The following is a 461373-nucleotide window of genomic DNA, read 5'->3' as shown; positions in this document are numbered from 1 at the left end:
CGTATAGCTCATCGTGTAAGGCACTTTCAGCTGGGTTTCAACAGACGCGTCTGGAGGTTGAGCGAATGCTGCGTTAGGAAAAACTTCTAACGATATCAGACTAGTAACTGAGGCAATCAAAGTAACTAGCGATGAAGGTAGTATGCGTCTGAGCATCTGTATTGGATTTAAGAAAAACACACTCATTTTAAACTTCCTTTTATTAGCGTGCTAGTGATTTATTTGACACACAACTCTTGGATGTTTGTTCGATTTTTTTGAGAGAGAGTTAGGAATTTTCAATAAATAAATCATTCCATCTTGTGGAGTGAGGTCTTACTCGCCCCTAGCCGAAGGCAGACAAGACCTTATTCCACAAGATGTAGTTGCTGAATATTTTTTTATTTGGAAATCCCTTCGAATGAATTCTACTTAAAGATACTAGTTTTTGACAATACTTCGCTAGGTATATTTTTTACTGATAGCTCCGTCAGTGAACCTTTGAACTCGATCCATCGGCCTTATAGATTTATGGTTATAGCAAAACTGGACGTGCTGTGGTAAAAATTACCCTCTCTTGAACTGCCCTCTCCCTCCTGACTTCCTCGATAAGCCAAAAGCAATAGCACAGGTGACTCAATTTTTGATTTTGGATAATAAAATTGTTCTCGCGTTTAAATTCGCTTGCTTTGGGACTTGTTTAAATTTTGGATTTTAAACTATTTAAGCCAAAATCCAAAATTTAAAATCTAAAATTCGGTGACTGGTACTACTTGACTTCTATAAAAGATATTATGTTATCTAAGTCAGCTCCAAGAGATTTATAATCACCAGCACTAAACTCACGGCACAGACCACCAGTTTCATTTTGGCAAACACGTACTACCGTACCCGATGGTACACTTAATGAGCTAATAGCGTCATTCCCTACAACATTTAAGCCACCTTGATTAGCTTTGTATACTCCTGGAGTTGTAGGAAAAGACTGGGAAACTCCAGTCAAATTTGGGTCTTTGTAGACCTTAACCTGTTGTGAAGGCGTGTAGGAGAGCTTGTAGATAGTGCCACTGTAATCATCAGAAATTAACAAATTACCTTGCTGATCGACTACCATATCCACAGGTCGCCCCCAGACTTCTTGCGTTTCTGGAATTAGCCAACCATTGACTAAATCCATCTCATCTCCTGGGGTCTTTGTCGTACTGTTCCAGGGAAAGTAAGATATTTTGTAGCCCGTTTTCTTCTGCCGATTCCATGAACCATGCAACGCCGTCACTACTCCACTTGAGTACAGGCTGGGAAAGTTGGTATTTTGTAAGAATGTTAATCCCAAAGGAGCGGAATGGGCTTGAATACCCTTGGTAATCTTATCCAATGCATTGCAATTAACATTTCCATCAGCATTGTACTGATAGTCGCGATCAAATGGCATATTGTTGAGGCCATTTGGCGTGTCTGGATTGGGGTTGCAGAATGGCCAACCGTAGTTACCGCCATCTCGGACTCGTGTGAACTCCTCTGGTGGGTGGTTGTCTACATAAGAGGGAATAATTTTACCGTAATTACCACTGCTATCATTGAAGGGATAAGCAATCTGGTCTCGATTATTAACGACTACCCAAAAGTCATTCGTACCAGGTACGAATGCTAATCCTTCGGCATTACGTAAACCTTGGGCAAAAAGCCGCTGATTGGTTCCATCAGCGTTGTAGACGTAAATCGCACCACGCTTTGGGTTACTGACAGTATCTTGTTTGCAGGCATTGCACGTAGAGGCGATGGACACGTATAGTTTGTGGTTGGCATCAAGTGCGATATTTTTCAGTTCGTGACCATAAGATCCTTTAAGTTCTGATGTACTGCTGTCTGGTAAACCAATTACAACGATTTGGCGATTTTTGGCGACTATATCTCCAGAGTTGTAGATGAAGCGGTTAATTTGATGAGTCTCAGCAATATAAATGTATGTGGTGTTACCAATCTTATGAAACACAATGTCGTGTGGTTTGCGTAAACCCGTCACGAAGTCAGAAATAATTGGGTCTTTGCTGCCATTGGGTCGGACAATTAACACTTTACCGGTACTTGGCTGTGATACGAGAAGATCCCCATTGGGAGCAACTGCCATAAAGCGGGCTTTGTTAATGCGAGCATAAACAGAGGCGGAAAAATTGGGCGGCACTTTCAAGTAACGGCTAGTGTTAAAGGGCCAAGAGGTCATTGTACTAGGCACTTTCAGCTTAGTTTCAACAGACGCAGGGGGCGGGTTGCCGAACGCTGCGGTGATAAGAACCTCTAATGACATCAGACTAAGTAGCGATGCGGATAATATACCTCTAAGTATCTGTGTTGGTTTTAAAGTAAATGCAACCATTTTGAACTTCCCTCTAGCATGATAGTGATTTATCTGACACACAACTCTCGGCTAGCCGATTTTACTGAGAGTTTGCATCAAGTTAACTCAGGGTTGCTAGTTTTTTTAAATACTTAAAATATCTTTATGTCCTCTCATTTTTTCTTATATTACTACCGTATAATTACTTACGTTTTTTACGGCCATTGAATGCCATTCCCAACGCCTTAGCAAGTACAGGGGAGACAATACGTAGCTTTGGCTCTTTGAGGCTCTTCAGGTTTAATAAGTAATTAAACGGACATGATATAACTTATCAAAAAATGGGTGAACCGAGAGTTGAAAGAGCGATCGCTCTCTCAAACCAAAAGAGTCCTTAAATCCAACGGTGTATCACTCAGGATTTGCTTTATCTGAAAAAATTGATTGAAGTGGGTAAAATTTGTGCAGTAATTGATCGCACATATCCCTTACAAGAACTAGCGGCGGCTCATGATTATAGCGAAACTGGGCGTGCTGTGGGGAAAATTGCCTTCATGCATATTAGCGATCGCTCAAAGAGAAGAATAAATAAAGCACCGATTGTACCAGATGGGTTTTTGAGCTTATGATGAGGCGTCCCAGTATGCGATCGCAGCAATTATTTTGGCGTAACCAGAGAATGTGTTTCTGCAATAACTCTGAAATCTGGAAACATTACCCAAGCTAGTGGATATACTCGTAATCAAACTCTCAACAGAAGCGAGTATTATGCTGGACTGGTTAGCTATTTGGGGTGTAACTCAGGCCGCCGGGTTGATTTTTAAACCCATTCTGGAAGACTTAGCCAAGGATGCTGCTAAAGATTGGGCTAAAGATTTATTAAAAGGCATCCCTGGCAATATTTTAGAAAAACTGAAAAAGGAAGATATAGAAATCGCTGCTGGGAAAGCTTTAAAAGAATTTTTACAACTCGTGCAGGAAGATTTAAAAGGTGGAGAACTTTCTGAAGATGAAATCAAAAAGTATACGCAGCCGATAAAGCAATTTCTCAAAGTTCAAGAAGTCAAAGAAATTTTGGGAAATGCCTTTAAAGATAATAATCCAGCTATAGACACTAATAAATTACAAGAGATGTGGGATAAAGTTAATGTTTCAAATCCGTTACCAGATGATTTTAACTGGAAGCGGGTTGCTAAAAAATATCTGCAAAAAGTTAAAGAGATAATTCAAGGTATTCCTGAACTCAGAGATATTCACGATTCCCAAAATCTGGATAAAATCAAAGATATCTTAGAAGGCAATGCTGAGAAAATTACCACATTTGATTTAGTTAAATATCAAGAAGGAATCCGCGAGTGCTATGGCAATCTCAAATTAGATAGCTTAGATACAAGCGGCTATGCCTATAACGAACTGAAATTATGGCGGATTTTTACTGCTCAAAATGTCCGGGAAACTCATCAAGTTTTAGCGCAAGTTCACGAACTGCCTAAAGAACATCTTAGACGGCTGCGAGAAAGCGAGCAAGTAGAAGCTGTTGAATTAGAAGAATTAGAACGCCACAAACGGGTTTATTTTGAACAGCCGACCCGTTCAGTTTTAGATGTTGTCAATAAAAAGCAAGATTATAAATATCTTGTAATTTTGGGCGATCCTGGTTCCGGGAAGTCTACATTGTTGCAATTTCTGGCTTTGAATTGGGCTGAGTCTCCACTGGATAATGTTATTTCATTACCAATTCCCTTGCTAATTGAATTAAACACCTATATGCGGTGGCGCGAGAATAAAGAGAATCAAAGTTTTCTAAATTTCTTCCATCAAGGTAGTGGTGCAATTCATCATCTCAATCAGCTTGAACTAGATAAACAATTAAAAGCTGGTAATGCCTTAGTGATGTTTGATGGTTTGGATGAGGTATTTGAGGCTGGTAAGCGAAAGGATGTAATTACTGATATTCATAGCTTTACTAAAGACTATCCTGATGTGCAAGTAATTGTCACTTCTCGGATTATTGGCTATAAACCGCAACCATTTCTGAATGCTAAGTTTCGCCACTTTATCTTACAAGATTTAGACTCAGAACAAATTCAGGATTTTATCAACCGTTGGCATGAGTTAACTTTTACCGATGCAGTAGATAAAGTCAGAAAACGGGAACGGCTAAAAAGAGGAATTGAAGCTTCCAAATCTATTGCAGAATTGGCGGGAAATCCTCTGCTGTTGACGATGATGGCAATTCTTAATCGGAATCAAGAGCTACCAAGAGATAGAGCGGAGCTTTATAATCAAGCATCGCGGGTACTGCTACATCAATGGGATGTGGAACGCGCTTTGATAGAAGATAAGAGGTTAGATCCCAAGACGATTGATTATAAGGATAAGCAAGCGATGCTGCGTCAGGTTGCTTATCTTATGCAAACTGGTGATAAAGGTTTGGCAGGTAATTTGATTAATGAAAATGATTTAGTCAAAGTTCTGACTGATTATCTCAAAACCATAGAATTTGATAAACCCAGAGAAGCGGCGCAGGTAATGAAAGATCAACTGCGAACTCGCAACTTTATGTTATGTTTCCTGGGTGCGGATTATTATGCTTTTGTGCATCGGACATTTTTAGAATATTTCTGTGCTTGGGAGTTTGTCTGGCAGTTTAAAGAAACGCAAACGCTGACTCTTGAGGAACTTAAGAATGAAGTTTTTGGCAAACACTGGCGAGATGAAAGTTGGCGTGAAGTTCTACGCTTGATAACAGGAATGCTTGAGCCAAAGTTTGCAGGTGATATTATTGATGATTTAATTGAAGTATATGATGAACAAATAAATGAATGGTGTGAAGTAGAAGTTATTGACATACTTATTCTCGCATCTGAGTGTATGTCAGATATAAGAAACCGCTTGGCGATTACATCAACTGATAATAAATTAGTTGAGCGTCTAAAAAAACTAGTTGAGGTTTATGCTCCGTATAGCGGAGAAGATATGGGTTATACCTTCCCAGAAGAAGAAGCTAACTTAATCCATACAATTAGTACCAAGGTAATTTCAGTCATTACAACTACGTGGAGTAACCACGTAGAGACATTACCTTGGCTAAAAAATTTAGCTGTGTATGGTTATGGATATATGGCAGCTATGGCAATACAAGAATTAGCGCGAGGTTGGAAAGATGACCCAGATACTTTATCAATACTCAAATCTCTTGTTCAAGCTTTTCATTATGGAGAGGACAAATATAGAGAGAACAGATCTGCCTATGCAGCAATACAAGAATTAGCGCGAGGTTGGAAAGATGACTCAGATACTTTGCCAATGCTCAAATCCCTTACTCAATTTAGTGAGGATACGAGCATACAAACTATGGCAGTGCGAGAATTAGCACGAGGTTGGAAAGATGACCCAGATACTTTGCCAATGCTCAAATCTCTTGCTCAGTCTAGTAATGATTGGGTAGTACAAAGTACAGTACTGCAAGAGTTAGCACAGGGATGGAAAAATCAACTTAATATTTTATCTTTCCTTAAAGAATTTGCTCAAGTTGATAATTTCAACTATCTCAAACACGAAGTGATGGAAGAACTGATTAGGAGTTGGCAGATTAGTCCTGAAATTTATGATTTTCTTCATGAGTGTGCTGTTGATGATTCCTTTGATTGGATAGATTGGGATTTCTCTGATACCAGAAATGTTCCTTCTCGGCAAATAGCACTTAAGGCAATCATTGAGCAATTTCCTCAGCATCCCCAGACTTTACCACTGTTGCGCGATCGCGCAGAGAATGACCCAGATGAGCAAGTGCGGGAATTTGCTCAGAAGAAGTTAAAGCAGTTGGAAGAGTAAATGTAAGCTGATTTACTATTCACAGTAGAAACCGCAAAAGAAAGGCTTACTATTATCCATGTCACAATTGAGGAACAGACGATTTACCCAACATACGCACAAGCTATAGCCTGTCTACGTGTCTGTCAGATGTTGTCAAACACCTATCGGAGTATTGAGCTATTTCGCTTTGATGACCAAACCGGAGTTGTATTTATTTTTGTCAATGAAGAACTCCAAATCATTGTACCTGCTAATGGAAACTGGAGGTTTTTAAATGCGACCGAATTTTGAAGCAATGACTAACAAAGAACTAATAGCTTACGCACTTGCACACCGGGAAGATGTAGAGCCTTTGCGTGTTTTGTATGGTCGCCGCACTCCTGATTCAGAAGCAACATGGTACGGGCCAATGGTAGCTGAAGACGGTACGCCAATAGAAGAAAATATTCGCATTGCAGAAGAAGCAATTAGGCAACGCATTGAGCAAGCAAATCAAAGCAAGCAAGATTCTCAAAGTTAAGAATAAAAGATTGGCTAAAAATTATGAACAATACAGAAGTTGCCTAAATCATTCGTGAACAAAGAGATCCCCGACTTCTTAGAGAAGTCGGGGATCTTAGTCTTGTGATTTTCACAAATCAAATAGGATTGCTATATGAAATATACAATTATTATTCAATGGTCAGAAGAAGACCAATGTTATGTAGTTTTGCTACCTGAGTTTACCCATATAATGCAGCCTTGTACTCACGGAGAAACTTATGAAGACGCTCTTAAAAATGCTCAAGAAGTTTTAGAAATGCTGATTGAATCATCTTTGGCTGACGGTGAACCTCTACCAGAGCCTAAAACGCTAGGAAAGTCGTTAAAAGTAGCGTTGTAAATCAGTTAAATTAAATAAAAAGAGCTAATCTCATGACTACATCTGTAAATACTACCAAAGTCTACGACGAAATTATAGAGTTTATTGCTGCTGGAACCACCCCCCAAAGTGTTATCGATTTCAAACTCTCGGATGCAGCCAAAGACCGTTTAGAGGATCTCGTTTACCGCGCAAAAACTGAAGGTGTTACAGGAAGTGACCAGCGAGAGTTAGATCATTTCCTCACGCTAGAGCATAGGGAGCATCCACTTTTGGAAGATATACAGATTTTAGGAGAAAATAACAGACAGAAAGAAGCGTGAACCAGGAATCATGAACCAGGATAAACAAGAACGGCTCAAAGCGTGCTTACAAGAAGTGGCAACATTGTTGTATGAAGAAGCAGACAAAAGTAAGCTAACAGACCTGGAAGGCATAGAAAAAACAGTTCGCAGTCAAATATTAGAACTAGTTAGCCCAGAAATAGCCCTTTTTTTATCGAACAAAAAACTGGAACAAAAGTAGGTAAAACCAGGAAAATTAAAAGCTTGGTGGGGGAACTGACTCTTAAAGCCAAACAGTTACAGAAACTGGGTTTGAAGCCCAGAAGTCGGTTAAGCCCATTACTTCAAAAGTGTTGTTTGAGGCTGTCAGCTAACGAATCATACCAAAAAGCAGAAATTGAAGTTGAGGCATTGACAGGAGTGAAAGTGGGTCACTCAACGCAACAAAAATTAGTACTGTCACAAGATTTTGAATTACCACTTGCAAAACAAGCAGTTTCAGAAGTCAGTGTAGATGGGGGAAAAGTCCGACTCCGGGGTAAACCGAAAGCCGGGTGTCACTGGCGAGACTATAAAACCGTAAGACTACAAGGAATTTACTATAGTGCGTTTTTTGATGACAACCAATCATTAGTTGATTATGTCAATAGCCAGCGTCTGGTTAACCCATTAGTATGCTTGGGGGATGGTCATGATGGCGTGTGGAATTTAGTCAAAGAGTTTGGTAAAACAGAGCATTTTCAGCGTTGGGAAATATTGGATTGGTATCACCTCAAAGAAAATCTCTACAAAATTGGCGGTTCTTTAAAGCGGCTTAAAGTTGCTGAAACTCTTTTGTGGCAAGGTCAAGTCGAAGAAACTAAAGCTTTATTTCATAATCGTCGAGGCAAACAAGTTAAGAACTTCATCGCTTATCTTGAAAAACATCGCTCTCGCATTGTCAACTACAGCTATTACCAGGCTGAACAACTTTGTTCTATTGGTTCTGGTGCAGTCGAGTCTGCTATTAAACAGATTGGAGCTAGGATGAAAATTTCTGGCGCACAATGGAATGTTGATAGTGTTAATCAAATCCTCTCAGTTCGTTGTGCTTATCTCAATGGTTTACTGGCTATTTGAGTATTTCTGCCAAAACTGGATGCTCCCAGAGCATATTATGACTTTAGCAAAAGCAAGAGCTAATCAGTAGCGCATATTTTGCTAATAAATCCAAATCCAAATCAGGCAATAAAGGACTTTTAGAGACTTTTATATAGCTGTCACTTTGCAAACAATAAACTGATAATAAACCATCTTCCCAAAACCAAACTTCAGGTACTCGCAACCGCCGATAAATTTCTAGCTTATTAATTCCGCCACTTGTGACAGTTATTTCCAAAATTAAATCGGGGATAGGTTTTTTTGTGCCTAAATTATAAGACTCATCTGGTTCTCGTCGAGTTTTGTCTTCCTGTTTACCTATAGTTGCACTTCCCCGTCCATAAAAGCGGATATTCTTTGCCCGCAGATACACTTCCAGCAACATCGCCAGAGTTTTTTTACTGTCCTCGTGATCGTCAGAAAGTGGGGACATAATTTCGAGAATCCCATCTAAATAACTTAGTCGTGCGCTTGTTCCTGCAAGGGCGACATCAAGCTGTTTTAACTGTTCCCAACTGACATTGTATAGAAGAACGTAGGAAGTCTCAGAAGTCGAAGGTTTTTCCAGGACAGGAGAAGACATAAGTTAAACCATAGAGTGGCTTGTTTCTATCATAAAACTAAGATGAGATAGATTCAGATAATCTTGTTTAATCTGCGATCGCGGCAATTATTCCGGCGTTAGCAAAGCTTAACGTACCCCTACGGGGAAGCAAGCTACGTGTAGCGTCTCGCAGAGAAGTTATCGCTTAAGCACGACTTACTTCTGGTAAAAACTGCAAAATACTGTATAAATTACGTTTTTCTGCTCGACAGGGTTGCTGATGAGCAACTCACTAAAGAGGTAGAATTTACTTATTATGCTGTTTTAAGATTTTGCGATCGCTATTCCCACACATCTATATAATAAGAAAACAGTCGCTACGAGCTATAACTATATTTTGAAACGTATATCTGCATACAGACAGCAAATCCTAAAAGAAAATAAAGAAACCCGTCTTTCGCCCAACCAAATAATAGGATACTAATAGTAGTAGCATATACAAAAAATCGATTTGTAGTCTTATTTAAATCATGTTTGAGTGCATCTGAGTACAACTTAATATATTGCAAAATATCTTGACGAAATCTTAGCAAAGGCTTACGGGTAAAGTTTCTTGTAGCGCGAACATAAATTCTTAACCCCCGCCCTAAAAATACTAGTACCCCTATCGTTAAATACCAGCACCCCTAACCCCAGACAAATTTTAACTTTATGTTAAGTCGGGGTTTTGGCGTTTGAGTACAACTGTAATCAATCCAATAAATCCAATCAGCATTGGGTTTGGTATCGAGTTGGATGTCACCTGATATAAGCATAAAAATAGCAGATGAATCTTTTACCAGATAGACATTACCGATGCAACAGTCTTTAGACAGTATTAGTGATCCTCCCAATACCAAAAAGCAGGATTCTGCACATAAATCCATGCTGAAAAATTTACTCTCTGGCGTTTTTTTTGAGCCATTATTGAGTGATTTTCGCATTATCTTTGAGCGCGATCCCGCAGCACGGAATTGGCTAGAGGTAGTATTTTGCTACCCCGGATTGCACGCACTCTGTTTGCATCGTCTTGCTCACTGGTTACATGGTCGAGGAGTGGGTTTTATCCCCCGTTTCATTTCCCACTTGGGGAGATTTTTAACGGGAATTGAAATTCACCCAGGTGCAGAGATTGGCCAGGGCGTGTTTATCGACCACGGAATGGGTGTTGTCATTGGCGAAACTGCGATCGTGGGCGACTTTACATTGATTTATCAGGGCGTTACCCTTGGCGGAACTGGTAAAGAAACTGGTAAGCGTCATCCCACAGTGGGTAAACATGCAGTGATTGGGGCGGGTGCGAAAGTTTTGGGTAATTTGCAAATTGGCGATCGCGTCCGTATTGGCGCAGGTTCCATTGTCTTGCGAGATATCCCCAGCGATTGCACAGTTGTAGGAATTCCCGGTCGAATTATTTCCCGAAATGAAAACGTCAGTCTTTCTCCTTTAGAACATGGAAAGCTCCCCGATATGGAAGCAACCGTGATTCGTTCTTTGCTCTCGCGTGTTGAAGAACTCGAAAAACAACTGCAAGCTTTACAAGTCAAGAGTCATTAGTCATTGGTCATTGGTCATTTGCAAATGACAACGGACAAAGGACAACTGACAAATGACAAAGGACAAACGACAAATGACAAATCACGTTTTGCAGATTCCTTTGAGCGATCGCTGGCGAATCTATCACCGATTGCAAGAGTTAAAAATTAATTGCTCTTGTCCCCCTGATGGTTCTTTACGAGTGCAAGTGAACAATTTGCTTGAAGTAATTCTAATTCGTAGTACAGTTATGCAACTTCTCGCTTCTCGTCACGAATTATTAGAATGGCTAGAGCGTTGCTGGCATTACAGTGATGAGTCATGATTATTTCAAAAAGACCTAATTTAGGCACGATTAATCTTGAATTCATGACTCAAGTACTGGACTTTATCCTTTTTGTCCATAGATGCACAAAGCTCAAATAGGTTTAGAGTTTGAAGCTACTGTCCGCTAGCAGAATTTGTTGCAGACTGAGATGGATTAGATGGGGTTTAGATTTTGTTGGGTCTACTTAATCTGAAATTACCCTGACATATAGCAACAATTAAAAAGGCGAAATTCCTAAATATAAATTGGAATTTCTAATTTTTAACTTTTTCCCAAATTAAGAAATTGAAAGTTCAATTATGGCGATTCGGAACAGAGATATAAAACTACTCAATTTTTTGCACAATGAACTTGAACTTTCAAATGCTGATATTGCTGTAGCTCTGCGACACCGTGAATTAGAAAATGGCCCGCTACCGATGCTCCTCTGGCAGTATGGTTTCGTTGATTTGGAGCAGCTAGGAAAGATATTTGATTGGCTAGCAGACCACAGTTAGCTAGTTTCCCTAGTTTTAAATAGCATTATCTGCCTAAATTACACCCAAATGCACTAGAAAAGATGAGGTTACGAAAATGATTACATCCTTAATTGCTGGCTTCTGTGTATTACTTTGTTCCGGATTTGCTAATAGTTATATTAGTTCATTGCTACTCGAAGACATTTCAACTGACATCGGTAAAAACGATTAGTAAATTATACATTGTTTTAGTTCCCTGCCATACAGATGTGATGCTAATAATCGAGCAATAATTAAGGATCATGTATCCTGCATTATGAATTGTCATATTTTTAGCATTTACCATCACTAGGGGTTGTAGAGAGAAAGGATATTAAGAATACTTCCAAGAGAGGGATATTTGCAATGAATCAAATCATAATTAATGACACTACATTACGTGATGGCGAACAAGCAGCGGGTGTGGCTTTTACCCTAAAAGAAAAAGTTGCGATCGCTAAGTTTCTCGATTCTATTGGGATTCCCGAATTAGAAGTGGGTATCCCAGCAATGGGTGACGAAGAAACCCGTGCGATCGCGGCAATTTCTGACTTGGGTTTACAAGCAAAACTCCTCGGCTGGAACCGCGCTGTTATCTCAGATATTAAGGCTTCTATTGCTTGCGGACTTAATCGGGTGCATATCGCCATTCCCGTCTCTGGTATCCAAATCGCGGCTAAATTCCACGGTCAATGGCGAATCAGTTTGCAAAAACTCAAAGATTGTATCAGCTTTGCCGTCGATCAAGGTCTTTGGGTAGCAGTCGGCGGCGAAGATTCTTCTAGGGCTGATGAAAACTTCCTTTTAGATGTAGCACTTTATGCACAAGAATGGGGTGCATCCCGGTTCCGTTTCTGCGACACCGTAGGAGTTCTCGACCCTTTCACCACCTATAACAAAGTCAAACGGCTGGTTTCAGCTTTGATGATTCCCCTAGAAATCCACACCCACAATGATTTTGGTCTGGCAACAGCCAACGCTCTTGCGGGTATTAAAGCCGGAGCCTTATCAGTGAATACCACAGTTAACGGATTAGGTGAACGGGCGGGAAATGCAGCTTTAGAAGAAGTTGTCATGGCAATTAAACGCATCTACGGCGTTGATTTGGGCATCGACACACCCGGTTTGCTGGAACTATCTCAACTAGTTGCAGCCGCATCAGGAGCTAGCGTACCACCTTGGAAAGCGATCGTTGGCGAAAATACCTTTGCTCACGAATCTGGCATCCATGCTCACGGGGTATTGCAGAATCCCATTACCTACGAACCATTTGCACCTGAAGAGGTGGGTTGGGAACGGCGTTTAGTATTAGGCAAACATTCTGGACGGCATTTAGTTGCTAACTTGCTAGAACAGCATGGAATTTTCTTGAACTCTCAAGAAACCCAATCTGTTTTAGATGCAGTGCGCCATCAATCGGTACAGAAAAAACGCAGTTTGACGACAGAAGAACTGTTGAATTTGGTCAGAGAACAGAGGTACTCTCATGCAACGCGATGAATTAGAGCTAAACTTGCCACCCGCTTTTGAAATTGGTGAAAAAGTCAGAGTTCGGAAACTGCTCAAGAACGATGGTACTTTCCCTGGTAAAGAAGTCGGGCAAGTTTTAGTGAACAAAGGAGATATCGGCTACATAGCCAGTATAGGAACATATTTGCAGACTTCCTATATATATGCTGTGCATTTCTTGGAAACAGGATTCGTCGTCGGCTGTATGAAAAAAGAACTAGAATCTGTTGAGGAATCTCATGAAAGTAATGCTACGCATGAATGATGCCGGTACTTTAGTAGTCTACGTTGCTAAAAAAGACCTTGAAGAAGAAGTCGTCAAACAAACCGATGGAAATGATGGCAAAATTCTCACCCTAGCAAATGGTTGGGAATTAGAATTTCGTGATTTGCCAGACGCAGCAAATTTACCTCAAACAGTAGAAGCTAAACGCCTCGCATAAAAAATCGGGAGTAAAGAAGGGAATAGGTTATAGGTTACAGGGTACAGATTATTCCCTATAACCTGTCACCTGTCACCTCTCCCCTAATCCTCAATCCCCAATAACTTTTTATCAATCATGGGTAACAAGTATTTGACGTTATCAGAATTGAACCTTGAGGGACAGTTACTAGGTTTTGTTGGTGGTGAACCAGGAAAATATAAATACTTACAATTGGCAGTTCCATCTGGAAATGTAGACATTAAACTGCCTAAAGAGTTACGCCGTTTACTAAGTTCATCCTTAGTTCCCGGTCAGCAACTTCGCATTTGTGGCCATAGTAAAGTAGACTCGCGTACAAGTAAAATAAAAATCAAAGCCTATCGGGTGACACCAATTGATGCGTGTCCAAAGCAAGATTTACCACCTCAACCCAAAGCGAGGATTATGGTATGTCAAAAGGGCGGTTGCCTGAAACGTGGTGGTAAAGGGTTATTATCAGAATTAGAAAAAACTTTGTGCGATCGCGGTTTGTTAGACAAAGTTACTATTGAATATACTGGTTGCCAAAAATGCTGTGGCAGCGCCCCCAACTGTGTTTTACACCTTGGTAAAAAGAAATACAAGAATATTCATCCTGATGCGATCGCATCTTTGCTAGAAAGTCACTTAACTTCAGAGTAAATAAACCACGTTGTAGCGGTAAAGAGCAATGCCCTAAACCCCTACAACATCTGTGATTCAATTAAATCAAAACTGCTATGTCATTGCGATCGCATTAAAATTTACTCAGCGATTGCAAGGTTATCTTTTCCGATACTAAGGAATCCGGTTTAAAAAGCGATCCATACTTCGTTCTGCCAGAGCAGCTATAGTCAGCGAGGGATTTGAGCAAGCTGTTGAACCGGGAATAAGTGAACCATCAACAACAAACAAGTTACGATAACCAAAAACCTGCCCATGAGAGTCACATACTTTGCCAATCGTTGCACCACCAAGTGGGTGTGCTGTAAAACTGTAGCCAGGTGGTGCAGCTAGAGTTGTACCATTGGCTTGGTTGAGACGTTGGTAAGTATACTGGAGAGCCTGAGTATTTTTCTGAGTATCGGCTGAGTTACTAGGCCAGAACAAATCTGCTAACTGAGTAGAGACATTATAGGTAAGATACCCCTGCGGCTGGGAAATTCCCTGTCCCAGAACAGGAATAATACCTTGGGGTATGAAAGGAAATGCTTGAAATGCCTCAAGTATCACTGGGGCAATAGGGTTGTCAAGGTCTTCAATTGCGATTACACCAGCACTCCCCAGTGTTGAATTCGTCTCACCAGCATTAATCATTAAAGTAGTTGAATCAAAATTCGTTCCCCAAAACTTCCCTACCTGATTATTTAGGCGGCGCAGGGTACGATTGGTTTTAGCACGCAGCAATAGTTCAGTAGTGCCAATGGAACCAGCCGCCAAAAACAGATAGCGACAAACAAAGGATTTTTGGACAAGCACTACTCCTTGCTCATTGATTTGATTGCAGACAACTCGATAACGTCCACGGTCTGATTCCTCAATCCTAGTGACTACGTGTAAAGGTCGGATTTCAACATTACCAGTTGCCTCTGCCATACTTAGGTAGTTACGATCTAAGCTGTTTTTGGCACCACTATTTGTACCATAGTACACTTGACCATTGATAATAGAAGCCACCTTTTGACCAGCAATTTCCTGGCGAACAGTGTCCCAATCAATAGCGATATCAATCTTCCGGGCTTTTAAACCAGCTTTGGCTGCTTGCTCTTGGAGAATACGGCTTGCCAAGTAGTATTCACTTTGGAGAATATCGTCTGGAATTACAGATGCTTTGAGGATGGAACGCACTCGTGGATAATAAACTCGATCGAGTTCAGAGTATTTAATAGTGCGTGGAAAGACTTTGTAGAATAGTTCTTCAGTTGGCTGATAGGTGATAGCAGTGTAGACAAGCGAACCACCCCCAACACCTGCACCTCGATAGGCATCGATACCATTACCTCTCTTGACATCAAGAACGCCAGTATATACGTCAATTGGCTGTGTTGTGACTGGTGGATCGGGCAAAACCGTATTTGGACTAAGCCACGCAGCCCGACCATCTGGGTTATCCGTTGTACAGAAAGTATTACCTGCATCAGTAATTTGCCATCTTCGTCCCCGTTCCAATACTACTGTTTCAATCCCTGCCTGACCAAGGCGCAATGATGCGACTGCGCCACCAAAACCACTACCAATTACTATTGCCTCAACGTACTCGTCAACACCAGCAGCAGAAGTGCGAATAGCGGATACACCGACACTGGCTGCCGCCGCCGATGCCTGAAGAAATCGACGACGATTTAGCATTTGGGACATACTTTATCTCCTATTTTTCGTTTGCTATATTTACAGAGTTGTAGCGGGACGAGGCATAATCTCCAAAATAAGTATGATAAGCATATAAGCAGTCAAAATCAACACCTGATAAACAAAAAGCCGCATAAATTTTCTTAGGCTTTAGGCGTTTAACTCAGCTTGACTCAGTTGGAAAAATAACTGGAGTAATTTATGATGCCTCGATTTTCTGTTCGCACTAATTATCCGCGAACACTTCTTTTTTATCCCAAGTCCAATATATTAAGATAAAAATAACTCTGCATTCTCGTAGTTGTTATGAGCCTTACCACTGCTAAACGCTTTACTATAGCTGAATATCACCGTCTAGCTGAACTTGGTTTCTTTGACGAGAATGACCGAGTTGAGCTAATTAAGGGTGAAATAATGCAGATGGCAGCAAAAGGTACACCGCACTCTGTTTGCAGCACCCGCTTATATCGGGAGTTGTTCAAGCTGGTTGTAGAAGAAGCGATTCTTCGAGGACAAGAACCAATCATTATACCTGATGACAGCGAACCAGAACCCGATCTAGTCATTGTACGAAATCGTCCTGATGACTATTTAGAAGCTCATCCTAGCCCATCTGATGTATTGTTGGTAATTGAAATTTCTAATTCCACTTTGAAATATGACCAGGATGTAAAATTATCTATTTATGCAGAAGCTGGTATTTCCGACTATTGGATATTTAATTTAGTAGATAAGCATCTAGAATCTTACAGCGAACCTTATAAAGATTTACAAGGTAAATTTGGTTATCGCCGCAAGTTAATTTTTCTGCAAAATGAATCAGTTACTCTGCCATATTTTCCTGCTTTAGTTCTGGATTTATCTAAAGTATTTTCGGGTTAATGTATGAGATTGGTGAATTACTCGATTGATGCTTTGTCGGATAAAATTCAAAGTGGTCAAAAAGATTAAAGACGCCATTAATGGCGTCTTTAATCTTTACATTAATTGTTTCTAGATTTATCTAAAGTGTTTTTTTACTACTTACACTGTTACCATTGTCTTTGTTTGGGATGAAATTTTTTCAACCTTTGAATGATAGAGATGCATCCAAGATACAGTTCTGAAGCATTTACCACGACCTTTTCTGTAAGGCTCTAACATCTCATACTGAAACTTATGCTTGCTAGAGAATGATATATCTACATCTACCAATTTTGCTTGATTACTTAAAGTATAGTTGTAGCTTTTTGAATCTTCTACTTCAGGTAGTAAATGTGTTACTCCGAATAGTTGTCCCAAAGAAGACGTTTTTAGGAAAGCTTGCCTTTGGGCGTGAGTCATAACAACATTTGACCCGGCTTTTATTGTGTTACTGGCCATATAACTTTGGCACTCCTCTTAAGCTTTCTTGTTGATCACAGAAGGATGCGGCTGCTTTCCGCAAGAATCTAAAAGCATATCCATCTTCTCCCGGAGCGATTGTGGCAGCCCCTAGATACTCCATCTGCACCTTATTACTATAATAGGACACAGCCGTATCTAGAGCAACTAGAATAACTAGCGGTTCATCTGTTTCTGTTTGACACAACTCCAATCCAACCTTGGTTGCATACCAAATTAACCATTTGCCGATTGGTTCCATGAAGCGTTCAGCCCCCTCTCCTCGACTTGTAGGGTGAGCCTCTATCTGTTCTATCTCTAAAAACTTTGGAGAGCCGGGATAGGGATAAAGACCATATCGCACTAACCCCCAGACTTTACCCTTATAAACAAGTTTGACAATGTTTTGACATTCAAAATCGGTATTTTGCCATAAATTAAACCAGTTAAAAGACCAATTAGTAGGCATATCATTTTTTTTAGCTGGAGAAAGCATAGCAATTTCCTCAACTGCCGATTTAATTCGGACTTTTACCTTATAAGATCCAATGCTAGTCAATTAAGTTATATAAACTTTTAGTAGAAATATTTTAGATTGATAGATTATAAAGAACTACCTAGTCACATGGCAATTAACAATTAAAGATATTTTATATACTGCAATGGTGAGGGAGAGAAAGATCCTCACCATGCAATCAAATCAATCCTTCCAACGCATGTTGTAAATCGTTTGTCACATCAGCAACAGCTTGTCTAGCAGATAAACGATTTTCTTTATATGCTGGGAAACGCTCAGAAATAGATATGGGTTCACCTACAGTTATTTTTACTTTTTGCTTACCCAATTGCGGACGCTGTGCAGATTTATTTCCTTTGATTTTAGCAATCATTTGCCATAAAATTAAAGTTGTTTCAGCAAACCTTTCTACCGTTGGATTTTCCCGAATATAATTACCAGAAACAGCCACAAAACTTTCTACTAAACGCATGTGCCACATCCGGGCATTGGCTTCTTCTGCAACGCGATCGCCTAAAGCTTTCTCTACAGCAGATATTACTTTTACATCCTTAAAATCTTCTCTAAATATATAATTCCAGCCAGCTTGTTCTACCCGCCGACAACGATCGCTCAAAGTCCCTTTTGACTGCAAATCAAAATACTGTTCTGATATTAGTAGCGCCGCATTCAATAAAGCTTGTAAACGAACTGCTAGCGCTTCATTTCTATCTTCAGTTTCTCCTACTACTGTTTTGATATCTGCCAGCTTTAGATGATAAAAGCGCGTGTAAAATTTTTCCATCAACGAAAGTAAATGTTCTGCCAAAGTCAACAACCGGGGATAAAGCGACTCTATAGAAGCGTGTTCTGGTTCATTCACAGGTAAACCACTAGCCGCTTCCATTTCACTTAAAAGATTAGCGATCGCACCCCAAGGAGCATCAACGTAACTATATTTAATCCCAACTGGTACAATTAGAACCTGTTCGGGGCGTTCAGCTTTGTGCAAGTCTTCAGCACACCAAAAGCCTAATTGGGCAATACCAGGTTCTAAGGGGCTGATATTCTCCGATAAACCATTGGTTGCACCCTCTGGCGCAGCCGCCATCGGAAATTTCCCATTGGCAAACAACTCACGCGCCGAACGTAACCCCGTCCAGTCAGCTTTACCTCGCTGAATCGGAGTCCCACCTAAACGAGAAGCAATCCAGCCGACGTAGGAACCTGCCCAGAGAGGAATGCCGCGATCGTAGATAAAATGAGCGTGAATGGGATGTTGTAGTATTGTGTCCTGCGATCGCGCTATCTTTGGTACAAGTTGAGATAACAAGTAAGCCAAACAAAACGGATCGTCTGTTTTCGGATGGCGAAATGCCAGCATAAAACGGATCTTACCCTCCTGAAACTGGCGATAGAGATCCACCAGCACCTCTACGTTGTCTGCTTCAATTTGGGTAATAGATGTTTGCCAGTTTATCCAACTGGGTAGCAACAGATGGACAAATCGTAGAAATAAGGGGTTAAATGCCGGAGGAATGAATTCTAAGGGTGGCTGTGCTTGATAAATTACATCTGCCAAGGTAGTTTTCTCCTAAAGATACCGCGATTCTATCCGCAAAATAACCGATGAAGTTCATCTGATTGCTGTCAGTATTTCAATTACTTTCTGGTAATCTTGTGTTCTGCCTTGTTGCTGAAATAGATCAGCTGCTTTTTGCAAATCCGCGATCGCTCCTTGCTTATCTCTCAACAGAGCGCGGGCAACACCCTGATTTAAGTAGGCAAAAGCATCGTTGGGGTTAATCTGTAGAACTTTATTGGAATCTGCAATTGCGCCTCTATAATCTTCCTGACCGGCGAGAACCAGTTTTAAAGAGGTTAGTGCAGAGTTATCATTAATCCGCAGAGCTTGGCTATAATCTTCAAATGCTCCTTTATTATCTTCTAAGCGAGCGCGACTACCACCTCTCAATAAGTAGGTTTCGCTAGAGTCGGAATCAATCTCTAAGGCTTGGTTATAATCTTCAATTGCTCCTTTATTATCTCCTAAGCGAGCGCGGGCATGACCTCGGTTTTTATAAGCTGATGTATATTTGGGATTAATCTGCAAGGCTTGGTTAAAATCTTCAATTGCTCCTTTAGGGTCTCCCAACTCAGAGCGAGCAATACCCCTGTTATGGTAAGCACTATCATATTTGGGATCGATCTCCAGGGCTTGGCTGTAATCCTTAATTGCCCCCTTATAGTCTCCCAAATGAGTGCGGGCAGAACCCCGATTTATGTAAACACTAACATCTTTGGGATCGATCTCCAGAGCTTGGTTACAATCCTCAATTGCCCTCTTAAAGTCTCCCAAGCGAATGTGGGCAAAAGCCCGGTTATTGTAAGCTGTGACTGATTTAGGATCAATCCGTAGGGCTTCTGTAAAATCCTCAATTGCTCCCTTATAATCTCCAGACAATACGCGGGAAGCACCCTGATTTAGGTAGGGATTTACTTTCTCTGAGTCGGTATCTGAGATGTCTATATAAACTGATGCTAGCAGTATTGAATCTACAGCGATGGCTGATTTAGCTGATAGGAAAATCGGAGTGCAAGAAATTATAGATAAAGTAGAAATTGTTGCTACAAACTTAAGAAAGTGTCGCATAATATCCTCTGGATAAATCCTGTATTTTGAGTTATCTATTTACTTATCAACAGAGTGAAGGGGTTTTATGAAAAACTTTTTTACTCACATCTTGCACCCCATACGCCAATACGCTTCAGTTATAGATAAAGTAGAAATTGTTGCTACAGACTTAAGAAAGTGTCGCATAATATCCTAGTACCGCAAGGCGGAAGTCAAAAGTCAAAAAGCTTGTGTTATCAACTTTTCCCTGATTGTGAATGGTATCTCTATTTACGCCGTGCTGTACTAGAAGGATTTTTGGTACTGATTTTAGACCTGTAGAGACGCTAAATTGTGCTGGGCTTCACCCCGGTACGCTAACGTCCTGCTGTGCTAAGGCTTCTCTGCCAAGGATTTTAGACTTAACTGAACGGTATTGATTTATAAAGTATTCTCTGATGCGATGGAAAGTATGGGCAGATAGTGGAGGTTTAGCAGCACTTGCAAATCTTAATAACAAAAAAGACTCAAGCTAAATCCTGACAATACATCTTCACCGGATAATTGTGTGGGCAGATTTCGCACTTCCACATCTTGTTTTTGGCGATAAATTTCCACTTGCTGTTGTTGGGGATTTATCAACCATCCCAATTGCACTTCTGCATTCATATACTCCTGCATTTTGGAACGCAACATTTCCAAATCATCTGTTGCCGATCTTAATTCAATAACAAAATCGGGTGCAATGGGGGGAAATTTGCGTCTTTGTTCAGGTGTAAGTGCTTGCCAACGTTCTCGTTGAATCCAAGCGGCATCTGGGGAACGATCGCCACCATTGGGCAATTTGAATATAGTAGAAGAACTGAAAGTGTAACCGAGGCCAGTTTGCCGATTCCAGATTCCCAAATCAATAATTAAATCTGCTTCTCGATTGCCGCTTTCACCTCCAAGGGGGGACATGATAATTAATTCTCCCTTGGGGGTGCGTTCAAATTTCAATTCGCGGTTGTTTTGACATAAGTGATAAAATTGTTCGTCACTTAGATGAACGGTGTCTAGTTTTAATGTCAAATGACTCATAACCTAGACCTAGATTAAATAGTTGCAAAAATTATATCATGCCACATCTTAACGGCTGTAAGATGCCGATCGCGCTTGCTCTGAGCGCACCAAGATACTAGGATAACTTCTTAGTCCGCGCAGGCAAACGAGAGTTTGTGTGGCTGCGATTTCTAATCGTCAGGTAGTTTATAAACAAATTAGAGATTCTGGAAAGGGAATAAACGATGCGACTGTCACAAATGTTATTCGTTACACTGCGGGACGATCCAGCTGATGCTGAGATTCCCAGCCATAAATTATTACTCCGTGCAGGTTACATTCGTCGCATCGGTAGTGGTCTTTATGCTTATTTGCCTTTAATGTGGCGGGTACTGCAAAAAGTTTCCCAGATTGTGCGGGAAGAAATGAACGCTACAGGCGCACAAGAATGTCTCTTACCGCAATTACAACCTGCTGATTTATGGAAAGAATCGGGACGCTGGGATACTTACACGAAAGCTGAGGGGATCATGTTTTCCCTAATTGACCGCCGTGAACAACAATTAGGATTAGGCCCAACTCATGAAGAAGTAATCACAGCGATCGCTCGTGATATGATTCGCTCTTATCGTCAGTTACCCCTACATCTCTACCAAATTCAAACCAAGTTCCGCGATGAAATTCGCCCCCGCTTTGGTTTAATGCGCGGACGGGAGTTTATCATGAAGGACGGCTACTCGTTCCATACCGATGAAGCCAGCCTCAAAGAAACTTACCAGGATATGTATAAAGCCTACAGCAATATCCTACGGCGTTCTGGTTTAGCTTTTCGGGCAGTGGAAGCCGATTCTGGTGCAATTGGCGGTTCTGGTTCCACAGAATTTATGGTTTTGGCAGAAGCTGGTGAAGATGAAGTTCTCTACACTGAGGATGGTAAATACGCCGCTAACGTAGAAAAGGCTGTTTCTTTACCAATTGACGCAGAAATCTCACGGTTTACAACCTATGAAAAACGCGCTACACCTGGAACAGAGACGATTGAAAAGGTTTGTCAACTTCTCACTTCTTCTCCGACTCAATTGGTGAAAAATGTCCTTTATCAGACAGTTTATGATAATGGTATAACGGTGTTAGTTTTGGTGAGCATTCGAGGGGATCAGGAAGTTAATGAAGTCAAGTTGCAAAATGAATTGACCAAATTAGCTTCTGAATATGGTGCTAAAACTATTATTAGTTTGAATGTACCAAATGTAGAAGCCCAGCAAGCATGGACAGCTAAATCCCTGCCTTTAGGCTACATTGCGCCAGATATCGGAGATGAGTATATTGCTGCTAATAAACAGATTCATCCCAAGTTTTTACGCTTGGTGGATCAAACAGCCGTTGATTTAAAAAACTTTGTTACAGGCGCGAATGAAGCTGGTTATCACGTAGTTGGTGCTAATTGGGGTGAGCAATTTAAGTTACCAGACCGAGTAGTAGATATTCGTAAGGCTAGACCAGGCGATCGCGCCATCCATAACCCAGAACAGACCTTACAAAGCGCCCGTGGAATTGAAGCCGGTCACATCTTCCAATTAGGTACTAAATATTCCCAAGCGATGGGTGCAACTTATACCAATGAACAGGGTGAAGAAAAGCCGCTATATATGGGTTGTTTCGGTGTAGGCGTGTCACGGTTAGCCCAAGCTGCCGTAGAGCAATCTTACGATAAAGATGGGATTATTTGGCCAGTTGCGATCGCACCTTATCACGCGATCGTCACAATTCCTAACATTAAGGATGCTCAACAAATCGAAATCGCCCAAAAACTTTACACAGAACTCAATCAAGCAGGAATTGAAACCCTACTCGATGACCGTGATGAAAGGGCGGGAGTGAAATTTAAAGATGCTGACTTGATTGGTATACCTTATAGAATTGTAACGGGACGCGCGATCGCTAATGGCAAAGTTGAAGTTGTAGAAAGAGCCACCCGTAAATCTCAAGAAATCGTCATTGATGAAGTTACAACTACGCTCAAACAATGGATTACGGAAGCAATAGAGGGTAAAGATTAAACGCAAAGGGAAGCGCAGAGTTTCGCGGAGTGTCTTTTATGAGAAATACTCCGCCTCCTCTGCTTTGTAAATTTAATTTTCGATCATCTCTAGAAAGAATGAGATTTACATAATTTGACAGGTGACGGATTAGAAGTAAAAATTCTAGAATTGAGTTAGGGAGTCACGGGACTAATGTTGTATTTTGAGCCATCAAGTCTCCTCCCAGTTATGGGAAACTCTTCACTTATAAGTATCGTCTTTAACCAGGCTGCTCCTCACATAACTACCATATCAGCCCTCAGTTAGGAAAGTTTTGAACATGAAAGACCAACAAGGATCTAATCGTATTTCTTCAGGCGCAATTGCAGCCGTGTCAGCAGTGGTTTTAGCGGTGGGTGGCGGTGTGGCTTGGTTTACTTCCCAATCCAACAATACACCCATACCATCAAACCCCTCTGGGCGCATCGAACAGCCAACACAGCCATCAACTAGGCAGCCAGCTAATGAGCAAACCCCTAACGTTTATTGGCTAAGATCAACAGATAAAAATGTTACTTTAGTCCCCCAACCTGTTAGAGTCGCTTCTATACGACCCAACCAGCCTTTAGAAGCAGCTTTCCAAAGCTTGTTAGCAGGCCCAATAGAAGGGACAGATTCTACAACCATCCCTAAAGGAACCAAACTGTTGGGGCTGAAAGCGGAAAATGATGAGGTTCACGTTAATTTATCTGAAGATTTTACCAGTGGTGGTGGTAGTACTTCAATGATGGGCCGCGTGGGACAAGTTGTTTACACTGCGACAACTTTAAACCCCAAAGCTAAGGTTTACATTGATGTGAACGGCAAACCCTTGGATGTCTTAGGTGGTGAAGGTGTAGAGTTACAACAACCCCTAACTCGTGAACAGTTTCAGAAAAATTATCCTCTTTAGTCATTAGTCATTAGTCATTAGTCATTAGTCATTAGTCATTAGTCATTAGTCATTAATTTTTCACAAATAACAACTGACAAATGACAAATGACAAAAAACCTAACGATTGCTATTTAACACACGAAAATTACGGGCTTGCTGCTCTAGCCTTGTGGCGAGGCGATCGCAAACCCGATTACACAACTCAAAAATCATTTGATCTTCCACCCGGTAATAGGCGCAAGTTCCTTCACTGCGGCGGCTAAGGATACCTGCTTGCCACATTACCTTCAGGTGTTTTGACACATTTGCCTGAGAAGTCTGTGTTGCCTCTACCAACTCTTGCACGCATTTTTCTTCATCCCGTAATAAGTGAAGCAGCCGCAGGCGCATTGGCTCACTTAACAGACTGAAGTATTCAGCTACTTGTTGCACCACTTCTGGTGGTAAAGGCAACGTTTGTTTCATCAGGATTAACCCGCAAAGACTGAAAGTTTTAACAATGACTCACTTCATATATACATTAATACTTAATCAGGGTTAATTCGCATCAAAGGTTGACCATATTCTACAGCGTCACCATTTTGGAGAAGAATTTCCATCACCTGTCCAGAGACTTCGGCTTCGATTTCATTCATCAGCTTCATGGCTTCAATGATACAGACTGTTTGACCCTTGCGGACGCGATCACCCACTTCCACAAATGCCGCTTCCCCTGGCGCAGGAGCGCGATAAAAGGTTCCTACCATTGGGGAAGGCACTTCTACTAATCTTTGATCAATGGTTGAGGGGGGATTTACTGACAACTGCAATTGTGTGCTAGTTCCAGTATTCTCAAACACGCGAGATGTGGACACCTCTGTCACCTGACTTGCGTTCACCTGGTTTGCCCCAGATGAACCCGATGTCGAGCCAGAACCTACCACACTGCCTAAAGTCCCTTGACCCACCGACAACACCTGATTGCTGAGGCTCACAGCCTTACGGACTGTTAGTTCAAAATCATCGCTTTTGAGCGTGACTTCTGCAATATCTGTTTGTGCGATAGTTGCCAGTAGTTGGCGGATTTCATTAAAGTCCAATGGCACAGTTTTTATTACCTCGACCTATCCGTAAATTAGTATCTTAAGTGTGGCAGGGGATTAATCCCTATGTAGGGATTTAAATCGGGACTTGCATCTCCATAGAGATGAAAGTTATTCCCTGCTGATATACTTATCCTCTTGGGTATCAACTTTGATGCGTTCTCCTTGAGAAATAAACAAAGGAACCATCACAATTGCACCAGTTTCCAGGGTTGCTGGTTTTGAGCCACCCGTGGCAGTGTCACCTTTTAAACCTGGATCTGTTTGGATAATTTCCAAAACCACAGACTTAGGCAATTCTACTCCTAGAACCTGCTCACCCCATTTAATAACTTCAACTTCCATACCTTCCTTGAGGTATTTGACGCGATCGCCAATTTGTGCGCGGGTCAATCTGCCTTCTTCGTAGGTTTCCATATCCATAAAGACAAACTCATCGCCCTCTTTATAGGTATGCTGCATCGTACTTTTTTCGAGACTTGCTTGCGGCAATGTTTCCCCTGCGCGGAACGTTTTTTCCATCACGCTCCCACTCTGGACATTTCTTAACTTAGTGCGTACAAAAGCAGAACCTTTACCTGGCTTGACGTGCAGGAATTCAAGCACTCGCCATACAGACCCATCCAATACAATTGAAACACCGGGTCGAAAGTCGTTACTGGAGATCATGAAACTTTCAAATTTTGGAAGACAATCGGCATTTATTGTACCCTTCTGGGGTCGTCATTGGGCATTTGTCATTAGTTAGTTGTTATTGTCATTAGTCATTTTTACTCTGCCCTAGACCTCTGCTCCACTCATCACCTAACGTGGGAAGATTATTTATGGGTTACGTCCAGTCAACAATTCACTGCTGCATTTGAGTTATCCCATGCTTAACTTATTAAAATCCTGGCTGAAGAACAGCCTAATGGCAATACTGCTGGTAACAATATTTTTAGGCATAACTACAGCTGGGTGGACTCCCTCCAGTAGCGCCGCACTGCCAGCAGGCAATGCAATTACCGACGGTAAGGCTTTGTTGCGGTATGCACTCCCGATAGACAACAAACCTGTGCGGCAACTACAAGGCAGTTTAGAGGACATCTCTGCCCAACTGCGGGCGAATCGGCGTTGGGGTGCTATTTCCAAAGACATTAGCCAAGCAGCCCGTATTCTCGATAAACCTTCCCAAATCTTAACAAGCGTTCCCGCAGAACGCCAACCCCAAGCTGAAGCTTGGATTAGCGAGTTAAAATCTGGGGTGGATAAATTGCAAGAATTGGCGAAGAGCAAAGATAAAGAACAAATTCTCCAAGAGAGAGGCAAACTTCTGAATCTCGTTACTGAGCTAGAAGAGTCAATGGTGACACAATTCCCCTTTGAAGTGCCTACTGAGTACAGTAATCTGCCACAACTTAAAGGTCGTGCCACAGTAGAATTCAAAACCAACAAAGGTGATTTGACTGTCGTTGTAGACGGTTACAGCGCCCCTGTGACTGCTGGTAATTTTGTAGATTTGGTACAAAGGGGTTTTTATAATGGTTTAGAATTTACCCGTTCTGAAGAATCTTACTTTCTCCAAACTGGAGATCCTGCCGGGAAAGATGTGGGTTTCATTGACCCAACAACGAGCAAATATCGCGCTATTCCCCTAGAAGTCTTAGTTCAAGGCGATAAAGCACCTACTTATGGCATTACTCTAGAAGAAGCTGGTCGTTATGTAGATATGCCAGTTCTGCCTTTCTCTGCCTTTGGTGCAGTAGTGATGGCTCGTCCCGAAAGTGAAGTAAATGGTGGTTCATCACAATTTTTCTTCTTTTTGTTTGAACCGGAACTCACCCCCGCCGGACGCAACCTCTTGGATGGTCGTTATGCTGTTTTTGGCTATCTTACCGAAGGTAAAGAAGTTTTGGATAAACTGAAGGCGGGTGACAAAATTGAATCCGCAACTGTGGTTCAGGGAAAAGAAAATCTGGTTGAGCCGCAAGCCGCATAATATATTTTAGATATTTTAGATTTTGGAGCGAATCCAAAATCTAAAATATGTTAATTTTTTTCAAAAATGGAACGTAATAATTAAATTTTTAACAAACTTTGGGGGTTTAAGTCCCCTGCCTCTACAGGCAGCCCGTTTTGTGTCGGGGTCTAAATCCCCGTCAAAAAACGTAATTGCGAATTGCGAATTGCGAATTGCGAATTGTTTTAAGCTTCCCAAAATTTAACAAGCAGCAATAAAAATTTCTATTGCCTATTTTTAAGACAGATCTATTAATTTGATGTGCGATCGCTTGAGACTGGTATCAAGAAAATCGCATTCATTGGATGAGTTCTGACAAGCCACACTCAACAAGACGAAACACGGCGACTAAGCTAATCAGCAAGGACAGATAAGACACTTAAGCGGATAGTTAAAGAAGTTATTGACTTATCCAGATGAAATGGAGATGCGATCGCAGATCCAACTAAACTTGGTCAATATATCCAAAAAACTCAGCCCCAAAAGGGAAGCCGAAAATTTACAGGAATGCTAAGAATAATTTGGTATCTTCATTAATGATCTAAACTTAGTTGTAATGCCTTATGAATCGTTCCGCCTGTCTCATCTTCAATCCTGTTGCGGGTCAGGGCGACCCCGATATAGAACTGGCAGAAATTCGGGCAATATTAGAGCCAGAGATTGACCTAGATATTTATCTTACAACTGAAGAAATCGATGCTGACCAACTGGCATATCAAGCGGTAGAGCGAGGGGCAGAAGCAATAATTGCTTCCGGGGGAGATGGTACGCTCTCAGCAGCGGCGACAGCTGTAGTAGGTACTGATATTCCCTTTGGCATTATTTCTCGAGGCACTGCAAACGCTTTTGCCACAGCTTTAGGAATTCCTGACACGATCGCAGGTGCGTGTGAGACAATTTTGCAGGGAGCAACCCGCCATGTAGACGTAGCTTATTGCAACGATCAGCCTATGGTACTTTTGGCAGGTATTGGCTTTGAAGCTGAAACTGTAGAATTGGCAGACCGGGAAGCCAAGAATCGTTTTGGCATGATGGCCTACGTTTTTGCAGGAATTCAGCAACTGAGAAGCTTAAAAAATTTTGATGTTGAAATTGAAACTGAAGACAGGATAATTAAAACAAGTGCTTGTGCAGTAACGGTAGCAAATGCCGCCCCTGCAACTTCAGTGTTGGCTCAGGGGCCAGCAGGTCTGATTTATGATGATGGGTTACTAGATTTAACGATTGTAGCTCCAGCTAATAGGGCAGGAGCGATCGCAGCTACCTTTCATCTATTTCAAACAGCTTCTACAGGTAATGCCACAGAGCGGGATGATGTTGGCTTTCTGCGAGCCAAACAATTTAAAATTACGACTGAGCCACCACAAAAGGTTGTTCTAGATGGTGAAATAGTGGGCACAACACCAGTAGAAATTAAGTGTGTGCCAGCAGGCTTACGAATTTTTGTGCCATTAGTAGAAGAAGTTGAACCTACAGAAAAACTAGAGGGACTTCCTAATCTGACTATTGAGATGAAAGACACAATAGAGGAGTGAGGGCATTGGGGATGGGGCATTGGGCATTGGGCATTGGGCATTGGGCATTGGTTATTTTTTCCCTGCCTCCCCTGCTTCTCCTTCAATTGAAAACTCAGGAGTAGGTTGCATTGAAACTTGTATCTGATCCAGCGATCGCTAACAAAATTCGTAAAATGAATCAGCGTGTACGGTGGCAAGATCCGTTAATTGTGGAACGGAACATCGATCAAACTCGGCTGGTGTTAGAGGACGATCAAACAGACAATTCTGAATTCTCATTTTTAGTTGTCGGTGATAGTGGTTCCGGCAAGCACCGGGGTCACAATCCTCAGCGACAGGTGGCTAAACTCATGCTTCCTCATCACAATGAATGCAGTTTTATGCTGCATACCGGGGATGTAATCTATTTAGTGGGGTCGAGTGAATACTACCAGCAAAATTTCATCCAGCCCTATCAAGAGTTTATCTTGGGTGGAGAGGATGCCAAACAGATTGCTTATGACCAGATGATTTTTAAGCTGCCCATTTTACCTGTACCGGGAAATCACGATTACTATAACTTGCCAATTTTATTGAGCTTGGCATCTCTAACAACGTTACCCATTCGTCGCCTGTTGCGATCGCGGCTAGACTTAGATGTGGGTTTGCATGGCTCAGGAACAGGTGAAGCTTACGCACGGGCATTTATAGACTATCTAAAGGCGTTTCAGCTTCCGGGAGAGTTAGCCAGCCACTTAGATAAATACTACACAGCTAAGACAGATACAGGTCGTTGTCTTTCGTATCAACCTGGGCATTTTACCCGTCTTCCCAATCGCTATTACACTTTTCGCTATGGCGGGATTGATTTCTTTGCCTTAGATTCTAATACATTTAACGATCCACCACCGTTGCCTAAAACAAAAAAAGGTGATGCCGATCGCAAAGTCTTAGAAAAACGTCGTGAAGATTACGAACAAGAAAAGCAGCAAATCATTGAAACCTCAGCAAAACTTCGACCCGAAAACCCCAGCGAAGCCGACCAATTAGACGATTACCACGCCAAGCTGTCACAAATTGAAGAAATTATTGTTGATATTGATAAACAATTAGCCACTAATAAAACAACGCTGACTGATATCGAACAACTAGAGTGGCTCAAACAAAGATTAATTGAATCTTGGAATAATTCTCAAGTTCGGGGAAGGATAATTTATTTCCATCATCCACCTTATGTAACTGAGGCGACAAAGTGGCAACAAGCACAAACTCTGGTTATCCGCGATCGCCTGCGTGGTGTGCTGGATGCGGTAGCGAAAGAGCTAGGTTCCTTAACTCAGGGGCGTCCTTTGGTGGATTTGGTATTAAATGGTCACGCGCACTGCTTAGAACACCTGGAGACAATGGATACAGGACACGCTGATTCTCATATCCACTGGTTTGTTTGTGGTGGTAGCGGCTTTAGTTTGCGCCGCCAGCGAATTGAGGGAGCAGATTTGATGGAGGAGAATAGATTAGTGGCGCGATCGCATCTCTTCATTGGTCGCAATGGTCAAGGTTCTCAGAAGCGACGACCTTATTCGGGTTTACGCATTGACGTTAAAGGGGATGAACAGCCTAAGTTTATTGTCCGTCCTTTGGTTGCCGAATGGCATCAACGGCAATGGCATAATCGGGAACTTGAGCCGCTGATCATTTAAGGACAATACGCTTGGGTTAAGCATTTCTTTTTTCTCTTTGCGTCCTTCTCGCAAAGGGAGAAGGGGAGACGCTAACGCGAATGTGGTTCGTTAAAAAATTGTCAGCTTGCACTTTATTTGCCCATATAAATAGAGACGCAATCATTGCGTCTCTACAAACCACCTATTCAGTTTTATCGAACAGAATTCAGGAGTCAGGAGTCAGAATTCAGCAATGTTTTCTGTATGACTGGCGGATAGCGAGTCTTGCCTACGGCACGCTCTTGCGTTCGATAGCGGCGGCGGCAAGCGAGTCTGCGTTCGCGCTAGCGTCTCGTAGAGAGCGTCGCATCTTGATTCTGACTCCTGTTAGCGGTAGCGGGGCGTTTAGCCCATTCTGACTTCTGAATTCTTCTTCAATACGTCTAATTTCACCCAAAAAAAGTATAATTGTGAATTAAATTATTCCTGGCCCTCTGCCCCGGCTGTCACCCTTTTCTGTCAACTTGCCTTCTTCGTCCTGATTAATTTCTCCAAGTTCTTCAATACGATTTGCTTTATCTTCTGCTGCTTTTTTACGTGCATCACCCGGTTCTTCGTAGTACATTTCTGGTTCAACTGCATAGTTGTTCAACAAACCTTCTTTGTCCACGGTATAGCCGTCAGTAGTGCGTATACTATCTGGATCAGTTTGATCATCGGTACGTGCAGCTGCCTCCCCTTCTTCTGTAGGGAGTGTTTTATAGTTACTTCCTTCTCTTTCCATCCGCGCGGCTGTTTCTGCTGGGATAATACCGCGATCATAAGTATCTACTTCAGCCCGATCAGATGAATCTATACCTTGATTAATTGCTTCATTAGCCATAATTTATGTCCTCGTTAAAGAATGTATTAAATAACTTCAAAAACTAGACTACGCCTTTTTTCATCTTCAATCTACTATCTTTAGAAGTGATTTAAATTAAAATATAATGTTAGGTTATCTATCTTTTGATGTATCCTAAAAATCATATTTAAGTTATGTTAAATACTTGTGATTTAGGTGATTATATAGCAATACGCTTGAGTTAAACGTAGTAAATCCAACAAATAACCGAAAATGTTGGGTTTCGTTTCCTTAACCTCACCTATGCAGTCTAAAGTTTTTAGGTCTAACTTAACCGTATTGCATTATGTAGAACAAGAGGCATTAGACCTATTGTAAAAATTGAAAAACTGCCCAAAAATGAACTTCTGGGCAGTTTTTTTGAATTTCTTTTAAACGGACTAATGACAGTATTATTAGCCCTTTTAGACAGAATTTTGCTATTAGGTAGTGAGTTGAGCCTTTAGCAGTTCCAGTATTTTTGTAATAGTCTTAAAAACAGCTAAATCAAAGATTTAGTTGGGGTTTAAAAAGAGTCTATTCATACAAAATTTATGCTGAATTATGACTCCTGAATCCCGTCTCAGATAAGTTAGAAATTTATTCGCCCAAAAACTGGCTTTTCAGAAAATCAATTTCATCGGCTAATTCTTGCCGAGTAGAAGCTTTCAGCAAATAACGGAAAACAAACCAACTGGCGTAACTAATTCCAACTAACTCAAAGAGTGGTGAAAGTAGGGGAATATCATTGATTGCATCAAGTAATGCTAGTACTACTTTGGCTGTAACAATCGCACTCAAAATTAATGCAACAGTTATTAAAGGTTGCTTGTAGTCTTGAAAAAAGCTACCTAAGTATCTAGGCAGTTGCTCTAAAAATTGAGAAACTTGCTTGCTAATTTGTTGCCATTGAGATTCAGGATCAGATGCTGGTGGTAACTTTGGCAAATTTTGAGTATCAGCACCTTCAATTGCTAGCATATCTTGTGATAATGAAGCATTGATCGATTCACGTTGCTGTTGTTGGGTTTTCCATAGTTTTATATTTTTGGTAGCTACAAAAGTTTATATAACTGAACTGAGCATTAATAAATAAAATTATTAAGGTCATCAGTTGTCAATTATTAGTGGACAGGTAATAAGTATAGCTGACCACTAATACTGAGCAAGAAGAGATAAATTTCTTTTATTTATGCCTACCTACTCAGTTGGATTTGCTGTTAAGCTGCCTTAGCTTTTTGGTGGGGCAATAGTTGCTTTAACAACTACAGCTGTTACACCTTTAATTTCCTTAGCCAAAGGTTCAATTTTAGCCAATTCCTGCTGATTGTTGACAGTTCCTGCGACAGTAACAGTTCCACCCTCTGCGGCTTCAACTGTTAGTTGACCCTTGGGGATGTTTGCCTCCAACTTGGAGCGAACTTGACTTGCTAAGTCACTTGTAGCTCTATCTGCATCGCCGCCAGTTATATTATTGCGCTGTTCGCGGGCACGGATATCAGCATCAAGTTGTCTTCTGCGAACTTCACTTTGAGCGTCTTGTTGAGCAGCTTGTGTTGTTTGTACGCTTGGTGCAGTTGGTGCTTCATTAGGATCAGGTGCTGACACAGTTGTTTTAGAAGTGTTATCACAAGCAGCAACACTAAAAATTAAAAGTGAACTAATTAAGAAGGGAGTTAGCTTTGGCATAAGTTTAATTCTGAATCGGAAAGTGAAACTTGTCGAGTTTGTGGATATTCACGGCAAAAGTGAGGAGCAAGTTTCTTAAGTAAGGAGCAAACTTTTTATATTATTGCTCCTGAAATTAGAGGCAATTAGTGTGAGTGACAACTACCTGGGGTTAGAGTGTTTCATCACGACGGTCAACAATGACTACAGCAGGCTCGTCTCCATGAAGGCCGGTTGAATAATTGGTGCGATCCTGATGCGTTCCTCGGTCTAAGCCAGGGCGATGTTCACTAATCTCAGTGGAATCATAGATAGCAAATTCTTCAATACCGCGACGGTTGAGAATTGGTTCTGCTTGGTAGATTTCAGCTTCTGTACCATCAATAATTACTAAGTAGTCGCCTCTTTCAAAGCGATCGCCATATTACTCTAGCTATATCTTCAGGAATTCCTAAACCAACAAGTGCGCCAACAATACCCCCAGCAGCTGCACCAATCGCACCACCAGCTAAGGTTGTCGCTAAAGCTGTTGCTACTGCGCCACCTGCAAGCACCGGCCCGACTCCAGGAATTGCTAAAGTCCCCAGACCAACTAATAAACCAGTCAAACCGCCGACGATCCGCCTGTAGCTGCTCCAGCTTTTGCACCATCGTCTGCTTTATTTCCACTACCGACGTTTTTGTCGACATCTACACCAGCGATCCATGACCGTTTGCATCATTTGGCAATGATGGAGACTCTACTTAAAGGAAAACCCGCATCTCGTAATTCTGTAATTGCTACTTCTGCATCTCGGCGATGAGAAAATACTCCAATCGCGCGTTTAGCAACACCACTATAAGCCGCATTACTAGCCGGAGCTACATAACCACTGGTTGTACCTGTGTCTGTATGTGTAGGATTTGGGTTATCGTAAATGCCAAACTCTTCTACACCCTGACGATTTAGAATTGCTTCTGCTCTGATAATTTCTGCATCTGTGCCATCGAGGATAACTAAATAATGTCCTCGTCTGACGCGTTCGTCGTAAACTTTGGCTCGTTCTTCGGGAATTCCTAAACCAATTAATGCACCAAGCAAACTACCAGCTACTGCACCAATACCAGCACCAGCAAGCGTTGTAGCTATGGTAGTTGCTGCGGCTCCAGCAAGCATGATTGGCCCGACTCCAGGAATTGCCAAAGTGCCAAGACCAACTAATAAGCCAGTTAATCCCCCCAACGCACCGCCTGTTGCTGCTCCGACTTTAGCGCCTTCATCAGATTTATCGCCGACGCGATCGCGCACTTCAGCCCCAGCTATATCATCTCTGTCTCCATCCTGAGTAATGACAGAAACTCTATTCATGTCAAAGCCGACACTTTTCAATTCATGTAGCGCATTTTCAACATCTCGACGATTAGAAAATACACCTACACCACGTTTCTGTATACCTACAACCATTACTTTCTCTCCTCAGCCGAAATCAACTATTCGCAACTTTATAGCTTGTGATAACCTCATTAATACATATTTATTTTTAGTTTCCATCAATCGCTTGGAAGAATTTTTGCCTCTATCATGAGGAATAGGTGATTTCATCTTAATGAATATTTTAAAATGCTAGCTTGCTTTACAAAAATTTAAATATTAATTAGTTAGTTTGTTGATCAATATTTTTGATAGTTTAGTATAAGAAAATTTTTTATTTACTATCATTTATTCTCTGCCGTCCTTTTATGTAGATGCCATTGTATAAGTTTTCGTTTAATAAAAATGATTTATTTTGTGCAAACATGGGTAACATACATTAATATTTGTCTCTGTAAAATAGTTATAAAAAATACATATTAAAGACAAGAAATTTAAGCCTATTTTCTTCTATATAAAATCATACTAATTGGAAGAATATAATATTTCTTTGGGAAAAAACCAACCAAGTTTTTTTCAAGATATAACTTTTGGCAACCGAACCTACTACCTAAGGAAGTGTCAATCTGATCTAACCGCTCCTTAAACTAATAATTAAGCCATTTTCTAAATGGGTATTTGTTTTATCAGTGCAAGTGAGAAAATCCTATGTTTCAAGGTGTTTTAACTATTTTGGGATGGAATTGCCTGCCTTTTGGATTAGCGCCAATAATAGCTCAAGAAGTACTAACTCCTGAAGAAGCATCAGTTCTTTTTTCTGGGCCTAAATTCTTGGTAGCTTTGCTGGCTGGGGTTTCAATGGCATTTGCCTTTCAATTGTTACTCACAAACTTTTCAGTTGCCGTAGGAATTTCATCTTGGGAAATTGATTCAGATTCTGATGATGAGTCAGAAGGTTTGGGTAAGACAATTCGTAATGTTCAAGCTAAAGTTGGTGCTTGGGCATTAATAACCGCTAGTATTGCATTATTTATTGCTTGTTTTTTAGCGGTAAAACTTAGCTTAATAGAAAGTGCATTTTTAGGAGCAATTATTGGTGTAGTCATCTGGTCTACCTATTTTGCACTAGTAATTTGGTTAGGTTCATCGGCAGTAGGTTCTTTAATTGGTTCTATCTCTAATACTGTCACTTCTGGTTTTCAAGCTCTGATGGGCACAGCAACTGCTGGCATCGGTGCGAATGCTGCGAAAAAACAGTTAGTTTCCACCGCCGAAGATATTACAGCCGCAGTCCGACGGGAATTAACTTCAGGTTTTGATTCTGAAGGTATTAGAAATACGCTCCAAAGTTCTTTAGGTTCTCTGCAATTACCAAAACTGGATATCAAAGAAATTCGCAATCAATTCGACCAGCTTCTTAAAGATACAGATTTGCAGTCTGTTGCTAATAGCGATCTATTGCAAAACATTAATCGCCAAACATTTGTTGACTTAATCAGCAGTCGTGCAGATTTATCAAAAGAAGATATTAATGGCATTGCTGACCAATTTGAAGGTGCTTGGCAACAAGCATTGAATCGCAAAAATCCCACCGAACAAGTAATTAATTTATTGAAGTCTGCTACACCTGAAGAATTGAATTCTGAGCAATTGGGTGAACGCCTTCAACAACTGGTTACAGTGGGAGGCGGTAATGGCAATGGTGTAATTAAGCAAGCTGTTCAATATGGTTTGAGTGCCGCTGCACCAGCAGTTCTGGCTCGGGTGAACCTTTCTAATATCGATGTAAATAAAATTACAAGTCAGTTGCAAAAGCTGAAAGAAAAAGTTCAAGATGTCGATGTCGATCAAATCACAGAACAATTCAATAAGTTTAGAGAGCAAGCGACTGAGCAAGTATCTGCAAAATTACCAATATCACCTGGAAACACGATTAAGGCAGATGTAGAAGACTACATATTGAATTCGTTCCCTTGGCACTTTAACCGAATTACCCTAGTAGATGAATTTAAAGAAGTCATCTATGATGTGAATGCCGATCCGACAACTGTGAGACGGGAGTTGGAAGAAATCAATCAAGAATATTTCACCAACTTACTGAACCAGCGCGGTGATCTCAGCGAGGCTAGGGTGAAAGAAATTGCCGATCAAATGGAAAGCGATCGCCTGGAAGTTTTAGAAACTGTAAAACAGGCTCAAACGCGAGAAAAAGGACAAGATTTCCGCAGCCGCATCGAAGATTATCTGCGTTCGACAGGGAAAGAAGAACTCAATCCTGAAGGTATTGAACGGGATTTTGCCAGCTTAGTAGAAGATCCTCAAGCTGGGTTTGAAGATTTAACTAGTCGCTTTGGGCAATTTGACCGCGATACTTTTGTAAAATTGCTTAGTCAACGTCAAGATATTAGTGAAGAGGAAGCTAATAATATTGTTAGTCAACTCGAACGCAACCGCGACAATCTCTTAAATCGTGCCAGAGAATTGCAAGAACAAGCAAAAGCCAGAGCCGATGAACTGCGCCAAAGGGTTGAAGAATATCTACGGAATACTGACAAAGACGAACTCAATCCCGAAGCTATCAAACGTGAGTTTAGAGTTTTACTAGACGATCCGCAAGCTGGAATTAGCCAATTGACTTCGCGCCTATCGCAATTTGACCGCGATACACTAGTACAATTGCTCAATCAGCGTCAAGATTTGAGCGAAGAACAGATAAACCAAACTCTCGATCAGCTTGAAGCAGTCCGAGATAGTATTTTGCAAGTACCGCAACAGGCGAGAGAACAGTACGAAAAAACTACAAAAGCGATCGCTGAATATCTCCGCAATACTAATTTGGAAGAACTTAATCCAGAAGGGATCAGAGCCGATTTAGAAAAATTACTCGATGATCCCCAAGCTGGAGCCTTAGCACTGCGCGATCGCTTATCTAATGTCGATCGAGAAACCTTGGTTAAACTCGTCAGTCAACGTGGCGACTTGAGCCAAGAGCAGGTTAATCAGATCATTGATCGCGCTCAAGATGCCATTGGTGATATCCTAAAAGCGCCACGACGTTTAGCCGAACGTACCACTCAAAAAGCTTTAGATTTTGAAGCCAATCTCGAAGAATATCTGCGTAATACCAACAAAGAAGAACTCAATCCCGAAGGAATCAAACGCGATTTACAATTGCTGCTGTCTTCTCCCCGCGCTGGAATTGGAAGTTTAAGCGATCGCGCCGCGAAATTTGACCGTTCAACAATTGTATCGCTGTTATCCCAACGCGAGGATATTTCGGAAGAAGAAGCGAATCGGATTGTGGATCAAATTGATTCTGTTCGTAGTTCCATTGTTGAACAATTCCAGCAGATCCAGCAGAAAGTGCAATCAGTGCTGGATGGAGTTTTTGCCAAAGTTCGCAACTATCTAAATTCCCTGGATCGTTCCGAACTCAACTATGAAGGGATTAAGCAAGACTTTGCGAAAGTGTTCGACGATCCCCAAGCCGGATTTGAAGCCTTGCGCGATCGCCTCAGTGAATTCGATCGTGACACCTTAGTTGCAGTCATAAGTTCTCGTGAAGATATTTCCGAGGCGGATGCCAACCGCATTATTGATCAAATAGAATCGGCACGCGATGGCGTATTGCACCGAGCCGAACGCATCCAGAAAGAAACACAAAAACGCCTGAAAGCGATCCAAGAGCAAGCTAAAAAGCAAGCTGAAGAAACCAAAAAAACCGTAGCCAATGCTGCATGGTGGATATTTGGGACAGCGATTACTTCCCTTGCAGCCAGTGCGATCGCTGGAGCAGTGGCCGTTATGGGGATACCTCTACCTCGTTAAAATATCTCTGTTATCGAGAATTTTTCAGAAATACAGAGTGGTATTCAGTTTCTATGAATGCCACTTTTTTTTAAATTAAAATAGGGCTTACACACGGGTACTGGAAAACGAACTACAGAGAAGCCAGTGCGTTGGACGGGTTTCCCGGCTTGTTCGCTCTTAGCGTTCTTGCAAGGTAGCAACTGGCGCGACATAGACATCACGGATAAATCAGCCTTTGAAAGGGTTTTTGCATAAGTTCTATAGAAAATCAATGACTATGATTCCCTATTTGCTGTATTTGATTTTCTTCAATATTTGTTATGCGGAACACAGTAAAAACCTTTTAAAAGGCGTATAATTGCGGTATGAGCGAACTTACTCATTTTTTTACTACCTTAGTAGTGAAAGTAGCAAAAATATAACCCACAAGAACAATGAATACAACATTAATGTTGGCATTATTCTGATGTCAACATTAATGTTGTATTCTGTGCTTCTCAACTTTTCAGGCTTGATGGCAAAGACCTGCTTCAATCAGGTTTTGTTTATCTGTATGTTCATTTTTCCACCTCGTTTCCTTATAAGGAACAACGAGGCAATTCTTTTAACCTCTAAGTTAAGAAGAAGCTGATTATGGCAACCATTAACGGTAGTAATTTTAATGACAACAATACCATCAACGGTAGCCCATCTATCTTGCGCCCTGGCCTAAATGGGGGTGCTGACAACGATATCTTAAACGGCAATAGCGGCAACGATATCCTAAACGGTAATGGCAGCAGCGATATCCTTAATGGGGGTACTGGTAGCGATATCCTCAATGGGGGTGCTGGCAGCGATGTCCTCGATGGGGGTGCTGGCAGCGATGTCCTCGATGGGGGTGCTGACAGAGATGTCCTAAATGGTGGTAGTGGTAGCGATATCCTTGATGGGGGTAATAGTAGCGATATCCTTGATGGGGGTGCTGGTAACGATACCCTCATTGGGGGTGCTGATGGCAGCGATACCTTTATAGGCAGTGAGGGTAACGACAGTATTGATGGTGGACAAGGCTTTGATACCATAAACTATAGAGCTGTATCTCAAAGGATTACCTTGTCAGGTGTTGGAACCGTTAGCAAAGCTGGGGGATTGGGACAAGACACGCTCTTTAGAGTAGAAAACATTATTGCTAATTCTGATGTTGCCAACAACACCATAGATGCATCCCAATCTTTGGCTGGGGTATTTATCACCGTTAACTTGGAAACCCGAAGTTTGGTTGCTAATAACGTTCCTGTTTTGGGAACATTGCCATTTACAGTAGTCGACTTTGATGATGTCATCGGCACAAATGCAAATGACACTATTATTGGCGACAACCAAAATAACCAATTATCGGGTGGAAATGGTAACGATTCCATTAACGGTGGTAATGGGACTGATCGCCTCACTGGAGGATTGGGTAACGATATTTTCGATTTCAACTCAGTTCTTGAGAGTCAACCTGGGGCATCAAGGGATGTTATCACTGACTTCCTTGGAAACGGTAACTTAGCAGGTGATCAAATTGATCTATCTACCATTGATGCCAACCCATTTTTAGACAACGATCAAGCCTTCACTTTCATTGGAACTGCTGCATTCTCCGCAGTCGGTCAAGTCCGATATTTAGGAGGTATTCTTCAAGCTAACACCAATTTCGATTTATCCCCTGAGTTGGAGATTCAGCTTGTAGGAGCGCCAGGATTAGTCGCAAGCAACATTATAGTTTAATCAACAATAATCGAAATAGTTGGGGTCTAATATCAAGTTAAATTAATCACTCTTAATTCCCGTTATAACCCCACCCCACTAAAGCTAAATTTTTGCACCCCTCCTCTGAAAGGGGTGTTCTTATGATGGCAATAACTAAACGTTGAACTATAAAAAATTACCAATGCTGGTTCATACTCGATTGCGCCACGTAAGGATGAGAAAATCAGGTAATACAATCGCAACAATTGCGATGATGCCAGGGAAGTAAAAAAGATATCAGAGAATTTGAGAAGCCAAATTGTAACCCAAAGAGTGGAGCGATGTCTACGACGGGCTACGCTTACGCACTGGTTAACAAGGCTTTTAAGTTATTGGCAATTACTTCCTTATATATAACTAGATAAATCACCAAATAAATCTCAAAAACCAAAACTAACCCTATCTGAACAAAGGTTTCATATTTTGCTCTAGCGAGAGGAATAAAAACGGCTAATTACTCTTTCTTATAGATAGGAAAAACTAGGCTTGAAAGTAATAGTATAGTCTTGTGATTCTGGCTAAAATCAAAACGTTCTAAAAACTATGCGCTTCTGTAGGAGGAAATCAGCTTGTTTCGTACCATCCTACTACTGCAACCAGTAAAGATTAAGGACATCACATTACTTTTGGCATAATTTTGATGCCAACATCATCAATACATCTAGTGCTTGTCAAATCTTCAAACTTAACAGCAAAGACCTGTTCTAATCAGGTGTGGTTCAGTTATCTCTTCCCACTCGTTATTTCTTTGCCTTGTTTTCTCGGCTTTGCTGAATGAAAGTGTGAAATTTAAAAATTCAATATTTGAAACTGTTTCCTTTACACCTTTGGGGGAAACCAAATTCATACTCTTAATCAGCAACACCGTTTTCTGATGGGAAAGTGACGAGGTTATTTTTTACCCACTAAGTTCAGGAGAACCTTACTAATGGCAATTATCAACGGTACCATTTTTAATGACAACAATACCATCAACGGTTCCCCACTAATCTTTCGCCCTGCCCTAAATGGGGGTGCTGGCAGCGATATCCTTAACGGTAATGCCGGCGACGATATCTTAAATGGGGGTGCTGGCAGCGATGTCCTTAACGGCAATGTCGGCAACGATAGTCTAGATGGTGGTGCTGGCAGCGATATCCTTAACGGCAATGTCGGCAACGATAGTCTAGATGGTGGTGCTGGCAGCGATATCCTCAACGGCAATGTCGGCAGCGATACCCTAAATGGGGGTGCTGGCAGTGATATCCTAAATGGCGGTGCTGGCAGTGATATCCTCACTGGCGGTGCTGGCAACGATACCCTAAATGGGGATACTGGCGGCGATATCCTCACTGGCGGTGCTGGAACTGATTCTCTCATTGGCGGTGCTGGCAACGATATTTTCGATTTCAATTCAGTTTCAGATAGTCCTACTGGTTTGTTACGGGATGTTATCACTGACTTCGTTGGAAACGGTATCTTTGCAGGCGATCAAATCGATCTATCTAGCATTGATGCTAACTCCAATGTAGCGGGCAACCAAGCCTTCATTTTCATCGGTGCTGGCGCATTCTCAGCAGCCCGTCAGGTTCGTTATTCAGGAGGTATTCTTCAAGCTAATATTGATGGGGATCTGTCAGCTGAGTTTGAGATTGGACTGACAGGAGCACCACCACTAGTAGCAAGCGACATCATCCTCTAATCTAATAAACCTCTTGCAAAAGCGCTGAACACCCTACTTCTAAGAGCAAGCACTTAGGAGTGGGGTTCTTATTTATCTAAACAGAATTCAGGAGTCAGGAGTCAGAATTAAGTATGAATTCTGTACGAGTGGTGGATAGCGCAGCGTTAGCGAGTACTCGATAGCGTAGCGTTAGCGAGTATTGGAGCGTCGCGTCTGAATAAACGGGTTTAAAACCCCCACCAAATTTTCAATTTGGTGATCTTAAATCAGTGGTGGGTCTGAATCCTTCACTGATAGCGAAGCGTTAGCGAGTCTTCGAGCGTCTTGATTCTGACTCCTGAATTCTGACTTCTGAATTCTTCTTCAAGATTTATGCAAAAAGTCTAATATTGAAGAATAATTTAAGTGCAAAGCCAAACATACTCCAACCGTGAGAGAATTCACTAAGCTTTAACCTGTCAAGCATCTAAATACTAACAAAGTTGCTTATATCAACTGCACCTAACAGAAGCACATCTAAAAATAGAAAATTACCAATACTTGCCAAGGTTTGATCGTGCCGCGTATGCACGATCAAATCTGTTAATACAATCGCAACAGTTGTGGTGATCCCACAATAGTGAAATTGTAACGCCAGGGGTGCAGCGATGTCTACGACGGGCTACGCCTACGCACTCACTGGTATCGCAAGGAAATAGCACTAAGTTAATTTGTTTTTATTTTGACTTTCTTCTTTTTGCTTACGTCCACGTTTCTCTTAAGATTTTACTTCTTGGCTTGGGAATACGTTACTTTTCTCTACATCGCTCTTGATAACTTGTTCTATCTCAATAGAAAATAAGTGCCTCTGTTCGAAATTTATTAATCATAATCTCAAGAAAGATAGTTACAATATAGGTTTGTTGAATAGGGTTAAAAAAATCTATCTAACCCATAAGTCTGTTTACCTGCAATATTTTCCCATTTATTGCTAGCATTGCCGCTACAATCCTGTTTATTTGCCGCATCATTGTACTAGTTATCTGCGGTAGGAAGCATTGTAACAGTGCTAGGATATAGAATATCGGATGTTTGTGGTTTGTAAGTTGTCGTTTTGGAAGACAACAACTCTACTATATTAGGCTTCTTTCTGCATAATCGTTTGTCGCAAAGATATTGATAACTAAGGTAATGAGCATTTAATTTGCATAAAAGCAGGGCTGAAGCTTTTACTACAAACTAATCAATCTGGAAAAACGAATACCCATTAGCTTATAGAAACTACTAAGAAAATATCAATAAGTAAAATCAACTCTATCTGAATAAAGGGTTCAAGTTTTTTTCTGATCAAGGGATAGAAATAAGGTAAATTATTCTTTCTTAAAAGAAAAAGTAACATATTGGAAGATAATATTATAGTCTTGTTATTCTGAATACAGTCAGAATTTCCTTTGAATTATGCGAATACGTAGTATTAAATCTACTTATTACTTAGCTTTCTCCGACTGTAACCCGTGAAAATATAAGGTACAAGGAGATAAAATGAGTATTGGTACAATTTTAATGTCAATATCATCAAATACATCTATTGATTCTCAAATATTCTCAAGTCTTTAGGCTTAAAAGCAAAGACCTGTTCCAATCAGGTTTACTTCAGTTATCTCTTCCCACTTGTGATATTTTCACCTTGCTTTATCGACATTACTGACTAAAAGTATGAAATTCCAAAATTCAAGGTATGAAACTGTTTGTTTTGCGCCTTTGGGGTAAACCAAATTTATACTATTAATTAGCAATACCGTTTTATAATGAAGCAGTAAAGACGTAATTTTTTTTTCTCTAAGTTTAGGAGAAACTTATTAATGGCAACTTCATTTTCATCAACAACCTCTTCCAGTGGCGGTAGTTCTAGTTCTAGTTTTAGTTCTAGTTCTAATTCTAATTCTAGTATTAGCAGCAGTAGCAGTAGCCGCGGTAGCGGTAGCAGCGGTAGCAGCAGCAGTAGCGGTAGCAGCAGCAGTAGCAGTAGCAATGGTAATACCGATATCGTTACGGTTAGTGGTAGCGGCAACAGTACCCTTATTGGTGGTAGTGGCAACAGTATCCTTAATGCTGCTAATGGCAATGATAGGCTCTTTGGCAATAGTGGCAACGATACTCTTAACGCTAGCGGAGGCAACGATTCTCTTGATGGCGGCAGTGGCAATGATAGGCTCTTTGGCGGTGCTGGCAACGATATCCTGACTGGTGGTGATGGGGATGATATCCTGACTGGTGGTAGTGGGACTGATCGTCTTACTGGAGGATCAGGTAGGGATGTTTTCGAGTACAACTTAATTTCTGAGAGTCAACCTGGTTCGTCACGCGATGTCATCACTGACTTTAATGGAAACGGTAGCTTGCCAGGTGATCGAATTGATCTATTTACCATTGATGCCAACTCCAATATCGGGGGCAACCAAGCTTTCACTTTCATTGGAAGTAGGGCATTCACCGCACCCGGTCAAATCCGTTATTCAGGAGGTATTCTCCAAGCTAACACTGGCGGGGGTCTGTCGGCTGATTTTGAGATTCAGCTTGTAGGAGCACCACAATTAGTGGCAAGCGACATTATCCTTTAATTTAATGTTATCTACCTTGAAAATAAGACAGGAGGCACAAGGCAGAAGAGAATGCAAATATCTCTTTAGCAGTACTTAGTACCTAGTCGCTATTTTGAAGGCAGGTCTAATGTTGAACAAGAATTTAGTCAGGTGCAAAGCTGGAGACAACTTTGCACCTGACTAAATTCGTGGGGGATGAGTGCGAAAAGTCGGAGCATCGGCTTATGGCAATAGCTTTTTTTCACATTTAAATTTGCATTGCTATCCCCAGTATTTCTGGCACTCTAGATGCCTAGCATATAATAATCATCCCTATTTTATCGAACCCTCACCTCAGATGAACATTTATTATAGTTAGGGCTAACCAAAAGATACGGTGAAACAATAGAGAATTACTCATGTTCGATCGCACCGCCCAGGCATGAGAAAATCAGATAATACAATCGCAACAGTTGCGATGATGGCACGGAAGGAAAAAAGATGTCAGAGAATTTGAGAAGCCAAATTGTAACGCAAGGGGTGCAGCGATCGCCTAATCGAGCTATGCTGCGTGCAGTTGGTTTTAAAGATGAAGATTTCAACAAAGCTATTGTGGGTATTGCCAACGGCTACAGCACGATCACTCCCTGTAATATGGGGATAAATCGACTGGCGCAAAGGGCTGAAGTGGGGATCAAAGCTGCCGGGGCGATGCCGCAGATGTTCGGCACAATTACCATCAGCGATGGGATTTCGATGGGAACTGAAGGGATGAAATATTCCTTAGTGTCGCGGGAAGTCATTGCCGATTCCATTGAAACCGCCTGTACTGGACAAAGTATGGATGGTGTGCTAGCGATTGGCGGTTGTGATAAAAATATGCCAGGGGCAATGTTAGCGATGGCGCGGATGAATATCCCTGCAATATTCGTTTACGGCGGCACAATTAAACCCGGTCATTATAACGGACGCGATTTAACTGTTGTCAGTTCTTTTGAAGCTGTTGGTCAATACAGTGCTGGAAAAATTGACGAAAAGGAATTATTAGAAGTTGAAAGCCGCGCTTGTCCTGGGGCTGGTTCCTGTGGGGGAATGTTCACGGCTAACACCATGTCTTCAGCATTTGAAGCAATGGGGATGAGTTTGCCCTATTCCTCAACAATGGCAGCCGAAGATGCCGAAAAAGCTGACAGTACCGAAAAATCGGCGTTTGTGTTAGTCGAAGCTATTCGCAAACAAATCTTGCCCAGCCAAATTATCACCCGCAAATCGATAGAGAATGCTATCTCTGTAATTATGGCGGTGGGTGGTTCAACCAATGCGGTATTGCATTTCTTAGCGATCGCTCGTGCTGCTAATGTAGAATTAACAATAGACGACTTTGAAACAATCCGCGCCCGTGTTCCCGTTTTGTGTGATTTAAAACCAAGCGGTAAATATGTGGCTACAGATTTGCACAAAGCTGGTGGCATTCCCCAAGTAATGAAGATGTTACTTGTGCATGATTTATTGCATGGTGATAGCCTCACCATTAGCGGTCAAACAATTGCAGAGATATTAGCAGACATCCCAGAAGAACCATCTCCTAATCAAGATGTGATTCGCCCTTGGAATAACCCGATGTATCCCCAAGGACATTTAGCCATCCTCAGAGGTAATCTGGCAACAGAAGGGGCTGTCGCCAAAATTACCGGCGTGAAAAAACCAGTAATTACCGGGCCTGCACGAGTGTTTGAATCGGAAGAAGCTTCTTTAGATGCAATTTTGGCAGGTAAGATTCAAGCTGGTGATATTCTAGTCATCCGCTACGAAGGGCCTAAGGGCGGCCCTGGAATGCGGGAAATGTTAGCTCCCACCTCAGCAATTATTGGTGCTGGTTTGGGTGATGCTGTCGCATTAATTACCGACGGGCGTTTTTCTGGCGGTACTTACGGCATGGTGGTCGGTCATGTTGCACCAGAAGCAGCAGTTGGTGGTGCGATCGCGCTTGTAGAAGAAGGCGATAGTATTACTATTGATGCGCCCGCTCGTTTATTGCAATTGAATGTATCCGAAGAAGAATTGGCACGACGACGAGCCAATTGGCAGCCTCCGGCTCCGCGCTACACTAAAGGCGTGTTGGCGAAATATGCCAAATTGGTATCTTCTAGCAGTATTGGTGCTGTGACAGATTTGGACTTGTTTTAGTTAACTTGACATAAAGTCAACTACCTACACTTACCTAACGGTAGAGTGTAGGTTTCCCAATTCATTCAAAGTGCTTTGCGTTGCAATTTTAGACTAGTGCTTAAAGTTAGAGAGGAGTTCTACTGCTATTTCTAGTACTTTTACTTAAAATTTGTGAGTTTTTGTAAAAATATTGAAGAAATATCAGGAAATTTACATAGGGGATATGATGTCAATATAGTTGACAGTCAACTGCCTAAAAACCGAAAAGGGTACAAAATGAGTTCTGAATCTAACGTCAAACTGACAATCGCTCTTTCTAATCCAGACTTAGATGCAGATGAGCAAGAACGCGAAACACGGAATCTGCTGCGAGAAATCAAAGATTTAGATATAGAAAGTGCTGAACTCGTAGCAGTTAGAGAAATACCCGAAGGCTCAAAGGCGTTAGGAGGTTTTCTGCTAGGGGTGTTGCAAGCTGAGGTGAGTATTGCCAATTTTAAGAAATTGTTGGGATTTTTGGGCGATCGCTTGGGTAATAAAACCATTGAATTGGAAGTTGAGGCTAACGGTAAGAAACTGAAGGTGAAAGCTAGCAGTCAAGAAGAATTAACAGTAGCGCTGGAAGCCGCCCAAAAGTTTATAACCGCAGGCTGAGAAATCTTATAACAAAAGATAGGATAGCAAGATGGCTAAGGTAGCACTACTAATAGGAGTCAGTGAGTATGAGCCTGGTCTTAACCCATTGCCAGCCTCAGTAAAAGATGTGCAAGCGATCGCTAAAGTTTTGCAGCATCCAGAAATGTGTGGATTTGCAGAAGCAGATATACACTTGCTGGAGAATCCTGATCCTCAGAGAATGCATGAAGCAATTGAAACATTGTTTAGCGATCGCCGCAAAGAAGACCTCATATTGCTTTACTTTTCGGGTCACGGTATTAAAGATGAAAGTGGCAAACTTTACTTAGCAACTAGCCTGACTCGCAAAAATTCTCAAGGGCGGCTCGTCAAGGCGACAGCAGTTCCAGCTAATTTTATTCATAATATTATGAGTGATAGCCGCAGTAAGCGACAAGTCGTAATTCTCGACTGTTGTTTTAGTGGCGCATTTGCAGAAGGCTTATCAGCTAAAGATGACGGTTCTGTAGATATTCATACTCAATTGGGAGGTGAAGGGCGAGTTATTCTCACCTCTTCTACTTCTACACAATATTCTTTCCAACAAGAGGGAGACAATCTCTCAATTTATACTCGTTATGTCGTCGAAGGTATTGAAACAGGAGCAGCAGATCAAGATAATGATGGTGTAATTTCCATAGATGAGCTGCATGAGTACGCCAAAAAGAAAGTTAGAGAAGCGGCTCCCGCCATGCAACCAGAAATCTATGCAGTTAAGGAAGGTTTCAAAATTCGTCTTGCTAAAGCACCTATTGGCGATCCTAAATTAAGATATCGCCAAGAAGTTGAGCTTTTTGCCAGTCGTGGTGTAATTTCTGCTATTGGACGCAATACCTTAGACTTGAAAAGGCAAAGTTTAGGATTGTTACCAGAAGAAGCAACCATTATTGAAACTGAGGTTCTCAAACCCTACCAAGAATACCAAAAAAGATTGCAGCAATACGAGCAAGTATTAATTGCGGAGATTAAAAAGAAATATCCTCTGAGTGACGAAACTCGTAACGAGTTGAAATCTTTTCAAGAAGCTTTAGGACTGAGAAATCAAGATTTAGAGCCAATTTTAGTCCGTGTTGCGCCCAAAGAAGTTAAAAAATTTGTGTCTAATCAAAGTTATACTCGCAATTCCAAGTGGGCGATCGCAACTATTGTTACAGGGATTCTTCTCTTTGCTGGTTTTGCTTCATGGAAATGGAGTATTGGTTATCAAGAACCTCAGCCTTTGCTGACAACTTCAAATTCTCAAGACGATGGAAGTCAAACAACAATAAAGCCAGAATCAACCCAAACTAAGACCACTGAACCCAAACCAACCCAAACTAAGACAACCGAACCCAAACCAACCCAAACTAAGACAACCGAACCCAAACCAACCCAAACTAAGACAACCGAACCCAAGCCAACCCAAACTAAGACAACCGAACCCAAGCCAACCCAAACTGAGACAACTGAACCCAAGCCAACCCAAACTGAGACAACTGAACCCAAGCCAACCCAAACTGAGACAACTGAACCCAAACCACCCACACCAGTTATTCAGCAACAAGACTGCTTACCTTATAATCCAACTAACCTTCAGATTGTGAATGAAGGTGTTAGTGGTTGGTTGTTAACCGATGGTCGCTCTCGAATGCTGATCTTGGATAATGAAGCAGATGCAAAGAACGCTCTAGCACTAGCTCAACGACATACAGCACACTGCTTTTTAGGTCGTAACAACACTCGCCCCGATCGTCGCAGCTACATAGTGAATTATTGGACAGGAAATTCAGATATTAATACTACAATCCAGCAACCAGACTGCTTATCCTATAATCCAGCTAATCTCAAGATTGTAAATGAAGGAGATAGTGGTTGGTTGTTGACTGATGGTGGCTCTCGAATGGCGATTTTGGATAATGAAGCAGATGCAAAAGATACTTTAGTACTCGGTCAACAAAACACAGCACAATGCTTTATCGGTCGAAACAACACTCGCTCTAATCGTCGCAGCTACATAGTGAGTTATTGGCAAAAATAAGGTAATATTTTAAGAAATATCAGAAATTTTGTGCCAATTAAACCTTAATTTTGCAGCTTTAGTTAATAGCGATGCCTACGGCGGTAAACTACGCACTGACTCATTCTGATATTTCCAAATAGCGATCGCACCAGTTTTTAATTTATAACAACTTGATAAACTCATCAACAGTTGACCCAACCTGTCTAAATAATTGCCCGTAAAGTTCCTTTGTCTAATTCTTGATGATTTGGAACTACCACTTCAGCAAATGGTTCATCTCGACGTAAAATAATGTGGCTTCCACGTTGTCGTAAAAGATCAAAACCAGCCTTCCCCAAAGCTTTAATACATCCTTGACCAGAAATTATTGGCAACTTGCTTATACATTGACTAAAACTGTTTCCAAGTTATCTTCTGGAATAGGACGACCTTCTTCTTTTAATACTTCAATATATAATTCAATAGCTTCCTTGATATTGCCAATAGCTTCTGTTTTCGTTTTTCCTTGGCTGAAACAAGCAGGTAAGCTGGGACATTCAGCCACCCAATAACCATCTTCTCCTGGATAGATAATAACTTGTCTTTTCATCTATTAATCCTACAAATCAAAACTGTAGTCCAAACAAATCAAAAAAGCCAAAATTCACAACATATCTGGATTTTCCCCCAGTTCTCTTAATCTAGCCGCTAAACGAGCCACCTGTGCAGCCGCCGCTTCCTCTCGTACAGCAGCCGCTTCTGCTTCTGCAAGTGCGGCTTGTGCTTGTGCAACTGCAATTTCTGCCTGCGCGACAGCAGCTTCTTCTGGTAACAAAACCAAATTGCCAGCCACATCATAAAAGCGCAACCATATCGCCGTTTCTCTATCTATTGTTCCCTCACTCATCCCCAACCAAAAACCTAAACGCTTACACCATAACCACCCGCGCTCATTTGGTGTTAAAGGCTGATACTGCTGATTATCATCTAAATGCCATCCCTGCAAAGAATTAGGGTCAAAGGGGTCATAGACGAAATAATCTGAGGTACGGAAAGTTTGTTCGTAAAGATTTTTCTTAATACCATTGTCTATTGCTGCCGTGGATGGTGACATTAATTCCACGATTACATCAGGATAGCGACCGTTTTCTTCCCAAACTACCCAGCCTTGCCTAGAGTTATTGCCGTCAACATTTAGCACTGTAAAGAAATCTGGGCCTCGGAAATCACGGTTACGAACCTGGGTGCTGCTGTAGTAAATAAACATATTGCCGCCAGCAAAAAAATCATTGCGATCGCCCCAAGCTTGATGCAATGACCGAATCAACACATTCATGGCAATACGGTGGCGATTTGATTCCAAGGGTTCACCATCATCAAAAATTAAATCTGTTGGAGGCATGGGGGGTTCCCAGTCCACAATGGCTGCTGGATTTGTCTCAGTAGTCATGAGCGATCGCCTTTCTGAGAAAGCCTTAGATTTTTATCATAAATTATTCTTCACAACAATAAAAATCAAGACATCTTAGACATTGCATTTTCCGTATGTAATCTGTCTTTAGCTTCTCCAGCAAAATTCCCGCTATTTCCGGTAAAATCAAGTTCTGAGGACTGTGGATTTGGGAGAAATTTGGGGTGGCTACACTTGGCGTTAACATTGACCACATCGCCACTATCCGGCAAGCACGGCGGACAGTGGAACCAGACCCCGTAGCGGCGGCGGTGCTGGCAGAATTAGGCGGTGCAGATGGAATTACAGTGCATCTGCGCGAAGATCGGCGGCATATCCAAGACAGGGATGTACAAATATTGCGGCAAACAGTGCGATCGCATCTTAATTTAGAAATGGCCGCTACAGACGAAATGCTAGCGATCGCTCTCGATATCAAACCAGATTACGTGACCTTAGTCCCCGAAAAGCGCCAAGAAGTCACAACAGAAGGCGGACTAGATATTGTCCTGCAAATTGCTAGAATAGGTGAGATAGTCGATAAATTGCAAAGCGCTAATATTCCAGTTAGTTTATTTATCGATGCAGAAGCTGCACAAATTGAAGCATCTGTCAAGGTGCAAGCGCAGTTTATTGAATTGCACACCGGACAATACGCTGAGGCTAAGGATGAAGCAAATCGCCAGCGAGAATTAGCCATATTAGCGAAAGGTTGTGAACAAGCGATTCAAGCTGGATTGCGAGTCAACGCTGGTCATGGACTCACCTACTGGAACGTCTATCCGGTGGCTACGCTTCCGGGCATAGAAGAACTGAACATTGGTCATACCATCATCAGCCGGGCAGCATTAGTAGGTATAGAAAGGGCAGTCCGGGAGATGAGGCAAGCTATAAAAGGGGATGGGGCATAGGGCATGGGGCATGGGGTATTAGGCAGAGGGGAAACACTTACAACAACCTCCCCTCTATTCCCCCTGCTTCCCCTGCTCCCCCTGCTCCCCCTGCTCCCGTATCTTAAAAGAGGGGTTGTCACTGCGAAATCTAGAAATTGGGATCAAATCTTCAGCAAAAACTTCTATGAGCGCAACACAATCTAACAACCTGCCACTTTGGGTACAGGATCGAGATCGAGTGATAGCAGAAAGCACTGATGTCGAGTGGCGTTATCAGATACCGCCTGATTATTCCCGTTCCAAAGAAAATCTCGCTAAAGAAAGTATCTACAATCACCTTGAAGGTACACTAGAAGCGATCGTGCAAAACTTAGTGCGAACCTTCGAGATGGAGGTATCCTTCAAAGCTAACCCTCAACAGTGGTTATCTATTGTTAATGAAAACTTTCGGGTGAGTACCAATGGCGGAGTAGAGTATACCGCAGCAGATTTATCAGTTCAAGGTACTTACAATTTATTTATGGCTGATTCAGAACACTACAAGGCTTCAGAAGAAAGCTTTGAATCATCCGCAAAGGTCTTCCACACAACATTTCCCCAGGGATTTCCTTGGGAAGTACTGGAAGTTTTCTCAGGGCCTCCAAATGTCACATTCAAATGGCGGCATTGGGGACATTTTAACGGAGAATATAAAGGCCATGCACCTACTGGAGAGACAGTAGAAATTATCGGCATGAGCATTGCAAAAGTTACCGATGACTTGAAGGTTATTTCCTTAGAACACTACTTTGACAATAATCTGTTCTTGGAAAAGCTAACATCTGGTGGCAAACAAACCAATGCTGAAAACCAAAAAAGTGCTTGTCCGTTCAGTTCTTGGTTCAAGAAATCTCACAAAAGTTAGCTTGTAAGGGTACAGAGTGCAGCACTGTGCCCTTAAATTATTCACATAGCAACCAAAGGATGAAAATGCAAACATACTATTACGTTTTGGCTAGTAAACGTTTTCTTCTCGAAGAAGAACCGATACACGAAGTTATTAAAGAACGTACCCGTTATTACCACGAACAAGAAAAACAAATAGATTTTTGGTTGGTTGAACAACCAGCTTTCTTGGAAACACCGCAGTTTAAAGAGCTAAAGGCAAAGTGTCCTCAACCAGCAGTGGCGATTATTTCTATTAATCCCCAATTTATTACTTGGTTAAAACTGCGTTTAGAGTACGTCATCACAGGAGAATTCCAGGCTCCTTCTGAAGCAATACCAGATGCTTTGGCATCGTTAGCTACCGTATCTTAGGAATGGGGCATGGGGCATGGGGCATTGGGATTAGGTTAGAGGTGACAGGTTATAGGGAATAATCTGTACCCTCTAACCTGTAACCTATTCCCTTCTTTACTTCCCACTTTCTAATTTTATTTTTGAGTAGCAAAATATATTTTTTGACACTCTTTTTATTCCCATACTGAACTAACTAGGTTTTTATCTTTTTTCTTATAAAATCTTCTAAGACACCTTGATTTACATAATCTAACTTTTGTGCGTAGATTTCAGACTTTACCAAGTGTTTTAGGATTAGCGATGGCAGGGTTGATTGGTGGCATAAGCTCTGTCTTTGCCCAACAAGCCATTCCCTCTTGTCAACCACCAAATGCGGGTGAGTATCTTTTATTAGTAGTCAGTCCCACAGCAAATAATCAAAAGCAGTTGCGTAGTGCCTTACCACCTGAACTTAAAACCATCACCTGCAAATATCTCAACGAAACTGTGACGCGAGTAGGGGGCTTTAACAAAATCGATGATGCTAATCGTTGGGCGAGATATGTCAGCAATATTGTTGGCTTGTCTGCCATAATTACCACTCGACCAACAACACCAGATGTGCAAGCACAAACACAGCCACAGCCACAGAGGCAGGCACAGCCACCTCAGCAAACACTCAGCTATAATCCTCAAGCCTTAGGAGAGGGTTATGCAGTGCTGGTAGATTATTACAACCGTCCAGAACTAGTAAATAGTGTGCAGCAAGCAGTAGGAGGTAACGTCGGTTTTGTTTCTTATGGACAACGCCCTTACTTGCTGGCAGTTTATACAACTAACCAAAGTGAAGCTTACAACACATTGCAGAAGCTAAACAATGGCGGTTTCGTTGCCAGCATCGTAGATAGTCGTAAGGTGATTTTGCTGCGCTCAACTGTGCGGTTGTAGTCATTAGTCATTAGTCATTGGTCATTAGTTAATAAACTGTGGGCTGTAGACTATTGACTAATAAGCAGACCTAGCTAACCAATAGATGGTTATGCCCAAAGCCGACCCAGCGATTACCTGAACTGGTGTATGTCCGAGTAATTCTTTCAAACGGTCTTGGCTAAAGTCTGGTTTTTCATGAAATAATTCATCAATCATTTGATTGAGGATACGAGCTTGCTTACCTGCCGCTTGACGAACTCCGGCTGCATCATACATGACGATGATGGCAAAAACGATCGCAACGGCAAAATCAGGAGATGCCCAGCCCAGTGTTTGCCCTACACCTGCGGCTAAAGCTGTAACCAGAGCCGAATGGGCACTGGGCATACCTCCGGTTGTCACCAAAACACGCACATTCAGTTTGCGATTTTTGACGATCTCGACTACGAGCTTTAATGCTTGAGCAATTAAACAAGCTACCAGAGCAACCAGCAGCACCCGGTTGTCTAAAATGTTGCCTATGTCCTGCATGGTATTTTGGTTAGGTTAGTAAATATTAGCAGCAGTTGTTGGTTGAGGAAACATTTAGATTCAACCTAAAATTCAAAATTCACTTAGTACATCACGATGGAAACACAGCCATTATTCAAAATCACCCAAAAGCTTACTTGATAAACTTTTCGAGTTTTGAATTCTGCTTGCAGGTGTAGTACAGCATGGCATCAATAAACCACCCATTTAAAACCAATCAAACGCTTACGCTATAGAAATTACGAATTCCCCAAAACGTTATTAGTTATTGCGGCTGGTAATAAAATGAGCGATCGCTTGGAGTTGTTTGGCTTTGTCTCCAAATGGTTCTAATTCCACACAAGCTGCTTTAACTAGCTCTTGAGCTTTTAAGCGCGATTCCTCTAGCCCCCAAAGGCTAGGATAGGTCACTTTCTGGGCTTTTTGGTCTTTGCCAGCAGTTTTACCTAATTGCTCTTGGGTAGAAGTGACATCTAAAATATCATCGATAATTTGGAATGCTAGCCCAATATTTTGAGCATAACGGGTCAGCCGTTGCACATCTTCAGGTGATGCCCCAGCGATGATCCCACCACAAACTACGCAAGCTTCCAAAAGAGCGGCTGTTTTGTGTTTATGAATGAAATTTAGGGTTTCTAGGGAAATATCTGGTTTACCTTCTGACTCTAAATCGACAACTTGACCGCCGACCAAGCCAGCTGCCCCCAGCGCCCGACCAAGACGGGCAATTACCTGCAAGACTAGCTCTCTAGGAACGTTTTGGGGGGTTTCAATGGCAACAAACTCAAAAGCGAGAGCTAATAAGCCATCGCCAGCTAAAATCGCCACATCTTCGCCATAAACTTTATGATTCGTCAGCTTTCCACGACGGTAATCGTCATTATCCATCGCTGGGAGGTCGTCATGAATCAACGACATTGTATGGATCATCTCCACCGCACAAGCCGTTGGCATGGCCATCTCAATGGTTCCACCCATCATTTCACAGGTAGCAAGGCAAAGAATAGGACGTACACGCTTGCCTCCAGCTAATAACGAGTAGCGCATCGCCTCATAAATCTTTTCTGGATAAATAATTGGGATAGCCTGATCCAAGGCAGTATCACAAAGCTTTTGTCGCTCTTTTAGATAGGCTGCTAAGTTAAACGTGGCTTCCTCTGGTGGTGTCTTTTGAACGTTATCAGTTGCTACCATGCTTTAAATCCTAACATTTTGCGATTTTCGTCTCATACGTCACAATTTTAAGGTGCTGTGGCGCTGAAAAAATGAAGAGTTTGGGAGTTAGAAGTTAGGAATTAGCAGTTAGAAGTTAGGAATTAATAACTCTTAACTTTTAACTCATCACTTTTAACAAACTTTGGGGGTTTAAGTCCCCAGCAAGACAGGCAGCCCGTTTTGTGTCGGGGTCTAAATTCCCGTCACAAAACGTAATTGCGAATTGCGAATTGCGAATTGCGAATTGTTTTAACTCATCACTCTTTTTGTTCTCTTGCTGCTCTAGAATAGCTAGCAAATGTATTTTGCAATAGTATGGCGACAGTCATAGGGCCAACACCACCAGGAACGGGGGTGATAAATCCTGCTACAGCAGCAGTTGATTCAAAATTGACATCGCCAATTAAGCGACTGTTGCCACTAGCATCGGTGACACGATTCATTCCCACATCTACCACAACAGCACCCGGTTTCACCATATCAGCAGAGATCAGTCCGGGACGACCTACTGCTGCAATTAGAATATCAGCATTTTGGGTGATGGTTTTAAGATCATGCGATCGCGAGTGAGCGATCGTAACTGTGGCATCAGCTTCTAGTAGCATCAACGCCATTGGTTTACCTACCAAAATACTACGTCCCACGACTACTGCCTGTTTTCCCTGTAAAGAAATCTCATATTCTTCCAAAATCCGCATTACACCAGCCGGGGTGCAGCTACGTAACCCTGTTTCTCCGCGTACTAATCGCCCCAAGTTGACTGGGTGTAGGCCATCAGCATCCTTATCGGGATCAATTTGATGTAGCAGGGTTACAGCATCTAAGTGGTTAGGTAAAGGCAACTGCACAAGAATGCCATCCACCCTTTCATCGTGGTTGAGTGCAGCAATTACCTCTTCTAATTCTCCAAGGGTTGTTTGGGCGGGAAAATGTTTGCCAAAAGAAGCAATACCAACTTTAGCGCAAGCTTTTTCTTTATTGCGTACATAAGCTGCTGACGCTGGGTTATCACCAACCATCAACACTGCTAAACCAGGGGGTCGTCCAATTTTCGGTTGTATTTGTTTAATGGCAACAGAAAGTTCTTGCTGAATTTTTGCTGCTATTGCTTTACCATCAAGGAGTTTGGCAGTTTTTGTTTCCATGAAAATTCCCAGCTATATTCGTCTTTTCTCGAAAGTCCAAAGTAAAAATATTGATTTTTAAATATTGACTTTCTACTATTATTGTGTTGCTGTTTGATGTCGTAGCGTTTCTCTCACAGTAAATCCATAATCTTTATTTTCTCAGATCAACGTCATCATCTGAAGAATAAAGAATTGGGGAGTGGTGAGTAAATAAGGGAATAGGGTACAGGGTAGAGGGTACAACAGATTATTCCCTACAACCTGTCACCTGTCACCTCTCCCCTAATCCCAATGCCCAAAATAAATAAATCGGTGACTTTCATGCGACAAACGAAAAAATTGTTCCTTTCGTTCTTGTATAGGCACAGTATTATTCCTTACCGCCTGGGGTTAGCTGTTTTGCTGGTAGGGGGGCTTTGTAGTTGTGGTAACTTGACATCGCCTAACTTAAGTAAAAATGGCTTACAAATTGGTACAAATGTCACCCAAATTGGAAAAATTAAACCAAAACAAGACAATCAGGCTATAGTTTACATCCAAGGTCAGGTAGAAAAGCAAGCTCCCATGATCAAACAGTGGGCTTATGAAATAAGTGATTCAACTGGCAAAATTTGGGTTGTCACCAATCAAAAGAATCTAGGTGAGGGTTCACAAGTGGTAATTAAAGGTAAAGTTCGCTACCGAAGTATTCCCTTAGCTGGCAAAGAATTGGGGGAAGTCTATTTAGAAGAAGAGTAATCAGCAATTACAAATAAAGATATGAACAATGAACAGGTGCATGTTGCGATCGCAATTCTCTACCAAAAAAACAATTTTCTCATGCAACTGCGCGACAACATCCCCGGTATTCTCTACCCTGGTTACTGGGCGCTGTTTGGTGGTCACATCGAACCTGGGGAAACACCGGATATCGCTGTAAAACGAGAAATTTTAGAAGAAATCGGCTATGATTTCCCGTCCTTTGTTGAATTTGGCTGTTATCGTGACGAAAGAGTTGTACGTCACGTCTTTCATGCACCACTCTTGGTGGAATTAAATCAACTGGTTCTAAATGAGGGCTGGGATATGGGGTTATTCACCCCAGAAAATATTCGCCAAGGTAATTGTTATTCACAAAACGCTGGCGAAATTCGACCCTTAGGGGCAATGCATCAGAAGATTATGTTGGATTTTATTGAGAAAAATCCAACATAATTTGGGGATTAGTCATTTGTCATTTGTCATTTGTCATTGGGCATTGGGCATTGGGCATTGGGCATTGATTATTAATTCTTCTTCCCCTACTCCCCACATCGCAAGAAGCCAAAATAAAGTTAGAACGAACTCTTATGGGGTCATCACTAATGCAATCAGCAAACAAACTACCGCGATGGTTAACTATAGGATTGGCATTTCCCATTGCCATTCTCAACGGCTGGCTATTGCTCCAGGTTATACAGTATTTTCAACCCTTAGTTAGCATTATCGCCGCCGCTATATTGCTGGCTTTTGTCTTGAACTATCCAATCCAGTTTCTTCAAGAACAAGGGGTGAAACGCAACTTAGCGATCGGGGGAGTGTTGCTTTTAACTGCGGTGGTTTTAGGGGCTTTAGGCATCACCTTGGTTCCCCTAATTATCCAACAGCTTGTTGAACTAGCTAATGTTTTGCCCAGTTGGATTGATTCTGGTACTCAGCAACTGCAAGCTTTTCAAGATTGGGCCTTAAGTCAACAACAACTTCCCATTAATTTAAGTGGTTTATTTACCCAACTTCTAGAACGATTATCTAACCAACTTCAGTCGTTTACTGGTAGAATTCTTGGTTTTGCCGTCGATACAATTGGTATTGTCCTCAATGTTCTACTGGCGGTAGTGCTAACTATCTACTTAACATTGAACGGCGAACGTCTTTGGGACGGAATTTTTCAGTGGTTTCCCCATAACATTGGGCCAAAAATGCGGGAATTACTGCGAGAGGATTTCCACAATTACTTCATTGGTCAAGCAACATTAGGGGCTGTGTTAGGTGTGACAATTACACTAGTGTTTGTGGCACTGCAAGTTCCCCTAGCTTTACTTTTTGGTATTGGTATTGGCTTGTTTTCACTTTTCCCCTTTGGTACAGGAGTCGGTATCGCCATAGTAAGTTTGTTGGTCGCGCTACAAAATTTTTGGCTAGGGGTGGAAGTTTTAGGTGTAGCTGTTGCCATCGACCAAGTTAATTCTAATATTGTTGCACCGCGAATTCTCGGCAATTTGACCGGCTTAAATCCTGTATGGGTTGTTATTTCTTTACTGCTGGGGGCAAAGTTGGGAGGAGTGTTAGGTTTGTTAATTGCGATCCCTATTGCCAGTTTTATCAAGGATATAACAGATAGCTGGCGGGCTGGAGAATTTAATAAGATAGATGATATCAAGTCAGAACCTGTTGCGGTAACAAGTGAAAGAGTAGGAACTTATAGCTAAAATTTAATTATTTCGATTAGCTAAAAATACGGGTAAGCGCTATAAATTAATCCTCCAAAATCTGGATTTCATCAAGTTGATTAATCACCACATCCGCACCTCGTACATTATCTGGCTTACCCACCCAAGTGATACCAATACAACCTGCGGCTTTGGCATTACGTGCCATTTGCATATCACCCACTGCATCTCCCACCATCAATGTAGCGCTTGGTTCAACTCCCAAGGCTTGGCAAGCTTGCAAAAATAGCACTGGATCTGGTTTACCCGGCCCGTCATCCACTCCCATTTCTAGTTGGATATAATCATTTAATTGGTGATTGGCGACAAAATTACGTACTTCTTCAGTTGTTGCAGCCGAGAGGATGCCAAGTTTTAATCCGCCTTTTTGTAGGTATTTCAGCAAGTCTAGGCTACCCACAAACAATGGTGAAGGGGTTTGTCCAATGTATTTTTCCGCTTCATCCAAAGCTTGACGGGCTATTTTTAAGCACTCAAACCATCCTTTTCCACTTTCAGCAATATATGCCGCAGCCGCAACTTCAGTTTCGCGGCGGCTTCCTACTGATATTAAACCTGCGGGATCTAAAAGATTGCCATTGATGCCAAATGCCATCAATAAAGGTTCTCCTGTTCCAGGAATTTGAGCATCTATTAATCTTGCTGCTTTTTGTGCTAGCGATCGCAAATAAGTTTCTGAATCTTCCAGAGTACCGTTTTTGTCAAACAAAATTGCCTGGATATTATCAAAAGTAATGTTTCTACATTTAATAGTTACCACAATATTTCACCCCACTTATTTAGTTAAAAGTTAAGACTTATTATTCCTAATAGATGCGATTAATCGCGTCCGAACTCTCTCCTTTTAACGATTTTGCACATAAAAAAAGAGGGAAAAACCCTCTTTCTACAATCATTTAATACTCTTACTTAAAAAGAAGTAAAACTATAAAAAATCTATTATTCTTCAACAGCTACGGGAATTTCTTCTTCAGTTTCCGTCGCTGCGGGAATTTCTTCAAGTTCTGCTGCTACGGGAATTTCTTCTTCAGTTTCTGTAGCTGCGGGAATTTCTTCAAGTTCTGCTGCTGGTGGAATCTCTTCGTCAAGTTCTGCTGCTGGTGGAATCTCTTCGTCAAGTTCTGCTGCTGGCGGAATCTCTTCTTCTGAAGCTTCTAGAGATGCACCTGTTGCAGCAGTAGCACCTTGCTGCTTGGCTAGCAGCTGTTCACGATATTTAGCAGCCATTTCTTCCGCCTTATCGTAGACCAAATCCCGGTTTTTAATCATGTCGCCGGGTTCAGGTTCTAGCTGCTTGGTAGATAGGGAAATCCGACCCCTTTCTGCATCCAAGTCAATGATCATAACTTCACTTCATCATTGACATTGAACACACTATGAGGTGTATCAATATGCTCGTGAGAAATCTCAGAAATATGCAGTAGACCACTTACGCCACCAATGTCGATGAAAGCACCGTAGGGCTTGATACCACGAACTGTACCAATCACTACTTCGCCGACTTCTAGGCGGTTCATCTTGCGCTCAACTAGCGCCCGACGGTGAGATAGAACTAAGCGGTTGCGTTCTTCATCCACCTCTAGGAATTTCAATGGTAAATCTTCGCCTACCAATTCTTCTTTGGGTTTGCGGGTGCTGATGTGAGAACCTGGGATAAAGCCACGTAATCCCTCAATTCGCACTAATGCTCCACCGCGATTGGTAGCAAATACACCAGAACGGACTGTAGCGTCTTCTGCTTGCAGTTGTCGCACGCGCTCCCAAGCCCGCATATATTCGATGCGGCGAATGGAAAGAGTTAATTGACCATCTTCATTTTCATCGGTGAGGATGAAAAATTCCCGCGTTTCGTTTGATTGTAAGACTTCTTCCGGGCTATCCACCCGGTTAATAGACATTTCTTGTATAGGAATATATGCTGCGGTTTTAGCACCAATGTCAATCAGAGCGCCGCGCGGCTCTATACTGAAAACTGTTCCTGGCACAACATCGCCAGGGCTAAAATGATAATCGTATTTGTCAAGTAGAGCAGCGAAATCTTCGTGAGTAAATCCAATTTCTGTAGCGGTTAAATTCTGATTGACCATGCTGATTTGTTCCTGGTTCTAGTCTCCGTAAAGGTTGTGGGTAAGCGTTATCCCTTATATAAGCGCTTTTATAGCAGCTTACACTTAATATCCTTTTCATCCTAGCGCAGAAAAGCTAGTATTAACACATATCTACTCCCAAGATTGGAAATTATATCACAATCTAAAGATGATTGGTTATTTACTTAGTAATTAAAACTAATAAAGGGTAAACACGATAATATCCGTTGCTACTAAGGGTGTGGCAACGGATATTAAAATTAAATCCGCTTCAGGGTCTGGGAATAGGATCTACTTATCTTTTGGTTTCTCAAAACGAGGGGGTTCACGAAATGCGATCGCAAAAAAGAGAGTACCTATACACAGAGTAAAAATCAAGATGTACGCAACGCTTTCCATATTACGATTTCCTCTTTATCCAGCTAGTAATGAGGGATTCGGTACTGGTTATTAGGGATTGAAAAAAGTTTTTCCCATCCCCAGTCCCCAGTTCCTTTTCTTTTAAAGGGCTTCCTTCCGGCGGGTTGACTTGTCACCCACTTTCTGGAATAGACCCCACTCAACTTGTTCTTCTAGATCCGCATCAACACCAGCAAATACGTCTCGGTAAATTGTCCGAGAACCATGCCAGAGATGACCAAAGAAGAACAGCAGAGCAAATACGGCGTGTCCAAAGGTAAACCAACCTCTAGGACTGGTGCGGAATACACCATCAGAGTTCAAGGTTTCTCGGTCAAATTCAAAGATTTCACCGCCTTGAGCTTTACGGGCATACTTCTTCACATCAGCTGGTTCTGTAAAGGTCTTACCATTGAGATCACCACCGTAAAAACTAACGGTGACACCAGTTTGCTCAAAGCTATACTTAGATTCTGCCCGACGGAAAGGAATGTCAGCGCGGACAATTCCATCTGCATCGCTCAAAATCACTGGGAAGGTTTCAAAGAAGTTGGGGAGACGACGCACGGTCAATTCCCGTCCTTCAGAATCTTTGAATACGGCGTGACCTTGCCAAGATTGGGCAATACCATCACCTTTTACCATTGGCCCTGTACGGAATAGACCGCCTTTAGCGGGGCTATTACCGACATAATCATAGAATGCCAGTTTTTCGGGAATTTGCGACCAAGCTTGGTCAAGGGTTGCACCTTCAGCAACGCTTGTTTGAACGCGGCGCTGAATTTCTTGACGGAAGTAGCCTTGATCCCATTGGTAGCGGGTAGGGCCAAACAATTCGATGGGAGTGGCGGCGTTACCGTACCACATAGTACCAGCAACGACGAAAGCAGCAAAGAAGACTGCTGCAATACTGCTAGAGAGTACTGTTTCAATGTTCCCCATCCGCAGGGCTTTATAGAGCCGTTCGGGGGGTCTAACTGTGAGGTGGAATAAGCCTGCAATAATACCAACAACACCAGCAGCTATGTGGTGAGCCGCAATACCACCAGGGTTGTATGGGTTAAAACCATCTGGGCCCCATTCTGGTGCTACTGCCTGGACGGTGCCAGTGATTCCATAAGGGTCAGAAACCCATACCCCCGGCCCAAATAGTCCGGTGAGGTGAAAAGCACCAAATCCAAAACAAAGTAGACCAGATAAGAACAGGTGAATGCCAAACATTTTTGGCAAGTCTAGGGCAGGTTCACCAGTACGGGGATCTCTAAAGAGTTCCAAATCCCAGTAAACCCAGTGCCATACGGCAGCTAGGAAGAGCAAACCGGAAAGAACGATGTGAGCCGCAGCAACACCTTCAAATGACCAAAATCCAGGATCAGTTGCTGGGCCACCAGTAACGTTCCAACCACCCCAAGATTGGGTAACGCCCAAACGTGACATGAAGGGTAGAACGAACATCCCTTGACGCCACATCGGATTGAGAACCGGATCGCTAGGGTCAAAAACAGCTAGTTCGTAGAGTGCCATCGAACCAGCCCAGCCTGCTACTAAGGCTGTGTGCATTAGATGTACAGAAATCAGCCGTCCTGGATCATTCAGGACGACTGTATGTACTCGGTACCAGGGTAGTCCCATCGACTACGCTCCTCCTCGATGAGTTAGTTTACAAAGCAATTTTCTTACTGAGATTCTGAGAAACGAAATTCGCCACTCAGAAAACTCTCTCTTGTTTTTTTGTTATTGCCACAGCCAAAACCTTACCACAGCTTAGTCTTATAAGATTAGACAGCGTTGGTGCTTTGACAATGCTTACTCGCTTCGGGAGGTTTACCTTGTAGGGTAGCCATCACCAAGCAAAAATGAGAATGTTTTAAAAAGTGTAACTATTGATGGAATTGTTTGCAAGCGTGTAAATTGATGCGATCGCGTAGCATATCCAAGTTTTTTTGCTACCAATCCCCTTCACAGATTAAATTTGCTTATCTTTTCTTTACTATGAGTGGGGCATTGGGCATTGGGAATTGGGCACTGGGAATTGGGCATTGACCAGAAAAAGCTCCAGCAAGAGCGAGGAGGGAAAAAAATTCTCTCCCATGCCCCATGCCCGCTATCTACTGAACTACCAACTGGATATTTTGCAGTTGACACTTTGTCTCAGCCGTACCCAGGCGTTCGATTACCTGTTCAGCGCTCATCAGACGCTTGAGTACTACTTGACCGATGGTCTGACTGGCAATTACTGGTGTTGTTGGCTTTACTTCCACAGTTAAAACGGCTTCTTCAACTCGATAAAGCCATAGCAATTCGTTTTCGACTATACAAATATTCATTCGCTGAATATCTGGTTGGCGTCGCCATGCGGTTATTTGCCAGAGTCCATCAGATGCCCAGACTCTCGCAACTGCCCATCCTTCAGATAGAAAGAAATACTTCACGGTCTTAGTCTCACTAGTTAGACTTTCAATCTGCTGTTAACGATATCGCGATCGCTTTAGTCGCTGATGTATAAATGCTCTTCTTTTTGACAATCCAGCCGAGCTTTACGATAAAATCTGTACCCAAGCAGCAACAGGCAAAGTTTTAATGTATATTACTTGGGCTAAGGTCAAAGCTAAGACCTATTAACTAGGACTTACGCATTGACAGAAAAGCCGAAATGACAGTTATGCTTTTCAAGGCTTTTAGCTAGATTTTTCAACTATCTTTTTGCGATCGCAACTAACCAAGGGTGGTTTAGAAAAGCCTGAAACGACCTATTTACGTTAATACACAAGATAATTTGTTTGTACAGTGCGTAAGTCCTATTAACTATGAATTTACGACAAATTTAGTCCATGTTGAAAATCTTAATTAAATAAAAATTTTTCAGTACTAAACAATAGGTAATGGAAAACGAACCACAGAGGACGCAGAGGACACGGAGGAATGAGAGTTTGGGAGGGTTTTTGCGTTAGTCCTATTTGTACAAGAGTTCTTTTATAGAGATGCGAAATTTCTTTTTCACCAGATGTCTAAATGAAATGTAGGATAAATTTTCTTTTATTTATCTGGACAAATTCTGTTTTTTATACATATATACTTAGGTTTAAATTCTCAGGAGAACTGAGAACCACCATAATTATGAAGATTCAGCATAAGTCTCACAAATGTAGTAAAATTGCTGACCTCTGACATCAAAAATAATATTATTGCCATGACCTGGTTTTCCTTGTCCGTGAAACGGTGGGGTCGGATTACACAATTCCTATCTTTGTTCTGTCTATGTTTATTTTTAGTTGTTAGTTGCGCTCCTCGTCCGCAGTCAACTACTCCGCCATCCGGTTCTGTAAATAGCCCTACAGGTGATGGTCGTATTACTATCGGTACGACAGCAAAGCCCAGAACCCTTGATCCGGCTGATGCTTATGAGTTAGCATCCTTGGGTTTGGTGTTTAATATGAGCGATCGCCTCTACAATTACGAACCAGGAAGCACCGAAATTAAGCCCCAGCTAGCGACAGCATTACCTAAAGTCAGTCAAGATGGTTTAACTTATACCATCCCCTTACGTCAGGGAGTAGTTTTTCACGATGGTACTCCCTTCAACGCTCAAGCAATGGCGTTTACCATCAACCGCTTTATTCAAAACAAAGGAAAACCTTCATTCTTACTAGGTGATATAGTAGATTCGGTAAAACCTACAAGCGAGTATGAGTTAACCTTTAAGCTGAAAAAACCCTTTGCAGCGTTTCCCTCACTGCTGGCGTTTCCTGGGGTGTGTGCAGTTTCGCCAAAAGCTTACGAACTCGGTGCTGGTAAATTCAAGCCGAATATTTTTGTGGGGACTGGCCCTTACAAATTAGGACAGTATGGTACTGATTCCATTCGATTTGATGTGTTTGATAAATATTGGGGAGAAAAACCAGTTAACAAGGGTGTTAACCTGCAAATTCAAACTAGTCCGGTTAATTTGTTTAATGCTTTCCGTACAGGTGCAATCGATGTAGCTTATCTATCGCTACAGCCAGATCAAAATCGGAGCTTGGAAGAAGGTGGTAAAAAAGGTGATTGGCAAGCGATCGCAGCTGAAGGTAGTGTAGTAAGTTATCTAGTATTGAACCGGAATCAGCAACCTTTAGATAAATTAGAGGTAAGACAAGCGATCGCATCAATAATTGACCGTCCCCTGTTAAATGAACGGGCTTTACTTGGTCAAGCAGATCCGCTTTATAGCATGATTCCCACGACATTTAATGTTTCTGTGCCATTATTCAAAGATAAATATGGCGATGCTAACTTTGATCAAGCTAAAAAATTATTAACTACTGCTGGCTTCTCCAAAGAAAATCCCGCAAAAGTGCAAGTTTGGTATCCTTCTAGTTCACCTACTCGTAGTTTGGCAGCACAGACACTCAAATCCCTTGTCGATGTCAAAATGGATGGAATACTACAATTTGAAGTTAGCCAAGCGGAAGGGCCAGCCTTTTTTAAAGACATTTCTAAGGGTTTGTATCCAGCAGCTTTACTTGATTGGTATCCAGACTTTTTAGATCCAGATAATTATGTCCAGCCGTTTTTAACTTGTGATAAAGGTTCAGTTGCTAAAGGATGCGAAGACGGAGCCAGTCAAACTCAGGGTTCGTTTTACTATAGCGAAGCCATGAATAAACTGATTGATCAGCAACGCAAAGAACTAAATCCCGAAGCGCGTCAGAAAATTTTTGCAGAAATTCAAACGCAAGTAACTACTGATGTTCCTTATGTTCCATTATGGCAAAGCAAAGACTATGTATTTGCCCGAAATGGTGTTGGCAGTGTACAACTTAACCCTACCCAAATTCTGGTTTACCAGACAATTAAAAAGTAGTCATTAGTCATTAGTCATTAGTCATTAGTAACAACTGTTGATCATTGACTTTTGACTATTCAATAAAGCCTTTCATGTTCAATATATTTGTAGTTAATAGCTAAGATAGTTACAAAAACTGCATTTTTAATTTTAAACTTTGAATTGCTTATGTCTCGTTCTAAAGCTTTACAATATTACATTGTTTCTCGGTTGCTTCTCGCGCCACTTCAGCTATTAACTATCATCACCATTGTATTTCTCTTACTAAGAGCAACACCAGGAGATCCGGCAGATGCAATTCTCGGTGGACGTGCGCCAGAAGCTGCTAAAGAAGAATTGCGAAAACAACTTGGTTTAAATCTTCCCCTGTGGCTACAGTACCTCAATTATTTGGGAAGCATACTGCGTTTTGACTTGGGAACCTCTTTAATGAGTCGCGGACAGAATGTTTGGGACATAATTGGGCAATATTTCCCGGCAACGGTAGAGTTAGCGGTATGTAGCATGGCCGTTGCCCTCATCGTCGGCATCGCCGTTGGGACTCTCTCAGCTTCCCGCCCTGGGACATATTTTGATGTCGGTGGGCGCTTATTTGGGATCATCACCTACGCACTCCCAATGTTTTGGGCGGGAATGCTTTTGCAGTTGATTTTCTCAGTGCAATTGGGTTGGTTTCCTAATTCCAATCGCTTTCCGCCCAATCTACCGGCTCCCACTCTTGTGACTGGATTGTATACAATTGACAGCTTACTCGGTGGAAACTTCACCCAGTTTTTCACATCTTTGCACCACCTTGCCCTACCGAGTCTCACTTTGGGAATTTTGCTCAGTGGGATTTTTGAGCGAATTGTGCGAGTTAATTTAAAGCAAACTTTGCAAGCAGATTATGTAGAAGCCGCGAGAGCTAGAGGTATTGGTGAAAATAAAATTTTAGCCTCCCATGCTTTAAAAAATGCCCTAATTCCAGTAATTACAGTGTTGGGATTAACCTTTGCGTCTCTGTTGGGTGGGGCGATTTTGACAGAGGTGACATTTTCTTGGCCTGGGTTAGCGAATCGACTGTATCAAGCGATCGCTGATCGCGATTATCCCACAGTTCAGGGAGTACTAGTCTTTTTTGGTGCGATCGTTGTCAGTGCCAGCATTTTGATTGATATTTTAAATGCTTATGTAGATCCTCGAATTCGGTATTAGCAAAAAGTTATTAGAGACTTCCAATAGTAGGGGCGTACAGCTGTGCATTGGTGTCAACTTAAGGTAGCAAAACGTGATATTCAGTTCTCTGGCTTCCGATCACGATCTGCGTTACCCCACCCTAACCCTCCCCTTATAAAGGCTACGGTGTACACACAAGTCTTTTAGAGTTGTTGCGTAACGTAGGGAAGGTTAATTTTTGCAGATCGATGCATTAAACGTACGGGTCGATGCATCAAAGGTGCAGGTCGATGCATTAAAGGTGCGGGTCGATGCATTAAACGTGCAGGTCGATGCAACAAAGGTGCAGGTCGATGCAACAAAGGTGCAGGTCGATGCATCAAAGGTGCAGGTCGATGCATCAAAGGTACAGGTCGATGCATTAAAGGTACAAGTCGATGCATTAAAGGTACAGGTCAAGAAACTTGTGTGTACACCATAGCTTATAAAGGGGAGGGAACTAGATTTCTTGTTCCCCCCCCCTTGACAAGTGGGGTAAAACGTATATGGGATAAGCGTTTAAGCTTAAGTTGACACCAATGACAGCTGTACGCCCCTATTTTTACAGTCTAGATTTATGCTTCTGGCGGTAAATCTAAACTGTAAACAATTTCTCCTGCCAAGTTACGCAATGTTACCGTCATCACCTTTGTATAAGCATCAATTTTGACACCTCCAAAGAATTGCAAACCTTCACTTGGGGGTCGATTTGCTTTTGTACCTGGGGGAAGGCTTTGAAATACTAATTGTGGCCCAAAGGTATTTTCTAATTGATTTGGCCCAAATGTACCAGAGTTAAGAGGCCCGGCGACAAACTCCCAAAAAGGCTTGAAGTCGGTAAACTGCGCTTTGGCGGGGTCGTAATAATGGGCTGCTGCATAATGTACATCAGCCGTTAACCAAACAACATTCTGGATATTTTTGTTTTTGATAAATCGTAATAAATCGGCAAGTTCTAGTTCTCTTCCTAAAGGCGGGCCGTCTCCATTCGCCCAAGCTTCAAAATCGGTGCTACCGTCTCGAACTATCAACCCCAAAGGCATATCACTAGCAATCACTTTCCATGTTGCTTTTGATGACAACAATTGTCTTTTCAACCATTGCAATTGTTTTCTACTCAAAAAATCTGTTTCTTTACTTGGTACTGGTTGATTATTGGGGGTATTTGGCCCCCGGTAGGTGCGCTCATCAAGCATGAAAATGTCTAATAATAGCCCATGCTTAAAGGAGCGATAAATTTTCGCTTTGTCTGGATTATTGTTTGGATATCCAATAGGTAAATATTCTAAAAATGCTTGTCTTGCTCTTTCGGCTAGCAAGTTAACATCTTTGACTGTATAACGGTCATCGCTTAAAAGAAATTCACCAGGATACCAATTATTAGTGGTTTCGTGGTCGTCCCACTGTGCCAAAATGGGAACTTCAGCGTTGAAACGCTTGATGTTTTCATCCAGCAAATTGTATATGTAGTTGCCACGAAATTCTGTGAGAGTTTCTGCTACTTTTGATTTTTCTGGTGTGGTAATGTTTTTCCAGATAGTGCCGTCGTCTAGCCTGACTTCTGATTGAAGGGGGCCATCAGCATAAATATTATCGCCAGAATGAATAAAGAAATCGGGATTAAGTTGGCGCATAGTTTCGTAAATTTTCATCCCACCAAAATCAGGATTAATACCCCATCCTTGACCGGCGGTATCACCACCCCAAACAAAGAATATATCTCGTCCAGATTTGGGGGGAGTTCGGAAACTACCATAAGAAGCGGCGCTGTAAGTGCCTTGATAATCTAAGTCTTGAAAAATTACCCGATAAAATAATTTTTGGTCTGGTGGTAGATTTTCCAGATAAAGCCGTGCTGTAAAGTCGCTATTTTTTAAAGCATTAGGCCCCACAACTCGCTGCACATTACGGAAAGATTCACTGGTAGAATATTCTACGATCATTTTTGCAGGGCGATCGCTCCGACTCCAAATGACAATGCTATTGTTAGATATATCTCCGCTAGCTACACCATAAGGTATGCTAGGACGCATTTTATCAGAGGTAATAATTGCAGGCGCTTCGCCAAAAACTGGTGATTTAGCTACAAAGTTTGTGGAAATAATTCCACCAGCAGTGATAGCTGAACGTAGCAAAAACTGACGACGGTTTAGCTTCGATGGGTGATGAGATTCCATACTAAATAACAGCAACCTTAAACTAAAGGATTACAGGATAAGTGTTTACCACACCTTGTTATGTCAACAAGTAAAGATTGAGTTATCTAAGGGTTAATAAAATATATTTAGTTTGATGTAATCAGAATGGTAGTCTTGATTATGAACTGGTGTGAGCAAATTTATCCATGACCGAACAGAAAAGGATACAGAGCAACTAAATTTATTTATGAGCTTGTTAATTTTTAATTTTTAATTTTTAATTCGGAGCAAAGCGACGTGACTGCTGCTGTCTTTCTAGAAAACGTCTACAAGTTTTATAACAATGTACCTGTAGTCAATGACCTGTCATTCAACATTGAAGCGGGGGAAATATTTGCTCTACTTGGCCCAAACGGTGCGGGTAAATCAACCACGATTCGGATGCTAACTACACTCACGAAACCATCTCAAGGACGGATAGAGGTAGGTGGATATGATGTGATGCGCCAACGAACGTTAGCAAAACAGAGTATTGGTGTAGTCTTGCAGCAAGTCAGTGTAGATAACGATTTAACCGTCTGGGAAAATATGGAACTGCACGGGAGACTACATCACATTAGCAACCCGCAGCGACAAAGACTGATTAATCAATGGCTAGAGTATGTTGAGCTATCAGAAAAACGTGATGATTTGGTAAAAACCCTGTCTGGGGGTATGAAACGACGGTTGCAGATTGCGAGAGCTTTATTACATCAACCGCAAATTTTGTTTTTGGATGAACCAACGGTAGGACTAGACCCCCAAACCAGGCGACGCCTCTGGGAAATTATTCGAGATTTGAATAAACAGGGGATGACGATGTTACTAACGACCCATTATATGGATGAGGTCGAATTTTTGTGCGATGCCTTTGGCTCCACCAAGCCGGGACGCATCGGTATTATGGATAGCGGAAAGCTGATTTCTTTGGGAACTTTACAACAGCTGCGTTCTGCTCACGGTGAAGGTTTGGTGATGAAACAATTGGGTGTGTCTGATGTGGGAAGTGATGGCGCTCGGAGTTGGGAATATCTGTTTTTTCCATCATTAGAAGCAGCAAATATCTACTTGAATGAAGCAGCCCGATAAAACCGGAATGATGGTGCGTCCCTCTAACCTGGAAGATATTTTTGTGGAATTAACGGGACGCCAGTTAGATTAACTTCATCCTCCTAACTGTCGCAGCATGGCTTCTACTCTGTTGACACCATCTGAGTCATTGCGCCGCTTATACAAGTCACGGGCTTTCTGAAGCAAGCTGTTAGCTTGTTTGGCTTGTCGTCGCTGTTTATACATCGAACCCATTAACTCATAAGTTTGAGCATTGTTCTTATCCAAGTCGATTGCTTGTTGATATGCCCAGGTAGCAGCAGTATAGTCTCCCATACGCGATTGCGTTACAGCAATCCTAAATAGGCGTTAACATTGTTACGATTCAGCTGTATCGCACGACGGTAGCCTTCCTTTGCCCCAGGTGTGTCGCCCAAATTCGCTTTGATGTAACCCACGGCGTAATAAAAATCACTATTGTTAGGGTTAATTGCGATCGCACGACGATAAGCTGTTAATGCCGCCTGGTAATTTCCCTGTTGAGCATATAAATACCCAATACCTGAGTGAATTTTAGCATTTTTGGGAGCTAACCTAGCTGCTTGCTGATAAACTGCGATCGCACCACCATAATCGCCCGTATCCACTAACCTCCGACCTTCCTCTAGCAATTGCTTTAACTGCGGGTTTTTGGCTTGCGCCACTAATACTTCAGCCTGAGCCACTGAAGGTATGGTGAAGGCAAAATATCCTAGTAACACCACACTAAACACGAATGATGTTGGTTTGTACACAGTAAATTTCCTGAAATTTTAGAGAACTTTTTTCTTGTACATTAAAACAAAAATATGGACTTTTGAAAACTGTATTTATTCGTATTAATTAAGATGTGAATAGTTCATCTACCTTTCCTTTATAATCAATACGGTATAACAGAGTTTTTACTGAATAATGAAGTATCAGCTATCAAGACTCAGATGAATTTACCCGACATATCAATAGGTATAATCCCAAAATTACACTTTTTTAGTCAGTAGTTATACGTATTAATCGGAAAACTTAAACATACATTTGACTTCACCCTAAACCTTGATAGACCAAGCATGTAGAGTTTGGCATTCATTCCTATTTTTTATTTAATTTAATAATTTGCTGACTATGTATCCAATTTCTATCACATTTTTCGTCTTTGACATTACCTTTTTAGAAGTCATCATCCCGGCGTTCATACCCTTTTGTGGTCATTACACTGTAAGATAAATTTAATTAGTAAAATGTTCCTTTAAGTCATGGCTTCTATTGAGGATAATACTAAAGCTTAAAGCATAATCTAAAATTGTGTTATGTGATATTTATCAAAACTGTATTCTGTAATTAAAGTTACAAATTTTAAAATATTTTGATAAAAATTTGAATAATAATAAATATCAATCTATATCCTATCTAAGAGGTTAATTTATGATTATAACTACCACTGATGTAATTCAAGGAGCAGTTATTGAGTCATATTTAGGTATTGTGACAGCAGAAGTAGTTTACGGCAGTAATTTCTTGCGGGATTTTTTGGCTGGTATTCGAGATATTATCGGTGGACGCACTGCTAGCTATGAGCGTCTATTTGAGCAGGGTCAACGCAAGGCATTAGAAGAATTAGAGCAACGGGCACAACGTTTAGGAGCAAATGCTGTAATCGGGATTGAAATTGATACTGGCACAATCAATCTTGACCAGTCAGGAGTTCTTTTGCTGATTACTGCCACAGGCACTGCTGTGAGGATGCGTTAATTTTTGATTATCCTTACTTTTGACAATTTTTATAAAGTTGTGTCTTAAGTTTAATTGCCTACGTAACTAAAATTGGTTTCTTAGAATTAGTTGTATTTTTATTTAAAAACTTTAGTAGTTAAATTTGATTCTATGAAATAATTATTCATAGAGTTAATAAATACTAAATTATATTAAAACTTTTTAAATAAATCTGCTTTTTCTCACTAAAGATATACCTATTAACTCTTTCTATTGATAGATATAAAAACAGACGATTTAGTTATTTAATCTTAAGCATAAACATGAATATGCCTGAGATAAGCTTTGCTGGAACAGCACTGGAGAAGATAAGTTATGTCATACGTAAATCGGACAGGTAATGAAGGTATTGCTACTGAGCCTGTGGTAACAGGACGAGTAGCTGAGTATCATGATCTTGTTCGCTGGGGGCCAATTATTTCTGGTTTGTTGGTTGCTTTAGCTACTCAATTAATTTTGAGCGCTATAATTGGTGCTTTTGCGGCAGGCACAGTTGAAGGTTCAGGTGCACCCAGAACAATTGCCCCTGACGCTGCGGGTAATGCCGGGCTTTGGTCAACTATCGCTTTACTAATTTCTCTATTTACTGGTGGTTGGGTTGCAGCCCGTGCTTGTGGGCCGATGAACCGCAATACAGCTCTTCTTAACGGCGCAATTCTTTGGGCAACGACTTTGGCAGTTAGCTCATGGCTGTTAGCAAACGGAGTATCTGGTGCTTTTGGTGTTGCTGCTTCTAACGCTGGGGAAGTTATAAACCAGGTACAACAGCAAGGTGGTGTTAATGTACCACAAGCAAACATCAGTGCCCAACAAACTCGTGATGCAGCAGCTAATTTACGTTCAGGGTTGTGGTGGTTTGTATTTGGTTCCTTATTGGGTTTAATAGCCGCAATGATTGGAGCCGTAACTGGCGCTCGTAGTCCTCGTGCTAATAATTACAATGCTTAAATAATTATTTGAAAAATCAAATGTTATTTATTTCAAATAAAAGCACCTTAAAAAAGGTGCTTTTTATTTATTATTTAAGATTTTGTGGCGTCCAATTCCTTCTGCAATTGGTAAAATTTAACAGACTCATTGTCGCGTACTTAAAAGGTTATCGCTCCAATACGGTTGATTTAAGGATTTTTGGTATTGATTTTAAACCTGTAGAGATGTAATATTCTGTCTCTCTACTACGAATATTAGACTGAACTCAACGACGGCATCTTACTATCGCGTTTCTAAGAAATATTTCTGCTTTTAAAAGCGTAATATTTTGTATGGTTGTTTTTTACAAGTAAATGCAACGAAAACTTTACTACCGCAGATCACCATTTCAGGTATGAACCTTCAATGCCCTGTTCACGTCGAATTTTGCCATCTTTTTCAAACCAGGCAATTACTTGCTGTGCTGTCAAATCTTCAATAGCAACGCCGTACTCTTGGGCAATATGTTTCAAAAGCTTCAGTGATGAAATTGTCAATCTTGTTAAAAACTTTTCTGGGGAAGACAACAACGCCGCGTCTACTTTTGCTGACTCTTCCAGGGTTAAAAATTGTGTTGATGGTTGCTGAGGCGGTACGTCCATAAATGGTATCTCAAACTTAGTTGGGCATTGCTTCTTGAAAAAATGACTAAATGACTAATGACGAATTTGTACTAAATAGCCACAACGGTGTTCGCCATCAATAATCCAGTGGGTGCGTTCTACGATACAATCTGGTAAGACGGCTGCAAACATTTCTAATTCGTGACCGCAGATACTAGGAAAAGACTCGGCAACGTTGGAAATGGCACAGTTATGCTCCATTAATATAAAGCGATCGCTCTCAAAGCAGTCATTTACATCAACAGCGTGATACTCTGCCATGAAGCCTTCCGCTTTTCTCAACTCTACTAAATTGGCTACACGTTCTCGCAGTGAACCGTTACCGACGCGATCGCGGTATTCTTTGGCTTTGCGCTGCCACTGTTTCTCTAAAATCGATTTAAATTGATCGTGTCCTACCGTTTCGGCTAAGGTATCTAGCAACGAAACCGCAAAATTTCCGCTTGCATCACCAAAGCGATCGCTCATTGTTCGATGCAAGCGATCGCGTCCCTGACGACTCAGTTCATAAAGATGCTGCGGCCGCCCCGTCCCCGCCGCCTGCACTGATGTCGAATACAAAACTAGCTCCTCCGTCTCCAAATCTTTGAGATGGCGACGAATAGCTTGGGGGGTAACGTCTAAAACTTCAGCTAGCTCCAAAGCCGTTGCTTTTTCGTGTTTGTGCAGATACTCAAGGATATCTTGCTTGGTTGAGGACTGGTGGGTAGTCGCCATCTTCATGTGGTGCGAGACGTTCAGCGAACATCACAAAAATTTTTTGGAAAATTTGACTTTGACAACATTGTTGTTGTTAATTTAGCGTAAAATGAAGATAGATTAAACAACATAGCTGTTGTTTTACTCTCCACCACTATTCTAGCAGCCGTGTAACCATTCCGTAACGGTATATGGGAATCGGCTAAACAAACCCAGTCTCCCATCCCTATAGAGAGATTCAAGTTCCGAACACAAGAGATTATTACTGATGAGTGCCACTGTCAAAACCTTAGTCAACCAACCCTACAAGTACGGCTTTGTCACAGACATTGAGTCCGACACCATACCGCGTGGACTAGACGAGGACGTTATCCGCTTGATCTCCTCTAAGAAGAACGAGCCACAGTTCATGCTGGACTTTCGTCTCAGAGCTTATCGCCAGTGGCAAAAAATGACGGAACCAACTTGGCCGAATGTCAAGTACCCGCCAATAAATTATCAGGATATCATTTACTACTCAGCGCCGAAACGTAAGAAAGAAAAACTAAACAGCTTGGATGAAGTTGATCCAACCCTTTTAGAAACCTTTGAAAAGTTAGGCATTTCCCTATCTGAACAGAAGCGACTGGCAAATGTCGCCGTTGATGCAATTTTTGATAGCGTATCTGTCGCCACTACATTTAAAGAAAAGCTAGCGGAAGATGGCGTTATTTTCTGTTCGTTTTCGGAAGCGTTGCAAGAACACCCAGAACTAATCAAAAAATACTTGGGTAGCGTTGTTCCTATAGCTGACAATTATTTTGCCGCCTTGAACGCCGCCGTATTTAGCGATGGTTCCTTTGTCTATATTCCTAAAGGCGTAAAATGCCCAATGGAACTGTCTACCTACTTCCGCATCAACTCTGGTGACACGGGACAATTTGAGCGCACTTTGATTGTCGCCGAAGAAGGTAGTTATGTTTCTTACCTCGAAGGTTGCACTGCACCGATGTATGATAGCAACCAGCTACACGCCGCCGTTGTGGAACTCGTCGCCCTTGACAACGCCGAAATTAAATACTCCACCGTGCAAAACTGGTACGCTGGAGATGCCAACGGTAAAGGCGGTATTTACAACTTTGTCACCAAGCGCGGTTTGTGTCAGGGCGTAAATTCTAAGATTTCCTGGACTCAAGTAGAAACAGGTTCGGCAATTACTTGGAAATATCCTAGCTGTGTGTTGGTGGGTGATAACTCTGTGGGTGAATTTTACTCGGTGGCGCTGACAAATCATCAGCAGCAAGCTGATACTGGTAGTAAGATGATTCACGTAGGTAAGAATACCCGCAGTACAATTATTTCTAAAGGAATCTCCGCAGGTAATTCTAGTAATAGTTACCGGGGTTTGGTGAAAGTTAACCCGACGGCTAAAGGGGCGAGAAATTATTCTCAGTGTGACTCAATGCTGATTGGGGATAATGCCCATGCCAACACTTTCCCTTATATTCAGGTGCAAAATAACGGTGCGAAGGTGGAGCATGAAGCTTCTACTTCCAAGATTGGGGAAGATCAGTTATTCTACTTTGCTCAACGGGGTATTTCTTCGGAAGATGCTATTTCGATGATGATTAGCGGCTTCTGTAAGGATGTTTTCAATCAGCTACCGATGGAGTTTGCTGTGGAAGCTGATAAGTTGTTGAGTTTGAAGTTGGAAGGCAGTGTTGGATAAATGCAAGCAAGGATAAACACAGGGACATCGGCGTTTTGTGTTTATCTTTTGGAATAACGAACCGCCAAGACGCCAAGAGCGCAGAGAAGGGAGAGAAGATGATTATTGAAAATAGTGAAGTTGTGCTGTCAGTACGAAATCTGACGGCTAATGTTGATGGGACACCGATTCTTAAGGGTGTCAATCTGGAGGTGCGATCGGGTGAAATTCATGCGATTATGGGGCCGAATGGTTCTGGTAAGAGTACCTTTTCTAAGGTGTTGGCTGGACATCCGGCGTATGAGGTAACTGGCGGTGAGGTGATTTTCCAAGGACAAAATCTCCTGGAATTGGAACCGGAGGAACGCGCTAGAAGTGGTGTATTTTTGGCGTTTCAGTATCCGTTAGAAATTCCCGGTGTGAGCAATTTGGATTTCTTGCGGGTGGCGTACAATTCTCGTCGCAAGGCGCAAGGTTTAGAAGAAATAGACGCTTTTGATTTTGACGATTTGATTGAGGAAAAGCTGGATGTAGTGAAGATGAATCCCAGTTTTCTCAGTCGGAGTTTGAATGAAGGGTTTTCTGGTGGCGAGAAGAAGCGGAATGAAATTCTGCAAATGGCGCTGCTGGAACCAAAGTTAGGGATTTTGGATGAAACTGATTCGGGTTTGGATATTGACGCACTCCGAATTGTGGCAAATGGGGTAAATCAACTGGCAAGTCCAGAAAATGCCACAATTTTGATTACTCATTACCAACGATTACTTGATTATATTGTGCCTGATTTTGTGCATGTGATGGCACAGGGGCGGATTATTACGAGTGGCGGTAAAGAACTGGCATTGAAGTTAGAGTCTCGCGGTTATGACTGGGTGCTGGAAGAATTTGCAGCTGAGGTGGGTGTGTAATGAGTATTCAAGTATCTCCTAGTCCAATTCCCAACTCGAATTTAGTCAATTTGACATCGACTCTGTTAGATAAAGATACCTATCTAACTGAATTGTTAAATCAGGTAACTACACCCAAAACAGAAGGTTGGTTACAGGAATTACCCCAAAGTGCTGCTAATTGGGTACGCCACTCAACTATCCCGACTACCCGCGAGGAAGAATGGCGATTTACCGATTTGTCGTCTCTGCGAAAGGTGCAATTTAGTGTAGAGACTGGAAATGACGCGTCTTTGCAATTTGATATTTTGCCAGAAGCGGCTAACAGTCGTTTAGTATTTATCAACGGCGTTTATGCGCCGGAGTTATCAGCAGTTACAGATTTGCCATCTGGAATTGTGGTGAGTAATTTGGCTGGCTTATCTGCGGTTGAGCAGGAAGGTGTACAGCAGTATTTAGCTCAAGCTGAAGGAGCGCAGGAAGTTTTTACTGCTCTCAATACGGCTGGGATAACTGATGCAGCCGTGGTGTGGGTGAAGAAGAATGTGGTAGTTGAGACACCAATTCATCTGGCGTTTATTTCGGTTGCGGGAGAGACTGCAACAATTTCGCAGCCGCGTTGTTTAGTGGTGGCGGAAAGTGGTTCGCAGGTGAATTTGATTGAAGAGTATACAAACCGCCAAGGTGCAGAGAAAGAGGCAGTATATTTCACCAATGCAGTTACGGAAATTTGGATTGCTGACAATGCCCAAGTGAGCCACACTAGGGTTGAGTCAGAAGGTGCAGAGGCTTTTCATATTGGAAAAACTGCGATCGCACAGGCTCGTGATAGCCGATATACTTGTCATGCCATAACTTTAGGTGCGAAGTTGTCGCGGCACAATTTGGAGATTTTGCAAACTGGTGAGCAAACCCAAACTACTCTCAATGGTTTGACGATAATCTCTGGTAAGCAGTTGTCTGATACTCACAGTGCGATCGCACTCAATTATCCTCACGGTACAAGTGACCAATTGCATAAATGTATTGTAGGCGATCGCGCTCACGCAGTCTTCAACGGTAAAGTTTTTGTCCCCAAACGAGCGCAGTTGACAAATGCAACCCAATTGAATCGGAATTTGCTGCTATCATCGAAAGCCAGAGTTGATACCAAACCCCAATTAGAAATTACAGCCGATAATGTCAAATGCGCTCACGGTGCTACTGTTAGCCAATTGGAAGATGACGAAATATTTTATCTGCAAAGTAGGGGAATTGATGAAAACGATGCTCGGAAGTTATTAATTAACGCCTTTGCTGCTGAAGTCATCAACAAAATACCAGTTCCATCTCTCCGAGAAATCCTATTAAACACAGTCAATAATCTTAAATCTCTGACGAACGACGAATGACGAATGACAAATGACAAATAACTAATCTACCAATGACTTTCACTCCTACCAAAACCCTTGCTGATAAAGTTCGTGCTGACTTCCCGATATTGCATCAGGAAGTCAATGAGAAACCCCTGGTTTATCTCGATAATGCTGCGACATCGCAAAAGCCTTTGTTTGTATTAAATGCCCTGCGGGATTATTACGAGCAATATAATGCTAACGTGCATCGAGGTGCCCATTCTCTGAGTGCTAAAGCTACTGATGCTTATGAAGGTGCTAGAGATAAAGTTGCCAAATTCATCAATGCTGCATCGCGTCAGGAAATCGTCTACACCCGCAACGCAAGTGAGGCAATTAACCTAGTCGCTTATAGCTGGGGAATGAATAATTTGCAGCCGGGTGATGAAATTATTCTCTCGGTGATGGAACACCACAGTAATATTGTACCTTGGCAATTGATTGCACAAAAAACGGGTGCAGTACTGAAATTTGTAGAATTAACACCAGAAGAAACTTTTGATTTAGAACAGTTTAAAAAGCTGATTTCTGAGAAAACTAAGCTGGTGTCAGTGGTACATATTTCCAATACTTTGGGTTGTATTAACCCAGTAGAAGAAATTGGTGCGCTCGCACACAGCTACGGTGCTAAATTCTTAGTTGATGCTTGTCAAAGTGTTCCTCACTACCCTGTCGATGTTCAGAAAATAGATTGTGATTGGTTGGTAGCTTCGGGACATAAAATGTGTGCGCCAACTGGCATAGGATTTCTATATGGCAAGTTGGAATTATTAGAATCAATGCCACCATTTTTTGGCGGTGGCGAGATGATTGCAGAGGTGTATTTAGACCATTCTACTTATGCAGAATTACCGCATAAATTTGAAGCTGGTACACCTGCAATTGGAGAAGCGATCGCACTTGGTGCTGCGATAGATTATCTTAGCAGTATCGGCATGGATAAAATCCACGCCTACGAAGCAGAATTAACAGCTTATTTGTTCCAACAATTAGAGCAAATTCCCCAAATTAGAATTTACGGCCCCAAACCAAATGCAAAAGGGGAAGGTAGAGCTGCTCTTGCGTCCTTCACAGCCGGAGAAGTCCACGCCAATGACTTATCTACATTATTAGATCAAGAAGGCGTTGCTATCCGTTCTGGACACCACTGCACACAACCATTACACCGTTACTTAGGTCTTGCTGCAACCGCACGAGCAAGTCTATCTTTCTACAACACCCGCGAGGAAATTGATATTTTCATCAAAGCACTGAAAGAAACTCTCGACTTCTTTGCAGGTTTCCTTGCTTAAAGTTACAAAATATTCAGATACTAATTGTGCCAAATATCAGCAACATATCTTGCTAATATTTGGCACAATTTAATTATCTGGATTCTTTACAGGAGAAACTAAAGTGTCATACAGTGACTTTACTTTAGATAGAGTTAGAAAAAACTTTGGTTTAACTATTTCTGATAAAATTGATATATTTACATCTGTACATGAAGTAGACTGTCCACCATTACTTGCAGAAGTATTGCGCGAAAATATACCTTTGGCTCTTGCTAGTAATACTGAAAAATCCCGTTCAGAGATGATTATTGCACCTATTTTAATTGCTGTAAGAAAATATTTAAATAATCAAATAAGTTTATTTTCTGGTATCGACTTTACTGTTGATTCAGCACAAGGTTTAAATGGAAATTGCGATTTTATTATTAGCCGTTCACCAGAGTTACTAATTCTGAACGCACCAGTTGTCACAATTGTAGAAGCTAAGAAAGAAAATATCAATGCAGGATTAGGTCAGTGTGTAGCAGAGATGTTAGCAGCTAAATTGTTTAATGAACGTGAGGGTAATAACATTCAGGCAATTTATGGAACTGTCACCACGGGAACTAGCTGGAAGTTTTTAAAACTTATTGGACAAGTGATTGAAATCGACTTGAGCGAATATTATATTAATAACATAGGTAAAATTATCGGGATTTTATCTAACATCCTGACAGAAGAAGTATTTTAACTAATTCTGGAGATTTAACAAGTTTTGTGGTAGCGTCTAAATCCCGTTAGAAATCTTAATTACGAATTACGTTAGCGAAGCGGGGCGAAGCCCATTACGAATTATTTTAATATGCTTGTCAAGTCAACGCCTGCGGAACAAAGAACAGTCTTACACAACGTTAGCTGGGAAACCTTTGAAGCCTTGCTGAGAGATACAGGTGAGGACAGAGGCTCAAGGTTTGCTTACGACTGCGGTGTTTTAGAAATCATGACTCCACTTTTTGAACACGAAAATCCTAAAATTCAGTTTGACCGATTGATATTCGCTTTAGCAGTGGGATTAGAAACTAAAATTAGAAGTGCTGGTTCTACAACATTAAAACGTAAAACAATAACAAAGGGAATAGAACCCGATACTTGCTATTATATTCAAAATGAGCCAGCAATTAGAGGTAAGCAAGAATTAGATTTAAAAACAGACCCAGCACCGGATTTAGCAGTTGAAATTGATATTACTAGCAGTTCTGTTAATAAGCTTAATATTTATGCGGCTTTAGGTGTAGCAGAATTATGGAGATATGACGGCGAAGTTTTAAAATTTTATCAACTAATAGAAAGCGAATATATTGAGATTAAGTTGAGTATAGCTTTTCCTTTAATTTCTGTTATTGATATGAATAGATTTATTCAGCAAAGTAAAACTATGGATGAAATTGATCTGGTGCAATCCTTCAGCGCTTGGGTGCGTGGAAAGATAGCTTAAAATCATGAATTAATTACGAATTACGAATGATTTTAATATGCTTGTCAAATCAACGTCTGCTGAACAAAGAACAGTGTTACATAACATTAGCTGGGAAACCTTTGAAGCCTTGTTGAGAGATACAGGTGAGGATAGAGGTTCTCGCTTTGCTTATGACTGCGGTGTTTTAGAAATCATGACTCCACTTTTTGAACATGAAAACCCCAAAATTCAATTTGACCGTTTTATTCTAGTTTTAGCTGAAGAATTAGGAATTGAAATTAGAAGCGCTGGTTCTACAACATTGAAGCGGAAAATATCAAATCGGGGAATAGAGCCAGATACTTGCTATTATATTCAGAATGAACTAGCTATTAGGGGTAAGCAAACTTTAGATTTAGAAAATGATCCGCCGCCTGACTTAGCAATTGAGATTGACATTACCAGCAGTTCAGTTAACAAATTAGGGATTTATTCAGCGTTGGGTGTAACTGAACTTTGGAAATATGATGGACAAAATTTAAAATTTTATCAGTTGATAGAGGGAGAATATGTCGAGTGTAATTTTAGTATTGCCTTTCCTCTAATATCGGTGAGTGAGATAAGCAGATTTATTGAGCAGAGTAAAAGTATGGGTGAAATTGCTTTGCTCAAATCATTCCGCGCTTGGCTGAGAGAGAAGTTAGAGTAAATTATACTTCACTCATAAAGCTAATTACCAGATAATTTTGTCTAAAAAACATGTGCGCTTAGATTTACTTTTTAATTTTATTGAGGTTATCAGATAACCTATTAATAGCATCTAATTCTGTACCATATTTCATAATAGCTTCCCATTCTTGGACTAAATCTTCAAGCACTATCCAATTACATTTTTTATTCATCTTAAGAGCCTGAAAACTGGGTCTAGATAATTCCTTCTTAACTTTCGCAACGCGCGACTGAGGAACGACTACATAAAGTGGAAAATTCAAATTTGGAACAAGAGCAACTAAATCTGCCATTCTTAGCAAACCTGAGTAAATAGACGTAGTGAATTCAACCTCGAAAGCTGCTGTAATTGATTATCACCACTCAGCCACACTACATCTATAAACGCAATTGTTTTTTGTGCATCATCACGAATTCCTAATTGTGGCAAAGAATCCATACTCAAGCTGCCTAATTCTTCTTTTTGCCATATACGTGAGCGATCATTAGAAGCAATCCACACTGAGCCACAAAGCTGTTGACCTAATTTAGCTAATATCCACTGCATTTGTGTGTGTTGTGTTTCGCTATGTTGGGTTTCACTTATATTTTCAATACTGCTAATCATTTTGAAAGCCGCACTTACACTTTTGTGGTTCAATGTCTTTCGCAATGCCTCTGCTTTTGCAACATTACCAACTAAAAGTGCCTCATCAATAGCTGATACAACTTTACTAGCTTTTTCATAAGTCTTACCAGTTCCTATACCAACCCTCTTCCCTACAATGTCCCTAGTGTTTCCTACGCCAGATCCTTTCTTTGCCATAAGCATACGCTGACGAGAGTTAGTTCGCTCAATAGCCTCCCAAGTTAATCCTTCTCGACATTTTTGTTCTATAGTCTTTTCTCTGTTAGCATTCTCCAGTAACAGAGCTTCTAATTCAGCTATTCATCAGTAAACTCTTGTTCTTCAACGGGAACTGTTACCCACCCAAGAGATGACACTGCTTTCCAACGCCGATGTCCACTGATGATTGTACCCTCTGGTGTAACAATAAGCGGTTTGACCCATTTAGACCTTTCAATATCTTGAGCTAGTTGCTCAATATCTTCGTCGCCGTAAATACCTTCATTTTTTGGATGTGGATGAAGTTCACCAATCTTGCGTTCTTTAATCTGAATGTTTGCCATTTAGTATAATTACGAAGTCACACTGTGTCTGATGTACTACTCTAATCTAACAGTGGTGTTAATGTATTAAAAAGAGCAAAGAATCAAAATATATTGCTTGTTTGAGTCTAAATGCGATCGCACCTCATTCCTGAACGCCATGCAAGTGGAATTACTGCATTGTTTACTAGCTGCTAGAAAATTTACCGAATCAGGTAAACTTGATGCTTTACTTTATTGTGAATAAGATAAGTAATTTACAATCTAAAATAAGCTTATATTGAGCAACTACATTGGGCAAAGTAGCCGCTTTAAATGCTCTGTTTTGAGTGCTTGTTTTCCATCCCAGTCATCGGGGGAAACTACAAAAACGCGATTGCCGCCACAGAAGCAGCAAAGTACTTTCTTGATTTTGGTTTTTCTCTGTTCAAAGTTTGTCATTGCTACGTAGTTTACCGCCGTAAGCATCCCTCTTTGGTTTTGATGTGCATTAAACAATTATTGTCCATCTCTAAAACCCTACTTTTATAAGGGATTTGGGGCAATGACACGAACTCTTTAAAGTGGATAATAATACTTTAATAGGACTTACGCATTGACAGAATAACAAAATAGTGAATTCATAAATAAGGGTCGTCTACTTTACAGGTATCGGACAATTAGAGAAATTACTAAACCATCGACAGGACAATGCAATCTAGACCTCTACACCTTATTTTTGCTGTCAGAGCCAAAGTTTGGGGGGTGCAGTAGGTTGGCAGAGATATTGGGAGACGTTTCACATGATAGTGTGAATCGGTTTTTGTTGAGAGAGAGATACGAACCGAAAGATTTATTCAACATAGTAGAGAAAATCATTAATTTGGTAGGAGGGATATTAAGTGTAGACGATACAGTAATAGAAAAGATTTACAGCGACCCAAAAAATGCCGAATTAATCAGTTATTTTTGGTCAGGAAAAGCCCATAAAACTATTATTGGTTTAAATTTAATCACTTTATATTACAGCGATATTAATGGTAACTCAGTACCAATAAACTACAGAATATATGACAAAAAGGAGGGGAAAACAAAAAACGATTATTTTAGAGAAATGGTGAGTGAAATAATAAGCTGGGGAGTCAAACCAAGAATAATAACAGGAGATAGTTGGTATTCAGGAGTAGAAAATTTAAAATTTCTAAAAAACCAGAAATTGGGGTTTTCTATTCGGGATTGAAAAAAACAGAACTGTCTCAAATGAGCCACATAAGTATTGCCAGGTAAGTACTCTGGTGATTCCAGAGTCAGGATTAAGAACTCATCTGAAAGAATTTGGATTTATAAAGTTGTTTAGGAAAGACTTCAAGAAAGAAGACTCTAGACCGGAGGCGGAGCGTCTCCGGCTCCGCACTATATTTTCTATGTTCCAGATGAGGAAAGAATCAAGGATATAACTAGAAATGAATTTATCACAATTCATGATACCCATTGGGGAATTGAAACCTTTCATCGAGCCATAAAACAAGTATGTGGAATTTGTCGGTTCATGGTTAGGGATACCTATGCAATCAAGACTCACATATTTTGTTCACTTCAAGCTTTTATTAGATTGGAGTTTATGCGGTCTGAAAAAATAATTAGCAATTGGTACGAAGTACAACGGAATATGTTCACGTTAGGGACTTGCAAGAAAATAAAGTACCAGCTAAACAGGGACAATAGTAATATCCCATTTGGGTAATGTTTCAGAACGCTGCCATTGGGGTTGGTATTGTTCTAACTCTTGCGAGAGAACCTTGATTCCTTTGTGATATGTGGTTTGAACCAGATGTACAATGGGAGCAATTCCTTTCCAAGTCATATTGGCGGCCCATTGTGCTGCGGCGGCAACAGAATCTAAAATCGCACCATTCCAATAGTTCTCCAAGGCAGCCCAACACCGCTCTATTGGATTGTACTTGCTATGGTAAGGGGGATAATAAATCAGTCGAATTTTTAAATTAATTGCACAAGACAACTCAACCATGCGTTTGATAAATTGTGTGCGGTTACTGCGAGTAGCGGCACCGCCATCAAGATCAATCACCCACTCATCAAGTTCCAGGTAATTGTGTTGATTCTCATGCCACCAAGCGGTTAAACAATCGACGATAAAATCACTGGTTTCCGCCGACTGACCCAAGTAAATCGATAGCTGGTCATTATGTGTATTGAGAATGCCAAAGGGAACTAAGACTGATGACCACTGTGTATCGTGGTCATCAGCAGCTTTCGCCTCCATTGTCCGAGCTTTACCGCCTCTAGAAAGGTTGCCAATCTTCACCTTAGCTTTAGTATCTATAGACACTCGCAACGATTTGGGGTTTTCATCTGATGCCTGATTCTCCCGGAACACATTCTCGAAAATGGCATCAGTTTGCGGAATCTTTTTCAAGGGTTTCGTTTTTTGTGTTTTTTTAGGCGATACCCTAAGCGATTGAGAATTTCTCCACAAGTTTGACGAGATGGCAATTCGCTCTCGTTATAGCCATGAACACTTACTAATGCTTCTCTTACTGCTCTGGCACTAATGCGGGCATACAGAAAGGTCGATTGAAATTTAGGGTCGGCTTGAGCTTGAGCATCCACCAATGAACGAATATCTGCTTCTAAGTTGGGCAATACCTCAATACTATTGTGTCGTCCCCTTGCCTGATAATTCTCTACACAGACTATCCCCGTCCGCCTTTCATGCAAGCCGAGTTGCACACTCTGGCGATTCCATCCCATAACGGTTTCTGCAATGCGTGCTGAACTATCGAAGTAATCTTCGGTAACTTTTGCCATGAAATCTCGTTTGCGATTGCTAGTCAGTTTCTGTGCTGCATCTTTAAAGGTCGATTTGATGGTGTCGGTGAGCATGAATTGAGGGATTCCCATTCTAGATATTTAAACTAGGCGCGGACAGTTCACCGCTTCTTCTCTTCTAGAATGGCTGGTATTTTATTTTCTTGCAAGTCCCTTAGTTGTACGTGAGCATATTTTTGCAAACCTTAGCAGTGATGGCATTATCTAGACTTCATAGATGATTCTTTTTGTCAATGCGTAAGTCCTATTTAATGTACAGGAATGTGAAAATTTACCCCAACTTTGGTATTCTAAGAATTAAAAAATGAGAAAATTGTCTGAAAAAATTAGATTATGTCACACGAATCCATTTTCGATAGCATAACAAGCAAATCTAACTTAGTTTCGTTTAAGTTAGAAGACATTCGACTTCAAGTGGAGAATAACGAAGTTGCTGATGTTACAGTTAACTTGGATTATATCGATGGGCTGAACCCAAGTGAATTAAAAAATGTCGTACCCATTGCTAATAAGATCAAAGATTACCTGACCAATTATCCAAATAATCCCAATGACTTATTTGAAGTTATCAATCGCAATCTCACGGAAGAACTGCTAACTGATGACAATTTAGGGCTTTCTGAGGTGCTAGACTCTTTAAGTGTGAATCTTGATGTCGCACCTGCCATTATTCCTTTCCAATTTGACAGCACAAGTACTCGTACCCAAAATAGTGACATAAACGATATTATTTCATTTCGTTTAGAAGACGTTACATCTCCAATTGATGGTGGTATAGTTGCCGATGTAACTGTTAATTTAGATTATGTTGATGGAATTGACTCAAGTGTATTTAAAGATGTCATACCCATCGGTAATTACATTAAAGATTTCTTGGCAAATTATCCAGTAGAAGCAGGTCTTTATGAAGTCCTCAATCGCAACCTTACCCAAGGATTACTAAATGATAGCAATATAGGGCTATCTGGGGTATTGGACTCATTAAGCGTTAATCTGGATGTGTCGCCAAAAATTATTCCTTTCCAATTTGACACCACAAATACTCGTACCCCAAATGGTAACATAAATGATATTATTTCATTTCGTTTAGAAGACGTTACATCTCCAATTGATGGTGGTATAGTTGCCGATGTAACTGTTAATTTAGATTATGTTGATGGAATTGACTCAAGTGTATTTAAAGATGTCATACCCATCGGTAATTACATTAAAGATTTCTTGGCAAATTATCCAGTAGAAGCAGGTCTTTATGAAGTCCTCAATCGCGACCTTACCCAAGGATTACTAAATGATAGCAATATAGGGCTATCTGGGGTATTGGACTCATTAAGCGTTAATCTGGATGTGTCACCAAAAATTATTCCTTTCCAATTTGACACCACAATTACCCGCACAGCCAATGGTGATATTAATGATATTGTCTCATTTCAATTAGAAGATATTTTACTTCCTATTGACGGTGCTAGTGTTGCTGATGTCGCCGTCAACTTGGATTATATTGATGGAATCGACCCAAGCGGCTTCAAAGATGTCATCTCTCTTGGTAATTTCATTGAAGATTATCTTACAAATTATTCTCATCCCAATGACTCTTTTGAAGTCGTAAACAACAATTTAGGCAATGCATTGCTAACTGATTCTAATCTAGGACTTTCCTCGGTGCTAGACTCACTAACTGTTACGTTAGGTGCATCACCTGGTGTTATTCCTTTTCAATTTAACAATACTGTCACCCTTACCCCAATTGGGACTACAATCTTTGGAGGAAGCGAATTTACTCAGTTTTGTGATATCTACGGTATTGTCTAGGTTAACGGAGGGTGATAGGAGGTAACAGGATTTGGGATAATTTATCCAATCACTAGTAAGAGTGTAATCAAAGCGATCGCACCCCACAAAATCAACTCAAAGAATCTGGATCTATCCCCAACCTTCGCAATTCTTGTGCCAGCCTGTCGGCGCGTTGTTCGGCAGTGGTAGCGCGTTGTTCGGCAGCGATCGCTCGTTCTTCTGGTGTTAAATATCTGACTCCTTGTTTGTCATACCAATACAACCAATCCCGCGTAATTCCCTGATAGGTTCCCCGTTCATGACCAATTCCTAAACCTATCTCTGTTAACCAAACAGGATTTCCTCGCTGCAATACATATTCACCATTTACTAATCGGTAAACTTCTAAAGGCGCTTTTCTACGGCGTTGGGGATTATAAACAACATAATACAAAATCTCCATCTCAGCATACATTTTATTTTTGCTGCTGTATTCCCCACGCCGTTTATGAGAAACCACCTCCAGCGCCACGATTGGCATAACTCTTTCTTCCCACAACACATAACTCAAGCGCAAGTTTTCATCAAAAACTCGCTCGACTCCTAAGCTTAAAAACCCATCGGGTACAATCGGCAGTAATTCGGGATCGTAATATATCCCCATATCAACCCCAAAAAACCAATCCATCCGGTTTGTCCACAAACAAGCGAGGATGGCTTTGAGCAAGCTGGGAATTAAATCTTGTAGTTCATTGTCCACAGGTGTATAGTCAGAATCGGGCAGATCCTCGGCGGAGGGTAAGCAGTGCAATGGGTTGTAATTTAACATGGTGGGTGCGATCGCAAACTTATAATATTGATGATATCTATCCACCTCTGACTTTTTCTTGCGATAATTCCCAAGGGGGACGCGCTCTCCACTGGCTACTATAAAGAGGGATAGATGACACTCAAGCGATTAGTTTTAATTTTTATACTGACACCGATAGCAGTTCTGTTGGCAGTTTCGGCTTTATTCAGTAGTTGGCAAGAACCTCAGTTTCAAAGTCGCCTAGAACTATACCAAACTAATATTGCTTTACAAGCTCAAGCTTGGCAATCAGAAGATAGCAGCGATCGCAATCTCCAGGCGGTTCAGGAAGCAATACTTGGTGAGCAACCCCTGGAAAGCGCCACAAAGCAGTATCAAGAGGCGCGTCAATCAGTTGCAGCTAATTTAGACAAAGTTAATAATAAACTTGCACAATTACGTTCTCAACCTGAAATAACTCCCATACCTGCGAAACCTTTACCGGATGTTCCCCGCACTACTAAAACTTCTAAACAGGGACAGCAAGAGTTACAGCAGTCCCTCAAACAATTACAAAAATTACTGGTTGAATTAGACTTGCGCCTAGGAATTTTACAAGCACAACAAGGACAGACGGATACAGCACTCAAAACTTGGAGCGAATTACAACAACGCTCAGATATCAATCCAGAATTTGAAGAAACCGCAGCTGTATTAAGTGGACTGTGGAGCAATCCTCCTCGTCTGCTTCAAAATTCTCAAGAACGGATTCAAAAGAATTTAGAAGGTTGGTTTCGCTCTACTGCTTTGGTTCAGCTATACCAACTCCAGCAACGACAAGACGCTTTATCAGCAGTTAAAGCTGCACTACAAGAATCTTCGGCTCAAGCAGTAATGAAATTAGCAGTTATTGGCACTATCCCCACTTTGGCAGCTTTAATTGGTTTAATACTGCTGATTTTCTTAGTTGCTCAACGCTTGTTAAAAGGAAAAGCCTCGTTACTAGCTCAAAATGCTGATGTCCCTTGGTCAACACCTTGGGATGGTGAAACCATTTTACAGGTTTTTATCGTCGGCTTTTTCTTCATGGGGCAAATTTTTGTCCCTTTATTGCTATCGCTGCTCCCCATCCCTCGTCCTGTGGGTGATGTGCGACTTCAGGCTTTTTATGTTTTAGTTAGTTACTTTCTAGTCGCATTGGGTGCGCTGTTAGTGCTGTATTTTTCTCTCAAGAGCTTTTTTCCGTTACCAGAATTTTGGTTTCGCTTCCGTTTTCAAGATAAATGGTTTTTGTGGGGACTAGGAGGCTATTGCGCGGCTTTACCTATAGTTGTGGTGGTATCTTTAATCAATCAACAGCTATGGCAAGGACAGGGTGGTAGTAACCCTCTATTGCAATTAGCGCTGGAAAGCCAAGATGGTGTAGCACTTGGCATATTTTTCTCCACAGCAGCGATCGCAGCTCCATTTTTTGAAGAAATTCTGTTTCGCGGCTTTTTGCTACCCTCTTTAACTCGCTACTTACCCGTGTGGGGAGCGATTCTAATCAGTAGTTTGTTGTTTGCGATCGCTCACCTCAGCTTGTCAGAAATTCTTCCCCTCACGGCATTGGGGATCGTTTTAGGCGTAGTTTACACGCGATCGCGCAACCTCCTTGCTCCTATGCTCCTCCACAGTCTGTGGAATAGTGGTACATTATTAAGTTTATTCGTTTTAGGTAGCAATTAGTACAAAATAATTACTGTTGCCAAAAATAAAAATATCTGATTCTATCTGCTTATGTAAGAACAATTTACTAGTTATATCTCGTTGTTGGTGCGATCGCGTTTCACGCCCCCTGGAAGCGATAGCGAAAAAATCCGGAAATAATACTGATGGACTTGTAAAAAGTGATGTAGCAGTTTTCGCTGATTATTGAGGTTCATTCTTCTCAAGATAAAGCGAAATTGCCGCACCAGGGTTTGCGATCGTCAAATCTACCAAAAGTTATTAAGGATAAGGAGCGCCAGATTTTCCGGTATAGTCGGGAGAAATTTTAACGTACCCTCTGAAATAGAAATACGCTGATTTTGGCTATTTATCTTGGGGCTTACTTGTACTTAAAAAATTAAAAATATATGTATTAAGCAAGTAAATGTATTTGCTTTGATTACAATAAAGACTTTATTTTTATACCTCACTTATCAAGGAGCAGCACTTAATATGTCAAATTTCAACCCCACTCACCCTACCAAACAACTTCTAGCTGGTTACTGTGGCATTATCCTGGGAGGATTTGGGGTTCATAAATTTATTCTAGGATACGCTCCAGAAGGTTTTATCATGTTGGTGATTTCTGTAGTCGGAGGTTCTTTTACTTACGGGATTGCCTTGTTAGTTATGCTACTGGTCGGTTTAATTGAAGGTATGATCTACTTGAATAAGCCGCCTGAAGAATTTGTAAATACCTACTTTGTGAATAAGCAGGGCTGGTTCTAAAAATTTATAAGTAAGTGGGTTAAATTAAATATAAAATCTCAGGCGTTGCCCAATTGCGGTATGAATCCAGATGTAGAGATGTTGCAATGCAAAGTCTCTACAAGGATTTTGATATCATGCAGAATCATTTTCATACATGAAATCAGCAACGCCAAATCTCACCCTCAATTTCTCTTCTTGCTAAACAGAGGGATTGAGGGTGAAGTTTGATCTTATAAAGTACTTATTTCTATTCTGGATGAGTTAAAATTTGACAATTTATTACTATTAGATATATGCAGATGCCAAGTAAGAATAATTACATTAAAATTGGTGATGTTATTTATAGTTGAGGAGTATTCTCATAGTGTCTAACATTAACCCCAGTGATGGTAGCAGCAAAAAAATTGCAGCTGGCATCTGCGCTATCTTGTTAGGAGGATTAGGTATTCACAAGTTTATTCTTGGTTACACTACCGAAGGTCTAATCATGCTGCTTGTTACCATACTCACATGTGGTTTTGGTGGGGTAATAATGGGAGTTGTTGGTTTGGTTGAGGGTATTATCTACTTAACCAAGACTGATGAAGAATTCCTCAATGCTTACATCGTCGAGAAGAAAGGCTGGTTTTGATTGCCGTTTTAATTTAATGTGCATTGGTGTTTCAATTATCTCCTTATCCTTTGTCATCCCACGGTAAATTAGTTCGTTGGGGTTTACTAGGATTCTCCTGTACACCCCTAATTGGTACTTATTTTTATCACCAAGGCTATAGAATAGGATTCTTAGTTTGTCCAATACGGCATTTGACTGGAATTCCATGTCCAACTTGTGGGATGACTCGCTCTTTTATAGCTATTGCCCAAGGAGATTTGGTTCAAGCAGTAGCAGAAAATTTATTCGGCCCAGTTTTATTTGCTAGTTTTGTAATTGTGGCAATTCATATAGCTCTGGAACTACTGACAAAACGTCGAATTACAGCATTTTATTCTCATCTAGTCAAACAAAGAAAATTACAGATTATAGGGCTATTTTCAGTTTTAACCTACCATATTATCCGTTTGTATAATATGTCACAAACAGAGGAAATGTATCTTTCTTTTATTAACTCACCCTTGGGTAAACTTCTTTTTTGAATAACAATGAATTGAAGTTATTGCTTATTCTGTACAGATTTATAGGTATAACTAGATATTTTTGCTAAAAAATTCTGAATTCTATTGCTATGCTAACCATTAAACGTAAACAGCTGATCTGGATACTCTTCTTGTTATTGGGCTTTGGCTATTTCAGCGCCATGTCTAATTTGGAAATTGACAATTTTTGGAAAAGCCTGATTGTTCTCATGCCAATGCAGGTTGGAGCTATCATTTATGTGACTTATCTACGCTGGAGCCGTGATTGACCCTTAGCGAGATACGAGAAATTAAGAAATTTAATAGGGTTGACATACAGTCGTAGTTCCATATTTAGCCTACGCTCAAATTAGAGACGCTTTTAGTCAGGCGTTGAATTTCTGTAGCGAATCTAAACACTTGCCATGCAACTTGTCCCAAAAACTAACCTAGTCCCAGAATTTGACCCAATTTTAGAGAAAATTATTCTCGATGTTGGGGGTATGAAGTGTGCGGGGTGTGTGAATGCAGTAGAGCGACAGCTAACCCAACATCCAGGAGTCAAGAGTGCCTGTGTGAACCTGGCCACAGAGGTAGCAGTTGTAGAGTCAGAAACTGGTGCAGTAGATGCAGATGCACTAGCACAGAGATTAACAGCCGTTGGATTCCCGACTCAACCCCGAAAACCTAATGGCGCAGTCGCAGGCGAGATATCTACCTTACTAGACCCAGCAGAACGACAACGCCGAGAAATGCGCTCTTCTTTTAGGCAGTTAGCGATCGCTGCAATCTTACTATTATTATCGGGAAGTGGACATTTTGGTAATCTTGGTAGCTCAGTGCTACCAGTGCTAAATAACATCTGGTTTCACTGTGGACTGGCGACAGTAGCGCTATTAATTCCCGGCCGCCCGATTTTAGTAGATGGCTGGCTGGGCTGGCGGCGAAATGCGCCTAACATGAACACTCTGGTGGGCTTAGGAACGCTGACAGCCTACATTGCTAGTTTAGTCGCGCTGCTCTTTCCAAAAATGGGTTGGGAGTGCTTCTTTGACGAACCAGTGATGATGCTGGGTTTTATTCTTTTGGGAAGGACATTAGAACAACAAGCTAGAGGTCGCGCTGCTGCCGCATTTAGGAAATTGCTAGCACTCCAGCCACAGGTAGCGCGATTGATTGCCAACCCAGAAAAAGGAGGAATGGGATCTTCTAGCGTGGAGATTCCTGCTGAACAGGTGCGTGTTGGTGAATGGGTACAAGTGCTGCCAGGTGATAAAATCCCTGTCGATGGTGAAGTAGTGGTTGGTAAAACAACGGTGGATGAATCCATGTTGACTGGGGAAGCCGTGCCAGTGATTAAGCAACCAGGCGATATGGTGACAGGAGGGACGCTAAACCAGTCAGGAGCGATCGCTATTCAGACAACCCGGACTGGAAGTGATACAACTTTAGCTCGAATTGTCGCCCTAGTCGAAGCCGCCCAAACTCGAAAAGCTCCAGTACAGAAATTAGCAGATACAGTAGCTGGTTACTTTACCTACGGAGTGCTGACGGCATCTGTATTAACATTTGTCTTTTGGTACTTTTTCGGCACTCACATCTGGGCTAATGTCAGCATGTCTGGTGGCATGGAAATGATGAGCCACGCTACATATCAAGCTCCCCACTCCCCTTTATTAATTAGTTTAAAACTAGCGATCGCAGTTATGGTAGTCGCCTGCCCCTGTGCTTTGGGACTTGCCACACCAACAGCAATTCTTGTCGGGACTGCTATGGGCGCAGAACGGGGTCTATTAATCAAAGGCGGCGACGTTTTAGAAAAAGTACACCAGTTAAACACCGTAGTCTTTGATAAAACTGGCACTTTGACCACGGGTAATCCCATCGTTACAGATTGTCTGTTAATTGGAGGAGATGAGGTAGTAAGCGAACATCATTATTCTTCCTCATCCCCCTCATCCCTAATTCAACTAGCAGCCGCAGTAGAAAGCGGTACTCACCACCCCCTAGCAAGAGCGATTCAGCAAGAAGCACAACAGCAACAATTATCTATTCCAGAGGCTGTGGACTTTCACACAGAACCAGGACTAGGGGTATCTGCTGTGGTAGAAGACAAAGTTGTACTATTAGGTAACTGGGACTGGTTGAGTTGGCACGGCATTGCTATTAACGAAACTGCACAACAGGTAGCACAGGATTTGGCAACAGATGGCAAAACAGTCGTTTGCGTAGCAGTTGGGGGAACTTTAGCCGGGTTAATTGCTGTTTCTGATACCCTCAGACCAGATGCTCAATCCACCGTAGACAAATTGCGTCAGATGGGTTTACGGGTAATGCTGCTCAGTGGCGATCGCCAAGAAGCAGCTAACGCCATAGCCAAACAACTAGGTTTAGATAGTGCTGATGTCATAGCAGGTGTTCCCCCAGCTAAAAAAGCGGCTGCAATACAAGCACTCCAGTTAGAAGGCACAAGGAGACAAGGAGACAAGGGAACAAAGAAAACTCCCCACTCAATAATCGCAATGGTAGGAGATGGAATCAACGATGCTCCAGCTTTATCCCAAGCAGATGTAGGAATTGCTTTACACTCCGGGACAGATGTAGCAATGGAAACTGCTGAAATTGTCCTAATGCGCGATCGCTTAAACGATGTCGTCGAATCTATTCAGCTTAGTCGCGCCACTTTCAACAAAATCCGCCAAAATTTATTCTGGGCTTTTGCATATAATACAGTTGGGATACCTTTAGCAGCAGGCGTTTTGTTCCCTAGTCTGGGTTTTGTTCTTAACCCCTCTGGTGCTGCTGCATTAATGGCTTTTAGCTCTGTTAGCGTCGTCACAAACTCAATATTATTACGGCGATTAGCTCATCACTCGTAGAATACTTTTTTACACCTAAAATTTCCAAGCACAAATCTTGGTTATTCCTATCTGAAGTTAAACTGAGTCGCACAAAGCTTCTTCAAACACTTGACAAAGCTATCTAGCTAGTGGAGTAGAACGGCCATGTTCTACTCTTTCAAGGTATTATGCAATTTTAAAGCTTATTTAGATCACCACCACAAACTTATGGTGCGCGAAAATAGCAGGATACGATACTAAAAAAATTTTTGAGTAAAAAATCACAGTTCCACCGATTTGTCAATGGCAGCAGAAACCAATGAAAACCATCTACTGATTATTGAAGACGATCAAGGTCGCAAAGAATTTTCTCTGGAGCACCCCGTCTACTCTATCGGTAGAGATCGCGAATGTAATATCCGTTTAATGTCGCAGTTTGTCTCCCGCCGCCATGCCACATTAGTAAGATTGCCACGAGAGCATAATAGTCATAGCTACTATTATCGGATTGTAGATGGCGATGCCAAAGGTAAGCCTAGTTCTAATGGTTTAATGATTAATGGACGCAAGATACCAGCCCACGATCTCAGAAATGAAGACGAGATCGTTTTTGGCCCTCAAGTACGTGCCATTTATTACCTTAAAGGTTTGGCTGAGGTAGAAAATGAAAGTCGCAATTACTGGAGCAACAGGATTTGTCGGTAATCTTTTGGTACGACGACTCCACGGAGAAAGTCATAAAATAGTGGTATTAACTCGGAATACTGCTCTTGCTCAAAAGGTTTTTCCATCTGGGGCTTTCCCAAATCTAGAAATTGTTTCCTATACACCAAATGCTTCTGGTTCTTGGCAAAGTGTCATCGCTAGTTGTGATGGCGTAGTTAATCTGGCAGGAGAACCCATTGGTGAAGGACGCTGGACACCAGAACGCAAACAAGAAATCCTCAACAGCCGGAAGCTAGGTACACAAAAAATAGTTGAAGCAATAACCAACGCAAAAACCAACGCTAATTCTAAAACTAGCGTGTTAATTAACGCTTCGGCTATTGGTTATTACGGCACTAGTGAAACGGCAACCTTTGAGGAAACAAGTCTATCTGGTAAGGATTTTCTTGCCCAAGTCTGCCAAACTTGGGAAGCAGAAGCGAAAAAGGTAAAAGATGCTGGTGTGCGGCTAGTGATTCTGCGTTTTGGGATTGTTTTGGGTAATGGTGGCGTTTTAGGTAAGATGATTCCGCCTTTTAAACTCTTCGCTGGTGGGCCTATTGGCAGTGGGCGTCAGTGGTTCTCATGGATTCACGTAGACGACTTAGTTAGCTTAATTGTGCAAGCTTTAACTAAACCGGAAATAGAAGATGTATATAATGCCACTGCCCCGAACCCAGTCAAAATGGCAGATTTAAGCCAAACTCTGGGACAAGTCATGAATCGCCCTTCTTGGTTGCCTGTTCCTGCTTTTGCAATTGAAGCTCTTTTAGGAGACGGGGCTATAGTAGTTTTAGAAGGTCAGAAAGTCATCCCCAAGCGCATACTGGAGACAGGCTTTGAGTACAAATATCCAAATTTGCAATCAGCGCTAACACAAATTCTTAATTAAAAGGGAGTGGGGAGGGGGGAATGATTCCAGCACAAAATAACAAGAGTAGTTTATTACTCTCTTTAAATTTTATCTGCAAGTGCGATCGCACCGCCTCCCCACAAATCGAAAAACTCCACAGCACATTGTTAAAACCACTACTCTATTGCTTCAAAATCAATATTCATGTTATGTCTACGCCTAAAAATAAGAAACAATTGCGCGTATTTACTGATTAATATGAAGATTTTACCAAGTTAAGATGTAACTATATAGCAATTCTATAAATTATTTATATATTAGACTTTCCAGAATTTGTTAGGGAATGGGAAACTGAAGTTTGGTATAAAGGATATGGAGTGTCTTGGTTCCATCAATATTGCTTTGATAACAGGCTTATAGATATTAATGAATCGCCAGGAAATTTTTAAACGTTATCAAGATTGAGTAAACTTATTAATCCTGATATATTTATTGAATCAGTTCCCTTAACTTACAGCAAAAAAATTCCAATACAGCACTTCCCGGTGTTATGAGGTACAATAGCAACAATTAGTAAACCAGTTTTTTAAATGTTGAGGATTCATTAAGTCGAGTGCAACTGAGATTACTGTATCAACCATTTCTGTTGTAGTTGGAGCAAAACTGCGTAAAAAAGATTTGAGTTGTGACCACCATAACTCGATTGGATTAAAATCAGGAGAGTATGAGGATAAACAAATAACTTTCGCACCTACAGCTTCAATCATTGGTACAATTGATGCTAGTTTATGGGCAGGTAAGTTATCCATGACGACTACTGCTCCTGTCCATAAATTAGGCGCTAAAAACTTCTCAATGAATACATCAAATGCTTGGCTATCCATTGAGTTATTCATCGTCATTAACGCCACTACTTTTTTAATACTAATTGCTCCAATTACTGTGACTTTTGCACCTCTATAAAATGGTTTTTGGTCGTAAGCTCTTGTTCCTTGTTGCGAACGCGCATGAGTTCTTGCCAGACCTAATAAAACTCCTGTCTCATCTAGGAATACTAAGTTATCTGGATCTATATCTCTGACCTGTTCCCAATATTCTACTCTTAGTTTTTGAACTCTTTCTGTTGCTGCTTGACTACTCCGCAATGTTTTTTTTTACGATTTAATCCTAATTTTTGTAAGGCACGACACATTGCACTTCGACCTACCCAATTACCAGTTTTGTCTGCAAATAATTCACACAACTCTATCAATGTTGCATCTGGATGTGCTTCAACTAATTCTCTTAACTCTATGTCAGCATTTGTCAGATGACTAAATTGTGGTTTTCCTCGCGGCTTTGGTTGTAAATTTCCTTCAAGTTTTTGTTGTTTTACAAGCTTTTGCACTAAACTCTTTGAGACAGAAAATATGTTAGCTACTTTCCTGATTGAGATATTTTTTTGAATATGTGCTGCAACTATTTTTTCTCGAAGCTCGATAGAGTATGACTTCATTTAAAAGTATTTATATTTTAACCTAGTGTACCTTATAACAGGCGGAAGCGCTGTAATAAATGAAATGTTAGGTATGTATGATCCGCAGAAATATAATCCTTAAATTTCGCTAATTGTAGATGACTTCTGTTCGCTATGGGAAATGGAAATTTTTCAGATTCAATCGGCTGAAACGTTTACTCTGTCTGTATTGTGGGTGACGGAAACTTTTACTCAGCTAAAAATTCTAAACCTGATACAACCTAGCGAATTTGTACTCAGATAACCCCAAAAATGACAATTCCCCACTGCGATCGCTGTAGGGAATCATCGGGTTATCTGGTTTGTGGCGAGGGCAGGGTTAGTCGTCATCTTCGCAATTGTTCATCAACTCGCGTAGGCGATTCGCGTAGGCGGCGTATGTTCTCAGGTTTTACGGTAAGCTGTGCGGGATTGGGTCAAATACAAACCTGATAGTCGTAATGGTTTTCTGTATCCAGGGTGATTGGGGAATGGAGAATGGAGAATGGGGCGATCACACTTCATACGATCGCTGTAATTAGTAACAGTGAAAGGTACAAAACCGCCCTTGTGAGGCGGTTTAGGCGTTTTTAGATAAAAAAGTTACCTTTAGTTCTAAAGTTTTACGATCCCTGTCATTTTCTTGATTTAATAAATCTGATATTTCTTGTAGTAGTTTTTCTGTACTTACATTTGTTCTGGAAGAAACTGTTCCGTCAATCGAAGTTATATCTACTTTTATTGGTGTAGCCATGTTGATTTTATATTTTAAATTGTTTTTAAGCATATTGTCTTTTTGGCTTTAATCTAATAGTAAAATTACTGAAATAATAGAGAAGTTTTGTTTCATCTGTACGCTGACTCATATTCCCGTTGGCATCGTGTTTTTTCAGCCTTTTTATTGTCGTGGGTAGGAGTGAGAGGGTAACTCTCACCTTCCTTTTACGCTGTGCCATCGCACCAGACTACAATCCGAAAATTAATAATATTAATTTTATCTTTTTGTAATTTCATTAATTTTTCTAAGCAATTCGTTCTTCTGATCTTCATTTATCACTTTAATCGTATGTTCTACACGAATTGTACCTAACGCATAAATACTGAACGGAGTACCTTCAGAACTTACGCATTGACAAATGAGACAAAAAATGTATTAGTGAGAAGGAAAAAAGAATAAGCGATTGCTAGCAGTAGGGGACTGAAAAGATAGATAATTTACACTGTCTCTATTGAGGGCATGGACAATCAGAGTAACTACCAAGCCATCCACTGCAAAGTGTGACCTCAACACTTACACTCTGTTTTTATTGGCAGAATCAAAGTATTCAGGCTGCACACGTTTAGCAGATATTATGGAAGATTTGTCTCATGATAGTGTCAATAGATTTTTGCTACGTGAGCGTTATGAGCCCAAAAGATTTATTTGATGAAGTTAAGCTGTATATCAATTTAGTAGGTGGTACATTAAGTGCAGATGATACCGTAATTGATAAGCCTCATAGTGACCCGAAATTAACAGAGTTAATTGCTTACATTTATTCAGGAAGGCATCATCGTATAGTTAAAGGGATTCAGCTAATTACCTTGTATTATACCGATTTATCAGGTAAATCTGTACCTGTAAATTATCGCATTTATGATAAACAAGATGGTCAGACGAAAAATGATTATTTACGAGAGATGATTACTGAGGTTTTGCATTGGGGTTTGAAGCCTCATGCTGTAACTACTGATGCTTGGTATTCTAGTAAGAAGAACTTAAAGTTCTTTAAAAACAAGGAATTAGAGTTTTTAACTGGGATAGCTAAAAATCGCTTATGTTCAGTTGATGGTAAAAATTTTACCCAAGTCCAAAATCTAGAAATTCCAGATAATGGTTTAATAGTTCATCTAAGAAAGTTTGGGCAAGTGAAAGTATTTCGGAGAATTTTCAAAAACGAAATTCCCAGATATTACGTCATGTATGTGCCTAACAAAGATATATTATTTTTAATTTCTTTCGTCGAGTTTAAGAAGTTACATTCGATTCATTGGGGGATTGAATGTTACCATCGAGCCATTAAACAAGTGTGTGGAATTGAGCTATTCATGGTGAGGACATCTGAGGCAATTAAAACTCACTTTTTTAGTGCTATCCGCGCTTTCACACAACTAGAATTAATACGAACTCAAGAGTTAATTGAAAACTGGTATGAAGTCCAGAGAAATTTGTCTCTTCAGGTGGCTCGTGACTTCATTCTGGAACATCTTGAACAAAAGATAGGCTTGAATACACATAGTCAGATTTCTGTCAATGCGTAAGTCCTGTTCTTATAGGATAAGTAAGTTAATGGTTGTGGGTAGATGTCGGGAAATGGGGTGAAAATCATCTTTCTCAACCACCTTCAGCGATCGCACTCAACCACCAAAACAAAACCCCGTGCTGTATGAAGGGCTACGGGGTGAGAATTGGGGTTGTGGGGGAATGGGTGGGGGTGAATTTTATTTCTAATCTATAATGCTTGCTCGAATATCTTTTAAAGTCATCATCAGTGTTAATGGTTCTATTGGTGATGGTTGAAACCCACGTTTTAAATAAAATATTTTGGCTTCTTCATCTTTAGCGTGAACCAAAATACATCTAACACCTGCTATTTGGGATACTGATAAAATACGAATAATAGCATCTTTTAATAAGCCAGACCCTATACCCTGTCCTTCCCATTTGGTATCGACTGCTAGTCTACCAATAAGCATACACGGTATAGGGTCTGGTGCGTTCCGTTTAGCTTTGCTAACAGCTACTAAATGAGTTACAGATCCGGTTGCTAAACAGTAATAGCCTATTACTTGATTTTCAACAGTTACCACAAAAGTTCTAGCCGTATCCCCCTCATTTTTCAAAGCTTTCTCCTTCAGCCAGTTATTCAAAGCTTCTGATTTAGATTTAAACTCTAATACATCATGCTCATGAGTAAGTGGGTGAGGAGCATTAATAGTTTTTGTTTGTTCTATCATTAATCCCAAGGCGATTTAGTCGTTAATAATTTACGAATTTCTTCGTTCGCTTTAGTGGTGAGTTCAAGATAGCAAGGAAATTTTGATATTTTTCCTCGTTTAACGCGAAGAAAGTTTTGTCACAGATGACTTTTTCAGCTTCTCGGCAGGCTACCTCTAACACAAAGTCAGAACGGTTCTTACCAAGAATCGAAGCGGCATTATCAATTAAATCCCGTTGTTGTTCTTGAACTCTAATATTAATTACTTGGTTACGGCCAGGGTTATCCATTTTAGAACGGGCAAGCATTGGGTATCTTCCATTTGTGTATCTCATTTAGCGTTGCTGAATTAAGTTTCAAGCTTAATTCAGCAATGCTTAATATCTAATATAGAACATTGTGTATACAACGTCAATACAAAATTTGGTGTTGACGACTGTTGTTAAATTACCGATACTCGCCTGCGCTATTGACTAGAGAGGAATTTTTTGGAAACCCAGCTGATAATACCGCTAAGAATAGCTCCACCCATGAGAATGCCGATCGCTGGATTAAAAACGGGTTGCCACAGTTTATGCCACAAATCCAAACCCAGGTTGACTCCTGCCGCATCACCGATCGCTGCGATCGCTAGCCAAGCAAAGCCAAAGAAAACCAAAAAAACATCTGCGACTAAAACCATGTTTAGCCAATTTAACAATTTATCTTTCATGATTGGAATGGGGAATAGGGAATAGGGAATGGGGAATGGGGATTGGGGAATAGAGAATTTGTATTAGCAAAACAAGGTAGAGATGAAAGAGACCATTCAAGAATTTTTCTTTGTCCCCTTGTCCCTTTGTCCCTACTCCCCAGCCCCCATCTTTTATCCTTCAAATAACCAATTTTTGACTTTTGTCAAACTTTGCCAATCTGGTTTTCTACTTAAACCGTCTTCAATACTATTTTTTATTTCATCACTCCATTCTTCATTGACAAAAATTAACTGTTGTGCTATGTCAATGTGTTCCCGCAAACCTTTTTGGCCTGTTTCCAGCATTGCTAAGGCGAGATTTATTCTCGCCTGGGGATCTTGTGGATTTAACTTGACTGCCTTCTGTCCAGCTTTATAAGCTAAGTTGGGTTTGTTATCGAGTAGATACAACCAGGCTAAACAAACCCAAGCAGCACTAGTTTTAGGAGCGCGATCGCACACTTCTTTAAACACAGGGATTAAAGATTCTACCGATTCTCCAGCTTTATAGCGTTCTAAACCTGTATCAAACAGGGATTCAACTGTATTAGTCATTGGTCATTGGTCATTAGTCATTAGTCCATTGGTCATTAGTCATTTGTCTTTCGTCACAATGACAAGGGACAAATGACAAATGACAATATTACACCCCAAATGACTTGCCGCAACCACAAGTTTGGTTAGCATTGGGGTTAGTGAATTGGAAACCACCGCCAATCATGGCATCACTGTAATCGAGCATTAAACCGTAGAGGTATAAAAGACTCTTGCGATCGCTGACAATTTTGAAGCCATCATAGTCAAAAACTTCATCCTGAGGGGTGATCTTGCTAGTGTCTTCAAAGTCCATCATGTAAGACATCCCAGAACAACCACCCTGACGTACTCCTACCCGTAAGCAGAAGTCGGTGCCTTGCTTGTCCCGGAGGGATTTTACCTGGTGCAATGCGGCTTCGCTCAACAGAATTCCGCGTTGTTGAGACTGAATTGCTTGTGTCATCTGCTTTTTAAACTCCTTAATTAGTCTAAGCGTTACCCTGTATCGGCTGATTAATGCCTGTGGGTTAGCGATCTAAAATCTTACCCATAGCTAACTTTTTCTTTTGGGAAAAAAGCTGGAAGCATCAGTAGCATCCAGTTCACAAGCTAAACAACTGTTCTAGCCGCTATGAGTATCGAAGTTTGTAAAACTTCTGTGTTTTTGTATTCATTCGTAACGGCTTAGATGCCGCTAGATGCCAAATTGTAAACACTCCGTTAAAAAGCAGCCAAAAATTTTTATTCTAGAATTGATTAGACTCTGTGTGTTTATACATTCAGTATTCTTAAAATTCAAGCCTTGCGGCAACCTGAGAGCAACCCACCCTTCAGGTGCAGCCATAAAAATTTCATTCGAGGCTAGATTTAATCCGACGCTAGCTATCCCCCAAAGTTTACTTCCAAATTGCTTCTTTTGATCTCTATGACAAGTTTTAATCGCTCTACCAAGTCGTCGGTTGAAGAAATTACCTCAAATTCCTTCTGTATGGGAGGGCGATCGCCGTCCGTTGTCATCACCAAGCCAGTACTCCAGGACTCAGAGTCCAAGGGAGAATGCATTCCTTTGGGTAGATTACTCCCAAGGTATTGTTCGAGGAATGGATGTCGTAGCTTCAGAGATCGGCCCAGAAGCAATCGTTCGCACCTTAATGCAAGCAATGGAGCATCCCCAAAGTCCGGCAAGACCTGCCAGACCCCAAAGAATTGTAGTCAAAGACCGCGAAATCCAATTTTACCTGCGGGGAGTGCTGCAAGATTTAGATATCGCTATTGACTATGCACCAGAACTGCCTTTAATTGATGAACTATTTCGTGGATTTGCCGACATCCTTGATAGTCAAACCCCCGACTTACCGCCACAGTATGCCCAAATCCTGCGAGAAAAAGCATTTGCGATTTGGCAAGCAGCACCTTGGGAATTTTTGGAAGAACAGCAAATTTTGTCAATCGAGATTAATAAGTGGGATGTTGGCACACTCTACGCTTCAGTTATGGGAATGCTGGGAATGGAGTATGGAATTTTGTTTTATCGCTCAGAAGAGTCTTTAAAACAGTTTCGCGCCGCAGTTTTAACAAATGAAGAATCAACGGAGCATTTAGAAGAAGCCTTTCTTAAACAAGATTGCCTGTTTCTCACTTTTGAGAGTGTTGACGAAACCAGTGAAGATGAGGATGAAGAAGATGATTTGGCGGATCTGCCATTATCAGAAATTGACCCCACTTTCGGTAATATCCACCCCTTAGAAGGACTAAGGTCTGTTTTATATGACGAAGAAGCACTGGTAATATTAGTGGCGATCGAAAGCCTGAGCCGCTTTATTCGCGATCATCGTCGCCAACTTCATGAAGATATCTTCTCTAGCCTCAGCCGTCGCTATCGCATTTCTTTGCCGCAGTCTGAAGAATCGACTAAATCTCTGCCTGTAACAGTCTCTACCATGCCGCAGCTAGCCACAGAATTAGAAGAAATGGCAAGCTTTGATCTCGATGAGCAGGAGATTGACAATGCTGATTTTCAACCATTGCAAGATGACTTGATACCAGAGGATTCCTTTCTCAGCTTAGGTGTAGTTTCCTGGGAAATGTTGGAGTCTCTACGAAAGGGAGTCAGCTACCATGCGGCTGGTGAAATCAAGCAAGTGGGTGACGGTTTGCCAGTGATTTTAATTCAAACTTCCCGGCCCAAGGCTAAAACTGTAATTGAAAGAATTGAAGCAGCAGGCGGACTGAGAGCAATTTGCTTTAACCCTGGTGCCGATCCCTTCGATGGCGATCGCTACGACCTCGGTTTATTACAAACTCAGAATGGCGAATTATTCCTATTTGGTGAATTTCTAGATGCAGATCCTATTCATGTAGAAGCCCGAAAAAAATGGAATCAACGGTGTAAAAATACTAAGGGCTACTGTGGCTTAATCATTGCTAAAGGGCTAACGGGAGCCTCCCGTGGCAATCCTCAGTTAAAAGATATGATGGCTTTGTTTGAAGCGCGATCGCTTCCACCTAAAGATTTAGGTCTTGGCACTCTTCAACTGATGCCCGAACTTAAATTTTGAATAGTTGCACGAATTGCCACAATCCTCAATCTCAACTTGTGGGAATGAGAAATTAAGTTGGATGTGTATCTAATTTTAGATATTGACTGAAACTGTATTATGCAAAGGTAAATGGGAAGATTTTATCCCTCTTCTCTTTACCAACTGAGTGTTGAGTGAAGTAAAAATTACTCAGAATTTTTGCCTCTGTATATGCCCGCCCCATCTCTTGTAGGCAGTCTATCAACGGGAGGCGGGGCATCTGCGGCTTTGCTCAACCCTCTTCATCGCATACCTATTAGGACGCAGCAATTTTTAATTCACATTTATATATGTCAATACTAATAAGCGACCAATCATTAGAGGTTAACTTTATCTCAATTTCATGAAGTACCTGTATTTTTATGGTTTCTCAGTAATTTTATTTTAGTTATTTACAAGTATAAATAACTAAAATTTATAGAAAATTATCTCCAAAGTTCAGTTTAATATAACCTAGCTGAGGCGCTTAGATTTATGAATCTTTTTTTAACAAGTTTTTTAGTTGCTATATATCAATATCATTAAGCAAAAGTTCAAATGTGCATCTGTTTCTTTGTAATTTTTTTATAAAGTATCAAGATTAGCTTGGTTGCCGTCTAAATGAAGATTATTTAAAGTGTAGAAATCATAGCTATAATAAATACATCAGTGAAAACAATGAAGTAGAAAAATAATTTTATGAGCATAGTTTACAAATATTAAATTATTGAAATCCAAATTTTCCCATTAGTAATTTATATCTTTAATTTAGATATAAAAAATGTTTGTTGTCAATTTTAGCACACTAAATGGCTAAGAATAATTTATAATTTCCAGACAAATAAATACAAACAATGGGAAAAATCTAATGCTAAGAAAACAGATTGTATCGACAGATTTCGAATACAAAATATGCAAAACTTTATTGCATCCTTACAAAAAGTTAGTGAAAAAACATGAAACAAAATTGAAATATTATTAGTCGTTAACCGTCAAATAACATCATATCCATGATAGGTTAATTTACCTGTGTGAAATTACAGATAATGTTGTTAAAATTTATCAAAGTTCTTCGCTGTTTATACCAAGTAGACTGAGCTTTTACTCCTTTTTTATAGCTACTTTATGGGCATAAAAAGCAATCAGCTTGATCAAGATAAGCAAAATTTATAACCGTTCAAGTAGCTTTTAACCTCTTGGTTACAGTAATGGATGCAGATAGGAGTTTTTTCTAGAGCGATCGCTTATTTACCTACTTTATAAGTGACTATCCACTATCCATATACATCGCTCAAAACCGCCTGGGGCAAGCATCTTAGCATGATAATGATTCTAAAGCTTTATTTTCTGGCTTTGTGCCAGATGTTCTCTCTAAGCTAGTTTAGCCAATTTGTTTAAGAGAGAAGGTCAAATGCTTTCAATGGAGAATAACTTTAGAAATCTTTATTAAGCCAACAGTAGGTATCTCAAATTCATTTATCAAACTTTATTGTCAGGCTTTACTCATGCTGTTAGTAGGGTTATTATCTTCAAAAGCAAGTATGTGCTATTTCAACTTTCACAGGAATAACAAATAAGGTGTAGTTTTTTGATTTTTTAGTAAATGATGAATACTTTGACAAAACAAACATTTTTAATATTAATGATATTACTTGTTTCGTGAGACAAACTCTGATAACCTTATCGGTTCACTCTTAAAGTTTTACTCTTTCGACCATCTAAATATACAGCAGATAGCATGATAATGACAAATAAAAAATGGGCCGTAAAACGTATAACAGTAAATCTCGCAACACAGGAAGCGGAAAAACTAGAAAAATATTGCCAACAAACAGGTAGACCGGCAACCGACGTGATTCGGGAACTGATTAGAAGTTTGCCTGTCTCCGACGACAGTAAAGATGCAAATAAGTAAGAAGTTAATTTCACTACTTATCGAGATAACTGCTTTGCTAGCAAAAAATAGCTATGATACTTTTTTGAGTCGCCGCTATGGACAAGAGTTTGTCTAGCTGATACAGACGCGTTTTTCTCGCGTCTGGTCATTTGCCGGGACTAAAAGAAGCGATCAAAGAGGTTTTAGTATCGACATTGCCCAACTTTAATATGCTGAAGGAGTTGATATTAAGTAGCAAATTCCGACACTAACCCAGTTACAATCTGTAAAGAAACTGAAAAGGAACGACGGAATGCGCGTTGCAATCGTAGGTGCGGGACTGGCTGGGCTAGCAACCGCAGTAGATCTAGCTGATGCTGGTTGTGAAGTAGAGATTTTTGAGTCTCGTCCGTTTGTGGGTGGTAAAGTTGGCAGTTGGGTTGATGGAGATGGCAACCATTTAGAAATGGGGTTGCATGTATTTTTCGGCTGCTACTACCAACTATTTGATTTGATGAAGAAAGTGGGGGTGTTAGAAAACTTACGCCTCAAGGAACATACCCACACTTTCATTAACAAAGGGGGGCGCACTGGTGGTTTAGATTTTCGTTTTATTACAGGTGCGCCTTTCAATGGCTTAAAGGCATTTTTCACTACTTCCCAACTATCGTTGCAGGATAAACTGCAAAATGCGATCGCTCTGGGTACTAGTCCCATAGTTCGCGGATTGGTAGACTTTAACGGGGCGATGAAAACCATCCGCAACTTAGATAAAGTTAGCTTTGCCGACTGGTTCCGCAGTCATGGTGGGAGTAATGGCAGCATTAAACGCTTATGGAATCCCATTGCCTACGCATTGGGATTTATTGATTGCGAAAATATGTCTGCCCGTTGTATGTTAACGATATTCCAGTTATTTGCAGTTAGAACTGAAGCTTCAGTTTTGCGGATGCTGGAAGGTTCTCCATCTGAATATTTACACAAGCCCATTCTGGAATATTTAGAAGCCAGAGGCACCAAAGTTTACACGCGTCGGCAAGTTCGAGAAATTCAATTTACATCAGACGAACAAACCCGCGTCACTGGTATAGTAGTTGCCCAAGGTGATGCATTAGAAACTATCACTGCTGATGCTTATGTCTTTGCCTGTGATGTTCCAGGAATTCAACGCATCCTACCCCACGAGTGGCGTAAGTGGTCAGAATTTGACAATATTTACAAACTGGATGCAGTGCCAGTGGCAACAGTACAGTTACGCTTCGATGGTTGGGTAACAGAACTCAACGATGGAGAGCAACGTAAACAGCTTTTGCACGCGGCGGGAATCGATAATTTACTTTACACAGCCGATGCGGACTTTTCGTGTTTTGCTGATTTGGCGTTGACTAGCCCTGCTGATTATTATCGCCCAGGAGAGGGGTCGTTGTTACAGCTTGTGCTGACACCGGGAGATCCGTTTATTGCCCAAAGTAATGAAGCGATCGCACAGCATGTCCTCAAGCAAGTCCATGAACTATTTCCCTCGTCGCGGGAGCTAAATATGACTTGGTACAGCGTGGTAAAACTTGCTCAGTCGCTCTATCGAGAAGCGCCAGGGATGGATGCGTACCGTCCCAACCAGAAAACACCAGTAGATAATTTCTTCCTTGCAGGCAGCTATACACAGCAAGATTACATCGACAGCATGGAAGGTGCAACTATTTCTGGGCGGCGGGCGGCAAAAGTGATTTTGGAGAGTTTGAAGAGATAAGGAACTGCAAAAGGCACAAAGAATGCGTACTCCTGCAAAGAAGCAAGCTACGCAAAGCATCTCCTAGAGAAGGAAGAAGAGAGAATGTCAGATTGGTTAGAGCATACTGTACAGGTAGAAGTAGAGGCTCCCATAGATTTAGTATGGAGCCTCTGGGCTGATTTAGAGCAAATGCCCCGGTGGATGAAGTGGATTGATTCGGTAAAAATTCCGCCAGAGAATCCAGATATATCTCTCTGGAAACTGAAGACAGGCAGTCTAGAATTTACTTGGAAATCCCGAATTCTCAAAGTTATTCCCAACCAAATTATCCAATGGGAATCGGTTGATGGTTTGCCGAACCAGGGAGCGATTCGCTTTTACGATCGCCACGGTAGTACTATTGTCAAAATGACCATTTCTTATGCTATCCCCGGCATTATTGGCAAAATTATGGATAACTTATTTTTGGGGCGGGTGGTTGAATCGACAATTCAAGCTGATTTGGAAAGGTTTAAAGAATACGCGCTGAATGTTAAAGCTAATTGATATAGATAGCAAAACAGGCAGTAGGAAACAATGGGTAAAAGTTTCTTACTGTCTTAAAGAAATTTTACAGAACTAATTGACTTTTTACAGTTAGGGCATTTCCAGAATAAAACATTTATCCTCCTAATTTATCAATTTAGTTTTGCCTACCCTCAGCACTTCATATGTGCTGAGGGTAAATTACTTATAGTTTACCTTTACCCTCCAATTTCTTCTCAAAATCAGAGGGTTGCTTTGAATCATCAGCCTTAACATAGGCAATCAAAGCAGTAGGCATTACTGTTTGCACATAGGGAAAACGACAGTCTTCTTGTGCAATAGCAAAGCCAAACCCGATACCACCCACGAGGATAGCAGCAAGCTGACGATTATTCAGTTTATTCACTATAGTTAACCTTTATTTATTAGTAATTAATAAAGCTGAGTAAGTCCCAGCCAACAAAAAATATAACATTAATTAAGCTACATAAATAACAGTGAGATCACGTAAAAACACTATTTAAACTAAAATAATCTGCGATCGCGCAAATTGTTCAGTATTAGTTACCACCTACTCAATCGCGTTAATGCACTCTACTTACTCTTGGTTCTGGAAGTAGATCACCTAGAGCTTCGTAAGCAATAATGAGAGACTCTAAAGCTTCAATTCCATTTGTCACAGCTAACTCATAAGTATACCCATGAGTCCGCCAACGTTGTCCTGGAAAATCGGAGAATCCTATTAAGAAGCAATCATCTTCATCAGACCATTGAAGAATCATTTGGTACTTAAGCTTACTCATCTTTTTCTTTCCCTTCTACTTCCTCAATTGCCTGTTTCACTTCCTTCTCTTGGTAGCGTTTAGCATCTGCTCCGTCTTTGCCTGAAATCGTGATTTTTCCACTGGGGATTAAGGGGGGTCTATTCGATTTATGCAAGAGGTCTATTCTATTGATTAGATTTTTGTTTATGCCTTGAGTTGTTTTAACTCAGGTAATATCCGGGGTGAAATAGTAGCCTGAATTTCTTCACCCATTTTTTGTTCAGCTAGTCTAAGCTCATAATTTTTTTGTAAATTTATCCATAACTCAGCACCAGTACCAAACCACTGCCCTAATCGTAATGCCGTGTCAGCAGTAATTGCCCGTTCACCATTAATTATTTCAGTAATCCGGTTTGTTGGTACATGAAGGATACGTGCTAACTCACTTGCGCTTATCTGTAATTCGTGAAGCTCATCAGCAAGAATTTTCCCAGGATGGATGGGTGGCCGTGCCATTTTTCTCTCCTTTAAGAATGATAGTCTGTAATTTCTATGTTGAAAGGTTTAGATTCTTCATCTACCCAATTGAAACAAATTCGCCATTGCTTATTTATTCGAATGCTACATTGACCTTTTCGATCGCCTTCTAAAGACTCAAAATGGTTGCTCGGTAGTTTCATCAGGGATTCTTTGCTAGTAGCAGCTTCTAATATATCAAGTCGTTTATATGCTTGATCTGTAAAAGCCTGAAACTCTTTTACCCTCTCACCTAAAGCAAACCGCTCCGTCCTTTTATCTTTAAACTTAGGATATTTGTCTGACGGAGACATAAATTACTAATGATAGATGTTATGCGTTACGTAACTCATAATTTAATATATTAACGATAGCACAATTAATATCCGCATAGCATATCAGTCCTTCAGGGTAACAGGGCGACATTACCAAGTAGGATCGCTAAACAAATTAATTGTTAATTCCTCGCGTAGTGGTACTCCGGTAATACAAGCGCGGATGATCTCTCCATCCTCTAATTCGACAGTGCAAGCGTGACAAGACCCCATGAGACAACCGGTGGGAATAAATACCCCAGCCCGGTCTGCTACATCTAATAGGGCTTCTCCCACTTCGGCATCTACTGTGACATCATCTGGTAAAAAGTGGACACGAACAATCATTAGTTATTAGTCATTAGTCATTGGTCATTAGTCATTTGTAAATGACTAATAATATTTTGATTGAAGAAATGTGCGATTTTTATGCACTTTAGTTTAAGACAAAAACGGAGTTAAGTCTAAATGACTTTCTACTTCAGTTGCTAGAGAGTCTAAAATCTGCTCTCGTTGTTCCCGGTAGTTAGCAACACCAGTGGGTAAAGATTTTAAACCGCGCTGTTGACGGAGGCGATTTAACCAAGCGCGTCGCCAAGGGCCGTTGTCAAAAAGCCCGTGTAGGTAACTTCCCCACACCGATTGGCAACTATCTACTAACCCTAAATTAATATCGTCAAATAGGGCATGGTAAGATTGTGGGTCTATACCTTGCTGTTCGATGCGCGATCGCCCTTGGTGGATTTCAAAGCCATTAACTGGCAAGCCCTGCTGCGGATAATTTGAGCTAACTTGGCGTTGGCGAGCAATTTTTTGACCTGTAATTACGGTTCTGATTGGTAAAAGATTTAACCCCTGAAATCTGCCTGCTTGTCCCTCTATCCCTTCTGGGTCAGCGATGATTTGACCGAGCATTTGATAGCCGCCGCAGATACCTAAAACTGTTCCGCCAGAAGCAGCATAGTTTTGGATAGCTTCTGCCATACCGCTCTTTTGCAGCAGTAGCAAATCAGCAATTGTGGTCTTTGTTCCTGGGATAATTACTGCATCAGGATGTCCTAAATCTTGCTTAGGACTTAAATATTTAACTGAAACTGTACTTTCTGATTCCAGTGGGTCAAAGTCGGTGAAGTTAGCAATTCTTGGTAAGCGGATGACGGCAATGTTGAGGTCAGTATTGCCTTTATTCGACGACGATTGACGTTCTAGCAGGTCAAGGGAATCTTCTGCTGGAAACATTTCTTGTAAGTAAGGTATAACACCGACAACAGGGATACCTGTGCGTTCTTCTAACCATTTTATCCCTGGTTCTAGGAGCGATCGCTGTCCTCGAAACTTGTTAATTACTACACCCTTAATTAGGGCGCGTTCATCTGGATCTAATAACTCTAAAGTTCCTACCACATGGGCAAAAGCACCACCCCGGTCAATGTCAACTACTAACATCGTTGGCGCATTCAAATATTTTGCCACCCGCATATTAGTTAAATCGCGGTGCTTGAGGTTAATTTCTGCTGGACTACCAGCACCTTCACAAACCACCATGTCAAATTCTGTTCCTAAATGCTGTAGCGATTCTTCAATTGTCCGCCACCCCAGTTCAAAATATTGCTCGTAGTAATCTGAGGCACTCACTTTGCCTACAGACCTACCTTTTATAATGACTTGAGATGTCATATCTCCTTGGGGTTTGAGTAAAATTGGGTTCATTTCTACCCAAGGCACGACTCCCGCCGCCCAAGCTTGCACTGCTTGGGCATAGCCAATTTCTCCACCACTGGCAGTGACATAAGCATTTAAAGCCATATTTTGACCTTTAAAGGGAGCCACTCGCCAACCACGCCGCGACAAAATACGACAAATAGCTGTAGTTAAAAGTGATTTCCCTGCATGGGATGTTGTCCCCACTACCATAATTGATTTCATAGTTGCTATAAGTTAGTTTTCAGGATACAGGGTGAATTTTTAGGAGTTAACAATTATATGGCAATCCGTCCATCAGTTAAAAAATAGGAGAGCAGGGAGTAGAGAACAGGAGGAAAATTCCTGTATAATTTATTTCCCTTGCAAGAGCAGTACCCTTTTCCTCTGCCTCATCTCTTTACCAGTACCATCAAAAGTTTCAATTAGATGATTATGGTAAAGACTTCATGAATAGATGTGACGTTTCCGTATATATTGTTCCCTTTGATTCCCTAATCCTAACTTTTTAGTTTTTTATTCTAAAAAAGTATCCGCAACCAACGAGTTACAGCATCGTATAAACGATCGCGCCATGAAGGAGTACGCCAGTTTTTTCCCTGGTATTGTTTCTACTAACTGACGTCCCAAGGGAGTGAGGCGAAAACTATCTGTAATCCCCTGTCCATCGACTTCTCGGCGTAATACACCCACTTGAATCAGCCAGCCCAAGGCGTTATCACAGGCTAATTCGGATAAAGGGCGCTTAGTATAGCCTTGCTTGAGTCCATTTTCTAGAGCGATCGCAGTTAATGACACGCTCTGGTGTCTCATGACTTCAAATAAAGATAGATTAAACGGTGAACACACTAGCGATCGCTCGGCTCTTTCTACTGTGCTTTGAGGATAGACAAAAATATTTGGGTTTTGGGAATCAACAGCAGGCATTGTATATGGGGAGAAATTTTTCTTCTAATAAAGATTAATTTAATATATTTTTTCTTGTAACAGATACCTCATTAAACCAAAATTAGTTACCTAAATTCTAGTTATGCTATTTTTTAGTAATTATATTTAAACATTATAAATTAATGTAAAATTTCAAGTGCATCAACAATCTGAAACAGGAAAGGTTAATTATGCCTCTAGCAGTTGGTACGGATGCACCTGCATTTACCGCCAAAGATACAAACGGCAACACAGTCTCGCTATCTGATTTGAGGGGAAAGACAGTAGTTTTGTATTTTTACCCCAAAGATGACACCCCAGGTTGCACCAAACAAGCTTGTAGTTTTCGGGATGCCCAAGCTCAATATCAAGGTAAAGATATTGTCATCTTGGGAGTCAGTGCTGATGATGAAGTCTCCCATCAAGCATTCACCCAAAAATATAATTTGAATTTTCCTTTATTGGCTGACAGTGACAAATCCCTCATCAAAGCTTTCGATGTAGATGGCGGTGGTTATGCCAAACGCGTCACCTACGTAATTGACCCCAACGGTAAAATTACCCATGTTGACAGCAGTGTAAATACCACCACCCATGCTAGCGATGTTTTGGCTGTACTTGGGCTGTAGTTTTTTACCTGATAACTAAGGATTTTTTAAAAGCGTAGTTTCAACCCCAAATCCTAGAGGGTTTGGGGTTCTTTATTAAAATTCAGTTACCAGATGCTGGTGGGACTGATGCTGGTGGAACTGGTTGTGGTATGACTAATGGCAAACCAGGGGTTGCTTGCTGTTGTTGACGACGTTCTATTAATTTTCGTTGATTTTCTCTAAAAGCATCTGCTGCTGAGTTTAGTTGTTCGTTTTGTTGATCAGAATTCCAGTTGAGAGTCCCGAAATTTGCCCGATGAATCAAGTCAAACATATTAAAGTTGTCTGAGTTTGAACGGGAAAAAGGATCGGTATTTTGGTCTGTTGTACTGTTACTAGGAAAAGCATCGGCTGGGCTGCTAACTTGAGCCGAACTGGGTTGAGCTATGAGCAAGGAAGCAAAGCTAATTCCTGCGGCCGTAACGACAAAGAGTCTAGTGATTTGTAAAAATGATTTTTTCATGGGATTTTGACCCTAAAATTGCTATATTTTATCTCTTTAAGCAAGAGTCCGCCGCAGTTGGGGTTGAATACTCAGCAATGCAACAACGGCAAAGCCAAACAAAACTAACAATGCTCCCCCAAAGGTAACATCACCCCAAGGAGCTTGCATGACTACGCTATTTAGTTCCCAACTACTGTGGAGATACAAATAGCGAATTGGTTCGATCGCATAGCTGAGAGGATTTAAAGTAGCCACAACCTGCAACCATTGAGGCATGAAGGATAGAGGTGCTAAAGCAGTACTCGCAAACAATAATGGTAGATTAGTGACGAAAATCACTGCAATCAATTCAATGTGTCCGGGTAGAGCGAAAGCTAAACCAAGGGAGATGGCTGTTACACCCAAAGCTAAGAGGAAGACAATTAGAGCGATCGCAAATAAACCCGTTGCATCTGGTAGTCCAGCCCCAATAAACGCTGCTGCTGCAACAATCACAGCAGCTTGCAGCAAACTTTGGCTGATGATAAAGATTGCTGAAGCAAAGACAATGGAAAACCGTGATGCTAACGGTGCTACCAGCAAACGATTCAAAAAGCCGAACTCGCGATCAAACATTACGGGCAAACCAGCATTCAGCGCCCCAGCAAAAGCTGTAAACACAATTACTCCAGCAGCCAAAAATTGTCCGTAATTTGTCGTACTGCCGAACAATCCCTTGGGGGCATTTTGAAATAATGCACCAAATAGCACCAACCACATTACAGGCTGAATAATTCCGGCAACCAATGTGGAGGGACGCCGTTGCAATTGAATAAACAAGCGACGAGTTAAAGCCAACGTCTCTTGTACCAATTCACCGAAAAAGTTAGGTGCAGGATTAGCATCTGCTTGTGGCGATGCTAACGGCTGCCAATTGATATCAGATTTAGGAGTAACGCTCATAGCAATTTTAGATTTTGGATTTTGAATTTTAGATTGGGCATTGGGCATTGGACATGATCTATTAGTTCTTCTCCCTCATCTCCCCATGCCCCATACCCCATGCCCCATTCCCTATCTCATATTCTGCTTTTTCTCAGCTTTAGGATCGCGAGTGGCAACGGCTGCTAGTTCTGCATCCATTAGTGTGCGTCCTGTAGCGGCGAGGTAAACGTCATCGAGGCTAGGGCGAGATTGGGCAATACCAAATATGGGCAAGCCAGCAGTATTCAGCGCTTGCTGTATGTTAATCAGGACATCATTTTGAGGTGTCACCACCAAGTTGAGGGAATTACCTTGAGCGCTGTTGATGATCACTTCTTGCACAAACGGCAAAGGTTGCAAGAGGTTTTTAGCTTTTTCTGCTTCCTCAATCGGGGAAAACTCACGGATTCGCAAAGTGATGCGATCGCCCCCTACTTGATCTTTTAATTGTGAAGGTGTGCCAGCAGCAATTACAACGCCGCGATCTATAATTGCCACGCGATCGGCTAAAGCGTCAACCTCTTCTAAGTAATGACTGGTAATTACTACCGTCGTCCCAGAGGCGCGTAATTTTCGTAGGAAATCCCAAACGACAAAACGGGTTTCTATATCAAGTCCCACAGTTGGCTCATCCAACACCAAAACATCCGGTGAATGGAGTAATCCAGCAGCTAAGTCTAGACGCTTGCGTAAACCGCCAGAGTAGGTTCCTGTCTTTTTATTGGCGTATTCTTGCAAACCGAGTAAATCTAATACCGTCTCGATGCGCTGTTTGGCTACTGCGCCTGGAAGGTGATAAAGTGCGGCTTGCAATTGCAGCAATTCTTTTCCAGTCAACACCTTATCTATAGCTACTTCCTGGGCTACATAGCCTAGTCGTTGTCTTGCCACCCTCGGATTATCTAACACAGAGATGCCAGATACTTCGATTTTGCCAGCATCCGGCGTGGTGAGTGTACACAAGGCACGCAAGGTAGTAGTTTTCCCAGCACCGTTGGGGCCAAGTAAACCAAAGATTTCTCCTGGTTCTACCTGAAAGGAAACATCTTGGACGGCAACTACTGTACCGTAGCGTTTTTGCAAATTTTGAATGAAAACGGCGGGAGCCATGACAGCTTATCCCCAACTATACAAATCTCAATAAAGTCTATCTTTATTGTAGAAGGTGGAGAGTGTTGAGAGGACAAAAATTAAATTTTCAGCACTTTCAAAGTTTTGAAGCTTGTGTCATTGCAACCGCTAATAAATCCCCCCATCGCCTGGATTTGTTGCAGATAGTCAAGAACGGGTTTGGTGATGACTTCTCCCGGCATTAACAAGGGAATTCCTGGAGGATAGGGACAGACGATTTCTGCACAGATGCGTTGATTAGTCTGTATCAAAGGTAATATTTCGCTGACAGCAAAAAAGGCTTCACGGGGAGAAAAATGTAAAGGATGGCACTTTGCAGTGAAAATATCCTGGCAAAGATCGCTTTTAACAGTTAAGTTGGTTCGGCGATATTCTTTGGCAAGAGTGGTAAAACTTTGTACCAGTTGCTCAATATCGGCTGAGGTGTTGCCTAAACTAATGATAAAGGTGAGATGTTGCAGTGAAGCGAATTCGGCGGTGACAGCAAATTTTTCATCTAGAATTTCATCTGCCTCAAATCCGGTTAAACCTAAACCAGAAACAGTGACAGTTAATCGTGTTTTGTCTAAAGCTACAAAGCCGGGAGATCCCCTCAACCCCCCTTGAGAAGGGCTTAAAACAGATAAGCCAGGAATTTGACTGATTTTTGTTCTAGCTTCATTAGCAAGTTGTAAAGTGCGAGACATCAGCATTTTTCCGTGGAGTGCCATTTGCTGACGCGCTGCATCTAAAGAAGCTAAAAGTAAATAACTAGGACTGGTAGATTGTACGAGTTGCAAAGCTTTACTGATGCGATCGCAATCTATCCTGTTACCTTGAATATGCAGCATTGATGCCTGTGTCATCGCACCGAGTACTTTGTGGATGGATTGTACAGTTAAATCAGCACCTGCGGCTAAGGCTGGAGTGGGTAATTCTGGATGAAAAGCAAAGTGTGCGCCGTGGGCTTCATCTACAAGTAGAGGAATATTATATTGATGTGTAATGTTGGCGATCGCACTCAAATTTCCACAAACGCCGTAATATGTTGGGTAAACTGTCAACACTGCTTTGGCATCTGGATGTTGTTGGAGTGCAGATTCTACAGCGTTGGGCGTGATGCTATGGGCAATATCTAAAACTGGATCGTATTCAGGATTGAGAAAAATTGGTATTGCACCGGAGAGAATTAAACCAGCGATCGCAGATGAATGTACATTGCGAGGCAGAATAATTTTATCGCCTGTGCCACAGGTAGCGAGAATTGCTGCTTCAATCCCACAGGTAGAACCATTGACAAGGAACCATGTTTGTGAAGCGCCAAAAGCTGCTGCTGCTAGTTGTTGTGCTTCTTGAATAACGCCTTGGGGTGCAAAGAGATTATCTAAATCTGCTAATTCGGTTAAATCAGCGCGAAAGACGGCTTTACCAAATAAGTCAGCTAAGGGTTGAGAAATTCCCTTACCTTGTTTATGTCCTGGGGTGTAAAAAGGTGCATGGAGTCTTCCTGCATTGGCTTTTAAGGCATCTAATATAGGTGTTTGGTTTTGATTGAGCATTAAAATAAACAAACCGTTAATGATAAAATTTGAAGTCTGTTAGGGGATATTCATAGACAATGAAATTACCCAACGGTGAACAAGCAGAGATTTCGACGGAAAAGCTTATAAGTTATTGTCTAAACCCAGAACATCCGAGTGGGAAACATAAAGCTAGAGTTTTCGCATCAATTCTAGGAATCACACTAGAAAACGCCTATGTTTTGCGTGAACTTATTCAAATAGCAGCAGTTTCAGGTGAAGTTGTTCAGCAAAGTACTACACAATTTGGTCAACAGTTTAAGGTAGATTGGATAGTACCTGATACAGGCGGAATCAGGCTGCGAACAATCTGGGAAACTACCACTAATAAACCCTATCCACGTTTGATTACTGCATTTTTGAAGTTAAATGAACAAAATTAAACTTTTGGATACTATTGCTACACTTAAGCCGATTCCCATTGAGAGATTACAACTAGTGGAAGAAGATTATACTTCTATCGAAAGCTTACCTAGTGGGCAAGTTGGGACAATTGTAGAAGTGTATGAGCAAAAAGAATATTATTTAGTTGAGTTTGCTGATACCCAGGGTTGCGAATATGCAATGGCGACTTTGAGAGCAGATGAAATCTTAGTTTTACATTATGATTTGGCAATTGCCTAAGTTTTTACCAAAATACTATGCTTGCGTTAAAATCCGTAAGTCCTGTGTAGCTGACTAGATGAGAGCTTATCATCAAATTCCAATTTTTGAGTGTGGTGAACCGTTAATGGCGATTCCTTTAGAATTGTTTGCGGTGGAATCTTCGCATCCTTATGAAAAATTAGGTGCGCCTTATGGCGATCGCTCTCCCTATTATCTCCGTCAAAGTGTTATTGAAAATTTAATCCAAGCGCAAAATTATCTTCAACTGCTGCATTCAAACTGGCGTATCCAAATTTTTGATGCTTATCGCCCAGTAGCAGTCCAGCAGTTTATGGTAGATTACAGCTTCGCCCAAGCAATGCAAGATAGGGGATTAACTGATGTGGAATTATCCCCAAACCAACGCCAAGAAATTTGGGAAGCAGTTTATGCAATTTGGGCTGTACCAAGTTTTGATGAAAAAACTCCTCCTCCTCACAGTACAGGTGCGGCGGTGGATGTGACGCTGGTAGACAATGCAGGGCAAATAGTAAATATGGGTTCGCCAATTGATGAAATGTCAGAGCGATCGCATCCAGATTATTATGCCAATAGCGATCGCCCAGAAGCCCAAAAGTATCATGCTCACCGTCAGCTATTGCAAGATGTAATGTTAAAAGTCGGTTTTCAACGCAATCCTAGAGAGTGGTGGCATTTTTCTATTGGCGATCAAATGTGGGCTTGGCTGAATAATCAATCTAATCCAGCCAATCCTGTCACGGCACGTTATGGACGGCTTGCATAAATTCATTATTAGGACTTACGCAAGAGTTACGGAATAACGAACCACAGAGGCGCAGAGTACACGGAGAAATCAGAGTTTGAGAGATATTTTGCGTAAGTCCTAATTATCTAAACAGAATTCAGGAGTCAGGAGTCAGAATTCAGTATGAATTCTGTACGAGTGGCGGATAGCGTAGCGGTAGCGAGTCCACGATAGCGTAGCGTTAGCGAGTCCGCGATAGCGGAGCGTTAGCGAGTATTCGAGCGTCGCGTCTTGATTCTGACTCCTGAATTCTGACTCCTGAATTCTTCTTCAAGCATCTAGAGGATTCAACTCTTTTAACTCGTCGGTGGTGTAAGTACCAATAGGAGTCCAAACTAGATAGGGAAGGAGTAACAACGCCGCCATTAGAGAAATCGGCAAAACGCAGATTGCGAGGACAACGCCTGAAATCAAACCGATTAGCCCAAGAACTTCCCCAACTTTGAGGCTGCGAAACCTTAACATTGAAGGTATATAGGCAACGGTGATAATTTCCACCAAGAGGTACAAAGCCATTAATAGCCAAGTAATTGGGCTTCCGGGATTTTTTTCCCAGACAACATAAGCTGAAGCTGCACCGCAAATAAAAATTACAGTCCAGATGACTGGAATCAACGGCTCAAAAACTAGCCAACGCGGGCGACTTAAATTTGCAAACCATTTAACATCACGCGGTGTGATGAAGAAACTACCAAGGGCGACGAAGAAAGTTACAGCCCCAATTATTATCCAAGATGGAATCATAATGCACTCCTGCTTGTGTATTTTGTCAAGTCATACACTGCAAGTTTGACAATTTAGGCTATATGTTTAATCATTCCCTGGTGCGAATCTTAAGCATCTTGAGGATTGAGACTGATCATCTTCCAAGTGGTATAAGTACCAATGGGACTCCACAGCAAATAAGGAACTAATAGCAATGCTGCCCAACCAGAAATACTTAAAACTGCAAGTATCAATAAAGCACAAATGATAAAACCTGTGCCACCGAGAATTGTACCCACTTTCAAACTGCGAAGCCTAAACATTACAGGTGTATAGGCAATGGTTACAATTTCTAAAAGCAAGTATAAACCCATGATTAACCAGGTTGGGGTGCTTCCTGGATCTTTTTCCCAGACAATATAAGCTGACCATGCACCGCAAATAAATATTACAGTCCAGATAATAGGAATCGCACCCTCAAAAGTTAGCCATCTCGGTCTTAGTAAGCGCTTGAACCATTGGCGATCGCTAGGCGTAATTACGTTAGCTGCTAAAGCAACCAAGAAAGCGACCCCTCCAATCACCATCCAAGATTTAATCATGGCCGTTAGTCCTTTACAAGCGCTATTTATCGCTTAATATCACTCTTTATAGTCTGATTTTGTCAATTTAGTTGCTAATTACTCATCATCCCTGAGTTTGAAACCTTCACATCGTTTGGCAGGATTTTAAATGATACTCGTTGATGAGTCTTTGAACTCCGTTCATCCACCTCAAATACTCGTTGACGAGTCTTTGAACTCCGTTCATCCACCTCAGATACTCGTGAACGAGTCTTTGAACTCCGTTCATCCACCTCAGATACTCGTGAACGAGTCTTTGAACTCCGTTCATCCACCTCAAATACTCGTTGACGAGTCTTTGAACTCCGTTCATCCACCTCAGATACTCGTGAACGAGTCTTTGAACTCCGTTCATCCACCTCAGATACTCGTGAACGAGTCTTTGAACTCCGTTCATCCACCTCAGATACTCGTTGACGAGTCTTTGAACCCAAAAATGATAAGTTTAGACTGACTTTTTCTGTGTCCCTAGGTTACTTATAATTCTAAATTTTATCTAAAGATAGAATTTAAAAGCAGATTCTTATTACTTATGACAGTTACTTTAAATCATCCTAATGAGTGAAAGTATATATGCTTAATAATTGAGGTTCAAAGCATGGACTCAATAGGTAAGGTTCAAACTGTGGACTCGTCCTGGTCTCTTCCATTGCCGTTGAAAGAGTATGCAATGAGCCGAGTAACTGTCTACTTTTATAGCGACACATGGGTTCCAATTAAATATTGTTATTTGGGAAAGGCAATTTTGCTTCACCAAAAGGCAAATTTAGAAGGCAAGGAAATTTTATTATTTCCTGCTAATTTAGACCCTAATCAATTCTCAAACTCTTTTTAAATAAAATCGATTACAGCACTTTCGGCCGCTATGAGGTACATCCATCCTCAGAGGTGAAAGCTATGCTACGCCAAGAGCAAGGCAAAGAGAAAAACTGTATTGCATAATAGTGGGAAGCGCTGTATGGGACTTACGCAAAGTCAAGGTATTTATTGTTCTGGCGATCGCTCTGTTTGCTCTTAGCGTTCCTGTAGGGTAGCAATCCCAGATTTGACCAAATACTTTGATGTTGCTAACAAAACTCTGTTAACACCCAATTAAAAACAGCTACCTCTGCGCTATTCTATGAAAAAAATTCTCACCACTTTTTTAGCTTTGGGTTTTTATCTAACGCCTTTAACAGTAATGCTGATGGCTCAACCCGCCTGGGGACAGGCTCAAAACTTGCGATCGCTAGAAGCAAAAAGACTACTAGAGGAAGGGATAAAATTGACACAACAGCAGAAACACTATCAGGCAATAGAAATATTGCAGCAAACTTTAATCATTGCACAAGAACTCAAAGACCAAAAATCTGAAGAAAACGTAATGGTTTGGCTTGGATTTAACTACAAAGCTTTAGAAGAAAAGCTGAAAGCACAAGAACAAATTTTACAACCAAACTTGGAATCTATACCGTGCTGTGAGCGATTGGACTAGTGAAGCTACTACACTCAGTTAAGAACAATACTAACGACTGTCTTCAATGCCAAGTGCGATCGCAAAAAAGCTGAAAACAAGTTGACGCAACTGGGGAACCGTTGCACTGATTCGGTGCTGCCTGGTACGAATTACGAATTATACGACAAAGCATCCTAGACGGAAGATATTTCTTCTATCTAGGATGCTTCATAAAAAAATTGTTGCTGATACAACAATTATGGACAAAATGTGATATTTAAACTAGAGCTATCAGCTAGCAGAAACTTTCAAACTACCGGGTTTCTGAAGATCACCTTGCAAAACTACACCTCGCTGATTGGCATGGATATGACGCAAAATCTTGTAAATTGCCTCAACTTGTTCTGATGCGCCTGCTTTCTTTGCGAGTTCGTCAAGAGAAATGGGAGCTTTTTCTTTTTGCAACACTGCTACTACTCGTGTTTGCAAATCGAGAATGGAGGCAGCAGCTTTTTTCCCAGCTTCTACACCCGGTTGATGATAGGCGTTGACGTTAACCAAGCTAGCGTATAAACCAACAGCGCGTTCATACAAAGCAATTAATGCCCCTACAGTTCGCGGGTTAACTTGGGGAATGGTGACTGTAATCGAATCGCGGTGATTTTCATAAAGCGCTTGTCGGGTTCCTTGGAGAAAACCGGAAAGATAATCGCCTGATGTAACTCCCGGATCTACTTCAGTGGATGGCCCCTGCCGATCTTCCAACACTTCGATGAAGGTAGCAAAGAAATTCGCTACACCCTCACGCAACTGCTGGACGTAAGCGTGTTGGTCTGTTGAGCCTTTGTTGCCATAAACAGCGATGCCTTGATGGACAACCTTGCCGTCTAAGTCTTTTTCTTTGCCCAAAGATTCCATCACCAGTTGTTGCAAATAGCGACTGAATAAAAATAAGCTGTCCTTGTAAGGTAGGACAACCATATCTTTTTCGCCCTTTCCGTTACCTGCAAAGTACCAAGATAAAGCAAGTAAGGCGGCTGGGTTATTTTTCACATCTGGGACGCGAGTAGCGTCATCCATTTCTTTTGCGCCATCTAGCATAGCGCGAACATCAATGCCCTGTAATGCGGCTGGTACTAGCCCCACAGCAGACATTTCTGAGGTGCGTCCTCCTACCCAGTCATACATAGGAAATCTGGCCAGCCAACCTTCATCTTTGGCCAGTTTATCGAGGTTGCTATCAACGCTGGTAATTGCTACCGCATATTGAGCAAATTGCAAATTGTTTTCGGCGTAGGCTTTTTTAACTTCAATCATGCCGTTACGAGGTTCCGGTGTTCCCCCAGATTTGGAAATCACCAATACCAAAGTGCTGGCGAGGCTATCTCGTAAATGATTGATAACGCGATCGATACCTGCTGGATCGTTGTTATCGATAAAGTGAAGTTTCAGGGGCGGGAAATCAGGAGCGAGAGCTTCAGCGACGAATTGGGGGCCGAGGGCGGAACCACCAATGCCAATGGAGATAATATCCGTGAAGCGGCTTGCTCCGGGAGGATGAATAGCACCTGTTTGGACTTTTTCGGCAAAGGCTTCGATTTGTTCTAGGGTTTGGACAATTTCTTGTGTAAGTTCTGGAGTTGGTGCTAAATCAGGATTTCGCAGCCAATAGTGTCCAACCATGCGATTCTCGTCAGGATTTGCGATCGCGCCCTTCTCCAGTTGAGCCATATCCGCAAACGCCTTGTCAAACTTCGGCTGCAACGATTCCACAAAGGCATCATCAAACCGAATTCGACTTATGTCTAAGTAAAGTCCCAATCCCTCGTGGAAATATAACCAGTTTTGGTATCGTTGCCAAAGTGCCCTAGCATCCATAGGGAAATCTCAAATAAAGTGTTTTTCAAAAACCAGTTTAATGGAAGGTTATAGCGATCCCTGCCTAGCGTTATACAGTTTACAGTTTTAAGTGTCCTGTTGACTCCTCACTTTAAACATCTGGCATAGGGATGACACGCAGAAATTTCACAATTTCACCTCTAATTTCTATACCAATCAGATAATTATCGAGGGTAAAGCGGTGAAAAATGCCTTCACTATCTAGCTGTCGTAGCTCTTTTAAATCGCTCAACTGCCACTTTTGGGCTAACTCAATAAACACAAAATCATGCACCCGCTCGTAGGCGGCAGGTTCTAGATTTTTCAGGTCTAGTAAAAAGGACCTTGCATAGCGCATTTCCAGACTCACTAGGCGTTACCTTAACCAAAACTTGAGGGACACCAAAAGAGTGCTGCTGAATCAGAAAAACATCAACAGTCTTACCGCTTCTTCATGGGTTAAGATATCCCACGGTTGCTGCGATCGCTTGACTTGTTGTATCGCTTTAAGCATATAAAAGTCACAATGTAAAGCTTCGAGAACATCCCAAATGTCTTGCAAATCGTCATCGGCTAACTGCTCGATTAAGTGATGCATTCTCAGTCGCAGCAAATTCATACGTCAACTATTCCCTACCAGCAAACACCAACAATAAATAGTATTCCCATAAAATTAGCTACGCTCAAGCTACGCTAAAATTTATTCGCTTAGTGAGTCGGAGCAGGGAGTAGGAGGACAAGGAAAATAACCATTCCCCATTCCCGATTCCCGATTCCTCATTCCCCACTCCCCACTCCCCATTCCCCATTCCCCATTCCAAAACATGGTTGACTATCTCATTTTCTTAGCAATTTCTACAGCACTTTTTGCTCTATTCGCACTAGGACTCAATTTACAGTGGGGCTTTACGGGGTTAATTAACTTTGGTCATATTGCTTTTATGACCCTGGGAGCATATACAACCGTATTGTTAAGCTTGAAGGGCGTACCTTTACTGATATCGGCAGTAGCTGGAGCAATTGTCGCCGCCTTGTTGGGTTTGGTAATTGGTTTTGCAACTCTACGCTTGCGAGAAGATTATCTGTCAATTGTCACTATTGGTACGGGCGAATTAATTCGTTTGGTGGTGAATAACCAGGAATTACCTGTGGGTGACACCTGGATTTCTGGGGCATTTGGTGTGCAAAGTTATTCCATACCCCTATCCACAGAGCCAAATTTGTTTGTCAGATTAGGAATGATTGGATTGTTAACGCTATTAACTGCTGTAACTTTTTTTACGTTATGGCGATGGATTCGCAACACCCAAATATCTCGGACTACTGATTTAGGTAAAAGGACAACTAGCAAGCAAGAATTTATATCCCGCTTGGGTGTGGCAATTGTTTTAGCAGTTTTGGCAGCAGCGATTTATATTTCTGGGGTAATCGGACTGTATAATTACAACCCAAAAGCCGGTTTAATGCTGGTGTTACTGCTGGTTTTAGCATTTGTATACTGGCGGTTAGAAATTTTGGTGCGATCGCCTTGGGGTAGAATTCTCAAAGCCATCCGTGAAGATGAAGAAATTCCCAAAGCGCTGGGAAAAAATGTCTTTTGGTATAAATTACAATCTCTCATGTTAGGGGGTGCGATCGCGGGTATCGCTGGTGCTTTTTTTGCTTGGCAACTGGGTGCTATTTACCCTGATAACTTTCAACCCCAAATTACCTTTGACACATGGATTATGGTGATTTTAGGCGGTTCTGGTAATAACGTTGGCACAATATTAGGTGCGGTAATTTTCTTTGCTTATGATGCGCTGACGCGGGAAGTTTTACCTAGAATCGTCCCCCTTGATGAAGCCCGTTTGGGTGCATTTCGGATCATGGTAATCGGACTAATTTTGATGGTACTGATGATTTGGCGTCCTCAAGGTATCTTAGGGAAAAAGGAGGAACTTACTCTTGGTAAATAACTATTCATCGCCACTTCCCCTTTTGGCAGCCACTGGACTTTCTAAAAGCTTTGGTGGTGTCAAAGCAGTTAATGAGGCGAAAATCGAAGTTGCTAAAGGCAGCATCACGGGCTTAATTGGCCCCAATGGTGCTGGTAAAACCACTTTATTTAACTTACTCTCAAACTTTATTCGCCCAGATAAGGGACGAGTAATTTTTGACGGCGAACCGATTCACAGTTTGCAACCATATCAAATTGCCCAGCAGGGAGTAATCCGCACTTTTCAGGTTGCACGGACTCTCTCGCGGTTGTCGGTGTTAGAAAATATGCTGCTGGCGGCGCAAAAACAAACTGGTGAAAATTTTTGGCAAGTGCAGTTGCAACCGCATATTGTCGCTAAGGAAGAAAAGCAACTCGAAGAACGGGCAATGTTTTTATTAGAATCGGTGGGTTTGGCAAAAAAAGCGCACGATTATGCTGGTTGCCTGTCTGGTGGACAACGCAAGCTGCTAGAAATGGGACGGGCGCTGATGACTAATCCCAAGTTAATTTTGTTGGATGAACCGGCGGCTGGGGTGAATCCGAAACTGATTGATGATATTTGCGATCGCATTATCACTTGGAACCGTGAAGATGGGATGACCTTTTTGATTATCGAACACAATATGGATGTGATTATGTCCTTGTGCGATCGTGTTTGGGTACTTGCCGAAGGACAGAATTTGGCTGACGGTACACCAGCAGAAATTCAAACTAATCCCAAAGTTCTAGAAGCTTATTTGGGTAAATAAAACAGGAGTCAGAATTTAGAGTCGAGAATATTCTACCCATAAAGGGATAGGGAGCTTTTTATGTCAATGATGACAGTCAGAGATTTAGAGCAAGTTCAAACAGCTTTTACCGAAGCAGGTTTAGATTACCAGCTGGAACTCGAAAATGGGAAAATTTCAATAACGGGGCCGTCAGACATTGTATCCAGCGAAATCAGTAGTCGTCTCATCGCCTTTCTCTTTGCTTGGATAAATCCTCGTCGCTGGGGAAGAGTATTTGATTCTGCTGGCGGTTTCATCATGCCAGATACAAACCTCAAAGCACCTGATGTTTCCTTTGTTCGTGCTTCCCGACTTCTTTAAAGTCCTCGTTACTTTGGAGAACTTGTCCCTGACTTGGTGGTAGAAATTAAATCTCAGAGCGATAAAATTAAACTTATAGTAGCCAAAATTCGGAAATTTATAGAATTAGGAGCAGTTGTCGGGATTTTAATTGATCCTGATGAAAAGACAGTTACAATTTATCGCTCTACAGGCGAACCTACAGTTTTAGAAAATGGTGATATCTTAACCATACCAGAGCTTTTTCCCGGTTGGGAATTGCCTCTTACTGAATTGTGGCCTCCTATCTTTACCGAGGAAGAAACACAAATTTAGTGAAGGACGTTGGTAGCTACTTGCTAAACAATTTTAAATTAACTTTTTTGGATGAATCAGCATCCGGGACAAATCAGAGCTTTATTTTTTAATCTTCGTTGTTTTCTGCAAAATTAACTTGCTCATAAAGGTCGCGCAATTCAATTTGAAAATCAACTGTTTGCAGTGATAAAATCGCAGATTCATGTTCAAGTTCAGTAAATGACCATTGACTTTCCGCAGTTTTTACATACTGCATCACATGATATTGATATTGGTCAATTAAAATATATTCCTTGAATTCTGGAATAGAGCGATAATAAAGAAACTTATCGCCTTGGTCATAATTTTTAGTCGATTTAGATAAAACTTCAGTAATTAGCATCGGGTTCATAACCGTTGTTGTGCTGGTTCCCGTATAAATAGGTTGTCCCTCAATCACCATCACATCAGGATATGTATGCTGCCGATAACGGGGTATCCACAAACGCACATCACCAATATAAACATCATAATTTTTATGCCTTAAAGCAATTTTTAAGGATGCAGCTAAATTTAAAGCAATTTTATTATGATTTGTAGTGCCACCCGTCATCGGTACAATTTCTCCATCACGGTATTCGCTTTTATATTCTGCTTTTTCTTCAAGTTCTAAATACTCTTCAGGTGTATAATAAAATTTTTGTGTTTCTAACTGCATAAAGATATGACCTATGATTGTGCGCTTGCTTATTCATCTTTCATATCTATGTTATACGCCAATAAACCCCATTCTCTCGCTGCATTAACTGGCAAGCAATTAACTCTCGTCGCAGGGTGGCGCAGTCAATATGGTAGCGTTTGAGAATATCATTTACCAAACGCTCAGGGTAGTTTACTCCTACATCAAACTGGTTTGCTAACCACTTAAGAATAACTAAACGCTTTTTTCGACTAGCAGGAATTTCTTTTAGGCGATTGTCCTCAAAATAGTTTTTCAACACTTTGCTTTCCCAAGCTTCAGTATCCACATCCTCAATCAAGGATGCTATTTTCTCAGGTGTGAAAATTTCCTTACTAATGCTTTGTAAAGCCTCGCTATCCAATTGATATAGACGGCTATTACCTTCGGGACGCATTGTCACCAAATTTAGCTCTTTAAGTTTCGCTAAATGATGAGATACCGTCGGTTCTTTGAGTTGCAGTAGCGCCGCCAATTCTTCGACGCTGCACTCCTGATTTGCCAGGATACCTACAATCTTCAATCGGCTATCATCCGCTAATGCCTTGAAAAAGCGCAGTAAAATATTGAATTGCTCTGGTTGCATAACTAACTTCTAATTAGACATCTATCTAATTAGAAGTATATCTAATTTAAAACCGATTGGCTCAGAACCCCAACTTCTTACTAAAAGTCGGGGTTCTTGTTGTTAAATTTAACTAAATTGTTCCTCTGCATCCAGGTTGAACAGCATTTGCAGAGTTTGCATACAGCGCCGTCTAGCTTCCACATCTTGCTGCGATCGCAACTGTACCATTGGATCATGTAAAATTTTATTGACAATTCCCCGCGTTAATGCTTCGATAACCTCTTGATGCTTCTCAGCGAATTCCGAACCCAATCTCGACAAAGCTTTTTCTAACTCTTGTTCGCGGATGGTTTCGACTTTATTTCGCAGACAGCTAATAGTGGTAACAGTTTCTAAACTGCGCCACCAAATATCAAAGGCTTCGACTTCTTCTTCTAAAAGTTTCTCTGCTTCTTGTGCAATCTTGCGACGGCTTTCGTAGTTTTGCGCTACTACAGCCTTCAAATCATCCACATTAAACGCTTGCACATTTTCCAATTCATTTACATCCGCATCAACATTACGCGGCACAGAAATATCAAATAACATTAAAGAGCGCTGAACTTCTAACACCATTTCCAATTTGGCACGGTCAAGTATTGGCTCTGTTGCTGAAGTACTTGTAAATACCAAATCGCTATCGGCAATTACGCTCATCATTTCCGATAGCGGATGAATATTGATCGGTTGCTGAGGGAACAGCTTTGCTAATTCTTGGGCGCGATCGCGAGAGCGATTTACAATACTAATTTCCACAGCACCTTTAGAAATGAGGTGTTGCACCAGCAGCCGCGACATTTTACCAGCACCCAGAATTACTACTCTGCAAGCAGCTAAATTTGCTACTTTAATTTGTGCTAACTCCACAGCAGCCGAACTGATCGAGACAGCACCAGTACCAATACTAGTTTCAGTACGAACCCGCTTACCAGCTGTTAACGCTTGTTTAAATAATCGATTCAAAATGGTTTTTATACCACTATATTGCTGTCCCAGTTTGTGAGTAGTCTTCACCTGAGCCAGAATTTGACCTTCTCCGAGTACCAGACTATCTAAACCACCTGCTACCCGCATAACGTGCATCACTGCATCATCATGTAGCAGCATAAATAAATGTTGTCGCAGAGAAAGCACGGGTAGTTTACTGTATTCCGCAAGAAACTGCGTTATTTCTCGGATACCTTGGTCTGCTTCACTGGTGACAATGTAAATTTCCAGACGGTTACAAGTGCTAAGAATTGCAACTTCGTCAATATGGGGATAGCTGGCCAGTTGAGCGATCGCACTTTCAATTTGTGGTTCTGGAATGCTCAGTTTTTCCCGGACTTCTACTGGGGCTGTTTTATGACTTAACCCCACCACTGCTATATTCATTTGCTAAATCGTAGTTACTAATTGGTAGTTGAGAATAGGGCATTGAGTGAGAATAGGGAATGGGGAATTTTTGTTTATTGGTTCGATAATTTTTCCAACCAATAAACAATAACTAATCACTAAATACTAACTACTAACTAGTGTAACGATGAAGCATTTGGGTGAATATTTTTCCGTTTTATAGAAACATCTCTTGCCAAATGCTTTACCCCTACTTTTACTATTCCCCATTCCCTAAAACTTAGTTCAGTTGGAGAGACTTAGGTTCACCAAACATGTGAATCGTATCAACAAATCGAGCAGTTTTCGACTGGTTGGAAATTACCAAGCTTTGAGTTCTGGCTCCGCCGTTGAAGAAACGTACACCTTGCATGAGATTACCACTGGTAATACCGCTAGCCGCGAACAGAACAGTTTTACCAGATGCTAGTTCATGAGCATCATAAACCTTATCGGGGTCATTGATATTCATAGACTTTAAGCGATCAATATTGGCTTCTCTGCTTTCTCCAATCAGACCTGTTTTTACGACTGCGGGATCGTAAATCAGTTGACCTTGGAAGTGTCCACCCAAAGCACGCATTGCTGCTGCCGAGATTACACCTTCAGGAGCCGCACCGATACCCATCAGCGCGTGGATATTAGTTCCAGCAAAACCGCAGCTGATAGCTGCACCCACATCACCGTCTGAAATTAGGGCGACTCTGGCTCCAGCCTCACGGATTTCTTTAATTAAATCGTTGTGGCGTTCGCGCTTCATGACTACGATCACAAGTTCTTCAATCGAGCGTTCTAGACACTCAGCGAGAATCTTCAGGTTTTCTGTTGCTGACTTGTTGATGTCTACCTTGCCTTTAGCTGCGGGAGGTGCTGCTAACTTCTTCATGTAGAAGTCAGGAGCAGCAAATAATCCACCCTTCTCAGAAATTGCTAACACAGCCATCGAACCAGGTTGTCCATAAGCTACCAAGTTCGTACCTTCACAGGGGTCAACGGCGATATCAATTTCAATTAATTCATCAGGGTTACAAAAATTTGCGGCATCTGGTTGGGTACAGATACCAACTTCTTCCCCGATGTATAGCATCGGCGCGTCATCGCGTTCGCCTTCTCCAATAACGATGCGACCGCGCATGTGGATTTTATTCATCCGCTCCCGCATAGCTTCCACAGCTACCTGGTCGGCGATATTTTTTTCGCCTTTGCCCATCCATTTCGAGGAAGCGATCGCGGCTTGCTCTACTACTTCAATAATCTCTAACCCAAGTGTATTTTCCACAGAGTTTGCCCTCTCAGCTGCTTGAATTTGCGTCGTTTCATCTGCCTATTTCAGTTTTCAAGTCTACCAAAGGGCGGATACACGTGGAAGAAAGTTAAGTTTTACTGCTAACTTGTTATAAAAGTGCCATTTAACACATCCTGATTTTTTACTCATAATTACTCCAGTATAAAACCTGTTCACAAGCAACTAAGTTAAAAACTTGCACAAATGGGTAACAGTGTATATCTAGAACATTGCTTTTCTTTAGTATCTATCTTTAGGTATAAAATAATAAATTAAAAAGCTGGTAGATTCACTAAAAACTAAAGAACGAGGCGTAGAGTAAATAACTTGTCAAATTCAGAGGTTAATCGTGTTTATCGACTACATCACCCTCATGTTAATCAACATGGTAGCTGGGTTATTTCTACTCGCTGACTATGTGTATCGTGGTATAGATAGTTCTAATCAGAGACAGTGGATTCCCGGCTTTGGAATTACGGGTGCGATCGCACTCACAACTGGTTTACACATGAGCTTCACCTGGCCAGTAATGAGTAGCTTTAACATTGCCTTCGGTGAGACAAGTGTCTTATTTGGAATCTTATTTGTTGCGGCTGCGATCGCACTTGCTCAAGGTTGGGATTTATTGACAATAGCAATTTACGGCTTCTTTGCTGGTGCAGTTGCGATCGTAGTAGGTATCCGCATCATCAACTTGAATATGACAAAGCAACCGCTTTTATCGGGAATCGGCTTTATTTTAACCGGCTTAGGTGGTATTTTTGCAGCGCCAACTCTCTATTGGAAAACTAACCGAACTTGGCGGCTAATCGGCGTAGCAGTCCTGATAGTAGCCGCTTTAATTTGGGCATTGACTGGATATTTGGCTTATTGGAATCATTTAGAGGGTTTTCAAAAGTGGGTTCCAGCGCCGATGCGGTAAGCAATGATCTAGGCTAAAGACGTAGTTAAAACTTTGCTTAATAAAATATGCTGGACTTTCTGAATCCCCTTTTAAATCGCCATCCAGAGCGAGTCAAAGCCAACGTAGAACTTTATACATGGCAAACTTGTCCTTACTGCATCCGTGCCAAAATGCTGCTGTGTGGAAAGGTGTAAATTTTACCGAATATAAAATCGACGGCGACGAAGCAGCCAGAGCTAAAATGGGAGAACGCGCTAACGGACGCCGCACTGTACCGCAAATTTTTATTATTAATAACCAGCACATTGGCGGCTGTGATGATCTTTATCAACTAGACACACAAAGTCAACTCGATCCCCTTTTAGCCCAAGCCGCAATTTAGAAATAAAATTAGTCCCCAACGGTTGACCAAAGAGGCAGGGGAGCAGGGAGCAGGAAGCAAGGGAGAAAAATACTGGAGTTACCTCTGCCACAAGGGTTTCAAGCCCCTAAATTTATTTATGCTCAATTTTAAACATTTATTTCGAGACGCGAAGCGCGAGAAATAATACATCCTTGTTCCAAGCCCCTAAATTTATTTATGGGATTCTGCCCCCCGCCCCCTGCCCCTTGTCCTCTTCATTGACTGGCTTAATTTAAAAATTTTGATTTGAATTGTTTAGCCGCAGGCTAAAAACCTGCGGGCTATATACATATTTCTTTTTTGTTGGAGAGACAAGACGCACACCCAAGAAAATGTATTGAATTTTAAAATTTTTATATTGATAAGTATATGCTGACTAAATATACAGAGTATATTATACATCAACAATGGATGAGTTGAGTGCGCTTGAATTAGCAAAATCAGCCGGTGATGCAGGTGAAATCCCTGTCGGTGCTGTTATCATTGATTCAACAGGCAAATTGCTGGCACAAAGAGAAAACAGAAAAGAGCGCGACAAAGACCCTACCGCTCATGCGGAAATTCTCGCTCTCAAGACAGCTGCAACAACTTTACAAAACTGGCATCTTAATGAATGCACCCTCTATGTTACTCTCGAACCTTGTCCAATGTGTGCAGGTGCTATATTGCAAGCGCGACTAAGACTAGTTGTATATGGAGTAGACGATACAAAAACTGGCGCAATTCGTACTGTTATTAACATACCCGATAGTGCTGCTTCTAATCACCGCTTACAAGTAATCGGAGGCATCCTGGAGTCAGCTTGTCGTCAGCAATTACAGACTTGGTTTGCCACTAGGCGGCGTAAAGTAAACTAACGGACAAAGGTAAAACTGTCCATCTACTACGACATAAATCACGCAAGAGAATCTACGGTGTAACTAATCAGGCTTTGTTAAATTTTTACCCGTCAATTTTTTACCTGTCAATCAGCTGCATCCGTCATGATGGAATTTTACTCTTCATCCGATACCTGCCAGCACACCCCAGCAAATTCTGAGGTGGCTGCCACTACCTCAAGGGTTTCTCCTTGGTTAAGCCCTCTGGCATATTTATTAGGGCGTCACTGCTTATTACCATTATTCTTTGGACAAATTAGAATAACCGGACAAAAAAATATCCCCACAACTGGGCCTGTGATCCTCGCGCCTACCCATAGGGCGCGTTGGGATGCTTTGCTAGTACCCTACGCTACCGCTAATTGTCTGAAAGAGCAAGACTTGCGGTTCATGGTGACTATTGACGAATGCCAAGGTTTGCAAAGGTTGGTTTGTCCGCCGTTTGGGGGGATTTCCGGTAAATTCTAAGCATCCCTCAATCCGCACGCTGCGACATGGAGTTGAGCTACTTCAGCAGGAAAAAACCCTGGTTATTTTTCCAGAAGGTAATATTTTTCGTGATGGGCAAGTTCATCAGTTGAAGCCAGGAATTGCTCGTCTTGCTTTGAGTGCTGAATCTAGTCATTCCGGGCTGGGAGTTAAAATCATACCCATAGGTATTAATTACAGCCAACCTTATCCCAATTGGGGTACAGATGTAAGTATTGAAATTGGCTCCCCAATCAAAGTCAGCGATTACATGAATAGCTGTATAAAACAAGATGCCAAAAGCATCAACAACTGATTTAGCAAAGGCACTGCAACAATTAAGCCATCAAGAAACAAAAGTTACTAATCACGCATTTGCAGAAATGACTAATTCTTGATCTGGCCGTCGCTACTATTATCTTGAACCCAAGCTATTGGTTGATGATAAATATTTTTACTATTTGATCAGATGGTTAAGTAAAAGTCTTTAGATACTCTGTAAACATGAGTGGTAAAAACAAAATTTTGGGCGTGGACTGGGGACATGGCGATATTTAATAGGACTTACGCAAAATATCTTTCAAACTCTGATTTCTCCGTGTCCTCTGCGCCTCTGTGGTTCGTTATTCCGTAACTCTCCGTAACTCGTGCGTAAGTCCTATTTAAAAGTAGTTTGGTGCGATGCCTAGGTTGGGCTACGCCTACGCAAATACTTCAAGCAGTGCTTTGGCAAAATTCTCCTGCTAAATATCCTAGTTAACCTGAAGATAATTATTGAGGAGAAAAGATTGGCAGTCAGATAGATGATGACGCACTCAACCGTAGGTATCAATGATCGCGGCGATATAAGTTAGTTGGTATACAGGGGTAAGGGGAACTCTATTAAACCGATTTTTAGTCTAAAATCAGAGATACTTAGGATGTAACTTTACTTTGTCCAAGACCAAAACAGAGTTAAGATACCCGAAGTTTCCATAACTCTCTTATATAGTTGTCGCACTAATTGATCCCATGAACACTGCTGCCGCTGTTAACCTTGATGCACCGTACCGTTTTATCAGTTATAGCAGTCCTCAGCTGCTATCACTGTGAATGCTCAGGTATCACAGTTACCAGGCACTACTAGCCCACAACCCATTGACCCCAATGATCCCAATAACCTGCGCCCCATAACCCAAAGTAACAGCCTTCTGAGCATTGATGGTGGCGATCGCCTCGTGAAAGATGCAGAACAAGCCGTTTCTGCTCAAAACTACCCCTTAGCTGCCAAGAAACTGCAAGAAGCACGTCAGGTTTATAATCAGCTATCTAATTTTTATCAAGAGTTAAATTCTAGCTTTTCGGGAATTGACAATAGAGTTTCTGATTCTCAGCGTCAAAAAGCTCTATTAACAGCCCAAAAGCGAGATGAAGCGACCTTTCAGCTAGCATTGGTACATCGGGCACAAAATCAGCCAGAATTAGCTGTACCATTGTTAATTCAAATAATTAAGAGTCAAAACCCGACGCGAGATTTAGGCAAGAAAGCCTATAAACAGTTATTTGAGTTGGGTTTTGTAGATTCTCCCTATCTAGAGAAGGTGGTAGTTCATCTTCCTCATCCCCAAAAAAATAAATTAAATTTTTGTTGCTTTTTTTCCCTATCTCCCCCATCTCCCTAACCAGTCGCCTGGAAACTCCCCAGTGCTAGGATAGAGTTATCCCCTGTAGCCAAAACCTGAGCGTTCTCAAAAAGACACCTCAGAGGCACGTTTATCTACAGCCTTGCCAAAACCTGAAGTTGGCACAGGCATTTGCTCTATATCTGTTAATAATAGAAAAGTAAGTTTTTCAGGAATTGCGATGATTAGTCCGCAGCAAGTTGAGGAAATGATCAAGGCGGAACTGCCAGACGCACAGATTCAGGTGCAAGACTTGACTGGTGGCGGCGATCACTATCAGGTGACAGTAGTTTCATCGCACTTTGCAGGTAAAGGACTAGTGCAACAGCACCAGTTAGTTTATGGTGCGTTGGGTCAAGCTATGTCAACTGAAGCGATTCATGCCTTGGCGGTGAAAACATACACTCCCGAAGCTTGGCAAGGAACAGCAGCTTCGTAAATAAGAGTTAGGAGTTATGAATTTTGACTCCTCACTCCTCACTGTTGAATCCAACATAGGAAACACAAATACCATGACACCAGAACTCAAAGACAAAATTGATAGCTTGCTACAAGAGAACAAGATTTTAGTTTTCATGAAGGGAAACAAGTTAATGCCCCAATGCGGTTTCTCCAACAACGTTGTGCAGATTCTCAATACCTTGGGAGTTCCTTTTGAGACGGTTGACGTTCTCTCAGACCCGGAAATCCGTCAAGGTATTAAAGAATACTCTAGCTGGCCGACAATTCCCCAAGTGTATATCAATGGTGAATTCCTTGGCGGTTCTGACATTTTAATTGAACTGTACCAAAAAGGTGAATTGCAGGAAAAGGTAGAAGTAGCATTAGCTTCTTAATCTCTGTTTACCCTAACTAAGGGTATACTGCTGAATTTGCGCTTCGTAATCAAGGCAATATGCCGTTTTTAATATCCTTGAAAGGAGAGACACTATTTCTCTATCCTTTCAAGGGTTTTTTAATAAATTTCTAACAAAAATACTCTATGTTAGGCTTGATTTTCTACCTAGCCAACAATCCCTCAGTCGGATTGGCAAGACCAATATGGGGCTGAGGGGATGCGTTTAATCAATACAATATCTCCATCTCCAAAATTTCACACCACGGAAACCCGTTGACCAATACAGATAATATGCTATAATCATCTGCGGTAATTCACGGTTACTATCAATGACCAGGTAAATGCTAGTTAGTAGTAATCGGGTTGCGGCTGTGGTTGCGGCACTGCAAAATTTGATCCATCGTACAAGTAGCGGCTGGCTTCCTCTTCTAAGCGATGAATCAAAATAGGTTCAAGAATGTTGCCATGTCTTAGTGCGGCTAGATATCCATCCAAATACATCCGCATATCATCCGTGCGATAACCGCGATTCCATAACTCGACGAAGGCGTCGGTGAGTCTTTGGTAATAGCGGATGGTTTGTGTGTCTTGGAGCATAACTGCTGTATTAATCTCTTTGGAATGAGAATTGTAAATGATTCACGCTCAAAAGTGAACTGTAATTTCACTTTCACATTAACTCAAAGTCAACACATCTACTTTGGGTAGTACCCTCATAGCAACTACATGATAGTTTAATCCTATTCCAGAAAACATCGATTCTAGTTAGCTGCTGGGTTATTTTTCTAATTTTCACGCTCAACAGCCCAATTGTATTGATGTTATGTATCTGGATGGGGCACTAATTTTGGTGGAAAAAATTCCCTTTCACCATCAGGTTGAAAAGCTGCTGTAGTCGTGGTTAGCTGGTTGGGTTACAGATATTTGCCACATTACACCCATCTAAAGCAAAATGTTAAGCTAAAAGAACTTTTGATAAGTCTAACAACTCTTACGAGAAATTTAATAAAAATTTAATAATATTTCTAATCGCTTATTGGCAAGGCATAAATTAAAGATACTGCGACTCTTTTTATTAGGAAATGTAAAGTTGATTGGAGTTGAAGTAACAAAGGCTACAAAACCTTAGAGATAGGCTTGTTACTTTGAAAGTCATCGACGCTAAGGGGTCTTGCCACCGTGGGTTCGGTTTGTATAGAAATCATTGAGGGGAATCCCCATCTGAGGTCGTTGTTGGGTTGGCACTTGCAACAACTGGAATACCGTGTGCATCAAGCTGCCAGTATTTATCAAGCAAGGGAAGTATTTTTAAGTCATCAACCAACACTGGTTATTTTAGATGCAGACCTGCCTGATGGTGATGGCATTGAGTTTTGTCGTTGGTTGCATCGTCAGCAGCAGCCTCTAATCTTAATGCTATCTGCTCGTAATAGTGAAGCTGATATTGTTGCAGGTTAAAGGCGGGCGCAGATGATTATCTGAGCAAACCCTTTGGAATGCAAGAGTTTTTGGCACGGGTAGAGGCACTGATTCGCCGGAAGCGCACACCTACTGCACCAGCTTATTTGGATTATGGCACTTTGCAAATCGATTTAGTTCAGCGCCGCGTCCGTTTCCAAGGGGAGTTTATCGACTTAACGCCCCAGGAATTCAGTTTGCTGTACGTTTTAGCACAAGCTGGAGGAGTGCCTCTGAGTAGGTCGGAATTGCTGCGTCGCGCTTGGCCTGACGCTATCGATAACCCTCGTACCATTGATACTCATGTTTTATCGCTGCGGAAAAAGGTTGAACTTGATCCTCGGCAACCCAATTTGATTCAAACTATCCGCAATGTTGGATACCGTTTTAACATGGAAATTTTGAATACCAATATTTCACAGTCACAAACAACAAAGCTAGCTAGAGAGAGATTTAATAATCAACGTTCAACGCTTAGTAGTGTGTGAATGGGGCATGAGGCATGGGGGACTAAGAAAACGACTCTTGATTCCTTTCTCCTGACTCATGCAAAATTTAAAATCCAAAATCGTTTTGAGCTTCTGCTTGAATCAGGGTTTTTCGTAATTCAAACCAGTCTATCTCCGAGACTTTTTGATTTGCGAATAAATGACCTTGTAGATGTAATAACCGAGTGCAAAACATCTGGGCTAATTCCAGTTGGTGATTTACCATCAAAATTGTAGTTTGATGAGTTTGACTCAACTGGGTTAAGACTTGCATTAGATGAGAAGCAGTACCAGCATCTAGGGCAGAGGTTGGCTCGTCTAATAATAATATTTTAGGCTGGATGACTAAGGCACGAGCGATCGCTACTAGTTGTCGTTGTCCAGCAGAAAGTTGTACCTCTGTTCGCCCCAACCATTCACTGGGAATTTGTAGTTGGTCTGTCCAGTGATTGACTCGTTGTTGAATTGTCTCTTTAGGCAAACCACGCAAAACTAAAGGATAAGCCAAGGCTTGCCCAACTGTCATCCCTAACAGCTTTGACTCTTGCAATACAAGTACAAGCATCTGGCGTAGCTGGATGACAGGAATTTGGTGATATTCTTGATTTTCTAGATATATTTTGCCATTGCTGGGTTCAATTAGGCGGTTGAGAAGGCGTAATAACGAAGTTTTCCCTGCGCCTACTGGCCCGACAATAGCAATGCGATCGCTCTGGAATATCTCTAAGGAAATATCCTGCAATATGGGATATCCTTGCTGATTGCCGGGAAGTTGGGTTTTCAGCTTTGTAAACAGATTAACTTGCTCTAGCCTGAGTATGGCTTTTGCTGTATTCAAGGGGAGTGGGGAGTGGGGAGTAGGGAGATAGGGAAGCAGAGGAAGCAGGGGAAGAAGAACTATTGATTGATTCTTGAGCCATGCCCAATGCTCCATGCCCAATGCCCTATGCCAATTTTAAGTTAATTGTGCAGTAGTTAAGGCTGTAGCGATCGCCCAGCCATCGACCAATAGTAACAGCAGTGTGAATACTAATAAAATCAGGTACATCCAGGGCTGTGCTAATGGGCGAACATCTGTGGTATCAATGCCCGTCTTTGCTTCGACAATTTGCACGAAACGAGCAAATCCAACTACACGCATCGGTAGTAAATAAGCTTTCCCATCCTGGCTGAGGAAATAATAAACTAGCCCTCCTTGTCCAGTGGTGCGGGGTTTTAACTCTTTGACTTTTGACCAAGGTAAAAACCAACCTTTACGAAAAAAGCGAGGCACCCAGGCGGGGTAAGTAACCTGAATTCCCTCGTCATCTACAATTACTTGTTCAGTTAATACCGCATACAAGGCAACTAAGCCAATGCTAATTCCCATCCACAATAATTCTGGGGGTACGGGTGCAGCTGTTACCTGCGATAAAAAGGGTAATGGAACTGTGAGTGCGATGTATAAACTCAGCAGCGTTATGCGAATCAAAGGAGATAGACGAAAAACAGAAGCTGAGATATTGGCTGAGTTTGCTGTCACGGCTCGATTACAATGTTTTTCTTCATTGTAGGGTAGGCTATGTCTCTGGTAGCTGGCGTGTGGTAGTTCACGGTAAATACTTTTGCACTACAATCCAACCAGTAAAGGATACCCAGGCAAATCCTATAAACAAAATAATATTTACACCGATGTGTAAGGGTCTAGCCCAAGGTCGTCTAACACTAATTTGGGTGGCACTAAAAGCAGACAGTAAAACTAGTGCTACCACTATTAATCCAGCGATTAGGTGTGACGAGTGACCTAAAGAACCAAAGTGCCCTAAAGTGCCAACAATGCCGATCGCCAGCAATAGTAGCACCAAACTTACCATGCTGATGCCCATTATATAGTGGAGCGATCGCACCCCTTTATTTCCGCCCATAAATGGAGTGGTAAAAGGAGATTGCTGCGAAGTTCTCGCCCGAAACATCCAAACGCCGGTGATTGCTAACATCAAATATGCCAGCAGGGATAACCCCATCGACCAAGCCGCTATTTTCCACAACCAAAGAAATGAAGGCAGATTCATAAGATTGATTGTAAACGAGATGGGGAATATGAGGAGGGCAAGGAGAATAAGCAATGCCCAAATAATAAACAAAAAAGGCTGCTGAATTAGCAACCCTTAAAATTTAGTAAAATTTTTTTAATCAACCGATGCCAAACCCAGGATTTGCAAGGGTTTTGTAGTATCTCCGATTTTTGTATTAATTTGCTGCACCATTAGTTTGGTATTAAAAGGGTCTTTTTCATCTGACGAGTCTGTATCAAACTCATTAGTACTGGGTTCTTCGAGCATCAGGCGATCGCACGGAATCTTATCAGATAAAATTGCACTTGCCATCATCCCTGTATGAATCTCCAGTTGACCTTTTCGCGGAGCTTCAAACACTAAACGTTGTCCAGGGAAAACAACCCTTTCAAAGTACCAGTTGGAAATATTGGAGATGCGAGCTACCTGTATTTTGCTCGTGGCATTAATGTAGCAGCAGAGAATTTTTCCCGATTGCTCAGGTGGTAGAGGATCTAATATTTGAGCCATAACTGCTGAGGAGCTTTACGCCACAATTTTACATTACACCAGCCAAGCCTAGCACCCACTGATCCCCAGTTGCTGTAACTGCGAATACCAACTGAGTATTTGTAGGTTATTTTTGTCTTAAGATATATTTTTAGTTATGAAAATTTTGTAACTATTTATGCCATTTTCGGAATTATACACCACAAATAAATTTTTTTGAGATTTTTTTCCTTGTATCAAATCTTTAATTCTCTTAAGGCAGATAAGACGACGATCCCCTTGCTTTTCACATAGAGAGGAAGTGAGTTTTTTATTTTATCTATCTCAGGATTAATCAGATGGGATCATCGCTTAATGAATAAAGTCAATGTTATGGTAAAGCTATATGAAAAATATCTTCATAAAGCCTATCTATAGATTTTATGTATGTTTTATGCCTAGCAATTTTAGCGTTTCCCGCAATTGCTAACTTTATTTTCTTCTCTATCAGCAATCGACTGCGATGTCAAGCACGATTGTGATAAATAAAACCAAATAAAACAAGCACACACTTTAAAACTGGATGTTTTTCTCGCTTTCTCCAAAGATTGGCAAGATGGAAGTCAAAACACAGATGATGGAAAATCGAATTCTTTACGTTCGCCTTCCTTGTAACCCCATCTTTCCTATTGGGGTTGTCTACCTGAGCGATCATGTCCACAAGCAGTTTCCTAATATTGAACAGCGCATCTTTGATTTGGGAACAGTGCCACCTTTAGACTACAGTTCGGCTCTAGATCGCTCTATTGATGAATTTAAACCGACACTACTAGTATTTTCTTGGCGGGATATTCAAATTTATGCTCCAGTTGGTGGCCGTGGTGGCAACCCACTGCAAAACGCCTTTGAATTTTACTACGCCAAAAATCCTCTATTGAAACTACGCGGCGGATTGGGCGGTTTGCGAATCTTCATTGCTTACTATGTAGAGTTGTGGCGGAACCAAAGCTTAATCAAACGGGGCTTAAAACGTGCCCAAAAATATCATTCTGATGCTCGTGTAGTTGTAGGTGGTGGTGCAGTCAGCGTATTTTACGAACAATTGGGTAAAAGCTTACCCCAAGGGACAATTATTTCTGTGGGTGAAGGCGAAACCCTGCTAGAAAAACTTTTAAGTGGCAGAGATTTTCGAGATGAACGCTGTTATGTTGCAGGAGAAGCTCAACCACGGAAACGGCTGATTCACGAACAACCCACCCCAATAGAAAAAACAGCTTGTAACTACGACTATATCGAAAGCATCTGGCCGGAATTTAACTTTTACCTGCAAGAAGAAGACTTTTATATAGGTGTACAAACGAAGCGTGGTTGTCCTCACAATTGTTGTTATTGCGTCTATACCGTCGTCGAAGGTAAACAAGTACGCATCAACCCAGCAGATGAAGTAGTTGCTGAGATGCGCCAATTATACGATCGCGGCATTCGCAATTTCTGGTTTACTGATGCCCAATTTATCCCCGCGAAAAAATTTATCGCCGATGCCATAGAACTCTTGCAAAAAATCGTCGATTCTGGTATGAGAGACATCCACTGGGCAGCATATATCAGAGCCGACAATTTGACACCCGAATTGTGCGACTTAATGGCGAAAACCGGGATGAACTACTTTGAAATCGGCATTACCAGTGGTTCTCAAGAACTTGTGCGGAAAATGCGGATGGGGTATAACCTGCGAAACGTCTTGCAAAACTGCCGTGACTTAAAAGCCGCTGGTTTCAACGACTTAGTTTCCGTCAACTACTCCTTTAACGTCATTGACGAACGTCCCGAAACCATCCGCCAAACCATTGCTTACCACCGCGAACTAGAACGGATTTTTGGTGCTGATAAAGTCGAACCTGCCATCTTTTTTATTGGGCTACAACCCCATACCCATTTAGAAGAATACGCTTTCAAAGAAGGTATCCTCAAACCAGGGTATGATCCAATGAGTTTGATGCCGTGGACAGCCAAAAAACTCCTGTGGAATCCTGAACCCCTTGGTTCATTCTTCGGTGAAGTTTGTTTGCAAGCTTGGCAACAAAATCCCAACGATTTCGGACGCGAAGTCATGAAAATCTTAGAAGAAAAGCTGGGTTGTGCTGACTTAGAAGAAGCACTTACAGCACCATTAGAGACGAAAGAAAAACAGTTAGCAGGTGTATCCTAGAAACACTAAGATATGGAGATATTTAGAATTCTGAATGTCTCCCTCTCTCTTACTCAGTGCCTCTGCGGTTATTTTTACCAAATCCCATGTTAGAAGGTTCAATCCTACAACGGTTAGAAACAGCCCATCGCCACACAACCAGGCCAATTCGATTCGGTGTTTACTACAAAAATACCCTAGTTGCCTTGTGCCATGCCCTCGAAGACCATATCTTAACAGATGACGGTACACCCTTAGTCATCACAGCCTTTCAACAAGGTAAATGGTATCTACAAGAAGCTGGGCGATATGCAGACATTGCCCAGCGCAGCCGCGAAATTGCTATTATGGCTGCCTCTGAATCTGGCTTTGCTGAACATCCCACAAGCCTTTTACCCAATGTAGACTTAGTGGCGTTAGATTCAGTCGATCCAGTAGCGCAAGAGTGGCACTTAATTATTCTATCGCCCAAATACACAGCAATGGTAATTTGTCAAGAGTTATCAGAGGCTGATTATGGTAGCGTTGGAGTGCCGACATCAGACTTAGAGCGAAAATTCTATGGCTTGTGGACATTTGAACCAGAGTTAGTTCAAGAGACAGCAGAAATAGCGATCGCTCACATTAAAAAATACAACCCAGAACTGGCGAAAAAACTCACAGCCGATAAAGAACAAATTGTACCGTCAATGGACAGATCCCAAAATTTAGGTGCAGTTGTCTCCCGTGTAGTAGATTACCTCCAGACTGGGCAAGATAATTTATCTATCCCAACAGCGTCTCACCAGCAAACCCTAGATCGCAACTTGGTTTCCAACGAAATCCAAGCCTTTTTGCGAATGGCGCAACTGATGGATATGGCAGATGTCAACAATCCAATGGCAGCTGCGGAAGTAGTAGCACTTGCTGAAGCGATCGGACAGCTTTTGGATCTTCCCGCATGGCAAATTAAAAGATTGCGACTGGCGGCTTTGTTGCATCGCATAGATCCGTTACAGAAAGCAGAAAGTGTTCTCACAGGCGGTATATCCACACGCTACCAAGAAGATGCCCCCAGTTCTCCTTTAACTTGTCCTTTAGTACCAGGGGCGCAAGTATTGCGAACCATGCCACGACTGCGAGCAGTTGCCCAAATTATCACTCACCAAACCGAGTGGTGGAATGGCACAGGGGAACCAGCAGGTTTAGCTGGAGATGAAATTCCCTTAGAGTCGAGGATTTTGGCATTATTAGCAGATTTTCAGTGGCGAGTCAATGAGCGAAAATCGTCAAATCAAAGCCGGGAACAGATATTTACTCAAGCTTTAGATGAGTGCAGACAGCAACAATCTACGCGCTTTGACCCTAAACTTGTAGATACCCTAACTTTATTAGTTATGGGTTTACAACAGGGACTCGACTTACCCATTATGACACCCAAAGTCAGCGCCGGTATCTGGATACTTGATTCCCAATGGGATAGCCACAGCAAGATAAGTGAAGAGATTGGTAGTTACTTTACATGAATATTGAAGCAATTAGATTAGGAAAACTCAAACAACTTCCAGGGGCAAATTTAGAAGACGAGGAACTCTCTCGACTGGATTTAAGCCGGATTAATCTTGCTGGCGCTATCCTTGTTGGTAGTAATTTTGCTGGTTCTAAACTCGAAGGTGGGCATTTGGAGGGGGCAAATTTAATGGGGGCAAACCTCCAAGAAACTGACTTGCGGGCGAACTTGATGGGAGCAAACCTGATGCAAGCAGATTTAACAGGCGCTGACTTGCGGGGTAGCAATTTGCGTGGTGCTAACTTGATGGGAGCCAGACTCAGTGATGTGTCATTGGTGGGTGCTTTCTTAAGTGGAGCCAATTTGATGAATGTGAACTTGCAAGGTGTAGACTTACGCGGTGCTGACTTGCGCGGTGCAAACCTGACAGGGGCAAATCTCAAAGGTGCAGACTTGAGCCGCGCCGATTTGCAGGGTGCTTTGTTGAGTGAAGCAAACCTTGAAGAAGCTGACTTGCGGGGGGCAAATTTGGCAGGGGCGAATTTGACGGGAGCGAATTTACTCTGTGCAGAGTTAGAAGGTACAAATTTGAGCGGCGTTAATTTGAATAAAGCGTGTGTGGTGGGGACAGTTGTGGAGGCTGCGTTTTGAATAGGGGTTCATGAACAGTTAATTTATACAAATTACGATGAATAATGTATTGACAATGTGCTTTTAAAGTGGAACATTGTTAGCACATAATAACTACTGCTAATCACTGTTGACTTTGGCGATCGCACAATTTAAATAAGTATTAATGAGATGAAACGCAAATGAAGCGAGTAGTAAAACTTTGCCCGCATCAGTTTTGGAGTGAAGCTAATCCAGAAATCATTATTGAATGGAACAAATCGACTCGAAAGCCTAACTCTAATGAACGTTGCTGGAGCGTCAGTATCGACACTCCAAATTACAGCTATTACAGCCGATACATGGATTTAACCGCCAGGAAAAATTTATGGTTCACTAAGGATTTGTGTAAAAATAACCTGAACAATTTTTATGTGAAAGCTAGATACGCCAGGCTATTTCAAATAAATTTGTACAACTTATTTTTACATGATGCCTAAGTGGGAACTAGAGGAGTTTATCTCTGACAACTTAAGTAACGAAAAGATAGTCAATTAGGCTGAAGAAGACGGAGAGAGACGCTTTTAGCTGCAATCGATATAGCCCGTAGTGAAGAATGGGCTAGCTTTCTATGGGAGGATATTTGATGCTGCGTGTCGTAGCCACTTTTTCATCACCAAACCCTCTGAATGTCATAGGCATCAAAAGCCGAATCACGACTAATCAAAACAAGGGAATGATTCATCGCCTGTGCCACCAGAATACGATCAAACGGATCTCGATGATGCAGTGGTAAATAACGGAATTGAACAGTATCGGTAAAGGTAATAGGGAGAATCGTTATACCCGCAGCAATTAGTTTAGAGAACTCCACAAAAAAAATGATCCAATAGCTATGTGGGTTTAGCAAAAATTTCTACAAACCATTTTCTGAGATTGGGGAGGCGGTGAATCTGTGTTTCAATTTCTGCCATAGCGGAGGTAGTAAGTTTAACTCCTGTAGAATAAACTGTTTCTACCAATGTGACCACCGGATTTTTACCCTTAAATGTGAGAGTTTGGGCGAAATTCAGTACAGTCTCAACAGTGTCAAGTAAACTACCATTCCAATGCTGTTCTAACCAGCCAAAACAACGTTCTATCGGGTTATATTTGCTATGATAAGGCGGATAATAAGCAAGTTGTAACGTCAGTTGAGATGATGTACCAAAATCTACAATCCGCTTCATAAATTGAGTGCGGCGAGAATTATTTTCAGGTCCATTATCCTGATTAATCACCAGTTTTTGAATATGAGCAAATCTGTGTTTGACAGTTTGCCACCAGCTTTCAAGCAAATCAACAATACAATCAGCGGTTAATTTGGAAGAAACAAAGAATAAAAATAACTCGTTGTATTCAGGTATAAAAATGCCGTAGGGAATCAGAGTTATCTCCGTCGGGAAGTCGTGGTCTACTGAGATGGTTGGCATTCGATTTTTACCCCCACGGTCAAATTCTCCAATCTTAACTGCTACCTTAGCATCAATGGAAATTCGCAGAGTATGAGGGTCATTGTCAGCTTCACTATTAATTTGTTCAACTTGTTCAAAAATCGCTTCTGTTTCGGGAATTTTCTTGATAGGCTTGGTTTTCAGAACTCTTTTTAAGGTATAGCCTAAATCATTCAATTTTCGTCGAATTGTTTCTGATGAAGGTAGTTCTTCCTCTGTGTAACCAAATTGTTCAATTAGTTGACGACGGACTTCGCTTGCCGTCATGCGTGTATACAAACGTATACTTTTAAAACTGGGGTCAGTTTGACTTTGTGGGTCTACTAACGATTTTATATCCCTCAACAAGTTTGATAATTTTGCTTCAGCCCGCTTGCGTCCACTACGCCTGAAACCATCAATAAAAGGCTGACCACTCTCTAACTCCTGCATCCCTTTACGGATAGTGCGCCTATTCCATCCCAACTCCCTTTCCGCCACAGTTTGTCCACCTATTCCCAAACCTTTGACTACTTCTGCCATGAATTGTCTTCGGTCACTTCCCTTGAGTTTTTTCGCTGTTTTGATGTACAGAGATTTTAGGTGCGCGGTGAGTTGAATGATAGATTTTGGATACATGAGCTAGACTGCACACTGAATTTATCTTTCTCTTATCATAGGATCAATTATTCTGTGGAGTTCTCTTAGGTTCAATCTCTTCAAAAGCACCCTGTAGGGATAGTTTTCCAATGTTGAGTTTAATCGCCATTTCCCACAGACTTGCAATACTAAAGAAAACAGCCTCAGCAGATTCAATTTTTTCTCTAGTTAACACTGGCAGGGTGGCATCATTAGAGACAAACCAGATAAAAGCATGAGTATCCAATAGTAATCTATTCATTCCATATATTCTTTCATATCTTGAAGCGGCTCATCAAAGTCATTAGGCAATGGCAGAACAAACATTCCTTTCATCGTTCCAGCAACGCGACGCTTGTTTGTCTGCTTTTCTTCGGTAGAGTTTTGAGCGTGCTTCTCTATTAAAAACTCAATGTAATGAAGCACTTCTGTCTGAAGAGACTCAGGGAGTTCTTCTAATTTTTCTAAAATGACTGGCTGTATCATTGTTTTTCTCCTTGGCAATTTTTATGAAAAACATCACAGATGGTGTGGTGAAGGAATTATCTTAGTCAAAAATGTGCCCTAGGTGCGATCGCGCAAGGTGAATTATGGCGATCGTTTAATTAAAAACTTCTCCTAAGTGCGTTCTTAATTTATCGATACTACCCCACTGCTTCATCAAGTTTTCACTAGACAACAATTTAGCTTTAGTGTTAAACCGACCCCACTCGGCTCTCATTTCCTTCTGATCCAGGGGAATACGGCTGGGATTGTCGAAATCAGCAATCCAATGAACCTTAACCCATCGGAAAATACCCCATGTATCTGTTTTCCATTGGGGCTTATCTTCACTTCCTTCATTAACCAGTTCAACTACGTGCGTCAAGTATCGCTCGTACTCAGGTCGTTTTTGAGACAGGATGATAAGAGATCCTTTTGGTAAGTTAAAGGCGTGATTATCTACACCTGTAGCCTCATTCTTTTTAAAGTTCAACCGAAAGTAAGATCCAATAAGATAACCTTCATACGCCCAAACATCACCATCATCATTGACGTTTTTTATATATTCCAGACGACTACAATCCATTATTTTTAACCATAAATATTTGTTTGATGTTGAATCTCTAAAAGCCTTTTGGCTAAATGGAATATTAATGTAGCTTCTTTTTAGCCGATATTTTATTTTTCCACAAGTTCATTACCCATTTTTAATTTTTCACTGTTCGCCCTCGTATCCACAAAGCTAGTACACTCATTAACAACACCCCCATAACTCCTTGCAGGGGATTATTATTCACACCAGTTACCCAATCAGGAACTTGGCCAGAATATTTCACTAATTCCCCAACATTAATAATGTAGTAGCCCCATACAAAACCACCATGCAGACCGATTGGAAAACCCAAGCGTCCCCTGCGCCAACGCTTTGCCCATACTTGCGTTAACCCCAGCAGCACTAAAGCTGGGAATTGCGGCAGTGTATGAATAATTGCCTCCAATGGTTTAATAAAGTGCAATGTAGCAAACGCAATTGCATCTGTCCACAGTGCCACACGCGGACTGTAATCTCGTTGTAATTCATCTAACAACCAGCCTCGGAATAACAATTCCTCAGCAAATCCGATGCCCAAGCCAACAAGTGAACCCTCTAAAATCACTTTCAGCAAAAAAACTTTCGGTTGTTGCCACACCAACCAACCCAACAAATTTTGTACACCAAAAAGTATCAGAATATTAATTATCCCCATAGCCAAGCCACGCAGCAAATCCACACCGTTTTGTCGTGTGAATTCTAAGCCATAATGCCGCAGAATTTGGGGCTGCTGGTAGACATATTTACCCCATAGTCTCAAGATAAAAATAAACACTGCATATAACAATACCAATGTCAATATACTTTCTAAATTTGAATCATGCACTAGTAAGTATATTGGTGTAGCCAATGGCAACCATAGCAACAATAAAGTCAAAATAAAACAACCCAGCCTAATAGGGGCAGGGCGTTCAGCTAAACGGACAAGGTTTTTGTTCATACCAATGTTAAGTCACCAGCCAATACTCTATACTTCGACTAATGACCAATGACAAATGACCAATAACTATTCATCAGGTTCAATCGTGCTACTTAAACCGTGACTTTTCAATGTTTCGCAATAAAACTCAGCGTGTTCTAGGGCGCAAGTAATGACTAAAGCTAGCCCGTTAGTATGGGCTTCCATCATGATGCTCACAGCTTGGGGTTGGGTAAGGCTTGGTACAGTGGCTATTAGTGACTGCACAACATGCTCCATCGAGTTGTAGTCGTCGTTATGGAGCAAAACGCGATACCGAGGCGCGAGCTTGCGGGTTGTGGAAGGCTTTTGAATAGTTTCAACTGACACGGCTCTTTGCTCTTTTCTCGTTACTTAACTACAACAAAGTTTCTGTTTAGCGATCGCTCAACAGTTGTTTACCTATTCTATAGTATTTCTGCTCAGATACTATCCTAGAAAAACCCTTTGCTGCGAGGAATTGGTTGTATTAGTTTTGCACAGCTACTTCTGAGGCAGATGTCTTAGACATCGTTGCCGTGAGAGTGCTACCTTAATCTTATAGAAGCTTTCCTTAAACGTAGCGCATTTTTATTTTTAAGATTAAGGAATTTGCAAAATAATCCTTGCCCCTGCCCAAACTGCATAATCATGGACATTAGCCTAGATTTTCTTCAACCAGGACAAATTGTGTCTTTAGAGCATGGCGACAAGAATCTGTATGCAGAAGTGATTGAATTTGTAGTTTCTCGCCAGTTATGCTGGGTGCGTCCTTTATTAATGGTTACTTTTATTCAGGAATCGCCGCTAATTACCGATTTGCGAGATGCGTCTGACCTACTTTGGCCTGCCAATTTATTTCGGCCAGCTTTAGACACAGAAGTAATTACCTTCTTGAGCCAAGTTTTAGCAAAAGAACCAAAAACTGAACCTGACTCAGCGGCCAAGCAGCAACTCAATCAATTTATTCACCAACTTTGGCAAGCATATCAAGAGGGATTGGGGATTAGGGCATTTAATACCGACAACATTACCAACAACAGAATTTTTTGTAGGCCCCCTGACTAAACTTAGTTACCAATTACATTAGCGAGTCTTTTACCTTCGCCTAGTGTCTCCAAGAGTTAGGGAAATGCCAAAGGCGATAGCCTAGCGTTAACGAGTCATCTTTCAAAAGGAGACCCAAGGGCGATAGCGAGTCATCGAGCGTCATTACGAATTACAAATTACGAATTATTCTAATATCCCAGGCTAGGAACCAACTGGATTCGGCCAGCATCCATCTCTGCCATTAATAATTCTAGGGCTTCGTAATCAACATCAGAAATGTAACCCCGTTCCGTCAGTTCTGAGTTTATTTCATTCTCTATCTCAGGAGTTAATTTTTTAATGTCAAGAGCTTTTTCTACCAATTTACGAATAACGTACTGAGTTCTCATAAGTAATAGCCCAACCGTATATGATACTAATCATCCCAGATCAGTCTAAGTATAAAGAGTGATCCAAACACTAACTTACTAGTGATATATATCACAATTCAATTAGTTAGTTAGATAATTCGCTATGACTTTGCCGTATGCGATCAGCAACGCTAAGGTGAGAGATTTAACTTGCTGTTAAGAATTAGCTAAATTAGCTTTATTTATAGACTAAGCAAGTTTTCTCAGCATAGTTACTGATAATTTGTTTGCTCTATGGCTGTCTATAGTTGATTGTTTTTGAACTGAGATAAAAAAAAAGTATACATAAACACATTTCAAGCTGGAATTATAACAATCTTTAAACAGAGAGACTAAAGCAATAAAGATTCAGCAAAGAGAGCTAAGACGTATGGCCGATGCTACAAAATAGAGTTTATGTTCAAATAATCCTTAGCTTGACGCTTCAACAATTCTCAACAGGATGTAACTATGCAAGCAGTGCTTAACTATCCCAAGATTGCAGTTATTCGCCCCCAAGGGTCTTTGAATGCTGCAAACGCCTTGGAATTTGAACGAGATATGACTACAGTGTTGGCACAAAATGGTGTTTCCATCTTGGTAGTAGACCTAGCAGCAGTAGAATCCTTAGACAGCGCGGGGTTGATGGCATTGTTATCTACACACAAGCTGGCTCTTACTTTAGGACGGAGTTTCCAAATTTGTGCTATTGCTCCATCAATAAGAATTATTTTTGAACTGACGCAACTCGATCGGGTATTTGAAATATTAGATAGTGAGGCTGAGTTGACCCAAACATAACTTGATCTAAAAGCACAAAGATTCGGGCAATTAGTGGATTTTATGTAAAGGAGTTGTAAGTTGCAACGATAAACCTGTTAGAAGACCTAATTCAATGCTAAGGTTGGGTAGCTGTAATTAAGGTAGCTAGAAGATAGCACAGTGGTTGTTGCAGTTGAAAAATTAATAACGTCAGATATTTCAAAACCAGCCCGTTACCTAGGTAACGAGCTATTAGCAGTACACAAACCTTGGGATACGACAGCAATACATTGGGTTTTAACCTACCCAGAAGTGTATGAAGTCGGTGCATCTAATTTAGGGCACATCATCCTTTATAACATCTTGAATGCCCAACCGCGTCAATTGTGCGATCGCGCCTACCTCCCAGGGCAAGACCTGGCAACCAAACTACGCGAAACTAATACGCCGTTGTTTGCGGTAGAGTCAAAGCGATCGCTGATAGAATTCGACATTTTAGGCTTTAGCCTCAGTTATGAACTGGGTGCAACTAATATCCTTGAAATGTTGGATTTGGCTGGAATTCCCTTGACGTGGCGAGAACGCCAAGAAGCAGGGGGAGAATTTACTAATCTCCAGTCCCAGTTTCCGTTGATTTTTGCTGGTGGGCAAACAGCAACATCCAATCCTGAGCCTTATGCCGACTTCTTTGACTTTTTCGCCCTTGGAGATGGAGAAGAACTGCTGCCAGAAATTGCTTTGGTGTTGGAAGAAGGCAAACAAGCAGGATTGAGCCGGGAACATCTATTACTGGATTTGGCACAGATACCAGGTGTATATGTGCCTCAGTTTTATGACATGGCAGAGGATGGCTCAGTTCATCCTCATCGCCCAGACGTGCCAAAACGAATTTTGCGACGGGTTGCAACTCCCATACCAGCATATTCTATTGGGTTAGTTCCCTACGTAGAAACAGTGCATGACCGCTTGACCATAGAGATTCGGCGTGGTTGTACTCGTGGCTGTCGCTTTTGTCAACCAGGAATGCTGACTCGACCAGCACGGGATGTAGAACCCGATAAGGTTGTAGAAGCAATTGAACAAGGTATGCGGGCAACTGGTTACAATGAGTTTTCCCTACTATCTCTGAGTTGTTCTGATTATTTATCCCTGCCAGCAGTAGGGATGGAAATCAAAAATCGCTTAAAAAATGAAAACATTTCTTTGACTCTACCAAGCCAACGGGTAGACAGATTTGATGAAAATATTGCCAACATCCTGGGAGGTACGCGCCAAGGTGGACTGACTTTTGCTCCAGAAGCTGGTACTCAGCGAATGCGAGACATCGTAAATAAGGGTTTGACAAATGAAGAATTGTTGCGGGGAGTAAAAACCGCTTGGGAGCAAGGCTGGGATAAAATAAAGTTGTATTTTATGATTGGCTTGCCGGGTGAGACGGATGGTGATGTTTTGGGCATTGCGGAAACAGTCAGCTGGCTACAGCGAGAATGTCGAGGCAAAGGCAGAAAACCCCTAAACTTTAACCTGACAATTTCTAACTTTACGCCCAAGCCACATACACCATTCCAGTGGCACTCAGTTTCTACGGCTGAATTTAAGCGAAAACAAAACTTACTACGGCAAGAATTCCGCCGGATAAAGGCAGTGAAGGTAAATTTTACCGATGTCCGCATTTCGGCAATGGAAGACTTTGTAGGACGAGGCGATCGCAATTTAAGCAAAGTAGTGCGCCGTGCCTGGGAATTGGGTGCTGGCATGGATTCCTGGTATGAAAATTTAGATCAAGCTTTTAATGCTTGGGGATCTGCGATCGCCCAAGCTGATTTAGATTGGAAATACCGCCAAGTAGAAAATGGCGAATGGAATTTGTTTCACGCAGAAGCGCAGAAGAGATCGGAAGATGGGGAAAATACTCAACTCCTAACTCCTATACAGACGGGATTAATCGCATCTCTCCCCAATAGAGACGGGATTAATCGCATCTCTCCCCACTCCCTTGATATTCCCTTACCTTGGGATCATATTGATACCGGGATTGATAAAAAGTGGCTCCAAGAAGACTTACAACGCGCCTTAGAAGCAGCAATTGTACCCGACTGCTCTTTTGAAGGTTGTTCTCATTGTGGTGTCTGTGGCACTGACTTTGGGCATAACATCGTGATTGAATCACCTGTGATCCCAAAATTCGCTGGCGAGTTTATCCCCAATACAACTAAAGCCCAAAGGCTGCGAGTTTGGTTCGGAAAACAGGGTAATATGGCTTTGATCAGCCACTTGGATTTAATCCGTCTGTTTGACAGAATTGTGCGGCGAGCAGGCTTACCAATCGCTTTCACAGGTGGGTTTCATCCAATGCCGCGGATTTCTTTAGCAACTGCTTTGGCTCTAGGGGCTACTAGCAGCGGTGAAATTGCAGATTTTGAGTTGACAGTGCCAGTGGAGGTTGATACTTTCCGAGAACAGTTGGCTCGTGAAATGCCCACAGACATACCTATATATAATGTGGAGCAGATAGATTTAAAAGCTAGTGCCGCTACCCAACTGCTCGAGTCCGCAGAGTATTTGATTACTGTAGCAGCACTTGAAGAAACAACATCCATACAATGGCAAGACTGGATTGATACAATCAAAGCAAAAGAGGAACTTTGGTACGAGCAAACAACTAAGTCAGGTAAGAGCCAATTAATAAATCTGCGCGATCGCTTGTTTGAACTAGAATTAGTAGAAACTCACAATAGCAAAACAGAATTTATGTCATCCGTGATCCGTTATCTAGGTAGCTATCGCCAGGACGGTTTGCTATTGCGTCCCGAACAAATCCTGTTTATGCTAAAGACAGTGGCTAGTGTAGAATTTCAACTCCTGCATATCCACCGCAATCGGCTAATTTTAGCGGTATAATCCCTGTAGGGCAACTTGCTAGTAGTTCGTCCTGACATGGCAGCTTATAGGAATTGATTTTTAGTAAGGTTGCGTTAGAATAGTGTGAAGAGAAATTTTCTGGCGCTGCATTGAATTAGCTGGTTCACTACCCTGGTATCCAGGGGGCGAAAGCAAAGATATTAGAGTGCAACTTCTAGGATTTATATCCCAGACAAAAAAAGCATAATTTAAGAATGCACACTTTCTCTATAGCTACCTTGTGAATCAGTAACTAACAGCAGGCTCGGTTAGCTTCTCTAAATCCATCCTTTTTAAGCAACTGCTGAATGTCTAATCCACAGTAGAACCAAAAAGCTAGTGCATTAGTTTTTTAGAGTTGAAGCAACTGCCGTCGGTTGGTCTAACTTGTAGACGTTCATAGACGCGCAAAGCGCGGCTTGCGTTAGGCTAGAACGCCTCAAGGTAGGGTAGTAACTGGCGTTGCTGAGTATAACCCTAAGGATAAAACCGGGGAATGGAACATAGAAATAGTTTCTTTTTCTTAACGAATTCAGTAGGTTACTCTCAAATGAATGTCCTGAGTTAAAATGCTCACTCAGGATTTAGAACTTTCAACTCAGAACTCTCAAGATTTGAGTGTATTGCATCACAAATCAACCACGGACGGTTGATTTAATTGCTTAAACAATATGCAGCCGTTCTAGAATAATCAGCCGTGGAAACGCTTTTAAGAGCGCCAATAGCTATTTAACTTAGAAGCCCAGGTTTGCGATTTTTATTATCAGTAGCGCCTTTTGAGGGTTGTGAGGGCAGCAAAAATATAATATCAAACCGAGAAAAAACTGGTATTAAAACTGACGCAAAGACGCGGGGAGTTTTGAATTACAAGTAATTAACCGGGCTTGATACAACAAACCTCAAACCTATAAGTGCTGCCAATTTTTGAGGAAATTGAATGCCAAAACAAATTATCATCGCGGAGCAGCACCAAATTGCTGCGGTTTTTTCTGAAGATCAAATACAAGAACTCGTTGTTGCTACCGGTCATCACCAAATAGGTGATATCTACTTAGGAGTAGTAGAAAACGTATTGCCTGGGATAGATGCAGCTTTTGTCAATATTGGCGACCCAGAGCGCAACGGTTTTATTCACGTCACTGACTTGGGGCCATTGAAGCTCAAGCGTACCGCAGCGGCAATTACAGAATTATTAGCACCACAGCAGAAAGTTTTGGTGCAAGTAATGAAAGAGCCAACTGGGACAAAAGGGCCCAGGCTCACGGGTAATATTACCTTACCCGGACGCTACGTAGTACTGATGCCTTATGGTAGAGGTGTAAATTTATCCCGACGGATTAAAAGTGAAAGTGAGCGCAACCGTTTGCGGGCACTAGCGATTTTGGTCAAACCGGCGGGAATGGGTTTGCTCGTGCGTACAGAAGCCGAAGGCAAACCCGAAGAAGCAATTATGGAAGATTTGGAGTTGCTACAAAAGCAATGGGAGGCGATCCAGCAGGAAGCGCATTCCACCCGTGCCCCAGCACTGCTTAACCGAGACGATGACTTTATCCAGCGCGTATTGCGGGATATGTACGGCGCGGATGTCAATCGGATTGTCGTAGATTCCAGTACCGGTTTGAAGCGCGTCAAACAGTACTTGCAAAATTGGAGTGGCGGTCAAACACCGCAGGGATTGTTGATTGACCATCACCGCGATCGCTCCCCAATTTTAGAATACTTCCGCATCACTGCCGCCATTCGAGAAGCTCTGAAACCAAGGGTAGACCTACCTTCTGGCGGTTACATTATTATCGAGCCGACAGAGGCATTAACCGTAATTGATGTTAACTCAGGTTCCTTCACGCGATCAGCAACAGCTAGAGAAACAGTTTTGTGGACAAACTGCGAAGCTGCAACAGAAATTGCTCGTCAGTTGCGTCTACGGAATATTGCCGGAGTGATCGTTGTTGATTTTATTGATATGGAATCGCGGCGTGACCAACTACAAGTTCTCGAACATTTTAATAAAGCACTCAAAGCAGACAAAGCTCGTCCTCAGATTGCCCAACTCACCGAACTAGGTTTAGTAGAATTGACCCGCAAACGTCAGGGTCAAAATATTTACGAATTGTTTGGTGAAACTTGTCCTACCTGTGGCGGTTTAGGACATACCGTGCGTCTCCCCGGAGAAATCGAAAACCGATTGCCAATACCGGCAGACACACCAGAACGTGAGCGTTTTGTATCTCTACCTCACCGAGAACCACGTCAGCCATCTGCCCGCACCCCGGAACCACGAGAAACCTATGATGGGTTTGGGGAAGCATTTGACGGCGACCCGGAATTGAGTAATCTAAATCTAATCAATCATCCTAGTTATCAAGAACTGAATGATAACAAGCGTCGTACCCGTACTCGCCGCAGTAAAATCGGCATCAACGGGTTAAACGGGAAAGATGAAGCTCGCGTTATTGCCCATCCCCTACCTTTTGTCAATGAGCCAGACTTAGACCTTGATATTGAACCAGAATTAGGAATTGCACCAGAGTTCCCCTCGCCCACCCTTGGTAAACCAGGTTGGAGTGAAAGAGTAGAGCGCACTAAAGTTATCAAAGCAGAACCAATTAAGCCAGTGGTAGAACCACCGGAGATTAGAACTGTAGAAATGAGCCTCCAAGAACAGGATATATTTGCCTTAATGGGAATATCTCCCTTGGTGAAGTTGGAGCAAGAGGTTAAAAATACCAAGTCTGTGATTATTAATGTGATTCAGCCTGGTCAACTGCCAACGACCCCAACTGAATCAACCTCAGAATCAACTATTGCCCAAAAAGCAACACCGGAAATAACCACTGTTGCTCAAAAAGCGACACCGGAAATAATCACTATTGCCCAAAAAGCAACACCTGAAATAACCACAAGCAAAATACCGACACCAAAAGTTATTGAGCCAGAACAAAAATCTTTGATAGAAGAGCCATCTGAACCATTGGAGTTGACTGCGAATCTTTCGGAACGTTTGTCTGCGAAAACCTCTGCCGCCAGCGAGGTCGCAGATGAAAGTGAAGCTAATAGTAGTGCCACTGCTAGCCGTCGCCGCCGCCGTCGTTCTTCCGCAATTGAAGATAATTAATTTGTTTTATGGTAGAAACGTCGCCAGCACCCTTGGAAAAATCCAGTTGGCTGGAGTTTTCTACCTTCTCAGGAATTCCAGGGTTGGTTGCAGGTATAGATGAAGTAGGGCGGGGTGCCCTATTTGGCCCTGTAGTGGCAGCAGCAGTGATATTACCAAGTCATGCTTTACCAATACTGATAGCAGCCAAAATTAAAGACAGTAAAAAGTTGTCTAGTCCTCGGAGAACTCAGCTAGCGCAGCAAATTTGTGAGCTAGCTATAGACTGGAAAATTGGGTTTGCTTCAACTGCCGAAATTGACAAGATAAATATTTTGCAAGCAACGCTGTTAGCAATGAAGCGGGCTGTGCTGAAGTTAAAGGTACAGCCTGCAATTTGCTTGGTTGACGGCAATCAGTCAATCAAAGACTTGCTATTGCCGCAACAAACAATAGTCAAAGGGGATGAGCGATCGCTCGCTATTGCCTCTGCTAGTATTGTTGCTAAGGTTTGGCGTGATGAGCTGGTAATGCGTTTAGCATTAAAATACCCTATGTACAACCTAGAGTGTAACAAGGGTTATGGTAGCCAGCGACATTTGCTGGCTTTGCAACAATACGGGCCTTCGCCCCTACATCGTCAGTCTTTTCGTCCTTGCCAAATCAAAGTACTAAACGCTGAGTGATTAAATAATTACTCGGCATTCAGGATTGGCAATTCAGTACCGTTACCGTCCAGTCCTCTATCTTTAGTTTGTGATATCACCCAGTAGCGATAATCCGCCAAAAGTTGATTTAATAACCGTTGCTTGACTGATAACAGTACGCTTTTGAGCAAAGTATTGCCAGTAGCTTCTAAAATTGGCTTAGGAGTGAAGGAAAATGGCGGTGGCAAATCCACCAGCACTTCTAAATCAGCCCTTCCTTGCAGGCGAGTGCCAGTGCTTAACTCTTTGGGAGATAGATGCCCTTTTAAATTAAGAGCAAAGCGCTGGTTAATATACTCGAAACCCAGGATTTCACAGCCTAGCGATCGCAAATAAATTATTCCATTTGATTCTGCCCAAACTCTCATGTCTACAGTAGGTTGAATACTCAATGACATAAAAGTTAACGGACGCATTTTCAAGCGAAATACTTCCTCAGAAAGCTGCTCAATTCTACTGTTATCAGCCAAAGCCTTAACTAGACGTTGAGGCTGACGCAAGTAGTGCTGAATGGCAATAGGCTGCTCTGGAACAGCGATTTCCACTGATTGGGAGGCAGTAAACTTGGTAGCCATGAATTAAAGGAAGTAATTGTTTGATACTTCTATTATTGATTAATTTATTATGTTTATTTTTTTTAATTTAGTTTACATTTGGCTAGCAATTTCAACAAGAATTCCATCCAAATCACGGACATAAGCCACTGTTTGTCCCCAAGGCTTAACTTTGGCATCTACAACAATCACAGCACCAACTTCTATCGCACGCGATACAGCTGCTGTTATATCGTCTGTTACAAAACCAATCTCAATACCAGCAGGTAGATTTGAGAGACTGTTTTCTTGGAATCCTTGGGGAAGGTTAGATTTTGCAAGTTCATTTGAGGCGAAAGCGAGAGTTGTTCCATCCGTTTCCATCTCGGCGTATTGTTTGCTCTCGTGAATAAACTGCTGTTTCAGACCAAACGCCTTTTCATAAAAAGCGACCGATTGAACAACATCCTTCACATAGAGAATTGTGTAAGAGAACTTCATAATCTTTAATTTCTCGCTGAAACAACCACTGAAGCTAAAGTAGTACATTTGCTCTATCTAGTCAAGCACCCACACTTTTGTACAGGTACAAACTGTATAATTACACTACTTACAAGACCAGTATGTAATTAAATAAATCAAATTAAAGCAATATTCTTGGTCAATAAAGAAAGGGTGGGTTTACTCACGATATAGTCTATAAATTAAACAGATAACTAATAAACACATGACCTTATCGATCGCACATTTAGGGCCTCCCGGCACTTATGCAGAACAAGCAGCTGTTTTTTATGTCAACTGGCTAACTAAAAGTACGGGAGTTGAGGCTAGGTTATATCCCTATCCCACCATCTCTCAGTCACTGCACGCCGTTGCTGATGGTCAAGCCCACTTGGCTGTTGTGCCAGTAGAAAATTCTATTGAAGGGAGTGTGACTATGACATTAGATACACTGTGGCAGTTGGACAGTTTGCAAATTCAGTTAGCCTTAGTATTACCTATTGTCCATACGTTAATTTCTTGTGCGTCTAGCTTAGATAAAATCAAAACTGTTTACTCTCATCCGCAAGCTTTGGCACAATGTCAGGGATGGTTACACCAGTTTCTCTCATCTGTACAGATTATTCCCAGCAATTCTACAACCGAAGCACTACAGCGATTGGAGCAAGAGACAACAACAGCAGCGATCGCTTCTAGTAGAGCAGCTCAACTTTACAACCTGCCGATCCTTGCTAGTGGCATCAACGACTATCCAGAAAACTGTACTCGTTTTTGGGTAGTAAGTCAGGTTGAAGCGGACGCTGGATACCAAACATCAAAAGAGCCTACGAGTCATACATCGCTAGCTTTTAGTATGCCTGCAAACACACCCGGAGCATTACTCAAACCTTTGCAAATATTTGCTCAACGAGGAATTAACCTCAGCCGGATTGAATCTCGTCCAACGAAGCGATCGCTAGGCGAATACTTATTTTTTATGGATTTAGAAGCGGATGTCAACGAAGCACAAATGCAATCTGCTTTAGCAGAATTAACTATCCACACAGAGATTTTAAAAATTCTTGGCGCTTACAATGTTTTGCCGATCAGCGCTGTTACTTGAGAAGTTAAGAGTTAAAAATTATCATTTCGGATTTAGGAGTTACGAGTTATTTAGCTGAGGAAATATAAATTATAAGTTGTCGATCTTTTATTTTTGTTTTTTCTTCCTAACTCGTAACTTGTAACTCCTCACTCTTCACTTTTCACTAAATGTGTCTTTGAGAACAGCGCGAGCTGCCAAGTGATTCCGAGTAGAGGTTAAAATTTCTGCTTCCCGCTCTAGACGAGTTACAGTATCTTGCATTTCTAACAATAATTGCTGCTCTGCGGCGACACCATAAAGGTTACTGGCTACCCAATAAGATAACTCTGTAGGTAGATCAGGCAAATCTTCTGGTAATTCGATATTTTGTTCGGTTAATTTGGCTGATAGACGCACAACATCTCGCAGTAGTTGTTCTACTTCAGTTGATAAAGGTCGCAAATCTTTAGTCGGTGGTTGGTCTTCTATCCACTCTACTAAACCAACGCGGTATGGCTTTTCACGAACATATTCTAATACACGAAATCTTTGCTGCCCTAAAGTCATCATCTTGATCCGATCATCTGGCAGCCGTTGGTGATGAATAATTTCGGCACAGCAACCAGTGTTTGCGATTGTACCTTTGACTGGATCGAACATCAAAACACCGAACCTGCGATCGCTCTCCAAAATCGTGTTCATCATGATTCGGTAGCGAAATTCAAAGATGTGTAGAGGCAACGGTCTGGTAGGAAACAGAACTACTTCGGGTAACGGGAACAGAGGTAGTTCACGAACTGCAATTTTAGAAGATGATGTCATTGTTATCTTGGTATAAACTTAATCTTTAAAATTTCTTTTTCTCTGCTTTTCCCGTACTTTATCTACATTCTATCATTTGTTTCCTGGCTAAATAAAAGCCCTGAGATATATTTCTTCAGGGCTGTGTAAAAAATTATACTATTGTTTTTGTCGTTTGTCTGAGTACTAATGACTAATGACTAAATTAAAGTTTGACTTCAATATCTACACCTGATGGTAGATCCAATTTCATCAGGGCATCAATAGTCTTAGAAGAGGGCTGGTAAATATCAATGATCCGGCGATGAGTACGGGTTTCAAAGTGTTCCCGTGAATCTTTATCTACGTGAGGCGATCGCAGCACACAATAGATCCGGCGTTTTGTTGGTAAAGGAATTGGGCCTACGGCTGTAGCATTGGTGCGGTTAGCTGTATCTACAATCTTCTCGCAAGATGTGTCTAATAAGCGTCGGTCAAAAGCTTGTAAGCGAATTCTAATTTTCTGCTGCTGTAGAGTTGCCATCTTTAATTTTCCAGGTTCTGCGTAATTAGGGGAGTATTTACAGGTTAAAGGTTACAGGGTATAGGTTACAGAAAACTATTACCTGTCCCCTGTAACCTATTACCTTATTTATAGAGGGAAGAGAAAGGAGCAGAGAGGCACAATAAAGACCATCTCTGCTCCTTTGTTATGAGCGAAAAGGTGCTACTTGATAATTTTGGAGACGACACCAGCACCGATGGTACGTCCACCTTCGCGGATAGCGAAGCGCATTCCTTGTTCAATAGCGATCGCGTTGATCAATTCTACTGTCATCTTGATGCGATCGCCTGGCATCACCATTTCTACTTCTTTGCCATCATCGGAGGTGTAGGCTTTGATAGTACCAGTTACATCAGTTGTCCGCACATAGAACTGGGGACGGTAGCCAGCGAAAAATGGAGTCTTACGACCACCTTCTTTTTCTGTTAAGACATAAACCTCACCTTCAAATTCATTGTGAGGTTTAATCGAACCAGGTTTGGCAATTACCATACCCCGTTCAATATCAGCCTTCTGGATACCCCGAAGTAGTACGCCAGCGTTATCCCCAGCCATACCTTGCTCAAGACTCTTCTTGAACATTTCAATCCCAGTTACGGTAGTAGCACGAGTATCTCTGATACCCACTAGTTCAACGTTATCGCCAACTTTGACTACACCGCGTTCAATCCGACCCGTGGCCACAGTACCACGACCCGTGATTGAGAACACGTCTTCTACAGCCATCAGGAAGGGTTTATCAACATCCCGCTCAGGAGTGGGGATGTAAGAATCTACAGCATCCATCAGTTCATAGATTTTGTCTACCCAAGGATTTTCACCGCGTTGGGTCTTGGGATTCTTGGTCATTGCTTCCAGAGCTTGCAGACCAGAGCCTTTGATAATAGGGATATCATCGCCAGGGAAATCATAGCTAGAAAGCAGTTCTCTAAGTTCTAGTTCTACTAGTTCCAAGAGTTCTGGGTCATCCATCAAATCTTCTTTGTTCATGAAGACCACCAGGGCCGGCACGCCGACCTGACGGGCCAGCAGGATGTGCTCGCGGGTCTGCGGCATCGGGCCGTCAGCGGCCGACACCACCAGGATCGCGCCGTCCATCTGCGCGGCGCCGGTGATCATGTTCTTCACATAGTCGGCGTGGCCGGGGCAGTCGACGTGGGCGTAGTGACGGTTGGCCGTCTCATATTCCACGTGCGCGGTGTTGATCGTGATGCCGCGGGCCTTCTCTTCCGGCGCAGCGTCGATGTCGGCGTAGCCTTTAGCTACAGCTTGACCCATAGCTGCCAAGGTCATAGTGATGGCTGCTGTCAAGGTAGTTTTACCGTGGTCAACGTGGCCAACTGTACCGATATTAATGTGGGGTTTATTCCTTTCAAACTTTGCGCGTGCCATGAATGCTCATTTCCTTATTTTAACTAAGCGTTCCCTTTGCTTTTTGCAATGATAGTTTCAGCTACGCTGCGAGGCACCTCTTCGTAGTGGCTGAACTCCATCGTGAAGGTACCCCGACCTTGCGTTTTTGACCGAATATCAGTGGCGTAGCCAAACATACTCGCCAGTGGAACTTTAGATGTTACCTTAGCGAGTCCCTTTTCGGTGCTTTGGCTTTCAATCTGCCCTCGCCGGGTGTTGAGGTCGCCAATGACGTTCCCCATATAGTCTTCAGGAACTTCAACTTCAACTTTCATCATAGGCTCTAAGATGACAGGTGAAGCTTTTAGCACAGCCTCTTTCATCGCCATTGAGCCAGCGATTTTAAAAGCCATTTCTGAAGAGTCTACATCGTGGTATGACCCATCAATTAACGTCGCTTTAACGTCAATCAACGGATATCCAGCTAGAACACCGGATTCGCAGCTTTCTTTCATCCCTTGTTCTGCGGGGCCAACGTACTCTTTAGGTACTGTACCGCCAGCAATTTTGGAAACAAATTCAAAGCCAGTACCGGGTTCTCCAGGCTCCAAGTTAATCACAACGTGACCATATTGACCTTTACCACCACTTTGGCGGATGAATTTGCCCTCAACTTTGTTCACAGCTTTCCGAATTGTTTCTCGGTAAGCTACTTGTGGCGCACCTACATTCGCTTCCACCTTGAATTCTCGTAACATCCGGTCTACTAGAATTTCTAGGTGTAGCTCTCCCATTCCCGCAATCACGGTCTGGTTTGTTTCCGGATCGACGCGGACACGGAAGGTAGGGTCTTCTTCTGAGAGAGATTGCAGAGCCTTCGACAGTTTGTCCATGTCGTTCTTGGTTTTGGGTTCAACCGCCACCGAGATCACAGGCTCAGGAATGAATAGGGATTCCAGAATTACTGGTGATCCATCATCACAGAGTGTGTCACCTGTCAAGGTGTCTTTCAATCCCAGAGCTGCTCCTAAATCACCCGCTCGCAGTTCATCGACATCTTGCCGATCGTCTGCCTTCATGAGAACTAAGCGGGAAATACGTTCTTTTTTATTCTTACTAGCGTTGAGAACGTAGCTGCCCTTCTTCAGGACACCAGAATAAACGCGAACAAATGTCAGGCGACCGTAAGGGTCAGCCATAATCTTGAATGCCAGAGCTGCTAAGGGTTCGTTGTCATCAGCACGCCGCTCAACAGTATCGCCATTGGGCAGTAAGCCTTGAATTGGCGGTACTTCACTTGGTGCTGGCAGGTAATCTACAACGGCATCCAGCATCAACTGCACGCCTTTGTTTTTGAATGCCGAACCACAAAGTACTGGTACAATTGTCCCCGCAATTGTCCCTTTACGTAGGGCAGTCCGAACTTCCTGTTCTGTAAGTTCTTCGCCCTCGAAGTACTTAGCCATCAGAGCATCATCGGTTTCTGCCGCAGCTTCTATGAGCTTGGTACGGAATTCATCTACCTGCGCTTGCAACTCTTCTGGGATATCAGTTTCCTGAATATCAGTTCCTTGGTCATTAGCGTAAATATACGCACGTTGCCCTACTAGGTCAACGATACCTCGGAAGTCGTTTTCACTACCAATTGGTAGTTGAATGGCGATCGCATTCGCACGCAGGCGATCGCGAATTTGGTCGTGAACTTTATAAAAGTTCGCTCCAGTGCGATCCATCTTATTGATAAAGGCTATCCGAGGAACTTTGTAGCGTTCTGCTTGCCGCCACACTGTCTCGGACTGCGGTTGCACGCCGCCCACAGAACAAAATACTGCGATTACGCCATCCAACACGCGCAGCGAACGCTCGACCTCGATCGTGAAGTCGACGTGGCCGGGCGTGTCGATGATGTTGATCCGGTGGTCGTTCCAGAAGCAGGTCGTCGCGGCCGACGTGATCGTGATGCCGCGCTCCTGTTCCTGCTCCATCCAGTCCATCGTGGCGGTGCCTTCGTGCACTTCGCCGATCTTGTAGGACTTGCCGGTGTAATAGAGGATGCGCTCGGTCGTCGTCGTCTTGCCGGCATCGATGTGCGCCATGATGCCGATGTTGCGTACTTTCTCTAGCGGGATCGTGCGTGCCACAGCTACCTCCTATAGTTTTTGCCTCATGATATCTTGTATATTACTCTTTGTTAAGATTCTATACTTTTAGGGAAAACCGTCTTCTTTTTGTAAAGCATACGATATACCGCTTCTGAAGGGCGATATATCGCTTTTCTACTTAGTAACGATAGTGTGCGAATGCTTTGTTAGCTTCCGCCATCCGGTGCGTTTCTTCACGTTTCCGAATCGCATTACCAGTTTCGTTGGCAGCATCCATTAACTCATTTGCCAGCTTGCTTGCCATTGTCCGCCCTGGTCTGGAGCGGGAATATTGCACTAACCAACGCAGAGCTAGGGTAGTACCCCGTTCTGTACGCACTTCCATTGGTACTTGGTAGGTTGCTCCACCAACTCGCCGAGCTTTTACTTCTACTAAAGGCGTGGCATTTCGCACCGCTCTTTCAAAGGTTTCTAAAGCACCGTTACCAGTGCGTTCCTCAATAGTTTTCAATGCTTCATAAACAATTCGTGCGGCAAGTGATTTCTTGCCATGACGCATGATCCGCCTGATAATCATGCTCACAAGGCGACTGTTATATACGGAGTCAGACGGGACTGGGCGCCTTTGAATAACACCACGACGAGACATACTTCACCTTTAATTCGGAATTGGCAACGAAATTATATGCTATCAGACACCGGAAACTAAAAGCTGTGGAACTCAATCCTCAGACTTTCTCAAATTAAGTTTCCGACTGTTGCAGCAAGGCTGACTTAATTGACTGCCAATTTTGGATTAGAGTTTTTGGTAGATGTTCCGACCACAAGGATTGGAAAAATCAAAAGTCTGTAAGTCTCATCCCCTTGTGGGTTCGACCAATCCAAAACCGCAAATCTGAAATTCATTGACTTGCTAGCTGCAACTAAATACTCAAGGCGACAACATTTTAAACCTTAATGTCCAGATTAGAGTTTTGCTGTGGGTTACAGCGTTTTCCTCTGAACTTCTACACTTGCTCGCTTAGTGTAGGTGTAGCTTGCTTGATTTTTTTAAACAGACTTGAGCAGCTTTCATTACTGCTCGTAGAAGACAGACCTGATAGTTTTTTGTCCTTGGGCGCTTCTGAGTAGACGATTAATCGTGTTGGATGCGATTAATCGCCTAATCCTATTTTTTCGCTTCTTTCGGACGCTTGGTTCCATACTTGGAACGCCCTTGTTTACGGTCTTTGACTCCGGCTGTATCTAGGGTGCCACGGATAATGTGGTATCTCACGCCTGGTAGATCCTTAACCCGACCGCCACGAATCATCACAACTGAGTGTTCTTGTAAGTTGTGACCAATACCTGGAATATAAGCTGTGACTTCAAATCCAGAGGTAAGCCTGACTCTTGCTACTTTACGTAGAGCTGAGTTAGGCTTTTTTGGTGTGGTCGTGTATACTCTGGTACAAACTCCCCGACGTTGGGGGCATTGTTTCAGAGCCGGGGACTTGGTTTTCTGACGCGCTTGTTCGCGCTCGTTACGTATTAGCTGCTGTATTGTTGGCATGAGTTACAGCGCGTAAAGCTGCTTATATGTCTAAGTTTTAACAAATCCTAATTATATCGTTTTTTACGGATTTATGTCAATTGTAATTTTTCCTTAATTACTTGGTCATTTTTCCTTTGTTATTGGCAAACGATCGCTAAATTTTGGACTATTAACTAGTTGTGGAGAATGAATTACCACAGCTACAGGTTGCGATCGCCTGGGGGTTGTGGAAGCGAAAACCACCACCCATTAAGTCTTCTGAATAATCCACCCTCAAACCGTTGAGGTAATTTAAGCTTGCGGCATCTATGACTACTTGAAGCTCATCCAAGTTTAAAACCTGGTCGCCAACTTTTATTGCTTCATCGAAGGACATCTCATAAAAGAATCCAGAACAACCACCTGGTTTTACTGCCAACCGAAACAAAACATTTGGCTGCTGCTTGGACTTTATTCGCCCAATCTCACTTGCGGCTGCTTGACTCAGATGAATCATGGAACTCGTTTTTTGCAATTGAATACCCCATCTTCATTTTACAGACAGATGGGTTAATCCTAGCTTCTTGAAAATTCCAAATCATCGAACCGATGAGGGCGATCGCTATTACTACATTTATAGCACAACATACTTTAGTCCCCACCTTAAATAGGTACGGACTAAAGTGTGTTGTGGTTCCCAAAGATATGCACACAAATGTATTGAGTTTTGGGATTAGAGCTTTAATAGCGTTCTTTTGGTTTTAATCCTTGGTACGAGCATAGTCATCTTGGTAGCGAATGATATCATCTTCTCCCAAATATTCCCCATTTTGCACTTCGATCAATACCAAGGGGATCACGCCAGGATTTTCTAAGCGATGAGATGTACATTGGGGTACATAAGTTGACTCATTATTGCTCAGTAGTACTTCTTTCTCGCCGCAAGTTACCCTAGCTGTACCAGAGACGACAATCCAATGTTCACTGCGGTGATGGTGCATTTGTAGACTGAGGCGATGTCCGGGCTTAACTTCGATGCGCTTAATTTTGTATCCGCGCCCTTCTTCCAAAACTGTAAAAGCACCCCAAGGACGTAATTCAGTTGCAGCAACGCCTTTGGAAGTGATATTTGAAGGTAGGTGTAGAGTTTCAGTCTGTGTAGTTTCTTGATACCGAGCCATAGTTACCTCATTTGGAGACATAACAAACCGTTGATACTCTTACTATTGATAAAAAATCTGGCGCTATATTGCAACGTTGGAAATCAGCAATTTTGTCGCACCTTGATAAAGATAGCAAAATCAAACCTTATGGTGTAAATCATCACTACTAAAACTATGATGTCTACACGAAGTCTTCATCAAGCAAAATGACAGCTTGTTCTAAACTTTAAAAAGTGATTGAGGATTGGGCATGGGGCATTGGTGATTAAGAAACTTTTTCATTCCCCATTCTCTAATCCCTACTCACTTATTATCGTGGTTTCAGGAAAATACCAATTCCATTATGAACACGAGCAGCGGTACTAGGGGATCGATCAAGTAGTTGTCCTCCTAAGTAAAGGCTAGTAGAACTACCACCATCCAAATTTAGGGCATCCACACAGCCCATTTGTTGCATCAATTGGGCATGTTCTGCCAAATTAGGCCCATAACCGCCAACACGATTATGTGTGGCAGTAATCATCAGTGTGCCTGTTGCTGTTGTGCAAATACCGCTACGAATGGCCTTTTCGGCAATAAAGGCATTGCTGAATTTTTCGCCTTTGGCATCAAGGACAATTTGACGATTTTGGACTAATAGCGGCCCAGCACCGATAATGTGGGGATAACGACTAAAATCAGCTGGAGTAGTGGTACTGGAAATACTTACTGCGCTTCCAATAGGTAGCTGGGAAGCAGCAGTAGTAGCGTTAGCGCGTAAAGTTAATAGGTAGCCATCCTGGGGAATTGGAATCGGTGTCTCACCAACTTTGCCACCTGGTAACTGATTAATAATTTGGTCTTTTTCTACCACTAAGATAATTTCGTTATCTGTCAGGGGTGTATAAGTTGATCCCCAAGCTGAGGTATAACGAGCAATGCCACTCTGGACGTAACCACTGTTGAGAAACAGAATTGGTAGGCGCTGGTCATTTGCTGTAATTAAAGTTTCTTCCAAGGTGAGACGACCGAAGTAAAATTGGCCTGAATTATTCCAAGCGATCGCACCTCGATTCAGAATGGGGGCCTGATAACCACTGATTATTCTGACGAATCGCACCCAGTGGCAATCTGTTATTGCGGTTAAAATAGCCACCATTAATTCCAGCTACTGCTAAGTAACGTTGTGCTGTTTGAATTAAGGGAGCAGTACCCGTCAGCCCATCAGTACTAGCCCACATAGGTTTTAACGCTAGCCCAAACTTGCGGGGATTAACTTCTAACCAGACCACTGGGAAGCGTTCTGTGCCTAAGTTGACATAATGCTGTCGCCAGCGCAATCCTGGAACCCAAGTAATATCCCGCTCTTCTAAAGGATCGGGTCGAATATGGATAATCAGGCGATTGGGGTTAGCGACAGTACTAACTTGAGGCGATAAACCGAAGGGAACGCTCAGGCTAATAATAGTTTGGTTTTTCACTACCTCGACTTTTTGAATCAGTGGTTCAGGGGTTGGTGCTGGTATTGGTTGTGTTGGTGTAACTGGTAATAATTGTTTAAGCAGGTTTGGCAGCAATGTTGGTGGCGCTGGTGGTGGCTGGGGGGTATAGCGTTCTATCAAAAGGGGATCGGCTATTCCATCCAGAGTAATTGTCCACTGTCTATTTAGTGGTGTAGTGGGTTTGGGAGTTGGCGTGTCGGGATCAGAGGATGGAGTTTGCGATTTTGCGATCGCTGATCCTTGTAAAACTTGCCAGGGAGTGGGACGATCTAACTCGACAATAATCCGAGTTTGTTGCAAAGGGGCACTTGCCTCTGGAGGTTCCTGGCTCTGAACAATATTTGTGACTTGTGCTTTTGGGGTAGCAATCACCAAAATGTTGCCATTGGTTCGGATTTCCCATCCAGATGTTTGAGCAAAATTGCTAATATCCAGATAGCGATATGCTCCTAATAGTCTGGTGGTTAAAACCAGTGGCGTTGTCACCGATGAAAACCACTGTATTGGTTGCTTTACTGAGTTACTACTATTTAAGAAATTTACTCCAATTAACTGCCTAAATACCCCATCACTGACATGAGTTGTGATCTGACCAGCTTTACCAGATCGCTGCAACCAACTTCCTGGTAAAGTACGACCATTGAGGGAAATTTGATTACCAGAGGAGATTACGCCTGTTAAAGCAGGTGCAGGTGACTGGGAGATGAGCCTTGGTATTGATTGGGCGTTTTTTGGAGACTCCTGGGCGTTGGTAGCACAGGTAGTAGTTAAGCATAGTGCTATTAAAAATATTGGTGACATAGTAGCCCGGAAAAATCTGCGATGCCAACTCTTGGAGACGCTACGAGCTTGCTTCTCCAAAGGAGTACGGCGGGCAGAACCATCATTAATCCCTGATTGGCAACAATTCGGCATTTTTACCATAATTTACTAGGTATTTTTGAAACATATTACCCAAGGTATAAACTAACTAATTATTTGGAAATATCAAAAAAACGTGACTTAATTTTTTAAAAAACATGGTATTATATATATTGGATAGTCATCTCTTTTAAAAGCCAATCAATTTATTTAGACGCTAAAGCCACTGCACTCAAGTGTTTTAACTGGCACTAATTCTAACCACACTATACACGGTAGTTTTGATAATCAAAACTGGATTAAGATATTTAATCCTCACTGAATGCTCCTAGTTCAGTAAGGTCTAGTTAATAGTAATACAGGTGCTAACTGGTAAGCGGCAAAACTCTAGACAACAAAGATATTTGGGAATTGTCAAATGGGTATATATTGTAATACGCTGATTTTATTGCTGGATCAGGATAACCAAATAATTACTAATTTGTAATTCGTAATTAAAAAGGTAAACCAGTTCAGACTCAATTTTTAATTCAATGGTTAACAAGACAATGGAGGGTAGAACCCCTCACTGATTGCAACCACGAATTAAGGTAGCGTAGCGTAAAGCCTTTAGCATAGCTTCTCTAAGAAACGCAACGCGACTGCTTAGAGTGGGTTCTTGATCGTCACGATTAATTACGAATTATCTTGGCTTTGGCTTTAAAAAATAGTGCAGCTTTTAGTTTTGTTTCAGGTGAGCCGAAATTGGCTCCATGAGTAGCTAGCGTGCATCTGGAAAAAGAAATTGAAAAAATACTTAGCTTCACAATATAAAAAAGAAACTGTCAGGGCAAAAATGATGTCTTGGCGGAGGTAAATTGTATAACAGCGCATAAATACATAAAAAAACGCAAGAATTTTAACACGGGTGAACTAAGAAAGTAAAACCGAAGTTAAAATTTTTTTTCCCTAAATTTCGGTGCTTGTATATTTTTCCATCGCTGAATTTAGAAAATTTTCCCCATAACGTAGTGGCAAAATTGGTAACTCAATACTTCAGGAACAGGGTATGAATAATAAACCGATGAATCAAAACCAACAAATCACAGCGAATATCAACTCAAGAGATACCTATCAGGGGCAAAAGTGGTTAGTAGAAGAACGAGATGCCTGTGGTGTGGGTTTTATTGCTCATCGCCAAAATCATATCAGCCACGAAATTGTCGAAAAAGCCTTAGCTGCTTTAACCTGCTTAGAACACCGGGGAGGTTGTAGCGCCGATCAAGATTCTGGTGATGGTGCTGGAGTATTGACAGCTATCCCTTGGGAGTTGTTCCAACAAGACTTTGCCGAAAGTGGAAAGGAACTTCCATCCATCAATAATATAGCTGTTGGGATGATCTTTCTACCACAAGACCAGGAAACAGCACAAAAAGCTAGGGCGGCAGTTGAGCAAGTAGCTGCTGAAGAAAAACTCACTGTACTGGGTTGGCGAGTTGTGCCAGTGCAACCTGATTTACTTGGGGTACAAGCAAGAGAAAATCAACCCAAGATTGAACAAGTATTGTTAGCTTCTGTTGACAAAAGCGGCGATGAATTAGAACGGCAGTTGTACATTACCCGCCGCCGAATTAGTAAAGTTGCAACCAACATCTCAGAAGAATTTTATATCTGCTCGTTGTCAAGTCGCACAATTGTCTACAAAGGCATGGTGCGTTCTGCTGTATTGGGCGACTTTTATGACGATTTAAAGAATCCAGCTTATAAAAGCGCCTTTGCTGTCTATCACCGCCGCTTTAGTACCAACACAATGCCCAAGTGGCCTCTAGCTCAACCAATGCGGCTTTTGGGTCACAACGGCGAAATCAATACCTTGTTAGGTAACATCAACTGGATGATGGCACGAGAAGCTAGTCTGGATCATCCTGTATGGGGCGTACAGCGCTCCGCGCATGAAAACGGCGCAGCCTCTTTGCAGGAGACTCGCATCAAGGAACTCAAGCCACTAGTTCATATTGATAACAGCGACTCAGCTACCTTAGACAACGTAGTGGAATTGTTAGTTTGCTCTGGACGCAGCCCTTTAGAAGCTTTAATGATTATGGTTCCAGAGGCTTACCAAAATCAGCCTTCTTTACGTGACTCTCCAGAAATTGTTGATTTCTAACGAATATTACAGTGGTTTGCAAGAAGCTTGGGACGGGCCAGCACTTTTAGTATTTAGTGATGGCAAAAAAGTTGGTGCAACTCTAGATCGTAATGGTTTAAGACCAGCTCGCTATGCGATCACCAAAGATGATTACATTGTCGTAGCTTCGGAAGCTGGTGTAGTGGACTTCCCAGAAGCCGATATTGTCGAGAAAGGTAGACTCGGCCCAGGGCAAATGATTGCCGTGGATTTAGAAAATCATGAAGTCCTGAAGAATTGGGAGATTAAGCAGCGCATTGCCAAGCAGCACCCTTATGGTGAATGGCTGCAACAGTACCGTCAAGAACTCAAACAAATTGTCATTAGTCAGTCGGCACATGTGAATGGAAATGGACATCTGGCTACAGAAAATGGTAACGGCCATAGTACAACTAACAAAATTGACAAGCAAACATTGCTTCAGCTGCAAACTGCCTTTGGCTACACCACAGAAGATGTGGAAATGGTGATTCATCCAATGGCGATCGCAGGTTCAGAGCCAACTTTCTGCATGGGTGATGATATTCCTTTAGCAGTGCTGTCAACAAAACCCCACCTGCTGTATGACTATTTCAAACAGCGCTTTGCTCAGGTGACGAACCCAGCAATTGATCCCCTGCGGGAAAAGCTAGTGATGTCTCTGAAAGTAGAACTGGGTGAACGGGGTAACTTATTAGAACCCAAGCCAGAATATGCTCGGAGATTGAAGCTTGAATCGCCAGTGTTAACTGATGGTGAATTAGAGGCAATTAAGCTGTCAGGATTTGCCACATCTGAATTGTCAACCCGATTTGCGATCGCCAGCGGCCCAGAAGGATTGAAAGCGGCTGTGCAGTCTTTACAAGCACAAGCAGCTGAATCAGTCCGAGCAGGCGCAAAGATTTTAATATTAAGCGATAAGGGAAATGACGGTATCAGCCCAGAAGATACATACATTCCTCCCCTGTTAGCAGTGGGTGCGGTGCATCACCATCTGATTCGGGAAGGGTTGCGAATGAAAACATCCCTGATTGTCAATACTGCTCAATGCTGGAGTACCCATCACTTTGCTTGTCTGATTGGCTATGGCGCTGGCGCAGTTTGCCCTTACATGGCTTTAGATACGGTGCGTGATTGGTGGTCTGATCCCAAAACTCAAAAGTTAATGGGTGTGCAAAAAATTCCCACCCTCACCCTAGAACAAGCTTTAGGCAACTATCGCAAAGCAGTAGAGTCAGGTTTGCTGAAAATTCTCTCCAAAATGGGGATTTCTCTGCTCTCCAGCTATCAAGCAGCCCAAATATTTGAAGCTATTGGCATCGGTGGAGATTTAATCGACCTGGGATTCCGTGGTACGACTTCCCGCATCGGTGGTTTGAGCATTACCGACCTTGCTGAGGAAGTGCTTTCCTTCCACGTCAAAGCTTTTCCAGAACTAACAACCAAAAAGTTAGAAAACTTGGGTTTTGTCCAGTACCGTCCTGGCGGCGAGTACCACATGAATAGCCCCGAAATGGTTAAGGCGCTGCATAAGGCTCTAGATGGCAAAAACTACGACCACTACGAAGTTTACAAAAAGCACCTCCAAGGCAGACCAGTAACAGCATTGCGGGATTTATTAGATTTCCAGGGCGATTGCACCCCAGTTCCTCTAGAAGAAGTGGAATCGGTATATGAAATAGTCAAGCGCTTCTGCACAGGTGGTATGTCTTTAGGCGCTTTGTCAAGAGAAGCCCACGAAACTTTAGCGATCGCCATGAACCGCATTGGTGGTAAATCAAATTCTGGAGAAGGCGGCGAAGATCCAGTGCGCTACACAGTTTTAGATGATGTAGACGAGTTTGGACACTCGCCAACCCTACCTCATTTAAAAGGATTGCGGAATGGCGATCGAGCTTATAGTGCCATCAAGCAAGTGGCATCGGGACGCTTTGGTGTCACCCCAGAGTACCTAGTTAACGCCAAACAAATTGAAATCAAAATTGCCCAAGGTGCAAAGCCTGGGGAAGGTGGACAACTGCCAGGGCCCAAAGTAAGCCAATACATTGCGATGTTAAGGCGCTCCAAACCGGGTGTGACGCTGATATCGCCACCACCGCACCACGATATTTATTCCATTGAAGACCTAGCACAACTGATTTTTGATCTACACCAAATTAACCCGAAAGCAAAGGTGTCGGTGAAGCTAGTTTCAGAAGTTGGCATTGGCACGATCGCGGCTGGTGTAGCGAAGGCAAACGCTGATATTATCCAGATTTCGGGTCATGATGGTGGTACAGGTGCATCCCCACTAAGTTCGATTAAACACGCTGGTTCACCGTGGGAACTCGGTTTAAGCGAGGTGCATCGCGTCTTGATGGAAAATGGCTTGCGCGATCGCGTGATTTTACGCGTAGATGGCGGACTCAAAAGTGGTTGGGATGTGGTAATAGGTGCATTGATGGGCGGTGAAGAATTTGGTTTCGGCTCCATTGCCATGATTGCTGAAGGCTGTATCATGGCGCGGATTTGCCACACAAATAATTGCCCCGTCGGTGTTGCCTCCCAGAAAGAAGAACTCCGCAAGCGGTTTACGGGAATACCGGAACAAGTTGTCAACTTCTTCTACTTCATTGCCGAAGAAGTGCGGAGTTTGTTAGCCCGACTTGGCTACCGTTCTTTGTCAGAAATCATTGGACGTGCAGATTTGTTAAAGCTGCGCCCAGAGGTAAATCTCACCAAAACGCGATCGCTAAATCTTGAGTGTTTACTTCAGCTACCAAATACCAGAGACAATCGTAGCTGGTTGGTGCATGAAGAAGTTCATAGCAATGGCGTGGTTTTAGATGACAAGATACTTGCCGATCCCGAAATTCAGGCTGCCATTCGGAATCAATCCACTGTCACCAAGACTTACCCTATTATCAATACTGACAGAACAGTAGGCACAAGGATTAGCAGGTGCGATCGCTTCCCAATACGGTGACAGTGGCTTTGAAGGACAAATTAATCTCAACTTTACAGGTAGTGTTGGGCAAAGCTTTGGTGCTTTCAACCTCCCCGGCATAATTCTGAGCCTAGAAGGAGAAGCAAACGACTATGTAGGTAAAGGGATGCATGGTGGTGAAATTATCATCAAACCTCCAACTGATGCTACTTACAACCCATCACAAAACGTGATAGTTGGCAATACCTGCCTCTATGGTTCTACTGGCGGCATATTATTTGCCAACGGACAAGCAGGAGAGCGCTTTGCTGTGAGAAACTCCAAAGGCATAGCAGTGATTGAAGGCGCTGGGGATCACTGCTGTGAATACATGACTGGTGGTGTGATTGTCGTTCTCGGTAAAGTAGGACGTAACGTAGCAGCTGGAATGACTGGAGGACTCGCATACTTCTTGGATGAAGACGACTCGTTCCGTGAGTTAGTCAACCCAGAAATTGTCAAAATCCAGCGCGTGATTACAGAAGTAGGTGCAAAGCAACTGCAAGAGTTAATCCAAACTCATGCACAACGTACTGGTTCACCAAAGGCAAAGAAAATTCTGCAAAACTGGCAAGAATTTTTGCCGAAATTCTGGCAGTTGGTTCCGCCTTCTGAAGCTGATAGTCCAGAAGCTAATCCTGAAAAAACAACTGAGTTCAGTTTAGTAAGCAGTCATTAATAACTGTAACCCTTCTCATACTCTGTCTTCAGGTATTCTCCCATTGGAGAAGTGGCACAGTACTCTGCGAAAACCCTTTTGGATGCTCAAAGCAGTCACCTAAATTTACCCCAACGTAGAGAGAAAGATATTCCCCCATTTTTAGGGGGAATATTCACTAACTAATTTACAGTTGAACTTGAGAGTAAGGCAACAAAAATGACTGAGCGATTAAATCCTGTGAAAGTCCAGGTAATAAAGTTGAGATCAGCACTGTCTTGAAATCTACCTAATTGGGTATAGAAGGCATTATCTAAATGCTGGTAAACTGACATAGAAATGTTTGCTAACAAATAGAATTTGTCTCTCAAAATGCTTATAGAAGAGCAAGCTCCAGATCGCAAAACTTCTGAAGAAGAACGTTTCCAGGATGATTATTATTCATATTTTGAATCTCCTGAAAACGCTACCCGATACACACCATCAGTTTGGTATCTTGATGAGGTTTTTAAGCAAGATTCGTTCTCTTTGTTAGATTTAGGATGTGCAATGGGGCTTTGAACAAATATCTACCTGAGCGATGTGACTATCTTGGGATAGATCACAGTGAAGGTGCGATTCAATACTGTTCAAAACTGTACCCCAACCAGAACTTTACTACCAAAGATTTATCGCTAGCACTGCCAGAATTAGCTTCAAAAAATCAAAAATTTGATGCCGTTGTGTTAGCTGGCTTGCTATTTCATAATGTTGACAAGGAAACACTAGAACACAATAACGATCAAGAACTTGTTCAATTCTGTTTAGACAAACTAATAAGCGACAAAGGATATTTGGTGCTTATTATACCTTTTGCTTATGGCGATCATCCATCTCATAATCTGTATGTTCGGGCAGAATGGCTGCAAAAATTGGTAGAAAAATTGCTGCAAGATGTAAAAGCAAAAATCGTTTACGAGAATATTTCTCTACAAATTGGCTTAGATAAAAAGGTTCTACAGCAGAAGACAACTCCTGACTGGTTTGTTACCGATAGCACTACTGACTATTCCAATAAGTATGCTGGAACATATATGGCAACTTGGACAGTTATTGCCTCTCCATCACCGGATTAAACTGTCATCTGAATAGCCTAAATTATTCATCAACTTAAACGTTTATTTTTTCTTTAGTTTTGCACCAATAAATAGTCTAAACTCCAGTCACAAATAATGCATCTAAAGCAAAAAATATAATTTTATTAGTTATTAGCTAATTACTATTGAGTAATTATCCATGATTAATAATTATTTTTTGTGAGCAAGCAACTTTTGGTCTCTATCTTCTATTTCTAAAAGTTCTGGGATAGTCACAAAACGATAGCCTTGCTTTTTAAGGTTGCTAATAATTTCTGGTAAAGCTTGCACAGTTCTGGAACGATTGCCACCGCCATCATGCATTAGCACAATCCCACCAGGTTTAGCATCTTTAATCACGTTATTGATCAACTTTGGTACAGTTGGTAATTTGTAGTCTGTGGAGTCAGCCGACCACATCACTACAGCATACTTTTGTCCTTTAGCATAAGCAGATAATCCATTGTGCAAAATGCCACCAGGCGGTCGGAAAAGATTTGTTTTAACACCTGTAACTTGATAAATTAGGTCTGTTGTACGATCAATTTCAAAAGCGGCTGCTTGTTGATTAAAGAAGTGATACCAGTGATGCCAAGTATGGTTGGCAATGACATGACCTTGAGCAACAATCTGCTTTCCTAACTCTGGATAATTTTTGAGATTCTGCCCGACGACAAAAAACGTCCCTTTAATATTATTTGATTTCAGAATATTTAACACTTGCTCTGTGGTTTGAGGCCAAGGGCCATCATCAAAGGTGAGAGCAATCACTTTCTCAGCCTGAGTAAGTTTTGCAGCCTTGATTATTTCCCCTTGAAAACGTGATGGTATAGGGTAGGCTAGACCCTTTGTTTGTGCTTCTTGCTGCCAACTTGTAAGCATCGCCGCCCTTAGTTTCTCAATACGCTGCTGAGTTCCTACATTTGCAGATACATCTTTAATATTTATACTTGGTCTACTCTGAGCCTCCGAAGTATTTGGCCTTAGAAGCATCATGAAAGCAAGGCTAAAAACACCACATAAGGCAAGCAGCGCAATTAATATTCCTTCTGGCCACAGAAACGATTTATTGTTTTCCACCTCATAGCTCCTTCAGAGATCGAACCATCAACCACAGTTATGACGGTAAGTCATAGCACATTTTATTTAAATATTTAGATACCAGTTGTTTTCTGGTAATTATGAAAATTAAAATTGGGACTAACAGAAATTCAGAATTCGAAGACAGACTATACTGCTTTAACTGAAATCTAGATACTCTAGATTAGAGCGATCGCTAAATATACAATACTTGCTACTGCTGAATGTCAAACCAATCATGAAGGGGAAGGTCTGCACTTCCATATTCTTACCGCTAGCTCCAAGAAGGAGCATAATCAGATAATTAACCACACCCCAAAATCCTCTTAATAAGAGTTATGAATTAGTCGCTGTTTTCTACTTCACCCTTAAGGCAGCATTATATTTTCAAGTTTTATCGGTTTGCAAATAAGATCAACTAAGCTGTCGTACCTACAATTCGCATTTTTTGCAGACTGAAGTTTTATAACCAGACTTTCTGACAAAAAAATTGTATAATTTGCGACTTAGTGAGTTATCTGATTAACATACAAAACTATTTCTCAAGGACGGGGTATCTTTCAAAAAAGATTCTAGTAAACTATCAGTTTCTATTCTTGATGAGATATATTTTACTGCCTACTGCCATTGCTTCCTTTTGAAGAAAAAATTAAATTTTCAACTGGCAGTATGTTACCTTCCACCTTCTATGAAATATACCAGACGAAAATTGATTCAATACAGTTTCTTATTGCCAAGGGGCACTTATTCGTTAATCTAAATATTTTTGACTAATTAAGCAAAAATAATTTTATTGGCAGTTTAGTTCTTTTTCGATCCTAATACTCTATCCTAAATTGCTAGTACTTTCCTGTCTGTTAATATTATTCCCGATCGCCAAAGAGATTTATATCTTAATTAATAGTACAATTTAATATTCACTGTCACCGTGTAATTACTGAAATTAATCAGATAATACATAAGCAAGTTGTTAAAATTTGATTCTAATTAAGATGCTATCTATTTATTGAACCATTAAACTCTAGACTTAAATGTAAGATTTTTTACTAATGACGTTTTAGCAGCTAAATTCTTGTATTTAAAAGTACATTTAAACACCAATCATTTTTACGTAATATCATTTAATAATACATATCAAAATATATTTGATTGCGACTGTGCCTTTAACAAGACTGCTCTCTGCTTTTTCAGTAAAGTGAAGCAGATATTGTCACAGATGGAGTAAACTCTTTTGCCACTCAAAGATTAATTTTCTGATCAAAGAAAAAACTCATTGGCTGTACCTATTTATCAGCCGTTAACTAACTCTTTTAGGAGGAGGAGGCAAAGCTGTAAATTGCCCCATAACTTGGCTTATAATTACAGCAATTACAATGAAAATTTTTAATTATCTATTTAGGATTAGGAATCGTAATCATTAGCTTATATTGCTTTAAACAGGTCATAGTCTCTTCAGAGTACTTTTGCTTATCTTGGGTAGATGTGCTAAGTGTATTATTTAATATCTGTAGGGGTTGACCCTAAACCCAGATTTCCTATTAATATACCTTTTGAGTCAAAATAATCAAGGTATTTGTCTCACTTCTGAAACTGGCTAGAAACTTTTATGATTCCTCACGAAAGTGATGCAAAAGAAGAGCGTGCGTCGTTAAAAATATGGCGTAATTGGCAAGAAAATCTGATTTTAATTGCGATCGCATTGTGTTTGGCATTCCTGATCAGGACTTTTATCGCTGAACCCCGTTATATACCTTCTGACTCGATGTTGCCCACTTTACATACAGGCGATCGCTTGGTAGTTGAAAAAATCTCTTACCATTTTCACCCTCCCATAACTGGGGATATTATTGTTTTTCAGCCACCCGCAGAACTACAACGTCGAGGATATCCCAAAGATCAAGCTTTCATCAAGCGGGTTATTGGCAAACCTGGTGAGGTAATTAGTGTTGCTTCTGGTAAAGTCTACCTCAACGGTCAACCCTTAGCAGAAGACTATATCGCTGAACCCCCAAATCAGCCATTTCAACCAGTGAAAGTCCCAGAAGGCGAATTTTTTGTCATGGGAGATAATCGCAACGATAGTAATGACTCTCGCTATTGGGGCTTTTTACCGAGAGAAAATGTCATCGGTCGAGCAACGTTTCGCTTTTGGCCTCTTGATCGCATTGGGTTCATTTAATCAATTTTGGATTTTAGACTTTCCTGCGGAACGCTACGCGAACGGCGTGAGCGCTCAGTCGAACGCTTTTTCTTTCAATCTAAGTTGCGCTGTAAGCGCACCAAAGGTTCGACTCAAAATCTAAAATTGCCAGAGTTAGGAGTCAATACAGTTCAGTTAAGCATTTTTTCCTTCTCTCTGTGTTCTCTGCGCCTCTGTGGTTCGTTAAAAAAATTGATTTCACAAAGGAAGGGTTTTAGCCTTAACTGAACCGTATCGAGTTAGGAGTTATTTTAAGACTTCTAACTTTTCACTTAAAACCTCAAATAATACATTATCTGGGTGATAACATCACCAGTTAACTCCAGCCGTCGCTGGAAATCAGCCAGGTTACGGTAAGGCCCGGCTGATTGCCGATTTTGCACCACTGCTTGCGCCAGAGACAAATCTATAAATGGGATTTGTGCTAATTTTTCAACGGTTGCTGCATTGGGGTTAACTAAATGCGTCGGATTTTCTAAAGATTCGTGGTCATAGTAAATAAAATTCAGCAGAGGCTTTAATGGTTCCAGGCGTGGTGCTGGCATACCTAAAGCCGCAGCAATATCTTCAATACAGTAAAATTTCACACCCAAGCGCGAAAGTTCTACAAGCGATCGCGCTTGGTGAATTGACAAACCTGGTAGACGTAACCAATCATCTACAGTCGCTTGATTAGCATCAATGCGGATACCTAATTTAGCCGCTATCTGAATTTCTTCCCCAGATTGTAGACGATAGTAGGGATCGTTGAGGAGTTTGGCGCGGAGTTTTTGCAGCTTGGAGTTCAAAGGTAGCCAGTTATTCATGATTGTTGCTTACCTCAAGAAATCTGGTCTAGCAATTGGCGGCGCTTTTGCTCAAATTCATACTCTGAAATCAGTCCATCCTGGCGCAGAGCATCTAATTCACGCATTGCGTCAGCGATCGCTCCTACCTGATTAATTACCTTTTGTGAGCTCTTTGCCGCTAACTTGCCTAGATTAAAATTACGATCGAAAGCTTCTTCGTCTTGAGCTAAATACCAAACTCCCTCAATCGTGCTAGCTACCTTGGGGATGGGTGTCCACGAAAGCAACACATACAAAATACCCCACAACGGCTGTCCCAGGTAGAATTTATGTAATCCTGAAATTGGTGCTAGTGTGCCAGAAAAAGCTAAAACAGCAGCAACACTCCGGCTTTTACGCTTAGTCAACATATTGCTAACGAATATATCAATATCATAGTTTCCACAATAAGATAGCCAAAAGGTATATTAAACAATTCAAAATTCCATAAGTTCGCGTAGCATCTCGTAGACAAGAAAAATAATTGTAGTCAACATCCTGACTATATTGGCAAATTTTTAATGATTAGTGCCCATATAAATTTATTTTAGTCAACTACCCCGGCTTGTCCTTCGGGCTTTTGGATGGAAAATGCCACAAATTAGTATTTGAAGAAATTTGAGTAAGTTTCACATGACAGTGCATTGAACTTTGATGCTAATTTTAAGTTTTTAACGAACGGATCTAGATTACTACCATGTCACAGACCTTCCTTCCGCCAGAATGGCTTAAACAGCTTTGTGATCCTTACGCTGTGCTAGGAATTTCTGTAAGTGCTGATGATCGCCAGATTTTTAAACGCTATCACACTTTAGCGAAATTGCTCCATCCCGATCGCTATGCTAAAAGCTACGATTCAGACGAAGAATTAGCAATGGCAATATTTAGCCGTTTAATCAATCCAGCTTATGAACAACTGAAACATCGACAAAAGCGCTTGATTGCGATCGCTATGCTGCGATCGGATGCAAGAGTCTTACAGCAACAAGCTTTGTGTGTTCAAAGTGCCATAGCTGAGGAAATTATGGAAATGTCTGCACCCCAAGCAGAATTGTTTTACGAAGAAGCGATCGCCTGCTATGCAGAAGCTAAATACAAATCACTTCATCAGTCTTATCAGGTTACACAACAAATTAGAATACTGAATTTAGTTTACTTACAGTTGCAGAAACCTGACCTGTTCCCGCCACAAAAAACTGTTCGCATCATCCCGGAAGTAGAGATCAAGCCAATTGAATTAACATTAGCTCAAAAAACTAATGTTAAACCACTTTTGACAAATTACGCTCAACGTCACTACCAGCGAGCGATTGAGTACGTCAGACTAGCCAACTGGGCCCTAGCCGTGCAAGAACTGCGCGATGCCATCAAATTAGAGCCAAATAACAGCAACTATTATGCTTTATTAGGTTTAGTACATCTCAAACAGAAATTTGTCGGTATGGCTAGGGTTTACATCCGTCAAGCATTAAAACTTAACCCGCAAGATTCGCTAGCTCTGAAATACGCTCACGGACTGAAAATTAAACCGGGTGAAAACACCGATCCTAAATCAATGGCTAAAGCTCTAAGTATTGCGGCTTTATTAAGTCGATTTAACGAGGGGAAACGTTCTCAAGTCAAGTGTTGAAATTTCGGTAACAAACCGTACTAAAACCGAAGCTTCGTGACTAGATTACTCCCCTAGACTAAAATAATAAATAGAAGTAAAACTATTAAGCTACTGGGTCTGGGCGCTCAGTTTAATATAAGCAATATGGGATTCTTCGATTCTGAGATAGTTCAGCAAGAAGCAAAACAGCTGTTTGAGGATTATCAAGCGCTGATCAAACTTGGCAACGACTACGGCAAATTTGACCGCGAAGGCAAAAAGCTGTTTTATTGAGCAAATGGAAACCATGATGGATCGGTATCGCATCTTTATGAAGCGTTTCGAGTTATCAGAAGATTTCATGGCACAAATGACAGTAGAACAGATGAAAACACAACTAGGTCAGTTCGGTGTCACCCCGCAACAAATGTTTGACCAAATGCACCTCACTTTAGAACGGATGAAAGCCGAGCTAGAAAAACAAACCTAGTCGATTTTAGATTTTGGATTGGCAATTAATCCAAAATCCAAAATTCAAAATTATTGTGATTTAGGACGAGAAAACTGCGAAGGTGACTTGAAGTTTTCTACTGGTACATTCTTAAGTGCCTTTTCCATAAAATCTTTCCAGATGGGAGCAACCATACCGCCACCCGTAGCACGGCTAGCTAATTGTTTGTTGTCGTCCCTCCCTACCCAAACAGCAGTGGTTAACTGTGGCACAGTACCAACATACCAAATATCTTTTTCTGAGGAAGTTGTACCTGTCTTCCCAGCACTTGGACGAGGTATTGCAGCACCTTTACCTGTACCATTAGTAACTACCGTTCGCATCACATCGATAATGGCTGCCGATGCCCAAGGGTCTAAAACTAGCTGGGGTTTAGGGGTGTTATCTAATAACACGTTACCACTGCTATCGGTGACACGGGCAATTACAGTGGGTGGAGATTGCCAGCCATAATTAGCAAAGGTAGCATAGGCACTAGCCATTTCCAGGGGAGTAACACCAATTGCACCCAGAGGCAGGGAACTAACAGGTTCCATCGGACTCATAATGCCCAAGGTACGGCAAGTTTCTATAACTCTATTCATGCCAATAGCCTTACCAATCTTGATCACGGGAATGTTGCGTGATTGGGCTAAAGCTGTGCGGATTGGCATCGGGCCGCTAAAACCCCCATCATAATTTCTGGGAAAGTACCGACCATTACCATCTTGATAGCTGACTGGAGAATCTACCACCGTTGAGTCTGGCCCATATTTACCAGTAGCAAAAGCAGTATAGTATACAAACGGTTTAAAGGAAGATCCAGGCTGACGTTGAGCTTGAGTTGCACGATTGAATTCACTAACCTTGGGATCTACACCGCCCACTAGTGCTTTAATAAAATGCGTGCGTGGGTCAATTGCTACTAAAGCGATTTGATTCTTAGATAATCCCTGTCCAAGCAGTGATTTATGCCACTTACTGACAGTTTCTTCTGCCATGATTTGGAAGTTGGCATCAACTGTTGTTTGTACCCGCATTCCACCTTTGAGCAGTGTCTCACGCCCAAACTTTTTAGCCAACTCCTGCGCTACCGTATTGGTTACATAAGGTAGGGCACTACCTTGAAAGGATTTGATTCTACCAAGTTTGATTTCTTGCTTGAGGGCATTGTCGTACTCTGACTGGTTAATCCAGTTCAATTCCAGCATCCGTCCCAGCACTTCTTTTTGTTTCTGTTTTGCCAGCTTCATGCTCGCAAACGGGCTAAATTCTTCTGGTGCTTGGATCAAACCCGCCATCATTGCCGACTCACCCAAGCTTAAATATTCTGCTGACTTATTAAAGTAACTGCGGGCTGCGGTTTGTACACCATAATTGTTATGACCCCAATAAACTTGATTGAGGTACATTTCTAAAATTTGGTCTTTGGTAAGAATTTGCTCTAACCGGATTGCCAGCACCCCCTCGGCTAACTTACGGGTAAAGGCACGCTTGCGAGATAAAATAGGTTTTTTACCAACTGCATAGTAACAGTAGAGCCACCCTCTTTGACTCCACCTGCAACAGCGTTAACTACGACTGCACGTCCAACACCAGTAGGGTTGATACACGTGGTGATCGTAGAAGTGGCTATCTTCACTAGCTAATACCGCCCGTTTTAAATTCGGGGAAATTCTATCTAGGGGTACGACTTCCCGGTTGGCTTCCCCGTGGATACTCGTTAAGAGTTTGCCTTTAACGTCATAAATGTAAGTCGTTTCTGAGGGGAAAAAATTACGTAGCTGTCTCACATCTGGCAAATTACGGAAACTAATCGCTAAACCAACCAGTCCTCCGGCTACAATGGAACTTGCCAGCATAGTGATTGAGAGGAGTGTACCGCCAGTTACCTGACCCACTCCTTTCAAAAACTCAAAACCTGATGAAGCCTGACGTTGTGGCTGTTTGTTTTCAAAAGTCCTAGACGACGACACGGCGGTTTCACTTCCTCACTTGTAAATTTAACTGTAATTGATTGAGCGAAGCAAGGCGGTTAATTTTTTGCAATTATAGTAGTTTGGCAGATGAGAAAGTGGATAAATTGCAAGTGTTTATAACCAACTTAACTTCTAGTGTGCAAAACATAGCGAGTAATGAGTCTCTGAAAATGACGCCAGATTTTGCTTGGCTGCGTCGTGGTGTAGTAGAAGTTTTCCCACAATCAGTTGATGTTAACAGCGAAAGTCTAGAAAGACTCTTACTAACTACAAACCAACCTTTGAGGATCAAATTGGGGATTGACCCTACAGGTACTGATATTCATCTTGGTCATAGCATACCAGTACGAAAACTGCGAGGATTTCAAGATGCAGGTCATACAGCAATTTTAATTATTGGCGATTTTACAGCGCGTATCGGCGATCCGACTGGTAAATCTGAAGTGCGTCGTCAGCTTACAGAAGCAGATGTCGCTCAAAATGCTCAGACTTATCTTGACCAAGTACGTCCTATCTTGGATTTTGACACACCAGGAAGGTTGGAGGTGCGTTATAACTCCGAATGGCTCTCTAAGCTCAACTTAGAGAAAATTTTGGAGTTACTGTCCACGATGACGGTAGGGCAGATGTTGGCGAAGGAAGGATTTGCCGATCGCTATAAAAAAGAGAATCCGATTTTTATCCATGAGTTCCTGTACCCGTTAATGCAAGGTTTTGATTCGGTTGCAGTTGAGGCAGATGTGGAATTAGGCGGCACTGATCAGAAATTTAACATTGCTGTAGGCAGAGATTTACAACGCCATTTTGGTCAAAAGCCCCAATTTGGGATGCTGTTGCCAATTTTGATTGGCACGGATGGCGTGCAAAAAATGTCTAAGTCTTTAGGTAATTATATCGGATTGTCAGAACACCCAGGACAAAAGTATCAAAAGTTGCAAGGAGTTCCCGATGATCTGCTGTCACAGTATTTTGAACTGTTGACGGATTTACCTTTGGACAAACTGCCAGAAAATCCCCGCGATCGCCAGACACTTTTAGCTTATGAAGTTGTTAAGCAGTACCACGGCGAAACCGCAGCCCAAGAAGCGAAGGAAGCCGCCCAAAGCGGTGGTAAGGAAGGTGCAGTTCCAGAATTCTCTCTAGCAGGCGTGCAACAATTCCCTACTAAGTTAGCGTATATTCTGAATGCCACTGGCTTGTGCAAAAGTACAGGCGAAGGAAAGCGGAAAATTCAAGAGGGTGGAGTGCGCTTAGATGGCGATCGCATCACTGATGCTGATATCACTTTCGATGCTCCTAGTGAATTACAAGGTAAAGTTTTACAAGTTGGCAAAAATAAGTTTGTGCGCTTAGTACCTTAAATGGGGAGTAGGGAATGGGGAATAGGGAACAGGTAGAACAACGAGTTATTGTGGCTTTGGATGTGCCAGATGAACAAAGTGCGATCGCTCTTATAGATCAGCTACCGCAAGTTAGTTTCTGGAAAGTTGGTCTAGAGTTGTTTACCAGCACTGGCCCGAAAATTCTGGAAGTGTTAAAGTCTCGGCAAAAGCGCATTTTCTTGGATTTAAAGTTTGATGATATCCCCAATACCGTTGCTGGTGCTTGCCGGAGTGCAGCTAGATACGGAGTGGATTTACTGACAATTCATGCTACTGCTGGTAGAGATGCCCTGAAAGCCGCAACTGAGGCGGCACAGGAAGGAGCTATAAAAGCAGGTGTAGAACCACCAAAGTTAATTGCGATTACTCTGCTAACAAGCATTTCTGCTCGGCAGTTGGCATTTGATTTAAAAATACCCCTAGAATTGCCAGAATACGCTTTAGAAATGGCCCTGCTGGCTCAGGAATCTGGTTTGGATGGGGTAGTTTGTTCACCTCAAGAGGTGGCACAGCTGCGACAAACTTGTGGAAATGACTTTTTGCTAGTTTGTCCGGGGGTTAGACCAACTTGGGCTGATATTGGCGATCAAAAGCGATCGCTTACCCCAGCACAAGCAATTATTGCAGGTGCAGATTATCTCGTGATTGGTCGTCCCATCACCGCTGCTACTGAGCCGGAGTTAGCCTGGAAGAGGATTTCTGAGGAGTTAACCACGGTGGCATGAAGCTAAAAGTCAGTGAGAAACTGGGAAATAGATTGCAGGGTGTAGGAAAGAAAAATCTTACCTCTTCGCTTAAGAAGAAAAATTATAGTTGGCTTTTAGCTTGTGGCTTCTGGGTTTTAGTATCAAATAGCCTTGCTTACCCAGCATTCTCGACAAATCTCACCCTCAAAGTCTCTGCGCTAGCAGAAAAGGAAAATGTTAACGACGGGGCCAAGTCTTTATGTTCTGAGCAAAATTTAGAAACATTAACTATACAGCTACTGCAAGATTTACCTAGTTATACTAATCGCGCTAGTCAACGCGCCCGTCGCCTCAGAAGAAGCAGTGATGTTTACAGTTATATGCTAGTGGCAGGAAGACCTGAGTTTTACTCCTTTGCCCCTTAACCTTGAAGAATATAGTGCAGACGTTTCTAAAAGTTCTGCATCAGGAGTTGAGCAAGTTTTCTTTACTACCTTAGAGCGGCAGTACATAGGAAAGAAAGCGGTAGAATTGCAAGAATTCCACTGGCTATTGTTGACTAAAACTAAAGATGGTTGGCGTTTAGTGATGATGTTTTCTCAAATTGGTTCTTATTCAGGACAACAGCCAGTATCTCCGCCACGTGATAGTAGTAAGGGTACTGTTGCTCAAGGAGTTAAAACTTGGTTACGCGATTGTCAAGCTGGAAGTGTACAACAAATGCGTGCTGTGAATATAAGAGACAAAATTGAAAAAGAAGCAAGGGAGCAAGGGAGATAGAACAGAAAGGGGATTTGAATCCGCCTGCCTCTTCGTTGAACTTCGTCGAACTCACTTTAATATAAAAGCAGAAGAGCTATAACTCGAACAAAAATGGCTTGCCTTTAAGATATTTGCTACAGAACTTTTCAGTAACATAGGGTAAACTTTCTAACAAATAATCGTGTTCATTTGGCTGCGACACGAAAAAAGCAAAATTATCTACCGTTGCTGCCAGAAAGAATGCCTCCAAAATACTTTGATACTTATCAGGCAGTTGGCGCACGCTTTGATAGCCGTTGAGGAACGATCTACGGTTTTCGGGAAGCAGATGCAGCAGTGTATGAGCAATGTCATAAAGGTAGTAGCCGAAGCCACAACAGGAAAAGTCAATGGCCCGTGCTTCACCTGCATAAAAAATATAATTATTTTCATTCAGGTCTGCGTGAATCAGACCCCAATTGGTGTATGTTTTTTCCAGTGCTGTCATCACATTACTAATTCGCTGAACCACACTCTCAAGCACAGCGAAATCAATAATAGATATCGTCCCAGCATCTACTAACGATCGCAGCTTCATGAGTGAGCCGTGTAGTTGCTCCCAGTCGTATTTTGGTCGCATGAAGCCTAAAGGCAATTCCCAAAGGCTGGTGTGCTGGTGTAACTGAGCCATAAGTTTCCCGACTCGCCTAGACTGCATCGGTGTAGGTTCGATGTCAAGAGGGGAACCATCAATCCACTTTAATAGTGTACAGTTGAGCGTTTCGCTGGTGTCATCAATTATAGAGGTAATGAAACTGCCACTGAGGTTCTGTATAGGGTACGGCACAACCAAATCGGTATCTTGATGTAACGCGGTGAGCCATAAGAGTTCTGACTCAATGACTGCATATTGTTGCCAGATGCGATCGCGGAACTCAGCGATCGGATAATGGATACGGAGGAGAAATAACGCTTGCTCATCATATTCTTCAGATGTAGCAAAATTTTGATGATTCCGAGTGTCAACGCGAAAGGTCACATTTTCGCTATGACCCAAAAATACTAATTGAGTTGCACTAAGATTGTACTGAGCCAGCGCGGTTAGAGCGAGGCTGTTCCAATTAATTTTGCTCTTCATCAATTTCTGAGCCAGATACCTATTTCAAATTAAATAAATGTACATCATCCGATTAGCTTGGATCAGTGGAATTGCACATATATCTACAGGAAGATATTCAGGAAATATAGCTGATAAATAGCTAAAAAAAAGCAGACATTATTTAAAAACGCAGACTGGCTTTAATTTAAGCGTTGTAACTCCTGTTTTTTGGCGATAACATGAGAATAAGGTTATTTCAAGCTTCTCAAACCGCGTTTAGCGTCAGTTTTTTTTATGGACATTCAGTTAATTAACATCGGCTTTGGTAACATCGTGTCTGCCAACCGAGTAGTTGCCATTGTCAGTCCAGAGTCTGCCCCGATTAAGCGGATTATTACCGATGCACGGGATAGAGGTCAGCTGATTGATGCAACTTACGGTCGTCGGACTAGAGCTGTAATTATCACCGATTCCAGCCATGTAATTCTGTCAGCGATTCAGCCGGAAACGGTAGCAAATCGCTTTGTTATTTCTCGCGATCATCAAACTGTAGATAATTGATTAGTACTCGACCAACCCAAAATTGCTAAGTGAGGAATAATTAGTGGGAAATTGGAAGTGGGGAGTAGAAAAAAGTTTTTTCGTTTTGTCAAATTTTTGAATACCTAGCAAAGTTGCTTTGATGGACTACTAGTGGTCTGTCCCATTAATTTTGATAGATGAATCAGGTTTGAAATTATCTTCTTTCCTTCTTGCTTCTATGCGAGACGCTGCGCGTAGCTTGCTTCTCCGTAGGAGTATGGGGTTCGTACTCTTAACCCTCAGAACTGATGGGACAGACCACTAGCCATAGGTTAACAATCCCACTTCTATTTGCACCGTATCGGTAGTACGATGTGAATTAGACAGGTTTTCTGTCACCCTTGTTACAAAATCTTTAGTCACTAGTGGACTAGACCAAGAACACAAGACTAATGAATAATATCTATTGATTGATTCACAGGTTGAAGGGATGATGCCAGTTTTACCCATCCAGAGTAGTGCTACTACCGAAGAATGCTTACATTTAGGCAGGTTAATTGTTTTAACTGGCCCCAGTGGGGTCGGTAAAGGCACTTTAATGCGATCGCTCCTAGAGCGTCATCCAGAACTTTATTATTCCGTATCCGTAACGACTCGTTCTCCCCGTCCAGGCGAAATCGATGGTAAAAGTTACTATTTTATTAGCCGCAGCAAGTTTGAACAATTAGTTGCTGAAGGTGAGTTTTTAGAATGGGCAGAATTTGCTGGTAACTATTACGGCACACCTCGTGAAGCTGTGCTTAACCAAATTAATTCTGGTAAGTTGGTAGTGCTAGAAATTGAATTAGAAGGGGCGAGACAAATTCGTGCTTCCTTCCCCAGCGCCCTCAGCGTTTTTATTTTACCGCCTTCTTTTGATGAATTGGAGAAACGAATACGCTCTCGTGCCCAAGATTCGGAAGAAGCGATCGCTCGCCGTCTAATCCGCGCCCACGAAGAAATTCAAGCCGCAGATGAGTTTGATATTCAAATCGTTAATGACGATTTTGAAACTGCTTTAAAGGAGATTGAAGCGCTTTTGTTTAAATAAATAAGTTAGGAGTTAAGAGTTAGAAGTTATCAATTTAAACTTCTAACTCCTAACTCCTAACTCCTAGTAATTAACCAAATAGACCTTGAATTACTCCCAAATTACTAGTCAAAAAGTAAGCAACTACTGCACCACCAATACCACCAATTAAGAAAGAACTAGCAAAGTTGTTCCAGCTTTCTTTAGAGTTAAAAGCATCTATTGGAGGGTTGGGTACAGTAACACTGGCAAGCGCTTTCGGAGGATTGCTATTCGCATAGAGGGATAATCCCGCCGTCAGAACAACAACCAAGCCAATGGCTGCCAATAACCCAGCTAAGTTTGCACTACCTGTATCCCGCAGTGGGCCCAATTTGGCAAAGGGGCCAAATATCCAGTAACCATGAGCCATACCAACTTCTAAACCACGTCTGGCAGGAGCTATACCAGGACGATAAGCTGGCAAGTTATTAATGAACCACTTGGTCAAAGGAGAAGCATTAATTGGGGTTTCTAGATTACCCAGTTGTGGATCGCGAAATGCGGGAAAAACAACTTCCCGATTTCTGGGATCGCTAGGGAGATTTTTTGATGCATCTACTGCTTGTGCCATATTTTTATGTTCGCCTCTAAATTAAAATGGTGGCATTTTTATATTAATAATAATTGTAGCTAAATATGGCTTTTGCTTAATAAGTTTAGAAAAATTAATTTAGCTACTTTTAAAACTGTGAAACTCGTGATCCTGTTTACAGATCACGAGTTTCAAAAAACTATTTTTGCTCCTTATTTCGGTGATAATTCTGCCTAAAATAAGCTGAATACATCAACTACATAATATTAAGCAAAAAATAAGACATTCATCCAACTGTCCTAAATTTTATTTTCCACTTATGGCAGTGGGTGGAAAAGTAGGTCGGGGAAAAAGCGGTTGAATTCAATCAAGATACCTGCTGTGACGAACAGCCATAAAGTGGCTGCCACTGGCGCTGTAGTAATAAACTTAACCAAATAGGATGATTGGTTGTTATTGTCTGCCATGAACTTACTCTCCAAAACAAATGAATTCGTTAAGTTGATTTAGCGTGGGGAAACAGGAATTTCTGTATCCTTGGCTGTTAATTTTCCAGAGAGAAACTCTTGGAGAGCCGCTACTGGCCAAGTAAAGCCTGACGCTATTATGGGTAGTGCCAAACCAAGATCGATTTGGATTTCTTTTTGTTCAGTGTTCGGCTCTTTTTTGATCGCTTGCAAGTAGGCACGACCTACCCAGCCAATCCAACCAGCAATATATAGAAACAGAATGCTGGGGATCAAAAAGTCACCAGCATGATCTAGACGACCATCAACAATTAAGTGGGGATAACCTTCAGGGCCGCATAGTTCTTGAGAATAACGCTCAAACCGTTTTCTCCCAGATTCGGGATCAGCGGTGGTATTACGGGCATTAGCTGCTAGCTGTTGAAAAGCGGGATTGTCTTTACACGGTGTCAAATTAGCCCCTAAAGCATGTGCTGGGGGAGCAAAATTGAACAAAAGACAGATCGCTAACATCAAAGCAAACAATCGTGGCATAGAGTTGTTTCCTTTTATTACAAAACAAAAAGTTCTTTGTACAAAACGAAGCGGCTTGTACAGTTTGTTTATTTGCATAACTAGGAAGTCATCATACTCTTGGGTGGGAACCGAGTAAAGTTTAAGTAAATAAAAGTTAAAGCTTCTCAACCAAAATAGAGTGTCGAATGCCCAAAAAGAAGTGCAAAGTATCAGAATTGTTGTTGTAGGGTAGTAAAGAAGCAAGATTTTCTCTCTATTACTCAGGACTTTAGACTCAGCACCCAGCACTTATTACTCTCAATGGCAACCGTTTTAGCAATAGAAACTAGCTGTGATGAAACTGCCGTCGCAATTGTTAACAATCGTAAAGTTTGCAGCAGTATTGTAGCGTCGCAAATTCTAGTCCATCAGCAATATGGTGGGGTAGTACCAGAAGTAGCGTCTCGCCAGCACTTGGAAACAATCAATGAAGCGATCGCCCAAGCCTTAGAGCAAGCCGAACTAGACTGGGGAAAAATTGACGCAATTGCTGCCACTTGTGCCCCTGGACTTGTAGGAGCGCTTTTGGTAGGTTTAACTGCGGCCAAAACCTTGGCAATGGTACACAACAAGCCATTTTTGGGAGTTCATCACCTCGAAGGTCACATTTACGCAACTTACTTGAGCGAATCAACTTTAAATCCCCCTTTCCTTAGCTTACTGGTTTCAGGCGGACATACAAGCTTGATTTATGTCAAAGATTGTGGTAAGTACGAAACCTTGGGACAAACTCGTGATGATGCTGCGGGTGAAGCTTTTGATAAAGTGGCGCGATTGTTAAAACTAGGTTATCCCGGTGGCCCAGTGATTGACAAGTTGGCACAAGAAGGCAATCCTCAAGCCTTTGCTTTACCGGAAGGAAAAGTTTCTTTACCCGGTGGGGGGTTTCATCGTTATGATGCAAGTTTTAGTGGGTTAAAAACGGCTGTATTGCGTTTAGTGCAGCAGTTAGAGAAAGATGGTGGACAAGTGCCAGTGGCAGATGTAGCAGCAAGTTTTCAGGATACTGTAGCGCGATCGCTAACCAAAAGAGCGATCGCCTGTGCCCTTGACTATGGTCTAGACACAATTGCCATTGGTGGCGGCGTAGCAGCTAATAGCGGCTTGAGAAAAAACCTCCAAGCCGCCGCCGCTAAACATAACCTACGCGTTCTATTTCCACCTCTAAAATTCTGTACCGATAACGCCGCCATGATTGGCTGCGCCGCCGCAGAACATCTATCCCGTGGTCATACATCACCCCTCACACTAGGCGTTGAGTCTAGATTAGGGCTTACCCAGGTGATGAAGTTGTATCAACCTCTTGAGTAGTCATTTGTCATTTGTCATTTGTAACTACCAATCCTCAATTCCCAATGCCCAATTCCCAATGCCCAATGCCCAATGCCCAATGCCCAATGCCCAATGCCCTTGCCCTATACCCTATAACTATTGACTATCCCCCTGATGTGATCGGCGACTGCATCCGGCTGTTCCAACATAGCCAGGTGTCCGCAATTGGGAATTTCTAGAACATTGTCACCACAATATTGGAACAGTCTGTGAAAGCTGGCTAAATGGCGTACATATTTGGGTTCCATAACCTTGTCTTGAGCGCCAGCCAAAAAATAAACTGGCTGCTTCAGTTGGGATACTAGCTCAGGTAAACGATTGATTTCTTCTTCCGTTGTGGAGTCTAACAAACTTCCTAGAGCCGCTTCTGGGTCAGCCACAACGAAATCTATCACCCGTTGACGTGCCCAATAGCGATCTAAAGGACGAGCCACACTAGCTCTGGTAAACAGCAAATCAATCAAAGGCACTTGAGACAGCCAACGCGGACGGACTTGCAAAAATTTTTGACCTGCCGAGCGAAACTGCTCAAAGGATTCTTTTAGATAAATACCACCACCAGCGTTGATACAGATCACTCCCTTAACACACTCAGGCATTTGATCTGCTCCCCAAAGAGCGATCGTTCCACCCAAGGAGTGGCCAATTAGCCAAGCACTGGTAATATTGAGCTGTTTGAGAAGAGCTGCTAAATCCTGAGCATAAGCAGCAGGAGTATATAGAGAATCGAAAGGTGAGCCTACCACACTACTGGAGATGGGTGTCAGGCTCAAAGACGTTTGTGCCCGGCTAAAATCGGTTTTTACCTGGGATTGGGATTCACCAAAACCCCGCAAATCATAGGAAAGGCACTGCAAATCATCTGATAGGCGGGAAATCACAGGTTGCCAATATCCACGGCTATTAAGCCAACCGTGGATAAAGACTAAAGCATAGGGGCAAGAAGTGGGAGCCGTTAGCTCGTATGCGTGTGGAACGCCCAAGATTTCGATAGTTGCCATACTTATATCGTACCCTTAACGGCGGGTGCGACTAAATACAAAGTGGGAAGAGTTAGAAATTAGAAGTGAGCAGTTATGAATTTTTAATTACGAATTATTTAACTCATCACTCCGCACTTTTTTCACTTACCCAGCAACCTCTGTCGCACTCCTTCAGCAATTTTGTGACCCAGATATTCAGGAATGAGGCTTTCATTCGGCCCCAACAAGTAGAGGATTAGCCGTGTACGTCCGCGCCAAACCAGTAAATTGGCATTGACTACCAGCAGGTCTTCCTGCCAGATGGCATACATCACTTTGTAAAATAATCCTGGTTGATTATCGGCTTCAATCACTAGGGCAGGAAGATGAAACACTGGATCAACATAGAACTCAGTTTGTACTTGCTCTAAGCCAGTGTCAAGATTGAACTCTACTGCTAGCATCTCTTCTACCTCAAACCGACCTCCTAAAGCCTCGCGGATGGCACGACAGACATTTTCTGCGGTTTTATCGGTCAAGGCTTTACTACCACGAGACACCAACAGTTTTGATAAAAACTAACATTGGCGGACGGATCTGACCGTATAGACTTAGACCGTGGATAGTCAACCCATAAGCTGCTAATACACCAAAAATATCGCTGAGGAGAAAAGACTGGTTGCGGTAAGCAAAATGCAGCGCACTTTTGCTACCTTCCGGTTTTAGCTCAATAACAGCGCGTCTAGTTTTATAGAGACGGTACGCTAGCCGCAAATTTTGCAGTTGAATTTCACTACTGACGAATTGCTCATAAAACTGGGGAAACGCTCGGTTAAAGCGCTTTAGGAGTTCCAGTGTCGAAGATTTTAAACCAGAAGCCATTGTTAAGTGTAAGACTCGCTTGCTTTCGTCACCTGGGGGCTGGGTGTTGGGGGGCTAGGGACTAGGAGGACTGGGGAAGAAGGAGGGGAGCAGGGAGCAAGGGAGAAGAGTTTTTTCCTCTGCCCGTTGTACCCCGTCCCTCTGCTTCTTTTCAATGCCCAATTTTTTATATACAATTCCCTCCTAAGTTAACGTGCATTTAAGCTCTATACGAGCAATTGCCAGGATTAGGTTTTTCCATTTTGAATTTTGAATTACTTATATTCTTCCCTTTTGGTGAATTTCTCCTAGCCTCTACAACAAAATGCTAAAGTTGAAAGTGATTGGTGTGAAACACCCTCTAACTGGCTGTTACCGTTGTAAATCCCAAAAACAACCGAAAAACTTTGAGTGTAAGGGGTAGTAAACGGAGGTAGCTATGTTAGAAGTGAATCAACACTCTAAGAGTGGAAACCAATTCAGTTATACTACCCGAACCACGTTGGCATGGGTTTTTGGAAAACTTGGTTTAGTACTCCTGAATCTATAGCGACAACTAGGACAAACCCTTTTGAGGAGCATACAGCCGCAACTGCGGGCAACTCCAGCCCCGGTAGCTTTAGCGAGGCTTCTTCAAAGGATGCTCGGATCGTCTTCAGTACGGAACGAGACATTGACCTATATGAGCTAGAAGAACTTTGTGATGCAGTTGGTTGGTCGCGTCGTCCTTTAAGAAAAGTCAAAAAAGCTATTGAGCATAGTTTTCTCGTTGCCTCAATGTGGCAGGTGAGAGGAAACCAAAAGCGGCTCATTGGTTTTGCCCGTGCTACCTCAGATCACGCGTTTAATGCCACTATTTGGGATGTGGTAGTTCACCCAGACTTTCAAAGTCAAGGACTGGGTAAGGCGCTGATGAAATACGTTCTCAAAAAACTTAGGAGTGAAGAAATTAGTAATGTCACTCTCTTCGCCGACCCCCATGTTGTCGATTTCTACCGAACTATGGGGTTTATGGCTGATCCAGAAGGCATCAAAGGCATGTTCTGGTATCCTCACTAACGCTCAATTCAAATAAAACCCAATTCGCACAATAAAATTAGGTATAGTAGTACAAATCTATTATTGTGATTTGGTTTGACAAGGTTCAGCCGACGAACAAGCAAGTACATTTCTTGTAAAACTAAGTCGGCAGAAAAACCTTGGTTCAGTGTAAGGATGTAATCTAGCTCGTCTTTGCAGAATATCTAAAGATATTAGGCATTAGCAGTGTTATGTGATATAGTTAATTTAACGCTTTTGTAGAAGCGCGATCGCTTTGATGGGAAGTTAAAAAACAAACCAAAAAAGCATATATATCTAACCGGGATGTAGCGCAGCTTGGTAGCGCGCCTGCTTTGGGAGCAGGATGCCGCAGGTTCAAATCCTGTCATCCCGATTTAATTAGTAGAGTTAAATATTAAGGCAGATTAGCCAGAATTTTTTGCTAAGATGTGCAACTAAATTGCACATTTTTACGGACAATATTAATTAGTTAGGCTATTCTGATGTTGCATTGGCTTTTAAAGCTTAGTATACAAATTTCTTCCTTAAGCAGTCAGATAATCGTGACACTCAGCTTTGCATAAATTTGCGAAGATATTAAACTAATTGCAGATGGAACGATTAATTAAGTAATCGCGTCGCTAAATATTAGAAAAAGCCGATAAAATGGCATCTATCATATTCAAAGTTCCACAGAGGGACAAAATTTTCACTGCTTGAGAAGACATATAATAGGCATCTACGGCATTTCGCGGTGAATAGCGAAGCGAAACTGAGAAAAACACAACTTTGGTACAGTCAATTTCTGAAACCGATACTATAGCAACTCTAAATAACTGAGAAATATTGGATTTTGACCGTTGACGCTTAACACTCAACTTCAACGCGCATAATGAATTTTTCGCAACTGAAATAGATTGCTATATAACTAAAGCTAGTTGGTGCTGTGCAAATCCAACCACTTGTTTGATTTAATTGGACTATTGATGCGAGGAGCAGTCATGAAATCATTTATTCGCTTGGGCGCAACATTGGGTATAGCTGGCAGTGTATTTTTCACGGGGCTTTCAGGAATAGGCAATCTACCAGGAATAGGTAATCTAGAGGCGATCGCTTTGCCACAAGATCAGGTAGTGAAAAAGCTCCAAGAAGTACCTGTATTCACGCTCACCAATCCTAAAGGCGAATTCGTAGTTCTTTCGAGGAACAACGCATCGAAGACGATCTCGCAAGTTGGATTTTTTATTAGCAAGCAAGATGCTCAAAAATTCCTTGACAATCGGCTCAAGAAAGAAAATCCCCAGTTGGCAGGGACTTTACAGGTTAGACCTTTGTCCCTGGCAGACTACTATAAAATAGTGCAAGAAAGCAAAAAGAAACCAGATTCTGTGATTTATACTTTAGTACCGACGCAGCAGCAAGTAGCATCGGCAACTAGTTTGATGAGTCAGAATGGTAAAAAAGGGGAGCAATTCAATGGTATTCCCTTATTTGTACCCAAATTTAAGAAAGATAATAGCTACATAACCATTCCGGTTGCACAAGGCAAAGAGCGATTAATTCCATTCTTTTTTGAAAAAGAACAAGCAGTTGCTTTGTTAGACGAATTCAAAAAAGCCGTGCCCAAGGAAGCAAACAACACTGAAATTCAAGTGGTGGATTTGTACGGTGTTATGGAGGCTCTTAATAGCAGCAGCGACCCTAGTATCAATAAAATTGTTCTGTATCCATCGAGAGAGTCGATCAATTTCATTCGATCGCTTGCGCCGAATCAATCACCAGCCGCCAAGCCTGCTGCGCCCGCTCCGAAAAAATAACGGATATGCACTTCAAGGTTGAGGCATGGGGGAGAAACATCTGATATCTGGTTTAGAACTTTGGCAATGGCGAAACGCAGCTATGCAAGCAGCGATCGCCACTGATGTCCCCCCAATGGAAGTAGATTGGTTGCTGCTCGAAATTGCTGGGTTAGACCGCTTGGCACTGCGTTTGGAGTCTTTTAAAAACTGGCCGCAAATTCAGCTGCAATTGCCTTTAAAAGAGTTAGATCGTTTGTGGCAGAGGCGATTAAATGATCGCTTACCAGTGCAGTATATTGCCGGAGTTACACCTTGGCGTAACTTTCAAGTCGCGGTGTCGAGTGCGGTTTTGATTCCCAGACCAGAGACAGAATTATTAATTGATTTAGCTTTAGCATCTGCTAGTAATGGTTCAGGACACTGGGCAGATTTAGGTACTGGTAGTGGGGCGATCGCACTGGGATTAGCAGATGTCTTGCCAAAATCAATAATTCATGCTGTTGATTACAGTTTAGAGGCTTTGGCGATCGCCCAAGCCAACGCCGATAATTTGGGTTTTGCTGACCGGATTCGATTTTATCAAGGTTCTTGGTGGGAGCCACTGACATTTCTCAAAGGTCAGTTCAGTGGTATGGTGTCGAATCCCCCTTACATACCCACCAGTACCTTACCTACTCTGCAAGCAGAAGTAGTTAACCATGAACCACATCTAGCTTTGGATGGTGGCGCTGATGGCTTAGATTGCATTCGCCATTTGATAGAAATCTCCCCTAGTTATTTGCAACCGGGCGGCGTGTGGTTAATTGAGATGATGGCAGGGCAGGCGGATGCAGTGCGAGAACTTTTGCAAAATCAAGGTAGCTATTGTAAAATTCAAATTCACAGTGATTTAGCTGGAATTGAACGTTTTGCCCTTGCCTACAAAAGTTAGAAAATAGGGCATGGGGCATAGGAAGAGGAAAAATGCCCCATACCCAAACTTACAAAAATGACACAAGTTTCTCTAACAAATCTAATTGATGGCGCACGCGCTGGTCTTTTGGTAAGCTTTCCCACTGATACCGTTCCGGCACTTGCAACGATACCAGAAAAAGCCGGATTAATTTTTGCGGCGAAACAACGCAGTCAAGATAAACCTTTGATTTTGATGGCAGCTAGTGCTGAAGATTTGTGGCCCTATGTCAAAGGTAGTGAGAATGAGTATAAAGTTTGGCAAGAACTAGCAGATAAATATTGGCCAGGAGGGCTGACATTAGTTTTACCAGCAAGCGATCGCTTACCAAAAGTTATGAATCCCATTGATCCAACAACAGTTGGTATTCGAGTCCCGAACAGTGCGATCGCTCAAACTATTTTGGCGCAAACAGGCCCTCTTGCCACAACTAGCGCCAATTTTTCTGGTCAGCCGCCTTTGCAAACAATGGCAGAAATTGAAACTCAGTTTCCCAAAGTTCTGATAGCAACAACGGAATACCAGGATGAAACGCCAGCGATGGGTATACCTTCCACCGTTGCCAAATGGACAGGAATAAATTGGCAAATTTTGCGGCAAGGAGCGATCGAGTTAGAGATTTCTAGTTAGAAAAAACATCCCACGTTCCGCGTACCCCTTCGGGGAAGCAAGCTACGCGTGAGCGTCCCGCAGGGTACATCGGAGCGCAAGCACTTGCGCCACGACAAATCTACAAATAATTTTAGATAATTTATTTTTTGTCAGTACCTTAGAGATTTAGACTGATAACCACATACAGGTAGCTATAATGTTGTTTTCCGTGATTTGAACAACAGACAAATCTGGAAGTTTAGTTTGCGCTGTTGTGGTCAATTAACAGTTAATATTGCCAGATTATGAATTGGAGCAACTGGATGTATCTAGGAGCAGGAATAGCCCTAGGTATGGTTTTCTGTCAGTTATTTGGGCGATGGCTACAGCCGCCGCAGGCATCGCCAAATGTTTCATCTAGCTCATCCCCAGTAGCGCCATTAGCTCCACAGGATATGCCACCAATATCGCAACAGCTACAGCAAACGCAGCTGGCATACCTTATGGCAAGGGAAATGAGCCTGTTTAAAGCTGGTTTTTTGGCGCGGACTACCCATGAATTGCGATCGCCTTTTAATGGTTTGCTCGGCTTACATCAGTTAATTTTGTCAGATTTGTGTGAAAGTCCAGCTGAAGAGCGAGAATTTATTGCCCAAGCTCACGAGCGCACACTGAAGTTGCTGAAGCTAATGGATGAAATTCTCAACGTTGCTAGAGCTGAACATGGCACCAATAAATTAGATATTCAACCCAGACCCTTAGCCCAAATTTTTCAGGAGGTTCATGACTTAACTTATATGCTGGCGGCAAATCGTAATTTTCCCTTGCAATTGTTACCCGTCGATCCAGAAATTTATGTTTTGACAGATTATCTCTGGCTCCGCCAAGTATTGATAAGTTTAATAGACACTGCCATTACTCAGATGGAGGAAGGCAGTATCTGTCTTTCCAGTAGCACCCTACCTAAAAATAATTTTGTAAACATTTGGCTGGATTTACCAACCCATGCCATACCCTGGAGCGAGCCGATTGATTTGCTCAAATCTGAAGATCATTTGACCGAGATTGGTCAAAAAAATGCTGCTCTTTCCCCAGGAATGAGGCTATTGATGAATCAGACGTTGGTGGAAGTTATGGGAGGAAAGTTAGAAATTCTACCTACGACCGTTGAAAAGGAATCATCTCAGCAATTTACCAGGGTACAAATTTCTATCCCCCTAGTGATTCCTGAAACTGGACTTCTGTAGCAGAAACAAAAGCACGGTTAGCTAAGTTGTGCAGCACCATTGTAGTGGTGCTGTTAGTTTCAAAACCAATCTTTTCGTAGAAACCCTGCTGGTGAGTAGTCATCAGGTAAACGCGCTCAACCCATTTCATGCGGGGATGTCTCAAAAGGGTTTCTACTAAATTGCTTCCCAATCCACTATGTTGATACTCTGGATGAATTACAACATCCCAAATTGTGGCGCGATATATGCCATCAGATGTTGCTCTAGCAAAGCCAATGAGTCGATCGCTAAGGCAGACGGAAATCACTGGCTCACTGTTGGCAATGGCTATACCTAAATCCTCAATACTGCGTCCCTTTGCCCAGAAAGCTGAAAGGTTTAACAGTTCTTGGAGTTGGTAAAGGTCAATTTCAGACTTGCGATCGCTAAATTGAATTTGAGACTCGTTCATGTATGGCATCCACTTTTGGCAGTATCTTTAGTAGACATCTTCAGAAATTACAGCAGAAATCATGTATTTGAATCACATCCATCGTCAGGGCGCAAGGACTTGCGCCCTACCGCGTGGTCTATTTACCTGGAAACTGCTGTAAATATGCGTTATCCAGAACTTTTTTAGAGATGTCGCAGTGCTACGTCAAAACAATTCTTTTTCACCAGATATCTAGTATGTTTAAGTTCTATTTTGCTAGAAATTGCTGTACGTGTATATGTATATGCAACGAGAAAGAAAAATTAATGACAAACCCACTTCCATAGAGGATGAGTTGGCCCTTGTTGACGTATCCGATAAACTTGTTTTTCTAAGCGTTGTTTTTCCTGCGATGGTAGTCCAAATAGAATATTCCGACTTTGCCAAATTAAAACAGAAGCCGTCATCCCCAGACAAAAGGCTAGACCAAAGGTAGACAGTGGATGGTAGAAGAGTCCAAATCTCACTGCCACCCAGGTAAAATATTGTTGCCACAGAGCAATTTCTGTACGTAGACCCCACAAAGAAACAGGCGCAATGGTCAGCCATAAACAGCCCACAAACAGCCACCTGCCATATACTGTTAGCTGATGTAGCCTTTGTACTTGTTGAGCAAACGAAGGGTCAGTTATTGACAATTGTTCGGATTGATCCATAGGCTGTGGGAAGGTGGGGGATGAGGGAGTAGCGGAGGCAGGGGAAGCAGGGGAAGATAAGGAGAACAAGGGAGAAAAAAAGAATAACCAATGCCCAATGCCCAATTCCCAATGCCCAATGATTAGTTACCAGCAGATGTATCAATCGACTCACCACTGACTACCATAGTTGCTTGACCATTGCGCTCTCGCCAGAAAGTTAGAAGAGTACTGGCGATGAAAATACTTGAATAAGCCCCTGCTGTAAAGCCAATAATTAGAGCTAAAGCAAAGTTTTTCAGAGTTTCGCCGCCAAACAGAAAGATAGCAAACAATGACAGCATTGTAGTAAAGGTTGTGTTGATTGACCGTCCTAAAGTTTGGTTAACTGCATCATCCACAATGTCAGCGATCGCTCCGTTGGGATTGGTCTTGAGAGTTTCCCGAATGCGATCGTAAATTACCACTGTATCGTTGACTGAGAAACCTGTAATTGTCAGTAGAGCAACGATGAACAGGCTATCTACTTCAGTACCCAATACTAAACCAAAAATCGAAAAAATCCCTGCCGTGATGAAGACATCATGTAATAGCGCAACGATCGCAAACACCGCATAATCCAACTGAAACCGGAAGGTCAAGTAGATTATGATGCCTGCAAAGGAAACTATTAGAGCTATTACCCCAGACCTAAACAGCTCTGCCCCCAGAGTTGGGCCAACTGTGTCAAATTGATTTTTTTGCTCGTCAAAAGTACCGACTTTTTCACTTAAGGCATTTTGCAAATTGGTACGCTGTTCACGAGCCAAGTTTTTTGTGCGAATCAGTATACCATTTTCCGCACCAGTACCTTTGTCAGCAACAATTTGGATGCTGCTATCACCTAACCCCTGTGCTTTAGCTACTTCCCGAACGATATTGATATCAATTGGCTGGTCGCAGTTACCGGGTTTGGTACAATCTCGTTCAAACTGTAATCGTGTACCACCGACAAAATCCAAACTGGGACGTAGGGGTGCTTTGATGTTCGGGTTTTGCCAAGAAATCACCATTGAGATGATACCAGCCAGAATGATGGCACTAGAAATAGCCCACCAAAGCGATCGCGATTTGTTAACACTTAGTTTCATTAAGCCACCTCTGCCTTATTTGATGTTGGCAGGTTCGGACAGAAAAGTTCTGGTTTCTTGAGTGCGGGAATTGTAATTGCTAAAAACATCAAGGTGCGACTACAGGTAATTGCTGTAAACATACTCACTGCTACGCCCAAAGCCAGAGTTAGAGCGAAGCCTTTCACCAAACCAGCCCCCAGCCAGAATAGTGCAGCACAAGCAATGACTGTAGTTACGTTGCCATCTAAAATACTGGAAAAGGCGCGGTAAAAACCAGATTCTACAGAACGATATAGGGATTTGCCTGCTTGCAATTCTTCCCGCGTCCGCTCAAAAATTAGTACATTTGCATCCACTGCCATCCCAATACTGAGGATAAAACCGGCAATTCCTGGCAGAGTAAGGGTGACACCCAACAAAGCAAAGGTAGCCCAGGTTAGCAGGGCGTAGATCAATAGTGCTACATTGGCAATCAGTCCTGGTAGTCTATAGTACACTACCATAAATATTAATACTAAAGTCAGACCACCGATCCCAGCATAGATACTGCTAGTGATACTGTCTTTACCCAAGGTTGCCCCAACAGTGCGAATTTCTGCAATTTCTACCGGTACGGGTAATGCGCCACCGCGTAACTGCACGCCTAAGTCATTGGCTTCTTGGGGGGTAAACCGTCCTGTAATTACGGCAGAACCACCAGTAATGCCAGTAGCAGCAAATTCTATACCCACGGTAGGAGCGCTGATCACTTCATTGTCCAGAAAAACACCAATACTACGCCCAGTACCAGCGAGATTTTTTGTCAAATTGGCAAATAGTTCACCACCTTTTTGGTCGAAGCGAATGGCAACATTCCAGTTGTTACCTTGAGTGGGTTCACCATAAGCATCCTTGAGGTATTTGCCAATTAGCGGTGGATTGGTGCTTTCAAACAATTCTGCGATCGCTTGATTATTTTTTTGTAAATCTTCTTGATTCTTGACAATTGCTGCTTTATCTGAACTCTTTTTAACTCTTCTTGCTTGGCTTTCAATTCGACTCTAGATGCTTGATAAGCAAGTAGTTGAGTTTCTGTATTCGGTTTTTGGGTCCGAAATTCTAACTGCGCCGTACCCCCTAAGACCCGTTCAGCTTGCTCTGGGTCATTAACTCCTGGTAGTTGCACCAATATTTTATCTGCGCCGACTGTTTGGATCAATGGCTCAGAAACACCCAGACCATTAATCCGACCTTCGACAACTTTTTTCACACCTTCCAATTCTCGTTCGGTGATTTGGGGAATTTCTGCTGACGGTTTCACCTGAATTGTGAGTTGTGAACCTCCGCGTAAGTCCAGCCCAAGAGGTATCGGGATTGTAGCAATCACCGTAATAGCGGCGATTATCAGGACTAAAATCAAAATTAATAGCGATCGCTGTCTTTGCATACCATAACTCGCAACTGACAAAGGCTATAATAGCGTTCTTTTGTAGAGTTAGGGCATTGGGCATTGGGCATTGGGCATTGGGCATTGGGAAGAGACAAGGAAGAAACTTATTAAATAATTTCCCCTTGTCCCCCTTCCCTCATCTTCCCAGTCCCCAGTCCCAGTCCTTAGACTCGTAAAGCTACCATTTTTTCCACAGCTTCTACTATTTGCTCTGGTTGGATGATTGTTAGTCGTTCCAGATTGCCGTTGTAAGGTGTGGGGATATCTTGGGAAGAAAGTCGTAGTACTGGCGCATCCAATTCATCGAATAAGCGATCGTTGATTGAGGCGATAACTTCTGCTCCAATACCCGCAGTTCGCATAGATTCTTCCACAACAATGACTTTATGGGTTTTTCTTACTGATGCACCGATGGTATCAAAATCTAATGGTTTGAGGGATATTAAATCGATAACTTCTGGATCGTATCCTTGTTTTTCAAGAGTTTTTACCGCTTGCAGCACATGATGCCGCATCCGCGAGTAAGTAATAATGGTTACATCTTTACCCTCACGCACAATTTCTGCTTTATCTAGGGGTAGTAAATATTCTTCTTCTGGTAAATCTTCTTTCAAGTTGTAAAGCAGAACGTGTTCAAAGAACAACACAGGATTATCATCGCGGATTGCGGATTTTAGTAGTCCTTTAGCGTTTCTTGGTGTGGAGCAGGCAACAATCTTCAACCCTGGCACAGCTTGAAAGTAGGTTTCTAATCGTTGGGAATGTTCTGCACCTAGCTGCCTACCGACACCGCCAGGGCCGCGAATTACCATCGGAATTTTAAAGTTACCGCCGGAAGTATAGCGCAGCATCCCAGCGTTGTTGGATATTTGATTGAAGGCCAACAGTAAAAAGCCCATATTCATGCCTTCAATGATGGGACGCAACCCTGTCATCGCGGCTCCCACTGCCATCCCAGTAAAGCTATTTTCAGCAATGGGGGTGTCTAGAATGCGGAGTTCGCCATATTTTTGGTACAGGTCTTTGGTAACTTTATAGGAACCGCCATAGTGCCCGACATCTTCACCGAGAACGAATACGCTGGAATCACGCGCCATTTCTTCATCAATGGCTTCCCGTAAGGCGTTGAAGAATAGTGTTTCTGCCATTTAGACCTTTTTGTACGATTATGGTTATAGAATTTTATCGTGCTGTTGTCGCAAATACGGTGAGCGATCGCACTAGTTAGAGATTGGGTTTTTTAAACCAACCGCCCCAAGTATAGAGCGAGTAGTTGCCATAACTAGATCAAAGCTATTTAATTTAGATTTTATCGGTTTTATGATTTTTTGGAATTTTGCACCACCCAAACCAAAAATACAAAAATCTCACACCCAAACACCAAAACACAACTCTACATCTGGATGTTTCTGCGTGAGATTTCCCATTAAATTACTATTCAATCGTTTATCCTACTTTAACCATCGTGCCGCATCTTTGGCATGGTAGGTCAAAATTAAGTCTGCACCAGCGCGTTTAAACCCAGTTAAAGTTTCCATAACCACACGCTCCTCATCAATCCAACCGTTGAGAGCCGCAGCTTTCACCATCGCATACTCACCGGAAACATTGTAAGCGGCAACTGGTAAGTTACTCGCTTCCTTTACCCGCCAGATAATATCCATGTATGCCAAGGCTGGTTTAACCATGAGCATATCAGCACCTTCAGCGATATCCAATTCAATCTCTTTAATCGCTTCGCGGGCATTACCTGGATCCATTTGGTAAGTCCTTCTGTCCCCAAATTGCGGTGTCGAGTCTGCTGCATCCCGAAATGGACCATAATAACCCGAAGCATACTTAGCAGCATAAGACAAAATTGGCGTATCTTCAAATCCGGCTTCATCCAAACCCTGACGAATTGCCTGGACAAAGCCATCCATCATCCCAGAAGGCGCAATGATATCGGCACCGGCTTTCGCTTGAGAAACTGCTGTTTTTTTCAACAATTCCAGAGTTGGGTCATTTAAAACTCGTCCCGTTAAATCACCGACTTGTAAATAACCACAATGACCGTGACTGGTATACTCACATAAACAAGTATCAGCAATTACAATCAAATCTGGCACTGCTGCTTTTACCGCAGTCGCAGCTTTTTGGACGATACCGCAATCATGCCAAGCGCCAGTGGCATCCACATCTTTATCAGCCGGAATCCCAAATAAAATAATAGAAGGAATTCCTAAGTCGTAAACTTCTTTTGCCTCTTCGACAATTTTATCTACCGAAAGTTGGTAGACTCCGGGCATCGATTTTACTTCGTTGGCGATTCCCTCACCCGGTACAGCAAATAGTGGGTAAATTAAATCGCTTGTTGTTAAAACAGTTTCACGAACCATCCGGCGCAGTTGAGGATGAGTACGCAGACGACGGGGGCGGTGTGTAGGAAACATAAAATTTTATGAAGAAAAACAACGCAAATGGACACAAAATAAAGCGTCACAAAAGCAGGCTAAAATTTTCCTGCCGTCAGACAGACTACAAACAGTGCTTAACTGTCCTTTGCCCTACTCTTAATCAAGTTGTAGGGCAATTTTGTATTCTACAGCTTGGTTGCATCTATCCGACGGGCTGGAAAAAAAACAACATAAGTAAGCAATTCAAAATTCAAAATGATAAGACTGTCTGTTGGCAAAATCGTGGCGAATTGAGGGTGTAAATTTAAACGCAAAGTGGCGCAGAGGTAAACGCAGAGGCACGCAGAGAATTCGCTACTAATTCATGAAATTTTGTATTTAGTAGCAAATACCTGACAATTACCAATGCCCCATCCCCAATACTCATTAAAAAACTCGGAAAATATAAGGATAACGGAAGGGTATATCAGGATTGCTGAAAACTTTGATGAGCGCCCAAATTGTTAATCCCCAATGTAATAGATATCCCAGACCGGCTAATGGCCCCAGCAATAATAGAGGTAACACTAACCAACCGAATAGAAAAAACAGCGCTCCCAGAATTCCTCCATAAAGCCAGACATTAAAGTGGAAATTAATGGATTCTTTGGCGTTTTCTTTAACAACAGGATCATCAGATACAAAGAGTACGGCGATAGGTATACCTACAGATACCAATGTCGTGCTGAGAAAAATGGATCCATGAGACAAGGCGGATAAAAGCTTTCGCTTATCTGTGTCGTACATTGCTTTCTCCTATTTGGTCAGATTGTTGGTTATATTACGACCCTATCACGAGCATCGTTGTCTTAAGATTAAAAGACTTACCAGAGTTAAAAAATTAAGCTAGCTAACAAACAAATACATTTATGTCTACTGAACTTCAGTCTGAACTTATTCAAGCAGTTGAACTTCGCCGCAATTTTGCGATTATTTCTCACCCTGATGCGGGTAAAACTACATTAACAGAAAAGCTGCTACTGTACGGAGGTGCAATTCACGAAGCTGGGGCGGTTAAGGCGCGACGGGCACAGCGTAAGGCAACCTCTGACTGGATGGCTATGGAGCAACAACGGGGTATTTCCATTACCTCCACAGTGTTGCAATTTGAATACCAGAATTGTCAAATAAATTTATTAGACACTCCCGGACACCAAGATTTCAGTGAAGATACTTATCGCACCCTCGCCGCCGCCGATAATGCAGTAATGTTAATTGATGCGGCAAAAGGTTTGGAACCCCAAACACGCAAATTGTTTGAAGTGTGTAAGTTGCGCGGTATTCCAATTTTTACATTTATCAACAAGCTCGATCGCCCAGGAAGGGAACCTCTGGAATTGTTAGATGAAATTGAGCAAGAATTGGGATTGCAAACCTATGCGGTAAATTGGCCGATTGGTATGGGCGATCGCTTTAAAGGTGTTTTTGATCGACACAAGCAACAAATTCACTTGTTTGAACGCAGCGCCCACGGCAGCCGAGAAGCCCGTGATACGGTAGTCGAATTAGGCGATCCAAGAATAGAAGAACAGCTAGAACAAAGCCTGTACCACCAACTGAAAAATGATCTGGAACTGTTAGATGGAGTTGGGCCAGAGCTAGATTTACAGTTGATACACGAAGGCAAAATGACGCCTGTGTTCTTTGGTAGCGCCATGACTAACTTTGGGGTAGAGTTATTCCTCAAGTATTTCCTCGACTATGCCCTCAAACCCGGTTCTCACTACAGCAGTGTTGGCGAAGTTGCCCCTACATACCCAGAATTTTCGGGGTTTGTCTTCAAACTGCAAGCGAACATGGATCCGAAACACCGCGATCGCGTCGCATTTATCCGGGTTTGCACTGGTAAGTTTGAAAAAGATATGATGGTGAATCACGCCCGCATTGGTAAACCTATCCGTCTGTCTCGCCCGCAAAAACTCTTTGCCCAAGAGCGAGAATCTATTGATGTGGCTTATCCTGGCGATGTGATCGGTTTGAACAATCCCGGTGTTTTTGCGATCGGGGATACAATTTACACGGGACAAAAGCTCGAATATGAGGGGATTCCGTATTTTTCGCCGGAACTGTTCGCATCTCTGAGGAATCCCAACCCCTCGAAGTCTAAACAATTCCAAAAAGGCGTTGCGGAATTGCGCGAAGAAGGTGCTGTACAAATTATGTATTCAACTGATGAAGCCAAGCGCGATCCAATTTTGGCGGCGGTGGGTCAGTTGCAATTCGAGGTGGTGCAGTTTCGCTTACAAAATGAGTATGGTGTAGAAACCATATTAGATTTATTGCCCTACAGTGTCGCCCGTTGGGTTGAGGGTGGTTGGGAAGCATTAGAAAAAGTGGGACGAATATTCAATACCACTACAGTTAAAGACAGTATGGGACGCCCTGTGTTGCTATTCCGCAATGAATGGAATTGTCAACAGTTACTGGGCGACTATCCAGAGTTAAAATTAAGCGCGATCGCTCCAGTATTTTCTAGTCAACAACCAGTGGAGGAATGAAGAAGAATACAGAATTCAGAATCCAGAATTCAGAGTTAGTCCTACAAAAGAGCTAACTGAATTCTGACTCCTGACTCTTGGATTCAATCTTTATCATTCACTTGACAAACAAAACTTGAGTGCGGTTGAGTTCCACGGCATCCGAGGTTCGCGCTTTTGCACAAACGTGGATCACCTAGAAGAGATTGGAGTGCCAGAATTTGTATGCCTTCACATGCCAAACCGTCTTTGGAGGCTGGTTTAATTGCCCTCAAGCAAGGAAATTACCAAACAGCGATCGCTCAACTAGAACCTATTGCTAGCAGCACACAATGGTACTGCTAGCTTACAAGCCAAGGTTGGTTTAGTGATGGCTTATGCTCGCACTGGCGAAGTTGCTAATGCGATCGCTATTTCCCAGAATCTGATTGAGAGTAACAATCCGCAAGTCCAAGAGTGGGCAAAACGCGCTCTCGAACACCTGACAAAACGTAAAAAACCAGATCAAGAACCAAAAAAAGTCGAAACTGGATTTGTTGCCTTTGAGAATTCAACCCCAGATTCTCCTCCAGTTCCTCCCCCGGAAACTCCTACATTAGAGGAAAAACCGAATGATCAAGTAATAGAAACCAAAAGCGACGATATCCCGCAGATGGTTCCACTACCTAGACTCAAAGCTACATTAGCAACACCACCGCCACCACCACCTGCTGCACCCTTAAATGGCTTCATGGGTTCTGTTACCCGCACCCAAGCCAAATTGTTCGGTGTTATTTATTGGCGGCAAGCACAACGCGCTAGAGCATGGCAACCACTACGTAAACCAAAATTAATTCCCTTACGGCTACTGTCAGCAGGAACATTCATCGCTTTGTTTTGGGTGATGCGAGAAATCCTCAAGTTAGCAATGGGATTTATCAACCAGACTTTAGTTAGACTACCTTATTTGGAGCCGTTGCAGTTTTTATACCGCGATCCGACTAAATTGTTGCTAATAGTATTGGTGATTTTAATCGCAGTATCACCTTGGTTGCTGGATATACTACTGGCAAACTTCTATGGTCAGCGAGAATTTCCTAAAGATGTACTGAATACCCACAGCCGCGAAGCTGTCCGGGTGCTACAACGTTGTTGCCAACAACGGCACTGGCCGTTACCTAAACTGCGGATTTTACCAATGGCTGCACCAATTATCCTGACTTATGGTAGCTTACCACGTAATGCCAGGATTGTTGTCAGTCAAGGGCTATTAGAACAGCTGGCAGATGATGAAATCGCCATTATCTACGCCACACAGCTAGGGCATATTGCTCACTGGGATTTTGCTGTGATGTCTTTGTTGCTGCTGGTGACATTACCAGCTCATAAGTTATATCAGCAAGTGTCGCAGTTGGGAGACAAAATATCAGCGAAAATTTGGCGCTTGCCAGTCACCATTCTGACAAGTCTAATTTATGGAGTTTGGTGTTTGCTGACTGGGACTGCATTGTGGTTGTCGCGGTTGCGACTTTATTATAGCGATCGCGTCGCAGCTGAAATTACTGGTAATCCCAATGCTCTGATTCGCGCTTTACTCAAAATCGCCATTGGCATTGCCGCTGATATCCAAAAAGAGGAAGAGACGAGTTGGCAACTAGAAAGCTTAAATCTCCTGACACCAGTCAGCTACCAGCAAAGCCTTGCTTTAGGCACTATTGCCAGCAATCTATCTTTTGAAGCCTTTTTGAAGTGGGATACTGCCAACCCCTATCGCCGATGGTTTACGATTAATAACACCCATCCGTTAATGGGCGATCGCATCCAACGTCTTTGCCAAATAGCCCGTCACTGGCATTTAGACACCGAACTGCATTTTGCAAGCGAGCCATCAAAGGTTAAACGTCAGTCTTTCTTATTACAAATCGCTCCCTGGTTGGGAATTCCTCTAGGGGTTTTGTTTGCAGCTTTAGTCTGGCTAACCTGGCAACTAGCATTCGCACTCAAGTTTTTAAATCTAAAGTGGATATATGAAGATTGGTCTTTCATTACAGGCTGCCTTCTGATTGGCTTTAGCATCGGTACACTGATGCGGATTAATTCTTTCTTTCCCGATATTAAACCGGCCACCGTGCAAACTGATGACAGCTTACCCAACCTGTTATCTAACCCTTCTGCCTTACCCATCGACAGCATCAGCGTGCGTTTGGTGGGCAAACTATTAGGTCGTCAAGGCACTAACAACTCCCTAGCGCAAGATTTAATCTTCCAATCCAGCGCGGGTTTGCTGAAATTACACCACATTTCTTGGCTAGGACAGTCAGTCAATCACCAGGATCTAATCGGTCGGCAAATTATCGTCACTGGTTGGTTCCGGCGAGGAGCAACACCTTGGATCGATATCCAAACCCTAGAAACTCAAAGTGGTAAAACCATTAATAGCCCTCATCCCATTTGGTCTACTTTTTTGGCAGTTGCAGCACAGGCTTTGGGCGCATACGTTTTTCTCACTGGTTAGTCATTGGTCATTGGTCATTAGCAAAGGACAAAGGACAAAGGACAAAAGACAAAAGACAAATCAGAATGTAAACAAAAGTTGCAGGTTTTCTTAACAAATGTTACATTTATTTACACAAACAATAGCACCCCACATAACTCAGCACCACAGCTTGGTTGTGAATTTGGATGCTTTTCCCCTGCTACATACCTTTTTTCCTCCCAACACAGCAGCAAATTAACCAGCCACTGGCTGGTTTTTGTTTCAAAATATTCTCCCTTACAGAAAAAATGTGTTTTATGTTACGATGTAGTAAAACTAAAGTCGGAAATGTATGCGCTAAACTAGCTACGTAGAAAATACCGTGGTAATGTAAGGAATGGTATTAGATTCTGCGAAAAAGGTCATGGAAAAAAGCGTGTACTTTAGCAGGCAATAGGCTATTAAATTTACAATTCTTAGAATTAAGGTGTTATTAGCTCGCCATAGTGTGGGCTTTTGGATTAAACAAGCTTGATCCCGACTAAAAACTGTATTGTTATATAAGTTGACAGTTTCGAGCAAAAAAAATTGGTTGATGGCAGTCTTGGTCAATAGCATCTATTTAAAAGCCAAAGCTAACTGATTGTTTTCTTGCCTTGCCATGTTCATTCAACTCTGGAGGTATAGTTCATGTCCATTCGCCTATATATAGGTAATTTGCCTAAAGATGAAATAGATCGTCAAGATCTGCAAGCAGTTTTTGCAGCAGAAGGTGATGCTGTAACTACTAAATTAATTAAAGACCGCAAAACCGGCAAATGCCGTGGTTTCGGTTTTCTTACAGTCAACAATGACGAACAAGCTGACGAAATTATTGAAAAGTATAATGGTCAGATGTTCAAAGACACTCCCATTAAGCTAGAAAAGGCATTACCTCGGACAAAGGGTGAAGAGGGCGACGAGCAAGCTCCCAAACCAGTTACTGCTGCTAGTAGTACCCCTACTCCTATGCCTACTAGAGAAGGTAGCCGTCGTGAGAAAAGCTCTAAGAAACCTCGTCGTGGCAGCAGTGGCGGCGGTGGTTCTCGTGAAACCAGCACCACAACCACCGATTCAGACGCTATTCGTCCAGATCCTCGTTGGGCTTCGGAATTAGAAAAGCTGAAGCAGATGTTAGCTGCACAAACTACGAATTAATCGCTAAGGGAGAGAAGTTAAAAATTAAAAATCAGAATTTTTTTTTGATTTTTAATTTTTAATTGTTGATAATTATCTAGCTGCTTAGTTTAATGAACTTGCAGCTAATTTTGTAAACGCATAGACGCACCCAGCCGTAGGCATCGAATTGTCGAATCGTGGAGAATTGAGGGTTGAAATTTGAGCGCGGAGGAACGCATTCGCAAGGCGTCTCGTAGAGAAGGTAAGCGCAGAGGGACGCGGAGAATATGCTACAAAGTAATAAAATATCTAATTATAAATTATATTCAGTAATGGTTCAGTAATGGCAAGCTTCATAATGCCAAAGTGAACAAGAGGCGCGTGCGTAGGCGCAGCCCGCCGTAGGCATCGCTCTAAAGATAATTTACACTCAAGGTAAGACCGATCATTTGCAGCTTCTGTTATGTCCTCAACTCTAGATTCTTTGCCACCTGCGCTCGCTAAAATTGTCCAGCGCTTTCAACGCGCTTCCGAACCGAAGCGACGCTACGAACAGCTAATCTGGTACGCTCAGAAGCTCAATGAGTTCCCAGAAGCGGAGAAATTACCCGAAAATAAAGTTCCTGGTTGCGTGTCTCAAGTTTTTATCACCGCAGCTTTGGATGACGGTAAAGTTGTGTTTCAGGGCGAGTCTGATTCCCAGTTAACCAAAGGTTTGGTAGGGCTTCTGGTTGAAGGATTGCAGGGACTAACGCCAAGTGAGATTGTCCAACTTACCCCAGATTTTATTCAAGAAACAGGTTTAAACGTTAGCCTGACACCTTCCCGTGCTAATGGATTTTACAATATTTTTAAAACCATGCAAAAGAAAGCATTGGAATGTAAGTTAGATTTGCCTAGCTAAACTTGGTTATTGGTCATTTGTCATTTGTCATTGGTCATTTGTAAAGGACAAAAGACAACTGACAAATGACAAAAAACGTACAACTACCAAAATTTAGTGTCATGTCAACAAATTTATTGTCTACCTCTGCTGCTGCTGGTTTTGGTGGAGTAGTTCAAGAATATCTCTGGAATTGGGAAAATCAGCAATTGCGCGTTGTTTATGAAACCCTCGGTAAAGGTTCACCGTTATTGCTATTACCATCTTTCAGCAGTGTTTCGACGCGTTTGGAAGTCGGCGAACTTGCCAAGTTACTAGCTCCTAATTTTCGAGTTGTAGCCTTAGACTGGCCTGGATTTGGTGAATCTTCTCGCCCTAGTTTGAATTATCGACCGGAAATTTATCAGCAATTTCTGGAAGATTTTGTCAAAGCTGTTTTTAATACTCCCATTACTGCGATCGCGGCTGGTCATGCTGCTAGTTACGTTTTAAAATTAGCTCTGAAGCAGGCTACTTTCTCAAAAATTGTATTGTTAGCTCCTACTTGGCGTGGCCCTTTGCCGACAATGGGGGCAAATCAGCAAGTAGCTGGCTTTGTGAGAGAATTGGTGCGATCGCCTATACTTGGTCAAGCTCTCTACAAACTCAATACTGCCCCATCTTTATTAAGTTTTATGTACCGCCGTCATGTTTTTACTGACGCGGCTAAAATTACACCCAGTTTCATTAAGAAGAAGTGGGACACTACTCAACAACCAGGAGCGCGATTTGCATCTGCTGCCTTTGTCACTGGTAATCTTGATGCTGTACACGCACAATCTGATTTTTGGGACTTGTACAGTCTCTAACCGTACCCCTCATGGTAGTAGTTGGGGAATCTAGCCCCCCCAAATCACGAGAACAAATGAACGCTTTGGTAGCATTACCAGGAGTGAAAAGTGTTGTTATCCCTGGTTCTCTGGGATTGCATGAAGAATACCCAGCAGTTGTTTTAGAAGCAGTTCAAGATTTTTTGTTATCTTCAGAAAATTAAATCCTCGCACCAAGACGCAAAAATCATTTTGTGCCTTGGTGCGAAATTAAAATTAGTTCAAACTACTGCGATTAAGTTTTTGCAAGCGAGAAAGAGAAAACGCTAGTAAACTGACTATACCAAGACCAAGAACAGTTGATGACTCAGGCACTGTCTTGACTTCAAAATCAAAATTGAAAGTGCCAGACTCTTTAAAGGGAATACGGTGATTATCAGTACCTAAATCCACCAATTTGAATGATGCAGAATAAGTTCCTAGTGGTGCAGCAGCATCAGTCCAAAAAGTAGGGGTGAACGAAAAATTATCACCACTGCCGATTGTGTAGATATCACCGACTGACTTGACAATATCAACGCCTGCTGAATCACCAATATTCAATCCACTGCTAATTGAGGCTAATTGTAAACCAATATTTGCGCCCTCAAGAGATGACTGCCAACGACCATTAGAGCTATTGAACAAATACTGGTTGTCTAATTCTTTTGAAGTTTTGAGAGACGCGATAGGTTCTATTGTCAGATTGCTATATTCCTTATCTGTTGCAGTACTAATCAAGCGACCAGTATAAAACCCTGTGCCAGGTAATAATGTTAGCGGCGGTTGTTCTGAGTAAGATTCAGGAATTCGATTATTTGTATTGGTTGGGTTAATAGTTAGGTTATCTAAAGAACCAGAGTAGCTATAAGTACCAATACCGTGGAAATGGCTAGATTCCGGCGTGTCTTCATTCCTGTGTGCAAAGAGAAGGGTCAAACGATTGTAGTTGGGGTTTTCCAATCCTGCGTATGTCCCTGTAGAGAGAGCCTCCAAACTATCTAATCCAATGTAAAAGCCCGTTTCATCCGAATGATTATGAGTATCATCTGCTTGTGCCGGGGCTATTGCAGTAGATAAAACCAACGGCGCAACGACCAAAAAATTCACTGCAATAGACGCAGATGCTTGCACTGTTTGAGTTAATTGCTTTTTCAAGCAGGTAATGTTTCTTGAAACCACAACGCTTCTCCATTAAAGGATAATTTTTTACTTACGATAATGATTATCATTTTAGCTAGAGGGTTGTCAAGGTACTAAAGTGGGACTCGCCACAGGTTAGTACCTTGTATGGAATATTGCCAACTGATAAATCTTTATTACTTATTACAGATGCATAAAAATAAAATGTTTCTTGATTAAATTATGTAATTATTTTGCTGAAACCCAAAATTACAGCAAGTTCGCACAAAAATATAAAAAGAATTAAGATATGTGATAATGATTATCCATAAGGTGAGACACGAGGAATTTAGAGTATGGTGGCTGACGTAATCAACAATTCAGTTCCCGTTACTGTTCTTACAGGATATTTGGGAGCAGGTAAAACGACTCTACTCAACCACATCCTCACCTACGAACACGGCAAAAAAGTTGCTGTGATTGTTAATGAATTTGGGGAAGTGGGTATTGATAATCAATTGATTATCGATGCAGATGAAGAAATTTTTGAAATGAATAATGGCTGTATCTGTTGTACAGTGCGCGGCGATTTAATTCGCATCATTGGCAATTTGATGAAGCGGCGCGATAAATTTGACCATTTAGTAATTGAAACAACTGGATTAGCTGACCCTGCACCAGTGATTCAGACATTTTTTGTTGATGAAGATTTGCAAAGCCAACTGTCTTTAGATGCAGTGGTGACAGTTGTAGATGCCAAGCATATTTGGCAGCATTGGGATGCAGACGAAGCCCAAGAACAGATTGCTTTTGCTGATGTAATTTTACTTAATAAAACAGATTTGGTAGCGCCAGAAGAGTTGAATGAATTGGAGAAACGGATTCGGGCGATGAATGCGATCGCAAAAATCTACCGTACCCAAAATTCTGAACTCGGAATGGATGCTTTATTAGGTGTAAAAGCCTTTGATTTAGATCGTGCATTAGAAATTGATCCAGATTTCTTAGGCGAAGATGCCCACGTACACGATGAAAGTGTCTTTTCTGTAGCTTTAGTAGAAGCAGGTGCAGTCGATGGAGAAAAATTAAACACTTGGCTTTCCGAGTTACTGCGTACCCAAGGGACAGATATCTTTCGGATGAAAGGCATTTTAAATATTGCTGGAGAAGACAATCGATTTGTATTCCAAGGAGTACACATGATATTCGATGGCAAACCCGATCGCCCCTGGAAAGCCAGCGAAACCCCCAAAAACGAATTAGTATTCATCGGTCGCAACCTTGATGCAGCCCAACTCAAGCAAGATTTTATCGCCTGTCTAGCTTAAAAAGCGAGTTAGGAGTTAGGAATGATGATTGATGAGTTAAAAATTCCTAACTTCTAACTCCTAATACCAAATTAGTGTGAAGGTATATGAAACAGGAGAAGAGTGAAATAATTGCCAAGCAAAGGTTTTACCTTTCTCGTTCTATGCAACTTTATACAAAATTGGTATAAACCAGAAAAAACTGCAAAATAACACACCTTGAAGGGGCTAGTCCTACTGTTGTGACTTGAAGAATATTTTGGACAGGTTGTCCAACTTACCTAGCAAAAACCTCCATAAAATAGCAAAAAAGAAAACTAAGAGGAAAGTTGACGAGGAGGAATATTAATAGGAGTTGAATTCTTATTTTTAGTTTCTTGGATTTGTGTCCACTTTCTTATTACATTTTTGTGATAATATCCATTTTGTTCTTTCAAATGAAGGATGGCTTTATTCTTCGCTTTTTGATGTTTCTATAATCTATGTCTAACCAAACGTCTAAGCGTCTTAAGCAAAATGCTGAAAGAATTATGCAAAGGTGGGAAGAGCGGGCGCGTGATGAAGTTGGTGCATCCATACATCAGGACTCTCTGATGCTACAAGATTCGCTACCTGAGTATCTAGAGCAATTGGTGGATGAGCTGTCAACGAAGATTGAAAGGACACCAGCCAGAATAAGAACGGATAAACTAGAAAGCACTCGGATTGGGAAAAAGCATGGACATGAGCGGGCGAGTTATGCCGACTACTCGATGACTCAAGTGATTTTTGAGTATCACATTCTCCGTCAGACCATATTTGAAATTTTAGAAGAAGAAGCGGCTTTGGAGGTGAGGGAACGAGATATTATCATCGATTCCATTGAGCAAGCCGTTAACGATGCGGCGACTCAATTTTCCCAGACGCTGCGAGATATTCAAGAATTATTTATGGTGACACTGACCCACGATCTTAGAAACCCACTTAATGTCATAAAAATGGGTACTCACTTGACTTTGCGTCGGCTTGAACAAGGAGACACTCATGCGAGTATCGCGGCGAAAATGCTAAAAGCAGTCGATCGTTTGAATTCGATGATTCAAAATCTGCTCGATGCTAGTCGGCTACGGGCGGGGGAGAGCTTAAAGTTTGAATTAGAAGAATGCAGTTTAGACAGCCTTGTTCAGGACGTAGTAGAGGATTTGAACTTTGCTTATGGAGAGCGGTTTATTGTAGTTTCTGATACTGCTATCAGGAGCAATTGCAGCCGTAAAGAGATACAACGGGTAATTGAAAACTTAGCTGTTAACGCCGTGAAGTATGGTGCTGCTGATACACCAATTACACTCACACTTGAGCAAATGGAAACGCATATCAGCCTGACCATCCACAACGAAGGTAATCCGATTTCTTCAGAAGCTCAAGCAATCTTATTTCAACAATTTCGTCGAACCATCTCTGCTGAGGAGCAAACAGGATGGGGGTTAGGATTATTTTTAGCAAGGAGCATTATTGAAGCGCATCAGGGAACGATTGAAGTTGAAAGTGCCGAGGGCAAGGGGACAAGCTTTATCGTTAAGTTGCCTAAATTGTGAGCAGATAATGTCTGTCTCTTCTTACAACTTTATCTTGGAAGCTCTATTCTATGCAGCTTCATATTAAATTGGTATAACTTATAACTTCTAACTTATGTATAAACTATGAACTCCACAACCAAATCAAAAGAATTTGAACAACACTATTCGGGGACACTTTCAGATTATGTAACTGCGATCGCTTGGTCGCCACAAGGTAAAACTTTAGCAGCAACTTCCGCCGCCGGTGAAGTAGTTTTGTGGAATAATGGTGAACTCACAACCTTACAAACTGGTAACGGTAAATCATTAGACTGTCTTGCTTTTTCCCCAGATGGAAAATTTTTAGCCGTTGGTGGACAAGATGGGCAGGTGAAAATTTGGCGCGATACTGAATTAATCGCTACGTTAGAAAATGCCCCTGCATGGGTTGACAAGCTAGCTTGGAATTACACCAGTAACCAACTAGCTTTTAGTTTGGGGCGTTACGTTCAAGTCTGGGATGCAGATAGTCGTGAAATTATCGTGACGCTGAATTTTGAAAACTCGTCAGTTTTGGGCATTGATTGGCGCATTGATGGGCAATACCTAGCCATTAGCGGTTATCAGGGTATCAAGATTTGGCATAGTCAAAACTGGGATGAAGAACCATACATCTTGGATATGCCTAGTGTCAGTGTAGCGATGGCTTGGTCGCCCGATGGCAAATTCCTGGCTTCTGGCAACATGGATCGTAGCGTCACCGTTTTGGAATGGAACAACCCCGATCCTTGGGTAATGCGTGGGTTTCCTGGTAAAATTCGCCAATTGGCATGGTCAGAAGCTACCACGAAACTAGGTGCGCCAATACTGGCATCTTCTAGCGTTGAAGGTATTGTGGTTTGGGAAAAACTAGAGGATGATTCTTTAGGCTGGGAAGCGCGAGTATTAACTAATCATGTAGGTGTGATTAATGCGATCGCCTTTGCACCTAAAAGCTTCTTGCTAGCTTCTGCTGCTGCTGACGGCTGGTTGTGTTTGTGGAACCAAGCCAAAGAAGTATCTCAAATTATCACAGGTGTCTCAGGAGGTTTTTCGGCCTTAGCTTGGCATCCCCAAGGCAAGTTACTGGCCGCAGGCGGTGAGCAAGGCGAATTGGTTATTTGGTCAAAGGTGTTACGCGGTCAAGGATTTGGGCGTAGTTAAGCAATACTCAGTAATTAAAGTTGAACCTCGTCAATTTATTGGTTATGCTGTATGACCAAAGGTATTTTTGTGTAAATTATGAACATAGTGAAACTGATTTTACTTGCTTGTCCCGCATTTCTGGTATCCATGCTGCTGATAGTTAATCCAGTACACGCATCCAGCCTCAAATCTCTATATGCTACACAAATTGTTACCGTAGTATCTACACAACAAATTCCCAATCTGGCAACTTCGAACTTGATTCAAACATCCAATCCGATTATTGATCAAGTTGGTTGCAATTGTGCGAACTGTGTTCAGTCCAAATTTCAGTCGCTACAAGGTAAGCTGCCATCAGTCAGTTTTTAATAAAGTTAGAAGTTATGAATCTTTTAAGGGCACAGCATTGCTGTGCCCTTATTAATTATTAATTAGCTTTTTGTACATAGCGATCGCAGCTGCGGCATCATTATTTAATTAAGGTCATGCCTTAAAAACCAAGTAGGAAAGTATTTAGGTGAATCCCTAACTACTGAGAAACCTGCTGGTAAACTAGTGAAGTTGGTGCGAACGCGAACAGTATGCCGTAGGCGATCGCAATCTGCACCCAAGCTGTTAAGCTCTTGTTCAAAGAGCTAGTCTGGGAATTAGAAAACTTGCTAGAGTGAACAGAGTTAGCCTTAATGTCTAATCCCCAAAACCTATACATCTCATGGATTTTGCTAATATTGCATCCCAGCTAAACGCTGGAACGATTTTACCAGAGGGGATTGTTATTCTCACCCTCTTGGGGGTTTTGATTGTTGATTTGATTTTGGGGCGTACATCCGCACGCTGGATTGGATATCTAGCGATCGCAGGTTTATTTGCTTCGATTCTCGCCCTATATTTTCAATGGGACTCTCCCAATCCCATCGGTTTTACTGGTAGCTTTAATAGTGATGACCTGAGTATCGTCTTTCGCGGTATTATTGCCTTGTCTGCGATCGCTACTATACTGATGTCAATTCGCTACGTTGAGCAAAGCGGCACTCCTTTAGCTGAATTCATCGCTATTTTACTGAGTGCTACTTTAGGAGGGATGTTTTTATCCGGGGCTAGTGAGTTGGTGATGATTTTCATCTCCCTAGAAACCCTGAGTATCTCCTCATATTTGTTAACAGGTTATACCAAGCGTGACCCCCGTTCCAATGAAGCGGCGCTGAAATACCTGTTAATTGGAGCTTCCAGTACAGCAATATTTTTATACGGTGTATCACTGCTGTATGGACTATCTGGAGGACAAACTGAACTAAGTGCGATCGCTAATGGCATTGCCACAGCGAAAGGTGGTCAATCTTTAGGTTTAGTCATTGCCCTGGTTTTTGCGATCGCAGGTATTGGCTTCAAAATTTCTGCTGCACCCTTCCACCAGTGGACACCAGACGTTTACGAAGGCGCTCCCACCCCAGTCATCGCCTTTTTATCAGTCGGTTCTAAAGCAGCTGGGTTTGCCCTAGCCATCCGCTTGCTAACAACAGCCTTCCCCCTTGTTGCTGATGAGTGGAGGTTTGTTTTCACTGCTCTGGCCGTTCTCAGCATGATTTTGGGTAACGTAGTTGCCCTAGCCCAAACCACCATGAAACGGATGCTAGCTTATTCATCCATTGCCCAAGCTGGGTTTGTGATGATTGGCTTGATTGCTGGTACACAGGCGGGCTATGCCAGTATGATATTCTACTTACTGGTTTACCTGTTCATGAACCTGTGCGGCTTTACCTGCATTATCCTGTTCTCACTACGCACGGGAACCGACCAGATTGCCGAATACTCTGGCTTATATCAAAAAGACCCACTTTTAACACTGGGGTTGAGTATCTCCCTACTTTCCTTGGGTGGTATTCCACCATTAGCTGGCTTTTTCGGCAAAATTTACTTATTCTGGGCTGGTTGGCAAGCAGGTCTTTATTGGTTAGTCTTGCTGGGCTTAGTTACCACAGTCGTCTCTATCTACTACTACATTCGTGTAGTCAAGATGATGGTAGTTAAAGAACCCCATGAAATGTCCGACGCGGTAAAGAATTATCCACAAGTGCGTTGGGATTTACCTGGACTAAGACCTTTGCAAGTTGGGTTAGTAGTAACATTAATTGCTACTTCTATAGCAGGGATTTTGTCAAATCCACTGTTTACATTGGCGAACAATTCCGTCTCCAATACCCCCATGTTGCAAGCAACAATCAACACTAATGTCAAAGCAGAAAATCCACTGCTTTTGCCAAAATTAGATTCAGTTAGTCAGTCTCAACCCTCAGTTGATTCTACTGCCAAGATTTAATAACCTGAGTCTCAACCAAACTTTGTACTCAGAGACACGCCTGTTTGCTAATACGCAAACAGGCGTTTATGATATATTTTAAGTCTATTCTAATGATGGTAGCTTGCGGCAAGCTGTTCTGCATCTACGTTATAAAAAATTATTGTCACAAATCGAATATTTATTTCCATAATAAATGGGTATATTTTGTATATTTTATACTTTAATAAAGTGGAATAGTGATTATAAACTCAGAACCTTTTCCTAACATAGAATTTACTTCTAGAGTACCTTGATGCTTTTGGACAATTATTTGATAAGCAATTGATAATCCTAATCCTGTTCCTTTCCCCACAGGTTTAGTTGTGAATAAATGGTCAAACATTTTTTGCTGAACATCAGCCGATATTCCCACCCCATTATCTTGAATCCGAATCGAGACATGATTGTTATCTTCAGTGAGAGCAGTATGAATTGTAATTTGATTGGGATTTACCTTAATATCATTAAAACTCCGTCCATAGTTAGATTCTTCTAAAGCATCAATAGCATTTGCCAATAAATTCATAAATACCTGATTCAATTGTCCTGGAAAGCATTTTACTAGGGGAAATTCTGTGTAATATTTAACTAGTTCAATCGCCGGACGAATCTTATTAGCTTGTAAACGGTGCTTGAGAATCAGGAGAGTGCTGTTAATACCTTCATGAAGATTAAACAGAACTTTTTGTTCTGTATCTCCTCTAGAGAAAGTTCGCAGGCTATTGCTAATGTTGGAAATACGATCTGTACCTTCTTTCATTGAGGAAATAAGTTTAGGTAGATCCTCACGCACATATTCTAAGTCAATCACTCTGATTGTTTCTTGAATTTGCCCAGATGCTTTGGGATAGGTCTGCTGATAAAGGTCGATGAGATGTAATAAATCCTCAATATACTCTTTAGCCGGAGTTAGATTACCTGCAATAAAGCCAACTGGGTTGTTAATTTCATGAGCTACATCTGCGACCATACTTCCCAAAGTAGACATCTTATTCTCCATTACCTGAAGATTAAGAAGCATCATTTCTAGCTCATTACTTCTTTCCTCTAATTTATTTTGATATTCTTTTAACTCATCAATTACTCTCCTGAGTAAACATTCTTTTTTTTGATTTGTTTCTTCAAGTTTTATCCGATCTGATTCAGATCGTTCCAACTTCTTTTGGATAATCCTATTCGTTTTTTTTAGTTCCTTAATTTCTTGTTGGTAATTTAATATTTCCATCAGTTGTTACCGATTTCCCAGAATTAAAGTTACAAAAGTCTCATTATGAAATTGCGTCTGGCTAATTCCATCCATAGGAGCAATTTCTCCATAAGAATAAAACCCACAGGCAGGTAAATAGTCGGTCAGACAAAGTTTCGTATTCTGGTACTCTTCTTGTGCCCTTGTACCAAGTATTTGCCGACGAGCTACACATGAAAAAAGCAAAACAGCACTTGGTTCTGCACCAGGATAATTATCTAAAGCATTCATGAATGAAGCCTTGGAAGCGGCGATAATATCTTCATAAGCTGCTTCCGAAATTTGAATAATTGCCTGATCGGGAATATCTCCAAAAAAAGTTATGCTACCAGATTCTTGATTGTAAGCAATAGGCGCTCTTATATAAAAACTCTCTCCATTCTGATCAAACACTGCTAATGGATATTCCATTGAAGGAGGAAGCAAACCTAGATAATGATGATAAAAATCTAAAGCTGGCTTACCATCTATTTCATAGAGAATGTTCTTATCCACTTTAGTTACTTTGCTTGTTTGACCAATGGGATGCCAACCACTTGCAACAGCGTGGGAAAACAATATTGTGCCGGAAAAAAGCAGAATTGGTACAGAATCACTTAATACTTCCGTTTGAAAAAATTGATATGTATTTTCATATCTTGATTGATCGCCTGCCAAACCACCAAATATTGGTACATCTTGACCAAGAGCTAGCTTTAAGCCATTCAATATAGAGACACCGCTAGTTGTAAGGCTTTCTGGATGAGTTAAGCATAGCTTTGGAGGCGCGGTACTTTTTGCTTGAGCTTGCTCCACAGCTTGTTTAGTTGCAGTAATTGGATCATTTGAAACTTTGCGTCCAACTCCTGCATAAATTTCAATTTCGTCTGAGCAAAACAACATTAAGCTGATTGAGTCCTGCTGAAACTCTAAGACTGAAGAAATTTCTCCATCTGTGGTTCCACCAATCAACTCAATCCCCGGAAAAGCCTGATGAATTTGTTGCAAAATGAGAGAATGCTCAAAGTCAATTGCAGCAAAAAGAATTCCAGCTTTTGGTATATCTCCTGCAAGAGAACTGACACATTGCTGAAGAACTTCTTCAACTGCTGATAGAGAATCTGGATCGTTACTGTGACCTACTACTGCCTTAAACATAAATTTATCTGTATAGATGGAGAATTATTTTTGGAATGATTTTCAAATAGGAAGCTTAATGATAAACTCTGAACCTTTTCCTATTGCTGAGTTCACTTCCAGAGTTCCTCCATGCTTTTCGACAACAATTTGACGAGCAATTGATAATCCTAGTCCTGTGCCTTGACCAACAAGCTTGGTGGTGAATAAATAGTCAAATATTTTTTGCTGGATATCAGCAGACATTCCCACTCCATTATCTTTAATCCGAATCAAGATATAGTTTTTATCTTCAGCAAGAATAGTCTGAATCAAAATTTGATTGGGATTGGCTTCAATTTCAATATAGGTGCGTCCTATATTAGATTCCTCTAAAGCGTCAATAGCGTTAGCTAACAAATTCATAAATACCTGATTTAGCTGTCCGATAAAGCATTTTAATTCTGGCAAATTACCGTAATCTTTAATTATTTGAATATTAGGACGATTCTCGGATGCTTTTAAGCGGTGTTTGAGAATCATGATTGTACTGTCAATGCCATCATGAATATTGCAAGAAATTTTGCGATCGCTATCTGCTCGAGAAAAGGTTCTAAGACTGGTACTAATGTCACGAATGCGCTGAACGCCCTCTTTCATTGAGGAAATTAAGTTAGGTAGATCGGTAAGCACATACTTCAAATCTATCGCTGCAATTTGCTCTTCAATTTCTAGAACTGGATTAGGATAGTGATGCTGATAAAGATCAATGAGGTTGCTCATTTCTTGGAAATATACTGAAGCATGTCCAAGATTGCCATGAATGAAACCAACTGGATTATTAATTTCATGAGCAACTCCTGCTACTAATTGACCAAGGGCAGACATTTTTTCTGTCTGTACAAGCTGAAGTTGAGACTCTTGTAGGTCTTTTAATACCCTAGATAATGCTGCTGTCCTTTCGGCAACTCGTTTTTCTAAAGTTTTGGTAAGATTTCGTAATTGCAGATGGGTTTTAATTCTAGCCAATAATTCTTCTTCATGAAATGGTTTAGTAATGTAATCAACTGCCCCCATATTTAGACCCTTTACCTTACTCTCAGTATCAGAATTGGCTGTCATAAAAATTACGGGTATATCACAAATGTCTGAGTTTTCTTTCAGCCTTTTACAAGTTTCAAATCCATCTATTCCAGGCATCATTACATCTAACAGAATCAAATCAGGTAATCTTTCTTGAACCTGTTTAATCGCCTTTTTTCCATCATTCTCTGTAATAACTTTAAAGCCGACGTTAGTTAATATGCTAAAGACAATCTCTAAATTTGTAGCAGTATCATCCACCACTAAAATTAAACTGTCTCCTGGTGTATAAAGCATTTTTATATCTGGCTCATAATTCATGTATTTAAATTAATTTAACTCCCTGTTACTTATTCACTATTACCCTGCGATCGCAGCTAAGTCACCTCTATTTTATTTGCAGATAGACTGAAAATTTTTTCCTATGACAATCCTATAGTTCCCAAAAACTTGGGTAACAGCAACATTCTCACGCTAAATTGCTCTATGCGACTACGGGAGCGATCGCTCCCGCATGAAAATGAGCCACTAATTTTCATTTTGATTATAGATGGACATCCTTTTTCATGAAGGCGACTGGCTTTAAATTAGTCATTATTACCCTTGTCTTTTGAAAAAGTGGTGTTAATTCAGAACAACTTTGCTACTGAACAATCTTTTTAATAAAGGCGATCGTTATGAAGTTAGTTATTAATACTCTTGTTGTTTCAGACAAGTAGTGTTTCTTTTGTAAAAATAAAATTACTGCTGCTTACCTCTTACTGAATTTGTAAGTATGTTATCTGTATTTATCCTGAACACACATTTCCGTAAATATTATTTTTTTAAAAAATCTGATTCCAGTATGATTCCGGATATCTTTTTAAGAAAAAAAAATAACAATAAATAGTTAAGTATTGGAATATTTATATATTTTAAATATCAGAATTGTGGCGTAAATATAATTTACACACTGTATAAAAACTGATATTTAAAAAGTTTATTTCCAAAAATGTATCTTGTAAATTTTGAATAACTATATTAGTTATGGAAAGATTAATATCTCCAGCTTTATACTGTCCTTTTTCATCACAAATCAATAAAAATATTGATTCTCTGGAAGAGTATAGCCTTGAATGGGTACTCGGTTTCAATCTTCTGGCAAATGAATCATCTTATCAGCGTTTCTGCAAGTCTAAATTTTTTTTAATAGCAGCCACTACCTATCCATATTGTAACTTTCAAGAACTGAAGATAGCAAATGACTGGTTGAGTTGGCTATTTATTTGGGATGATCAATGCGATCTATCAGACTTGAAAACAAAACCTGAACTTCTAAAAGGTATTCACAAGAGATTTATAGAAATATTAAATGGGGCAGAAGTTACAAGCCACGATATACCTCTTAGTCGTGCTTTAAGTAACTTACGAGCGCGAATGCTTGAAAAAGCAAGCCTGAAATGGTTAAATTATTTCATCTGCGGCTTTGAGAAATATTTATACGGTTGTTTTGAAGAAGCAAATAACCGTGTAGATGGAATTGTACCCGATACTGAGACTTATATTGCAATGCGTAGATTAAGCGCAGGTGCAGATGTTGCCTTGCCATTAATTGAACTTTGCGATCAGTTGATAATTCCTGATTTTTTACGAAAACAGGATATTTTTAACCAACTTAATGAGATTACAAATAATCTTCTGGGCTGGTCTAATGATATCTTTTCATTATCTAGAGAATTGGCAACTGGTCATGTTCATAATTTAGTATTCGTGCTACACCGCCAACACAAAATTTCTTTAGAAGAAGCAATGAAGCTTGCTACAAAAATGCACGATCATGAGATTCAAAAATTGGTAGATTTGGAAGCAAGCATTCCATCTTTTGGAGAAGAAATAGATGCTGAATTGGCAAAATATATATTAGGAATTCATGCTTGGATACGTGGGAATCTCGATTGGTATTCCTTCACTGCTCGCTACAAAACTGTAGAAATGCTGGAGCTAGCTAAATATTAATTAAATAGTATAGCTTCCAAATAAAAAAGGGAAGTTAGATTGGCTCTATCGCTCCTTCATCAGTTCTAATAAATACAACTATGTTGATTATATTGGTTGGGCTTTTATTTTTTGAAGGTTCACTATAAAACCTGAATTTTAATGCCATATCAGAAAGAAGCAAACCGTTATCTCATGATATCTCCTTACCCCTTTCCATTAAATGCAACTACCTAATCCTCTAAAAACCCCTTCTTTCCTCCAAAAGCTGCAATGGGTAGCTGACCCTGTTCGATATATGGAAAAAGCTACTCAACAGTATCCTGACATTTTTACTGGTAAGATAATTGGTTTTGGGGACACTGTAGTATTCGTGAACCATCCCCAAGCAATCAAGGAAATTTTAACTAATGATAGAAATAAATTTGCTGCTGTTGGCAAGATGAACAAAATTGGCGAACCCTTAGTAGGGGAATATTCAGTTGCCTTACTAGAGGGTACTCGTCACAAACAACAGCGACAACTTGTAATTCCTGCTTTTCATGGAGAGCAAATGCAGGTCTATGGTGAAAGGATCTGTGGTCTGTGTACAAAAGTTTTTAATCAGTTACCACTAAATCAGCACTTCTTTGCTCGAAATTTAACCCAGGAAATATCCCTACAAGTTATTTTACAGGTTGTCTTGGGCTTGAATGAAGGAGAAAAACTTCAAAACTTAAGCATCTATTGCCGCAGATATTAGATATTTTTCAGTCACCTTTGAGTTCTAGTTTATTGTTTTTCTCATTCTTGCAACAGGATTTAGGAGCTTGGAGTCCTTGGGGAAAGTTTCTGCGCGATCGCCAGCAAATTGATAAATTGATCTACGCTGAAATTAGCGAACGCAGGGAGCAAAATGATTCACACCGCAACGATATCTTATCCATGTTGATATCAGCACAGGATGACACTGGTCAATCGATGACAGATCAGGAGTTGCGCGATCAGTTGATGACTCTAATCGTTGCGGGATATGAAACTACAGCAACGGCGATCGCCTGGGGATTGTATTGGATTCACCAAAAGCCCCTAGTCCGTGAAAAACTACTTCAAGAATTGGATACCCTGGGTGATTCTCCAGATCCCATGAGCATTTACCGACTGTCATATTTAAGTGCTGTCTGCAATGAAACCTTGCGAATTCACCCCGTCGTCATATTCTCTTTTCCCAGAGTAGTACAAGAACCTGCCCAGCTGTTGGGACATTCTTTAGAGCCTGGGACTGTACTGCTTCCCAACATTTATCTAACTCATCAGCGTGAAGATTTATATCCCCAACCAAAGGAGTTTCAACCAGAGCGCTTTATTAAACGTCAATTTTCTCCCTATGAATTTCTGCCCTTTGGTGGCGGTGTCCGTCGTTGTATTGGTGAGGCTTTAGCTATATTTGAAATGAAGCTAGTATTAGCAACCGTCTTGTCACGCTATCAGTTAGCGCTAGTTGATCGACGAACAGAGCGACCTCAGCGCCGAGGTTTTACCCTTGCGCCTTCCAGTGGAGTCAAGATGGTAATTACAGGACGACGTGCGCGACAAGAGTCTTTAGTTAATATGACAACTACACTTGTATCTTAGAGCATCGATTCAGGAATCAAAAACCTAACCATTCAGCTTCCTCCCCTACAAAGGTTGGTAAGAGGTTCTTCCAGGATTACCTAATTGATTTATAGTAGCTTGTCAGAGTTGTTTTGATGAGTTTTAGAAATCACCCAGTTTGTTACAAAAACTGGGTTTTTATAATTTTAGGTTGGTTAGAACAGAGCAAAACTCGACAAACTTCCAAATTTTAGGTTTCGCTCTACTTAACCAAACTTTGTATTTTACAGCGCTTCCCGCTATTATGCAATACAGTTTTTCTTATTGCCTCTCTCCTAACATAGCTTTTAGCTTTGAGGATGTACCTCATAGCTGCCGGAAGTGCTGTAAAAGAAGCGTTACTAGTCTAGCTAGATATCTGACTGTTGCATTGGTATCTCAATCACAAACTCAGTCCCCTCTCCTAATGTGGAATCGCAGGTTAAACTACCCTTGTGTTTATCCACAATAATTTGATAGCTAATCGACAACCCCAACCCCGTGCCACTTCCTACTGGCTTGGTGGTAAAAAATGGGTCAAAGATTTTTTGCTGCACTACTTTTGTCATGCCAGAACCGTTATCAGCAATCCGAATTATCACCGTATTAGAATCTGTTAGTTCAGTAAATATGTGAATTTGCCCTACCCTATGAGAAGCTGATGATGCGTCTATGTGTTTTATTATTTGCTCTTTTTCATTTACCAATGATGGATGATCAATAAGAAATGAATCTTCTAAAGCATCAATCGCATTACTCAGGATATTCATAAACACCTGATTTAGTTGACCAGGATAACAAATAACTTCCGGTAATTTTCCGTATTCTTTGATAACTTCAATTTCTGGAAGACCGCTCTTTTCTTTAAGGCGATGTTGTAAAATCATTAAGGTATTGTTTATTCCCTCATGAACATCTACTGGCTTCATCTCAGATTCATCTAAGCGAGAAAAGTTGCGTAAGCCCAAAACAATATCTCTAATCCGTGAACTGCCCACTTTCATTGAATCTAGAATCTTTGGCAAGTCTTTTACTAGAAAATCTATGTCAATCTCCTCAGCTTTATCCTCAACTAAGGGCGAAGTATGGGGATATTCCTGCTGATAAACAGCTACTAAATCTAGCAAGTCTTTGACGTACTCACTAGCATGATTAATATTGCCATGAATAAAGTTAATGGGGTTATTGATTTCATGAGCAATTCCTGCGACCATTTCTCCCAAAGAAGACATTTTTTCGCTTTGAATCAATTGGATTTGGGTACGTTGCAATTCCTGTAGAGTTTCTTGTAAACAGTGATTTTTGTCGTTGAGTTCTTGCGTTCTTTCCTGGACTTTTTCTTCTAAAGTATGGTTGTAATCTTCCAAGCTTTCTTTAGCTTGTGCCAAATTTTTGTAGAGGATAGCATTCTCTAGAGATATTGCCGCTTGAGTAGTGAGGAGTTTGAGAACTTCTACGCGATCGCGTGTAAATGCTCCTGTAGTCAGATTATTTTCTAGATAAAGAATCCCAATCAAGTTACCTTGATTTTGAAGAGGTATAGACAACAAACTTTTCGGTTTTTCAGTAACAATGTAGCTGTCACCTGCTAAAAAAGAAACAGTATTTATATCATCAATAACTAAGATTTCTCTGGAGCGTTTAACGTAGTTAATCAAAGTAACAGGAACATCGTAGCTTAATTCAAGGCAAGTTGATGGAAACTCAGTATAGGTACGATCAAAATGCAAATTTGAACACACTGCTGTCACAGTTAATGCTAAGTTATCACCTTCACTCAAAATTAAAGCGCATTTAGAGGCTCCTGCATTCTCCATAACAACTTCCATTAAAGTAGAAAGTAGTGGCTCAAGCTCGATTTCTCCAGAGAGGGCTTGAGATGCTTTAATAAATGCGGCTAAATCCAGAGAATCAGAAATACTTCTCTTTGAGCCAATAACAGTTTGTTGATCGCTTAAGGTAGATAAAGATGATATAGATATGTTATTGACAGAAGTACTTTCATCACTGGGATGGATACTCAGGTTTTCTTGCTGGAGTATAGGAGTAAGTAATTGGGGATAGAGTTTTGTTAAATCGTTAACTTTCGCTAATGCTCCCCAATGAATGTAACCATAGTAGGCATCAGTTAGGTAGGTTTGGGCAATCTTCTGTTTGCCCCGTTCTAGATAAAATTTAGCGGCAAGTTCGTTGGCAAGAGCTTCTTCGTTGATATACTCATATTCTTTAGCAAAGGCGATCGCGCGATCGTAATTATCCATTGCTTCTATATATTGATCAAGAACTCGATGCCGCTCTGCCTCAACTAAATAAAACTTATGTAAATAATTCATTGGGGCATGATTTGCCCAGTGCTGCATCTTTTCTTGATTGACAACAACCTTATTTAAGATTTGTTCTTGTTCAGATTCATCAACATCAAAATAAACTGCCAGTCTAGCTAGTGAATCATAAAAATGGAATATAGGAAAAACTAACTGTCCAATCCCACCATGTAAATAATTTTCTGCCAAGCTAGCATTTTCAACCGCTTGAGAGTATTTCTGAAATAGGCAACAGAGATGCAATTTAGTTAAGTATAAATATAACAGTCCCATGCCATCATTTGCTTCCAGGTGAATCGGCAACATTTTCTCTTCATCGTAGGCTTCACCAATTAAAAGATGTGGATTTTCCCCAGTACCTATCAAGTTCAAGACACTCTGCCGATAAATCGCGCTCCAGTTAAATACTGTTTCTTGCTTGATTTGACCGATCGCACTGTTGTAAATTGCCATCTCCTGTTCCAGTCCGGTCAGTTCTCTACCAACAAAATATGAACAGTAGCAATAAACATTAAGAGCATAGGCTGCATATTCTAAATCTCCCGTTTCTAGCCCAGCAGAGTATGCTTCCAGTAAAGGTTTTAAGTTTTCCTTGGCATGTTCCTTCCAATGCCGGATAGCAGCATTAAATACCTCTATAACCTTAGCTTTAACTTCTTTAGCATTAAAGCGAGTTAACAAACTTGCAGCCAGTTTCCCAAATTGATAGCCAAACTCAATATCTCCTACTACCCCGCAGAGTATTACCCCATAAGCTACATAGGCATAGGCTGATAAGGAAGTGTTACCGTATTTAAGCGATAAATTAATCTGTTTAAAAGCAAACAAGGGATAAATTACAGGAAAAACTTGATAGGCATGACCAAGCGCACTCGATAGAATACGCATAGATGCTAAAGCTTGCTCCTCTGTCATCTCAGGCAAGTCAATTAAATCCTCAATACGCTTGCCGCTAAGATTTAATGTTAACTCTGCCATTGCTAGCTGAATATCTGACTGACTTGGATGCTCAGGAAACTCCACTCCCAAAAGTTTCAAAAAAGTTAGGGCAGTATTTACAGCCTTCAATGCTTGGTTCTGTGCCCCATAAGCCTGAATTTTGACTTCATAAACTTTTACTTTTTCTAGCAGTGGTTTACGTACCAACACCACCTCTGCCAATTCCTCCATCTGTTCAAAGTTGCCAGCTAGGTATGCTGCCTCTGTCGCAGTTTCATATAAAGCCAGGGTGAGATGATGTTTCATCTCCCAACTATCACCTGCCAACAGTTTGATGCCAGTAGTTAAATACTTAACGGCCGCGGGATAAGCTGTAGATGCTAAAGCTTTACGTCCAGCAATTAGATTCATCTGGGCTAGTTCATCTCGTTTAGCTTGAGGGGAAATGAATTCTGCTGCAATATTAAACTGATTGACAAGCTCAAAAATCTTTTCTTCCTGTTCTACAACTGGAATATTGTTGAATAACAGTAGCCCAATTTTTAAATGAATTGGCTTTTTTTGTTCTTCAGGAATTAAAGAATAAGCAGCTTGTTGCACTCGGTCATGTACAAATTTATATTTAGGTAGCTGTAAATTAGAAATTGAAAATTGTGTAGCTTCTATCCCATCAACAATCAAATCTTGATTATTATTATCTTGGGAAAAAATGTTGTAGTTTTCAGTCTGTGGTAAAACTAGCCCATCAAGCAATGCTTGCCACAAGTCTGATGCTGTATCTACTACAGATTTTTCATTGACGATCGCTAGAGTTTTTAAGTCGAACTGATTACCAATACACGCAGCCATTTTCAAAACTTTTTGGGTATGTATTGGCAATTTTCCTATTTGCAGGGCAATAAATTCTACTACATCGTCTGTGAGAGCTATTTCTTTGACTTTGGAAATATCATATTGCCAATAAGCAACATCAGAATTTAAGAAAATTAGTCCATCATGGTGTAAAGAATTGAGGAATTGAGCGGAAAAGAAGGGGTTGCCTTTAGTTTTAGCAAACACCATCTGGGTAAGAGCAACAGCAGCTACTTCAGGACAATGAAGGGTATCAGCAATGAAATGATTTAAATCACCCTGATTTAACGGTGCTAAAGTGATCGTATTAATAGTTACTGCTGTTTGTTCAATTTGTTGTAATGTTAAATAAAGCGGATGTCCCTTAAAAACTTCATTATCTCGATAGGAACCAATTAATAATAGACCTCCCTGCTTTTCATAAAGATGTTCTATCTCTTCTGATAGAGGAGACAACTTACTTTCACACATTAATAACTGAATTAATCTTAAAGAAGCTGTATCTGCCCATTGCAGGTCATCAAGAAAGATAACTAAGGGATGTTCTTTCGTAGTAAAGATTTTGATGAATTTTTGAAATAATAAATTGAACCGATTTTGGGCAGCGTTGCCAGAGATTTTTGTAATCGGAGGTTGCTTACCCATAATCTGTTCGAGTTCAGGAATTACATCAATAATTACCTGAGTTTGTGTACCCAATTCTCTGAGAATTTTGGCTTTCCATTCTTGAATTTGGGCATCAGTTTCCGATAGCAGTTGTGCGATTAAGTCCCGAAAAGCTTGCACGAATCCTGATAAGGGAATGTCACGTTGAAACTGATCAAATTTCCTTTGATGAAGTAGCTACGCTGCCGCACAATGGGTTTGTGGACTTCATTGACCACAGCAGTTTTGGCCAATGCCAGAGAAACCCGCAACTAATATCATTTCTGTTGCCCCCTCTGTCACACGCTTAAAAGCAGCGAGTAGGGTTTCAACTTCACTTTGACGACCATAGAGTTTTTCAGGGATTACGAAACGGTCTGAGATATCCCTCACGCCCAGTTCAAAGGGTGTAATATTTCCTGTTTCTTGCCACTGGTTTTGGCACGCTTCTAAGTCATGCTTTAACCCTGAAGCGCTCTGATAACGGTCTTCGGCATTTTTCGCCATCAGCTTGCTGATGATGTCAGACAAAATTGGTGGAATATTGGAGTTAATTCGGCTGACTTTTAACGGTTGTTTAGCAATGTGAGAGTAAACTAACTCCATCGGATCTTTAGTGATGAAGGGTAACTGTCCGGTGAGGAGTTGAAAGAAAGTAACACCGAGGGAATAAAAATCGCTGCGGTAGTCGATACCTCGGTTCATCCTTCCAGTTTGTTCTGGAGAAATGTAAGCCAGCGTGCCTTCTAAAATGTTGGGATTTGTGAGAAATTGAATTTCTCTTGGTAGGGGGGTGGCAATACTAAAGTCGATGAGTTTTATTTCATCTGTGGTAGGGTTTATAAGGATGTTGGCAGGCTTGATATCTTTGTGAATGATGCGATTGCGATGCAGTCCTTCAAGGGTAGAAGCAATTTTAATTGCAATGGGGAAAAACTCATTGAGGGAAAGTTTGTTTTCCTTCTTCCCCCTTTCTTCCAGTCGCCAGTCTTGGAGAGAAATACCGCCAAAATCTTCCATCACTAAGACGTAGCTGTTACGGTAGCTTTCTAAGCTATAGGTTTTGACTATGCCAGGAATATCAAGGTTTTTGGTAATGATATATTGATTTCGAAACTGAGCGATTTCCGCGAAGGAAGGATATTCATTCCGCATCAATTTGAGAACAACTGATTTTTGGTCTTGTTCTCTAATGCCCCGATAAACTAGGGTTTTACTTCCTGAGTAAACTTGCTCGGTAATACGATAGCCAGGAAATGCATATGATGTATCCGATACTACTAACATTGCAAACTATGCTCATAATTATTGCTTCTATGATTTAGTATTCCCGTACAAACACTGTGATTATCATGAAATAAGATTTTTTTGTTTAATTTGTATTAGAAAATATAATTTTTTATTAAATATATGATTTGGAAACAATGTAGGGTATTAGACTGCTTTGCTAGGCTTGAAAACTAATCTTATGCATCTATAGAAATTACGCAAAATTACAACATATAGAGGCAATCCATTAATTGCACCTATATGTTGTAATTTGCTATTTTTGAATTTTGTTGTCAACAATGCTTTGTCAACATAAGTGTTTTTGAACTAACTATTTTTACCCGCTTTTAATCGAACACCCGTTATTATAAACGGGGTATTTTGGGCTGCGATAATAATAACGAGCGCAAATACTACTTGATTTTTTGTTTAATAAAAGTCACAACCTGAGTTAGCTGTTTCTTCAAACCATCAATTTCTGCTTGCATTTTGACAATTTTCTCATTCAACGCATTGATTTCAGCGTCGGAAACTCCCCCATTACTAGAAGTTGCGTTGCTTACCGCCGTAGGCATCGCAGCATTGGCAACGTTAGGAGTTGCTACCGCAGTATTGGCAACGCTAGGAATTGCTACCGCAGTAGTTGCGACATTAGAGGTTGCAACTGTGCCATTTTTGGCAGCAACCCCTGCTCCTACTGGGACTAGTTCTGGGCGTGGCTGTTTCGCCTTGGCCATAGCTAACTTAATCGCGTTAATTAGTTGCTTTTGATCAAAAGGCTTGCCCAGAAATTCAAAATATTCAAATGGTTCTGTAATTTTCTCCGTCACCTCTTCCTTGCGACCAGACATGATCACTAAAGGAATTTTCCTTAACTCTGGGTGGGCTTGAACTTGCTGGAAAACTTCCCAGCCACTCATTTTAGGCAACAGGAAATCCAGCATAATTAGGCTGAGTTTTTCCTGAAGGATGAAATTTAGTCCTTCCACACCGTCTTTTGCTTCCAGTACGTCAAAATTGCCCGGAGGCAACATTTCTCGTACTTTTACCCTGACAACTGTAGTGTCATCGATAACTAAAATCTTGTTGCTTGCCACGACTGTTTGCTCTAACAGAAACTTTAAGTGTAAATAGCGGCTTTGCCGATTGTCCTTGAGAATCCTCCCACTATATACAAAATTTCTAGCAATTGGGGGATAGTATATTTCGGTATAAATGACATTGCTAGAGGTGTTTTGCAAAACTTTTGCTCGCGCTCTTTTCAATTTGTGTCATGGTGATATTTAACCGACAGGCCACTACATCTATATCCGCATCTTGCTTGGATGTCTATGATTTCGTCACAACAAGCCGATCTAAAGTCTGAAATTACGGCAATGCCTAGCTGGTTACGTCGCCCGATTGGCAAAGCCAGTGAAATCTCTACCGTACAACGTATTATTAAGCAGCGCCAAATTCACACGATTTGCGAAGAAGGTCGCTGTCCCAACCGGGGAGAGTGCTATGCCCAAAAAACTGCAACTTTCTTGTTAATGGGGCCTACTTGCACACGCTCTTGTGCTTTCTGTCAAGTAGATAAAGGTCATGCACCGATGCCTCTTGATTTAGAGGAACCTCAAAAGGTAGCCCAGGCGGTGCAGCTTTTGGGATTGCGTTATGTGGTGCTGACTTCTGTAGCCCGTGATGACTTAACCGATCAGGGTGCAGGGCACTTTGTGGAGACGATCGCGACTATTCGCCAATTGAACCCAGAGACTCAAATTGAAGTGCTGACCCCCGATTTTTGGGGTGGTGCTGGTGTTGGCGAATCAGGTCAACGCCAACGAATAGCGATGATTGTCAAAGCCAAACCAGCTTGTTTCAATCACAATATTGAGACAGTGCAACGGTTAACTGGGCCAGTACGCCGGGGAGCTAAATACGATCACTCGCTCTCGGTACTAGCTATGGTTAAAGAAATAGATTCGACAATTCCCACCAAATCAGGTTTGATGCTGGGACACGGAGAAACACTTGATGAAGTCATTGAAGCAATGGCTGATTTAAGGGCTGTGGAGTGTGATCGCTTGACTATCGGGCAGTATATGCGTCCTTCTTTAGAACATCTGCCAGTCCAAAAATATTGGACTCCAGAGGAATTCGATCAACTCGGCAGATTAGCATGGGAAATGGGATTCAACCATGTTCGTTCTGGGCCTCTGGTTCGCAGTTCCTATCATGCTGGAGAGGAGTGAAGAGGGGAATAGGGTACAGGTTACAGGGTACAGGTTACAGGGTACAGATTATTCCCTGTCACCTGTCACCTGTCACCTCTCCCCCTAATCCAATTCCCAACTTCACACAAATATTCTTAAAGAATTTGAGTATTTGGTACGCCAGTTTGGTATTTCTTAAAAAGTCCTGACATTAGGAGAATCGCATTATGACTGCTAAAACAACGAAGAATTCCCCAGTTGCCGACAGTGGAGCTAAACCTCCCTACGCCTTTCGCACAGGCTGGGCACTGTTATTGTTAGCTATCAATTTTTTGGTGGCAGCCTACTATTTCCACATTATTGAGTAGTTAAAAGTGCAGTGGTGCTGCTCAAATCGTTCCTTTGAATAAACCTTTGGGACGAATGAGCAGCACCAAAATCATGATCAACAGTGCTACACCTTGTTTGTACTGTGAACCCAGCCAAGGAGTGCTGATTTCTTGGACGATGCCAATGATAAAAGCTGCTGCGATCGCACCGTAAGGGTTGCCAATGCCACCAAGAATTACTGAGGCAAATAATGGTAAAATTAAAAACCATCCCATATTCGGGCGCACGGCTGTAATTAACCCATACATACTGCCGCCCAATGACGTAAGCGTGCCAGCAATTACCCAAGTCCAGAAAATTACTCGGTCAACATTAATACCTGAAACCCTGGCTAAGTCCAGATCATCAGCAACTGCTCGCATCGCCTTACCAATTTTGGTATTTTGCAGCAGGTAATGCAGCGCCAAAATTGCTAGCACCGCCAACCCTAATACCAATAATTGATTTTGCGGTATCTTTAAACCCAAAATATCTAAAGCCGGAGTAACAGGTAAATTATAATTTTGGTTCTTGCCACCCCAAATAAAAATAATCCCATTGCGGATAAATAAGGCAAGTCCGATAGAAATAATAATCAACGTAGTGGAAGTAGCACGAATAGAGCGCATCTTTGACCACAGTAACTTTTCCGATAACAGCATTGCTGCTACTGTTCCCGCCGCCGCCAGGATCATCGACAACCAAATATTGACTCCAATCGTGTTTATCAGCCAGGTAAGATAGGCTCCTAAAGTTAAAAAGTCACCGTGAGCAAAGTTAGATAACCGTAAAATTCCATAAGTAAGAGTCAGTCCGACTGCGGCTAGAGCAATAATGCTTCCCACTGCAATCCCATTAACGATTAGTTGGGCAAGTTGTATATCCATAGGCCTTATGTTGCATTAAAAAATTTTAGGTCAGTGATTCATATAATAATTTTTTATATAGCGGCTAAATTTGACATCATAAGTTATGGTTTATAACAACATAATTTATGGTTTATAAATAAAAAAGAATTGTCCGCTAATATACATAAAATCCTGTTCGGATTTTTATGTGAGCTAAACTTGTTCAGCGGTCTAGTTGACCATGCAGCAGTATTCAAGCTTACCAGACCAGAACTCACTGATAGATGCAACGCCAAAACTTTTGACAACAATTGAGCAACTTCGCGCACAACTGTGGCTGGAGAGCGGCTTAAACCAGTTGCAAAGTCGCCTTAATGATTACCTGCTTTCTGCTTGTAACACTGTCCCACAGCCAGGAGCCGCACAAGCGGAAGTTTTCCAAACCGTTCTTAACGAGATTAACAATACTGTTAACAGGAGTAATCTGGCGCTTACAGATTTTGCTGTAGGCATCGCTCTGTTTCAACCACAAGAAACTTTTGCGACAGTTTGCTATATTTCTCACTCTCCATCCCTAAATTCACAACCTTTATTTCTAGAAGTGCTGACAGCAGAAAAAAAGCTGCTGTTGAAATTGCAAGAGGTTATAGAACTTGAAGATTTGCAACAGCTTGAAAATCAACAACCACCGAGTGCTTGGCGGTTGGCTGATGATTTTGGCAGCGTTATAGGATGGCTACTTATGGCCGTAGCGCCCCTAAGCTCTGCTCATGAGTCACTCGTAGAATCACAAGCTCAACTCAGATCGCAATTTATGGCAAGGTCTGCTAATCACTGTACAACAGCCTTGCTACAACTCAAACACATATTATCTTGGCAGCAACGGTATCAACTGTTAAGTAACTCTAATCAAGATTTGGAGCGCACTAATCAACTCAAAAATCAGTTTTTGGCAAACACCAGCCACGAAATTCGCACACCGCTTAGTTCTATTATTGGGTTTACCCATCTGCTTTTAGCTCCAGGGTTTGAGCCAACTAAAGAACGCCAGCAAGAGTATTTAAGTATCATTCAGTCTAGCGGGAAGCACTTGCTAGCTCTGATTAATGATATTTTGGATCTTTCTAAAATTGAGGCGAATCAACTAGAAGTACAGTGCGAAATAGTAGATGTACCACTACTATGTATGAATGTTTTGACACTGGTGAAAGAGAAAGCCGCTAATAAGGGTTTGAAACTGTGCTTAGAAATTGAACCCGATATTACAACTCTAGTCGCCGATCCCTTACGACTCAAGCAAATGCTGTTGAATTTAATCTTCAACGCTCTCAAGTTTACCAATGAAGGAAGTGTTGGCTTACGGGTTGCTTGCAAAGGTGTATTTGTGCATTTTACAGTTTGGGATACTGGCACTGGCATTTCCCAAGAAGACCAAGTTCAACTGTTTCAGCCCTATTTCCAAATTGGCAAGGCTGTAGCGGATGGTATTGAAGGTACTGGTTTGGGTTTAGCAGTAACTCGGAAACTTGCCCAAATTCATGGTGGTTCTGTGACAGTGGAATCTGAAGTAAATCATGGCTCTCGTTTTACCCTCGTTCTTCCTCTTAAGCAAGAGGTGGGAGTAGGGGGAGCAGGGAAAGCAGGGGAAGCAGGGGAAGGAGAATTTTCTTCATTTCCTTTGCCTTTCACACCTAGCTCGTCTGTAGAGATTTTGCTGGTAGAAAATGATTTACCCAACGCTGGTTTGATGCAAATTTATTTACGTAAATTGGGATATCAGGTGACTTGGGTTAAGAAGGCTACTGAGATGTGGGAAGCTCTAACACAGTTAAACCCAGCCGTGATTTTAATGGATGTTTATCTGGCAGATGACAATGGTCTAAACTTGGTACAACAACTGCGAAAACATCAGCAATATCGGACGATTCCGGTAATTATTCAAACAGCAATGGCAATGAAAGGCGATCGCGAAACTTGTCTAGCTGCTGGAGTAAATGACTATATTTCTAAACCAATTGATTTACCACTTTTAGCCAGTCTGGTGGCTAAGTACAGTAAAGCCACCAAGCTTCGTTGATGGGGAGTAGGGAGTAGGGAAATAGGGAGCAGGGAAAGAAAAAGTAACCAATGCCCAATGCCCCAAAACTAATGACTACAATATAAATTATTGGGTGCTATAAGGTTTTGGCAGGATTGGGAAATGATGCTAACAGAAAAATTTGAGCAATTAAAAGCCTTATTTCAAGAGATGGATCAGGCGTTGATTGCCTACTCTGGGGGCGTTGATAGCACTTTGGTTGCCAAAATTGCTTATGATGTGTTGGGCGATCGCGCTTTAGCTGTCACTGCTGTTTCTCCTTCACTGTTGCCAGAAGAGTTGGAAGATGCCAAAATTCAAGCTGCAACTATTGGGATTGGACATAAAATCGTCCAGACTCACGAGATGGAAAATCCCAATTACACTTCTAACCCTGTTAATCGCTGTTATTTTTGCAAAAGTGAGTTGCACGACACTCTCAAACCTTTAGCCTTACAGTTGGGCTATCCTTATGTGGTGGATGGGGTGAATGCCGATGATTTGCATGATTATCGCCCAGGAATTCAGGCGGCTAAAGAAAGAGGGGCGCGATCGCCTTTAGCAGAATTGGGTGTCACTAAAGTAGAAGTTCGCCAACTTTCGCAACAACTCGGTTTACCTTGGTGGGATAAACCTGCTCAACCTTGCCTCAGTTCGCGGTTTCCTTATGGTGAAGAGATTACTGTGGCTAAGTTGCAACGAGTCGGTAGAGGAGAAATTTATCTACGAAAACTAGGTTGGCAGAATTTGCGCGTGCGATCAGAAGGGGATACAGCACGTATTGAATTACCACCAGCACAAATTAAAGAGTTTGTATTGGCTAACGATTTACAAACATTAGTTTCGGCATTTCAAGATTTTGGATTTATCTATGTAACCTTGGATTTAGAAGGTTATCGCAGTGGTAAGTTAAATCAGGTTTTGAATCGGGAAGCCTTGGGCGTTAAACTATAGCATTTTCCTGGACTGTAGATACGGTTGTGCTTTTTTCATCTGCCTCACTGGTTTTGGCCAACTGCATCAGTGTCTCATACCAATCCATAATCGGCAGATGAGCAGGTGCTGTTAGCTCTTTAGTAGCCTGTCTACGCAATTCCATAACTGATGATGATGCGATCGCTCACTTTTGGCGCTGAGTGAGCTTATATTCTATCTGCTGTAGTGCGGATCGCCACACATCATATCCCTCTTGAGACAAGTGCAACCCATCTGTGGTTAACTCTGGGCGCAAATTGCCTTCCATATCCGTAAACCAGCTATAAATATTGAGATAATTAGCGCCTTCTTCTTTGGCAATCACGGTTAGTTGTATGTTGATGTGACGAATGCGGCTGTTAGAAAGTCTTGGTAGGCGAGTAGGCAAAATTGATTGGACAATAATTTGAGCTTGTGGGTGAGTCTGCCGTAAACGCCGGACAATCCGGCGATAATTACGCAAAATTGTTTCATCACTAGCGCCTTTTCGTAAGTCGTTAATCCCAGCCATGATGTAAATCACATTTGGCCGTGTTGCCGAAAATGCTCCCAATCTTTTTAAAACGCCACTGGAAGTATCTCCAGATATGCCTTGATTCAGCCACAATTTACCAGTAGGCAGTTTTTCTCTGGGAAACCACATGCTCAAAGAATCACCAACTAAAATACTTAGATGATTTGCACCTTGACCTTGAGCGATCGCTCTGGCTTCTGAAGCTAGTAAACTTTTCCAGTCGTCATAAGTTAGTTGACGTTTTTTGATCGACTCCCACAATGATCGCAAATTATCACTATTTACGCGTGTATAAATCTGACCTGTTTTCAGAGCCGCTAATCTTTGATAGTAAAGTTGATTGCCAGATGTCAGCAAGAGACCAGTTGCTTGGGCACTGGGGTTGGTTAATGACTCTGTTGGGGCTGGTAATCCCTGACTGCTGAATTCTGGTAGGCTAGGGACGTTTTTCTCACTTACTGTTGGCTGCGAACTTTTTAGGGTTTGGAACCCTTGGCCGCTGAGTTCTGGTAAGGAGAGATCAACGGTATTGATAATTTTTGTACTGATTATTGCCTGCGAACCCTGTTTTAAATCCCATAAAAATCTAGAATTTTCTGGCAGGACAATCGACAGATGTGGAAGAGCCGATGCTGGTATTGCTAATCCTGTTAACAAGCCTGCTGCCAACAGATAAGGATCCCTCATCGCTTTCTCTCTCCTCTACTCACTGCTTTTCCATATCACAGCATTAGTTACCTGTATTCAGGAAAATTTTACTTTGGTTAATCTATTATTCTTATTTACACTGTGTAGTTCTGTAAAGCGTGTTTACGATATTATATTTGACAATTTACGATCTCTTTAAACTACGATTTCTCCAATGGTATAAAAATCCTGTTTTTGATAATAGTTCTACTGAAACCACTGTTTTTATCAGTCGACTACTTTAAATAAAAAACAGGCACATTCAACACGTTAGTTATAAAATTATCCCGGCTTTGGGGACTTCCAAATCAAAAATAGTATCCAATAATCTCTTCTCTATTTTTCCCACCCAAAACCCAAAAAAAATCCCCAACCTTTCGGCAGGGGATTTTTTTTACTTAATCTACAAAACTAGCAGCCCAATTAACCGAACTTACCAGCAGTAGAAGCAATCAAGAATGCAGCGTAAGTCAAGACATAGCCAACAGTGAAGTGAGCTAGACCAACCACACGACCTTGAACGATAGACAGAGCCACGGGCTTATCTTTCCAGCGAACTAGGTTAGCTAGAGGAGTGCGTTCGTGTGCCCAAACTAGGGTTTCAATCAACTCTTGCCAGTAACCTCTCCAGGAGATTAAGAACATGAAGCCAGTAGCCCAAACTAGGTGTCCAAACAAGAACATCCAAGCCCAGACAGACAGGTTATTCACGCCATACGGGTTGTAACCGTTAATCAACTGAGCAGAGTTAGCCCAGAGGTAATCGCGGAACCAGCCCATGAGATATGTAGAGTTCTCATTGAACTGAGCTACGTTGCCTTGCCAAATACCTAGATGTTTCCAATGCCAGTAGAACGTAACCCAACCAAGGGTGTTGAGCATCCAGAATGTAGCGAGGTAGAAGGAATCCCATGCTGAGATATCGCAAGTACCGCCACGACCGGGGCCGTCACAAGGGAAGGCATAGCCGAAGTCCTTTTTATCGGGCATCAGCTTAGAACCACGGGCATCCAAAGCACCTTTGACCAAGATCAAGGTGGTGGTGTGCAGACCCAAAGCGATCGCATGGTGAACCAAGAAGTCGCCAGGGCCAATTGTCAAGAACAGGGAGTTAGTACCAGCATTGATGGCATCTAACCAGCCTGGCAACCAAACGTTAGCGTAGTTTGGCCATGCTGTATTGGCAATACTATCTGGGTTAGACAGCAAGGTGTCTAAGCCGTACAGTACTTTACCATGAGCAGCTTGGATGAACTGGGCAAACACTGGCTCAATCAGGATTTGCTTTTCAGGAGTACCGAAAGCAACTACTACATCGTTGTGGACGTACAAGCTGAGGGTGTGGAAGCCTAAGAAAAGAGATACCCAGCTAAGGTGGGAAATAATCGCTTCTTTGTGCTGTAACACACGCTCAAGGACGTTGCCCTTGTTTTGTTCTGGGTCGTAATCACGTACCCAAAATATAGCTCCGTGAGCAAAAGCACCAAGTATCAGGAAACCAGCAATATATTGATGGTGCGTGTACAGCGATGCCTGAGTTGTGTAGTCCTTAGCAATAAATGCATAAGGAGGCATGGCGTACATGTGCTGTGCCACCAAAGAGGTGACAGTTCCCAGAGCAGCTAGATGAATACCTAACTGGAAGTGCAGCGAGTTGTTATAGGTGTCGTACAACCCTTGGTGAGGCAGGTTGAACTGACCTTCACTCTTTGTACCAGGTACTAAACCGGATTTGGAGTTCAGCATTTCTTTGATGCTGTGACCAATTCCGAAGTTAGTCCGGTACTGGTGTCCGGCAACTATAAAGATAACTGCGATCGCTAAGTGGTGATGAGCCATGTCAGTCAACCACAAAGCTTCTGTCTGGGGATGGAAACCACCCAAGAAAGTCAGAATTGCAGTACCTGCACCTTGCGATGTGCTGAATATATGCCCAGGAGTGTCAGGGTTTTGAGCATAAACACCCCAGTTACCGGTGAAGAAAGGTGTCAAACCTGCTGGATGGGGTGGGGTGTTGAGGAAGTTATCCCAACCTACGTGCTGTCCGCGAGATTCGGGGATCGCAACGTGAATTAAGTGACCAGCCCAAGCCAAAGAACTAACACCAAACAAACCTGCTAAGTGGTGGTTTAGGCGGGGTTCAGCGCTCTTAAACCATGCCAAGCTAGGACGGTACTTGGGTTGCAAGTGCAGCCAGCCAGCGAACAAGAACACCGCTGCCAACAACAACAGACCAACTGAACCAGTGTACAGTTCACTGTTTGTCCGCATACCGATGGTGTACCACCAGTGGTAAACACCAGAGTAAGCAATATTTACCGGATTACTAGCACCCGCTTGGGTAAAAGCTTCGATCGCTGGTTTACCAAAGTGGGGATCCCAAATCGCGTGAGCGATGGGACGGATGTGAAGGGGATCTTTAATCCACTGTTCAAAGTTACCTTGCCAGGCCACGTGGAACAGGAGGCTGGATGCCCACAGGAAGATGATTGCCAAGTGACCGAAGTGAGTTGCGAAAATCTTTTGGTAAAGATTTTCTTCCGTCATGCCATCATGGGTTTCAAAATCGTTGCCTGTAGCGATCGCATACCATATCCGACGAGTCGTCGGATCCTGTGCGAGATCCTGGCTAAATTTCGGAAATTTTGTCGCCATAGGTTTAATAATCCTCTGACCTTTAGCCATCAAATACCAGTTGAATTTTGGATTTTGGATTATAGATTTTAGATTGAATCCAAAATCTAAAATCTCAAATCCAAAATTTCCTGATTGCTACCCTACTGAAAGGATGTGTGCATGGAAGAATGCCCAAGTTGTGGCAATTCCTCCTAAGAGGTAGTGAGCTACCCCTACAGCTCGACCCTGAATAATACTCAGAGCGCGAGGCTGAATTGCTGGTGCTACCTTCAGTTTGTTATGCGCCCAAACAATGGACTCAATCAGTTCTTGCCAGTAGCCGCGACCACTGAACAGGAACATCAAGCTGAATGCCCAGACAAAGTGAGCGCCTAAGAAGAGTAGTCCATAAGCAGATAGCGCGCTGCCGTATGAATTGATGACTTGTGTAGCTTGTGCCCACAAGAAGTCTCGCAACCAACCGTTGATGGTAATAGCGCTTTGGGCAAAGTTACCACCAGTGATGTGAGTCACATTCCCGGCTGCATCTACAGTTCCCCACACATCTGATTGCATTTTCCAGCTGAAGTGGAAAATTACAATGGATATTGTGTTGTACATCCAGAAAAGTCCGAGGAACACATGGTCCCAACCAGAAACTTGACAGGTACCGCCACGACCAGGGCCGTCGCAGGGGAAGCGGAAGCCCAAGTTTGCTTTGTCTGGAATCAGACGAGAGCTACGGGCAAACAGTACACCTTTGAGCAGAATTAGGACAGTAACGTGGATTTGGAATGCGTGAATATGGTGGATTAAGAAGTCCGCCGTACCCAAAGCAATAGGCATCATCGCTACCTTACCGCCTACAGCCAAAATTCCACCGCCGAAAGCATAGCTAACGGGTTCTAGCGCGTTGGGGGCAGTACCACCAGGAGCTAAGGTGTGGATGTTTTGTACCCACTGAGCAAACACTGGCTGCAATTGAATTGCAGTATCAGAGAACATATCTTGGGGACGCCCCAAGGCACGCATTGTATCGTTATGGATGTAAAGTCCAAAGCTATGGAAGCCGAGGAAGATACACACCCAGTTAAGGTGAGAAATAATCGCATCTCGGTGACGAATCACCCGATCCAATAAGTTGTTTTGGTTCACAACTGGATCGTAATCCCGCACCATGAAGATTGCAGCGTGAGCCGCACCGCCGACTATACAGAATGCACCAATCCACATGTGGTGGGTGAAAATGCACAACTGCGTAGCATAGTCAGTTGCCAAATATGGATAGGGAGGCATCGCGTACATGTGATGCGCGATGATGATGGTCAGCGAACCCAAGAAGGCCAGGTTAGTAGCCAACTGAGCGTGCCAGGATGTGGTCAGGTTTTCGTAGAGACCTTTGTGACCTTCACCGGTGAAAGGACCTTTGTGGTTTTCTAGGATCTCTTTAATGCTGTGACCAATACCCCAGTTGGTACGGTACTGATGACCAGCAATGATAAAGAGAACTGCGATCGCTAAGTGGTGATGAGCAATGTCAGTCATCCACAAGCCACCAGTTACTGGGTTTAGACCGCCCTTGAAGGTAAGGATGTCAGCATACTGACCCCAATTCAAGGTGAAGAAAGGTGCTAAACCAGCAGCAAAGCTGGGATACAACTCGGTCAACAAGTCTTTGTTCAAGATGAACTCGTGGGGCAAGGGGATGTCTTTGAGAGCAACGCCTGCATCCAAAAGCTTGTTGGTCGGATTGGACACGTGGATTAAGTGGCCTGCCCATCCCAAGGAACCACAACCTAGCAAGATTTGCAAGTGGTGGTTCAGCATTGATTCCACATTTTGGAACCATTCCAGTTTGGGAGCGCGTTTGTGGTAGTGGAACCAGCCGGCAAATAAGAATAAGCCTGCTAATACCAAGCCACCGATCGCAGTTACATAAAGCTGGAAGGAGTTTGTGATCCCCCAGCCACGCCATACTTGGAACAAACCGGAGGTGATTTGAATACCGTGGAAACCACCGCCAACATCACCGTTTAAAATGTCTTGTCCAACAATGGGCCAAACGACTTGGGCACTAGGTCTAACGTTCAACGGATCGCTTAACCAAGCTTCGTAGTTAGAAAACTTCGCGCCGTGGAATATCATCCCGCTCAACCAAACCATCACTACGGCTAGGTGGCCGAAGTGGGCTGAGAATATCTTGCGGGAAATGTCTTCTAAATCGCTTGTATGTGTATCAAAATCATGGGCGAGTGCGTGCAGGTTCCAAATCCATGTGGTGGTTTTGGGACCTCTGGCTAAGGTTCTGTCAAAGTGTCCAGGTTGCGCCCATCTCTCGAATGAGGTTGGAACTGGGTCATTATCGACGATTACTCTTGCCTTTTTTTCCTCTCGCTCCGGAGGACTTATTGTCATTCGACCTCCTCTCTTGATAAGGAATGAGGAATCATGAATACCACAAAATTAACCATTACCGCAAATTCCAGAATTTTACTGAAGCCGCGATGAAGACCGATGTGGATTGTTGTTTCTCGTTGAATTATAGAGTCTCCAGTTGTACATTGTTGGAGATAGTTGGAGATATTTTAACAATAATTCAAACTTGCTGTAATTCCTGCCTTATCTGCCTTTTAACTTCAAATTTTTTTTCCAAAAGTCAATAGATCATCTATTTAATTTACAAAGAATAACAATTCGTAAAACTTATGATTTGGCTGTATGTAGGGGATGTCTCAGCTTTTACTGCTATTACTCATGAACATTTATGTCATATTTCCAGTTTTGCAAGTAAAACGCTGTAAAGAATATGACTTATTTTAAAATTTCCTGAGATACAAAGAAAAACTGATGGGATCTGAGGTAGATTTCACCTTTTGGGCTATAGTTCCAGATGGACAGTTTAAGCCAAAATAATCTGTCAATTGTCGAAGACTATCGCTGGGTGCAACGTATGAACTCGTGGCAGAAAAGTGTGTTAGACAAACTCCTCTCTGAGAGGTTCCTGATTTTCAGATGGATAATGACATTGGTGCTGGTATTGAGCTTGACTAGTTGCGGTGAAAAAGCTGGTAGCCAGGAAGTATCTACTGGTTATAGAGAAAACTCTCCACAGATTTCTCAAATTTCTAAGCAATTTTCGGAAGTTTCCCCACCATCTGTGATCCAAGAACTGCGTCCGATTTTGGAAGTTTATCAGCCACAAGTGACAATTGTTACTCCACAGCCTGATGAAGTTTTCCAAGATAACAAAGTTACAGCCAGTTTCCAGGTTAAGGATCTACCAATATATAAGGACTCACAATTACAACTGGGGCCCCATTTACACGTAATTCTGGATAACCAACCTTATATACCTGTTTACGACCTGAATCAGCCCTTGGTTTTGCCAGACTTATCCCCAGGTACTCATACCCTGCGCGTCTTTGCCTCCCGTCCTTGGCATGAAAGCTTCAAGAATGAAGGCGCTTATGCCCAGACAACATTTCACGTCTTCACCAAAACTGACGACAACAACCCAGATCCTAAGTTACCTTTGCTAACTTACAGCCGTCCTCAAAGCAGCTATGGAGCAGAACCGATATTACTAGACTTTTACCTAACTAACGCACCCCTGCACCTCGTTGGCAAGGAAAACGCTAACGACGAATTCAGTGATTGGCGTATTCGCTCCACAATTAATGGTGAAAGCTTTATTTTCGATCGCTGGCAGGCAGTTTACCTTAAAGGCTTCCGTCCCGGAAAAAACTGGGTAAAACTGGAATTTCTCGATAATCAGGGAAATGCTCTCAAAAATGCCTTTAATACCACAGTTAGGTTGATTGACTACCAGCCAAAGGGTAAAGACACTCTGTCGAAAATTGTCAGAGGAGAACTCACAGTAGATGAGGTGCGCCCTATTGTAGACCCAAATTATAGACTTGCACCTAAACCTACACCTTCTGTTGAAAAAATACCCCAAATACAACCGAAGGTAGAAAAACAACCCATCCCTGAAACTGAAACTCCAGAAGAATCCAAAATACAGCCAGAACAACCAAAGTTAGAAGTTCCAACGGCTGTACCATCTCCTACTTTGTCTCCAACACCACCAGAAATTATTGAGTCTCCGATACCAAAATCACAGCCAGAGATAACACCAACTCCTGAATCAACGCCCTTACCTGAAAAAGTTGCGCCTCAGCCAACAAAGTCTAAGTCGGGCGGATTTTTCAACCGTCGGACGGGCAAAGTCTTTACCCCAGAAGCACCAGTTGTTGCACCATCTCCCAGCTTGCCACCCACAGCGCCAGAAATTATTGAGTCTCCAGCGCCAGAAATTATTACGCCAACACCAGAACCACAGCCAGAGGTAACACCAACTCCTAAATCAACGCCGTTACCCGAAAAAGTTGTGCCTTCAACAAAATCTAAGTTTGGTGGATTTTTCAACCGTCGAACAGGCAAGACACCTACTCCGCAAGTAACAGTTACGCCATCTCCTAGTTTGCCACCTACGCTGCCAGAGATTATTGAGTCTCCAGCACCTGAAATTATTACGCCAACACTAAAACCACAGCCAGAGGTAAAACCAACACCTCCATCTGCTAAATTCCCTGAAAAACAAGTGCAACAGCCATAAAAGACGAATGGTAGCTGGCATTGCTCACGAGATTAATAATCCGGTAAATTTTATCTACGGCAATTTAGCCGAAAATGCTCAACTCTAACTTTTGCGATAAAGCCTCAACAAAGGCAAGCCCTACTACAGGATTTCCTACCATATCCAAGGTGGGACTGTAGCAAGCGATCGCCCCCTCACTTGGTACTATTGCTACAAGTCCACCACCAATCCCCGATTTCATCGGTAAACCAACTCTGACTGCAAACTGGGCAGAAGCTTCGTACAGTCCACAATTTGACATTACAGCATTGACAATTCGGCGGTTTTGTGAGCATAAACTGCCATTTTCACAAGCTAGGAGTTTTCCTACAAAGCTAAATCTTCAACTCTCCAGAGATACAGCATATTTGCTCATAAGTGTCAGCGCAGTTTCTGGATTTTCTAGATGACTTGTTTCGGCAAGATAGTTGGCGATCGCTTCATTGGCTTTTGAGCGGGTTAATCGCACTGAAGCTAGCTTACCTCATCTAGCCTTAGTTTGGCAACCTGCTAATTGGTTGAGCCATTGACAAAATAAAAAAGTGCGTTGGCAAAGCCCACCGTAGGTATCGCTAGCGTCCTTTCCAGGTAATTTATCAGCGAGAGTAATTGCTCCACTATTAATCATCGGATTGCGGGGTGTCCGCGATCGCTAACTAATTGTTCTAAAGAATTGAAGGGTGCATCCGATGATTCCACCCCAACCCACCCAAAAACTGTTTCTGCTCCAAAATGTTCCAGCAGATAAAGTAGACAAAATGTCTTAATCACACTCATTAGCGGGAAGACACAAGCAGTATCCCCAAAGCTGATGGTGTGTCCCGATTTACAGTAGATTTGAACTGCAAACCAACCAGGATTAGCTTTTGCTAATTGCGGAATGCGATCGATAACTTTTCCGTATTCAGCTTTAGTTTTCGCTTCTTGTACCAAAGCTGATAACTCCGTAGTAGTTAATTTTTCAAGTCTTTTCACAACAGATACAGCCACATTAAATTATTAATTACGAATTACGAATTACCTATGATTCCCCGTGTCAGAGCGCCCGAATTACCACAAAATTACTCTTGGCTCAACACCGATAAACCTTTTTCTGTTAAAGAACTCAAGGGTAGAGTCGTAATTTTGGACTTTTGGACATACTGCTGTATTAATTGTCTGCATATTCTGCCAAATCTGAAATATTTAGAACAAAAATATAAAGATAGCCTTACCGTTATCGGCGTCCATTCTGCCAAATTTGACAACGAAAAAGAAACAGAAAATATTCGCCAAGCTATCCTGCGCTACGACATTGAACATCCAGTTGTAGTTGACAGAGGTTTTCGGATTTGGGAAGAGTATGCTGTGCGTGCCTGGCCTACTTTAATAATTATTGATCCAGAAGGTTATGTGATTGGCCAGATTTCTGGTGAAGGAAATCGTGACACTTTAGACGAGTTAATTCAAAAGTTAATTCAGCAACATCAAGACAAAGGGACAATTAATTTTCAAGAAATCAGCTTGACTTTAGAAAAACAGCGCCAACCATTAATTACACCTCTAGCTTTTCCAGGAAAAGTTCTAGCTACTCCAATGGGTTTGTTTATCGCTGATTCTGGACATCACCGCCTAGTTGTGAGTAGCTTCAACGGGGAAATTCTGCACTTGATTGGGACTGGAAAATCTGGTTTAACCGATGGTAGTTTTAGTGAAGCACAATTTTTTGCACCGCAGGGAATGGCTTATGATGGCGAAAATGAGATTATTTATGTTGCTGATACAGAAAATCATGCGCTGCGGCGAGTTGATTTAAAGCGTCAAGTAGTGGAAGCGATCGCAGGAACTGGTGAACAAAGCCGCAATATCCGTCCTCATGGCGGTGCTGGTTTAGAAACCGCGCTGAATTCGCCTTGGGATTTAGTAAAAGTGGGAAATACACTGTTTATTGCAATGGCTGGGCCGCATCAAATTTGGCAAATGGATTTAGAAACTGGTATTATCAAAACTTATGCTGGTACTGGTGCAGAAGCTTGTATTGATGGTTCGCTTACCGAATCTGCTTTTGCTCAACCTAGCGGTATTACTAATAATGGGCAAGAATTATATATTGCTGACAGTGAAGTTAGTTCAATTCGTAGTGTAGGAATTGTAGAACCCTATCAAGTGCGAACTGTTTGCGGTAGCGGCGATTTATTTGGTTTTGGCGATGTAGATGGACAAGGTGATGATGTTCGTTTGCAACATTGTTTAGGAGTGGAATACGCGCAAAATTTTTTGTGGGTGGCAGATACCTATAACCATAAAATTAAATTAGTTAGTCCCAGTGGAAATTGTCAAACAGTTTTAGGAGATGGTTCTACTGGTTTACACGATGGTCAAGGTAAGAATAGCCGATTTTTTGAACCTTCGGGATTGAGCGTTTTGAGTTCACATTTATATATTGCTGATACTAATAACCATGCTATTCGTTGCGTAGATTTGGATACTTTTAAGGTGACAACGCTGGAATTTCCTGGTTTGTGTGCGCCAGATGTTTGTATTCCACCTAATTTATAGAATGATAACCTTACGCAACGCAAAAGCATAAAGGAAAACTTTGTATTTGAGTGTCTGGCTATGAGATTTTAAAAAATAATGTTTTTGAGCGATTATCTTTAGCGGCTTGAATATCAGTATTATTACTGCATTGATGGTAATAATTACGGATTAGAATAGTTTGTTAGTTTAAATTATCATGCAGACACTTTCTAATTTACATTAATTACTAGGATTAGTATGAGCAATATCTGCCAACTCTTAGACTTTGGTGCCGATGTTTTGTTATTTAATAAAGATACATATATCGTTAGTAGATTCAAAGAATTGATATCTGAAAATTTTAACCAGAAATTTCGTACACAATTAAGAGAGCATCATAGTGATTTCTCTGTTTCAGGAATTTTTAACCGATTGTGCATAAACGAAGTCAATTTTAAAGTTGAAGATATCACATGGCAATCTTCTAGCGAAGGCATCAACTGTAAAGTTTTCAGAGTTGGCTCTACAAACTGGCAAGGAGGGAAACTCAGAATAAAAGTATCTACAGGAATCGTTTCTCCATTGATGTACAAGCAAGATGCCAAACTGAACATTATTGTAGTGTTAGAATTTTATTCTGATAATCCTAATGAACCTGAATCGCCTTTAGATGATATTCGTAAAATGATACAAGCAGAAGCAACATGAATACTATCCTCCACATCACCAAACGCCAACAATGGGAACAAGCAAAAAATCTCGGTACATATCGCGCTGATTCATTAGACAGTGAAGGTTTTATACATTGTTCAAAATCAACACAAATACTCAAGGTTGCAAAGAGATTTTTTAATAGTCAAAAAGACTTGGTACTACTTTTTATTAATTCTGATAAAGTACAAGCTGAAATTCGCTATGAACCTGCTGAAATAGGAGAATTATTTCCTCATATTTATGGTGAGTTAAATATTGATGCTGTGTATCAAGTGACTGATTTTGAAGCTAAGGAAGATGGTTTATTTGAATTGCCGCAAGAAGTTATAGATTTAGAATTATGAACCGCAGAGGCGCGGAGGACACGGAGAAGTAGAGACAGAGAAAATTTAAGCGATCGCTTTTTGGCTAGTGCATTTTCTACATCGAATTTGGGAAAATGACACGATTTCTAACGCCCTTTTAAAGTATTTCGCGCTTTACTTAAAGAATGGGGAATTAATAATCCAGAGCAATTGTGACCGAATTTAATTTACAAATCCAAGAAAATAGCGATCGCTTATCAACTCCACTGGAGGATGCTTTACCTAGCTTGCTTCCCCTTAAGAGTACGATACACTGTGTCAACACCAAAGGCGATCGCCTCGACCGTTACCTTTCCCAAGAATTACCAGATTTGTCCCGTTCGCGCATCCAACAGTTAATCGAACAGGGTAATGTTCAACTTAACGATCAAGTTTGCACATCTAAGAAGATCAATGTCAAGGTAGGCGATCGCATCACTCTGGAAATACCAGAAGTTCAACCCCTAGAACTCCTTGCAGAAGATATCCCCTTAGATATCCTTTACGAAGACGACCAGTTACTTATTCTCAACAAACCCGCAGGTTTAGTTGTCCATCCTGCGCCCGGTCATCCAGATGGCACTTTGGTAAATGCACTGTTAGCACACTGTCCCAATTTACCAGGGATTGGCGGAGTGCAACGTCCGGGAATTGTCCATCGATTGGATAAGGATACAACAGGTGCGATCGCGATCGCTAAAACAGATGTTGCCCATCATCATCTACAAGCGCAACTCAAAGCTAAAACCGCACGGCGAGAATACTTGGGTGTAGTTTACGGTGCGCCAAAAGTTGAAAGTGGCAGCATTGACTTACCCATTGGTCGCCATCCCCAAGACCGCAAGAAAATGGCGATTATACCCGTTGAACAAGGCGGACGAGCCGCCGTCACTCACTGGCAAGTATTAGAACGCCTTGGTAACTTCACTTTAATTCACTTTCAATTAGAAACTGGACGCACCCATCAAATCCGCGTCCATAGTAGCAAAATGGGTCATCCTATTGTTGGCGATCGAGTTTATGGTTCTGGTCATTCCGTGGGGGTAAATTTGCCCGGTCAAGCACTGCACGCTTGGCGGCTAAAATTGCTGCATCCTATTTCTGGGGAGTTGATTGAAGTGACAGCTACTCCTCCCGCCCATTTCACAAAACTTTTGGAGATGCTAAAAAGACGAACTACACTTTAAGCTCATTTCACAAACATTAAGCATTGCGAAAACCATGCCCAATGCCTATTAAAAATTAGCGTGCATTAGACATGGGATAGAGTCTGTTTCATTTAGTTAAATCTAAATGAAATTCCTACCTAACCCAAGACTTATGCACGCTATAAAATGATCAAATGGATGTACTAGCCAGCCACAGACCAAAAATCGTTATTTAATTCCTGCCAGTTGCCGATAAGGTACAGACTTTTCGATATCGATATTGAACGACGAGATCCTTTGTGGTGTATTGCCTGTTGCATTGACACTTTGTGCCATAGACAAGAATAGAGCTGGATCGCCTGCTTTGGGCTTTCGCTCTTGTGGAAGGAATCTGCGTACTTCGACCTGCCAAATGATTTGGGGGAAGCCCAGTTTGGTACGGTGGTAAGCTTCATATCGCGGAGATTTGATGTTGAATGGCAACTCACCTTCAGATTGGGATGGCAGTATCCGACGGCGCTGATAAGGCACTGTGGAGTCTCCAAAATTGCTTAGGTACTCTTCAGTGTTGAGGACTTCATCAATAAAGCCTCTAATACCCTTGGTAGCGACTACAATTGACCAGGCAATTTTTTCCCGCTCGTTGTAAGGATCGCGGCCTAGAACGCGCTGAATTACTTGCTCAACAAAGCGATAATTATTGTTGAGGTCGTAAAAGCTTTTTCTAAAGGTATTGGAAAGCACCAAGCCTCGAACAAAGTCCCGCACTGTAATCTGTCCATTACGGAGTTGGGACTCTAAGAATGTTTCGCGATCGGCAGCAAAGGCATGAAAGAAAATTTGACGATATGCTGCTTCGATCAGAACATCTAAATCTGAGGGAGAAAGCAAATTGTCTGTAGTAAAAATCCTGGGCTGTTCATCACCCGGTACTTCATAAGCAGCTACACGCTGGTTTTGACTTGAAGGGTCGTATGTTAACAGAGGAATTGCCACTCTAAAGCCTCCATGTTCTTAATTAAAGTTAATAACCGTGAAGTACCCACCGCTGATTCGGAGTACCAAATACAACGGGGGCTTCCTGTCTCATCGGCAGATGCCACGTTAGGTACACTCATTAATTGAGTGTCCGAAACCAAATCCGGTGATGGGCTTACTCTGCCTCTCTACTGTTACCAGCTTTATCCTCACTTTGCGAGGAACCCAGGCAGCCGCCCTGCTTCCCAAGGCAGTTATTGATTTTTGTTCCGAAGTTCACCCTTCGGGTTCGGAAGTGACGCTTCTACGTCGCTACCGCTAGCGCTAACGGACTCGACAGAAACCGCTAGACACTCACGAACTCGCTAACGCTAGGCTATCGCTTTTAATATCTCCCCTTCTCCCAAAGGGAGAGGCTAGCGCCAAGGGAGAAGACTCCGAATCCCTCACCACGATCATCTAAGAATTAGCGGGTAATCCCATTCCCCTTTTCACAATTTAAGTATTAGTAGGAAAAACGATTAGCCTACTGGATTTAACTCATAGCTAATTAAAAAAGGGAGTGGGGCTTGTAGCTTAATGATCATGTAAATGACTAAAAAACTTTATTCACATATTTTAGATTAGGAGATTCAGTTTCACCTTTCTGAACTGAAGCAATAACTTTTAACATTTAGCAAAAGAAATTAATGGGAATTAAGAGATTGGGAATAGAACATTGAAAAAACTTCATTTACTCATTCCCCTAATCTCTCTACTCCCTTGACCTATCCAAAATTCCAGGGGATCTATGGTTGATTTACAGTAAGGCCAACTACGCAAAGTTGCTTCCATCCCTGCTTCCCAGTAGGGTGGTTCTAATCCTAGCCCTAAACAGAGATGAGATAGGATGTTAGCGAATCGCTCATTGTGGCCAAAGTCTCCTAGATGGGCATGGGCATATTCATGGACGACTACACCAAACCAGTCTCTAGGTGCAACTCGACCGACATCAACCAGAATAGTGATTGGGTTTATGAGAATGTTGCACAGCCCGTCTATCCCGAAGGACTGAGCTATGGGTACTGCAAAAATTTGGATGTGGCGACGCTCTTGGGCATGAAAGCACTCATGACAAAGCCCTAAATAGGCGTTGATCTGAGCGTTTACGGTATTAATATTTTCGCCGATCCAAGTGCAAATGGGGATGCGATCGCGCAAGTTATCAAACACATCCACCATTCCTGGTTCTAGGGCTAGCCCCTGTACCAGATGCAAATAATCTCGCCCACGGATAAAAGCATCGCTCTGCTTGAGATAATTCACCAGCCCAAAACTGAATAAAACTGTCTTTTTTCCAGAACGTCAGCCCCTTGTATTTTTGTAACTTCTTCTGCACTGGCAACCTCAACAGAAGTTTCCATGCGAGTTTCGCTACAAAATGATGCCGTGCTGAAGCCGCCAAACCGTTTAACTGTACTGGTTCGCAGTCGCATATTTGGGCTGGCAAACCAGAATCGCTCAATGGAACTCATTGTTTCGTATTCGGTTGTCAACACTAGCCCATCTTCATCATCCATGTGAAAAAGACCGACTACAGGGACGATTTCGGCATAACCTCTTTCGCGGAGTAATTTTCCTTGCCTGGGGTTATCGCTATCAGGCACGATCGCAAATATGGTTTTTCCTTGATGATTCTCTTCACCTTCTCTATCCCAAGCCATTGTGCCTAGCCAAGCCACACGCGACCCTCCGACTGAAAGGCTGGGGTCAATCTCATGATATCGGCACAGTTCAATGATTTCTGGATGTTCGGCATCCAGAGTTTCTACCTGGATATCCGATTCTCCTATCTCTGAGCGCTTGAACGCCAGATGATGAGTTGCACGTTGCGATCGCCACTTACCAGCACTTAGCTGAAAAAATTCCATTGCGTCTATCAATCTTCTGACTCCTACTTATTACTCCTGCGGATGATGTTTTCCGAGTTTTTTCTTTTTAAAGTTGTTGGTATATAAACATTCTAAACATTACAGCCATTAGCGGTTAGCTTCAATAAATTCCCTACAAAGGAAGAGGCAAAGATGTTGCTATGTGATTGTAAACTTTTGCAAGCTTTATTTGTTAACGCTTGACAATTTAGACATTTTAGGATTTCAGTTATAAAATATTTAAAAGCAATGTCTACCATAGCTTACGTCTTTACACTAGTGGTAATAAAAAATACCCTTTAATTCAGTAAATCCGAGGAGTGAATGATGGACTTCCCAATCGAACTAACTTTAGAGCAACAGTTTCGTTTACAAAATTTGAAAGACCAAGTAAAAAGCTTGAGTCAAGAAGAAGCTCAGGAATTTTTGTTAGAAGTTTTACGACAGATGATGGTGAAAGATAATTTGGTCAAACATCTGCTCAAACAAGCTTAAATTAAAAAATTGAAGAAGAAGTCAGAATTCAGGAGTCAGAATCAAGACGCGACGCTCGCAGACTCGCTAACGCTTCGCTATCGTTCGTGAAACGTCTCCCCTTGGGAGAAGACTCGCTACCGCTACGCTATCCGCCAGTCGTACAGAATTCATTCTGAATTCTGACTCCTGACTCCTGAATTCTGTTCGATAAGATTTTTCCTCAAGACTTACGCAGTGGTAGAGTTGCATTGAAATGCTTGAAGAAGTGAAACTCTGAACAGAATCAGTTTAGAGCGAAAGCGACGAGTAATTAATAGTATGGGCGTACATCTATAGTGTACGCCCATAGCGCTTTAGGACTTGCTATTAGTGACTGCTTCGTTTAAAACTAACTCTGGTTGTGGTGTCTCCTCTTCTTCTGGCAGACCGAAAATTGACCTGTACAACTTAACGTATTCTTTAGCAGATTGATACCAACTAAAATCTTCAATCATGCCTCGTTTTTGTAGTTCTTGCCATTGCGGTTTGAAACGGAAGCCTTCCCAAGCCCGGATCATACAGGTGAAAAGGTCTAGCGGTTCATAGCGGTCAAAGCAATAACCTGTGCCTGCGGCATTTTCGGGGTCATGATGGCTTACGGTGTCAACTAATCCACCTGTGCGGCGGACAATGGGTACAGAACCGTAGCGCAAAGCCATCATTTGGCTAATCCCGCATGGTTCAAAGCGACTGGGCATTAAAAAGGCATCAGTACCAGCGTAGATCCGGCGAGACAAGGCATCGTTATACAGTAAGTAAGTTGCCATGCGTCCGGGAAAGCGGGATGCTAATTGCCACATCTGAGTTTCATAGTAGCGATCGCCTGTCCCCAACAACACAAACTGTGCATCTGTATAAGATAGGAAGCGATCGAGGATTTGCAATATCAAATCAATGCCTTTTTGTTCTACTAATCGGGTCACAATCCCAATTAAAAAGGCTTTGGAGTTGACTTCTAATCCTACTTCTTCTTGCAAAGCAATTTTGTTAGCTTTGCGTTTATCTAAACTATCAGTAGTAAAGGTTTGAGCAATGTATTTATCATCTTCTGGGTTATAAATTTCAGTATCAATGCCATTGATAATCCCAGATAATTTACCGCTAATAAAAGACAGCAAACCTTCTAATGTTTCACCGTAAGTAGGTGTCTTGATTTGCTCGGCATAAGTGGGTGAAACTGTATTTACCTTATTAGCAAATTGCACCGCCGCCGCCATAACGTTATGTCCTTGCATATACCAGGGACACCAAGTAATTTTTTCTAAGTACCAACGCCACGGCCCTTGATAAGCCAGATTATGAATGGTAAAGACTGTGGTTATATCAGGATCTTGGTGCATCCACACGGGAATCATCCCCGTATGCCAATCATGACAGTGCATAATTTCCGGTTTCCAGTAATTCCAAGCAAACTCGGCTGCACCATTGGAAAATAATGTGAACCGCCAGTCTTCACCTTCTCCAGAATAAATGTGGCGGGGTAGGAAGGCGGGATGTCCAAATAAGTACAAGGGAACATCAGTACCAGGCAGAATGCTTTCATAAACAGCAAATTCCTGGAACATGGCAGATCCCCGCCAGATAGGTTCTTTGGGAATTTCCATTTTGTCTGGCAGGAAGCCATAGTAAGGCAAGAATATCCGCACATCGTGCCCCATTTCTCTCAGGAATTTGGGTAATGCCCCAACAACATCACCCATTCCTCCTACTTTGGCAATGGGTGCTGCCTCTGCTGCAACAAATAGAATCCGCATGGTAATTTTTGCTTCCCCGATTCTGTCTATATGTGTCAAATTAACTTTATTGATCGCGACCAATGCGACTTGTCGCGTCTGGCACATCGTTTGTGCAACGGCGATCAATTCTTATCTAATCACATCCGCTTGCCCAATTGCTTAGGAACCGCGTTGAATCACCGCAAAAATTTCTGATAGAATTTCTTGCGCTCCTTGTTGCCGCAATAGTTCTGCTAGTTCTATGCCTAAGGCTTCGGCATTGTTGGCAATCCCTGTGACAGTATCTTTGACAAACTTTTGACCATCTACACTGGCAACTATGCCTGTTAAGGTCAAATTTTCACCAGATATTTCTGTATTTACACCAATAGGTACTTGACAACCGCCCTCTAAAGAGCGTAAAAAAGACCGTTCGGCAAGACAGCGATCGCGTGTTTGGGGATGTTCGATCGCTTTGAGTAGAGATAGCAAGTCACTATCATCAGCACGGCATTCTATGCCTAAAGCACCTTGTCCCACGGCATGAAGGGAGATTTCTTTGGAAAGAATTTGATGCACACGATCACTCATTCCTAATCTCTCTAATCCTGCTGCTGCCAAAATTAAGGCATCGTATTCACCTGCATCCAGTTTTGCCAACCGTGTAATCAAGTTTCCCCGCACATCCTTAAAGGTAAAGTGGGGGAAGTGGTGGCGTAACTGTGCTAACCGCCGCAGCGAAGATGTACCAATTACCGCACCTTCTGGCAATGTATCAATTTGTTTATCTTTGTGCTTTTCATGCACCACTAATGCATCTGCTGGATTTTCCCGTTCAGTAATTGCTGCCAGCGTTAACCCTTCAGGTAAGTGAGTCGGCAGATCCTTAAGAGAATGAACCGCAAAGTCAATCTCTTGATTGAGCATTCCAACTTCAAGTTCTTTAGTAAAAAGTCCTTTATCGCCAATCTTAGCTAACGCTACATCCAAGATTTTATCGCCTTGGGTAGACATGGTGTGGACTTCAAAAATGATATCGGGAAAGCTTTTCTGGAGTTGCTCTTGTACCCAGTAGGTCTGAACCAGAGCAAGTTGGCTTTTGCGTGAGCCGATCCGAATAGTGCGTGGGGGACTAGAAACAACTGAAGTCATAAAACAATATAATATCGCAGGCGATAAATTCACTCTCATCTAGACTACCGTAGTCAGGGACTCATGCGAATTTTGAGGTTTAGATTTGGGATTTTGAATTACAATTCTTTACTAACAAGGGAGTAAGGAATGGGGAAAAGGAATTTTCATGAGTCTTAAAGTCCCCCTTTTTAAGGGGGATTTAGGGGGATCTCCAAGGGTTAGATGTATACAAAAAAACTTTTCAGACATCCTCTCAAGCAACTCGACTAATTTCAGCTATTATCATACCGGCAAGCAGTTATATGCTTAGATATTAGGTGCAAGCGAAGGTAGCACAGCGATCATACTTAGGGGTTAGGTTTGAGATATTCTTGTAATTGTTGGGTACGCAGCTTTGTCGTATTTTCCAGACAACCAAAATAAATGGTAGGAACAATACTTCCGCCCTCATATTCGCTTCTCTCAAACTCACAATTGGTATCTCGAAACTTAATCCATGCTAACTGTGCAGCAATCAATTTCTGTTTTCTAGACCTTTCTAGTGTAGATATTAATTGTTGATAAACCTGATTCAGTTTTTTATCTGCATTTTGATAAGACAACTTCGTGCATTCATTAATTGCTGCTTGAGTTTGAGCATTATTGCAGTTGAGCTTTTGAACTAAGCGCATCTCAGGTAAATTAGGCATTGTGCCTGCGATCGCGATCGTAGGAATATCTAAACTGCTTAGAGTTAGTATACTCGCCAAGACTAGTAATAATTGACGCATAGCAAAAGATTTATTGTTAAGTAAAAGAATTTGATATTTTAGGTAGAGTTGAACCCAGGGGCAAAATGTGAAGTGGTATGCTTCACAGTGCCATAGTTCTCCAAAATTAAGACTTTTGAGAGTTAATTTACGATATTTTTGTAAAAATCTGGTTTCAACATCAAATTAACTAAAAATAACAATCAATCACAAAGTAGTAAATAATATTGTGTTTGATAACCAATGAATAATGACTCGTAAAAGATTAAAACTCTCTTGTGTGGATTGCACTTTCATAATTAGGATCTTCAGTACCAAGTAGTTTGTCCCAGAAGGTAAAATACAACCCGTAATGCACTTTATATTTACGGTGATGTATAGAATGATGAATAGAACCGATAAACCACTTTCCAAGCCAGTAACTTTTAGATGACGAGGGAAATAGCTCAAATCCAAGATGGGTAAACACTGCCCATACAGTCATTGTTATAAGTGCTGTAACTAAAGTGATAAAATGCAATGGAACGATGAAGCTTACACCTACAAAAAAGATTCCTTGTACGTTCGCTTCTGGCAAATCGAACGCAGAGCAACTCCAGGGTGTTGGCTCTCCTGAACGGTGGTGTCCATAATGCATCCATTTAAAAATTAGAGGTTGGTGAAATATCCGATGGATAAAATAAAAGTAAGTATCCTGAAGAAGTAACACCGCAATAAAGCTAACTACTAAATACCACAGCCCGTACTTGTACGGCTCAGTGTATAATAGCGTTGCTCCCAAAGTATATTCTGAGATAATAAAGGCTCCACAAATAGCAAAAACCACTGCGGAGAGTACCGATAATTCGATATCGTTTTTAATGGAACAACTCATCAATGGTTTCAAATGCAAACTCTTGTTAGCGAGGGACTTCCCCAAAACTAAATAAAAGAGCAAGTATGCTCCTCCAGCGATAAGAAAGTATCGGGCAAGAGTGATACCAAAAAATAAAAAGCAATAATACCAAAATGAGTGGTTTGTCAATTAGACCCATCCATAATAATTTGGTGAAATGAAAATTCCAATCATCTGCAATTTTTTTGGTAATGAAGACCAAAGATGTTTAAATATACGGTTCAATTTGTTAATTTACAAAATCCACTGTTTATTTTACAACATCAACTAGTTCAGCAAATATATGTTAAATTTTATTAAAAAAGTCTCAGTTAATTTTGTTGTGTATATAGCAGTTTTCAATTAACTAAGGTGCAAAATATAGACTCAAAATCAATCATATATAAAGAGTTTCTATACTCCTGCTGACGCTTGCGGACTCGCTACCTCTGCGCTATCCTGCCTTAAAACCCATACATAGCTCAATACAGTTCAGTTAAGCAATTTTTTTCTTCTCTTTCTTCTCTCTGCGTCCTCTGCGCCTCGGCGGTTCGTTAAAAAATTGACTTGGATAACAGAGTTTTAGCCTTAACTGAACCGTATTGATACATAGCTTGTACTTTAGACAAAATAAAACTGCTGTATATCAGAAATAAGATTCTTGACTTCTTATGTATGCCCTTAAAGAACACAGGACTTACGCCAAATCATGAAAAAACGAACCACAGAGGGGAGGTAGCGCGGAGCGACTGCCGTCGCAGAGGACACGGAGAAATAAGAGTTTTAGAAAGTTATTGCGTAAGTCCTAAAATAAAGTAAATCATCAGTTTTCTTTATAATTTTGCAACACGGAAAACCGATTGTGAACAATGAATTATGTTCTCAACAGCTAAAAGATATTGGTGAACAAGGTCTTTTAGAAATATTACAGCGCTTCTGTCCTCCAGAAATTATCGGCGATGATGCAGCAGTATTTCAAACTGCGCCAGGGCAATCTTTGGTAGTAACTACAGATGTGCTAGTTGACGGCGTGCATTTTAGCAACCTCACCACTTCCCCAGAAGATGCTGGTTGGCGAGCTGCTGCTGCCAATTTATCAGATTTAGCAGCAATGGGTGCTTCCCCCTTGGGAATAACTGTCGGGTTAGGACTCCCTGGTGAAATTGAGGTGAGTTGGGTTGAGCGACTATACCAGGGAATTACAGAATGCCTGCAAAAATACAATACCCCAATTGTCGGGGGTGATATTGTGCGATCGCCTGTGACAACTCTGGCAATTACTGCTTTTGGTCAAGTTAACCCTAGTCAAATTATCCGCCGTTCTGCTGCTATTCCGGGATATGCGATCGTCGTTACAGGCGTTCATGGAGCCTCTCACGCTGGCTTAGAACTGCTCTTGCATCCCGAATTAGGACAGAATCTCCAGGAAGTGGAAAAAATGGCTCTAATCCGCGCCCACCAACACCCACAACCACGATTAGATGTCTTACCAATTCTCTGGAAAATTTTAGCAACCCCATGCCCCATACCCATTGCTGGTATGGATAGCAGCGATGGTTTGGCAGATGCAATTATCCAAATCTGCCGCGCCAGTAGTGTTGGCGCTGTGTTACAACGCAGGCAAATTTCCTTGCCAGCAGCTTTTGACCATTGGCTGACACAAGAGCAAGCCTTAGAATATGCTCTATACGGTGGCGAAGACTTTGAATTAGTGCTTTGCTTGCCACAAGAGTCAGCATTAGCCTTAGTGCAACATCTTGGTCAAGGTGCTGCGATCGTGGGCAAAATTACAGCCGGATCAACAGTACTATTGCACGACGAACAAAAAAAATTCCCTGACCAAGTTCTGAGTCTTAGCCAGGGATTTCAACATTTTGGTCAATAGTCCTTTGTCCTTTGTCCTTTTTCTAATGACCAATGACCAATGACCAATGACAAAGTTATTGCCACTTTTCAGCTACTAATTCCGCCAAATCCAAGACTCGTTGGCTGTAACCCCACTCGTTGTCATACCACGCCATAACTTTTACTAAGTCATTACCCAAGACGAAAGTCAAGTTGGCATCGACAATCGAAGAAGCATCACTACCTTGATAATCAGAGGATACTAGTTCTAGTTCGCTGTAGTCCAAAATACCTTTAAGTGGGCCTTCGGCAGCATCCTTGAGAGCTTGGTTAACTTCTTCAGTAATAGTACGCTTCTCAACCTGAACTACGAAATCTACCATTGAGACGTTCGGGGTAGGTACGCGCAAGGCGACGCCATTTAGCTTGCCTCTAAGCTCTGGGATAACCAGCGCCACTGCCTTTGCAGCACCAGTCGAGGTAGGTACAATATTGATTGCTGCTGCCCTCGCCCGTCGCAAATCTCGGTGAGAAGCGTCTAGCAATCGCTGATCGCCTGTATAGCTGTGGGTGGTGGTCATTGTACCTTTGATGATGCCGAACTTATCATTCAACACCTTGGCGATCGGTGCCAAGCAGTTGGTAGTACAACTAGCATTACTGATAATGTTGTGTATGTTGTGGTCATAATCATGATGATTCACACCAATCACAAAAGTGCCATCCTCGTTTTTACCAGGAGCGGTAATCAGAACTTTCTTGGCTCCAGCATTTACGTGCTTGAGCGCTCCTTCTTTGCTAGTAAATACCCCGGTTGCTTCGATAATTAGGTCGATTCCCCAATCTTTCCAGGGCAAGTTTTCTGGGTTGCGATCGGATACGCACTTAATGGTCTTACCGTTAACGATGATAGAGTTGTCATCGGCACTAATTTCAGCACCTTTGATCTTGCCTAGCATCGAGTCATACTTCAACAGGTGAGCATTCGTTCTAGGGTCTGACGTGTCATTAATAGCGACAAGATCAATTCTGCTATTTTCTCTACCCACCCAGCAACGCGCAAAGTTACGTCCAATCCGCCCGAAACCGTTGATTGCAACTCTAATCACAGTGTCTTGCCCTCTGTATTTATGCTTATATGTTGATATCGTTGACCCCAATCATATCGCAAAGGGGGGGGGCACTTTTAACCATAAAGTGTTAGATCAATAAAAAAACACATAATTTATTCAGATTTGTGGGAGTAAAGATTGTTGTTAGTGATATATGATCTGACCGATTCCGGGACTAAATAACGAATTGACTGGCGTTCGTGGCAAAATTTGCGAATTAGACTTGACGAAACTCCGACTATTGGTATATTCAAGAGTTGCCAGTGAATGGTATGTGATTGCTTCCTGAATTGTTCCTCTACTTGCTTGCAGATTAATTTGCTTTGAGTTATAGTCTCACCACCTAGCAGTCGGGGTGCGATTAACCAATCACACATTTGTGCTAGTTCGTGTCCACGGTACCAACGGGGTAAGGTTTGGAAAGTATCCAAGCCGACAATCCAATACCACTGAGTATTTGGGTAACAAGCAGATAAGTCAATCAGGGTGTTAATGGCATAAGAAGTCCCAGAGCGATTTGTCTCCACTAGTGAGGCAGTAAACGCTGGGTTATCTTTTATGGCTAATTGCAGCATTTGCATACGATGCTCAAACAAAGCAGCTTCTTTGTGAGGAGGATTTAGAGATGGCACCCAAATTACCTTTTCAAGGCATACTTGATGCAAAGCTGTCTCGGCTACGAGCAGGTGTCCCCAATGAATTGGATCAAATGTGCCACCAAAAATTGCTAGTTGCTGCATCCAGTTAAGCCTGGGTTTTATGCAATTGAAAAATAGTTTCATTACCAATGTACTATTGTACTCAATTCACGCCTAAACTTGATGCAATTTCAAATCAGTTTCACTAAACAATGTATTATGTAGCCAATTCCAGTAAGATAGCCAAAAATATGTATTTGACATTACAAGAATTTCTTTCCCGATGCGGCCAAAATTTTCGGAATAATCTTAAGAACAATTCAGAAATAGCAAAAACCTCCAACCAAGGTAAAATCATTCTGAACAAGGAAAACCAGAGCGGAAATATCATTTGGGCATCAAAAATAAACCTGATACAGGAGTAGTTACAGTAAAAATCAAATTCCTGTTATGATACGCGTGTCATTTGTGATTATGGTGTGGTGTGGTGTAAAAGGAGCAATAAATGACTAATTCTGTAGATTTTAATGGTAGACCATTTCATTTCATTGGTATCGGTGGCATAGGTATGTCTGCTCTGGCATACGTTCTCGCAAAGCGTCAATTTCCAGTATCAGGTTCGGATCTTCGTCCTAACCACATTACGCACAAGTTGGAATCTATCGGTGCTCATATTTTTGGTAAACAAGAGGCAAGCAATCTCGAATTCTTTCGCCCTCAGGTATTGGCAAATTCAGTAGTATTAATTCACCAGAACAATTACCTGCTGATACTAAGCCAAAGCTGCCTCAAGTCATTTGTTCAACAGCAATTAACACTAATAATTTAGAATACAAAGCAGCGCTAGAATTAGGTTGTCCAATTTTACATCGTTCAGATGTACTAGCCGCCTTAATTGCCGAGTACTATAGTATTGCAGTGGCAGGAACACACGGCAAAACCACAACCAGTAGCATGATCGGCTATATGCTTTTGGAAGCAGGTCTAGACCCAACAATTTTAGTAGGTGGCGAAGTTAATGCTTGGGAAGGCAATGCTCGGCTGGGACAAAGCCAATATTTGGTAGCTGAAGCAGATGAATCTGATGGTTCTTTGGTAAAACACGCTCCAGAGATTGGCATCATTACCAATATTGAACTCGATCATCCTGACCACTACGAGACATTAGAAGAAGTCATTGACATCTTCCAGACCTTTTGCTAAGGGTTGTAAAACATTAATAGGTAGCATTGATTGTGCTACAGTTCGCGATTCGCTTGCAACCCACAATTAGCTACAGCTTACACTCCGATACCGACGCTGATTACACCGTCACCAATATTGATTATCGTGCTGATGGCACCAACGGCTTTAGTTTGGGAAAGAGGCAAAGCTTTGGGCGTGTTAAACTTGCGTCTGCTCAGTCGGCATAATCTCAGCAATGCTCTAGCAGCAGTAGCTGTTGGTCGTGCCTTGGGCTTAGAATTTGGAGCAATTGCCAAAGGTATCGCCACGTTTGAAGGAGCAAGACGACGCTTTGAGTTCCGAGGTGAAGTCAATGGCATTACCTTCATTGATGACTATGCTCATCACCCTAGTGAAATTCGCGCTACTCTCGCCGCAGCACGTTTACAGGCAAGACCAGGGCAAAGAGTAGTTACCATCTTTCAACCCCATCGTTATAGCCGTACACTGACCTTTTTAGAAGAATTTGCCGAGTCTTTTACCCATGCTGATTTGGTTGTACTGACTGATATTTACAGTGCAGGTGAACCCAATTTAGGGCAAATTAGTGGGGAAAGTTTCGCGGCGGAAATTGCTAAACAGCATTCGCAGGTAATTTATCAACCGACTTTAGCCTCAGTGTCTCAGTTTTTGCTAAAAACACTACGCCCAGGAGACTTGGCACTGTTTTTGGGCGCAGGTAACTTGAATCAAGTGATTCCTGAAGTAATTACGACACTTTGTGAGCCTGCTAAAGCCACATCGTAAGTGGACACTTTGCAAAGATTTTATTTCTGAGCAAAGTACCCCTCTAGGAACGGTTCCATCTGTTAATTCTATTACCGTATCTTTGCGGTAAATAAATGTAAAAATTTTACCAATAACAAGTAAAGATGACAATTTCCCAGGCAGCTGGAAACGTCTGCACAGTTTCTGCTTTGAATACAAAGAAACAACAAACAACTAATTCGGTGGAGAGTGAAGTAATTTACTTACCTAATACTGATTGTGCGATTAAGCCTCAGGCTTCTTTGTCAGCGTTCACTTCCTATAGAGTTGGAGGAGCGGCTGATTTATACGTTTCCCCCCGAAACTTAGAAGCACTGCAAGCAAGTCTTAAATACGCAAAAGAGCATGATTTAAAAGTGACAACACTGGGAGCAGGTTCTAACTTGCTGGTGAGCGATGGGGGCATATCAGGCTTAGTCATTGCTACTCGTCATCTCCGCTTTAGCAACTTTGACCCACAGACAGGTCAATTAACTGTTGCAGCCGGAGAATCAATTCCCAGTTTGGCATGGGCAGCAGCCGAATTAGGTTGGCAAGGATTAGAGTGGGCTGTTGGCATTCCTGGAACAGCAGGAGGTGCTGTGGTGATGAATGCAGGGGCACATAATAGCTGTATCGCAGATATGTTAGTTAGTGCTGAGGTACTTTCACCCGATGGTACGCTGGAAACTCTTACCCCGGAACAGTTAGGTTATAGCTACCGGACTTCATTATTGCAAGGTGGCGAGTCTCCTTCGGAGAGGCTTCGCCAACGCATAGTCACCCAAGCCACCTTACAACTCGCGCCAGGTGCTGACCCAGCAAAAGTTGTGGCAATCACAAAACAACATAAAAAGCATCGGTTAAGCACCCAACCATATAACTTTCCTAGTTGTGGTAGTGTGTTCCGCAATCCTAAACCTTACAGCGCTGGCTGGTTAATTGAACAAACTGGTCTCAAAGGCTACCAAATTGGTGGAGCGCAAGTAGCACTACTCCACGCTAATTTTATCGTTAACCGTGGTGGGGCAAAAGCTAGCGACATCTTCTGTCTCATTCGCCACATCCAACATCAGGTACAAGAACGTTGGTCTATTAATTTAGAGCCAGAAGTCAAAATGCTTGGAGAGTTTCAAAGTGCTTGTGGATAAAGAGTGGCTACTGGGGACTGGGTATTGGGGAAAGCAGGGAGATGAATTAATAACCAATACCTAATGCCCAATTCCCTACTTCCTATTTTATGACGCATTAATTATTGGTAAAAAAAGAGGCAAATTACTTACCGCATCTATAATTGAATTTGATTTGTTATTCAACGCACAAGCGTACAAATAATTATGACAGGTAAAGGACAGGGATTTGGCTTTGGCTTAGGAAAAATGAAGGAACTGGCTGACGCTTTTAAAAAAGCACAGCAAGTTCAAGAAGGCGCAAAGCGACTCCAAGAAGAATTGGAGCAAATGGAGATTCAAGGAGAATCTGGCGGTGGTCTAGTGAAAGTGATTGTCAGTGGCAACCAAGAACCCAAGCGGGTAGAAATTTCTCCAGATGCTCTAGGGGAAGGTGCAGAAGTACTTTCTGATCTTGTGACAGTGGCAATGAAAGAAGCCTACAACAAGTCCACAGCAACAATGCGGGAACGTATGGAAGAATTAACCAGTGGGTTGGAGTTACCTGGATTTTAGTCATTGGTCATTAGTGAGCCAGCGCGGTCTTGGGGGTTTCCCCCATGAGTGACTGGCGTTAGCGAAGCGGTAGCGACGCAGGAGCGTCACCCGTAAGGGTCATTAGTCATTAGTCATTAGACAAAGGACAAATGACTACTGACAAAAGACAAAGAATATCTATGCCTTACAAGTTGCTGTTTGTCTGCTTAGGTAACATCTGCCGATCGCCATCGGCAGAGAACATCATGAATCATCTAATTGAGCAGGCTGGCTTGAGCGATGCCAACCTCTGTGACTCTGCTGGTACATCTAGTTATCATATTGGTACCCCACCTGACAGACGCATGAGTGCTGCGGCGGCTACTAAGTTGGGGATTAAACTACGTGGTCAAGCACGCCAGTTTCAAAAATCAGACTTTCAAGACTTTGATTTGATTTTGGCGATGGATCAAGAAAATTATGAGAACATCCTCGCTCTTGATCACACTAAGCAATATCAGCATAAAGTTCGTTTGATGTGCGAGTTTTGCTCTCGACACACTCTCAAGGAAGTTCCAGACCCATATTACGGTGGTCAAGAGGGATTTAATCAGGTTATTGATTTACTGATCGATGCTTGTGAAGGTCTGCTTACACAAGTTAGGAGTTAGCAATTAGGAGTTTTAATTTCTCACTCCTGTACAGACGCGATTAATCGCGTCTCTCCTCCTGATTTTTTTATTCCACCAAACCATGCTTCATCGCAAAACGCACTAATTCTGCTCGGTTGCTGGTTGAGGTTTTCCTCAATAAACTGCTAACGTACTTTTCCACTGTGCGAGGACTCAGGTGTAATTGATGACCCATATCGGCATTAGAGAAACCATGAGTCAATAACTCTAAGACTTCTTGTTCTCTATGAGTTAGAGATGAGTGCAGGTGAGATTTTTGAATTTGAGTAGATAGAGAATTATGGGCATCCGCCGCTTTTGTCGAGGTGGAAATGCCCAAATTCTCTTTATGAGAAAAACGATACTCCGACTGAATAATTTGCGATCGCTCTAAAAGATTACGGATTGCTGCTGCTAACTCTTCCAATTCAAAAGGCTTAGGTAAATATAAATCGCACCCTGACTGGTAGCCTAGAATTCTTTCCTGGGTCTTAATTCGGGCTGTTAATAAAATTACAGGTAATAAGCGAAACACTGGCTGCTGACGTACCCGACGCACCAGTTCATAGCCATTCATTTCTGGCATGATGATGTCCGTGACAATTAAATCAGGATGATAGTCATCTACCATAGCCAAAGCCTCTCGACCATCATTAGCCATGATTACTGAGTAGCCAGACAGTTCAAGATAGTCGCTAACAGACAGACGAGTGCCCAAATCATCATCCACTACAAGGATCGTCAAGGGCATGGATAATACACCCCTAGCATTTTTTTACTCAGAAATTTACTTCTATATCCTCCATCAGTGAACATAGACAATAATAGTGTTCTTATGTTTCATACTATGACAGGATTACCAGCTAATTACTGCCTTTAGGGTTTATTTATAAAGAAAATCTTAAATCTTTAGGATGAGTTAATAAATTTTAACTCGCCTTTGACTCGCTCTGCTTGGGAGGTATAAAGAGCGTTGTAATTTGTAATAACTAGTTAATAAAGGAGACTAGATACGTATCATAATGTAAATTATTAACTTAATCAATTATTTCTCAAAAGCTAAGTAAGTATAAATACTTTTATTTTTGTCTCCTCGTTCGCGCAGCATCTCCCTTTGAAGAACTTTTGATACCCTCGGCTGGCTGCATCAAAAGATAGGGTAACGTCAGCAAGTCAGACGCTTTTATAGACACTCATTCCTCGCTAACCTTTTTCTACGAGACGTTACGCGAACACTATCGAGCCTTAAAACCTCCGTATACTGGGGGACTACAGATTTCTCTATTTATCATTTGGATTATTAGCGCCATACCAAATTTTCTGTCTAACTGCACAAAATCAGGCATGGTGAGACAACCTGCCCAAGCAACTTGTCTCTATACAACCTCACAGATAATTGGTATCAGGTAACTTAAAGTTGCCAGAAAACCTTAATTGTGAACTTAGAAAAGCTAAATTGGTAATATAGAGTTCACCATTTATAGCGGTTCTAAGATACACCCCATAATTCACAAGCCAATTCAAATAATTTTTTAGGTACATTCCAAGCACACAAAATTATCAATGAGCGACAAGAACGACAGTTACAAAGTTATTAGCGACAACCGTCAAGCCCGTTATTTGTATGAAATTCTAGAGACTTACGAAGCTGGAATGAATTGACAGGAACCGAGGTGAAGTCGATTCGTGCAGGTAAAGTCAATCTCCAAGATGGCTATGCTTTACTTCGCAATGGTGAAGCATGGTTAATCAATGTGCATATCTCGCCTTATAACGCTAGTGGACAATATTTTAATCATGAACCACGGCGTACACGCAAGCTGCTGTTGCATCGCAAAGAACTCCGCAAGCTAATTGGCACAGTAGAACAGCAGGGTTTAACTTTAATCCCTTTGAAAATGTATCTCAAACGGGGCTGGGTAAAAGTTAGTATAGCCCTTGGCAAAGGTAAAAAGCTCCACGATAAGCGAGAAGACCTGAAACGACGCCAAGACCAGCGTGACATTCAACGGGCGATGAAAAGCTATTAAGCTTTTCTTCCCTAACTGCCGGCTTCAACCAAGAAATTCCTTAACCGAACGGTATTGAGTGCCGATGAACTACCACACTAAAGTAAAAAACCGATTGCTGTAAAAAGTATGTTGTATATCCACAGCGTGAGTTATAACATGGCAAATTTATAGCCGCAGATTGATTTTCTTAAGGTCGGGAATCGATAAAGTGGTGAGTAAGTTTGGATGGTATAAGGAATTGTTACAACTTATGAAAAGTAATTTCATTACAGCTGTTGGTGCTAGCGTTATCACCTTGAGTATGGGAATTTTACCCTTAACTCTATCCGCACAAGCGACGGCAACTGCTCCCGAAGTCACTACTGCTCCAAGAGTGGTCACTTATGAAGATCGCAACGATTTTGATTGGGGTTGGCTAGGATTAATTGGTCTAGCTGGTTTGGCTGGTTTGGCTGGTAAAAAGCGTGATAACGAACCCACCGCTTATCGTGACCCTAATGCTCCAGGAGCTACTACCTACAGGGACTAGTACCGCAAGGGGGAAGTTAAAAGTTAACACTGAGGGGAGTCGAAGTGTCAAAATTCATGTGTGCTTTAATTTCGCCCTTTCTGGGTGTAATAAAATGGTAGGTTTATTACCACCGACCTGTACTAGACAATTAAAAATTCAAAAGTTGTCAGTTGTTGAGTAGAAGAACAACTGACAACTTAATCATATTAATTTACTGTTGGTTCTGAGTTAGATGAATTTGTCTGGTTTTGAGCTAAAGGTATCCAATAGCTGGCAATTAAGCCAACGATGAGCCACCAGAGGGTATTGACTTCGGGACGATACCAGACAGTATCTACGGTTCCGTGAGCTAGCATACCTAACAAAATAGCGATCGCTCCAATTAACCAAAATCCGTCTATACTTCCCAATTGTCGCAATCGTCGCATTTGCAAATATGCCGTATTAAATGTGACAATTATTAGCCAGAGAAAACAGGCTAAACCAACAAAGCCAGTTTCCACAGTCACTTCCAATAAAATCGAATAAGCGCTCAAAGCAGTGTAACGAGGGCGTTGGTAGAGGGGATAAACACTGTTAAAAGAGTTGTGACCAGGGCCAATGCCGAAAATTGGGCGATCGCGAATCATCTCAAATACAGCATCCCACACATTTCGGCGAAAATTATTACTGCTATCTTTACGGTCAGCAAAAATACTGAACACTCGTTCGCGCAATATGGGTACAAATACCACTGCTAGCACCAATACTCCGATTAAACCTCCCAAGACAATCGGCAGTGACCAAGTACGCCAAAAACGAGGCATTTCCACACTTTTCCAATAAACCAGCAATGCCATCACAGCCAAAACTGCTACCACTAGTCCAATCCAACCACCACGGCTAAAAGTCAGGATCAGGCAGGCAGTATTGACAATTAGCATTGTTACTGCCAGAGCTTTTTTGAGCCAACTTTGCCATGCAAAAATTGCCACCAAGCTAAAAATTACTGCTGGTAAGAGGTATCCAGCCAATAAGTTGGGATTGCCTAAATAACTGTAGACTCTTGTAGTCTTGGCTAGAGGAGATTCTGGATCAACCCAAGTTGCTAGTGCTGTGGCTCCAAAAAACCATTGCCGCAACCCATATACACTGACGATTAACGATATGTGCAGGTAAAGGGTGATAATCCAAGATCGAAGACGAGGCGACCTTAATACCCTGGCACAAAGGACAAATAGTAGCAAATACAATGTCAAAGTGCCCAGGTCACTAAGTGCCGCCTTTTTTACAGGTGATAATGCTGTTGCGATTGCGGCAATTCCCCAGTAAAGCAATACGAGTAGGTGAATGGGAGTGACTGAAGAGACATTTGTTGGTGTTACTTCATCAGATAAAGTCAACAACAGCCAAAATCCTACACAAGCCACCAGCAACAAACCCACCAATGTACTTGAAGTAAAAGGTGCAAGAGCATATATTAAGCTGAGTAAACCAGCTGCTATTGCATCTCCCCATTGGAACAAGATGCTGGTTTGCCGCCAAGAACTTAACAGTCCCACCAGAGAGCGGTGTACATAACTGGTAGCAAGATATTCTTTAAGCGGTAAAGATGATAAAGTAAATCGTTGCCAGACTAAATTCATAAAAAACATTGTGATCAATTAGCCTGCTGACGCAGAACTTGGAATTGATCATAATCCCTATGGCTATAAAAAGGTAATAAGGGAGATTGCACATCCCGTAATGGCGTTCTTATTCCTAGCCATCAGTCACTATCTTTAATTTGAAACCACTTTAGTCAATATAAAGTTAAGATAGTCCTTCATCTACTTAGTACAACTTGAGATAAATTGTGGTGAATTGAGGGTTGAAATTTAAACGTAGATGCGCTTCTCTACGAGACGCTACGCGAACGCTTTCCCGCAGCGCCGAGGTAAGTGCCAAGGCACGCAGAGAATTCGCTACAAATTAATCAAATATAGATAAAGAATACGTCTTTCCCAATCCCCAATCCTCAATTCCCATGACTAGACATCGCTAACTGCCTGCGAGGAAGTCGCTATTTGCAATGGTAAAGACAGCACATAACGATATCCTGATTCTGGTGAACTTTGAATCAAAATATTCCCATTATGCAATTCTGCCAGTTGACAACTTAGTAATAGACCTAAGCTTTCACGAGAAAGACTTCCATGTGCTTTAGCTAAATTTATACCTGAACTAGCAGGAAAGAAGTTTGAGTCAGAATCACTCAAGTTTTGGGAATTATCCACTGCCACTGATGAAGTAGCTGGTTGCTGATGGCTTTCTGCATGAGTGTTATAACTCGCCACTTCATCTGTCAACTCTAACAGTGATAAAGAATTGAGACGGAAGTAGGGGTCAACTTCAGTTATGCCGTCCCCCAGCCAGGGATGGGAAACCCAAATAGTAATATTGAGCGTATCTTCTTTGTAAGAAACATGAATGCGAACAATGCTACCTGTTGCGGAAAGTTGAATCACACTGAAAATCAGGTGATAGAGGATTTGCCGCACCTTGTCTTTATCTAAAGGCCAAATGCGATTGCGTCCTGGTTCTATAGAAAGGCGAATATCTTGCTCGCGGCGATTAGCCACTTCTTCTAGGGTATTGATAGCTTGTTGGCATAGCATTTCAATATCCACAGGAGCTAAATTTAGCACAGTTGAGTTGTCATCCATAGCTCCTAGTTCGGTAATTTCGTTTACTAAAGAAAGTAAGTACCGGCCACTATGTTGGATAATTTCCAAATATTCTCTCTGCTTAGTCGTCAAAGGCCCATAAATCTCACGTCCTAAAACGCTAGCCATACCAAGTACAGATGTTAATGGTGTACGTAGCTCGTGAGTTAGCTGACCCAAAAGTTCTAGTTTCAGTTGCTTGATAGAAACAGAGTCGCTATCTTCGGTGCGTGCGGTGATTTTAATCTCAGTGTTACGTTCGTCATTAAGTGAAAATATAGGAGCGCTTTTGAGAGTGCTTAATTCGAGTTTGCCTTGCAAGAGTCGGTTACGTTCAAACTCACTCATGCTCCAACGAGCGATGATTTGTAAAAACTCAATGTCTCGGGTTGTAAAATTGCGCGGCACTAAATCCATCACCGCCAATGCACCCAAACAATGACCCTCAGCATCAATCAGTGGCGCTCCTAAGTAAGCACGAATACCATAATCCTGCACCAACTTGCTGCTAGCAAGTACTGGGTCTGTCAGCTTGTGTGTATCGTTAATTACAAAGATTTGTAAGCTCTCTACTACCTGCGTGCAAAATGATTCCCGGCGTGACAGTTGGCGGCTTTGGGCCAAATAATTCATTAGTCCGAGCCTAGATAAGCCTACCGCCGACTTGAACCAGTGGCGTTCATGATCCACAAACCCCAATATGGAAATTGGTGCTTCCAAAAAGTGGGCAGCAGTCTGTGTGGCTTCTTCAAAAACTGGGATCGTTTCTGGTTGCCGCAAACCTAAATCTGACAAAGCTTTGAGGCGTTGTTGTTCTCTTGATTCATGAGAATCCCAACCATCCTTTAGGGCAAATAATTTGTTTTCAGGCTCTATCATTGCCACTGCTACCTTAATAATTTCTCGATTTTATAATTGATACAAGTCCTATTTCTAGGTTATCAATTGCTATTTTTAAGCATTCCCTAATTTTGCCTCTGACAAACAAATTTGGGGCAAAAATTTTTTATCCCTCCCGTTAAGCCGAGGATGTGGTGTCTGCTACTTATTAATTACTGGTGCTGAATGTTCTCGGTTTACACTGATGTAGTCTTTATTGCTTAGAATCTGGTAATCAGACTGCGTTAGATTTTGATTTAGCTAGGGTAAGCTAATGCTAGGCATGGAATATAAAGGCGGTGTTATTCTTTATGTAGATAAGTAATTTTCTTACTTAAACATAAAGTAAATTTACTTAAAATCAACGTTTGTATTGCTGTAATTATATGTAGCTATTTTTACTGTTAAAATCTAGCACCCAGAAATGGTAATCCTAATACAGAATGACATAAATAGACCAACCATATCTTTATGGGGAAGCAAGCTACAAAATTAGGGAAAAGGTGAGTTGATAAGCTTTTTTAATTTTGAGAAAAGTTGGAGTGGGGGCTTCGCATAAGTCTGATGACAACTTCGGGCGATGAAATGAATCGGGCATGATTTTGAATTACCCATAGTCTACTAGATAGTTTATCTCAGTCTCTATCCAATAAATTCAATTTATTATTAATGCCTAAAATCGTTCAACCTATTCTATTTTTTGCATCCGAAAAAATTTTTGTGAGGACAAGTGGTAATGAATAAAATGACTGTTAGAGTTCCTTTTGTAGACCTGAAGTTACAACATGAACCAATTCAAACACAATTACAAGATGCAATCCAATCTGTGTTGGAACGGGGAGATTTTATTTTAGGGCAAGCACTCTCAGATTTTGAGGCAGCATTTGCGGCAGTGTCTGGAGCGGATTATGGGGTTGGTGTGGCATCAGGAACAGATGCGATCGCTCTGGGGTTGCAAGCGTGTAATATTGGTGCTGGCGATGAAGTGATTTTACCAGCAAACACCTTTATCGCCACCTTGATTGGGGTGATACGTGCTGGCGCGAAGCCAATTCTGGTAGATTGCGATCGTCAAACAGCTTTAATTGACTTAAGAGAAGCAGCAAAGGCAATTACGCCTCAGACTAAAGCAATTATCCCCGTTCATCTCTATGGTCAGATGGTATCACCAAGTGAACTATTGAACTTTGCCGATACCTACAAACTACTAATTTTTGAAGATGCTGCCCAAGCACATCTCGCCCAAAGAGACGGATATCTTGCTGGTTCAGTAGGAATAGCAGCAGCTTTTAGTTTCTATCCCAGCAAAAATTTGGGAGCATTTGGGGATGGGGGAATGTTGTTGACGCGAGATTCAGAAGTAGCTCAGAAAATGGGGCGTTTGCGAAATTATGGTGCGTCACAAAAGTATTTTCATACTGAACCCGGAACAAATAGCCGTTTGGATACTTTACAAGCAGCCATCTTGCACCAGAAACTACCACACTTACCACAGTGGAATCGCGATCGCTTGACTATTGCCAAGCAGTATGATCAAGAACTAGCACCCTTAGCCACATCTGGGATTATCCCGATAGAAAACCAAAGTGATACAGGACATGTTTATCATCTTTATGTGATTCGAGTTGATGATTCTTGCCCAATAGAACGCCAGCAGCTCCAGGAAAAACTCACAGCAGTAGGAATTCAAACTGGCATTCACTACCCAATTCCTTGTCATCTCCAGCCAGCATTCAGCAACTTAGGCTATCAACCGGGAGATTTCCCTCAAGCAGAGAAGTTGTCAAAGCAAATATTATCATTACCGATGTATCCTGGTTTGAGCAGTAGCCAAATTAAAGAAGTTGTCGCTGCGATCGCTCATGCAGTCTCATCTAAAGTAGATGAAACCTCCACTGCTGACCTGGGCAGCGTGGTAGCCTGATATTAATTCATACCTAATGTGCATCTAACAATTAGACATTTGTTCTTTGTCAGTTGTCCTTTGCAAATGACCAATGACCAATAAAAATCATGGTACTCCAGCAACAGATTAAAAACAGAAACGCATCAGGCTTATTAAATCTAGCTATTTTAGGCGTTTTGCTGCTGCTTTATGCTCCGATATTGCTACATTGGTTGGATGGTTGGCTCTACAAAAATATCAGTACAGAACACGAATATTTTAGCCACGGAATTATTGGTTTACCATTTGCTGCTTATCTCGGCTGGATGAACCGAAAAAAGTGGAAACGTTTGCCAGATAATATCCATCCTTTGGGCGCTGTTTTCTTGTTATTAGGGGCAGTTTTTTATCTTAGTGGTGTCACAGAATGGGTTAACCTTTCCTTGCCCGTTATATTGGTAGGATTATGCTTGTGGTTTAAGGGAATATCAGGTTTGCGATCGCAAGGATTTCCCCTGCTACTAGTATTTTTGGCAACCCCAACAGCATTACCTTACCTCATTGCTCCTTATACCTTGCCTCTGCAAAGCTTCATCGCTGGCACAGCAGGCTTTATACTGAATCAATTTGGTATGGAAGTAACCGTAGATGAAATCAATCTCTACGTGGGAGGAAGGATTGTAGAAGTTGCCCCCTATTGTGCAGGGCTAAAAATGTTGTTTACAACTCTCTACGTAGGCTTGATGCTGCTTTATTGGACAGATGCTTTGTCTTCACGCCGCACAGTTATATCGTTTTTATCTCTTGCTGCGATCGTTAGTATTATTGCCAATATCATTCGTAATACTTTACTAACTTTCTTTCACGGTACGGGTCAAGAAGCGGCTTTTAAATGGCTACATGATGGGTGGGGTGGTGATGTCTACTCTGCTTGTATGCTGGTTTCATTAGTACCTTTACTGAATGGGATTAATAGCTATTTTTCAGCATCCCTAGAAACTGAGCAAGAAGGGGAAAGTTAGAATCATTGGGCATGGGGCATGGTTATTTTCCTTGTCCCACTATCTTCATTTTTCAACACTTATACGTAAGTCATAAATATTACTGAACTCAAAATGTTCTTTTATAAAGTAAAATTTTGCCTAAGTATTGCAAATTTTACTAATGATTTCCTTCTCCAAATTTTTCAAGGAAAACCAATTGAGTCAGGTAGCAGCACTTTTGTTATTGCTACTACTGCTGGCAATGGCAGGGCTTCCCGGATACCTGACAGGACGCTGGCAATGGAAACAGCCGCCACCTATTACTAACCTCAAAGAGTTAAGAGAAATCCGCAAGACTGGGTTAACTCTTCCTGGCTGGCAAAACATTGAACAAACAGAACAGCAAATTGGCGAACATAAATGGTCTTTGCAGGTAATTAAAAAAGAAGGTTCACAATCCCAGGCAATCCTGCTTTTGCTGCCACAAAATGGGCCTATGGATCAACCAGAGGTAGAGTGGACAGACGTTAACGGCTGGGGAAGGTCGCGCTGGGGAAAGTGGGATGTAGCTCAATTTCGTTCTGCTGAATTTACTGTGAAACCGCCTGCAAAGTTGGCTTCTAATGTCCAAACTCAAGTTGAAGCTAGGTTCTTTCGTGCCTCCACACCACAACAAACCTTTGCTGTCTTGCAATGGTACGCTACGCCAGACGGCGGAACTCCATCACCTTTTCGCTGGTTCTTGGCGGATCAATTGGCCCAGTGGCATAAGCAACGCACTCCTTGGGTAAGCGTCAGCATCCTGATTCCAATGGAACCTTTGGGGCAGGTAGAAACATCTTGGTTTTTAGCCCAGTCTATTGGAGAAACAGTGCAAGCTGCATTGATGGCAGGCCCTTTGTAAAGTTTGTGATTGATGCCTTTGTGCAGAGATTCATCAACAGTATTTCTGTAAATTGTGTTCACACTGAAATTTAGCAAAAATATGTTGATAATATGAAGTTAAAATTTAAATTTAGTAAAATTCTTCTGTTTTTCCGGGTAAATGCTTGCAGACAAAAGAAACATATAGGACATTTTTAGAGTAAAATAACCACTCGGCGCGACTAATTTTTGTATCAGTATTTTCTGCACCGATGTTCATAGATGCCAGTTATTATATGCGTGGATTCAGCGCCTTGTGTTTTGTCGGTCTACAAGTAGGAGTTTTTTTAACAACACCTATCCAACTTGTTGTTGCCCAGCCTTTTTTACCTCAAGGACAATCACCAAATCAACCCCCCTCGCCTGTGCCAGGCACTGAAGTTGTACCTCCAGGTGCAAATGAGGAAGTTTCCCCTCAACTCAGTCGTTACCTCTTGGGGCCAGGAGATGCAGTTGGCGTTGTGCTTCAGCGTCCTCCTGGGCCATACCGCTTAGGAATAGGAGATGGGATTAGCGTTTCGGTTCAGCGCTTTCCAGATTTGAGCTTTCAAGCTTCCATCAACCCAGAAGGCAATATTATAGTGCCGTTATTGGGAACGGTGTCATTACAAGGTTTAACTTTGCAAGAAGCTCAAGAAAAAATTCGCTTGGCTTTGAATCGTTATGTGGTTGATCCGGTAATAGTTTTAGCCTTAGCAACACAGCGTCAAGACCTGAGTTTTCAAGCTGTAATCAGTCCAGAAGGCAACATTGTCGTACCGCAAGTGGGAACGGTGTCACTACAAGGTTTAACCCTAGAAGAAGCTCAAGAAAAAATTCGTTTAGGTTTGAGTCGCTTTTTCCCAGATCCAATTGTAGTAGTATCCTTGGCAGGAACACGACCAGTTCAAGTTACCGTTAGTGGGGAAATATTTCGACCAGGAATTTATCCGATTAATTCAGCAACACCTCGTGTTGCCGATGCCTTGCTAATATCGGGTGGTTCAACCTTGAATGCAGACCTGCGGCAAGTGCAGGTAAGCCGGAAGTTAATCGATGGTTCCGTGATTTCACAAACTATTGATTTGTATGCAGCACTGCAAAATGGTGGTTCAATCCCTAATCTACGCTTACAAGATGGAGATGCAATACTCATACCCCGTCGGGAAGTCGGTAATGATAACGGTTATGACCGCAACTTGGTAGCACGTTCATCTTTGGCTACACCACAGATTAGAGTCCGGGTTTTAAACTACGCTGCGGGAGGTCTTTCCATTCAAGCCCTACCTAACGGCAGTACATTTGTAGATGCCTTGGGAGGAGTTAATCTAGACATTGCTAACCTCCGAGATATCGCTCTGGTTCGCTTTGATCCTGAACGAGGTCAAGCTGTCACCCAAAAACTTGATGCTAAAAAAGCTCTAGGTGGTGATGCCTCTCAAAATGTGGCACTTCAAGATAATGATGTTATTGTTGTTGGTCGGAACCTCATTGGTAGAATCACTAATTTCCTGACTACCATTACCCAACCTTTTTTCAATGTTCAATCCTTTCTCCGGTTTTTTGACAACTTCGGTGGCGGGTCAAATTAGTGACTTTAAAAGAAGGCTACAATCTTTAAATAGTTGGGAGTGGAGGTAGCCACATCTCTAACTCCGTTTTGAATTCGTTAATGTAAAAATATTAAAGATAGAAATCGGTATATAGAGTAGGAAGTTGATAGCGTTTTATATCAAAGCCACTATCTTTAGTTTGGTGCTTCCTAATTTTGAATTTTATTAGCGCGGCGTAAAGCCTTCTCTTTCAGAGACGCGAACGCGAACGGCATGGCTTTTCTACGAGAGGCTGCGCCAACCCTTAGAGCGAGTCCGCGAACGTCATTTTAAATTTTTAATTGGAGTGAAGCGACCATGACCCCACCAATTGTTAAGCGCTATCTTATTGCTTTCGATAAGTACAAGTGGATTGGACTAGCTAGTTTTGCTTTAGTTGTCGCGGGGTCAACTGTGGTAGCTATGCAACCAGAGCCACCTACTAGCTACATAACATCTGGCGCACTAACTTATAGTGGGCCACCAGTGTCGTTCTCTGCAACTGGTAGTGAAATTCAACAGCAAGGAAAGGAACTGAATGAGGAAGTTTTACTGTCAAATCAGATAATTGCATCAGTGGCAGAAAAAGTCGGGGTCAAACCGCAAAAGCTTGGTACTGCTGTCGCCCTTTCTCTTCCTAAAAAAAATCCCAGGAGTGGAGAGTTGGAATCTAGTATCTTTGAATTGAAATATGTAGATACTGATGCCAAACGAGGTATACAAGTATTGACAGAATTGATGCAGTCAATGATCAAGTTGAGCAGTGATATCAATACTGGGCGATTACAAGCAATTATTGAAAAGATTAACGATCGCACACCACAAGCTAAACGAGAATTGCAAATTGCTGAAAAGAAACTGGAACAGTATGATCGCATAGAGCGAACGGCAATATTGGCAGCAGAGAATGGCAGCTTATTAAGCGGCATTACTGGCAGCCAAAATCTACAACGGCAAATTCAATTAACTATTTCTGGGGTTGATGGTCAAATTCGCAGTTTACAAAATAAGTTAGGCTTAACAGTCGGACAGGCTTATATTTCTTCTGCTTTGAGTGCCGATCCAATTATAGGTAACTTGCGATCGCAAATTTATCAAAGTGAGTCGCAAATTGCTGTACTCAGAAAAGATTTGCGACCGGAACACCCAACAATGGTTGAGTTGATGCGTCAAAAACAAGCTGCTGAGGAATTGTTACAACAGCGTGCGGCTGAGGTGTTAGGTGGTGATGGCACGGCGGCTCCACTTCAGGGTAGCGTTGCAGGTATTCGTACCCAAAGTAGCTTAGATCCCGCACGCCAGCAATTGGCAAACCAAATGGTGGCTTTGCAAACCCAACAGGAGACGCTGCAACAACAACTAGCTCAAGAAATTCGACAAGAAGCGCGGCTACGGCAAGAGTATTCTCTCATACCTAATAAGCAATTAGAGCGATCGCGTTTAGAACAAGAAGTTGCACTGAAAAAAGCCATTTATGACCAAATGCAGGTGAAGCTAACTGATGCTAAAACCGCAGAGGCCGAAACTACCAGCAGCCTTAGCATTGCCAGACGCCCCACAGTGGCTGTCGATCCTAAACCTCCTAAGAGTGTGCCTATTACCCTTGCTGTAGGTGGGTTCTTAGGTGTGGTGATTGGTGGCGGGGTAATATTTTTGTTGGGAGCGCTGGAAGGAACTTTCAAAACCAGGGAAGATATTGGCCAGACCCTCAAACAACGGGAAGTGGCACTGTTGGGAGAATTGCCTTTAATGCCAATTGATGATTTACCTCAAGGAGCAGTGCCGGTTTTACTTTCTGCGGATTCTCCTTATTTAGAATTTTATGAGAAATTCCGTAGTAACCTGCGCCGAATTGGTGGTAAAAACTTAAAGGTGGTGTTGATTGCTAGCACCAGCAGTTCAGAGGGTAAAACGACAAGTGCATATAACTTGGGCATAGCTTCTGCAAGGGCTGGTAAAAGAACCTTGATTATCGAAACAGATTTGCGATCGCCTTCTGGTTGTACATCCTTGAATGTAATTCCTGACCCTGAAGCCACTATTGAACCCCTGCGTTATTACGCTAACTTGAGTGAATGTATTCGTTTAGTCCCGGATATAGAAAATTTATACATTCTTCCCAGCCCTGGCCCCGTGCGGCAATCTGCTGCGATTCTTGAATCTAGCGAAATGCGGCGGCTTATGGAAGATGTGCGCCAACGTTTTGATCTAGTCATTTTAGATACCAGTCCTCTCAGCATATCCAATGATCCTTTGTTAATTCAACCCTACAGCGATGGAATCGTACTAGTAACGCGACCGCATTATACACAAGAGAATATGCTAGGTGAGGCTGTTGATCAGTTGGTTGAATCTGAATTAGGGTTATTGGGAGGAATTATTAATGGTGCTGATATCATCGTTTCTGTACCTGAACAAGTTGCCCAATCATCAACATTTACATCTAGGGTAGAAGAATCAGAAGAACTTTCAGCCCGTGCTAGCAAAAACTAATAATTGCCAAATCGCAAACCGTCTTGCAGAAAAAGTTGGCACAGAGGAAACGCAGAGAATTGAAAGATAGCAATTGTTTCGCTACAACTTTTTCCAAATAATTAATGTACTTAGTCACGCCTAAACAACCCAAATAGGGGAGCGAGAATTACCCCAAAAACAAAACCACCGATGTGGGCCCAGTAGGCAACTCCACCAGTTTGCACAGTCATATTAGCGGCCGTTTGTAGGGTAGCAAGACCGGATATGACATTTTGCACCACAAAAAAGTCCAATTATTACTAGTGCTGGAACTCTGATTGTAGTGATAAAAAACCCTAAAAATATTAAGGTCATCACTTTAGCGTGAGGAAAGCGGATAATGTACGCTCCCAAAACCCCAGAAATTGCACCACTTGCCCCCAAGGAAGGAATCTCAGAAGTCATCCCAATAAACCATTGACACAAGGCAGCTAAAGCACCACACGCTAAATAAAAAATCAGATATTTGGCATGACCCAATCGGTCTTCAATATTGTTACCAAAAACCCAGAGAAACACCATATTCGAGATTAAGTGCCACCAACCGCCGTGTAAAAATTGCGACGTAAATAACGTTATCCACTCTCCACTCAAATTGGTGGTTAATTCTAGAGGCACTACCGCATACTGGCTTAAAAACTGAGTCAATTGTGCATTTGACAGGCTCACCTCATGAATAAAAACTAGAGTATTCATGCCAATTAACCCGTAGGTCAAATACGGAGTGATTCGCGTCGGATTTTCATCGTAGAGGGGAAACACAGGTGTTTTTCCTAAATTATTGACTAACTGCAATATAGCTTGTAAGGCTAGCAGTTGCGAAGGTTAGGCGATTTCACCTATTAAATCAAGCAGTATAATTGAGGTTCAAGTAGCATTCAATATTACTTGTACCAAGATTCTTCCTGGGATTTATCGCTAAATAAACCTAAGAGTGGGCCAAGAATTGCCCCAAATATAAACCCGCCTGCATGGGCCCAATAGGCAATACCGCCGCTTTCCATACCGATATTGGTACGTGCTTCCAGACTAGTAAGCCCGTAGAAAGCTTGTTCGAGAAACCAGAAGCCTAAAAAGAAATATGCCGGCACACGGAAAGTCGGGAAGAAAAACCCTAAAGGTACAACACCAAGAACTTCAGCGTTGGGAAAGCGGAGAATGTATGCACCCATCACACCTGCGATCGCACCACTCGCACCCAAAGAAGGAATGCTAGAATCTTGAGCGAAGAACCACTGGGTCAACGACGCTAAAATACCGCAAGATAAATAAAACAATAAATATTTGGCGTGACCTAACTTATCTTCAACGTTGTTACCAAAAATCCAGAGAAACAACATATTACCTGCTAAGTGCAAGAAACCACCGTGTAAAAATTGTGAGGTAATTAAAGTTGCCCACTCTGGCACTGGTTGATGTACAGAGATGCCTCCAAAGCTTAAGGTGAGTTCTCGTGGAACTACAGCCGCAAGGTGTAAAAATCCATTTAATGCTTGTGGGGGAAGACTTGCTTCATAAAGAAAAGCGAGGACGTTGGCAGCAATCAGCCCATAAGTTACATAAGGCGTGATTGTTGTCGGATTATTATCTTTAATTGGAACCACGAGCGTTTTTTCCTGATTTTTAAGACAGCAATTCTACAATACGGAATTTTGTAAGTAGTTTCTTCTACCTCGTGGATGGATCTCAGTTTAATATTTGAGATTTATTGTAGGACTTACTTTTAAGCAGTAAGCATCATGCCATAATTTTCCAGTTAGAGAAGAAAGGAGCTTGACTATAGTGTTAATTTTATTCATCTAAGATTGACTATAGGATGATATCTGCTAGTTAATTCTCATATAGCCTTGGTTACTCATGTTTTTTTCAAATTCCCACCACACCTGGATAAAAATACTTTTGCCCCGGTTCTATCTGAACCTTCACATCTACAATGTACACTTCACAGGTGCGACACCGAATAGCCCGTCGTAGACATCGGCTAGGGCATTATCTAGAAGTTTAAAGAAATTTAGACAAACCCGATTATGGTTGCATATAGCACCACTCATCATCACAACTTCGCCATCCCAATAATCGTAGCGTTCCTCTTGGGTGGGTTCCCAAACCAGATATTCCTCTGCACTCATCAAAATGCGATCGGGTAAAGCAACCATCGGCGCGATCTCTCAATGATTGACTTAATCTAGGATAGCGAAAAAAGGGCGTTCTCTTTTGGTATGACTATTCCCACATCCTCTGAACAGAATAAGCATCGAATTTTTTATCCCTGCTAATAATAATTAAGGAGTGATTCATAGCCTGTGCAATCAACATCCGGTCAAATGGATCGCCATGATGTTGCGGGAGATTCCGAACTTGAAGCGTATCGGCAAAACATATCGGAAGTATGAGAATATCTGAAGTATCGATTGCAGAACCTATTGTTTCATAGCTCTGTTGAAGCGATAATTTGCCAAGGTTCAATTTAATGGCAATTTCCCAAAGACTAGCGATGCTGAGATAAACTATATCTGCGGTATTGATCATTATCCTCAGATTATCTGGAAGACTGGAGTCATTTTCAGTTAGCCAGATAAAGGCATGAGTATCTAAAAGGAAAGCACTCATTCCATATATTCCTTAAAAACTTCCAGAGGTTCATCAAAGTCATCAGGCAAAGGTAAAACAAAAGTTCCTTTTAAGATGCCAGATCGACGCTTTTGTTGTAGTAAACTCTCTTGGGAAACAGCCTTTGAATAATTCTCAATTAAATATTTGGCATAATGCAAGAGTTCTTGTTTAAGTGGCTCTGGCATTTGATCTAGTGTTTGTAAAATTTCTGCATCAATAGCCATGATTTCTCCTGAGAGGTTCTCCTACTTGTAATTTTAAGGAAATTTCTGGAAGAGATTTTATTTTTCGGTGTTAATCGATTTTATGGCAATGGAATTCCTACTGAACGAATCCCAAGTTTGACAACACCCTTGACTACATCACTTATCGTTGCGTCTCCCAGTGATTGTCCCCATTTTATTAATTTATCCCTCACCGTAGGATTATTCTGAGCTTGAGTCGCTACATCCCTCGCTACCTCCTCCTGAGCAACATCAACTGCTACACCACTGTTTTGCAGTTGTTCTATCAGTTCTTGAATCTGAGATGCGGCTTGAGTCAGATCTTGGCTCATGTTGATGTAGTTACCTTGAACATAATTACCACCTTTTGTGTTAATTGATTCATAGTAATTACCGCCATTTGTATTAATTGTGCGATTGTCGCTCATGCTATTGTTGCTTCCTATTTGAAGATTGCCAGAATTTTTAATTTCCACTTTGGGTGCTGCAAGAAGTCTTTCGAGTCTCGCCATTTCTGAATCGTTAGATTTAAGCTTTCCTTTTAGATGGGCATTTTCATTCTCCAACTCACGAACTCTTTGCTCCAAGGGTTGTCTGATAATTCTGTCACCATCTGAAATTCGTGATGGATAGGCGACTCTGATCATCATTGAACCGTCGTCTAGTAGTTTATACTCCTTGAGAAAAAGCTCACTATTGTACTCATCCTGTATCTTGACCTTTAATTCGCTGAATGCCTCTGCGATAGCTTTTGGAGATACAGGTTCAGGAAAAGTTAGTTCAATTTCTTCAAGGCTGTCTGAATAGATATAGAAATCTTGTAGCAGTTCGCAGCCCTCGCATTCCGCATCACTGCACCCAATAGATCCAATTGGATACTCCCAAGCGTCCCATTCAACCTTTACTTCAAATCCCTCTTGCTCACTGTAAAAGTAGAATGCTGCACAATAATGTAATTCTGCCCCCATTGATCTCTCATCAGCTTCAACAAACTCCCACTCTAAATCATCAGGATTAACCTCAAAAACTTCATCCGTCTCCAGAATTCTTAGTTTTGCAGTTCCTTCACACCTAATGCCCATAGCGTTTTAACTTAAACCTAATTGTCCCAGAACTAATTCTTGCGGCAATTTCACCTTAATGCTAACAAAAAGCTTTCTGGCGATCGCCTCTCAGATTTTTCGCAATAGTTCCCGAATAGTGATCGCACAATCAGGGAAAGGTAAAGGTGAAATTGTCACATCCTCTGCAAGTATGCTCTCACTGTGATAGCCGTCTGGACTGGGAAGACGATACATATACAATTTACGTCCATTTACATCTAAAATCCAGTACTCAATAATCCCTGACTTAGCATAAGCCATCGCTTTGACTTCGCGATCATATTTGAGACTGGAATCAGCTATTTCAATCAGTAAAAATACTTCGGAAGCATCGGGATGATGATCCTCATAATCTAATGGATTCAGCTTCACCACTGAAATATCTGGTTCTGGTTCTGAGTAATCGTCAAGTTGCACTGGTGACTGGATTCTTAATAAAACTTTGTCACCCAAACGTTGACGTAATAACCTTTCTGTGCGGGTAATTGCTGATTCGTGAGCAGTACCTTTTGCTGACATTCTAATGATTTGTCCCGCGATTAATTCTAAGCGTTCTTCAGGATGAAAAATCCCCATTTCCGCCATTTGGTGATATTCTTGAACACTAATTAGGCGAATATTGGTGAGCATAAGATTCAGGTTAACGTCCTAGCATTTTATCCCGCAGATGTTTAATGCGATCGCAATGAACGAATAGTTAACTACATTACAGAATGAAGATTCGCCTTGTACCTCGATAACTATCAATAGCAAGAACGATTTCAATCAAACTTTCAACACACCGATTTCGATATTCAGAGTCGTTTAGCAATCTATCAGCATTGGCAATTGTGATTACGGGTAACGATGCTGAGATATTTTCTTCACGCATGACTTGTTCGAGCGAGTCTTTCCCTTTCATGCTGCGATTAGCTGTAAGCAAAATCATCTGATTCTCCTGAGCTAATCGCCAAACAACCCTGTCATCACTTTCGATCGATAAATCCATTTCTGCAAAGGTGACAAACCGAATCGGAATTATATCGAGCCAGCCTTGAATGGCGATCGCACCAAAGAAAATTAGGGCATGACCTTTGAGATTATGATCGATCAAAAAAATCATATCTTAGATTCGCGCTTTGCCTTCGCTGCCCGGAGTTTTTCCCACGCGGCTTCAGTTCCAGGTTTGGGCGGTTGTGCTGCAATTCGGGCAACTAGCTCACGATTTTGCTCTTGGTAGTATTGCTGGAGTTCTTCGGCTTCTTTGAGAATTTGCTGATACTCCGCTTCTACCTCTGCGCGATTAGTCTCAATGTAAGCCAAAGCAGCGTTAATTTGTTCCTCTGTCAGATCAAATAATCCTTGGATAAACTGAGGCGGATATTCAGCCGTCATATAGTCTATCACGTCGTAGAGGGTGATACGTGTGCCTGCGATCGTGAGTCCTCGCTCTGTACGAATAATGGATGACTTCTTATTTGCTCCTAGAGTCATGTCCATCCCCTCTTAGAATCTACCTTTATAATATCTTGAAACTATCTGTTGACGTAATAACTTTTATATGCTGATAAGCATAAGATTTAGGTTAACGTCCTAGCATTTTATCCCGCAGATGTTTAATGCGATCGCGCAATTTCCCCGCCTCTTCAAATTCCAGTTTCTTTGCCGCCTCTTTCATCTGCGTTTCTAACAGAGTAATCAACCCTGGAATCTGTTCTAATGGCAGTTCATCTATATGTTCATCTACAACTTTCAAGTCAGTTGCATTTAACCGCCGAGATACATCTAAAAAAGCCAAAATCGCATTACTTGATTTTTTGACAATTGGTTGTGGTGTAATCCCATGCAGTCGATTATGTGCCGTTTGAATTCCACGCCGTCTATCTGTTTCATCAATAGCTTTAATCATGCTACCTGTCATATTATCGGCATACAAAATCGCTTGCCCCTGGACGTGACGCGCGGCTCTACCAATAGTTTGAATTAAGGAACGCTCGGTTCGTAAGAAACCTTCTTTATCTGCATCCATAATTGCTACTAAGGAAACTTCAGGTAAATCTAAACCTTCCCGCAGCAAATTCACACCAACTAATACATCAAATTTCCCCTCGCGCAAGTTCTGTAAAATTTCAATGCGCTCAATAGAAGTAATCTCTGAATGTAAATATCTTACTCTGATACCGTGGTCTTGCAAATATTCGGTTAAATCTTCCGCCATACGTTTAGTTAATGTGGTAATTAACACTCGTTCATGGCGATCGGCTCTATCTTTAATTTCTCCCAACAAATCATCAATTTGTCCTTCTGTAGGACGCACTGAAATTTCTGGATCAACCACCCCAGTTGGTCTAATTACTTGCTCAACTACATGGTCTTCAGAAATTTCTAATTCCCAATTTCCGGGAGTTGCGGAAACAAAAATACACTGATTTACTTTTTCCCAAAATTCCTCGGCTTTCAAAGGACGGTTATCAGCAGCACTAGGAAGCCGAAATCCATGTTCAATTAAAACTTTTTTTCTAGCTTGATCGCCGTTATACATCCCGCGAATTTGTGGCACTGTAACGTGAGATTCATCTATAACTAGTAGCCAATCTTTAGGAAAATAATCAATTAAACATTCTGGTGATTCTCCAGCTTGTCTTCCTGCTAAGTGACGAGAATAATTCTCAACGCCGTTGCAGTAACCTACTTCGCGCAGCATTTCTAGGTCATAGCGTGTACGCTGATCTATGCGTTGCGCTTCTAATAGTTTCCCAGCTTGTTCTAAGTCTAGTTTTTGCTGTTTTAATTCTGCTGCGATGTCATTACAAGCTACTTCTAACCGTTCTTCTGGGGTGACAAAGTGGCGTGCTGGGTAAACATTCACCGCTTCCAAACTCTTGAGAATTTCACCTGTTACCGGATCAATGTAACGAATCGCGTCAATTTCATCACCAAAAAATTCGACGCGAATAATTCGGTCTTCATAAGCTGGGCCAATTTCTAAGACATCACCACGGACGCGAAATTTTCCCCGACCCATTTCTATGTCGTTGCGGCTATATTGAACATTTGCCAAATCTCGTAAAATTTGGCGTTGATTTACTTCCATACCTATCTGGAGAGGGATGGCAGCTTTGAGATATTCTGCTGGCATTCCTAAACCGTAGATGCAACTGATGGAAGCAACGACAATGACATCACGGCGTTCAAATAGCGATCGCGTCGCTGAGTGCCGCAACATATCTATTTCATCATTAATCGCTGCCGTTTTTTCAATATAAGTATCGGTAACAGGAATATACGCTTCTGGCTGATAATAATCGTAGTAGCTGACAAAATACTCAACTGCGTTGTTGGGGAAGAAATCTCGCAACTCGTTACAAAGCTGGGCTGCAAGGGTTTTATTATGTGCCAGAACTAAAGTAGGCTTGCCAATTTTCTCAATAACTGCTGCTACCGAAAATGTCTTACCAGTTCCAGTGGCTCCTAGTAAAGTTTGGTAACGGTTGCCTGATTGGATACTAGCAGTTAATTGTGCGATCGCTTGTGGTTGATCGCCTGTCGGACTAAAGGGAGCTTGAAGACAAAATTCTGTCATACAGTTTTGCTGAAAATACCCTATCTCATGGTGACGATTCCGCCCTGTATCCATTCTAGCGGGGTTATTAGAGCAAATAAATAGTAATAGTTCTTTACAAAAATTATTTATTTAAATTTACTTATGTATCAGTTTTAAACATTCTTATATCTATATGAGGTTGTTTAAGGTTAAACTCTAAAGTATATGGGAAAAAATTTCATCTTTCCTTAATTATTGTAAAATTCAATTAACAAACTAGAGGTTTTCGTTTATGACTATTAGCAACACTGGCAAAGCAACCAGTTCTCGGCAAAAGTCTGCCAAGTCTCCAGGAGAAGCTACAGAAGAAGTTGGAAATCAACAAGACCAGAGCTTGAATGGAGATAAAGTCGAGGAAGTTAATGAACTGCCAGTGGGAGCTTCTGGGACACTCGCCATTTCTGGAATTCGTCCCATAGGCGCTAGCGACTTAGAAGTTGCTGAACACCTGTCAATTGCTGGGGTGCGTCCCGTTAGCACCAGTACATTAGAAGTAGTTGAAACCTATAACTCAATGGGCATTCGTCCTATTGGTGCTAATACATTCCAAGTGGTTGAAAGTATCAATCTCTCTGGGATTCGTCCAATTGGCTCAAGTTTATTGGTAATTGATGAAAGCTATTCCACCTTCGGTAATCGTCCAATAGCATCAAATGAGGTTGACAACTCTGAAAGTCTGATGGGTTTCCTTGATTAGACAAATAAAATATCCCTATAACTTTATAACCCAGTTCCGTGCAAGAACTGGGTTTTTTTTAGCTAGAAATTTAAAAGTAGAGATTATGATACTTGCATTTTTTCTATGTCTTTTAGCATAGAAACTAAGCTATCCTTACTTTATTTTATATTCAACCAACAGCCAGAACGCTTACTACAATTACCTTTCTGAATTACAAATTACGAATTACGTTAGCGAAGAACGAGCGTCATTACGAATTCTTAGAATATGTCTTGTGGTAGAAGGCTTTAACAAAAACTTTAAGTTAGTCTGTAAAGGCAATCACAAAATATTTCAAAGTTAGTTTATAGCTTTGAAATAATTTTTTGTCAAATCAGGAGTACAAAATGAGCATAGAAGATCGCGCAAAGGCAGCTGCTAAAAATGTTGAAGGTAAAGCGCAAGAAGCGTTAGGAAATGTGACTGGAGATCCTGAAGATAAAGCCAAAGGTAAAGCAAAGCAAGCTGAAAGCGAAGTACGTCACGGAATTGAAGACGTAAAAGATAATGTCAAGAAAAGCATTGACTAACAATTCATAAATTTTTTGCAGAAAGTTTAGGGATGTAAATGGGATGGATTCCATTTTTGCAGAAAAATTTGAGTTGCTTGAAAACTAAGCTACACTCTTTTGATATTACCTGAGCAAAGGTTAGACAATAGAGTATCAGCTTGATTAGTAGAATTTTTGTAGAGACGTAATTAATCACGTCTCTACACTTTCCAATAATTTTTAAAGTTTAAAATAATTTACTTAATATTTTATAAGAAGAATTCAGAAATCAGGAGTCAGAATTCAGCATGACTTCTGTACGAGTGGTTGATAGCGCAGCGTATACCCTTCGGGATGCTTCTCTTAGAGCGAGTACTCGTACCCTTACAGGGAAGCAAGCTACGCTTTTAGCGTCTCGTAGAGAGCGTCTGAATATTGGCTTAAAACCTTGCCCGCAAGTGGCGCGAAAAGAATTAAAATATTCCTCCTAATTAAAACTCCATCCCTTCATGGGTGGAGTATTCTGACTCCTGTATTCTGACTCCTGACTCCTGTTTATATTGTTTTTTCAAGCTACTTTTGAGAGTTTGTTTTAAGCACTAAAGCCTTTAATACGAACTTATTGAAGTATACAATTTAAACTCATAATTTAAAAAATCGATCTGAATATTATTTCAAATATCATGAAATTGTAGTAATATACCACAGGTATTAACTATCTTCAGCTACATCTGATTGTCAGTGCCCTTAAATTCACAATCGATGAGAATATACCGTGAGCCTAACTCTTTATTTTCTCCGTCACGGACAGACAGAATGCAGTCGCAATAATTCCTTTTGCGGTTCCATAGACTCAGAACTTACCCCAGAAGGGTTGGAGATGGCAAAGGCTTTTGCTGAGGCATATACTTCTAAGGATTGGACAGCAATATTTTGTAGTCCGATGCGGCGAACTGTATTGACAGCAAAACCTTTGTGTGAAGCAATAAAGATAAAACCACAACTTAGAGATGGTTTAAAAGAAATCAACTATGGTAAGTGGGAAGGAAAAACGCCAGAAATAATTAGCCGTGAATATCACGATGATTATATTCGCTGGTCAGCAGATCCGGCTTGGAATGGGCCAACTGGTGGGGAAATGGCGGTTACAATCGCTTCTCGCGCCTTGCAGGTAATTGAAGAAATCAAGCAAAATTACACGAGTGGAAATGTTTTAGTCGTTTCTCACAAGGCAACTATCAGAATTCTTTTGTGTAGTTTTCTGGGAATTGACGTGGGACGCTTCCGTTTTCGTTTGGGATGCCCTGTGGCTTCGGTCAGTGTTGTGGAATTTAGTTCACATGGGCCGCTGGTAAAGGTTTTAGCAGACCGTAGTCATTTGGATGAACGATTGCTAAATTTACCGGGAACGTGAGGGGAGACGCAATTAATCGCGTCTGTACAATATTATTTTTACCCTTACTCTAGCTGGCTATCTGGTTCAGTATATTTACAGTAAACGTTTATTCCAATTTTCAAAATATATAATACGACAATTGTGGCGATCGCACCATCCATCGGTATTCCATTTACTGCTGCAACTGCCACCAGTGAGCCAATAATACTATTGAGCAGAGAAGCACTACCAGGGTTCTTGGTGTATTCTTTAATTTTGCCCTGTAAACCATCATCACCACAGATTTCCACGCGGATTTCATTGAGGGTGAGTTGTAAGAGAGATTTTTTGCCCTTACTATAATCTGTTTTGCCGACTTTCTCTTGCCAAAGTGCATCAAAAGTGCTTTCTAGATTGCCATTATGTTGTTGCAAGGTAGTAAGCGCTTGTTGCGCTGGGGTGTCGTTAGGCAGAAGTTGCTGAAGTTCTTGGATTTCAACAGGGGTTAATTGGGCATTCATTATATTTGACTTAATATATTTATGGAGTATTTGTTAGTTCCTGAATCAATTCTTCAGGTGTGATAATTCTGGGAGTAGCAACTGGAAAATCTCTAGGGTTGCGAGTAATAATAGCATCGAAGTGATTGAGTACCGCAGCGCTGTATTGAATAGCGTCTTCAAAATCTCTAAAGTTAAGGTTTAGTGCCATGTTGATTGCGGTACTGTCTACGGTAGCAACACAGCAAAAGTTGACCAACTGCTTTAAATAAGTAAGTGTCCACTCTCGACCTCTTGCCCTACGGATGATGTAATACAAATCACTAAAAGTTGAAGCGGAAATATAACCTTCTACCTGTCCTTGCTCAACTAGCACCAACACTTGTTCGCTTGCCTCTAGGAAAGGTTCACGCTCAAGGGCATCATCTACAATGATGTTGGTGTCTAACAAGATTTTCACAGATTATGTTTCTCCTTTAAAGCTTCCCATCTGGCTTGGTCTGGGTCAAAGTCTGGTGGTGTCGGTGGGGCATTTTCAAATAAACCTTCAAATGCTTTGACTTTAGACTTTCTTCTCGGCTTTTCTGGCTGTGACTCAGTAGAAGTTTCCAAGGATGGAACTGGCTGCAAAATAATCACTTCCACTTTTCCAGGAGCAATATTTAGAGGTTCGTCAATAATTAAATGACCTGATTCGTCAATTGTGGCGTTCAGCTTGTAGGCTTGCATACTTTGATCGCAGTTATAAATGAATGTCTTGTCGTCACCAACATTACAACATTAAGTCTTAACGCTATAACATTAAGGCTTAATGCTGTAACCTTAAGGCTTAACCTTATAACCTTAAGGCTTAACGCTATAACCTTAAGACTTAACGCTATAACCTTAAGACTTAACGCTATAACCTTAAGGCTTAACGTTACAACATTAATCACCAGCATCATAAGATTAAGGCTTAAGGTTACAACTTTTTGACAAAAGCTTGTGCGATCGCTCTTTAGGGTAGTGCAATCTGTGCGATCGCAAGCAATGCTTAAATAAAACTTATGAATGATTTGACGTTAGTAATAAATTTTACATTACACCCGATCTCTCCATTCCCAATCTCTTTCCTACAACTATGTTTATAGGCTATCTTGCGCTGCCCAAATTGTTTATTACTTTAGTTAATTGAGTTTTGATGTCATTTCTGGTTTGCTTGACTTACTGCTTGAATTGCCAAAATTATCCACTGCGGGCATTCTTTACCCATAACATCTTGCCAAATTTCTTTGAACTGACTAGTTTCCACTTGATTCAAAATTCTTCCTACAGCCTTGAGTTCTGAATGAATCCATTCCGAGGAACCAATCTCCTTAATGTTATGTTGAGTATCAATAGCAAAAGCTTGCAAATAAATTTTTAATGCTTCATTAAGCTTACCTTGAATTTCTAAAACTTCACCCCATTCAGTTAGCGTTCCTGCTACTTTGTACCAATTTTCCAAAGAAAACTGAATCTCAAAACTTTTTTGGAAATAGGCTATTGCTTCTGAGTATTTTTTTTGTAATTTTGCAATTTCTCCTAGACTATGATACTCATCTGAAGCTTGATACAAATTATTCTCGTCTTCATAAATCTGCATTGATTTTTTATAGTAAACCTTGGCATTCTCAAAATCTTTTTGTTTCTGTGCAGCCTGACCTAGTTGATGATATATTCCAGCAGCGAAGTCATAATCTCCAAAGTCTTCAACAATCCGTAGAGCCTTTTTATAATTCATAACTGCCTGAGTGTAATCATTTTCATATACTGCTAATACACCCATTTCTTGATAAATTCCTGCAATTCTATATAAGTCAGGGTAATCTTGGTAAATGTGAAAAGCTTTTTGGTAATATTGAGTTGCTAGCTCAAAATTGCATTGCATTCTTGCAGTAATACCAAGCTCATAATACACGCCAGCAACATTGTAAAAATCAGCAGCATTTTCAAAAAAGACTAGGGCGTTTTGGTAGTAGAGAAAAGCTCCATCAAAATCTCTCTCTTCTCTTGCTGCTAGACCTAAATTATAATTAGCAACAGCAATATCATCATTCTTGGACAAATCATTTAATGCAGTAAGTCCACCCAAAATTTCTTGATGGATTTTCTTGGCTATCTCCGGTTTGCCTAGTCTAACTTCTTCAACAGCGTCCATCCCACGTAGATACATCCAGAAGTCAAAAGCTTCTTGACCTTTTGTTTTTGCTTCTGCCAAGGTTGTTCCTACTTGACTCAGTGCCCGTTGTCGCAATGACCTAAATTCTGTTGAAAAACCTTGAATATCATACACTTGACCCAAAGCTCTTAAAATCTTCAGTGCGGGATACCATTCTTGCTGTTGTTCTGCAAGTCGCAAATTTTGTAGTAAATTTGGCTCTTCAATTAGCAGTATTCTAATTGCCCACTCAGCATTACCATTTTTTTCTGGGTCATTCGCCGCAGCTAAAAACATATATAAAATAAGCAACTTTTTCTCTAGTTGAGTTACCTCCTTTGCAGTTTTAGATACAAGTAATTTTTGGCGCAGATACCAAGGCAGGGCAGGATGAATTTTGTAGATGGTTTGACCAAGATATTCTAATATACCTACTTCGCTTGCTTCATGAAGAATTTTTAGCCAATCCTCTGTTTTCAAATTTTCCTCAAACAAAGCTTGATATGCCTGTTTCAAATCTATAGGGTCATCATCAATATTCAAAAACTTATTAAACGTCTCAACATCCACCCGTTCACAAAAGAGAGCCAAAAACGGTAAATGTCGCTGCGCCTTCTCCGACAACTTAGCAAAGGAATAATCCAACGACACAGTAAGAGATTTTTCTCTCCCTTCTTCCTCCTGTCCCCTAAAAGTATCCAATCCCCGCCGCAACGCCTCAATTAACTGCACAGGTGTCTGTGTCTTTAAATGCGGCAACACCACCCGCAAAGACAAGGGATGTCCCCCCAACAATTTCAACAATTCCAAATACTCTGCTGGTAGGTTCTTTCTCTCTACACCCACCGTTTGCAAAATCTTCGCGGCTAACTCTTGGGCATCCGCTTCAGACAACCCCCGCAAATTGATTAAACTATACCCACAATCCAACCAAGGTTCTTCGCGGCGACTGGTAATTAATACCCAAGATTTACCACCCCGCAATTCTTTAAGAAACCGCTTCAGCTTGTTTCTTTCTTCCTCACTCAATAATGGTTCATTCCCCGTAGGGAAACCGTTGACAGGTTCAAAGTTATCCCAAATCAACAAGCAAGAATTAGTTTGCAGATATTGCCACACGACATCTTCTTGCTTATCTGGCATCATTTGGGAAAATCTCTCACCTCCTAACGCCCTACCAATTTGGTTAATTACCTGACTCAACCCCGCGCCCTGTTCAAAGGAGGTGAAGAACATACCGCCTGTACGTCCTTGAGTGTCATTTAACCACCGGGCGAAACCTGCGGCTAACTCAGTTTTACCAACGCCGCCCATTCCCTGCACTAAAACCAGATGATTTTGCCGAAATGCTCTCTCTAAACGCAAAATCTCATAATCTCGCCCAATAAAACCGAATGCGCTTTCATCAGGTAAACTTACAGCTTTGCTACTTTCTGGGGTGTTGTCTGTTTGCGCCATCAAATCGGCAAAACTGGGTGCTGTCTTTTTAGGAACAAAAGGCGTGTAAGGTTCCTGCTGATACAACACCGGCACAAGCCAATCTTGTAAAGGTAAATTTCCTTTGGGACTGGGGCGCATTTTGTCAATAGACATGGACTTACGCCCTGCTGCAACGGCTGTGGCGATACACTCTCCCCTGACTAATTCCCCATACAACCGCCCAATAAAATGTTCTGCACCTTTGGCGTAAACTGAATACGCCATCGCTACCACACCCTTAGCCCCCAACTTCACCAACTGTCCCGCTACAGAAGAAAAAGCTTCTTCGCCTACTTGTCCAGACTTGCAAGCATTCAGTACAAAAATTGGTACGCGACAATCTGTCAAATATTGGGCAATTTCCCTAGCACTGACAGCTTGCTCATTTCCCTGTTCATCCTCAAAGACTAAAACTCCCTGTGTCTCGCTGTCAAAATTTCCATGTCCATCAAAATGGACGATATGATAAAAACCCTTATTCGCTTGCAGTTCCGCTTCAAATGCTTTCAAACTAGGGGGACGCAATACCTTAAGATTGACTCGCTGACGTATCGGTTGCAGCGCCGCCAGCAGGGGACGGGCAATGGTTTTAAACCCAACGTCTTGCTGATCGTAAGGACGCGCAATAACTAGTAAAATATTCAGTTGGTCATCGGGCATTGCTGGCAATGGTGCTTTTACGCCCTGACTGCTGAGACTGCGATATATTCCCGCCAGTGAAGGTGCAAGAAATTGATAATCGGGGGAATATAGCAACTCCCAAGGCAAATTCAGCACTTCGGCGTTATCAGAAATGATGCCCAGTTCACAGTTATCTAGCCCTTCCCGTGTCGCTTCCTGAAAAAACTCTCTTCCTTTCTCTGTACTGCGAAATACTAGCTCAAATAGCTGTTGTCCCCAATGCTGTAATTTTTGTTCAATTTTTACAGCGTTATCTGGATAAATCCCGTAAGGAAACTTTAGATAATCTTCTAAATACCAGCGCAACTCAGCCGCATTTTCTTCATCGAAGGGTTGCTGGAAGGTGACTTCTGACGCAAAACGAGGACTTTCATATCCGCGTTGCCAAGAAAGTTGGATTTTATCGTTTTGATGCGTAATCCGCAACCAATTTTGCGCCATAGCTACTGCCAACACTGGTTAATGTGATGTTACCTTATCCTAGTCATTCACGCAGAGGTTAGGGATTTGCAAATAAAAAAATATCCTAAAACTGACTCAAAAATCTTCTCTATTTCTCCTGTCTCTGTGTTCTCTGCGTCTCTGTGGTTCGTTCATTTGGATAATTTATTTCTTGGATGTCCCTTAGCTGATTATTTTATTGGGTTAGAGTTTTATAGGACTTACGCACGAGTTACGGAATAACGAACCACAGAGGCACAGAGGGCACGGAGAAATCAGAGTTTGAGAGATAATTTGTGTAAGTCCTTTTTTAATCCAGTACAGATACAGCGATAATTTACTCAAATCATCACTGAGTTATTTCATGCTGCCAGTTATTGAAAGTATTGTATTACGTCAAATGGCTTCGGGCGATCGCCTCTACTTACAAGTATACAAATTCATCGGCGCTCAACGTGGTAAAAAGGTTTACATTCAATCTAATCTGCACGGTGCAGAAATTGCTGGTAATGCCGTTATTCACCAGCTAATTGAGTTTTTGCTAACAATAAATGATACAGATTTAACTGGAGAAATTTGGCTAGTTCCCGTTTGTAATCCAATGGGGACAAATGAACGCGCTCATCATTTTTCTCCTGGACGTTACTGCGTTTATGAAGCCAAAGACTGGAATCGCATCTTTTGGGACTACGAGAAAGAAGCTGATGATTTAGTAGCTTTTACTAAATCTCAACTTCATATTGATCTAAAGGTCGTCAGACAAAATTATCTAACTACAATTAAGCAACAATTTGCAAAAACTTTAGAAAAAATTAATTCTTCTAATGGTGTTCTCTACACTGAGCTTTTTGCTTACAAGTTACAAAACCTGAGTTTAGACGCAGACTACTTAATTGATTTACACAGTTCTACCAATCAAGCTTTAGACTACATTTATTACTTCCGAAATCGAGAAGACAGTGTAAAATACTTCCTACTTGATTTTGGAATATTGCTTGATAAATATGATGGTGATGCTTTTGATGAAGCTTTTATTAAACCTTGGTTAGCACTAGAAGCTTGTTTTAAAGAGTTGGGTAGAGAAATTAAGTTTGATGTGGAAGCTTGGACACTGGAATTAGGCTCAGGAATGCAAATGAATCCTGATTCAGTCGCTAAAGGTGTACGGGGTGTGAAAAATTATTTAGTGCAGAAAGGTGTAATACAAGTTTCTAATTTACCAGAAGACACAAAAACCTACGAAATGACTTTTGCATCTAGCAGCAACCGGAAAAAATATTATGCGATCGCAGGTGGTATGATTCAATCCAGAATCGAATTAGGTAGCAAAGTCAAAGCTGGAGACAAGCTGTATCAAATTCTCAGTTTTAATAAAGAAGGTAAGTTACCTACTGTAATTGATGTCTGCGCTCAACATGATGGATTGGTTTATGATGTCGCAACCAATCAGGCTGTGAATGAAGGCGAGTTTGTATTGGGAATTGTTAGTTAGGGGATAGCAAATATATCAATTGTAGAGACGGCGATTCATCGCGTCTCTTGCCTTAACCGAACAGCATTAAAACTGGTCTTGACAAAAATGCACATCAATGAATCGATTAATTAAAGGTTACAGCCATTCCTGTACGAAATACTATAAACGCTTACTATATAAGGCTTTCAGAAATTTATCGTCTTATTTCCCGACAACTCTAATGTACAACTAGCTGTATTTGCTAAATTTGATAGGCGATCGCTTAAAATTTAGAAGTTGGTGATTGTTATCTTGCAAAAAGAATGTCTCAGTCAAGTTTTCAGCGTGCAAATACTCTTAAAGCGGCTTTTTTGGCTTGTAATGTTGAGCCGCTTGAACCAGCAGAAATGGAACGGTATTATGTCGATCTGTCGGCGGTGCGGAAAACTTCGGCTATTGATAATGTTAGTACAATTTTGGATTTTCAAGAAGCAGGTGATTTTACAACAATTTTATTTACCGGACATCGCGGTTGTGGTAAAAGTACCGAGTTAAAAAAAATTCAGAGTCTTTGGGAAGACAATTATCGGGTTATTTATTTGGAAGCGAATGAAGAGACAGATATTAATGATACCCGATATACAGATTTATATTTGATTGTGATTAAACAAGTTGAATTTGAATTACGAAAATTAGGTTTAACTTTTAATCAAGATATATTAAAAAGTTTTGAATCATGGTTTAAAGACATTACTCAAGAAAACGAGCAAAGTGTCGAAAAATCAGTCAACGTTGAGGCAGAGGCAACTCTCAGCCCTACAGCGCCATTTCTCGCCAAACTAATGGTCAAATTGCTGGCGCAAATTAAAGGCTCGGACAAGCAAAAGACAACTATTCGCCAAACTCTAGAAAAAGATTTATCTCGCCTCAAATCTGATACTAATTTGTTATTAAGCGACGCTTACACAAAATTACGCCAGAAATTTCCTGAATGCAAAGGTTTACTCATCATCTTCGATAATTTGGATCGGGTTCCTCCTGTAGTAGCAGAACATTTATTCTTTGATTATGCGGCGCAGATGCAGGAATTAAATTGTACAATCATTTATACAGTACCGATTTCAATTCTTTGTTCGCCGAAAAATCCCCTAAATCAATTTGATGGTAATCCTCATATTGTGCCGATGATTAATATCTATGAATTTGATCGGCATAAATGTGATTTAGATTATAATCAGACCGGCTTAGATGCGATAGCAAGTGTAATTGAAAAACGGGTTGATATTGATGCAATTTTCGAGAGTCGTCATAAATTATTAGAACTAGCAAAAGCAAGTGGTGGCCATGTGCGTCAGTTAATGCAAATGATGCGCTCTGCATGTCAAACAGCGAGTACCCGAAAACATAAAAAAATTATATCGGAAGATATAGAGTATGCAGTTAAACAGCAACAATTTAGTTTTGAGCGATTTATTCCTGAAGAACATTATACTCATTTGGCTCAGGTTTGTTTAACTAAAAATGTCAGTAAAGATGAAATTGGACAACTAATGTTATTTAATACTTCCGTGTTGGAATATAACGGCGATAAACGATGGAATTATCCAAATCCGGTGGTTAAAAGAAATGAGTTCTTCCAACAAGCTCTCCAATCAGCACAACAACAGTAAATTTCAAATAGAAATAGGTAAATTTATTACCTATAACCAAGATGAATTCGCTGAATTGGTAACATTTATCGATTTTGCTGAAAAATTTACGTTAGGTTTTATTGAAATTAACTTTCCCCCCGATATAGATTTATTAATTGCTGGATTGCGACAAGAGCCTCAATGTCAAGAAATCCAATTTGTGGTTTTAGATTTTCCTGAAAAGAATTTGCGATTTCTGCGGGATGAATTAGTGCAGCAATTAGCCAACATTACCAAAGAAACAAATAAAAAACTTGTTTTATTAATTCGGAATTTAGAAAAATCAATTGGTGTCTTTGGTGATTATCCACCAGTTCTACAGGATTTAAACTTCGTCCGCGATTCTTATCGTCAAACTGTACCGCATCCCCTTTTATTTATCTTGCCAGATTATGCGATTTCGCGGTTAGCAAAATTTGCACCTGATTTTTGGGCTTGGAAATCAGGTTTATTTCGCTTTAAAACTACAGAATTGACTAGAGATAAGGCAATTGCCAATACTCTCAATGCAGATACAGATATAGAACGCTTACCAACACCAAAACAACAAGAACGTATCGATTTATTACATAGCTTGTTGATGGAATATAACCCAACTGGAGAAATACCCAGCCTGGAACATCTTCGCAATTGCTGTAATATTTTAAATGAATTAGGCAAAGCATATTTAAGTCAACGCAAACCAATCCAAGCTAGAGAGTATTTAGAAAAAGCTTGTGAAATTATCAAGAATTTTCCTGATTATTCTTTACAAATTGAAGTTATCAATCAGTTAGGTAAAAGCTATCAGCAGCAACGACAGTTTGAATCTGCAAATAGCTATCATCAACAAGCTTTGGATATTGCCAAAAAACAGAAAAATCATCGTGCTGTCGCTGATTCATTGCATTATTTAGGCAATGTCTCTCTGAGTATGCCACAGTTCCACCAGGCACGGGATTATTATCAACAAGCCCTGGAAATCAAAATCGAATTTGGCGATCGCTACTCCTGTGCTAGCACTTACCACAATTTGGGAGTCGTTGCCCAAGAGTTGCGACAGTTCCACCAGGCACGGGATTATTATCAACAAGCCCTGGAAATCACAATCGAATTTGGCGATCGCTACTCCTGTGCTACGACTTACCACCAGTTGGGATATGTTGCCCAAGAATTGCGGGAATACCACCAGGCACGGGATTATTATCAACAAGCCCTGGAAATCAATATCGAATTTGGCGATCGCTACTCCTGTGCTAGCACTTACCACCAGTTGGGAATGGTTGCCCAAGAGTTGCGGGAATACCACCAGGCACGGGATTATTATCAACAAGCCCTGGAAATCTTTATCGAATTTGGCGATCGCTACTCCTGTGCTACGACTTACCACAACTTGGGAATCGTTGCCGAAGAGTTGCGGGAATACCACCAGGCACGGGATTATTATCAACAAGCCCTGGAAATCAAAATCGAATTTGGCAATCGCTATTCCTGTGCTAAGACTTACGCAACATTAGGATTGCTTGCAAAAGCAGAGGAAAATTACGCGGAAGCTAGGGCTAATTTGCAGACAGCGTTGGAGATATATGTTGAGTATCAGGATGAATATATGGCTACGGTGGTGAGGGAGATTTTAGAGAGTTTACCGGAGTAGGTGAGGATATGGGCGATCAATCGCGTTTTGAGTTGTAGAGATGTGCGATCGCATCTACCAAACAATCGTGACTAAACCAGATGCAATTATATTTTGGTCGCATGTTAATAGCTGCACATTATCTCCTTTACTCGCCAGGACTAGGGCAGTTGCAGTAATTTGTCGATCGTGCATTTCATTAATACTAGATAAGTTGATAGTCATTTCAACTACTTCTTTATCTAGTGGATAAATTAGTATGCGAAAATCAGTTTCGACTGCTGAAATTACGTCTTTAGCAGAAGGAATAGATGTTCTACCTCTTTCGACAATCCAAATTGCCTCAGCCAATGTAGTTGCGGGAATAATCAGTTGAGAATCAGAATTAGAGAGGATAGCTTTAGCATTTGCACCCAAACGGGAATTTCCTTCAAGGAACCAAATTAGTGCATGAGTATCGAATGACATACTTCATAAATTACTTATGACCACTCTAGGCTATCTTCTTTATCTCCGTGAAATTCAGCAATTTTAAAATCCTCTTCCGTAGACTGATTTTTCCCAGAAAACATACCAAACTGCATCATCTGGGTTTGTTTTCGGGTTGTCTCTGGATCTAAAAATGTAACAATAACTCGGCTTTCTGATACATCTAACGGTAATTCGACAAGTTCTATTTTGCCATGTTTGTAAACACCTTCAACTGATTTCAACATTGCTTTTCACCAAATTCACCACTTAATATATGTAATTAAATTATAAATGCGATCGCCCGTGGTTGATTACAAGTTGAGTGCGATGTCTAACGAAAAGCCGCGTTGCGTCTACGCGTTTGGGGTTGTAGAGAGGTGCGATCGCAAATCTAATATTCAAGATAATGTTTGTAAAATTGCTTCAATTTGAGGCTTAAGGTTTGGCAATTCCCGTTCAATAACCAACCAAACAACATCTAAATCGATTTCAAAGTAATTATGAGTTAAAATGTTTCGCATCCCAATCATTTGCGACCAAGGAACATCTGGATTTGCCTCACAAATATCGGCAGATAATACACGCGATGCTTCTCAAATAATTTGTAGGTGTTGAATAAACCAATTTTGAATTAGTTCGTTATCTTCAAAAGCTTCCCGGTCTTGAACTGCATATTTGTCGATACGTTCGATAGCTTCTAAAATATCACGCAATTTTTCACTATTATCCCTCACAACGGAACTGCCTCACTTAATACTCGCTCTCGAATGCGCGATCGCAATCCTTTTTCTGTGACAACATCAACTTCACAACCAAGTATTTCTTGTAACTCCATCAATAATCCACCCAAATCAAAAAGGCTACGTCCTGGCTCCATTTCAACTAAAAAATCAACATCGCTGTTAATATCGGCTTCACGACGGGCTACTGAGCCAAAAATTCTAATATTATATGCTCCGTATTTTGCCGCAATTTGCAAAATTTCTTCCCGTTTGCCTCCCAATATTTCATAGATATTCATAACTTAATATAAATATGTATAGAAGTTCTCGCTTGAGTGAGGTACAAGAATCTCACCCTCAACCCCCTCACCGCAAGCAAGGAGCTTGCTCTGATATACCTTGTATGATTAGGAAAGGCTATAAGTAAATTATAAATGCGAAAAAAATGTCTGCTGAATTTGTACTTTGATAGGCACAGCATAGCCGTGCCTGTACCATATATGTTTAGTCTCCCAAATAAATACTCATACCACGAGCAGTTTTAACTAAAGTACCATTGGGATCAACGGCGCTATATTGAGCGATCGCTTCGGTAATTGGTACACTTAATACTTGGCGATTTTGCCATGTCACCATGCGATCGTATTTACTCTCTGCAATGAGATTAACCGCCGCTACGCCAAAAGCAGTTGCAACTAACCTATCTAGTGGTGAAGCAGTTCCACCCCGTTGAATGTGTCCTAAAACTGTAACTCGTGTTTCTACACCAATGTGTTCAATAATTTTATCTGCTAAATATTCGCCAATTCCACCGTATCGAGATTGACCTAAGCGATTTGTAATTGTCACATTTTCCCCATCGTGGGTACGAACCGCTTCAGAAACAATTATCAAACAATAGTTTTTGCCTTTCTCTTGCCGTTCTTTGATTTTGTGGCAAATATGCTCAACTGTGTAAGGAATTTCAGGAATTAAAATTACATTTGCTCCCCCCGCAATTCCCGCAGCTATAGCTATGTGTCCAGCATCACGCCCCATAACTTCCAAAATCATGACTCGGCTATGACTTGCAGCAGTAAAATGCAACCTATCTAATGCTTCTGTGGCAATATTGACTGCTGTATCAAAGCCGATAGCGTGTTCAGTAACACCAATATCGTTATCAATCGTTTTGGGAATACCTACTAGATTAATGCCACCTTGTTGAGCGAGGCGGCGGAGAATTGCCAAGCTACCATCACCGCCAACACCAATCAAAGCGTCTAAACCTAGCTCATGATAACCCGCAATGATTTCTTCGGAGCGATCGCTTACACTCCCATCTGCCATTGGAAAAGCAAAAGGGTCGCCTTTATTAGTTGTCCCCAACATTGTGCCACCCGCCGTTAACAGCAAGTCAACTTGATCGACTTCCAGCTTTGTGAATTGTGGCGGACGCGCCATTAATCCTAGAGTCGCTTGACGAATTCCTAAAACCTCCCAGCCATAAGTATCCACAGCACAATTCACTACAGCCCTAATCACAGCATTTAAGCCAGAACAATCACCTCCACTGGTAAGAATTCCTATGCGTTTGCGTTCTCCCATATCTTTTATTGACATTTTGATCCAAATATATTTAATAGTTGATGAAACTTAAGCCATTAAGTAAATGGGCGTAAATAAATATAATATGCTCTGTCATTGCGAGTGAAACGAAGCAATCGCAAAGTCTCTGGGATTGCTTCGTTTCACTCGCAATGACATCTTATATTTAATCATGCCTACCTACTTAGCAGCAGATTAAACTGAAAGCAAAAGTCCTGCTTGTAAATCCCAAAGTAATTTTATGTTTCTTTTGTATATAAAAACTCAACCAAGTTATCTCAGCTGTAAAATATTAAGTGTAGAGCCAGTAGTAGATTAAACCTAAGCAAAAGCAATCCCCGAAAATGCTAGGGTGTTTTTATGCTTGTTTTGTGTCTAAGAAAAAACCAAGTTATCCCAGCTGTAAAATATGAGGGTGGAGCCAAAGGTGACTAGTATTGATAATTACAACTTCTCTTTTTCAGGAGAAGTCACAATCCCACAGGCTCCTCCTGAATTTAAATCAGGTTTTATCGGCATTGTTGGTCGTCCTAATGTCGGTAAATCTACTTTGATGAATCAATTAGTAGGACAAAAAATAGCCATTACATCACCAATAGCGCAAACGACACGTAACCGTTTGCGAGGCATTTTAACTACACCAGAGGCGCAGTTAATTTTTGTAGATACGCCAGGAATTCACAAGCCCCATCATCAATTGGGGGAAGTGTTGGTGCAAAATGCCAAAATTGCCATTGAATCGGTAGATGTAATACTGTTTGTGGTAGATGGAGGAGTAGCTTGTGGATCGGGCGATCGCTATATTGCCGAGTTGCTCAGTCGCACCAAAACACCAGTGATTTTGGGTGTGAACAAAATCGACCAACAACCGTCTGATTCTCAGTTTCTAGATGATAGTTACGCTCAGATGGCCCAGTCCCATGAATGGGAAATTGTGAAATTTTCTGCCAAGACGAATGCAGGATTACCGCAACTTCAAGAGTTATTAATTGAACATTTAGAACTTGGGCCGTTATATTATCCTCCCGATTTGGTAACAGACCAGCCAGAACGCTTTATTATGGGTGAATTAATCCGAGAACAAATTTTATTGTTGACTCGTGAAGAAGTACCCCATTCAGTAGCGATCGCAATTGACTTAGTAGAAGAAACTCCCAGCATTACCCGGATACTTGCTACTATCAACGTCGAGCGCGATTCCCAAAAAGGCATACTCATTGGCAAAGGCGGGGCGATGCTCAAAACAATTGGTAGTGAAGCCCGCGAACAAATCCAAAAGTTAATCGCTGGTAAAGTTTACCTAGAATTATTTGTGAAAGTCCAACCAAAATGGCGACAGTCACGAATAAGTTTAGCGGAGTTAGGCTATCGCGTGGAAGAATAATAATTGGGCATTGGGCATTGGGCATTGGGCATTGGGCATGGGGCATTGGTCAAAAAGGTAAATGACAAATAACAAATAATTAATAAAAATGTCTTTAGATACTCGCTATCCCTTAAATTTACCCGTCAATGCTCCGCCCTTGCGCGTGTTAATTGTCGAAGACGATCCGATGATGCAATTGGGATTAGAGCAATCGTTAATGGCTCATCCTCAGATAGAGATAGTTGGACAAGCAGAAGATGGTTATTTGGGAGTTCAAGCCGCACTGCAACTGAAACCTGATTTAGTGGTTATGGATATTGGGTTGCCGCGATTGGATGGCATTGCAGCGACACAGCAAATTAAGGCGGCGTTGCCAGCAACTCATGTGGTGATGCTGACATCTCATCAAACGGAGACAGAAATTATTGCGGCACTATCTAGCGGTGCAGATGCGTATTGCATTAAAGGTGCAAGTGTGGAACGATTGTTAAGTGCGATCGCAGCCGCAGTTGATGGTGCAGCATATCTCGATCCCCAAATTGCGCGACGAGTAATTGATAATCTCAAACCACCTTCAGCCACCACCAACACCGCCAACTTATCTGGACGCGAGTTAGAAGTTTTGAAACTCATGGTAGACGGATTGAGTAACCCAGAGATTGCCGAAAAACTTTATCTCAGCCCCAACACTATCAAAACTCACGTCCGAGGGATTATGAATAAATTAGCAGTAGACGATCGCGTGCAAGCAGCAGTCGTCGCATTGCGTTCAGGTTTGGTTTGATGTTAGAAGAAATTCAAACCTTTACTACTGAATATCTTGACAAGTGCGCTCATTTATATGTTGAAGTGTTCAATAGTGAGCCTTGGAACGAGGAATGGACTTTCGAGACAGCAAGAGCAAAGTTATTTGAAATTCTGAATACACCGGGTTTTGTTGGATTTGTATTCAAACAGGATGAACTGTTAGGATTCGTGGCAGGTTATTGTAAGCAAGGGCCAAAAAGTCAAAGCTTTTATCTAGAAGAAATCTGTGTCCAAGCTCATAAGCAGCATCAAGGAATTGGCACAAAGCTACTTAACCAATTAATGGATACTCTAACCGCGATGGAAGTTGCTGAGGTTTATCTATTGACTAACAAGGATGGACAAGCAGAGGCTTTTTACACGAAGCATGGCTATCAAAGAAGCCAGTATTTGATTTTTATGGCAAAACGATTTTAGAGGAGATGAAAGTTTTACATCAATTACGTATTGAAAATAAAACAAATGCAGCCAAATACAGAGATAAACCTCAACAAAAGTAAGATTACTGGTGTATCCAAACTTAATAATGAATTCCTCACTTTCTGCCCTCAAAGCCGCGAAGAATGGCGGAGATGGTTAGAGAAAAATCATCGTACTTCTTTTGGTGTGTGGCTTATTTACTACAAAGTAAAAAGTGGTAAACCAAGTATTCGATATAGCGAAGCGGTAAAAGAAGCCTTATGCTTTGGTTGGATTGATAGTAAAGTCAAATCCATAGATGAAGAACGTTATATGCAAATATTTACACCTCGAAAACCGAAAAGTGTGTGGTCAAAATTAAATAAACAATATATTGAAGAACTTATAGAACAAGGTTTGATGACTACAGTTGGTCTGGAAAAAATTGAAGCCGCAAAACAAAATGGTTCATGGAATTCTTTAGATGCAATCGAAGCATTAATTATTCCCTTAGATTTAAAGCAGGCGTTAGAAGCCAACACAACTGCTAATGAGTATTTTGAGGCATTTAATAACTCATCCAAAAAGAATATCCTTTTTTGGATTGATAGTGCAAAACGTCCAGAGACAAGGTTGAAAAGAATTGAACAAACCGTCAACTCAGCAGTGGTGAACAAAAATCCATTGGTAAAATAACAAAGTCAACTTGATTCTTTGACAACGTATTTTTTGACGCGATCGCTACAGCTTATACCAATTTTGTATGAAGATGCGCTAAACCATATTTAAGTAGAAGAAATAAATTGCGATCGCACTTAACATTGAAGACAGCCGCTATTATTATCCTCAACCCAAGCGTATTGTGTTGTAAAGGCACATCATTGCTATGCCTTTACAAAGGATGTAGTTTTGAAACTTCCCTATATTTGGTATTTATTGCCAATGCGTAAGTCTTAATGAATTACGAATTACTAATAGCCATGAGGCGTTGACTAAAGTAACTCTTGGGTAAGAAACACTGATCAAGTAAAAAAGGATAGTTGTTATTTTCAGATACAAAAGTACTCGGCTTATCCCGATGACAGAATGGTGGCACGATTCCCCAGTATTCTGCCAGCCAAATCCAGTATCCTGTTTCAACTCTGCCGTAGCTTGACACCGTAAAAATTTCTCCAACGCTATTGTTAATAGAGACTAAATCTGACGATGATTTGATTTCAATTAATAGCCAAGCTAACTCACATACAGAAAAGTAATAACCATTTTCGGCAGCTATGTTGACGAAGTGCTGCGGATCTTTAGCTATTAGCAATTCTTCTTTGAGAGATGGTGTTTTTTGTGCAAAATCAAAAAGATCCCAAATCTGCCTTCTTGTAATTAGAAACCAGGCAAGTTCTTCTGCTGTCAGGCTATAACCATTTTCTGTTGCTAATTTGAGAAACGGCTCAAGGCTATCGGTTTCTGCTAGTTGACTTTTTAATTGGAAAGTTTGCTCTACTAGTGACAAAAAATCAATAACCTTTTGCCATGTAACTTTGTCAAAGTTTTTGTTAGCTTTTATTTGCTCTTTCCAATAAATGTATTTATCTTCTTTAAGAAAGAAATTCCAAATTTGATAATACATGGGTCATTTTGCCTAAATTTTAAACTTGATAGAGATTTGTGATTAATAAACACCAGTGTAGTAAGTATAATCTGTTTCTTCGACAGTACTAAATCTGCTATCTCATGTAAATGAAGTTACACAGTGGCTAAGTATGAATTTTCTGTAAAGTTTGTCACTAGAAACAATATATACTGATTAAAAGAGAGAACATTGCAATAGCTGCGGCGATCTGCGTCTAGCCTTGTTATTGATTCTCATAAAATAAAATTAAGTCAATAGATAGTATTAATTATTAATAAATTAATGGCAATTGCGAGATAAACTGCGTAAAGCGATTGCTCAATCACCTACAAACTAAAGACAATGCCTACGGCTGGCTACGCTTACTTACTTTATTTATTTTGAAACGAACCGCAAAGGCGCAGAGAACGCAGAGGTAAGAAAAGAGATATATTTTACTATTTTTAGTTAATAGGCAAATCGCGGAGAAAGTAAAAGCGATCGCTATTCCAATCACTGCCTTTTATTCGTCCTAAATAGCCTGTTAACGGTGAAGAAAGTTCAATCAGAATTTCGTAAAGTTCTTTATTTTTCAAAGACTCAGGTGGACTGCCATAAATGTATGCTATGTGAAGGGCATCCACTCCAACATTTACATCACTTGTTTTTTCTAAATGATTTTTGACAAGCTGGATAATATGCGATCGCAATTTAATCTCTCTCTCAACTTTATCAATATATTCACTAATTTTATAGTCAATTTGCCCAGGTTCTAAATATTGCTGTAATTCGATTAAGTTAATAGCACCTGGATATTTTGCTTTTAATTCAACGAGTTTTTGTAGAGTCATTACATTTATAATACTGATTTTAGATATCTGAGCAGATTCTTTCAGATTTTTAGTTGGTTGACCTGGGCCAATAATCAACCGCACAGCTTGAAGATAATTTTCTTTAAGATGCCTTTTACCAATCCTATCTAATTCTTCTACTGCACGATCAGGAATGCTTTTACCTGCTTTGCATTCGCAAACAAGAGGATAAGGTTGTGAGCAAAATAAGTCTAAGCCACCTGCACCGCCTTTGTAGTTTTCTTCAACTTTGAATCCTAAAAAATTAAGGCTACGGCGTGTGATGATTTCAAAGTCTGTACCAGCTTGATAGTTGCTTTTACTCTCGTCTTGTTCGATGATGCGATCGCCCAATTTTGCAATATCATTTATCCAAGCTAAATTTGGATCGGGTTGCTTAGTTAGCTTGTCATTACTCCAACCCAAAAATACTTTGATATCGTCGTCTAATTGTTTCGCTGCTGGTTGGTTAATGCTTAGGGATGCGATCGCACTCTGCAATTCTTCTAATTCACGATGCAGTGAGGGTTCTAGCTTTTCTAATTGGTGTTTGCGTTGGGTGAAGGTGCGATCGTTTATTACTGGGTTAGCTTCAGAAAGATTTACAGGTTGCGGTAATGCAACAAACTGGCTATTTGATTTTATCAGGACTTCAATTGATTTAGGCAACTTATATACTCGCAAATATGCTAAAAAAATATTTTGCTTTTGCCTTAGTATTTCCTTTAAAGCTTCTGTTGTCCAAATAGTTAGCTGTGATAAAGCAGCCAATGATTCCGCATTATTCAGAATTTGGCACAGTTCACACCTACCCCAAGCTTTAATTAACACTGTTTCATAAGCTAAAAGGGGTAGTTTTAACTGTTCCTCGTTTGGAAGTAAACTCATTTGCTGAGGTTGTATTAAAACGCCCTGACTATTGAGTTGTGCAAATGTACTTTGGGCAATAGGTAAGAACCTTGAGCAATAATACTGCTCAACTGGTAGTAAATTAATTGACGCATCTGCTGGACAAAGGGCAAATTCTCGCCCCGGAGTAATAAATTTATTAGGCATTACTGCAATTATTCTCCCTTGCAACAATGCCTCAATTTCTGGTGCTGGTAAACGTAATGCTGTATTCATCATTATTCTTGGAATAAATCATCTGAAGCAACACTTACTACATCTTTAACCTCTATTAAGGTCATATTACTACTCTCCTCTTCTTCATCAATTGCATCTTTAGGAACTTGTCCTGATGGATCGCTGAGAATTTCACGGATAAGATAATTATCAATTGCTATCCGTTTTGTGCGAATAAAATCTATGATTTGATCTTCGGTTAACTCATCATCTTCACGACCCTTCATCACAAAATGCAATGCTAAAAGTGGTTTGATGTCTTCAGATTTTAATAATACCCATTCACCACCTAATTCCTTTGATAAAAGCGTTTTTAAACAATCTTGGGCTTTAGTAGCACCTTTATTAATTTGTTTAGAGCGAACTAAACAACCACGAGTTACATCAAAGTCTTTGTAGCGAATTAACCGTTTCAATGTAGCTTGGACGAATAAGCCCCCAGACTCTTGCAGAACAGCTACGGCAATTTTGACATCTTTACCGTTTTCCTTGCCAACAATTTTAAAATCAAGATAGCCTCTATCAACAGCTTTTACTTGAATATCGACAACTTTTTCAATTTGTACATTCTCTATAGTTTCACCAATGACTGCACTAAATCCTAATCTTAGTGCTTGAGCAAGAGTTCTTTTATCCTCCATGTAATCTTGAATAGTATTTTGTAGAGCAGCTAATTGTTGATTATACGTAGGTTCTACTGGGTGTTTGAGTTCTTGTTCATCTATGTCTATAGTTGTAATAAGAGGTTTAAAATTTTCAGCGCACCATTGCAAAACTTTCCTGACAATTGGTCTTTCCTTGCCCAATGTTCGCAGTTTGGCTTCATCAAATGGATAAACTGGATAAGGAGGTATTAATCCATTCTCTTGATAAAATTCTTCAAGCCATCTAGAAACTAAAGCAACAACATCATCAGGATTCAGATGCTTTAAATCAATAACTTGTTCACCCATTCTATCTACAACTGCTTCAGCGTATGGCAATGTTTTTACCTGATGTGTCCAAGTTTCAGGATATATAGATGTTAGCAAAATACCCTGTTTAATTTTGTCATATAAGTCTTTCGCTAGGAGAGCAGTAACTTGTGAACCGGTGAACCCCGCATCATTACAGCCTAAATTTTCCATTTCATCAAAGCAAATTACTATTGGCTTATACTCACTAACTAAGTCGAGAATTTGCCGCACTGTATTGAATGATTCGGCTTCTTTATCATCTACACTCACATTAGCTAAACCCATCGAATCGGCTTTAGCGTGTGGTAGGCTATTACCAGCAAGCCATCGAATAGCAAATATTTCATAAGCGGGATCAGGAGATAATGTCCATAAAATTGCAGTAAGAATATCAGGATTTTCTATATCAGGCTTGGTACTCAGGATTTTATCTCGCAAAACTTCAACCACATTAGGATTTTTAACTAATGCACCTGGAAACTGGTTTACTAGCTGTTGAGGGGTATATTTTTTTTTGAAAGCTTCATTAACTAAGGCTGTTGCTAACTCCTGCCATTGACTAACACTTGCACTACCGACTTGTTTAAGACTATTTGCAAGAGTACTTAAAAATGCTGTTTTTATGCGATTTAAATCATCACACTGACTCATATAAACAAATAAAGCGCTACCATCAATCTGTAATTTATGGCGAATCCTGCTTATAAGATGGCTTTTCCCTAGCCCTCTCTCTGCTTTAATGGTAATGCCTATAACTTGTCGTTTTCTATTACGAACTTTCTCTATTGCTTCATAAACAGCATCAGAAGCATGAGAATTTAAAGATGGTACATCAGGAAAACTTTGTCCCCAAACATTATGGCTTCTAACTACTAAGCGTCCTTGAAATGGATTGTTTGTACTGATGACATTAATTAAATCGTTAGACATAAATTTGAACTAGTTGTGTATGAGGGCTAGAAGAAAATTATCAAAAATTACAAAAATTGGTGGATTAGTTTAAAAGTTTGGCATAGCAACGGAGTCCACTGACTTCTGTAGTTACTGAGTCTTCAAGTTTGGCTGGGTCGTTATCTGGTAAACTTCCACCTTGAAGTTGTAAAATATCTTTCTCCTGCATTTCCAACAACCACTCACTGAACTCTCTACGACTAACCCGATCGCCTATTTCTCTCCTGATACGATAAATTGGCACAAGATCGTCTAAGTTGTAGTTTTGGTTCAGCTTGTCGTAGACTTCCAACGCCACAGATTTAAACTCGTCGTAAGAAGCGATTCCTTTGGAAAGCTCCGCGATCGCACCCTTCCCATTAACTGGTACACCTGCACCAGTTACCGCAACATCAATCTGACTAATCCACCGCAACAACGCATTCGCCGCCCAAGTTCCAACAATTGTCCCTTCAAACTTAAAATCGCCACCTCTCAAACCTTCACCCAATGCCTCTAAACCCTTGGGAGATGTCAGAGAATATCCTTTTTTGGAAATTGCGATCGCACCCTGTTTCTGTAATTCATCAAATGAACCCTGATAATCTGCTACCTTCTGGCTTTTCGATACAATTCGCTTGGTAAGCTGACCTTTCTTAACTTCCTGCTGCGTTCCTCCCAAATCCCACAAAGCCAGAAGGAGACGAGTTCTAATTTGGGCTGTATTTTTTGATGTCATATTGAGTGTATTTTTTTACAATATTTATTGTAGCGGCTGTATCTTTTTAAGTAATTTAGCACAAAATAATAACCGGGTAATTGCTGAATATTTCAGCGTTTTAGCTAAATATGATTTATAAAAAATCAAAAATATATTTCCTTAGGATGAATGCAGTTTCTCTCGAAGGCGGGATGGAATACTTGAAAAAATCGCTGATGATAAATAATGAAACGCTTTAGCTTGTGCAGTTGTAAATTGAGTGGTGTATGTTTTTTCAATTCCCAGCGAAATAACAGGAAGTCCAACTCTGTTTTTGCAACAGCAAGGCTTTTGGCAAATACAGGTGATGATGAAATCCAATGAACACAATATATAAAGAACGTAAAATAGTTTCGCGTCTATTTGCAGTGCTGCTTTCGGCATTGCTAATGGTGCCCTTGCTGAGTAGCTGCGGAGGCGGTTCCCAAAAGGCTAATGTGCCACCACCTGTTGATGACACCATTAGTAGAACAGTGAGCGATCGCACAAACCAAACCGAAGTTAAAAAAGGATTGGGTACGGGTCAAAAAGTGGCACTTTTGGCAGGAGCCGCAGCACTGTACTATATGTACAACCAACATAAGAATGCTCCACAAGAAGGAGCGCAAGGTAAGTATTATCTTTCCAAGAACGGGCGTGTATACTACCGCGATGCTGAAAATCGCGCTCACTGGGTAACACCACCAGCAGAAGGAATTCGAGTACCGGAATCTGAAGCACAAAAATATCGGGAATTCCAAGGCTATAACCGGAGTGCCGCAGGTCGCGATCTCACTGGTCTAACTTCAAGCGCAGCGCCAGCACTCTAGATCAGCGAAGTGTGTGTAAATATAAAGCGGGTTTCCCGGAGGATAACGCCAATCGCGCACGTCGGAAACACGAACTTAAATCAGGAGACAGATTATGGTAGATGAATTTTTCCGAAAGGCGAAGGAGTTGCTTTTGGGGCCCAACGGCGATAAAGCTGAAGATGCCAAATTCCGCGATCGCAATGTACGTCCAGCCAGCGAAGATCCTTACGGTGATCCCGCAGATCCAGCATCTTACGGCGACGTTCGCCCAGCTAGTGAAGACCCATACGGCGATCCCGCAGACATCGCGTCTTACCGCAACGTTCGCCCAGCTAGCGAAGACCCCTACGGTGATCCCGCAGACACAGGAGAGTTTGGTGATGTCCGCCCAGCCAGCGAAGACCCCTACGGCGATCCCGCAGATCAAGATTCTCGTCGTTAACGCCAAACTCAGCCCCATTCCCCAGTAAGGAATGGGCACAATTCAAGGTACACCCGTAGGGGCACGGCATGCCGTGCCCCTACACCTTGCGATATCATTTTGTACCGCATCAGAGTGGGAACCGCTATAGCGGGATTTGAACCTACTGCCTTTTATTTTTGTTGCTATTTCTATAAATTACGAATTATTTACTCATTTATTGTTAGCCAAAACTTCCTGCGATCGCTCAATATTCCGACGCACAGATTGAGCCGAAGTATGCAAACCTTCTCTTTCTTCATCGGTAAGTGTCAATTCCAAAACACTCTCAATTCCACCGCATCCCAACCGACAGGGAACACCAATTACAACATCTTCTAAACCGTATTCACCTTGCAGATACGCCGCCACAGGCAACAACCGCGACTGATTTAGCAAAATCGATTCTACCATCACACTAGTAGCTGATGCCGGGGCAAAAAAAGCACCTCCCGTCTGCATCAATTCCACGATTTCTGCGCCACCGTTGCGAGTTCTTTTTACCAAGCGTTCAATTGTGGCTGCATCCAGCAATTCAGTGATGGGAATGCCGTTAACGGTAGCATAACGAGACAAGGGAACCATTAAATCGCCGTGGCTACCCAAAACCATCGCTTTGACATCGGCGGGTAAAACGCCCAATTCTAGGGCAATGAAGGTTTCAAAACGAGCGGAATCTAACACACCAGCCATACCCATAATGCGATCGCGTGGTAAACCCGTTGCTTGCCAAGCCAAATAAGTCATCACATCCAATGGATTAGTGACGACAATAAAAATGGCATTGGGAGAATGAGCGATTGCACTTTTTGCCGCTTCCACGACAATCTTGGCATTGGTTTTCAGCAAGTCATCCCGACTCATCCCTGGTTTGCGGGGAAGTCCGGCGGTAATCACCACAATTTGCGAACCAGATGTATCAGCATAATTATTTGTGCCGATAATCTGGCGATTATGTATTTCAATTCCCCTGGCTTCCATCAAATCCAACGCCAAACCTTGAGGCATTCCCGCAATAATATCTAGTAAAACTACATCTGCCAGGTTTTTCTCCGCAATGCGTTGGGCTAAAGTACTACCAACCCTACCCGCACCCACGATGGTGACACGGGGTAAATTACACACAATTGGGGAGTTAAGGGAAGAAAACATAAATATTAAGATGCGATTTTTCTCAGCAAGAATTCAGGAGTCAGAATAAATGCTGAATTCTGAATTCTGACTCCTGAATTCTTTTTACTTATTTAAACTCTTCGAGTTGATCCACACGTAACCAAACATTTGGTGTTGGCACTTTCCCAAACTTAATCAGGGCGTAATCACCTTTGATATCTACAATTTCGCCCTTGCTTTCAAACAAATAAGAAGGAAAACGAGCATCACTGGCTTTAGCCTCCAGACTGTTTTCTAGTTTTTCGCGCACAGCGCGAACCATATCGCCTTTTTTGACTGCCATGAGTTCCTCTCTCAAATTTCTAGATTAGACTTATCCGCATTTTAAGAGACTTCCGAGTTAGAAGTAAAAACTCTCGTAAAAACGCGATTAATCGCGTCTCCTAACTCCCTGTAAAGTTTGACACTGGGAGCAAAAGTGACTAGATCGCCCACCCAACTTAATCCGTTGAATTCCTGTACCACAAACTCGACAGGGTTCTCCAGTGCGGTTATAAACCCAGGCTACACCACCATAATTGCCGTTAGTACCTTTGACATTTAGAAAATTACTAAAAGTCGTACCACCAGCCTCAATGCTCGTTTCTAACACTTGAATTATGGCTGTTCGCAAAAGTTCAATTTGCTTTAGCTGCAAATCTATACACAAGGTTTCAGGTAAAATTCCACTCTTAAATAGGGCTTCATCAGCATAAATGTTACCTAATCCCGCCACCACCGATTGATCTAGTAGCGCAGTTTTAATCGGACGGCGGCGGTTTTGGAGTTTGCTTGCTAGATACTCGACAGTGAATTCGGGTGAAAATGGGTCTACTGCCAGTTTTGCTAAACCAGTCATAATACTTTCTACAGCAACACCAGGCGGAACCAACCATATTTTACCGAAGGTGCGCTGATCCACAAAGCGTAATTCCTGCTGATCCCCAAAGAATAATCTAACCCGCGTGTGCTTATGTAATGGTTCATCTCGATGCAGCCATAGTAGTTGACCGGTCATTCGCAGATGAACCCCTAGCCAACCTGTAGAAGAGGGGGAGGAAAGTTCCGCAAGCAGATATTTACCGCGACGATGCCAAGTAGCGATGGCTGCGCCAACCCCAGAGGGGTACGCACTTTTTTTAATTCCATCAATAAACTCACCAACAGAAAACGGGTAGGCGATGGTGCGATCGAGCAACACATCTCCCCCCGTGATTTCTTGGTTAAGGGTCAATTGATTTAGACCCCTTCGGACTGTTTCGACTTCAGGCAGTTCAGGCATTCAAGCTGATTAAGCAGGCAATTTTGATGTATTTGGGCGTTGAATAAAGAAGAGATGGGGTAGTAACTTACACACCCGTAAGTGGCTCGTAATACTACCCAAAAGAAACCGTAAATACCCGCAGGGCTGCTTCTCGTAGATTAGGGTAGGTTAGGAAAAGGCATGAATAAACTGAAAGTTTTATACTTCAGACTTCATACTTAAGACTTCCCTTCATCATCGTATCAAACAACCCCTTGTAGCTTTGCTGCTTATTTTTAGCTGGTTTAGCCTTTGGTGCTTCAACCTCTACTAATTCATCTTGAGCAAAGTTGTTGGTATTGATACCAGAGTAATTGACCTTTTCAAAACGGACAATTACTGGGTATTTGATGCCGCTTTGGTCAATGGAAGCCACAGTTCCTAGATCCTGAAACCAGTAGGATTCAGGGCGGAGAATACGTACTTTAGAACCACGTTGAACCATGATTATTTTCCCTTTTAGTTATCAATCGCCAATCTAGAGGGCTAATTGATTTCACTCTACAACCTGAAGGTAGCAGCAAGAGTCTTTGTTAAGTTATTTGTCTGAATTGGGCATTGGGCATTGGGCATTGGGCATTGGGCATTGGGCATTGGGCATTGGGCATGGGGCATGGGGCATGGGGCATTGGTTATTAATTCTTCTCCCTCTGCTTCTCCTGCTCCCTCTATTCCCTCTGCTCCTCAAAAAACGGTATTATAGCCTACTTGACAAGGCACACGTTATAGCGTACCTTCGTTCGCAAGCGGTTATTTTGTAGAAGCTTATGTTTTAGTTAAGACAAACACACTTCCCTCGTTACCTCTGCCGACCCGTAGATCGTTATCTATATAAGTGATATCTAACCAACCTTGCTGGTTATCACTGTTTACAGCAAAATCAATCGCCGGAAATTTTTTACCTGCTTCAATTTGTTGGATAAAAGTTACCGGAGAATTGTATTCTATTAAACGTTGTAAGCCGATAATAGAACGCTCAAATTTTACTTGGACACGCCGATCTGAAACTGGCTCAAATTTAGCAGCAACGCTGACTAATCCTTCTAAATAAGGTAAGCCATAAATCTCAGCTATGTTGTAAACTCTGGTAGTCTCTACTCGGATACACTGATAGATTTGACCCAGTTTGCACAAAGGTAGACGATCTAAGTTTAAAAGAGCTTTGCTAGTGGTGTATAGTAATCGCCAATTGCCATCTAGCAAATTACCAGCTTCTACCGGACGAGGTGTAGGATTAAAGTCTTCTAAATTGGCGATCGCTGCTAAGATAGCCTGTTTTTGTACTGGGGTCGCCAGTAAACCGCGATTTGTACCAGCGATCGCATCCATAAGAGCCGCTTTTCCCATCATCGCCTGTCACCTCAAAAATTATTCACTTTTCTTCAGGATAAACAAGATATTTATGACATATATGTAGAGCCATAAAAATTACTAAGAATCACTTGACCTAAGCCTTATGGCTATTAAATAAAAAATTTCTATCTGAATACGGATTTATCAACTGAAGCATTGAAAAGATAACTAAATTAATCCGTGTCAAGTGATAGACTCTAAATGTCAACTTACGTAAACCTTTTCTTGTCCTCACTCGATATGTTGAATTCTCCATTACGTGAAGAACCCCGTAACCAACGAGCCGATGTCATCCCCTTAAAACCAAAGTCTTCTTTGTTGGATTGGTTACAAACCAATGGTAGGATCATCGCGCGTGACGTTCACGAACCGGATTTTCAAGATGACGAAGAAGGAATAGACTCCCTAATGGGTGTTGAAGATGGAATTGGCTACGACCTCGATGATGATGAAATAGGAATCGCTGAGGATTAGCCTTTTCAGGTTAGGGACTTGGTAGTATCCCTAGTTCCTGGTATTCAATTTTATTAAGTGTGGAGTGAAGGGAAACTTCTGTGGACGCTAAATTATCTCCTGAGCAAGGATTAAATATTTCTGGAATCGCTTTAGCCTCTTTATTAGCCGTAGGGCTAGGTACAACGGCATTTTTGTTGGATTCTATGGCCAATAGGCTACCCTGGCAAAGTATGTCGTTAACCCTGCCACTACTTCTGTGTGCTATGGGTTCGGGTGTAGTAGGGCATTGGGTAATACCTCTACTTCAAGCACTCAAAACTGGACAAATAATTCGTGAAGATGGCCCCCAAGCCCATCTAAAAAAGGCAGGCACTCCCACAATGGGCGGTATATTTTTTATACCAGTATCTGTGCTGCTTGCTTGTATATTGGCTAATTTTTCTACAGAGGTGCTTGCAGTTTCGGCTTTGACAATCAGCTACGGGTTGGTTGGCTGGCTTGACGATTGGCAAATTCTGCGCCGTAAATCAAATAAAGGTATATCTCCCGGAACAAAACTAGCTTTGCAGGTGAGTTTTGCAGCTTTGTTTTGTCTATGGCTGATGTTTAATCAACCTTCTAATATTACAAATATTGCTTTGCCTTGGGTTAGCTTCACGCTACCATTAGGGTTCTTATTTTGGCCTTTAGCTGGTTTTGTACTAGTTGCAGAAAGTAATGCAACTAATTTAACAGATGGTATTGATGGCTTGGCAGCAGGAACAGTAGCGATCGCACTTTTGGCATTAGGTGCGTTAATCGCCCCAACAGCGCCAGGATTGATGGTTTTCTGTGCTGCTTTAAGTGGCGGGTGCTTGGGTTTCTTAGTACATAACCGTAATCCAGCTCGTGTTTTTATGGGAGATACTGGTTCTTTAGCGCTGGGAGGAGCTTTAGCTGCTGTAGCGTTATTGACAAACACCTTAGTGGCTCTGTTTATTCTCAGTGGTATCTTTTTTGTAGAAACCATTTCGGTGATGGCACAGGTAAGTTATTACAAAGCCACGAAGGGCCCCGATGGCAAAGGCAAACGCTTGTTCAAAATGGCACCTTTACATCATCATTTGGAACTTACTGGCTGGTCAGAATTACAAGTGGTTGGAGTGTTTTATATAATCGCTGCTATTTTAGCTACTATTTGTTTAGCGATGGCTCCATTCTAAATGTTTTAAAAACTACTCGAATACAAAAAGACAACTCCCACATCTTCAGGGAGTTGTTTTTTTATAAGTAGGTAGGCATGATTAAATATAAGATGTTATTGCGGGTGTTCGCGAAGCGTCTCGTAGAGAAGCGAAGCAATCGCAAAGTCTCTGGGATTGCTTCGCTTTACTCGCAATGACAGAACATATTATATTTATTTACGCCCATTTACTTAAGAGAAATTATCAAAATATAATTCAGAAATCATACCAATTTGAAAAAAGAATTAATTACAGGTATTTACATACTCCCTAACCCGATTCTTTCCTGTTCGCTTTGCTTCAAGCATCGCTTGATTTGCCCGATTCAACAAATTTTTAACTGTAATCCCTGGTTCTGATACAGCTATTCCAAAAGAAGCGGTGATGCCTTCGAGGATCTGATCGCCGTCTCTCAATTGCATTTTTTCAACATCTAACCTTATTTCTTCTACTCGCTTCCTGAGATTTTCCAGTGTTATATTAGGCATCAAAATCACAAATTCTTCACCACCCCATCTGCAAGCAATGTCAAAGGAGCGAATAGATGTTAACAGCAGCTTTGCTAATCCCTTAATAACAATGTTGGCAGTTACATGCCCATAGCGCGAGTTGTAAGATTTGAAGTTATCGATATCAAGAAAAATAATACTAACAGATTCTCCCGAACGGTCAGCTTCGGCCAGCCTTTGTTCTGTTATAGTTTCCATATAGCTTTGATTGAATAGTTGGGTCATCCCATCCCGCAAACTATCATAGGTTAGACGTTGTTTTATTGATATATTATTCAGTGTAAAGCCTAATGTTCTAGCAACAATCTCAGCAATTTGTTGTTCTTCTGGACTGATTTCTTCAAGCGAATAGATGTATAAAATTCCCACTATTTCGCCTTCTCCAAACAAGGGAATACACAAATGTGCGCCACTAACAGGGTGTATTAAGTGGTTGCATACCAGTCCTGAGTTACGAGGCGATAAAAGGTTGAGTTTATCTCTCCGCAATGCCCAACACTCAGATTGTGAAAATATTTCTTTAGTGGTTTTTCCATCTCCCCAATAACTATTCATCTGAACATAATTCTTGGAATTAGAAATTATACAGAGACAACCACTCATATTAGGAAACAGCTTGGAACAGGTTAAAGCAACTACTTGATACACCTCATCTTCAGACTCGCAAGAATAAAGCATATCCGCCATATCTGACAGATATATAAGTTCCTGTTTTTTTTGCTCTAATTCCAGTGCTTTTTCTGCTAGCTGCCGATTTAGCTCAGTGAGCGATCGCTGTGCTTCTATAGATTCTGTAATATCAATACTGATCCCACCAATGCGGCGATCGCCCGTTGCACCATCGCTAAACGGAAACTTAAACGATAGCCAGTAGCACGGCTGATCATTACCAGGTATCTTTACCTCTTCAATCAGCTTTAAGGGTTGTAGAGTCTTTAAAACGATTTGATCGTTTTCCATTACCCGCCGCCCCTCTTCTGGATCTGGCAAGAATTCACTATCTCTTTTACCCAACCATTTTTCTGCATCTACCAAAAACCTAGATTGTAGCTCCTGGTTGTAGTAAAGCACCCTAGATTGCTCATCTTTGATATAAGCTCCAAAGGGGCCCTTATCTAGGAATAGCCGTTGCATTTGCTGGCTGCGTTGAAGTTCGCGGGTATTTTGTTGAGATATGGCGATCGCTTCTAAAATTTGATAAGCAGTCGGCATTAGGTAGAGTAATGCAGATAATGAAATCAACGCTGTTAAGTCGAGTACAGCTAAATGCAACAGCGACACTGCCGAATGTGGCTCAAAGACTGCCAAAAGGTGATGAAATCCGCAAAATAGTATGAATCCACCTGATAAGAAAAAGGCTAGCCTAAACTTAGAAGGGATAGTTGCCCTAGTTTTTGTAAAAAAAACTCCTATTATTATAGGAATCCCAAAGTAGGAAAATGCAGTGATGCCATGAGCTATTATGCAATTCCAGTGAAGAGGCTGCATCATTAACCTGATATTAACCTTATATTCGTTTCAGTATAATTCTGGGTAGCCTCAAGATGTAAGGATAGAAAGGATGATTTTAGTGCCTGATATATTTGTTTTAGCTAAATTTATCGTGGTAACTTTCTGAAAAACTGCTCATTTCACCCCCTTACAAACAAACTTGACTTACCAAGTGAGTCAGTTCGGGTAAAATTAGTTTTTCCATCGCCAATCGCACAGCATTACTAGAACCAGGAAGCGAAAAGATTAACTTATCTTCATAAACACCAGCAACAGCGCGAGAAGCGATCGCCCGCGAACCAATTTCTTGATAACTTAAAAAACGAAATAACTCACCAAATCCCGGTAAGGTTTTCTCCAGTAACTTCTCAATGGCATCATAAGTCGTATCTCTTGGTGCAATACCTGTACCACCACTGAAAATTACAGCATCCAACTTTGAGCTTTTACCCAGATTTTCGATCTGCTCTTGAATTTGTGTTGCTTCATCCTTAATAATTATGTAAGCTTTTACAGCATGGTTAGCGCCAAGGAGTAACTGCTGAATTAGCTGCCCACTTTTGTCTGTTTCAAAAGTGCGTGTATCGCTGACAGTAACCACAGCACAATTTACTGTAATTTTAAAGCTATCTGGGTGGGGTTGCGATGTCATAGGTCAGCCATAAATTTTTGATCATATATATAATGGGGAATGGCGCATTGGGCATGACAATAATTACCAATGCCCGATGCCCAATTCCCTAAGCCCTACGCCTCATTTTTACTCAGTCCCAGATCGTTTTCTTCAGCGTACCGCTCCATGAAGCGCATAAAGCGCTCCCATTCTTGGGCAGATTTCATAACGTAAAGTGCTTCTAATTCTTCTGGTTTACCGTTGATAAATTTAGCTTTAACTTCACGAGTAATTATTTCGCCTTCTTCGTCAATCAAGTACATCCCGGTAATATCTTCGGTGCTACCTTGATCTAAAATCTTCGGATTCGTAAAAATAAAGGTCGCTGTACCACTGTCGCCAGTGCGCGATCGCGTCAAGCGCACATCTGGAGTTACTTCTTCGTCAAGACCTCTAGAAAACTGGATTTTCGCCATGATTAGTGAATTTAAACTTTTATGATGGTTAATTTAATATTCTCTCATCAATTAGAACACCACGGTCTAGAGGCTACTGTTATTCATTTTTTTAGTGTATCTACTTAGATTACTTCTTTTTCAAGTAACAAAGTTACAGGACTATCGTTTTCAATCGTAACTTGCATCATTGCGCCAAATTGACCTGTTTCTACTTGCAAGCCGCTAGCTCTTAATTTGGTAACAAAACGATCATACAAATCTACTGCTAATTGGGGAGTAGCTGAACGGTCAAAAGAAGGACGGCGACCTTTACGACAGTCACCATAAAGGGTAAATTGACTGACTACTAATAACTCGCCGCCAATTTCTTGTACAGATTTTTGCCAGCGATCGTCTCCTTCATCGTCAGGAAACAGCCTCAGTTCTAGGCACTTACACACCATCCAGTCGATTTCAACATTAGTGTCGGTATTGGCTATGCCTACGAGCAAATTTAGCCCCCGTCCAATTTTGCCGACAATTTCACCATTAACTGTAACTTGAGATGATTTGACTCGCTGGATGATAACGCGCATTTTAATCTAAAGGTTCATCAACGTTTCAATCTTAGAGCGATTGCATTCTTAAACCGCAAACTAAATATAGAAACAATGAGCGCTTACCACCTGATAAAATCTCTTAATGTTCGATAACGTTTGTAAGTTCCTTGCTGAAACTTTCTCCAGTGATTTTGCCACTTGGCTGTTAGGAGAATCTATCACCCTGACTGAATTAAGCCCTTCTGAACTTTCTCTTGAACCAATCCGCGCCGATGCGCTGATATTGCTCCAATCTTATGAAGTTGTGCTGCATTTGGAATTCCAAACCCAACCGAAAGCTGATATTCCCTTTCGGATGGTGGATTATTGGTTGCGAGTGTATCGCCGCTTCAAGAATAAGCGAATGCGTCAGGTAGTGATTTATCTGCAACAAACAAATTCAGAATTTGTGCAGCAAACCACATTCACTTTGGAAGAAACTTTTCATAGGTTCGAGGTAATTCGCCTTTGGGAGCAACCAACAAGTGTATTTTTGGAGCATCCAGGGTTATTACCATTTGCGGTGTTAAGTCAAACAAATAACCGCACTGCTACTTTACAGCAAGTTGCTCAGGAGATTTCAGAAATTGCTGATCAACGTATCCAGAACAATATTGCAGCCTCAGCGTTCATTCTGGCTGGGCTAGTATTAGAGAAAGAGATAATTCAACAATTGCTGCGGAGGGAACTTATGCAGGAATCGGTAACTTATCAAGCTATCCTTGCTGAAGGTTTAGCTGAAGGTTTAGCTGAAGGTCGTGCTGAAGGTCGTGCTGAAGAAGTGCGGCGTGTAGCAATAAATTCGCTCAAAGAGGGAATCTCAGTAGAAATAGTGGCAAGAGTGACAGGGTTATCTCTGGAACAGGTACAGCAGTTGGCAAGTGAAGAAACTGGTAATCCAGGTGAGTGAGAAAGCGATGTCTACAACGGGCTACGCCTACGCTATTCTCTCATTTTTATTGCTCAAAATCGATGGCGGAGCCATTAAAAATGCATTCCCAGGTGGAACCTGGGAACGAGTACGAATATTAAACTCCTAACTCCTAACTTTTGTACAGACGCGATTAATCGCGTCTCTAACTTCTAACTTTTATTTGCCAAAGCCTTTACCGCGAGATTTTGAAGGTAGACAAATGCAGTTTTCAAGTTGAGAAATTAAAGCCTCACGATCTAAATTTTGACCAATCAGCACTAGTTGATTTTTCAGTTGACCTTGCCATTCATCATCATCCAACGTAAAGCGTTTACCGCAAAGGTGGAAAATATGACGCTTCGGACTTTCATCAAACCACATAATCCCCTTTGCTCGGAAGATATTTGAGGGTAGTTGGTTATCTAAGAAATACTGAAACTTCCTAATAGAAAAAGGCTTGTCACTTTGGAAAGAGATGGAAGTAAAACCATCATTTTCTAAATGGTCAGAATGATGGTGATGGTCGTGATGCTCATGGTCATGTTCGTGATGATCGTGACCGCATTTTGAGTGATCGTGATCATCGTGGTCGTGATGATCGTGTTCATGATCATGATGGTCATGTTCATCAATCACTGTGTCAAAATATTTATCAGACTCAAACAGACCAACACTGAGAATCAACGGAAGTGGCACTTGCGATCGCGTAGCGCGAATAATTCTTGCTCCTTCCTTAACTTCGTTAATTTTTCCTTCTAACTCGTTTAAAGTGGCTTCATCAACCAAATCAGCTTTATTCAGCACAATTACATCACCATAAGCAATCTGGCTGTATGCTGCCTCCGAATTAAATAAATCTAGGCTGTAATTGGCCGCATCTACCACAGTAATAATCGAATCTAAGCGGGTTAAATCCCGCAATTCTGTGCCCAAAAATGTTAAAGCTACTGGTAGCGGATCTGCTAATCCAGTTGTTTCCACTACTAAATAATTTAGATTTTCTTGGCGTTCTAAAACTTTGTAAACTGCATCCACTAAATCATTATTAATAGTGCAGCAGATACAACCATTGTTTAGTTCCACCATGTTCTCACCAGTGGAAACAATTAGCTCGTTGTCGATGCCAATTTCACCAAATTCATTGACGAGAACAGCGGTTTTTAACCCCTGTTGGTTGTTGAGGATATGATTAAGTAAAGTCGTCTTGCCACTACCGAGGAAACCTGTAATAATTGTTACTGGCATTCCTTGTTTGGGTGTATCCATTGCCGAAGATTCGGGTGTAACTGCTGATTGCATAGCGCTGTTATCAAATAGTCAAAAAATAGTAATGTAGCGCAGATAGTCCAGAAAACACTAGCGCCGCAAGGCGGAAGTTAAAAGTTAAAAGTCAAAAACCCTTGATTTTTGGGCTTTCGAGATTTTGTCCAATAGTATGTTGATTTCCACCGTGACGTACTAGCATAGGGATGCTGGACTGTCATTCCAGCTGCTTTACCCTATTATTACGTATCTCCTTATTTCCGCATTACTCTGTTATGACCCTAACCCTTTACAATACCCTCACCCGTCGTCAAGAACCGTTTGAAACTCTCGTTGCAGGCAAGGTTAAGATGTATTACTGCGGGGTGACGGTGTACGACTACTGCCATTTGGGTCATGCCAGAGCTTGCATCGTTTGGGACGTAGTACGCCGATACCTCCAGTTTATCGGTTATGAAGTCCGATATATCCAAAATTTTACCGATATTGATGACAAGATTCTCAATCGAGCCTGTGCTGAACATTCCTCAATGGAAGCTGTAGCCGATCGCTTCATCAAAGCATATTTTGAGGATATGGCGCGGCTAGGAATCAAAGAAGCTGATGAATATCCACGCGCCACACATACGATTAACGGCATTCAGCGATTAATTCATGAGTTAGAAAATAAAGGTTTTGCCTACCCTGCTGACGGTGATGTGTATTATGCAGTACGAAAGTTTTCTGAGTATGGTAAGCTTTCGGGACGCAGGTTAGAAGATATGCAAGCAGGGAAAAGCGAGCGCGTCAATGTAGATGATCCAGAATATCAGAAAAAGAAAGATCCCTTTGATTTTGCTTTATGGAAGGCGGCAAGAGCGGGAGAACCTGCTTGGGAATCACCTTGGGGGGCAGGTCGTCCGGGGTGGCATATAGAATGCTCGGCAATGGTACGCGATCGCCTGGGTGATACCATCGATATTCATGCTGGTGGTGCTGATTTAATTTTTCCTCACCATGAAAACGAAATTGCCCAATCTGAAGCTGTTACCGGAAAACCTCTGGCGCGTTACTGGTTACATAACGGCATGGTAAAAGTAGATGGTGAAAAAATGTCCAAATCTTTGGGCAATTTTACCACTATTCGAGACTTACTGGATCGAGGAGTTGACCCGATGGCAGTGCGGTTCTTCGTACTGACTGCTCAATATCGCACACCAATTGATTTTACCGACGAAGCGATCGCCGCAGCAACCAACGGTTGGCACACAATTAAAGAAGGTTTACTTTTCGGCTACCAATACGGTAAACAACTAGGTTGGGGATCAGGAACTGCTTCACTACTTCCTGAAACTGTTGAACGCTTTCAAGAAACTGTAAATAACGACTTTAATTTTCCTGGTGGGTTAACAGTGCTGTTTGAATTAGCCAAAGAACTGCGCCGTGAGGGAAATATTATTGTGCATGAAGGGAAAACCGAAACTTCCCCTGATGAGTTACAGCGTCAATGGCAAACACTCGTCACGTTGGCTGGAGTTTTAGGTTTGGAAGCTGAGATAGAAGCAGAAACTCACACGAATAATGGTTTAAGCGATGCGGAAATTGAGGCAAAAATTCAGCAAAGGCAAGAAGCGCGTAAAGCCAAGAATTTTGCTGAAAGCGATCGCCATTCGTGACGAACTTCAAGCAGAAGGTATTACGCTAATTGATAGCCGTGATGGCACACGCTGGCATCGTAATTAGAGGAGACTGGGGGCTAGGGACTAAGAATTGAATTCTTCCCATGCCCCATGCCCAATGCCCCATGCCCAATACCCAATGCCCAATACCCAATGCCCATTACCCAATTCCCTAAATTATGTGGTCTGAACTTAAAAAAGCGATCGCTAGTTTCGATATTCCTGCTGATTGGATTGGTATTAGAGCCGTTAAAGAAACTTCTACTACCCGTTTAGTCCGTGACGCTTTACCTCAACTAAACGGCAAATCCTTCACTGTCGGAGCAATGCTGGAAGTTTTGGTCAACGGCTGTCTGGGTTATGCAGCTACTAACTCTCTGGAACTTTCTGCCTTAGAAGCAGCTGCCCAAACAGCATATAAACAGGCACTAGCTGCAAGTGAATGGTGGATACATCCCTTCCGTGAAAGTGAGCGCCCGAAAGTCGTTGGTGAATATAAATCTCTATTTCTTGAGCCATTAGATGCTCTAAGTCCGGGAGAAATTAACGATTTACTGGTTCGTATTTGCCAAACGTTGAAAGTTGACGACAAAATTGTCCAAACCATCGCTAGTGCCAGTACCACTGAGAGAGAATCTTGGTTTGTTAGCAGCAACGGCTCAGAAGTTTATCAAAAAATACTATCTATAGGCACTAATTACGGAGCTACTGCCCAAGATGGAAAAATTGTCCAACAGCGCAGCAACAACGGTTCGCAAGCAAACTGTTATCAAGGCGGACTCGAACTATTAAAACAAGAAAACTTATGGCATCGGGTGCGGCAAATTGGCGAACAAGCAGTAGAACTCTTGACAGCAGAGGAATGTCCAACCACGCGTACCAATTTAGTTTTAGCCCCAGATCAGATGATGCTACAAATCCATGAAAGTGTCGGACATCCCCTAGAAATTGACCGAATTTTGGGAGATGAGCGTAACTATGCTGGGGGCAGCTTCGTTAATAAAAGCGATTTTGGCAACCTAGCTTATGGTTCGCCATTGATGAACATTACCTTTGATCCCACCGTGCCTGGTGAATATGCCAGCTATGGCTTTGATGATACGGGTACTGTCGCAACAAAGGAATATTTGGTTAAAGAAGGTATACTGCAACGGGGTTTAGGCAGTCTAGAGAGTCAAGCCAGAGCAGGTGTAGCAGGAGTTGCCTGTGCCCGTGCTTCCTCATGGAATCGACCAGCGATCGATCGCATGGCAAACTTGAATTTAGAGCCTTTAAATGGCACTTTTGAAGACATTATTGGCGGGATAGAAAACGGCGTTTATATGGAATCTAACCGTTCTTGGTCAATAGACGATCGCCGCTACAAATTCCAATTTGGTTGTGAGTACGCCAAATTAATTGAAAATGGCAAACTTACCAAAACCCTTCGTAATCCTAACTATCGCGCCACAACACCAGAGTTTTGGCATAGTTTAATTAAAGTCGGAGATGCTACAAACTGGCAAATGTATGGTACTCCTTATTGTGGTAAAGGAGAACCAAATCAGGCCATTTCGGTAGGACACGGTTCACCTGTTTGTGTATTTGCGAATGTCGAAGTTTTTGGTGGAGGAACTTGAAAAAGCACACAGCTAGGAGTTAAAAGCTTTGAATTAAGTAGGTAGGTATAATTAAACATAAAATCCTAGCTTGTAGTTAGCAATTCATCACTCAGAAAAAGGATTATCAGGACTAAAGTCCTTATTACAAACTTTAATTTTTACGCCTAGCTACTTACAAAAATTCTTCTAAGTCCTAACTTTCTCCTCCCCTTATTCCAATACAGTTCAGTTAAGCTTCTCTTCCTTTGTGTCCTTTGCGTCCTTTGCGGTTCGTTAAAAAAAGGATTTTAGCCTTAACTGAACCGTATTTACCCTTCCTTATTCCCTATTAATATTTAATATCTATGAAAGTTGAGGAATTATCTGCGTTAGAAGTCAGCTTTAATCGACTGATTGAAAGTCTGTTACTCAAAAAATTAGAAAATGAACAATTCACTGTGAGACTCAGCAGTGAAATAAGTCAATTTACTCGTTTTAATCATGCGAAAGTGCGCCAGACTGGTTGTGTCACTGATGGTTGGATCGAACTGACTTTGATGAAAGAACAGCGCAACAGTGTTCGGCAGTTTCCCTTTACTGGAAATTGGCAGGTAGATTGGGAGTTAGCGTATACTGCTTTGCAAGAACTACGTGACGAAATTATTCTACTACCCATCGATCCATATCTAGTTTTGCCATCAGGAAATAATACCAGCCGAGAAATACATTCTGGGAATTTATTGGCGGCAGAAGCAGTAGTACCAACTGTGCTAGAACTGGTTGCTGAATTGGATTTTACAGGAATATATGCCGGGGGAGTGGTAATTAAAGCTTATGGTGATTCTAGCGGTAAAAAACACTGGTTTGCTACAGAGTATTTTACCTTAGATTACTCTCTATTTTCCACATCTGGACAAGCCGTTAAGGGTACATTTGCAGGCAGTGATTGGGATAAATCTATATATATAGCCAAAATAAGCGAAGCTAAAAAGCAATTAGAATTGCTCGCTCACCCAGCAAAAGAATTACCACGGGGACAGTACAGAACTTATTTTGCTCCGGCTGCTGTTGCAGATTTATTATTGATGCTTTCTTGGGGATCTGTAAGCGAAGCTGATATTCAACAAGGAAATAGCTCTTTAGCTGCTCTATGGCGTAAAGAAAAACAACTATCACCCGCATTTAGTTTGAAAGAAAACTTTCAACGGGGATTAGTACCACGATTTAATGAATTGGGAGAAATAGCAGCACCGGAGTTACCCATAATAGAAAAAGGACATTTGATAAATACTTTAGTAAATTCTCGGACTGCTAAAGAATATAAAAAACCTGCCAATGGCGCTAATGGTTCAGAGACTTTAAGAGCGCCAGAAATCAGTCCGGGAAATTTAGGATTTGAGCAGATTCTTCCGAGTTTAGATAAAGGATTATATCTATCAAATCTGCATTACTTGAATTGGAGCGATCGCCACACTGGTAGAGTCACAGGTATGACCCGTTATGCTTGTTTTTGGGTAGAAAACGGAGAAATTATTGCTCCCATTGAAAACTTGCGTTTTGATGAAAGTCTCTACCGTTTCTGGGGAGAAAACCTCATAGATTTGACTAATTTCCAGGATTTTATACCCGAAGTAGGTACTTATGATAGTCGTCAACTAGGAGGTAGTTTAGTTCCTGGTATGCTAGTGGAAGATTTTACATACACCCTATAATCTAATACCGTTCAGTTAAGCCCAAAATTCTTGGTAGAGACGCGTTAACGCGTCTCTACAAGCCTAAAATTTAGTACCAAAAATCCTTAATTAAATAGTACATATTTTTACTAGATTCTTTTTTTACTCTGCACACTGTATAAATGCTAGAATCCTCAAGTAGACAGTTAGGATACCTAGATGCCAGTTGTAGCTAACTCAATCAAGTTTGGTACAGACGGCTGGCGGGGCGTTATTGGTGAAGAGTTTACCTTTGAACGCCTAGCCCTAGTCGCGCCAGTTGCCGCAAAAGTATTATATGATACATATTTTTCTACGGTAGGTAGCCGGACAATAATTGTCGGTTACGATCGCCGATTTATGGCTGAAGATTTTGCTCGTGCTGTTGCCGATACTGTCGCTGCCGTCGGCTTTGACGTACTACTGAGCGAAAGCTATGCCCCAACCCCAGCTTATAGTTGGGCAGCAAAACAACTCAATGCTTTAGGGGCGCTGGTAATTACAGCTAGCCATAATCCTGGCAAATATTTGGGATTAAAAGTCAAGGGTTGTTTTGGTGGTTCGGTGCCGGAAGAAGTCACAAAAGAGATCGAAGCGCAGTTGTCAGTTGGAGTACCACTAGCAGCTACCCCAGGCAAGCAAGAAAAATTCGATCCTTGGCCTAGTTATACCCAAGCGTTAGAAGGTAAAGTTGATATTGTCAAAATTCGAGAAGCGATCGCATCAGGCAAAGTGACATTATTTGCCGATGTCATGCATGGCGCGGCGGCTGGTGGATTGGCGAGACTACTAGGCAATCAAGTCAAAGAAATCAACTCAGAACGCGATCCCCTATTTGGTGGCGGTGCGCCGGAACCCTTACCTAAATACCTTTCAAAGCTATTTGAAGTTATCAAAACCCACCGAGAAACAGATAAATCAAGTTTAACGGTGGGGTTGGTATTTGATGGCGACTGCGATCGTATTGCAGCAGTAGATGGAGAAGCCAACTTCCTAAGTTCCCAAGTCTTAATCCCCATATTAATCGACCACTTAACCCTGCGGCGCGGCTTTACTGGAGAAATAGTCAAAACTGTAAGTGGTTCCGACTTGATGCCCCTTGTGGCAGCACTACATAACCTATCAGTATTTGAGACAGCAGTTGGTTATAAATACATTGCTGACAGAATGTTAGCAGCAAAAGTGTTGCTGGGTGGTGAAGAATCGGGAGGAATTGGCTATGGAAGTCATATTCCCGAACGTGATGCACTGCTGTCAGCATTGTATGTTTTAGAAGCGATCGTCGAATCTGGTTTAGATTTAGGTGATTATTATCGCTACTTGCAGAAAGAAACAGGGTTTACCTCAGCTTACGATCGCATTGATTTACCCTTAGCAAGTATGGAAGTGCGATCGCGTCTTTTGCAACAACTGCAAACCCAACCCCTAACAGAAATTGCAGGTAAAGCGGTGATTGATTGCCAAACAATTGACGGCTACAAATATCGCCTTGCCGATAAAAGCTGGTTAATGATTCGGTTTAGCGGTACTGAGCCAGTTTTACGACTATACTGCGAAGCCCCGACAATTGAGCAAGTGCATCAAACTCTTGCTTGGGCGAAACACTGGGCAGAGTAAAATTTATTATTTAGTCATTAGTCATTTGTCCTTTGTCTTTGGTAAATGACCAATGACTAATGACCAATGACCAATGACCAATGACCAATTAATAATGACCAAATTACTCGTAGTAGCTACAGGAAATCCAGGTAAGTTGCGGGAAATGCAAGCTTACCTGGAAAATTCTGGTTGGGAATTAACCCTCAAACCTGAAGAATTGGAAATTGAAGAGACGGGCGAAACTTTTGCGGCTAACGCTTGTCTGAAAGCCTCACAAATTGCTAAAGCTACAGGAAACTGGGCAATTGCTGATGATTCTGGCTTGCAAGTAGATGCCCTAAATGGCGCACCAGGGGTATATTCTGCACGTTATGCCACAACCGACTCAGAACGCATTGCGAGAATATTGAGGGAATTAGGCAACGAGAAAAATCGGCAAGCCCAATTTGTTTGTGCAGTAGCGATCGCTCGTCCTGATGGTGCGATCGTATTAGAATCTGAAGGTATTTGTCGCGGCGAAATTCTCCACGCACCTCGTGGTGATGGTGGTTTTGGCTACGATCCAATTTTTTATGTGCAAGAATTGCAATTGACCTTTGCTGAAATGACACGGGAGTTAAAAAGGTCAATTAGTCATCGAGGCAAAGCTTTTACAGGGAAAATGCTGAAAGCCCTTGAAGATGTGTCCTCCTGAGTCGGACACATCTTCAAGGGCTTTAGACAAGGGATGAAAGCTAACAGCAGGATTTATCCTGCCTTGGTAGTCTCTTGATGTAGTCACGAATTACCTCTGAAATCGTATGCTGTTTTGACTCGGCGTATATTTCTAACCTCGCCCATTCTTCTTCAGATAGCCGAACTCTTAGTATTTTTTCTCGGTTCATTGTAGTCTTTTTAGTGCTACAATAATTTTAACAGGAACGGTATTCAACCTGTATAAAAACCCAATTGTCTAACGGCAACCTGAACCTTGACAATTGAATCTATGCGGTTCTACTGCATTGTTCTAGTTTCTTCCTAGCAGTAGGTAAAAGATTCATAGGAGCTAGACGACTCAGAATTTTGAAGCATTTTTGTTTCAAATTAAACAGGACTTGTACTTTTTGCAACTAGGGTAGGGCATACCCGAAGTAACGCTTGAGGAGAGCCTCACCTCTGACTTAGATGACGCAAGGACTCTAAGTTAAGTGATCTCATTGATTCAAGAATCCCCGTTCCCTTTAGGGCGGGGAGTGTCAAAGCTTTACTTCCGCAACTGGAGAGAATTAAGAGACGCGATTAATCGCGTCTGTAGAAAAGTTAAGAGTAGAGACGCGATTAATCGCGTCTGTTAGGATTTTTGAATTCTGCTAAATCTTCATTCATTAGTCCTGACTTACAACTCATAACTTTTAGCTAATAACTTTTTTAAACTGCTTCTGTGTTCTTTTCGCCAGTACGAATCCGAATCACTTGCTCAACAGGCGAGATGAAAATTTTACCATCGCCGATTTCGCCAGTGCGGGCAGCAGCAATAATTTTGTCTACCACCATATCAACCTGATTGTCGTCAACTACGATTTCCACTTTGAGTTTTTGCAGAAACTCAACGGTGTACTCAGAACCACGATACCGTTCAGTTTGACCTTTCTGGCGTCCGAAGCCCCGAACTTCAGAAACAGTCATACCAACAATACCAGCGTTAACTAAAGCGATTTTCACCTCATCTAGCTTAAATGGGCGGATAATAGCTTCTACTTTTTTCATTTTCTTAACTCCTGACTTCTACTAGCTTCGTTTATATATCTAACCAGATCCGCAGTCTGAAGCTGTAACTAGCAGTGCTTTTCCTAAAAGATATGTAATAGTTGCCACTTTTTTAAAATGTTAATACTTTGCTTGAGAGTTTGGAACCTGATAACCAGCAAGGATTTATTAATTTGCTCATCTTTGAGGTTTTAACATAAAGAACTTGCTGTCAATTTAGCATTTTATGTAGCTTTTATAACCTAAAAATAGATAAACTCCGCCATTTAGCAGATTTATTCGGATATTTAGAGAGTGATTGCAGACAAATAAATTGCACGGTAGATGGAAAGCTTACTGTGGGAGTGTCAATTAACGTTTCTGATGTTCAAACAAGGGACGCACAACGAAATATCCAGCACTAAAGGCAGTCAGCATGATTAACAAGATGGTGATAATTAACCACCAGCCATTGATTCCCTTAGCGTCTGGCTCAGTAGTGGAATAATAACTTACTTGTTGCTCTTCTATAAAAACTGGTTCTGGTATTGAGAAATTCATTTCCATTGCAGGCGTAGAAAAGCCTTGACGGCGGCTTTTTTCGGGTGGGGTTTTGGGTACAACGGATGGATGTGAACGAGAAACCTGCTGACGTGGACGCGCTTGTGTGACTGGTTGTTTGGCGGTAACTCTAACCTCGCTAGTAGCTTGGGTAGCTTGATGATAATTAAATGTAGCCTGGGAATCTACAAAATTTTGCAAGTGAGAAAAAGACTCAACGACTTTAGTAATTTCTTGACGTAATAGTTGATTTTCTTGTGCTAGTTGCTGATTTTGGGTGGTGAGTGCATTTAGCCTCACCTGTGCTGCTTGCAACTCTGTTGACAATTCCCTGTATACAGATAGTGGTACAGAGGGAGGATAGGCTTGAGTAGTCGGTGCTGACGAATTACTGTGAACAGAACCTATGGTTGTTCGCATCAGGGGCTTGGTATTAAAAATCAAGGTAATTAGATCGTACAGAGATGCTAACAGAGATAGTCACCCCTGAAACTATGCCCAAGAATAATAGAAAAATATCCAAAGGGCAAAAATTTATTATTTGGGTGTAGAGCATTTGTACTGAGCAAAGTCGTTGGCACAGCCTCTCCAAGAGTTGTATTGGGAATTGGGTACTAAGAAAACTTTTCCCTAGTCCCCATTTCCCAGCCGCCACAATGGGAAGAAATGCCCCACAGGGCCTTGCCCTTCGCCAATATCCAGGGCGTAACTGAGTGCAGTAGTAACATAGTCTTTTGCCTGTTGCACTGCCTGCCACAAGTCTTTTCCCTTAGCCAGATTAGCAGCGATCGCAGCCGATAGTGTACAACCAGTACCGTGGGTATTTTTTGTTTCTACTTGCTGGCAAGTCAAAACTTCCAACTTGTTCCCATCAAACCAGATATCAACACCACGCAAATTCCCCTGCATACCTCCGCCCTTGACTAAAACAGCTTTCGTTCTTAAAGTCTTGTGAATAATTTCAGCAGCAGCTTGCATATCCTCCAAGGAATTAATTTGTAAACCACTCAAAATCTGGGCTTCGTAGCGATTAGGCGTGATTATAACCGCCTTAGGAATTAGATCATGGCACAGAGTCTTTACAGCATCATCATCAATCAATTGCGCCCCCCTACGTGACACCATTACCGGATCAACGACTAAATTCTCGATTTGTAAAGCTTCAACTTGCTGGGCAACAGCAAAAATAATTTCTTGATTGAGCAACATTCCCGTTTTGGCAGCTTGTACGCCAATATCCTCAACTACTGCCTGAATTTGCGCCACAACAGCCTCTGTTGGCATGGCATCAACTCTCCTTACTTCTAGAGTGTTTTGTGCCGTGACGCAGGTTATAGCGCTAGTACCGTGGACACAGTGAAAAGCAAAGGTGCGTAAATCAGCTTGAATTCCTGCACCGCCACCGCTATCTGAACCAGCAATGGTTAAAGCAACAGGTATTCGGGAGTTTATTTCAGTGTTCATATTTATGAAGATTAATAAGTTAGTACTATAGGACTCCGATTTGATTTCTGAAAACATACTGAGACTGAAAAGCCTAATTCCCTACTCCCCGCCTACGCAGATAATTTCAAAAATCAAATACGATTCCTATATCAAAGCAAACTATCTCCAAGATTCCGGCGTGAATTGCTCTACCTTAAGCAAGCTAAGTGTAGCGTCTCGCAGAGAAGACATAGCTTCTTTAAAAATATTTAGAGAGACTTCATCAAATCCTTGCACAAAGGGCTTTCTATCCCCATGTCACTCTAGAAATCAACAGGACTTTACCACGACACTTCCATAGTGTTTTTGATTTTGTTGTAAAAAAACTTACAAGATTCAGGGCATTCACTGATATCAAGTGCTATTTGTAAAGGTTAGTTTTAATTAAGTTCACAAGGCTCAGTTACAGCGATTAGAGCAGGTTCGACTAAGTTGTTACATTAGTTCCCTCAAGTAAAGAGGTGAATCTACTAAAGTTTCAACCAATTTAACTTTGACTACTGTAACTTTAAGTCCCCACTTATCAGCTAAGGGTGCATTTTACTATACCAATTTGGCAACCTCCTGACTTAAAACAACAGATAAAGTTCAGAGGAATTTTATGCCAAATATGATCACCGTATTGAATATAGCAGATGTTAAAGCTGGTTTGTAAAGAGCAGCGATGTCTACGACGGGCTATGTCTACGCAGCTGCCACAGATGAAGTTGCAATTCACTTTGACTTCATCCAGAGAAAGCTAATCGATGTCTCATAACAAGCCTGTAGATGAAGCATCTATGCGCTAATCGTGCGATCGTCTTCAACAAAATCCTAACGATTGACGGTATCGATACGCCTGATTTAACCATCAACGGTTAACAGCAGAAAATTTTTTCAGTTTGACAACAGTGTTTCTATAACTGACGCGATTTGAAATCGCGATGGACGACTGTGACTGTCTTAAACAGTTCAGATAGATAACCCATTCAAATAACTACTTAGCAATTGAAAAAAGTTGCTGAGGTGTACTACTAATTCCCCTTACACACATTCGGAGTAAATCTATGGCTGGCACAACATATTACGTTTCTGGAACAGGCAATGATCAAAATGATGGCTCAAATGAAGAAAACGCCTTTCGCTCCTTGGGCAGAGCTGTATATGAGATGAAAACCGGTGACACACTCTACGTCATGAACGGAACTTATGACAAAGGGGCTACGCTTTTTAACAAAAACGGCTCACCAGATAATTGGACAACAATAAAAGCTTATCCAGGGCATACGCCTAAGATAAAAACAACAGGAGATGGCATTAATATATTCAGTTCATCTTATGTGCGGATTGAAGGACTTGATCTAGAGGGAGGTCGGGATAAGATCACTTTAGAATATGCCTTACAAGAAAAAGATAACCCGAACAATCCTATTACCCGTGCCAATGGAATTGATGTAAAAACAGTGAAAATAGGGGAACAAGGTGGCACTAATAGTCATCACATTGTCATCACGGGTAATACAGTTCGCAATTTCCCAGGTGGAGGTATTGGATTTAACGACTCAGACTACATCACTGTTGAAAAAAATATTGTATCTGGAAACGCCTGGTATTCTGCTTACGGTAATCAGGGAATTACTACTCTCCGCAGTTTTAATTTTGATGACAACACTACTGATTACAGGATAATTTATCGAGACAACATTGTTTATGATAATAAAAATTTAGTTCCCGTCTGGGAGACAGGGAACATTAGTGAAGGGCATGGTCTTATGCTTGATACTACTATTAAAGCTAAAGGGGGTGAAGTCTATAGCGGGAAGGCATTAATAGCGAATAACGTAACTTATAACAATGGAGGCTCAGGCATTCATGCTTTCAAGTCAAAAAATGCTGATATTGTTAACAACACGGCTTACAAAAATGCTCGTGTTCTGACAAATTCTGGAGAAATTGCTGTTACTTATTCAGAAAATGTACGTGTCTACAACAACATTTTATATGCAAGCGACAATCAAAATGCCAATCTCATCAAATATGCCACAAATGTAACTTTTGATCATAACCTTGTTTATAACTCGAATATATTCCAAGCTTCAGATGATCTAAAAGCCGCAGAGTTACATAATATTCTCGGTAAAGATCCGCAATTTGTTGATGCGGCTAAAAAGAATTTTGCGCTCAAACTTGGAAGTGGTGCTATCGATACTGGTTCCGATCTTTTCAATGGCATCAGTAGGAATATTCCCCTCGATGGTGATGGCAATGGCTCTGCATTGATTGATATTGGTGCTTATGAAGCTCCCCGTAGCAACATTGCCACCCCGGAAATTCAAGTTCTCAATGGCACAGTTGACATTTTTGATGGCAGCATTACTCCTATTAACTTTGGCGACATCATTGTTGGTAATACCCTGACCAAAACTTTTACCATCAAAAACACTGGTATAGCCACACTCAATCTGAGTAATCTTCAACTTCCCAACGGATTTAGTTTAGTCGGAACCCTTCCGACGAGTGTGGCTCCTAATACTTCTACCACCATATCAGTGGCACTCAATGCTGCTACAGTCGGCACTTATAGTGGCAGCCTCAGTTTAAACAACAATGATAGTAATGAAGGCCCCTTTAACTTTGTTATTAGTGGCACAGTTAAACCCGTTCCTACTCCAGAAATTCAAGTTCTCAATGGCACAGTTAACGTTACAGATGGCAGCACTAATACTATTAACTTTGGCAGTGTCATTGTCGGTAACACACTGACTAAAACCTTTACCATCAAGAACACTGGTACAGCTGCACTCAACCTGACCAATCTTAAACTTCCTGACGGATTTAGTTTGGTAGGAACTTTACCGACGAGTGTGGCAGTCAACGCTTCCACCACCATATCAGTGGCACTCAATGCAACTACACCAGGCACCTATGGTGGCACTCTGATTTTAGGCAACAACGATAGTGATGAAGGCCCCTTTGACTTTGCTATTACTGGTACGCTTAAACCTGTTCCTGCTCCAGAAATTCAAGTTCTTAATGGCACAGTTAACATTGCCGATGGCAGCACTAATGCTATTAAGTTTGGTGAAACCATTGTTGGTAATACGCTGACCAAAACCTTTACCATCAACAACACTGGTACAGCCGCACTCAACCTGAGTAATCTTAAACTTCCTGACGGATTTAGTTTGGTAGGAACTCTACCGACGAGTGTGGCTGCTAAGGCTTCCACCACCATATCAGTGGCACTCAGCAGCACTACACCAGGTACTTATGGTGGCACTCTGATTTTAGGCAACAACGATAGTGATGAAAGCCCCTTTGACTTTGCTATTAGTGGTATAGTTACGGCTCCAGAAATTCAAGTTCTCAATGACACAGTTGACATTGCAGATGGCAGCACTACTGCTATTAACTTTGGCAATACCACTGTCGGTGACACGCCAACCAAAACCTTTACTATCAAGAACACTGGTACAGCCCCACTCAACCTGAGTAATCTCAAACTTCCTAACGGATTTAGCTTGCTGGGAACTCTGCCGACGAGTGTTGCTGCTAATACTTTTACCACCATATCAGTGGCACTCAACGCCACTACACCAGGCACCTATGGTGGCACTCTGATTTTAAGCAACAACGATAGTAATGAAAGCCTCTTTGACTTTGCTATCAGTGGTACACTTAAACCCGCTCCTACTTCGGCAATCCAAGTTCTTAATGGCACTGACAACAACGACACCTTTACTATTCGACGAGGCGATGGCAATTACAGTATCGCCAACTTTGGTGGTGTAGGTACTAGCTCAAACCCTTCGGCTGCGGTGATTGCCAAAATAGACACCTTGCAATTTATTGGGACTGACTTGACTGCAAATAATCTGCAATTAACTCAAAATGGCAACAATTTAGAAGTCTCTTTTGAAAAAGTGGGTAATACCAAAGTCACTCTGCAAAACTTTAACTTAGAAAACCTAGAAAACTTAGCTGCATCGACAACAAGACCCGCCATCGGTAATATCGTATTTGACGGAGAAGCTAATGTTACCAAAAGCTTTGATGTGATTAATGCTAACTCTACTCAAACGTATATTTCCAACAAAAACACCGTCACCTTCCTCAATAACTTGAACAATAACATTAGCGGTTTTTACGATTCCGACGATGTAATTAATGGTCAAGGGGGTAATGACACCATCAATGGCAGCGGTGGTAACGACCTGTTACGGGGTGGTAGCGGCAATGATCTTCTCATTGGTGGCCCAGGCAATGATACTCTTGTGGGTGGTATGGGTGCAGACTCTTTCCTTTTCGACACTAATTCTGCCTTTAATAGCGCTGTTATCGGTATTGATACCATCGCTGACTTCAATCACTCTCAAGGTGACAAGATTCTTCTGGATAAGACTACCTTTAGTGCTATTACTTCTGTTGTGGGAACAGGTTTTAGTAACGCCAATAATTTTCAAATCACCAGCTTAGGGGCACTTAGTAATGCAGTAATTGTTTATGACTCTATGACTGGGCAGTTACTATACAATCAAAATGGTAGTGCTGCTGGTTTCGGCAGTGGCGGTCAATTTGCACAACTTACTGGTGCGCCTACTCTTACTGCCTCCGACTTCATCATTCAAGCATAGTTGGGTCGGGTCAACTGAGTGGAAGTGTAATCTAAACATAAATCCACTTTCAAAACGGTTTTCAATTAAACAGATTACATTCATAGGGGCACAATATGTTTATTGTGCCTCTACTATTTTGTAATTTAAATTTAGTCCAGGTTGGTAAACTTTGTTTGTGTAGCCCCAGGTTTCTAGCTTGATGCGATTAACCTAACTTACAATTAGCTGTAGTTTAAGTCCATTGCACAGGATCTAATTGATAGTAACGTTGCAGTTGCTCATAAAGTGCCGGATGCTTAGACAACAATTGGTGCGGTTTCTCAAAGAATGTCTCAGTCGCTACGGCAAAAAATTCTGCGGGATTCGTTGCACCATAGCTATCCATTACCGTCTTTACACCGTGTAGAACATCATGACAAAGTTGCTGATATTCTTCTGTCATCACCTTCGCCCATATAGTATAGTCTGAGCTACTTTGCAGTATAGGAACTCCTTCAGCTTTGCCATCTTCTTGATCTAACTGATGGGCGAATTCATGAAGCACAACATTACGTCCATCTTCCCAGTTATTAATGTCTTGTTTCACCTGTTCCCAAGACAGCACTACTTGGTCATTTGTCCACGATTCACCCAGTCTTGCCACACGCCTTTCTTCAACAACATATTTTCCGATAGAAGTCGTTTCTTGAACAAAATAAGCATTAGGATAGACTAAAATTGAACGAAGTCTGGGGAAGTATTGCCCACGTTCATTTAATAGGAGTAAACAGGCGATCGCAGCAAGAGTCAGTTTCATTTCCTCCGTTACCTGTAATCCTCTACAGCCAATAAATTGCTTTTCTGCTAAGAATACTTGAATATGTCCTTGAAGTCGTCTTATTTCATCGGTAGAGAGACAGAGATAAATAGGAAGATTATTCTCAATAATCGCATTCCATAGTAGGGGAAAAGAACGGTGTTTAAGACGCTTTCTTCGCCTTTTTACTAAAACAGGATTGATTAAAATACCTGTGAGAATTAGCCCAATTATCAGAAAAGCAATTATTGTTTGAATCATTGACTTTTAAGTAATTTATATATTTAAGCCACTGACTTGTGTTTCTAAGTTAACCTCTTTTTTTTGTTATAAAACAATCCGGTTCAATTAAGGATAATTGTAGTTAAGTTGTAGCTTGCTTCCCCACAGTAGTACGAAGTGAAACCCAACAAATGCCCGAAATTTTAGTCTATAGCTTCTTCTTTAATCTCTTCTCTCTGTGTTCTCTGTGCCTCTGCGGTTAAATAAATTCCAAACCGCAGAGACGCAGAGAGCGCTGAGATTATAAAAACTATATTTACCGCTATTGGATCAGAATTATACAAGATTGAACTTTAGTAGAAAGGGTTTTTTGAAGCCCTTGCTCAACTTTACTAATTAATTTATCAAAAGCCTCTTGGTCTGCTGTCAGTTGTTCTTGAAGAACTTTCTCTAACTCAGGCTTTATTTGCTCACACATCTCCTCGATTTTTTTGTCACTCAAAAAACTAGAACGAACCCAACTAGGTACATCTACATTCGTCTTGATTACTTCTTGAACACTCTTGCGATTTAGTTCCATTCCTGCTGCCATCACCGAAGCTCCATATACTAAGGCAATCGGCCAGGTTAAATGTCCCGTTAGTATGAGAGTGATGATGCTAGCTACAGTGCCTCCACCAATTACTACATTGACAATAAAGCCCACTGTCTCAGCCAGAATAGCATCTCCAATTCGTAGCTCTGGGTTAACAAAATTTGGGTCAATGCTATCTTGGAACCTTAAGCTGCTTCTAGGTATCTGAAACTTTCGACAGATTGGATCGGTTTGTGCGGCTAAATCGGGTTGGATTTTATTGCTAAACCAATAAGCGCATTGATGATTAATTATCTGCACAGCGCATTCGCTTTTAAGCCACTGTTCTGCACGACTGATTAAAGATGTTTCCAAATCGGCTAAAGTCCGTATTTTGTTTTTTTGCCAATCTTTTAAAGCTAGTTTAACTGCATTGACAATTAAGCCGTCTGTCAAAGGCTTAGTTAATGATTCGATTAACTCCGGGATATGCCTCTTAATCAAATCTTTGAGCTTGTTCGAGGTAAATAGTTTGTTGACTTCTTCCTTAAAAGCAGCAGCACGCAGATCCCATCGCCCTACTCGTGCTAATCCCAGTGCAATGCACCGTTCCGGTTCTGGATCGGGGCGAAGTAGCGTTTCTGGTTCGGGAAACATTTCTTGACAAAGCAAGTGCGTAAACTTCATGCGAGATGCACCACCAGTCATCAGCAAAAGTTTCGGCACGATTCCAAGTTTTTCTAGCTTTTCTTTCGCCTCGGTTAAAGAGTCGGTAAACGATCGCACCCAACTCTGATGTCCCAGTTCGGGTAAGGGTTGGTTTAAAATTTCCTCCATCATCAATTTATTTACTTGGGGAATAAAATAAATCTGTTCGTTAATCGACTCGAAGCCACGCGCAAAGGATTCAGGATCGCTGTATAGCTGTTCGTTAGAAAAATAATCTTCTTTAGCTTTACGGCAAGCAAGTTCACAACGAGCTTGGTGATGCGAATATTCCTTAAATACTTTTTCGAGTAATGCTTTTTGCTCGTGGTTGGCGAGAGTCCGGGCAAAAATAGCTTTGTCAATTAGAGATGCACCTAAAGTATTACTTCCAAAATCTATGGGTATCTCTTCTAAGCTCTTAACCAGAGTAAAATCTGTGGTTGAAGAACCAATATCGACAATTAGCACCGATGCAACAAGTTTGTCATACTCCAGTTTCCCGGCTTCTTTGGCTTGCATGAAGGCAGCGCGCGATTCGGGTACAACATTTAGTTGGGGAATACCAGCTTCTTGAAGTAGCTTTTGGTATTCGGTGCGATCGCTAACTGACCATCCTGAAGGGCAACCTACGTAAAAATAGCTACCTTCCCCACCTTCGAGTTGTTTACTTTCTTTCAAAAGTCGGTAGTAGGTTGCTACAAAAGTGCTAATTGTTTCCCGATATTTTGGATCGTTGTTGGGTTTTTGCTTGAATGAAATTGTCAGTTGGGTAACGCCAGCTTGAATTAATGCTTGTTCTCCCACAAGATAACCGAGTTTAGGATGCCAACCAAGGGCTGTAATTTGGTTCTTCTTGTTGTTAATCTCCAGCATCTGGGGGGGGTCGATGCTTTCCACTATCGCTTTAGCTACAGCTGTTTCACCGTGCCCCAAATCAAAACCGATTGTTTCTAAAATTTCCATACCCTTATTGTCTATTATTCTCTAGCAGAGGAATATGCTGGCTCAATTACCCTACCGCGCCTAATCAAGCGATCGCCTTTCAACAAAGCAGGAGTTAGAGTCACATGATCTTTGGTATCGGGGTCGATACTTGGCTCAAAGTCAAAATAATTGCGATCGCTGTGCGGGTCATTTGGTCGGTAAATTTGAGCGTTAATTCCCTGAGACATTAAAATTTGTGGTAGAAGTTTTGCAAGTTCATAAGCCATTTGGGGTTTATCAAGTTTTGATGCGCCCATCAGCCTTTGCAGAAAATTTAATAGCTCTGGCAGTTCTTCTATTGCTAAGTCGCCTTCATGTTTATTCCATTCTTCTACTCTAGCTACTGCCAGGTCGATAGTGTTGAGAGCATCGCCAAGATGATCTAAAAATACATTGCTATCAACCCGAAGCAGATGTTTAGGTAATTCCAATAGTCCTGAAGACATAGAATTTTGCTGGCTTTTTAACTCAAGTTGAAGCACAACTTCTACCCCTAGAAGTAGAGATGTTAGTAAGATAGCCATCCATGCACCTGGGGTAGTTTTAGTTAAAGAGAACAACGAACCTAAGATACCTATATAAATTAGTCCTTTCAGCAGTTTTAGGATTAATCTGCTGGAAAAAAGCTTTGTAGGGTTAGTAAATTGCTTTTGCTCTGTTGGAACAATTTGAGAATAGTTAGCCGCAGCAAGAGTAGCGATGGATTGCCGTAGCGTATCTAGGAAAAAGGAAGCCAGACGAATTTGAGCCAGATTAAGTTTTTCAATGTAAATTCTTTCGAGATTATCAAGTCGATTCTGAACCAACTTAACTATCTCCTCAATGTTGGTTGTATTGTCAATATCTGTCTGGAGTTGGTTGCGTTCTTCGCTAAAAAGTGAACTGATAGTTTTCATTGCGTTGACTAAGACTTTAACGTTATTAATAGGAGTGAAATGAGCAGACAACTGCTTATTTAAACCTGTAATCACATGATGACTGATGTAATTAATCTAAGTTGTGTAGTTCCAGTATTTTTTGGCTGAAAAATTGCGCTCAATGTTATCTAGAAATCTTGCATATAGTTGAGATCACACGTAGACTGCTGATGAGGCAGGTTCAGTGGAGCTTTTGAAGGCTAACCATTGTCTAACCATTGATTGCAAATTACACCCATCAGAAGGAGGAGCAGAATGTTTATCTGACGTCATTGCAGACTACGGTACAGGAGATCCGGCATTTACAGAAGTCACACAACGTTTGCTGATGGCTTCTCCCGATGCCCAAATTCATTTGCTTTCGGTTCCAGCATTCAGTACCTTGGCAACGGGATTCTGGATTGCCCAATTAGGACTCAACCCAGGCCCTAGCGATCGCCTAATTTATCATAACTGTGCGCCTCGTCAGGATGATCCTGAAGCCCGTCGAGACAATGAAGGTGAAGGACTAACTTATGCTCTTTTATCCAATGGTGTAAAAGTAGTGGGTGTAAATGCAGGCTACACGCTCTCCTTTATCAAAGACTATACAAAGGATCTGCGAGTGGTCAACGTTTCTCGTGGTGGTTCGCAGTTTCGCTCACGGGATGTCTTTCCTCCGGCTGCGGCTGCCATTATGAATGAAGATTTTAGCCTTCTGGGAGATAGCCTCAAAAGTGAGCAAATCCCAGATGTTCCACCAGATCGAATTGCCTGGATTGATGGCTATGGCAACATTAAAACAACTATTGCGGCACATACACTTAACTTGGAACCTCAAACCAAGATTGTGATCCGAATTGGAGATGTAGTGAGTGATGCAGTGTATTCTGATGGCAGCTTCAAAGTATCTGAAGGGACTTTAGCCTTTGCTCCTGGTAGTTCCGGTTGGTCAAGAGGCGATTCGGGAGAACCATTGCGTTTTTTAGAGTTGTTTCTGCGCGGAGGGAGTGCTTGGGAACGCTTTGGCCGTCCCCGCGTGAATCAGCAAGTAACTCGAATTGCCTAATTTGGGATATAGCAGTTCCCACAAAGATAAGGTACAAAAAATAAATTCCTCTTTAAGCTCTTTACTCTGTGTCCTCTGCGCCTCTGTGGTTCAAAAAATTATTTTAAACCACAGAGGCACAGAGAGCGCTGAGAAAAAATAAGAGATTTTACAACAATCCCCGATAACGAATAAAAACCAAAACCACCGCCCACGAACCCAACGCAACTTTGACTGCAACCAGAATATTCAGTAAGGGGACAATCCCCCCACTCAAAAGTGCGCCCATTTCCCCATGCGGTAACTCAACTCCAGCCAGAGTTATTGCCGCCAGTACAATGAAAACAAGAACCGAAACTTTCTCCCATGTAGCGGCGTGGTAGCGCTGGTAGATTTCTTGCATCCACTCCGGTGAAGAGGTAATGGCAATCAACCCGATCGCAGTTCCGCCTGCGACTCCAGCCGCAAAACCACCGCCAGGGCTGAGATGCCCCCTAATAGCTAGTTCGATACTTACCAACGCGGAAATAGTTGCTCCCAAACGCGCCAGCACAATGGATGGTTGATCTGTGAAACGATAGATCGCGCAGGACGGCTGTTCATTCGCTAGCAGAAAATTAACTCCCATAATTGCGATCGTAAATACCACCACCTCAAAGATCGTGTCATACAAACGATTCCTGAGAATGATCACTGTTACCGCATTGGGTATGCCACCATCTTTAACAATCGATTCAACGATCGAGAAATCCGGTACGACTGGCGCTGAATTCGGCAAGACGAGCATTTTTACAAACAGCGCTATCCCTGCTGCAATGTAGATCCATTTCATTTATGCTTCTCCCCTTCAGGTGGTGTACTTACATAACTCAGGATTGTCGCTGGTGATGTAAGTTCAGTTTGCATAATCTCATAGATGCGTTTCACCCTAATGGCGGTGTGATAAAACTGTTTTTCGTCCTCACTAGTTGCCTGGTCTTGTTCTCGTCTGACACAAGTTGCATGAACTTCTTTATCCATCAGCGCCCGTTCCAAAGCTTGGGTATTTGGGTAGGGAACAAGTTCTAGACGCATCTGGCGTTTACGAAAAATTGTGCGTAAGTCATCCATCAGTTGCCCAAAATGCTGTTCGTCATCTGCCTCGTCTTTGACCAAGCCAAGACGCATTACTAAGGATGAACGCACTGCCACCGCGTAAAGGGTAATTGCCAGCATAGTACCCACCAAGGCTTCGGTCAAGGCAACATCTGGCGCTCCCAAAACCGCATATACCATTGCCGACACCGCTCCTAATATGCCGCGAATTACCAGCGCATGGTATGGATTGACCTGAAATACCACCATACACGCAGCCAACGGCAACAGGGCGATGATGATATAGATATAGCTATCATTCATAGTTCCCCTCACTACTAGAACAGTAAGCCAATACATACCCCAGCACTGTATTCCAGATGGCCAAGGAGATGAGAGCGAGAATGAGTAGCGGCCATTCACTGGGAATTTTTAAGAGCAGCCCGATGATGATACTCATCGAGCCAAGGGTGTCTGCAACCGAAAGACTATGGAGTTTGAATAATAGCGATCGCTTGCCCAACAGAGGAAAGGTTCCCCAAAACCAGAAGAAAAGTCCTAAACTTATGCATATATAGCTGAAAAAGTCAATCATACTTCATTCATTCGTTTAATAACATGAGCCAGCAACATTAAACCAGCATTTCCCACACTTAGGATGATCACCCCGACAACACCAATCATCCAATCATCACGGAAGACGGATACCACCAGGATCATGATTGAAGTTTTGGTGGCAACACTGGCAAATGCGAGCATTTTTTGCCAAATATCATCATCTTGCCATGCCTCATACATGGGGATGAGCATTGCCAGAATCATGGCAATCAATACTAGATTCAGCATCATACTTTTCTCCTCCGTCGCACCCAATGTACTTCGTACCAGCCTGCTTCGTGGTATTTCAAAACAATGGTCTTTGGTGTAAAGGTAATTAGAAATATATCTAGGAATACAAGCCCTGGTGTACGTCCTGGTTTGGCTCGTTCCATCGTTATCTCTTCGTATTTATGGGGGCGGAGGATGATTTGAAATGCCTCCATATACGCCTGTGGAATCGCTACTATAATTTCACCCAGCACACGCAGCCAATCTTTTAATGATTGTTTAGCTGTGCGACCACCCGGTAATAGAAGTGCGATGCTGATGCCAATGATGATATTTGCCACACTGAAATCGGCAGTGAGCAAAAACCAGATAGTCAGTCGCAATATTAGATTTAAATACCCAACCATGCAAATCCCTTCCAGAACAATAGGATTAAAATCAGACTCATGACACCGATCAAATGATCAAATTGTTCAAGGACACGCGGTAGCTTGAGTACTGAATGTTTAAAAATTAGTAAATACGCCAACCATCCAATGCCGATGGTTGCGAGGGGTTTGATGATATTCTCAACGGTGTACGCCTCGTAATACGCAATATTAGCTAGGAACAGCCCACCGAGCAATAGAATCATGGCTGCCCAGAAACCAGGCTTTACCTCTCCTTTTCCCCCACGCGGCAGAAATATGAATTTGGCAAAGGATATGGCTGTTCCGAGGGCGGCAATATTCATAGCGATCGCTTGCCAAGGCAGCAAATTCTTTGTCGTCAATACCTTCGCCCCAAAGCCAGACAGCAAGGGAAAACCAGAGATCGAGAAGCTGGCTATAACTAAGGCGATCCAGATTGGGGTAGCGATCGCTTGATGTTGCAGTTCCTTGAAATTTCGACTCGGTAAAGCCCCGGCAATTAGAAAAAGCGCCGATTTAACCAATCCGTGCGTCAGCGCATAAAAACCACCCACGGACGGCGCAGCGAGGATAAAGCCCAACTGCGAAACTGTGTGAAACGCCAGCATCCGCTTGGTATCTTTTTCAAAGACTGCATAGAAAACTCCCAAAAGCGCCGTGCCAACTCCAAAGGTTCTTACTATCGGATCAACCTCTGCCACCATTAGCGCACACCGCACCAATGGATAGACACCAGCTTTTACCACAACTCCCGACAGCATTGCCGACACTGGCGTTTCCGATTCCGAGTGAGTCAACGGCAACCATAATCCCGATACAAAAATTCCTCCTTTTGTCAAGAGTCCCAAAAAAATCAGGGCAAGCGCTTCTGGAGGTGCTACGCGCAAACCTGCAAAACTAAAGGAATGATGCGCCTGATAAACCAACACCGCGCCAACCAGATAAAAAAGCATTGCCACGTTGCTGATAAACAGATAGCGTAAGCCAACCCAAATCGATCGGTCAGTCCGGGGATAGGCAATCAACAGAAACGCAGCAATACCACTTACCTCTAATGCCACGTATAAGCTGATCAAATCCGAACAGACAAACGCGGCATTGACACTACCGTGCAAAATGATCAGTTGTGCATAAAAAAAAGCTGTCTTATCGCTGTGCCAACAGTAGAGGATGACTGCTGCCGTCACCAGCGCATTAGTTAATATAAAGTAGCCGCTTAATTGATCGATTGTTAAAATAACGCCAAAATTATCTATTAACTGTAGTGTAAGTGGCGACTGAGTGATAAATAGCTGCAATGCATATCCTGCTGAAGCAAAAGCCACCCACAGAGCGAGATATTTGTCAACTTTTGGGAGCAGATAAATGACAAAGCCCAAAAAAAACGGTAGTGCAATCCATGCGATGGTAATGCTATTCATGGCGTGTTATTCTTCTCAATTTCGTTGCTTTCCAAAGTCGGATTATCTCGTGCCAACTTCATAACGCCGACCAGCATTAACGCCTGAATCGAAAATCCGATCACAATCGCCGTCAATATAACCGCCTGGGGAACCGGGTCGGCGTATCTGATATTTTTGACGTTGGAAATAATTGGTGTGAATAAGCCATTTCGTGATGCAATTAGCACGTAATAGGCAATAACCCCGGTACTCATGACATCCATAGAGATGATCTTCATAACGAGGTTCTTTTTAAGGATGATGCCGAAAAATCCGCAAAATATTGTTGCGAATACGCAAGCTTCTAACACGGAAATTGCCTATTGGATAAGGGTTGAAGGTAAAAGAGAAAATAAAATTTCTCTCTTTTAGCTATCTTGTGTTTGAGAGGATGTTTTAAAATGTGGTGGCTGATGTATCAAAAACTTTAGATCCTCCTAAATCCTCCGAGAAATTGGAGGAATTTGATTCCGGTTCCCCCCTTTTGAAGGGGGGTTAGGGGGGATCAATAAGTACCTAAAATCACAGCCTAAAACTTTTCAAACAACCTCTAAAGGTAAAAGTAACTAGCCGATTACATTGGCTTTCTCTAAAGATTCTTTTTCTTCTGGTGATTGTTTGAATGCAAACCGCAATAAAGGCGGTGCTAAGAAGGTTGTCAAAATCACCATAATAACGATCGCAGCTTGTAATGGTTTATCCAGAGTACCACTAGCTGCACCAATGGCGGCAAACACTAACCCAACTTCGCCACGGGGAATCATCCCCACACCAACGGCTAACCGATTAATTCCAGGTTGACCAAAAACCGCCCAACCTGTGACAACTTTACCGAGAATTGCTACCAACATTAAGAAGATAGCAATAATTAATCCTTCTCGATTTCCTGGAACTAAAGGATTAAGAACGCCTAAATCAACTTTCGCGCCAACCGTCACAAAGAAAACTGGTACTAGGATATCAGCAACCGGTTTAACCTGCTCATCTAGCTCTTTGCGTTTATCCGTTTCATCCAAAACTAAGCCAGCCGCAAATGCGCCTAAGATAGCTTCTAAATGAATGGCACTACCCAGAAAAGCCATGAAAAAGGCAAAGATAAATGCTGGAATAATTAAATTGCCTCGCGTTTGCAATTTCTCAGCAATAGCAACAAAACTCTGATTGAAATATTTCCCTAATAAAATCGAACCGATGAGAAAGACTGTAGCGCTGACAATTAAATAAATGACGTTGAAAATATCAACTTCACCAGTTTTAGCAAGACTCGCAACCACTGCCAATACAATGATGCCTAAAATGTCATCAATTACCGCTGCACCAACAATAATCTGACCTTCACGAGATTTTAACTGCCCAATTTCTGACAAAACTTTGGAGGTAATCCCAATACTAGTAGCTGTGAGCGCTGCACCTGCAAAAATCGCTGGAATTACTGGCGCGTGAAACAATAAAATCAACCCCGCCGTGCCAGCTGCAAAAGGAACAGCTACCCCAACACAAGCAACAATTGTTGCTTGATAACCGACTTTCTGTAATTCTTTTAAGTCTGATTCTAGACCAATTTCAAATAACAGAATGATCACACCTAGTTCGGCAAGCACAGAAACAACCTCACTCTGGCTTTGAAAGATTGATGTGACGGCATCAGGACTGAGGTTATTAATGAATTGCAGGATAGTCATGATAATGGAGTCGCTACCAACTGCTCCACTGTCGGGAAACACGACCAAATGGAGAGCAGAAGCACCCACAAGCACCCCACCAACTAATTCTCCTAATACAGGTGGCAAGTCTATCATTCTAAATAATTCGCCACCAATTTTACTAGCCAGATAAATGACTACTAAACTTAGCAATACTCCAGTCAGCACAATAGGAGCATATTCAGCCTCGTTAGTTTTTGCTAGTAAAGGAGACTGTAAACCTCCGTTGAGAAAATTTAACCAGGTAAACGAATTAAGTATTGGTTCTGAAAAAATCATGTTTTTGCTTGTGTTTCTGATTCATTTTGGAGCCAATTAAAAAGCGTAATTAATATTTCGTAATTCATAATCCAATTACGAAATATTAATTACGAATTACAACTTACGAATGGGTGTCAGTGTAGTTACTAACACCAGAAGTATTAGCAGAACCTGCATGAGGATTAACTAAAGCAACGGCTTGTTTAAGTGCATCTATACGATCTACAAACATATAATGCTCTGGTACAAATCTTGAAATGCCAAACTTGTCTAAGCGCTTTTTGACTTTGCTGGTTGCACCAACAATTAACACATGACGACCTTGTTCACTAGCATCTTTGATGGCGTTTTCAATTGCCAAAGAAGCAGTCACACCCAACATTGGTACATCGGTCAAATCCATAATCAGCACATCAGAGTCTGCCATTGCTGAATGTTCACGAGCGATCGCTTTGGATACTCCAAAAATCATCGGCCCGCTCAGGTAAAATAGCAGGATACGTCCATTGCCAAGATCAAGCCATTTTTTCTCTTCGTCATCCAAGATAACTGCATCATCAGCATCGCTAATTACCTTCACTTCCTGAGATTGTAATTCCGAGAGGCGATCGATAGTTAAGATATTAGCAATGAACACTCCCACGCCGACGGCAACAATTAAGTCAACAAATACGGTCAAAAACAACACACCGTACATGATGATTGTGCCTTTCAGCGACACCTTATGAGCGCGTTTCAAGAAGCTCCAATCAAGAATGTCAACCCCCACCTTGAGAGCAATACCAGCCAATACCGCCATTGGGATAGGTTGAGTGATACGCGCAGCCCACAAAACTACAACTAACAAAATTAATGCGCGAGTTAAACCAGAGACAGCTGTTCTTGCACCAGTTTGGATATTAACTACCGTTCCCATCGTGGCACCAGCCCCAGGTAGCCCACCACACAAACCAGATACTAGATTACCGATACCTTGACCAATCAATTCTTTGTTAGATTTGTGTTCAGTGCGGGTCAAACTATCTGCAATTACTGCCGTTAGTAGAGTATCAATACAACCCAACATCCCCAACATTGCCCCATCAACAAGCATCTTTGTCATTTGGGATGCTGTAAAGACAGGCAATTGTAATGTGGGCAGTCCTACGGGAATTTCCCCAATTCGTCTGATATCCGTACCGCCAAATATGGTCAAAGAAACTATAGTTCCGATAATTAATGCCACCAGCTGCGGAGGAGCAAAGCGCTTGATTTTGGATGGCATGAAGAAAATAATTGCCAGCGTTAGCAAGCCCAAAGCTGTTTCAGCAGGATTAATCTGAGTTAACAACTGAGGCAGATTTTGCACCATCCCCAGTACGCCACCTTTAGGGTTTGGCTGTCCGACAAAAGGAGCAATCTGCAAAATAATCAGAATCACGCCAATCCCAGACATAAACCCAGAAATCACGCTGTAAGGCATGAGGGTAATGTATTTACCCAACTTAAATATCCCAAAAAAGATTTGAAATATTCCCGCTAGCATGACTACGGTAAATGCCATTGCCAAGCCGTTTTCGGGGTTAGCTGCGGTCATGGAACCGACAATTGCAGTCATAACCACGGTCATTGGCCCGGTTGGCTCAGAAATTAGGGTCGGTGTCCCACCAAATAAGGCTGCGAAAAAGCCGACGCAAACTGCACCATAAAGACCAGCTACAGGCCCAGCACCGGAAGCAACACCGAATGCCAGCGCTAGAGGTAACGAAACGATCGCAGCAGTTAAACCACCGAATAAATCGCCTTGTAAGTTTCTAAAATTGATTGTGTTAGTCAATGACATACTGGGGCTTTAGTTACAAAAAATGCAAAAATTGGGTTTTGTAAAAATTGCCAGCTACTTTGAGTAAGTTTCATGTTTTATTGACATGAAAAATTAGACAAAGAAAACTTAATTCTTTGCAAAGCAGCAGAATATAATGCCTTTCTATATGACGATTCGCCAAATACGAATTTCCAATAGAGAAGGCTTAGGCTAAAACAATTCAAAAATTTGATTAGAAAAACTTACAAAAATTGCAAGTTTTAGTTATCGTCAAGTTTAATGGGATCAATAATAGCTTACAGCCTTATATGTCAATCTTGCTTATTCACAAACCTCAATATTAAATAAATATTAAATTGCTTTCATAGATAAAAGGCTATGGTTGTTGACTAATCTTTGATTGCACTAATTAATACAATTATGTAAAGTTTATATTAATTATTATTTCAAAGGTTTAAGGCAGAGGGCAGCTATGCTGGAAGCTCAGTTGGAACACTGTTTTCTGCTCTCTGGCGGCGAGTAAACGGGTCTTGGGTTTAAGACCCCCACCAAATTTTCTTGTTTTGTAGTCCCAATTAAGTACGGTGCTGAATCCCCGAATATATTGAACCTTGTCTACGACACGCTGCGCGATCTGCCCTCTGCCGCCGCTCGCGGACTCGCTCTAAGCGAAGCGTCCCGAAGGGTATACGCTGCGCTATCCTGCCTTTAAAACAATTCGTTTTTTCGCCCATTCGCAATTACGTTTTGTGACGGGGATTTAGACCCCGTCACAAAACAGGCTGCCTGTCTTGCTGGGGACTTAAACCCCCAAAGTTTGTTAAAATAATTTACCTGTCAATTACATTTTTTGTAGAGACGTTGCAATACAACGTCTCCACATACATACCTGAAAATCTCACCAATAACCTTAACTAAACGGTAAGGAATAAGAGTTACACAGAGTTCTTGCTTAAGTGATGGCTTAGTTAAGAGTATTTAGCGTGATTTCATTCAACGACTGTTACTGAAACCCCTTCGTTTGATGGAGGGATACCGGGTAATTCAAGACAGTATCCAGCACCATAAACTGTCTTAATATAGCGGGGATGGCGAGGATCTGGTTCTAGCTTGGTTCTCAAGTGGCGAATATGCACTCGAATCGTTTCTATGTCATCATCAGGATCGTAGCCCCAAACTTCTCTGAGGATTTCGCTAGGAGAAACTGTTTGACCGTGGCGTTGCAGTAAGCAGTGAAGTAGCTCAAATTCCAAGTGAGTCAATTTCACTGTGTCATTGAACCATATTGCCTCAAATCTTTCGGGAACGAGGGTTAATGAGCCATAGTTGAGAATCTCACTGTGTTTCGCGGCTTGGGGAATGCGGTCAGTACGCCGCAAAAGTGCCCGTACCCGCGCCAGCAGTTCTTCAACTTCAAAAGGTTTGGTGAGGTAGTCATCTGCGCCAGCATTGAAGCCTTCCACCTTGTCCTGAGTTTGGCTCAAAGCCGTCAACATTAACACGGGAATCTCAGAGGTGCGATCGTCTCGGCGCAGGCGTTGGCAAACGGTAAACCCATCTACTCTAGGCAACATTAAATCGAGCATGATCAAGTCTGGTTGTAGCTGGAGAGCCAGCGCTTGACCTTTGATGCCGTCTTCAGCTTGACTAACATCGTAGCCAGCCATTTCCAAGTTGACGGCAACTAGTTCTGAAATCGCTGGGTCATCGTCTATGACAAGAATCCTCGGCATTCTTAAAAATTATTACTACTTATTAAGGATAGTTAACAACCTTTGATAGATACAAAGATTTTTGAATCAATGATGAGAAAGTTTTTAAATCTTACATAAATATTAAGATTAAATGACTGTGAAATCAAGACTCAATTACACGAAATCTTATAGTCTATGATGTGTTATACTCCCCCCTACAATCCGTCTTGGTTTTTACAAAACGGTCTAATGATGACTGTATACACCGCTTTGTGGGGAAAACGTAACTGGCAAAGTACTACTAAAGACCCAGAACCGTCTTATCACGAGAAAATCTTCATTGGTGGTCAAGGTGTGCCAATTTTTGGCTTGGTTGCCATCCCGGAAAATGCTCACAGCACGATTATCGGTACTTATGGCATTACTGGAGAGTTAGAGACGGAATGGTTTTTGAGAGTGCTAGGACGTAAAGCCTATGCTCAAGGATACGCAATAGTGTTATTTGATTGGCGTGCCCACGGCAAAACGGCCGTTTTGTCGCCGACTCTCACCTCTGATGGTTTGTATGAGGGGGAAGATTTTGTTCGCATCGCCGCCGCAGCTAAGGCGATGGGATGTCCGGGTAAATTTTGGTTTACAGGGTATTCTTTAGGGGGGCAATTGGCACTCTGGGCGGTGAAGGTGGCTGGTGAGGTGATTAGGGACTATGGAGATTTAGGGCTAGAAGATAGCGATATTGGCGGTGGTATGGTGATTTGTCCGAGTTTAGATTCGGAGCGATCGCTATCTTATCTAGTTACAAAGCCCTTCGGCAGATATTTGGAAGCGGGGATTGCCCAGAATTTAAAAAAACTGGCATGGCGAATACATGATGCCCATCCTGGAAGTATTGACCCTGCGGCGATTGAACGGGCGAACAGTATTTGGGGTTTTGATAATGAACTGGTAATTAAGCAACTTGGTTTTCCTTCTGTGGAAGCATATTACCAAGCTAGTAGTGCTTTACAAATATTGCCGCAAATCTTGAAACCGACTTTGATCTTATATGCTGCTGACGACCCACTTTTTGACCCAAGTATCATACCGGAATTAGAAGAAGCGTGCGATCGCAATTCCGCAATAGATTTGTTTCTCACTCAATACGGCGGCCATGTTGGCTACTTGAGCAGTAAAGAGTGCCAACGTCAAGTAAACGATTCTGATCTTTGGTGGGCATGGAATCGGATTTTACAATGGTTAGAGCAACAACGAACACAGTAGGCGAGATGATATTCTAGTTGCTAGGATACTCGACGGATGGAGTCGTATTGTTTAGAAGCCCAAAATAGAGAGGATGGCATTGATCCAGAAGCTACCACAATATCATTGGTAAACCAGCAAGAACAGAAGCAATGCCTGTCCAGAGAGTAAAACGCGCAATATCTAACTCATCTAAAGCAACGCTCATTTGCCTAATTGCTGATAGCAGCGCTGCTAGTAGCAGTATAAAAAAGGCAAAGTACTCCAAATTAAGAATCATTCATCCTCACTATGTTCTATAAAAAAGTAGTTGTAATAGGTTTTTAACAAGCTTTGGCAAGGGTTTTTTGTTCCAAATTTAACATTTTCTGATAAAAACTATTTACCAGTGAAGAGATATCTACGTCAGAATACTTGCAGACATTGATATTAGTTCCTTTGAGTAAAACTGTAATAGCTAACGTTGTAGCCAAAAAAAAATTGCAATTCTCTGTCAAGGGGTTTAAAGTATTCTCTCTCAGGGGATTTAATGTGGAGTTGAGGAGAGTACATCTAGAGTAATAAATTATAATATTTAGCTGGCAAAAGCGCTCGCGGCTACCTGTATTTAGGTTTACAGCTAGACTTAATATCTAACAACACCTATGGTAGATTCTAGGAAAAACACGCGCAGTTGTATATAGTAATGCTAAAGCGTCAAACCAGATCCACCCATAATATCGTCGTAATTAAACAAACTATTAAAGTACAACTCCCTTGAATTTTTGACTCAATGACCGCTTCTAATGATATTTGGCTACCTGCACCGACAGATTTAACTTTGCTACCGGATGAGATTCATGTCTGGCGTATAGACCTTGACCAACCGGAACCACAACTGCAAAATTTAGCAGCAACTCTTTCCAGTGACGAAACGGCTCGTGCTGAACGGTTCTATTTTCAGGAACATCGACAGCGTTTCATCGCTGGTCGTGGTATTCTGCGAACTATATTAGGTAGCTATTTGGGTATCCAGCCCTTACAAGTGCAGTTTAATTATCAACAGCGTGGCAAACCAGTATTAGCAGATAAATTTAGCCATAGTGGACTGGCGTTTAACTTGTCTCATTCCCAAGGGTTGGGTTTGTGTGCGGTGAATTGCACTCGCCCAATTGGTGTAGACCTAGAATATATTCGCCCGATGTCTGATCTGGAAGCTCTTGCCGAACGGTTCTTTTTGCCGAGAGAATATGATATGTTGCGACAATCTCCCAACCGACAGCAAGAGATATTTTTCCGTTACTGGACTTGTAAGGAAGCTTATTTAAAAGCAACTGGAGACGGACTATCCCAGTTAGAGCAAATTGAAGTGTCGCTCAGTCCCACAGAACCAGCCAAGTTACAGATAACTGAAGACTGGAGTCTTTTTGAACTAGTACCTGCTAACAACTATGTTGCTGCTGTTGCGATAGAGAATTTTGGCTGGGGTTTGAAGTGTTGGCAGTATTGACTTTTGTCATTTGTCATTAGTTATTCTTCCCCCATGCCCAATGCCCAATGCCCTACTTATCTTCCTGCATATTTCTCACAATTTTTGTCACCAGGTTTCTAGGTACAAATCTGACGCTTTTTGCAAGTATTGCATTGAGTAAACCAGGAATGACAATGGTTTGACCCTTCATTAAGGCACGAAAACCAACTTCGGCTACTGTTCGTGCATCCATCATCCGCTTACCCTTGAGCAACTTCGAGTCAGCCATCCCGGTTTCTTTCATGAAAGGCAGATGCGGTTGAGCCTGGGCAAAGAACTGTTACAGTGACACCAGTACCTTCTAATTCATTAGCGATCGCTTCTGAAAACGATAAGATATAAGCTTTAGTAGCAAAATAAACCGCCATCAAAGGCCCTGGTTGAAAAGCAGCAGCCGAGGAGACGTTTAATATCTTACCTTCACCTTGCTTGACCATGTGTTTCAGGAATAGCTTGGTTAAATGGGTAAGACACACCAAATTTACCTGTAGCATTTCCAGTTCAGCAGCTAGGTCTGTTTCGTGAAATAATCCATAGATACCAAATCCGGCATTATTTACCAGCACATCAACATTAATATCGGCGAGTTGTAACTCTGTAAAAATTTCTTCAGGAGCCGTTGATATAGATAAATCCTTAACAATAGCCTTGACAAAAATTCCAAATTTTTTTTGGAATTGAACTGCAATTTCTACAAGCTTTGGCCCGTTTCTGTCTACTAAGACCAAATTGTAATCATGAGTAGCAAAAATACATGCTAATTCGTAGCCAATTCCATCGGCTGCGCCAGTAATAAGAGCAGTTTTTTTGCTCTGTCCTTGATGTGTTGTGTTCATGTAAGAATGTTAGCGATTCAATTTAATGATGAAGCTGCGTTGCATTTACAGTGGTTCTTGTTCTACAATTAAGTACGCGTAATATCTCAACCGACGATAAACGTCTTAAGTTATTACCCTTTCAAATGCTTGTGTGATGCCTTGGATAGATGTGTCTGTCCAAACGCAAATTTAGGACTTATGCATCGAATAAGTGGGGCATTAAAGAAGTTTGGTTATTTCAAACTACTAGCGCTGGCCTAGTATTATTTACAAAAGCCAGCAGGCAAAATCAAACTTTTATGCCCGACACTAACCATTCTATCCTCAATTTCTTCTGTCAAGGCTTGAATACTAAAAAATTACATTATTGAGCATAAAAAACAGGGCAACTATATTGCCACTGTTAGTATATGAGTTGTTGCTGGCATCTGGAATATTGGCTATTCAGTAATACTGTGTTGTAAAAAACATGAACTAAAAAATATTTGGTAGGATGTGTTACGGCTTCCGTAACGCACCGAAAGTATCCGGGATAATACGTTACGTTCCTAACACATCCTACACAAGTTGAAATTCCTAAGCGAGATTCAAGAAACCACTTTGAATCAAGTAGGAGGTATAAGTCATAAACAATTGAGAGTCAATGGGAGGGCAAGCAATAGAACTACCTGCCAATGCATGAAGAGTATCTTGGCAACTAATGTGGGGTCTTCTAGCTTGTAAGTACAAATCAGGAATAGTCAGTTGTTCATCAGACCAACGTTCCAGCAAAAATGGTCGCAGAGTGTATAAAGGATTGTCAGCAGAAGTCACATTATTGATTAACTCTGATTGCCATTTTTCGAAAGGAATCATTTCAACTGAATAACCAAAAGAGCGTATCCACTCAACTAGCATTTTCAAAGCAGCAGGTTGGGGATGTTGTAAATTGAAAGCTTTACCTATGGATTCTTTTTGGCGTGATAGATAAACGATCGCTTTACTTACATAGTCCACAGGTGACATATCCAACATATAATCTACATCAGGGAAATATCCCATTTGTAGACAGCCCTTGGTCATCAAATTGATAAAGTCATGCGTGTTACAAATGCCTGTTTTGCTATCACCTGAAATCAGTGGTGGTCTGTGAATAGTTACAGGAAGTCCACGGTCACGGGCAATTTTAACTAACTTTTCAGCTACCCATTTCGTTTGAGAATAACCAAGATAAATACCTTCCCAATGATTGAATTCATCCTGTTCTTTGACAACCTTGCCAGCATAAGCAGTGGATTCAAAAACAGCCACACTAGAAACGTAATGTACAGGCTTGACTTTAACTTGACAAGCCAATCTTAAAACTTCTTGAGTTCCTAAAACATTGGCTGCTTTCAGTGCAGAGTATGGGAAAACATAATTCAATAAAGCAGCACTATGATAAATGGTATCAATATTTGCAGCTAAGACTTGAAACTGTTCCGAACCAATACCTAACAAAGGCTGAGATAAATCGCCGACAATCGGAATAATTCTGGAGCTAAATTCTTCCTGCCAAATTGCATACTGTTCTAGATTTTTTTGGAGTTTACTTTTGCCTTCTTCGGCATTAGCGGCACGCACTAAACAATAGATATCCGCATTGGTTTCTTGTAGCAATTCCCGGATGATGAAAGCTCCTAAAAAGCCTGTTCCTCCAGTTAAAAAGATGTTCTTGGGTTCACCTATAGCTACATTAGATGCAGCACCGGGATGGATGGTAGGATCAAGAACAGCCTCAGCACCTAAATCTAGAACAGAGGGCGCAGTATTGGCATTAGAGGCTACTACCTTTGTGTCTTGAACTGATGAACCATCTTGCACTTCTTCAGCTAAACGCTGTGAAAGAGCTTCAATATTTGGATAATGCCACAGCAGTAACGGAGATGGTTGAAATCCGAGTAACTTTTCTAAGTTACTGACTAGAATCATCGCTTGGGCTGAATCCAAACCGTAGTTTTCTAAATGTTCTTTGACATCTATTTCATCAGTTGCAACTCCTAGCAACTTAGCTAAGTTAGATATCAAAAATATTTGAATATCGTCTGCTGTGAAAGACTGTTTTATAGTCATTTTTAAATCTCCAACAATGATGTAGAACGAACAGGGTGATATTGACTGTAATAATCGGAAGCTTGCAGTCCTTGAATTTTCAAATTTTGGACGCGATACAAAAAGGCTGCACCAGTCATAATTTGATTAGCAACATCGACTACACCACGATTATTTGGTTCAGATAAATAAGAACCGCGTACCCAGTCATTGAAACCGCCCATTGCCGGGCCACACCAAATTTGATAATCGACTTCTCTACCTTTTTCACCAGAACTAGACCAGCGAGAAGATAATCCTAAATACCATCGGAAAATCAACGCCATTTTCAGTTTAGGATTATTAACTGCTTTCCCAAGTTTCTCAGGATTCTTTTGGGACAAATAAGCCGCAGTTCCTTCCCATACTTCAGCAATAGTTTTGCGAAAAACTTGTTTTTCTAATTTTTCTCTTTCTGCAAGGGGGATGCTTTCAATGGAATCATAAGCACGATAGAGTTCAAATAATTTCTGCGCTCGCATGGGGAACATTGTACCCCGTTTGAGAACTTGTAATTTGACTCCCATTTCAAACATATCTGCTGCTGGAGCCATTATCATATCAGCCATTTCTGCTTGGGCTAATAACTTTTTGGTATGTTCACAAGCCCCAGATTCAACACATGATTGATTGATGGAACCAGTCATTATATAAGCAGCACCCATCATGAAAGCTGCTAATGCTGATTGTGGTGTGCCAATTCCTCCTGCTACACCGATTCTAATGGGTGTTTGGTAATGATATTGGGCTTGAATTTCATCTCGCAAGGCAATAATAGAAGGTAACACACAAACCAAGGGACGGTTATCTGTATGACCTCCAGAATCAGCCTCGACGGTAATATCATCAGCCATTGGAACTTTGGCTGCGAGAGTTGCTTGTAACTCGGTAATTAACCCTTGTTCAAGAAGTTCTTTGAGGATTCTGGCTGGTGCTGGTTGCAAAAATTTAGTCGCAACTTCTCGGCGAGAAATTTTCGCAATGATTTTATTTTTGATTTCAATTTGATTGCTGCTATTTAAGCTCAATCCAGCAACACGGTAATAAACAATGTTGGGTGTCAAGTCGAGAAATGCAGATGCTTCTACTGTTCTCACTTGATATTTGAGATATAAATCTACGGCGCGGCGTTCAATCGCAGGTTCGTTGGGGCTGTGGATTAGATTAAATGCGTAAGGCCCTTGAGGTAAGGCTTGTTGAATGCGATTGATGGCTGCTTCCAAACGTTCTGGAGTTAAACCACCTGCACCAAAGGAGCTTAAAATTTGTTCTTTTCCGAGTGCAATGACCATTTCTTCGGAAGCAATTCCGCCAGCCATTGCGCCGGTAACGTAGGCATATTTTACTCCATGAGAGGAGAGAAAAGTGGGATCTCCAAATTGTTGAATGCGGATTGGGGCTGCAAATGTTAAAAGTTCTACTTGTGCTGTTGTGCCATTATCACCAGGGGATAAATAACCCTCATTAGTGACACCGATTTTTCCGGCAACTTTCACGATGTAGCAGGGTTTATTTAATACCATCAATTTATCTTTGATGGTTTGTTTCTCGAAAGATATTGTTTCTAAAGAACCTTTCCAAACTTGGTTTTTGTTATATGACCAAGTGGAGAAGTTAAGACCATTATCGTGTTTACTTAGTACCGTATCTACGGTTGTCACGGTAGTTATCCCTCGGATTATACAAACAATGGATTATATGAAGGGTGTAGACTCTGTTAACGTAGACGCTTCGGCTTGCCACAGGCTACCGCAGAGGCGCAGAGGGCACAGAGTAAGAGACTAATACCAATTCTCTGGGAGATGCACGTAATAATTTTTAAACGAACCGCGTTCGCGCAGCGTCTCGTTAGAGAATGATGCAAAGGGCGCGAAGGAAGAGATAAGTTAAGAATTAAGCAGTGCAAGTTGAGAGAGAATTGGTATGAAATATTAAGATTCTTCGTTAAGCAAGTTTTGGGCACAAGCTAGTTGCAATTGAATGATTTCGCTCATTTGCTGACTGTAATCTTGTCTAGCTTGTAAGAAGGCTGTGTGTGCTTTAGTTATCTTTGAATTATTAGCATTGAGCTTTTGATACTGGGTCTTATTTAAATCGAACATGCTGATGATGCTACTAATTTTTTTAGTGATGACAGATGGCGAAGAAAGAGGATTTGCTGCCCAATTGCGCTTGACTCAGAAGATTGTAATTGTTCTCTCGGTTCAAAAACGTTATCAATGATATTTTTCGGTTTTACTTCTTCTGGCTGAGATAAAATGTTTGGGAAATGACTTTCTTGTTGGGTTATTTGGTTGGAAGTGTTAAGAAAATCTGTGATTTCAGATTGTTGGAGATTAGGTATCTTTGGATGCTGTATTTTGAAGCGTTCGCTCCTAAGATCCCCAGCAAAATCTTCAACAAGTTTGCGATTTTCTTCACTCAAAATTGTAGCAGCGATCGCTTTTCCACCCAAGATAACTGTTCTCAATGTTACTTTATTTGAATTAGCAGTGTCTTGGGCTTTGCTATACAACGGTGATAAATCCACGTTCACCTGATGACTGAGTAATTTTGCTAATGCTTTGACCATTGAAGCATGGTCATCCATTCCCCTACGATTCAGAGAAACTGTGATATGTTCTTTGTTGCCCAGAATTTTGTCAATCCATCGGGAACAGACACTACCGGCACCCGCTTCTAGAAATATTTTGACTCCATCGCCGTAGACACGATTAACTAATTGCGGAAAATCAAGTTCTTGGCACAATCCTTTGGCGATGTTGTGAGCAATGGTATCTCTTTCAAGTGCAACTGGTTGATAGTCGGCGGCTGAATAAAACACAATCCCAGGAAGATTTTGTGATGGTAAGCTGTTTACCTTCTTGATTTCCTCGAACTGCGATCGCATCGCTTCACAATGTATCACATGGTCGAAGGGCGCGGGGAAAGCATTACAACCTAAAGTTGCAATCACTCGCTTACAGGCGGCATCATCACCAGCAATTAACACTTCTTCTGGTGTGTTAATTTGAGTTAAGTAGACGCGGTTCTCTTGTTTCAGGCATTCTCTAACTTGGGATGGAGTAGCCATGAGAACATAGGTATTCCAAAGATTGTTGTTTGGCGAATCTGTTAATCCCCAATATTCACGCACTGCATTTTTCGGCCCAGATAACTTATCGCCAAATAAAGGTGATGAGTTTAAGGTGTTACTTCCGCCCTCAAAATCACTCCAAACTCCTTGGGCAACCATCATACTAGTTTCACCCAAGCTATACCCAAATACAGATTGCGGCTTGACTTTAAAATCATCTCGGAAAATTGCTGTCATGTATCTAGCAAAGGCAATTTCACTTTCAAACATTGCCAATGAATCATCTAACAATTGCTTTTCGAGAGTTTCTAATTGTCTGGTTGTCAATTTAGGTAAACTTCTGGGATAAACTAGTTTTTCAACATCGGCAGCCCGATTGTAGAGATTGTTACTTTTTAAGTCCTCGAATACTTTCGGAAATAACCGGAAGACACTGCGACCAATGCCAATATAAGAATTGACTGCTGCGGGATAAACGTAAGCAACGGCTCCAGTTTTACCCAATGGTTTTGCTGTGAAATAACTTCCTAGTGGCGTTTGCCAATCTGTGCCGTTTTCAAAGGCATTGTTTATACCTTTACGGGCAGATTCAATTTCTTTGAGTAAATCTTTTTTGTTACGTCCTGTAATTGATAAGACGTATTTTGGATTAGAGTGCTGTTGAAAGCTAGCGAATGTCTCGCTGGCGGTAGCTGATAAAGAAGAACTCGCTTCTATGGTATTTTGGAGATTGTTGAGAAGATCGGAGATGGTGGTGCGATCGCTAACTGCGATAGGAAACAGATGAAAGGGCATTTGTTGCAAATATCTGTTGTCGCGTTCCTCTTGGCTGGGTTCCTCCGACAAGATTAAATGGGCGTAACTGCCATCTATACCCATGCTATTAATTGCTGCTATTCTGCGTGTGCCGCCTTTATCGACAAACCAAGGTCTTGATTCCATCGCCACATAGAAAGGGCTACCTTCCCATACTTGCGGTGTTTTGACACCAGACCATTTGGGGGTGGCAGGAATATACCTGTAATAAAGACAGAGGGCGGTTTTGATTAAGCTAGCAATTCCCGATGCTGTATAGGTGTGGCCGATATTGGCTTTGACGCTACCTAATGCACAATGCAGACCATTGCCCACTTTCGGATAAGCTTGCAGCAAACCTGTGATTTCGGCTTCATCTTCCTGGGGAACGCCACTACCGAAGACTTCCACATAGTTAACCTCTGTGGGTTGAATCTCTGCCATCTCGAAAGCTTGTTTACAGACATCACTGATAGCTGAAGCATCAGGTTTTACCAAAGCATCACTCAAAGTAGAATTACCTTGTGCGAAACTCATGGCATCAATTACTGCATAGATGCGTTCATTATCCTCTTTAGCAGCTTCGTAGCGCTTGAGGACGACAGCACCCGCACCTTCGCCAACCGTCCAGCCATTAGCTTGTTGGTCATAACCCAACGTGTTGACACCCGTATTAATTGGTGCAAATTGGCTGCGGAATAAAACGTTTTCTACACCACCGGCTAAATCTACCGCACCCACAACCACCGCATCAACTTCTCCCGTAGCGAGTAGCATTTGGGCAATTTCCAACGCTTTGAGGGCAGAATTCTCGCCGGCGCTGACGGTGAATGCAGGACCAGTGAAATTCCATAAAGCAGAAATTCGGCTTGCCATGATGTTGGCGATGTGACTGACATATTCGCCGATTTCTACTGGTTGGTGAATGCTATCTTTAACAATGGTTTCCAGTTGAGAAAGCTGTTGGGCAGGTAGAGAAATTCCTTGGTTGAGCAAGCCGTCCTTAACTTGCCAAGATAGATTCCATCTTTGCTGTAGCTGATGCACAGAGAATTCTGTCTCGGCGGCGACAATCACAGCCACATTGCCACCCTCCTGTAGTTTCGCATCTTTGACGGCGCGATCGCTAACCTTCAGAAGCAACAATTGTTGTGGATTTAATTTCTCAATTTCATTCGGTGGGATTTTGCACGATAAAGTATCGATTTCAAAATCTTTGATGTATGCCCCAACTGGCGCTTTTCCATCTGCTAAACCGTATTCTTTCAGAACACTTTCTTGATTTTCTATACCATGCCATCTTTGAGGCGGTAGAGAAGTAAAATGCTGTGTTCCATCATAAATACTGCGTTCAAAAGCATCTAAACCATTGCAGTTACCAAAAAAGGCATCCATGCCGACAATAGCAATTTTGGTAGGTGGAACAGGGGGAGTTGATTCAACTGATTGTGTTGTATTTCCTTGTTCTAAAATCAGATGAGAATTAGTGCCGCCAAAACCAAAGCACTGATAGCTGCCCGTTTAATTGGTGCGTTATTATTAGGCCATGCTGTAGCTGTTCTAACAATTTTGTTGGCGGAAATTGTACCTTTTTCTGAAGTTAAAGGTTCAGAAACATTCATGGTTGCTGGAATTACACCATGCGACATACTCAAAATCACCTTAGTCAAGCCAACCATGCCAGCAGCAGTTAGTAAGTGACCAGTATTTGCCTTAGCAGAACCTACCAGAGGCGCAGCTTGGTTTTGACCAAAGAATGTTTCGATGGAGTTGAATTCGGTTGTATCTCCTAATAATGTGCCAGTGGCGTGACACTCTAGATAATCAATAGTTTTTGGACTAAAATTCGCCTCATTATAGGCTCGTTCAAAAGCTAGGACTTGTCCTTTAGGATTTGGACTCAGTAAATGTTTCCCCTTGCCATCATTGGAGAGTCCATTACCGCAGATAGTGGCAAGAATATTATCACCATCTCTGACGGCATCAGAATATCTCTTCAGCATTACCATCCCAACACCATCGGCGGGGATTAATCCTCTAGATGACTTATCTAAGGGACGGCTGATACCGTTTTCTGCATACCCTTGAACACCGGAAAATAACATCCGCACGAATAAGGAATCTGCACAACTGATGGCTCCAGCTAGCATGACATCAGCTTTGTGTGACCATAAGTAATGAGATGCTAATTTAATCGCATAAAATGAGGAAGAACAAGCAGCATCCAGACATAAATTAATCTGGGATAGAGATAGAGCTTGAGCAACTATCGATGCTGGTAAACCAGATATCATCGCATTGTATAAAGACGCTTTAGTTGCACTTGGGACAGCTAAATTAAAGTCTTCATACTGCAAAAGTTCTCTAACAGCAGGATTAATGGCTTGCTGGTAAATTGGAGAGAATAATTGATTAGATAATTTTGTCGGGAATGACAAATTACCTAAAATTACGCCACATTTTGCAAGGACATTTTGATTACCCCAATAACCACTTTGTTCGATTGCTTGTTTAGCTGCATACAATGACCATTTGAAGGTATTATCTAAACCAGCAACAAATTCTGATGGTAGATTGTATTCAGATGGATTAAACTGGAAGTTGCGGATGTAACCGCCTTTAAGGGAATAAGTTTTGTCTGGTGTACCTTTAACTGGATTGTGAAAGATTGTCGGATCTACTCCGATTTCTTCGGCGGTTGCAGAGGATGTCGAATCTTTTTGATTAACGATATTTTGCCAGTATTCTTCAGGATTTTTTGCATCGGGGAATAGGCATGATAATGCGATGATGGCTATTTTTTCCACGATTTATATGCTCCGAGTTTGGGTATTTAGCAAGAGATATTTAACAGGCAGGATTTACGCTGTTCCCCAAACTTTGAACGAGGCAAGTTATAGCAATCCTAAGATTAAGCTAGCTTTGATAGTTCGTAGTAAATTCTCTGCGCCCCTTTGCGTTTCCCTTTGCGAACCTTTGCGTTTAAATCTAAACCCTCAATTCGCCACGATTTCACGTAAGGCTGTACTTGTAAAATAACGATTAAAGTCCTTACTACGAACTTTCAACTTGAAAGATTACTAGCTTCTGAGCATTTTCATTGACCAAATAATGGCATGAGCGCCGAGCATTCGTGAGTATATTTTCCCCTGGCGGTCGTGTATGATAAAGTTTGCGATCGCACTACTTGGTGTCTTAGCTAGTACTTCACAAGAAACGTAAAATGTTTCGTTATGTGGTATCATCGCAAATTGTTCAAATTTTTCTACTTTTCCAGGTAAACAACCTTCTTCATGAAAGTGTTGTGTCCAAATCCATAAGGCGTGCATACTCAAGTCAGTGGTGTAAGGATTTACCCATTGAACGGGGAATTGTCCTTGTTGCTGGGGGCTGAGTTCTGGCCACAGACATTCTGTAGTAATTTTTTCAGGACTGATGTTTAAAACTCTTTTGATTTCTTGAAAAGCGGGGCCGTGAAATAATGTAGCCCCACCATTTTGGTAAAAATCTTTTCCTGTAGCGGTGATGATATTATCTTCTTCGAGATTGAGAGATTCATAAGTGGGTACATCTGGGATTTCTCGCTGGAGATTGAGTTGAGCGCTAAAATGAAAATGGATTCTGCCTTGTGGGTTTTTACTCGAAATTTTGGCTTTAAGTTCGATTTTTTCAAGATTAAATTTAGAAATTTCTTCTATTTCTAAAATATGTTCCTTCGCTAATGTTTCATTGAAAGTAATCCCCTTCAAAACTTTGAAATCTTGGTAATAAAACAACCGATAACCAGGATATAATTGTTCACAAGCATTGATAATCCAGGTCATTGCACAAGTTGCTGGTAGAACTGGAGAACCAGAAATAGTGTGATCGTGTAAAAATGGATTAGCCTCTAATGTTATTTGGCGACGGATACGATGGGTTCGTAGTTCTGAATCTAACTCCGCCGCCATTGGAACTAGTGGACTACCAATAACAACTTGTGCGGTTGCATGATTGGCGTTATCCATTTCTTTAACCAGCATTTGCGCCCCGACTGCAATGGGAATTATATCAATTTTTCGCTCTTGAAAAATCTTCTTTAATTCTGCTGTCACCATTCCACTGTCCCAAGCGCCCCAGTTGATAGCGACTACATGACACGAGGGATAACTTTGCTTAAATATATGGGCTGATTTGTTCAGAATTTCATTTGCGATCGCATAATCAGATTGTCCAGGATTTCCGTAAAAGCCTGTTACGGAAGAAAACAAAACTAAATGCTGAAGTTGATTAGGGTTGACGCAAGTTAGTAGGTTTTCTAAACCTTGAACTTTGGCGGTGTAAACTTTTTCAAAATCCTCTTCTGTTTTCTTTTCAATTAACTTATCAGCTAAGTTTCCCGCGCCGTGGATGATTCCGGTAATTGGGCCGAGATTTTGCACAGCAGTAGCAAGTTTTTCTTGTAAAGCTGGCGTATCTGTGACATCGACGCTGATATATTCTGCTTTAGCTCCGGTTTTTTCAATTGCTGCTAGAGTCTTTTTAATTTCGCGGCTGGAGGTAATTTTGTTATATATTTTTTGTACATTCATGGGTGTAGGCTTCTCTCCTTGAGAAAGAAGATTTTCCATGATGCATTTTTTCAATGCGGAGTCATCAGAGTTTTGAGCATAATCTGGCTCGGTTTCTAATAGTTCGGAGCGACCGAGGAGGATGAATTTGCAGGGTTGCTGTTGGGCTAATCTGATAGTACACTCAGCCGTAATCCCTTTTGCACCGCCGCTCACGACAAAGACAGATGATGGACTAAGCTGGGCTGTTTGTGTCATAAATCCTCGTGAATACCTGCATAAATTGGGTTTTTTGATGTGCAACTGATTCTTGAAACCCCCGCTTCCATTCCTCTCCCCAACAGGGCTACGGTGTACAAGTCTGAAATAGCTCATTAACCAGGGTTTTACCCCACCCTAACCCTCCCCTTGTAAAGGGGAGGGAACTGGATTTCTTATTTCCCCCCTTTCCAAGGGGGGATTAAGGGGGGTAATTCGACCGTAGTCACAGGGAGAAAGGCTTTGATTCTTACTCCCCTTCCCTTGTAGGGAAGGGGTTGGGGGTTAGGTTCGAGAGAAAGTTGCACACGGCGTTAATCTACTTTTTAATCGGCGATAATGGTGACTCGTCCTTGTGAGCCGTAGCCAACTTCACTTATATAAAGGTTGGGGTCGTGAAGTTCGGCGATGATATTTTGTACTGACTGTTTAGCGTCAAGTCTGGGACTTAAATCGATCGCACGAGTAAATACTTTTGGCCATTCCCATCTCAGAGTTTTGGTTAATCCAAATAAACCAGCGCCGATCGCACCGAAGTTGACTTTGTACTCTAAACCGAAGGCTCCATCTAGATGAGCTACTGTGCAGAAACAACTACGTCCATGTTTTGCTGCTTCGTTTAGAGAAGGTTTCAGGTGTTTCGCCATCAAAAATACGTGCTTGACGATCGCCTTTTCTGATTCGTTATAAGAAATACTTCCGGCTTGATTTCCTACAAACATCGGATGGAGATGGATAAAAGCCCCGATCGCTCCGCAGTGAGATGCGATCGCTTGCAATTGTTGTTGAAGATGTTCTTCACTCAAGTTTGCTAAGGTGACGCGGGTTACTCCTGTAGGTAAGGGCGCTTGTTGGACGAGAAGCGATTGGGGGAAGCTGATAACTACTACTTTCCAGCCTTTCTCGATTAGGGATTCAGTTAATTTATAGGTGGTGAGGGAACCATCATCGGTGATTAAACCGATGTGTCCTTCTGGTAACGTGAAATCCAAGTAATCGGGCTGTGCTAGGCTTCTGAGTTTGACGGTATAGCGCGGGATATTATGCTCTAGTTCATGTTCTAATTGGGGTGGCTGCTGTTGGACAAACTCAGGCTCAGACTTTTTTTTTTCACCTCCAGCCAACTGCTGTAGGTAATCGACTATTTGACCGATGGTGCGAAGATCGCCAAGTTCTTCAATATTTGGTTTGGGTAAGTTGGGGTACGTTTCTTGCATCGCCCCTAAGATTTCTACCCGTTTGATGGAGTCAATCCCTAAATCGGCTTCCATGTCCATTTCCAGTTCCAGCATCTCCACTGGATAACCGGTTTTGTCGCTGGTGATGGCTAACAGGGTTTCACCTAAGTTTGCAAATTCATCACTTGTTGCGGGAGCAACTTCTGGTTCTGGAGTGAATGCGACAACTACGCTTGGTTCCGGTGCAGCGACTACCTCAACTACTGGTGCAGTCTCTATTGGAATCTCAGTTACTTGTTGTACTTCGGGAATTGCAACTTCTACTGAAACACTTTGAGAAGCGTGCGATCGCAGATACTCTACAACTTGGCCGATGGTGCGTTTTTCTGACAGTTCTTCTAAATTGGGCTTGGGTAGGTTGGGGTACATCTCTTGTAGCGCCCCTAAGATTTCTACCCGTTTAATCGAGTCAATCCCTAAATCAGCCTCCATGTCCATGTCCATTTCCAGCATTTCGACTGGGTAGCCGGTCTTGTCGCTGGTGATGGCTAAGAGATTTTTATCCAAGTCAACAATATCGATAGTTGCGTTAGATACAGGTGCAGCAGTTGTGGGTGCTGGTTCTGCAACAACTTCGTTGACTGGAGGTGAGCTAATTTTAGCTACAACCTCGGTTTGAGGTTCGACTACTGGGACAGGTGGCGCAACTACAGGCTCGACTGTCTCGACAGTGGCGAAGTGCGGAGTGGGAAGTGGGGAGTACGAAGTTTCAACTACAGGCTCTACAGCAGCCGGGAGAGGTTCTTGGGTAACAGCTATAGGCAAAGGCTGGCTTTCTACTATCTTGGTAGGTGCATCAGTAACAGTTGTTTCTGTGGTGAATGGAGTGAAATTGCTGAGTTTCTCTGTTAATTGAGTTGCTCCCTCACCAGAGATGATTTGAGAATACTCTTGCTGTATGAGTTGGAAAAAGCTCTTAGTATATTCCAACTGCTCTTGGAGATATTGCTCATGGATGCGTAGAGTTTCACCTTGTTGGGAATGAAACTGCATCATGCTACGCTCTAAGCTTTCCATGACAACGAGCTTCATTTTGGCAGTTTCGGCTGTTGATTTACTTTCGCTCAACAAAGAATTCTGCTGTTGCATCAGTTGGAAAAACGCTTTAGCGTATTCCATTTGATGGTTGAGATAAGTACCATGAACTTGTAAATTCTCGGCTTGATTTTCTTGGAACTGTGTCAGGAGGTATTCTAAACTTGCTAAAAGTTGTTCGTAATTTGTAAGTTTTTCTGGTGTTGGTTGCATCTTAGATTCCTGGGCTGGTTGTGACAGGGTAACAGGATTCATCTGTTGCTCTGGCTGGGTGATGATATTAGCAGTCACACCGTTCATTACTGGGGTAAGTTTTTTATGTCCGTTAGTTTCTATCACCGCTACAGGTGGAGTTACACCGGGGCTGCTAAATAAAGGAGCAACAGTTTCAGAAGATTCGGGAGTTGGTAATGTGACTTTATGTCCATCCTGCAAAGCTAAAGCGAAGGCATTTTTCGTTTTTTCGGATCTGTAGTTTATGCCGTTTAAACGTACATTTAATGTCTTCTTCGTCTCAATTGGGGGAATAGTTTGGGGAAGTTGGTAAGGATCGAGGTTATTTAAAGTCAAACCAATTACCCGTAATTGCACAACTGCTTCTCGCAAAGAGCGATCGCTATTCTTTTGAGTGCTGGGGTTCAAAGATACGGTAATATGGGGGCGATCGCCAAGAATCTCTTTCACTAAGTTGCTAAGAATTCTCCTTGGCCCAAATTCCACAAAGCAACTACCACCCGCCGCATAGATATTTTCAATTTCTTGTTTAAACAGCACTGAGTTAGAAAGGTGCGTTTCCAGAATCTTTTGAATACCTTGGGCTTCCTTGGGATACTGCTTACTAGTAACGTTGCTGTAAACAGGGATTTTGGGACTTTGGAATTTAACAGACTTGGTAGCGATCGCAAATGATTTTTGAGCAAAGGCGATTAGCGGTGTATGGAACGCTGCTGAAACAGGTAACAATACAGCTGTATATCCTTTCTCGTGTAAAATCTCTCTAACTTTCGCTATTTCTGCGGTAGGCCCAGCCAAGACAAATTGAGTGGGAGAATTTTGATTAGCGATCGCAACTTGCGGAAAATGCTTCAACACTGCTTCCACTTTGCTGATGTCTTCTTTGACAGCCAGCATACTACCCGCATCATGATCTGGATCTTCGGGTGCAGCCATCGCTTGACCCCTAGCTTTCACCAGGAACAAGTAATCTTCAGTACTCAAAACCCCCGCAGCCCATAGCGCTGTTAGTTCACCAAAGCTATGTCCCGCCACAAAATCTGACTTAAACCCAGCTTGTTGCAATATGCTGTACATCCCTGCACTCAACACCCCAATGGCTGGTTGAGCGTATTCTGTGCGTTGTAAAGCAGCAATTTGGACATTTTTTTCTGCCTCTCCAAACACAGGATGAGGGAAAACGATTTCTGACAACGGCTGCAAATTATCTTTGAGCAACAGGCTATCCATATAACCATGCAGACGGCGCATCAAAGGAAAATTCATCACCAGTTCGCGTCCCATCTCCAGGTATTGCGAACCTTGTCCAGAAAAGAGAGAGACAACTTTTCCGCCCAACTCCATACCAGAGGCGCGGTAATAAATCCCTTGGGGATGCTCCCAAGATGCTGCGGAACCTTTAAGTTTCAGCCAGTCAATGCTAGTTTGCAGGAACTTGCAAGCTTCTTCGAGATTCTCGGCTACAAACCCAAATCTAGGAGCAGAGAGAGGAATCTGTTGTGATTTGCACTCATTGACTAATTGTGCGTAATGTGTAGGTGCTTCAGGCGATCGCAACTTACCCAAAATCTCTTCCGACTTGCTCAACAATTGCTCTACCGTAGGAGCAAACAACAGCACTTCACTAGCATCACTGTGTAAGCGGTAAGCCTCGTTTTGGTCGACTTCATATTCTTCCAAAACAACGTGATAGTTGGTTCCACCAAATCCGAAAGAACTCACACCTGCGCGTCTTGGTGCTTCCCCTTCTGGACGAATCCAAGGTCTAGTTTGGGTATTCAAATAAAAGGATGAATTTTTAATGTTGAGTTTGGGGTTCGGCTCAGTAATGTTAATTGTCGGCGGTAATACTTTGTGATGTAAAGCCAAAGCAGTTTTAATCAAACTCGCCGCACCCGCAGCCGCTTTTGTGTGTCCGATTTGTGATTTCACACTACCCAAAGCGATATGCTGCTTTTTGTCATCATGTACATCAAAGTAGTCTTTTAAAGAACCGAATTCTGTCGGATCTCCAGCCATTGTACCAGTACCGTGTGCTTCCATCAAACCAACAGTAGCAGGAGAGAAGCCAGCATCTTCATAAGCACGTTCCAAGGCTTTAACTTGACCTTCTTTGCGGGGAGCATAAATGCTCTTGTGACGCCCATCGCTGGAAGTACCAATACCTTTAATTACGGCATATATTTTATCGTTGTCCCGTTCAGCATCTTCTAACCGTTTGAGGACAATCATCCCAATACCTTCACCCAACATCATCCCATCAGATTTAGCATCGAAAGGTTTGACATTTTCACTAGGAGAAACAGCCGGTGTTTTGCTGAACGAGATGTAAGCCATGATGGTGTTGTCGGTATCAACGCCACCAGTCAACATCATGTCAGAACGATGTTCAACTAGCTCACTAATTGCCATTTTTAAAGCACCAAAGGAACTAGCGCAAGCGGCATCAACGACACAATTCATCCCGCCAAAATTTAGGCGATTGGCAATTCGTCCAGCGACTACGTTCGCTAACATTCCAGGGAAAGCGTTCTCATCCCACTTCACATAAGCGCTTTTGATTTTATCAACGATTTTTTTAGTATCTTCGTCAGATAAACCACTGCTTTTGAGTGCTTTTTCCCAAATTGGATATTCCAATCTCGCAGAAAGTGGCATTCCTAATTGCTTGGCCATAGCCACGCCTAAGATTACCCCAACCATCTCGCGGTTAAACTCACGTTTTTCGCCATAGCCAGCATCTTCCATCGCTTCTTTCGCAACCACTAAACTTAATAGTTGCGATACATCTGTGACTTCTAAAATGCTGGGCGGTATGCCGAATTCCATCGGGTTAAAGTCTACCTCTGGAAGAAACCCACCTCTTTTACAGTAGGTTTTATCTTCAGTAGTTCTGGGATTCGGATCGTAATAATCTTCGACGCTCCAGTGAGTGGAAGGAACATCAGTAATACAGTCAATTTTGTTTACAATATTTTGCCAGTATTCCCGCAAATTTCTGGCTTGAGGCAATAGAGAAGCCATCCCAACAATGGCGATAGGATTGTGTTGTAATTGTCTGTTAATTCTGTTTGTTGACACTGATTTATCTGATTTCATTTTTTTTCCCTCGATAGACTTAATTACAGCCTGTTCACAATTATTTATCAGGCTCTCTAACTCCGTTAAGGCAGTATCAATTGAATAAGCAGACATAGGGCATAGTGAGTACTGTGGATTGTGTAGCTACAGTAATTTCTGTTGCCTACTAAATAATGAAAATCTCTCGTCTTGTAAGCAGCTAGCTATCCTATCTGTGCTAAATGCTTTTCTCCAAATTGACACCACACGATGCATACTGCCCTCATAAAGCCTTAGATTTATAGGCGGCTTTGGCATACTGCAATCGCACAAAAATGTTATCCAACGCTAGACTCTTGAAATTGTGGCAAGAGGTCGATGACGTTGTTAAAACTGGTAAAATAGTCTTGGAGTGTAATAGCTGCTTGACCAGTGATTTTAATCCATTTGGAATGGTAAATATTTTGAGTAATGGTATCCTACTAGAACAATGAAAACTGAGGAGTATCTAAGGGAACAGAAACGTTTTTTCAACCGAAAGCGTTTGATTATTTAGCCTAACCACAGCAACATTACTGTTGTGAATGACAACGTTCTGTATCTGGATCAATGTCATAGCCAATTTCAACGTCCGGGATAATATATTTTATGCTATTTTAACTAGGAAAGTTGACAACTTTGTTACACAAAAAATACCATGTTTAATCCAGCTTTATGCAAATATAAAAATTAATTAAACGATCAGAAGGTGATGAACAAGCAGTTATATTTAGTTATTTTTAATTTTAAAATTCCAATTAAATAACTACTTTTACCAACTGTTGTTAAGCACTGAATTAATAAAAATACTAACACACTTTATATAAACTAAATCATTTCTTTAAAGTTATTTTATAAATAAACCTCCACTATTACTGATGTGAATTTTGAATAAAATCCAGTATAAAAGTATAATTTGTGACTATAAAAATATGTGATAGATTTTGTTATCTACGGGTGAACCATAAATTTATGCTGGATTAAGTTAACAATGCAAATCTGTTGTCTAGTAAGCAACAATTCAATGAATACAAAGATTAATTTGAATAATCATAAGTATGTTTTTTCATAGAAGCATGATAATTAAGCCAAAGTTGTTGGTCATTTTTAAATATAAATCGAGTTGGAAACCAAAGCAGTTATTTATAAAGCAAATGTTAATTTTTAGAATGTTGCTTAATAAACATAATCATCATTGCATTAGTGGTTATAACCCTCAAATAAACAGGCAAAACCCATCGGACTGGGTTAAAAAAGGGGCTTAAAGCTAGGTAAATAGGTAACTTTCTGTCAAAAAGAGGAACAGGGGGAAAATCCCCATAAATAAATTCAGTTGCTCTGAAACCCTGATGGTATAGGAATCATGAATCCTCTCCCTGCCTCTTCTGTCACATTCGTGTATTTTTAGATGTGCATTGTCATAACCCACCAGAGGTATCGCTTCATGCCTTTAATTAGTAGGATCAAAACGAATAATAATGTCTAATAGTACACAACCTTGTTAACAATAATCTGTTAGTAATAACAAATCTACCTAATAATGAACCATCTCTTGGTATTCAATTAGCAGATGAAGGATTAGTTATAAGCAGATTTCATCATGTATATAATTTTAAGATGATGAACTATTTTAGTGAAAGAATCAGAATTTATGGAAAGAAAAATACTTGACAAATTACAATTTGATTGCCATACTTAATAACAAGTTTATCCGAATTTTGAGTTCATTTTAATTAGCGCTTAGTTGTTCTTGAGAGTTAAGTCTTCTGGTTAGCGCTATTGTATTTTACGCTACGGGATTAGATGTCAAAATAGGATATAACTTAGGAAGCTTTGAAGTAACACAAGCATTAATTTTCACGCCACAAGAGTGAGTTTGGGCGGCAAAAGCGTACAACAATTCATATAAAACCAATTTAGATGCATCCACTTTATTAAGGTATAAATCTTAGAGGAAAAGTCCTCTTGGGAATTTGCGGATGAGTCTATTTTAATCTACTAAATATAACCAGGCTATCGCGTAAAAAAGCAGAATTGGAATGGAAATATGGCAGTAAATAAAGAAAGTCGATTATTCACAAAACCCGTAAGGCGATCGCAAGTAATTTTAGCAGCTTCTCTGACTTTAGCGGCTGGATTAATCACTTTCTATAGTTTGGCCCCATTTTGGTCTAAACCGAAAGTTGTTACACCAGCAGCGAATCCTTCAAAAGCTGTCACTCCTGCAAAAGTTGCTGTCACCGCCTTGGGACGTTTGGAACCAGAAGGCGAAGTTACTACTTTGACTGCTCCCACTTCCAATAATGGGGTGCGAGTAGAAAGACTGTTGGTAAAAGAAGGAGATGCGGTTAAAGCAGGGCAAACACTGGCATATTTAGAAAATTATGGTCGTTCTAGAACAGCTTTGCAACAGGCTTTAGACCAACTGCAAGTTGCCAAAGCTAAACTAGCGCAGGTGAAATCTGGAGCTAGAACCGGAGATATCGAAGCTCAAAAAGCTGCGATCGCACGTTTAGAGCCACAATATAAAGGGGATGTTGCAACTCAAGAGGCGACAATTGCCCGCATCCAGGCGGAAGTAGACAACGCTCAAGCTGAGAACGACCGCTATCAGCAATTATACAAACAAGGTGCGATCGCGGCTTCTGTAGCAGATACCAAAGCTTTGCAACTTAAGACTACACAACAGCAACTAACAGAAGCTCAAGCCACCCTCAAGCGAACTCAAGACACATTCCAAGAACAACTCAAGCAAGCAGAAGCGCAACTCACTAGTATTAGCGAAGTGCGTAGTGTAGATGTTCAAGTAGCACAAACCGAAGTCAACAGTGCCACAACTTCTGTTCAACAAGCAAAAGCCGACTTGGATTTAAGTTATATAAAATCTCCCATCAATGGCAAAATTTTGAAAATTCACGCCAAAACGGGAGAAGTAATTAGCGCCAATAGAGGATTTGCTGAAATAGGTAAGACATCTCAAATGTATGTGATTGCAGAGGTGTATCAAACCGACGTTCAAAAAGTGCGTGTAGGACAAAAAGCCACAATTAACAGCACTGCATTTACTGGAACAATCAAAGGAACTGTAAAAGAGATTGGTTGGCAAGTTGACAAGCAAAACATCTTCAGCATCAACCCTGGTTCAGATACAGACCGCAGAATAATTGAAGTTAAAATTTCCATCGATAATCCCGCAGATAGTGAAAAAGTTGCTCGTTTAACCAACTTACAAGTGGATGTCGCCATTCAGATTTAGTCATAGGTCATTCATAAATGACAAATGACAAATGACAAATGACCAATGACAAATGAAAATAAATCCATGAATTTTAAAATTCCTTTAGGATGGCTACAGCTAGCGCAACAAAAAGTTCGTTTACTAGTAGCTGTAGCCGGAATTGGTTTTATTGTGCTGCTAATGTTTGTGCAACTTGGTTTCCAAGATGCTCTTTATTCCAGTGCAACTGCTGTGCATCAGAATCTCAAAGGAGATTTATTTTTAGTGAGTTCGCAATATAAATCTTTGACCTCAAATCAAAGTTTTTCACGGACTCGTTTGTACCAATCCCTGGGGTTTGATGGCGTAGAGTCAGTTAGCCCCATGTATTTGCAATTTGCCAAACTAAAAAATCCGGCTACTAGTGAGAAATATTCAATATATGTTATTGGTTTTGATCCAGGTAGACCGGTGATGAATCTCCCGGAAGTTGAGAAAAATTTAGATAAACTCAAAATTCCCGATGTCGTGCTTTTTGACCGAGGTTCTCGCCCAGAGTTTGGCCCAATAGCTGAAAAATTTAATGCGGGAGAGACTGCACAAACAATTGAAATATTTCCCTACAGTTCATTAATTGGCTATAGAGTAAGAATTGGTGGATTATTCACATTAGGGCCTTCCTTTGGGGTAGACGGAAATTTACTTGTTAGTGACTCAACTTTCTTGAGGATAAATCCTAATACTCGTCCAGCAGATATGATAGACGTAGGTTTGATTTCGCTCAAACCTGGTACTAATGCAGAAACAGTACTAAAAAATTTGCAAGCAAGTTTGCCTAATGATGTCCAAGTTTTTACCCGCCAAGGCTTCATTGATTTTGAGAAACAATACTGGGCTGTCAGAACACCCATTGGTTTTATTCTTAACTTGATGTTGACAATGGCTGCGGTAGTTGGGGTAGTTATTGTTTATCAAATTCTTTACAGCAATATTGCTACACAGTTCGTTGCTTACGCCACCTTAAAAGCCATAGGCTATGCCAATAGCTATTTGTTGAATGTGGTATTTCAGCAAGCTTTAATTTTAGCAGTTTTAGGTTATATCCCAGGATTTATTACTTCTGTTTTGTTATATAGCTTTGCAGCAGAAGCAACTAAATTGCCAATAGTTATGACCAATAACAACGCAATTATTGTCTTAACTTCAACAGTTTTAATGTGTATAACATCAGGAGCGCTTGCTATCAATAAACTCCGCTCCGCAGATCCAGGAGATATTTTCTAAGTTTAAATTGCTTGTTAAAAATAGGCAAGCTTTCGCCACAGAATACTAGTCTATCAACTTTAATTTGATAGATAAGCAAGTTCATAATAAGTAATTTAGTAATTACAAAATAATCACTAAATTACTTATTGCAAATTATCAAAACTAGCACTTTTGTTTTAATCCAATATTGGTACAACACTTAATATATGAACCTCAACAACAAAACTCTCCTAATTACCGGCATTAATGAATTTGTCGGTTTGCGTACAGCCGAGTTAGCAATAGCGCAAGGAATGAAGGTTCGTGGACTACAAAGTTCTACAGTCCAGAACAAACAATTACAGAATTTGGGTGTTGAAGTAATTATCGGTAGTATTACCGATTCTACTATTGCTCAAAAAGCTTGTCAGGAAGTAGATATCGTTTTACATACAGAACAAATTGCCGAAGAAGCTGGTGCAATTAAAAATTTTCGTGATATTAATGTTGGCGGTACTGTCAACATGGCTAAAGCTGCTAAACAAGCTGGTGTCAAAACATTTGTGCATCTATCCAGTGTGATGGTTTACGGTTTTAACTATCCTGATGGTGTTATAGAATCTGGGCCACTTTCGGGTGAAAATAATCCCTACTGCCAAACTAAAATAGAAGCCGAAACAGCAGTTTTAGAACTAAATAATCCCTCAGATTTTGGCATTATCGTGATTAGGGCTGGAGATGTTTACGGGCCAGGAAGTATTCCCTGGGTAGTCAGACCAATTCTGATGATGCGTCAAAAATTATTTGCCTGTGCTAACGATGCTAAAGGAGTGATCAATCATGTGTATATAGATAACTTGATTGATAGCATCTTTCTGGCGATAGAAAAAGAAACCTACGGTGAAATATTTAATATCACCGACGGACAAGAAACTTCGTGGAAAGAGTATTTTATGCGTTTAGCAGCAATGGAAGGTTTACAAGCGCCTCTTTCATTATCTAAAGATGAAATCAAGTTGTTTTTAAAGCTACGTGTTCAAGGGCAAAAACTTTTTCGGCAAAAAGTTGATATTTTACCAGAGTCCATAGATTTTATGACTCGTCCCTATGCTTGTTCCATTGTCAAAGCCCAAAATCTGTTAAATTATAAACCAAAAATTGACCTTGAATCAGGAATGCAGCGAACACATCAATGGCTGCAAAAAACAGATATTCAAAGCTTGATGAAATAGCCTAAAGATTTTTATAATTCAGGAGCCAAAATTCAGAATAATTATCAAATGAATAAGCTAGTTTCAGCTTGATTCATTTGAAATTATTCAGCTTGGTATCAAAGCATTCTGACTCCTAAATTCTGATTCCCGAATTCTGAATTCTGAATTCTGACTCCTAAGTTATTCGGTTGCATCTACCTAACAATTATCTGCAACTAAGCATAAAAGAATTCACAGATTTTCTGGATACTTGTTTTCTATGAGTAGCAATCAGCCACGATTGAGCATCGGATTACCTGTATACAATGGTGAAAAATTTATCAAAGAAGCCATAGATTCACTCTTGGCTCAGACTTTTGAAGATTTTGAGTTAATTATTTCAGATAATGCATCTACAGATAAAACTGAAGAAATCTGTAGAGCTTATGCCGAGCAAGACAAGCGTATTTGTTACTACCGCAATGACAAAAATATCGGTTGTGCTGGTAACTTTAATCGCGTTTTTAAATTGTCTTCGGGTGAGTACTTTAAATGGGCAGCTTGTGATGATCTACATTCTCCAGATTTTATCAAGAAGTGTGTTGAGGTGCTTGACCAAGATCCTACTATAATCTTGTGTCACTCCCAGGCATATTTCATTGATGAACAGGGGAATTTTCTCCAAAATTACGATATCAAACTCAAGACAGATGCACTAAAACCACACGAGCGTTTTCACGAATTACTGACCAAGCATTTATGTTATCAATGTTATGGGGTAATTCGGGCCAGTGCCCTGAGAATGATTCCGCCTATGGGTGGTTACGGTTATGCAGATGGAGTTCTGCTGTTAAGACTTGGTATTCTTGGTAGGTTTTATGAAATTCCTGAATACCTATTTTTTCCCAGAAGTCATCCGCAACAATCAATTAGTATGTTTTTTCCCAATTACTTGTTGTTAGCAAACAAAAATCAAAAATCATGCTTGAATATGCTGCCTGATTTTTATGGCTTTGCAGTGTGGTTTGATCCAGCAAAGAAAGGACAAATTTTATTGCCACATTGGAGAATAATCTGGGAGTATATACTCTCTATATGGCGTAGTCCCCTGAGTTTGCATGAGCGGCTGTGTTGTCATAGAAGTCTATATCAGCAGTTAAAAGGGACAGAATATCTTTTGCTGAAAGATTTGCTAATAGCGCTGCAAGTATTTTGGAAAGGTTTGCAACTACCATCAATTAAACAAGAGCAAGCCATACTTTGGAAGAATCAGTTCACAAATAAAAGCTAGTAAATGCAGCTTTTTATCAGACCCGAAATCACCTATTTTGACTACAAAACTATGCTGAAACTATCTCAACTATCTCATGTTTTGCTTGCTACTTTAATGAGCGTCAGCTTTGCTAAAACTGTGAATGCAGAGCCAACTGCAACACTAAGTGTTGTGGTAAACGGAATAGATCACCAAAAAGGCGAGATTTGTTTTCGAGTTTATGCTAGTGAACAAGGTTTTCCGATGAGTAATTCTAGTGGATCTCAAAGTGGCTGTACTAAGATTACTGGCACTTCTGTAAAAAAAGAATTCTCTGGTTTGAAGGCGGGAACTTATGCTGTTGCTGTAGTTGATGATCAAAATGGCGATCGCAAACTCAATAAAGACTTTTTCGGTATTCCCCAAGAAGGTTTTGGGATTTCCAAAAATCCAACTGTGTCCATACAAACAGGTACACCAAAGTTTCGTGATGCCAGTTTTGTTGTAAACAAAAATACAACAGTCAACATCATCATGAAATATTCGCTGGATTCGTAAAGGAGTGGGGAAGAAGCAGGGGGCAGGGGGAGAATAATTATTTTTCTCCTCTGCTCCGCGCTCCCTGCCCCTTGTCTTCTTTCCAATGCCCCATGCCCAATCCCTCATTCTGTCGGAGACTAAAAATTTAATGGAAGATTTGGCGATATTTCTGTCTAAGTCTTTGACGGGTTGGCTGGTTATTCAGGTGTGTTTCACGCTTGTCTTTATATGGTATCTGCGCTCATCTAAAAAATACTTGTTACCAGATGATCAGTTACCCAAAACCGCAGTGATTCTTTGTCTACGCGGTGCTGATCCGTTTTTGCCTAGATGTTTGCGATCGCTCCTAAATCAAAACTATCCACAGTATGATTTAAAGTTGATCGTTGATAGTCACGAAGATCCCGCTTGGAAAATTGCTAGTGAAACTATCACTGAGCAAGAAGCGACTAATGTTCAAATCAGCCCTTTGAGAATAGTACGTAACAATTGTAGTCTCAAATGCAGTTCTTTAATCCAAGCTGTCCGTGAGTTGGATGACTCATACAAAGTGGTTGCTTTAGTAGATGCTGATACGATAGTCCATGTAAATTGGCTACGAGAATTAGTCAGTCCTCTAGCCGATGCCAAAGTGGGAGCAACAACAGGTAATCGTTGGTATGTACCAACAGGTAGGTATTGGGGTTCTTTAGTGCGCTACGTCGGCAACGTATCCACTGTAGTGCAAATGTTTATCTTCCAAATTCCTTGGGGTGGAACTTTGGCTGTGAAAACAGAAGTACTTCGCCAAACAGAACTCCTAGATAAGTGGGGACAAGCTTTGGGCGAAGATTTTATGATGCACGACATCCTGAAAAAACATGGTTTTCAGATAAAGTTTGTGCCTTCGCTGTTAATAGTCAATCGTGAAGAGACTGATTTATTCAACTTAATAGATTATCTCAAGCGCCTCATTCTTTTTTCTCGACTGTATCATCCACGTTGGTTAGCTCTTGTTAGTGAAGCTGTTTCTAGCATTTTGTTTCCGACTCTACTGATCATTTTAGTTCTAGGATCGTTGTTAGAGGCAAAATGGGAAGCTGCGGCTATCTTGTTAGGCTGCTATAGTATCTATACTGCCGGATTACTGTTGATAATGCTTGTGTTGGAATTAGAGATACAGCGAGTGGTTCGCTCTAATGACCAGGCGATCGCCAAATTATCAGTTGCTACAATCATCAGAATGTTGATTGGGATTCCCTTGACACAATGGGTTTATGGGTTAGCGATGCTGTCATCGCTGTGGATTTCAACAGTCACTTGGCGCGGTGTCAGCTATCGCGTTCAAGGGCCTTGGAATATCCGGCTAGTCGAATATCGTCCTTATCAATGGTTAGATCAGCCTATTGATAGCAAGGTTTCTCTCTGAATTAAATCGCTAGATATGAACTAGGGTATGAAAGTTCTTACACTAAACATTCCCTAGTATTCAAATTATATTATCTTATATTTAGTAGAACTATATTAGCTATAACCCTTGTCAAAATACACGCTTTTGCTTGTTGATTGACAAAACGTATTTACATTAATGCCAAGGGTTTAGATAAGTATATTAAGGGGAATTTTGACTTAGTAATTTGGAAGTTTCGATAGTTTCTAAACTCCAGTTAGAAACATCTTCTTCACCATCGAAAATTTCTGCTAGCTGAAAATGCGTAAATCCTTAGTTTAACTGTATTGGGAATTTCTGAACCAAATAATCAGGATGTTCATCAAAGATTTGCTGCGTAAATCCTAAGTTAAAAACCAGCAATTTTGTGAAATATTCCCATTTATTATGACTAAGCAAAAACTTCGCATTGCACTATTTACAGGGTTGTATGCTCCTTTTTTGACCGGTGTTTCCGTTGCAGTTCACCAACGAGTTCGTTGGTTGCTAGAGCAGGGACATGAGGTTTTTCTAATCCATCCGCAAATCAACGATCGCTACCCCAAAAATGTCGGCGATCGCCCCATGCCAGGTTTAGAGGAAATTCAGTCTTTCCCCAATTTATCTACTTACGCATTCCCCACAGAACCACTGCTATTCTATAAGTCTCTTCCTCAACCGTTGAACTATCGGCATTGGAGCGATACCAAATTGCTGGAGAAGTTCCAACCCGATATTATCGTAGTTGAAGAAGCAGCACAAATGAGAGGTTTATACTCATTTTTCTTGCAAGGTTATGGTCGTCCTATCGGCACTCAATACGCAAAACGAACAGGCACGCCAATAATATCACTCTTCCATACAGATATCGTTGCGTATATCAAATATTACTTTGGAGACAGATTCTTCAATTTGGTTCGTCCGATCGTTCCCGTTTTAGTCAAGCAATTTAGTGAGTTTTATGACTTCAATTACTTCTCTTCTAAAGAACAACTCACGAAATACGAAGAACTAAAATGCCAACGTGCTGAATACGTCGCTTATCAAGGCATCGATTGCGAAAAATTCCACCCGCGAAACATTTGTTACAATCCAATTCCTGATGATAACCGACCAACTATTTTGTTTGTCGGACGCATCACACCCGAAAAGAATGTCAACCAATTGCTTGATATCTTTCCAGTCATAGCTGCCAAAATCCCTGATGTCCATCTGGTAATTGTTGGTAGTGGCCCGCTAGATGAAGAGATCCGCGAACGTGCTAAAAAGTTTGGATCGGGTGTTACTGTATGGGGTGAGTCTCATGGTACAGAACTTCTAGGTTGGTTTGCCAGAGCAGATATTTTTGTCAACCCCTCTGTCACCGAGAACTTCTGCACTACGAATAACGAGGCATTAGCCTCTGGAACCCCTCTGGTTGCTGTTTTTGCACCGTCAACCTCAGAACAGGTATTTCCTGGTCGTAACGGCTTCCTTGCCCAACCTAACAATCCTACAGACTTCGCTCAAAAGGTGATTGCAATTCTGGAAAATCCCGATTTGAAAGCAGATATGACTAGACACGCTCGCCCTTCTATACTCGAATTTGATTGGTCAGCATGTATGCAGAAATTTGAACACAAACTTTACCAAATCGTTGAAGGAAAACAGAAGGTGGAGGTAGGTACAGGCAGTATAAGACGCTAACGATAACAAACGCGATCGCTAGTACCATAAATACTAGCGATCGCTAATTAGTGACTTTGACTAAGGCTATTAGTTAAAGGGTACGTAGGCATAGCCCGTCGTAGCAATACTTGTCGGGTTTTGGGGAAAAGGGTAAGGGGTAAGAAAAAACCTTTAACCTTTTCCCCAAACCCAATGCCGAGTTAAAAATGCTTTACCCGAGCAGTATTGCCCGTCGTAGACATCGCATTAAAATGAAACTAGAGTTCAATAGCTGAAATAACAATGGAAGTTTTTCAACTTACGACAATTGTTGATGCGTCGGGGAATTTGCATCTTGATATCCCAACACAGCTAGCGCCTGGACAGGTGAATATTGTGGTTGTTTTGAATCCGGTTGCATCAGACAGAACACAAAAATCTGATTATGATTTTTCCGATGTTGCAGGGAAATTGGTTTGGGAGAGAGACGCATTAGCGATGCAAAAGGTGCTACGGGATGAGTGGTAGTCGCTACTTGTTGAATACAAATGCGATTGTAGCACTGCTACAAGGAAATTTACAGCTGCTGCAACTGTTACAAAATGCTGATTGGATCGGGATTTCGATTATTAGTAAAATTGAATTTCTAGCATTTTCTGGGTTGAGTCAGGGAAATCGTCAACTTTTTCAGCAGTTTATCCAACGAGTTGAAGTTGTTAGTTTAATGGCTGATGATACGGTGTTAATTGAGCAAATTATCCAACTTCGTCAGCAATATCGACTGAAACTACCCGACGCAATCATCACAGCGATGGCGCTCCAGGTAACTGCAAACCTAGTAACGGCGGATCGAGAATTTGCGAAAGTATCAACATTAGCAGTTCTTAATTGGTAGCGTAGACGCGTAGCGGTGAGGGAGTCGCACTCTTTTCCCAAAGGGAGACGCTAAAAGCGATGGCGGCTCCCGTCGTAGGCAGAACCACCAAATCGTTGAAGCATCACAGAAGGTGGAGGTAAGTATAGGCAGTATTAGACCATAGCGATAACAAACAAGACGATCGCTAGCACTGAAACTTTTTGTACCAACTAGTTTTAGGATTAGTAAAAGCCGTGAATTGATAAAACTTTGAATTTTTCTTTTCTCTACCAGGCTGCACCTTAGTTGCATCGACCTGCACCTTAATTGCATCGCCCTGCACCTTAGTTGCATTGGCTTGCACCTTAGTTGCATTGGCTTGCACCTTAATTGCATTGGCTTGCACCTTAGTTGCATCGACCTGCACCTTAATTGCATTGACCTGCAAAAATTAAACACCTTACTGGCGTAACAAGAGTAGTAGCCGTTGGCGTAGCTCACCGTAGGTATTGCTACTACTCTTGTTAAAATCAATTTTCTTAAAACTTTGCAATATAAAATATTCAAAAGTAACTAAGTTGATTCACCAATACTAAAGACATTCAACTCGTACTGCTGTAGTTGCAGCCTCAGTGCGGTTCGTTACTCCTAACTTACTTAGTACCTGACTGACATGATGCCTAATGGTAGAAGGACTCAGTTTCATCCGTTGAGCGATCGCATCATTACTCAATCCTAAAGCCAGCAGTGCTAAAACTTCTCCCTGGCGTTTGCTCAATTCATAGACAGTTTGGGATGAAGGTTTGCTTGGTTGCAGCAAAGCCTGAATTACCTCTGTTGCCAGCCAACATAGAGCGACCAATCGCAGCGGCTCGTATGGCATTTGCCAACTCATCAATCGAGATACCCTTGAGCAGGTAGCTAATGGCTCCGGCTTGTATTGCTTTCTGTACCAAGTCATTCGCTAGAAAACTCGTCAAAATTAAAACTTGAATTTCTGGGTATTTTTTGCGGATAGCTCTTGTTGCTTCTGCCCATTCATACCCACCATCATCAAATCCATCAGCACCACATCTGGCTGCAACTGTTCGCACAAATGTATTGCTTCATCTGCATTACGCGCTTCACCCACTAATTCAATGTCATCAAACGCCAGCAAGACAAATTTAATACCTCCCCGCAGAATTTCATGATCGTCAACAGTAATCACCCGAATTCGTTTCAATGATTTATCTTTTTCCATATATAAATCCGGGATATCAAAACTATTTTTAATACATTTACATTACACTATACTTCCATTTTCAGTATTTATACGTGAGATTCTTAACCTGACGAAAAAATCTTACGTTATATATAAGCTTGTCTTTTCTCAGTAAGTCGATTGAAATAAACATACCTGTATTACAAAAAGCAAATACGTCTAAAATCCTTATCAATAAGCAATCAAAAAGAACAAATCACGCTTTAAATAGTTAACTTTATTAAAAGCGGCGGGAAACTCCATCCTCAGGTGTCTGTAGAGGGATAGCTGCCCCGCCACTTGGGGCACTGGGCATTGGGCATTAGAGACTCTTCCCCATGCCCCATTCCCCATGCCCAAAAACTCCATCCCGCAAGTGGCGTGGAGTTTTTCATTTATTGATAGCGCTTGACCAACTCAGAACAATCTCAGTCCCCTTCCCTGGATAGCTTGACAAATGAAAAATAGCGCCGATGGACTCAGCCCGTTCTTTCATAATTGCTATGCCCAGATGACCAGATGGTATTTTGTTGGAGTCAAAACCACAGCCATTATCACTAATACGCAAGACTATTTCCTGTGAATCACCGTGGAGGCTGACTGATACTTGCGTTGCTTGGGCATATTTAATAATATTATTCAGTGCCTCTTGAGTAATCCGGTAGAAAACAAGCTTCACTTCATTAGACAAAGAGCGATGATCGGTTTCCACCGTTGTGATTATCTGTAAACTTGCCCGTCCTTGAATTGCCTTGGTTAACTGGTGTAGCAATTCACCTAAAGGTTTCTCTACCAAACCATTAGGACGCAACTCCATCAGTAGATTCCGCATTTCTGCTAACGCCCCTTGTGTGAGTTGGGCAAGTTCCTCTAATCCCTGTTGGGCTGTCTCTGGGTTGCGTTTCCACACTCTAGGCAAAGCTTCGGCAATTGTCGCCACTGTAAATAATGTCTGCGATACCGAATCGTGTAAGTCGCGGGCGAGGCGATTTCGCTCCAGTTCCACAGCAATCTTGCGTAGCCGTTCGCTTTCTATCAATTGTTCGTGTAGTTTCACCGCTTGCATCAACTCCTTGGACAAGCGTAGACTCATAATTATCACGAAGGACATAAATCCAAATCCAGCCAGGTATATGAATTTGATTGTCCCTAAATCCACTAGGCGATCGTGTTGAATAGTTGCTATCAAAATTGCCACGCTTAAACTTAAAGTGAGTGCAGCTTGCTTCTCACCGCGCCGATATTGACGGTAACAGGCAAAAAAAAGGAAAACAGTAGTACTGGTTAAAGCTAATATGTGGAAACTGAATAAAGAACTAAGTGTACCTTCTGGGTAAGAAATTGATTCGCCCCAAGGCAAAGAAATACTTGATAGGCTACTGATATGAGAGTAGAGAATCCCTGTAGGGGAAATTAGGTTAATTAATAGACTAATAATATATAGGCTATTGAGTACCAAAATTAAACGTATTGGCTTGATATTAGTGTATAAAGACACAAACCAAACATTAGTAATCCCGTAAGCATACCCTAAAGAAGTTACCAATTTTTTGGCATTGATATAATCATCTACATTCATGGCTTGATATTCGGCTATAAGAGCCAAAATATAACCAAAAATTACTAAACAGCTTAAACCAAAGCAGAAGTGCAGCGCAGGTTTTAATCGCCCACAGGCAATTAGTAAGTGTAAAAGACCAACATATAGGCTAATGCCGGCTATTATACCCAGAATAGTTGGAACAAGAGTCATTACCTAAATTCTGTGAAAAACTTATATCTAGCAATGAATAAGTAATACAACCTAAATAAATAGGACATTGCAATCCTAGTCAAAAAATAGAATAAATATCCTTTGATGTATCGACTTGCCAACTTTGTTATATTGGACTGCAACAAAGGTGCATCAACTGGCAACTTTGTTGTATTAACTTGCAACTTTGTTATATTGACTTGCATCTTTGTCGCATTGGCTTTTACCTTTGATGTATTGGCTTGCACCTTTAATGCATTGATCTGCAACTTTGATGCATGAGCATTGCAAAAATTAGCCTTACTCAGTCATCATGAAGTAGAGACGTTGGCGTAGCCCACCGTAGGTATCGCCACTCTCATACTACTACATAAGTATAAATTATATAGGACAAAGATCCAAGTTTTGACTAGGATCTTTGTCCGATGCGGTCACTGAAGGGATTGGCAGAGGCAATAACCAGTATTATAGTAAAGTGGCATAAAGACAGGGCGAAAACTCATCGCATAGACTGACTCGGTGAATTGGTATACACAAATATGAATATACAACTTGTTAATTTCCCTTGTAGAAGTGGTACTAAATCTCTCTCCCGAAGAACAAAAACTTTTTCAAGAAAAGCTGAGTAACAAGCATTTAACGTTACTAACTAGTAAACCTCAAACATCATCGGAGAGATTATTACTTTGGCAAGAGTGGATAGATACGGCACCAAAAAGCTATGCTAACCTTTCTGATGAAGCTCTGCGTCGAGAAAATATCTACGATGATGAAGTATGACCGATTATTTATTAGATACCAATATCCTTTTACGCTCCAGCGATATAGCTTCAGCCGATTATAATCTTGTCGATCGCACAATCAGGTATCTAATATCTATTGAAGAAGAATTCAGAAGTCAGAATTCAGGAGTCAGAATAAATCAGTGGGGGATTCAGACCCACCACTGATTTAAGACCACCAAATTGAAAATTTGGTGGGGGTTTTAAACCCGTTTATTCATCCACCACTCGTACAGAATTCATACTGAATTCTGACTCCTGACTCCTGAATTCTGTTTAGATAACCATCAATGTTTTATTACATCTCAAGTTTTAATTGAATTTTGGGTTGTAGCCACACGTCCTGTAGCTGTAAATGGATTTGGATGGACACCAGAAGAAACCGAACGAACGGTGCAAATGCTCATAAATCAGTTTGAGTGGCTAGAAGAAACACCAGATGTATTTCGCCTTTGGTTTAACCTCGCTACAACTCACAAGATTTCCGGCAAACGCACTCACGATTTACGCATACAAGCAGTAGTGCTTACTCATAACATCAGCCATATTCTGACTTTATACCAATTTAATGTGAAGTTGCATATATCTTGATCCCCCTAAATCCCCCTTCAAAAGGGGGACTTTGATTCCGGTTCCCCCCTTTTTTAAGGGGGGTTAGGGGGGATCGAATTCTATGCAGCTTCATAAAAAATTGGTATTAAACCCAAAAGACTTTGTAAAAGTTGAAGGAATTACTATTGTTCACCCCAATAGCATAAACAGCTAGAAGCGGGGATTTAGTGCGATGCCTACGGCGGTAAACTACGTAATTTTTATCGTGAGGTGTACTTAGGGACTTCCAAGAAATAAATTATCCAATCTTGTGGGGTGGGCAACATGAGCGCCTTGACTGTGGGCTCTTGTGTCGCCCACCCCACAATAAATAGTTGTATATTTTTTTATTTGGGAGTCCCTTAGTTGCATCGGCTTGCACCTTTGTTGCCTTCACCTGCAACTTTGATGTATTGACTTGCACTTTTGTTGCATCAACCTGCGCCTTTGATGTATTGACTTGCACCTTAATTACATTGACTTACATCTTTATTGCAATGACTTGCACCTTAGTTACATTGGGTTGCATCTTTGTTGCATTGACTTGCACCTTGATTGTATTGAAGAGCATCTTTGTTGCATTGAAGTTGCAAAAATTAACCTGGCTCAGTCTTCAGAGAGTAGAAGCGTTGGCGTAGCCCACCGTAGGTATCACCACTATCCTTATTCATATAAGTATTAATTATATAGGACAAAGATCCTAGTCCAAACTTGGATCTTTGTCCGATGCGCTCACTGAGGCGATCGCAGTACAATCCATTTCGTCAATGATTTAAGCAAAGTTTTAGCGATCGCGTACCCGCCATGAACCGGTGGCGATCGCCTTGCCTCTGCGCTCAAAACGCATAGGTGCAAAAGCTTATGCACTAATACGGTTCAGTAGAAATGTTGCATTGTGTAAGGATGTTGTATTAAACATATCTACACAATGTTTGGTTGAGAACTACGACTTAAAACAAAGGAAATCAATCAAATGGCAAATTTCATCGTTAACCAAACCACAGATGATGGTAGCGGTAGCACCACAGGCACTCTTAGTTATGCCATTCTCCAAGCGAACCAACTAGCAGGGGATGACACCATCAGCATCGATACAGATGTTCGCATTACCGGGGTCATGAAAACTCTAGTTAACAGCAATATCACCATCGATGGTAACGGCAACAGCATCAGTGGCGATGCCGATAATAGCGGCACCAACAACAATGGCGACCTGCGCCCCTTATTTATTTTGTCGGGAACAGTCGGTATTTCCGATTTAACTATCACCAACGGACGGGCAAAAGGCGGAGATAGTAATCAAGGTGGCGGCGGTGCAGGTCTGGGCGGCGGCTTGTTTATCTATGATGGCAATGTTTCTCTGACCAATGTCGCCTTTACTAATAACGCAGCCCAAGGCGGTAGTAACGGTGTCAGTGGACTGGGCAACGGTGGCGGCGGAATGTTTGGCAATGCTGGCGAGGGCGGCGGCGGACTGTTTGCTGGTAGCACTAACGACAACGGTGGCTACGGCGGTAACGGCAACTACGGCGGCGGCGAGAACGGCGGCTTCGGCGGCGGCGGTGCTGGACTAGGTGGCGGCGGCGGCAACGGCGGCGACGCCGCCGGCGGCGGTGCTGGACTAGGTGGTGGTATCTTTGTCCGCACAGGTTCTTTAACCCTCAACAACACCAGCTTTACCAACAACACTGCTACAGGCGGCACAGGTAGTAACCCAGGTCAAGGCTTGGGTGGGGCAATCTTCATCATGCAGTCCACTACGAATACTAACGGCAACAATCAGGGAATGCCGATTACCCTTGGCAGTGTCAGTTTCACGGGTTCCTCTACCTTTACTGGCAACAGTGCGGCGAACGACGCGGGAACACCGACAAATAACGATGATGTTTACGGCACACAAAAACCTGTCACCAATAATCCGCCAACTGTAGCAAATGCCATTGCAGACCAAACTACCTTAGAAGATGGCTTCTTTAGCTTTCCCATTCCAGCCAACACCTTTGCCGATGCCGATGCTGGTGATACTTTAACTTATACTGCCACCCTTGCTAACGGCAACCCCTTACCTACCTGGTTAACCTTCGACACCAATACCCGCACCTTTAGCGGCACCCCCGATGAGGCAAATAACGGCACAATTAGCATTCAAGTTACCGCAACTGACACCAGCAATGCTGCTGTTAACGATGCCTTTAACCTGACAGTAACTCCCGTCAACGATGCACCTGTAGCAGGTGAGGACTCTGCCACTGCCAATCAAAATACACCTTTGACTCTCTTAGCTGCTGACTTGTTAGCTAACGATACAGATGTAGACAGTTCTACTTTGAGCATCACTGCTGTGAGTAACGCTGTTAATGGTACTGTCACCTTAAATAGCAGTGGCAATGTAGTTTTTACTCCCACCACAGGTTTTAGTAATGGTAATGGCAGCTTTAACTATACCCTCAGCGATGGCAACGGTGGCACTGACTTGGGGATAGTAACGGTAGCAGTTGGCACAACCCTCAACGGTACTAATAATAACGATAACCTCAACGGCACATCTGGCAACGACATCATTAACGGACTCAACGCGCAAGATACCATTTCTGGCAATGCTGGTAACGATAACCTTGTGGGTGACAATGGTGACGATTTACTCTTTGGCGGTACTGGCAACGATAATCTCTTTGGCGGTAACGGTCAAGATACACTCAATGGTGATGCTGGTAACGACCGTCTTGAAGGGGATAACGGTGATGACAAACTTTATGGCGGTGACGGTAACGACAGTCTAATTGGTGGTAACGGTCAAGATTTACTTGTTGGTGGTGCGGGTAACGATTTCCTCAACGGTGGCAAGGGAGATGATAACTTAACTGGCGGGACTGGTAGCGACATCTTTGTGGTGGAGAAAGCGGCAGGTCGAGATACAATTACCGACTTTAGTTTAGGTGAGGGCGATAAAATCGGCTTGTCTGGCTTGAGTTTTAGTCAGTTGTCTTTCTCTGGTAATCAAATTAGCTTAGGCAATCAAACTTTGGGAATATTGACTGGGTTTGATACTACCACGCTAACGCAGAGCAACTTTACTTCTGTTTAAGTCTTTTGGGTGGGCGAGTGTTTGCCCACCCGACAACTTATTTAGGTACATTGGCTTGCATCTTTGATGTATTGACTTGCCATCAAGTTGCATTAACTCGCCATCAAGTTGCATCGACTTGTAATTTTGTTGTAGTCAAGAGCAACTTAGTTACATTTAGTTGCACCTTTGTTGCATTCAAGTTGCACAAATCAGCCTTACTTAGTTTTTAAGTAATAGCGTTGGCGTAGCCCACCGTAGGTATCGCGCCTCTCATAATTCACATAAAAGTTAATTATATTAAAAAATCGTCAGTGACAAAATGCTGCAAATCCGTTCTCTTCTACAGACTTTTACGATAACTTTAGATAAAGTAAGCCATTAGTGATTTATGGAGCAATTAATATTACCAGATATCCTCACTCTTGAAGAAGTCTCAGCATACCTAAGACTACCCACTCAAACAGTTGTGCATCAAACAATGCTTGGGAATATTCCAGGTCGTAAAATTGAAAATGACTGGAGATTTTTAAAAGCGGCAATTGACGATTGGCTGCGTTCAAAAAGCAGTCGGGCTGTTCTGTTTCAACAAGTAGGCGCTTTAGCCGATGATGATACTCTTGCAGATTTAAGAGCAAAAATTTACCAGGACAGGGAACGTTCTGAAGTCGATGCGGAGTCTGAGGCTTAATGCATTTGCTCGATACAGACACCCTCACTCATCTTTATGCTGGGCAGCTAAATGTAACTGAGCGATTGAGGTCTGTGGACGATCCAGACGTGGGCATTACCATTATTACCAAAGGTGAAGTTTTGCGCGGACGGATTGACTACCTTCTGAAAGCTCAGACGGGTGCAGATTTACTTAAGGCACAATCGCTTTTATTTCGTAGTGAAGAACTACTAAATCAACTTTTAGTTGTGCCAGTAAGTCAGGCAGCATCAGAACAGTTTGATAGACTACGTATTGCGCCCAAACTACAAAAAATAGGACGAGCCGATTTGTTGATTGCAAGTATTGCTCTTTCCAATCAAGCTACATTGGTCACACGAAACCTTCGCCATTTCAGACAGATTCCTGGTGTGCGAGTTGTCAACTGGGTTGATTGATTAAGCAGTGGCTTTATTTTCTACCAATTCAAATAATGTTGATGACACTTCAGGACACGTAACGGTAATGACACGCTTGCTGGTGAAGCTGGTAATGACCGTCTCGAAGGCGATAAGATTGGCTTGCTTGGGTTGAATTTCAGCCAGTTGTCTTTCGCTGGTGATGAGATTCGTTTGAGTAATCAAACTTTGGGAATACTGACTGACTTTGATACTATGACGCTGACTGCCGCTAATTTCGTCACGCTTTAATCATCTCGATTCATGCAACGCCTACTTTAGTTGCATGAATGTGCAACTTAGATACATCGACTTGCAACTAAGTTGCATAAACTTGCATCTTTAATGTATCGACCTGCAAGTTTGTTGCATTGGCTTGCAACTTTAATGCATCGACCTGCACCTTTGTTGTTTCTAAGTTGCAAAAATGAGCTTACCCTTTTCCTAACCTTGTTTTATCTAAAAACTTCAGCTTACTGATATATTTAGAGTTTTAATGGGTACATTAAATATGTACATTACATCAGTATGGTAATATGCCTACCCAAGATACAACACGCCGTTTACGTCCTCAATTAATTAGTGAAGATGTTAGTTCATGGCACGGTTTGCAAACCATCAGCACATATAACACAACCCGCGCTGATGCCTCTGCTGACAAATTACAGCAAGCTTATCAGGTTATGTTGTCCCACCAACAAGCCGAAAATGAGAAACTAGCTTTATACCGTGCTGCTGCTGATGCGGCACGATTAGCAGAATGGGAATTTCACAATGCGGTATTAGCAATGAAAGAAGTTGTGCGCGGGCAGTATGGATTAGATAGCGATCAAGCTCAAGCGGTAGGATTGAAGAAAAAATCAGAATACAAGCGTCCTAGCCGCAAAAAGTTAGTCGCATGATGAGCTAGGAAAATTTAACACACTTTAGATGTGCGATCGCTGCCACAAATAATGTAAAGTGCGATTGCACTCTTCCATAGATGAAGAAAAAGCGAGTTATGAGTCATCAAGGTCTAATCCTCTGGCTAACAGGGTTAAGTGGCGCGGGTAAAACAACGATCGCCTCATCTGTTGCCCAAGAACTGCGATCGCGGGGTTGCCGAGTAGAATTACTTGATGGTGATGTCGTTCGCACCCATTTATCTCAAGGACTTGGATTTAGTAAACAAGATAGGGATACAAATGTCCGGCGGATTGGTTTTGTTGCAAATTTACTCAGTCGAAATGGGGTAGTAGCGATCGTTGCTGTAATCAGCCCCTATCGAGAAATTCGAGATGAATTGAGACAAACAACCACCAATTTTGTAGAAGTTTACGTTCAAGCACCATTAGCAGTTTGTGAATCCCGTGATGTGAAGGGACTTTACGCCAAAGCCAGAACAGGACAAATCAAACATTTTACTGGTATATCTGATCCTTACGAAGAACCTTTAAATCCAGAGGTTATTTGTTTAACTGATCAATTTACTATTGAGCAATGTGTTTACCAACTAGTTAACTACTTAGACTGCCAAGGCTACATTAGACATAACTGCTAGTTATCTTAAACAAATGCGTTTCTAATTCTACAATTCATGCAAGCTGGTTTTCGCAACCCGCCACCCATGCAATATCGGCATAGTAAACAATCCCCACGCCAAACCTGTAATCAACCCAAAAGGCGTAACCAGATAGTTATTAAAACTCCACAAACCCAAAACCTGCGCTGCCAATTCCAAAGGATAAGCCATCATCAGCACACTAGCTAAAGCCGCACCACTCCAACCATACTGACTTAACCAGTAAAATCCTTTACCACCAGTTACGCCATACAGCAGCCGCGTTATCAGCAAACCCGTGACAGTGCCATAACAACGCATACATACAGCCATAATAAACGGTGGTGCTAAATCTAACCCCATATCTGGTTGCGGACAAACATGATTACCCATGAAATAAATGATGTCCGCAATTCCAGGAAGCAACCACACCCCAGACGCAGCCAGAAAGGGAGCAATCGGCGGGCCAAAAACCATCCCTACCAACAAGAAATCAGCAATCAAACTAACCCAATTAACCTGCAACTCAATGAAAGCTACTCTTGTCATCTCCCCTTCTCTGCGCCCTCTGCGCCTCTGCGGTTCGTTCTCTTAACCTACCTTATTCACATAAGGACTTGTCAACTTATCCAACTGCTGAATCAACAGACTGAGGAATAATCCCACATCCGTCACTACACCCACCGATTCTACAGAACCGCGATCGCTTAACTTAGTCACCACAGCCGGATTGATATCCACACACACCATTTTCACACCAGCCGGGGTCATATTTCCCACGCCAATGGAGTGCAGCATCGATGACAACATCAAAATCATCTCTGCACCTTCTAAGTGTTTGGCATATTCTTCCTGTGCTTGAATCAAATCCATTACGGTATCAGGCAAAGGCCCGTCATCCCGAATCGAACCCGCAAGCACAAAAGGTACATTATTGTGGACACATTCATACATCACGCCACTTTTAATTGCCCCTACTTCCACAGCTTTGGGAATGCTGCCATAACGGCGGATACTATTAATTACCTTCAGGTGATGGCGGTGTCCACCACGAACGGCGATACCCCGCTTCATGTCCACACCCAAGGAAGTGCCCATGATATTTTGCTCGATGTCGTGAACTGCGATCGCATTTCCACCCAGCAATGCCTGTACATATCCTTCCCGAACCAGTTGCGCCAGGTGTTCACCGCCGCCAGTGTGAATTACTACTGGGCCAGCCGTGACAACTACTTTACCACCAGCATCGCGGATTTTACGCAATTCCCAAGCTACTTGCTCAACGACTAATTCCACGCGCCGTTCGCTGGAAACTCCCGCCGACATAAAGCTGAATTCTTGGGTGCTGCGTTGTTCCCGCGATTCAGTTTTGCGGATGGTGCGGATACCTAAAACGTCAACAATTACCTGTTCGCCAACTTTCAAATCGCGCAGTATTTTACACCTAGCAACTAAACCTGTAGGAGTTTGAGTAATAGCGATCGCGCCATCCATGCGCTGATTTTCTACTTTCACCCACTGACCATTAATTCGCACTTCAGTGGGATAAATTGTACTGACGTAGAAATCATCAGGTGCAACACCATCTTGGATTACCGGCTCCAAGATAGCATCTCGCTCATCATGAGGTAAATTTACTGCACCCAAATCAATCAACATTGAGATGATTTCTTCCATCACCCCATGAGATGGTGCTGATACCTTCACTTCGGCGGCTGAGGTACTTTGCCGTTGTTCTCCCAAGTTGAAATTTAGGACTTGGAAACTTCCCCCGGCATCTATAATCAAATCCAAAGCGCGGTTAATTAAGCCAGCATCTAGCAAATGTCCTTCCATGCGAATGACGCGGCTTTCTACCGACACATTGGCATGAAGTTCATCTCTAACTGGTTCCGTTACCCGCAAAGTTAAACATTTAGCCGCACCACCAGCTTTAAGAAATTCAGTAAGTGGTGTTTCCAGCACTTGGAAACCTACATCTGCAAGGCGGGTTTTTAAAGCATCACTCGCTTTGTTCATGATGACGATGTTATCCACATTCACCGTATTACAAGCGAAGTTCACAGCATCGGCTTCAGCAATTGCGATTCGCTTTTCTGGGGCGACTCGCATTTCAATTAAGCGGTTGGAGTAAGAATCAAAAGCACCGGGATAGTACACCAAATAACCATTTGTTAGAGGACAAAAGCAGGTATCCAGATGATAGAAACGTTCGTCTATTAATCGTAGGGATAGCACCTCAATATCCAGCCATTTAGCTAGATAAGGGTGAGAATCTAATTCCGAGCGGAAACCGTATCCTGCCCATAACCAGCGTCCTTCCCGATCCAGCAGTGCGTCTCCTGCTCCCTCAAAGGGCAAATCTTTGGGAAGTTCATTGACTATATAACCATTTGCCTCAAACCATTGCTTGAAGAAAGGCTCCTCTCCCTGACGTTCTTTGTGCAAAAAGCGGCTGAGGACGACGTTATTGCCCAGTACTAAGCCAGCGTTGGCGGTAAAAACCAAATCAGGCCAGCCTTTTTCAGGTGGTACTAAATCGACAATGGCGTGTTCTTTAAGGATATGGTGTAGTCCCTGCCACTGTTCCACGGCGCGATCGCGCGATGACTTGTGAATATTCCCTTCCATCCAAGGATTAATCACATAGTCCACATCATAGTGGTCAGGAGGGCACATTAAAAAGCGAATCCGGGAAGTCATAAAAATCTTACAAGCGTTTTATATGCTACAAGCTTACTTTGAATACAGACTTTTGTTTTTTACAGTTAAAATCTGCGACTAAAGCTTCATCTTTTGATGTTTGAAGACTTTACAAAGGCTTCGTTATTAATTCTATTACTCGAAGATGGTAATAATACCAATTCAAAATTCAAAATTATTGAAGAAGAATTCAGAAGTCAGAATTCAGGAGTCAGAATCAAGACGAGACGCTAAAAGCGAACGCTATCAGTCGGGGATTCAGACCCGCGACTGATTGAAGACCACCAAGTTTTGCTTTAATCTAGGTTTCCAGGAAAGTGGGGCAAGTGAAAACACGATTAAAAGCAGTAAACATTAGTGGCGATCGCTCAATACGCTTGGGTTAAGCAAAGCGCAATCCAACAAAGCAATTTTTCACAAAACCAAGTATATTGCGCGATCGCTCTCTTTCTCTTCCTGATCCTTTATGGGGCAAGAGGTGGGGGAGACAAGTTTTCCCTTTGTCCCCTTCGATTCTCCCCTCTCCAGTTCAAGCAGTCACTACATAAGGCGAGTTGATCGCTGCTACACGACCAGCATCTACCAAAGCTTGATATACTATCGCTGCTACCTCACCGCGTGTAGCATCGCGGGTAGGATTGAGTTGTTTCAAATTCGGGTGATTGACGATAATTTCTTTGTCTATAGCTTTTACTACCTCATCCTTGGCATATTCAGGAATCTTGGCTTGGTCATCAAAAGCTTTGAGAGTTGCCGTACCATCACTAGATAAACCCAGTCCATTTACCAGAGAGACAATCACTTGCACACGCTGGATATTTTTGTTGGGGCCAAAGGTATTGTCAGGAAAACCAGAGAGAAATAAACCTCGATATGCTTGCTGAATTACCTTGGATGCCCAGAAGTCATCTGGTACATCTTTGAATTTGATTGCGGAGCGGTTTGGCGATGGGTTGAAAGCTTTTACCAACAATGCCGCATATTGTGCGCGTGTCATGGTTGCATCAGGTTTGAATGTGCGATCGGGGAAACCGTTAATTATCCCCAATTTCACTAATTCCCGAATAAACCCACTAGCCCAATGATTAGCAATATCGGTTAATTCGATAGTAGGCGTGGGTGTTGTAGGCGTCGGTGTTGTCGGTATCGGTGTTGTCGGCGTGGGTGTTGTCGGTATCGGTGTTGTCGGCGTGGGTGTTGTCGGCGTGGGTGTTGTCGGCGTGGGTGTTGTCGGCGTGGGTGTTGTAGGTGTCGGTGTTGTCGGTGTCGGTGTTGTCGGTGTCGGTGTTGTCGGTGTCGGTGTTGTCGGCGTCGGAACCGGACTATCTGCAAACTCTATGTTTCCGGCGACTTTAGACGCATCTATTTTATTGCCTAGAGAAACCAGCTTGTTGGAACTGGCATTTTGCAAATCAAATTTACCGTTATTGCGTAGAGTATTGCCCCCTGGATTATTAGTACTACCGATATCCGGTAGAGCAGTTCCAATAACTGTGATACCATCTTCAGTGTTATTTTCACTGACATTATTACGTAATACGGGACGAGCGCTACCAGAGATAATGATTCCAGAACGGTTTTCATAAATTCTGTTATCTCGAAGGATAGGTGATGCAGTATCACTAATGGCAATGCCAAAACCTGTTTTAAAATAGGTGTTATTTTCAATTTGGCCTTTAGAATTTTTAGCGATCGCAATTCCATTGGCTGCATTCTCACTGAACACATTACCTAGAATCACTGGGTTAGCATCGCCTGTAGCAAATACTCCTTCCCGCTTATTATTGATGAAGGTGCTATTAGCAACAGTAGGGGCAGTTGATTCAATCCAGACACCACTACCACGGCTAGCCAGATTTGTTACAGTCACTCCTCGCAATTCGGCTTTATCCAGCAACACAAATGTTACATTCTGACCAGCAAAAGTACGGCTCTGATAGTTACCACTTCCCTCAATCAAAATGCCATTGCCTTTGTTGGTTTCATTACCCACCACTGCCACACCAGATGGAACCGTTAGCGGAAAGACTTCACCGCTAGCAGCATTATAATTCCCATTTGCTAGTTGAATCTTGGTATCAGCAGTCGCTACCTTGAGGGCTTGCGTAATAGTTTTAAACGGGGCTTGTTGACTACCAGAGTTGGTATTGCTGCCTGATACTGGATTTACGTAAAAAGTTTGAGCCATATTTATACTTTAATAAAATACATAGCTATCCTAGCGCTAACCATAAAAGTATGTAGCGTTTGATGCATTAAGTAACTTAAAGTACTTCTCACTACAAAGTTAAATAATTATGCAAATGCTTTTGGGTTTCACTAGTACTTGACTAGCGCAAAATTGTTAATTTCAACAAGTTATCTTACCAAAGTATTAGAAACAGCGATCGCACTTGCTTATTGTGAGCTACGGTGTACACAGAAGCCTATTGCTCTGCACGTTTGATACATTGCTCTGCACCTTTGTTGCATCGCCCTGCACCTTTGTTGCATCGCTCTGCACCTTTATTGCATTGCCTTGCATTTTTATTGCATTGCTCTGCACCTTTATTGCATTGCCCTGCATTTTTATTGCATTGCCCTGCACCTTTATTGCATCGCCCTACACCTTTATTGCATCGCTCTGCACCTTTGTTGCATCAACCTACAAAAATTAACCCACCCTACGTTACACAGCAACTTTAAAAGACTAGGGAGAAGCAGGGAGAAGAGTTTCCCCTCTGCCTCTTTCCCCTCATCTCCTTTTAATAAGGCCACTTCCAATCGCGGATTTCCGGCACATCATCGCCGTACTTCTCAATATAATGCTTGTGTTCAATCAGCTTATCTTGCATCTGCTGTTTGACATAAGCTGCGCTAGATCCTAGTTTGGGCACGCGATCGATTACATCAATTACCAAATGGAAGCGATCTAGATCGTTGAGAACAACCATATCAAAGGGAGTGGTGGTAGTTCCCTCTTCCTTGTAGCCACGCACATGGATGTTTTTATGATTAGTGTGGCGATAGGTTAGGCGATGAATCAGCCAGGGATAGCCATGAAAGGCAAAGATAACAGGTTTGTCAGTGGTGAAAAGTGTGTCAAAATCTTTTTCACTCAAACCGTGGGGATGTTCGCTTTTTGGCTGTAGTGTCATCAAATCGACTACGTTCACTACCCGCACTTTTAAATCTGCGAAATGCTGACGCAGGATATCTACAGCCGCCAAGGTTTCTAAGGTGGGAACATCCCCAGCACAAGCTAGCACTACATCTGGATCACTACCTTCGTCGCTGCTTGCCCATTCCCAAATGCCGATGCCTTTGGTGCAGTGCTTGATAGCGGCATCTATGTTGAGATATTGCAATGCTGGCTGTTTTCCAGCAATGATGACGTTGACATAGTTGCGGCTTTTTAGACAATGGTCAGTTACCGACAGCAGAGTGTTGGCATCAGGGGGCAAATAGACGCGGATGATCTCGGCTTTTTTGTTAAGTACATGGTCGATAAAACCGGGATCTTGGTGAGAGAAGCCGTTATGGTCTTGTCGCCAAACGTGAGAGGTGAGTAAGTAATTGAGGGAAGCAATCGGTCTGCGCCAGGGAATATGTCTCGTCGTTTTCAACCATTTGGCGTGTTGGTTGAACATAGAATCAATGATGTGGATGAATGCCTCGTAACAAGTGAAGAACCCGTGACGACCTGTGAGGAGGTAGCCTTCTAACCATCCTTGGCAAGAAGTTTCGCTGAGAATTTCCATCACCCGACCGTCGGCAGAAAGGTGGTCATCTTCAGGATAAATCTCGGCTGTCGAAACTCTGTCTGTAACTTCCAATACAGGGTCTAGACGATTCGATGCTAATTCATCGGGGGCGAAGACGCGGAAATTGCTACTTTCTTGGTTAAGTCGCATGATATCCCGCAGGAATTTACCGGTCACTTTGGTAGCTTCTGCGATCGCTTTCCCTGGTTCAGCAACATCTACAGCATAATCTTGAAAATCGGGCATTTTCAGGTCATGCAGCAAAATACCACCGTTAGCGTGGGGATTATCACCCATACGCCGATGCTTTTTGGGGGCTAGTTCTGCTAGTTCGGGAATCAGCTTACCGTCAGCGTCGAAGAGTTCTTCTGGTTTGTAACTCTTCATCCAATCTTCTAGGAGTCTCAGGTGGTCTGGCTGTTTGGCGATGTTGCCAAAGGGAACTTGGTGCGATCGCCAAGAACCTTCAGTTTTTTTACCATCCACTTCCTTGGGCCCTGTCCAACCTTTGGGGGTTCGCATGACAATCATCGGCCACTGGGGACGTTCAGTGAAACCGTGTACACGGGCTTCCCTTTGGATACTTTGAATTTCTGCGATCGCTGTTTCTAGAATCGCCGCCATCTGCTGGTGGACATCTGCGGGATCTTCACCTTCAACAAAATAGGGCTTGTAGCCGTAGCCTATAAATAAACTCTCCAACTCATCATGGCTAATCCGTGACAGTGTAGTTGGGTTAGCAATTTTATACCCATTCAGGTGCAGAATCGGCAGTACAGCCCCATCACGTACCGGGTTAATAAACTTGTTAGAATGCCAGCTAGTTGCTAAAGCACCCGTTTCAGCTTCACCATCACCGACAACAGCAGCAACAATTAAGTCAGGGTTATCAAAGGCAGCACCATAAGCGTGGACGAGTGCATAACCTAGTTCCCCGCCTTCGTGGATCGAACCAGGAGTTTCCGGTGCTACGTGACTGGGAATACCACCGGGAAAAGAGAACTGTTTAAAGAGTTTCTTTATTCCCTCAGCATCCTGAGAGATGTTGTGGTAATATTCGGTGTAAGTGCCTTCTAGGTAGGTGTTGGCTACCAGTCCAGGCCCTCCATGACCGGGGCCAGCAATGTAGATTGTGTTTAGGTCATATTTCTTAATGAGTCGATTCAGGTGAACATAGATAAAGTTCAGCCCTGGCGTTGTTCCCCAATGCCCTAAAAGTCTGGGTTTGACGTGTTCTAACTTTAGCGGTTCTCTCAGTAGCGGATTGTCGAGTAGATATATTTGCCCAACGGAAAGATAGTTAGCTGCACGCCAGTAGGCGTTTATCTTCTGTAATTCTTCATCTGTTAAAGGCTTTGTTTGTGGAGTCGTTGCTAATGTCATTTTGACACTCCATTACAAAAGGATTTTGGCGGACTCATTCAGTCAGTAATTATACTTGTTTTCCAGATGATAGCCATCCACCTATGATGATTTTTTGCAGTATTGGTAACTAAATTCCTTGTTTTTGGGCACAAAATGGAAAGTGAGGTCTACTATGGGCGACACCTACGCTATTGATTAATACTATCAATCAGGATTTTCTTCGTCATAGTTATCTAGTTGTAAAGTGTAATCTAGTGCCACTTTTAGCATTAATAAATAATTAAAAAAAAGAGTTCCTATTTTTCGGATTAATCGCTGCCTATCGATAACAACTATTTGATAAGAAAGTATCTCCTCGCATCAAATTACATCCTCTTGCTGAAGCTGGGAGAGATAATCAGTTAAAACGGATTCTGCAAAAGTTAAATCTTCATTAGCAAACTCAGTTTTCAGTGCAGCAGCATCGACATCAGAAATAGCATCCCAATGCTGAGTTAGCTTTTTTTTCTGGAGAGAGATAGCAAAATCTAATACTTCTTCTTGAGAAGATAAGGGCAATTGGGACAATATTTCTAGTAGCTGCCTGTGAATAGTTGCTGTTGGTTTTTCTGGCATTGCCACATTTCTTAGATTAATAAATAGAGTAAATACTCTAATTTTGTCATGCTTCAAGTTTTGCTTTCTCTTGAAGTATCCAGTACAGCAAAAATAGCTAGAGGCAGATCAAGTAATGACCTAATTATTTATTTCCAATAACCCAGGTGGTGGCGTAATTTCAATACGATTAGATTTCAAGTCTACTACTGGTGCGATCGCTTCTACAAATGGAATCAAAACAGTCTTTTGTTTTTTGTCATTTGTTGTTTGTTCTTTGTCAGTAGCAAATGATTTATGTAACTTGACTTCTAACAAATCATTGCCAGCCGGGATGATGTCTACCACCGTACCCACGAGTTCGCCAGATGTTTGCATGAAGACTTCCAAGCCAATCAAATCGAGGACATGATATTCATCTTCGCCTAATTGGGGGCGATCGCTTGCTGGAACCATTAATGTACAACCGCGCAACGCCTCAGCCTGATCGCAGTTTTCCACGCCAGCTAATTTGATCACATACAAGTTTTTATTACTGATATAACGTCCTGTCAATAATTCGATTGGTTGTGGTTCTGTGTCACCTGAACGCAACAACCAACGTTTTCCCGGTATCTCAAATCTTTCGGGAAAGTCTGATACAGGATAAACCCGTAATTCTCCAGACAATCCTTGAGGGGAAACAATCTTACCAATTTCTAGCCAATTATCTGATTTATCATTTGTCATTTGTCATGGGGTAAAAAATTTTTATAACTCCTAACTCTTGTACAGACGCGATTCATCGCGTCTGTACTCCTAATCAGGCAGTCACCGCAGCACCTTTATAAGCTTCCTCAGCCACTTTTGCTAAACGTTGCATGGCAGTGGCAATTTCCTCGTCGCTGCCGGTAAGACTGATGCGGAAGCATTGGTGCTTGTGCGCCCATTCTTCCTCTAAACCGGGGAAGAAGCTACTTCCTGGGACAATAATCACACCTACTTGCTTAAGTTGCTGGTAAAATTCCCAATCACTGATGGGTAAATCTTGTAACCACAACCAAGCAAAAATTGCTCCTTCACCGCGATGGAGGAACCAAGGTAAATTCTTGGGCATCGCTTGTTCTAAGCTGGTTTCTAAAACGGTAAATTTATTTTGGTAAAAGGGACGGATGACAGTATGAGAAATTTCTACTAAACCACCAGAATTAATTGCATAAGCTGCGATCGCTTGGCCGTAACGTGAAGAATGGAGACTAATATTTGCCTGAAAGCACTCCAGCACTTCAATCCACTTTTCATCCCCAATGGCAATACCAATTCTTTCTCCTGGTAATCCCGCTTTCGATAAACTCATGCAGTGGAGAATATTATCACCAAACACTGGTGTCATTTCGGTAAAGTTTAATGCTGGGAAAGGAGGCGCATAAGCCGAGTCAATTAACACGGGTAGATTGTAAGGCGCAGCTAGGGCAGCAATCTTTTTCACCTCGTCATCCGTGAGGACGTTACCAGTAGGATTACAGGGGCGAGAGAAGAGAACACAACCCGTCTTTTCTGTAATCGTAAGTTGGCTGAAGTCGGGGCGATATTTAAATCGGTGGGCAGCTGCATCGATATCAAGAGTCGGTTTATAGGCTTTTAGGGCTTTTGGCACTAAGCAAACACCGCCATAACCTGTGTAGTCAGGGCTAAGAGGCAAAACAATTTGTTTTAACTCGCCGCTAGGGGTGTAGCCACCAAACGTATTTGCAGCGTAGAAGTAGAGAGTTTGACTGCCGGGGGTGATGAGGATATTGCGATCGCTTAAGTTTAACCCGTAGCGTTTGTTAAAGTCGTTAGCGATCGCTTCAACAAATGGTGCATAACCCTGACTTGAACCGTAGCGACAAACTACCTCACCATATTCTGGGCTAGAAAGAAGCTGTGCAGTACAATCCCGCCATAATTGCTCTACTTCTGGCAAAATCAACGGATTACCAGCACTCAAATTAATAAACTGCTGCCCTGCACCCCCTCGTAATGTTTCGATAATATCCTTCATAATTGCTCTGACGCCAGTCAGGTTGGACATTTGAGCGCCAATTTGAGTTAGGGCAGGGTTCATAAGCTGTAACAAAATGTATTAATTGAGAGGTGGACAAATTATTTGGGGATTGCTCTGCTGATATCCAGTTTACATCGTTGTCAAAACAGCTGTTGCCGCCTTTAACCAATCTCAGTAGACCGAAAACTTCTGCGATATAAGCTAAATGGGCGAACCTACCGTACCCTTAGTAGTCTGAGTTGCATAACTAATATTACGTCGCTGCACCATTGTTCTAGCTGTTAACTCCGTAGAATTATTGTGCAATGGTAATCCCGTGAAAAGTCAGAGGATTAAGACAGGCCGTAGAGTGATCGCCCTGGAAAATTATCTAAGTAGACTCCTCTAGGTCGAGTTCAGGATAATGGTGCTTAAAACGTGTTCATCAGGTTATAGCGGATACAGGTAACAGCATTATATAAAGCTTTCATGAACTTAATTGTTGCTTGAGCAGAGATGTCTTCATCTGTGGTACAGTTTTTTTACTTTTTCGATTGCACCGATAATCACTCACATAAAAAACTTTTCGCCAAAAAGCTAGGCTTTTGCCGTATCAAGAGAGCCAAATTCTTAATTTTGGATAAAGTCGAGCTAAGAGTGTGTTTAAAAAGTTCTGAGAAGTAAAATGTTACGGCATGAAGTTCATCACCCACTCCATGAAAGTCCTAAAATTGTTACAAGGAATGTAAAAGTGATAAAGATGAAGTTTAGAGGATGGATGGCTGTTTTTATCTATTGTTGTTGTATTGTTATAATGACAATAGTAATAGTTTCAATTGTTCAATTAAACACTACTATTAAAGGATATAGTATTCCTGTAGGAATTATTTCCTCAGCATTTATATCAATGATTCCTATAGTCTTTAAGCCTTTGAGGGAAGATATTCAAAATTTTATAATAAAAGAAATTTTAGTGGGTTCTAGGGTCTGTAGATTCTTAGTTGTTGGCATTGGTGGAGTTGGTAAAACTAATTTAATTAAAAGGATGTTAGATAAAAGATTTGTACCCGAATCAACTACAGTAAATACAATATTCTATCAAAAGTATTATGAACCATTTGAAGAACAAAACATAGATATCAAAAAAGGATGTTATACAAAATTCTTAGATTATAGAGGACAAAATATTTCTGATATTCTAGTTGAACCTCCTGAACAATTTTTTGGTGAACCAAGTAATAGATTAGTTAACATAGTTTTTCTTGTTGTGGATTTTTTTGATTTCCAGTATGTTGCTAACACAGGAAAAACATCTGATCAACAACAAGATGAGTTCATTGAGCAATGCAAAAAAAATACTTACCAACTTATTGAACAAAGAATAAATGAGCATTTGAACAGAATATTTACTCCAGAAACTTTACAATGTATATTGAAAGCTACGTGTAGCAGAGAAAATTTGTTTTCTATAAAAATAATAGTTAGTAAAATGGACTTGTTAGAAAAGATATGGGATCGTGGATATTTAAAAGATGTAGCTTCAGGTAAAAGTATAGAAGAATTTGCATTTAGTGTTTGTAATAAGTTGCTTGAAAGATTAAATCAGGCTGTAATAAATACTGAAATTACACAAGGAAAAGATATAATAAACCTTGGAAAAAAAATTACACCTTCAATCGAACTAATTACTTCTAATACTAAAGGAAATTTCGCAGCAAACATTCGCGAGCTTTATGTAAAAGAAGTGGACACATATTTATACAAATTTTCACGCTAAGAACAAATTTTATGGCAGATAAGTATCGTCGTAGCGATCCTGAATATTCCTTCAGTATTCCTGAAAAAAACTATACAAGAAGGCAACCCATTTTATACACAATTATTCTAATTCTAATTACTGCAAATATTTTCACTTTTTTCATAGAAGAAAGTAGAATCAATCAATCACAAAAGAAAAATAACGATAACATTGAAAAACTAAACGAAAAATTAAACAATCAAAATAAAAATATATGTGAAATGAATAATGTTATCTCAAATTTTAATACAAAAGAGAAGGAAAAACTTAATACTATTTTGGAAAACTTAAAAAACAATTCAACTTTACCTCCAGAAAGATGCCAGAATTTCCCTCGCTAGCAGAAACAGAAAGGGACTTCCAAGAAATAAACTATTCCATTAACAATAATGATAATATTTCTCGTTATAGTGGCGATCGCGCTTAGTAAATACTGATGAAGTAACACAAAAGTTTATCATGTGTTCAATGCGTGTGAGGAAACTGGGGAGTAAAGAAGAGAATAGGTTACAGGGTACAGATTATTCCCTATCACCTGTCACCTATCCCCTAATCCCAATGACAAATGACAAAACTATACAGGAGGGCTGATGTTGCAAGTTAAAGCAGCAGTAGCTTACAGCGCAGGTAAGCCGTTGACAATTGAAACCGTTCAACTATCGGGGCCAAAAGCCGGCGAAGTGTTAGTTGAGGTGAAAGCAAGCGGGGTTTGCCATACCGACGCCTTTACCCTATCTGGTGACGATCCTGAAGGTTTATTTCCGGCTATTTTGGGACATGAAGGTGCTGGTGTGGTAGTGGAAGTAGGCGCTGGTGTCACCAGTCTCAAACCAGGGGATCATGTGATTCCTCTCTACACTCCCGAATGTCGCCAGTGCGAATATTGTTTGAGTTTCAAAACTAATCTTTGTCAAGCCATTCGTCTAACTCAAGGACGCGGTGTTATGCCCGATGGCACTAGTCGCTTCAGCATTGATGGGCAGATGATTCATCATTATATGGGTACATCCACTTTTGCTAACTATACAGTACTGCCAGAAATCGCCCTGGCAAAAATTCGGGAAGATGCCCCATTTGATAAAGTTTGTTACATTGGCTGCGGTGTGACTACTGGTGTTGGTGCAGTCATCAATACTGCCAAGGTGGAACCTGGCGCAAATGTTGTGGTTTTCGGCTTGGGTGGTATTGGTTTAAATGTCATCCAAGCGGCGCGGATGGTAGGGGCAAATATGATTGTCGGGGTGGATCTTAATCCCAGCAAACGCGCCTTGGCAGAAAAGTTTGGTATGACGCACTTTGTTAATCCTCAAGAAGTCGAGGGTGATTTAGTTCCCTATCTGGTTGATTTAACAAAAGGTGGTGCTGATTACAGTTTTGAATGTATCGGTAATGTCAAAGTTATGCGTCAAGCATTAGAATGCTGCCATAAAGGTTGGGGTGTCAGTGTGATTATTGGTGTTGCTGGTGCTGGACAAGAAATTAGTACTCGTCCTTTTCAACTAGTAACTGGACGCGTTTGGAAAGGTTCAGCATTTGGCGGCGCTAGAGGACGTACAGATGTGCCAAAAATTGTTGATTGGTATATGCAAGGTAAGATAAATATTGATGATTTAATTACCCATGTAATGCCCATTGAGAAAATCAATGATGCTTTTGAATTGATGCACAAAGGTGAATCAATTCGTAGCGTGGTGACTTTCTAATTCGTAATTCGTAATGACGCGACGCTCCTGCGTCGCTAACGCTTCGCTATCGCGGACTCGCTACCGCTACGCTAACGTAATTCGTAATTCATGCCTGATGCTGATGTAAATAAGTAGGTGGGCGGGGAAATTTATCACTATGTCATTGCGTACCGCCAAGGGCGGAAACCGCAGGGTACGGAGCAACGCGGAGTGAAGGAATCGCAAGGCTTTTAAGTGATTTACCTTTTGTAATATAGTTGGATTTATTTGTGCCTACCTACTTAGTCCTGTTCCAGATAAGATTTAAATCTCTATCTGAAACATAATTATGAATTTTGAAATTATATAGACACTACAAATCTGAAAAACAGCAAAAAACGGATGAAAAACTTGTATGAAGCAGACTTTTACAGTTGGACTCAAGAACAGGCTAACCTTCTGCGTCATCACCAATGGAACAAGCTTGACTTGCCCAATTTAATTGAGGAAATTGAATCTTTGCGAAGAAAGGAACGCCAAGAATTGAGAAATCATCTTAGTATATTAATTGGACATTTGCTCAAATGGGAATATCAACCAAATCAACGCAGCCGTAATTGGTTGGCAACAATTAGAGTACAACGACGAGAAATTATCAAATTGTTGAGCGAGAATCCAAGTCTGAATCCTTACCTTGAAGAAGCACTCCAGGAATCACATCAGAATGGTAAGGATTTAGCATCAGGAGAAACAAATTTGCCACTTTCAACTTTTCCCCAGCAATGTTTATATCCTTTTGAGGAAATTCTGAGCGATCGCTTCTATCCGGGTGAGTCTGCCACAGATGATTTAATGGATTGACTCCCCGGTTAAAAGACGCAAGTCGCAAAATTCGTTAACTTGATAATACTCCATCAAAGTATCGATCAATTTCTGCTGTCAGTATTTCAAAGTCTACAGGCTTGGTTAAGTGGCATTTAAAACCAGCCTGAAGTGCAAGCTGCCGATCCTCCTGGCTACCGTAGCCGGTAAGCGCAATCAAAATTGAGCGATTAAATTTGGAGTCTTTACTAAGTTCTTGTGCAACGGCAAATCCATCCATTTCGGGAAGCCCGATGTCACAAATAATTACATGAGGCTCAAATTTCTTTGCAAGTTCTACCCCTAAAATTCCATTCTTGGCAATGGAAACCTCATGCCCAAAATGCTCAAGTACTGCTTGTAATGTTGTGGCTGAATCGTCGTTATCTTCGATGACTAAAATCTTCAACGATTTTTTAGCCTCTTCTATAATCTCCGGGTCGTTATGCCAAGCTGTAATCTCTTCGCATACAGGAAGAGTAACTTTGAATTCTGCTCCCAAATTGATTCCTCTACTTAAGGCTTCAACATTACCACCATGAAGTTCCACAAGACTTTTTACTACTGAGAGTCCCAAACCTAGCCCGCCTCTGGAACGATCTAAACTGCGATCAGCCTGGGTGAACGGCTCGAATAGTTCTGGTAATATTGTCGGCTCTATACCTATGCCTGAATCTCTTACAGATAAAACCGCTACAGTACCTGAGCCATTTTCACCTGGAATAAATGAGATATCCACCCAGATCGTTCCATTTGGCTTAGAAAACTTTAAGGCGTTATCAAGAAGGTTCCCAAATATTTGGAAGAACCGTGTCGGGTCAGCATAAGCCCACAGAGGCGTGTTTGGTAGGTTTTGTACTACGCTAAGGTTCGATTTTTTGATTGCTTGTGCATGGTCATTGAGACTTTGGCGAACCAATTCCACCAAATTAACCTTTTCAAGGTTTAGTGAAATCTTCCCATAAGTGATGGATGATACGTCAAGTAACTCATCGATCAATTTCGAGAGGTGCTTAATCTGGTGTTGCATCATTAAAACTGTTTCTCCGACTGCACCAGTCTGTCCTAACTTCAACTTGAGAAGCTGAACGCCGTTGGAAATAGGGGCAACGGGATTTCTCAACTCGTGAGCTAGCATGGCAATGAATTTGTCTTTCAGGGCGTTTTGGTGCGTCAATTTCTGGAAAAGTTGAACGTTTGCGATCGCAACTGCTGTAGTGTCGGTCAAAATCTCAAGTAGTCCGATCTCTTCCGGTGTGGCTTGGTGTTGTGTACTCCAGTAAGCTCCGATCGCACCCAGTGGATCAGCAATCCGTATGGGAACCATCACTAAACTTTTGACAAAAGTTACTTTGTAAGCCTCAATCGGAATTCGCGCATCCTGGTAAATGTCCTCAATCACGGCTGCTTGTTTATTCAGCATTGCCCAACCGGAGATGCAAGACTTGAGCGGAAAACGCATACCTTTCCAAAGTGGGCCGATGGCGTTTTCATCTACATAGTGGCAACATTCGCCATCCCGCAGTACAAAAGTTACTCCATCAGCATTGGTGAGATCGCGAGCAGCCAAACGTACAATCTCAATAATTTCCTCTATAGTCCGCACACAAGCCAAATCCTTCACAACCGAAAGTAGCCTGTTGTAAGACGAAATGTTATAGCTCTGAGGTAAAGTTTCTTCTGAAAAAATGGAGGTTTGTAATATATTTGTCATAAAAGACTCCGAACAAAAGGGATGTCTGTATGGAAATTCAGGTAAAGCGAGTAGGTTTCAGCAGACACTTACTCTTAACCGTAATCTTAACTCTGATATTGAGACCATAATCTCTTAACGCATTTTTTACTCCTTTATTTAAGTGTATAAATCTTTGGAAGTTACTGAGTAAGTATTCAGTATCGCCTGTAGGGAAAAATGTTATATCAATTCTCTAAAATCTATGCAAGCTAATGAATCAACTGTAGGGGCGCATGGGTGTCGGCTTAAGCCAAAACTCTTTTAAAACCTCGTTTCCAGTCTCTGGCTGGAAATGCTGCTCCTGGGGCTGCTGCCGCAACTCAAGAGGTGGAACCTCAACGACGAGCATTCCCCGTCAGGAGACTGGGAACGAGATAAACCCTGATGAAAATTGTTCCAGTTCTCAGTTCAACGCAGACAAATTATTTGGCGATCGCTAAATAATACTCAAATCGCTCCCGGAGTTGTTCAACTGTCAAATTTTGAGTCCAGTATTCCACTAGGGCGTGACCAAATGCCCAGGCGTTGCGGTCGGGTGAAGCGGAGTTTTCTAGCAGTAGCGGCCAGAGCGATCGCAATTCAAAGTTGAGCGGGTTAGAGTTAGCTGTATTTAAGAGCGAGAAAAGCTCATATCCCATTTGCAGTTTGCCAATCACAAGCGGCAACTGTTCCACGGGAATTTGCTCTGCCAGCATATATGCTAGGGCTGGAGATCCGGTTGAGAACGTAGAAATAAACTGGAGGACGGGACTTTTGAGCAATGATGTTAGTCCCTGTGTTGTCGCCATTTGGAAGGTGTAGTGGTCGATGATTTTGGCGGCGGCGACGGTGCGGGCTTCTAGATTACGCAAAAAACGGGCGAGACGCAGTTGCTTAGTAGGCGCGATCGCATCGACTAATCCCAACGATAGCGCCTCCACTCCCCAAGCAATTCGATTTGTTTTGCTGTCACTTGTAACCACGGGTAAAACTAGATTACAGAAGTTTCCCAGCAGTTTGGTACGATACTCAGTAGCTTCTCGAATGGCAATTTCCTTGGGACGATTGCCCCATTCCCAATCATAAGGGGGTTGCCACTCGCGGATGGGACGCAAACGATCTACTTGGGTGACGATCGCGATCGCAGGTAAATCTGTAACTTCTGTTTTGATGTCTTGCAAAAAGTCCACATCCATTTGCAGGGCAGGATCGAGGGCAGGGGTGACTAACAGCAGCAAATCTGCGTCAATGGCATAATCAAGCACCAAATTTCGGAGATCGGCACGGTTTACTTGTTCATAACCAGGTGTATCCAAAAGCGTTAGGATTTCCCCACCTTCAGTCTGCCATTGATAATTTTGAATGCGATCAGTACTGGGTAAAACATCAACGGCTGCGAGATCCGCCTGAAATAGCGTGTTAATCAGGCTACTTTTTCCCGATCCCGTGCGCCCAACCAGGAGAATATTTACGGGTTTTTGCTCAACCGCCTCGGCTGGTTCAGCTTGAGTTAAGATTTCGCGGAGGGTTTGGGTTTTTGCCTTGGGTAGAGTTGGTGTAGAGACTACGGTTGCGGAAACTGGTAATGTGCTACGTCCGTAAAGAGCGATCGCTTGCTGACATAAGTTTCTCAGGGCAGCTTCTCGAAATAACTGGCTTAAATTTCCCAACAATTGCTGAGTTGCCTGGTTACTAGAACCCTGACTGACTTGTTTTGCCACCGCAGCCACCGGATTTAAAACCCACTGTGCCCAGTTCCAAACACGCCAGAATTTCCGAGCCGATGGCTCCAACTTTCGGTAGACTTCATATCCTTGGTATGCTTGTCCAACTGTCACCTGATTGAGGATTGGAGATAACTTTTGCATCCACTGATCCATATCATCCACTGTTCCGCGAATCAGCCCGTAAGCTTGGGGGACGTAGATATTCAGCAGGGGATATTGAATTTGCGGATTGTAGATATGAGCGATCGCTACAACTAAATCCTGGCATCGCGTCCAAAAAGTTTGCCAATCTTCCCAAATGGGGCGATCGCTTTGTGCTGTTTGCAGAATTTCTTGAAGTGCTATTTCTGCAAGCTTTGTGGCATCACTTCCCACTGGTAACTCTACTGTATCTTCTGCCGTCGATTCCAGTTCTTCGCGGACTTGGGCTAATACAGCTTCAACTTGGTTAACAGCTGGTTGAGTCCATTTGACCAATAGCCAACGCCAACCCACGAATAGAAGGGTAAATACACCCCAAATCCAACTAATGCCCCACGTATGAATTTGCGAACCGGCGGATATCAGTAAGAAAATAATGATAAACGCGATCGGGATTGCTAAAACGACCCACTGCCACGGTTTTAATCGCACCATTGCCCCATACCTGCTTTGGCTATATTTCTTATTCTCTTATTGTCAATCTAATAGTTCTTTGATCAATGGTAGATTGATCGACTGGGAAAGTTGGAGATATTTTAGTTGACGAGTTATGTCTTGGGCGACTTGTTCACCAGGGACTTTTGAGCTAGATGAATGAGTCTTTGAACTCCGTGAATCAGTCTTTGAGGTGGATTAATGAGTATTAAAGGTGGATTAATGAGTATCTGAAGTGGATTAATGAGTATCAAAGGTGGATTAATGAGTATCAAAGGTGGATTAATGAGTATTAAATGGCGATCGCTTTTACCCCTGATGGCAAAACTCTCTTCAGTAGTGGCTATGAAAAGATAGTTAAACAGTGGGATATTAAAACAGGCATCTGTTCTGAATACTTGGCCAGCGATCGCCCAACGTTAACAAGCAATTGTTTTTCCTTTATCCCTTTTGTTCAATGACTGTCAACTTTCGCTAAATTGGAAAAAGGTAAACTTAAGGAAATTTTAAATGTCAGCACAATTGTTACTGGTGGATGATGAACCAGGGATACGGGAAGCCGTGAAAGACTATCTGCAAGAGAGCGGTTTCAGCGTTCAAGTCGCCAGTAACGCCCTTGAAGGTTGGGAATGGATGCAACTGAATACACCTGACCTAGTGATTTCCGATGTGATGATGCCTCAAGTGGATGGCTATCAATTCCTGAAGCAACTACGAGAAGACCCCCGCTTCCAAGCACTCCCGGTAGTATTTTTAACTGCTAAAGGTATGACAGGCGATCGCATCCAAGGTTATCACGCTGGTGTTGATGCCTATTTACCCAAACCCTTTGATCCAGATGAGTTAGTGGCCATAGTCGAAAATTTACTCGCCCGCCGCGCCGCCAAGGCCGCAAGTACCGGAGATGACGCTGAAACCCCTGATCTTGCCGAACTAGCCAATCAGATTGCCCAAATTAAAGCATTGTTAACTCAAAGAAATGCTATTTCCCAATCGCCAGCCCCTTTTAAAATTGATCTGACACCGAGAGAACAAAGTGTTTTAAATTTGGTCGCAGAAGGGTTGATGAATAAAGAAATCGCCCGTCGCTTAGAAACCAGCGTCCGCAATGTAGAAAAATACGTCAGTCGTTTATTTAGTAAAACCGGCACTAATAGCCGCACAGAGTTAGTTCGTTTTGCTCTAGAACACGGTCTTGCTAAATAGTTATTGGGAATTGAGAAGCGGCAGAGGGGCAAGGGGGAGAATATATTACTCTTTCCCCTCTGCTCCCTATACGGTTCGGATAAGCAGGGGAGGCAGGGGGTGCAGGGGAGGCAGGGGAGGAAAGAGAATTATTAAACAATTTCATCTTCCCCTGCTTCTCTTCTCCCCCTGCTCCCCCTTCTCGCCTCAACAGATAACTTTGTTAACCAAACCGTATTGCCTCTGCTCCCATGACCCTGGGTAATTAGTAATAGGTAACTGGCTGCTAAACCATGAACTATTACAAGTAATAGATAAAACATAAGTATTTCAGCAAATCAGGCACTTAGCTAAAGCAAAAGCTAAAAGAAAGGTTATTTATTTTTACTTTGGTCTTTTAGATTTTCATTTGATTCGCGCCTGCTGTCCAATTCCCCATCTGTAAAGACACAGGGTTTTGTTCTTCCGGCAATGTTGTGATAAAAACTCGGTAAAATGCACCCGGCTGAATTTGCTCTCAGATTCTACCAGTACCCTTTGCTACAAAGTTTTTAATAGCGGAAACTGTTCCTGGGACTTTGTGCTGCTAAATAAGACATTTATAAAGTAGAAATCACAATATTTCATGAATTCTACTTACTGCTTAGTTTTATGCCAACGGGGTATGAGATCAACATTTGATTTGATGCCCAATTCACATTTTTCACTACTTAAATTACACCTTTAAGTTTGAGGATTTTCAGCAACATTACGCAAGCGCATTAGCTGACGTCGCATTTGAGGTGAGGCTTTAAACTCAGATACTTCCTGCGCTTTAACGGACGCTTGTAGCGTCTCTAGAAAGTCATCAGAACCTTCAGTTAAAGCATCAAGTAGCACCTGTAAGAGCTGCTCGCGATCGCTCAATAGACTCTTTTCCTCAATCAACCGGAATTTGAGATGGATTTCGCACTCATAAACACCTACTTCGAGATTATTTATCTGGCGTGGTAATGCTTTGGAGTTCATAACTATTGAGATTCCTTTACTTGGTTGTCATGAGGGTAAGGAGGTAGATGTCCAGCAAAAATTCTTTATATCTCTTTTGAATCCAAAGTGCTTGAATTAAGAATTTTTCTTCATCAATCACCTTTGTATTCCATTTCACTCTCCTGTGTTTTATTTACAAGCTAAACTTTCCCTGTCTAAATTCGGATGTCTCTGTGCCAGATGTAGCTTATGGTAAGCCATAACTATTATTCAGTTTTTAAGATTCTACACAATAAAGTTTCTGTAAGAAGTTGCCCAACCTTTTTAAAGGTTTTTACATCAACTTTATGTTGCCGTCAACAACAGTTGAACTTGTTACTCTAATTTTGGTGTTTATACGTAAGTAAAATCGCGTAATTTTTTTGAATTTATTATAGCCAGAGGTCGATGTAGCCTGATTCAGTAAAATTACTATATGTACGTTTTTTTCAATATAAAAATCAGGAGAAATTGATAAACATAATTATTAATGTAAAAACATTTTGTTCTTCCTAAAAAAAAGTACACAGATCAAATTATTCCTACGAAATGCTTTGTAGTAGCGGGTTTTGGGCTTTATGGGTGCAAAATTTTTGGTAGTAAGTAAGATTATTACACCGAAAAAAAATACTTAACCCAAAAATTTTTACAGAAAAATATTTTGACTACTGTCAGTACTAGCAACTAATTGTATCTTCAACTCATAACAGAGGTAGCAAGAAAATCAGTACAGGTGATATTTTTACTTATGCCCATTCAATATACCCTTTTGAAACTGTGTTCAAAGCTTGTAAATTGAGAGCATCTAAGCTCAGATATAGCGTTTACAATAATTTCAGTGTAATCCACCCAAATCTTACACCCTCTTATGGATAACCCGATGCTGCTCAAGTCCACAACCCGGCATGTCCGCATTTTTGCAGGTGAAATTGACCGGGATGGCGAACTGATTCCTAGTCAACAAGTCCTAACGTTAGATATTGACCCAGATAACGAATTTAATTGGAATGAAGATGCGCTGCAAAAAGTTTATCGAAAATTTGATGAACTCGTAGAAGCATCTAGTGGGGCAGACCTCACAGACTATAACCTACGCCGTGTGGGATCAGACTTAGAGCATTATCTGCGATCGCTCCTGCAAGGCGGCGAAATCAGCTACAATCTTTCTGCCCGTGTTACCAACTACAGCATGGGAGTCCCCCAAGTTGCAATTGACGACAAATAAGCGAATGAGTTGGTAATGGGCTGACTGAATCCCTCTGACTTCTGATGTCATCTGGAAAAGCCCGCGAAAATCCTAACCCCTTAACCCCCTTTCCGTGTCGGGAAGGGGGAAAATAAAAACTCTCTCTTTTTCGGCTACGGTGTACATTACATCTTTGTCTAAAACCAAAATCGTTGACGATTCCCGTAAATTCCCCTTGAAAAAAGCGACTTTGAAGGGCAAGCCACTTGATTTGTCAGCTACTTCTGCCAAAATTATATTTCCTATTCTTAATTCTTAATTCTTAATTAAAGTTAATTGTTGCTATCCTACTTATAAACTAAATAAATACCAAGATTATCTGCCTCTTAATGATGGGGTAATTTAGCAAAAACAAATAGCACAGTTATGGTTGGGTTATGCTTTGGTAACAGAGTTGGAGTTAGTTGCTTTGGCGATGAAGAGTCACAGAGCAATAAAAGCTATGATGAGGCTGTAGGGTTGACTTGGGGGCGTATTCTTTGGATAAGTAAGTATTAGCACCTGCTTATATCCGCCAGCTAAAATCATCATCTAAACTCTGGGTATGTCAAGTTTAAGAAAGATGAGCGGTCTAGATTATCCCTACTAATGTTATTAAAGAAATTGCCAATCGCTGATCGGTGCGAAAACTATGGAAAATGACGCGGCAATCTACTGTCCAGACGAAAATTGTCAGGCTCCCAACCCCCTGACTAATAAGTTTTGCCAGCAATGTTCCACGCCCCTACCCAAAAATTACCTCTGGGCTGTGGTAGATAGCCCAAGTTTGGGTAGCCCTGGAGAAATATTAGCCGATCGCTATCTAGTTGTTGATAAATTTGTTCTTTTAGATACGAAGCCTGGTTTATTAGCCCTAACCCTTGAGTTAGATAATTTACAGCCTCTAAGAGCTTACCTGAGACTCATTCCCTACCGCTTACACGTACCGCAGGTATATGGAGTGCTTTTTCTAACTGACGGGCCCTCCCATCGAGAAGTATTACTCTTAGAAAAACCGCCAATATTAGTAAATAACACAATCCAGCAAGTGAGTTTGTGCAGCGAGTTAACCACCGCTTGGCGTGATGCAACATCGATGCGCCAACTCAATTGGTTATGGCAAATAGCTCATCTGTGGCAACCTCTTACAAGTGAAGGTGTCGCCTCCAGCTTACTTGACTCTTATGTATTGCGGGTAGAAGGCTCATTAGTACGTTTGTTGGATTTGCGTTTCGACGATGAAAGATCACCAGAATTGCCCCAATTAGGTGAATTTTGGCAACAGTTAGTACATGAAGCCAAACCAGCAATAACGGAATTTGTTAATGAGGTTAGCCGTTCGTTGATTCAGGGAGAAATTCACTCAACCGAGCAATTAATCGCAGTTTTAGACCAGGGACTGGCTGGGTTAGGGCGATCGCAAACGCCTACGATCCAAATTATCACCAAAACCGACACCGGGCCAAGTCGCCAACGTAACGAAGATGCCTGTAGTCCACCCAGTGGGACTTTGGTAAGCAAACCACCCCAGCCAACAGCCTTGGCAATTGTCTGTGATGGCATCGGTGGCCACGAGGGCGGCAATGTCGCCTCAAATTTAGCCATTGAAACGATCCAGCAGCAGGTACAGCAACTAACAAAAGTTCCTTACGATCACATAGACCCCTCACTACTGCTTAGTGATCTAGAAAAAGCAGTGGCAATTGCCAATGACAAAATTAGTCAGCGCAATGACGGTGAAAATCGCCAAGGGCGGCAGCGTATGGGCACAACTTTAGTTATGGCATTGCCTGTTGCTCATGAAATGTACATTACCCACGTTGGCGATAGTCGTGCTTACTGGATTACACGCCACGGCTGTTATCAAGTTACCCTTGATGATAATGTCGCTTCCCGCGAAGTGCGGCTAGGTTATGCTATTTACCGCGAAGCTGTGCAACAGAGTGCTGCTGGCTCTCTCGTCCAGGCTTTGGGCATGGGGCCTAGCAATTCATTGCATCCGACATCGGGACGATTTATGCTCGATGAAGATGCAGTTTTTCTGCTCACCTCCGATGGTTTAAGTGATTTTGATCGGGTGGAGGAGTACTGGGAAACAGAAATCTTACCAATTCTGCGTGGAGAAGCAAATATAGCAACTGTTGCCGATAGATTAATCGAAATCGCTAATACTAAAAATGGACACGATAATGTCACCATCGCTTTAGTTCACTATCAAGTCCAATACTGGGAACCAGAAATCACGATCAAAGCAGTGATTCCAGAGAGTTATTCTGCCAAAAGTGTTAATTTAGCATCTAAAGCGACAGATGCGACACTTTTAGGTAGCCCAAACCATAAAACTCAGGTGATTCCAGACACTGAGCCTGTCAAAGCTCGCCAATTACCGCTACAGTGGATAGTTCCGTTAATATTTGTGGTAGCAGCAGGTTCTTTAGGATGGTACGTGAGGCAACTGCGATCGCAATCATGGCGATTTCCAGTTTTTTCCAATCCATTACAAACTCAAAATCCTATCATCGAAGCGACACCCGCACCGCGATCGCTTGCTAACTTGTCTCCTGGTTGGGTAATTAAAACCAACAATGAAATCTCCTTGGGAAACAACCAATCACTTCCCCGTGGGACTTTTTTAGAAGTTATTGAGAAAAAATCAAACCCCAATATTACTTCGGGAGATTTTTTAGTATCTATGCGAGTCTGTGCCAATAAAAGTACACAAACTCCAGCTAATACTAATAAACCAGCCGTAACTACCTCAGTTCCACCAAATTCTAAAGTTTTGCCAGCAACAGAGAAAACAGTATTGCTAGACTTATCCCAACTCAACCGTTTTGGCGATGTTTTACAATCAGATACAGCAAATCCATGTAGAACTGTCACGCAACCGCCAGTTATTGAACCACCTGATACCAGCCCAAGTTAGTCAAATACTCGATAAACTGGTAGAAACCTGAAATAATAACAGGTAACAATCAGAGTAAAACACTTACAAGGTCAAAAAAATAGAAAATTTTTACCTTGGAGAATTTTATCAAAACAGAATTCAGGAGTCGGGAGTCAGAATCCAGAATGAATTGTGTACGATTGGTGGATAGCGACGCGGAAAGCGAGTCCCGCGAACGTCTGAATAACCGAGTTCAAAACCCCCACCGTGTCTCTGATTTGGTGCAAAACAATTAATGCTGGGTTTAAATCCCCCACTCATTTATTCTGAATTCTGGCTTCTGAATTCTTCTCTTGAAATTATTTGTTTTTAGCTTTTAGTTTAGTGAATCCATGCCATCCCTGAATTTGGCGATCGCCCGTCTTCTAAACACTGGCACTGACAACTTCGCCATCTGGGTGGTCAAGGCTCCCTATCCCAGTGGCTACGTTTTACGTGACTGTGTATGGCCCGTTGAACTGACCCAAGCCTGGCAAGAATGGCAACAGATGTTTGCTGGTCATGGTCGCTTAGATATTCCCCCAAACTCAACTCAAAAGTCCAACCCATTCCCCGTAGATTGGATTTTACCCACTTCAGGTCAGACCACTAGCCCCTACAGCAGTCGTCTGATGCAATACTTGGGAATGAATTTATGGCGTTGGGTATTCGACGGACAAATTCTCGGTAGTTTAGAACGCAGTCGCGGGATTGCGATGGGTCAGGATACACGTTTGCGCTTTCGACTAGAAATTCGTGACCCGGATCTGATCGCTTTTCCTTGGGAAATTATGCAGCGTGAGCCTGGTCAATCGGCTATGTCTCTTTCTCAAGATTTACTATTTAGTCGCACCAGCACTGAAGTTGACCCCTTACCCTATTTGCGAACTGACCAAGCTTTAAGTATCTTGCTGGTTTTAGGTCATGATGACAAGCTACAACTAGAACAAGAAGCCGCTATTTTACAGCAAAGTCTTGCGGATACGCGGGTCGGTGGTAATTCTTCAAGATATGCACCTTGTATAGTACATAAACTCTTACAACCAACTCCACAAGAGTTGATTCAAGAATTAGAAAGCAGATCGTACAATGTTTTCTTTTACGCGGGGCATGGTTTGCCAGACCCAGACGGGGGATTACTGTTTTTGCGACCAGATATGCCCCTCAATGGCATAGAATTGGCGCAAGTGTTGACCCGTACAGGTGTGAAACTAGCGGTTTTTAACGCTTGTTGGGGCGCACAACCAGCTGCAATTAATAATCAAGCCATACCTGCCAGCAGTTTAGCAGAAGTCCTAATTCGTCATGGTGTACCTGCGGTTTTAGGAATGCGCGATGAAATTGCTGATCATGAAAGCCACAGTTTTATTCAAGCCTTTACCGAAGCTTTGCGATCGCACAAGCCAATTGATGAAGCCGTAGCACAGGCTAGACAAGAGTTATTAACACTGTATAAATTTAATCAACCTGCTTGGACTTTGCCTGTTCTCTACCTGCATCCAGATTTTAATGGCGAACTCATTAAAAATATGGATGAAGGTATTACAGAACTACCAGATACAGCCATTCCTGATGTAGGTTCTCCGGTTTTGACTGCAACTTTGCGATCGCTTGCTCCCAAAGGCAAAACTTGGTTATTGCATTATGGAGTTAGCCGCATCGGTCGCACGAAAGACAATGATATTGTCATCCCCGAACCATCTGTATCCAAACGCCATGCGGAAATATTCTGCCGCAATACTCTTACTGATGCTACATTAGTGCGAACTTATTACTTGCAAGATTTTTCCACCTACGGGACAACCTGGTTTTTAGGCCCTAATGGTTGGCAACAAATCCTCCGAGAGGAAGTCCCGTTGAAATCGGGAATGCAGTTAAAGTTTGGAAGTGCTAGAGGTGAAATCTGGGAGTTTGTTATTGAAGACTCATAGCAAAGCTGTTGCGTAAATGAATTTTTATGTTAAGGGGCATCAGCCTTTAAAATATGCTTTTTTGAGAGAAAAAAATCAACATTTTTTGCGGAAATCTCCTCTGAGAACTTGTAGCTGTCAATACCACCAAATAATCGTGAGGTTAGAAAATATGGCTAATAAGATTAACGGCTCGGACACTTTCTCTCCTTTGCCATCTCAAATAGATTTAGAGTTATTAGAAGCATTACTAGAACCAGAGGATGCTACTTATCCCTGGAATCCAGCAGATGAGGAATCAGAAGCTTATTTTCAGGAACTAGAACAACAGTTCGGAATGCAAGATTTGCTTGATGAAGAACTGACAACGCGATCGCAAGATTTTTATAGCCATCTAGACGCACTTTGGTCTGGGGTTACTTCTACGTCAGAGGATAATGACAATCAGCAACAGGCAGTGGTGCTTAATCTTCAAGAAACACTACGTGCTACTTTTTCCGCCTGTGTCCCCCAAACATTACTTAACAGCATCGCCACCAAAGCTGCTGAGATATTTGCTGCTCGTCAATTAATCAGTGAGCAACTGGTTGAGTGTGTTCAGACAGTACTACCAACTTGGGAAACAGAGGATCTTTTAGTTTTGGCTCGTCCTTTTGCCTACGCTATGCGAAGTAGCGAATCGCAAAACACCGCATTTGCACTTAATAATCTCAAAAATAGCGAGTGGACAGCTTTATCAGAAATAGAGCAAGCGAAGGTTACTTTAGCGATCGCTTCTTATGCTTTTATTCAACTCAATAACTCTGAGTCTGAATTATGAATGGGGAATGGGGAATAGGGAGTAGGAGTAGAGAAAGCTAAAATTTTCATCGTTACCTGCGCTTTCCTGTAACACTGCTCAAGGCATCTCTTATCAAAGATGCTGATTTCCCTTATGCAGAAGCGCTAAGAAATAAGTCGAAAATTAAGACTCTTACAACAAGTTAAACATCTTTATTTTTTAAGTAATAATCTCCCATAGTAGATATAGAATAGGCTGATTTTCAAAATAAGCCATCTATCCCAAGAGATAAATATTCAAGGATTGGGCATTGATTGTTCTTACTCATCTTCTCCTGCTCCCTATGTTTTATTTTGGCCCCAAAAATCGGGTAGCAAAATTTTGCGATCGCGTCGGTGAAAGTGCCCGGGCTTTGAGAATTGCTGCCATCAAAAAGGCGTAAGATAACACCCCAACAACTACCAGCAGCAAGGCATTTATTGATCCTGTAGCATTCCACAGAGCATGGAGCGCAGAGGCACTAAGATAACCAATAGAAAGAATTTGCCAACTTCTACTAGGTTTGAGAACAGCCAAGCCGATAAAATAACCCAGGTAGCCACTATAAGCCATGTGTCCGGCTACAGAGCCTAAAATACGTGGAATTAGCAGTTGTAAACCTGCCAGTTGACCAGCAGCGCCTATACCAACTTGTTGCGTGACATTTTGAGTAATATCTGGCACATACTGACCGAGAGTTTCTAGCAGAGTAAAGCCCACAGCAGAAGCTGTTCCTAAGAGAATACCATCTAGAGGTTCCCAAACCCCTATACGTTCCCGCCAAGGTGAAGACGATATTCTACCGATAGCAAAGGCCCCTAATATAGGTAATGCCTTAAGTAATTCCTCCATCATCCCAGCGCCAAAAAACATCCGTACCAGCAACTCTGTAAAGGTGATAGATTCTTGAGGCGTGGGCAAGCTTCCAGGTAGGATGCCGCGAAAAAAGAAGATAAATAGATCCAGCAGGGGACTGAGCAAAATCAGCGTCGTACTTATTGCCGCAGCCATTAGCACCCACCAAGGTTTCTGTTTGCCGCAAAGTTGGTAAACAAAATAGTAGGCGGCGAAGGCGATGTAAGTTGCGACGATCACTTGATTAGCTTGGGGGCGACCGACTGTAGCAAACATCAGCACCACAAAGATTACAGTCAGTATTCCGGGTATGAGGTAAGCTTTTCGAGTTAAATCTTTACCAGTGGAAATAATTGGAAAAAGCTGCGTGAAGCTAACATAATCTGGCTGCTTTAATTGCGTGTGGCCGTGGTAGTTCGTCGCCGAAGGCAGTGGTACAACTTGGTTCACTGTCGTCGCCGGGGTAATTGAGGTATACTCGTACTCAAAAACGTATTGTGGCCCATCAGCACCTAGAGAAATGCGATCGCCTGGGTGCAATTCCTGACATTCATACAAGCGTTGTCCATTCAAATAAGTGCCATTAGCACTATTTAAATCACAAAGCACCCAGCTAAATTTGCTATCTGGGGATAGCGAGAGGGGACGAACCACTGCATGACGACGAGAAACCATCCGGTACGTCATGGCATCCAAGACAACTTGGCAGCTGGGGTCGCGTCCAATGACCATTTCTTTACTGGGGGGCAGCGAGTAGCGAGATTCGGCTCCAAAAGTTGCCCCATTACCAGACACTAGCCGCAGAAATGCATTATGTCTTGCGTTTTTGCCTGTCATCGATAAGAAGTGCGTTTCTAAACTAATTCTTCACATAACTTGGCGGCAGGACTAACCTTAGCCACATTAACAGCAGCATTGCTAAATCCACTATAGCTTCACTTACTGCTAAGAAATTTAAAATTCTCGATGCAAACTTTTAAATTGTTTCACCTAATGTAAATAAGTATTCCATCTAGTGAGACTTTGTTCTAAACCTAGCTTGTTAGGCGGATAAATCAGATTGTATCAGTACTGTACTTTTGATTTGAGGGCGGCAAGTTAACAAAGCGTAATGCACACTACAGATTTTTTTTGTTAGTGACTATTGACTAATTAAAGCAGATGAAATTCTGCGATCGCTCTCTTAAAGTTTTTGTTTTCATGCCCTGGGTGGCTAAGTTTAATCAAGGCGAAACGCTGTAAGGGGGTTAAAGATGCCCAATTTTGCTGTGTCAGGGTTACACCTAATTCTTGAGCTTTTTCCTGGATGTTGGCTGGTACAGTAGCAGAGTCTAGCCATGCAGGATGAGCCTCAATGGGCAATTTTGTCGCTGGTGTACCTGTGCGTTGTATGATTAATTGCTGGATATGCTCTTGATAAAACTTAATTTCTGTTTCTGTAGTGCAAGGTAATTCGACTAAAGCTTGACGCTCGGTTGTAGTCATTTGATTCCAATCAGACAGTTTTAGTTTGATCCCACAGGTATCTAATTTGCAACGCACCTGCATGGGGATGCAACGCAGTGAATCAACAAAGTCTGCTTCAAATTCAAAGAAATCTGTCATAAAATTTTTTTGAAAATTCAAACATTCAAAATTAAAGGTTTTTAATTATCGATTATTAATTAAAAACAAGACCTAGCTAAAACACAGTTTAGGCTCCTCTTAAGTATCAACAACTATACTATAATTATATGCAAAGAGATCAGATTAGCTTATTTCTAACTAAATTTTTGCTAGTGAAAGCTGACTATGATAATACTTTAATAATTTTTGGAATTACTGAGACGAATTATCAAATAACTAATTGATAGGGCGAGAATAGCAATTCCTAAACCAATTATATCAATACCTCTAACTTTTTCTAAGTCAAGAATAATAATTTTTCTAGCAACAGCAATTAAAGATGTGACAATAACTAATTCAACTTGAAAAACGTGTCTTCGTAAATAAGCTGTGATATTTTCTAAAATCTCTAAAGCAATTAGAACGTTTAAAAATAACCCAAAAATTTTATATAATGTTGTGTTAAATTTGGCATAAGGCGCTGTAAATAGTTCTTTAAAAATAAATATTCCTAAATCCCCGATCGCTACCAAAATTACGATTACCATAAAAATAGATAGAACTTTAGAAACTATCACTTCTATGTTTTCAATGATGTGCATGAAGTTCTCATCTTTGGTAGCCCCTAGAATTTCCCTCAGTAACTTTCTCATAATGCTGCACCCGATTTTTAAATAAAATAAAATCCCATAGATAAATCTAGAGGATTAAAGTAATTCGTAATTCGTAATGACGCTCGCGGACTCGCTACCGCTACGCTAACGTAATTAATTGCAACTCTTAAACCTGTCAAAAAACTTACTGATAAAGAGAGCTTATTTGCTTAAACTCCTAGAATTTATTCAAAAAAGATAACTTGTTGATACTTAGTAAGTTTTCTATCTGTACTTTTATCCTTTATCCATATCTAAAATCGACTTTAGTAAAACCTTTAGTTTTTCGAGATTGCACTTCTTTAGATATCGTAATTGGTATTTGTCAAGAGTAGAGAGCCATAAAAAATGATAACAACTATTGGCTATTGATAATTGACTAAATTACCTATTGGTGATATCTATTACCTTTTGAGCGGTACACTTAGGAGTTTACCATTGTGAGGACTGGAGTTGATGATTTTTGATTGTAACTTTTACAGAAATTGGTATCAACTGCACTGCACAGGCTTTTAATTCTGGTTGCAGTGAATCGGGGCACGCTTCTGGATGGGTGAGGGCGTTGGCTTCGGCATTATCTGCCCACAGTGAACCCCAGTGCATGGGGACAAAAACTGTACCAGGTGCGATCGCTTTTGTCACTTTAGCAGGAAACTTGGCTTTACCCCGACGCGATCGCACTTCTACATAGATACCATCTACAATATCTAACCGAGCAGCATCACGGGGATGAATTTCGATAAACGGTTCAGGATGCATTTTACAAATTTTTTCAATCCGTCCGGTACGTGTCTGCGTATGCCAGTGTCCGTAAAGTCGTCCATTAGTTAGCACAAAAGGATAATCTGGGTCTGGTGGTTCTGCCAATCCCTTTGAGTAATATGCTCCAAATCGAGCGCGTCCATCAGATGTGTGGAAGCGCAAGTTAGTATATAACCGCTTTCCTAAAGTTTCTCCCCCTGCTTCCCCTGCTCCCCTGCTCTCTTGAGGGTGAGGCCATTGAGTCGGGCCATGCGTCTTTAATTGCGCGTGGCTGATACCCGTCATATCGCAAGGGCGATTTTTAGTTAGTTTGACAAACTCAGCATAAACTTCAGCAGAGTTAGCAAAGGCAAATTCTTTCTCAAAACCTAATCTACGTCCAACTTCGGCAAAAATTTCCCAGTCTGCTTTAGCTTCTCTTGGCGGTTGGTGGAATGCTGAACAAAGAGTTATCACTCGTTCAGAGTTTGTCATCACGCCAGTTTTTTCACCCCACTGGGCGGCTGGTAGCAAAACGTGAGCGTAGGCAGAGGTTTCTGTGGGATAATAAGCGTCTTGGTAGATAGTGAAAGGCGATCGCAATAATGCCTTCTTAGTTCGCTCCAAATCTGGCATACTTACTGCTGGATTAGTAGCCGCAATCCACAATAACTCTACAGCGCCGTTTTCCAAACCAGTAATCATATCCCAAGCAGTTAAACCGGGATTGGGCGAAATCTGTCCTGGCTTAAGTCCCCAAAACTCCTCAACTTCTGCGCGGTGCTGCGGATTTTTCACCACCCGATAACCCGGTAATAAATGTGCTAAACCTCCGGCTTCCCTTCCTCCCATTGCGTTTGGCTGACCAGTGAGGGAAAAAGGCCCAGCCCCAGGTTTGCCAATTTGTCCAGTCATCAGGTGCAGGTTAATAATTGTTCTTACCTTAGCCGTCCCTTCTGAGGATTGATTTACACCCATTGACCACAAGGATAATACTCGCTGCGATTCACCCCAATAACGAGCGGCTGTTTCTAAATCTTCAATGCTGATTCCACATTGACGAGCCACCACTTCTGGCGGATAGTGGCGAATTACTTCAGCATAAGCGGGAAAGTTGCTGGTGCAGTCGTCCATGAAAATGGTATCGATGTAGTTCCAGCGCATCAACAAGTGAGCGATGCCGTTTAACAAATCGATATCTGTACCGGGACGAATGGCTAAATGCAAATCAGCGGCTTCTGCGGTTGGTGTGCGTCGGGGATCAACCACAATCATTTTGACTTTGCGGTTCTTTTTGTGATATTTTGCCAGTCGGTTAAAAACAATCGGGTGACATTCGGCTGTATTAGTGCCAATTAAAAATGCACAATCGGTTAATTCTAGGTCATCGTAACAACATGGCGGCCCATCTGAGCCAAAGCTTTGAATGTAGCCAGACACAGCACTAGACATACATAAGCGAGAGTTGGCATCAAAATTATTAGTACCCAGACAGCCTTTCATCAGTTTCTGGGCTATGTAATAATCTTCCGTTTGAAACTGACCGGAACCATACATACATAAGGCTTCTGGCCCTTGGGTGAAGCGGATAGTTTGAATACGCTTGGTGATGAGAGCAAAAGCTTCATCCCAACTAACGCGGCGAAACTCTTGATCTAAGGAGTCTCGCACCATTGGATAATGTAATCTATTTTTATCTAAAGATTCTGCGATCGTTGCGCCTTTGACGCAAACCATTCCCTGGCTGGATGGATGGGTTTTGTCTCCCCGGACTCGCCAAATTGGATTACCTTGGCTATCTCGATTAGTTGCTTTGTTATGTTGGGCTGGAGGTGAAACTTCTAAACCACAGCCAACACCACAGTAGGGACAAAGGGTTTTGGTAAATTCACTCATGGCAGTTGTACCATTTTGTTATTTTGATTGAGCAACCTCAGATGTGGCGGCAGTTTGAAAAATTTGTCTGTTACGCAAAAAGCTTTTTATCGAACCGCAGAGACGCGGAGAGCGCAGAGAGAAGAAAAGAGATTTTCATGAATTAGGATTGCTATGGAAGGATGAAGTGTAAAGTTACCTAACTTAAATCTGATAGTTAATTTCACTACTTCATCCTTCAGTTGATTATTCTTCAGTTAAGAAAATAGATTTTTTAGTTGCGGTTTCTGGTGCTTCACCTTCAAAGGCGGCATCAAAGGAACCTTTTGGTTCTTTGAGGAAGAAGGCACACATAAAAGCGCAGACTAAAGCGGCTATACCCATTGTGGTAAAAAGTGTTGGAGCGTCGGTTAAGCTGAAAATTGTCAGGTAAACTACGCCGCCAAAATTACCGTAAGCTCCCACGTTACCGGCAATTTGTCCAGTGGCTTCTTTCTTAATTAGAGGGACGATGCTGTAGGTTGCACCGCAGCCAGCTTGGGCAAAGTAAGCGGCTAACATTGTAACTGCGATCGCTAGCGGAATTGGCCAGCTACTATTAATAAAATGTGCCGTCAAATAACTAAAACCAATGCCGATACTGATAATTGTCATTGTCCATTTACGGGAACTAAATTTATCAGAAATTAAGCCACCACTGGGACGAGAAACTAAATTTAGGAAGGGATAGGTAGCGGCAATCATTCCAGCGACAACATGCTCTAAAGCAAAGGTTTTTTCAAAAAATGCCGGAAGCATAGAAACAACTGCCAATTCGCTGCCAAAGTTAGTTATGTAAGTGAGTTCTAGTAAAGCTACCTGGCCAAATTGAAAGCGTTCAGATGGAGCGTAAGTTTTTTTACCACTTAGAAGTTCTCGGTTTACCTGCCAAGCTTGGTAACTTTGGTAAGCAAACAATCCTGCTAATAACAACCAAGCAACATACATTTGGCTCAAAGTCAAGAAATGAATGTTCTTTTGTTCCAAGCGCCAAGCTAATAAACCTAGAGCGAAAATCAAACCAAAATTCGAGACAATCAGCGCCCAGAAGCTTTTAACGCTGGTCACTTCTAGAGAACCATTTTTCTTAGGTTTTTTGTAGACTTTGCCTGTGGGCGTATCTTGAACGCTGTTGTAATAAATTACGCCGTAGATGGCAGCAATAATCCCTGTAAGTGCGATCGCAAATCGCCAGTTAGAAGCACCACCAGCGAAAAAGCTAGTAGCAACTGCAAGCAGGGGTAAGGCAAACTCTGCACCAAATGCTCCAAAGTTGCCCCAACCGCCATAAATACCTTGGGCAATTCCCATCTCCTTCGGCTGGAACCATTCAGCCACCATGCGGATACCGACGACAAACCCAGATCCGACTATTCCCATCAGCAAACGACTGATGACTAGTTGATTAAAATCTTGTGCTAACGCCGTCGCCAAACAAGGGACAACTGCAAACATCAGCAGCATTGAATAGGTGATTCTGGGGCCAAAACGATCCAGAAGCATCCCAATAATTAATCGTGCAGGGATTGTAAGGGCGAGGTTACAGATGCCCAAAGTTTTGATTTGCTCAGGCGCTAAACTTAGTTCTTTGCCAATAGTTGTAGCAAAGGGAGCGAAGTTAAACCAACAGACAAAGGTGAGAAAGAAGGCAAACCAAGTTTGATGTAAGATGCGGTAGCGATCGCTGAATGAAAATAATCCTTTAAGCATTCTAATCTTTCTAATTAAATAAACTACGGTGAAGAGGTAGCAGAAGATGAGCCTTTAAGGTCGAAGCTTAAGTCTTAAAGTTTGAAGGTTAAGTCTTAAAGGTCGAAGCTTAAGTCTTAAAGTTTGAAGGTTAAGTCTTAAAGGTCGAAGCTTAAGTCTTAAAGTTTGAAGGTTAAGTCTTAAAGGTCGAAGCTTAAGTCTTAAAGGTCAAAGCTTAAGCCTTAAAGGTCGAAGCTTAAGTCTTTAAGTTTGAAGTATGAGTTTTACCCAATGCTGAATACCCGCAGTACTAGCAGTTACCAACTAGTAAGGCTTCTTCCTTGAGTTTTGCCCCAAAGTTTTTGATGAGTAAATCTTGCAATACTGGCTGCAAGTCTTCGCATGGTATGCCTTTGGTAACGCAAGTTCCTAAATGAGCATCTTTGCCGACTTTGCCACCCATATAGATGTCAACGCCTTCCAAGGTTTTGCCATTTTTGCGAGTTTTAGTTCCCATCAAGCCGATATCTGCAACTTGAGGCTGTCCGCATGAGTTGGGGCAACCTGTCCAGTGAATTCGGACTGGATTGGTGAAGGTTAATTCTTCTTCTAAAGCTTTAATCATTGCCAGGGCGCGGTTCTTGGTTTCGATGAGGGCAAAGTTGCAAAATTGTGCTCCTGTGCAGGATACTAGCGATCGCGCCAGTAAACCTGGATCAATAGAAAACCTTTCTAGTAAAGACTCTGTTAAAAATGTTGCTAACCGGGAGTCAGAAATGTTGGGGATGACGATATTTTGCTCAACTGTGAAACGGATTTCACTAGTGCCGTAAACTTCTGCTAGACGAGCAATTTCAAACATATCATCGGCATAGAGACGCCCGACGGGAATGTTCAAACCTGCGTAATTTAATCCTGGTTGTTTTTGTTTATATACCCCAATGTGGTCGCGTTTTTCCCAGTCGATTTCGTCTTTTGCTGCTGCGGGTAATAATGATTTACCCAAACGGCTTTCTACTTCTGCTCGAAACTTTTCTACACCCCATTCATCAATTAGCCACATCAAGCGCGATTTTTGCCGATTAGCACGCAGTCCATGATCGCGAAAGACTTCTAAAACCGCTTTACATACAGCTACCACATCTTCGGGAAGTACCCAAGCATTCAGAGGAATCGCCGCTTCACAGCGTTTAGCTGAGAAAAAGCCACCCACAATGATGTTGAAGCCAAATATTGGTGATTGGGAAAATTCTTGCCCTATCCCCTGTCCCCTGTCCCCTGTCCCCTCCTTAAATGCTGGAACAAAAGCTAAATCGTTGATTTCGGCGTGAACTGAATTGTCTCTTCCACCTGCGATCGCAATATTAAACTTCCGTGGTAAGTTGCTAAACTCTGGGTTCCCTTCTCCTTTGTTGGTGAGCATATCTTGAATTTGCTGTACTAACTCTCGTGTGTCATACAACTCATCTGCATCCAACCCCGCCACAGGATCGCCTGTGATATTGCGAACGTTATCCATCCCTGACTGGATAGTGGTTAAACCAACTGCGTGAAATCTATTAAAGATATCTGGTAAATCTTCAATTCTGATCCCCCGTAATTGGATATTCTGTCTCGTAGTAATATCAGCGCAACCATCATCACCGTAACGCTGCACCACTTGGGCTAAAACACGCATCTGACTGCTGGTAAGAATACCGTTAGGCATCCGTAACCGCATCATAAACTTACCTGGGGTAACTGGGCGAAAAAATACACCCATCCACTTGAGTCGATGATCGCGATCTGTTTCGTCCATTGCCTCCCAACCCAAGGCGGCAAATTTCTCTATCTCACTCTTGATGGCGAGTCCATCTTTTTGTGCTTTTAGTTTCTCGAACTTATTCAGGCTGGTAGTGGTAGTTGCTGTTTCTGTCATCGTTACAAATTATTGATATGGTGAGGATCTGTAGTGGTAATTGCCCAATATCAATCGAGCCGTAGTTACATCAGGTGCTGTATCTACAAAGATTAAGGATGAAAATTTAGAACTGTTTTAAATTCTGTGGAATATGGTTAGTTTGTAGGGGCGCACAGAGATGCGCTTGTAGTCATTTACATCTTGGGAACTTGTCAAGCAGGTTTAGATAATGTTCATGTAACAATTTCGATACTCATAACTTAAGGCGATATTTTTGTTAAAATCGTATAAATTGTTACGTTTTTTGGGTATAATTGCGAAAAAAACATGAATAATATGCATTTTTTGCATCAAAGTCACTGATAAGCGATGCAGAACCCTTAATCAAGGGTATTTGAAATGACGAAAGCGATTTTAGATTGCCATAGATTAATCGAAAATCGAAAATTGAGTGGCAAATGTGAGCTAAAACCTAGATAAGCTGATGTGCGCCTAAATTGTATAAACACTCTTTACGGTCGTTAACTGTTAACTGTTGACAGTCATCATGTAAATGTTCAAGTTAAATGCGTAACAGCTTATTATTTCAGCAGCTATGAAACGTCGTGATTTTATTAATTGGGTAGGTTTGGGTTTGATTGCGAGTTCTCTACCTGTAGCGATCGCAGCTTGTTCTTCTCAAACAACTCCACCATCTGGGGATTGGCAAGCGGTGGGTACAGCAGCAGAATTAGATAAAACAGGTCAATTGCTGGCAAAAAACTCACCTGCTGGTCCTGTGTTGGTAATCGGTACATCTAAAGCCGAAAATCTGACTGCTGTTGACCCTACTTGTACTCACGCAGGCTGCACTGTAGCATGGAAAGCTGAGGCGAAAAAATTCGCTTGCCCCTGTCATGGTTCGGAATTTGGGGTTGATGGAAAAGTGCAAAAAGGCCCAGCGACAAATCCGCTAAAAACTTATGCCGCCAAAATTGAGGGTAATTCAGTTGTAGTCAAGCCAACCTAGTGGAGGCAGAAGGCAGGATAGCGCAGCGTATACCCTTCGGGATGCTTCGCTTAGAGCGAGTCCGCGAACGTCGGCAGGAGGCAAGATATTGTGAATAGCATCAAACAGCTTTTGGTGCAAGCTGAGGCAGCATATAATGCAGCTGATTGGTCATTGCTCATTCAATATTTACAACAGTTAACTTTAGGGGCAGATTCGGAACATCCAGAGATAGTTAAAAATCGAGAATATCTGCTGAAATTAACACTTTCAATGTTAAAGATGGGGGATTTTCAACAGCGCTGGGAAATTACCAAAGTGTTGACTCACTTAGGAAATATTGCCATTCCACCACTGATTGAGATATTAGAAGATGAAGACGCAGAAGAAGAATTACGCTGGTATGCAGCAAAGACTTTGGGTGAATTTCAGCAGCCAAATGCGATCGCACCTTTGGTGGAATTGTTGAAAACTGATGAGGATGAAGAACTCAAAGCGATCGCAGCTACAGCACTGGGACAAATGGGTACTGTTGCTATTACTTCACTAACTGAGCTTTTAGCAGATGAAGATACACGGCTTTTGGCAGTGCGATCGCTTTGTTGTATTCGGCAAGCAGAAACTATCGCGCCACTGTTGAGTGTAGTCCAAGATCCCCAAGTAACAATCCGCGCCGCCGCAATTGAAGCCCTCAGCAGTTTTCATGACGAACGTGTACCACCAATTCTGTTGAACGCTTTGGATGATATAGCTGCCACAGTTAGGCGTGCAGCAGTACTTGGTTTAAGTTTTCGCCCTGATTTACACCAAGCATTAGATTTAGTGAAAAGACTACAACCAAAGCTGTACGACTTTAACCTTGAGGTTTGTTGTGCAGCCGCAGTTGCCCTTTCTCGAATTGGTAGTGATGAGGCTGCTAAATACTTATTTGATCTGCTAATCTCACCTCATACACCTCTACCACTGCAATTAGAAAGCATCCGCGCTTTAAGTTGGATGGGAATGTCATCCAGTTTAAAATATTTGCAAATAGTACTGAATCAAAGCAATTCCGAGACACTCTGGCAAGAAATTGTCACAGTTTTGGGACGAGTGCAAGAATCGCAGTTAACGACACCAGCCGCCGAAATCTTACTGCAAATACTGCGATCGCAACATCCAGTCACAGAGATTGCCAGCATCAAAAGTGCGATCGCTTTATCTTTAGGGCAGTTAGGTGAAATGCAAGCAATTGAACCATTGATTTCGCTGCTAGCCGATCGTAATACATCGGTGAGACTGCATGCGATCGCGGCACTAAAAAATCTGGATGAGGAAGCCACACATCAACAATTGCAGCAGTTAGCAAACAATGCCACACTCACAGCAGATTTGCAACAAGGAATAGCGATCGCTTTAGGCGAATGGTAAATTTTAGGACTGCTAACTTTTAATCGTGTAGTTTCTCGTTGGCGCAGCCTCTGGTAGATAGATAAACGAGAACTAAAGCTGTTGCAACAAACCTATAAATTATTTACGCCGTCCTACTTAACTGAGAATAAAAGTATTCCTTAAGTCTAAAGTAAGACACACCTGGAGTATGAAGTTATAAGTTCTCAGGTGAAATAAGCTTGTGGAGTCTTCTTAAGAGAGTATTAACCGTTGGCAGCATCAAGCTGCTTATAGTTTTTAGTTCATTGATACCCAAATAACTTTACAATCTCCAAAACGTTTTATTCTTTTCATAATCATAGACTAACTTGAATGCAAAATTAATTCCTACGATATAAACGGTTTTACTCCTATGGTAGAAGTCAGGCAAAAAACTAGCTGTTATCGTGTGTAGCAGTAACAAAATAATTCATAATAAGTAATTCAAAATGTGATAGAAATGAATGAAAGTGTATATTGAAAATAAATATCATCATTTCTTATCTATTATGGACAAGCGACTTTAATCGTAAGTTCGTTACTTTGAATTAGTAATTACTGATTATGAATTGTTTTGCTTAATCTGATCAATAGTTAGTTAAGTTTTTGTGGAATCTTCAAATGCTTTCAAGTTTTCCAAAAGAAGCTAAGTGAAAGACTCCTGAACTCTTGTGAGAATTTACCGATTTAGCAGTGGATTGAGTAGATAATATCGAGTTTTGAAAATCAATCAACCCAGAAATCTAGAACATAAAGGGAAACATTAAATATGAAGCATTCCGATTTATCTAAAGCTGTTTTAGCTACTGCCTTTGCCATCAGTTTCGCTTCCGTGTCGTTACCTCCTTCAGTTTTTGCCCAAAGTGGAGGCTCTGGCAGTGGAGGCTCCAGCAGTGGTGGCACTAGCTCAGGTAGTGGAGCAGGCAGTGGTACAAGTACTGGAACTACAGGTAGTGGCACAGGTACTGGGACTACAGGCAGTGGTAGCAGTGGTCTAGGTAGCGGCACAGGCACAGGTACTGGAACTACAGGTAGCGGTAGCAGTGGTCTAGGTAGCGGCACAGGCACAGGTACTGGAACTACAGGTAGCGGTAGCAGTGGTCTAGGCACTGGAACAGGCACAGGTACTGGAACTACAGGTAGCGGTAGCAGTGGTCTAGGTAGCGGCACAGGCACAGGTACTGGAACTACAGGTAGCGGTAGCAGTGGTCTAGGCACTGGAACAGGCACTGATTCCACAGGTACTGGAACTACAGGCAGTGGTAGCAGTGGTCTAGGTAGCGGCACAGGCACTGGAACTACAGGTAGTGGTAGCAGTGGTCTAGGCACTGGAACAGGCACTGATTCCACAGGTACTGGAACTACAGGTAGCGGCACAGGCACAGGTACTGGAATTACAGGTAGCGGTAGCAGTGGTCTAGGCACTGGAACAGGCACTGATTCCACAGGTACTGGAACTACAGGCAGTGGTAGCAGTGGTCTAGGCACTGGAACAGGAACTGATGCCACAGGCACTGGCACAACCGGCACTGATACCACAGGCACTAACAGAAATATAGATAGCACAACTTCCCAAAGAACTAGCGATCGCGGTTTCAATTGGGGTTGGCTGGGTTTAGTTGGTCTAGCTGGTTTAGCTGGTCTGACTCGTAATCGGGAAAAACCTCGTTCTTATAACGATCCTAATGAAGTAACAAGTTCTCGCACCAGATAGTATTAACCACACTAGACCTATTACAAAAGTTGGAAAACCGCCAGGGGCTTGAGTCTCTGGCGGTTTTCCAACTTTTGTAATAGGTTTCTCTAAAAGTCTGATTTAAAAATTCATATATTTCAGCAGAAAATAGTCAATTCTTTTTTGGCGGTATTTTCCAAAAAAATCGATGTAAAGCGCATAATTGACGATGAAGGCAGTAAAAACTGATTTACTTAAATATCAATTAGAGTCAACGACCTGTAACAAATTCTACTAAATTGCGGTTAAAAATCCGTTAACTTAATAAAACCGATAAATGTAATTCAGGCTACATAGAAAATGCGCCTAGAGCAGTTGCAAGCCTTTCTAGCGATCGCCCAAACCGGCAGCTTTCAACAAGCAGCGCGAACATGTGGTGTTACCCAATCGACGATTAGCCGCCAAATTCAGGCATTAGAAGCAGATTTGGGGATAGAACTGTTTCACAGAAGCAGTCATGCCAAACTGACACTGGGAGGTGAACGTTTGCTACCCCGCGTCCGCAAAATTTGCCAAGAGTGGCAGACTGCTACAGAAGAATTAGCCGATTTAATCGGCGGCAAGCAACCAGAACTTTGCATTGCCGTGATTCATTCCCTGTGTGGATCTTACTTACCACCAGTGTTGCAAAAATTTTGTCATGATTATCCAGATGTGCAATTGCGGGTGACTTCATTGGGGAGCGATCGCGCCCTGAAAGTCCTTAAAGATGGATTGGTGGATTTAGCAATTGTGATGAATAATCGCTTTTTAACCACCAGTAGAGAAATGATTGTCGAAGTGCTTTATGATGAACCGATAGAAGTTCTAACCGCAGCCAATCATCCATTAGCCCAATATGAATTCATCCCTTGGTCGGAATTAATTCGTTATCCCCAAGTGGTTTTTAAAGATGGTTATGGGATGCAACGCTTAATACAAGATAGATTTGAGCGAATAGAAGCTACACTCCAGTCAGCTTTAGAGGTAAATACGCTAGATGCCTTCCGGGGAGTGGTGCGTCAAGGAGAACTGATAGCTTTGCTACCTCAATCAGCATTACTGGAAGCTCGTCTTGACCCTACCTTGGCGATTCGTTCTTTAGCTAGCAATAACATTAGTGGTTTAACAGATGGTTCCAGTTTGACTCGTCGGGTAGTTATGGTAACAACTCAAGACCGTTTGCAAATTCCACCCATCAAGCACTTTTGGCAACTCGTGCGGGAAAATATTCCACTGCAAATTGACCAGCAGCGCTCGGCTTCCTAATTGTTCGTGATTTACTGTCAAGATTTAGGTAACAGTAATGGAAGAACGAACCGCATACTTTATAATTTATGTACAACTTTATGTACATTAACTAATGTTGCCTTACAAAATCACATCCCCAACCGATGCGAGAAATGACTTTTTTAAGTTATTAGAGCTGGTGGTAGAAAATCATCAGGTGTATATGATCAACCGTCGTGATGGTGAAAATGTAGCCTTGATTGCTGAATCAGATTTGGTGAGTTTACTTGAGACGGTTTATCTTTTGCGATCGCCTGCTAATGCGCGTCGTTTACTGGATGCAATAGAGGAGTCAAAAACAGGAAAAATCCAATCTCAAACGCTAGCAGAACTTCAGCAGGAGTTGGGGATTGATCAAGAAGAAAAAGAAAGCTGAACCCATTGAAATTAAACCAGTTATTGTTAATCGTAGTCCTGGTTTTAGTTCTCAATTTAAAGAAGATTTAGCTTGGTGGTTTAAGCAGGATTTTCAGAAAGCATCGAAAATCTTGGATTTGGTTACGGCTGTAATGCAAGACCCATTTGAGGGGATTGGTAAACCAGAACCATTAAAATATATAGATGCAGATATTTGGTCGCGGCGAATTGATTTAGAACATCGGCTTGTATATCGGGTGGGAAACACTCAGATTGATTTTCTCGCTTGTCGGTATCACTACGAATAATTGACTTAGCTTTCAACCTGAGCGATCGCATCTTCTGGTGAGACATTACCATAAATAACGGACATAATCCCTGGCAGGTATTCATCCATCATCGTCACATTGGCGTAAACTAGTCTTTGAATCAGTCCAAAACTGAGTCTGTCACCTTCGACATCAATACTAGTTTTGTAACTAATTTCCCCGTCAGTAAAATCTAGCTCAAAATTGCCGATCATCATGCCAGAATTAGCTCTAGTGATAAACTCTGCTACATCCAGCCGCTTGTTTTCCGGTGCATTGACTGGACAAATTGAGTAAAAAACGAATTGATTTTGTTCACTTCTGGCTCTAGCGTAACAATTCCATTTGCCATTTTCGCCTTGAAACGGTATTTGTAAAGCTGGCTGTCCTGGAAGTTGCACGAAAGGCCAATCATCAACTGTAAAGAAATTGATTATTGCTTCAAAAATACTACCATCTGTAGGAGATGAGGGAAAATTTGCCTCTATTTTTTGTGTAATATTATCTGGGTTAATATCAGCTAGTTCTATTAAAAATTTATCGATTCCTTCCAGCATTTTGGTAGCAGATTTTTGAGTTTTGACAGATAAATTAGCCTCTGTCCAATCTTTAAAAAAGTTGACGATACCTTCAGCAATTCCTTCTCCAGAAGTACTTATTTGAGAAAGATTTTCTAGACTAATATAAGACCAAAGAGTACGATAGCCGATTTCGTCTGATTCTTGTTGCTGTTTAACAGATAAACCCAACCAACTTTCGGTGCAGAGGATTTTATTATCGGGTTGTTCTTGGCATAAATTCAGGATATATTTTGCAGTTTCATCAATGTTGATGGTGTGTTCTGCTAGTAGTGGTAAAAAATCGGGTTTCAGACTGGTTTCGATAGTAATGTCTGGTTCGCTGAGGAATTTACCAGATGATAGAGGGTTACGCACATCTGGTTTGAGATTGAATAAGGCGATGGTGTCGATGCGTTGGTAAAGTTGTGGGTTGACACAGAAGGTGAGGCGACACTCGATGAGTTCGTTGTTTTGTTTGGTGAGAGTGAGGGCGATCGCGCGAACGGTTACAGGGGTTTGGGAGGAATCGTGTAGGGTTAAGTCGGTGTTTATTTGATGATTTTCTGTTATGGCGATCGCGTACATATATGGTTATTTAACAATTAATAATTTTGCTTGATAATTCAGCACTTAATTAGTAGCGTTCATCAGCTAACGTCTCTTAATTTCTGAGAGTTTTGCAAATCTTGAAGTGCTTTATTTGCTATTTCAATTATGTAACTGCTTTCATCTGACAAAGCTTGTTTCCAAACTTCACGCAGCCGAGGACGATTTAGTACTAATAGCGAGTCAGCCGCGAAAATCCGCACATAAACATCATCATCTTGAAGCAGTAGAATAATTAATGCGTCAATTGACTGCTCGTTATTGTAGTGTTGTAATTGTTGTGCTACTATTTGTCTAGGTCTTCTTGATTTTTTTTCTTGGTATACCTCATCAATTAGACATTTTAGTATTTCTGGATCTCTATAATTTTCTAAAGCGGATAAAGCTTCACTCCGCACTTGCTCTACAGAATCAATTCTTGCTAACTCAATCAGATGTGGCACACTATTACTATTGACAATATCTCCTAAATTACAAGCTGCGGTGCCACGTACTTCTGAATCGGGATCAGACAGAAATGGGAGTATAATTTCTAGAGCATTATCAGGTTTAAGAGTTCCTATTTTATCGAGTGCTAACTCTCGAATCTCAGGGTTTGAGTTTTGCAATTCTGCTCTTATTGTCTGTAATTCATCCATAAAAATACCTATTTCATCAGTTTGACTTTGCCAAAACTATAAAATCTCCTGGTATTTGTCCTTCAATCAGAATCTCTCCATTTTTATCCATTGCTGCTTTGACATTGTTAGCTTGCTTACTGATTTTTTTCTTAGGATTTTCTCGAATCATTTCTGCAACTTGTTCTGGAGTGTATATCCTGATTTTATCGTCAGATGCTAATTGCTGAAGCGCTGACCAAGCAACTTTGAGAATTTTATTCTTTTTGGTAAATCTTCTCGAACCACCACCTCCAGAAATTGTTATGGCGTTTGAAAAATATACATATCTACTTGTTTGACCTAATTCTTTATTAAGAACATGATCTAAAGGATTTTGAATATCTGCTATTGTAGCTTCTTCACTGTCTAGCTCGAATCCTACAGCATCGCTTATGTTGTAGTTATCATCAGCACGGAAAAGATAACTAGGTTCGGGAGAACTTGCTTTGTTAACTTCTCTTTGACGTTCACTGGTTCGATTATAAGACTAAAAGGCGCGATCGCTCTACACATTATCCCACTGCCAAGCCAGGATCGAGCGATGCTCCAAAGGAGCCGCCGTAGGCAACGCATTTGGGTTTTGTGCTGATTGCACCATGATCAATTGGATTGGTGTCAAGCGCGATCGCACGGGAGCATCCAGTTTTGGCAGAAATACTCAAATAGCCAGTAAACCATTGAGATAAGCACAACGAACTGAGAGGATTTGATTAACACTATCAACATTCCATTGTGCGCCAGAAATTTTCATCCTAGCTCCAATCTGTTTAATAGCAGACTCGACTGCACCAGAACCAATAGAACAAAGTTGTTCAGCCTGGTAATAGCTGTAGTTGACAATGCGAGAGCGATGTTTTTCAAGATAAGCGATGAAGTTCTTAACTGTTTGCCTCGACGATTATGAAATAAAGCTTTAGTTTCTTCGACTTGACCTTGCCACAAAAGAGTTTCAGCAACTTTAAGCCGCTTTAAAGAACCGCCAATTTTGTAGAGATTTTCTTTGAGGTGATACCAATCCAATATTTCCCAACGCTGAAAATGCTCTGTTTTACCAAACTCTTTGACTAAATTCCACACGCCATCATGACCATCCCCCAAGCATACTAATGGGTTAACCAGACGCTGGCTATTGACATAATCAACTAATGATTGGTTGTCATCAAAAAACGCACTATAGTAAATTCCTTGTAGTCTTACGGTTTTATAGTCTCGCCAGTGACACCCGGCTTTCGGTTTACCCCGGAGTCGGACTTTTCCCCCATCTACACTGACTTCTGAAACTGCTTGTTTTGCAAGTGGTAATTCAAAATCTTGTGACAGTACTAATTTTTGTTGCGTTGAGTGACCCACTTTCACTCCTGTCAATGCCTCAACTTCAATTTCTGCTTTTTGGTATGATTCGTTAGCTGACAGCCTCAAACAACACTTTTGAAGTAATGGGCTTAACCGACTTCTGGGCTTCAAACCCAGTTTCTGTAACTGTTTGGCTTTAAGAGTCAGTTCCCCCACCAAGCTTTTAATTTTCCTGGTTTTACCTACTTTTGTTCCAGTTTTTTGTTCGATAAAAAAAGGGCTATTTCTGGGCTAACTAGTTCTAATATTTGACTGCGAACTGTTTTTTCTATGCCTTCCAGGTCTGTTAGCTTACTTTTGTCTGCTTCTTCATACAACAATGTTGCCACTTCTTGTAAGCACGCTTTGAGCCGTTCTTGTTTATCCTGGTTCATGATTCCTGGTTCACGCTTCTTTCTGTCTGTTATTTTCTCCTAAAATCTGTATATCTTCCAAAAGTGGATGCTCCCGATCGCACTTCCCAAAATCTTACTATCTCCCTAAACTACATCCAAGGGTATCAGCCGCTAAACTTGGTCAATGGCGATCGCGCGAACGGTTAGGGGAGATTGGGAGGAGTCGTGTAGGGTTAGTTCGGGTTTTTACCAGGGTTAAAATTAACTCAATATACCTTTTTATCCTTCAATATCAGCATAATTGAGTTTATAGTCTGCATCACTTCTTACAACTATTAAATGTCCCCAAAATAAGTCACCATCTTGAAATATTAATTCTAATCTTCCGTCAGATTCAATTTTTAGGGATTCTAGTAGCAATAAATCTTTGAATTCATCTTCACTTACTTTTTCCTCTTCAGTGTCTGCCCAACTTTCATTTTTTAATTCCAGCAAATTATCAGCACAGTACTTTTTGATTAATTCAAAATCATTTTTGACCCAATCTATTGCTTCATTAACCCGATTATTTAATACTTCAACTTCTTTAACCTCTTTATCTGATACATAAATTTTAGTCTGAATTCCATTTATTTCGCTGTTTCCTTCGTACCAATTAAATTCAGAATCATATTGAAATTCATTGATAGTTACCATGATATTCTCCTTATTTCCATAATAAAATTCCTCCATTGTGTCCATGCTTCCGGTGTACTTGACGATCTACCAGAACCATTTCATATTTTGTAGTCTTATGATGCCACGTCCACTTATCAGGACTTCCAGCATCCGAATATCCCATTATCCGATTGGCTATCGAGAAATGTTGAGGCCGACTACCATCAGCAAGACGTATCTTCATCCCGCTTTTTGTGAGTCCGTATTGTTTATTTCGTAATCCTTTGTTAAGTTGAACATTGGTTTGGACGTTTACAGGATTTGTCCAAGTTTTTTGCCGAGTTACATTGGAAAAATTTATGTTCCCTACACCATCTCTTGTATATGTTATCTCTTCAAACTTATCATAGTTGTCAGTATTGTATTCTTTTTGATAACTTTCTGTGTTGCCATTACGTTTCATCTGTAGATGGTTATTTTTGCCGTTGTTAGGGCGTGAATAGGTGCTGTAGCTATTGTTGCTATAAGATTTGTTTGACGACGATTTCTTAGCGAGAGGTTGCTCTGAGTATTTTTCCAAAAGCTTTTTAAACCTATCACGAGTCAAAACAGCTAAGGAATACCATTCCAAATATAAATTTTCGTTGTTTGCTACGTCGCTATACTTGCCATTCTCTACTTGTTGTACAAACTTTTTGAAGAAGTTTTGTAGTCCCCCATCTCCTAGTTTAATTTCAGATAAATCTAAATCTTCAAGTTCTACTAGTTCTTCTTTAGCATCTCCATCTGCATTCTTATGGTCTTCATCCTCGCTCAAGTCATCGTTAGGTTGGGCTTTATTTTGGACTGCACCTTCTATTGTTGTATCATTCGGCGCAATTACAACCTTAAAATCTAGGTCTCCATCCTTCTCATCCTTTGCAGCATCCTCAAAACGAACAGTGAGCTTAATGCCCTTCTCTAGCTTTTGTGTGTATAACTTCTCAATCTGTTTTGCCTGTGCTTGTTTTTCTGCTCTTATGCTCTGATAGTCCTTCGTTTTACCATCTGTTTTTTCGAGTTCTGACACTGCTTGTTGGGCTAGCAACTGGTGCTGCTTTTCGCCTTTTCCCTTACTGTCCTTACTATTCTCTTGTTGATTCTTTTGGTCAGGCTTACCTTGCTTTCCTTTTTCTTTATCTTTGCCAAAGTCAAACTTATCTTTAACTTTATTCCCAAACTTGTCAAACTTATCCTTGACGGATTTTTTCTTGCCTTCAACCCATTGCTTACCAACTTCTTTTTTATCCTCAACCCACTGCTTACCAGCTTGCTTCTTATCCTCAACCCACTGTTTACCAGCTTTATATTTCTCCTTCGCTGATTCTGTAACCGCTCCTACCTTCTTGCCGAACTTGCTATTTTTAAACTTGTTACTAACACCCTCTTTCTTGTCATTAACCCACTGTTCGGCTGCTGCTTTCTTATCATTAACCCAATTCTGACCAGCTTCTTTTTTATCTTCAACCCACTGCTTACCGGCTTTATATTTCTCCTTCGCCGAATCTTTCACTTCTCCAGCCTTCTTACCAAACTTGCTATTCTTAACCTTGTTACCAACTTTCTTAAACGCCTTCGCACCTTTATCAATTACCCAATCAACTGCTTTTTCCATCGGTTTCCGCAGTTTGCGGAATATTGCCTGAATCTTGCCGGCAATTCCATCTAAGCCCAAAAGACTTGCTAGGAAACTGATGACGACTGGTAAAGATTTCGCTAGGGCATTTTCAACACCTTTGATTGCTTGATCGATCGCACCACTAGCGATCGCAGCAATCGCATCCAGTATCGCATTAATTAAATCGGCAATCTGCTGGGCGCGTTCAATAAAGAATTTGACAATCTGATAAATCCCCTTAGCAGCTTTAATGAAGCCTGCACCCGGTATTAACAAGCTGATAACCCACTCAATCCCGGCTGTAATCACCTTTTCAATGATAAAGTTCTTGATGGGTTCAATCACCAAGGCATTGAGATCGCCCATCTTCTCTTGGACAAACTGCCACATCCCAGCCACTCCCTCACTGGCTAAGACTTGAAATACATCAACAGTTTGTTCCAAGCGGCCGACCTTTTCTTCACCCAATTTTTTCACGGCTTGGGCGCGAATTACTTCATAGGTGAAGCCCAAAAGCTGCATTGCTAGGCTAAAGATCCCTTTGATGTCTAAGTTTTCTGGCATTTGAATACCAGTTTCTGCCATTGTGCCTGTCAGCCAGCCAATTAATCCTTGCTGGAGGTGCTTCCCGATATTATTCATGAAGTTGAGGAAGCCTTGCTTCAGCGCCTGAATCAAATTAGTCAAGAAACCAATCGGGTTTTTGAGGATTTGCCCAATTACCCCAGCAACTCGCGCTAGCACTTCCAAAAGCATTTTGGTCAGTTCGATGATCGTCTTGATGACTCCCACGATGAAGTCGAAAGCTTTTTGAATAAAACCTTTATTTGCCTCCTTCATCTCTTCAATGCGGGCATCAACAGCTTCTAAGTTCTCTTTATACTTCTGCGCTAGGGTGTCAATTAGCTCATCTTGCTTATCGTCAACACTTTGTTGCAATTCTTCAAATTTGCTGTCAATGTCTGCGGCGGCTTGTTGACCAACTCCTTTTAAGTCTTGCGGCAGTTGGTTAACATAATTCTGAATCTCCAACTTCCCACTGGCAATTTCTGCTTTGGCTTGGGTCAGTCCTTTACTAATAATGTCCACGACATTATTAATTACACCATTCATCTGATTGATGTAAAGCTGACGACCATCTTGATAGAAAGCGTTCACCTCTGAGGGCATACCAAACAATTTGTCCCACACCCATTTTGCTGGGCCTAAAATGCCGCCATAGCGATCGCTCTTATATTTGTCCATCCGCTTGCCAACGTAATCCTCGAAGGCTTTCTTGGCTTCCGCAGCACCATTATCAAAGGCTTGTATGACTTGTCCGTCTAGTTCACTGAGGGTTTTCTCAACTTTGCCTTTGGTACTGTCATAAATTTTATTAATATCACCAGCAACTTTTGCCCGTGCTTGCTCATCCTTGCCCTTGGCTCCCACTTGGTGTTCTGTTACCTGACCCAGGTTTTGGTTACGGATACCGTGCATTGCTTGCAGATGCTGTTGGGCTGTGGCTTCGGCCGTAGTTTGAGCAGTTGCGAGTATCCCTTGCTCTTGCTGGCGATATTGTGGCGGCGCTTCCACAGCGTGGGTTTGAGCATCTTTTTTGGCTGCGAGTGCCCCTTGAAACTCCGGTTCATTGGAGTTTGCCAATTGCTCTTCGGTAACATCCGCCTCTTGCATCTGCTGGTCAAGTTTTTTACTGTCTTCTTGCAGTGGTGCTTCAACTTCACCTTGTCCCTTAGATTTGGGTGCGGCTTTATCTGCATCAACGCTTGTTGGCGGTGTCCCTGGCTCATTTTTTGGCAGTGGTGTTACTTGTTTAGCCTCAACACCACTGGCATCAGGTTTTTCTTTAGTTTTTTCTTCTAACTGACCCTGAGAACTTTTCTGTTCTTCTTTGACTTGGCCACTCAAATCGCCTTTCACAGAGTCAAGTTTGTTGTTATTTTTAAAGTTGTCCGCCTCTTCCAAGTTCTTGGGAGCCATATCAGCAATGCGCTCCATCAATTTGGCTTTGAAGGCGGCAGCGTCAAATCCTGGTGTTGGGGCTTGTTGCATCTCACCAACTTGATTAGCCTGCGCTTTGCTGTCTACTTCATTACCTGGGGGTTGTGCTGCTGCTTGGGCTTCTTGGGCTTTGCTATTGGCAGGTGGGTGTTTTTTCTCTTGTCCAGCAACCTCTTTTGTTGTACTGGCTACCGCTTGAAATGCTGGGTCATCTTCAGGGCAAGTGGGAGCTTTTTTACCATCATCAGCGATCGCTTTACTACCAACTGCTGCATTAGTTGTATTTGCTCCTGGTAATGCTGCGATCGCTTTACCTGCATTTGCTCCTGGTAATGCTGTGTCTCCTCCTGGTAATGCCGTTTGGTTTTTAGCTTGCTGTGGTAAATCTGCTTTTTCTGTATTAGTTTTAGTATCTTTTGACTCAGGCTGTTTTTGTTGATTTCCCTCAGCCTGTTTCTGAGTTACTGCTACATCAACCTTTTTTGTTGGGGGTGGATCTGTTGCCGCATTGCCTCCATCATCTGGAGGTGTGGCAGTAGCTTGATCTTTTTTTGTCGTAGCCTGATTTTGTTGTTCGCCGTTTTTTGTATCAGTTTGGGATTCTACAGCTTCTAAATTTTTTTGGTTATCTTCCTCGGCTGGTTTTTGGGAATTCTCCCGCAGTTGAATGGGTAGCCGAGACACCGCAGAGGTTGTCGGTATAGCTTTTGTCTGAAGTTTGTTTTCTTTTCGTGCTAGATGAAGGGATTTAGGCTGTACTGCACTACCATTCTGTTGGACAACGTGCGTCAACTCATGGGCTAGTAATTCCTTGCCTGTATTACTTTCAGGAGAGTATTCACCCTGACGGAAAAACACATCCTGCCCTGTGGTAAAAGCACGGGCTTGTATAGATTGATTGAGTCTATCAGATTGAGCATCAGTATGAACCCGGACAGTGCCGAAATCAGCCCCAAATGCTTGCTCCATTGGTTGCTTGATATCATCTGCAAGCGGCTGCCCATTTCCACGAGCTTGTTGGATAGAAGTTTCTAACTCTGATGTTGCTGCTGTCCCCCCTCTACCTTTACGCTGTACTACAGGAGTAATGGAATCTGCCAGGGATTTCATTTGCAATTGGTCTTCTTCCTCTGGTAAAGCTTCCCTTTGAATAGACTGGCGAGTTCCCGGCTGGCTCATTCTCTGCATTACCTGCCCTGCTACTCTATCAGCTTCCTGTTCGTAAATGTCTCCTGGCTGATTAACTGTGAGTCTTGTTTGTAGACGCAGTGACATTCGACTAATGTCGTGGGTGAGAGGTTTGTTTAAGGGTTGTATCCCAGTTACTGTTTGAGGTGAAGCAGTAAGAGATTTCATTTGTAATTCTTCCTCTTCCTCTGGCAATTCTTCCCGTTGCAGGGAGATATTGGAACCTGCCAGGGATTTCATTTGTAATTCTTCCTCTTCCTCTGGCAATTCTTCCCGTTGCAAGGAAATATTGGAACCTGCCAAAGATTTCATCTGTAATTCTTCCTCTTCCTCTGGCAATTCTTCCCGTTGCAAGGAAATATTGGAACCTGCCAGGGATTTCATCTGTAATTCTTCCTCTTCCTCTGGCAATTCTTCCCGTTGCAGGGAAATATTGGAACCTGCCAGGGATTTCATCTGTAATTCTTCCTCTTCCTCTGGCAATTCTTCCCGTTGCAAGGAAATATTGGAACCTGCCAGAGATTTCATTTGTAATTCTTCCTCTTCCTCTGGCAATTCTTCCCGTTGCAAGGAAATATTGGAACCTGCCAAGGATTTCATTTGTAATTCTTCTTCTTCCTCTGGCAATTCTTCCCGTTGCAAGGAAATATTGGAACCTGCCAGGGATTTCATCTGTAATTCTTCCTCTTCCTCTGGCAATTCTTCCCGTTGCAAGGAAATATTGGAACCTGCCAGGGATTTCATCTGTAATTCTTCCTCTTCCTCTGGCAATTCTTCCCGTTGCAAGGAAATATTGGAACCTGCCAAGGATTTCATCTGTAATTCTTCCTCTTCCTCTGGCAATTCTTCCCGTTGCAGGGAAATATTGGAACCTGCCAAGGATTTCATCTGTAATTCTTCCTCTTCCTCTGGCAATTCTTCCCGTTGCAGGGAAATATTGGAACCTGCCAAGGATTTCATCTGTAATTCTTCTTCTTCCTCTGGCAATTCTTCCCGTTGCAGAGATTGTTTGCTTACAGGTTCGCTCATCGTCTGCATTACCTGCCCTGCTACTCTATCAGCTTCCTGCTCGTAAACATCTCCTGGCTGGTTAACGGTGAGTTTGGTTTGTGAACGCAGTGATATTCGACTAATGTCGTGGACTAGAGGTTTGTTAAGGGGTTGCACCAATGAAGTTGTTTGGGAGGAAGCACCAGGAGAGTCTAAACCGAAACCGCGCGTCGGTTGTTTGAGTGCAGGTATTGAAAAGGAACCTGTAGTAGTTTTTTTGGACTGACTTACGCGTTCTGTCATTTACTTCTCCTGATGCTTAATCAGTCGCTAAGATAAATACTTGCTGGTTATTATCACTATATATAGGGTACTGCGATCGCACTAATAACACAATTCGCCCAAAGTCTAAATTTTTAGGAAACCGATTCTATAGTATCGGGCAATTTAATGTCCATTTACTCAATCTAAAAGAGATGCGATCGCATCTGTAGCAGCTTCCGCCTTCCCTGTAGTAACTTCCGCCTTCCCTGTAGCAGCTTCCGCCTTCCCTGTAGCAGCTTCCGCCTTCCCTGTAGCAGCTTCCGCCTTCCCTGTAGTAACTTCCGCTTTCCCTGTAGTAACTTCCGCTTTCCCTGTAGCAGCTTCCGCCTTCCCTGTAGTAACTTCCGCTTTCCCTGTAGTAGCTTCCGCTTTCCCTGTAGCAGCTTCCGCCATCACGTTTTGGTGTATCGCGCAGTCTGTAGCAGCTTCTGCATTAAATAATAGGACTATTTTCGAGGATTAAACTAACGAAGCGATCGCACTTCGTTAACTCACTTTATAAGAGTAGCGATCGCGTTTTGCATCCTACAAGTTCAGGCGATCGCACGGTCATTAACCATTTTACATAAGGGATTGCTTGACTATTAAGACAGTCGTTACAAGATCAGGTGATCACACTAAAATGTTAAGTAAATCAGAAAAAGTTAACGATGGCAGCTAAAGATAAATTTCATGCTGTGGTTAGAATTGCTTTAGAAAAGGAGCAGTGGAAGATAACCGATGATCCTCTGCGACTAGAAGTTGGCGGAACTAAGTTTGAAATAGATTTAGGTGCAGAGCAACTGTTAGCAGCAGAGCGAGGTGAACAAAAAATTGCAGTTGAGATTAAAACGTTTCTGAGTGATTCACCACTAACAGATTATCATGCTGCGTTAGGACAGTTTTTGAATTATCGGCTTGCCTTATAAATCAGCGATCCAACTCGCATTCTCTATTTGGCAGTGCCTGTAGGTGTTTATGAAGCTTTTTTCAAGCGGGAATTTGCCCAAATATCTGTAGAGAGATATGAGATTAAACAAATTATTTATGACCCAATTCAAGAGGTAATTGTACAATGGATACCCTAGAATCTTATCGCCATATCATTCAGTCGTTGTTGACGGCTTATGCTGCTATCCCAATAGCCAATGGTCAGATTGATTGTTACACTGTTTTTGATACAAAACAAGACCATTACATGGTTATGAATGTAGGATGGGATGGTCATCGGCGAGTCTATGGTTGTGTTTTACATTTGGATATTAAACAGGGAAAAATTTCGATTGAGCAGAATATGACGGAAATGAGAGTGGCTCAAGAACTTGTAGAGCGAGGAGTTCCAAAAGATGATATTGTTCTAGGATTTCAATCTCCTGAAATGCGGGAATATACGGGCTATGGAGTTTTTTAACGACACATCGCGATCGCACTCTTATTTTATCGTCATAGCAGCGATCGCATTCACAAAAACACAACAGGCGATCGCACTAAATTTAAACTCTTGCCTTTGTATTGGAGCGTTAGGCGACAGAAGCAATACAACGCAGCCATTACCAAATAATTTGGTTATTAACGACGGGAAAAACACCGCAGGAGATAGCGCAAGTAACAGGATATACGAGAATCTGAATTTACCAGTTAATAAAACGCTATAATCAGTATGGCACCAGCACTCTAGAAGACCAACGGCATCATAACCCAGGTAAAAAACCAAACTTAACAGATGTGCAACAACCGCAACTGTGGTAGGTACTGGAAGACAAAGCACCAGATGGTGGGTTGTGGAATGGTCGTAAAATGGCAGATTTGTTAAGTGAGCTGACAGGAAAAGGTATAACTCGGCACAGAAGATGGGAGTATCTACAACAAATGACATATAGGTTGCGTGTTCCTCGACCAGAACATGGGATGAGCGATAGCTTTGAGCAAAAAAATTGGAAAAAAACTGAATTTGAAGCAGAAATTTCTTCAAGCTCGATATCCAAACGCTGAAATTGAGGTTTGGAGCATGGACGAACATCGTCTTGGACATAATCGGAAGTGGCGTATTGCTTTATATTCCCACGACACAATGGGGCTAGGACATAAACGCCGTAATTTGTTGATTGCTCAAACTTTAGGATGTTCACCCCTAAAAACGGATGTTTTAATGATTAGTGGCATTCGAGATGCCAGCAATGTACCAACACCTCCAGGGGTAGACTGTTTGACGCTCCCGGCTTTGCGTAAAAGTATTGATGGGCAATATCACGCCAAAAGATTGGATCTATCATTGCAGGAAATTATTACACTGCGATCGCAAGTTATTCTCACCACCATCAAAACATTTAAACCGGATATTTTTATTGTGGATAATGTACCGCGAGGAGCAGTCAGAGAGCTAGATCCAACTCTAGATTACTTGCGTACTCAAGGAAAAACACACTGCATTTTAGGTTTACGGGATATCTTAGATGAACCCGCTTCTGTGCGTCGAGATTGGAAGCGAGCAGCTAATGAAGAGGCGATTCAAGCTTACTATGATCAGGTTTGGGTGTATGGCGATCGCAACATCTATGACCTAGCAAAAGAGTATCATTTCCAGCCAAAAACTGTTGCCAAATTCCGCTACACTGGCTATCTTGACCAACGCAGCCGCCTTAAACATCTGGATTTAGACAGCGTTCAAGCATTTAAATCGCTCAATTTGCCATGTGAACGATTGGTATTGTGCTTAGTGGGAGGCGGACAAGACGGAGCGCAGTTAGCAGAAACATTTGCTTATGCTGAACTACCACCAGAGATGAACGGTATCATCTTAACAGGCCCGTTTATGCCGCGAGAAGTAAGGCATAAACTCCAGAATTATGCAGCGCAACGTGACAATTTGCGCGTGTTGGAATATTTAGCCGAGCCAACGCTGTTACTAAATCAAGCCGAACGTGTGATTGCAATGGGTGGTTACAATACAACTTGTGAATTGTTGTCATTTGCAAAGCGATCGCTAATTTTACCCCGCATCAAACCCCGACAAGAACAATCAATCCGTGCTAAACGATTACAAGCACTTGGCTTAATTGATGTATTACAACCACATCAACTGACACCTGCGGCATTAAGCAACTGGCTAACGCTTAAGGTAGAGTCACCACAAGTCCGTAATTTTGTCGATCTCAAAGGACTTACCCGCATTCCCCAATTCGTTAATGAAATCTTCATATCAGCTATTTGTCATTAGTCATTTGTCATTTGTCAAAGGCAAAAATTTTATACCAATTCTTTATGAAGACGCATAAAAAAACTCCACCGCCTGCGTCACTTTCCCTTGGTAACTACGGTCAAATTACCCCCCTTAATCCCCCCTTGGAAAGGGGGGAAACCGGAAAATCTAGTTCCCTCCCCTTTCCAAGGGGAGGGTTAGGGTGGGGTAAAACCCTGGTTAATCAGCTATTTCAGACTTGTGTATACACCGTAGCCTTGGAAAGGGGGGAGACCGGAAATCTAGTTCCCTCCCCTTTGCAAAGGGAGGGTTAGGGTGGGGTCAAAATAATGTGCAACTTCACAGAGAATTGGTATTACCTCATTAATTACGAATTACGAACTACGAATTATGTCAATCCGTATTGGTTATGTTCTCAAACGTTATCCCCGATATTCTGAAACCTTTGTCGTCAATGAAATTTTGGCTCATGAAGCGGCTGGCTTAGATATAGAAATTTTCGCCTTACGACCACTATGTGATACTCACTTTCAAAATATTATTTCCCAAGTGCGTGCGCCTGTAAGTTATATTCGGAGGCCAATTCAAGGGCGAGTTAGTGAATCACTCAATAGTCTCGCACCTACAGCCGCTAGCTATTTTTGGGCAGAGTTACAAGAAGCGAGTAAGGTTATCCCTGACTTTTGGCCAAAACTAGCCTTTGCTCAAGGTGAACAAGCTAGCACTGTCTACCAAGCCGCATGGTTAGCACGAGAAGCTCGAATCAAAGGCATTACTCATTTACACGCTCATTTTGGGACTGTGGCTACTAGTGTCGCTCGGCTAGCATCTCACTTTACAGGCATTCCCTATACTTTTACGGCTCATGCTAAAGACATATTTCATGAAACCGTGGAATTTGAAGATATGCAACGTAAGCTACAGGATGCGGCTAGTGTCGTAACTGTTAGTGACTATAATCTTAAATATCTGCACAATACATATAACTTAGCCACAAAGCAAGTTCAGCGCATTTACAACGGTTTAGATTTACGACAATTACAATATTCCTCTCCGGCTGAACGTCCGCCATTAATTATCTCAGTTGGTCGGTTAATTGAGAAGAAAGGGCTATCTATTTTGATTGATGCTTGTGCCATTCTCAAGCAGAGAAATTATCAGTTTCAGTGTCAAATTGTCGGTACAGGTTCTTTAGAATTGACCTTGCGTCAGCAAATTATAGATTTAGAATTGCAATCTATTGTGGAAATTGTCGGCCCGCGTCCGCAAAATGAGGTGTTTCAATTAGTACAAAAATCTGCTGTGTTTGCCGCACCTTATGTCATTGGCAAAGATGGTAATCGGGATGGACTACCTACAGTTTTACTCGAAGCTATGGCTTTGGGAACTCCCTGTGTAAGTACTGATGTGACGGGTATTCCTGAATTGGTGCGTGATGGGGAGACTGGGTTGATTGTGCCACAACATGATGCCGAGCAATTAGCGATCGCACTTGGGCAATTTATCACAAATTCTGCTTTGCGGGTTAAGTTGTCAACCCAGGCTAGGCAATTAATTGAGTCTGAGTTTGATATTCATCGCAATACTGCAATTTTACGGAAATTATTTCTCACGCATACCGCAAGCGGAACTCGCAAAGTAGGCGCAAAAACGTAAAGGAGGTGTGAAAATGCGAATTGCATACATTTGTGCTGATCCGGGTATACCTGTATTTGGTCAAAAAGGATGCTCGATTCATGTCCAAGAGGTGATTCGAGCGTTGCAAAAGCAAGGTAGCCAAGTCACATTATTTGCTACTCAGATTGGGGGAGAATTACCCGCAGATTTAGCTAATGTTGTTGTTCATCAACTCCAGCTATCCCCAAATTAGAACGGGCGGTGCGAGAGCAAGTTGCTTTAGCGATGAATCCTGATTTACGTTTAAATTTGGAAAGATTTGGCCCCTTTGACTTCATTTATGAACGTTATTCTCTTTGGAGTTATAGCGTGATGGAATATGCCCAAGCTATGAAAATTCCGGGGTTGTTGGAGGTGAATTCGCCTCTGATTACAGAACAAGCACAGCATCGGGGTTTGATCGATCGCCAAAGTGCGGAAGAAGTCGCAAATCAGGTGTTTTCAGCAGCTACAACACTAATTGCTGTTTCAGATGCAGTGAAAACTTACTTAATGAATTATGTGGACGGTAGCAAAGTTCATGTCATCCCTAATGGTGTCAATCCTCACCGCCTTTCTACCCTTCGTCCGACAACTCAACCAGAAACCTTTACAGTGGGATTTGTCGGTACGTTGAAACCGTGGCATGGATTGCCAATTCTCACAGAAGCTTTTAGTTTACTGCATCAACGTGTTCCCAATGCCAAACTTTTAATTGTTGGCGATGGCCCGGAACGGGAAAATCTGCAAAGGGAATTAGCTGCACAAGGATTAGATGCTCATGCTCAATTTACAGGTGCGGTGAATCCTGATCAAGTTCCCCAATTATTAGCAGCAATGGATGTCGCCGTTGCACCCTACGCCGCACAATCTGATTTTTACTTCTCACCATTGAAAGTATATGAATATATGGCGGCTGGTTTGCCTGTAGTAGTTAGTCAGATTGGGCAATTGGCAGACTTAATTGATCCAGAGGTAAATGGTATTCTTTGTCCTCCAGGTGATGCGATCGCTTTAGCAGAGGCTTTAGAAAAATTGTGGCGATCGCCTCCTCTCCGTCATACTTTAGGACAGGCGGCGCGGCAAACGGTAATAGCACATCATACTTGGGATGCGATCGCGAAACAAATTCTCTACATAGCATCTCCATTGCCGATGGAGGTGAAACTATAAATGTCAAAAGCTCAAAATGTTCCTGGTTTGTGGGGAATCTTAGTTTATTTCTGGCCTGACATTCGTCCACAATATGGACTAATTTTGATTTCTGCGATCGCTTTAATTGCAGATGTCGGACTCCGGGTATTAGAACCTTGGCCGCTCAAGTTTGTCTTTGATTACGTTCTCCTGCGTGGCGATAAGATAAATAAGATTCCCATCATTGCTAGTCTAGAACCGATAACATTACTGACATTCTCAGCCGTTGCAGTCTTACTCATTACAGGCTTCCGCGCCCTTGCTGCCTATTGGAGTACTGTCGGATTAGCAACAGTTGGTAGCCGAGTCATGGCAAAAGTGCGTAATCATTTATATTGCCATCTGCAAGATTTATCTTTGGCATATCACACCAAAGCACGTAGCGGTGATTTAATTATCCGTGTCAGTAGCGATGCTAGCCGTCTCCAAGAAATTATGATTACGGCAGCATTACCGCTAGTAGTCAGCATTCTGACTCTATTTGGGATGATTGGGGTAATGTTTTGGATGAATCCCAGCCTGACCCTACTTTCACTATTTACGCTACCGTTATTTTGGCTAGTTACTAACCGACTCAGCCAGCGTATTAAAGATTCCTCATTAAAGCAACGCCAACAAGAAGGTGCTGTGGCGGCGACGGCGGCTGAGTCCATTGCTGCCATTAAATTAGTGAAAGCCTTATCCTTGCAAGATGCTTTTGCACGCGTATTTGCTCAACAAAATCAGCGTAGTCTCAAAGAAAGCGTCAAAACTCAACGGCTGGCGGCTCACTTGGAACGTACCGTTGATGCTGTGATTGCACTGGGAACAGCGATCGTTTTATGGTATGGCTCTTGGCTGGCGCTGCGGGATGCTTTAACACCTGGGGATGTGCTGGTATTTCTCACCTACCTGAAGAATGCCTTTAAGCCAGTGCAGAACTTCGCTAAATACACCGGACGACTGGCGAAAGCGGCGGCTTCGAGTGAGCGCATTTTAGATGTATTAAATCAGCAACCCGATGTCTATGATTTGCCAGATGCAATCCCAGCCCCGATTTTCCGAGGTGCAGTGCGTTTTGATCGCGTTCACTTTGCTTATGAATCAGGACAAGTTCTACTGCAAGAAATCAACTTAAATATTCAACCGGGACAACAAGTAGCGATCGTTGGGACTTCTGGTGGTGGTAAATCTACATTAGTTAGTTTATTATTACGACTTTATGATCCAACAGCAGGGCGCGTAATGATTGACGGGCGGGATATTCGAGAATATATATTGGCATCATTACGTCCGCAAATTAGTGTAGTTTTGCAAGATAGTCTCTTATTCGCTGCTAGTATTCGAGAGAATATTGCCTACGGGATCGCCGGGGTGTCTGATGCTGAAATCGAAGATGCGACTCGTTTAGCTAATGCTCATGATTTTATCCAAGCTTTACCACAAGGATATGACACCCTTGTAGGGGAAAGAGGCGCAACTCTTTCTGGGGGACAAAGACAAAGAATTGCGATCGCTCGTGCTGCTATCCGTCAAGCTCGTATCCTGATTTTAGATGAACCAACTACGGGGTTAGATAAGGGTAATGAGAAGGCTGTTATTGATGCGCTGCAACAGTTGTCGGAAAATCGGACTACTTTTTTAATTACTCATGATCTTTATCTGGCAACTCGCGCAGATATGATTCTTTATCTGGAAAATGGGCAGGTGGTGGAACAAGGTACTCATCTGGAATTGATACAACAGAATGGGCGTTATGCGGCTTTGTATCAAGTGCAGGCTTCTTTGAGGGTTTAGAGACGCAGAGGTACGCAGAGTATGGGCTTTAGTGA

The 461373-nt window shown here is 41.7% G+C and carries 400 protein-coding genes, 1 tRNA gene and 36 pseudogenes (2 of these 437 only partly in view); 210 read left to right on the top strand and 227 right to left on the bottom strand.

Annotated features, from left to right (window positions below):
* Both ANSO36C_RS12805 and ANSO36C_RS12800 read right to left on the bottom strand, forming a co-directional pair.
* On the bottom strand, positions 1-156 hold the 5' end (the start) of the coding sequence (locus ANSO36C_RS12805; protein ID WP_251959836.1) for a PQQ-dependent sugar dehydrogenase. It extends 1998 nt beyond the left edge of the window; only the first 156 of its 2154 coding nucleotides appear in the window; the start codon lies at positions 154-156; its stop codon lies off the left edge, out of view.
* Between the two features lie 592 nt (positions 157-748).
* Positions 749-2353 (bottom strand): PQQ-dependent sugar dehydrogenase, encoded by a 1605-nt coding sequence (locus ANSO36C_RS12800; RefSeq protein WP_251959835.1) that lies wholly within the window; start codon positions 2351-2353, stop codon positions 749-751.
* A 374-nt stretch (positions 2354-2727) separates the two neighbouring features.
* On the opposite strand from ANSO36C_RS12800, the pseudogene ANSO36C_RS12795 reads away from it, so the two are divergent.
* The 7 genes and pseudogenes from ANSO36C_RS12795 to ANSO36C_RS12770 all read left to right on the top strand — a co-directional run.
* A pseudogene (locus tag ANSO36C_RS12795) lies at positions 2728-2943 on the top strand (zinc-binding dehydrogenase); the annotation flags it as partial.
* Positions 2944-3082: 139 nt separating this feature from the next.
* Positions 3083-6151, top strand: a complete 3069-nt coding sequence (locus ANSO36C_RS12790) for a HEAT repeat domain-containing protein (RefSeq protein ID WP_251959834.1) — start codon at positions 3083-3085, stop codon at positions 6149-6151.
* A gap of 129 nt (positions 6152-6280) precedes the next feature.
* Positions 6281-6424: a DUF6888 family protein gene (locus ANSO36C_RS34855; protein ID WP_372478263.1), complete on the top strand. Its 144-nt coding sequence runs from the start codon at positions 6281-6283 to the stop codon at positions 6422-6424.
* Positions 6408-6653: a DUF6887 family protein gene (locus ANSO36C_RS12785; RefSeq protein ID WP_174710332.1), complete on the top strand. Its 246-nt coding sequence runs from the start codon at positions 6408-6410 to the stop codon at positions 6651-6653. Before ANSO36C_RS34855 ends, ANSO36C_RS12785 begins: the two co-directional genes overlap by 17 nt.
* Positions 6654-6788: 135 nt before the next feature.
* Complete coding sequence (locus ANSO36C_RS12780) at positions 6789-7016, top strand: type II toxin-antitoxin system HicB family antitoxin (RefSeq protein WP_251959833.1); 228 nt, start codon at positions 6789-6791, stop codon at positions 7014-7016.
* Between the two features lie 32 nt (positions 7017-7048).
* The gene (locus ANSO36C_RS12775; protein ID WP_251959832.1) at positions 7049-7318 is read left to right on the top strand and encodes a hypothetical protein; all 270 of its coding nucleotides are present in this window, start codon (positions 7049-7051) and stop codon (positions 7316-7318) included.
* Positions 7319-7328: 10 nt separating this feature from the next.
* Positions 7329-8398 (top strand): ISKra4 family transposase gene (locus tag ANSO36C_RS12770; RefSeq protein WP_251955560.1). Its coding sequence is split into 2 segments (ribosomal slippage): positions 7329-7485 and positions 7485-8398, totalling 1071 coding nucleotides; the frame shifts between segments, so codons are not numbered across the junction.
* 43 nt (positions 8399-8441) lie between these two features.
* Here ANSO36C_RS12770 and ANSO36C_RS12765 read toward each other — a convergent pair.
* A complete protein-coding gene (locus ANSO36C_RS12765; RefSeq protein ID WP_251959831.1) occupies positions 8442-9002 on the bottom strand; it encodes a Uma2 family endonuclease in 561 nt (186 codons plus the stop codon).
* Between the two features lie 816 nt (positions 9003-9818).
* On the opposite strand from ANSO36C_RS12765, the gene cysE reads away from it, so the two are divergent.
* From cysE to ANSO36C_RS12730, 7 genes are all read left to right on the top strand, one after another.
* Positions 9819-10559, top strand: a complete 741-nt coding sequence (gene cysE, locus ANSO36C_RS12760) for a serine O-acetyltransferase (RefSeq protein ID WP_251959830.1) — start codon at positions 9819-9821, stop codon at positions 10557-10559.
* A gap of 52 nt (positions 10560-10611) precedes the next feature.
* Positions 10612-10863: an Asr1405/Asl0597 family protein gene (locus ANSO36C_RS12755; RefSeq protein WP_251959829.1), complete on the top strand. Its 252-nt coding sequence runs from the start codon at positions 10612-10614 to the stop codon at positions 10861-10863.
* A 302-nt stretch (positions 10864-11165) separates the two neighbouring features.
* Positions 11166-11363: a DUF2949 domain-containing protein gene (locus ANSO36C_RS12750; protein WP_069070443.1), complete on the top strand. Its 198-nt coding sequence runs from the start codon at positions 11166-11168 to the stop codon at positions 11361-11363.
* A gap of 366 nt (positions 11364-11729) precedes the next feature.
* The gene (gene nifV / locus ANSO36C_RS12745) at positions 11730-12863 is read left to right on the top strand and encodes a homocitrate synthase (protein WP_251959828.1); all 1134 of its coding nucleotides are present in this window, start codon (positions 11730-11732) and stop codon (positions 12861-12863) included.
* Positions 12850-13137 carry a nitrogen fixation protein NifZ gene (locus ANSO36C_RS12740; protein ID WP_094327372.1) on the top strand — a complete coding sequence of 96 codons (288 nt, stop codon included), beginning with the start codon at positions 12850-12852 and terminating at the stop codon, positions 13135-13137. Before nifV ends, ANSO36C_RS12740 begins: the two co-directional genes overlap by 14 nt.
* The gene (nifT, locus tag ANSO36C_RS12735) at positions 13112-13315 is read left to right on the top strand and encodes a putative nitrogen fixation protein NifT (protein ID WP_094327371.1); all 204 of its coding nucleotides are present in this window, start codon (positions 13112-13114) and stop codon (positions 13313-13315) included. The genes ANSO36C_RS12740 and nifT overlap by 26 nt, the downstream gene beginning before the upstream one ends.
* A gap of 117 nt (positions 13316-13432) precedes the next feature.
* Positions 13433-13978: a (2Fe-2S) ferredoxin domain-containing protein gene (locus ANSO36C_RS12730; protein ID WP_251959827.1), complete on the top strand. Its 546-nt coding sequence runs from the start codon at positions 13433-13435 to the stop codon at positions 13976-13978.
* A gap of 135 nt (positions 13979-14113) precedes the next feature.
* Here ANSO36C_RS12730 and ANSO36C_RS12725 read toward each other — a convergent pair whose 3' ends face one another.
* Complete coding sequence (locus tag ANSO36C_RS12725; protein WP_251959826.1) at positions 14114-15673, bottom strand: GMC oxidoreductase; 1560 nt, start codon at positions 15671-15673, stop codon at positions 14114-14116.
* Positions 15674-15970: 297 nt separating this feature from the next.
* Between ANSO36C_RS12725 and ANSO36C_RS12720 the strand changes: the two genes are divergently transcribed.
* Positions 15971-16546: a Uma2 family endonuclease gene (locus ANSO36C_RS12720; protein ID WP_251959825.1), complete on the top strand. Its 576-nt coding sequence runs from the start codon at positions 15971-15973 to the stop codon at positions 16544-16546.
* Between the two features lie 141 nt (positions 16547-16687).
* On the opposite strand, the gene ANSO36C_RS12715 is transcribed toward ANSO36C_RS12720, so the two are convergent.
* The 5 genes from ANSO36C_RS12715 to ANSO36C_RS12695 form a co-directional block, all read right to left on the bottom strand.
* Positions 16688-17026 (bottom strand): protochlorophyllide oxidoreductase, encoded by a 339-nt coding sequence (locus ANSO36C_RS12715; RefSeq protein ID WP_251959824.1) that lies wholly within the window; start codon positions 17024-17026, stop codon positions 16688-16690.
* Positions 17016-17585, bottom strand: a complete 570-nt coding sequence (locus ANSO36C_RS12710; protein WP_251959823.1) for a hypothetical protein — start codon at positions 17583-17585, stop codon at positions 17016-17018. The genes ANSO36C_RS12715 and ANSO36C_RS12710 overlap by 11 nt, the downstream gene beginning before the upstream one ends.
* Positions 17586-17721: 136 nt before the next feature.
* Complete coding sequence (locus ANSO36C_RS12705) at positions 17722-19104, bottom strand: lysophospholipid acyltransferase family protein (protein WP_251959822.1); 1383 nt, start codon at positions 19102-19104, stop codon at positions 17722-17724.
* Between the two features lie 54 nt (positions 19105-19158).
* Positions 19159-20175 carry a tetratricopeptide repeat protein gene (locus ANSO36C_RS12700; protein ID WP_251959821.1) on the bottom strand — a complete coding sequence of 339 codons (1017 nt, stop codon included), beginning with the start codon at positions 20173-20175 and terminating at the stop codon, positions 19159-19161.
* 471 nt (positions 20176-20646) lie between these two features.
* Positions 20647-21216, bottom strand: a complete 570-nt coding sequence (locus ANSO36C_RS12695) for a Uma2 family endonuclease (protein ID WP_251959820.1) — start codon at positions 21214-21216, stop codon at positions 20647-20649.
* Between the two features lie 206 nt (positions 21217-21422).
* On the opposite strand from ANSO36C_RS12695, the gene ANSO36C_RS12690 reads away from it, so the two are divergent.
* A complete protein-coding gene (locus ANSO36C_RS12690) occupies positions 21423-23237 on the top strand; it encodes a proline--tRNA ligase (protein WP_251959819.1) in 1815 nt (604 codons plus the stop codon).
* Between the two features lie 301 nt (positions 23238-23538).
* Entirely contained in the window at positions 23539-24150 is a 612-nt protein-coding gene (locus tag ANSO36C_RS12685; RefSeq protein ID WP_251959818.1) for a GerMN domain-containing protein, read from the top strand.
* Positions 24151-24249: 99 nt separating this feature from the next.
* Here the strand turns inward: ANSO36C_RS12685 and ANSO36C_RS12680 are convergent, their stop codons facing one another.
* The 3 genes from ANSO36C_RS12680 to efp all read right to left on the bottom strand — a co-directional run bounded on the left by ANSO36C_RS12680 (position 24250) and on the right by efp (position 25883).
* On the bottom strand, positions 24250-24597 hold the full coding sequence (locus ANSO36C_RS12680; RefSeq protein ID WP_251959817.1) for an ArsR/SmtB family transcription factor: 348 nt from the start codon (positions 24595-24597) through the stop codon (positions 24250-24252).
* A 62-nt stretch (positions 24598-24659) separates the two neighbouring features.
* A complete protein-coding gene (gene accB, locus ANSO36C_RS12675; protein WP_251959816.1) occupies positions 24660-25217 on the bottom strand; it encodes an acetyl-CoA carboxylase biotin carboxyl carrier protein in 558 nt (185 codons plus the stop codon).
* 108 nt (positions 25218-25325) lie between these two features.
* A complete protein-coding gene (gene efp, locus ANSO36C_RS12670) occupies positions 25326-25883 on the bottom strand; it encodes an elongation factor P (protein WP_251959815.1) in 558 nt (185 codons plus the stop codon).
* Between the two features lie 202 nt (positions 25884-26085).
* On the opposite strand from efp, the gene ANSO36C_RS12665 reads away from it, so the two are divergent.
* The 4 genes from ANSO36C_RS12665 to ANSO36C_RS12650 all read left to right on the top strand — a co-directional run bounded on the left by ANSO36C_RS12665 (position 26086) and on the right by ANSO36C_RS12650 (position 30789).
* Complete coding sequence (locus ANSO36C_RS12665; RefSeq protein ID WP_251959814.1) at positions 26086-27192, top strand: peptidylprolyl isomerase; 1107 nt, start codon at positions 26086-26088, stop codon at positions 27190-27192.
* A gap of 584 nt (positions 27193-27776) precedes the next feature.
* Positions 27777-28748, top strand: a complete 972-nt coding sequence (locus ANSO36C_RS12660) for a YegS/Rv2252/BmrU family lipid kinase (RefSeq protein WP_251959813.1) — start codon at positions 27777-27779, stop codon at positions 28746-28748.
* A gap of 110 nt (positions 28749-28858) precedes the next feature.
* Entirely contained in the window at positions 28859-30409 is a 1551-nt protein-coding gene (locus ANSO36C_RS12655) for a metallophosphoesterase family protein (protein WP_251959812.1), read from the top strand.
* Positions 30410-30507: 98 nt separating this feature from the next.
* Complete coding sequence (locus ANSO36C_RS12650) at positions 30508-30789, top strand: hypothetical protein (RefSeq protein ID WP_251959811.1); 282 nt, start codon at positions 30508-30510, stop codon at positions 30787-30789.
* 56 nt (positions 30790-30845) lie between these two features.
* On the opposite strand, the gene ANSO36C_RS12645 is transcribed toward ANSO36C_RS12650, so the two are convergent.
* The 5 genes from ANSO36C_RS12645 to ANSO36C_RS34845 all read right to left on the bottom strand — a co-directional run bounded on the left by ANSO36C_RS12645 (position 30846) and on the right by ANSO36C_RS34845 (position 34365).
* Positions 30846-31253: a hypothetical protein gene (locus tag ANSO36C_RS12645; RefSeq protein ID WP_251959810.1), complete on the bottom strand. Its 408-nt coding sequence runs from the start codon at positions 31251-31253 to the stop codon at positions 30846-30848.
* 600 nt (positions 31254-31853) lie between these two features.
* Positions 31854-32234, bottom strand: a complete 381-nt coding sequence (locus tag ANSO36C_RS12640) for a CAAD domain-containing protein (protein WP_251959809.1) — start codon at positions 32232-32234, stop codon at positions 31854-31856.
* A 249-nt stretch (positions 32235-32483) separates the two neighbouring features.
* Complete coding sequence (locus ANSO36C_RS12635) at positions 32484-32942, bottom strand: BON domain-containing protein (protein WP_251959808.1); 459 nt, start codon at positions 32940-32942, stop codon at positions 32484-32486.
* Between the two features lie 386 nt (positions 32943-33328).
* A complete protein-coding gene (locus ANSO36C_RS34850) occupies positions 33329-33529 on the bottom strand; it encodes a hypothetical protein (protein WP_410174696.1) in 201 nt (66 codons plus the stop codon).
* A 110-nt stretch (positions 33530-33639) separates the two neighbouring features.
* Positions 33640-34365, bottom strand: a complete 726-nt coding sequence (locus ANSO36C_RS34845; RefSeq protein ID WP_410174695.1) for a hypothetical protein — start codon at positions 34363-34365, stop codon at positions 33640-33642.
* A 615-nt stretch (positions 34366-34980) separates the two neighbouring features.
* Between ANSO36C_RS34845 and ANSO36C_RS12625 the strand changes: the two genes are divergently transcribed.
* The 3 genes from ANSO36C_RS12625 (at position 34981) to ANSO36C_RS33890 (ending at position 41539) form a co-directional block, all read left to right on the top strand.
* Positions 34981-38100, top strand: coding sequence for an MFS transporter (locus ANSO36C_RS12625; protein ID WP_251959807.1), 3120 nt, complete (start codon positions 34981-34983; stop codon positions 38098-38100).
* Between the two features lie 615 nt (positions 38101-38715).
* Positions 38716-39837: a calcium-binding protein gene (locus ANSO36C_RS12620; protein WP_251959806.1), complete on the top strand. Its 1122-nt coding sequence runs from the start codon at positions 38716-38718 to the stop codon at positions 39835-39837.
* A gap of 949 nt (positions 39838-40786) precedes the next feature.
* Positions 40787-41539, top strand: coding sequence for a calcium-binding protein (locus tag ANSO36C_RS33890; protein ID WP_267145370.1), 753 nt, complete (start codon positions 40787-40789; stop codon positions 41537-41539).
* Positions 41540-42281: 742 nt separating this feature from the next.
* Here the strand turns inward: ANSO36C_RS33890 and ANSO36C_RS12605 are convergent.
* Positions 42282-42585 (bottom strand): annotated as a pseudogene (locus ANSO36C_RS12605) (hypothetical protein); the annotation flags it as partial.
* A 777-nt stretch (positions 42586-43362) separates the two neighbouring features.
* On the opposite strand from ANSO36C_RS12605, the gene ANSO36C_RS12600 reads away from it, so the two are divergent.
* From ANSO36C_RS12600 to ANSO36C_RS12585, 4 genes are all read left to right on the top strand, one after another.
* Positions 43363-44121: a calcium-binding protein gene (locus tag ANSO36C_RS12600; protein WP_251959805.1), complete on the top strand. Its 759-nt coding sequence runs from the start codon at positions 43363-43365 to the stop codon at positions 44119-44121.
* A 462-nt stretch (positions 44122-44583) separates the two neighbouring features.
* Positions 44584-46269: a dihydroxy-acid dehydratase gene (gene ilvD, locus ANSO36C_RS12595; RefSeq protein WP_251959804.1), complete on the top strand. Its 1686-nt coding sequence runs from the start codon at positions 44584-44586 to the stop codon at positions 46267-46269.
* 258 nt (positions 46270-46527) lie between these two features.
* Positions 46528-46905: a hypothetical protein gene (locus tag ANSO36C_RS12590; RefSeq protein WP_251959803.1), complete on the top strand. Its 378-nt coding sequence runs from the start codon at positions 46528-46530 to the stop codon at positions 46903-46905.
* Between the two features lie 31 nt (positions 46906-46936).
* A complete protein-coding gene (locus ANSO36C_RS12585) occupies positions 46937-48943 on the top strand; it encodes a caspase, EACC1-associated type (RefSeq protein ID WP_251959802.1) in 2007 nt (668 codons plus the stop codon).
* A gap of 185 nt (positions 48944-49128) precedes the next feature.
* On the opposite strand, the gene ANSO36C_RS12580 is transcribed toward ANSO36C_RS12585, so the two are convergent.
* From ANSO36C_RS12580 to ANSO36C_RS12570, 3 genes are read right to left on the bottom strand one after another with little or no spacing between them, the layout of a single operon-like run.
* Entirely contained in the window at positions 49129-49299 is a 171-nt protein-coding gene (locus ANSO36C_RS12580; protein WP_251959801.1) for a type II toxin-antitoxin system HicA family toxin, read from the bottom strand.
* Between the two features lie 5 nt (positions 49300-49304).
* Positions 49305-49514, bottom strand: a complete 210-nt coding sequence (locus ANSO36C_RS12575) for a type II toxin-antitoxin system HicB family antitoxin (protein ID WP_251959800.1) — start codon at positions 49512-49514, stop codon at positions 49305-49307.
* A gap of 54 nt (positions 49515-49568) precedes the next feature.
* On the bottom strand, positions 49569-50354 hold the full coding sequence (locus ANSO36C_RS12570) for a Uma2 family endonuclease (RefSeq protein WP_251959799.1): 786 nt from the start codon (positions 50352-50354) through the stop codon (positions 49569-49571).
* A gap of 185 nt (positions 50355-50539) precedes the next feature.
* Here ANSO36C_RS12570 and ANSO36C_RS12565 point away from each other — a divergent pair, with 185 nt between their 5' ends.
* The 4 genes from ANSO36C_RS12565 (at position 50540) to ANSO36C_RS12550 (ending at position 53455) form a co-directional block, all read left to right on the top strand.
* Positions 50540-51265 (top strand): pyridoxine 5'-phosphate synthase, encoded by a 726-nt coding sequence (locus ANSO36C_RS12565; RefSeq protein ID WP_251959798.1) that lies wholly within the window; start codon positions 50540-50542, stop codon positions 51263-51265.
* A gap of 166 nt (positions 51266-51431) precedes the next feature.
* Entirely contained in the window at positions 51432-52151 is a 720-nt protein-coding gene (locus ANSO36C_RS12560) for a nuclear transport factor 2 family protein (protein ID WP_251959797.1), read from the top strand.
* A gap of 65 nt (positions 52152-52216) precedes the next feature.
* Complete coding sequence (locus ANSO36C_RS12555; RefSeq protein WP_251959796.1) at positions 52217-52546, top strand: MgPME-cyclase complex family protein; 330 nt, start codon at positions 52217-52219, stop codon at positions 52544-52546.
* Between the two features lie 240 nt (positions 52547-52786).
* Positions 52787-53455, top strand: coding sequence for a hypothetical protein (locus ANSO36C_RS12550; protein ID WP_251959795.1), 669 nt, complete (start codon positions 52787-52789; stop codon positions 53453-53455).
* Positions 53456-53512: 57 nt separating this feature from the next.
* Here ANSO36C_RS12550 and ANSO36C_RS12545 read toward each other — a convergent pair whose 3' ends face one another.
* From ANSO36C_RS12545 to folD, 3 genes are all read right to left on the bottom strand, one after another.
* Positions 53513-53968, bottom strand: a complete 456-nt coding sequence (locus tag ANSO36C_RS12545) for a divergent PAP2 family protein (protein WP_190939008.1) — start codon at positions 53966-53968, stop codon at positions 53513-53515.
* 261 nt (positions 53969-54229) lie between these two features.
* Positions 54230-55162 carry a geranylgeranyl diphosphate synthase CrtE gene (gene crtE / locus ANSO36C_RS12540; protein ID WP_251959794.1) on the bottom strand — a complete coding sequence of 311 codons (933 nt, stop codon included), beginning with the start codon at positions 55160-55162 and terminating at the stop codon, positions 54230-54232.
* Positions 55163-55440: 278 nt separating this feature from the next.
* Positions 55441-56328 carry a bifunctional methylenetetrahydrofolate dehydrogenase/methenyltetrahydrofolate cyclohydrolase FolD gene (folD, locus tag ANSO36C_RS12535; RefSeq protein WP_251959793.1) on the bottom strand — a complete coding sequence of 296 codons (888 nt, stop codon included), beginning with the start codon at positions 56326-56328 and terminating at the stop codon, positions 55441-55443.
* A 303-nt stretch (positions 56329-56631) separates the two neighbouring features.
* On the opposite strand from folD, the gene ANSO36C_RS12530 reads away from it, so the two are divergent.
* From ANSO36C_RS12530 to ANSO36C_RS12520, 3 genes are all read left to right on the top strand, one after another.
* The gene (locus ANSO36C_RS12530; RefSeq protein WP_251959792.1) at positions 56632-57048 is read left to right on the top strand and encodes a hypothetical protein; all 417 of its coding nucleotides are present in this window, start codon (positions 56632-56634) and stop codon (positions 57046-57048) included.
* Between the two features lie 21 nt (positions 57049-57069).
* Positions 57070-57504, top strand: coding sequence for an NUDIX hydrolase (locus ANSO36C_RS12525; protein ID WP_251959791.1), 435 nt, complete (start codon positions 57070-57072; stop codon positions 57502-57504).
* Between the two features lie 149 nt (positions 57505-57653).
* Entirely contained in the window at positions 57654-58757 is a 1104-nt protein-coding gene (locus ANSO36C_RS12520) for an AI-2E family transporter (RefSeq protein ID WP_251959790.1), read from the top strand.
* A gap of 46 nt (positions 58758-58803) precedes the next feature.
* On the opposite strand, the gene ANSO36C_RS12515 is transcribed toward ANSO36C_RS12520, so the two are convergent.
* From ANSO36C_RS12515 to ANSO36C_RS12495, 5 genes and pseudogenes are all read right to left on the bottom strand, one after another.
* Positions 58804-59538: an HAD family hydrolase gene (locus tag ANSO36C_RS12515; RefSeq protein WP_251959789.1), complete on the bottom strand. Its 735-nt coding sequence runs from the start codon at positions 59536-59538 to the stop codon at positions 58804-58806.
* Between the two features lie 179 nt (positions 59539-59717).
* A pseudogene (locus ANSO36C_RS12510) lies at positions 59718-60865 on the bottom strand (S1 RNA-binding domain-containing protein).
* 291 nt (positions 60866-61156) lie between these two features.
* A complete protein-coding gene (locus ANSO36C_RS12505) occupies positions 61157-61264 on the bottom strand; it encodes a photosystem II reaction center protein T (RefSeq protein WP_084227385.1) in 108 nt (35 codons plus the stop codon).
* 102 nt (positions 61265-61366) lie between these two features.
* Positions 61367-62896: a photosystem II chlorophyll-binding protein CP47 gene (gene psbB, locus ANSO36C_RS12500; RefSeq protein ID WP_251959788.1), complete on the bottom strand. Its 1530-nt coding sequence runs from the start codon at positions 62894-62896 to the stop codon at positions 61367-61369.
* A gap of 476 nt (positions 62897-63372) precedes the next feature.
* On the bottom strand, positions 63373-63696 hold the full coding sequence (locus ANSO36C_RS12495) for a hypothetical protein (protein ID WP_251959787.1): 324 nt from the start codon (positions 63694-63696) through the stop codon (positions 63373-63375).
* A 758-nt stretch (positions 63697-64454) separates the two neighbouring features.
* Here ANSO36C_RS12495 and ANSO36C_RS12490 point away from each other — a divergent pair.
* Together ANSO36C_RS12490 and ANSO36C_RS12485 are read left to right on the top strand one after the other, a co-directional pair.
* Entirely contained in the window at positions 64455-66107 is a 1653-nt protein-coding gene (locus tag ANSO36C_RS12490; RefSeq protein WP_251959786.1) for an ABC transporter substrate-binding protein, read from the top strand.
* A gap of 150 nt (positions 66108-66257) precedes the next feature.
* Complete coding sequence (locus tag ANSO36C_RS12485; protein ID WP_251959785.1) at positions 66258-67283, top strand: ABC transporter permease; 1026 nt, start codon at positions 66258-66260, stop codon at positions 67281-67283.
* A gap of 164 nt (positions 67284-67447) precedes the next feature.
* Here ANSO36C_RS12485 and ANSO36C_RS12480 read toward each other — a convergent pair whose 3' ends face one another.
* Together ANSO36C_RS12480 and ANSO36C_RS12475 are read right to left on the bottom strand one after the other, a co-directional pair.
* Complete coding sequence (locus ANSO36C_RS12480; protein WP_251959784.1) at positions 67448-67687, bottom strand: hypothetical protein; 240 nt, start codon at positions 67685-67687, stop codon at positions 67448-67450.
* Between the two features lie 171 nt (positions 67688-67858).
* Complete coding sequence (locus ANSO36C_RS12475; RefSeq protein WP_251959783.1) at positions 67859-69460, bottom strand: alkaline phosphatase D family protein; 1602 nt, start codon at positions 69458-69460, stop codon at positions 67859-67861.
* A gap of 258 nt (positions 69461-69718) precedes the next feature.
* Here ANSO36C_RS12475 and ANSO36C_RS12470 point away from each other — a divergent pair.
* Positions 69719-70622, top strand: a pseudogene (locus ANSO36C_RS12470) (ABC transporter ATP-binding protein).
* A gap of 2 nt (positions 70623-70624) precedes the next feature.
* Here ANSO36C_RS12470 and ANSO36C_RS12465 read toward each other — a convergent pair.
* Positions 70625-71304 (bottom strand): annotated as a pseudogene (locus ANSO36C_RS12465) (tetratricopeptide repeat protein).
* Positions 71305-71968: 664 nt separating this feature from the next.
* Between ANSO36C_RS12465 and ANSO36C_RS12460 the strand changes: the two are divergent.
* Positions 71969-72295 carry a YbjQ family protein gene (locus ANSO36C_RS12460; protein ID WP_094327544.1) on the top strand — a complete coding sequence of 109 codons (327 nt, stop codon included), beginning with the start codon at positions 71969-71971 and terminating at the stop codon, positions 72293-72295.
* Positions 72296-72631: 336 nt separating this feature from the next.
* Positions 72632-73264 (top strand): hypothetical protein, encoded by a 633-nt coding sequence (locus tag ANSO36C_RS12455; protein WP_251959782.1) that lies wholly within the window; start codon positions 72632-72634, stop codon positions 73262-73264.
* A gap of 362 nt (positions 73265-73626) precedes the next feature.
* On the opposite strand, the gene ANSO36C_RS12450 is transcribed toward ANSO36C_RS12455, so the two are convergent.
* Both ANSO36C_RS12450 and sufR read right to left on the bottom strand, forming a co-directional pair.
* Positions 73627-73887 carry a hypothetical protein gene (locus ANSO36C_RS12450; RefSeq protein WP_229470514.1) on the bottom strand — a complete coding sequence of 87 codons (261 nt, stop codon included), beginning with the start codon at positions 73885-73887 and terminating at the stop codon, positions 73627-73629.
* A gap of 54 nt (positions 73888-73941) precedes the next feature.
* Complete coding sequence (sufR, locus tag ANSO36C_RS12445) at positions 73942-74625, bottom strand: iron-sulfur cluster biosynthesis transcriptional regulator SufR (protein WP_251959781.1); 684 nt, start codon at positions 74623-74625, stop codon at positions 73942-73944.
* Between the two features lie 250 nt (positions 74626-74875).
* On the opposite strand from sufR, the gene sufB reads away from it, so the two are divergent.
* From sufB to ANSO36C_RS12410, 7 genes are all read left to right on the top strand, one after another.
* Positions 74876-76315, top strand: a complete 1440-nt coding sequence (sufB, locus tag ANSO36C_RS12440) for a Fe-S cluster assembly protein SufB (protein ID WP_193945658.1) — start codon at positions 74876-74878, stop codon at positions 76313-76315.
* Between the two features lie 98 nt (positions 76316-76413).
* A complete protein-coding gene (gene sufC, locus ANSO36C_RS12435) occupies positions 76414-77202 on the top strand; it encodes a Fe-S cluster assembly ATPase SufC (protein ID WP_251959780.1) in 789 nt (262 codons plus the stop codon).
* Positions 77202-78572: a Fe-S cluster assembly protein SufD gene (gene sufD / locus ANSO36C_RS12430; RefSeq protein WP_251959779.1), complete on the top strand. Its 1371-nt coding sequence runs from the start codon at positions 77202-77204 to the stop codon at positions 78570-78572. Before sufC ends, sufD begins: the two co-directional genes overlap by 1 nt.
* A 32-nt stretch (positions 78573-78604) precedes the next feature.
* On the top strand, positions 78605-79867 hold the full coding sequence (locus tag ANSO36C_RS12425; protein ID WP_251959778.1) for a cysteine desulfurase: 1263 nt from the start codon (positions 78605-78607) through the stop codon (positions 79865-79867).
* Between the two features lie 103 nt (positions 79868-79970).
* Positions 79971-80579: a hypothetical protein gene (locus ANSO36C_RS12420; RefSeq protein WP_251959777.1), complete on the top strand. Its 609-nt coding sequence runs from the start codon at positions 79971-79973 to the stop codon at positions 80577-80579.
* A 111-nt stretch (positions 80580-80690) separates the two neighbouring features.
* Positions 80691-81323 (top strand): Uma2 family endonuclease, encoded by a 633-nt coding sequence (locus ANSO36C_RS12415; protein ID WP_251959776.1) that lies wholly within the window; start codon positions 80691-80693, stop codon positions 81321-81323.
* Between the two features lie 37 nt (positions 81324-81360).
* Positions 81361-81993, top strand: a complete 633-nt coding sequence (locus ANSO36C_RS12410) for a Uma2 family endonuclease (protein ID WP_251959775.1) — start codon at positions 81361-81363, stop codon at positions 81991-81993.
* 64 nt (positions 81994-82057) lie between these two features.
* Here the strand turns inward: ANSO36C_RS12410 and ANSO36C_RS12405 are convergent, their stop codons facing one another.
* The 3 genes from ANSO36C_RS12405 to ANSO36C_RS12395 form a co-directional block, all read right to left on the bottom strand.
* On the bottom strand, positions 82058-82306 hold the full coding sequence (locus tag ANSO36C_RS12405) for a hypothetical protein (protein ID WP_251959774.1): 249 nt from the start codon (positions 82304-82306) through the stop codon (positions 82058-82060).
* A 2-nt stretch (positions 82307-82308) separates the two neighbouring features.
* The gene (locus ANSO36C_RS12400) at positions 82309-82818 is read right to left on the bottom strand and encodes a hypothetical protein (protein WP_251959773.1); all 510 of its coding nucleotides are present in this window, start codon (positions 82816-82818) and stop codon (positions 82309-82311) included.
* A gap of 119 nt (positions 82819-82937) precedes the next feature.
* Positions 82938-83183 carry a ParB N-terminal domain-containing protein gene (locus ANSO36C_RS12395; RefSeq protein WP_251959772.1) on the bottom strand — a complete coding sequence of 82 codons (246 nt, stop codon included), beginning with the start codon at positions 83181-83183 and terminating at the stop codon, positions 82938-82940.
* Between the two features lie 97 nt (positions 83184-83280).
* Here ANSO36C_RS12395 and ANSO36C_RS33885 point away from each other — a divergent pair, with 97 nt between their 5' ends.
* A complete protein-coding gene (locus ANSO36C_RS33885; protein WP_267145369.1) occupies positions 83281-83409 on the top strand; it encodes a hypothetical protein in 129 nt (42 codons plus the stop codon).
* A gap of 41 nt (positions 83410-83450) precedes the next feature.
* On the opposite strand, the gene ANSO36C_RS12390 is transcribed toward ANSO36C_RS33885, so the two are convergent.
* Positions 83451-83603: a hypothetical protein gene (locus ANSO36C_RS12390; protein WP_251959771.1), complete on the bottom strand. Its 153-nt coding sequence runs from the start codon at positions 83601-83603 to the stop codon at positions 83451-83453.
* Positions 83604-83820: 217 nt separating this feature from the next.
* Between ANSO36C_RS12390 and ANSO36C_RS12385 the strand changes: the two are divergent.
* Positions 83821-84885, top strand: a pseudogene (locus ANSO36C_RS12385) (IS701 family transposase).
* Here the strand turns inward: ANSO36C_RS12385 and ANSO36C_RS12380 are convergent.
* A pseudogene (locus ANSO36C_RS12380) lies at positions 84850-85913 on the bottom strand (ISAzo13 family transposase). The pseudogenes ANSO36C_RS12385 and ANSO36C_RS12380 sit on opposite strands and share 36 nt — an antisense overlap.
* 411 nt (positions 85914-86324) lie before the next feature.
* Between ANSO36C_RS12380 and ANSO36C_RS12375 the strand changes: the two are divergent.
* Positions 86325-87800 (top strand): hypothetical protein, encoded by a 1476-nt coding sequence (locus tag ANSO36C_RS12375; RefSeq protein ID WP_251959770.1) that lies wholly within the window; start codon positions 86325-86327, stop codon positions 87798-87800.
* A gap of 91 nt (positions 87801-87891) precedes the next feature.
* Here the strand turns inward: ANSO36C_RS12375 and ANSO36C_RS12370 are convergent, their stop codons facing one another.
* Positions 87892-88590 (bottom strand): Uma2 family endonuclease, encoded by a 699-nt coding sequence (locus ANSO36C_RS12370; protein WP_251960320.1) that lies wholly within the window; start codon positions 88588-88590, stop codon positions 87892-87894.
* A 114-nt stretch (positions 88591-88704) separates the two neighbouring features.
* Between ANSO36C_RS12370 and ANSO36C_RS12365 the strand changes: the two genes are divergently transcribed.
* The 7 genes from ANSO36C_RS12365 to thyD all read left to right on the top strand — a co-directional run bounded on the left by ANSO36C_RS12365 (position 88705) and on the right by thyD (position 96561).
* Positions 88705-90279, top strand: a complete 1575-nt coding sequence (locus tag ANSO36C_RS12365) for a CPBP family intramembrane glutamic endopeptidase (RefSeq protein ID WP_251959769.1) — start codon at positions 88705-88707, stop codon at positions 90277-90279.
* Positions 90280-90753: 474 nt separating this feature from the next.
* The gene (locus ANSO36C_RS12360) at positions 90754-91029 is read left to right on the top strand and encodes a TM2 domain-containing protein (RefSeq protein ID WP_251959768.1); all 276 of its coding nucleotides are present in this window, start codon (positions 90754-90756) and stop codon (positions 91027-91029) included.
* A 346-nt stretch (positions 91030-91375) separates the two neighbouring features.
* Complete coding sequence (locus ANSO36C_RS12355; protein ID WP_251959767.1) at positions 91376-91642, top strand: TM2 domain-containing protein; 267 nt, start codon at positions 91376-91378, stop codon at positions 91640-91642.
* Between the two features lie 26 nt (positions 91643-91668).
* Positions 91669-92145 carry a DUF2752 domain-containing protein gene (locus ANSO36C_RS12350; protein ID WP_251960319.1) on the top strand — a complete coding sequence of 159 codons (477 nt, stop codon included), beginning with the start codon at positions 91669-91671 and terminating at the stop codon, positions 92143-92145.
* 404 nt (positions 92146-92549) lie between these two features.
* Positions 92550-95003, top strand: a complete 2454-nt coding sequence (locus ANSO36C_RS12345; RefSeq protein ID WP_251959766.1) for a heavy metal translocating P-type ATPase — start codon at positions 92550-92552, stop codon at positions 95001-95003.
* Between the two features lie 264 nt (positions 95004-95267).
* A complete protein-coding gene (locus ANSO36C_RS12340; protein ID WP_251959765.1) occupies positions 95268-95669 on the top strand; it encodes an FHA domain-containing protein in 402 nt (133 codons plus the stop codon).
* Positions 95629-96561: a thylakoid membrane protein ThyD gene (thyD, locus tag ANSO36C_RS12335; RefSeq protein ID WP_251959764.1), complete on the top strand. Its 933-nt coding sequence runs from the start codon at positions 95629-95631 to the stop codon at positions 96559-96561. The genes ANSO36C_RS12340 and thyD overlap by 41 nt, the downstream gene beginning before the upstream one ends.
* A gap of 509 nt (positions 96562-97070) precedes the next feature.
* Here the strand turns inward: thyD and ANSO36C_RS12330 are convergent.
* The 3 genes from ANSO36C_RS12330 to ANSO36C_RS12320 form a co-directional block, all read right to left on the bottom strand.
* Complete coding sequence (locus ANSO36C_RS12330) at positions 97071-97667, bottom strand: IS630 family transposase (RefSeq protein ID WP_251955950.1); 597 nt, start codon at positions 97665-97667, stop codon at positions 97071-97073.
* Entirely contained in the window at positions 97625-98017 is a 393-nt protein-coding gene (locus ANSO36C_RS12325; protein WP_251955951.1) for a helix-turn-helix domain-containing protein, read from the bottom strand. The genes ANSO36C_RS12330 and ANSO36C_RS12325 overlap by 43 nt, the downstream gene beginning before the upstream one ends.
* 580 nt (positions 98018-98597) lie before the next feature.
* Positions 98598-98804, bottom strand: a complete 207-nt coding sequence (locus tag ANSO36C_RS12320) for a hypothetical protein (protein WP_251959763.1) — start codon at positions 98802-98804, stop codon at positions 98598-98600.
* A gap of 457 nt (positions 98805-99261) precedes the next feature.
* Here ANSO36C_RS12320 and ANSO36C_RS12315 point away from each other — a divergent pair.
* Positions 99262-100318: pseudogene (locus ANSO36C_RS12315) on the top strand (IS701 family transposase).
* A 186-nt stretch (positions 100319-100504) separates the two neighbouring features.
* Here ANSO36C_RS12315 and ANSO36C_RS12310 read toward each other — a convergent pair.
* From ANSO36C_RS12310 to ANSO36C_RS12290, 5 genes are all read right to left on the bottom strand, one after another.
* Positions 100505-101014, bottom strand: coding sequence for a GNAT family N-acetyltransferase (locus ANSO36C_RS12310; RefSeq protein ID WP_251959762.1), 510 nt, complete (start codon positions 101012-101014; stop codon positions 100505-100507).
* Positions 101015-101036: 22 nt separating this feature from the next.
* Positions 101037-101303 (bottom strand): type II toxin-antitoxin system TacA family antitoxin, encoded by a 267-nt coding sequence (locus tag ANSO36C_RS12305; RefSeq protein WP_251959761.1) that lies wholly within the window; start codon positions 101301-101303, stop codon positions 101037-101039.
* A gap of 158 nt (positions 101304-101461) precedes the next feature.
* Positions 101462-101707, bottom strand: a complete 246-nt coding sequence (locus ANSO36C_RS12300) for a hypothetical protein (RefSeq protein WP_251959760.1) — start codon at positions 101705-101707, stop codon at positions 101462-101464.
* A 153-nt stretch (positions 101708-101860) separates the two neighbouring features.
* A complete protein-coding gene (locus ANSO36C_RS12295) occupies positions 101861-102283 on the bottom strand; it encodes a tetratricopeptide repeat protein (RefSeq protein WP_251959759.1) in 423 nt (140 codons plus the stop codon).
* A gap of 88 nt (positions 102284-102371) precedes the next feature.
* Positions 102372-102728, bottom strand: coding sequence for an iron-sulfur cluster assembly accessory protein (locus ANSO36C_RS12290; RefSeq protein WP_012407303.1), 357 nt, complete (start codon positions 102726-102728; stop codon positions 102372-102374).
* A 496-nt stretch (positions 102729-103224) separates the two neighbouring features.
* Here ANSO36C_RS12290 and ANSO36C_RS12285 point away from each other — a divergent pair, with 496 nt between their 5' ends.
* The 4 genes from ANSO36C_RS12285 to ANSO36C_RS12270 all read left to right on the top strand — a co-directional run bounded on the left by ANSO36C_RS12285 (position 103225) and on the right by ANSO36C_RS12270 (position 108977).
* Complete coding sequence (locus ANSO36C_RS12285) at positions 103225-104823, top strand: DUF6930 domain-containing protein (protein ID WP_410174694.1); 1599 nt, start codon at positions 103225-103227, stop codon at positions 104821-104823.
* A 1738-nt stretch (positions 104824-106561) separates the two neighbouring features.
* Entirely contained in the window at positions 106562-106738 is a 177-nt protein-coding gene (locus tag ANSO36C_RS12280; RefSeq protein WP_179067046.1) for a ribbon-helix-helix domain-containing protein, read from the top strand.
* Positions 106739-107012: 274 nt separating this feature from the next.
* Positions 107013-108449: a 9,9'-di-cis-zeta-carotene desaturase gene (gene zds / locus ANSO36C_RS12275; protein WP_251959758.1), complete on the top strand. Its 1437-nt coding sequence runs from the start codon at positions 107013-107015 to the stop codon at positions 108447-108449.
* An 84-nt stretch (positions 108450-108533) separates the two neighbouring features.
* Positions 108534-108977, top strand: a complete 444-nt coding sequence (locus ANSO36C_RS12270) for an SRPBCC family protein (RefSeq protein WP_251959757.1) — start codon at positions 108534-108536, stop codon at positions 108975-108977.
* Positions 108978-109161: 184 nt separating this feature from the next.
* Here the strand turns inward: ANSO36C_RS12270 and ANSO36C_RS12265 are convergent, their stop codons facing one another.
* The 8 genes and pseudogenes from ANSO36C_RS12265 to ANSO36C_RS12230 all read right to left on the bottom strand — a co-directional run bounded on the left by ANSO36C_RS12265 (position 109162) and on the right by ANSO36C_RS12230 (position 113178).
* On the bottom strand, positions 109162-109362 hold the full coding sequence (locus ANSO36C_RS12265) for a hypothetical protein (protein WP_251959756.1): 201 nt from the start codon (positions 109360-109362) through the stop codon (positions 109162-109164).
* A 178-nt stretch (positions 109363-109540) separates the two neighbouring features.
* Positions 109541-109759 carry a type II toxin-antitoxin system HicB family antitoxin gene (locus tag ANSO36C_RS12260; protein WP_251959755.1) on the bottom strand — a complete coding sequence of 73 codons (219 nt, stop codon included), beginning with the start codon at positions 109757-109759 and terminating at the stop codon, positions 109541-109543.
* Entirely contained in the window at positions 109752-109895 is a 144-nt protein-coding gene (locus tag ANSO36C_RS12255; protein WP_251959754.1) for a hypothetical protein, read from the bottom strand. Before ANSO36C_RS12255 ends, ANSO36C_RS12260 begins: the two co-directional genes overlap by 8 nt.
* A gap of 29 nt (positions 109896-109924) precedes the next feature.
* A complete protein-coding gene (locus tag ANSO36C_RS12250; protein WP_251959753.1) occupies positions 109925-110236 on the bottom strand; it encodes a HigA family addiction module antitoxin in 312 nt (103 codons plus the stop codon).
* 11 nt (positions 110237-110247) lie between these two features.
* Positions 110248-110550, bottom strand: coding sequence for a type II toxin-antitoxin system RelE/ParE family toxin (locus tag ANSO36C_RS12245; protein WP_251959752.1), 303 nt, complete (start codon positions 110548-110550; stop codon positions 110248-110250).
* Positions 110551-110661: 111 nt separating this feature from the next.
* Complete coding sequence (locus ANSO36C_RS12240; RefSeq protein ID WP_251959751.1) at positions 110662-110898, bottom strand: 2Fe-2S iron-sulfur cluster-binding protein; 237 nt, start codon at positions 110896-110898, stop codon at positions 110662-110664.
* Positions 110899-110991: 93 nt separating this feature from the next.
* Complete coding sequence (gene cobQ, locus ANSO36C_RS12235; RefSeq protein ID WP_251959750.1) at positions 110992-112476, bottom strand: cobyric acid synthase CobQ; 1485 nt, start codon at positions 112474-112476, stop codon at positions 110992-110994.
* Positions 112477-112772: 296 nt separating this feature from the next.
* Positions 112773-113178: pseudogene (locus ANSO36C_RS12230) on the bottom strand (Npun_F0494 family protein).
* Positions 113179-113369: 191 nt separating this feature from the next.
* Between ANSO36C_RS12230 and ANSO36C_RS12225 the strand changes: the two are divergent.
* Positions 113370-113807 (top strand): peroxiredoxin, encoded by a 438-nt coding sequence (locus ANSO36C_RS12225; protein ID WP_251959749.1) that lies wholly within the window; start codon positions 113370-113372, stop codon positions 113805-113807.
* 82 nt (positions 113808-113889) lie between these two features.
* Here ANSO36C_RS12225 and ANSO36C_RS12220 read toward each other — a convergent pair whose 3' ends face one another.
* The 4 genes from ANSO36C_RS12220 to ANSO36C_RS12205 form a co-directional block, all read right to left on the bottom strand.
* On the bottom strand, positions 113890-114291 hold the full coding sequence (locus ANSO36C_RS12220) for a hypothetical protein (protein WP_251959748.1): 402 nt from the start codon (positions 114289-114291) through the stop codon (positions 113890-113892).
* A 36-nt stretch (positions 114292-114327) separates the two neighbouring features.
* The gene (locus ANSO36C_RS12215) at positions 114328-115215 is read right to left on the bottom strand and encodes an ABC transporter permease (RefSeq protein ID WP_251960318.1); all 888 of its coding nucleotides are present in this window, start codon (positions 115213-115215) and stop codon (positions 114328-114330) included.
* 111 nt (positions 115216-115326) lie between these two features.
* Complete coding sequence (locus tag ANSO36C_RS12210) at positions 115327-116346, bottom strand: ABC transporter ATP-binding protein (protein ID WP_251959747.1); 1020 nt, start codon at positions 116344-116346, stop codon at positions 115327-115329.
* An 80-nt stretch (positions 116347-116426) separates the two neighbouring features.
* Positions 116427-117905: an aminotransferase class I/II-fold pyridoxal phosphate-dependent enzyme gene (locus tag ANSO36C_RS12205; RefSeq protein WP_251959746.1), complete on the bottom strand. Its 1479-nt coding sequence runs from the start codon at positions 117903-117905 to the stop codon at positions 116427-116429.
* A gap of 59 nt (positions 117906-117964) precedes the next feature.
* On the opposite strand from ANSO36C_RS12205, the gene ANSO36C_RS12200 reads away from it, so the two are divergent.
* The 3 genes from ANSO36C_RS12200 to ANSO36C_RS12190 are packed head-to-tail and all read left to right on the top strand — an operon-like array spanning position 117965 to position 119316.
* Positions 117965-118309, top strand: a complete 345-nt coding sequence (locus tag ANSO36C_RS12200; RefSeq protein ID WP_251959745.1) for a DUF6883 domain-containing protein — start codon at positions 117965-117967, stop codon at positions 118307-118309.
* Entirely contained in the window at positions 118296-118550 is a 255-nt protein-coding gene (locus ANSO36C_RS12195) for a DUF4926 domain-containing protein (RefSeq protein WP_251959744.1), read from the top strand. Before ANSO36C_RS12200 ends, ANSO36C_RS12195 begins: the two co-directional genes overlap by 14 nt.
* Positions 118551-118608: 58 nt before the next feature.
* Positions 118609-119316 carry a M15 family metallopeptidase gene (locus ANSO36C_RS12190; RefSeq protein ID WP_251959743.1) on the top strand — a complete coding sequence of 236 codons (708 nt, stop codon included), beginning with the start codon at positions 118609-118611 and terminating at the stop codon, positions 119314-119316.
* Positions 119317-119607: 291 nt separating this feature from the next.
* On the opposite strand, the gene ANSO36C_RS12185 is transcribed toward ANSO36C_RS12190, so the two are convergent.
* The 3 genes from ANSO36C_RS12185 to ANSO36C_RS12175 all read right to left on the bottom strand — a co-directional run bounded on the left by ANSO36C_RS12185 (position 119608) and on the right by ANSO36C_RS12175 (position 121099).
* Entirely contained in the window at positions 119608-120081 is a 474-nt protein-coding gene (locus ANSO36C_RS12185) for a TspO/MBR family protein (protein WP_251959742.1), read from the bottom strand.
* A gap of 89 nt (positions 120082-120170) precedes the next feature.
* Positions 120171-120644: a TspO/MBR family protein gene (locus tag ANSO36C_RS12180; RefSeq protein WP_251959741.1), complete on the bottom strand. Its 474-nt coding sequence runs from the start codon at positions 120642-120644 to the stop codon at positions 120171-120173.
* A gap of 74 nt (positions 120645-120718) precedes the next feature.
* A complete protein-coding gene (locus ANSO36C_RS12175; RefSeq protein WP_251959740.1) occupies positions 120719-121099 on the bottom strand; it encodes a hypothetical protein in 381 nt (126 codons plus the stop codon).
* Positions 121100-121785: 686 nt separating this feature from the next.
* Here ANSO36C_RS12175 and ANSO36C_RS12170 point away from each other — a divergent pair.
* A complete protein-coding gene (locus tag ANSO36C_RS12170; RefSeq protein WP_251959739.1) occupies positions 121786-122139 on the top strand; it encodes a hypothetical protein in 354 nt (117 codons plus the stop codon).
* A gap of 252 nt (positions 122140-122391) precedes the next feature.
* Here ANSO36C_RS12170 and ANSO36C_RS12165 read toward each other — a convergent pair whose 3' ends face one another.
* The 3 genes from ANSO36C_RS12165 to ANSO36C_RS12155 all read right to left on the bottom strand — a co-directional run bounded on the left by ANSO36C_RS12165 (position 122392) and on the right by ANSO36C_RS12155 (position 124597).
* The gene (locus ANSO36C_RS12165) at positions 122392-123978 is read right to left on the bottom strand and encodes a glucose-6-phosphate isomerase (RefSeq protein ID WP_251959738.1); all 1587 of its coding nucleotides are present in this window, start codon (positions 123976-123978) and stop codon (positions 122392-122394) included.
* A gap of 112 nt (positions 123979-124090) precedes the next feature.
* On the bottom strand, positions 124091-124348 hold the full coding sequence (locus ANSO36C_RS12160; protein ID WP_251959737.1) for a cytotoxic translational repressor of toxin-antitoxin stability system: 258 nt from the start codon (positions 124346-124348) through the stop codon (positions 124091-124093).
* Between the two features lie 51 nt (positions 124349-124399).
* The gene (locus ANSO36C_RS12155) at positions 124400-124597 is read right to left on the bottom strand and encodes a hypothetical protein (RefSeq protein ID WP_069073153.1); all 198 of its coding nucleotides are present in this window, start codon (positions 124595-124597) and stop codon (positions 124400-124402) included.
* 205 nt (positions 124598-124802) lie between these two features.
* Here ANSO36C_RS12155 and ANSO36C_RS12150 point away from each other — a divergent pair, with 205 nt between their 5' ends.
* From ANSO36C_RS12150 to ANSO36C_RS12140, 3 genes and pseudogenes are all read left to right on the top strand, one after another.
* A complete protein-coding gene (locus ANSO36C_RS12150; RefSeq protein ID WP_251959736.1) occupies positions 124803-125936 on the top strand; it encodes a branched-chain amino acid ABC transporter permease in 1134 nt (377 codons plus the stop codon).
* Entirely contained in the window at positions 125926-126708 is a 783-nt protein-coding gene (locus ANSO36C_RS12145) for an ABC transporter ATP-binding protein (protein ID WP_251959735.1), read from the top strand. Before ANSO36C_RS12150 ends, ANSO36C_RS12145 begins: the two co-directional genes overlap by 11 nt.
* A gap of 60 nt (positions 126709-126768) precedes the next feature.
* Positions 126769-127344 (top strand): annotated as a pseudogene (locus tag ANSO36C_RS12140) (Uma2 family endonuclease).
* Positions 127345-127432: 88 nt separating this feature from the next.
* On the opposite strand, the gene ANSO36C_RS12135 reads toward ANSO36C_RS12140, so the two are convergent.
* From ANSO36C_RS12135 to glpX, 4 genes are all read right to left on the bottom strand, one after another.
* A complete protein-coding gene (locus ANSO36C_RS12135) occupies positions 127433-128023 on the bottom strand; it encodes a Uma2 family endonuclease (RefSeq protein WP_251959734.1) in 591 nt (196 codons plus the stop codon).
* A 46-nt stretch (positions 128024-128069) separates the two neighbouring features.
* Positions 128070-128630: a DUF2087 domain-containing protein gene (locus tag ANSO36C_RS12130; RefSeq protein ID WP_251959733.1), complete on the bottom strand. Its 561-nt coding sequence runs from the start codon at positions 128628-128630 to the stop codon at positions 128070-128072.
* A 108-nt stretch (positions 128631-128738) separates the two neighbouring features.
* Complete coding sequence (locus tag ANSO36C_RS12125) at positions 128739-130025, bottom strand: glutamyl-tRNA reductase (RefSeq protein WP_251959732.1); 1287 nt, start codon at positions 130023-130025, stop codon at positions 128739-128741.
* A gap of 241 nt (positions 130026-130266) precedes the next feature.
* A complete protein-coding gene (gene glpX / locus ANSO36C_RS12120) occupies positions 130267-131304 on the bottom strand; it encodes a class II fructose-bisphosphatase (protein WP_094349516.1) in 1038 nt (345 codons plus the stop codon).
* A gap of 355 nt (positions 131305-131659) precedes the next feature.
* Here glpX and ANSO36C_RS12115 point away from each other — a divergent pair, with 355 nt between their 5' ends.
* The 7 genes and pseudogenes from ANSO36C_RS12115 (at position 131660) to grxD (ending at position 136460) form a co-directional block, all read left to right on the top strand.
* Positions 131660-132232, top strand: a complete 573-nt coding sequence (locus ANSO36C_RS12115; RefSeq protein ID WP_251959731.1) for a DUF981 family protein — start codon at positions 131660-131662, stop codon at positions 132230-132232.
* 47 nt (positions 132233-132279) lie between these two features.
* Positions 132280-132596: pseudogene (gene grxC, locus ANSO36C_RS12110) on the top strand (glutaredoxin 3).
* Positions 132597-133024: 428 nt separating this feature from the next.
* Complete coding sequence (locus tag ANSO36C_RS12105) at positions 133025-133474, top strand: nucleoside deaminase (RefSeq protein ID WP_251959730.1); 450 nt, start codon at positions 133025-133027, stop codon at positions 133472-133474.
* A 126-nt stretch (positions 133475-133600) separates the two neighbouring features.
* A pseudogene (locus ANSO36C_RS12100) lies at positions 133601-134361 on the top strand (lysophospholipid acyltransferase family protein).
* A gap of 641 nt (positions 134362-135002) precedes the next feature.
* Positions 135003-135578 (top strand): annotated as a pseudogene (locus ANSO36C_RS12095) (hypothetical protein).
* A gap of 227 nt (positions 135579-135805) precedes the next feature.
* A complete protein-coding gene (locus ANSO36C_RS12090; RefSeq protein ID WP_251960317.1) occupies positions 135806-136063 on the top strand; it encodes a BolA family protein in 258 nt (85 codons plus the stop codon).
* A gap of 73 nt (positions 136064-136136) precedes the next feature.
* Complete coding sequence (gene grxD / locus ANSO36C_RS12085; protein ID WP_094349509.1) at positions 136137-136460, top strand: Grx4 family monothiol glutaredoxin; 324 nt, start codon at positions 136137-136139, stop codon at positions 136458-136460.
* A gap of 350 nt (positions 136461-136810) precedes the next feature.
* Here the strand turns inward: grxD and ANSO36C_RS12080 are convergent, their stop codons facing one another.
* Complete coding sequence (locus ANSO36C_RS12080; RefSeq protein ID WP_190938947.1) at positions 136811-137059, bottom strand: DUF6761 family protein; 249 nt, start codon at positions 137057-137059, stop codon at positions 136811-136813.
* A gap of 582 nt (positions 137060-137641) precedes the next feature.
* Between ANSO36C_RS12080 and ANSO36C_RS12075 the strand changes: the two are divergent.
* Positions 137642-138408, top strand: a pseudogene (locus ANSO36C_RS12075) (response regulator transcription factor).
* A gap of 67 nt (positions 138409-138475) precedes the next feature.
* Here the strand turns inward: ANSO36C_RS12075 and ANSO36C_RS12070 are convergent.
* The 4 genes from ANSO36C_RS12070 to ANSO36C_RS12055 all read right to left on the bottom strand — a co-directional run bounded on the left by ANSO36C_RS12070 (position 138476) and on the right by ANSO36C_RS12055 (position 140972).
* Positions 138476-139342 (bottom strand): ABC transporter ATP-binding protein, encoded by an 867-nt coding sequence (locus ANSO36C_RS12070; protein WP_251959729.1) that lies wholly within the window; start codon positions 139340-139342, stop codon positions 138476-138478.
* Between the two features lie 21 nt (positions 139343-139363).
* Positions 139364-139930, bottom strand: coding sequence for a hypothetical protein (locus ANSO36C_RS12065; protein ID WP_251959728.1), 567 nt, complete (start codon positions 139928-139930; stop codon positions 139364-139366).
* Positions 139931-139997: 67 nt separating this feature from the next.
* Positions 139998-140459 carry a DUF4079 domain-containing protein gene (locus ANSO36C_RS12060; protein ID WP_251959727.1) on the bottom strand — a complete coding sequence of 154 codons (462 nt, stop codon included), beginning with the start codon at positions 140457-140459 and terminating at the stop codon, positions 139998-140000.
* A gap of 117 nt (positions 140460-140576) precedes the next feature.
* The gene (locus ANSO36C_RS12055; protein WP_251959726.1) at positions 140577-140972 is read right to left on the bottom strand and encodes a DUF1830 domain-containing protein; all 396 of its coding nucleotides are present in this window, start codon (positions 140970-140972) and stop codon (positions 140577-140579) included.
* A gap of 574 nt (positions 140973-141546) precedes the next feature.
* On the opposite strand from ANSO36C_RS12055, the gene ANSO36C_RS12050 reads away from it, so the two are divergent.
* The 4 genes from ANSO36C_RS12050 to ANSO36C_RS12035 all read left to right on the top strand — a co-directional run bounded on the left by ANSO36C_RS12050 (position 141547) and on the right by ANSO36C_RS12035 (position 145716).
* Positions 141547-143139: a photosystem II high light acclimation radical SAM protein gene (locus ANSO36C_RS12050; RefSeq protein ID WP_251959725.1), complete on the top strand. Its 1593-nt coding sequence runs from the start codon at positions 141547-141549 to the stop codon at positions 143137-143139.
* An 86-nt stretch (positions 143140-143225) separates the two neighbouring features.
* Positions 143226-144623 (top strand): DICT sensory domain-containing protein, encoded by a 1398-nt coding sequence (locus ANSO36C_RS12045; RefSeq protein ID WP_251959724.1) that lies wholly within the window; start codon positions 143226-143228, stop codon positions 144621-144623.
* Positions 144620-145258: a pentapeptide repeat-containing protein gene (locus ANSO36C_RS12040; protein WP_251959723.1), complete on the top strand. Its 639-nt coding sequence runs from the start codon at positions 144620-144622 to the stop codon at positions 145256-145258. Before ANSO36C_RS12045 ends, ANSO36C_RS12040 begins: the two co-directional genes overlap by 4 nt.
* 161 nt (positions 145259-145419) lie before the next feature.
* Positions 145420-145716: a hypothetical protein gene (locus ANSO36C_RS12035; protein WP_251959722.1), complete on the top strand. Its 297-nt coding sequence runs from the start codon at positions 145420-145422 to the stop codon at positions 145714-145716.
* A 173-nt stretch (positions 145717-145889) separates the two neighbouring features.
* On the opposite strand, the gene ANSO36C_RS12030 is transcribed toward ANSO36C_RS12035, so the two are convergent.
* The 7 genes from ANSO36C_RS12030 to clpS all read right to left on the bottom strand — a co-directional run bounded on the left by ANSO36C_RS12030 (position 145890) and on the right by clpS (position 149690).
* Positions 145890-146126, bottom strand: coding sequence for a type II toxin-antitoxin system VapC family toxin (locus ANSO36C_RS12030; RefSeq protein WP_251959721.1), 237 nt, complete (start codon positions 146124-146126; stop codon positions 145890-145892).
* Positions 146110-147309 carry an ISAzo13 family transposase gene (locus ANSO36C_RS12025; protein ID WP_251960248.1) on the bottom strand — a complete coding sequence of 400 codons (1200 nt, stop codon included), beginning with the start codon at positions 147307-147309 and terminating at the stop codon, positions 146110-146112. Before ANSO36C_RS12025 ends, ANSO36C_RS12030 begins: the two co-directional genes overlap by 17 nt.
* A gap of 61 nt (positions 147310-147370) precedes the next feature.
* Positions 147371-147589, bottom strand: a complete 219-nt coding sequence (locus ANSO36C_RS12020; RefSeq protein WP_251959720.1) for a PIN domain-containing protein — start codon at positions 147587-147589, stop codon at positions 147371-147373.
* Positions 147586-147813, bottom strand: coding sequence for a type II toxin-antitoxin system VapB family antitoxin (vapB, locus tag ANSO36C_RS12015; protein WP_251959719.1), 228 nt, complete (start codon positions 147811-147813; stop codon positions 147586-147588). The genes ANSO36C_RS12020 and vapB (ANSO36C_RS12015) overlap by 4 nt, the downstream gene beginning before the upstream one ends.
* 115 nt (positions 147814-147928) lie before the next feature.
* Positions 147929-148396: a hypothetical protein gene (locus ANSO36C_RS12010; RefSeq protein WP_251959718.1), complete on the bottom strand. Its 468-nt coding sequence runs from the start codon at positions 148394-148396 to the stop codon at positions 147929-147931.
* A 121-nt stretch (positions 148397-148517) separates the two neighbouring features.
* Positions 148518-149342, bottom strand: a complete 825-nt coding sequence (locus tag ANSO36C_RS12005) for a CPBP family intramembrane glutamic endopeptidase (protein WP_251959717.1) — start codon at positions 149340-149342, stop codon at positions 148518-148520.
* Between the two features lie 66 nt (positions 149343-149408).
* Positions 149409-149690, bottom strand: coding sequence for an ATP-dependent Clp protease adapter ClpS (clpS, locus tag ANSO36C_RS12000; protein ID WP_069070124.1), 282 nt, complete (start codon positions 149688-149690; stop codon positions 149409-149411).
* A gap of 300 nt (positions 149691-149990) precedes the next feature.
* On the opposite strand from clpS, the gene ANSO36C_RS11995 reads away from it, so the two are divergent.
* Positions 149991-150407, top strand: a complete 417-nt coding sequence (locus tag ANSO36C_RS11995; protein ID WP_251959716.1) for a hypothetical protein — start codon at positions 149991-149993, stop codon at positions 150405-150407.
* Between the two features lie 170 nt (positions 150408-150577).
* On the opposite strand, the gene ANSO36C_RS11990 is transcribed toward ANSO36C_RS11995, so the two are convergent.
* Positions 150578-150778, bottom strand: a complete 201-nt coding sequence (locus ANSO36C_RS11990) for a hypothetical protein (protein WP_190938933.1) — start codon at positions 150776-150778, stop codon at positions 150578-150580.
* A 471-nt stretch (positions 150779-151249) separates the two neighbouring features.
* Here ANSO36C_RS11990 and ANSO36C_RS11985 point away from each other — a divergent pair, with 471 nt between their 5' ends.
* The 4 genes from ANSO36C_RS11985 (at position 151250) to ANSO36C_RS11970 (ending at position 158221) form a co-directional block, all read left to right on the top strand.
* Positions 151250-151579, top strand: coding sequence for an STAS domain-containing protein (locus tag ANSO36C_RS11985; protein ID WP_251959715.1), 330 nt, complete (start codon positions 151250-151252; stop codon positions 151577-151579).
* A gap of 141 nt (positions 151580-151720) precedes the next feature.
* Positions 151721-154441 (top strand): TIGR03960 family B12-binding radical SAM protein, encoded by a 2721-nt coding sequence (locus tag ANSO36C_RS11980; RefSeq protein WP_251959714.1) that lies wholly within the window; start codon positions 151721-151723, stop codon positions 154439-154441.
* A gap of 937 nt (positions 154442-155378) precedes the next feature.
* Positions 155379-157556 (top strand): Rne/Rng family ribonuclease, encoded by a 2178-nt coding sequence (locus tag ANSO36C_RS11975; protein ID WP_251959713.1) that lies wholly within the window; start codon positions 155379-155381, stop codon positions 157554-157556.
* Between the two features lie 8 nt (positions 157557-157564).
* On the top strand, positions 157565-158221 hold the full coding sequence (locus tag ANSO36C_RS11970; RefSeq protein ID WP_251959712.1) for a ribonuclease HII: 657 nt from the start codon (positions 157565-157567) through the stop codon (positions 158219-158221).
* A gap of 8 nt (positions 158222-158229) precedes the next feature.
* On the opposite strand, the gene ANSO36C_RS11965 is transcribed toward ANSO36C_RS11970, so the two are convergent.
* Positions 158230-158817: a DUF1997 domain-containing protein gene (locus tag ANSO36C_RS11965; RefSeq protein WP_251959711.1), complete on the bottom strand. Its 588-nt coding sequence runs from the start codon at positions 158815-158817 to the stop codon at positions 158230-158232.
* 72 nt (positions 158818-158889) lie between these two features.
* Complete coding sequence (locus tag ANSO36C_RS11960) at positions 158890-159276, bottom strand: VOC family protein (RefSeq protein WP_251959710.1); 387 nt, start codon at positions 159274-159276, stop codon at positions 158890-158892.
* A 226-nt stretch (positions 159277-159502) separates the two neighbouring features.
* Here ANSO36C_RS11960 and pheA point away from each other — a divergent pair, with 226 nt between their 5' ends.
* On the top strand, positions 159503-160378 hold the full coding sequence (gene pheA, locus ANSO36C_RS11955; protein ID WP_251959709.1) for a prephenate dehydratase: 876 nt from the start codon (positions 159503-159505) through the stop codon (positions 160376-160378).
* 135 nt (positions 160379-160513) lie between these two features.
* Here the strand turns inward: pheA and ANSO36C_RS11950 are convergent, their stop codons facing one another.
* From ANSO36C_RS11950 to ANSO36C_RS11910, 9 genes and pseudogenes are all read right to left on the bottom strand, one after another.
* A complete protein-coding gene (locus ANSO36C_RS11950; RefSeq protein ID WP_094349488.1) occupies positions 160514-161161 on the bottom strand; it encodes an LON peptidase substrate-binding domain-containing protein in 648 nt (215 codons plus the stop codon).
* Positions 161162-161345: 184 nt separating this feature from the next.
* Complete coding sequence (rpsJ, locus tag ANSO36C_RS11945; RefSeq protein WP_017320518.1) at positions 161346-161663, bottom strand: 30S ribosomal protein S10; 318 nt, start codon at positions 161661-161663, stop codon at positions 161346-161348.
* Positions 161664-161846: 183 nt separating this feature from the next.
* Complete coding sequence (tuf, locus tag ANSO36C_RS11940; protein ID WP_251959708.1) at positions 161847-163076, bottom strand: elongation factor Tu; 1230 nt, start codon at positions 163074-163076, stop codon at positions 161847-161849.
* Positions 163077-163099: 23 nt separating this feature from the next.
* Positions 163100-165178 (bottom strand): elongation factor G, encoded by a 2079-nt coding sequence (gene fusA / locus ANSO36C_RS11935; protein WP_251959707.1) that lies wholly within the window; start codon positions 165176-165178, stop codon positions 163100-163102.
* A 139-nt stretch (positions 165179-165317) separates the two neighbouring features.
* Positions 165318-165788, bottom strand: coding sequence for a 30S ribosomal protein S7 (gene rpsG / locus ANSO36C_RS11930; protein WP_094331156.1), 471 nt, complete (start codon positions 165786-165788; stop codon positions 165318-165320).
* A 519-nt stretch (positions 165789-166307) separates the two neighbouring features.
* Positions 166308-166691 carry a 30S ribosomal protein S12 gene (gene rpsL / locus ANSO36C_RS11925; RefSeq protein WP_012410236.1) on the bottom strand — a complete coding sequence of 128 codons (384 nt, stop codon included), beginning with the start codon at positions 166689-166691 and terminating at the stop codon, positions 166308-166310.
* 151 nt (positions 166692-166842) lie between these two features.
* Positions 166843-167169 carry a HesB/IscA family protein gene (locus ANSO36C_RS11920; protein ID WP_251959706.1) on the bottom strand — a complete coding sequence of 109 codons (327 nt, stop codon included), beginning with the start codon at positions 167167-167169 and terminating at the stop codon, positions 166843-166845.
* 244 nt (positions 167170-167413) lie between these two features.
* On the bottom strand, positions 167414-167833 hold the full coding sequence (locus ANSO36C_RS11915; RefSeq protein ID WP_251960316.1) for a cupin domain-containing protein: 420 nt from the start codon (positions 167831-167833) through the stop codon (positions 167414-167416).
* Positions 167834-168125: 292 nt separating this feature from the next.
* A pseudogene (locus tag ANSO36C_RS11910) lies at positions 168126-170220 on the bottom strand (phosphodiester glycosidase family protein).
* Between the two features lie 985 nt (positions 170221-171205).
* Between ANSO36C_RS11910 and ANSO36C_RS11905 the strand changes: the two are divergent.
* The 3 genes and pseudogenes from ANSO36C_RS11905 to ANSO36C_RS11895 all read left to right on the top strand — a co-directional run bounded on the left by ANSO36C_RS11905 (position 171206) and on the right by ANSO36C_RS11895 (position 177041).
* Positions 171206-175947, top strand: a pseudogene (locus ANSO36C_RS11905) (glutamate synthase-related protein).
* Between the two features lie 339 nt (positions 175948-176286).
* On the top strand, positions 176287-176487 hold the full coding sequence (locus ANSO36C_RS11900; protein ID WP_251959705.1) for a hypothetical protein: 201 nt from the start codon (positions 176287-176289) through the stop codon (positions 176485-176487).
* On the top strand, positions 176484-177041 hold the full coding sequence (locus ANSO36C_RS11895) for a hypothetical protein (protein WP_251959704.1): 558 nt from the start codon (positions 176484-176486) through the stop codon (positions 177039-177041). The genes ANSO36C_RS11900 and ANSO36C_RS11895 overlap by 4 nt, the downstream gene beginning before the upstream one ends.
* 171 nt (positions 177042-177212) lie before the next feature.
* On the opposite strand, the gene ANSO36C_RS11890 is transcribed toward ANSO36C_RS11895, so the two are convergent.
* Together ANSO36C_RS11890 and ANSO36C_RS33880 are read right to left on the bottom strand one after the other, a co-directional pair.
* Positions 177213-178121, bottom strand: a complete 909-nt coding sequence (locus ANSO36C_RS11890) for a polysaccharide deacetylase family protein (RefSeq protein ID WP_251959703.1) — start codon at positions 178119-178121, stop codon at positions 177213-177215.
* Positions 178122-178280: 159 nt separating this feature from the next.
* The gene (locus ANSO36C_RS33880; RefSeq protein WP_267145368.1) at positions 178281-178415 is read right to left on the bottom strand and encodes a hypothetical protein; all 135 of its coding nucleotides are present in this window, start codon (positions 178413-178415) and stop codon (positions 178281-178283) included.
* Positions 178416-179727: 1312 nt separating this feature from the next.
* Between ANSO36C_RS33880 and lepB the strand changes: the two genes are divergently transcribed.
* Positions 179728-180300: a signal peptidase I gene (lepB, locus tag ANSO36C_RS11885; RefSeq protein WP_251959702.1), complete on the top strand. Its 573-nt coding sequence runs from the start codon at positions 179728-179730 to the stop codon at positions 180298-180300.
* A gap of 293 nt (positions 180301-180593) precedes the next feature.
* Here the strand turns inward: lepB and ANSO36C_RS11880 are convergent, their stop codons facing one another.
* Both ANSO36C_RS11880 and ANSO36C_RS11875 read right to left on the bottom strand, forming a co-directional pair.
* Complete coding sequence (locus ANSO36C_RS11880) at positions 180594-181127, bottom strand: helix-hairpin-helix domain-containing protein (protein ID WP_251959701.1); 534 nt, start codon at positions 181125-181127, stop codon at positions 180594-180596.
* Between the two features lie 14 nt (positions 181128-181141).
* Positions 181142-181519: an NINE protein gene (locus ANSO36C_RS11875; RefSeq protein ID WP_251959700.1), complete on the bottom strand. Its 378-nt coding sequence runs from the start codon at positions 181517-181519 to the stop codon at positions 181142-181144.
* A 326-nt stretch (positions 181520-181845) separates the two neighbouring features.
* Here ANSO36C_RS11875 and ANSO36C_RS11870 point away from each other — a divergent pair, with 326 nt between their 5' ends.
* Positions 181846-182778 (top strand): J domain-containing protein, encoded by a 933-nt coding sequence (locus ANSO36C_RS11870; RefSeq protein ID WP_251959699.1) that lies wholly within the window; start codon positions 181846-181848, stop codon positions 182776-182778.
* 126 nt (positions 182779-182904) lie between these two features.
* Positions 182905-183229 (top strand): annotated as a pseudogene (locus tag ANSO36C_RS11865) (DUF1825 family protein).
* Positions 183230-183279: 50 nt separating this feature from the next.
* Here the strand turns inward: ANSO36C_RS11865 and ANSO36C_RS11860 are convergent.
* A pseudogene (locus ANSO36C_RS11860) lies at positions 183280-185205 on the bottom strand (transglycosylase domain-containing protein).
* A 173-nt stretch (positions 185206-185378) separates the two neighbouring features.
* On the opposite strand from ANSO36C_RS11860, the gene tyrS reads away from it, so the two are divergent.
* The 3 genes and pseudogenes from tyrS to ANSO36C_RS11845 all read left to right on the top strand — a co-directional run bounded on the left by tyrS (position 185379) and on the right by ANSO36C_RS11845 (position 188056).
* The gene (gene tyrS, locus ANSO36C_RS11855; protein ID WP_251959698.1) at positions 185379-186569 is read left to right on the top strand and encodes a tyrosine--tRNA ligase; all 1191 of its coding nucleotides are present in this window, start codon (positions 185379-185381) and stop codon (positions 186567-186569) included.
* A 14-nt stretch (positions 186570-186583) separates the two neighbouring features.
* Positions 186584-187315 carry an orotidine-5'-phosphate decarboxylase gene (gene pyrF, locus ANSO36C_RS11850; RefSeq protein WP_251959697.1) on the top strand — a complete coding sequence of 244 codons (732 nt, stop codon included), beginning with the start codon at positions 186584-186586 and terminating at the stop codon, positions 187313-187315.
* Positions 187312-188056 (top strand): annotated as a pseudogene (locus ANSO36C_RS11845) (hypothetical protein). Before pyrF ends, ANSO36C_RS11845 begins: the two are co-directional and overlap by 4 nt.
* Positions 188057-188132: 76 nt before the next feature.
* Here the strand turns inward: ANSO36C_RS11845 and ANSO36C_RS11840 are convergent.
* On the bottom strand, positions 188133-189155 hold the full coding sequence (locus ANSO36C_RS11840; RefSeq protein ID WP_251959696.1) for a phosphotransferase enzyme family protein: 1023 nt from the start codon (positions 189153-189155) through the stop codon (positions 188133-188135).
* 255 nt (positions 189156-189410) lie between these two features.
* Between ANSO36C_RS11840 and remA the strand changes: the two genes are divergently transcribed.
* Together remA and gmk are read left to right on the top strand one after the other, a co-directional pair.
* On the top strand, positions 189411-189677 hold the full coding sequence (remA, locus tag ANSO36C_RS11835) for an extracellular matrix/biofilm regulator RemA (RefSeq protein ID WP_073639751.1): 267 nt from the start codon (positions 189411-189413) through the stop codon (positions 189675-189677).
* 451 nt (positions 189678-190128) lie between these two features.
* Positions 190129-190728, top strand: a complete 600-nt coding sequence (gene gmk, locus ANSO36C_RS11830) for a guanylate kinase (protein WP_251960315.1) — start codon at positions 190129-190131, stop codon at positions 190726-190728.
* A gap of 70 nt (positions 190729-190798) precedes the next feature.
* Here the strand turns inward: gmk and ANSO36C_RS11825 are convergent, their stop codons facing one another.
* The 3 genes from ANSO36C_RS11825 to ANSO36C_RS11815 form a co-directional block, all read right to left on the bottom strand.
* A complete protein-coding gene (locus ANSO36C_RS11825) occupies positions 190799-191320 on the bottom strand; it encodes a photosystem I reaction center protein subunit XI (protein WP_251959695.1) in 522 nt (173 codons plus the stop codon).
* 278 nt (positions 191321-191598) lie between these two features.
* On the bottom strand, positions 191599-191748 hold the full coding sequence (psaJ, locus tag ANSO36C_RS11820) for a photosystem I reaction center subunit IX (RefSeq protein ID WP_100899853.1): 150 nt from the start codon (positions 191746-191748) through the stop codon (positions 191599-191601).
* Between the two features lie 39 nt (positions 191749-191787).
* Positions 191788-192282: a Photosystem I reaction center subunit III gene (locus ANSO36C_RS11815; protein ID WP_251959694.1), complete on the bottom strand. Its 495-nt coding sequence runs from the start codon at positions 192280-192282 to the stop codon at positions 191788-191790.
* 282 nt (positions 192283-192564) lie between these two features.
* Here ANSO36C_RS11815 and tsaD point away from each other — a divergent pair, with 282 nt between their 5' ends.
* Positions 192565-193614 (top strand): tRNA (adenosine(37)-N6)-threonylcarbamoyltransferase complex transferase subunit TsaD, encoded by a 1050-nt coding sequence (tsaD, locus tag ANSO36C_RS11810; protein WP_251959693.1) that lies wholly within the window; start codon positions 192565-192567, stop codon positions 193612-193614.
* Between the two features lie 104 nt (positions 193615-193718).
* Here the strand turns inward: tsaD and ANSO36C_RS11805 are convergent, their stop codons facing one another.
* Together ANSO36C_RS11805 and ANSO36C_RS11800 are read right to left on the bottom strand one after the other, a co-directional pair.
* Entirely contained in the window at positions 193719-194636 is a 918-nt protein-coding gene (locus ANSO36C_RS11805) for an alpha/beta fold hydrolase (protein ID WP_251959692.1), read from the bottom strand.
* 122 nt (positions 194637-194758) lie between these two features.
* Positions 194759-195479: pseudogene (locus ANSO36C_RS11800) on the bottom strand (hypothetical protein).
* A gap of 486 nt (positions 195480-195965) precedes the next feature.
* Here ANSO36C_RS11800 and ANSO36C_RS11795 point away from each other — a divergent pair.
* The 6 genes from ANSO36C_RS11795 to ANSO36C_RS11770 all read left to right on the top strand — a co-directional run bounded on the left by ANSO36C_RS11795 (position 195966) and on the right by ANSO36C_RS11770 (position 201088).
* Positions 195966-196517: a GNAT family N-acetyltransferase gene (locus ANSO36C_RS11795; protein WP_190941248.1), complete on the top strand. Its 552-nt coding sequence runs from the start codon at positions 195966-195968 to the stop codon at positions 196515-196517.
* A 302-nt stretch (positions 196518-196819) separates the two neighbouring features.
* Positions 196820-196893: transfer RNA gene (locus tag ANSO36C_RS11790), tRNA-Pro, on the top strand.
* 607 nt (positions 196894-197500) lie between these two features.
* Positions 197501-198316, top strand: coding sequence for a Tic22 family protein (locus ANSO36C_RS11785; RefSeq protein ID WP_251959691.1), 816 nt, complete (start codon positions 197501-197503; stop codon positions 198314-198316).
* 25 nt (positions 198317-198341) lie between these two features.
* The gene (gene prmC, locus ANSO36C_RS11780) at positions 198342-199229 is read left to right on the top strand and encodes a peptide chain release factor N(5)-glutamine methyltransferase (RefSeq protein ID WP_251959690.1); all 888 of its coding nucleotides are present in this window, start codon (positions 198342-198344) and stop codon (positions 199227-199229) included.
* A gap of 57 nt (positions 199230-199286) precedes the next feature.
* Positions 199287-199880, top strand: a complete 594-nt coding sequence (locus tag ANSO36C_RS11775) for an L-threonylcarbamoyladenylate synthase (RefSeq protein ID WP_251959689.1) — start codon at positions 199287-199289, stop codon at positions 199878-199880.
* Positions 199881-200146: 266 nt separating this feature from the next.
* Positions 200147-201088 (top strand): sensor histidine kinase, encoded by a 942-nt coding sequence (locus tag ANSO36C_RS11770; RefSeq protein WP_251959688.1) that lies wholly within the window; start codon positions 200147-200149, stop codon positions 201086-201088.
* Here ANSO36C_RS11770 and ANSO36C_RS11765 read toward each other — a convergent pair.
* The 7 genes and pseudogenes from ANSO36C_RS11765 to ANSO36C_RS11735 form a co-directional block, all read right to left on the bottom strand.
* Positions 201051-201521, bottom strand: a complete 471-nt coding sequence (locus ANSO36C_RS11765; RefSeq protein ID WP_251959687.1) for a GNAT family N-acetyltransferase — start codon at positions 201519-201521, stop codon at positions 201051-201053. The genes ANSO36C_RS11770 and ANSO36C_RS11765 overlap by 38 nt on opposite strands.
* 284 nt (positions 201522-201805) lie before the next feature.
* Positions 201806-202198 carry a hypothetical protein gene (locus ANSO36C_RS11760; protein WP_251959686.1) on the bottom strand — a complete coding sequence of 131 codons (393 nt, stop codon included), beginning with the start codon at positions 202196-202198 and terminating at the stop codon, positions 201806-201808.
* Between the two features lie 122 nt (positions 202199-202320).
* A complete protein-coding gene (gene secF, locus ANSO36C_RS11755) occupies positions 202321-203307 on the bottom strand; it encodes a protein translocase subunit SecF (RefSeq protein ID WP_251959685.1) in 987 nt (328 codons plus the stop codon).
* Positions 203307-204715: pseudogene (gene secD / locus ANSO36C_RS11750) on the bottom strand (protein translocase subunit SecD). Before secD ends, secF begins: the two are co-directional and overlap by 1 nt.
* Before the next feature lie 167 nt (positions 204716-204882).
* Positions 204883-205866, bottom strand: a complete 984-nt coding sequence (locus ANSO36C_RS11745; protein ID WP_100899866.1) for an alpha-ketoacid dehydrogenase subunit beta — start codon at positions 205864-205866, stop codon at positions 204883-204885.
* Between the two features lie 303 nt (positions 205867-206169).
* Complete coding sequence (gene hemB, locus ANSO36C_RS11740; protein WP_251959684.1) at positions 206170-207150, bottom strand: porphobilinogen synthase; 981 nt, start codon at positions 207148-207150, stop codon at positions 206170-206172.
* Positions 207151-207540: 390 nt separating this feature from the next.
* On the bottom strand, positions 207541-207900 hold the full coding sequence (locus ANSO36C_RS11735) for a DUF4870 domain-containing protein (protein ID WP_251959683.1): 360 nt from the start codon (positions 207898-207900) through the stop codon (positions 207541-207543).
* A 122-nt stretch (positions 207901-208022) separates the two neighbouring features.
* On the opposite strand from ANSO36C_RS11735, the gene prfC reads away from it, so the two are divergent.
* From prfC to ANSO36C_RS11710, 5 genes and pseudogenes are all read left to right on the top strand, one after another.
* On the top strand, positions 208023-209651 hold the full coding sequence (prfC, locus tag ANSO36C_RS11730; RefSeq protein ID WP_251959682.1) for a peptide chain release factor 3: 1629 nt from the start codon (positions 208023-208025) through the stop codon (positions 209649-209651).
* 295 nt (positions 209652-209946) lie between these two features.
* Positions 209947-212124 (top strand): M48 family metallopeptidase, encoded by a 2178-nt coding sequence (locus ANSO36C_RS11725; protein WP_410174693.1) that lies wholly within the window; start codon positions 209947-209949, stop codon positions 212122-212124.
* Positions 212125-212775: 651 nt separating this feature from the next.
* The gene (locus ANSO36C_RS11720; RefSeq protein ID WP_251959681.1) at positions 212776-213282 is read left to right on the top strand and encodes an RNA recognition motif domain-containing protein; all 507 of its coding nucleotides are present in this window, start codon (positions 212776-212778) and stop codon (positions 213280-213282) included.
* Positions 213283-213706: 424 nt separating this feature from the next.
* On the top strand, positions 213707-214147 hold the full coding sequence (locus ANSO36C_RS11715) for a SufE family protein (RefSeq protein ID WP_251959680.1): 441 nt from the start codon (positions 213707-213709) through the stop codon (positions 214145-214147).
* 101 nt (positions 214148-214248) lie between these two features.
* Positions 214249-215159: pseudogene (locus ANSO36C_RS11710) on the top strand (alpha/beta fold hydrolase).
* A 52-nt stretch (positions 215160-215211) separates the two neighbouring features.
* Here the strand turns inward: ANSO36C_RS11710 and ANSO36C_RS11705 are convergent.
* Positions 215212-216156 carry an all3515 family Zur-repressed PEP-CTERM protein gene (locus tag ANSO36C_RS11705; protein WP_251959679.1) on the bottom strand — a complete coding sequence of 315 codons (945 nt, stop codon included), beginning with the start codon at positions 216154-216156 and terminating at the stop codon, positions 215212-215214.
* 296 nt (positions 216157-216452) lie between these two features.
* Here ANSO36C_RS11705 and ANSO36C_RS11700 point away from each other — a divergent pair, with 296 nt between their 5' ends.
* The 4 genes from ANSO36C_RS11700 (at position 216453) to ANSO36C_RS11685 (ending at position 220492) form a co-directional block, all read left to right on the top strand.
* The gene (locus tag ANSO36C_RS11700; RefSeq protein ID WP_251959678.1) at positions 216453-217424 is read left to right on the top strand and encodes a CobW family GTP-binding protein; all 972 of its coding nucleotides are present in this window, start codon (positions 216453-216455) and stop codon (positions 217422-217424) included.
* Positions 217425-217885: 461 nt separating this feature from the next.
* On the top strand, positions 217886-218977 hold the full coding sequence (locus ANSO36C_RS11695; protein ID WP_251959677.1) for a sensor histidine kinase: 1092 nt from the start codon (positions 217886-217888) through the stop codon (positions 218975-218977).
* 105 nt (positions 218978-219082) lie between these two features.
* Complete coding sequence (locus ANSO36C_RS11690; protein ID WP_251959676.1) at positions 219083-220141, top strand: WD40 repeat domain-containing protein; 1059 nt, start codon at positions 219083-219085, stop codon at positions 220139-220141.
* Between the two features lie 78 nt (positions 220142-220219).
* The gene (locus ANSO36C_RS11685; protein WP_251959675.1) at positions 220220-220492 is read left to right on the top strand and encodes a hypothetical protein; all 273 of its coding nucleotides are present in this window, start codon (positions 220220-220222) and stop codon (positions 220490-220492) included.
* A gap of 160 nt (positions 220493-220652) precedes the next feature.
* Here ANSO36C_RS11685 and ANSO36C_RS11680 read toward each other — a convergent pair whose 3' ends face one another.
* Positions 220653-220832 carry a hypothetical protein gene (locus ANSO36C_RS11680; protein WP_251959674.1) on the bottom strand — a complete coding sequence of 60 codons (180 nt, stop codon included), beginning with the start codon at positions 220830-220832 and terminating at the stop codon, positions 220653-220655.
* 3 nt (positions 220833-220835) lie between these two features.
* Between ANSO36C_RS11680 and ANSO36C_RS11675 the strand changes: the two genes are divergently transcribed.
* A complete protein-coding gene (locus ANSO36C_RS11675; protein WP_251959673.1) occupies positions 220836-222440 on the top strand; it encodes an NAD(P)H-quinone oxidoreductase subunit N in 1605 nt (534 codons plus the stop codon).
* 202 nt (positions 222441-222642) lie between these two features.
* Here the strand turns inward: ANSO36C_RS11675 and ANSO36C_RS11670 are convergent, their stop codons facing one another.
* Genes ANSO36C_RS11670 through ANSO36C_RS11660 form a run of 3 tightly spaced genes read right to left on the bottom strand, consistent with a single transcriptional unit; the run spans position 222643 to position 226206 of the window.
* Positions 222643-223686 carry a sensor histidine kinase gene (locus ANSO36C_RS11670; RefSeq protein ID WP_251959672.1) on the bottom strand — a complete coding sequence of 348 codons (1044 nt, stop codon included), beginning with the start codon at positions 223684-223686 and terminating at the stop codon, positions 222643-222645.
* A 6-nt stretch (positions 223687-223692) separates the two neighbouring features.
* The gene (locus ANSO36C_RS11665) at positions 223693-224844 is read right to left on the bottom strand and encodes an FIST signal transduction protein (protein ID WP_251959671.1); all 1152 of its coding nucleotides are present in this window, start codon (positions 224842-224844) and stop codon (positions 223693-223695) included.
* 42 nt (positions 224845-224886) lie between these two features.
* Positions 224887-226206: a hybrid sensor histidine kinase/response regulator gene (locus tag ANSO36C_RS11660; RefSeq protein WP_251959670.1), complete on the bottom strand. Its 1320-nt coding sequence runs from the start codon at positions 226204-226206 to the stop codon at positions 224887-224889.
* 705 nt (positions 226207-226911) lie between these two features.
* Between ANSO36C_RS11660 and ANSO36C_RS11655 the strand changes: the two genes are divergently transcribed.
* Positions 226912-227880 carry a terpene synthase family protein gene (locus ANSO36C_RS11655; protein WP_251959669.1) on the top strand — a complete coding sequence of 323 codons (969 nt, stop codon included), beginning with the start codon at positions 226912-226914 and terminating at the stop codon, positions 227878-227880.
* Positions 227881-228082: 202 nt separating this feature from the next.
* Positions 228083-229473: pseudogene (locus tag ANSO36C_RS11650) on the top strand (cytochrome P450).
* Positions 229474-229844: 371 nt separating this feature from the next.
* Here ANSO36C_RS11650 and ANSO36C_RS11645 read toward each other — a convergent pair.
* The 3 genes from ANSO36C_RS11645 to ANSO36C_RS11640 all read right to left on the bottom strand — a co-directional run bounded on the left by ANSO36C_RS11645 (position 229845) and on the right by ANSO36C_RS11640 (position 236599).
* Positions 229845-234374, bottom strand: coding sequence for a trifunctional serine/threonine-protein kinase/ATP-binding protein/sensor histidine kinase (locus tag ANSO36C_RS11645; RefSeq protein ID WP_410174692.1), 4530 nt, complete (start codon positions 234372-234374; stop codon positions 229845-229847).
* 87 nt (positions 234375-234461) lie between these two features.
* Complete coding sequence (locus ANSO36C_RS34840) at positions 234462-235520, bottom strand: serine/threonine-protein kinase (protein WP_410174691.1); 1059 nt, start codon at positions 235518-235520, stop codon at positions 234462-234464.
* Between the two features lie 395 nt (positions 235521-235915).
* Positions 235916-236599, bottom strand: coding sequence for a response regulator (locus ANSO36C_RS11640; RefSeq protein WP_251960314.1), 684 nt, complete (start codon positions 236597-236599; stop codon positions 235916-235918).
* Between the two features lie 234 nt (positions 236600-236833).
* Between ANSO36C_RS11640 and lipA the strand changes: the two genes are divergently transcribed.
* Both lipA and psaX read left to right on the top strand, forming a co-directional pair.
* Positions 236834-237736, top strand: coding sequence for a lipoyl synthase (gene lipA / locus ANSO36C_RS11635; protein WP_251959668.1), 903 nt, complete (start codon positions 236834-236836; stop codon positions 237734-237736).
* Between the two features lie 188 nt (positions 237737-237924).
* Entirely contained in the window at positions 237925-238065 is a 141-nt protein-coding gene (gene psaX / locus ANSO36C_RS11630) for a photosystem I protein PsaX (protein WP_196522556.1), read from the top strand.
* Between the two features lie 21 nt (positions 238066-238086).
* Here the strand turns inward: psaX and ANSO36C_RS11625 are convergent, their stop codons facing one another.
* Complete coding sequence (locus tag ANSO36C_RS11625) at positions 238087-238953, bottom strand: branched-chain amino acid ABC transporter permease (RefSeq protein WP_251959667.1); 867 nt, start codon at positions 238951-238953, stop codon at positions 238087-238089.
* Between the two features lie 202 nt (positions 238954-239155).
* On the opposite strand from ANSO36C_RS11625, the gene hrmK reads away from it, so the two are divergent.
* Together hrmK and larE are read left to right on the top strand one after the other, a co-directional pair.
* The gene (gene hrmK / locus ANSO36C_RS11620) at positions 239156-240991 is read left to right on the top strand and encodes a hybrid histidine kinase/response regulator HrmK (RefSeq protein ID WP_251959666.1); all 1836 of its coding nucleotides are present in this window, start codon (positions 239156-239158) and stop codon (positions 240989-240991) included.
* Positions 240992-241117: 126 nt separating this feature from the next.
* Positions 241118-241945 (top strand): ATP-dependent sacrificial sulfur transferase LarE, encoded by an 828-nt coding sequence (gene larE / locus ANSO36C_RS11615; protein ID WP_251960313.1) that lies wholly within the window; start codon positions 241118-241120, stop codon positions 241943-241945.
* On the opposite strand, the gene ANSO36C_RS11610 is transcribed toward larE, so the two are convergent.
* The 4 genes from ANSO36C_RS11610 to psaA form a co-directional block, all read right to left on the bottom strand.
* Complete coding sequence (locus ANSO36C_RS11610; protein WP_251959665.1) at positions 241935-242090, bottom strand: hypothetical protein; 156 nt, start codon at positions 242088-242090, stop codon at positions 241935-241937. The two genes, larE and ANSO36C_RS11610, sit on opposite strands and share 11 nt — an antisense overlap.
* 21 nt (positions 242091-242111) lie before the next feature.
* Positions 242112-243167, bottom strand: coding sequence for an SGNH/GDSL hydrolase family protein (locus ANSO36C_RS11605; protein ID WP_251959664.1), 1056 nt, complete (start codon positions 243165-243167; stop codon positions 242112-242114).
* Positions 243168-243590: 423 nt separating this feature from the next.
* Entirely contained in the window at positions 243591-245822 is a 2232-nt protein-coding gene (psaB, locus tag ANSO36C_RS11600; protein ID WP_251959663.1) for a photosystem I core protein PsaB, read from the bottom strand.
* A gap of 117 nt (positions 245823-245939) precedes the next feature.
* Positions 245940-248198, bottom strand: coding sequence for a photosystem I core protein PsaA (gene psaA, locus ANSO36C_RS11595; protein WP_251959662.1), 2259 nt, complete (start codon positions 248196-248198; stop codon positions 245940-245942).
* Between the two features lie 535 nt (positions 248199-248733).
* Between psaA and ANSO36C_RS11590 the strand changes: the two genes are divergently transcribed.
* A complete protein-coding gene (locus ANSO36C_RS11590) occupies positions 248734-250401 on the top strand; it encodes a hypothetical protein (protein WP_251960312.1) in 1668 nt (555 codons plus the stop codon).
* Between the two features lie 64 nt (positions 250402-250465).
* Here the strand turns inward: ANSO36C_RS11590 and ANSO36C_RS11585 are convergent.
* Positions 250466-251397 (bottom strand): annotated as a pseudogene (locus ANSO36C_RS11585) (glutaminase).
* A 48-nt stretch (positions 251398-251445) separates the two neighbouring features.
* Here ANSO36C_RS11585 and ANSO36C_RS11580 point away from each other — a divergent pair.
* The 4 genes from ANSO36C_RS11580 (at position 251446) to ANSO36C_RS11565 (ending at position 255166) form a co-directional block, all read left to right on the top strand.
* Complete coding sequence (locus tag ANSO36C_RS11580) at positions 251446-252960, top strand: thioredoxin-like domain-containing protein (RefSeq protein WP_251959661.1); 1515 nt, start codon at positions 251446-251448, stop codon at positions 252958-252960.
* 219 nt (positions 252961-253179) lie between these two features.
* A complete protein-coding gene (locus ANSO36C_RS11575) occupies positions 253180-253629 on the top strand; it encodes a KGK domain-containing protein (RefSeq protein ID WP_251959660.1) in 450 nt (149 codons plus the stop codon).
* Positions 253626-253979, top strand: a complete 354-nt coding sequence (locus tag ANSO36C_RS11570) for a DUF952 domain-containing protein (RefSeq protein ID WP_251959659.1) — start codon at positions 253626-253628, stop codon at positions 253977-253979. The genes ANSO36C_RS11575 and ANSO36C_RS11570 overlap by 4 nt, the downstream gene beginning before the upstream one ends.
* Positions 253980-254248: 269 nt before the next feature.
* Complete coding sequence (locus ANSO36C_RS11565) at positions 254249-255166, top strand: RluA family pseudouridine synthase (protein WP_251960311.1); 918 nt, start codon at positions 254249-254251, stop codon at positions 255164-255166.
* A 189-nt stretch (positions 255167-255355) separates the two neighbouring features.
* Here the strand turns inward: ANSO36C_RS11565 and ANSO36C_RS11560 are convergent, their stop codons facing one another.
* Both ANSO36C_RS11560 and ANSO36C_RS11555 read right to left on the bottom strand, forming a co-directional pair.
* On the bottom strand, positions 255356-256123 hold the full coding sequence (locus tag ANSO36C_RS11560; RefSeq protein ID WP_251959658.1) for a phycobilisome rod-core linker polypeptide: 768 nt from the start codon (positions 256121-256123) through the stop codon (positions 255356-255358).
* A complete protein-coding gene (locus ANSO36C_RS11555; protein WP_251959657.1) occupies positions 256105-256245 on the bottom strand; it encodes a hypothetical protein in 141 nt (46 codons plus the stop codon). Before ANSO36C_RS11555 ends, ANSO36C_RS11560 begins: the two co-directional genes overlap by 19 nt.
* Before the next feature lie 29 nt (positions 256246-256274).
* Here ANSO36C_RS11555 and ANSO36C_RS11550 point away from each other — a divergent pair, with 29 nt between their 5' ends.
* On the top strand, positions 256275-256427 hold the full coding sequence (locus ANSO36C_RS11550) for a hypothetical protein (protein WP_251959656.1): 153 nt from the start codon (positions 256275-256277) through the stop codon (positions 256425-256427).
* Positions 256428-256834: 407 nt separating this feature from the next.
* Here the strand turns inward: ANSO36C_RS11550 and ANSO36C_RS11545 are convergent, their stop codons facing one another.
* Positions 256835-257410, bottom strand: a complete 576-nt coding sequence (locus tag ANSO36C_RS11545; protein ID WP_251959655.1) for a hypothetical protein — start codon at positions 257408-257410, stop codon at positions 256835-256837.
* A complete protein-coding gene (locus tag ANSO36C_RS11540) occupies positions 257407-258024 on the bottom strand; it encodes a phycobiliprotein lyase (protein WP_251960310.1) in 618 nt (205 codons plus the stop codon). Before ANSO36C_RS11540 ends, ANSO36C_RS11545 begins: the two co-directional genes overlap by 4 nt.
* A 315-nt stretch (positions 258025-258339) precedes the next feature.
* On the opposite strand from ANSO36C_RS11540, the gene ANSO36C_RS11535 reads away from it, so the two are divergent.
* Complete coding sequence (locus ANSO36C_RS11535) at positions 258340-258510, top strand: NblA/ycf18 family protein (RefSeq protein ID WP_410174690.1); 171 nt, start codon at positions 258340-258342, stop codon at positions 258508-258510.
* A gap of 335 nt (positions 258511-258845) precedes the next feature.
* Here ANSO36C_RS11535 and glgA read toward each other — a convergent pair whose 3' ends face one another.
* The 4 genes from glgA to ANSO36C_RS11515 all read right to left on the bottom strand — a co-directional run bounded on the left by glgA (position 258846) and on the right by ANSO36C_RS11515 (position 263153).
* Entirely contained in the window at positions 258846-260285 is a 1440-nt protein-coding gene (glgA, locus tag ANSO36C_RS11530) for a glycogen synthase GlgA (protein ID WP_251959654.1), read from the bottom strand.
* A gap of 141 nt (positions 260286-260426) precedes the next feature.
* Positions 260427-261398: a hydroxymethylbilane synthase gene (hemC, locus tag ANSO36C_RS11525; RefSeq protein ID WP_251959653.1), complete on the bottom strand. Its 972-nt coding sequence runs from the start codon at positions 261396-261398 to the stop codon at positions 260427-260429.
* A gap of 329 nt (positions 261399-261727) precedes the next feature.
* On the bottom strand, positions 261728-262150 hold the full coding sequence (locus ANSO36C_RS11520) for a lysozyme inhibitor LprI family protein (RefSeq protein WP_251959652.1): 423 nt from the start codon (positions 262148-262150) through the stop codon (positions 261728-261730).
* Between the two features lie 244 nt (positions 262151-262394).
* Positions 262395-263153 (bottom strand): sterol desaturase family protein, encoded by a 759-nt coding sequence (locus ANSO36C_RS11515; RefSeq protein ID WP_251959651.1) that lies wholly within the window; start codon positions 263151-263153, stop codon positions 262395-262397.
* 712 nt (positions 263154-263865) lie between these two features.
* On the opposite strand from ANSO36C_RS11515, the gene thiL reads away from it, so the two are divergent.
* Entirely contained in the window at positions 263866-264888 is a 1023-nt protein-coding gene (thiL, locus tag ANSO36C_RS11510; RefSeq protein WP_251959650.1) for a thiamine-phosphate kinase, read from the top strand.
* A 55-nt stretch (positions 264889-264943) separates the two neighbouring features.
* Here the strand turns inward: thiL and ANSO36C_RS11505 are convergent, their stop codons facing one another.
* Both ANSO36C_RS11505 and nadD read right to left on the bottom strand, forming a co-directional pair.
* Positions 264944-265957 carry a type I glyceraldehyde-3-phosphate dehydrogenase gene (locus tag ANSO36C_RS11505; RefSeq protein WP_251959649.1) on the bottom strand — a complete coding sequence of 338 codons (1014 nt, stop codon included), beginning with the start codon at positions 265955-265957 and terminating at the stop codon, positions 264944-264946.
* A 116-nt stretch (positions 265958-266073) separates the two neighbouring features.
* Positions 266074-266700: a nicotinate (nicotinamide) nucleotide adenylyltransferase gene (nadD, locus tag ANSO36C_RS11500; protein WP_251959648.1), complete on the bottom strand. Its 627-nt coding sequence runs from the start codon at positions 266698-266700 to the stop codon at positions 266074-266076.
* Positions 266701-267103: 403 nt separating this feature from the next.
* Between nadD and murC the strand changes: the two are divergent.
* From murC to ANSO36C_RS11480, 4 genes and pseudogenes are all read left to right on the top strand, one after another.
* Positions 267104-268569 (top strand): annotated as a pseudogene (murC, locus tag ANSO36C_RS11495) (UDP-N-acetylmuramate--L-alanine ligase).
* Positions 268570-268694: 125 nt separating this feature from the next.
* The gene (gene murB, locus ANSO36C_RS11490) at positions 268695-269720 is read left to right on the top strand and encodes a UDP-N-acetylmuramate dehydrogenase (protein WP_251959647.1); all 1026 of its coding nucleotides are present in this window, start codon (positions 268695-268697) and stop codon (positions 269718-269720) included.
* Positions 269721-269906: 186 nt separating this feature from the next.
* Positions 269907-270254 (top strand): YbaB/EbfC family nucleoid-associated protein, encoded by a 348-nt coding sequence (locus tag ANSO36C_RS11485; RefSeq protein WP_190939851.1) that lies wholly within the window; start codon positions 269907-269909, stop codon positions 270252-270254.
* A gap of 161 nt (positions 270255-270415) precedes the next feature.
* Positions 270416-270886 (top strand): low molecular weight protein-tyrosine-phosphatase, encoded by a 471-nt coding sequence (locus ANSO36C_RS11480; RefSeq protein WP_251960308.1) that lies wholly within the window; start codon positions 270416-270418, stop codon positions 270884-270886.
* A gap of 67 nt (positions 270887-270953) precedes the next feature.
* Here ANSO36C_RS11480 and ANSO36C_RS11475 read toward each other — a convergent pair whose 3' ends face one another.
* Positions 270954-271637 carry a response regulator transcription factor gene (locus tag ANSO36C_RS11475; RefSeq protein ID WP_251959646.1) on the bottom strand — a complete coding sequence of 228 codons (684 nt, stop codon included), beginning with the start codon at positions 271635-271637 and terminating at the stop codon, positions 270954-270956.
* Positions 271638-272449: 812 nt separating this feature from the next.
* Between ANSO36C_RS11475 and smpB the strand changes: the two are divergent.
* A pseudogene (smpB, locus tag ANSO36C_RS11470) lies at positions 272450-272916 on the top strand (SsrA-binding protein SmpB).
* Between the two features lie 232 nt (positions 272917-273148).
* Positions 273149-273427, top strand: a complete 279-nt coding sequence (locus ANSO36C_RS11465) for a WGxxGxxG family protein (RefSeq protein WP_251959645.1) — start codon at positions 273149-273151, stop codon at positions 273425-273427.
* A 188-nt stretch (positions 273428-273615) separates the two neighbouring features.
* Here the strand turns inward: ANSO36C_RS11465 and ANSO36C_RS11460 are convergent, their stop codons facing one another.
* Together ANSO36C_RS11460 and ANSO36C_RS11455 are read right to left on the bottom strand one after the other, a co-directional pair.
* A complete protein-coding gene (locus tag ANSO36C_RS11460; protein ID WP_251959644.1) occupies positions 273616-275034 on the bottom strand; it encodes an IctB family putative bicarbonate transporter in 1419 nt (472 codons plus the stop codon).
* Positions 275035-275418: 384 nt separating this feature from the next.
* The gene (locus ANSO36C_RS11455; RefSeq protein WP_251959643.1) at positions 275419-276972 is read right to left on the bottom strand and encodes a GAF domain-containing sensor histidine kinase; all 1554 of its coding nucleotides are present in this window, start codon (positions 276970-276972) and stop codon (positions 275419-275421) included.
* Between the two features lie 736 nt (positions 276973-277708).
* Between ANSO36C_RS11455 and ANSO36C_RS11450 the strand changes: the two genes are divergently transcribed.
* The 5 genes from ANSO36C_RS11450 to ANSO36C_RS11430 all read left to right on the top strand — a co-directional run bounded on the left by ANSO36C_RS11450 (position 277709) and on the right by ANSO36C_RS11430 (position 284828).
* The gene (locus ANSO36C_RS11450; RefSeq protein WP_251959642.1) at positions 277709-278896 is read left to right on the top strand and encodes a DegT/DnrJ/EryC1/StrS family aminotransferase; all 1188 of its coding nucleotides are present in this window, start codon (positions 277709-277711) and stop codon (positions 278894-278896) included.
* An 89-nt stretch (positions 278897-278985) separates the two neighbouring features.
* Positions 278986-279879, top strand: coding sequence for a cyanoexosortase B (gene crtB / locus ANSO36C_RS11445; protein ID WP_251959641.1), 894 nt, complete (start codon positions 278986-278988; stop codon positions 279877-279879).
* Positions 279880-280021: 142 nt separating this feature from the next.
* Positions 280022-280744, top strand: a complete 723-nt coding sequence (locus ANSO36C_RS11440) for a cyanoexosortase B system-associated protein (protein ID WP_251959640.1) — start codon at positions 280022-280024, stop codon at positions 280742-280744.
* Between the two features lie 232 nt (positions 280745-280976).
* Positions 280977-282335 (top strand): polysaccharide biosynthesis/export family protein, encoded by a 1359-nt coding sequence (locus ANSO36C_RS11435; protein WP_251959639.1) that lies wholly within the window; start codon positions 280977-280979, stop codon positions 282333-282335.
* Between the two features lie 318 nt (positions 282336-282653).
* The gene (locus tag ANSO36C_RS11430) at positions 282654-284828 is read left to right on the top strand and encodes a GumC family protein (RefSeq protein WP_251959638.1); all 2175 of its coding nucleotides are present in this window, start codon (positions 282654-282656) and stop codon (positions 284826-284828) included.
* A gap of 110 nt (positions 284829-284938) precedes the next feature.
* Here ANSO36C_RS11430 and ANSO36C_RS11425 read toward each other — a convergent pair.
* The 10 genes and pseudogenes from ANSO36C_RS11425 to uvrB form a co-directional block, all read right to left on the bottom strand.
* Positions 284939-285611 (bottom strand): annotated as a pseudogene (locus ANSO36C_RS11425) (rhomboid family intramembrane serine protease).
* A gap of 122 nt (positions 285612-285733) precedes the next feature.
* Positions 285734-286453 (bottom strand): rhomboid family intramembrane serine protease, encoded by a 720-nt coding sequence (locus tag ANSO36C_RS11420; protein ID WP_251959637.1) that lies wholly within the window; start codon positions 286451-286453, stop codon positions 285734-285736.
* 271 nt (positions 286454-286724) lie between these two features.
* Positions 286725-287005, bottom strand: a pseudogene (locus ANSO36C_RS11415) (Uma2 family endonuclease); the annotation flags it as partial.
* 67 nt (positions 287006-287072) lie between these two features.
* Positions 287073-287459: a type II toxin-antitoxin system VapC family toxin gene (locus ANSO36C_RS11410; RefSeq protein WP_251959636.1), complete on the bottom strand. Its 387-nt coding sequence runs from the start codon at positions 287457-287459 to the stop codon at positions 287073-287075.
* The gene (gene vapB / locus ANSO36C_RS11405; RefSeq protein ID WP_251959635.1) at positions 287456-287686 is read right to left on the bottom strand and encodes a type II toxin-antitoxin system VapB family antitoxin; all 231 of its coding nucleotides are present in this window, start codon (positions 287684-287686) and stop codon (positions 287456-287458) included. The genes ANSO36C_RS11410 and vapB (ANSO36C_RS11405) overlap by 4 nt, the downstream gene beginning before the upstream one ends.
* A gap of 80 nt (positions 287687-287766) precedes the next feature.
* Positions 287767-288768 carry an RIP homotypic interaction motif-containing protein gene (locus tag ANSO36C_RS11400; RefSeq protein ID WP_251959634.1) on the bottom strand — a complete coding sequence of 334 codons (1002 nt, stop codon included), beginning with the start codon at positions 288766-288768 and terminating at the stop codon, positions 287767-287769.
* Positions 288769-288858: 90 nt separating this feature from the next.
* Positions 288859-289419 (bottom strand): Uma2 family endonuclease, encoded by a 561-nt coding sequence (locus tag ANSO36C_RS11395; protein WP_251959633.1) that lies wholly within the window; start codon positions 289417-289419, stop codon positions 288859-288861.
* 76 nt (positions 289420-289495) lie between these two features.
* On the bottom strand, positions 289496-289891 hold the full coding sequence (locus tag ANSO36C_RS11390) for an ACP S-malonyltransferase (protein ID WP_251959632.1): 396 nt from the start codon (positions 289889-289891) through the stop codon (positions 289496-289498).
* On the bottom strand, positions 289888-290262 hold the full coding sequence (locus ANSO36C_RS11385; protein ID WP_251959631.1) for a DUF433 domain-containing protein: 375 nt from the start codon (positions 290260-290262) through the stop codon (positions 289888-289890). Before ANSO36C_RS11385 ends, ANSO36C_RS11390 begins: the two co-directional genes overlap by 4 nt.
* Positions 290263-290353: 91 nt before the next feature.
* Entirely contained in the window at positions 290354-292351 is a 1998-nt protein-coding gene (uvrB, locus tag ANSO36C_RS11380; protein ID WP_251959630.1) for an excinuclease ABC subunit UvrB, read from the bottom strand.
* 253 nt (positions 292352-292604) lie between these two features.
* On the opposite strand from uvrB, the gene ANSO36C_RS11375 reads away from it, so the two are divergent.
* From ANSO36C_RS11375 to ANSO36C_RS11360, 4 genes are all read left to right on the top strand, one after another.
* Positions 292605-293069, top strand: a complete 465-nt coding sequence (locus ANSO36C_RS11375; protein WP_251959629.1) for a hypothetical protein — start codon at positions 292605-292607, stop codon at positions 293067-293069.
* Between the two features lie 368 nt (positions 293070-293437).
* A complete protein-coding gene (locus ANSO36C_RS11370; protein WP_251959628.1) occupies positions 293438-293620 on the top strand; it encodes a CsbD family protein in 183 nt (60 codons plus the stop codon).
* A 269-nt stretch (positions 293621-293889) separates the two neighbouring features.
* Complete coding sequence (locus ANSO36C_RS11365) at positions 293890-294072, top strand: hypothetical protein (protein WP_251959627.1); 183 nt, start codon at positions 293890-293892, stop codon at positions 294070-294072.
* A 284-nt stretch (positions 294073-294356) separates the two neighbouring features.
* Positions 294357-294995, top strand: a complete 639-nt coding sequence (locus ANSO36C_RS11360) for a histidine phosphatase family protein (RefSeq protein WP_251959626.1) — start codon at positions 294357-294359, stop codon at positions 294993-294995.
* Positions 294996-295039: 44 nt separating this feature from the next.
* Here the strand turns inward: ANSO36C_RS11360 and ANSO36C_RS11355 are convergent, their stop codons facing one another.
* The 4 genes from ANSO36C_RS11355 to ANSO36C_RS11340 form a co-directional block, all read right to left on the bottom strand.
* Positions 295040-295477, bottom strand: coding sequence for a CUE domain-containing protein (locus ANSO36C_RS11355; RefSeq protein WP_251959625.1), 438 nt, complete (start codon positions 295475-295477; stop codon positions 295040-295042).
* Positions 295478-295496: 19 nt separating this feature from the next.
* Positions 295497-295916 carry a type II toxin-antitoxin system VapC family toxin gene (locus tag ANSO36C_RS11350; protein ID WP_251959624.1) on the bottom strand — a complete coding sequence of 140 codons (420 nt, stop codon included), beginning with the start codon at positions 295914-295916 and terminating at the stop codon, positions 295497-295499.
* Positions 295913-296185 carry a hypothetical protein gene (locus ANSO36C_RS11345; protein WP_251959623.1) on the bottom strand — a complete coding sequence of 91 codons (273 nt, stop codon included), beginning with the start codon at positions 296183-296185 and terminating at the stop codon, positions 295913-295915. Before ANSO36C_RS11345 ends, ANSO36C_RS11350 begins: the two co-directional genes overlap by 4 nt.
* Before the next feature lie 454 nt (positions 296186-296639).
* Positions 296640-300251 (bottom strand): tetratricopeptide repeat protein, encoded by a 3612-nt coding sequence (locus ANSO36C_RS11340; protein WP_251959622.1) that lies wholly within the window; start codon positions 300249-300251, stop codon positions 296640-296642.
* A gap of 349 nt (positions 300252-300600) precedes the next feature.
* Here ANSO36C_RS11340 and ANSO36C_RS11335 point away from each other — a divergent pair, with 349 nt between their 5' ends.
* The 3 genes from ANSO36C_RS11335 to ANSO36C_RS11325 all read left to right on the top strand — a co-directional run bounded on the left by ANSO36C_RS11335 (position 300601) and on the right by ANSO36C_RS11325 (position 305013).
* Positions 300601-301728 (top strand): succinylglutamate desuccinylase/aspartoacylase family protein, encoded by a 1128-nt coding sequence (locus tag ANSO36C_RS11335; protein ID WP_251959621.1) that lies wholly within the window; start codon positions 300601-300603, stop codon positions 301726-301728.
* 284 nt (positions 301729-302012) lie between these two features.
* Positions 302013-303359 carry a P-loop NTPase fold protein gene (locus tag ANSO36C_RS11330; RefSeq protein ID WP_251959620.1) on the top strand — a complete coding sequence of 449 codons (1347 nt, stop codon included), beginning with the start codon at positions 302013-302015 and terminating at the stop codon, positions 303357-303359.
* Positions 303316-305013: a tetratricopeptide repeat protein gene (locus tag ANSO36C_RS11325; RefSeq protein ID WP_251959619.1), complete on the top strand. Its 1698-nt coding sequence runs from the start codon at positions 303316-303318 to the stop codon at positions 305011-305013. Before ANSO36C_RS11330 ends, ANSO36C_RS11325 begins: the two co-directional genes overlap by 44 nt.
* A 54-nt stretch (positions 305014-305067) precedes the next feature.
* Here ANSO36C_RS11325 and ANSO36C_RS11320 read toward each other — a convergent pair whose 3' ends face one another.
* From ANSO36C_RS11320 to ANSO36C_RS11295, 6 genes are all read right to left on the bottom strand, one after another.
* Entirely contained in the window at positions 305068-305460 is a 393-nt protein-coding gene (locus tag ANSO36C_RS11320) for a type II toxin-antitoxin system VapC family toxin (RefSeq protein WP_251959618.1), read from the bottom strand.
* A 14-nt stretch (positions 305461-305474) separates the two neighbouring features.
* Positions 305475-305708: a hypothetical protein gene (locus tag ANSO36C_RS11315; RefSeq protein ID WP_251959617.1), complete on the bottom strand. Its 234-nt coding sequence runs from the start codon at positions 305706-305708 to the stop codon at positions 305475-305477.
* A gap of 153 nt (positions 305709-305861) precedes the next feature.
* On the bottom strand, positions 305862-305984 hold the full coding sequence (locus tag ANSO36C_RS11310; RefSeq protein ID WP_251959616.1) for a HepT-like ribonuclease domain-containing protein: 123 nt from the start codon (positions 305982-305984) through the stop codon (positions 305862-305864).
* 72 nt (positions 305985-306056) lie between these two features.
* The gene (locus tag ANSO36C_RS11305; protein WP_251959615.1) at positions 306057-306197 is read right to left on the bottom strand and encodes a ribonuclease HepT family protein; all 141 of its coding nucleotides are present in this window, start codon (positions 306195-306197) and stop codon (positions 306057-306059) included.
* Positions 306194-306484, bottom strand: a complete 291-nt coding sequence (locus ANSO36C_RS11300) for a nucleotidyltransferase family protein (protein WP_251959614.1) — start codon at positions 306482-306484, stop codon at positions 306194-306196. The genes ANSO36C_RS11305 and ANSO36C_RS11300 overlap by 4 nt, the downstream gene beginning before the upstream one ends.
* Positions 306485-306689: 205 nt before the next feature.
* A complete protein-coding gene (locus ANSO36C_RS11295; RefSeq protein WP_251960307.1) occupies positions 306690-307772 on the bottom strand; it encodes an ATP-dependent 6-phosphofructokinase in 1083 nt (360 codons plus the stop codon).
* A 409-nt stretch (positions 307773-308181) separates the two neighbouring features.
* Here ANSO36C_RS11295 and era point away from each other — a divergent pair, with 409 nt between their 5' ends.
* The 4 genes from era to ANSO36C_RS11275 all read left to right on the top strand — a co-directional run bounded on the left by era (position 308182) and on the right by ANSO36C_RS11275 (position 311040).
* Complete coding sequence (gene era, locus ANSO36C_RS11290) at positions 308182-309156, top strand: GTPase Era (RefSeq protein WP_251959613.1); 975 nt, start codon at positions 308182-308184, stop codon at positions 309154-309156.
* A gap of 88 nt (positions 309157-309244) precedes the next feature.
* Complete coding sequence (locus tag ANSO36C_RS11285; protein WP_251959612.1) at positions 309245-309922, top strand: response regulator; 678 nt, start codon at positions 309245-309247, stop codon at positions 309920-309922.
* Positions 309922-310362: a GNAT family N-acetyltransferase gene (locus tag ANSO36C_RS11280; protein ID WP_251959611.1), complete on the top strand. Its 441-nt coding sequence runs from the start codon at positions 309922-309924 to the stop codon at positions 310360-310362. The genes ANSO36C_RS11285 and ANSO36C_RS11280 overlap by 1 nt, the downstream gene beginning before the upstream one ends.
* 45 nt (positions 310363-310407) lie before the next feature.
* Positions 310408-311040: a YdeI/OmpD-associated family protein gene (locus ANSO36C_RS11275; protein ID WP_251959610.1), complete on the top strand. Its 633-nt coding sequence runs from the start codon at positions 310408-310410 to the stop codon at positions 311038-311040.
* Positions 311041-311305: 265 nt separating this feature from the next.
* On the opposite strand, the gene ANSO36C_RS11270 is transcribed toward ANSO36C_RS11275, so the two are convergent.
* The 4 genes from ANSO36C_RS11270 to ANSO36C_RS11255 form a co-directional block, all read right to left on the bottom strand.
* Positions 311306-311968: a Nif11-like leader peptide family natural product precursor gene (locus ANSO36C_RS11270; RefSeq protein ID WP_251959609.1), complete on the bottom strand. Its 663-nt coding sequence runs from the start codon at positions 311966-311968 to the stop codon at positions 311306-311308.
* Positions 311969-312414: 446 nt separating this feature from the next.
* Positions 312415-313929, bottom strand: coding sequence for a DUF1802 family protein (locus ANSO36C_RS11265; protein WP_251959608.1), 1515 nt, complete (start codon positions 313927-313929; stop codon positions 312415-312417).
* Positions 313929-315812: a P-loop NTPase fold protein gene (locus tag ANSO36C_RS11260; protein WP_251959607.1), complete on the bottom strand. Its 1884-nt coding sequence runs from the start codon at positions 315810-315812 to the stop codon at positions 313929-313931. The genes ANSO36C_RS11265 and ANSO36C_RS11260 overlap by 1 nt, the downstream gene beginning before the upstream one ends.
* 64 nt (positions 315813-315876) lie before the next feature.
* On the bottom strand, positions 315877-316551 hold the full coding sequence (locus tag ANSO36C_RS11255) for a hypothetical protein (protein ID WP_251959606.1): 675 nt from the start codon (positions 316549-316551) through the stop codon (positions 315877-315879).
* 341 nt (positions 316552-316892) lie between these two features.
* Between ANSO36C_RS11255 and ANSO36C_RS11250 the strand changes: the two genes are divergently transcribed.
* Positions 316893-317381 (top strand): hypothetical protein, encoded by a 489-nt coding sequence (locus ANSO36C_RS11250; protein WP_251959605.1) that lies wholly within the window; start codon positions 316893-316895, stop codon positions 317379-317381.
* A gap of 94 nt (positions 317382-317475) precedes the next feature.
* The gene (locus ANSO36C_RS11245) at positions 317476-317805 is read left to right on the top strand and encodes a translation initiation factor (RefSeq protein WP_251959604.1); all 330 of its coding nucleotides are present in this window, start codon (positions 317476-317478) and stop codon (positions 317803-317805) included.
* Between the two features lie 192 nt (positions 317806-317997).
* Here ANSO36C_RS11245 and mdh read toward each other — a convergent pair whose 3' ends face one another.
* The 5 genes from mdh to ANSO36C_RS11220 all read right to left on the bottom strand — a co-directional run bounded on the left by mdh (position 317998) and on the right by ANSO36C_RS11220 (position 321628).
* Positions 317998-318975: a malate dehydrogenase gene (gene mdh, locus ANSO36C_RS11240; RefSeq protein WP_251959603.1), complete on the bottom strand. Its 978-nt coding sequence runs from the start codon at positions 318973-318975 to the stop codon at positions 317998-318000.
* Positions 318976-319063: 88 nt separating this feature from the next.
* Positions 319064-319279, bottom strand: coding sequence for an NAD(P)H-quinone oxidoreductase subunit O (ndhO, locus tag ANSO36C_RS11235; protein ID WP_251959602.1), 216 nt, complete (start codon positions 319277-319279; stop codon positions 319064-319066).
* 87 nt (positions 319280-319366) lie between these two features.
* Positions 319367-320257: a DNA-formamidopyrimidine glycosylase gene (locus ANSO36C_RS11230; RefSeq protein WP_251959601.1), complete on the bottom strand. Its 891-nt coding sequence runs from the start codon at positions 320255-320257 to the stop codon at positions 319367-319369.
* Between the two features lie 187 nt (positions 320258-320444).
* Positions 320445-320723 (bottom strand): photosystem I reaction center subunit IV, encoded by a 279-nt coding sequence (locus ANSO36C_RS11225; RefSeq protein WP_251959600.1) that lies wholly within the window; start codon positions 320721-320723, stop codon positions 320445-320447.
* 320 nt (positions 320724-321043) lie between these two features.
* Positions 321044-321628, bottom strand: a complete 585-nt coding sequence (locus ANSO36C_RS11220; protein ID WP_251959599.1) for a PAP/fibrillin family protein — start codon at positions 321626-321628, stop codon at positions 321044-321046.
* Between the two features lie 243 nt (positions 321629-321871).
* Here ANSO36C_RS11220 and ANSO36C_RS11215 point away from each other — a divergent pair, with 243 nt between their 5' ends.
* Entirely contained in the window at positions 321872-322105 is a 234-nt protein-coding gene (locus ANSO36C_RS11215; protein ID WP_251960306.1) for a DUF3134 domain-containing protein, read from the top strand.
* An 80-nt stretch (positions 322106-322185) separates the two neighbouring features.
* Positions 322186-323289 (top strand): phospho-N-acetylmuramoyl-pentapeptide-transferase, encoded by a 1104-nt coding sequence (gene mraY, locus ANSO36C_RS11210; RefSeq protein ID WP_251959598.1) that lies wholly within the window; start codon positions 322186-322188, stop codon positions 323287-323289.
* A 266-nt stretch (positions 323290-323555) separates the two neighbouring features.
* Here the strand turns inward: mraY and ANSO36C_RS11205 are convergent, their stop codons facing one another.
* From ANSO36C_RS11205 to dtd, 4 genes are all read right to left on the bottom strand, one after another.
* Entirely contained in the window at positions 323556-325307 is a 1752-nt protein-coding gene (locus ANSO36C_RS11205; RefSeq protein WP_458368251.1) for a sensor domain-containing diguanylate cyclase, read from the bottom strand.
* A 151-nt stretch (positions 325308-325458) separates the two neighbouring features.
* Positions 325459-325962, bottom strand: coding sequence for a MogA/MoaB family molybdenum cofactor biosynthesis protein (locus tag ANSO36C_RS11200; RefSeq protein WP_251959596.1), 504 nt, complete (start codon positions 325960-325962; stop codon positions 325459-325461).
* Positions 325963-326057: 95 nt separating this feature from the next.
* Entirely contained in the window at positions 326058-326399 is a 342-nt protein-coding gene (gene psb28, locus ANSO36C_RS11195; RefSeq protein ID WP_251959595.1) for a photosystem II reaction center protein Psb28, read from the bottom strand.
* Positions 326400-326503: 104 nt separating this feature from the next.
* Positions 326504-326956 (bottom strand): D-aminoacyl-tRNA deacylase, encoded by a 453-nt coding sequence (dtd, locus tag ANSO36C_RS11190; protein ID WP_251959594.1) that lies wholly within the window; start codon positions 326954-326956, stop codon positions 326504-326506.
* 106 nt (positions 326957-327062) lie between these two features.
* Here dtd and ANSO36C_RS11185 point away from each other — a divergent pair, with 106 nt between their 5' ends.
* Both ANSO36C_RS11185 and ANSO36C_RS33875 read left to right on the top strand, forming a co-directional pair.
* The gene (locus ANSO36C_RS11185) at positions 327063-327869 is read left to right on the top strand and encodes an Rpn family recombination-promoting nuclease/putative transposase (protein WP_251959593.1); all 807 of its coding nucleotides are present in this window, start codon (positions 327063-327065) and stop codon (positions 327867-327869) included.
* A 7-nt stretch (positions 327870-327876) separates the two neighbouring features.
* Positions 327877-327999: a hypothetical protein gene (locus tag ANSO36C_RS33875; protein WP_267145367.1), complete on the top strand. Its 123-nt coding sequence runs from the start codon at positions 327877-327879 to the stop codon at positions 327997-327999.
* Between the two features lie 50 nt (positions 328000-328049).
* Here the strand turns inward: ANSO36C_RS33875 and ANSO36C_RS11180 are convergent, their stop codons facing one another.
* A complete protein-coding gene (locus ANSO36C_RS11180; protein WP_251959592.1) occupies positions 328050-329171 on the bottom strand; it encodes a CobW family GTP-binding protein in 1122 nt (373 codons plus the stop codon).
* A gap of 239 nt (positions 329172-329410) precedes the next feature.
* Between ANSO36C_RS11180 and cysS the strand changes: the two are divergent.
* The 5 genes and pseudogenes from cysS to rdgB all read left to right on the top strand — a co-directional run bounded on the left by cysS (position 329411) and on the right by rdgB (position 336378).
* A pseudogene (gene cysS / locus ANSO36C_RS11175) lies at positions 329411-330857 on the top strand (cysteine--tRNA ligase).
* A gap of 115 nt (positions 330858-330972) precedes the next feature.
* Entirely contained in the window at positions 330973-332412 is a 1440-nt protein-coding gene (locus ANSO36C_RS11170) for a TldD/PmbA family protein (RefSeq protein WP_251959591.1), read from the top strand.
* A gap of 326 nt (positions 332413-332738) precedes the next feature.
* Positions 332739-334085 (top strand): TldD/PmbA family protein, encoded by a 1347-nt coding sequence (locus ANSO36C_RS11165; RefSeq protein WP_251959590.1) that lies wholly within the window; start codon positions 332739-332741, stop codon positions 334083-334085.
* A 180-nt stretch (positions 334086-334265) separates the two neighbouring features.
* Positions 334266-335702 carry a phosphoglucomutase/phosphomannomutase family protein gene (locus tag ANSO36C_RS11160; protein WP_251959589.1) on the top strand — a complete coding sequence of 479 codons (1437 nt, stop codon included), beginning with the start codon at positions 334266-334268 and terminating at the stop codon, positions 335700-335702.
* A 94-nt stretch (positions 335703-335796) separates the two neighbouring features.
* Positions 335797-336378 (top strand): RdgB/HAM1 family non-canonical purine NTP pyrophosphatase, encoded by a 582-nt coding sequence (gene rdgB / locus ANSO36C_RS11155; RefSeq protein WP_251960305.1) that lies wholly within the window; start codon positions 335797-335799, stop codon positions 336376-336378.
* A gap of 40 nt (positions 336379-336418) precedes the next feature.
* Here the strand turns inward: rdgB and ANSO36C_RS11150 are convergent, their stop codons facing one another.
* The 4 genes from ANSO36C_RS11150 to thiD form a co-directional block, all read right to left on the bottom strand.
* Positions 336419-336568, bottom strand: coding sequence for a hypothetical protein (locus tag ANSO36C_RS11150; protein WP_251959588.1), 150 nt, complete (start codon positions 336566-336568; stop codon positions 336419-336421).
* Between the two features lie 523 nt (positions 336569-337091).
* A complete protein-coding gene (locus ANSO36C_RS11145; protein WP_012410794.1) occupies positions 337092-337430 on the bottom strand; it encodes a P-II family nitrogen regulator in 339 nt (112 codons plus the stop codon).
* A 351-nt stretch (positions 337431-337781) separates the two neighbouring features.
* Positions 337782-338390: a hypothetical protein gene (locus ANSO36C_RS11140; protein WP_251959587.1), complete on the bottom strand. Its 609-nt coding sequence runs from the start codon at positions 338388-338390 to the stop codon at positions 337782-337784.
* A 210-nt stretch (positions 338391-338600) separates the two neighbouring features.
* The gene (gene thiD / locus ANSO36C_RS11135; protein WP_251959586.1) at positions 338601-339434 is read right to left on the bottom strand and encodes a bifunctional hydroxymethylpyrimidine kinase/phosphomethylpyrimidine kinase; all 834 of its coding nucleotides are present in this window, start codon (positions 339432-339434) and stop codon (positions 338601-338603) included.
* Positions 339435-340501: 1067 nt separating this feature from the next.
* On the opposite strand from thiD, the gene ANSO36C_RS11130 reads away from it, so the two are divergent.
* Entirely contained in the window at positions 340502-344068 is a 3567-nt protein-coding gene (locus ANSO36C_RS11130) for a choice-of-anchor D domain-containing protein (protein ID WP_251959585.1), read from the top strand.
* Between the two features lie 214 nt (positions 344069-344282).
* On the opposite strand, the gene ANSO36C_RS11125 is transcribed toward ANSO36C_RS11130, so the two are convergent.
* From ANSO36C_RS11125 to ANSO36C_RS11115, 3 genes are all read right to left on the bottom strand, one after another.
* Positions 344283-345107, bottom strand: a complete 825-nt coding sequence (locus ANSO36C_RS11125; protein WP_251959584.1) for a M90 family metallopeptidase — start codon at positions 345105-345107, stop codon at positions 344283-344285.
* Between the two features lie 283 nt (positions 345108-345390).
* Positions 345391-347313: an Hsp70 family protein gene (locus ANSO36C_RS11120; protein ID WP_251959583.1), complete on the bottom strand. Its 1923-nt coding sequence runs from the start codon at positions 347311-347313 to the stop codon at positions 345391-345393.
* A 14-nt stretch (positions 347314-347327) separates the two neighbouring features.
* Positions 347328-348230: a hypothetical protein gene (locus ANSO36C_RS11115; RefSeq protein ID WP_251959582.1), complete on the bottom strand. Its 903-nt coding sequence runs from the start codon at positions 348228-348230 to the stop codon at positions 347328-347330.
* A 238-nt stretch (positions 348231-348468) separates the two neighbouring features.
* Here ANSO36C_RS11115 and ANSO36C_RS11110 point away from each other — a divergent pair, with 238 nt between their 5' ends.
* Positions 348469-349299 carry an SAM hydrolase/SAM-dependent halogenase family protein gene (locus ANSO36C_RS11110; protein WP_251960304.1) on the top strand — a complete coding sequence of 277 codons (831 nt, stop codon included), beginning with the start codon at positions 348469-348471 and terminating at the stop codon, positions 349297-349299.
* Positions 349300-349447: 148 nt separating this feature from the next.
* Here the strand turns inward: ANSO36C_RS11110 and ANSO36C_RS11105 are convergent, their stop codons facing one another.
* From ANSO36C_RS11105 to ANSO36C_RS11060, 10 genes are all read right to left on the bottom strand, one after another.
* Positions 349448-350110, bottom strand: coding sequence for a Na(+)/H(+) antiporter subunit B (locus tag ANSO36C_RS11105; RefSeq protein WP_251959581.1), 663 nt, complete (start codon positions 350108-350110; stop codon positions 349448-349450).
* Entirely contained in the window at positions 350107-350676 is a 570-nt protein-coding gene (locus tag ANSO36C_RS11100; RefSeq protein WP_251959580.1) for a DUF4040 domain-containing protein, read from the bottom strand. Before ANSO36C_RS11100 ends, ANSO36C_RS11105 begins: the two co-directional genes overlap by 4 nt.
* A complete protein-coding gene (locus tag ANSO36C_RS11095) occupies positions 350669-350947 on the bottom strand; it encodes a monovalent cation/H(+) antiporter subunit G (RefSeq protein ID WP_251959579.1) in 279 nt (92 codons plus the stop codon). The genes ANSO36C_RS11100 and ANSO36C_RS11095 overlap by 8 nt, the downstream gene beginning before the upstream one ends.
* A complete protein-coding gene (locus tag ANSO36C_RS11090) occupies positions 350944-351201 on the bottom strand; it encodes a hypothetical protein (protein WP_251959578.1) in 258 nt (85 codons plus the stop codon). The genes ANSO36C_RS11095 and ANSO36C_RS11090 overlap by 4 nt, the downstream gene beginning before the upstream one ends.
* The gene (locus ANSO36C_RS11085) at positions 351198-351587 is read right to left on the bottom strand and encodes a Na+/H+ antiporter subunit E (protein WP_251959577.1); all 390 of its coding nucleotides are present in this window, start codon (positions 351585-351587) and stop codon (positions 351198-351200) included. The genes ANSO36C_RS11090 and ANSO36C_RS11085 overlap by 4 nt, the downstream gene beginning before the upstream one ends.
* On the bottom strand, positions 351572-353011 hold the full coding sequence (locus ANSO36C_RS11080; RefSeq protein ID WP_251959576.1) for a cation:proton antiporter: 1440 nt from the start codon (positions 353009-353011) through the stop codon (positions 351572-351574). The genes ANSO36C_RS11085 and ANSO36C_RS11080 overlap by 16 nt, the downstream gene beginning before the upstream one ends.
* Positions 353008-353343 carry a cation:proton antiporter subunit C gene (locus ANSO36C_RS11075; protein ID WP_190912896.1) on the bottom strand — a complete coding sequence of 112 codons (336 nt, stop codon included), beginning with the start codon at positions 353341-353343 and terminating at the stop codon, positions 353008-353010. The genes ANSO36C_RS11080 and ANSO36C_RS11075 overlap by 4 nt, the downstream gene beginning before the upstream one ends.
* A gap of 255 nt (positions 353344-353598) precedes the next feature.
* Positions 353599-355014, bottom strand: coding sequence for a cation:proton antiporter (locus ANSO36C_RS11070; protein ID WP_251959575.1), 1416 nt, complete (start codon positions 355012-355014; stop codon positions 353599-353601).
* Positions 355015-355117: 103 nt separating this feature from the next.
* Positions 355118-356818, bottom strand: a complete 1701-nt coding sequence (gene bicA, locus ANSO36C_RS11065; RefSeq protein ID WP_251959574.1) for a bicarbonate transporter BicA — start codon at positions 356816-356818, stop codon at positions 355118-355120.
* A 971-nt stretch (positions 356819-357789) separates the two neighbouring features.
* Entirely contained in the window at positions 357790-358533 is a 744-nt protein-coding gene (locus tag ANSO36C_RS11060) for a response regulator transcription factor (RefSeq protein ID WP_251959573.1), read from the bottom strand.
* 156 nt (positions 358534-358689) lie between these two features.
* On the opposite strand from ANSO36C_RS11060, the gene ANSO36C_RS11055 reads away from it, so the two are divergent.
* A complete protein-coding gene (locus ANSO36C_RS11055) occupies positions 358690-359754 on the top strand; it encodes a YheT family hydrolase (RefSeq protein ID WP_251959572.1) in 1065 nt (354 codons plus the stop codon).
* Positions 359755-359845: 91 nt separating this feature from the next.
* Here the strand turns inward: ANSO36C_RS11055 and ANSO36C_RS11050 are convergent, their stop codons facing one another.
* A complete protein-coding gene (locus tag ANSO36C_RS11050) occupies positions 359846-360013 on the bottom strand; it encodes a hypothetical protein (RefSeq protein ID WP_176727194.1) in 168 nt (55 codons plus the stop codon).
* Positions 360014-360505: 492 nt separating this feature from the next.
* Here ANSO36C_RS11050 and hetI point away from each other — a divergent pair, with 492 nt between their 5' ends.
* Positions 360506-361222 (top strand): 4'-phosphopantetheinyl transferase HetI, encoded by a 717-nt coding sequence (gene hetI / locus ANSO36C_RS11045; RefSeq protein WP_251959571.1) that lies wholly within the window; start codon positions 360506-360508, stop codon positions 361220-361222.
* A 52-nt stretch (positions 361223-361274) separates the two neighbouring features.
* Here the strand turns inward: hetI and ANSO36C_RS11040 are convergent.
* The 7 genes and pseudogenes from ANSO36C_RS11040 to ANSO36C_RS11005 all read right to left on the bottom strand — a co-directional run bounded on the left by ANSO36C_RS11040 (position 361275) and on the right by ANSO36C_RS11005 (position 379032).
* Positions 361275-362079, bottom strand: a pseudogene (locus ANSO36C_RS11040) (SDR family NAD(P)-dependent oxidoreductase).
* A gap of 558 nt (positions 362080-362637) precedes the next feature.
* Positions 362638-364152 carry a thioester reductase domain-containing protein gene (locus ANSO36C_RS11035; RefSeq protein WP_251959570.1) on the bottom strand — a complete coding sequence of 505 codons (1515 nt, stop codon included), beginning with the start codon at positions 364150-364152 and terminating at the stop codon, positions 362638-362640.
* A 2-nt stretch (positions 364153-364154) separates the two neighbouring features.
* A complete protein-coding gene (locus tag ANSO36C_RS11030) occupies positions 364155-365831 on the bottom strand; it encodes a PfaD family polyunsaturated fatty acid/polyketide biosynthesis protein (RefSeq protein ID WP_251959569.1) in 1677 nt (558 codons plus the stop codon).
* A 270-nt stretch (positions 365832-366101) separates the two neighbouring features.
* Positions 366102-370848, bottom strand: a pseudogene (locus ANSO36C_RS11025) (PfaB family protein).
* Positions 370849-371121: 273 nt separating this feature from the next.
* Positions 371122-372849, bottom strand: coding sequence for an SDR family NAD(P)-dependent oxidoreductase (locus ANSO36C_RS11015; protein WP_251959568.1), 1728 nt, complete (start codon positions 372847-372849; stop codon positions 371122-371124).
* 326 nt (positions 372850-373175) lie between these two features.
* The gene (locus tag ANSO36C_RS11010) at positions 373176-378551 is read right to left on the bottom strand and encodes a type I polyketide synthase (protein ID WP_251959567.1); all 5376 of its coding nucleotides are present in this window, start codon (positions 378549-378551) and stop codon (positions 373176-373178) included.
* A 203-nt stretch (positions 378552-378754) separates the two neighbouring features.
* A pseudogene (locus tag ANSO36C_RS11005) lies at positions 378755-379032 on the bottom strand (hypothetical protein).
* Positions 379033-380502: 1470 nt separating this feature from the next.
* Here ANSO36C_RS11005 and ANSO36C_RS11000 point away from each other — a divergent pair.
* The 9 genes from ANSO36C_RS11000 (at position 380503) to ANSO36C_RS10960 (ending at position 389852) form a co-directional block, all read left to right on the top strand.
* Entirely contained in the window at positions 380503-381711 is a 1209-nt protein-coding gene (locus ANSO36C_RS11000) for an ABC exporter membrane fusion protein (protein ID WP_251959566.1), read from the top strand.
* 66 nt (positions 381712-381777) lie between these two features.
* Complete coding sequence (gene devC, locus ANSO36C_RS10995) at positions 381778-382956, top strand: ABC transporter permease DevC (RefSeq protein WP_251960303.1); 1179 nt, start codon at positions 381778-381780, stop codon at positions 382954-382956.
* A 188-nt stretch (positions 382957-383144) separates the two neighbouring features.
* Positions 383145-384149: an NAD-dependent epimerase/dehydratase family protein gene (locus ANSO36C_RS10990; protein ID WP_251959565.1), complete on the top strand. Its 1005-nt coding sequence runs from the start codon at positions 383145-383147 to the stop codon at positions 384147-384149.
* 241 nt (positions 384150-384390) lie between these two features.
* Entirely contained in the window at positions 384391-385401 is a 1011-nt protein-coding gene (locus ANSO36C_RS10985) for a glycosyltransferase family 2 protein (protein WP_251959564.1), read from the top strand.
* Positions 385402-385452: 51 nt separating this feature from the next.
* A complete protein-coding gene (locus tag ANSO36C_RS10980) occupies positions 385453-385920 on the top strand; it encodes a DUF2141 domain-containing protein (RefSeq protein ID WP_251959563.1) in 468 nt (155 codons plus the stop codon).
* Positions 385921-386050: 130 nt separating this feature from the next.
* On the top strand, positions 386051-387310 hold the full coding sequence (locus tag ANSO36C_RS10975) for a glycosyltransferase family 2 protein (protein ID WP_251960302.1): 1260 nt from the start codon (positions 386051-386053) through the stop codon (positions 387308-387310).
* 408 nt (positions 387311-387718) lie between these two features.
* Positions 387719-388996 (top strand): glycosyltransferase, encoded by a 1278-nt coding sequence (locus ANSO36C_RS10970; RefSeq protein ID WP_251959562.1) that lies wholly within the window; start codon positions 387719-387721, stop codon positions 388994-388996.
* Positions 388997-389260: 264 nt separating this feature from the next.
* Entirely contained in the window at positions 389261-389485 is a 225-nt protein-coding gene (locus ANSO36C_RS10965) for a hypothetical protein (RefSeq protein ID WP_251959561.1), read from the top strand.
* Positions 389475-389852, top strand: a complete 378-nt coding sequence (locus ANSO36C_RS10960; RefSeq protein ID WP_251959560.1) for a PIN domain-containing protein — start codon at positions 389475-389477, stop codon at positions 389850-389852. Before ANSO36C_RS10965 ends, ANSO36C_RS10960 begins: the two co-directional genes overlap by 11 nt.
* A gap of 166 nt (positions 389853-390018) precedes the next feature.
* Here ANSO36C_RS10960 and ANSO36C_RS10955 read toward each other — a convergent pair whose 3' ends face one another.
* From ANSO36C_RS10955 to ANSO36C_RS10940, 4 genes and pseudogenes are all read right to left on the bottom strand, one after another.
* Positions 390019-390261 carry a hypothetical protein gene (locus ANSO36C_RS10955; RefSeq protein WP_251959559.1) on the bottom strand — a complete coding sequence of 81 codons (243 nt, stop codon included), beginning with the start codon at positions 390259-390261 and terminating at the stop codon, positions 390019-390021.
* 144 nt (positions 390262-390405) lie between these two features.
* Positions 390406-390696 carry a response regulator transcription factor gene (locus ANSO36C_RS10950; protein ID WP_251959558.1) on the bottom strand — a complete coding sequence of 97 codons (291 nt, stop codon included), beginning with the start codon at positions 390694-390696 and terminating at the stop codon, positions 390406-390408.
* A pseudogene (locus ANSO36C_RS34835) lies at positions 390593-391056 on the bottom strand (response regulator). Before ANSO36C_RS34835 ends, ANSO36C_RS10950 begins: the two are co-directional and overlap by 104 nt.
* Positions 391057-391447: 391 nt before the next feature.
* A complete protein-coding gene (locus tag ANSO36C_RS10940) occupies positions 391448-392809 on the bottom strand; it encodes a sensor histidine kinase (RefSeq protein ID WP_251959556.1) in 1362 nt (453 codons plus the stop codon).
* 552 nt (positions 392810-393361) lie between these two features.
* Between ANSO36C_RS10940 and ANSO36C_RS10935 the strand changes: the two genes are divergently transcribed.
* The 8 genes and pseudogenes from ANSO36C_RS10935 (at position 393362) to cysC (ending at position 399896) form a co-directional block, all read left to right on the top strand.
* Positions 393362-393589 carry a hypothetical protein gene (locus ANSO36C_RS10935; RefSeq protein ID WP_251959555.1) on the top strand — a complete coding sequence of 76 codons (228 nt, stop codon included), beginning with the start codon at positions 393362-393364 and terminating at the stop codon, positions 393587-393589.
* A 401-nt stretch (positions 393590-393990) separates the two neighbouring features.
* The gene (locus ANSO36C_RS10930; RefSeq protein WP_251959554.1) at positions 393991-394182 is read left to right on the top strand and encodes a hypothetical protein; all 192 of its coding nucleotides are present in this window, start codon (positions 393991-393993) and stop codon (positions 394180-394182) included.
* 973 nt (positions 394183-395155) lie between these two features.
* Entirely contained in the window at positions 395156-397267 is a 2112-nt protein-coding gene (locus ANSO36C_RS10925; RefSeq protein WP_251959553.1) for an Ig-like domain-containing protein, read from the top strand.
* Positions 397268-397637: 370 nt separating this feature from the next.
* Positions 397638-397937 carry a helix-turn-helix domain-containing protein gene (locus ANSO36C_RS10920; protein ID WP_251959552.1) on the top strand — a complete coding sequence of 100 codons (300 nt, stop codon included), beginning with the start codon at positions 397638-397640 and terminating at the stop codon, positions 397935-397937.
* Positions 397937-398356, top strand: a complete 420-nt coding sequence (locus ANSO36C_RS10915) for a type II toxin-antitoxin system VapC family toxin (RefSeq protein ID WP_251959551.1) — start codon at positions 397937-397939, stop codon at positions 398354-398356. Before ANSO36C_RS10920 ends, ANSO36C_RS10915 begins: the two co-directional genes overlap by 1 nt.
* 84 nt (positions 398357-398440) lie before the next feature.
* A pseudogene (locus ANSO36C_RS34830) lies at positions 398441-398608 on the top strand (hypothetical protein); the annotation flags it as partial.
* A gap of 284 nt (positions 398609-398892) precedes the next feature.
* Positions 398893-399258 carry a hypothetical protein gene (locus ANSO36C_RS10905; RefSeq protein ID WP_251959549.1) on the top strand — a complete coding sequence of 122 codons (366 nt, stop codon included), beginning with the start codon at positions 398893-398895 and terminating at the stop codon, positions 399256-399258.
* Positions 399259-399356: 98 nt separating this feature from the next.
* Entirely contained in the window at positions 399357-399896 is a 540-nt protein-coding gene (cysC, locus tag ANSO36C_RS10900; protein WP_251959548.1) for an adenylyl-sulfate kinase, read from the top strand.
* Positions 399897-399923: 27 nt separating this feature from the next.
* Here the strand turns inward: cysC and ANSO36C_RS10895 are convergent, their stop codons facing one another.
* The 3 genes from ANSO36C_RS10895 to ANSO36C_RS10885 all read right to left on the bottom strand — a co-directional run bounded on the left by ANSO36C_RS10895 (position 399924) and on the right by ANSO36C_RS10885 (position 404787).
* Positions 399924-400445, bottom strand: a complete 522-nt coding sequence (locus ANSO36C_RS10895; RefSeq protein ID WP_251959547.1) for a DUF2085 domain-containing protein — start codon at positions 400443-400445, stop codon at positions 399924-399926.
* A 42-nt stretch (positions 400446-400487) separates the two neighbouring features.
* Positions 400488-402599 carry a bifunctional arginine dihydrolase/ornithine cyclodeaminase gene (argZ, locus tag ANSO36C_RS10890; RefSeq protein WP_251959546.1) on the bottom strand — a complete coding sequence of 704 codons (2112 nt, stop codon included), beginning with the start codon at positions 402597-402599 and terminating at the stop codon, positions 400488-400490.
* 529 nt (positions 402600-403128) lie between these two features.
* On the bottom strand, positions 403129-404787 hold the full coding sequence (locus ANSO36C_RS10885) for a DUF1565 domain-containing protein (protein WP_251959545.1): 1659 nt from the start codon (positions 404785-404787) through the stop codon (positions 403129-403131).
* A gap of 224 nt (positions 404788-405011) precedes the next feature.
* On the opposite strand from ANSO36C_RS10885, the gene ANSO36C_RS10880 reads away from it, so the two are divergent.
* Complete coding sequence (locus tag ANSO36C_RS10880; RefSeq protein ID WP_251959544.1) at positions 405012-405284, top strand: hypothetical protein; 273 nt, start codon at positions 405012-405014, stop codon at positions 405282-405284.
* Positions 405285-405343: 59 nt separating this feature from the next.
* Here the strand turns inward: ANSO36C_RS10880 and ANSO36C_RS10875 are convergent, their stop codons facing one another.
* The 4 genes from ANSO36C_RS10875 to ANSO36C_RS10860 form a co-directional block, all read right to left on the bottom strand.
* Entirely contained in the window at positions 405344-407725 is a 2382-nt protein-coding gene (locus ANSO36C_RS10875; RefSeq protein ID WP_251959543.1) for a phosphoketolase family protein, read from the bottom strand.
* A 342-nt stretch (positions 407726-408067) separates the two neighbouring features.
* Positions 408068-408379 (bottom strand): hypothetical protein, encoded by a 312-nt coding sequence (locus ANSO36C_RS10870; protein ID WP_251959542.1) that lies wholly within the window; start codon positions 408377-408379, stop codon positions 408068-408070.
* 63 nt (positions 408380-408442) lie between these two features.
* Positions 408443-409030 (bottom strand): ribosome maturation factor RimM, encoded by a 588-nt coding sequence (gene rimM / locus ANSO36C_RS10865; protein ID WP_251959541.1) that lies wholly within the window; start codon positions 409028-409030, stop codon positions 408443-408445.
* A gap of 73 nt (positions 409031-409103) precedes the next feature.
* Positions 409104-410387 (bottom strand): valine--pyruvate transaminase, encoded by a 1284-nt coding sequence (locus tag ANSO36C_RS10860; RefSeq protein ID WP_251959540.1) that lies wholly within the window; start codon positions 410385-410387, stop codon positions 409104-409106.
* A 733-nt stretch (positions 410388-411120) separates the two neighbouring features.
* Between ANSO36C_RS10860 and ANSO36C_RS10855 the strand changes: the two genes are divergently transcribed.
* From ANSO36C_RS10855 to ANSO36C_RS10840, 4 genes are all read left to right on the top strand, one after another.
* Positions 411121-412083 carry a hypothetical protein gene (locus tag ANSO36C_RS10855; protein WP_251959539.1) on the top strand — a complete coding sequence of 321 codons (963 nt, stop codon included), beginning with the start codon at positions 411121-411123 and terminating at the stop codon, positions 412081-412083.
* A gap of 11 nt (positions 412084-412094) precedes the next feature.
* Entirely contained in the window at positions 412095-412445 is a 351-nt protein-coding gene (locus tag ANSO36C_RS10850) for a hypothetical protein (protein WP_251959538.1), read from the top strand.
* A gap of 252 nt (positions 412446-412697) precedes the next feature.
* Positions 412698-413807, top strand: a complete 1110-nt coding sequence (locus ANSO36C_RS10845; protein ID WP_251960301.1) for an S-(hydroxymethyl)glutathione dehydrogenase/class III alcohol dehydrogenase — start codon at positions 412698-412700, stop codon at positions 413805-413807.
* A gap of 363 nt (positions 413808-414170) precedes the next feature.
* Complete coding sequence (locus ANSO36C_RS10840) at positions 414171-414629, top strand: DUF29 domain-containing protein (RefSeq protein ID WP_251959537.1); 459 nt, start codon at positions 414171-414173, stop codon at positions 414627-414629.
* Between the two features lie 34 nt (positions 414630-414663).
* Here the strand turns inward: ANSO36C_RS10840 and ANSO36C_RS10835 are convergent, their stop codons facing one another.
* Both ANSO36C_RS10835 and ANSO36C_RS10830 read right to left on the bottom strand, forming a co-directional pair.
* Positions 414664-416343: a hybrid sensor histidine kinase/response regulator gene (locus ANSO36C_RS10835; protein ID WP_251959536.1), complete on the bottom strand. Its 1680-nt coding sequence runs from the start codon at positions 416341-416343 to the stop codon at positions 414664-414666.
* Between the two features lie 443 nt (positions 416344-416786).
* A complete protein-coding gene (locus ANSO36C_RS10830; RefSeq protein WP_251959535.1) occupies positions 416787-418706 on the bottom strand; it encodes a GTPase family protein in 1920 nt (639 codons plus the stop codon).
* Positions 418707-419002: 296 nt separating this feature from the next.
* On the opposite strand from ANSO36C_RS10830, the gene ANSO36C_RS10825 reads away from it, so the two are divergent.
* On the top strand, positions 419003-419167 hold the full coding sequence (locus tag ANSO36C_RS10825) for a hypothetical protein (protein WP_251959534.1): 165 nt from the start codon (positions 419003-419005) through the stop codon (positions 419165-419167).
* Between the two features lie 49 nt (positions 419168-419216).
* Complete coding sequence (locus tag ANSO36C_RS10820) at positions 419217-419912, top strand: response regulator transcription factor (protein ID WP_251959533.1); 696 nt, start codon at positions 419217-419219, stop codon at positions 419910-419912.
* Positions 419913-420614: 702 nt separating this feature from the next.
* Here the strand turns inward: ANSO36C_RS10820 and ANSO36C_RS10815 are convergent.
* On the bottom strand, positions 420615-420899 hold the full coding sequence (locus tag ANSO36C_RS10815; protein ID WP_251959532.1) for an Npun_R1517 family heterocyst differentiation transcriptional regulator: 285 nt from the start codon (positions 420897-420899) through the stop codon (positions 420615-420617).
* An 868-nt stretch (positions 420900-421767) separates the two neighbouring features.
* Between ANSO36C_RS10815 and ndhM the strand changes: the two genes are divergently transcribed.
* From ndhM to ANSO36C_RS10795, 4 genes are all read left to right on the top strand, one after another.
* A complete protein-coding gene (ndhM, locus tag ANSO36C_RS10810; RefSeq protein ID WP_251959531.1) occupies positions 421768-422124 on the top strand; it encodes an NAD(P)H-quinone oxidoreductase subunit M in 357 nt (118 codons plus the stop codon).
* Positions 422125-422776: 652 nt separating this feature from the next.
* Positions 422777-425050, top strand: a complete 2274-nt coding sequence (locus ANSO36C_RS10805; protein ID WP_251959530.1) for a PP2C family serine/threonine-protein phosphatase — start codon at positions 422777-422779, stop codon at positions 425048-425050.
* A gap of 353 nt (positions 425051-425403) precedes the next feature.
* Positions 425404-426981, top strand: coding sequence for a CHAT domain-containing protein (locus tag ANSO36C_RS10800; protein WP_251959529.1), 1578 nt, complete (start codon positions 425404-425406; stop codon positions 426979-426981).
* 151 nt (positions 426982-427132) lie between these two features.
* Positions 427133-427780 carry a hypothetical protein gene (locus ANSO36C_RS10795; RefSeq protein WP_251959528.1) on the top strand — a complete coding sequence of 216 codons (648 nt, stop codon included), beginning with the start codon at positions 427133-427135 and terminating at the stop codon, positions 427778-427780.
* 309 nt (positions 427781-428089) lie between these two features.
* Here the strand turns inward: ANSO36C_RS10795 and ANSO36C_RS10790 are convergent, their stop codons facing one another.
* The 6 genes from ANSO36C_RS10790 to ANSO36C_RS10765 all read right to left on the bottom strand — a co-directional run bounded on the left by ANSO36C_RS10790 (position 428090) and on the right by ANSO36C_RS10765 (position 437155).
* On the bottom strand, positions 428090-429472 hold the full coding sequence (locus ANSO36C_RS10790; protein WP_251959527.1) for a PrsW family glutamic-type intramembrane protease: 1383 nt from the start codon (positions 429470-429472) through the stop codon (positions 428090-428092).
* Between the two features lie 315 nt (positions 429473-429787).
* A complete protein-coding gene (locus ANSO36C_RS10785) occupies positions 429788-430240 on the bottom strand; it encodes a nitrate reductase associated protein (protein ID WP_251959526.1) in 453 nt (150 codons plus the stop codon).
* A 197-nt stretch (positions 430241-430437) separates the two neighbouring features.
* Complete coding sequence (locus tag ANSO36C_RS10780) at positions 430438-430893, bottom strand: phosphate-starvation-inducible PsiE family protein (RefSeq protein WP_251959525.1); 456 nt, start codon at positions 430891-430893, stop codon at positions 430438-430440.
* Between the two features lie 432 nt (positions 430894-431325).
* The gene (locus tag ANSO36C_RS10775; protein ID WP_251959524.1) at positions 431326-433530 is read right to left on the bottom strand and encodes a molybdopterin oxidoreductase family protein; all 2205 of its coding nucleotides are present in this window, start codon (positions 433528-433530) and stop codon (positions 431326-431328) included.
* A gap of 225 nt (positions 433531-433755) precedes the next feature.
* Complete coding sequence (locus ANSO36C_RS10770; RefSeq protein WP_251959523.1) at positions 433756-435258, bottom strand: NarK family nitrate/nitrite MFS transporter; 1503 nt, start codon at positions 435256-435258, stop codon at positions 433756-433758.
* A gap of 289 nt (positions 435259-435547) precedes the next feature.
* A complete protein-coding gene (locus tag ANSO36C_RS10765; protein ID WP_251959522.1) occupies positions 435548-437155 on the bottom strand; it encodes a ferredoxin--nitrite reductase in 1608 nt (535 codons plus the stop codon).
* A 577-nt stretch (positions 437156-437732) separates the two neighbouring features.
* Between ANSO36C_RS10765 and ANSO36C_RS10760 the strand changes: the two genes are divergently transcribed.
* The 6 genes from ANSO36C_RS10760 to ANSO36C_RS10735 all read left to right on the top strand — a co-directional run bounded on the left by ANSO36C_RS10760 (position 437733) and on the right by ANSO36C_RS10735 (position 443204).
* Positions 437733-438146 (top strand): QcrA and Rieske domain-containing protein, encoded by a 414-nt coding sequence (locus tag ANSO36C_RS10760; RefSeq protein ID WP_251959521.1) that lies wholly within the window; start codon positions 437733-437735, stop codon positions 438144-438146.
* A gap of 90 nt (positions 438147-438236) precedes the next feature.
* Positions 438237-439535 carry a HEAT repeat domain-containing protein gene (locus tag ANSO36C_RS10755; protein WP_410174689.1) on the top strand — a complete coding sequence of 433 codons (1299 nt, stop codon included), beginning with the start codon at positions 438237-438239 and terminating at the stop codon, positions 439533-439535.
* A gap of 769 nt (positions 439536-440304) precedes the next feature.
* Complete coding sequence (locus tag ANSO36C_RS10750; RefSeq protein ID WP_251959520.1) at positions 440305-441249, top strand: WGxxGxxG family protein; 945 nt, start codon at positions 440305-440307, stop codon at positions 441247-441249.
* A gap of 321 nt (positions 441250-441570) precedes the next feature.
* Positions 441571-442518: a LysR family transcriptional regulator gene (locus ANSO36C_RS10745; RefSeq protein ID WP_251959519.1), complete on the top strand. Its 948-nt coding sequence runs from the start codon at positions 441571-441573 to the stop codon at positions 442516-442518.
* A 94-nt stretch (positions 442519-442612) separates the two neighbouring features.
* Entirely contained in the window at positions 442613-442915 is a 303-nt protein-coding gene (locus ANSO36C_RS10740; RefSeq protein ID WP_251959518.1) for a type II toxin-antitoxin system Phd/YefM family antitoxin, read from the top strand.
* The gene (locus ANSO36C_RS10735; protein ID WP_251959517.1) at positions 442890-443204 is read left to right on the top strand and encodes a Txe/YoeB family addiction module toxin; all 315 of its coding nucleotides are present in this window, start codon (positions 442890-442892) and stop codon (positions 443202-443204) included. Before ANSO36C_RS10740 ends, ANSO36C_RS10735 begins: the two co-directional genes overlap by 26 nt.
* A gap of 5 nt (positions 443205-443209) precedes the next feature.
* Here ANSO36C_RS10735 and ANSO36C_RS10730 read toward each other — a convergent pair whose 3' ends face one another.
* The 8 genes and pseudogenes from ANSO36C_RS10730 to ANSO36C_RS10700 form a co-directional block, all read right to left on the bottom strand.
* The gene (locus ANSO36C_RS10730) at positions 443210-444349 is read right to left on the bottom strand and encodes a type III secretion system chaperone family protein (RefSeq protein ID WP_251959516.1); all 1140 of its coding nucleotides are present in this window, start codon (positions 444347-444349) and stop codon (positions 443210-443212) included.
* 62 nt (positions 444350-444411) lie between these two features.
* Complete coding sequence (locus ANSO36C_RS10725; RefSeq protein WP_251959515.1) at positions 444412-445008, bottom strand: HEAT repeat domain-containing protein; 597 nt, start codon at positions 445006-445008, stop codon at positions 444412-444414.
* Positions 445009-445024: 16 nt separating this feature from the next.
* Positions 445025-445159: a hypothetical protein gene (locus tag ANSO36C_RS33870; RefSeq protein ID WP_267145366.1), complete on the bottom strand. Its 135-nt coding sequence runs from the start codon at positions 445157-445159 to the stop codon at positions 445025-445027.
* A gap of 382 nt (positions 445160-445541) precedes the next feature.
* Complete coding sequence (locus ANSO36C_RS10720; RefSeq protein WP_251960504.1) at positions 445542-445721, bottom strand: hypothetical protein; 180 nt, start codon at positions 445719-445721, stop codon at positions 445542-445544.
* Positions 445688-446756 (bottom strand): annotated as a pseudogene (locus ANSO36C_RS10715) (ISKra4 family transposase). The gene ANSO36C_RS10720 and the pseudogene ANSO36C_RS10715 overlap by 34 nt, the downstream one beginning before the upstream one ends.
* A gap of 240 nt (positions 446757-446996) precedes the next feature.
* Positions 446997-447413 carry a DUF2262 domain-containing protein gene (locus ANSO36C_RS10710; RefSeq protein ID WP_251959514.1) on the bottom strand — a complete coding sequence of 139 codons (417 nt, stop codon included), beginning with the start codon at positions 447411-447413 and terminating at the stop codon, positions 446997-446999.
* Between the two features lie 10 nt (positions 447414-447423).
* Positions 447424-453513 carry an eCIS core domain-containing protein gene (locus ANSO36C_RS10705; protein WP_251959513.1) on the bottom strand — a complete coding sequence of 2030 codons (6090 nt, stop codon included), beginning with the start codon at positions 453511-453513 and terminating at the stop codon, positions 447424-447426.
* A gap of 159 nt (positions 453514-453672) precedes the next feature.
* Positions 453673-453927, bottom strand: coding sequence for a hypothetical protein (locus ANSO36C_RS10700; RefSeq protein WP_251959512.1), 255 nt, complete (start codon positions 453925-453927; stop codon positions 453673-453675).
* Positions 453928-454184: 257 nt separating this feature from the next.
* Here ANSO36C_RS10700 and ANSO36C_RS10695 point away from each other — a divergent pair.
* Positions 454185-454601 (top strand): annotated as a pseudogene (locus ANSO36C_RS10695) (XisH family protein).
* On the top strand, positions 454589-454924 hold the full coding sequence (locus tag ANSO36C_RS10690; protein WP_251959511.1) for a XisI protein: 336 nt from the start codon (positions 454589-454591) through the stop codon (positions 454922-454924). Before ANSO36C_RS10695 ends, ANSO36C_RS10690 begins: the two are co-directional and overlap by 13 nt.
* Positions 454925-454945: 21 nt before the next feature.
* Here the strand turns inward: ANSO36C_RS10690 and ANSO36C_RS10685 are convergent, their stop codons facing one another.
* On the bottom strand, positions 454946-455389 hold the full coding sequence (locus tag ANSO36C_RS10685; RefSeq protein WP_251959510.1) for a hypothetical protein: 444 nt from the start codon (positions 455387-455389) through the stop codon (positions 454946-454948).
* Here ANSO36C_RS10685 and ANSO36C_RS34825 point away from each other — a divergent pair.
* The 7 genes from ANSO36C_RS34825 to ANSO36C_RS10655 all read left to right on the top strand — a co-directional run.
* Positions 455311-455505 carry a winged helix-turn-helix domain-containing protein gene (locus ANSO36C_RS34825; RefSeq protein ID WP_410174688.1) on the top strand — a complete coding sequence of 65 codons (195 nt, stop codon included), beginning with the start codon at positions 455311-455313 and terminating at the stop codon, positions 455503-455505. The genes ANSO36C_RS10685 and ANSO36C_RS34825 overlap by 79 nt on opposite strands.
* The gene (locus ANSO36C_RS10680; RefSeq protein ID WP_251959509.1) at positions 455465-456730 is read left to right on the top strand and encodes a glycosyltransferase family protein; all 1266 of its coding nucleotides are present in this window, start codon (positions 455465-455467) and stop codon (positions 456728-456730) included. Before ANSO36C_RS34825 ends, ANSO36C_RS10680 begins: the two co-directional genes overlap by 41 nt.
* Positions 456731-457102: 372 nt before the next feature.
* On the top strand, positions 457103-458368 hold the full coding sequence (locus tag ANSO36C_RS10675; RefSeq protein ID WP_251959508.1) for a glycosyltransferase: 1266 nt from the start codon (positions 457103-457105) through the stop codon (positions 458366-458368).
* 13 nt (positions 458369-458381) lie between these two features.
* Positions 458382-458582, top strand: a complete 201-nt coding sequence (locus tag ANSO36C_RS10670) for a hypothetical protein (protein ID WP_251959507.1) — start codon at positions 458382-458384, stop codon at positions 458580-458582.
* A gap of 8 nt (positions 458583-458590) precedes the next feature.
* The gene (locus ANSO36C_RS10665) at positions 458591-459541 is read left to right on the top strand and encodes a glycosyltransferase family 4 protein (protein ID WP_251959506.1); all 951 of its coding nucleotides are present in this window, start codon (positions 458591-458593) and stop codon (positions 459539-459541) included.
* Positions 459542-461338, top strand: a complete 1797-nt coding sequence (locus ANSO36C_RS10660; protein ID WP_251959505.1) for an ABC transporter ATP-binding protein — start codon at positions 459542-459544, stop codon at positions 461336-461338.
* A 21-nt stretch (positions 461339-461359) separates the two neighbouring features.
* Positions 461360-461373: the start of a hypothetical protein gene (locus tag ANSO36C_RS10655; RefSeq protein ID WP_251959504.1), read on the top strand. Its footprint extends 265 nt past the window's final position; 14 of the gene's 279 nt are visible here — the first part of the coding sequence; its start codon is at positions 461360-461362; its stop codon lies off the right edge, out of view.

This window comes from Nostoc cf. commune SO-36, from assembly GCF_023734775.1.
GTDB classification, from domain to species: domain Bacteria; phylum Cyanobacteriota; class Cyanobacteriia; order Cyanobacteriales; family Nostocaceae; genus Nostoc; species Nostoc commune_A.
The sequence above is the reverse complement of the archived record's forward strand: the minus strand, read 5'-3'. Positions and strand labels throughout refer to the sequence as shown.

Bases quoted from the DNA above. Each gene is read 5' to 3' on its own strand.
- ANSO36C_RS12800 (WP_251959835.1), bottom strand. From the start codon at position 2,353: ATGGTTGCATTTACTTTAAAACCAACACAGATACTTAGAGGTATATTA.
- ANSO36C_RS12790 (WP_251959834.1), top strand. From the start codon at position 3,083: ATGCTGGACTGGTTAGCTATTTGGGGTGTAACTCAGGCCGCCGGGTTG.
- ANSO36C_RS34855 (WP_372478263.1), top strand. From the start codon at position 6,281: ATGTTGTCAAACACCTATCGGAGTATTGAGCTATTTCGCTTTGATGAC.
- ANSO36C_RS12785 (WP_174710332.1), top strand. From the start codon at position 6,408: ATGCGACCGAATTTTGAAGCAATGACTAACAAAGAACTAATAGCTTAC.
- ANSO36C_RS12780 (WP_251959833.1), top strand. From the start codon at position 6,789: ATGAAATATACAATTATTATTCAATGGTCAGAAGAAGACCAATGTTAT.
- ANSO36C_RS12775 (WP_251959832.1), top strand. From the start codon at position 7,049: ATGACTACATCTGTAAATACTACCAAAGTCTACGACGAAATTATAGAG.
- ANSO36C_RS12765 (WP_251959831.1), bottom strand. From the start codon at position 9,002: ATGTCTTCTCCTGTCCTGGAAAAACCTTCGACTTCTGAGACTTCCTAC.
- cysE (WP_251959830.1), top strand. From the start codon at position 9,819: ATGCAACAGTCTTTAGACAGTATTAGTGATCCTCCCAATACCAAAAAG.
- ANSO36C_RS12755 (WP_251959829.1), top strand. From the start codon at position 10,612: ATGACAAAGGACAAACGACAAATGACAAATCACGTTTTGCAGATTCCT.
- ANSO36C_RS12750 (WP_069070443.1), top strand. From the start codon at position 11,166: ATGGCGATTCGGAACAGAGATATAAAACTACTCAATTTTTTGCACAAT.
- nifV (WP_251959828.1), top strand. From the start codon at position 11,730: ATGAATCAAATCATAATTAATGACACTACATTACGTGATGGCGAACAA.
- ANSO36C_RS12740 (WP_094327372.1), top strand. From the start codon at position 12,850: ATGCAACGCGATGAATTAGAGCTAAACTTGCCACCCGCTTTTGAAATT.
- nifT (WP_094327371.1), top strand. From the start codon at position 13,112: ATGAAAGTAATGCTACGCATGAATGATGCCGGTACTTTAGTAGTCTAC.
- ANSO36C_RS12730 (WP_251959827.1), top strand. From the start codon at position 13,433: ATGGGTAACAAGTATTTGACGTTATCAGAATTGAACCTTGAGGGACAG.
- ANSO36C_RS12725 (WP_251959826.1), bottom strand. From the start codon at position 15,673: ATGTCCCAAATGCTAAATCGTCGTCGATTTCTTCAGGCATCGGCGGCG.
- ANSO36C_RS12720 (WP_251959825.1), top strand. From the start codon at position 15,971: ATGAGCCTTACCACTGCTAAACGCTTTACTATAGCTGAATATCACCGT.
- ANSO36C_RS12715 (WP_251959824.1), bottom strand. From the start codon at position 17,026: ATGGCCAGTAACACAATAAAAGCCGGGTCAAATGTTGTTATGACTCAC.
- ANSO36C_RS12700 (WP_251959821.1), bottom strand. From the start codon at position 20,175: ATGCGACACTTTCTTAAGTTTGTAGCAACAATTTCTACTTTATCTATA.
- ANSO36C_RS12695 (WP_251959820.1), bottom strand. From the start codon at position 21,216: ATGAGTCATTTGACATTAAAACTAGACACCGTTCATCTAAGTGACGAA.
- ANSO36C_RS12690 (WP_251959819.1), top strand. From the start codon at position 21,423: ATGCGACTGTCACAAATGTTATTCGTTACACTGCGGGACGATCCAGCT.
- ANSO36C_RS12685 (WP_251959818.1), top strand. From the start codon at position 23,539: ATGAAAGACCAACAAGGATCTAATCGTATTTCTTCAGGCGCAATTGCA.
- ANSO36C_RS12680 (WP_251959817.1), bottom strand. From the start codon at position 24,597: ATGAAACAAACGTTGCCTTTACCACCAGAAGTGGTGCAACAAGTAGCT.
- efp (WP_251959815.1), bottom strand. From the start codon at position 25,883: ATGATCTCCAGTAACGACTTTCGACCCGGTGTTTCAATTGTATTGGAT.
- ANSO36C_RS12665 (WP_251959814.1), top strand. From the start codon at position 26,086: ATGCTTAACTTATTAAAATCCTGGCTGAAGAACAGCCTAATGGCAATA.
- ANSO36C_RS12660 (WP_251959813.1), top strand. From the start codon at position 27,777: ATGAATCGTTCCGCCTGTCTCATCTTCAATCCTGTTGCGGGTCAGGGC.
- ANSO36C_RS12645 (WP_251959810.1), bottom strand. From the start codon at position 31,253: ATGGCTAATGAAGCAATTAATCAAGGTATAGATTCATCTGATCGGGCT.
- ANSO36C_RS12640 (WP_251959809.1), bottom strand. From the start codon at position 32,234: ATGCTAGCAATTGAAGGTGCTGATACTCAAAATTTGCCAAAGTTACCA.
- ANSO36C_RS12635 (WP_251959808.1), bottom strand. From the start codon at position 32,942: ATGCCAAAGCTAACTCCCTTCTTAATTAGTTCACTTTTAATTTTTAGT.
- ANSO36C_RS34845 (WP_410174695.1), bottom strand. From the start codon at position 34,365: ATGGTTGTAGGTATACAGAAACGTGGTGTAGGTGTATTTTCTAATCGT.
- ANSO36C_RS12625 (WP_251959807.1), top strand. From the start codon at position 34,981: ATGTTTCAAGGTGTTTTAACTATTTTGGGATGGAATTGCCTGCCTTTT.
- ANSO36C_RS12620 (WP_251959806.1), top strand. From the start codon at position 38,716: ATGGCAACCATTAACGGTAGTAATTTTAATGACAACAATACCATCAAC.
- ANSO36C_RS33890 (WP_267145370.1), top strand. From the start codon at position 40,787: ATGGCAATTATCAACGGTACCATTTTTAATGACAACAATACCATCAAC.
- ANSO36C_RS12600 (WP_251959805.1), top strand. From the start codon at position 43,363: ATGGCAACTTCATTTTCATCAACAACCTCTTCCAGTGGCGGTAGTTCT.
- ilvD (WP_251959804.1), top strand. From the start codon at position 44,584: ATGTCAGAGAATTTGAGAAGCCAAATTGTAACGCAAGGGGTGCAGCGA.
- ANSO36C_RS12590 (WP_251959803.1), top strand. From the start codon at position 46,528: ATGAGTTCTGAATCTAACGTCAAACTGACAATCGCTCTTTCTAATCCA.
- ANSO36C_RS12585 (WP_251959802.1), top strand. From the start codon at position 46,937: ATGGCTAAGGTAGCACTACTAATAGGAGTCAGTGAGTATGAGCCTGGT.
- ANSO36C_RS12575 (WP_251959800.1), bottom strand. From the start codon at position 49,514: ATGAAAAGACAAGTTATTATCTATCCAGGAGAAGATGGTTATTGGGTG.
- ANSO36C_RS12570 (WP_251959799.1), bottom strand. From the start codon at position 50,354: ATGACTACTGAGACAAATCCAGCAGCCATTGTGGACTGGGAACCCCCC.
- ANSO36C_RS12560 (WP_251959797.1), top strand. From the start codon at position 51,432: ATGAGCGCAACACAATCTAACAACCTGCCACTTTGGGTACAGGATCGA.
- ANSO36C_RS12555 (WP_251959796.1), top strand. From the start codon at position 52,217: ATGCAAACATACTATTACGTTTTGGCTAGTAAACGTTTTCTTCTCGAA.
- ANSO36C_RS12545 (WP_190939008.1), bottom strand. From the start codon at position 53,968: ATGCAGGACATAGGCAACATTTTAGACAACCGGGTGCTGCTGGTTGCT.
- crtE (WP_251959794.1), bottom strand. From the start codon at position 55,162: ATGGTAGCAACTGATAACGTTCAAAAGACACCACCAGAGGAAGCCACG.
- folD (WP_251959793.1), bottom strand. From the start codon at position 56,328: ATGGAAACAAAAACTGCCAAACTCCTTGATGGTAAAGCAATAGCAGCA.
- ANSO36C_RS12530 (WP_251959792.1), top strand. From the start codon at position 56,632: ATGCGACAAACGAAAAAATTGTTCCTTTCGTTCTTGTATAGGCACAGT.
- ANSO36C_RS12525 (WP_251959791.1), top strand. From the start codon at position 57,070: ATGAACAATGAACAGGTGCATGTTGCGATCGCAATTCTCTACCAAAAA.
- ANSO36C_RS12520 (WP_251959790.1), top strand. From the start codon at position 57,654: ATGCAATCAGCAAACAAACTACCGCGATGGTTAACTATAGGATTGGCA.
- ANSO36C_RS12505 (WP_084227385.1), bottom strand. From the start codon at position 61,264: ATGGAAAGCGTTGCGTACATCTTGATTTTTACTCTGTGTATAGGTACT.
- psbB (WP_251959788.1), bottom strand. From the start codon at position 62,896: ATGGGACTACCCTGGTACCGAGTACATACAGTCGTCCTGAATGATCCA.
- ANSO36C_RS12490 (WP_251959786.1), top strand. From the start codon at position 64,455: ATGACCTGGTTTTCCTTGTCCGTGAAACGGTGGGGTCGGATTACACAA.
- ANSO36C_RS12485 (WP_251959785.1), top strand. From the start codon at position 66,258: ATGTCTCGTTCTAAAGCTTTACAATATTACATTGTTTCTCGGTTGCTT.
- ANSO36C_RS12480 (WP_251959784.1), bottom strand. From the start codon at position 67,687: ATGCATCGACTTGTACCTTTAATGCATCGACCTGTACCTTTGATGCAT.
- ANSO36C_RS12475 (WP_251959783.1), bottom strand. From the start codon at position 69,460: ATGGAATCTCATCACCCATCGAAGCTAAACCGTCGTCAGTTTTTGCTA.
- ANSO36C_RS12460 (WP_094327544.1), top strand. From the start codon at position 71,969: ATGATTATAACTACCACTGATGTAATTCAAGGAGCAGTTATTGAGTCA.
- ANSO36C_RS12455 (WP_251959782.1), top strand. From the start codon at position 72,632: ATGTCATACGTAAATCGGACAGGTAATGAAGGTATTGCTACTGAGCCT.
- ANSO36C_RS12450 (WP_229470514.1), bottom strand. From the start codon at position 73,887: ATGGACGTACCGCCTCAGCAACCATCAACACAATTTTTAACCCTGGAA.
- sufR (WP_251959781.1), bottom strand. From the start codon at position 74,625: ATGGCGACTACCCACCAGTCCTCAACCAAGCAAGATATCCTTGAGTAT.
- sufB (WP_193945658.1), top strand. From the start codon at position 74,876: ATGAGTGCCACTGTCAAAACCTTAGTCAACCAACCCTACAAGTACGGC.
- sufC (WP_251959780.1), top strand. From the start codon at position 76,414: ATGATTATTGAAAATAGTGAAGTTGTGCTGTCAGTACGAAATCTGACG.
- sufD (WP_251959779.1), top strand. From the start codon at position 77,202: ATGAGTATTCAAGTATCTCCTAGTCCAATTCCCAACTCGAATTTAGTC.
- ANSO36C_RS12425 (WP_251959778.1), top strand. From the start codon at position 78,605: ATGACTTTCACTCCTACCAAAACCCTTGCTGATAAAGTTCGTGCTGAC.
- ANSO36C_RS12415 (WP_251959776.1), top strand. From the start codon at position 80,691: ATGCTTGTCAAGTCAACGCCTGCGGAACAAAGAACAGTCTTACACAAC.
- ANSO36C_RS12410 (WP_251959775.1), top strand. From the start codon at position 81,361: ATGCTTGTCAAATCAACGTCTGCTGAACAAAGAACAGTGTTACATAAC.
- ANSO36C_RS12405 (WP_251959774.1), bottom strand. From the start codon at position 82,306: ATGGCAGATTTAGTTGCTCTTGTTCCAAATTTGAATTTTCCACTTTAT.
- ANSO36C_RS12400 (WP_251959773.1), bottom strand. From the start codon at position 82,818: ATGGCAAAGAAAGGATCTGGCGTAGGAAACACTAGGGACATTGTAGGG.
- ANSO36C_RS12395 (WP_251959772.1), bottom strand. From the start codon at position 83,183: ATGGCAAACATTCAGATTAAAGAACGCAAGATTGGTGAACTTCATCCA.
- ANSO36C_RS12390 (WP_251959771.1), bottom strand. From the start codon at position 83,603: ATGACAAACTTTGAACAGAGAAAAACCAAAATCAAGAAAGTACTTTGC.
- ANSO36C_RS12375 (WP_251959770.1), top strand. From the start codon at position 86,325: ATGTCACACGAATCCATTTTCGATAGCATAACAAGCAAATCTAACTTA.
- ANSO36C_RS12370 (WP_251960320.1), bottom strand. From the start codon at position 88,590: ATGTTAAATTACAACCCATTGCACTGCTTACCCTCCGCCGAGGATCTG.
- ANSO36C_RS12365 (WP_251959769.1), top strand. From the start codon at position 88,705: ATGACACTCAAGCGATTAGTTTTAATTTTTATACTGACACCGATAGCA.
- ANSO36C_RS12360 (WP_251959768.1), top strand. From the start codon at position 90,754: ATGTCAAATTTCAACCCCACTCACCCTACCAAACAACTTCTAGCTGGT.
- ANSO36C_RS12345 (WP_251959766.1), top strand. From the start codon at position 92,550: ATGCAACTTGTCCCAAAAACTAACCTAGTCCCAGAATTTGACCCAATT.
- ANSO36C_RS12340 (WP_251959765.1), top strand. From the start codon at position 95,268: ATGGCAGCAGAAACCAATGAAAACCATCTACTGATTATTGAAGACGAT.
- thyD (WP_251959764.1), top strand. From the start codon at position 95,629: ATGAAAGTCGCAATTACTGGAGCAACAGGATTTGTCGGTAATCTTTTG.
- ANSO36C_RS12325 (WP_251955951.1), bottom strand. From the start codon at position 98,017: ATGAAGTCATACTCTATCGAGCTTCGAGAAAAAATAGTTGCAGCACAT.
- ANSO36C_RS12320 (WP_251959763.1), bottom strand. From the start codon at position 98,804: ATGCTTAAAAACAATTTAAAATATAAAATCAACATGGCTACACCAATA.
- ANSO36C_RS12310 (WP_251959762.1), bottom strand. From the start codon at position 101,014: ATGATAGAACAAACAAAAACTATTAATGCTCCTCACCCACTTACTCAT.
- ANSO36C_RS12305 (WP_251959761.1), bottom strand. From the start codon at position 101,303: ATGCTTGCCCGTTCTAAAATGGATAACCCTGGCCGTAACCAAGTAATT.
- ANSO36C_RS12300 (WP_251959760.1), bottom strand. From the start codon at position 101,707: ATGAAAGATAAATTGTTAAATTGGCTAAACATGGTTTTAGTCGCAGAT.
- ANSO36C_RS12295 (WP_251959759.1), bottom strand. From the start codon at position 102,283: ATGACTAATACAGTTGAATCCCTGTTTGATACAGGTTTAGAACGCTAT.
- ANSO36C_RS12290 (WP_012407303.1), bottom strand. From the start codon at position 102,728: ATGACACAAGCAATTCAGTCTCAACAACGCGGAATTCTGTTGAGCGAA.
- ANSO36C_RS12280 (WP_179067046.1), top strand. From the start codon at position 106,562: ATGATAATGACAAATAAAAAATGGGCCGTAAAACGTATAACAGTAAAT.
- zds (WP_251959758.1), top strand. From the start codon at position 107,013: ATGCGCGTTGCAATCGTAGGTGCGGGACTGGCTGGGCTAGCAACCGCA.
- ANSO36C_RS12270 (WP_251959757.1), top strand. From the start codon at position 108,534: ATGTCAGATTGGTTAGAGCATACTGTACAGGTAGAAGTAGAGGCTCCC.
- ANSO36C_RS12260 (WP_251959755.1), bottom strand. From the start codon at position 109,759: ATGAGTAAGCTTAAGTACCAAATGATTCTTCAATGGTCTGATGAAGAT.
- ANSO36C_RS12250 (WP_251959753.1), bottom strand. From the start codon at position 110,236: ATGGCACGGCCACCCATCCATCCTGGGAAAATTCTTGCTGATGAGCTT.
- ANSO36C_RS12245 (WP_251959752.1), bottom strand. From the start codon at position 110,550: ATGTCTCCGTCAGACAAATATCCTAAGTTTAAAGATAAAAGGACGGAG.
- ANSO36C_RS12240 (WP_251959751.1), bottom strand. From the start codon at position 110,898: ATGATTGTTCGTGTCCACTTTTTACCAGATGATGTCACAGTAGATGCC.
- cobQ (WP_251959750.1), bottom strand. From the start codon at position 112,476: ATGAAATCAATTATGGTAGTGGGGACAACATCCCATGCAGGGAAATCA.
- ANSO36C_RS12225 (WP_251959749.1), top strand. From the start codon at position 113,370: ATGCCTCTAGCAGTTGGTACGGATGCACCTGCATTTACCGCCAAAGAT.
- ANSO36C_RS12220 (WP_251959748.1), bottom strand. From the start codon at position 114,291: ATGAAAAAATCATTTTTACAAATCACTAGACTCTTTGTCGTTACGGCC.
- ANSO36C_RS12215 (WP_251960318.1), bottom strand. From the start codon at position 115,215: ATGAGCGTTACTCCTAAATCTGATATCAATTGGCAGCCGTTAGCATCG.
- ANSO36C_RS12210 (WP_251959747.1), bottom strand. From the start codon at position 116,346: ATGGCTCCCGCCGTTTTCATTCAAAATTTGCAAAAACGCTACGGTACA.
- ANSO36C_RS12205 (WP_251959746.1), bottom strand. From the start codon at position 117,905: ATGCTCAATCAAAACCAAACACCTATATTAGATGCCTTAAAAGCCAAT.
- ANSO36C_RS12200 (WP_251959745.1), top strand. From the start codon at position 117,965: ATGAAATTACCCAACGGTGAACAAGCAGAGATTTCGACGGAAAAGCTT.
- ANSO36C_RS12195 (WP_251959744.1), top strand. From the start codon at position 118,296: ATGAACAAAATTAAACTTTTGGATACTATTGCTACACTTAAGCCGATT.
- ANSO36C_RS12190 (WP_251959743.1), top strand. From the start codon at position 118,609: ATGAGAGCTTATCATCAAATTCCAATTTTTGAGTGTGGTGAACCGTTA.
- ANSO36C_RS12185 (WP_251959742.1), bottom strand. From the start codon at position 120,081: ATGATTCCATCTTGGATAATAATTGGGGCTGTAACTTTCTTCGTCGCC.
- ANSO36C_RS12180 (WP_251959741.1), bottom strand. From the start codon at position 120,644: ATGATTAAATCTTGGATGGTGATTGGAGGGGTCGCTTTCTTGGTTGCT.
- ANSO36C_RS12170 (WP_251959739.1), top strand. From the start codon at position 121,786: ATGAAAAAAATTCTCACCACTTTTTTAGCTTTGGGTTTTTATCTAACG.
- ANSO36C_RS12165 (WP_251959738.1), bottom strand. From the start codon at position 123,978: ATGGATGCTAGGGCACTTTGGCAACGATACCAAAACTGGTTATATTTC.
- ANSO36C_RS12155 (WP_069073153.1), bottom strand. From the start codon at position 124,597: ATGAATTTGCTGCGACTGAGAATGCATCACTTAATCGAGCAGTTAGCC.
- ANSO36C_RS12150 (WP_251959736.1), top strand. From the start codon at position 124,803: ATGGTTGACTATCTCATTTTCTTAGCAATTTCTACAGCACTTTTTGCT.
- ANSO36C_RS12135 (WP_251959734.1), bottom strand. From the start codon at position 128,023: ATGCAGTTAGAAACACAAAAATTTTATTATACACCTGAAGAGTATTTA.
- ANSO36C_RS12130 (WP_251959733.1), bottom strand. From the start codon at position 128,630: ATGCAACCAGAGCAATTCAATATTTTACTGCGCTTTTTCAAGGCATTA.
- ANSO36C_RS12125 (WP_251959732.1), bottom strand. From the start codon at position 130,025: ATGAATATAGCAGTGGTGGGGTTAAGTCATAAAACAGCCCCAGTAGAA.
- ANSO36C_RS12105 (WP_251959730.1), top strand. From the start codon at position 133,025: ATGGATGAGTTGAGTGCGCTTGAATTAGCAAAATCAGCCGGTGATGCA.
- ANSO36C_RS12090 (WP_251960317.1), top strand. From the start codon at position 135,806: ATGATTAGTCCGCAGCAAGTTGAGGAAATGATCAAGGCGGAACTGCCA.
- grxD (WP_094349509.1), top strand. From the start codon at position 136,137: ATGACACCAGAACTCAAAGACAAAATTGATAGCTTGCTACAAGAGAAC.
- ANSO36C_RS12080 (WP_190938947.1), bottom strand. From the start codon at position 137,059: ATGCTCCAAGACACACAAACCATCCGCTATTACCAAAGACTCACCGAC.
- ANSO36C_RS12070 (WP_251959729.1), bottom strand. From the start codon at position 139,342: ATGGAGCATTGGGCATGGCTCAAGAATCAATCAATAGTTCTTCTTCCC.
- ANSO36C_RS12060 (WP_251959727.1), bottom strand. From the start codon at position 140,459: ATGAATCTGCCTTCATTTCTTTGGTTGTGGAAAATAGCGGCTTGGTCG.
- ANSO36C_RS12055 (WP_251959726.1), bottom strand. From the start codon at position 140,972: ATGGCTCAAATATTAGATCCTCTACCACCTGAGCAATCGGGAAAAATT.
- ANSO36C_RS12050 (WP_251959725.1), top strand. From the start codon at position 141,547: ATGGAAGTCAAAACACAGATGATGGAAAATCGAATTCTTTACGTTCGC.
- ANSO36C_RS12045 (WP_251959724.1), top strand. From the start codon at position 143,226: ATGTTAGAAGGTTCAATCCTACAACGGTTAGAAACAGCCCATCGCCAC.
- ANSO36C_RS12040 (WP_251959723.1), top strand. From the start codon at position 144,620: ATGAATATTGAAGCAATTAGATTAGGAAAACTCAAACAACTTCCAGGG.
- ANSO36C_RS12035 (WP_251959722.1), top strand. From the start codon at position 145,420: ATGAAGCGAGTAGTAAAACTTTGCCCGCATCAGTTTTGGAGTGAAGCT.
- ANSO36C_RS12020 (WP_251959720.1), bottom strand. From the start codon at position 147,589: ATGAATAGATTACTATTGGATACTCATGCTTTTATCTGGTTTGTCTCT.
- vapB (WP_251959719.1), bottom strand. From the start codon at position 147,813: ATGATACAGCCAGTCATTTTAGAAAAATTAGAAGAACTCCCTGAGTCT.
- ANSO36C_RS12010 (WP_251959718.1), bottom strand. From the start codon at position 148,396: ATGGATTGTAGTCGTCTGGAATATATAAAAAACGTCAATGATGATGGT.
- ANSO36C_RS12005 (WP_251959717.1), bottom strand. From the start codon at position 149,342: ATGAACAAAAACCTTGTCCGTTTAGCTGAACGCCCTGCCCCTATTAGG.
- ANSO36C_RS11995 (WP_251959716.1), top strand. From the start codon at position 149,991: ATGGACATTAGCCTAGATTTTCTTCAACCAGGACAAATTGTGTCTTTA.
- ANSO36C_RS11990 (WP_190938933.1), bottom strand. From the start codon at position 150,778: ATGAGAACTCAGTACGTTATTCGTAAATTGGTAGAAAAAGCTCTTGAC.
- ANSO36C_RS11985 (WP_251959715.1), top strand. From the start codon at position 151,250: ATGCAAGCAGTGCTTAACTATCCCAAGATTGCAGTTATTCGCCCCCAA.
- ANSO36C_RS11975 (WP_251959713.1), top strand. From the start codon at position 155,379: ATGCCAAAACAAATTATCATCGCGGAGCAGCACCAAATTGCTGCGGTT.
- ANSO36C_RS11970 (WP_251959712.1), top strand. From the start codon at position 157,565: ATGGTAGAAACGTCGCCAGCACCCTTGGAAAAATCCAGTTGGCTGGAG.
- ANSO36C_RS11965 (WP_251959711.1), bottom strand. From the start codon at position 158,817: ATGGCTACCAAGTTTACTGCCTCCCAATCAGTGGAAATCGCTGTTCCA.
- ANSO36C_RS11960 (WP_251959710.1), bottom strand. From the start codon at position 159,276: ATGAAGTTCTCTTACACAATTCTCTATGTGAAGGATGTTGTTCAATCG.
- pheA (WP_251959709.1), top strand. From the start codon at position 159,503: ATGACCTTATCGATCGCACATTTAGGGCCTCCCGGCACTTATGCAGAA.
- ANSO36C_RS11950 (WP_094349488.1), bottom strand. From the start codon at position 161,161: ATGACATCATCTTCTAAAATTGCAGTTCGTGAACTACCTCTGTTCCCG.
- rpsJ (WP_017320518.1), bottom strand. From the start codon at position 161,663: ATGGCAACTCTACAGCAGCAGAAAATTAGAATTCGCTTACAAGCTTTT.
- tuf (WP_251959708.1), bottom strand. From the start codon at position 163,076: ATGGCACGCGCAAAGTTTGAAAGGAATAAACCCCACATTAATATCGGT.
- rpsG (WP_094331156.1), bottom strand. From the start codon at position 165,788: ATGTCTCGTCGTGGTGTTATTCAAAGGCGCCCAGTCCCGTCTGACTCC.
- rpsL (WP_012410236.1), bottom strand. From the start codon at position 166,691: ATGCCAACAATACAGCAGCTAATACGTAACGAGCGCGAACAAGCGCGT.
- ANSO36C_RS11920 (WP_251959706.1), bottom strand. From the start codon at position 167,169: ATGATTCATCTGAGTCAAGCAGCCGCAAGTGAGATTGGGCGAATAAAG.
- ANSO36C_RS11915 (WP_251960316.1), bottom strand. From the start codon at position 167,833: ATGGCTCGGTATCAAGAAACTACACAGACTGAAACTCTACACCTACCT.
- ANSO36C_RS33880 (WP_267145368.1), bottom strand. From the start codon at position 178,415: ATGCTCCTTCTTGGAGCTAGCGGTAAGAATATGGAAGTGCAGACCTTC.
- lepB (WP_251959702.1), top strand. From the start codon at position 179,728: ATGATTCCTCACGAAAGTGATGCAAAAGAAGAGCGTGCGTCGTTAAAA.
- ANSO36C_RS11880 (WP_251959701.1), bottom strand. From the start codon at position 181,127: ATGAATAACTGGCTACCTTTGAACTCCAAGCTGCAAAAACTCCGCGCC.
- ANSO36C_RS11875 (WP_251959700.1), bottom strand. From the start codon at position 181,519: ATGTTGACTAAGCGTAAAAGCCGGAGTGTTGCTGCTGTTTTAGCTTTT.
- ANSO36C_RS11870 (WP_251959699.1), top strand. From the start codon at position 181,846: ATGTCACAGACCTTCCTTCCGCCAGAATGGCTTAAACAGCTTTGTGAT.
- tyrS (WP_251959698.1), top strand. From the start codon at position 185,379: ATGACGCCAGATTTTGCTTGGCTGCGTCGTGGTGTAGTAGAAGTTTTC.
- pyrF (WP_251959697.1), top strand. From the start codon at position 186,584: ATGGGGAATAGGGAACAGGTAGAACAACGAGTTATTGTGGCTTTGGAT.
- ANSO36C_RS11840 (WP_251959696.1), bottom strand. From the start codon at position 189,155: ATGAAGAGCAAAATTAATTGGAACAGCCTCGCTCTAACCGCGCTGGCT.
- remA (WP_073639751.1), top strand. From the start codon at position 189,411: ATGGACATTCAGTTAATTAACATCGGCTTTGGTAACATCGTGTCTGCC.
- gmk (WP_251960315.1), top strand. From the start codon at position 190,129: ATGATGCCAGTTTTACCCATCCAGAGTAGTGCTACTACCGAAGAATGC.
- ANSO36C_RS11825 (WP_251959695.1), bottom strand. From the start codon at position 191,320: ATGGCACAAGCAGTAGATGCATCAAAAAATCTCCCTAGCGATCCCAGA.
- psaJ (WP_100899853.1), bottom strand. From the start codon at position 191,748: ATGGCAGACAATAACAACCAATCATCCTATTTGGTTAAGTTTATTACT.
- ANSO36C_RS11815 (WP_251959694.1), bottom strand. From the start codon at position 192,282: ATGCCACGATTGTTTGCTTTGATGTTAGCGATCTGTCTTTTGTTCAAT.
- tsaD (WP_251959693.1), top strand. From the start codon at position 192,565: ATGGCAACCGTTTTAGCAATAGAAACTAGCTGTGATGAAACTGCCGTC.
- ANSO36C_RS11805 (WP_251959692.1), bottom strand. From the start codon at position 194,636: ATGGCAACTATCGAAATCTTGGGCGTTCCACACGCATACGAGCTAACG.
- ANSO36C_RS11795 (WP_190941248.1), top strand. From the start codon at position 195,966: ATGGGTTTTTGGAAAACTTGGTTTAGTACTCCTGAATCTATAGCGACA.
- ANSO36C_RS11785 (WP_251959691.1), top strand. From the start codon at position 197,501: ATGAAATCATTTATTCGCTTGGGCGCAACATTGGGTATAGCTGGCAGT.
- prmC (WP_251959690.1), top strand. From the start codon at position 198,342: ATGGGGGAGAAACATCTGATATCTGGTTTAGAACTTTGGCAATGGCGA.
- ANSO36C_RS11775 (WP_251959689.1), top strand. From the start codon at position 199,287: ATGACACAAGTTTCTCTAACAAATCTAATTGATGGCGCACGCGCTGGT.
- ANSO36C_RS11770 (WP_251959688.1), top strand. From the start codon at position 200,147: ATGAATTGGAGCAACTGGATGTATCTAGGAGCAGGAATAGCCCTAGGT.
- ANSO36C_RS11765 (WP_251959687.1), bottom strand. From the start codon at position 201,521: ATGAACGAGTCTCAAATTCAATTTAGCGATCGCAAGTCTGAAATTGAC.
- ANSO36C_RS11760 (WP_251959686.1), bottom strand. From the start codon at position 202,198: ATGGATCAATCCGAACAATTGTCAATAACTGACCCTTCGTTTGCTCAA.
- secF (WP_251959685.1), bottom strand. From the start codon at position 203,307: ATGAAACTAAGTGTTAACAAATCGCGATCGCTTTGGTGGGCTATTTCT.
- ANSO36C_RS11745 (WP_100899866.1), bottom strand. From the start codon at position 205,866: ATGGCAGAAACACTATTCTTCAACGCCTTACGGGAAGCCATTGATGAA.
- hemB (WP_251959684.1), bottom strand. From the start codon at position 207,150: ATGTTTCCTACACACCGCCCCCGTCGTCTGCGTACTCATCCTCAACTG.
- ANSO36C_RS11735 (WP_251959683.1), bottom strand. From the start codon at position 207,900: ATGTACGACACAGATAAGCGAAAGCTTTTATCCGCCTTGTCTCATGGA.
- prfC (WP_251959682.1), top strand. From the start codon at position 208,023: ATGTCTACTGAACTTCAGTCTGAACTTATTCAAGCAGTTGAACTTCGC.
- ANSO36C_RS11720 (WP_251959681.1), top strand. From the start codon at position 212,776: ATGTCCATTCGCCTATATATAGGTAATTTGCCTAAAGATGAAATAGAT.
- ANSO36C_RS11715 (WP_251959680.1), top strand. From the start codon at position 213,707: ATGTCCTCAACTCTAGATTCTTTGCCACCTGCGCTCGCTAAAATTGTC.
- ANSO36C_RS11700 (WP_251959678.1), top strand. From the start codon at position 216,453: ATGGTGGCTGACGTAATCAACAATTCAGTTCCCGTTACTGTTCTTACA.
- ANSO36C_RS11695 (WP_251959677.1), top strand. From the start codon at position 217,886: ATGTCTAACCAAACGTCTAAGCGTCTTAAGCAAAATGCTGAAAGAATT.
- ANSO36C_RS11690 (WP_251959676.1), top strand. From the start codon at position 219,083: ATGAACTCCACAACCAAATCAAAAGAATTTGAACAACACTATTCGGGG.
- ANSO36C_RS11685 (WP_251959675.1), top strand. From the start codon at position 220,220: ATGAACATAGTGAAACTGATTTTACTTGCTTGTCCCGCATTTCTGGTA.
- ANSO36C_RS11680 (WP_251959674.1), bottom strand. From the start codon at position 220,832: ATGTATAGGTTTTGGGGATTAGACATTAAGGCTAACTCTGTTCACTCT.
- ANSO36C_RS11675 (WP_251959673.1), top strand. From the start codon at position 220,836: ATGGATTTTGCTAATATTGCATCCCAGCTAAACGCTGGAACGATTTTA.
- ANSO36C_RS11670 (WP_251959672.1), bottom strand. From the start codon at position 223,686: ATGGAAATATTAAATTACCAACAAGAAATTAAGGAACTAAAAAAAACG.
- ANSO36C_RS11665 (WP_251959671.1), bottom strand. From the start codon at position 224,844: ATGTTTAAGGCAGTAGTAGGTCACAGTAACGATCCAGATTCTCTATCA.
- ANSO36C_RS11660 (WP_251959670.1), bottom strand. From the start codon at position 226,206: ATGAATTATGAGCCAGATATAAAAATGCTTTATACACCAGGAGACAGT.
- ANSO36C_RS11655 (WP_251959669.1), top strand. From the start codon at position 226,912: ATGGAAAGATTAATATCTCCAGCTTTATACTGTCCTTTTTCATCACAA.
- ANSO36C_RS34840 (WP_410174691.1), bottom strand. From the start codon at position 235,520: ATGTTAGTAGTATCGGATACATCATATGCATTTCCTGGCTATCGTATT.
- lipA (WP_251959668.1), top strand. From the start codon at position 236,834: ATGATTTCGTCACAACAAGCCGATCTAAAGTCTGAAATTACGGCAATG.
- psaX (WP_196522556.1), top strand. From the start codon at position 237,925: ATGACTGCTAAAACAACGAAGAATTCCCCAGTTGCCGACAGTGGAGCT.
- ANSO36C_RS11625 (WP_251959667.1), bottom strand. From the start codon at position 238,953: ATGGATATACAACTTGCCCAACTAATCGTTAATGGGATTGCAGTGGGA.
- hrmK (WP_251959666.1), top strand. From the start codon at position 239,156: ATGCAGCAGTATTCAAGCTTACCAGACCAGAACTCACTGATAGATGCA.
- larE (WP_251960313.1), top strand. From the start codon at position 241,118: ATGCTAACAGAAAAATTTGAGCAATTAAAAGCCTTATTTCAAGAGATG.
- ANSO36C_RS11610 (WP_251959665.1), bottom strand. From the start codon at position 242,090: ATGGAATTGCGTAGACAGGCTACTAAAGAGCTAACAGCACCTGCTCAT.
- ANSO36C_RS11605 (WP_251959664.1), bottom strand. From the start codon at position 243,167: ATGAGGGATCCTTATCTGTTGGCAGCAGGCTTGTTAACAGGATTAGCA.
- psaB (WP_251959663.1), bottom strand. From the start codon at position 245,822: ATGGCGACAAAATTTCCGAAATTTAGCCAGGATCTCGCACAGGATCCG.
- psaA (WP_251959662.1), bottom strand. From the start codon at position 248,198: ATGACAATAAGTCCTCCGGAGCGAGAGGAAAAAAAGGCAAGAGTAATC.
- ANSO36C_RS11590 (WP_251960312.1), top strand. From the start codon at position 248,734: ATGAACTCGTGGCAGAAAAGTGTGTTAGACAAACTCCTCTCTGAGAGG.
- ANSO36C_RS11580 (WP_251959661.1), top strand. From the start codon at position 251,446: ATGATTCCCCGTGTCAGAGCGCCCGAATTACCACAAAATTACTCTTGG.
- ANSO36C_RS11575 (WP_251959660.1), top strand. From the start codon at position 253,180: ATGAGCAATATCTGCCAACTCTTAGACTTTGGTGCCGATGTTTTGTTA.
- ANSO36C_RS11570 (WP_251959659.1), top strand. From the start codon at position 253,626: ATGAATACTATCCTCCACATCACCAAACGCCAACAATGGGAACAAGCA.
- ANSO36C_RS11555 (WP_251959657.1), bottom strand. From the start codon at position 256,245: ATGAGTGTACCTAACGTGGCATCTGCCGATGAGACAGGAAGCCCCCGT.
- ANSO36C_RS11550 (WP_251959656.1), top strand. From the start codon at position 256,275: ATGGGCTTACTCTGCCTCTCTACTGTTACCAGCTTTATCCTCACTTTG.
- ANSO36C_RS11535 (WP_410174690.1), top strand. From the start codon at position 258,340: ATGATGGACTTCCCAATCGAACTAACTTTAGAGCAACAGTTTCGTTTA.
- glgA (WP_251959654.1), bottom strand. From the start codon at position 260,285: ATGCGGATTCTATTTGTTGCAGCAGAGGCAGCACCCATTGCCAAAGTA.
- hemC (WP_251959653.1), bottom strand. From the start codon at position 261,398: ATGACTTCAGTTGTTTCTAGTCCCCCACGCACTATTCGGATCGGCTCA.
- ANSO36C_RS11520 (WP_251959652.1), bottom strand. From the start codon at position 262,150: ATGCGTCAATTATTACTAGTCTTGGCGAGTATACTAACTCTAAGCAGT.
- nadD (WP_251959648.1), bottom strand. From the start codon at position 266,700: ATGCAGCAACTAGCAATTTTTGGTGGCACATTTGATCCAATTCATTGG.
- murB (WP_251959647.1), top strand. From the start codon at position 268,695: ATGACAATTTCCCAGGCAGCTGGAAACGTCTGCACAGTTTCTGCTTTG.
- ANSO36C_RS11485 (WP_190939851.1), top strand. From the start codon at position 269,907: ATGACAGGTAAAGGACAGGGATTTGGCTTTGGCTTAGGAAAAATGAAG.
- ANSO36C_RS11480 (WP_251960308.1), top strand. From the start codon at position 270,416: ATGCCTTACAAGTTGCTGTTTGTCTGCTTAGGTAACATCTGCCGATCG.
- ANSO36C_RS11475 (WP_251959646.1), bottom strand. From the start codon at position 271,637: ATGCCCTTGACGATCCTTGTAGTGGATGATGATTTGGGCACTCGTCTG.
- ANSO36C_RS11465 (WP_251959645.1), top strand. From the start codon at position 273,149: ATGAAAAGTAATTTCATTACAGCTGTTGGTGCTAGCGTTATCACCTTG.
- ANSO36C_RS11460 (WP_251959644.1), bottom strand. From the start codon at position 275,034: ATGAATTTAGTCTGGCAACGATTTACTTTATCATCTTTACCGCTTAAA.
- ANSO36C_RS11455 (WP_251959643.1), bottom strand. From the start codon at position 276,972: ATGATAGAGCCTGAAAACAAATTATTTGCCCTAAAGGATGGTTGGGAT.
- ANSO36C_RS11450 (WP_251959642.1), top strand. From the start codon at position 277,709: ATGAATAAAATGACTGTTAGAGTTCCTTTTGTAGACCTGAAGTTACAA.
- crtB (WP_251959641.1), top strand. From the start codon at position 278,986: ATGGTACTCCAGCAACAGATTAAAAACAGAAACGCATCAGGCTTATTA.
- ANSO36C_RS11440 (WP_251959640.1), top strand. From the start codon at position 280,022: ATGATTTCCTTCTCCAAATTTTTCAAGGAAAACCAATTGAGTCAGGTA.
- ANSO36C_RS11435 (WP_251959639.1), top strand. From the start codon at position 280,977: ATGTTCATAGATGCCAGTTATTATATGCGTGGATTCAGCGCCTTGTGT.
- ANSO36C_RS11430 (WP_251959638.1), top strand. From the start codon at position 282,654: ATGACCCCACCAATTGTTAAGCGCTATCTTATTGCTTTCGATAAGTAC.
- ANSO36C_RS11410 (WP_251959636.1), bottom strand. From the start codon at position 287,459: ATGAGTGCTTTCCTTTTAGATACTCATGCCTTTATCTGGCTAACTGAA.
- vapB (WP_251959635.1), bottom strand. From the start codon at position 287,686: ATGGCTATTGATGCAGAAATTTTACAAACACTAGATCAAATGCCAGAG.
- ANSO36C_RS11400 (WP_251959634.1), bottom strand. From the start codon at position 288,768: ATGGGCATTAGGTGTGAAGGAACTGCAAAACTAAGAATTCTGGAGACG.
- ANSO36C_RS11395 (WP_251959633.1), bottom strand. From the start codon at position 289,419: ATGCTCACCAATATTCGCCTAATTAGTGTTCAAGAATATCACCAAATG.
- ANSO36C_RS11390 (WP_251959632.1), bottom strand. From the start codon at position 289,891: ATGATTTTTTTGATCGATCATAATCTCAAAGGTCATGCCCTAATTTTC.
- ANSO36C_RS11385 (WP_251959631.1), bottom strand. From the start codon at position 290,262: ATGACTCTAGGAGCAAATAAGAAGTCATCCATTATTCGTACAGAGCGA.
- uvrB (WP_251959630.1), bottom strand. From the start codon at position 292,351: ATGACAGAATTTTGTCTTCAAGCTCCCTTTAGTCCGACAGGCGATCAA.
- ANSO36C_RS11375 (WP_251959629.1), top strand. From the start codon at position 292,605: ATGACTATTAGCAACACTGGCAAAGCAACCAGTTCTCGGCAAAAGTCT.
- ANSO36C_RS11370 (WP_251959628.1), top strand. From the start codon at position 293,438: ATGAGCATAGAAGATCGCGCAAAGGCAGCTGCTAAAAATGTTGAAGGT.
- ANSO36C_RS11365 (WP_251959627.1), top strand. From the start codon at position 293,890: ATGACTTCTGTACGAGTGGTTGATAGCGCAGCGTATACCCTTCGGGAT.
- ANSO36C_RS11355 (WP_251959625.1), bottom strand. From the start codon at position 295,477: ATGAATGCCCAATTAACCCCTGTTGAAATCCAAGAACTTCAGCAACTT.
- ANSO36C_RS11345 (WP_251959623.1), bottom strand. From the start codon at position 296,185: ATGCAAGCCTACAAGCTGAACGCCACAATTGACGAATCAGGTCATTTA.
- ANSO36C_RS11335 (WP_251959621.1), top strand. From the start codon at position 300,601: ATGCTGCCAGTTATTGAAAGTATTGTATTACGTCAAATGGCTTCGGGC.
- ANSO36C_RS11330 (WP_251959620.1), top strand. From the start codon at position 302,013: ATGTCTCAGTCAAGTTTTCAGCGTGCAAATACTCTTAAAGCGGCTTTT.
- ANSO36C_RS11325 (WP_251959619.1), top strand. From the start codon at position 303,316: ATGAGTTCTTCCAACAAGCTCTCCAATCAGCACAACAACAGTAAATTT.
- ANSO36C_RS11320 (WP_251959618.1), bottom strand. From the start codon at position 305,460: ATGTCATTCGATACTCATGCACTAATTTGGTTCCTTGAAGGAAATTCC.
- ANSO36C_RS11315 (WP_251959617.1), bottom strand. From the start codon at position 305,708: ATGTTGAAATCAGTTGAAGGTGTTTACAAACATGGCAAAATAGAACTT.
- ANSO36C_RS11310 (WP_251959616.1), bottom strand. From the start codon at position 305,984: ATGCGAAACATTTTAACTCATAATTACTTTGAAATCGATTTAGATGTT.
- ANSO36C_RS11300 (WP_251959614.1), bottom strand. From the start codon at position 306,484: ATGAATATCTATGAAATATTGGGAGGCAAACGGGAAGAAATTTTGCAA.
- ANSO36C_RS11295 (WP_251960307.1), bottom strand. From the start codon at position 307,772: ATGGGAGAACGCAAACGCATAGGAATTCTTACCAGTGGAGGTGATTGT.
- era (WP_251959613.1), top strand. From the start codon at position 308,182: ATGAGGGTGGAGCCAAAGGTGACTAGTATTGATAATTACAACTTCTCT.
- ANSO36C_RS11285 (WP_251959612.1), top strand. From the start codon at position 309,245: ATGTCTTTAGATACTCGCTATCCCTTAAATTTACCCGTCAATGCTCCG.
- ANSO36C_RS11280 (WP_251959611.1), top strand. From the start codon at position 309,922: ATGTTAGAAGAAATTCAAACCTTTACTACTGAATATCTTGACAAGTGC.
- ANSO36C_RS11275 (WP_251959610.1), top strand. From the start codon at position 310,408: ATGCAGCCAAATACAGAGATAAACCTCAACAAAAGTAAGATTACTGGT.
- ANSO36C_RS11270 (WP_251959609.1), bottom strand. From the start codon at position 311,968: ATGTATTATCAAATTTGGAATTTCTTTCTTAAAGAAGATAAATACATT.
- ANSO36C_RS11265 (WP_251959608.1), bottom strand. From the start codon at position 313,929: ATGATGAATACAGCATTACGTTTACCAGCACCAGAAATTGAGGCATTG.
- ANSO36C_RS11260 (WP_251959607.1), bottom strand. From the start codon at position 315,812: ATGTCTAACGATTTAATTAATGTCATCAGTACAAACAATCCATTTCAA.
- ANSO36C_RS11255 (WP_251959606.1), bottom strand. From the start codon at position 316,551: ATGACATCAAAAAATACAGCCCAAATTAGAACTCGTCTCCTTCTGGCT.
- ANSO36C_RS11250 (WP_251959605.1), top strand. From the start codon at position 316,893: ATGAACACAATATATAAAGAACGTAAAATAGTTTCGCGTCTATTTGCA.
- ANSO36C_RS11245 (WP_251959604.1), top strand. From the start codon at position 317,476: ATGGTAGATGAATTTTTCCGAAAGGCGAAGGAGTTGCTTTTGGGGCCC.
- mdh (WP_251959603.1), bottom strand. From the start codon at position 318,975: ATGTTTTCTTCCCTTAACTCCCCAATTGTGTGTAATTTACCCCGTGTC.
- ndhO (WP_251959602.1), bottom strand. From the start codon at position 319,279: ATGGCAGTCAAAAAAGGCGATATGGTTCGCGCTGTGCGCGAAAAACTA.
- ANSO36C_RS11230 (WP_251959601.1), bottom strand. From the start codon at position 320,257: ATGCCTGAACTGCCTGAAGTCGAAACAGTCCGAAGGGGTCTAAATCAA.
- ANSO36C_RS11225 (WP_251959600.1), bottom strand. From the start codon at position 320,723: ATGGTTCAACGTGGTTCTAAAGTACGTATTCTCCGCCCTGAATCCTAC.
- ANSO36C_RS11220 (WP_251959599.1), bottom strand. From the start codon at position 321,628: ATGATGGGAAAAGCGGCTCTTATGGATGCGATCGCTGGTACAAATCGC.
- ANSO36C_RS11215 (WP_251960306.1), top strand. From the start codon at position 321,872: ATGTTGAATTCTCCATTACGTGAAGAACCCCGTAACCAACGAGCCGAT.
- ANSO36C_RS11205 (WP_458368251.1), bottom strand. From the start codon at position 325,307: ATGCAGCCTCTTCACTGGAATTGCATAATAGCTCATGGCATCACTGCA.
- ANSO36C_RS11200 (WP_251959596.1), bottom strand. From the start codon at position 325,962: ATGACATCGCAACCCCACCCAGATAGCTTTAAAATTACAGTAAATTGT.
- psb28 (WP_251959595.1), bottom strand. From the start codon at position 326,399: ATGGCGAAAATCCAGTTTTCTAGAGGTCTTGACGAAGAAGTAACTCCA.
- dtd (WP_251959594.1), bottom strand. From the start codon at position 326,956: ATGCGCGTTATCATCCAGCGAGTCAAATCATCTCAAGTTACAGTTAAT.
- ANSO36C_RS11185 (WP_251959593.1), top strand. From the start codon at position 327,063: ATGTTCGATAACGTTTGTAAGTTCCTTGCTGAAACTTTCTCCAGTGAT.
- ANSO36C_RS33875 (WP_267145367.1), top strand. From the start codon at position 327,877: ATGTCTACAACGGGCTACGCCTACGCTATTCTCTCATTTTTATTGCTC.
- ANSO36C_RS11180 (WP_251959592.1), bottom strand. From the start codon at position 329,171: ATGCAATCAGCAGTTACACCCGAATCTTCGGCAATGGATACACCCAAA.
- ANSO36C_RS11170 (WP_251959591.1), top strand. From the start codon at position 330,973: ATGTGGTCTGAACTTAAAAAAGCGATCGCTAGTTTCGATATTCCTGCT.
- ANSO36C_RS11165 (WP_251959590.1), top strand. From the start codon at position 332,739: ATGAAAGTTGAGGAATTATCTGCGTTAGAAGTCAGCTTTAATCGACTG.
- ANSO36C_RS11160 (WP_251959589.1), top strand. From the start codon at position 334,266: ATGCCAGTTGTAGCTAACTCAATCAAGTTTGGTACAGACGGCTGGCGG.
- rdgB (WP_251960305.1), top strand. From the start codon at position 335,797: ATGACCAAATTACTCGTAGTAGCTACAGGAAATCCAGGTAAGTTGCGG.
- ANSO36C_RS11150 (WP_251959588.1), bottom strand. From the start codon at position 336,568: ATGAACCGAGAAAAAATACTAAGAGTTCGGCTATCTGAAGAAGAATGG.
- ANSO36C_RS11145 (WP_012410794.1), bottom strand. From the start codon at position 337,430: ATGAAAAAAGTAGAAGCTATTATCCGCCCATTTAAGCTAGATGAGGTG.
- ANSO36C_RS11140 (WP_251959587.1), bottom strand. From the start codon at position 338,390: ATGCGAACAACCATAGGTTCTGTTCACAGTAATTCGTCAGCACCGACT.
- thiD (WP_251959586.1), bottom strand. From the start codon at position 339,434: ATGAACACTGAAATAAACTCCCGAATACCTGTTGCTTTAACCATTGCT.
- ANSO36C_RS11130 (WP_251959585.1), top strand. From the start codon at position 340,502: ATGGCTGGCACAACATATTACGTTTCTGGAACAGGCAATGATCAAAAT.
- ANSO36C_RS11125 (WP_251959584.1), bottom strand. From the start codon at position 345,107: ATGATTCAAACAATAATTGCTTTTCTGATAATTGGGCTAATTCTCACA.
- ANSO36C_RS11120 (WP_251959583.1), bottom strand. From the start codon at position 347,313: ATGGAAATTTTAGAAACAATCGGTTTTGATTTGGGGCACGGTGAAACA.
- ANSO36C_RS11115 (WP_251959582.1), bottom strand. From the start codon at position 348,230: ATGAAAACTATCAGTTCACTTTTTAGCGAAGAACGCAACCAACTCCAG.
- ANSO36C_RS11105 (WP_251959581.1), bottom strand. From the start codon at position 350,110: ATGAAATGGATCTACATTGCAGCAGGGATAGCGCTGTTTGTAAAAATG.
- ANSO36C_RS11100 (WP_251959580.1), bottom strand. From the start codon at position 350,676: ATGAATGATAGCTATATCTATATCATCATCGCCCTGTTGCCGTTGGCT.
- ANSO36C_RS11095 (WP_251959579.1), bottom strand. From the start codon at position 350,947: ATGATTGACTTTTTCAGCTATATATGCATAAGTTTAGGACTTTTCTTC.
- ANSO36C_RS11090 (WP_251959578.1), bottom strand. From the start codon at position 351,201: ATGATGCTGAATCTAGTATTGATTGCCATGATTCTGGCAATGCTCATC.
- ANSO36C_RS11085 (WP_251959577.1), bottom strand. From the start codon at position 351,587: ATGGTTGGGTATTTAAATCTAATATTGCGACTGACTATCTGGTTTTTG.
- ANSO36C_RS11080 (WP_251959576.1), bottom strand. From the start codon at position 353,011: ATGAATAGCATTACCATCGCATGGATTGCACTACCGTTTTTTTTGGGC.
- ANSO36C_RS11070 (WP_251959575.1), bottom strand. From the start codon at position 355,014: ATGATTTTTTCAGAACCAATACTTAATTCGTTTACCTGGTTAAATTTT.
- bicA (WP_251959574.1), bottom strand. From the start codon at position 356,818: ATGTCATTGACTAACACAATCAATTTTAGAAACTTACAAGGCGATTTA.
- ANSO36C_RS11060 (WP_251959573.1), bottom strand. From the start codon at position 358,533: ATGCCGAGGATTCTTGTCATAGACGATGACCCAGCGATTTCAGAACTA.
- ANSO36C_RS11055 (WP_251959572.1), top strand. From the start codon at position 358,690: ATGATGTGTTATACTCCCCCCTACAATCCGTCTTGGTTTTTACAAAAC.
- ANSO36C_RS11050 (WP_176727194.1), bottom strand. From the start codon at position 360,013: ATGATTCTTAATTTGGAGTACTTTGCCTTTTTTATACTGCTACTAGCA.
- hetI (WP_251959571.1), top strand. From the start codon at position 360,506: ATGACCGCTTCTAATGATATTTGGCTACCTGCACCGACAGATTTAACT.
- ANSO36C_RS11035 (WP_251959570.1), bottom strand. From the start codon at position 364,152: ATGACTATAAAACAGTCTTTCACAGCAGACGATATTCAAATATTTTTG.
- ANSO36C_RS11015 (WP_251959568.1), bottom strand. From the start codon at position 372,849: ATGACACAAACAGCCCAGCTTAGTCCATCATCTGTCTTTGTCGTGAGC.
- ANSO36C_RS11010 (WP_251959567.1), bottom strand. From the start codon at position 378,551: ATGTCTGCTTATTCAATTGATACTGCCTTAACGGAGTTAGAGAGCCTG.
- ANSO36C_RS11000 (WP_251959566.1), top strand. From the start codon at position 380,503: ATGGCAGTAAATAAAGAAAGTCGATTATTCACAAAACCCGTAAGGCGA.
- devC (WP_251960303.1), top strand. From the start codon at position 381,778: ATGAATTTTAAAATTCCTTTAGGATGGCTACAGCTAGCGCAACAAAAA.
- ANSO36C_RS10990 (WP_251959565.1), top strand. From the start codon at position 383,145: ATGAACCTCAACAACAAAACTCTCCTAATTACCGGCATTAATGAATTT.
- ANSO36C_RS10985 (WP_251959564.1), top strand. From the start codon at position 384,391: ATGAGTAGCAATCAGCCACGATTGAGCATCGGATTACCTGTATACAAT.
- ANSO36C_RS10980 (WP_251959563.1), top strand. From the start codon at position 385,453: ATGCTGAAACTATCTCAACTATCTCATGTTTTGCTTGCTACTTTAATG.
- ANSO36C_RS10975 (WP_251960302.1), top strand. From the start codon at position 386,051: ATGGAAGATTTGGCGATATTTCTGTCTAAGTCTTTGACGGGTTGGCTG.
- ANSO36C_RS10970 (WP_251959562.1), top strand. From the start codon at position 387,719: ATGACTAAGCAAAAACTTCGCATTGCACTATTTACAGGGTTGTATGCT.
- ANSO36C_RS10965 (WP_251959561.1), top strand. From the start codon at position 389,261: ATGGAAGTTTTTCAACTTACGACAATTGTTGATGCGTCGGGGAATTTG.
- ANSO36C_RS10960 (WP_251959560.1), top strand. From the start codon at position 389,475: ATGAGTGGTAGTCGCTACTTGTTGAATACAAATGCGATTGTAGCACTG.
- ANSO36C_RS10950 (WP_251959558.1), bottom strand. From the start codon at position 390,696: ATGCCATACGAGCCGCTGCGATTGGTCGCTCTATGTTGGCTGGCAACA.
- ANSO36C_RS10940 (WP_251959556.1), bottom strand. From the start codon at position 392,809: ATGACTCTTGTTCCAACTATTCTGGGTATAATAGCCGGCATTAGCCTA.
- ANSO36C_RS10930 (WP_251959554.1), top strand. From the start codon at position 393,991: ATGCTCATAAATCAGTTTGAGTGGCTAGAAGAAACACCAGATGTATTT.
- ANSO36C_RS10925 (WP_251959553.1), top strand. From the start codon at position 395,156: ATGGCAAATTTCATCGTTAACCAAACCACAGATGATGGTAGCGGTAGC.
- ANSO36C_RS10920 (WP_251959552.1), top strand. From the start codon at position 397,638: ATGGAGCAATTAATATTACCAGATATCCTCACTCTTGAAGAAGTCTCA.
- ANSO36C_RS10915 (WP_251959551.1), top strand. From the start codon at position 397,937: ATGCATTTGCTCGATACAGACACCCTCACTCATCTTTATGCTGGGCAG.
- ANSO36C_RS10905 (WP_251959549.1), top strand. From the start codon at position 398,893: ATGCCTACCCAAGATACAACACGCCGTTTACGTCCTCAATTAATTAGT.
- cysC (WP_251959548.1), top strand. From the start codon at position 399,357: ATGAGTCATCAAGGTCTAATCCTCTGGCTAACAGGGTTAAGTGGCGCG.
- ANSO36C_RS10895 (WP_251959547.1), bottom strand. From the start codon at position 400,445: ATGACAAGAGTAGCTTTCATTGAGTTGCAGGTTAATTGGGTTAGTTTG.
- argZ (WP_251959546.1), bottom strand. From the start codon at position 402,599: ATGACTTCCCGGATTCGCTTTTTAATGTGCCCTCCTGACCACTATGAT.
- ANSO36C_RS10885 (WP_251959545.1), bottom strand. From the start codon at position 404,787: ATGGCTCAAACTTTTTACGTAAATCCAGTATCAGGCAGCAATACCAAC.
- ANSO36C_RS10875 (WP_251959543.1), bottom strand. From the start codon at position 407,725: ATGACATTAGCAACGACTCCACAAACAAAGCCTTTAACAGATGAAGAA.
- rimM (WP_251959541.1), bottom strand. From the start codon at position 409,030: ATGACAAATGATAAATCAGATAATTGGCTAGAAATTGGTAAGATTGTT.
- ANSO36C_RS10860 (WP_251959540.1), bottom strand. From the start codon at position 410,387: ATGAACCCTGCCCTAACTCAAATTGGCGCTCAAATGTCCAACCTGACT.
- ANSO36C_RS10855 (WP_251959539.1), top strand. From the start codon at position 411,121: ATGACAATAGTAATAGTTTCAATTGTTCAATTAAACACTACTATTAAA.
- ANSO36C_RS10850 (WP_251959538.1), top strand. From the start codon at position 412,095: ATGGCAGATAAGTATCGTCGTAGCGATCCTGAATATTCCTTCAGTATT.
- ANSO36C_RS10840 (WP_251959537.1), top strand. From the start codon at position 414,171: ATGAAAAACTTGTATGAAGCAGACTTTTACAGTTGGACTCAAGAACAG.
- ANSO36C_RS10835 (WP_251959536.1), bottom strand. From the start codon at position 416,343: ATGACAAATATATTACAAACCTCCATTTTTTCAGAAGAAACTTTACCT.
- ANSO36C_RS10830 (WP_251959535.1), bottom strand. From the start codon at position 418,706: ATGGTGCGATTAAAACCGTGGCAGTGGGTCGTTTTAGCAATCCCGATC.
- ANSO36C_RS10825 (WP_251959534.1), top strand. From the start codon at position 419,003: ATGGCGATCGCTTTTACCCCTGATGGCAAAACTCTCTTCAGTAGTGGC.
- ANSO36C_RS10820 (WP_251959533.1), top strand. From the start codon at position 419,217: ATGTCAGCACAATTGTTACTGGTGGATGATGAACCAGGGATACGGGAA.
- ANSO36C_RS10815 (WP_251959532.1), bottom strand. From the start codon at position 420,899: ATGAACTCCAAAGCATTACCACGCCAGATAAATAATCTCGAAGTAGGT.
- ndhM (WP_251959531.1), top strand. From the start codon at position 421,768: ATGGATAACCCGATGCTGCTCAAGTCCACAACCCGGCATGTCCGCATT.
- ANSO36C_RS10805 (WP_251959530.1), top strand. From the start codon at position 422,777: ATGGAAAATGACGCGGCAATCTACTGTCCAGACGAAAATTGTCAGGCT.
- ANSO36C_RS10800 (WP_251959529.1), top strand. From the start codon at position 425,404: ATGCCATCCCTGAATTTGGCGATCGCCCGTCTTCTAAACACTGGCACT.
- ANSO36C_RS10795 (WP_251959528.1), top strand. From the start codon at position 427,133: ATGGCTAATAAGATTAACGGCTCGGACACTTTCTCTCCTTTGCCATCT.
- ANSO36C_RS10790 (WP_251959527.1), bottom strand. From the start codon at position 429,472: ATGACAGGCAAAAACGCAAGACATAATGCATTTCTGCGGCTAGTGTCT.
- ANSO36C_RS10785 (WP_251959526.1), bottom strand. From the start codon at position 430,240: ATGACAGATTTCTTTGAATTTGAAGCAGACTTTGTTGATTCACTGCGT.
- ANSO36C_RS10780 (WP_251959525.1), bottom strand. From the start codon at position 430,893: ATGAGAAAGTTACTGAGGGAAATTCTAGGGGCTACCAAAGATGAGAAC.
- ANSO36C_RS10775 (WP_251959524.1), bottom strand. From the start codon at position 433,530: ATGAGTGAATTTACCAAAACCCTTTGTCCCTACTGTGGTGTTGGCTGT.
- ANSO36C_RS10770 (WP_251959523.1), bottom strand. From the start codon at position 435,258: ATGCTTAAAGGATTATTTTCATTCAGCGATCGCTACCGCATCTTACAT.
- ANSO36C_RS10765 (WP_251959522.1), bottom strand. From the start codon at position 437,155: ATGACAGAAACAGCAACTACCACTACCAGCCTGAATAAGTTCGAGAAA.
- ANSO36C_RS10760 (WP_251959521.1), top strand. From the start codon at position 437,733: ATGAAACGTCGTGATTTTATTAATTGGGTAGGTTTGGGTTTGATTGCG.
- ANSO36C_RS10750 (WP_251959520.1), top strand. From the start codon at position 440,305: ATGAAGCATTCCGATTTATCTAAAGCTGTTTTAGCTACTGCCTTTGCC.
- ANSO36C_RS10745 (WP_251959519.1), top strand. From the start codon at position 441,571: ATGCGCCTAGAGCAGTTGCAAGCCTTTCTAGCGATCGCCCAAACCGGC.
- ANSO36C_RS10740 (WP_251959518.1), top strand. From the start codon at position 442,613: ATGTTGCCTTACAAAATCACATCCCCAACCGATGCGAGAAATGACTTT.
- ANSO36C_RS10730 (WP_251959516.1), bottom strand. From the start codon at position 444,349: ATGTACGCGATCGCCATAACAGAAAATCATCAAATAAACACCGACTTA.
- ANSO36C_RS10725 (WP_251959515.1), bottom strand. From the start codon at position 445,008: ATGGATGAATTACAGACAATAAGAGCAGAATTGCAAAACTCAAACCCT.
- ANSO36C_RS33870 (WP_267145366.1), bottom strand. From the start codon at position 445,159: ATGATTCGAGAAAATCCTAAGAAAAAAATCAGTAAGCAAGCTAACAAT.
- ANSO36C_RS10710 (WP_251959514.1), bottom strand. From the start codon at position 447,413: ATGGTAACTATCAATGAATTTCAATATGATTCTGAATTTAATTGGTAC.
- ANSO36C_RS10705 (WP_251959513.1), bottom strand. From the start codon at position 453,513: ATGACAGAACGCGTAAGTCAGTCCAAAAAAACTACTACAGGTTCCTTT.
- ANSO36C_RS10700 (WP_251959512.1), bottom strand. From the start codon at position 453,927: ATGGCGGAAGCTGCTACAGGGAAAGCGGAAGCTACTACAGGGAAAGCG.
- ANSO36C_RS10690 (WP_251959511.1), top strand. From the start codon at position 454,589: ATGGATACCCTAGAATCTTATCGCCATATCATTCAGTCGTTGTTGACG.
- ANSO36C_RS34825 (WP_410174688.1), top strand. From the start codon at position 455,311: ATGGCAGATTTGTTAAGTGAGCTGACAGGAAAAGGTATAACTCGGCAC.
- ANSO36C_RS10685 (WP_251959510.1), bottom strand. From the start codon at position 455,389: ATGTCATTTGTTGTAGATACTCCCATCTTCTGTGCCGAGTTATACCTT.
- ANSO36C_RS10675 (WP_251959508.1), top strand. From the start codon at position 457,103: ATGTCAATCCGTATTGGTTATGTTCTCAAACGTTATCCCCGATATTCT.
- ANSO36C_RS10670 (WP_251959507.1), top strand. From the start codon at position 458,382: ATGCGAATTGCATACATTTGTGCTGATCCGGGTATACCTGTATTTGGT.
- ANSO36C_RS10660 (WP_251959505.1), top strand. From the start codon at position 459,542: ATGTCAAAAGCTCAAAATGTTCCTGGTTTGTGGGGAATCTTAGTTTAT.